This window comes from Pseudoalteromonas piscicida (assembly GCF_000238315.3).
GTDB lineage: Bacteria > Pseudomonadota > Gammaproteobacteria > Enterobacterales > Alteromonadaceae > Pseudoalteromonas > Pseudoalteromonas piscicida.
In genome coordinates this window covers 3,680,001-4,141,373 of sequence record NZ_CP011924.1, presented here as the reverse complement: position 1 = coordinate 4,141,373, position 461,373 = coordinate 3,680,001, and the positions used below count along the sequence as shown (strand labels likewise).

At 43.6% G+C, this 461,373-nt stretch carries 388 protein-coding genes, 9 tRNA genes, 2 rRNA genes, 4 pseudogenes and 1 riboswitch (2 of these 404 running past the window's edge); of the genes and pseudogenes, 115 read left to right on the top strand and 288 right to left on the bottom strand.

The features are described 5' to 3' along the window. The 7 genes from parC to PPIS_RS18770 form a co-directional block, all read right to left on the bottom strand. On the bottom strand, positions 1 to 1,221 hold the 5' portion of the coding sequence (gene parC / locus PPIS_RS18800) for a DNA topoisomerase IV subunit A (protein WP_010379058.1). It extends 1,083 nt beyond the left edge of the window; the window shows 1,221 of its 2,304 coding nt (coding positions 1–1,221); the start codon lies at positions 1,219 to 1,221; its stop codon lies beyond the left edge, outside the window. 8 nt (positions 1,222 to 1,229) lie between these two features. Continuing rightward, positions 1,230 to 2,339, bottom strand: a complete 1,110-nt coding sequence (locus tag PPIS_RS18795; RefSeq protein ID WP_010379057.1) for a PQQ-dependent sugar dehydrogenase — start codon at positions 2,337 to 2,339, stop codon at positions 1,230 to 1,232. A gap of 1 nt (position 2,340) precedes the next feature. After that, positions 2,341 to 4,230: a DNA topoisomerase IV subunit B gene (gene parE / locus PPIS_RS18790; protein ID WP_010379056.1), complete on the bottom strand. Its 1,890-nt coding sequence runs from the start codon at positions 4,228 to 4,230 to the stop codon at positions 2,341 to 2,343. A 65-nt stretch (positions 4,231 to 4,295) separates the two neighbouring features. Then, positions 4,296 to 4,859, bottom strand: a complete 564-nt coding sequence (locus tag PPIS_RS18785) for a YqiA/YcfP family alpha/beta fold hydrolase (RefSeq protein ID WP_010379054.1) — start codon at positions 4,857 to 4,859, stop codon at positions 4,296 to 4,298. Then, positions 4,844 to 5,617 carry a metallophosphoesterase gene (locus tag PPIS_RS18780; protein WP_010379052.1) on the bottom strand — a complete coding sequence of 258 codons (774 nt, stop codon included), beginning with the start codon at positions 5,615 to 5,617 and terminating at the stop codon, positions 4,844 to 4,846. Before PPIS_RS18780 ends, PPIS_RS18785 begins: the two co-directional genes overlap by 16 nt. Further along, positions 5,604 to 6,059 (bottom strand): DUF1249 domain-containing protein, encoded by a 456-nt coding sequence (locus PPIS_RS18775; protein ID WP_010379051.1) that lies wholly within the window; start codon positions 6,057 to 6,059, stop codon positions 5,604 to 5,606. The genes PPIS_RS18780 and PPIS_RS18775 overlap by 14 nt, the downstream gene beginning before the upstream one ends. 22 nt (positions 6,060 to 6,081) lie before the next feature. Then, on the bottom strand, positions 6,082 to 6,684 hold the full coding sequence (locus PPIS_RS18770) for an NUDIX domain-containing protein (protein ID WP_010379050.1): 603 nt from the start codon (positions 6,682 to 6,684) through the stop codon (positions 6,082 to 6,084). 247 nt (positions 6,685 to 6,931) lie between these two features. On the opposite strand from PPIS_RS18770, the gene tolC reads away from it, so the two are divergent. The 5 genes from tolC to PPIS_RS24950 all read left to right on the top strand — a co-directional run bounded on the left by tolC (position 6,932) and on the right by PPIS_RS24950 (position 11,580). Continuing rightward, on the top strand, positions 6,932 to 8,278 hold the full coding sequence (gene tolC, locus PPIS_RS18765) for an outer membrane channel protein TolC (RefSeq protein ID WP_010379049.1): 1,347 nt from the start codon (positions 6,932 to 6,934) through the stop codon (positions 8,276 to 8,278). A gap of 105 nt (positions 8,279 to 8,383) precedes the next feature. Beyond that, a complete protein-coding gene (lpxL, locus tag PPIS_RS18760; RefSeq protein ID WP_010379048.1) occupies positions 8,384 to 9,307 on the top strand; it encodes an LpxL/LpxP family Kdo(2)-lipid IV(A) lauroyl/palmitoleoyl acyltransferase in 924 nt (307 codons plus the stop codon). Positions 9,308 to 9,326: 19 nt separating this feature from the next. Then, positions 9,327 to 9,935 (top strand): TcpQ domain-containing protein, encoded by a 609-nt coding sequence (locus tag PPIS_RS18755; RefSeq protein WP_010379047.1) that lies wholly within the window; start codon positions 9,327 to 9,329, stop codon positions 9,933 to 9,935. A 269-nt stretch (positions 9,936 to 10,204) separates the two neighbouring features. Then, positions 10,205 to 11,050 (top strand): hypothetical protein, encoded by an 846-nt coding sequence (locus tag PPIS_RS18750; RefSeq protein WP_010379046.1) that lies wholly within the window; start codon positions 10,205 to 10,207, stop codon positions 11,048 to 11,050. Positions 11,051 to 11,091: 41 nt separating this feature from the next. After that, complete coding sequence (locus tag PPIS_RS24950) at positions 11,092 to 11,580, top strand: hypothetical protein (protein ID WP_145957339.1); 489 nt, start codon at positions 11,092 to 11,094, stop codon at positions 11,578 to 11,580. A 441-nt stretch (positions 11,581 to 12,021) separates the two neighbouring features. On the opposite strand, the gene glnE is transcribed toward PPIS_RS24950, so the two are convergent. Then, positions 12,022 to 14,820 carry a bifunctional [glutamate--ammonia ligase]-adenylyl-L-tyrosine phosphorylase/[glutamate--ammonia-ligase] adenylyltransferase gene (gene glnE, locus PPIS_RS18745; RefSeq protein WP_010379045.1) on the bottom strand — a complete coding sequence of 933 codons (2,799 nt, stop codon included), beginning with the start codon at positions 14,818 to 14,820 and terminating at the stop codon, positions 12,022 to 12,024. Between the two features lie 79 nt (positions 14,821 to 14,899). Between glnE and PPIS_RS18740 the strand changes: the two genes are divergently transcribed. From PPIS_RS18740 to ruvX, 6 genes are all read left to right on the top strand, one after another. Next, complete coding sequence (locus PPIS_RS18740) at positions 14,900 to 15,793, top strand: DUF350 domain-containing protein (RefSeq protein ID WP_019647608.1); 894 nt, start codon at positions 14,900 to 14,902, stop codon at positions 15,791 to 15,793. A gap of 11 nt (positions 15,794 to 15,804) precedes the next feature. Then, positions 15,805 to 16,302, top strand: a complete 498-nt coding sequence (locus tag PPIS_RS18735; RefSeq protein ID WP_010379041.1) for a hypothetical protein — start codon at positions 15,805 to 15,807, stop codon at positions 16,300 to 16,302. A 62-nt stretch (positions 16,303 to 16,364) separates the two neighbouring features. Beyond that, positions 16,365 to 17,099 (top strand): 16S rRNA (uracil(1498)-N(3))-methyltransferase, encoded by a 735-nt coding sequence (rsmE, locus tag PPIS_RS18730; RefSeq protein ID WP_010379040.1) that lies wholly within the window; start codon positions 16,365 to 16,367, stop codon positions 17,097 to 17,099. Between the two features lie 57 nt (positions 17,100 to 17,156). Further along, positions 17,157 to 18,116, top strand: a complete 960-nt coding sequence (gene gshB / locus PPIS_RS18725; protein WP_010379037.1) for a glutathione synthase — start codon at positions 17,157 to 17,159, stop codon at positions 18,114 to 18,116. A gap of 19 nt (positions 18,117 to 18,135) precedes the next feature. After that, on the top strand, positions 18,136 to 18,693 hold the full coding sequence (locus PPIS_RS18720) for a YqgE/AlgH family protein (protein ID WP_010379034.1): 558 nt from the start codon (positions 18,136 to 18,138) through the stop codon (positions 18,691 to 18,693). 42 nt (positions 18,694 to 18,735) lie between these two features. Then, on the top strand, positions 18,736 to 19,185 hold the full coding sequence (gene ruvX, locus PPIS_RS18715; RefSeq protein ID WP_010379033.1) for a Holliday junction resolvase RuvX: 450 nt from the start codon (positions 18,736 to 18,738) through the stop codon (positions 19,183 to 19,185). A 304-nt stretch (positions 19,186 to 19,489) separates the two neighbouring features. Here ruvX and PPIS_RS18710 read toward each other — a convergent pair whose 3' ends face one another. From PPIS_RS18710 to PPIS_RS18700, 3 genes are read right to left on the bottom strand one after another with little or no spacing between them, the layout of a single operon-like run. Further along, complete coding sequence (locus tag PPIS_RS18710) at positions 19,490 to 20,377, bottom strand: hypothetical protein (protein ID WP_010379030.1); 888 nt, start codon at positions 20,375 to 20,377, stop codon at positions 19,490 to 19,492. Further along, positions 20,355 to 21,476: a PilT/PilU family type 4a pilus ATPase gene (locus tag PPIS_RS18705; RefSeq protein WP_010379027.1), complete on the bottom strand. Its 1,122-nt coding sequence runs from the start codon at positions 21,474 to 21,476 to the stop codon at positions 20,355 to 20,357. The genes PPIS_RS18710 and PPIS_RS18705 overlap by 23 nt, the downstream gene beginning before the upstream one ends. Before the next feature lie 14 nt (positions 21,477 to 21,490). After that, entirely contained in the window at positions 21,491 to 22,537 is a 1,047-nt protein-coding gene (locus PPIS_RS18700) for a type IV pilus twitching motility protein PilT (RefSeq protein ID WP_010379026.1), read from the bottom strand. A gap of 30 nt (positions 22,538 to 22,567) precedes the next feature. Between PPIS_RS18700 and PPIS_RS18695 the strand changes: the two genes are divergently transcribed. From PPIS_RS18695 to PPIS_RS18665, 7 genes are all read left to right on the top strand, one after another. Beyond that, positions 22,568 to 23,251, top strand: a complete 684-nt coding sequence (locus PPIS_RS18695) for a YggS family pyridoxal phosphate-dependent enzyme (RefSeq protein ID WP_010379024.1) — start codon at positions 22,568 to 22,570, stop codon at positions 23,249 to 23,251. 13 nt (positions 23,252 to 23,264) lie between these two features. After that, positions 23,265 to 24,086, top strand: a complete 822-nt coding sequence (gene proC / locus PPIS_RS18690; protein WP_010379022.1) for a pyrroline-5-carboxylate reductase — start codon at positions 23,265 to 23,267, stop codon at positions 24,084 to 24,086. 9 nt (positions 24,087 to 24,095) lie between these two features. Next, positions 24,096 to 24,629 carry a YggT family protein gene (locus tag PPIS_RS18685; protein ID WP_010379021.1) on the top strand — a complete coding sequence of 178 codons (534 nt, stop codon included), beginning with the start codon at positions 24,096 to 24,098 and terminating at the stop codon, positions 24,627 to 24,629. A 10-nt stretch (positions 24,630 to 24,639) separates the two neighbouring features. Further along, positions 24,640 to 25,074, top strand: coding sequence for a DUF4426 domain-containing protein (locus PPIS_RS18680; RefSeq protein ID WP_010379019.1), 435 nt, complete (start codon positions 24,640 to 24,642; stop codon positions 25,072 to 25,074). A 7-nt stretch (positions 25,075 to 25,081) separates the two neighbouring features. Continuing rightward, entirely contained in the window at positions 25,082 to 25,675 is a 594-nt protein-coding gene (locus tag PPIS_RS18675) for an XTP/dITP diphosphatase (RefSeq protein WP_010379017.1), read from the top strand. Then, positions 25,672 to 26,808, top strand: a complete 1,137-nt coding sequence (gene hemW, locus PPIS_RS18670; RefSeq protein ID WP_010379015.1) for a radical SAM family heme chaperone HemW — start codon at positions 25,672 to 25,674, stop codon at positions 26,806 to 26,808. Before PPIS_RS18675 ends, hemW begins: the two co-directional genes overlap by 4 nt. 79 nt (positions 26,809 to 26,887) lie before the next feature. Then, entirely contained in the window at positions 26,888 to 28,720 is a 1,833-nt protein-coding gene (locus PPIS_RS18665; protein ID WP_010379013.1) for a DUF885 domain-containing protein, read from the top strand. A gap of 391 nt (positions 28,721 to 29,111) precedes the next feature. Here PPIS_RS18665 and PPIS_RS18660 read toward each other — a convergent pair whose 3' ends face one another. From PPIS_RS18660 to PPIS_RS18630, 6 genes are all read right to left on the bottom strand, one after another. Then, positions 29,112 to 30,122 (bottom strand): IS110 family RNA-guided transposase, encoded by a 1,011-nt coding sequence (locus tag PPIS_RS18660; protein WP_039956069.1) that lies wholly within the window; start codon positions 30,120 to 30,122, stop codon positions 29,112 to 29,114. Between the two features lie 93 nt (positions 30,123 to 30,215). Beyond that, a complete protein-coding gene (gene gloA2, locus PPIS_RS18655; RefSeq protein WP_017219487.1) occupies positions 30,216 to 30,623 on the bottom strand; it encodes an SMU1112c/YaeR family gloxylase I-like metalloprotein in 408 nt (135 codons plus the stop codon). 100 nt (positions 30,624 to 30,723) lie between these two features. Further along, positions 30,724 to 31,485, bottom strand: coding sequence for an SDR family oxidoreductase (locus tag PPIS_RS18650; protein WP_010378639.1), 762 nt, complete (start codon positions 31,483 to 31,485; stop codon positions 30,724 to 30,726). 337 nt (positions 31,486 to 31,822) lie between these two features. Continuing rightward, on the bottom strand, positions 31,823 to 33,625 hold the full coding sequence (locus PPIS_RS18645) for a sensor histidine kinase (protein ID WP_010377427.1): 1,803 nt from the start codon (positions 33,623 to 33,625) through the stop codon (positions 31,823 to 31,825). A gap of 44 nt (positions 33,626 to 33,669) precedes the next feature. Next, entirely contained in the window at positions 33,670 to 35,061 is a 1,392-nt protein-coding gene (locus PPIS_RS18640) for a diguanylate cyclase domain-containing protein (protein WP_019647236.1), read from the bottom strand. Positions 35,062 to 36,372: 1,311 nt separating this feature from the next. Next, positions 36,373 to 36,457, bottom strand: a tRNA-Leu gene (locus PPIS_RS18630). A 317-nt stretch (positions 36,458 to 36,774) separates the two neighbouring features. Here PPIS_RS18630 and PPIS_RS18625 point away from each other — a divergent pair. Beyond that, the gene (locus tag PPIS_RS18625; protein ID WP_010377422.1) at positions 36,775 to 37,272 is read left to right on the top strand and encodes an RDD family protein; all 498 of its coding nucleotides are present in this window, start codon (positions 36,775 to 36,777) and stop codon (positions 37,270 to 37,272) included. 93 nt (positions 37,273 to 37,365) lie between these two features. On the opposite strand, the gene lptG is transcribed toward PPIS_RS18625, so the two are convergent. Continuing rightward, complete coding sequence (gene lptG, locus PPIS_RS18620; protein ID WP_010377420.1) at positions 37,366 to 38,433, bottom strand: LPS export ABC transporter permease LptG; 1,068 nt, start codon at positions 38,431 to 38,433, stop codon at positions 37,366 to 37,368. Continuing rightward, positions 38,430 to 39,542 (bottom strand): LPS export ABC transporter permease LptF, encoded by a 1,113-nt coding sequence (gene lptF / locus PPIS_RS18615; RefSeq protein ID WP_010377416.1) that lies wholly within the window; start codon positions 39,540 to 39,542, stop codon positions 38,430 to 38,432. The genes lptG and lptF overlap by 4 nt, the downstream gene beginning before the upstream one ends. A gap of 196 nt (positions 39,543 to 39,738) precedes the next feature. Here lptF and pepA point away from each other — a divergent pair, with 196 nt between their 5' ends. From pepA to PPIS_RS18595, 4 genes are all read left to right on the top strand, one after another. Next, the gene (gene pepA, locus PPIS_RS18610; RefSeq protein ID WP_010377415.1) at positions 39,739 to 41,250 is read left to right on the top strand and encodes a leucyl aminopeptidase; all 1,512 of its coding nucleotides are present in this window, start codon (positions 39,739 to 39,741) and stop codon (positions 41,248 to 41,250) included. Positions 41,251 to 42,461: 1,211 nt separating this feature from the next. Continuing rightward, the gene (locus PPIS_RS18605) at positions 42,462 to 42,971 is read left to right on the top strand and encodes a DNA polymerase III subunit chi (protein ID WP_249031229.1); all 510 of its coding nucleotides are present in this window, start codon (positions 42,462 to 42,464) and stop codon (positions 42,969 to 42,971) included. A 274-nt stretch (positions 42,972 to 43,245) separates the two neighbouring features. After that, the gene (locus PPIS_RS18600; protein ID WP_010377414.1) at positions 43,246 to 43,692 is read left to right on the top strand and encodes a DNA polymerase III subunit chi; all 447 of its coding nucleotides are present in this window, start codon (positions 43,246 to 43,248) and stop codon (positions 43,690 to 43,692) included. 20 nt (positions 43,693 to 43,712) lie between these two features. Continuing rightward, a complete protein-coding gene (locus PPIS_RS18595; RefSeq protein WP_010377413.1) occupies positions 43,713 to 46,562 on the top strand; it encodes a valine--tRNA ligase in 2,850 nt (949 codons plus the stop codon). 85 nt (positions 46,563 to 46,647) lie between these two features. Here PPIS_RS18595 and rpoS read toward each other — a convergent pair whose 3' ends face one another. From rpoS to PPIS_RS18545, 10 genes are all read right to left on the bottom strand, one after another. Continuing rightward, positions 46,648 to 47,628: an RNA polymerase sigma factor RpoS gene (rpoS, locus tag PPIS_RS18590; protein ID WP_010377412.1), complete on the bottom strand. Its 981-nt coding sequence runs from the start codon at positions 47,626 to 47,628 to the stop codon at positions 46,648 to 46,650. A 63-nt stretch (positions 47,629 to 47,691) separates the two neighbouring features. Continuing rightward, the gene (locus tag PPIS_RS18585) at positions 47,692 to 48,513 is read right to left on the bottom strand and encodes a peptidoglycan DD-metalloendopeptidase family protein (protein ID WP_010377411.1); all 822 of its coding nucleotides are present in this window, start codon (positions 48,511 to 48,513) and stop codon (positions 47,692 to 47,694) included. Between the two features lie 124 nt (positions 48,514 to 48,637). Next, a complete protein-coding gene (locus PPIS_RS18580) occupies positions 48,638 to 49,276 on the bottom strand; it encodes a protein-L-isoaspartate(D-aspartate) O-methyltransferase (RefSeq protein WP_010377410.1) in 639 nt (212 codons plus the stop codon). Positions 49,277 to 49,285: 9 nt separating this feature from the next. Further along, positions 49,286 to 50,026: a 5'/3'-nucleotidase SurE gene (gene surE, locus PPIS_RS18575; RefSeq protein WP_010377409.1), complete on the bottom strand. Its 741-nt coding sequence runs from the start codon at positions 50,024 to 50,026 to the stop codon at positions 49,286 to 49,288. 35 nt (positions 50,027 to 50,061) lie between these two features. Then, positions 50,062 to 51,099: a tRNA pseudouridine(13) synthase TruD gene (gene truD / locus PPIS_RS18570; RefSeq protein ID WP_010377408.1), complete on the bottom strand. Its 1,038-nt coding sequence runs from the start codon at positions 51,097 to 51,099 to the stop codon at positions 50,062 to 50,064. Further along, positions 51,096 to 51,572, bottom strand: coding sequence for a 2-C-methyl-D-erythritol 2,4-cyclodiphosphate synthase (gene ispF, locus PPIS_RS18565; RefSeq protein ID WP_010377406.1), 477 nt, complete (start codon positions 51,570 to 51,572; stop codon positions 51,096 to 51,098). Before ispF ends, truD begins: the two co-directional genes overlap by 4 nt. After that, positions 51,565 to 52,263 carry a 2-C-methyl-D-erythritol 4-phosphate cytidylyltransferase gene (gene ispD / locus PPIS_RS18560; RefSeq protein WP_010377405.1) on the bottom strand — a complete coding sequence of 233 codons (699 nt, stop codon included), beginning with the start codon at positions 52,261 to 52,263 and terminating at the stop codon, positions 51,565 to 51,567. Before ispD ends, ispF begins: the two co-directional genes overlap by 8 nt. Continuing rightward, entirely contained in the window at positions 52,247 to 52,540 is a 294-nt protein-coding gene (ftsB, locus tag PPIS_RS18555; protein ID WP_010377404.1) for a cell division protein FtsB, read from the bottom strand. The genes ispD and ftsB overlap by 17 nt, the downstream gene beginning before the upstream one ends. A gap of 32 nt (positions 52,541 to 52,572) precedes the next feature. Next, positions 52,573 to 53,217: a hypothetical protein gene (locus PPIS_RS18550; protein ID WP_193522418.1), complete on the bottom strand. Its 645-nt coding sequence runs from the start codon at positions 53,215 to 53,217 to the stop codon at positions 52,573 to 52,575. Between the two features lie 84 nt (positions 53,218 to 53,301). Next, positions 53,302 to 53,772 carry a DUF2947 domain-containing protein gene (locus PPIS_RS18545; protein ID WP_010377402.1) on the bottom strand — a complete coding sequence of 157 codons (471 nt, stop codon included), beginning with the start codon at positions 53,770 to 53,772 and terminating at the stop codon, positions 53,302 to 53,304. Between the two features lie 84 nt (positions 53,773 to 53,856). Between PPIS_RS18545 and PPIS_RS18540 the strand changes: the two genes are divergently transcribed. Genes PPIS_RS18540 through PPIS_RS18530 form a run of 3 tightly spaced genes read left to right on the top strand, consistent with a single transcriptional unit; the run spans position 53,857 to position 56,160 of the window. After that, positions 53,857 to 54,093, top strand: coding sequence for a DUF1653 domain-containing protein (locus PPIS_RS18540; RefSeq protein ID WP_010377401.1), 237 nt, complete (start codon positions 53,857 to 53,859; stop codon positions 54,091 to 54,093). 43 nt (positions 54,094 to 54,136) lie between these two features. After that, positions 54,137 to 54,973: an AAA family ATPase gene (locus PPIS_RS18535; protein WP_026000904.1), complete on the top strand. Its 837-nt coding sequence runs from the start codon at positions 54,137 to 54,139 to the stop codon at positions 54,971 to 54,973. Between the two features lie 2 nt (positions 54,974 to 54,975). After that, the gene (locus PPIS_RS18530) at positions 54,976 to 56,160 is read left to right on the top strand and encodes a vWA domain-containing protein (RefSeq protein ID WP_010377399.1); all 1,185 of its coding nucleotides are present in this window, start codon (positions 54,976 to 54,978) and stop codon (positions 56,158 to 56,160) included. Positions 56,161 to 56,207: 47 nt separating this feature from the next. On the opposite strand, the gene PPIS_RS18525 is transcribed toward PPIS_RS18530, so the two are convergent. Both PPIS_RS18525 and acs read right to left on the bottom strand, forming a co-directional pair. Continuing rightward, entirely contained in the window at positions 56,208 to 56,861 is a 654-nt protein-coding gene (locus PPIS_RS18525) for a response regulator transcription factor (RefSeq protein WP_010377395.1), read from the bottom strand. 86 nt (positions 56,862 to 56,947) lie between these two features. Further along, complete coding sequence (gene acs / locus PPIS_RS18520; RefSeq protein ID WP_010377393.1) at positions 56,948 to 58,888, bottom strand: acetate--CoA ligase; 1,941 nt, start codon at positions 58,886 to 58,888, stop codon at positions 56,948 to 56,950. Positions 58,889 to 59,207: 319 nt separating this feature from the next. Here acs and PPIS_RS18515 point away from each other — a divergent pair, with 319 nt between their 5' ends. After that, positions 59,208 to 60,368, top strand: coding sequence for a DcaP family trimeric outer membrane transporter (locus PPIS_RS18515; RefSeq protein ID WP_010377390.1), 1,161 nt, complete (start codon positions 59,208 to 59,210; stop codon positions 60,366 to 60,368). A gap of 451 nt (positions 60,369 to 60,819) precedes the next feature. On the opposite strand, the gene PPIS_RS25190 is transcribed toward PPIS_RS18515, so the two are convergent. From PPIS_RS25190 to PPIS_RS18470, 11 genes and pseudogenes are all read right to left on the bottom strand, one after another. Continuing rightward, the gene (locus tag PPIS_RS25190) at positions 60,820 to 60,957 is read right to left on the bottom strand and encodes a hypothetical protein (RefSeq protein WP_169922904.1); all 138 of its coding nucleotides are present in this window, start codon (positions 60,955 to 60,957) and stop codon (positions 60,820 to 60,822) included. 62 nt (positions 60,958 to 61,019) lie between these two features. Further along, complete coding sequence (gene hflC / locus PPIS_RS18510) at positions 61,020 to 61,898, bottom strand: protease modulator HflC (protein ID WP_010377388.1); 879 nt, start codon at positions 61,896 to 61,898, stop codon at positions 61,020 to 61,022. A 5-nt stretch (positions 61,899 to 61,903) separates the two neighbouring features. After that, on the bottom strand, positions 61,904 to 63,079 hold the full coding sequence (gene hflK, locus PPIS_RS18505; protein WP_010377385.1) for an FtsH protease activity modulator HflK: 1,176 nt from the start codon (positions 63,077 to 63,079) through the stop codon (positions 61,904 to 61,906). A gap of 92 nt (positions 63,080 to 63,171) precedes the next feature. Next, positions 63,172 to 64,461: pseudogene (gene hflX / locus PPIS_RS18500) on the bottom strand (ribosome rescue GTPase HflX). Positions 64,462 to 64,485: 24 nt separating this feature from the next. Further along, positions 64,486 to 64,749, bottom strand: coding sequence for an RNA chaperone Hfq (gene hfq, locus PPIS_RS18495; RefSeq protein WP_010377383.1), 264 nt, complete (start codon positions 64,747 to 64,749; stop codon positions 64,486 to 64,488). 76 nt (positions 64,750 to 64,825) lie between these two features. Beyond that, positions 64,826 to 65,716 (bottom strand): tRNA (adenosine(37)-N6)-dimethylallyltransferase MiaA, encoded by an 891-nt coding sequence (gene miaA / locus PPIS_RS18490; protein WP_017217035.1) that lies wholly within the window; start codon positions 65,714 to 65,716, stop codon positions 64,826 to 64,828. Positions 65,717 to 65,822: 106 nt separating this feature from the next. Beyond that, positions 65,823 to 66,422, bottom strand: coding sequence for a hypothetical protein (locus tag PPIS_RS25835; RefSeq protein WP_249031228.1), 600 nt, complete (start codon positions 66,420 to 66,422; stop codon positions 65,823 to 65,825). Continuing rightward, complete coding sequence (mutL, locus tag PPIS_RS18485; protein WP_248694111.1) at positions 66,394 to 67,620, bottom strand: DNA mismatch repair endonuclease MutL; 1,227 nt, start codon at positions 67,618 to 67,620, stop codon at positions 66,394 to 66,396. Before mutL ends, PPIS_RS25835 begins: the two co-directional genes overlap by 29 nt. A gap of 3 nt (positions 67,621 to 67,623) precedes the next feature. Further along, positions 67,624 to 68,967, bottom strand: coding sequence for an N-acetylmuramoyl-L-alanine amidase (locus tag PPIS_RS18480; protein ID WP_010377379.1), 1,344 nt, complete (start codon positions 68,965 to 68,967; stop codon positions 67,624 to 67,626). Further along, the gene (tsaE, locus tag PPIS_RS18475; RefSeq protein ID WP_010377377.1) at positions 68,960 to 69,433 is read right to left on the bottom strand and encodes a tRNA (adenosine(37)-N6)-threonylcarbamoyltransferase complex ATPase subunit type 1 TsaE; all 474 of its coding nucleotides are present in this window, start codon (positions 69,431 to 69,433) and stop codon (positions 68,960 to 68,962) included. The genes PPIS_RS18480 and tsaE overlap by 8 nt, the downstream gene beginning before the upstream one ends. Then, positions 69,430 to 70,914, bottom strand: a complete 1,485-nt coding sequence (locus PPIS_RS18470; RefSeq protein WP_010377375.1) for a bifunctional ADP-dependent NAD(P)H-hydrate dehydratase/NAD(P)H-hydrate epimerase — start codon at positions 70,912 to 70,914, stop codon at positions 69,430 to 69,432. The genes tsaE and PPIS_RS18470 overlap by 4 nt, the downstream gene beginning before the upstream one ends. Positions 70,915 to 70,925: 11 nt before the next feature. Here PPIS_RS18470 and queG point away from each other — a divergent pair, with 11 nt between their 5' ends. Continuing rightward, complete coding sequence (gene queG / locus PPIS_RS18465; RefSeq protein WP_010377373.1) at positions 70,926 to 72,059, top strand: tRNA epoxyqueuosine(34) reductase QueG; 1,134 nt, start codon at positions 70,926 to 70,928, stop codon at positions 72,057 to 72,059. 144 nt (positions 72,060 to 72,203) lie between these two features. Here queG and PPIS_RS18460 read toward each other — a convergent pair whose 3' ends face one another. The 3 genes from PPIS_RS18460 to PPIS_RS18450 all read right to left on the bottom strand — a co-directional run bounded on the left by PPIS_RS18460 (position 72,204) and on the right by PPIS_RS18450 (position 76,100). Next, positions 72,204 to 73,337 carry a response regulator gene (locus PPIS_RS18460; RefSeq protein WP_010377372.1) on the bottom strand — a complete coding sequence of 378 codons (1,134 nt, stop codon included), beginning with the start codon at positions 73,335 to 73,337 and terminating at the stop codon, positions 72,204 to 72,206. A 157-nt stretch (positions 73,338 to 73,494) separates the two neighbouring features. Continuing rightward, entirely contained in the window at positions 73,495 to 75,462 is a 1,968-nt protein-coding gene (locus tag PPIS_RS18455) for a sensor histidine kinase (protein ID WP_010377369.1), read from the bottom strand. A 149-nt stretch (positions 75,463 to 75,611) separates the two neighbouring features. Beyond that, positions 75,612 to 76,100 (bottom strand): GNAT family N-acetyltransferase, encoded by a 489-nt coding sequence (locus tag PPIS_RS18450; protein WP_010377366.1) that lies wholly within the window; start codon positions 76,098 to 76,100, stop codon positions 75,612 to 75,614. A 67-nt stretch (positions 76,101 to 76,167) separates the two neighbouring features. On the opposite strand from PPIS_RS18450, the gene PPIS_RS18445 reads away from it, so the two are divergent. The 4 genes and pseudogenes from PPIS_RS18445 (at position 76,168) to PPIS_RS18430 (ending at position 78,112) form a co-directional block, all read left to right on the top strand. Continuing rightward, the gene (locus PPIS_RS18445; protein WP_010377364.1) at positions 76,168 to 76,719 is read left to right on the top strand and encodes a glutathione peroxidase; all 552 of its coding nucleotides are present in this window, start codon (positions 76,168 to 76,170) and stop codon (positions 76,717 to 76,719) included. A gap of 64 nt (positions 76,720 to 76,783) precedes the next feature. Continuing rightward, complete coding sequence (locus PPIS_RS18440) at positions 76,784 to 77,065, top strand: peptidylprolyl isomerase (protein WP_010377362.1); 282 nt, start codon at positions 76,784 to 76,786, stop codon at positions 77,063 to 77,065. Between the two features lie 100 nt (positions 77,066 to 77,165). Next, positions 77,166 to 77,744, top strand: a pseudogene (locus PPIS_RS18435) (glutathione S-transferase family protein). An 11-nt stretch (positions 77,745 to 77,755) separates the two neighbouring features. Continuing rightward, complete coding sequence (locus PPIS_RS18430; RefSeq protein ID WP_010605663.1) at positions 77,756 to 78,112, top strand: DUF2750 domain-containing protein; 357 nt, start codon at positions 77,756 to 77,758, stop codon at positions 78,110 to 78,112. Between the two features lie 43 nt (positions 78,113 to 78,155). On the opposite strand, the gene PPIS_RS18425 is transcribed toward PPIS_RS18430, so the two are convergent. From PPIS_RS18425 to ndk, 10 genes are all read right to left on the bottom strand, one after another. Beyond that, positions 78,156 to 78,542, bottom strand: a complete 387-nt coding sequence (locus PPIS_RS18425) for a VOC family protein (protein ID WP_010377356.1) — start codon at positions 78,540 to 78,542, stop codon at positions 78,156 to 78,158. Between the two features lie 201 nt (positions 78,543 to 78,743). After that, complete coding sequence (gene der / locus PPIS_RS18420) at positions 78,744 to 80,213, bottom strand: ribosome biogenesis GTPase Der (RefSeq protein ID WP_010377355.1); 1,470 nt, start codon at positions 80,211 to 80,213, stop codon at positions 78,744 to 78,746. Positions 80,214 to 80,287: 74 nt separating this feature from the next. Next, positions 80,288 to 81,469 (bottom strand): outer membrane protein assembly factor BamB, encoded by a 1,182-nt coding sequence (gene bamB / locus PPIS_RS18415; RefSeq protein WP_010377353.1) that lies wholly within the window; start codon positions 81,467 to 81,469, stop codon positions 80,288 to 80,290. Positions 81,470 to 81,478: 9 nt separating this feature from the next. Then, positions 81,479 to 82,096, bottom strand: coding sequence for a YfgM family protein (locus tag PPIS_RS18410; protein WP_010377351.1), 618 nt, complete (start codon positions 82,094 to 82,096; stop codon positions 81,479 to 81,481). 9 nt (positions 82,097 to 82,105) lie between these two features. Next, positions 82,106 to 83,383, bottom strand: coding sequence for a histidine--tRNA ligase (hisS, locus tag PPIS_RS18405; protein ID WP_010377348.1), 1,278 nt, complete (start codon positions 83,381 to 83,383; stop codon positions 82,106 to 82,108). Positions 83,384 to 83,561: 178 nt separating this feature from the next. Further along, positions 83,562 to 84,680, bottom strand: coding sequence for a flavodoxin-dependent (E)-4-hydroxy-3-methylbut-2-enyl-diphosphate synthase (gene ispG / locus PPIS_RS18400; protein ID WP_010377346.1), 1,119 nt, complete (start codon positions 84,678 to 84,680; stop codon positions 83,562 to 83,564). Positions 84,681 to 84,685: 5 nt separating this feature from the next. Further along, positions 84,686 to 85,537: a RodZ domain-containing protein gene (locus PPIS_RS18395; RefSeq protein ID WP_010377344.1), complete on the bottom strand. Its 852-nt coding sequence runs from the start codon at positions 85,535 to 85,537 to the stop codon at positions 84,686 to 84,688. A gap of 8 nt (positions 85,538 to 85,545) precedes the next feature. Beyond that, positions 85,546 to 87,039 carry a type IV pilus biogenesis/stability protein PilW gene (pilW, locus tag PPIS_RS18390; protein WP_010377342.1) on the bottom strand — a complete coding sequence of 498 codons (1,494 nt, stop codon included), beginning with the start codon at positions 87,037 to 87,039 and terminating at the stop codon, positions 85,546 to 85,548. 141 nt (positions 87,040 to 87,180) lie between these two features. Beyond that, the gene (gene rlmN / locus PPIS_RS18385) at positions 87,181 to 88,317 is read right to left on the bottom strand and encodes a dual-specificity RNA methyltransferase RlmN (RefSeq protein WP_010377340.1); all 1,137 of its coding nucleotides are present in this window, start codon (positions 88,315 to 88,317) and stop codon (positions 87,181 to 87,183) included. 195 nt (positions 88,318 to 88,512) lie between these two features. Next, on the bottom strand, positions 88,513 to 88,944 hold the full coding sequence (gene ndk / locus PPIS_RS18380) for a nucleoside-diphosphate kinase (protein ID WP_010377338.1): 432 nt from the start codon (positions 88,942 to 88,944) through the stop codon (positions 88,513 to 88,515). Between the two features lie 584 nt (positions 88,945 to 89,528). Between ndk and trhP (PPIS_RS18375) the strand changes: the two are divergent. The 6 genes and pseudogenes from trhP (PPIS_RS18375) to PPIS_RS18350 all read left to right on the top strand — a co-directional run. Then, positions 89,529 to 90,602 (top strand): annotated as a pseudogene (trhP, locus tag PPIS_RS18375) (prephenate-dependent tRNA uridine(34) hydroxylase TrhP); the annotation flags it as partial. Between the two features lie 44 nt (positions 90,603 to 90,646). Beyond that, positions 90,647 to 92,005: a prephenate-dependent tRNA uridine(34) hydroxylase TrhP gene (gene trhP, locus PPIS_RS18370; protein WP_010377336.1), complete on the top strand. Its 1,359-nt coding sequence runs from the start codon at positions 90,647 to 90,649 to the stop codon at positions 92,003 to 92,005. A gap of 2 nt (positions 92,006 to 92,007) precedes the next feature. Beyond that, positions 92,008 to 92,253 (top strand): YfhL family 4Fe-4S dicluster ferredoxin, encoded by a 246-nt coding sequence (locus tag PPIS_RS18365; protein ID WP_010377334.1) that lies wholly within the window; start codon positions 92,008 to 92,010, stop codon positions 92,251 to 92,253. Between the two features lie 232 nt (positions 92,254 to 92,485). Further along, positions 92,486 to 95,173 (top strand): PAS domain-containing sensor histidine kinase, encoded by a 2,688-nt coding sequence (locus PPIS_RS18360; protein ID WP_010377332.1) that lies wholly within the window; start codon positions 92,486 to 92,488, stop codon positions 95,171 to 95,173. Positions 95,174 to 95,175: 2 nt separating this feature from the next. Continuing rightward, positions 95,176 to 95,580 carry a response regulator gene (locus PPIS_RS18355; RefSeq protein WP_010377331.1) on the top strand — a complete coding sequence of 135 codons (405 nt, stop codon included), beginning with the start codon at positions 95,176 to 95,178 and terminating at the stop codon, positions 95,578 to 95,580. Positions 95,581 to 95,582: 2 nt separating this feature from the next. Then, positions 95,583 to 96,515, top strand: coding sequence for a GGDEF domain-containing protein (locus PPIS_RS18350; protein WP_010377329.1), 933 nt, complete (start codon positions 95,583 to 95,585; stop codon positions 96,513 to 96,515). A gap of 16 nt (positions 96,516 to 96,531) precedes the next feature. Here the strand turns inward: PPIS_RS18350 and PPIS_RS25185 are convergent, their stop codons facing one another. After that, entirely contained in the window at positions 96,532 to 96,693 is a 162-nt protein-coding gene (locus PPIS_RS25185) for a hypothetical protein (RefSeq protein WP_019647244.1), read from the bottom strand. A 179-nt stretch (positions 96,694 to 96,872) separates the two neighbouring features. Here PPIS_RS25185 and PPIS_RS18345 point away from each other — a divergent pair, with 179 nt between their 5' ends. Together PPIS_RS18345 and PPIS_RS18340 are read left to right on the top strand one after the other, a co-directional pair. After that, positions 96,873 to 98,033 carry a M23 family metallopeptidase gene (locus PPIS_RS18345; RefSeq protein ID WP_010377327.1) on the top strand — a complete coding sequence of 387 codons (1,161 nt, stop codon included), beginning with the start codon at positions 96,873 to 96,875 and terminating at the stop codon, positions 98,031 to 98,033. A 130-nt stretch (positions 98,034 to 98,163) separates the two neighbouring features. Further along, a complete protein-coding gene (locus PPIS_RS18340) occupies positions 98,164 to 98,877 on the top strand; it encodes a response regulator transcription factor (protein WP_010377325.1) in 714 nt (237 codons plus the stop codon). Positions 98,878 to 98,975: 98 nt separating this feature from the next. On the opposite strand, the gene pyrE is transcribed toward PPIS_RS18340, so the two are convergent. Together pyrE and rph are read right to left on the bottom strand one after the other, a co-directional pair. Next, positions 98,976 to 99,620, bottom strand: a complete 645-nt coding sequence (pyrE, locus tag PPIS_RS18335; protein ID WP_010377323.1) for an orotate phosphoribosyltransferase — start codon at positions 99,618 to 99,620, stop codon at positions 98,976 to 98,978. A gap of 21 nt (positions 99,621 to 99,641) precedes the next feature. Continuing rightward, positions 99,642 to 100,355 (bottom strand): ribonuclease PH, encoded by a 714-nt coding sequence (gene rph / locus PPIS_RS18330; RefSeq protein WP_010377321.1) that lies wholly within the window; start codon positions 100,353 to 100,355, stop codon positions 99,642 to 99,644. 153 nt (positions 100,356 to 100,508) lie between these two features. Here rph and PPIS_RS18325 point away from each other — a divergent pair, with 153 nt between their 5' ends. The 5 genes from PPIS_RS18325 (at position 100,509) to PPIS_RS18305 (ending at position 105,202) form a co-directional block, all read left to right on the top strand. Further along, a complete protein-coding gene (locus PPIS_RS18325; protein WP_010377319.1) occupies positions 100,509 to 101,369 on the top strand; it encodes a YicC/YloC family endoribonuclease in 861 nt (286 codons plus the stop codon). A 171-nt stretch (positions 101,370 to 101,540) separates the two neighbouring features. Further along, complete coding sequence (locus PPIS_RS18320) at positions 101,541 to 102,764, top strand: tyrosine-type recombinase/integrase (RefSeq protein ID WP_010377317.1); 1,224 nt, start codon at positions 101,541 to 101,543, stop codon at positions 102,762 to 102,764. A 533-nt stretch (positions 102,765 to 103,297) separates the two neighbouring features. After that, entirely contained in the window at positions 103,298 to 103,684 is a 387-nt protein-coding gene (locus tag PPIS_RS18315; RefSeq protein ID WP_010377315.1) for a hypothetical protein, read from the top strand. Beyond that, the gene (locus PPIS_RS18310; RefSeq protein WP_010377313.1) at positions 103,677 to 104,840 is read left to right on the top strand and encodes a hypothetical protein; all 1,164 of its coding nucleotides are present in this window, start codon (positions 103,677 to 103,679) and stop codon (positions 104,838 to 104,840) included. Before PPIS_RS18315 ends, PPIS_RS18310 begins: the two co-directional genes overlap by 8 nt. 2 nt (positions 104,841 to 104,842) lie before the next feature. Then, positions 104,843 to 105,202: a hypothetical protein gene (locus PPIS_RS18305; protein ID WP_010377311.1), complete on the top strand. Its 360-nt coding sequence runs from the start codon at positions 104,843 to 104,845 to the stop codon at positions 105,200 to 105,202. A 149-nt stretch (positions 105,203 to 105,351) separates the two neighbouring features. Here PPIS_RS18305 and PPIS_RS18300 read toward each other — a convergent pair whose 3' ends face one another. The 16 genes from PPIS_RS18300 to PPIS_RS18225 form a co-directional block, all read right to left on the bottom strand. Continuing rightward, on the bottom strand, positions 105,352 to 107,370 hold the full coding sequence (locus tag PPIS_RS18300; protein ID WP_036957588.1) for an ATP-binding protein: 2,019 nt from the start codon (positions 107,368 to 107,370) through the stop codon (positions 105,352 to 105,354). Between the two features lie 542 nt (positions 107,371 to 107,912). Then, positions 107,913 to 108,245, bottom strand: a complete 333-nt coding sequence (locus tag PPIS_RS18295) for a hypothetical protein (protein ID WP_010377307.1) — start codon at positions 108,243 to 108,245, stop codon at positions 107,913 to 107,915. Then, entirely contained in the window at positions 108,217 to 109,029 is an 813-nt protein-coding gene (locus PPIS_RS18290; protein ID WP_010377305.1) for a hypothetical protein, read from the bottom strand. Before PPIS_RS18290 ends, PPIS_RS18295 begins: the two co-directional genes overlap by 29 nt. A 257-nt stretch (positions 109,030 to 109,286) precedes the next feature. After that, positions 109,287 to 109,526, bottom strand: a complete 240-nt coding sequence (locus tag PPIS_RS18280) for a hypothetical protein (protein WP_010377302.1) — start codon at positions 109,524 to 109,526, stop codon at positions 109,287 to 109,289. Positions 109,527 to 109,671: 145 nt separating this feature from the next. Further along, positions 109,672 to 110,478, bottom strand: coding sequence for a hypothetical protein (locus PPIS_RS25450; RefSeq protein ID WP_249031227.1), 807 nt, complete (start codon positions 110,476 to 110,478; stop codon positions 109,672 to 109,674). A 63-nt stretch (positions 110,479 to 110,541) separates the two neighbouring features. Then, complete coding sequence (locus PPIS_RS25445) at positions 110,542 to 111,195, bottom strand: hypothetical protein (RefSeq protein WP_249031226.1); 654 nt, start codon at positions 111,193 to 111,195, stop codon at positions 110,542 to 110,544. A 99-nt stretch (positions 111,196 to 111,294) separates the two neighbouring features. Continuing rightward, entirely contained in the window at positions 111,295 to 114,405 is a 3,111-nt protein-coding gene (gene mobF / locus PPIS_RS18270; RefSeq protein ID WP_010377294.1) for a MobF family relaxase, read from the bottom strand. Further along, the gene (locus tag PPIS_RS18265) at positions 114,402 to 116,378 is read right to left on the bottom strand and encodes a type IV secretion system DNA-binding domain-containing protein (protein ID WP_010377292.1); all 1,977 of its coding nucleotides are present in this window, start codon (positions 116,376 to 116,378) and stop codon (positions 114,402 to 114,404) included. Before PPIS_RS18265 ends, mobF begins: the two co-directional genes overlap by 4 nt. Then, on the bottom strand, positions 116,365 to 116,721 hold the full coding sequence (locus PPIS_RS18260) for a hypothetical protein (RefSeq protein ID WP_010377289.1): 357 nt from the start codon (positions 116,719 to 116,721) through the stop codon (positions 116,365 to 116,367). Before PPIS_RS18260 ends, PPIS_RS18265 begins: the two co-directional genes overlap by 14 nt. A gap of 11 nt (positions 116,722 to 116,732) precedes the next feature. Continuing rightward, entirely contained in the window at positions 116,733 to 117,125 is a 393-nt protein-coding gene (locus tag PPIS_RS18255) for a hypothetical protein (RefSeq protein ID WP_010377287.1), read from the bottom strand. After that, positions 117,125 to 117,589 carry a hypothetical protein gene (locus PPIS_RS18250; protein WP_010377282.1) on the bottom strand — a complete coding sequence of 155 codons (465 nt, stop codon included), beginning with the start codon at positions 117,587 to 117,589 and terminating at the stop codon, positions 117,125 to 117,127. The genes PPIS_RS18255 and PPIS_RS18250 overlap by 1 nt, the downstream gene beginning before the upstream one ends. Positions 117,590 to 118,420: 831 nt before the next feature. Beyond that, positions 118,421 to 121,066: a tetratricopeptide repeat protein gene (locus PPIS_RS18245; RefSeq protein ID WP_096040891.1), complete on the bottom strand. Its 2,646-nt coding sequence runs from the start codon at positions 121,064 to 121,066 to the stop codon at positions 118,421 to 118,423. A 345-nt stretch (positions 121,067 to 121,411) separates the two neighbouring features. After that, positions 121,412 to 122,116, bottom strand: a complete 705-nt coding sequence (locus PPIS_RS18240) for a replication protein P (protein WP_248694105.1) — start codon at positions 122,114 to 122,116, stop codon at positions 121,412 to 121,414. Between the two features lie 2 nt (positions 122,117 to 122,118). Next, positions 122,119 to 122,868, bottom strand: coding sequence for a helix-turn-helix domain-containing protein (locus tag PPIS_RS18235; protein WP_010368468.1), 750 nt, complete (start codon positions 122,866 to 122,868; stop codon positions 122,119 to 122,121). Next, positions 122,865 to 123,098, bottom strand: coding sequence for a hypothetical protein (locus PPIS_RS18230; protein WP_010368471.1), 234 nt, complete (start codon positions 123,096 to 123,098; stop codon positions 122,865 to 122,867). Before PPIS_RS18230 ends, PPIS_RS18235 begins: the two co-directional genes overlap by 4 nt. 378 nt (positions 123,099 to 123,476) lie before the next feature. Continuing rightward, complete coding sequence (locus tag PPIS_RS18225; protein ID WP_010368473.1) at positions 123,477 to 124,043, bottom strand: hypothetical protein; 567 nt, start codon at positions 124,041 to 124,043, stop codon at positions 123,477 to 123,479. 344 nt (positions 124,044 to 124,387) lie between these two features. Between PPIS_RS18225 and PPIS_RS18220 the strand changes: the two genes are divergently transcribed. From PPIS_RS18220 to PPIS_RS18210, 3 genes are all read left to right on the top strand, one after another. After that, a complete protein-coding gene (locus PPIS_RS18220) occupies positions 124,388 to 125,014 on the top strand; it encodes a hypothetical protein (protein WP_248694106.1) in 627 nt (208 codons plus the stop codon). Positions 125,015 to 125,075: 61 nt separating this feature from the next. Then, complete coding sequence (locus PPIS_RS18215; RefSeq protein WP_010368477.1) at positions 125,076 to 125,447, top strand: hypothetical protein; 372 nt, start codon at positions 125,076 to 125,078, stop codon at positions 125,445 to 125,447. Further along, the gene (locus PPIS_RS18210) at positions 125,444 to 127,528 is read left to right on the top strand and encodes a hypothetical protein (protein WP_010368478.1); all 2,085 of its coding nucleotides are present in this window, start codon (positions 125,444 to 125,446) and stop codon (positions 127,526 to 127,528) included. Before PPIS_RS18215 ends, PPIS_RS18210 begins: the two co-directional genes overlap by 4 nt. Before the next feature lie 49 nt (positions 127,529 to 127,577). Here the strand turns inward: PPIS_RS18210 and PPIS_RS25180 are convergent, their stop codons facing one another. Then, entirely contained in the window at positions 127,578 to 127,718 is a 141-nt protein-coding gene (locus tag PPIS_RS25180) for a hypothetical protein (RefSeq protein ID WP_019647250.1), read from the bottom strand. Positions 127,719 to 127,997: 279 nt separating this feature from the next. Between PPIS_RS25180 and PPIS_RS18205 the strand changes: the two genes are divergently transcribed. Together PPIS_RS18205 and PPIS_RS18200 are read left to right on the top strand one after the other, a co-directional pair. Beyond that, on the top strand, positions 127,998 to 128,246 hold the full coding sequence (locus PPIS_RS18205; protein ID WP_010368479.1) for a helix-turn-helix transcriptional regulator: 249 nt from the start codon (positions 127,998 to 128,000) through the stop codon (positions 128,244 to 128,246). Further along, entirely contained in the window at positions 128,233 to 128,466 is a 234-nt protein-coding gene (locus tag PPIS_RS18200; protein WP_010368480.1) for a helix-turn-helix transcriptional regulator, read from the top strand. Before PPIS_RS18205 ends, PPIS_RS18200 begins: the two co-directional genes overlap by 14 nt. Before the next feature lie 239 nt (positions 128,467 to 128,705). Here the strand turns inward: PPIS_RS18200 and PPIS_RS18195 are convergent, their stop codons facing one another. The 3 genes from PPIS_RS18195 to PPIS_RS18185 all read right to left on the bottom strand — a co-directional run bounded on the left by PPIS_RS18195 (position 128,706) and on the right by PPIS_RS18185 (position 134,727). Continuing rightward, complete coding sequence (locus PPIS_RS18195) at positions 128,706 to 130,589, bottom strand: hypothetical protein (RefSeq protein WP_010368481.1); 1,884 nt, start codon at positions 130,587 to 130,589, stop codon at positions 128,706 to 128,708. Between the two features lie 137 nt (positions 130,590 to 130,726). Continuing rightward, positions 130,727 to 133,159, bottom strand: a complete 2,433-nt coding sequence (locus tag PPIS_RS18190; protein ID WP_010368482.1) for a YbcC family protein — start codon at positions 133,157 to 133,159, stop codon at positions 130,727 to 130,729. Then, a complete protein-coding gene (locus PPIS_RS18185; RefSeq protein WP_010368483.1) occupies positions 133,159 to 134,727 on the bottom strand; it encodes an NADH-quinone oxidoreductase subunit L in 1,569 nt (522 codons plus the stop codon). The genes PPIS_RS18190 and PPIS_RS18185 overlap by 1 nt, the downstream gene beginning before the upstream one ends. 110 nt (positions 134,728 to 134,837) lie before the next feature. Here PPIS_RS18185 and PPIS_RS18180 point away from each other — a divergent pair, with 110 nt between their 5' ends. Together PPIS_RS18180 and PPIS_RS18175 are read left to right on the top strand one after the other, a co-directional pair. Next, positions 134,838 to 135,731: a LysR family transcriptional regulator gene (locus PPIS_RS18180; RefSeq protein ID WP_010368484.1), complete on the top strand. Its 894-nt coding sequence runs from the start codon at positions 134,838 to 134,840 to the stop codon at positions 135,729 to 135,731. A 164-nt stretch (positions 135,732 to 135,895) separates the two neighbouring features. Next, positions 135,896 to 137,515, top strand: a complete 1,620-nt coding sequence (locus tag PPIS_RS18175; protein WP_010368485.1) for a DUF342 domain-containing protein — start codon at positions 135,896 to 135,898, stop codon at positions 137,513 to 137,515. 12 nt (positions 137,516 to 137,527) lie between these two features. Here PPIS_RS18175 and mutM read toward each other — a convergent pair whose 3' ends face one another. Beyond that, positions 137,528 to 138,337 carry a bifunctional DNA-formamidopyrimidine glycosylase/DNA-(apurinic or apyrimidinic site) lyase gene (gene mutM / locus PPIS_RS18170; protein WP_010368486.1) on the bottom strand — a complete coding sequence of 270 codons (810 nt, stop codon included), beginning with the start codon at positions 138,335 to 138,337 and terminating at the stop codon, positions 137,528 to 137,530. A gap of 31 nt (positions 138,338 to 138,368) precedes the next feature. Then, positions 138,369 to 138,854 carry a hypothetical protein gene (locus PPIS_RS18165; RefSeq protein ID WP_010368488.1) on the bottom strand — a complete coding sequence of 162 codons (486 nt, stop codon included), beginning with the start codon at positions 138,852 to 138,854 and terminating at the stop codon, positions 138,369 to 138,371. 207 nt (positions 138,855 to 139,061) lie between these two features. Here PPIS_RS18165 and PPIS_RS18160 point away from each other — a divergent pair, with 207 nt between their 5' ends. After that, positions 139,062 to 139,985, top strand: coding sequence for a manganese-dependent inorganic pyrophosphatase (locus PPIS_RS18160; RefSeq protein ID WP_010368489.1), 924 nt, complete (start codon positions 139,062 to 139,064; stop codon positions 139,983 to 139,985). A gap of 35 nt (positions 139,986 to 140,020) precedes the next feature. Then, complete coding sequence (locus PPIS_RS18155; protein WP_010368490.1) at positions 140,021 to 140,710, top strand: helix-turn-helix transcriptional regulator; 690 nt, start codon at positions 140,021 to 140,023, stop codon at positions 140,708 to 140,710. Between the two features lie 15 nt (positions 140,711 to 140,725). Here PPIS_RS18155 and PPIS_RS18150 read toward each other — a convergent pair whose 3' ends face one another. Beyond that, the gene (locus tag PPIS_RS18150; RefSeq protein ID WP_010368491.1) at positions 140,726 to 141,124 is read right to left on the bottom strand and encodes a hypothetical protein; all 399 of its coding nucleotides are present in this window, start codon (positions 141,122 to 141,124) and stop codon (positions 140,726 to 140,728) included. Positions 141,125 to 141,362: 238 nt separating this feature from the next. Here PPIS_RS18150 and PPIS_RS18145 point away from each other — a divergent pair, with 238 nt between their 5' ends. Beyond that, a complete protein-coding gene (locus PPIS_RS18145) occupies positions 141,363 to 142,064 on the top strand; it encodes a transglutaminase-like domain-containing protein (RefSeq protein WP_010368492.1) in 702 nt (233 codons plus the stop codon). 57 nt (positions 142,065 to 142,121) lie between these two features. On the opposite strand, the gene PPIS_RS18140 is transcribed toward PPIS_RS18145, so the two are convergent. Both PPIS_RS18140 and panP read right to left on the bottom strand, forming a co-directional pair. Beyond that, positions 142,122 to 143,165, bottom strand: coding sequence for a sensor domain-containing diguanylate cyclase (locus PPIS_RS18140; RefSeq protein WP_010368493.1), 1,044 nt, complete (start codon positions 143,163 to 143,165; stop codon positions 142,122 to 142,124). Between the two features lie 211 nt (positions 143,166 to 143,376). Further along, complete coding sequence (panP, locus tag PPIS_RS18135; protein WP_010368494.1) at positions 143,377 to 145,005, bottom strand: pyridoxal-dependent aspartate 1-decarboxylase PanP; 1,629 nt, start codon at positions 145,003 to 145,005, stop codon at positions 143,377 to 143,379. A 468-nt stretch (positions 145,006 to 145,473) separates the two neighbouring features. Here panP and PPIS_RS18130 point away from each other — a divergent pair, with 468 nt between their 5' ends. Continuing rightward, positions 145,474 to 147,396, top strand: coding sequence for an EAL domain-containing protein (locus PPIS_RS18130; protein ID WP_010368495.1), 1,923 nt, complete (start codon positions 145,474 to 145,476; stop codon positions 147,394 to 147,396). A gap of 43 nt (positions 147,397 to 147,439) precedes the next feature. Here the strand turns inward: PPIS_RS18130 and trmB are convergent, their stop codons facing one another. The 9 genes from trmB to PPIS_RS18085 all read right to left on the bottom strand — a co-directional run bounded on the left by trmB (position 147,440) and on the right by PPIS_RS18085 (position 155,506). After that, positions 147,440 to 148,105 (bottom strand): tRNA (guanine(46)-N(7))-methyltransferase TrmB, encoded by a 666-nt coding sequence (gene trmB, locus PPIS_RS18125; RefSeq protein ID WP_010368497.1) that lies wholly within the window; start codon positions 148,103 to 148,105, stop codon positions 147,440 to 147,442. A 94-nt stretch (positions 148,106 to 148,199) separates the two neighbouring features. Beyond that, the gene (locus tag PPIS_RS18120) at positions 148,200 to 148,967 is read right to left on the bottom strand and encodes an ABC transporter permease (protein WP_010368499.1); all 768 of its coding nucleotides are present in this window, start codon (positions 148,965 to 148,967) and stop codon (positions 148,200 to 148,202) included. 2 nt (positions 148,968 to 148,969) lie between these two features. Next, positions 148,970 to 149,890 (bottom strand): ABC transporter ATP-binding protein, encoded by a 921-nt coding sequence (locus tag PPIS_RS18115; RefSeq protein WP_010368501.1) that lies wholly within the window; start codon positions 149,888 to 149,890, stop codon positions 148,970 to 148,972. 6 nt (positions 149,891 to 149,896) lie between these two features. Further along, positions 149,897 to 150,520, bottom strand: coding sequence for a flavin prenyltransferase UbiX (locus PPIS_RS18110; protein ID WP_010368503.1), 624 nt, complete (start codon positions 150,518 to 150,520; stop codon positions 149,897 to 149,899). A gap of 5 nt (positions 150,521 to 150,525) precedes the next feature. Next, complete coding sequence (gene mpl / locus PPIS_RS18105; protein WP_010368504.1) at positions 150,526 to 151,869, bottom strand: UDP-N-acetylmuramate:L-alanyl-gamma-D-glutamyl-meso-diaminopimelate ligase; 1,344 nt, start codon at positions 151,867 to 151,869, stop codon at positions 150,526 to 150,528. Between the two features lie 382 nt (positions 151,870 to 152,251). Further along, positions 152,252 to 153,025, bottom strand: a complete 774-nt coding sequence (locus PPIS_RS18100; RefSeq protein ID WP_010368506.1) for a CsgG/HfaB family protein — start codon at positions 153,023 to 153,025, stop codon at positions 152,252 to 152,254. Beyond that, positions 153,026 to 153,475, bottom strand: a complete 450-nt coding sequence (locus tag PPIS_RS18095) for a curli assembly protein CsgF (protein ID WP_010368509.1) — start codon at positions 153,473 to 153,475, stop codon at positions 153,026 to 153,028. A 1-nt stretch (position 153,476) separates the two neighbouring features. Next, the gene (locus PPIS_RS18090; protein WP_010368511.1) at positions 153,477 to 153,866 is read right to left on the bottom strand and encodes a CsgE family curli-type amyloid fiber assembly protein; all 390 of its coding nucleotides are present in this window, start codon (positions 153,864 to 153,866) and stop codon (positions 153,477 to 153,479) included. A gap of 116 nt (positions 153,867 to 153,982) precedes the next feature. Continuing rightward, positions 153,983 to 155,506: an autotransporter outer membrane beta-barrel domain-containing protein gene (locus PPIS_RS18085; protein WP_010368513.1), complete on the bottom strand. Its 1,524-nt coding sequence runs from the start codon at positions 155,504 to 155,506 to the stop codon at positions 153,983 to 153,985. Between the two features lie 627 nt (positions 155,507 to 156,133). Here PPIS_RS18085 and PPIS_RS18080 point away from each other — a divergent pair. After that, positions 156,134 to 158,632: a S8 family serine peptidase gene (locus tag PPIS_RS18080; RefSeq protein WP_026345527.1), complete on the top strand. Its 2,499-nt coding sequence runs from the start codon at positions 156,134 to 156,136 to the stop codon at positions 158,630 to 158,632. Positions 158,633 to 159,240: 608 nt separating this feature from the next. After that, positions 159,241 to 160,137, top strand: coding sequence for a UTP--glucose-1-phosphate uridylyltransferase GalU (galU, locus tag PPIS_RS18075; protein ID WP_010368515.1), 897 nt, complete (start codon positions 159,241 to 159,243; stop codon positions 160,135 to 160,137). A gap of 114 nt (positions 160,138 to 160,251) precedes the next feature. Here the strand turns inward: galU and PPIS_RS18070 are convergent, their stop codons facing one another. Further along, a complete protein-coding gene (locus PPIS_RS18070; RefSeq protein WP_010368516.1) occupies positions 160,252 to 160,698 on the bottom strand; it encodes an REP-associated tyrosine transposase in 447 nt (148 codons plus the stop codon). 394 nt (positions 160,699 to 161,092) lie between these two features. After that, positions 161,093 to 161,488, bottom strand: coding sequence for a VOC family protein (locus tag PPIS_RS18065; RefSeq protein ID WP_010368517.1), 396 nt, complete (start codon positions 161,486 to 161,488; stop codon positions 161,093 to 161,095). Positions 161,489 to 161,509: 21 nt separating this feature from the next. Here PPIS_RS18065 and PPIS_RS18060 point away from each other — a divergent pair, with 21 nt between their 5' ends. Continuing rightward, positions 161,510 to 161,800: a ribbon-helix-helix domain-containing protein gene (locus tag PPIS_RS18060; RefSeq protein WP_010368519.1), complete on the top strand. Its 291-nt coding sequence runs from the start codon at positions 161,510 to 161,512 to the stop codon at positions 161,798 to 161,800. A gap of 10 nt (positions 161,801 to 161,810) precedes the next feature. Here the strand turns inward: PPIS_RS18060 and PPIS_RS18055 are convergent, their stop codons facing one another. From PPIS_RS18055 to PPIS_RS17770, 58 genes and pseudogenes are all read right to left on the bottom strand, one after another. Then, positions 161,811 to 162,488: a site-specific integrase gene (locus PPIS_RS18055; RefSeq protein WP_026345528.1), complete on the bottom strand. Its 678-nt coding sequence runs from the start codon at positions 162,486 to 162,488 to the stop codon at positions 161,811 to 161,813. A gap of 903 nt (positions 162,489 to 163,391) precedes the next feature. Then, a complete protein-coding gene (locus PPIS_RS18050; RefSeq protein ID WP_010368522.1) occupies positions 163,392 to 165,008 on the bottom strand; it encodes a hypothetical protein in 1,617 nt (538 codons plus the stop codon). 298 nt (positions 165,009 to 165,306) lie between these two features. Continuing rightward, entirely contained in the window at positions 165,307 to 166,920 is a 1,614-nt protein-coding gene (locus PPIS_RS18045) for a hypothetical protein (RefSeq protein WP_010368523.1), read from the bottom strand. Positions 166,921 to 167,672: 752 nt separating this feature from the next. Beyond that, positions 167,673 to 169,778: a YjbH domain-containing protein gene (locus tag PPIS_RS18040; RefSeq protein WP_010368524.1), complete on the bottom strand. Its 2,106-nt coding sequence runs from the start codon at positions 169,776 to 169,778 to the stop codon at positions 167,673 to 167,675. 59 nt (positions 169,779 to 169,837) lie between these two features. Continuing rightward, positions 169,838 to 170,920, bottom strand: a complete 1,083-nt coding sequence (gene wecA / locus PPIS_RS18035) for a UDP-N-acetylglucosamine--undecaprenyl-phosphate N-acetylglucosaminephosphotransferase (protein WP_010368525.1) — start codon at positions 170,918 to 170,920, stop codon at positions 169,838 to 169,840. 85 nt (positions 170,921 to 171,005) lie between these two features. Then, complete coding sequence (locus PPIS_RS18030; protein WP_010368526.1) at positions 171,006 to 171,983, bottom strand: WaaS/CpsH family glycosyltransferase; 978 nt, start codon at positions 171,981 to 171,983, stop codon at positions 171,006 to 171,008. A 3-nt stretch (positions 171,984 to 171,986) separates the two neighbouring features. After that, entirely contained in the window at positions 171,987 to 172,535 is a 549-nt protein-coding gene (locus tag PPIS_RS18025; RefSeq protein WP_010368528.1) for an acyltransferase, read from the bottom strand. Further along, the gene (gene asnB, locus PPIS_RS18020; protein WP_081629134.1) at positions 172,532 to 174,391 is read right to left on the bottom strand and encodes an asparagine synthase (glutamine-hydrolyzing); all 1,860 of its coding nucleotides are present in this window, start codon (positions 174,389 to 174,391) and stop codon (positions 172,532 to 172,534) included. Before asnB ends, PPIS_RS18025 begins: the two co-directional genes overlap by 4 nt. Before the next feature lie 12 nt (positions 174,392 to 174,403). Further along, the gene (locus PPIS_RS18015) at positions 174,404 to 175,420 is read right to left on the bottom strand and encodes a glycosyltransferase family 2 protein (protein WP_010368533.1); all 1,017 of its coding nucleotides are present in this window, start codon (positions 175,418 to 175,420) and stop codon (positions 174,404 to 174,406) included. Next, on the bottom strand, positions 175,390 to 176,481 hold the full coding sequence (locus PPIS_RS18010; RefSeq protein WP_010368535.1) for a glycosyltransferase: 1,092 nt from the start codon (positions 176,479 to 176,481) through the stop codon (positions 175,390 to 175,392). Before PPIS_RS18010 ends, PPIS_RS18015 begins: the two co-directional genes overlap by 31 nt. Before the next feature lie 11 nt (positions 176,482 to 176,492). Next, positions 176,493 to 177,560 carry an EpsG family protein gene (locus tag PPIS_RS18005; RefSeq protein WP_407873788.1) on the bottom strand — a complete coding sequence of 356 codons (1,068 nt, stop codon included), beginning with the start codon at positions 177,558 to 177,560 and terminating at the stop codon, positions 176,493 to 176,495. An 11-nt stretch (positions 177,561 to 177,571) separates the two neighbouring features. Continuing rightward, positions 177,572 to 178,375, bottom strand: coding sequence for an NAD-dependent epimerase/dehydratase family protein (locus PPIS_RS18000; RefSeq protein ID WP_010368539.1), 804 nt, complete (start codon positions 178,373 to 178,375; stop codon positions 177,572 to 177,574). Positions 178,376 to 178,392: 17 nt separating this feature from the next. Further along, positions 178,393 to 179,460, bottom strand: a complete 1,068-nt coding sequence (locus PPIS_RS17995) for a polysaccharide pyruvyl transferase family protein (protein ID WP_010368542.1) — start codon at positions 179,458 to 179,460, stop codon at positions 178,393 to 178,395. Continuing rightward, positions 179,457 to 180,866, bottom strand: coding sequence for a Coenzyme F420 hydrogenase/dehydrogenase, beta subunit C-terminal domain (locus PPIS_RS17990; protein ID WP_010368543.1), 1,410 nt, complete (start codon positions 180,864 to 180,866; stop codon positions 179,457 to 179,459). The genes PPIS_RS17995 and PPIS_RS17990 overlap by 4 nt, the downstream gene beginning before the upstream one ends. Before the next feature lie 27 nt (positions 180,867 to 180,893). Continuing rightward, positions 180,894 to 182,423: a lipopolysaccharide biosynthesis protein gene (locus PPIS_RS17985; protein ID WP_010368544.1), complete on the bottom strand. Its 1,530-nt coding sequence runs from the start codon at positions 182,421 to 182,423 to the stop codon at positions 180,894 to 180,896. A gap of 55 nt (positions 182,424 to 182,478) precedes the next feature. Next, positions 182,479 to 183,042, bottom strand: coding sequence for a dTDP-4-dehydrorhamnose 3,5-epimerase (gene rfbC / locus PPIS_RS17980; RefSeq protein WP_010368546.1), 564 nt, complete (start codon positions 183,040 to 183,042; stop codon positions 182,479 to 182,481). Then, positions 183,032 to 183,931 (bottom strand): glucose-1-phosphate thymidylyltransferase RfbA, encoded by a 900-nt coding sequence (gene rfbA / locus PPIS_RS17975; protein WP_010368549.1) that lies wholly within the window; start codon positions 183,929 to 183,931, stop codon positions 183,032 to 183,034. The genes rfbC and rfbA (PPIS_RS17975) overlap by 11 nt, the downstream gene beginning before the upstream one ends. Positions 183,932 to 183,953: 22 nt before the next feature. Then, the gene (gene rfbB, locus PPIS_RS17970; RefSeq protein ID WP_010368550.1) at positions 183,954 to 185,006 is read right to left on the bottom strand and encodes a dTDP-glucose 4,6-dehydratase; all 1,053 of its coding nucleotides are present in this window, start codon (positions 185,004 to 185,006) and stop codon (positions 183,954 to 183,956) included. Positions 185,007 to 185,215: 209 nt separating this feature from the next. Next, positions 185,216 to 187,450 (bottom strand): polysaccharide biosynthesis tyrosine autokinase, encoded by a 2,235-nt coding sequence (locus tag PPIS_RS17965; protein WP_010368552.1) that lies wholly within the window; start codon positions 187,448 to 187,450, stop codon positions 185,216 to 185,218. A gap of 14 nt (positions 187,451 to 187,464) precedes the next feature. Continuing rightward, entirely contained in the window at positions 187,465 to 187,899 is a 435-nt protein-coding gene (locus PPIS_RS17960) for a low molecular weight protein-tyrosine-phosphatase (protein ID WP_010368554.1), read from the bottom strand. Positions 187,900 to 187,910: 11 nt separating this feature from the next. Beyond that, positions 187,911 to 189,026 (bottom strand): polysaccharide export protein, encoded by a 1,116-nt coding sequence (locus tag PPIS_RS17955; protein WP_010368555.1) that lies wholly within the window; start codon positions 189,024 to 189,026, stop codon positions 187,911 to 187,913. A 225-nt stretch (positions 189,027 to 189,251) separates the two neighbouring features. Beyond that, complete coding sequence (locus tag PPIS_RS17950) at positions 189,252 to 189,461, bottom strand: hypothetical protein (RefSeq protein WP_249031225.1); 210 nt, start codon at positions 189,459 to 189,461, stop codon at positions 189,252 to 189,254. A 1,385-nt stretch (positions 189,462 to 190,846) separates the two neighbouring features. After that, the gene (locus PPIS_RS17940; RefSeq protein ID WP_145957337.1) at positions 190,847 to 191,092 is read right to left on the bottom strand and encodes a hypothetical protein; all 246 of its coding nucleotides are present in this window, start codon (positions 191,090 to 191,092) and stop codon (positions 190,847 to 190,849) included. A gap of 94 nt (positions 191,093 to 191,186) precedes the next feature. After that, complete coding sequence (locus PPIS_RS17935; RefSeq protein WP_096040888.1) at positions 191,187 to 191,405, bottom strand: hypothetical protein; 219 nt, start codon at positions 191,403 to 191,405, stop codon at positions 191,187 to 191,189. Positions 191,406 to 191,738: 333 nt separating this feature from the next. Then, entirely contained in the window at positions 191,739 to 192,218 is a 480-nt protein-coding gene (rfaH, locus tag PPIS_RS17930; protein ID WP_010368560.1) for a transcription/translation regulatory transformer protein RfaH, read from the bottom strand. A 75-nt stretch (positions 192,219 to 192,293) separates the two neighbouring features. Then, positions 192,294 to 193,460 (bottom strand): nucleotide sugar dehydrogenase, encoded by a 1,167-nt coding sequence (locus PPIS_RS17925; RefSeq protein ID WP_010368562.1) that lies wholly within the window; start codon positions 193,458 to 193,460, stop codon positions 192,294 to 192,296. 9 nt (positions 193,461 to 193,469) lie between these two features. Beyond that, positions 193,470 to 194,588, bottom strand: coding sequence for a non-hydrolyzing UDP-N-acetylglucosamine 2-epimerase (gene wecB, locus PPIS_RS17920; protein ID WP_010368564.1), 1,119 nt, complete (start codon positions 194,586 to 194,588; stop codon positions 193,470 to 193,472). A 14-nt stretch (positions 194,589 to 194,602) separates the two neighbouring features. Next, the gene (wecC, locus tag PPIS_RS17915; RefSeq protein WP_010368566.1) at positions 194,603 to 195,841 is read right to left on the bottom strand and encodes a UDP-N-acetyl-D-mannosamine dehydrogenase; all 1,239 of its coding nucleotides are present in this window, start codon (positions 195,839 to 195,841) and stop codon (positions 194,603 to 194,605) included. A gap of 21 nt (positions 195,842 to 195,862) precedes the next feature. After that, entirely contained in the window at positions 195,863 to 196,585 is a 723-nt protein-coding gene (locus PPIS_RS17910) for a WecB/TagA/CpsF family glycosyltransferase (RefSeq protein ID WP_010368568.1), read from the bottom strand. Then, the gene (locus PPIS_RS17905) at positions 196,582 to 197,541 is read right to left on the bottom strand and encodes a glycosyltransferase family 4 protein (RefSeq protein WP_248694107.1); all 960 of its coding nucleotides are present in this window, start codon (positions 197,539 to 197,541) and stop codon (positions 196,582 to 196,584) included. Before PPIS_RS17905 ends, PPIS_RS17910 begins: the two co-directional genes overlap by 4 nt. A gap of 83 nt (positions 197,542 to 197,624) precedes the next feature. Further along, on the bottom strand, positions 197,625 to 199,133 hold the full coding sequence (locus tag PPIS_RS17900) for a hypothetical protein (RefSeq protein ID WP_010368571.1): 1,509 nt from the start codon (positions 199,131 to 199,133) through the stop codon (positions 197,625 to 197,627). A 4-nt stretch (positions 199,134 to 199,137) separates the two neighbouring features. After that, positions 199,138 to 200,076, bottom strand: coding sequence for a glycosyltransferase family 2 protein (locus PPIS_RS17895; protein WP_010368573.1), 939 nt, complete (start codon positions 200,074 to 200,076; stop codon positions 199,138 to 199,140). A gap of 9 nt (positions 200,077 to 200,085) precedes the next feature. After that, entirely contained in the window at positions 200,086 to 201,363 is a 1,278-nt protein-coding gene (locus tag PPIS_RS17890) for an EpsG family protein (protein WP_010368576.1), read from the bottom strand. Between the two features lie 3 nt (positions 201,364 to 201,366). Further along, positions 201,367 to 202,296 carry a Wzz/FepE/Etk N-terminal domain-containing protein gene (locus PPIS_RS17885; protein WP_010368577.1) on the bottom strand — a complete coding sequence of 310 codons (930 nt, stop codon included), beginning with the start codon at positions 202,294 to 202,296 and terminating at the stop codon, positions 201,367 to 201,369. Next, positions 202,289 to 203,167, bottom strand: coding sequence for a glucose-1-phosphate thymidylyltransferase RfbA (gene rfbA, locus PPIS_RS17880; RefSeq protein ID WP_010368579.1), 879 nt, complete (start codon positions 203,165 to 203,167; stop codon positions 202,289 to 202,291). Before rfbA (PPIS_RS17880) ends, PPIS_RS17885 begins: the two co-directional genes overlap by 8 nt. Further along, entirely contained in the window at positions 203,164 to 204,228 is a 1,065-nt protein-coding gene (gene rfbB, locus PPIS_RS17875; RefSeq protein ID WP_010368582.1) for a dTDP-glucose 4,6-dehydratase, read from the bottom strand. Before rfbB (PPIS_RS17875) ends, rfbA (PPIS_RS17880) begins: the two co-directional genes overlap by 4 nt. Positions 204,229 to 204,272: 44 nt before the next feature. After that, positions 204,273 to 206,045 (bottom strand): asparagine synthase-related protein, encoded by a 1,773-nt coding sequence (locus PPIS_RS17870; RefSeq protein ID WP_010368584.1) that lies wholly within the window; start codon positions 206,043 to 206,045, stop codon positions 204,273 to 204,275. Position 206,046: 1 nt separating this feature from the next. Next, a complete protein-coding gene (locus PPIS_RS17865; protein WP_010368586.1) occupies positions 206,047 to 207,462 on the bottom strand; it encodes an MOP flippase family protein in 1,416 nt (471 codons plus the stop codon). 5 nt (positions 207,463 to 207,467) lie between these two features. Beyond that, on the bottom strand, positions 207,468 to 208,490 hold the full coding sequence (locus PPIS_RS17860) for a TDP-N-acetylfucosamine:lipid II N-acetylfucosaminyltransferase family protein (protein WP_010368588.1): 1,023 nt from the start codon (positions 208,488 to 208,490) through the stop codon (positions 207,468 to 207,470). Then, entirely contained in the window at positions 208,487 to 209,062 is a 576-nt protein-coding gene (locus PPIS_RS17855; RefSeq protein WP_010368590.1) for an acyltransferase, read from the bottom strand. Before PPIS_RS17855 ends, PPIS_RS17860 begins: the two co-directional genes overlap by 4 nt. Then, positions 209,062 to 210,159 carry a DegT/DnrJ/EryC1/StrS family aminotransferase gene (locus tag PPIS_RS17850; RefSeq protein ID WP_010368592.1) on the bottom strand — a complete coding sequence of 366 codons (1,098 nt, stop codon included), beginning with the start codon at positions 210,157 to 210,159 and terminating at the stop codon, positions 209,062 to 209,064. Before PPIS_RS17850 ends, PPIS_RS17855 begins: the two co-directional genes overlap by 1 nt. Before the next feature lie 124 nt (positions 210,160 to 210,283). Then, a complete protein-coding gene (locus PPIS_RS17845) occupies positions 210,284 to 211,600 on the bottom strand; it encodes a hypothetical protein (protein ID WP_010368594.1) in 1,317 nt (438 codons plus the stop codon). A gap of 312 nt (positions 211,601 to 211,912) precedes the next feature. Further along, positions 211,913 to 213,961, bottom strand: coding sequence for a secretin N-terminal domain-containing protein (locus PPIS_RS17840; protein ID WP_010368596.1), 2,049 nt, complete (start codon positions 213,959 to 213,961; stop codon positions 211,913 to 211,915). 8 nt (positions 213,962 to 213,969) lie between these two features. Then, positions 213,970 to 214,482: a hypothetical protein gene (locus PPIS_RS17835; RefSeq protein ID WP_010368598.1), complete on the bottom strand. Its 513-nt coding sequence runs from the start codon at positions 214,480 to 214,482 to the stop codon at positions 213,970 to 213,972. Then, complete coding sequence (locus PPIS_RS17830) at positions 214,479 to 215,039, bottom strand: hypothetical protein (RefSeq protein WP_010368600.1); 561 nt, start codon at positions 215,037 to 215,039, stop codon at positions 214,479 to 214,481. The genes PPIS_RS17835 and PPIS_RS17830 overlap by 4 nt, the downstream gene beginning before the upstream one ends. After that, positions 215,039 to 216,154 carry a hypothetical protein gene (locus PPIS_RS17825; RefSeq protein ID WP_010368602.1) on the bottom strand — a complete coding sequence of 372 codons (1,116 nt, stop codon included), beginning with the start codon at positions 216,152 to 216,154 and terminating at the stop codon, positions 215,039 to 215,041. Before PPIS_RS17825 ends, PPIS_RS17830 begins: the two co-directional genes overlap by 1 nt. 2 nt (positions 216,155 to 216,156) lie before the next feature. Then, the gene (locus tag PPIS_RS17820; RefSeq protein WP_010368603.1) at positions 216,157 to 217,017 is read right to left on the bottom strand and encodes a general secretion pathway protein GspK; all 861 of its coding nucleotides are present in this window, start codon (positions 217,015 to 217,017) and stop codon (positions 216,157 to 216,159) included. After that, positions 217,014 to 217,688, bottom strand: a complete 675-nt coding sequence (locus PPIS_RS17815; protein WP_010368605.1) for a PulJ/GspJ family protein — start codon at positions 217,686 to 217,688, stop codon at positions 217,014 to 217,016. Before PPIS_RS17815 ends, PPIS_RS17820 begins: the two co-directional genes overlap by 4 nt. Continuing rightward, positions 217,675 to 218,109 (bottom strand): PulJ/GspJ family protein, encoded by a 435-nt coding sequence (locus PPIS_RS17810; RefSeq protein ID WP_276327935.1) that lies wholly within the window; start codon positions 218,107 to 218,109, stop codon positions 217,675 to 217,677. Before PPIS_RS17810 ends, PPIS_RS17815 begins: the two co-directional genes overlap by 14 nt. A gap of 1 nt (position 218,110) precedes the next feature. Further along, positions 218,111 to 218,413 (bottom strand): type II secretion system protein, encoded by a 303-nt coding sequence (locus tag PPIS_RS17805; protein ID WP_248694113.1) that lies wholly within the window; start codon positions 218,411 to 218,413, stop codon positions 218,111 to 218,113. Between the two features lie 12 nt (positions 218,414 to 218,425). Next, a pseudogene (locus PPIS_RS25440) lies at positions 218,426 to 218,509 on the bottom strand (prepilin-type N-terminal cleavage/methylation domain-containing protein); the annotation flags it as partial. After that, on the bottom strand, positions 218,510 to 219,712 hold the full coding sequence (locus tag PPIS_RS17800; protein WP_010368611.1) for a type II secretion system F family protein: 1,203 nt from the start codon (positions 219,710 to 219,712) through the stop codon (positions 218,510 to 218,512). Next, entirely contained in the window at positions 219,712 to 221,355 is a 1,644-nt protein-coding gene (locus PPIS_RS17795) for a GspE/PulE family protein (RefSeq protein WP_010368613.1), read from the bottom strand. Before PPIS_RS17795 ends, PPIS_RS17800 begins: the two co-directional genes overlap by 1 nt. Position 221,356: 1 nt before the next feature. After that, positions 221,357 to 221,755 carry a type II secretion system major pseudopilin GspG gene (gspG, locus tag PPIS_RS17790; RefSeq protein ID WP_010368615.1) on the bottom strand — a complete coding sequence of 133 codons (399 nt, stop codon included), beginning with the start codon at positions 221,753 to 221,755 and terminating at the stop codon, positions 221,357 to 221,359. A gap of 12 nt (positions 221,756 to 221,767) precedes the next feature. Further along, positions 221,768 to 222,853: a UDP-N-acetylglucosamine--undecaprenyl-phosphate N-acetylglucosaminephosphotransferase gene (gene wecA / locus PPIS_RS17785; protein ID WP_010368617.1), complete on the bottom strand. Its 1,086-nt coding sequence runs from the start codon at positions 222,851 to 222,853 to the stop codon at positions 221,768 to 221,770. A 19-nt stretch (positions 222,854 to 222,872) separates the two neighbouring features. Then, positions 222,873 to 225,545: an SLBB domain-containing protein gene (locus PPIS_RS17780; protein ID WP_010368620.1), complete on the bottom strand. Its 2,673-nt coding sequence runs from the start codon at positions 225,543 to 225,545 to the stop codon at positions 222,873 to 222,875. A 107-nt stretch (positions 225,546 to 225,652) separates the two neighbouring features. Next, positions 225,653 to 226,444, bottom strand: coding sequence for a DUF481 domain-containing protein (locus PPIS_RS17775; protein ID WP_010368621.1), 792 nt, complete (start codon positions 226,442 to 226,444; stop codon positions 225,653 to 225,655). 14 nt (positions 226,445 to 226,458) lie between these two features. After that, positions 226,459 to 227,277: a mechanosensitive ion channel family protein gene (locus PPIS_RS17770; protein ID WP_010368624.1), complete on the bottom strand. Its 819-nt coding sequence runs from the start codon at positions 227,275 to 227,277 to the stop codon at positions 226,459 to 226,461. Positions 227,278 to 227,479: 202 nt separating this feature from the next. Between PPIS_RS17770 and PPIS_RS17765 the strand changes: the two genes are divergently transcribed. Then, positions 227,480 to 227,555: transfer RNA gene (locus tag PPIS_RS17765), tRNA-His, on the top strand. Positions 227,556 to 228,166: 611 nt separating this feature from the next. Here PPIS_RS17765 and nagP read toward each other — a convergent pair. The 5 genes from nagP to secA form a co-directional block, all read right to left on the bottom strand. Continuing rightward, the gene (gene nagP, locus PPIS_RS17760; protein ID WP_366033263.1) at positions 228,167 to 229,456 is read right to left on the bottom strand and encodes an N-acetylglucosamine MFS transporter NagP; all 1,290 of its coding nucleotides are present in this window, start codon (positions 229,454 to 229,456) and stop codon (positions 228,167 to 228,169) included. 199 nt (positions 229,457 to 229,655) lie between these two features. Next, positions 229,656 to 232,247: a family 20 glycosylhydrolase gene (locus PPIS_RS17750; RefSeq protein ID WP_010368632.1), complete on the bottom strand. Its 2,592-nt coding sequence runs from the start codon at positions 232,245 to 232,247 to the stop codon at positions 229,656 to 229,658. Positions 232,248 to 232,573: 326 nt separating this feature from the next. Next, positions 232,574 to 234,646, bottom strand: a complete 2,073-nt coding sequence (locus PPIS_RS17745) for a M13 family metallopeptidase (protein ID WP_010368634.1) — start codon at positions 234,644 to 234,646, stop codon at positions 232,574 to 232,576. Positions 234,647 to 234,958: 312 nt separating this feature from the next. After that, a complete protein-coding gene (gene mutT, locus PPIS_RS17740; RefSeq protein ID WP_010368636.1) occupies positions 234,959 to 235,357 on the bottom strand; it encodes an 8-oxo-dGTP diphosphatase MutT in 399 nt (132 codons plus the stop codon). 63 nt (positions 235,358 to 235,420) lie between these two features. Next, positions 235,421 to 238,129 (bottom strand): preprotein translocase subunit SecA, encoded by a 2,709-nt coding sequence (gene secA, locus PPIS_RS17735; protein ID WP_010368637.1) that lies wholly within the window; start codon positions 238,127 to 238,129, stop codon positions 235,421 to 235,423. Positions 238,130 to 238,612: 483 nt separating this feature from the next. On the opposite strand from secA, the gene PPIS_RS17730 reads away from it, so the two are divergent. Beyond that, positions 238,613 to 239,098 (top strand): DUF721 domain-containing protein, encoded by a 486-nt coding sequence (locus PPIS_RS17730; RefSeq protein WP_010368638.1) that lies wholly within the window; start codon positions 238,613 to 238,615, stop codon positions 239,096 to 239,098. Positions 239,099 to 239,142: 44 nt separating this feature from the next. Here PPIS_RS17730 and lpxC read toward each other — a convergent pair whose 3' ends face one another. The 16 genes from lpxC to mraZ all read right to left on the bottom strand — a co-directional run bounded on the left by lpxC (position 239,143) and on the right by mraZ (position 256,807). Beyond that, a complete protein-coding gene (gene lpxC, locus PPIS_RS17725; protein WP_010368639.1) occupies positions 239,143 to 240,066 on the bottom strand; it encodes a UDP-3-O-acyl-N-acetylglucosamine deacetylase in 924 nt (307 codons plus the stop codon). 88 nt (positions 240,067 to 240,154) lie between these two features. Next, positions 240,155 to 241,399 carry a cell division protein FtsZ gene (gene ftsZ / locus PPIS_RS17720; protein ID WP_010368640.1) on the bottom strand — a complete coding sequence of 415 codons (1,245 nt, stop codon included), beginning with the start codon at positions 241,397 to 241,399 and terminating at the stop codon, positions 240,155 to 240,157. 21 nt (positions 241,400 to 241,420) lie between these two features. Then, the gene (gene ftsA / locus PPIS_RS17715) at positions 241,421 to 242,653 is read right to left on the bottom strand and encodes a cell division protein FtsA (protein ID WP_010368641.1); all 1,233 of its coding nucleotides are present in this window, start codon (positions 242,651 to 242,653) and stop codon (positions 241,421 to 241,423) included. Then, positions 242,650 to 243,435: a cell division protein FtsQ/DivIB gene (locus PPIS_RS17710; protein WP_010368642.1), complete on the bottom strand. Its 786-nt coding sequence runs from the start codon at positions 243,433 to 243,435 to the stop codon at positions 242,650 to 242,652. The genes ftsA and PPIS_RS17710 overlap by 4 nt, the downstream gene beginning before the upstream one ends. Position 243,436: 1 nt before the next feature. After that, the gene (locus tag PPIS_RS17705) at positions 243,437 to 244,348 is read right to left on the bottom strand and encodes a D-alanine--D-alanine ligase (RefSeq protein ID WP_010368643.1); all 912 of its coding nucleotides are present in this window, start codon (positions 244,346 to 244,348) and stop codon (positions 243,437 to 243,439) included. After that, positions 244,345 to 245,778, bottom strand: a complete 1,434-nt coding sequence (gene murC / locus PPIS_RS17700; RefSeq protein WP_010368644.1) for a UDP-N-acetylmuramate--L-alanine ligase — start codon at positions 245,776 to 245,778, stop codon at positions 244,345 to 244,347. The genes PPIS_RS17705 and murC overlap by 4 nt, the downstream gene beginning before the upstream one ends. Before the next feature lie 8 nt (positions 245,779 to 245,786). Continuing rightward, positions 245,787 to 246,854 (bottom strand): undecaprenyldiphospho-muramoylpentapeptide beta-N-acetylglucosaminyltransferase, encoded by a 1,068-nt coding sequence (gene murG, locus PPIS_RS17695; RefSeq protein WP_010368645.1) that lies wholly within the window; start codon positions 246,852 to 246,854, stop codon positions 245,787 to 245,789. Further along, positions 246,851 to 248,026, bottom strand: a complete 1,176-nt coding sequence (gene ftsW, locus PPIS_RS17690; RefSeq protein WP_010368646.1) for a cell division protein FtsW — start codon at positions 248,024 to 248,026, stop codon at positions 246,851 to 246,853. The genes murG and ftsW overlap by 4 nt, the downstream gene beginning before the upstream one ends. Further along, a complete protein-coding gene (gene murD / locus PPIS_RS17685) occupies positions 248,023 to 249,345 on the bottom strand; it encodes a UDP-N-acetylmuramoyl-L-alanine--D-glutamate ligase (RefSeq protein WP_010368647.1) in 1,323 nt (440 codons plus the stop codon). Before murD ends, ftsW begins: the two co-directional genes overlap by 4 nt. After that, positions 249,345 to 250,427 carry a phospho-N-acetylmuramoyl-pentapeptide-transferase gene (gene mraY, locus PPIS_RS17680; protein ID WP_010368649.1) on the bottom strand — a complete coding sequence of 361 codons (1,083 nt, stop codon included), beginning with the start codon at positions 250,425 to 250,427 and terminating at the stop codon, positions 249,345 to 249,347. The genes murD and mraY overlap by 1 nt, the downstream gene beginning before the upstream one ends. After that, on the bottom strand, positions 250,421 to 251,815 hold the full coding sequence (locus tag PPIS_RS17675; protein ID WP_010368651.1) for a UDP-N-acetylmuramoyl-tripeptide--D-alanyl-D-alanine ligase: 1,395 nt from the start codon (positions 251,813 to 251,815) through the stop codon (positions 250,421 to 250,423). The genes mraY and PPIS_RS17675 overlap by 7 nt, the downstream gene beginning before the upstream one ends. Further along, on the bottom strand, positions 251,812 to 253,275 hold the full coding sequence (murE, locus tag PPIS_RS17670; RefSeq protein WP_010368653.1) for a UDP-N-acetylmuramoyl-L-alanyl-D-glutamate--2,6-diaminopimelate ligase: 1,464 nt from the start codon (positions 253,273 to 253,275) through the stop codon (positions 251,812 to 251,814). Before murE ends, PPIS_RS17675 begins: the two co-directional genes overlap by 4 nt. Next, complete coding sequence (locus PPIS_RS17665) at positions 253,268 to 255,082, bottom strand: peptidoglycan glycosyltransferase FtsI (RefSeq protein ID WP_010368655.1); 1,815 nt, start codon at positions 255,080 to 255,082, stop codon at positions 253,268 to 253,270. Before PPIS_RS17665 ends, murE begins: the two co-directional genes overlap by 8 nt. After that, positions 255,079 to 255,402 (bottom strand): cell division protein FtsL, encoded by a 324-nt coding sequence (ftsL, locus tag PPIS_RS17660; protein ID WP_010368658.1) that lies wholly within the window; start codon positions 255,400 to 255,402, stop codon positions 255,079 to 255,081. Before ftsL ends, PPIS_RS17665 begins: the two co-directional genes overlap by 4 nt. Then, on the bottom strand, positions 255,402 to 256,334 hold the full coding sequence (gene rsmH, locus PPIS_RS17655) for a 16S rRNA (cytosine(1402)-N(4))-methyltransferase RsmH (protein WP_010368659.1): 933 nt from the start codon (positions 256,332 to 256,334) through the stop codon (positions 255,402 to 255,404). Before rsmH ends, ftsL begins: the two co-directional genes overlap by 1 nt. A gap of 14 nt (positions 256,335 to 256,348) precedes the next feature. Next, positions 256,349 to 256,807: a division/cell wall cluster transcriptional repressor MraZ gene (gene mraZ / locus PPIS_RS17650; RefSeq protein ID WP_010368661.1), complete on the bottom strand. Its 459-nt coding sequence runs from the start codon at positions 256,805 to 256,807 to the stop codon at positions 256,349 to 256,351. Positions 256,808 to 257,236: 429 nt separating this feature from the next. Here mraZ and PPIS_RS17645 point away from each other — a divergent pair, with 429 nt between their 5' ends. Next, positions 257,237 to 260,230, top strand: a complete 2,994-nt coding sequence (locus tag PPIS_RS17645) for a bifunctional diguanylate cyclase/phosphodiesterase (RefSeq protein ID WP_010368663.1) — start codon at positions 257,237 to 257,239, stop codon at positions 260,228 to 260,230. Between the two features lie 29 nt (positions 260,231 to 260,259). Here the strand turns inward: PPIS_RS17645 and PPIS_RS17640 are convergent, their stop codons facing one another. Further along, the gene (locus PPIS_RS17640; RefSeq protein WP_010368665.1) at positions 260,260 to 261,924 is read right to left on the bottom strand and encodes an alkaline phosphatase; all 1,665 of its coding nucleotides are present in this window, start codon (positions 261,922 to 261,924) and stop codon (positions 260,260 to 260,262) included. Positions 261,925 to 262,099: 175 nt separating this feature from the next. Beyond that, the gene (locus tag PPIS_RS17635; protein WP_010368666.1) at positions 262,100 to 263,314 is read right to left on the bottom strand and encodes a cation:proton antiporter; all 1,215 of its coding nucleotides are present in this window, start codon (positions 263,312 to 263,314) and stop codon (positions 262,100 to 262,102) included. Positions 263,315 to 263,556: 242 nt separating this feature from the next. On the opposite strand from PPIS_RS17635, the gene PPIS_RS17630 reads away from it, so the two are divergent. The 6 genes from PPIS_RS17630 to PPIS_RS17605 all read left to right on the top strand — a co-directional run bounded on the left by PPIS_RS17630 (position 263,557) and on the right by PPIS_RS17605 (position 271,359). Further along, entirely contained in the window at positions 263,557 to 266,310 is a 2,754-nt protein-coding gene (locus PPIS_RS17630; protein WP_010368668.1) for a TonB-dependent receptor, read from the top strand. Between the two features lie 127 nt (positions 266,311 to 266,437). Next, complete coding sequence (locus tag PPIS_RS17625) at positions 266,438 to 267,784, top strand: DUF5690 family protein (protein WP_248694108.1); 1,347 nt, start codon at positions 266,438 to 266,440, stop codon at positions 267,782 to 267,784. 17 nt (positions 267,785 to 267,801) lie between these two features. Beyond that, the gene (phnX, locus tag PPIS_RS17620; RefSeq protein ID WP_010368672.1) at positions 267,802 to 268,611 is read left to right on the top strand and encodes a phosphonoacetaldehyde hydrolase; all 810 of its coding nucleotides are present in this window, start codon (positions 267,802 to 267,804) and stop codon (positions 268,609 to 268,611) included. After that, positions 268,611 to 270,029, top strand: a complete 1,419-nt coding sequence (locus PPIS_RS17615) for an FAD-dependent oxidoreductase (RefSeq protein ID WP_010368674.1) — start codon at positions 268,611 to 268,613, stop codon at positions 270,027 to 270,029. The genes phnX and PPIS_RS17615 overlap by 1 nt, the downstream gene beginning before the upstream one ends. After that, positions 270,026 to 270,574 carry an HD domain-containing protein gene (locus PPIS_RS17610; protein WP_010368676.1) on the top strand — a complete coding sequence of 183 codons (549 nt, stop codon included), beginning with the start codon at positions 270,026 to 270,028 and terminating at the stop codon, positions 270,572 to 270,574. The genes PPIS_RS17615 and PPIS_RS17610 overlap by 4 nt, the downstream gene beginning before the upstream one ends. 92 nt (positions 270,575 to 270,666) lie before the next feature. Continuing rightward, entirely contained in the window at positions 270,667 to 271,359 is a 693-nt protein-coding gene (locus tag PPIS_RS17605; RefSeq protein ID WP_010368678.1) for a UTRA domain-containing protein, read from the top strand. Positions 271,360 to 271,498: 139 nt separating this feature from the next. On the opposite strand, the gene PPIS_RS17600 is transcribed toward PPIS_RS17605, so the two are convergent. After that, on the bottom strand, positions 271,499 to 271,717 hold the full coding sequence (locus PPIS_RS17600) for a hypothetical protein (RefSeq protein WP_248694109.1): 219 nt from the start codon (positions 271,715 to 271,717) through the stop codon (positions 271,499 to 271,501). An 869-nt stretch (positions 271,718 to 272,586) separates the two neighbouring features. Here PPIS_RS17600 and PPIS_RS17590 point away from each other — a divergent pair. Together PPIS_RS17590 and PPIS_RS17585 are read left to right on the top strand one after the other, a co-directional pair. Beyond that, on the top strand, positions 272,587 to 273,219 hold the full coding sequence (locus tag PPIS_RS17590; protein ID WP_010368683.1) for a hypothetical protein: 633 nt from the start codon (positions 272,587 to 272,589) through the stop codon (positions 273,217 to 273,219). Between the two features lie 22 nt (positions 273,220 to 273,241). Next, positions 273,242 to 273,532, top strand: a complete 291-nt coding sequence (locus PPIS_RS17585; protein WP_010368685.1) for a hypothetical protein — start codon at positions 273,242 to 273,244, stop codon at positions 273,530 to 273,532. A 370-nt stretch (positions 273,533 to 273,902) separates the two neighbouring features. Here the strand turns inward: PPIS_RS17585 and phnW are convergent, their stop codons facing one another. The 3 genes from phnW to PPIS_RS17570 all read right to left on the bottom strand — a co-directional run bounded on the left by phnW (position 273,903) and on the right by PPIS_RS17570 (position 277,180). Beyond that, complete coding sequence (phnW, locus tag PPIS_RS17580) at positions 273,903 to 275,009, bottom strand: 2-aminoethylphosphonate--pyruvate transaminase (RefSeq protein WP_010368687.1); 1,107 nt, start codon at positions 275,007 to 275,009, stop codon at positions 273,903 to 273,905. A gap of 212 nt (positions 275,010 to 275,221) precedes the next feature. Then, on the bottom strand, positions 275,222 to 276,235 hold the full coding sequence (galE, locus tag PPIS_RS17575; RefSeq protein ID WP_010368689.1) for a UDP-glucose 4-epimerase GalE: 1,014 nt from the start codon (positions 276,233 to 276,235) through the stop codon (positions 275,222 to 275,224). A gap of 60 nt (positions 276,236 to 276,295) precedes the next feature. Next, entirely contained in the window at positions 276,296 to 277,180 is an 885-nt protein-coding gene (locus PPIS_RS17570) for a TolB-like translocation protein (protein ID WP_010368690.1), read from the bottom strand. A gap of 135 nt (positions 277,181 to 277,315) precedes the next feature. Between PPIS_RS17570 and PPIS_RS17565 the strand changes: the two genes are divergently transcribed. From PPIS_RS17565 to yjjG, 3 genes are all read left to right on the top strand, one after another. Further along, positions 277,316 to 278,215, top strand: a complete 900-nt coding sequence (locus PPIS_RS17565) for a phosphoribulokinase (RefSeq protein WP_010368692.1) — start codon at positions 277,316 to 277,318, stop codon at positions 278,213 to 278,215. A gap of 97 nt (positions 278,216 to 278,312) precedes the next feature. Next, complete coding sequence (gene yjjX / locus PPIS_RS17560; protein WP_010368694.1) at positions 278,313 to 278,846, top strand: inosine/xanthosine triphosphatase; 534 nt, start codon at positions 278,313 to 278,315, stop codon at positions 278,844 to 278,846. Then, a complete protein-coding gene (gene yjjG / locus PPIS_RS17555) occupies positions 278,846 to 279,523 on the top strand; it encodes a pyrimidine 5'-nucleotidase (RefSeq protein ID WP_010368696.1) in 678 nt (225 codons plus the stop codon). Before yjjX ends, yjjG begins: the two co-directional genes overlap by 1 nt. Positions 279,524 to 279,755: 232 nt before the next feature. Here the strand turns inward: yjjG and rlmB are convergent, their stop codons facing one another. From rlmB to PPIS_RS17530, 5 genes are all read right to left on the bottom strand, one after another. After that, positions 279,756 to 280,496: a 23S rRNA (guanosine(2251)-2'-O)-methyltransferase RlmB gene (rlmB, locus tag PPIS_RS17550; RefSeq protein WP_010368698.1), complete on the bottom strand. Its 741-nt coding sequence runs from the start codon at positions 280,494 to 280,496 to the stop codon at positions 279,756 to 279,758. Positions 280,497 to 280,518: 22 nt separating this feature from the next. Next, positions 280,519 to 283,008, bottom strand: a complete 2,490-nt coding sequence (gene rnr, locus PPIS_RS17545; protein ID WP_010368700.1) for a ribonuclease R — start codon at positions 283,006 to 283,008, stop codon at positions 280,519 to 280,521. Positions 283,009 to 283,087: 79 nt separating this feature from the next. Continuing rightward, positions 283,088 to 285,274, bottom strand: coding sequence for an ATP-binding protein (locus PPIS_RS17540; protein ID WP_010368702.1), 2,187 nt, complete (start codon positions 285,272 to 285,274; stop codon positions 283,088 to 283,090). A 106-nt stretch (positions 285,275 to 285,380) separates the two neighbouring features. Continuing rightward, a complete protein-coding gene (locus tag PPIS_RS17535; protein WP_010368704.1) occupies positions 285,381 to 285,983 on the bottom strand; it encodes a response regulator transcription factor in 603 nt (200 codons plus the stop codon). After that, on the bottom strand, positions 285,980 to 286,960 hold the full coding sequence (locus PPIS_RS17530) for a sensor histidine kinase (RefSeq protein WP_248694110.1): 981 nt from the start codon (positions 286,958 to 286,960) through the stop codon (positions 285,980 to 285,982). The genes PPIS_RS17535 and PPIS_RS17530 overlap by 4 nt, the downstream gene beginning before the upstream one ends. 246 nt (positions 286,961 to 287,206) lie before the next feature. Between PPIS_RS17530 and PPIS_RS17525 the strand changes: the two genes are divergently transcribed. The 3 genes from PPIS_RS17525 to PPIS_RS17515 all read left to right on the top strand — a co-directional run bounded on the left by PPIS_RS17525 (position 287,207) and on the right by PPIS_RS17515 (position 290,097). Further along, entirely contained in the window at positions 287,207 to 288,070 is an 864-nt protein-coding gene (locus PPIS_RS17525) for a DMT family transporter (RefSeq protein ID WP_021032591.1), read from the top strand. Then, on the top strand, positions 288,067 to 288,789 hold the full coding sequence (locus PPIS_RS17520) for a glycerophosphodiester phosphodiesterase (protein WP_010368711.1): 723 nt from the start codon (positions 288,067 to 288,069) through the stop codon (positions 288,787 to 288,789). The genes PPIS_RS17525 and PPIS_RS17520 overlap by 4 nt, the downstream gene beginning before the upstream one ends. A 93-nt stretch (positions 288,790 to 288,882) precedes the next feature. Beyond that, a complete protein-coding gene (locus tag PPIS_RS17515; protein ID WP_019647260.1) occupies positions 288,883 to 290,097 on the top strand; it encodes a methyl-accepting chemotaxis protein in 1,215 nt (404 codons plus the stop codon). Here the strand turns inward: PPIS_RS17515 and epmA are convergent. Together epmA and efp are read right to left on the bottom strand one after the other, a co-directional pair. After that, a complete protein-coding gene (epmA, locus tag PPIS_RS17510; protein ID WP_010368715.1) occupies positions 290,094 to 291,068 on the bottom strand; it encodes an elongation factor P--(R)-beta-lysine ligase in 975 nt (324 codons plus the stop codon). The genes PPIS_RS17515 and epmA overlap by 4 nt on opposite strands. Before the next feature lie 67 nt (positions 291,069 to 291,135). Next, positions 291,136 to 291,702 (bottom strand): elongation factor P, encoded by a 567-nt coding sequence (gene efp, locus PPIS_RS17505; RefSeq protein ID WP_010368717.1) that lies wholly within the window; start codon positions 291,700 to 291,702, stop codon positions 291,136 to 291,138. 42 nt (positions 291,703 to 291,744) lie between these two features. Here efp and epmB point away from each other — a divergent pair, with 42 nt between their 5' ends. Beyond that, a complete protein-coding gene (gene epmB / locus PPIS_RS17500; RefSeq protein ID WP_010368719.1) occupies positions 291,745 to 292,761 on the top strand; it encodes an EF-P beta-lysylation protein EpmB in 1,017 nt (338 codons plus the stop codon). Between the two features lie 93 nt (positions 292,762 to 292,854). Here epmB and PPIS_RS17495 read toward each other — a convergent pair whose 3' ends face one another. The 10 genes from PPIS_RS17495 to PPIS_RS17450 all read right to left on the bottom strand — a co-directional run bounded on the left by PPIS_RS17495 (position 292,855) and on the right by PPIS_RS17450 (position 305,511). Then, entirely contained in the window at positions 292,855 to 293,064 is a 210-nt protein-coding gene (locus PPIS_RS17495) for a hypothetical protein (RefSeq protein ID WP_010368721.1), read from the bottom strand. Positions 293,065 to 293,175: 111 nt separating this feature from the next. Continuing rightward, positions 293,176 to 294,624: an aminotransferase class V-fold PLP-dependent enzyme gene (locus tag PPIS_RS17490; protein ID WP_010368723.1), complete on the bottom strand. Its 1,449-nt coding sequence runs from the start codon at positions 294,622 to 294,624 to the stop codon at positions 293,176 to 293,178. Between the two features lie 66 nt (positions 294,625 to 294,690). Further along, positions 294,691 to 295,878 carry an acyl-CoA dehydrogenase family protein gene (locus tag PPIS_RS17485; protein ID WP_010368725.1) on the bottom strand — a complete coding sequence of 396 codons (1,188 nt, stop codon included), beginning with the start codon at positions 295,876 to 295,878 and terminating at the stop codon, positions 294,691 to 294,693. 12 nt (positions 295,879 to 295,890) lie between these two features. Next, complete coding sequence (locus PPIS_RS17480; RefSeq protein ID WP_010368726.1) at positions 295,891 to 298,095, bottom strand: L-tyrosine/L-tryptophan isonitrile synthase family protein; 2,205 nt, start codon at positions 298,093 to 298,095, stop codon at positions 295,891 to 295,893. A 9-nt stretch (positions 298,096 to 298,104) separates the two neighbouring features. Then, positions 298,105 to 298,752: an HAD family hydrolase gene (locus tag PPIS_RS17475; RefSeq protein ID WP_010368728.1), complete on the bottom strand. Its 648-nt coding sequence runs from the start codon at positions 298,750 to 298,752 to the stop codon at positions 298,105 to 298,107. After that, positions 298,745 to 299,731 (bottom strand): isocyanide synthase family protein, encoded by a 987-nt coding sequence (locus PPIS_RS17470; protein ID WP_010368730.1) that lies wholly within the window; start codon positions 299,729 to 299,731, stop codon positions 298,745 to 298,747. Before PPIS_RS17470 ends, PPIS_RS17475 begins: the two co-directional genes overlap by 8 nt. Positions 299,732 to 299,789: 58 nt before the next feature. After that, positions 299,790 to 300,878, bottom strand: a complete 1,089-nt coding sequence (locus PPIS_RS17465; protein WP_010368732.1) for an oxidoreductase — start codon at positions 300,876 to 300,878, stop codon at positions 299,790 to 299,792. A gap of 247 nt (positions 300,879 to 301,125) precedes the next feature. Further along, entirely contained in the window at positions 301,126 to 302,286 is a 1,161-nt protein-coding gene (locus tag PPIS_RS17460; RefSeq protein ID WP_010368733.1) for a hypothetical protein, read from the bottom strand. Between the two features lie 52 nt (positions 302,287 to 302,338). Beyond that, complete coding sequence (locus PPIS_RS17455; RefSeq protein ID WP_010368735.1) at positions 302,339 to 303,127, bottom strand: outer membrane lipoprotein-sorting protein; 789 nt, start codon at positions 303,125 to 303,127, stop codon at positions 302,339 to 302,341. Positions 303,128 to 303,138: 11 nt separating this feature from the next. Further along, positions 303,139 to 305,511, bottom strand: a complete 2,373-nt coding sequence (locus tag PPIS_RS17450; protein WP_010368738.1) for an efflux RND transporter permease subunit — start codon at positions 305,509 to 305,511, stop codon at positions 303,139 to 303,141. 154 nt (positions 305,512 to 305,665) lie between these two features. Here PPIS_RS17450 and PPIS_RS17445 point away from each other — a divergent pair, with 154 nt between their 5' ends. Both PPIS_RS17445 and PPIS_RS17435 read left to right on the top strand, forming a co-directional pair. Beyond that, positions 305,666 to 306,622 carry a GlxA family transcriptional regulator gene (locus tag PPIS_RS17445; protein WP_010368740.1) on the top strand — a complete coding sequence of 319 codons (957 nt, stop codon included), beginning with the start codon at positions 305,666 to 305,668 and terminating at the stop codon, positions 306,620 to 306,622. A 498-nt stretch (positions 306,623 to 307,120) separates the two neighbouring features. Continuing rightward, on the top strand, positions 307,121 to 307,414 hold the full coding sequence (locus PPIS_RS17435; RefSeq protein WP_019647264.1) for a hypothetical protein: 294 nt from the start codon (positions 307,121 to 307,123) through the stop codon (positions 307,412 to 307,414). Positions 307,415 to 307,483: 69 nt separating this feature from the next. Here PPIS_RS17435 and PPIS_RS17430 read toward each other — a convergent pair whose 3' ends face one another. Then, positions 307,484 to 307,993, bottom strand: coding sequence for a DUF3016 domain-containing protein (locus PPIS_RS17430; RefSeq protein ID WP_010368743.1), 510 nt, complete (start codon positions 307,991 to 307,993; stop codon positions 307,484 to 307,486). Between the two features lie 473 nt (positions 307,994 to 308,466). Here PPIS_RS17430 and PPIS_RS17425 point away from each other — a divergent pair, with 473 nt between their 5' ends. The 3 genes from PPIS_RS17425 to PPIS_RS17415 all read left to right on the top strand — a co-directional run bounded on the left by PPIS_RS17425 (position 308,467) and on the right by PPIS_RS17415 (position 312,515). Beyond that, positions 308,467 to 309,405, top strand: coding sequence for a hypothetical protein (locus tag PPIS_RS17425; RefSeq protein WP_010368745.1), 939 nt, complete (start codon positions 308,467 to 308,469; stop codon positions 309,403 to 309,405). 309 nt (positions 309,406 to 309,714) lie between these two features. Further along, positions 309,715 to 311,250, top strand: a complete 1,536-nt coding sequence (locus PPIS_RS17420; protein WP_010368747.1) for a S41 family peptidase — start codon at positions 309,715 to 309,717, stop codon at positions 311,248 to 311,250. Between the two features lie 758 nt (positions 311,251 to 312,008). Further along, positions 312,009 to 312,515, top strand: coding sequence for a hypothetical protein (locus PPIS_RS17415; protein ID WP_010368749.1), 507 nt, complete (start codon positions 312,009 to 312,011; stop codon positions 312,513 to 312,515). 19 nt (positions 312,516 to 312,534) lie between these two features. On the opposite strand, the gene PPIS_RS17410 is transcribed toward PPIS_RS17415, so the two are convergent. From PPIS_RS17410 to PPIS_RS17395, 4 genes are all read right to left on the bottom strand, one after another. After that, the gene (locus PPIS_RS17410; protein WP_010368750.1) at positions 312,535 to 313,164 is read right to left on the bottom strand and encodes a hypothetical protein; all 630 of its coding nucleotides are present in this window, start codon (positions 313,162 to 313,164) and stop codon (positions 312,535 to 312,537) included. Positions 313,165 to 313,466: 302 nt separating this feature from the next. Next, positions 313,467 to 315,113, bottom strand: a complete 1,647-nt coding sequence (gene groL / locus PPIS_RS17405) for a chaperonin GroEL (protein WP_010368752.1) — start codon at positions 315,111 to 315,113, stop codon at positions 313,467 to 313,469. 50 nt (positions 315,114 to 315,163) lie between these two features. Beyond that, positions 315,164 to 315,451 (bottom strand): co-chaperone GroES, encoded by a 288-nt coding sequence (locus PPIS_RS17400; RefSeq protein ID WP_010368755.1) that lies wholly within the window; start codon positions 315,449 to 315,451, stop codon positions 315,164 to 315,166. A 156-nt stretch (positions 315,452 to 315,607) separates the two neighbouring features. Next, complete coding sequence (locus PPIS_RS17395; RefSeq protein WP_010368758.1) at positions 315,608 to 316,120, bottom strand: FxsA family protein; 513 nt, start codon at positions 316,118 to 316,120, stop codon at positions 315,608 to 315,610. Between the two features lie 129 nt (positions 316,121 to 316,249). On the opposite strand from PPIS_RS17395, the gene cutA reads away from it, so the two are divergent. The 7 genes from cutA (at position 316,250) to PPIS_RS17360 (ending at position 324,160) form a co-directional block, all read left to right on the top strand. Beyond that, positions 316,250 to 316,570, top strand: a complete 321-nt coding sequence (cutA, locus tag PPIS_RS17390; RefSeq protein ID WP_010368760.1) for a divalent-cation tolerance protein CutA — start codon at positions 316,250 to 316,252, stop codon at positions 316,568 to 316,570. Beyond that, positions 316,570 to 318,396, top strand: coding sequence for a protein-disulfide reductase DsbD (locus PPIS_RS17385; RefSeq protein WP_010368762.1), 1,827 nt, complete (start codon positions 316,570 to 316,572; stop codon positions 318,394 to 318,396). The genes cutA and PPIS_RS17385 overlap by 1 nt, the downstream gene beginning before the upstream one ends. A 195-nt stretch (positions 318,397 to 318,591) precedes the next feature. Next, the gene (aroQ, locus tag PPIS_RS17380) at positions 318,592 to 319,053 is read left to right on the top strand and encodes a type II 3-dehydroquinate dehydratase (RefSeq protein ID WP_010368763.1); all 462 of its coding nucleotides are present in this window, start codon (positions 318,592 to 318,594) and stop codon (positions 319,051 to 319,053) included. Between the two features lie 19 nt (positions 319,054 to 319,072). Beyond that, on the top strand, positions 319,073 to 319,534 hold the full coding sequence (gene accB / locus PPIS_RS17375; RefSeq protein WP_010368765.1) for an acetyl-CoA carboxylase biotin carboxyl carrier protein: 462 nt from the start codon (positions 319,073 to 319,075) through the stop codon (positions 319,532 to 319,534). A gap of 20 nt (positions 319,535 to 319,554) precedes the next feature. Next, positions 319,555 to 320,901: an acetyl-CoA carboxylase biotin carboxylase subunit gene (gene accC, locus PPIS_RS17370; RefSeq protein ID WP_010368767.1), complete on the top strand. Its 1,347-nt coding sequence runs from the start codon at positions 319,555 to 319,557 to the stop codon at positions 320,899 to 320,901. 2,027 nt (positions 320,902 to 322,928) lie between these two features. After that, positions 322,929 to 323,005: transfer RNA gene (locus tag PPIS_RS17365), tRNA-Ile, on the top strand. A 408-nt stretch (positions 323,006 to 323,413) separates the two neighbouring features. After that, positions 323,414 to 324,160, top strand: coding sequence for a hypothetical protein (locus PPIS_RS17360; protein ID WP_010368769.1), 747 nt, complete (start codon positions 323,414 to 323,416; stop codon positions 324,158 to 324,160). 43 nt (positions 324,161 to 324,203) lie between these two features. Here PPIS_RS17360 and PPIS_RS17355 read toward each other — a convergent pair whose 3' ends face one another. From PPIS_RS17355 to ggt, 16 genes are all read right to left on the bottom strand, one after another. Further along, a complete protein-coding gene (locus PPIS_RS17355) occupies positions 324,204 to 325,265 on the bottom strand; it encodes a DUF6765 family protein (protein WP_010368772.1) in 1,062 nt (353 codons plus the stop codon). Between the two features lie 69 nt (positions 325,266 to 325,334). Beyond that, entirely contained in the window at positions 325,335 to 326,414 is a 1,080-nt protein-coding gene (locus PPIS_RS17350; protein ID WP_010368774.1) for a prohibitin family protein, read from the bottom strand. Continuing rightward, positions 326,411 to 328,072 (bottom strand): cyclic peptide export ABC transporter, encoded by a 1,662-nt coding sequence (locus PPIS_RS17345; protein WP_010368776.1) that lies wholly within the window; start codon positions 328,070 to 328,072, stop codon positions 326,411 to 326,413. The genes PPIS_RS17350 and PPIS_RS17345 overlap by 4 nt, the downstream gene beginning before the upstream one ends. Before the next feature lie 155 nt (positions 328,073 to 328,227). After that, positions 328,228 to 328,404: a hypothetical protein gene (locus tag PPIS_RS25175; protein WP_017217212.1), complete on the bottom strand. Its 177-nt coding sequence runs from the start codon at positions 328,402 to 328,404 to the stop codon at positions 328,228 to 328,230. An 80-nt stretch (positions 328,405 to 328,484) separates the two neighbouring features. Further along, positions 328,485 to 329,045: a YcjF family protein gene (locus PPIS_RS17340; protein WP_010368778.1), complete on the bottom strand. Its 561-nt coding sequence runs from the start codon at positions 329,043 to 329,045 to the stop codon at positions 328,485 to 328,487. A gap of 266 nt (positions 329,046 to 329,311) precedes the next feature. Continuing rightward, on the bottom strand, positions 329,312 to 330,688 hold the full coding sequence (locus PPIS_RS17335) for a serine hydrolase domain-containing protein (RefSeq protein ID WP_010368780.1): 1,377 nt from the start codon (positions 330,686 to 330,688) through the stop codon (positions 329,312 to 329,314). A gap of 81 nt (positions 330,689 to 330,769) precedes the next feature. After that, entirely contained in the window at positions 330,770 to 331,738 is a 969-nt protein-coding gene (locus tag PPIS_RS17330; RefSeq protein WP_010368781.1) for a TauD/TfdA family dioxygenase, read from the bottom strand. A gap of 32 nt (positions 331,739 to 331,770) precedes the next feature. Beyond that, entirely contained in the window at positions 331,771 to 333,570 is a 1,800-nt protein-coding gene (locus PPIS_RS17325) for an alpha/beta fold hydrolase (RefSeq protein WP_010368783.1), read from the bottom strand. Continuing rightward, positions 333,509 to 337,378: a condensation domain-containing protein gene (locus PPIS_RS17320; RefSeq protein WP_010368784.1), complete on the bottom strand. Its 3,870-nt coding sequence runs from the start codon at positions 337,376 to 337,378 to the stop codon at positions 333,509 to 333,511. Before PPIS_RS17320 ends, PPIS_RS17325 begins: the two co-directional genes overlap by 62 nt. Before the next feature lie 18 nt (positions 337,379 to 337,396). Next, positions 337,397 to 343,828, bottom strand: a complete 6,432-nt coding sequence (locus PPIS_RS17315; protein WP_010368785.1) for a non-ribosomal peptide synthetase — start codon at positions 343,826 to 343,828, stop codon at positions 337,397 to 337,399. Beyond that, complete coding sequence (locus PPIS_RS17310) at positions 343,828 to 347,787, bottom strand: non-ribosomal peptide synthetase (protein WP_010368786.1); 3,960 nt, start codon at positions 347,785 to 347,787, stop codon at positions 343,828 to 343,830. Before PPIS_RS17310 ends, PPIS_RS17315 begins: the two co-directional genes overlap by 1 nt. 3 nt (positions 347,788 to 347,790) lie before the next feature. After that, entirely contained in the window at positions 347,791 to 349,113 is a 1,323-nt protein-coding gene (locus tag PPIS_RS17305) for an AMP-binding protein (protein WP_010368787.1), read from the bottom strand. A gap of 19 nt (positions 349,114 to 349,132) precedes the next feature. After that, complete coding sequence (locus tag PPIS_RS17300; protein ID WP_010368788.1) at positions 349,133 to 353,656, bottom strand: non-ribosomal peptide synthetase; 4,524 nt, start codon at positions 353,654 to 353,656, stop codon at positions 349,133 to 349,135. Further along, positions 353,656 to 363,576: a hybrid non-ribosomal peptide synthetase/type I polyketide synthase gene (locus PPIS_RS17295; protein ID WP_010368789.1), complete on the bottom strand. Its 9,921-nt coding sequence runs from the start codon at positions 363,574 to 363,576 to the stop codon at positions 353,656 to 353,658. Before PPIS_RS17295 ends, PPIS_RS17300 begins: the two co-directional genes overlap by 1 nt. A 722-nt stretch (positions 363,577 to 364,298) precedes the next feature. After that, on the bottom strand, positions 364,299 to 366,314 hold the full coding sequence (locus PPIS_RS17290; protein ID WP_010368791.1) for an amidohydrolase family protein: 2,016 nt from the start codon (positions 366,312 to 366,314) through the stop codon (positions 364,299 to 364,301). A gap of 112 nt (positions 366,315 to 366,426) precedes the next feature. Further along, positions 366,427 to 368,121 (bottom strand): gamma-glutamyltransferase, encoded by a 1,695-nt coding sequence (gene ggt / locus PPIS_RS17285; RefSeq protein WP_010368792.1) that lies wholly within the window; start codon positions 368,119 to 368,121, stop codon positions 366,427 to 366,429. Between the two features lie 260 nt (positions 368,122 to 368,381). Here ggt and PPIS_RS17275 point away from each other — a divergent pair, with 260 nt between their 5' ends. The 4 genes from PPIS_RS17275 (at position 368,382) to PPIS_RS17260 (ending at position 372,411) form a co-directional block, all read left to right on the top strand. Beyond that, a complete protein-coding gene (locus PPIS_RS17275) occupies positions 368,382 to 370,844 on the top strand; it encodes an EAL domain-containing protein (protein ID WP_010368794.1) in 2,463 nt (820 codons plus the stop codon). A 126-nt stretch (positions 370,845 to 370,970) separates the two neighbouring features. Further along, positions 370,971 to 371,405: a zinc uptake transcriptional repressor Zur gene (gene zur, locus PPIS_RS17270; RefSeq protein WP_010368795.1), complete on the top strand. Its 435-nt coding sequence runs from the start codon at positions 370,971 to 370,973 to the stop codon at positions 371,403 to 371,405. An 80-nt stretch (positions 371,406 to 371,485) separates the two neighbouring features. Then, the gene (locus PPIS_RS17265) at positions 371,486 to 371,956 is read left to right on the top strand and encodes a chemotaxis protein CheX (RefSeq protein WP_010368796.1); all 471 of its coding nucleotides are present in this window, start codon (positions 371,486 to 371,488) and stop codon (positions 371,954 to 371,956) included. Positions 371,957 to 371,979: 23 nt separating this feature from the next. Next, the gene (locus PPIS_RS17260) at positions 371,980 to 372,411 is read left to right on the top strand and encodes a secondary thiamine-phosphate synthase enzyme YjbQ (RefSeq protein ID WP_010368797.1); all 432 of its coding nucleotides are present in this window, start codon (positions 371,980 to 371,982) and stop codon (positions 372,409 to 372,411) included. Between the two features lie 4 nt (positions 372,412 to 372,415). Here PPIS_RS17260 and alr read toward each other — a convergent pair whose 3' ends face one another. The 20 genes from alr to orn form a co-directional block, all read right to left on the bottom strand. Then, a complete protein-coding gene (gene alr, locus PPIS_RS17255) occupies positions 372,416 to 373,498 on the bottom strand; it encodes an alanine racemase (protein ID WP_010368798.1) in 1,083 nt (360 codons plus the stop codon). A 19-nt stretch (positions 373,499 to 373,517) separates the two neighbouring features. Next, complete coding sequence (gene dnaB / locus PPIS_RS17250; RefSeq protein ID WP_010368799.1) at positions 373,518 to 374,897, bottom strand: replicative DNA helicase; 1,380 nt, start codon at positions 374,895 to 374,897, stop codon at positions 373,518 to 373,520. Between the two features lie 124 nt (positions 374,898 to 375,021). Next, positions 375,022 to 375,960 carry a DUF4097 family beta strand repeat-containing protein gene (locus PPIS_RS17245; protein WP_010368800.1) on the bottom strand — a complete coding sequence of 313 codons (939 nt, stop codon included), beginning with the start codon at positions 375,958 to 375,960 and terminating at the stop codon, positions 375,022 to 375,024. Positions 375,961 to 375,970: 10 nt separating this feature from the next. Then, positions 375,971 to 376,450: a hypothetical protein gene (locus PPIS_RS17240; RefSeq protein WP_010368801.1), complete on the bottom strand. Its 480-nt coding sequence runs from the start codon at positions 376,448 to 376,450 to the stop codon at positions 375,971 to 375,973. After that, entirely contained in the window at positions 376,443 to 376,994 is a 552-nt protein-coding gene (locus tag PPIS_RS17235; RefSeq protein ID WP_010368802.1) for an RNA polymerase sigma factor, read from the bottom strand. Before PPIS_RS17235 ends, PPIS_RS17240 begins: the two co-directional genes overlap by 8 nt. A 206-nt stretch (positions 376,995 to 377,200) precedes the next feature. Continuing rightward, positions 377,201 to 378,943, bottom strand: coding sequence for a DUF7305 domain-containing protein (locus PPIS_RS17230; RefSeq protein ID WP_010368804.1), 1,743 nt, complete (start codon positions 378,941 to 378,943; stop codon positions 377,201 to 377,203). 4 nt (positions 378,944 to 378,947) lie between these two features. Then, complete coding sequence (locus PPIS_RS25435; protein WP_010368805.1) at positions 378,948 to 379,856, bottom strand: prepilin-type N-terminal cleavage/methylation domain-containing protein; 909 nt, start codon at positions 379,854 to 379,856, stop codon at positions 378,948 to 378,950. Then, positions 379,847 to 380,305: a GspH/FimT family pseudopilin gene (locus PPIS_RS17215; protein WP_010368806.1), complete on the bottom strand. Its 459-nt coding sequence runs from the start codon at positions 380,303 to 380,305 to the stop codon at positions 379,847 to 379,849. Before PPIS_RS17215 ends, PPIS_RS25435 begins: the two co-directional genes overlap by 10 nt. Then, entirely contained in the window at positions 380,289 to 380,702 is a 414-nt protein-coding gene (locus PPIS_RS17210) for a type IV pilin protein (RefSeq protein WP_010368807.1), read from the bottom strand. Before PPIS_RS17210 ends, PPIS_RS17215 begins: the two co-directional genes overlap by 17 nt. A 414-nt stretch (positions 380,703 to 381,116) precedes the next feature. Further along, positions 381,117 to 381,569, bottom strand: coding sequence for a 50S ribosomal protein L9 (rplI, locus tag PPIS_RS17205; protein WP_010368808.1), 453 nt, complete (start codon positions 381,567 to 381,569; stop codon positions 381,117 to 381,119). Positions 381,570 to 381,604: 35 nt separating this feature from the next. Further along, positions 381,605 to 381,832, bottom strand: a complete 228-nt coding sequence (gene rpsR, locus PPIS_RS17200; protein ID WP_002962753.1) for a 30S ribosomal protein S18 — start codon at positions 381,830 to 381,832, stop codon at positions 381,605 to 381,607. A gap of 11 nt (positions 381,833 to 381,843) precedes the next feature. Further along, entirely contained in the window at positions 381,844 to 382,173 is a 330-nt protein-coding gene (gene priB / locus PPIS_RS17195) for a primosomal replication protein N (protein ID WP_010368809.1), read from the bottom strand. A gap of 38 nt (positions 382,174 to 382,211) precedes the next feature. Further along, entirely contained in the window at positions 382,212 to 382,553 is a 342-nt protein-coding gene (gene rpsF / locus PPIS_RS17190) for a 30S ribosomal protein S6 (protein ID WP_010368810.1), read from the bottom strand. A gap of 206 nt (positions 382,554 to 382,759) precedes the next feature. Beyond that, positions 382,760 to 382,835 (bottom strand) — tRNA-Gly (locus PPIS_RS17185). A gap of 195 nt (positions 382,836 to 383,030) precedes the next feature. Continuing rightward, positions 383,031 to 383,106, bottom strand: a tRNA-Gly gene (locus PPIS_RS17180). A gap of 115 nt (positions 383,107 to 383,221) precedes the next feature. Beyond that, positions 383,222 to 383,297 (bottom strand) — tRNA-Gly (locus PPIS_RS17175). A 128-nt stretch (positions 383,298 to 383,425) separates the two neighbouring features. Further along, a tRNA-Gly gene (locus PPIS_RS17170) sits at positions 383,426 to 383,501 on the bottom strand. A 128-nt stretch (positions 383,502 to 383,629) separates the two neighbouring features. After that, positions 383,630 to 383,705 (bottom strand) — tRNA-Gly (locus tag PPIS_RS17165). A gap of 194 nt (positions 383,706 to 383,899) precedes the next feature. Then, positions 383,900 to 383,975 (bottom strand) — tRNA-Gly (locus tag PPIS_RS17160). Positions 383,976 to 384,219: 244 nt separating this feature from the next. Beyond that, a complete protein-coding gene (gene orn / locus PPIS_RS17155) occupies positions 384,220 to 384,765 on the bottom strand; it encodes an oligoribonuclease (protein ID WP_010368811.1) in 546 nt (181 codons plus the stop codon). 161 nt (positions 384,766 to 384,926) lie between these two features. Between orn and rsgA the strand changes: the two genes are divergently transcribed. After that, positions 384,927 to 385,979 (top strand): small ribosomal subunit biogenesis GTPase RsgA, encoded by a 1,053-nt coding sequence (gene rsgA / locus PPIS_RS17150; RefSeq protein ID WP_010368812.1) that lies wholly within the window; start codon positions 384,927 to 384,929, stop codon positions 385,977 to 385,979. Positions 385,980 to 386,077: 98 nt separating this feature from the next. Further along, a complete protein-coding gene (asd, locus tag PPIS_RS17145; RefSeq protein ID WP_019647266.1) occupies positions 386,078 to 386,944 on the top strand; it encodes an archaetidylserine decarboxylase in 867 nt (288 codons plus the stop codon). Between the two features lie 185 nt (positions 386,945 to 387,129). Here the strand turns inward: asd and PPIS_RS17140 are convergent, their stop codons facing one another. From PPIS_RS17140 to PPIS_RS17105, 8 genes are all read right to left on the bottom strand, one after another. Continuing rightward, entirely contained in the window at positions 387,130 to 387,879 is a 750-nt protein-coding gene (locus PPIS_RS17140; RefSeq protein WP_010368817.1) for a HesA/MoeB/ThiF family protein, read from the bottom strand. After that, positions 387,872 to 389,395, bottom strand: a complete 1,524-nt coding sequence (gene thiE / locus PPIS_RS17135; RefSeq protein WP_010368819.1) for a thiamine phosphate synthase — start codon at positions 389,393 to 389,395, stop codon at positions 387,872 to 387,874. The genes PPIS_RS17140 and thiE overlap by 8 nt, the downstream gene beginning before the upstream one ends. A gap of 34 nt (positions 389,396 to 389,429) precedes the next feature. Continuing rightward, positions 389,430 to 390,227, bottom strand: coding sequence for a thiazole synthase (locus tag PPIS_RS17130; protein WP_010368821.1), 798 nt, complete (start codon positions 390,225 to 390,227; stop codon positions 389,430 to 389,432). Between the two features lie 2 nt (positions 390,228 to 390,229). After that, positions 390,230 to 390,427 carry a sulfur carrier protein ThiS gene (gene thiS / locus PPIS_RS17125; RefSeq protein WP_010368823.1) on the bottom strand — a complete coding sequence of 66 codons (198 nt, stop codon included), beginning with the start codon at positions 390,425 to 390,427 and terminating at the stop codon, positions 390,230 to 390,232. Continuing rightward, positions 390,424 to 391,437: an FAD-dependent oxidoreductase gene (locus PPIS_RS17120; protein ID WP_010368825.1), complete on the bottom strand. Its 1,014-nt coding sequence runs from the start codon at positions 391,435 to 391,437 to the stop codon at positions 390,424 to 390,426. The genes thiS and PPIS_RS17120 overlap by 4 nt, the downstream gene beginning before the upstream one ends. A gap of 58 nt (positions 391,438 to 391,495) precedes the next feature. Then, positions 391,496 to 393,448, bottom strand: coding sequence for a phosphomethylpyrimidine synthase ThiC (gene thiC, locus PPIS_RS17115; protein WP_010368827.1), 1,953 nt, complete (start codon positions 393,446 to 393,448; stop codon positions 391,496 to 391,498). A gap of 118 nt (positions 393,449 to 393,566) precedes the next feature. Continuing rightward, a riboswitch (TPP riboswitch) is annotated at positions 393,567 to 393,696 on the bottom strand. Between the two features lie 68 nt (positions 393,697 to 393,764). Next, positions 393,765 to 394,184: an META domain-containing protein gene (locus tag PPIS_RS17110; RefSeq protein ID WP_010368829.1), complete on the bottom strand. Its 420-nt coding sequence runs from the start codon at positions 394,182 to 394,184 to the stop codon at positions 393,765 to 393,767. Between the two features lie 125 nt (positions 394,185 to 394,309). Further along, complete coding sequence (locus tag PPIS_RS17105) at positions 394,310 to 394,699, bottom strand: acyl-CoA thioesterase (RefSeq protein WP_010368831.1); 390 nt, start codon at positions 394,697 to 394,699, stop codon at positions 394,310 to 394,312. A gap of 111 nt (positions 394,700 to 394,810) precedes the next feature. Here PPIS_RS17105 and PPIS_RS17100 point away from each other — a divergent pair, with 111 nt between their 5' ends. Then, a complete protein-coding gene (locus PPIS_RS17100) occupies positions 394,811 to 396,889 on the top strand; it encodes a TonB-dependent receptor (RefSeq protein ID WP_010368833.1) in 2,079 nt (692 codons plus the stop codon). A gap of 125 nt (positions 396,890 to 397,014) precedes the next feature. On the opposite strand, the gene PPIS_RS17095 is transcribed toward PPIS_RS17100, so the two are convergent. After that, positions 397,015 to 397,248: a hypothetical protein gene (locus tag PPIS_RS17095; protein WP_010368835.1), complete on the bottom strand. Its 234-nt coding sequence runs from the start codon at positions 397,246 to 397,248 to the stop codon at positions 397,015 to 397,017. 346 nt (positions 397,249 to 397,594) lie between these two features. Here PPIS_RS17095 and PPIS_RS17090 point away from each other — a divergent pair, with 346 nt between their 5' ends. The 3 genes from PPIS_RS17090 (at position 397,595) to PPIS_RS17080 (ending at position 399,308) form a co-directional block, all read left to right on the top strand. Beyond that, a complete protein-coding gene (locus tag PPIS_RS17090; protein WP_019647268.1) occupies positions 397,595 to 397,945 on the top strand; it encodes a helix-turn-helix domain-containing protein in 351 nt (116 codons plus the stop codon). Between the two features lie 157 nt (positions 397,946 to 398,102). Continuing rightward, positions 398,103 to 398,570: a hypothetical protein gene (locus PPIS_RS17085; protein WP_010368839.1), complete on the top strand. Its 468-nt coding sequence runs from the start codon at positions 398,103 to 398,105 to the stop codon at positions 398,568 to 398,570. An 81-nt stretch (positions 398,571 to 398,651) separates the two neighbouring features. Further along, positions 398,652 to 399,308 carry a hypothetical protein gene (locus PPIS_RS17080; protein ID WP_010368842.1) on the top strand — a complete coding sequence of 219 codons (657 nt, stop codon included), beginning with the start codon at positions 398,652 to 398,654 and terminating at the stop codon, positions 399,306 to 399,308. 68 nt (positions 399,309 to 399,376) lie between these two features. Here the strand turns inward: PPIS_RS17080 and PPIS_RS17075 are convergent, their stop codons facing one another. The 20 genes from PPIS_RS17075 to rpe form a co-directional block, all read right to left on the bottom strand. Further along, the gene (locus PPIS_RS17075; RefSeq protein ID WP_010368845.1) at positions 399,377 to 400,012 is read right to left on the bottom strand and encodes an imm11 family protein; all 636 of its coding nucleotides are present in this window, start codon (positions 400,010 to 400,012) and stop codon (positions 399,377 to 399,379) included. Between the two features lie 40 nt (positions 400,013 to 400,052). Further along, complete coding sequence (locus tag PPIS_RS17070) at positions 400,053 to 400,685, bottom strand: imm11 family protein (protein ID WP_010368848.1); 633 nt, start codon at positions 400,683 to 400,685, stop codon at positions 400,053 to 400,055. A gap of 59 nt (positions 400,686 to 400,744) precedes the next feature. Next, a complete protein-coding gene (locus PPIS_RS17065; protein ID WP_010368848.1) occupies positions 400,745 to 401,377 on the bottom strand; it encodes an imm11 family protein in 633 nt (210 codons plus the stop codon). Between the two features lie 59 nt (positions 401,378 to 401,436). Beyond that, complete coding sequence (locus PPIS_RS17060; RefSeq protein WP_010368849.1) at positions 401,437 to 402,075, bottom strand: hypothetical protein; 639 nt, start codon at positions 402,073 to 402,075, stop codon at positions 401,437 to 401,439. Between the two features lie 40 nt (positions 402,076 to 402,115). Continuing rightward, positions 402,116 to 402,751 carry an imm11 family protein gene (locus PPIS_RS17055; RefSeq protein WP_010368853.1) on the bottom strand — a complete coding sequence of 212 codons (636 nt, stop codon included), beginning with the start codon at positions 402,749 to 402,751 and terminating at the stop codon, positions 402,116 to 402,118. 47 nt (positions 402,752 to 402,798) lie between these two features. Beyond that, positions 402,799 to 403,434, bottom strand: a complete 636-nt coding sequence (locus PPIS_RS17050) for an imm11 family protein (RefSeq protein WP_010368855.1) — start codon at positions 403,432 to 403,434, stop codon at positions 402,799 to 402,801. A 14-nt stretch (positions 403,435 to 403,448) separates the two neighbouring features. Further along, complete coding sequence (locus tag PPIS_RS17045; protein ID WP_010368858.1) at positions 403,449 to 404,063, bottom strand: imm11 family protein; 615 nt, start codon at positions 404,061 to 404,063, stop codon at positions 403,449 to 403,451. Then, positions 404,060 to 404,749 carry an AHH domain-containing protein gene (locus PPIS_RS17040; RefSeq protein ID WP_010368861.1) on the bottom strand — a complete coding sequence of 230 codons (690 nt, stop codon included), beginning with the start codon at positions 404,747 to 404,749 and terminating at the stop codon, positions 404,060 to 404,062. The genes PPIS_RS17045 and PPIS_RS17040 overlap by 4 nt, the downstream gene beginning before the upstream one ends. A gap of 11 nt (positions 404,750 to 404,760) precedes the next feature. After that, the gene (locus tag PPIS_RS17035) at positions 404,761 to 407,121 is read right to left on the bottom strand and encodes a hypothetical protein (protein WP_010368864.1); all 2,361 of its coding nucleotides are present in this window, start codon (positions 407,119 to 407,121) and stop codon (positions 404,761 to 404,763) included. Positions 407,122 to 407,365: 244 nt separating this feature from the next. Then, complete coding sequence (gene speD, locus PPIS_RS17030) at positions 407,366 to 408,175, bottom strand: adenosylmethionine decarboxylase (RefSeq protein ID WP_010368867.1); 810 nt, start codon at positions 408,173 to 408,175, stop codon at positions 407,366 to 407,368. An 85-nt stretch (positions 408,176 to 408,260) separates the two neighbouring features. Then, positions 408,261 to 408,674, bottom strand: coding sequence for an OsmC family protein (locus tag PPIS_RS17025; protein ID WP_010368870.1), 414 nt, complete (start codon positions 408,672 to 408,674; stop codon positions 408,261 to 408,263). A 103-nt stretch (positions 408,675 to 408,777) separates the two neighbouring features. Further along, a complete protein-coding gene (locus tag PPIS_RS17020) occupies positions 408,778 to 409,113 on the bottom strand; it encodes a DUF3802 family protein (protein WP_026000926.1) in 336 nt (111 codons plus the stop codon). Between the two features lie 152 nt (positions 409,114 to 409,265). Next, positions 409,266 to 410,738, bottom strand: a complete 1,473-nt coding sequence (gene astD / locus PPIS_RS17015; protein ID WP_010368876.1) for a succinylglutamate-semialdehyde dehydrogenase — start codon at positions 410,736 to 410,738, stop codon at positions 409,266 to 409,268. 15 nt (positions 410,739 to 410,753) lie between these two features. Next, positions 410,754 to 411,767, bottom strand: coding sequence for an arginine N-succinyltransferase (gene astA / locus PPIS_RS17010; RefSeq protein WP_010368879.1), 1,014 nt, complete (start codon positions 411,765 to 411,767; stop codon positions 410,754 to 410,756). 67 nt (positions 411,768 to 411,834) lie between these two features. Next, positions 411,835 to 413,046: an aspartate aminotransferase family protein gene (locus PPIS_RS17005; RefSeq protein ID WP_010368882.1), complete on the bottom strand. Its 1,212-nt coding sequence runs from the start codon at positions 413,044 to 413,046 to the stop codon at positions 411,835 to 411,837. A 357-nt stretch (positions 413,047 to 413,403) separates the two neighbouring features. Continuing rightward, positions 413,404 to 414,579 (bottom strand): HDOD domain-containing protein, encoded by a 1,176-nt coding sequence (locus PPIS_RS17000; protein ID WP_010368884.1) that lies wholly within the window; start codon positions 414,577 to 414,579, stop codon positions 413,404 to 413,406. A 213-nt stretch (positions 414,580 to 414,792) separates the two neighbouring features. Next, positions 414,793 to 415,374: an anthranilate synthase component II gene (locus PPIS_RS16995; protein WP_010368886.1), complete on the bottom strand. Its 582-nt coding sequence runs from the start codon at positions 415,372 to 415,374 to the stop codon at positions 414,793 to 414,795. Positions 415,375 to 415,559: 185 nt separating this feature from the next. Next, on the bottom strand, positions 415,560 to 416,564 hold the full coding sequence (gene trpS, locus PPIS_RS16990; RefSeq protein WP_010368888.1) for a tryptophan--tRNA ligase: 1,005 nt from the start codon (positions 416,562 to 416,564) through the stop codon (positions 415,560 to 415,562). Between the two features lie 25 nt (positions 416,565 to 416,589). Then, on the bottom strand, positions 416,590 to 417,255 hold the full coding sequence (locus PPIS_RS16985; protein ID WP_010368890.1) for an HAD-IA family hydrolase: 666 nt from the start codon (positions 417,253 to 417,255) through the stop codon (positions 416,590 to 416,592). Beyond that, positions 417,255 to 417,926 (bottom strand): ribulose-phosphate 3-epimerase, encoded by a 672-nt coding sequence (gene rpe / locus PPIS_RS16980; RefSeq protein WP_010368892.1) that lies wholly within the window; start codon positions 417,924 to 417,926, stop codon positions 417,255 to 417,257. The genes PPIS_RS16985 and rpe overlap by 1 nt, the downstream gene beginning before the upstream one ends. 137 nt (positions 417,927 to 418,063) lie before the next feature. On the opposite strand from rpe, the gene PPIS_RS16975 reads away from it, so the two are divergent. Beyond that, positions 418,064 to 418,366, top strand: a complete 303-nt coding sequence (locus PPIS_RS16975) for a hypothetical protein (protein ID WP_010368894.1) — start codon at positions 418,064 to 418,066, stop codon at positions 418,364 to 418,366. 38 nt (positions 418,367 to 418,404) lie between these two features. Next, complete coding sequence (locus PPIS_RS16970) at positions 418,405 to 418,599, top strand: DUF2970 domain-containing protein (protein ID WP_010368896.1); 195 nt, start codon at positions 418,405 to 418,407, stop codon at positions 418,597 to 418,599. Between the two features lie 18 nt (positions 418,600 to 418,617). On the opposite strand, the gene PPIS_RS16965 is transcribed toward PPIS_RS16970, so the two are convergent. The 9 genes from PPIS_RS16965 to PPIS_RS16925 all read right to left on the bottom strand — a co-directional run bounded on the left by PPIS_RS16965 (position 418,618) and on the right by PPIS_RS16925 (position 427,481). Continuing rightward, a complete protein-coding gene (locus PPIS_RS16965; protein ID WP_010368897.1) occupies positions 418,618 to 419,451 on the bottom strand; it encodes a Dam family site-specific DNA-(adenine-N6)-methyltransferase in 834 nt (277 codons plus the stop codon). 47 nt (positions 419,452 to 419,498) lie between these two features. Next, positions 419,499 to 420,860 (bottom strand): AAA family ATPase, encoded by a 1,362-nt coding sequence (locus PPIS_RS16960; protein ID WP_010368899.1) that lies wholly within the window; start codon positions 420,858 to 420,860, stop codon positions 419,499 to 419,501. Next, positions 420,861 to 421,931, bottom strand: a complete 1,071-nt coding sequence (aroB, locus tag PPIS_RS16955; protein WP_010368901.1) for a 3-dehydroquinate synthase — start codon at positions 421,929 to 421,931, stop codon at positions 420,861 to 420,863. A gap of 24 nt (positions 421,932 to 421,955) precedes the next feature. After that, on the bottom strand, positions 421,956 to 422,474 hold the full coding sequence (gene aroK, locus PPIS_RS16950; RefSeq protein WP_010368903.1) for a shikimate kinase AroK: 519 nt from the start codon (positions 422,472 to 422,474) through the stop codon (positions 421,956 to 421,958). Positions 422,475 to 422,624: 150 nt separating this feature from the next. Then, the gene (locus PPIS_RS16945) at positions 422,625 to 424,691 is read right to left on the bottom strand and encodes a type IV pilus secretin PilQ (protein WP_010368905.1); all 2,067 of its coding nucleotides are present in this window, start codon (positions 424,689 to 424,691) and stop codon (positions 422,625 to 422,627) included. Next, on the bottom strand, positions 424,681 to 425,223 hold the full coding sequence (locus tag PPIS_RS16940; RefSeq protein ID WP_010368907.1) for a pilus assembly protein PilP: 543 nt from the start codon (positions 425,221 to 425,223) through the stop codon (positions 424,681 to 424,683). The genes PPIS_RS16945 and PPIS_RS16940 overlap by 11 nt, the downstream gene beginning before the upstream one ends. Next, entirely contained in the window at positions 425,220 to 425,825 is a 606-nt protein-coding gene (locus tag PPIS_RS16935; protein ID WP_010368909.1) for a type IV pilus inner membrane component PilO, read from the bottom strand. Before PPIS_RS16935 ends, PPIS_RS16940 begins: the two co-directional genes overlap by 4 nt. Before the next feature lie 16 nt (positions 425,826 to 425,841). Continuing rightward, a complete protein-coding gene (locus PPIS_RS16930) occupies positions 425,842 to 426,414 on the bottom strand; it encodes a PilN domain-containing protein (protein WP_010368911.1) in 573 nt (190 codons plus the stop codon). Next, on the bottom strand, positions 426,402 to 427,481 hold the full coding sequence (locus PPIS_RS16925) for a pilus assembly protein PilM (RefSeq protein ID WP_010368913.1): 1,080 nt from the start codon (positions 427,479 to 427,481) through the stop codon (positions 426,402 to 426,404). The genes PPIS_RS16930 and PPIS_RS16925 overlap by 13 nt, the downstream gene beginning before the upstream one ends. A 129-nt stretch (positions 427,482 to 427,610) precedes the next feature. Between PPIS_RS16925 and PPIS_RS16920 the strand changes: the two genes are divergently transcribed. Then, positions 427,611 to 430,067: a penicillin-binding protein 1A gene (locus PPIS_RS16920; RefSeq protein ID WP_010368915.1), complete on the top strand. Its 2,457-nt coding sequence runs from the start codon at positions 427,611 to 427,613 to the stop codon at positions 430,065 to 430,067. A 61-nt stretch (positions 430,068 to 430,128) separates the two neighbouring features. On the opposite strand, the gene metL is transcribed toward PPIS_RS16920, so the two are convergent. Both metL and metB read right to left on the bottom strand, forming a co-directional pair. Then, complete coding sequence (metL, locus tag PPIS_RS16915) at positions 430,129 to 432,477, bottom strand: bifunctional aspartate kinase/homoserine dehydrogenase II (protein WP_010368917.1); 2,349 nt, start codon at positions 432,475 to 432,477, stop codon at positions 430,129 to 430,131. A 4-nt stretch (positions 432,478 to 432,481) separates the two neighbouring features. Beyond that, positions 432,482 to 433,702, bottom strand: coding sequence for a cystathionine gamma-synthase (metB, locus tag PPIS_RS16910; RefSeq protein WP_010368919.1), 1,221 nt, complete (start codon positions 433,700 to 433,702; stop codon positions 432,482 to 432,484). Positions 433,703 to 434,046: 344 nt separating this feature from the next. Here metB and metJ point away from each other — a divergent pair, with 344 nt between their 5' ends. Further along, the gene (gene metJ, locus PPIS_RS16905; protein ID WP_010368921.1) at positions 434,047 to 434,367 is read left to right on the top strand and encodes a met regulon transcriptional regulator MetJ; all 321 of its coding nucleotides are present in this window, start codon (positions 434,047 to 434,049) and stop codon (positions 434,365 to 434,367) included. 80 nt (positions 434,368 to 434,447) lie between these two features. Here the strand turns inward: metJ and PPIS_RS16900 are convergent, their stop codons facing one another. Both PPIS_RS16900 and rpmE read right to left on the bottom strand, forming a co-directional pair. Continuing rightward, positions 434,448 to 435,689, bottom strand: coding sequence for a malic enzyme-like NAD(P)-binding protein (locus tag PPIS_RS16900; protein ID WP_010368923.1), 1,242 nt, complete (start codon positions 435,687 to 435,689; stop codon positions 434,448 to 434,450). A 772-nt stretch (positions 435,690 to 436,461) separates the two neighbouring features. Continuing rightward, on the bottom strand, positions 436,462 to 436,677 hold the full coding sequence (gene rpmE / locus PPIS_RS16895) for a 50S ribosomal protein L31 (protein ID WP_010368925.1): 216 nt from the start codon (positions 436,675 to 436,677) through the stop codon (positions 436,462 to 436,464). A gap of 214 nt (positions 436,678 to 436,891) precedes the next feature. Here rpmE and priA point away from each other — a divergent pair, with 214 nt between their 5' ends. From priA to PPIS_RS16870, 5 genes are all read left to right on the top strand, one after another. Next, entirely contained in the window at positions 436,892 to 439,063 is a 2,172-nt protein-coding gene (gene priA, locus PPIS_RS16890) for a primosomal protein N' (protein WP_010368927.1), read from the top strand. Positions 439,064 to 439,076: 13 nt separating this feature from the next. Next, positions 439,077 to 439,607: an SPOR domain-containing protein gene (locus tag PPIS_RS16885; protein ID WP_010368930.1), complete on the top strand. Its 531-nt coding sequence runs from the start codon at positions 439,077 to 439,079 to the stop codon at positions 439,605 to 439,607. A 70-nt stretch (positions 439,608 to 439,677) separates the two neighbouring features. Continuing rightward, positions 439,678 to 440,196, top strand: a complete 519-nt coding sequence (gene hslV / locus PPIS_RS16880; protein ID WP_010368932.1) for an ATP-dependent protease subunit HslV — start codon at positions 439,678 to 439,680, stop codon at positions 440,194 to 440,196. An 11-nt stretch (positions 440,197 to 440,207) separates the two neighbouring features. Further along, complete coding sequence (hslU, locus tag PPIS_RS16875; RefSeq protein WP_010368934.1) at positions 440,208 to 441,536, top strand: HslU--HslV peptidase ATPase subunit; 1,329 nt, start codon at positions 440,208 to 440,210, stop codon at positions 441,534 to 441,536. 49 nt (positions 441,537 to 441,585) lie between these two features. Continuing rightward, positions 441,586 to 441,960 (top strand): gamma-butyrobetaine hydroxylase family protein, encoded by a 375-nt coding sequence (locus PPIS_RS16870; RefSeq protein WP_010368936.1) that lies wholly within the window; start codon positions 441,586 to 441,588, stop codon positions 441,958 to 441,960. A 2-nt stretch (positions 441,961 to 441,962) separates the two neighbouring features. Here the strand turns inward: PPIS_RS16870 and PPIS_RS16865 are convergent, their stop codons facing one another. The 4 genes from PPIS_RS16865 to PPIS_RS16850 all read right to left on the bottom strand — a co-directional run bounded on the left by PPIS_RS16865 (position 441,963) and on the right by PPIS_RS16850 (position 446,362). Further along, positions 441,963 to 442,511, bottom strand: a complete 549-nt coding sequence (locus PPIS_RS16865) for a hypothetical protein (protein ID WP_010368938.1) — start codon at positions 442,509 to 442,511, stop codon at positions 441,963 to 441,965. 291 nt (positions 442,512 to 442,802) lie between these two features. Next, positions 442,803 to 444,683: a methyl-accepting chemotaxis protein gene (locus PPIS_RS16860; RefSeq protein ID WP_010368941.1), complete on the bottom strand. Its 1,881-nt coding sequence runs from the start codon at positions 444,681 to 444,683 to the stop codon at positions 442,803 to 442,805. A 105-nt stretch (positions 444,684 to 444,788) separates the two neighbouring features. After that, on the bottom strand, positions 444,789 to 445,841 hold the full coding sequence (locus tag PPIS_RS16855; protein ID WP_010368943.1) for an MJ1255/VC2487 family glycosyltransferase: 1,053 nt from the start codon (positions 445,839 to 445,841) through the stop codon (positions 444,789 to 444,791). Then, positions 445,838 to 446,362 carry a phosphatase PAP2 family protein gene (locus PPIS_RS16850; RefSeq protein ID WP_010368944.1) on the bottom strand — a complete coding sequence of 175 codons (525 nt, stop codon included), beginning with the start codon at positions 446,360 to 446,362 and terminating at the stop codon, positions 445,838 to 445,840. Before PPIS_RS16850 ends, PPIS_RS16855 begins: the two co-directional genes overlap by 4 nt. Positions 446,363 to 446,520: 158 nt before the next feature. Here PPIS_RS16850 and rraA point away from each other — a divergent pair, with 158 nt between their 5' ends. Both rraA and PPIS_RS16840 read left to right on the top strand, forming a co-directional pair. After that, the gene (gene rraA / locus PPIS_RS16845; RefSeq protein WP_010368946.1) at positions 446,521 to 447,024 is read left to right on the top strand and encodes a ribonuclease E activity regulator RraA; all 504 of its coding nucleotides are present in this window, start codon (positions 446,521 to 446,523) and stop codon (positions 447,022 to 447,024) included. A gap of 18 nt (positions 447,025 to 447,042) precedes the next feature. Then, entirely contained in the window at positions 447,043 to 448,098 is a 1,056-nt protein-coding gene (locus PPIS_RS16840) for a formimidoylglutamase (RefSeq protein WP_010368948.1), read from the top strand. Between the two features lie 44 nt (positions 448,099 to 448,142). Here the strand turns inward: PPIS_RS16840 and PPIS_RS16835 are convergent, their stop codons facing one another. Continuing rightward, positions 448,143 to 449,927: an EAL domain-containing protein gene (locus PPIS_RS16835; protein ID WP_010368950.1), complete on the bottom strand. Its 1,785-nt coding sequence runs from the start codon at positions 449,925 to 449,927 to the stop codon at positions 448,143 to 448,145. A gap of 24 nt (positions 449,928 to 449,951) precedes the next feature. Then, positions 449,952 to 451,175: an imidazolonepropionase gene (hutI, locus tag PPIS_RS16830; protein ID WP_010368953.1), complete on the bottom strand. Its 1,224-nt coding sequence runs from the start codon at positions 451,173 to 451,175 to the stop codon at positions 449,952 to 449,954. 111 nt (positions 451,176 to 451,286) lie between these two features. Here hutI and hutC point away from each other — a divergent pair, with 111 nt between their 5' ends. From hutC to hutH, 3 genes are all read left to right on the top strand, one after another. Then, positions 451,287 to 452,048 carry a histidine utilization repressor gene (gene hutC, locus PPIS_RS16825; RefSeq protein ID WP_010368955.1) on the top strand — a complete coding sequence of 254 codons (762 nt, stop codon included), beginning with the start codon at positions 451,287 to 451,289 and terminating at the stop codon, positions 452,046 to 452,048. A 157-nt stretch (positions 452,049 to 452,205) separates the two neighbouring features. Continuing rightward, a complete protein-coding gene (gene hutU / locus PPIS_RS16820) occupies positions 452,206 to 453,885 on the top strand; it encodes a urocanate hydratase (RefSeq protein ID WP_010368957.1) in 1,680 nt (559 codons plus the stop codon). A 2-nt stretch (positions 453,886 to 453,887) separates the two neighbouring features. Then, the gene (hutH, locus tag PPIS_RS16815) at positions 453,888 to 455,420 is read left to right on the top strand and encodes a histidine ammonia-lyase (protein WP_010368959.1); all 1,533 of its coding nucleotides are present in this window, start codon (positions 453,888 to 453,890) and stop codon (positions 455,418 to 455,420) included. On the opposite strand, the gene PPIS_RS16810 is transcribed toward hutH, so the two are convergent. Beyond that, the gene (locus tag PPIS_RS16810; RefSeq protein WP_010368961.1) at positions 455,412 to 456,209 is read right to left on the bottom strand and encodes a Rossmann-fold NAD(P)-binding domain-containing protein; all 798 of its coding nucleotides are present in this window, start codon (positions 456,207 to 456,209) and stop codon (positions 455,412 to 455,414) included. The genes hutH and PPIS_RS16810 overlap by 9 nt on opposite strands. Before the next feature lie 127 nt (positions 456,210 to 456,336). On the opposite strand from PPIS_RS16810, the gene PPIS_RS16805 reads away from it, so the two are divergent. Together PPIS_RS16805 and hemN are read left to right on the top strand one after the other, a co-directional pair. Next, positions 456,337 to 458,367: a methyl-accepting chemotaxis protein gene (locus PPIS_RS16805; protein ID WP_019647270.1), complete on the top strand. Its 2,031-nt coding sequence runs from the start codon at positions 456,337 to 456,339 to the stop codon at positions 458,365 to 458,367. A 109-nt stretch (positions 458,368 to 458,476) separates the two neighbouring features. Continuing rightward, entirely contained in the window at positions 458,477 to 459,847 is a 1,371-nt protein-coding gene (hemN, locus tag PPIS_RS16800; protein WP_010368965.1) for an oxygen-independent coproporphyrinogen III oxidase, read from the top strand. Between the two features lie 316 nt (positions 459,848 to 460,163). Here hemN and rrf read toward each other — a convergent pair. Beyond that, positions 460,164 to 460,277, bottom strand: a 5S ribosomal RNA gene (rrf, locus tag PPIS_RS16795). 167 nt (positions 460,278 to 460,444) lie between these two features. Further along, positions 460,445 to 461,373 (bottom strand): 23S ribosomal RNA (locus PPIS_RS16790) (it continues 1,955 nt past the right edge of the window).

Below are 461,373 nucleotides of genomic sequence, written 5' to 3'. Positions count from 1 at the left end.
TTTTGGCTTATCTTCGTTGCGAATGATTTCGATGACTTCATCGATATTCAAAAACGCAATCATCAAACCTTCAAGAATATGCAAACGCGCAAGTACTTTGTCTAAACGATACTGCAAACGTCTACGCACCGTTTCACGACGGAATACTAACCACTCAGATAAAATCTGACGCAAGTCTTTAACTTGTGGACGCCCGTCTAAACCAATCATATTGATGTTAACACGGTAGTTCTTTTCAAGATCCGTCGTGGCAAATAGGTGCGCCATTAATGGCTCGACCTTAACTCGATTTGAACGCGGTACAATGACGATACGCGTCGGATTTTCATGGTCCGATTCGTCACGTAAATCCGCCACCATAGGGAGTTTCTTCGCTGTCATTTGTGCTGCTATCTGCTCTAGCACCTTGGCACCCGAGCATTGGTGCGGCAACGCGGTGATCACCACTTCGCCTTGCTCTTCGGTGTACACAGCACGCATCTTGATTGAGCCACGACCTGTGGTGTAAAGCTTTTTGATCTCTTCTTGCGGCGTAATGATTTCCGCATCGGTTGGATAGTCTGGCGCTTTGACCAATTCTAGAATTTCTTCTAGTTCGGTTTTAGGCTTATCCAATAACAAACAACAAGCTTCAGCAACTTCGCGTACGTTATGCGGCGGAATATCGGTTGCCATCCCCACCGCAATACCCGTCACCCCATTCAACAAAATATGTGGTAAACGCGCGGGTAACACTTGTGGCTCATCTAAGGTGCCATCAAAGTTAGCGGTCCAATCGACCGTACCTTGGCCAAGCTCTTTCAGCAGTACTTCTGAGAACTTAGATAAACGCGCCTCGGTATAACGCATCGCAGCAAATGATTTAGGATCATCCGCAGCACCCCAGTTACCTTGGCCATCCACCAGCGGATAGCGATAAGAAAACGGCTGCGCCATGAGTACCATAGCCTCATAACAAGCACTGTCGCCATGAGGGTGATATTTACCCAATACGTCACCGACGGTACGGGCAGATTTTTTGTATTTTGCTTGAGCAGATAAGCCCAGCTCACTCATCGCATATACAATACGACGTTGTACAGGCTTCAGGCCGTCACCAATATGCGGCAACGCCCTATCCATGATCACATACATGGAGTAGTTCAGGTAGGCGTCTTCAGTAAAACGCCCCATAGGAAGTTGTTCAATGCCTTGCAAGGACAAGGCTTGAGGATCTGTCATGTTACACCTTACTTGTTGTTGTAGCTGATGCGATATATCGCATTGGCGTAATCATCGGAAACGAGCAGGCTACCGTCGTCGAGCTCTGCAATTGCGGCTGGTCGACCATAGGTTGTTTCGTTTTCCATAAAGCCGGTAAGGAAAGGCTCATAGCCTCTAATTTGGCCATCTTGCACGTTTGCTCGCATTACTCGATAGCCCACTTTTTTACTGCGGTTCCAAGAACCATGTTCAGCAACAAAAAGCTGATGCTTCATTGCCTTTGGAAATTGCTCGCCACGGTAAAAGTGAATGCCCAGCGGTGCAACGTGCGCTTGAAGTGCAAGTGCTGGCATGGCGTAGTCAGTCACCGATTTACCCTCGCCAAATTCAGGGTCAAGCACACTGCCACCATGAACATACGGGAAGCCAAAATGCTGACCAATTTCGTCAACACGATTGATTTCACATGGTGGAATGTCATCTCCCATCATGTCACGACCGTTATCGCTAAACCATAACTTTCCGGTTACTGGGTGATAATCAAAACCCACTGAATTACGCACGCCTTTAGCAATCGTCGAAAGCTTTTTGGTCTCAAGATTTAGTGAAAATATACGACCAAACTTAGGGTCTTCGGCACAAATATTACAAGGCACGCCAACAGGAATGATCAGTTCGCCTTCAGGCGATACTGTTAGGTACTTCCAGCCGTGGTGGCGTTTGTCAGGCAAATCATCGAACACCACTTCTTTTACCGGTGCCTTGAGGTTTTTTGCGATTTGCTTAAAACGCACAATACGCTCAACTTCAGCAACATATAAGTCACCGTCTTTTAGGGCGATACCGGAGGGCATATTCAGCCCTTCTGCAACCAAGATTTTCTTGTCGGCTACGCCATCACGGTTGTTGTCAATGAGTGCGTGAACTTTACCCGCTTTGCGAGAGCCAACATACACAGTGCCATCTTTGCCCACCGCCATTTGTCTTGCATTTTCAACATCTTTCGCAAAATAGCTCAGCTCATACCCTTTAGGTACTGAAAGGCGCGAAAGCATATCGTTTGCCAGTGCTGGTGAACTTAATAACGCTACTGCCAGCGTCGTCGCTACCGTGGTCAATTTACTATGTATTTTCATGTTAAACCTCTGCCTTATCTCCGTGCTGCTCAAGCCAAATTTTACGGTCGCCAGAGCGCTTCTTAGCTAACAGCATATCCATCATTTCGAGGGTTTGTTCAGGCTCATCTAATGTCAGCTGAACTAAACGTCTAGTATTTGGATCCATGGTGGTTTCACGCAATTGCAACGGGTTCATTTCACCCAACCCTTTAAAGCGTTGTACGTTGACTTTTCCGCGTTTCTTTTCAGCCTCGATACGGTCTAATATGCCCTTTTTCTCATCTTCATCAAGGGCGTAGTAAACTTCTTTACCAACATCAATACGAAATAGCGGCGGCATGGCAACAAAAACATGGCCCTTACGAACAAGCTCAGGGAAGTGCTTCACAAAAAGTGCGCATAACAAAGTTGCAATGTGAAGTCCGTCAGAATCCGCATCCGCGAGGATACATACTTTACCATAGCGCAGGCCTGATAAATCTTCAGAGTCTGGATCAATACCTAAAGCAACTGAAATATCATGTACTTCTTGCGAGGCTAAGATCTGTCCAGATTCCACTTCCCAGGTATTTAGGATTTTACCGCGCAGTGGCATGATTGCTTGAAACTCACGGTCTCGTGCTTGTTTTGCCGAGCCACCTGCTGAGTCCCCTTCCACCAAAAATATTTCTGAGCGTTCGGTTTCACTTCCAGAACAATCGGTTAATTTACCCGGTAAAGCAGGACCAGAAGTGACTTTTTTACGAACCACTTTTTTCGCAGCACGCAAACGTTTTTGCGCATTGCTGATACATAGCTCAGCAAGTAACTCTGCGGTTTCGGTGTGTTCGTTTAACCATAAACTAAAGGCGTCTTTGACAATGCCAGACACAAAGGTAGCGCACGAACGTGATGACAGCTTTTCTTTGGTTTGCCCGGCAAATTGTGGATCTTGCATTTTAACCGACAAGACATAACTACAGCGGTCCCAAACATCATCAGGCGTCAGTTTCACGCCACGCGGGATCAGGTTTCTGAATTCACAAAACTCTCGCATCGCTTCAAGTAAGCCTTGGCGTAACCCATTTACATGAGTCCCACCTTGTGCCGTTGGAATTAGGTTTACATAGCTTTCAGCGATAGATTCGCCGCCCTCTGGCAACCAATGAAGCGCCCAATCGACCCCTTCGGTTGAGCCACTGAAACTGCCTGTAAATGGAGATTTCGGCAGCACTTCATAGCCTTCAGCGCTGTCTTTTAGGTAATCCTCAAGACCTGCCTCGTAGTGCCATTCTTGCGTTTCTTTCGTCTGTTTATTTACAAAACGAATTCTAAGCCCAGGACACAATACAGCCTTGGCTTTGAGCAAGTGGTTTAACTTAGTAATTGAGAAGTTAGCCGAGTCAAAATAACTCGCGTCGGGCCAAAAGTGTACTGAGGTGCCGGTATTACGCTTACCAACGCTGCCTGTCACTCTTAAGTCTTCGACTTTATCGCCGTTTTCAAATGCCATTTCATAGATTTGCGCATCGCGTTTAACGCTAATTTCGACCCGAGTCGACAACGCATTAACAACCGATATACCCACCCCATGAAGACCACCGGAGAACTGGTAGTTTTTATTGGAAAACTTGCCCCCGGCATGAAGCTTGGTCAGGATCAATTCAACCCCAGGCACACCCTCTTCTGGGTGAATATCCACAGGCATTCCTCGACCGTCATCGATAACTTCAAAGGAGTTGTCTTCGTGCAAGATCACGTCAATCTTGGTGGCATGTCCGGCTAAGGCTTCATCGACACTGTTATCGATAACCTCTTGGCCTAAATGATTAGGTCTGGTGGTATCGGTATACATGCCAGGACGGCGCTTAACTGGCTCTAAGCCATTGAGTACCTCAATAGCTTCGGCATTATAGTTTTGCTGACTCATAGGCTAGTTCTAGTTATCTTTTTATCCGCTAGTATATGCACAACGTACTGCTTTGTGTATAGATTCTAATTTTTGATAGTTAAAAATTTGGTGATGGTGTCAAAATAGCGTGGAAATTCAACAAAGCTATGATCCCCACCAAACTCAATAATTTGACGACAATGACTATAATAACGCACCGCCTCTTCAAAAGGCAGCACCTCGTCGCCCGTTTGTTGCAATAATAGCAAGTTTTCTGGATTACTAAGCTGCTCGACATACAAGGATTTTAACGCATCAATATGCGCATGCTGCAGCTCATAATGACAATCCTGATAAGGATTGTATTGTGGTCCAAGGTAGTCATTTAATAATGAAAAAGGCCTCACTGCAGGGTTTATCACCACTGCTTTACAGCCAAGGTGTTGCGAAAAGTAGGTGGCGTAATAGCCACCTAACGAGCTACCTAATAACACAGTATCAGAATCAATGACGCTATCCAACTGTGCCAATGCGACTCTCGGGTCATAATGCAGCCTTGGGACAATGTATGGCGTTTGTTTATCCAACATATATTCACCAAATGCCGTCGCTTTATAGGATAGCTCAGAGCTATTAAAGCCGTGAATATAAACTACTTTCCGAGCCATTTTACCTCTGTTGTTATAGCGCTTTTACTAAATACGATGACACGATAAGCGGGGCCCAAATCAGACTGTTCCCAGTCCTTTGTGTACTTATCAAATTGGATTGATGTTGCAGGCGTAGCGTAGATAGGTAAAGTGCGAAATTGTTGTTGATATTCATTATGCACATGACCATGAAATAGCCCTAAGACTTGCTCTGAGTCTACCAACAGGTTTAAAAGTGCAGGACCATTTTCGAGCATATGTTTATCTAAATAGCCATCAATCGGTCTAGGATGGTGGTGAGCAAAAACAATCGTATTGTTGATCTTATTGTTAAGCTTGTCTTTGAGCGCATCTAAATGTGACTTAGCACACCATCCGGCGGGTGTTTCACTCTTTGAGTTTAACAGTAACACCTGCCCAAACGGGCCTGTGATGCATTTTTGGCGGACGATTTGCCCAGCACTTATTTCTTCGAGTAAAGCTAGCTCGTCGTGGTTACCCGGCACCCAAAGAACCGGGCATTGCAACTCACTCTCTCTCACTATACGGGCAAACTCATGATAAGAAGCTGCACTGTGATCTTGTGTTAAATCACCGCCAAACACCACACAATCAAAATGCTCTTTTGCCATTGCTGCGAGGGTGCGTTCAAGGTTAGCGGCGGTATTTACCGCAAAGTATTCCCCAGAGGGCATGGCAAACAAATGACAATCCGTAAAATGACCAATACGAATTTGCGCTTTATCGAGTTGTAGCTCGAGATCAAACCAAGCCATTGTTTACATCCCAGTTTAAATGCACGCGGCCTTTTTCTAAACACACCATAAGCCAGTCAGCTAAAAACGCATTTATTTGATATTTTTCATCTTTTTGGTGCATATCAGGATTTGGGTAACCATAGGATGGCTTTATTCGACGATGATAATCACGATGAATTACTTCAGCCACTTTAGCATCATGGTAGAGGCGCACAGACAAAGAGAAGTGAGGTAGATGGGCGCTTACTGTCGCCATCTGCTCGATGTGAATGTCCGTTGTGTATTTACTGACTCCAGCAACGCTCAAACTGTATCGCGCAGAGGCTAAGTCAATCACTCGACTCTCACCGACCACTTCTTCAGGTAGCAATTTTAGCGCCCGTAAATAATTACGTTCGCACAGCGTGATGTAACGGGGCAGAGATTGAATATACTGCTTTGAGCTCAGCACTTGTGACAAAAATACGACTCCTAAACTGCTTCTATATCCGCGCTTTATTTAATGCCAACCATTGTAGACTAATAACAGTGGCAGCGTTATCGATTTCCTCATTATCAAGACGTGCAAGAGCTTCATCAAGTGGCATCACATGCACTTTGATATCTTCACCTTCTGCAGCCAATCCATAAACCCCACCCGCTTCAGATAAATCAGCAAGCGCTAAATACAAATATAGTCGCTCTGTTGTACCACCAGGGCTTGATAAATAAGAGCGCATATAAATGAGCTTATCAAGCTCAAGCCCAGCTTCTTCTTTGGCTTCTTTTCTTGCAACAAACTCGTAATCTTCGCTCCCTTCTGCCATTCCTGCAATGCACTCTAAAAGCCAAGGGGAATTTTTTGAAGCCAACGCCCCTATGCGAATTTGCTCAATAAGCAACACGCTGTCTGTAATAGGATCGTACGGTAATATTGCAACCGCATGACCACGCTCTAATATCTCGCGAGTTATTAGCTCTGATACCCCGCCATTAAACAAAGCGTGGGTAAATTGGTACTTGTGAATGGTAAAAAAACCATTGAAGATTGTTTCTATTGAAGAAACATTGACGTCGTCTTTGTTGAACTGACTCAAAGGTTTCATAAAATAATCCTGTATTTTTTGATAGCAACGGTTTAAAAGCTAACCAATCGCCCTTATAGTAGGGTCATATCTGAATAAGTAAACGAAGTCGTTTACCTTTAACTTTTTCCACTTTACAATACCCAAGTGGTATTAATATATTCTGTTACACTTGTTGGCGATGTTTTACGCATTTGGTCTTTAATTGGGCCGCAAAAACAGGGTAACATGCTGACAGTATAAAAATTGTCTAAGGACTGAGCGAAAAATGAAAAAAACTCTACTATCATTAGTTGTTGGGTTGTCGTGCGCACTTTCAAGCAGCCTGTCCCACGCGGAAGATCTACTGCAAGTATACGACATTGCAACGGTTAACGATCCTACCGTATTAAAGGCTAAAGCGCAGGCAGATGCACAAAAATATGCACAAGACCAAGCGTTAGGGGTATTACTACCTCAGCTTGGCTTTCAAATGAGCTATACAGACGTTACATCAGAAGGCGCCCTGAACGAGCAACATGATGGCACCGGCTACACTTTACATGAGTCTGACACTGATACTTTTCAGCGTTCAATCTCTTTGAACCAAACCATCTTTAATATGGCATCTTGGCAAGGACTATCGATTGCCGAAAAGCGTGCAATGCAAGCAGCAACTCAGTATGAACAGCAAAAGCAAACTTTGATTGTCCGAATAGCTGAAGGTTACTTCAACGTGCTAAGCGCATTAGATAGCCTAGAGTTTGTACAAGCAGAGAAACGCGCAATTGAACGTCAGCTCGAGCAGACTAAACAGCGCTACGAAGTTGGTTTGACTGCAATTACAGACGTACATGAGGCAAGAGCGCAGTTTGACCGCGCGGTTGCAGACGAAATTGTTGCAAGTAATGCAGTTGAAACTGCGCGTGAAACGTTACGTACGATTACAGGTAAGTATCACGCTAAACTAGATAAATTAAATACTGAAACCTTCTCAACAGTTAAGCCTACGCAGAATACAAACGATTTTATCGAGATTGCAAAAGCGAAGAACTTAGACCTTCAAGTTGCAAAATCCGCGGTTGATATCGCAAAAGATCAAATCGATTTAGCGAAGGCTGGCCACTATCCAACACTAAAATTAAACGCCACCTATTCTGATTCTCTGGCTGATAGCGCGGGTAGACAGCACGCACCTCGTAGTGACAGAACCTCTGTTGGCTTAACATTAGACGTACCAATTTACACTGGTGGTCAAACAGTTGCTGCGACCGATCAAGCTCGCGCAAACTTCGTTGCTAGCAGCGAGGATATGGAAGCAGCAGTGCGTAACATGACACGCTCGGTGATTACATCTTATAACCAAGTGGTTTCAGATGTTGCAACATACCGTGCACTAGAGCAAGCGGTTGTTTCAGCAGAAAGTGCATTACAAGCAACTGAAGCGGGTTTTGATGTAGGCACTCGTACCATCGTTGACGTACTAGTAAGCACGCAAAACCTTTATAACGCGAAACGCAACTTAGCTGATATTCGTTATCGCTATGTACTATCGTCGCTACGCTTAAAACAAGCCGCAGGTACGCTATCTCGTACCGATCTTGAAGCAATCAACCAAGGTTTGATTGAAGGCTAAGTACTTCGGTCATCACCTCTAAAAAGGCCAGCTATGCTGGCTTTTTGTATTTTTACAGCAATATAGATAAACTAGCCTCTTCAATAAAGTCTCAGGTATATTACTTTGGTTACTCATTCACCTTTCAAATGGTCATTCTTAGCACCTAAATTTTGGCTGACTTGGCTTGGTGTTTTCGCCCTGTATTTAATCTCATGGCTCCCACAAAATATTCAATTTGCACTGGGTAAAGGCCTTGGACGTCTAGTCCATAAATATATGAAACGTCGCCGCCATATTGCTGATGTTAATTTGAAACTTTGCTTTCCACACCTAAGTGAAACAGAACATAAAGCGATGCTACTAAAGAATATGGAAAATACCGGCATAGCAACACTTGAGACAGGAATGGCATGGTGGTGGCCGCAGTGGCGTATTAATAAGGTAGTGGGTTCCATCAAAGGTTTAGAGCATATTGAAGCCGTACAAAAACAAGGTAAAGGCGTGCTTATGCTGGTCCCCCATATGTTGCACCTTGAAATGGCCAGTCGAGTGCTGGGCACTAAAATGCAGGGTGTTGGATTTTATCGCCCGCATAACAATCCGCTAATGGAGTTTTTTATGACCCGTGGGCGACTGCGCTCAAATGAGTACTTAGTGACAAAGCGAGACGTCAAAGGATTATTGAAAACGCTCTCAAGCAAACGCGTTTGTTATTACTTACCGGACCAAGACTATGGTCGTAAACGCTGTGAGTTTGCACCTTTCTTCGCCGTCCCTGATGCTGCAACCACAACTGGTACTTTATTGTTTTCTGCTAGTAAAAAGGCTGAGACTTTAAGCTTACACTGTACGAGAGACGCAAAAGGGATGTATCATTTAGACATACAACCTATTTTAGAATCATTCCCAAGTGGTAATGACCTTGCGGATGTTACTCGCGTCAACGAGAGAATGGAGCAAGCAATCAATTGTGCGCCGGATCAATATATGTGGGTGCATCGTCGCTTTAAAACGCGACCTGATGAAAAGGCACCTTCGTTTTACTAGGGTCTTGGAGTAGTTTGAAATGGCTAAGAAGAAAAAAAATAAATTATCATCAATCTGGTTTTGGGCTAAACATCTGTCACTGGGTGTGTTACTCATTTGGGCTGCCTACTATTTTCTTTTTGGTGCCTCCAAAGACATGAACTTTAGAGAAACCACCAATGTTGCAGCGCAAGGCCTGTCGCAATTTTACGAAAGCTTTAGAAATAGCATGAGCAATCGTGATACTGATCGTGAAAAATACGTTATCACACTCGGAAAGCCCACCTATCCGCTCGATGATGCGCTAGCACAAAGAGCGCTTGCAGTTAAACCATCTAACCCCAAATGGACCGGTGAGAAGCAACCAAGACGCTTCGATACGGGAGACACACTTAAAGATGTGCTTACAAAGCAAGCCAAAGAAGAAGGTGTGGAACTATTTTGGTATCTAGAGCGAGATTACGTGGTGAAATATAACTTCCGTCTCGATACCGACTTTGTTTCTGCACTCTATCAGGTTGGAACGGCGATAAACGACGACTTTGAATTTCAAGTCTACACATTTTTCTGCCCACGAGAGCGCGCTGCGGTTATCACCGAAAACCCACCAATCTATGTACGTGAAAACTGTCGTAAGCTAGCGGGCTAACAAAATACAAGCTTCCTTTAGTCCACTATGCTTAAAGGAAGCAATTACACCAAAGCAACCTCCTCCATAGAATTAAAAAATAAGAATAAAAATCAACTAACTAAATTTAGAAAGTACGATTGTTCTTCATACAAATACCTAATTTCAAGCGCATTCCTAAAAGTTAATTTATATCGTTTAGCTCAACAAAATTACAAATAAAACTTTACAAAAAATAACAAAGGATCAAATATAGAAACAAATAATAAAAATAAAAAACAATGTGCATCATGTTTAACTCCTTGATTTCCTTTTTTACGGGCATTACTTTAGCTTCTGCTTATTTTATCTTCTCCACTAATCAGCCACAGGTTGCAGAGTCAATTAATGACACTCATCTACAAACTATTAATACACTTCAAACAGAGTTAGCGCAGATCGAATCTAAAAACAGTGAATTGCATAAGAGATTAGTTGAAAGCCAAACAAAGAGAGACTCAAACTTTACGAACTTAGATAACACAGACGAGCTTCAATCAACCTTCTCTCAACTGCCAAAACCTGAACTATCAGCGCCTCGCGCTGTTTCACTTGATAACTTGAAGGTTGTCAATGTTATGCCCACGGTCAGTCACTTGTCTGCTGAGATGGAGCTTGATGATGTTGAAAAAGTCGAATTACAAGAAGCCTTAATGGCAAAGGCAAATCAAGACTATGAGATCTGGGAGCATTATCAAGCGACAGCATCATTAGATCCTACGAATGTTCCTCAAATTCGAGCTGATTTCGAGTATAAACTACAAAATAATGCCAAGTCTTTCGCAACAACCGTTAGCAGCTTATTAAGCGCAGATCAAATTAAGCAATATCAAGCCTTTGAATTAAGAGAGCAAAAGCTGTTAGCAAGTCAAAAGTTAGCCATGTTACAAAATGAATTAAATAAAATTGAATTATCAGAGTATCAAAAACAAGAGGTATCTCGATTAAGTCAATCTGTTTTTAGTACGCCAAGTGATATCACGCTAGGTACCGCAGGCAGCCCTTATGCCAAGCAACAAGTTTCCACCGACTTTGAAAAGCTGGCTGAAATAAAGTCACTTTTCAATGAACAGCAGCTCCTACAGTTTACATACTGATTAAAGTTGCATTTAACTATAACTAATAATAAAGGAATAAAATGAAGAACTTTTATCTATCCGTATTAGGAACTACACTACTCGCATGTAGCTCAGTCTCTGAAGCCAGAATCGACTGCCCAGGAGGGCAAGGTTATTGGGATTATCAAACACGACAAGTTCAAGTTTGTGACACTGAAACGAGAACGGTTGAAACGACAAAAAGACATTGTAGCTATGGGGGTGTCACCTGGTTAGGCCATTTATGGCATGAACCAGACTTTCCACTACCAATGACAAGCTATGAAACAGGCTTGAGGATCATTGAACAGTCTAATACTTGCCCTTCTAGCGTTTACACTTCAAGAACTGGAACTTATTGGTACACAGATCCAGAAGGAAGAAGGTGGATTAGCAATTACACTTACAGCGGTAATATAGGGTTAACTAACAACAAGCTAGTAACTACAACATCAACAGAGACAATTAAGACCAACTGCCGCACGGAAACTCAAACAGTGAGAGTGTGGCGCTGTGGTATGATCCCTTAATAGTAAATACTTGAAATAAGGCCAATCACTCGATTTGTATTGGCCTTATATTTAACCTGATCTTCGGATAATTAATGCCTTTCTAGCAGCCAGTTTTAGCGCTAACTGCGTCGAATTCACTTCCAATAGCCAGGCATTGGTGCGTAAGTTCGCCTTGCCTACAGGATGTAGGTACCAGGGCGGTAGCAGGACGCGAGAGCGGAGTTATCCCCAAAACTCTCAGGCTAGATAAGAAGATAGTTTAAGGTGACTAAAAAACAATGAGTTAGCTCATGCCTTATCCAAACCTCAGGTTATTTACCTCGCTACCACAGTACTGTAGTTTGCTTTCTCCCATTGAATAATGGTGAAGCCCAGATAAAAGCTAAAATACTGATTTTTATCCTTCTTTAGGACACTCGACGCTAAAACTAACAACTAAAGAATCTTATACCAGTTTCACTAAATACTTAAAGTTATGTGCCAAATATCGCTTACAGCATTTCTCATGCTTTCGCATTCCGTTAAATCAATACATCGTGCGCCCGCATTTAGGCACTGATAATGATAAGTATCACGGTAGAAACAATAAGCATCCACTAAACTTTTGCACTCATCCTCTGATATAACTGAGACCAGCTTTGCAGCCTCTAAAATACGAATATTATCTGGATAGATACAAAGTTCCGGGTACTGATTCCCATATCGCAAAACGATAAACTGACTGATAAATTCAATGTCAGTCATTCCACCCACTCCTTGCTTTAAGTCAAAGTGAGTGTCGCTATCTTGGTTAAGGTGGGCTCGCATTTTTTCACGCATATTGCGAACATCTTCCGCCAATTTAGGCACGTCTCGCTGCTGCATTAGTATTGCATGGCGTATTTCCTCAAATCGTGCAGCCATTTGCGGCTCACCTAACACCATACGAGCTCTGACCAGCGCCTGATGCTCCCATGTCCAAGCTTGCTCTAACTGGTATTGGTAAAAACTTTCTAGATTGATAGCGAGTAAGCCCGAGTTTCCTTCAGGGCGAAGTCGAGTGTCTAATTCGTAAAGCATGCCAGAGAGCGTTTTGGTATTGAACAAATGCATTAAGCGCTGTGCCAGCTTCATATAAAACTGTCTTGAAGAGATAGGTTTATCACCCTGAGTTTGACTTTCGCCGTCACGATTATGCACAAACACTAAGTCTAGATCTGAGTTGTAACCAAGCTCATAACCCCCCGCCTTGCCATACGCTATTACAGCAAAGCCTTTTTCTTCTATTGTTGCACCTTCAGGCGCACCAAAACGTGCCACCATGTGCCCCCAAGCAATATCGACGGCTTTTGCGATAATCGCCTCAGCAAGCGCAGTTAGATGATCGCTCACCTTCATAATATCCAGCACACCAGTGGCGTCTGCAGCCGCGACTTTTAGCTGATGCGTTTGTTTAAATTGTCGCAGCGCTTCCATCTGTAGCTCAACATCTTGCTCATCTATACGCAAAAATGCTTGCTGGATCTCATTTTTATAGGCCGTTAATGGTAAAGGTTTATAGAGAGTTTGTGGATCGATAAGCTCATCAAGGAGGATCGGATATTTCGCAATATGCTCAGCAATCCACGCGCTATGACAACAAAGTTTGATAAGTTGAGTCAACGCACCGTGATTTTCGTAAAGTAGCTCCAAATATGCAGTACGAGACGCCACTTTATTGATCACACTGAGCACACGAGCGAGCGCTGGCGCCATGTTTTGTTTACTGAGCTCTCGTAACAAAGCTGGCATTAACTTATCGAGAATATCGCGACCACGGGTGCCTGCCTGCTTTTTACTTAGCCCTTGTTTAAACTCCATCAAGTCAGTTTGCCAAGTCTCAAAACACGGCGCAGCTCGGCACTGGCCCAGCTGCGCAATTTCTCCCGTTTGCCATGCATAAACCGCGCTATCGTCTTCATCTAATTCTTCTTCGGGCGATTCACCAATAACTTGGCTAAACTCAGCCCGGATATGCTGCGTCACAACCTTTAGCATTCGCTCGACTTCAGCGTAATCGTTACATTGCAATAAGTGGCTCAGGCGCAGGCAGTCTAAGTTGTTGTCGGGTAAAGTTTGCGTTTGTTTGTCGTCAAATGCTTGTAGATATTGCTCAACTTTACGCAGCACTAAATAGCTCTCATGCAGACGATTTTTGACCTCGATAGGGACAATCTCAAACGCTTCAAGCTCTTCTAACGCCTGTAACAATGACGGTGTTTGTAATGGCGTTTCGCGACCGCCGCGTATCAGTTGCAAAGCCTGCACAATAAACTCTACTTCTCGAATGCCACCAGCGCCTAGCTTAATGTTATTCGTTAAGCCTTTGCGTCTCACCTCTTGGGCAATCATGTTTTTCATCTTTCGCAGTGAATCTATCACAGAAAAGTCGATATAACGGCGATAGACGAACGGCCGGATTAGGTCGTAAAACTCTTGCCAATACGGCGATAACTCACCAATTGGTCGCGCCTTTAACATCGCATAGCGCTCCCATTCTCGACCTTGGTCTTGGTAATAGTCTTCCATCGCGGCATAGCTCATCACCAAAGGACCACTATCCCCAAACGGTCTTAAACGCATATCGACTCTGAATACTTGGCCATCAATGGTAACTTGATTAAGCGCTGAAATAAGTTTTTGTGCCACTCGAGTGTAAAAAACTTGCGCCTCAATGCTACGCCGGCCACCGGATGTGTCGACACTTCTTGGATAGGCAAAGATCAAATCGATATCAGAGGAAAAATTCAGCTCCTTACCGCCAAGCTTTCCCATGCCTAATACCGTCATAGGTATCGAGTTACCAGCCTCATCTTTTGGTGAGCCTGATTGCGCTTCTACGCTTAAGTACGCCCATTGGTAAGCATTTGAAACCAAAGTATCGGACAGCTGGGAAACATAGCGAATACTGTCATCAATCTCATTGCCTGCAACCAAATCCAGCCACATCACTTTAAGCCAATACTTTAATCGATAGTGACGCAGCTTCTGCCAAGCTTGTTTTTCTTCAACCAATGGCGCGGAGAAGTCAAACACATCAGGACAATCGCGCATTTGCATCTGCGTATCATCGAGCAGCCAAGCTCCCCACTCAGGAAATCGTGCAAGTGTACGCTCGGCAAAATCACTCAGCGCCAGTAACCGTGCCAGTTTGGGCTCCATCGGCGCATCACCATAAATCATTTGGTAACGCTCTTGAGCAAGCGTATTCAGCGCTGCTTGAACAAACAATTCCGACATAAAAAACTCCACGGTAGGCTGGCTCTCTTTGTGAGCAGTGTTATAGTAACTCTATCTAAAACACAACCTTACACCGAGTATGAGTTATTTGTCTTTAAACAATATCAACTTTTTAGCGATTTTGATTTGCTTTGTCATTGTCTGCGGTTTGACTATTTTGCTGCGCTTAATGATCCAGCGTAGCGCCAACAATCTCCTGGATGACGAGCTCGCACAACGTGACAACTTTGCACTTGGGATCAGCTATGCCAGTCAAGTGACGATGCTGTGTATTTGTGTTGCATATTTATTCAATGATTTAGGCGTGGTAAGAGCGCAGGCACACCCTCTGCAAGTGGCCTTACATATTGGGTTGATCATTGCCTTTGTATACTTCGGCCAATGGATCCATCGCAAATGGATTTTGTATCAGTTTGACGAAGAAGAAGCGATTTTAAAGCAAAATATCTGCGCCGCGATGGTGGACTCTGGCATGTTACTCGGTAACACCATATTGGTGCTTGGTTTATATCATTGGGTGCACCCGAAAGGCTGGAGCGATCTATTAGTCGTAGCCCTTGGCTTTATGCTATTGCAGCTACTTTATACGCTAGATAGTAAAATCAGAGAAAGTCGTTTTGCCAAGTTTAACCAAGGGGCTTCTTTACAACAAAACTTTAATCTCAGAAACACTTCGATTGGTATTCGTTATGCGGGCAAATCCATCGGCCTCTCTTTAGCCATGTATGCGGGGCTGCACAGCGCTCCCTACCATGGTGCAAAAGTGGTAGAAAACTTGTTTTCGGTTGTCATACATTGCGGTGTAATGTGGCTTTTTCTTTACATTGGTAGCTACGTATTACTGCATTTATCCTTACCTAAGGTCAATATTGGCTTAGAGGTAGACCACCAAGATAACGTTGGTATCGCATGTTTGGAGTTTGCGGTTTTCTGCTCCATAGGCTATTTACTTATTAACTTGTTTTCGGTGTAACGCAATATTGCATGAACGCTTTAAGTGATGGATTTTTATTGGTAGATAGCAATTGGGATTTTAGCCAAGAACTCGTCGAGCATTTGCAAAACGTGCGCTCTAGCCAAGCCAGCAACATTATTATCGCGGGTGACAATACCAAACACATGCTTAAGATGATGTTTAAAGAGCAAATAAAAGACTACTGTTATTGTGACTTTGACAATGAAATCAGCGTCTCTGAACTTGCCAGCTATTTGCATCGTCACCATAACATTCATGCCGTGCTGCTCTATTCTCTGGACTATCATTTAGCCACCGAGGAGCAGCGCTTTATTTTTGATTCTCTTCACCCCCACCGGTTTTTAATCGAACAATCCCCGCAAGGTTTTCAGATCACTAAACTGCACTCACAAGCATTAATCAATCACTTATCTTGTCATCCGGATACCGCTGGCCTCCCCGACCCTGACTTGATGCTTGCCAAGCTCACCGGGTTACTATGCGGTAAAGCTAAAGTGGCAGGATGATATAGACTAACCGTGCGCGAGCGCTTACCATTGCCACAAAACAGCAACTGAATAATCGAATTATGCGTATTCCACATATTTATCAAGACTCGCCCTTGGCCATTGGCGTTCCAGTTACTTTGGATGATGACGCCGCAGGACACATAGGCCGAGTGCTTAGAATGACAACCAAAGATAAAGTCAGCCTGTTCAACGGACAAGGTGGCGAGTACCTATGTCAATTAAGTGAAGTTGGGAAAAAGAAAGTCGTTGCTGTACCAGAGTCATTTGAAGACAAAAATGTAGAATCTCCACTTGCCATACATCTTGGGCAAGGGATTTCTCGCGGTGATAAAATGGACTTCACAATTCAGAAGTCGGTAGAGCTGGGTGTGAGCGAAATTACTCCTTTGTTTACCACACGCTGCGGCGTTAAATTAAGTGGTGAGCGTCTAGCAAAAAAACACCAGCAATGGCAAAAGATAGCAATTGCCGCAGCCGAGCAATCCGGACGTAATACCATCACTGTTATTCACCCGCCGATGGAGTTGTCTGAATGGCTTGCACAGCAAAGCGACGAGTTAAAAATCACACTACATCCTCGGGCCGAACATTCAATAAAAACACTGCCGTATACCCAGTCTGGGATCCGCTTTTTAGTGGGGCCTGAAGGCGGCTTTACCGATGAGGAGCTTGACGCCACCGCTCAACAGCGGTTTGTTGATGTCCGTTTAGGCCCACGTGTACTTCGTACTGAAACCGCGGCTCTAACAGTACTAAGCGCACTACAGCTGCAATTCGGCGATTTAGCACTTTAAATACATAGAGTAACCCCCATATCATGGGTAAACTCAGCAAGCGCAATGGGAGCGTCTATGACGATTAAATTAGGGATCATTTCCGATCCAATCAGTGGCTTTAACATTAAAAAAGACACCGGGTTTGCCATGATGCTGGCGGCACAGCAGCGCGGCTATGAATTGTATTACATGGAAATGAATGACCTTTTCTTGTACCAAGGCGTTGCCAAAGCGACAGCAGCAAAAGCGCAGGTATTTGACGATACTTCCCATTGGTATGAACTAGCTGAGAAACAAGAAATCGATTTAGGCGACCTTGACGTTATTTTAATGCGTAAAGATCCGCCTTTTGACACTGAATATATTTACGCCACTTATATTCTTGAGCGCGCTGAACTTGCAGGTTCGCTTGTGGTAAATAAACCACAAAGCCTGCGCGACGCCAATGAAAAGCTCTTTACTGCGTGGTTTAGCGAACATACTCCAGATACTTTGGTTACGCGTAATCAATCACAAATTCGCGAGTTTTTAGCTAAACATGGCGATATCATTCTCAAGCCTTTGGATGGGATGGGTGGCGCGTCTATTTTTAGAGTGAAACAAGATGACGCAAATATTGGCGTGATCTGCGAAACACTTACCGAGCATGGTTCCCGCTATGCTATGGCGCAGAACTATATACCAGCCATTAAAGACGGTGACAAGCGCGTGTTAGTGGTAGATGGTGAAGTGATGCCGTACTGCTTGGCCCGCATTCCACAAGGCGGTGAAACTCGTGGTAATCTCGCGGCAGGTGGCCGTGGTGAAGCAAGACCGATTAGCGAATCGGACCGGAAAATTGCCGAAGCCATTGCCCCAACGTTAAAGGCAAAGGGCCTGATATTCGTTGGCCTAGATATCATTGGCGATAAGCTTACCGAAATCAATGTGACCGCACCAACTTGCGTGAAAGAAATTGAAGCGGCATATGACATTTCAATTATGGATAAGTTTTATGATGCGATCGAGCGAAAACTCGACCATACTAAAAACTAACCATTAAGGGGGTCTGGTTATGAAATCACTCGCTAATCACTTTTTAGTGGCAATGCCCAGCATGGACGACCCTTTTTTCAATCATACGGTAACCTATCTTTGTGAACACAGCGAAGATGGCGCGATGGGGTTGGTGGTAAACCATCCTATCGATATCACCGTGGGCGAATTGCTTGATCAAATTGATATCGATAACGACAAATCTAGCCAAGCGGCTAAGGTAAATATCTACGCTGGTGGTCCTGTTCACACCGACAGAGGCTTTGTATTACATACGCCAAAGTTTGGTTACGCCTCAAGCCAAGAGCTTAGCTCTGAAATTATGATCACCACATCAAAAGATGTTTTAGCCTCTTTAACGTCATCACACTCTCCCGAAGGATTTATCATCACCTTGGGCTACGCCGGATGGGTAAGTGGTCAACTAGAGAAAGAACTGAAAGAAAACACTTGGTTAGTCGTCGAGGCAGACCCCGAAATCATATTTAATACACCACCTGAAAAGCGCTGGGAAAAAGCAGTGCAAATGCTTGGTATCGACGTTGCACAATTAAGCTCGCAAGCGGGTCATGCGTAACTAGCCTGTCATTTTGAGCTTAGGTTAATAAACGAAGTATTCATGGAAAACAAAAAAGAAAAAGTGCCTAAAGGTAAACGTAGCGTCATCGGGTTTGACTTTGGCACTAAAGGTATCGGCTTGGCTATCGGTCAAGAAATCACTGCAACCGCATCAAGTTTAGGTGCTGTTAAGGCAAACGATGGCATTCCAAATTGGGATGACATCGCCGTATTCATTAACGAGTGGCAGCCTGATTTATTGGTGGTTGGCTTACCACTGAATATGGATGGTACCAATCAAGATTTAACATTCAGAGCAAAGAAGTTTGCCAACCGCCTGCATAACCACTTCCGATTGCCGGTAGAAACACAAGATGAACGCTTGACGACAGCAGACGCCAGAGCACGTTTATTTGAACAAGGTGGCTATAAGAACCTTGCAAAAGGTAAGGTAGATGGCATGTCTGCTTGTATTATTCTCGAAAGCTACTTTGAAGCAATGTGGGAATAGCCTGACTAACTCTTGGGCCTGTTGAGCTTTATTTTCCACCAAGTGAATTGATATTTATACACGGCGTAGTCGGTGTAGCGATAACACACTAAAAATATCAATCTAGCGCCGACCTTTAATATCAAAAATTCAGTACTGATATTAAAGGTACGGCTAACTGTAAAAGTCCATCATATTTAACGGACTCTCAACGCTTTCAATCACCAGCAGTAAGGCAACTCTTATTCCTCTAAACACTATGGTGAAATCGCCGTTTTTGTACAGCTAGCAAAGCAACTCTAGCCGCGAGTAGGCGTATAAATGACTAGCGTAGTTCCCGTGTAGGGTTTACGACTTGGTACTTCTTCAAATCAGGTATTAACCCTGCTTGCTGATACGCGCTAGTGATCCGGCCTTGCTCACGTAGTATTGCTAGGCCTTTTTGTAATGCAGCAAACGCTCGCTCACCTTCTGGGTGAAGCCGAGACACCGCAAAATGTCTGCTGTCGTTTAACAGCACAACTAGATGCTCATTAGCAATGAGCTCAACATCTTCCAAAACAAAACGATTATCTAGCTTAGGCATAAGCGGCATCAACATAAAGTCGACCCAACCTTTGCTCACCATACGCGCTTGTGACATCCAATCGGGTTCAGCATAAAGCTGTTTAAGCGGAAGTGACTCCAAGGTTTGCCAATCGGTCTGCCACTTAGGGTTGGATACCGAAGTTAGCTGGGTGAGCCCTTGCTCCTCTTTTAGCTGCTTTACTTTTTGATTATCTATCCCGTGATAAATACCAGCAAAATACTGACCTTTTTGAATAACAGGCTCACTGATAAAAAGCAGCCGACCTTTATTTTCAAGATCTGCTTTCCAATAACTATCAAAGTGAAGTAGTTGTTCCCCTTTTTCAAGCAAATTGGATTCACGAAAACTGACAAAACCAGGCGTAAAAATAAATGCTTTGTCGAAGCCACCTTTTTGCAAAGCTTGCTGTGCTATCACCATATCGACAACATCACGGCGTAGATATTGGCCACTAAAATCGGTGATTTTTGTGACGTCGCGTTCACCAACAAAACGTTGATAATCAGCGAGGACATCATCTCTAATAAAGACATTAAGTGCTTCACTGGCATTAAGCACACCAGCAAAGCTCAGCACAAAAGCGAAGAATAGATAGCTGCGTTTAGTTCTTCGAATCCAACCCATCTACCGTAACCCCTTGTAGGAAGCCCGCACCTTTTTGTTCGTTATTTTGAAGCTTGATCATGAGGCGCAGATCATTTGGCGAGTCAGCATGATGTAGTGCATCGGCATAATTGATCCGCTGTTGTTTATAGAGCTCAAACAACGCTTGATCAAAGGTTTGCATGCCCATGTCTTTCGATTTTGCCATTGCCTCTTTAATTGAGCCAATATCGCCTTTTTTAATAAGTTCGGCAACGAGTGGGAAGTTCAGTAGTACTTCAATGGCCGCCTCTCGACCTTCACCTTTTGAAGAAGGCACAAGTTGTTGCGCCACAATAGCGCGCAAGTTCAGCGCCAAATCGTACTTCAGTTTATCGTGCTTTTCTTTAGGAACTAAGTGCATGATACGGTCGATGGCCTGATTGGCATTATTGGCATGTAAAGTTGCAACGCATAAATGCCCCGTTTCAGCAAAACTCAATGCATATTCCATGGTTTCTTGCGAGCGAATCTCACCAATTAAAATAACATCTGGCGCTTGGCGTAATGAGCTTTTCAAGGCAGATTCGAAACTGTCAGTATCAATGCCCACTTCACGCTGAGTAATGATGCTTTTTTGGTGTTGATGCACAAACTCAATAGGATCTTCAATGGTCAAAATATGGCCACGTTGATTACGATTACGATACCCGAGTAGTGCCGCAAGCGAGGTTGACTTACCCGTGCCCGTACCACCCACAAATAACACCAAGCCACGTTTGGACATAATCACATCGGTCAGGACCGACGGCAAACCGAGCTCATTGACATCTGGAATAGCAGTAACGATACGGCGGATAACCATGCCCGCACAATCCCGTTGCCAAAATGCTGAAACACGAAAACGCCCAATATCGTTAGCAATCGCAAAGTTACACTCTTTAGTGTTAAAGAATTCTTGCTTTTGCTTGTCGCTCATAATTGAGGTAACAAGGTTCAGTGACTGCTCGGCATCTAAGCTTTCTTCACTTAACGCTCTCAGTTCGCCATCAATTTTGGCGCTCACCGCAAGCCCTGCCGAGACGAATAAGTCGGATGCTTGCTGATTGGCCATTGTTTGCAAAAACGGTTCTATATTCATCGCTACACCACTACTTAATAGCCGCTATTAAACTGATTTTTGTCATGGGCTTTTGCACGCGCATCCTGCTGGGTGATCAAACCACGGTTTAATAGATTTGTAAGGCATTGATCCATGGTCTGCATGCCGTGCATTGCACCGGTTTGAATTGCCGAATACATCTGTGCAATCTTGTCTTCACGAATAAGGTTACGAATAGCCGGGATCCCAAGCATGATTTCATGTGCCGCTATTCGCCCGCCGCCAACTTTTTTCACCAACGTTTGTGAAATCACCGCTTGTAGCGACTCTGACAGCATAGAGCGCACCATGTCTTTTTCTTCACCAGGGAACACGTCCACAATACGGTCGATAGTTTTAGGCGCAGAGGTAGTATGCAAAGTACCAAATACTAGGTGACCTGTTTCCGCGGCAGTTAACGCTAAACGAATGGTCTCAAGATCACGTAATTCACCGACCAAAATAACGTCTGGGTCTTCACGGAGTGCGCTTCTCAGCGCCGCGTTAAAGCTGTGCGTGTCTCTATGTACCTCACGTTGGTTAATAAGGCTTTGCTTGTTGTCATGAACAAATTCAATCGGATCTTCGATGGTTAAAATATGGTGATGTTTGTTGTTATTAATATAATCCACCATCGCAGCCAGCGTGGTTGATTTACCAGAACCTGTCGGGCCGGTTACCAATACTAAGCCACGTGGGTTGTCGGAAATCTTGGTAAAAATGTCTGGTGCCCCCAAATCATCTAAGCTCAGCACTTGATTTGGAATAGTACGGAACACCGCTGCAGGACCACGATTTGAATTAAAAGCGTTAACACGAAAACGCGCCAGATTTGGCACTTCGAACGAGAAATCTACCTCAAGGTTTTGCTCATAGTCACGACGTTGATTATCATTCATAATATCGTAGATGAGGCTGCTGACGTCTTTTGCTTCTAACGGCGGGATATTCACCCGACGTACGTCCCCGTCAACACGGATCATAGGGGAAACACCTGAAGAAAGGTGTAAGTCAGATGCTTTGTGTTGAACACTAAAAGCCAATAATTCTGTAATATCCATTTATAACTCCACAATGAGCACTAGTACTATATGGTTACAATAGCAGAACGCTTAGATAACGCCTACGGCAGGATAGAAAAAGCCAAGCAAAACTGTCAATTCAGCGAAACAGTACAATTACTCGCGGTTTCTAAAACCAAACCTATCGCCGATATTGAGGCTGCGATTGCGGCAGGTCAAACCCGATTCGGTGAATCTTACGTACAAGAAGCCGTTGATAAAGTTGCCTACTTCAAACAAAACAAAGCGATTGAATGGCACTTTATTGGTCCAATCCAGTCCAACAAATCAAGATTAGTCGCCGAAAACTTCCATTGGGTACAAAGCGTGGATCGAGAGAAAATCGCACGCAGGCTAAATGAACAAAGACCAACGAACTTAAAGCCACTCAAGGTGCTCTTGCAGGTCAATATTAGCGGTGATGACAACAAATCAGGTTGTCATCCCAATGAGGTTGATACGCTGGCGCAGTTTATTAATGACTGTCGTCAATTGGAGCTTCGTGGCTTAATGACCATCACTGAGCAAACCGATGATAAACAAAAGCAATTACAATATTTCCAGCAAATGCGCGCTTGCTTTGATAGACTAAAGGACCAATATCAACAGCTAGATACCTTATCGATGGGAATGAGTGGCGATTTAGATACTGCGATTGCAGCAGGTTCCACTATGGTTCGCATTGGTACTGATATTTTTGGCAAACGACAGTGAGGTGAATAACACAATGTCAAACAAGACAATTGCATTTATTGGAACGGGAAATATGAGCTATGCCATTATCGGTGGCATGATCAAAAGTGGCTTTGACGCGCAGTCTATTATTGCCACCAACCGCAATGCAGAGAAACTTGCCAAAGTCGCAGAGCAATTATCGGTAAGAACAACACAAGATAATCTAGAAGCAGTCGCCGCGGCTGACGTCATTGTCTTGTCTGTAAAACCACAGATGATGGCCGAGCTGTGTCAGACCTTCCAAGATGCAGATATTGATATTAGCAATAAACTGTTTATCTCTGTCGCCGCCGGAATTACCGTTGCACGACTGAGAGAAATGCTCGGCCAACCGGTAAAAATGGTGCGCTGTATGCCTAACACGCCATCACTGCTTGGACGCGGTGTGTCTGGCTTGTATGGCGTCGACATCAGCGATGAAGAAAAAGACTATGTTGAGCAAGTATTTTCATCCACGGGGATTGCCCTGTGGCTTGATGAAGAGTCGAAAATCAACGACGTTATTGCGGTAACGGGTTCGTCTCCAGCGTATTTCTTCTTATTTATGGAAGCCATTGAAGAAAAGGCTAAAGCCCTAGGTTTTAGTCCTGAGGAAGCCAGAAAGCTTGTGCAGCAAACTGCGCTAGGTGCGGCTGAAATGGCATTATCGCAACCAGATATTAGCATTGCTCAGCTACGCGCTAACGTCACCTCTAAAGGTGGCACAACCCACGCAGCCGTTGAGCATTTAAAAGCACTGCAATTACCAAAAACCGTAGCGGACGCGATGGATGCATGTATCGCGCGCGCTGAAGCAATGGAAAAAGAAATCTAAAGGTGACCAATGAATGCCATGCAATTTTTAGTCGGGATCGTATTTGATCTATTTTTAATGGTCGTATTACTACGATTCTGGTTGCAGCTTGTCAAAGCGGACTTTTATAACCCGCTAAGCCAAGCGGTTGTTAAAGCAACCTCTTTTGCCGTGAACCCTCTGAGAAAAATCATTCCGGGTGTGGGCGGTTTAGATCTTGCCTCTTTGGTGCTGGCATTCATTATTGGCTTTGCCAAAATGGCGACGCTGATGGCGTTATTCGGTGGTTACTTTGACGCTTTAGGCGCGCTGATTGGCGGCGCTATTACCGTAGTTAAAGAAGCATTTAGTCTGGTGTTCTGGATCCTTATTATTCGCGCCATCTTAAGTTGGGTAGCGCAAGGCTACAATCCAGTTGCCGCAGTGTTCGAGCAATTAACAGAGCCGATGCTAAGACCTATTCGGAAAGTGATACCACCACTAGGTGGACTGGACTTATCTATTTTAGTCTTAATTATCGGCATGCAATTTTTGCAGATCCTAATGATGGATTTACTGAGATAGGAGCATCCCAATGAAACCATTTATTATTGCGTTAATGATGCTGCTTGCACCAATCGCATTCGCTCAAGATGAACAAGGCGGCCAATTTAAAGACTTAGGTCCTTGGGAAGTGCATTACATCGCCTTCCCGTCTACTTTTGTTCAGCCCACAATTGCAAAAGCGTATGGCTTAATTCGTAGTGGTAACAAAGCGATTGTGAATATCTCGGTCTTGGCCGACAAGCCAGGAAAACCAGCGGTTAAGGCACGCGTTGCAGGTAGCGCCAAAAACTTACTTGGTAAAACCGTACAGTTAGAGTTTAAAGAAGTCGTAGAAGGTGAGGCGATATACTACCTTGCCCAATTAGATTACGACGATGAAGATATTTTTCGTTTCGACATTGAGATCAGTGAAGGTAAGCAAAGCCGCAAACTCACGTTCTCACAGAAGTTTTATGTAGAGTAGAGAAAATATGTCAAATAAAGTGGTACTTGCCACGGGCAACCAAGGTAAAGTCAAAGAGCTTAGCGCGATGCTAAATCAGTATGACATTGAGGTATTACCGCAAAGTGATTTCAACGTGCCAGAGGTTGCAGAAACCGGCACGACCTTTGTGGAAAACGCCATTATCAAGGCACGTCATGCAGCTAAGGTTTCTGGCTTGCCTGCCATTGCCGATGACTCAGGCCTTGAGGTAGACGCATTAAACGGCGCACCTGGTGTATATTCAGCGCGTTATGCTGGCGCAAACGCCGACGACCAAAAAAATATTGATCACTTACTCGCATCGCTTGGTGAACAAACTGAGCGCAGCGCCCGTTTTTGGTGTGTTTTAGTTTATATGCGCCACGCTGACGACCCAACGCCGATTATTTGTCAGGCCAGTTGGGAAGGTGAAATCACCACAACACAACAAGGCCGAGAAGGGTTTGGTTACGACCCAATCTTTAAGGTACAAGGTTTAGACTGCACATCAGCAGAGCTAACCAAGGAAGAAAAAAACGCAATCAGCCATAGAGGACAGGCACTTAAACAACTCGTCAGTCACTTTCAAGGCCTCGCGTGAAACTACCTCCATTAAGTCTTTATGTGCACGTACCTTGGTGCGTGCAAAAGTGTCCTTACTGTGATTTCAACAGCCATGGTAAAAAGGGCGATATTCCTGAAACGGAATATATTCAACATTTGCTCCACGATATCAAAGCCGATCTTCACTATGTTCAGGGCCGTAAACTCAGTAGTATCTTTATTGGCGGTGGCACCCCTAGCCTGCTTTCAGGTGAAGCGTACCGCTATTTACTCAGTGAAATTGAGGCGCTAATTGGTTTTGAGGATGACATTGAAGTCACTTTAGAAGCAAATCCAGGCACAGTTGAGACAGATCGTTTTAAACATTATGTTGCGGCTGGCATCAATCGTATTTCGATAGGTGTGCAAAGCTTACAACAGGAAAAGCTTACTCAACTTGGTCGCATTCATGGCGAGCAAGAAGCGCTAAACGCCGCTCAAGAAGCCCACCAAGCTGGGTTAAACAGCTTTAATCTTGATTTGATGCATGGCCTTCCCAATCAATCTGTTAGCGATGCCTTAGGTGATTTAGAAAAAGCCATTGCGATGGCACCGCCACACCTTTCTTGGTATCAATTAACCATTGAGCCAAATACGCAGTTTGCCTCTAAGCCTCCGGTTTTACCTGAGGATGAAACACTGTGGGACACCCAAGAACAAGGTCAAGCACTACTTGCAGAGCACGGCTACCAGCAATATGAGATCTCAGGCTATGCCAAAGCGGGATTTCAATGTCGACATAACTTGAATTATTGGCAATTTGGCGATTATCTCGGGATCGGCTGTGGTGCACATGGCAAAATCACTTTGCCTGAGCAGCAACAGATCTTAAGAACCGTAAAGATAAAACACCCTCGCGGCTATATGGATCTGAGTAAACCCTATTTGTATGAGCAGTGGCATGTTGCAAGCGACGACAGACCATTTGAGTTTTTTATGAATGTGTTCCGTTTAAAAACTGCCGCATCAAAACAACAGTTTATTGACTACACTGGTCTTGAACTTAGCGCTATTGCAACGCAAATTGCTGAGGCCGTAGATAAGGGTTTGATTGAGGAAACCAACGATTCATGGCTAGTTACAAATAAAGGCCACCGATACCTCAACGATCTGCTAGAGTTATTTGTTTAATATAGAAATTATGCGGGTGATATTCACTGCAACCCGCATGAAAACCGCCATTCGGCAACATATAATAAAAGGGTATAAAATGCGTAAATTAACCATTTTAGCAGCAGCGGTAAGCGTCGCGCTTTTTGCTGGCTGTCAACAAACCACACACTCTCCAGCACCTGCACCAAAAGCTGAACAACAAGTCGTAAAAAGTGAAGTAGAAAAGGCAAACGCACTTTTTGAAGCGTCGTTTACCCGTGGCGTAATGCGTAGCCCAGTTTACCAAACTTATATGGGTATCAAACAAGACTACGACAAGTGGGATGACGGCAGCGAAGCGCGCCAACTTGAAGATCTTGAACTGACGAAACAAGACTTAGCTGCACTTAATGCAATTGATCGAAATAAACTAGATGCCAATACGCAAGTGAGCTACGACTTATTCAAGCAAGGTCTTGAAAACACCATTGCAGATTTTAAATGGCGTTATCATTCTTATCCGGTCAATCAGATGTATGGTACACACTCAATGGTGCCTGCATTTTTAATCAACCAGCATCAAATTACCGATGTGAAAGATGCCAAAGCATATATCTCTCGTTTAAACGGTGTACCGGCTGTATTTGATCAGCTCATCGTTGACTTAAAAGCGCGTGTAGATAAAGGTATTATTGCACCAAAATTCGTTTTCCCTCACGTCATTGAATCAAGTGAAAATATTATCAAAGGTGCGCCATTTGTAGCTGGTGACGACTCAACATTATTGGCTGACTTCAAACGCAAAGTAGCAACACTTGAAATCAGTGAAAACGAGAAATCAGCGCTGGTTAAAGAAACAACAGACGCGCTAACAACAGCAGTAAAACCTGCTTATAACAAGTTGATTGGCTACCTACATAAACTTGAGAAAAAAGCAGACAATCGTGATGGTGCATGGAAGTTCCCTAACGGCGAAAAGTTTTATAATAACGCCCTAGCACGTACGACAACCACAGCATTAAGCGCTGAAGAAATTCACGAAATCGGTTTATCTGAAGTGGCGCGTATTCATGACGAAATGCGAGCAATTAAAGAGAAAGTGGGCTTCAAAGGCGATTTAAAAGCCTTTATGGAGTTCATGAAAACCGACAAGCAATTTTACCTTCCAAATACAGAAGCCGGTAAGGCACAATATTTAGCCGAAGCCAAAGCGATGATCGATAATATGAAGTCACGCTTGGATGAGCTGTTTATCGTTAAGCCAAAAGCGGACATGATAGTAAAACGCGTAGAGGCATTCCGCGAAAAATCTGCAGGTAAAGCGTTCTACCAGCAACCCGCGCCTGATGGCTCACGTCCTGGTGTTTACTATGCAAACCTTTACGACATGGAAGCGATGCCTACTTACCAAATGGAAGCCTTGGCTTATCACGAAGGTATTCCGGGTCACCATATGCAGATCGCGATTGCTCAAGAGCTAGAAGATATGCCTAAATTCCGTAAGTTTGGTGGCTACACTGCATACATCGAAGGTTGGGGTTTATATTCTGAGCTTGTACCAAAAGAAATGGGTTTATACGAAGACCCTTATTCAGATTTTGGTCGCTTAGCGATGGAATTATGGCGTGCGTGCCGCTTAGTGGTAGATACGGGGATCCACGCAATGAAGTGGACACGTCAAGAAGGTATTGATTACTACGTAAACAACACACCAAATGCTAAGTCAGACGCTGTGAAGATGGTAGAGCGCCATGTTGTTATGCCTTCACAAGCCACTGCGTACAAAGTGGGGATGTTGAAGATCCTAGAACTTCGTGAAGCCGCTAAGAAAGAACTAGGCGATAAGTTTGATATTCGTGAGTTCCACGACGTCGTACTGAAAAATGGCCCTGTTCCACTAAACGTGCTTGAATCATTTGTTGATGAATGGGTAGCAAGTAAAAAAGGCTAATACCTACTGCCAATGAATCGAATAAAAGCCAGCATGATCATGCATGCTGGCTTTTTACTTTATTTACCTTACATAAGCTGTATTCAGATAAGCAAATCGGTATAAGAAATAACGGCCACTAGAGAGCGAGTTGTTATTCCGCGCTCATATATGGTCTCCTCCCTTATTGCAAGGTTTCTTTAGTAAATAACAGGGACAGGATTGCTGTCATATATACGGTCTGTTAATGAGTTTTATTTGAAACTCTGACCTAGATGTAAATCGCGCATATTGCCCTAATCAGGTTATCGGTATTTAGCTACCCCTGAGCTCGACAGGTTTTCAATATGCCGGTTTGACCTGTTATGTCATCTACTTCAGTCACTTTCGCAATTCGGTGAAAGAAATCTACTTATCTTGCTTGATATGCCTCTTTTGATACTGTAATTGCCCAGGCCACTCTAGCCATTTTATTGGCATAAGCGACACAGGCTTTATTATGCCCTCGCGTTTGTACAAGTCGATTTATCCAAAGACTCAGTTGGTCTGTTTTATACTTTGCTCTCGATACAACCGATTTCGCCCCTTGAATAAGTAAACATCTCAAATATCGATTACCACGCTTACTTATCCCGAGCAAAACTGATTTTCCACCCGTACTACGTTGCTTGGGCACGAGACCTAATGAGGCTGAAACATCTCGCCCTTTTGTATAACCACTACCATTCCCCACTTCGTTAAAGTAACTACTTGCAACTATTGGCCCTATGCCCGGAATACTCTGTAAATTGACGCATATCTCATTGTTTTTAACTTGCTCTTTTATCTGTTGATTGTACGTTTCAATACTTTCATCAAGCACTTGTAGGAGTTTATAGAGTTGGCTAAGCACTTGTTTAAAGCTCGCGGTCAATACTCGCTCCTCACCTAACAAAGCAGCCACTTCTTTGCGAACATTTTCGATACCTTTAGTAATGGCAATGCCGTACTCAAGTAGCAAACCTCGAATTTGATTACTCAGTGCTGTTCGTTGACCAATTGCAAGCTCTCTCACTTTATGGATTGTTTGACTATCTTGCTGCTCTAATGTTTTCACTGGAACTGAGCGAATATGTGCCTGCTGTGATGCAATTAAAATTGCATACGCATCGTTGTAATCATTTTTATTCCCCGTCAAAAATGGCTTCACGTGTTGTGGTGGTATGAGCTCAACTTGAAAACCTAATTGGCTAATTTCACGACCCCAATAATTAGAGGTTCCACACGCTTCCATGACTAATTTACAATTTGGCATTTGTGCCAAATAAGTCAGTAGTTGACGACGTTTAATAGCTTTCTTTACTACAATCTTATTGGATAGGTTACATCCAATAAAATGAAAAATATTTTTTGCGATGTCGATACTGATTGTTGTAATCTGCATTTGGTCTTCTCCCATTTCGATTGTTTGCAATTCAATCATGGCAAACCGATGCCGAGTGTGGGAGGAGACCATTACATCAGGTTAGTTATCATCTTAACATTGCTCATAAAGCTCCAGCGGCAAACCATCAGGATCGCTGAAAAAGGTAAAGCGTTTGCCTGTATATTCATCTATTCGAACAGGCTCTACAGCAACTTGATTCTGCACAAGGTGTGCAATATAAGCATCAATATCTGATACGCTAAATGCTAAATGTCTCAGTCCTTGCGCCTCTGGATGTGATGGTCGTTTTGGAGGATTTGGAAACGAAAACAACTCAATCTGGCTCCCATCAGGCAGCGCAAGATCTAATTTATAGGACGCTCTATCTTTTCGATAGTTCTCACGGAGTACATGCAACCCAAGTACTTCGGTATAGAACACTTTTGATCTTTGGTAGTCAGAACAAATAACAGCGACGTGATGTATCCCAGATAACTTCAAGCACTTCTCCTCAAGCATTTAGTGTCTTTTAAATAAAAAAGCGGCAATTTGCATTGCCGCTTCACACACTCAAGTAGGAACTTGGACTACACGTTGTAAAACCAAGCCTATTTTTTCATTACAAGCGAATGCCGCCGTCAATCTCAACGACACGTCCCGTAAAGAAATCATTTTCAATGATATATTTTGCTGTATGAGCAATTTCTTGCGCTTCACCCAAACGCCCAACCGGCTTCATTTTCACTAGGCGCTCTTTGGCTTCAGGCTTCATTGCATCGGTCATTTTTGTACGGATCACACCTGGTGCAATTGCGCCCACGCGAATACCAAAACGACCTAATTCTTTAGCCCAACTGGTAGTCATCGCAACGACACCAGACTTTGCCGCTGAATAATTGGTTTGTCCCATATTACCAGCGCGCGCAACGCTAGACATATTAATGATCACGCCACCGTTACCCGCTTCTACCATTTTGACGGCGGCTTCACGGCCGCACAGGAAAACACCTGTAAGATTGACATCAATAACGGATTGAAATTGCGAAAGCGACATTTTATCGATGACTTGCCCGTCTTTTGCTTTAAGTAGCAAACCGTCACGCAAAATACCCGCATTATTAATTAATACCGAAATATCGCCGAAGTCATTTACGATGGTATTAAACACATTTTCGACGTCTGATTCTTGACTAACATTAGCGACATACGTGTTAACTTGTGTACCGAATTGAGCAAGTTCGTGCTTCGCTTCTGCTAAAACGTCTTCTTGCATATCTATCAGGGCAAGTTTTGCCCCATGCTTTGCCATTTCAGTCGCCATGGCAAGACCCAAGCCTTGCGCACCACCAGTGATCACAACTGTTTTATTGTTAATATCCATAGTGTCCTATTTCTCTGAATAAAGCTTAAAAATCGCACTAAAGTCTTCACTGCCTTTACCTTGATTTTGTATCAAGTTATACAAATTCTCTTAACCTGAGGTTTGGATAAGGAATGAGCTAACTAATTGCTTTTAAATTCACATTAAATTATTTCCTTATCTAGCCAGAGAGTTTTGGGGATAACCCCGCTCTCGCGTCCTGCTACCGCCCTGGTACCTACATCCTGTAGGCAAGGCGAATTTATTCACCAATAGCTAGCTATTGGAAGTGAATTCAACGCAGTTAGCACAAAAACTGGCTGCTAGAAAGGCGTTAATTATCCAAAGCTCAGGTTACTTACTCTTCTGTAAAATTAAACTCTGTTCCGGTTAAAATAATATGCAAGCAGGCACCGCCATGCGCAGGGCTTTGCATTTTGATTTCGCCCTTCAACTTCTGTGTTACTAAGTTATATACAATACTCAAGCCAAGCCCTGTACCTCCCGAAAAACGCTTCGAAGTAACGAAAGGCTCAAAGATAGCGGGCAATAGCTCTTTATCTATTCCCGCGCCGTCATCTTTAAAATAAAAATGGATATAATCATTAATTAATACGGTAGATACCACAATATTCAGCTTTTGCCCGTCAATCTTGGCGTGCTTGATGCAGTTGTTAATACTGTACCCAACAACTTGGCTAAACACCGACGGGTAGCTGATCAAAGTTAGGTTTTCGGGGATTTCGAGTTCAATGGCATAGTCTTCTTGGTTTAATTCTGATTGGTAGCAATCAAAGACATTTTTAACTAAATGCTTAAGGTTGAACGTGCTCTTTTCTTCAAACTCTCGATTCACTGCCACAAGCTTAAAATCATCTACCAGCGAGGCTGTGCGGTGGAGGTTATTTTCTAATAAATATAGCGCGGCTTCTGCCTCAGTAATTAGTGTCGTCAAGGTTTGCCGCTGTAACTTACCAAGTTCAAGTTGCGATTTTAGTGTCGCGACTTGCTCTTTTAAATGCGATTGGCTGGTAATAGCAACACCAAGCGGCGTATTAAGCTCATGGGCAAAGCCACTCACCATATTTCCTAAACTCGCCATTTTGGCTTCTTCGATTAAGCGTTGCTGCGCTGCGCTTAGGCGCGCAAGCAAGGTTTCAATAAATGCTAATAGGTCATCGAGTTGATGAGCAATTTGTGCAATCTCATCGTTACCGTCAATATTCACCCTTAAACTAAAGTCTTCAAGCTTAGCAACTTTTACGAGTACTTTATTGATAGCCAGTATATGCCGTGTGACTTTGCTATTTTGATAATTCAGTAAGATAAGCACAGCAATATTCATCAGTACAATTAAAATGAGGCCATATAAAATGATACTTTCTTTACGTTCTTGCGTAACGGCTTGGGTACGGATTGATACTAGCTCAAACTGGCTTCGTAATTTTTGCTTCTCGGTGAATAGCTCCGCACGTACGCCTTCACCATCGTGCAAACCTAGCTTTCGCAAAATAGCAACATAGCTTGCAAAACCCGCTTCATAACGTTTAAGCAAATTGCTTATCTCTTCACTGAGCGCATTGTCTTTGATTAGTTGCTCAGCATGCATGACGAGTTGTTCATGCTGCTGCAAATAACTTAAGTCAGCTCTTAACAAAAAGTCTTTTTCTCGACGCCTTAATTCCAATATGGCAATTTCCAACTGAGGCATAGCCTTACCAGAAATTCGATCCTGTAAAGCATGAGCGCTACGTCTGAACTCACCATAAATGCCTGCATTTTCGTCATAGCCGAGCTGCTCATGTAAGCGGATAAGTTCATCTAGTTTACCAAAGTAGGCTTTTGACAGTTCATCGAGTTGTAATAGCAACGGCAGCAAGGCCTCTTCATTGGCCATAGAATTAAGTAAGTTACTAAAGCTATCCTGATAGCTGTACTTTAATTGTGGGATGGCAGAAACATCATCTTTTTGTGCTCGAATAAGAATATGCTCTTCTTGATCCATGGTTCGTTGTAGAGCGGTTTGCAATTGAGTAAGTTGTGCGGTAAGGCGGGCACTACGACTCACTTCGTAATACAAAAACCAGCTGACGAAAATGATCACAATCGCAGAAGTCAACGCGGCAATTTTGAAAAATAGAACTGACTGCTTTAGCTGCACGGCACATTCTCACTTAATTGATACTCTGTAAGCTTAGTATAGTTCTAGTGGGTTTCCTGATTTGTTTCCAAAACCTCACTTTTGTTTTGCTGTCGTTGCGACAGATTTTTATCGTAATACATGTTGTGGTCGGCGCGAGCCATGAGTTCTGAGACACTATCTTGGTTTGCTGTAGGGAAAGCATAGCCAACGCTTACCGTCGTTTGAATAGTGTGCCTATCAACTTGCAGCGGTTGCTTTTCAACCTGCTCCTTAATATTTTTTATAATTGAGTTAACCAAAGCGTCTTCTGACACTCTGTGTAAAATAATAACAAACTCATCCCCACCTAAGCGTGCGATAAAATCGTACACACGCACTGAGTTCATCAAAATTGACGAGACATGAAGCAACAGCTTATCTCCCACTTCATGACCAAACTTATCGTTTACTTGTTTAAAATTATTTAGATCGAGGTTAAGCAGCACAAATGACGGTTGCTCTGAACGACCAAGTAACGTATTGAGTTGCCTAATCGCATAGCGACGGTTAGGCAACTTAGTTAAGTCGTCTTGCAGCGAGGCTGTATGTGCTAAGTGATACGCTCGATAGAGTACTAATAACGAGAGAAATAATATTGAAGCAACAGCAGTAACCAAAATCTGTGCTTGCTGTCTTGCTTTTGCATAAGTGCTCTCGTCTATTTGATAATCAGCCACAAGCTGCCATTCACCAGATGGTAAATTGATTGGGATGACTAGATCTGGTGTTTCAAACAAGGTAGCAGAGCCATAAAAGACATCCCCCTGTTCACCTAATCCATCTCGACCTCGAATAGCTAAAACGGCGCTGTCCAAATCGTTAATGCCACTATATTCAAGCAGCTTTTGATAATCTAAAACTACACTAATTGCGCCCCAGTAGCTTTCATTCCTCGGATAATCTGAAAACACAGGAAACCTCGCAATCAAGGCTTCACCGCCTTGCACTAGCTGTAGTGGACCGGCGATAAACACCTTTTGAGAGGTTCTGGCAATTTCAACGGTGCGAAATTGTTCAGGGTTAGTACGAAAATCGAAACCGATAGCTGCTCGATTCTCTTCAACAGGATAGACATGACTAATGATATTATTCGGAGCAAGACCAACATGACGAATTAGCGTCGACTTTTCAACCGCTTTTGATACGACATGCGACCAATGCTCAATAGCAAAATCAGGATCGATTGTAACAAAAGTAGCCAAGCTCTCAGCCAAATAGGTATCCATAAAGATGGCATTTTCAATTTTTGCGCGAACAAGCGATACGTTAGACCTCACTATCTCGGTCCTTTCACTGATCTCCTGAACTACAATGGAATGAGAAATAAGATTTACCGCGTAGAACGTCAAACTCCAGAACACGATGGTAAATAACGATAACAGCACTATGGTTTGCTTTTCTACAGTTACCTTCATCGCCTCGCTTGCCTAGTAAAATTTAGTTGCTTAAATCTACAATAAACCAATTTAATTACAAAAGCATAGGCAATTTACCGAAAACTGCCAGTTTTGTGAGAAAGTAACTGTCAGTTTAGAATAATGGGTTGAACCGTGGAGGTAGCTTGATTTGTAACGGCAAATAGCACCTGTTATGTGACGCTTAAAGCAATTTGTCGAGATAAACCCAATAAGTCGAGATAAATCTCGACCTACAATTCAGGCATAAAGAACCTTGCTAAAAAGCAAGGGTTATAAAAAGTGGTACCAGTGAGCGGACTCTTAACTTGTATTAGCGCCACCCGCGTGGCGCCCAAGTCCAATACCATAATTTCATAGCATAAATTTGAGGCATAAAAAACCCCTGCTAAAAAGCAAGGGTTATAAAAAGTGGTACCAGTGGGCGGACTCTTAACCTATATTAGCGCCACCCGCGTGGCGCCCAATTCGTCGAGATAAATCTCGACCTACAATTCAGGCATAAAGAACCTTGCTAAAAAGCAAGGGTTATAAAAAGTGGTACCAGTGAGCGGACTCTTAACTTGTATTAGCGCCACCCGCGTGGCGCCCAAGTCCAATACCATAATTTCATAGCATAAATTTGAGGCATAAAAAACCCCAACCAATCGGTTAGGGTTATAAAAAGTGGTACCAGTGGGCGGACTCTTAACCTGTATTAGCGCCACCCGCGTGGCGCCGAAGTCCAATTCCATAATTTCATAGCATAAATTTGAGGCATAAAAAACCCCAACCAATCGGTTAGGGTTATAAAAAGTGGTACCAGTGGGCGGACTCTTAACCTGTATTAGCGCCACCCGCGTGGCGCCGAAGTCCAATTCCATAATTTCATAGCATAAATTTGAGGCATAAAAAACCCCAACCAATCGGTTAGGGTTATAAAAAGTGGTACCAGTGGGCGGACTCTTAACCTGTATTAGCGCCACCCGCGTGGCGCCGAAGTCCAATTCCATAATTTCATAGCATAAATTTGAGGCATAAAAAACCCCAACCAATCGGTTAGGGTTATAAAAAGTGGTACCAGTGGGCGGACTCTTAACCTGTATTAGCGCCACCCGCGTGGCGCCCAAGTCCAATACCATAATTTCAAAGCATAAATTTGAGGCATAAAAAACCCCAACCAATCGGTTAGGGTTATAAAAAGTGGTACCAGTGGGCGGACTCTTAACCTGTATTAGCGCCACCCGCGTGGCGTCCAATTCGTCGAGATAAATCTCGACCTACAATTCAGGCATAAAAAAACCCTTGCTAGAAAGCAAGGGTTATAAAAAGTGGTACCAGTGGGCGGACTTGAACCGCCACGCCCGAAGGCAACGGATTTTGAATCCGTCATGTCTACCAATTCCATCACACTGGCATAATTTTTCTTTCATCTTCTAAAACAAGAGAAAATAAAGAAAAACCACTTTGAGCTCAGGCTTTTTTTATTTGCCTTCGTCTCTATGCTTTGCATTATACAAAGGCGATTAAGAACGGCAAGTAATTTTTTTGCAATAAGGCGTTAACTGCCTGTTATTTGTGCACAAGCAGTTAAATATTACCCTAAAGTCAACTTTATTCCTGCTAAAACGGTAACGACAAGATGTTACTAATCCATTAGTTAACGTAATTCAGTAAACGTTTTATCGGTTTATGTGTAAAATACTCCGCAACCTTGTAATTATGAGAGTTGTTATGTCACATTTTGCTCCAGCGAATTTCAGCCGTCGCTTGGCTTCACTTATATACGACAACTTAGTGGTCGTCGCGTTCGCAATGCTGACTACCGTGTTATTTTTACTAACCATCAATGCCTTAATTTCATTTAACATGCTCGCACTTGGCAATCATGAAGACGTATCGGCGCTGATCCAAGCGGATCCTATCTTATATACACTTAGAGCCACGTTATTGGTGTTGGTTTCGGTGCTGTTTTTTGCCTATTTTTGGACTAAGAGCGGTCAAACTATCGGTATGCGCGCATGGCGCCTAAAAGTGCAAACCCCCGACGGAGCACTGTTAACTTGGCCAAAAGCAATCGCTCGTAGCCTATGCGCGCTACTTGGACTGGGTAATCTGGTAGTGTTGTTAGACTTTAAAAAGAAAAGATCGCTCCAGGATATGCTGTGTGGTACTGAGGTAGTGGTACTGAGCAAAGAGGAAAATAAAAAGGTGTATAACAGCTTAGACTAATCTAAGCTTCAAATAGCAGCCTATTCCATTAGCCATGTCCATAAAAAATATAGGCCTCATAATGAGACCTATATTTTTACTTAATTCAAAACGTTAATTTTGTTTCTTCAGCAGATGGATAGCCAATCCAATAAATAACAAGCTTGGCATTAACGCGCCAACCACCGGTGGAACTTGATATACCATCACGATAGGGCCGAAAATTTCATTACTCAGATGGAAAGCTAAGCCTGTTACCACGCCCATAATAATCCGCGCGCCCATGCTCACCGTTCTCAGTGGCCCGAAGATAAATGACAAAGCCACCAGCAGCATTACCCCAATCGTCAGCGGCTGCATCACCTTACGCCACAGCGCGAGTTCATAGCTACTTGAATCTTGCTCATTTTGCTTTAGATAAGCGAGAAATGACCATAATCCTGTGAAAGACAAAGCATCTGGCTCTATCGATACAACACCTAACCTGTCTTCACTTAATTCAGACTCGTAGAGCATTGATTTTGAATAATGCGTTGTAATTTGTTGTTGATCGATATGTACTTCTTCCACGTCTTGCAATTGCCAGCCGTTAGATATGCTTTGCGCCGACTGAGCGCGTACGATTTTTGCCAGTGTTAGTGAGTCATCGAAATAATAAATTGCGATATCTTTAAGCTTACCGTTTTTTTCAACATTACCTATGTTAATAAAATTGCCGCCGTCTTTCGCCCACACACCACGCTGAGCGCTGTAAACTTCACCGCCATAAATTGCTTCGTTTTTTAACCGTTTTGCGGTTTGCTCCGCTTTTGGTGCCCCCCACTCCCCAAGCGCCATCATCAGTAGCGCAAGCAGCACTGCCGTTTTCATCACCGACATAATAATTTGAAAACGCGACCACCCAGCCGCTTGCATAACAATTAGTTCACTGCTTGAAGCAAGTGCACCAAGCCCAATCAGGCCACCAATCAGCGCAGCCATAGGGAAAAATACGACGATATCGCTTGGCATGCTGTAAATGGTATAGAGCATGGCACCGAGTAAATCATAGCTGCCACGACCAACCGAGCGCAGTTGCTCAATAAACTTTATAAGCGTATTGATCCCCACAAAAACTAATAGCGCGAAACCTGTGGTTTGTAAGATGCTACGCCCTAAATACCAATCAAGCGTCTTCATCATGCCGTCGTCTCCCGTTTCATAAATACCGAGCGAACCCATACACCAAAAGGTCTTCCTTTCGCGATTAAGTAAACGCCAATAAAGAGCACACTTAAGTGGATCCACCAGAGACCGACTGAGGCTGGCACTTTTTCTTCAGCTAACAGAAACTTGCCTGCGTTGAGTAGAATGAAATAACCCAAATATAGCGTAATTGCTGGCACGAGCTTAGCAAACTTGCCTTGTCTTGGGTTAACCACACTTAGTGGCACAGCCAATAGAGTGAGTAACAAAATGGAAATAGGCACCGATAATCGCAACTGAAATTGCGCTTTTGCTTCAGGCGTATCCATTTCAAGTAACTGTAAGCTTGGAATAGCCTCTAATTTACGGCGCTGGTGTTCAATTTCTTGTTCTTTAATTTGCACTTGGTAAGTACCAAATTCAGTACGATTAAGTGCTTGGCTGAAGCCATCAGTCTCGTAACGCTTACCTTCATGAAGGAGTAATTGCTGCTCACCACTATCAAGCTCAATCACTTCTCCTTTTTGCGCATACACTAAACGAGCGGCTTGATTTGAGTCCTTCTCAGGCAATTGCGCGACAAACACTTTGTCTAATTCGCGGCCTTGTTCGCTAATACCGTGAACAAATACCACCGCTTTTTCATTGCCCGTTTGCTGAAATCTACCAGCTCTGAGAGTAGAAAGTCCCGATTCCGCATCGGCTTGCTCTCTTAATTGATACTCTTTTTCACTCGCCCAAGGTGCAATATACATACTCACACAAGCGGCGAGTAATGCAAAAAATACACTAGAGACTAAAGTCACCCTAACGACATACCACTCACTGACCCCGCAAGCGCGCAGTACCGTCATTTCACTGTCGGCGTAAATGCGACTATAGGCTAAAATGATCCCAAGAAAGAGACTAAGCGGTAAAATATAACCGGCTAACTGTGGCAGCTTTAGCGCAAGCATAGCAAGTACTAACTTACCCGGTATACCTCCTTCAGACGCTGAGCTCAGAATGAGTACAAACTTTTGTGACAAAAATATTGTCATTAAGGTGAGAAAAACCGCAACCTGAGATTTTAGCACTTCACCCGTTAAATAGCGGAAAATAAGCAATGTTCGTCCCTATAAAACGTCTTGTTTCACTGGAATAGTGGGAAAAATTGAGTAAACTGATTATTTTAGTCACTTTATTATATGTCAATGCGCCGGAATATCCTACCTAAGGTTAAAGCATATTCATGACTTTAATGTAGGAAAGTGTGTTGGCATAAAAAGTTCAAAATGACATGACAAAGACTCAGGAGTCGCAATGGAATTCAGCGTTAAAAGTGGTAGTCCAGAGAAACAGCGTAGCGCATGTATTGTTGTTGGTGTATACGAGCCACGCCGTCTCTCACCAATTGGTGAACAGCTGGATAAAATAAGCGAAGGCTATATCTCAAATTTACTCAGACGTGGTGATCTTGAAGGCAAACCAGGACAAGTTCTACTTCTTCATCATGTACCAAATGTACTCAGCGAACGCGTTTTGTTAGTGGGTTGTGGTAAGGAAAGAGAGCTCGACGATAAACAATACAAACAAATTATCTCTAAGACCATCAATACGTTAAATGAAACGGGCTCAATGGAAGCGGTATGTTTTCTGACTGAGCAGCATGTTAAAGGTCGTGATACCTACTGGAAAGTTCGCCAAGCGGTCGAAACCACGCAAGATTGCCTGTATACCTTTAATCAACTAAAAAGCAAAAAGAGTGAGGCTAGACGCCCGCTACGTAAAATCGTCTTTAACGTACCAACGCGCCGTGAATTAACAATCGGTGAAAGCGCGATTGAGCACGGTCTTGCTATCGCCGCTGGTAGTAAGTTGTGTAAAGACGTTGCGAATATGCCACCAAATATCTGTAACCCTCGTTATTTGGGCGAGCAAGCACAACAGTTGGCTGAAGACTTTGATAACGTTACCGTTAACCTTGTTGGTGAACAAGAGATGGAAGAGCTGGGTATGCACTCATACCTAGCAGTTGGCCGTGGTAGTCGCAACGAATCAGTGATGTCGGTTATCCACTATAACGGTGGTGACGAAGGCCAAGCACCAATCGTATTCGTGGGTAAAGGATTAACATTTGACTCGGGTGGTATTTCTATCAAGCCTGGCGAAGCGATGGATGAAATGAAATACGACATGGGCGGAGCCGCGGGCGTACTTGGCTTAATGCGAGCCGTTGTGCAAATGCAACTGCCACTTAATGTGATTGGTGTATTAGCTGGCTGCGAAAATATGCCAGGGGGCGATGCTTACCGTCCGGGCGATATTTTAACCACCATGTCCGGTCAAACCGTTGAGGTACTCAATACGGATGCCGAAGGCCGCTTAGTACTGTGCGATGCGCTAACTTACGTTGAAGCATTCGAGCCGGAAACCGTTGTCGATGTTGCGACATTAACAGGGGCATGTATTGTTGCGCTTGGTAGCCATGCGACAGGTCTTTTATCTAACCATAACCCGCTTGCCCATGATTTGCTAAAAGCGTCAGAGCAAAGTGGAGACAGAGCTTGGCAACTGCCGCTTTGGGATGATTATCAAGAACAACTTGAAAGCCCGTTTGCTGACTTTACGAACTTAGGTGGTCGCGCAGCTGGCACGATTACAGCCGCGTGTTTCTTGTCTAAATTTACGAAAAAGTACAACTGGGCGCATTTAGACATCGCAGGTACTGCATGGCGCAGCGGCAAGAACAAAGGCGCTACAGGTCGTCCTGTGCCTATGCTGATGCAATATTTACTTAACCGCGCCAATATCACGGACGCACAGCAAGACTAATAGTCTAGTCGCGACACTTAACAAGCATAAGTCGCGACATAAAGTCGCTGCTACACAAGGTTAATCCAAACCGTAGCAGCAGACTTACCCCGCGACATAAAGTCGCAGCTACACAAGGTTAACCCAAACCGTAGCAGCGGGTTTACCCCGCGACCTAAAGTCGCAGCTGCAAAAGGTTAACCCAAACCGTAGCAGCGGATTTACCCCACGACATAAAGTCGCAGCTACACAAGGTTAACCCAAACCGTAGCAGCAGATTTACTCCACGACATAAAGTCGCAGTTGCACAAGATTAACCCAAACCGTAGCAGCAGATTTACTCCACGACATAAAGTCGCAGTTGCACAAGATTAACCCAAACCGTAGCAGCAGATTTACTCCACGACATAAAGTCGCAGTTGCACAAGATTAACCCAAACCGTAGCAGCAGATTTACTCCACGACATAAAGTCGCAGTTGCACAAGATTAACCCAAACCGTAGCAGCAGATTTACTCCACGACATAAAGTCGCAGTTGCACAAGATTAACCCAAACCGTAGCAGCAGATTTACTCCACGACATAAAGTCGCAGTTGCACAAGATTAACCCAAACCGTAGCAGCAGATTTACTCCACGACATAAAGTCGCAGTTGCACAAGATTAACCCAAACCGTAGCAGCAGATTTACTCCACGACATAAAGTCGCAGTTGCACAAGATTAACCCAAACCGTAGCAGCAGATTTACTCCACGACATAAAGTCGCAGTTGCACAAGATTAACCCAAACCGTAGCAGCAGATTTACTCCACGACATAAAGTCGCAGTTGCACAAGATTAACCCAAACCGTAGCAGCAGATTTACTCCACGACATAAAGTCGCAGTTGCACAAGGTTAAACCAAACCGTAGCAGCGGGAGCCGCGGGTTTACCCGGCGACTATATCCCGTGCCAAATTAAGACTACAGAGCAGTTAAACCACCTCTGCAAGCACTTCCCACCACTTGCCATATTTTATTCTTCTTCTCTTGCTTCTTGATTGATGGTATTGCCTTTATATGGCAGAATACAGGCTTATTTATGTGCATTTAAGTGGCGCTATAATTAGTTTTAAACTAAGCCGCGCATACTGATTTTCTTCGTCTACGCTATCACGGTAAACAAGATTACAGATATTGAGCAGCTGTGGAGCCTGTGGCAAACCTCAGTACTCCTCGCAATTGGTATTATTATCATGACTATCAAAGCGCGCTTTTACGTGTTAAAACAAAACGATGAGCCGGGGATTAGCGTTCCGGCTCATTTTGATCTGGCAGCACAAACTGCGGCGAGCTTGTATCAAGCTGGACACCGTATCTTTGTTAACGTCGATAATACTGACGATGCTCATTTATTCGATGAGCACCTTTGGTGCTTTGACGCAGACAGGTTTGTGCCCCACAACTTACAAGGCGAAGGCCCCAAAGGCGGCGCACCGGTGGAAATTGGCACAATGCCTCCTGCTGCTCGTCGCCCCGTGCTCATTAATCTGGCTCGGGTCGTCCCTGACTTTATTCGTCGCTTTGAACAGGTGATAGATTTTGTGCCTGTTGAAGCCAGCGCTAAGCAAGCCGCACGAGAACGCTTTAAGCAACTTCGTGCACTTGGCGCAACAATTTCCACTGAAGACATTGAGAAAGTTAAACCAAACCGTAGCAGCGGGAGCCGCGGGTTTACCCGGCGACTATATCCCGTGCCAAATTAAGACTACAGAGCAGTTAAACCACCTCTGCAAGCACTTCCCACCACTTGCCATATTTTATTCTTCTTCTCTTGCTTCTTGATTGATGGTATTGCCTTTATATGGCAGAATACAGGCTTATTTATGTGCATTTAAGTGGCGCTATAATTAGTTTTAAACTAAGCCGCGCATACTGATTTTCTTCGTCTACGCTATCACGGTAAACAAGATTACAGATATTGAGCAGCTGTGGAGCCTGTGGCAAACCTCAGTACTCCTCGCAATTGGTATTATTATCATGACTATCAAAGCGCGCTTTTACGTGTTAAAACAAAACGATGAGCCGGGGATTAGCGTTCCGGCTCATTTTGATCTGGCAGCACAAACTGCGGCGAGCTTGTATCAAGCTGGACACCGTATCTTTGTTAACGTCGATAATACTGACGATGCTCATTTATTCGATGAGCACCTTTGGTGCTTTGACGCAGACAGGTTTGTGCCCCACAACTTACAAGGCGAAGGCCCCAAAGGCGGCGCACCGGTGGAAATTGGCACAATGCCTCCTGCTGCTCGTCGCCCCGTGCTCATTAATCTGGCTCGGGTCGTCCCTGACTTTATTCGTCGCTTTGAACAGGTGATAGATTTTGTGCCTGTTGAAGCCAGCGCTAAGCAAGCCGCACGAGAACGCTTTAAGCAACTTCGTGCACTTGGCGCAACAATTTCCACTGAAGACATTGAGAAATAGCATTTTTAGGGTTCTGTGTAATGGATAAAACCTACAATCCACAAGATATTGAACAGTCTTTGTATCAAGACTGGGAGTCAAATGGCTACTTTAAGCCATCAGGCAATGGTGACGCATACTCGATTATGATCCCACCGCCGAATGTCACAGGTAGTCTACACATGGGCCACGCGTTCCAAGACACTATCATGGACACTTTGATCCGCTATCAGCGTATGAAAGGCAAAAACACGCTATGGCAAGTGGGTACTGACCACGCAGGTATCGCCACTCAGATGGTTGTTGAGCGTAAGCTTGCAGCCGAAGAAGGTAAATCACGCCATGATTTAGGCCGTGACGAATTCATCAATAAAATCTGGGAATGGAAAGAGCAATCAGGTGGCACAATCACCAAACAGTTACGCCGTTTAGGTGCATCTGTAGATTGGGATAGAGAACGTTTTACGATGGATGACGGCCTGTCTGAAGCTGTAAAAGAAGTATTCGTTCGCCTATATCAAGATGACTTAATCTACCGTGGTAAGCGTCTAGTTAACTGGGATCCTAAATTACACACTGCAATTTCTGATTTAGAAGTTGAGAATAAAGACAAGCAGGGTCATATGTGGAATTTACGTTATCCACTTGCGGATGGCGTAACCACTAAAGATGGTAAAGACTACATTATCGTAGCAACCACTCGTCCAGAAACCATGCTTGGTGATACAGGTGTTGCAGTAAACCCGGATGATGAACGTTATCAAGACTTAATTGGTAAAGAAATTCTACTTCCTATCGTCAACCGTCGCATTCCTATCGTTGCCGATGAACATGCGGATATGGAAAAAGGCACGGGCTGCGTAAAAATCACGCCAGCACACGACTTTAACGATAATGAAGTTGGTAAGCGCCATGAGCTGCCAATGATCAACGTATTTAACAAAGACGCGGCTGTTCTAAATACGGGTGAGTGCTTTACTTTTGATGGTAAGCCACTTGAAGCGATGGATGCACCAATTCCAGAGCGTTTCCACGGCCTTGACCGTTTCGATGCGCGTAAGCAAATCGTTGACGAATTTGAGCAGCTTGGTCTACTTGAGAAAATCGACGATCACAGTCTAACCGTTCCTTATGGCGACCGCTCTGGCGTAGTTATCGAGCCACTACTTACCGATCAGTGGTATGTTCGCGTTACTCCTCTTGCAGAGCCTGCAGTAAAAGCGGTAGAAGATGGTGATATTCAATTTGTACCTAAGCAATACGAGAACATGTACTTCTCTTGGATGCGTGATGTTCAAGACTGGTGTATATCCCGTCAGCTTTGGTGGGGCCACAGGATCCCAGCATGGTATGACAGCGAAGGTAATGTATATGTTGGTCGTGACGAAGCAGAAGTTCGTCAAAACCATAACCTTGATGCAAATGTGACGCTGACACAAGATGAAGACGTACTAGACACTTGGTTCTCTTCTGCACTGTGGACTTTCTCAACGTTAGGTTGGCCTGAAAACACGGAAGATCTAAAGGTATTCCACCCGTCAGATACATTGGTTACTGGTTTCGACATTATCTTCTTCTGGGTAGCTCGCATGATCATGATGACCATGCATTTCATCAAAGATGAAGATGGTAAACCTCAAGTTCCATTTAAGACCGTTTATGTGACTGGCCTTATTCGCGATGAAAATGGCGATAAGATGTCTAAGTCAAAAGGTAACGTGTTAGATCCACTAGACATGATTGATGGTATCGATCTTGAGAGTCTAGTGACGATACGTACTGGCAATATGATGCAACCACAGCTTGCGGCAAAAATCGAAAAGAATACGCGCAAAACATTTGTCGATGGTATTGAAGCACACGGTACTGACGCATTGCGTTTCACTCTTGCAGCAATGGCGTCAACAGGACGTGATATCAACTGGGATATGAACCGTCTTGAAGGGTACCGTAACTTCTGTAACAAGCTTTGGAATGCTAGCCGTTATGTATTGATGAACACAGAAGAACAAGACTGTGGCTTCAACGATAACGAAAAAGTGTATTCTCTTGCAGATCGTTGGATTTTAGGTCAATTCCAAAATACGGTTAAGGTGTTCTCTGAGCACTTGGATAACTATCGTTTTGACCTTGCGGCAAACACCATTTATGAGTTCACATGGAACCAATTCTGCGATTGGTATCTAGAGCTAACTAAGCCAATTCTATTTAAAGGTAATGAAGCGCAGCAGCGTGGTACACGCCATACGCTTATCACTGTATTGGAAGGCTTACTTCGTTTGATGCACCCACTAATGCCTTATATCACAGAGACAATTTGGCAACGTGTAGCACCAATTGCAGGTGTCGAAGCGAAGACAATTATGCTTGAAGCGTTCCCAGTATTCGACGAAAGCAAAGTTGATGCGCAAGCGATGGCTGATCTTGAGTGGGTGAAGCAGTTTATTATTGCTATCCGTAACATTCGTGGTGAAATGGACATCAGTCCAAGCAAACCGCTAAACGTGTTACTTACCGGAGCAAGCGAAGATGACAAACGTCGTCTAGAAGAAAACCAAGCTTTCTTAAGCGCTCTGGCAAAACTGGAAACGGTAGACTTACTTGCAAGCAAAGACGAAGCACCAGCTTGTGCGACTGCGTTTATCGGTGACCTTGAGATCATGATCCCAATGGCAGGTTTGATTGATGTAGAAGCAGAACTTGCGCGTATTGCTAAGCAGCTTGAAAAAGCAGAAAAAGGTCTTGAGCAAGTTGAAAAGAAACTCGCAAACGAAAAGTTTGTAAGTAACGCACCTGAAGCAGTACTTGCTAAAGAGAAAGCAAAATTAGCTGAGTTTAGCGATGCAAAAACTAAGCTACTTGAACAAAAAGCAAAGATAGAAAGCTTGTAATCGCTTTCTATCTTTGCTGGTTTTATACCATTTCAAGAACTAAAAAAGCCGCATATTGCGGCTTTTTTATTAGCTGATTAAAGTTTTACTGTTGTTCGAACAGGCTATCTGTACTTAACCCTTCGTGTTGTAAAATGTCTTTTAAGCGTCTCAACGCCTCAACTTGAATTTGTCTTACCCGCTCTCTCGTTAGCCCGATTTCGCGGCCAACATCCTCAAGCGTAGAGGGCTCATAATCAAGCAAACCAAAGCGTCTCGCGAGCACTTCTCGCTGTTTTGGATTTAACTCTCCAAGCCAATCAACAATGTGTTTGTTAATATCGTTGCTCTGCACTTCGGTTTCCGGACCACCGCCCTTTTCATCCGCGATAATATCGAGCAGTGCTTTGTCATTTTCACCACCGATAGGCGTATCAACCGAAGTGATCCTTTCGTTTAGACGCAGCATTTTACTGACTTCTTCGACGGGTTTGTCGAGACATTCAGCGATTTCTTCTGCGGTAGGTTCATGATCCAGCTTTTGCGTCAATTCACGTGCTGTACGTAGGTAAACATTGAGCTCTTTGACAACATGAATAGGCAAACGAATGGTACGAGTTTGGTTCATGATCGCACGTTCGATGGTTTGACGGATCCACCAAGTTGCATAAGTAGAAAACCTAAATCCACGTTCCGGATCAAACTTTTCTACCGCTCGGATCAGGCCTAAGTTACCTTCTTCAATGAGGTCAAGTAATGCCAAACCACGGTTGTTATAACGACGAGCGATTTTAACCACTAATCTCAAGTTACTCTCTATCATCCGTTTACGTGAGGCTTCGCACCCCTTTAACGCTTTACGCGCAAAGTAAACTTCTTCTTCTGCACTGAGCAGTGGGGAAAATCCAATTTCACCTAAATAGAGTTGAGTAGCATCTAAGTTTTTAACCACTTCTTCTTTGGCAAAAACTTCTTCGTCGTCTTCGAGGTCTTCAAGTAATTCGTCTTTCGGTTCGTCAATATTATCATCTTCGAACTTGTCTAACTCTGGAGTAGATTTTGTAGGTAATTTTGCAGTGTGAGCCATAAGTATTCTCCCCAAGCGAATAAAAGTAAGGGTACTCGAACCAATCGAAGTACTCGCATTACTTTATGGCAAATATTTTGCCGGGTTTACAGCTTGACCTTTAAAACGGATCTCAAACCTAAGCGCCGTCTTAGAAGCATCTGTACTACCCATTTCGGCAATTTTTTCCCCAACTTTAACTTTTTGCTGTTCTCTGACGAGTAACTTAGCGTTGTGGGCATACGCACTTAGATAATCATCCGTATGTTTCAGAATGATTAAATTACCATACCCACGCAACGCACTCCCTGCATATACAACTACACCGCCAGCAGCAGCCTTAACTGAAGTACCCGGTTTATTAGAGATCTCCAATCCCTTATAACCATTCTCTTTAACAGAGAAGTGACGAGTCACCTTGCCTTCAGCAGGCCATTTCCATAGTACCTTATTATTATACAAAGCCTTGGTACTACTAGATTTTTGTGTGGCTTGTCTTTGAACATACTCTCGTTGATTTGGCTTATCAAGCTCTTTTTTGGGGCTTTTGTTACTTTTTTGTTTTAAAGACTGAGACTTGTGGTTTACTTTCGTGTATTTTGTGTTCTTTTTGTTTTTATTTTTGGGATACTCTAGACGAATGATCTGATTGGGGTAGATCGTGTACGGAGGCTTAATTTTATTGATTTTCGCGAGCGTTCTTACATCTTTGTTCGCGCTAAATGCAATTGCAAATAAAGTATCGCCTTTTTTTACTTTGTAACTGCTTCCGTTAATATTAATTTTATGTGATGAAGTGGTCTTACCAGAGTATAAAGTTGTTACAGGCGCAGGCGTATGATTCGATGAGCAGGCAACAAGCAGGCCGCTTAAATAAATCGATATGATGACCTGAGACTTGTGCATTACTTATATTTTCCAGTGCTACTATCAACGACTATCATATCAATCTAACTTAATTTTGCTTGGTTTTCACATTTAACTGGAAAAAATAGTTATATTTTATGGAGTTGTTTTTTAAGCTACAAAATTAACCGACTTCGCCAGCGACTAAAGGTACAAAGCGTACAGGTGCGAGGGCGTGACGAATAAACTGCTCACCTTCTTTAACAAACAAGGTGAGTGTTTGTGCTTCAACTCCAATGGGAATGACCATAGCACCGCCATCTTCTAGTTGCGCCAACAACTCATCTGGAACAGATTGTGCCGCAGCAGTAACAATGATCCCTGCAAAAGGCGCTTTTGAAGCCCAGCCTTTCCAACCGTCTCCATGTTTCATCGTCACATTATATAAATCCAGCAAATGCAGCCTTCTGCGCGCTTGCCACTGCAGTGACTTGATCCGTTCAATGCTAAAGACCTGTTCAAACACTTGCGCGAGTACGGCGGTCTGATAACCAGAGCCCGTACCCACTTCCAAAATACGCCCTTTAACACCCACTTGTTTTAATACTTCGGTCATTTTTGCAACGATAAAAGGTTGCGATATCGTTTGTCCTTGTCCGATAGGAAGAGCTGTATTTTCATATGACTTATGTTTAAGCACTTCATCGACAAACATATGTCTAGGCGTGTTAGCGATGGCATTGAGTACCACTTCATCCTCTACGCCTTGCTTTCTTAGCAGTTCCACTAGCGCGTTGGCACTGCCCTGATAATTACTCAGCACATACGCCTCTTAAGATAACCAGCTCGCCACAGCATCTAAGCTCTCGTAAGCCGTCATATCCACCTTGAGCGGTGTGATAGCGGCATAACCGTTGTTTACAGCGTGAAAATCCGTGCCCTCACCAGCGTCACTTTCATGACCTAAGGTGCCATACCAGTACACACTTCGGCCCCATGGGTCGATTTGTTCGGTCATGGTATCCGCTTTATGACGTGAGCCTAGTCGAGTGACTTTAATCCCTTTTAAGTCACTTAATGGAATATCAGGGACGTTGATATTAATGATTTGGTCTTTTGGTAGCGGATGGTTTGCAAGCTTTTTAATGATCTCTACCGTGACATGTGCTGCAGTTTCATAATGGGCTTCATTTTTAGAGCAAAGAGAAACGGCAATCGCAGGTAAGCCCACATGTCGACCTTCAGTGGCCGCCGCAACAGTACCTGAGTACAGCGTATCATCGCCAAGGTTAGCGCCATTGTTGATCCCTGCAACGACTAAATCCGGCAATTCATCCATCAGTTTGTTCACTCCAAGGTGAACACAGTCGGTTGGCGTGCCATTCACAGAGATAAAACCATTATCTAGCGTAGTTGCTCTGAGCGGGTTTAATAAGGTTAACGAGTTACTCGCACCGCTACAGTTTCTATCTGGACCAATGACAGTTACATCCGCGATTTGTGATAACGCTTGATACAAGATAGCAATGCCCTTGGCGTGAACACCATCGTCATTACTCAATAGGATCTTCATATTTCACCTCTTTTTCTTGTTAGACAATGAGTATCTCACTGCTGTATCGACTCTTCATGTTTATTAAACTTTTTACTGGCATCTTTATGATTAACAAGCTCTCTGAGCAGCGCCGTGGCAAAAGTTCCTTTCGGTAAACTGAATTCAAGGGTTAGCGTACTGTCGTCAGCCATACTCACCTTAAGCGCTTCGGGTATTAATCTGAGCGCTCTACGCTCATTTTTCATCCCAAATTCTGCCAATCCTTCGTGCCATTTAGCAAAAGGTGCCAACCATTCACGCTCTTGCGGCAATAAGCCCTTTTCACCCTTGCCAACCAATGGCGCCGAAAGCAAAATATCGCCATTCAGTAACCGCTCGATGAGTTCGCAATCAATCTCTGAGTCAAAAAAGGCGTTACTACCGCTCAGTAAAAAGATTTCACGGTGCCAAGTCGTTGCCAAACCATGCTCTGCCACGCGGCGACTAACGACTTCGTTGAACAGATGAGAGCGAGCGGCTGAAAGTACCAACCCTCTGAGTTTTTTATCGCGGATCTTTTCGCCGTCAAATAACCTATCTGCCATGGCTAAGTTGTGGCCATCATGACCAAAACGTTGCTCTCCAAAATAATTAGGAACCCCTTGGCGTACGGCATTAATACGCGACAGAATATCAAGTGGAGCAGTCACGTTTCTGAGGGTAATGGCAAAGCGATTGCCCTTATGACAACCTGTTTTTAGCTTTCGATTGTGCCTTATTTGTTGCACCACAAAAATAGAGTCACTATTTAATGCACTAAAGTCTACCGACTTTTTAATTGGCACCGGCACGCTAAACCACTGCGTACATACGCCGTGTCTGTCTTTAATTCCTGCATAGCTGACATCTCGCGGTGAAATTTGGGCAAACTCTGCAAGCTTTTTAGCGACAAATGCAGTGTTTTCTCCCTTTTTAATGATCTGCAAGCAAACATGCTCACCTTCGCCAGTAAAAGGAATATCTAAAATTTCTTCGACTCTAAAGTCTTCTGGTTGTGACTTATAATCGCCGTCAGATAACGGTTTGCCATAAAGATAGTTGAGTGTCTTCATGCTTTTACCAATAGCACCACAGCATGACTTGAGATCCCTTCTTTACGCCCTTCAAAACCCAGTTTTTCGGTGGTGGTTGCTTTAACATTAACTTCGCCTAGCTGCGCTTCACAGTCGTTTGCGATATTACCGCGCATCGCATCAATATGTGGTCGCATTTTTGGTGCTTGTGCGACAATTGTGACGTCGATATTGCCTATTTGATAGCCAAGCGCTTTCACTTGTTCCATCACGCGGCGTAATAAAATGCGGCTGTCGATATTTTCAAATTCACTCGCAGTATCAGGAAAGTGCTTACCAATATCTCCCAGCGCAAGTGCCCCCAACAAGGCATCACACAATGCATGAATTGCCACATCACCATCGGAGTGAGCAATAAAGCCCTGTTCGTAAGGGATTTTTTCCCCACAAATTGTCAATGGGCCAGCTCCACCAAATTTATGAACATCAAATCCGTGGCCAATTCTAATCATGCTGTTTACCTTGTTGTTGAATTATAAACTCCGCCAGAGGTAAATCCTCCGGCGTCGTGATCTTAATGTTATCCGTACGCGCGGCAATGAGTTGGACTGGCCGATTTTGTAATTCCATCGCAGATGCTTCATCTGTGATATGTGCACCTTGAGAAAGCCCAAGCTCCAATGCCGCCAATAACTCTTCATACCTAAACATTTGAGGCGTAAAAGCCTGCCATAACGACGCTCTAGGTACGGTCTCCTGTACCAACTCCGCACCGCGTTTGATGGTATCTTTAACCTTGGCAGCCAGTATGCCACCTTGCTGTTGATTTATACATTGTGAAATCAGCTGATGAATATCATCCAGCGCTACTAAAGGTCGAGCTGCATCATGAACTAACACCCAGTCAGGGCGACTTGGTGCCAATGCTTTTAGCGCCAATAAAACAGAGTCGGCACGTTCTTGTCCACCTTCGCAGTGGCTAAAACGGCTATCAGGCAGTAACGCCGATGAAAAATATCCATCTTCTTTGGAAACGGCGACCATAAATTGACTGACGCACTCAAGCCCGGCTAGTTTTTCCAGTGTGTGTACTAAAATCGGTTTGCCTAATAGTGGAATATATTGTTTAGGCATCTGCGCCTGTATACGACTGCCAACCCCAGCTGCGGGGATGACGACTGCAAGTTTATCGTTTCTTTTCATGAGGTACTTTCGGTAATACACGGATAAAAGTTTCGCCAGGCTTAATCATGCCGAGCTCATGACGAGCACGCTCCTCAACCCCTTCAAGGCCGAGTTTTAAATCGTCGATATCCGCTTTTAATAATTTATTTCGTTTACTGAGATTGGCATTGGTTTCTTGGTGCGATTTAACCACGGATTTTATCCGAGTGTAGTCCTCCACGCCGTTGTGGCCGAACCAAAGTCTGTACTGAATAAATAGCGCTAAAACCAACAGCGCTAACTGAAAAAATCGCATTGCTTAATCCAAACTTCTGTTTTTTGAGTCGATTAGGATAGTTGACTCGTTTTTGTTTTTTGTACTTGTGGCCAATTAATTGAACTGGCAAGTAACATTTCTCTTAGCGTCAGCCTTCTCGGTACTACCGCTTTGCCAAAATACCAAGTATGGCCACAACAAGCCGCTGTCATTAACACTTTTGTTGGTTTTAGCAATTGTACACGCGCTTCGTCGCTTGCTTGTAAGCTATTGCCATTAACACTAAACCAGCCAAATTGGTTGCAGTGCAATTTGTCAGCCTCATTCACTTGGTCGACACTGTCGAGCCTCACGGTTGTCCCCGTCGAGTCTGCATATAGCACAGGAACCACCAGCCCCACTTTCACCTTAGTGGTAAAAAATGCTGCGTTGGCAGCGTCATCACATTTAGGCTGTGATTTTTGCTTTGCTAACCAACATCCATTGAAACTATCTAGCTCAAGCGGGACGTCACCATGAATAATATGTGTGGCCGCGCGCTCAACATAATACGGTAGGCTGTTTAACAAACGCTGAAGGCGAGTATGATCGGAGAGTTCAGCAAGTTTCGGCAACTCTCTGGCATAAAATACGTTTACAAGCTCGGCAAATACAAGGCGAGATGCTTCGTCATACCAGATTGTATTTTGCTGTTGCTCCAAAACGCCTCCTGTCAATGCAATCTACTTTTGTAGACTGGTGTACATCCTTTATACACTAGCCATGTTTCAAATCAAAGCAAACTGCTCTGTTGTACTTGCTTACGGCTTGGTTCCTAGTTTTGCTTGCCCCTCAGCCATAAATTGTACTACCGAACTGCGTTTTTTTCCTATTAAGAAACTACCGTCAGTCAAAAACATAAAGTTCTGCCAACATCGCTTAAACACGTCAAAGCAGGTCTCGATCACATCATCTCGAGAGAGACAAAAATACACGGTGGTATTGGCTTGCCAATCAAGAAATTGCTCGATCGTTTCAGGAAATGCTTCTCCTGCTTCCCACGGCTGCTCCCAATTGAGGGTTTCTTGCCATGAGTCCGCTTTACCAACCCAATCTGTTTTATCAAAGAAATCAGGGTGATCTTTTTCGTTGCTTACCATAGTGCTCCAAAGCACCGCAGCGCGCGCCGCTGACATTGGTTTTATCAATGCCAGGTCGGATTCTTCGATTGGAAGATCTTTATGTTTGAAAACCCAAGCTTTCTTATAATCGTCCAGCGCAATATAATTCATTTTTAAACACCTTCAGTCTTAATGGCACGGATTATAACATTTCAGTCCGTCACGTACGGCTTTTATTTTTTGGAGCTTGAATTAGTGGATATCACACCTGGAATTTACCGCCACTACAAAGGAAAACTTTATCGTGTGCATGCTTTGGCAACGCACAGTGAAACACAAGAGAAGCAAGTGGTTTATCAAACCCTATATGGAGATATGAGTTTTTGGGTTCGACCACTTGAAATGTTTTTAGAAGACGTTATGGTCGAAGGCGAAGCGGTGCCTCGCTTCACCTTAATCGAAACCGAAGCAGGGTTGGCAGCGAAAAGCTGATTGTGGCAAGATGAGCCTATCTCATCTGACCACAAGAAGTTGAATTATGTTTAAAGGTACTGATCAATATATTGCTACCTCAGCTCTACAACAGGCCGTGAATGCGGCCATCGTTTTAGAAAAACCCCTCCTCATTAAAGGTGAGCCAGGTACAGGCAAGACCTTACTTGCCGAAGAACTGGCAAAAAGTTTAGATACCGAACTAATCCAATGGCATATAAAGTCAACAACCAAAGCCCAGCAAGGCCTGTACGAATACGATGCGGTCTCGCGTTTACGCGATAGTCAACTTGGCGATCCTCGCGTTAATGACGTTGGCAATTACATCATCAAAGGTAAGCTGTGGCAGGCATTTACCGCCACAAAGCGCCCCGTTCTGCTGATTGATGAAATCGACAAAGCCGATATTGAGTTTCCCAATGATCTACTGTTAGAACTCGATAAAATGGAGTTTCATGTCTACGAAACTAACGAGCAAGTAAAGGCAAAGGTGCGCCCCATCGTTATTATCACTTCAAACAATGAAAAAGAGCTACCAGATGCCTTTTTACGCCGCTGCTTTTTCCACTACATCGACTTTCCGAGCAAAGAAGAGATGCAGCAAATTGTAGACGTGCATTTTCCACATATTAAAGCAAATTTAGTACAACGAGCACTCGAAAGCTTTTTCCAATTACGCGACACACCAAACCTAAAGAAAAAGCCAAGTACGAGTGAGCTACTCGACTGGTTAAAACTACTATTAGCTGAAGATATTTCCCCTGACGCGTTGCATGACAAATCTAACCAAGGTGGCCTAATGCCGTTATTTGGTGCGCTACTTAAAAACGAGCAAGATGTTTCTTTGGTTGAGAAGCTCGCCTTTATGAGCCGCCGCTGATCATGCTCATCGATTTTGTACTCACCCTTAGACGTTACGGTATCAAAGCGAGCCTGCGCGAATTACTAGACTGTTTAGAGGCGCTGGATAAAGAAGTTTGCTTTGCCGATCTAGACGGCTTTTACTTTTTGGCAAAAACCATCTTCGTGAAAGATGAGACCTTGTTTGATAAATTCGACCGTGCGTTTGCTGATTACTTTGAGGGAATAGAGTCAATAGACCTCTTCTCACAACTTCAACAGCAGCAATTGCCAGAGGATTGGTTGCGTAAAGAGTTTGAGAAATCACTGTCTGAAGAAGAAAAAGCCAAACTGAACGCCATGGGTGGACTCGATAAGCTCCTTGAAACGTTAAAAGCACGCTTGGCTGAGCAACAAAAACGTCACGCAGGCGGCAATAAATGGGTTGGTACAGGGGGCACCTCCCCCTTTGGCGCTTACGGCTATAATCCTGAAGGGATCCGCATTGGCCAAGATGGAAATCGCCACCGGAAAGCCGTAAAAGTATGGGATAAGCGGCAGTATCGTAATCTCGACAGTAATACCGACATCAGCAGCCGCAATATTAAGCTTGCACTCAAGCAATTGCGTAAATTTGCGCGCAGCGGAGCAAGTGATCAGCTCGACCTTAATGAAACTATTCGCGCAACCGCAAGACAAGGCGGCATGTTGGATGTGAAAATGGCTCCTGAGCGACATAACTCTGTGAAGGTATTGATGCTGTTTGATATTGGTGGCTCTATGGATGACCATATCCAGCTTTGTGAGCAACTATTCAGTGCCGCACACAGTGAATTTAAGCACCTTGAGTTTTTTTACTTTCATAATTGTGTGTACGAACATGTTTGGCACGATAATGACCGTCGTGACAGCGAATTACTTGATACTTATCAGCTAATTAACCGTTACGGCTCAGACTATCGGCTAATATTTGTTGGTGACGCGACAATGGGCCCCTATGAAATCACCTATCCCGGCGGTAGCGTAGAGCATTGGAATCAAGAAGCAGGCGCCACTTGGCTGAATCGTTTAACCAATCACTTCAGTAAGGTGGCTTGGCTTAATCCTCAGCCGCAAAGCTATTGGTCTTATTACCATTCAATAGAGCTAATAAATCAATTGATGCAAAACAGAATGTATCCGCTAACAATAGAGGGTCTAAGTCAGGCGTTTAAAGAATTGAGCTAAAGCAGTGCTGCTTGCAAGGTAAGCACCTTGCAAGCAATGATGCGAAATTAGTCATTCGCTTCGATAGGTTCTAGTTGTAGTTTTGAAGCAATCAATACGGCTTGAGTACGGTTATAGACACCCAACTTTCTGAAGATAGCGGTGATATGTGCTTTCACCGTTGCCTCTGAAATATTTAGCTCATAGGCAATTTGCTTATTCAGCAAGCCTTCGTGTAAATATTGCAGCACTTTATATTGCTGTGGCGTGAGCGAGGCCACTTGTTGGGCAAGCTCTTTGTCTTCCCCTTCGAGTTCAGCCACTTTGTCTTTCATGCCTTCAGGCAACCACGTGTCACCTTCGAGCACTTGCTCTATGGCTTCGGTAATTTGTTCTACTGACGCCGCTTTTGGGATAAAACCCATCGCGCCGTATCCCATCACTTTAGAAATGATAGAGAGGTCTTCGCTTCCCGAAACCACAACAACTGGAAGACTTGGGTGATCCTCACGGATCCGAATTAGTCCATATAAATCACCATTGCCCGGCATATGTAAATCGAGCAGGAGTAGGTCTAGTTCTTCTTGTTGTTGTAAGACCGAGAGCGTAGTGTCAAAGTTTTCAGATTCGAATACCTCTAGTCCTTCAAACTGCGCTTTTAGAGCCCCCTTAAGCGCCTCTCGAAATAGAGGATGATCATCCGCGATTAAAAACTGATACATGCTATGCTCCTAAAAAATCGGCTGTTATCGTAAAGATAACAGCCGTTATAGTATGTTTATATTAGGTCGCAATTCAAGTTATTCAGTTAACGATTCAATCTATTCTCGATTAATTCATCAACCACACTTGGATCGGCAAGTGTAGAAGTATCACCTAACTGTTGATACTCGTTGGCTGCAATCTTACGCAAAATACGGCGCATGATTTTACCAGAGCGGGTTTTAGGTAAACCTGGAGACCATTGGATCATGTCAGGGGTTGCAATTGGGCTTAGCTCTTTACGCACCCAATTTCTCACCTCTTTAGTTAACTCGTCAGATACCGTTACCCCTTCATTTGGCGTGATATAGACATAGATCCCTTGGCCTTTAATGTCGTGTGGATAGCCTACCACAGCCGCTTCAGCAACCGCTTCGTGAGCGACTAGCGCACTTTCAATTTCAGCAGTACCGAGGCGGTGACCTGAAACGTTAAGTACATCATCCACACGACCTGTGATCCAGTAGTAACCGTCTTCATCACGGCGACAACCATCGCCCGTAAAATAAACGCCAGGATAAACGGAGAAGTACGTTTGTTCAAAGCGCTCATGGTCGCCATAAACCGTACGGGCTTGTGAAGGCCAGCTATCCAAAATCACCAAATTACCTTCGGTCGCGCCTGTCAGCGTATTACCTTCCGCGTCAAATAGTGCAGGAGCAATACCAAAGAATGGACGGGTCGCAGAACCCGGCTTAAGTGCAGTAGCGCCAGGTAGTGGCGTGATCATGATGCCGCCCGTTTCGGTTTGCCACCAAGTATCTACGATAGGACAATCACTATTACCAATTTGCTCATAATACCAAGACCAAGCCTCTGGATTAATTGGCTCACCGACCGAACCCAAAATACGTAAACTGTCACGCTTAGAACTTGCTGTCGGCTCATCACCCTTCGCCATCAACGCACGGATCGCGGTAGGTGCAGTATAGAGAATAGTAACACCATGTTTATCAACGATTTCACCCATGCGACCAGACGTTGGATAAGTCGGCACGCCTTCGAATACAACTTGAGTACAACCATTTACTAGTGGACCATAAGCAATATAACTGTGACCCGTGATCCAGCCCACATCCGCGCTACACCAGTAAATATCATCTTCTTGAAGGTCGAATACATACTCATGGGTCATTGATGCATACACTAGGTATCCACCCGTAGTATGCACTACCCCTTTCGGCTGACCGGTAGAGCCCGAGGTATAAAGAATAAAGAGCGGATCTTCCGCATTCATCATTTCAGGTTCACATTCGGCAGGTTTATCAGCAACTAATTCATGCCACCATACATCGTGAGCATTCCATTCAACATCGCCACCTGTTAATTGATGTACAATCACATGCTCGATAGTGGTGACGCCAGCTTGCGCTACCGCTTCATCGACATTTGCCTTAAGCGGCACACAATTACCACCGCGACGACCTTCATCTGAGGTGATGACAACTTTGGCGCCAGAATCTTTGATACGGTCTGCAATCGCTGAAGGTGAAAAGCCCCCAAACACAACGGAATGGATAGCACCAATTCTTGCACAGGCCTGCATGGCATAAATCGCCTGTGGAGTCATCGGCATGTAGATAGCGACGCGGTCACCCTTTGCAACTCCTAGACTCTTAAGGCCATTGGCAAGCTTTGCGACTTCATCGTGTAGTTGTTGGTAGGTAATATTTTCTGTTTGTTCTGGGTTATCGCCTTCCCAAATCAATGCGATTTTATCGGCGCGCTTTTCGAGGTGTCTATCGATACAGTTATAAGAGGCATTTAATACGCCGTCTTCATACCATTTAATATTGATATGGCCTTTGTCGAATGAGGTATTTTTAACTTTACTATAAGGTTTGAACCAATCTAAACGTTGACCGTGCTCTTTCCAAAACTCTGCGGGGTCATCAACCGACTTTTGATATAGTTCTTGATATTGCTCGTCGTTGATTAATGCTGCGTTCTTGATTTTTTCAGGAACTGGATAAATGCTCTGTGACATAGTCATCTCCATTATATTTAGAGGTCTAGGTCTGCTAGACACGCTTTTCCTAAGGATCACCCAGCCTTGGGTGTTTAAGTATTAGACCTTAGTTGTAGAACACCTGCAAACGTAAAAGTTTCATACAACTTACCAATCGTACCTAATTTGATACAAACGTTATGTTCGCCTTATCCTCCACTCATTTACCGTATGCCACCTTAGTCTAATAGACCAATAGGTAATTGAGTAAAAACCAACCTTAAACAACAGTTAGTGATGATTAAAATGAATGTCAGCTGCTGCCAACTGCAAAGCACAGCTATTGAGGAACTGGATTATGACAACGAATAACATTAATAAAAAACTGCTCGCAGTTGCTATCAGTAGTCTCTGCACTCTCCCTGCCACTGCGGCTGAGATTGGCGATACTAAAGTTAACTATGGTGGTTATATCAAGCTTGATGCCATTTGGAGTGATTTTTCTGACGGCGCGCTGGGGGCGCAAAATATCGGCCGAGACTTTTACGTTCCTGGTACGACCCCGGTCGGGGTTAACTCAGATAGCGACGCAGTATTTGATATGCACGCTCGCCAATCTCGCTTTAGCTTCGGGACCGATACTAAGCTCGATGATGGCAGCAGTATCAAAACTAAAATCGAGCTAGACTTTATTTCTACATCTGGAGGAAATGAGCGTGTTAGTAACTCCTACTCACCTCGTATTCGCCAAGCCTTTGTGAGCTACAAGGGCTTCTTGTTCGGTCAAGCTTGGTCAAACTTCCAAAATGTTAGTGCGCTACCAGAGACTTTAGACTTCGTCGGCCCAGCTGAAGGCACCGTTTTCGTACGCCAAGCCATGGCTAAATACACCACGGGAAACTGGTCTTTCTCTATTGAAAACCCAGAAAGCACAGTTACCACTGCAGATAGTGGCCGTGTCGTCACTGATGACGCTAGCATGCCTGATTTCACTGCACGTTACACACACAATGCTGATTGGGGTCATATTGCGGTAGCGGCACTTGCGCGCCAAATTACCTATAAAGTCGGTGGAGCTGATGAGTCTGAAAGCTCATTTGGGATAAGTGCATCTGGTCGTGTTAATTTTGGTGACAATAACTTGAAATTTATGCTGACCCAAGGTCAAGGGCTTGGTCGTTACGTAGGCCTAAACGTTGCTAATGGCGCGGTATACGACGGTAACTCGTTACATGCAATTGACTCGACGTCGGGCTTTATCGCTTATCAACATAGCTGGAATGAACAGTTCCGCTCAACATTCTTATACTCTTTCTTTAATGCTGATAACGAAAGCGATTTGCTGGCGGTGACTGGCGATCCGACAAAATCAAGTATGAGTTACAGCGCAAACCTACTTTATTCTCCTGTGAAAAAACTTACCTTTGGTGCTGAATATAAGATGGGTACTCGGGAAACAGAAAGTGGCTTTGAAGGTGATTTAGACAGACTACAACTTTCAGTGAAGTACGTGTTTTAAGGTTTTGTTATTTTAATAGGCTAGTACCAATTCACTTCCTAACTGCGGCCTATTGGCCGCTTTTTTATTGTTGGTCACGATTTGCTTTTTCGCGACATAAAGTCCGCTGCTACGATGTGTTTCTTGGCGACTTAAAGTCGCTGCTACGGTGTGCTTCTTCGCGACATAAAGTCGCTGCTACGGTGTGCTTTTTCGCGACATAAAGTCCGCTGCTACGATGTGTTTCTTGGCGACTTAAAGTCGCTGCTACGGTGTGCTTTTTCGCGACATAAAGTCGCTGCTACGATGTGTTTCTTGGCGACATAAAGTCGCTGCTACGGTATGTTTTTTCGCGACATAAAGTCCGCTGCTACGATGTGCTTTTTCGCGACTTAAAGTCGCTGCTACGGTGTGCTTCTTCGCGACTTAAAGTCGCTGCTACGGTGTGCTTCTTCGCGACATAAAGTCGCTGCTACGGTGTGCTTTTTCGCGACATAAAGTCGCTGCTACGGTGTGCTTTTTCGCGACATAACGTCGCAGCTATGGTGTGTTTTTCGGCATAAAAGATCGCGGCTACTCGTGGGATTTCATCGTCTAACGTTGTGACCATATCGCGCCAATAAAAAACCCCGCTGGCTGGCGGGGTTTTACAATTATCTCAAAAGCATCATCTTATTGTGCTTTTGCATCCTTCATATAATCAAAGAACTTGCTATCCGGTGATAACACCATAACGTCATTCTTATCTTTAAAGGTATTTTTATATGCTTCAAGCGAACGAACAAACCCGAAAAACTCAGGGTCTTTATTATATGCTTTAGCGTAAATGTTTGCCGCCGTTGCATCACCTTGACCGCGAACCGCGCGAGCATTACGCTCAGCATCTGCAAGCATTACTGTCACTCGACGATCAACATTAGCACGGATGGTCTCCGCCTTCTCTTGACCCTCAGAACGGTGCTCTTTCGCCACAGCTTGACGCTCCGCACGCATACGCTGGTAGATTGAGTTACTTACTTCGTTAGGTAGGTTAATTTGCTTAACACGGACATCAAGTACTTCAATCCCAAGCTCAGTTGCACTTTCAGACGCTTGAACTAACGCTTCTTCCATTAGCTCGCTACGTTCACCAGATACTATTTCTTTAATAGTACGCGAACCGAAGTTTGTTCTTAGACCGTTGTTCACCTTTTGCTTAAGTAGCGTTTCAGCATACTGTTTATCACCACGCGCACGTAGGTAATAAGCACTAAAATCATTCACGCGCCACTTAACGTAAGAATCCACGATCAAGTCTTTCTTCTCGCTCGTTACAAAGCGATCAGGTTGACCATCAAGTGTTTGGATCCGTGCATCTAATTTACGTACTTGGCTAAAGAAAGGCACTTTCAGGTGAAGGCCAGGTTCATACACCAGAGCATCGCCATTCGCGTCTTTTTGTACCTTGCTAAATAGCAGTACAATTGCTCTTTGACCTTCGTTTACTACAAAGATACCAGAGAACGACATGATCACGGCAGTGACTAATAGAAGTAGACTAAAATTCTTCATATTGATTATCTCCCGTTACCAAATCTGTCGCGGTTAAATCTATCACCGCCTGAATTGACAGAACTATTTTGCTGCTGGTTACCTTCAATCCTTTGACGAAGTTGCTCTATTTCACTTTGATTTGGTAAACGAACTGGTGACGAAGCATTGTTATGTGATTGCATAATCTTATCAAGCGGTAGATACAACATGTTATTACCACCTTCAACATCAACCAATACCTTTGAGCTTCGACCTAAAACTTGCTCCATCGCATCAATATATAAGCGTTTACGCGTTACTTCTTTCGCCGCTTGGTATTCTGGCAGTAACTTTTCAAAGCGCTCCACTTCACCTCGAGATTCAAGGATAATACGTTCGCGATAAGCTTCTGCTTCTTGCGTCATACGAGTTACTTGACCACGCGCACGCGGTTCAATTTCTTTCGCATAAGCTTCTGCTTCACGAATGAAACGCTCTTCGTCTTCTTGTGCAGCAATTGCATCATCAAATGCGTCTTTTACTTCTGCAGGCGGACGAGAATCTTTAAAGTTAACGTCAGTAACAATCAATCCAAGGTTATATGGTTCGATAATACTGTTTAGCTCTTCCCAAGTGCGCTGACGAACCACTTCACGACCCGTAGTTAACACTTGATCCATGCGAGAATGACCCACAACGTAACGCAGAGCACTGTCTAGCGCTTGTTGTAAGCTGTGGTCAGCATCGGTCACACTGAAACGATAAAGCGTTGGATCAACAACACGATATTGCACTTCAAACTCAACGCTTACTACGTTTTCGTCTTCCGTAAGCATAAAGCCAGACGCCGACAATGAACGTACCGCTTCAATATCTACAGGAATAACACGTTCGATGAACGTGGCTTTCCAACGCAGACCTGGCTCAGCAATACGGTCAAACTTACCAAATTGCAACACGATACCGCGCTCAGCTTCTTTTACAGTGTAAATACCACTTAGTGCCCATACGATGGCTGCGATAATAAGTATAAAGACGAAACCAGCACCGCCTAATCCGCCATTACCACCTTTCCCCGGCTTACCGCCGAAAATACCGCCGAATTTATTACCAAATTTACGGAATACTTCATCTAGATCAGGTGGGCCTTGATCCCGCCCCCCGCGGTTTTTCCACGGATCGTTATCATTGCCATTATTACCCGGTTCGTTCCAGGCCATAGCTATACTCCATTGTTATTTAAATGAATTAGGTTAAATCTAACAAAATTCGAGCGACTCTCATATAAAAATACGCTCGAAATTGACGATTTTTAACTACCAACGACCAAATCATTGAGATTTCGCCCGAATTCCTTATTGAGCTTTTCCCATTCGATTTTTGGCATTCTTACCGAAACAAGCCAGTTGCCTTGCTCGTCGTAGCCTTTTTCATCCACGGCATTAAGCTCAAATAGCGCACCTCGTAAACGCCCAAGCGCAGGAGGGACAGCAAGCTCAGCTGTGAAAACGGTTTTTGCCAACAACTCTTTAACGGCGTCGAATAACAACGAAATCCCTTCTCCAGAGTGGGCACTTAACCACACTCTGATCGGTTTTCCTTCATCGTCCCTATCTATTCTAGGCGCAACTTCGTCCATTAGATCAATTTTGTTGTAGACTAAAAGTTGAGGAATGTCATTGGCTTCAATTTCCTCTAGAACCAATTGTACCTGTTCTATGTTTTCTTTTCTTCTCGGATCTGCAACATCGATGACATGAAGCTGTAAATCTGCCTCACGAGTCTCTGTTAAAGTCGCCTTAAATGCTGCTACCAAGTCATGAGGTAAATGACGAATAAAACCTACTGTATCTGCTAAGATAACGGGGCCAACATCATCGATTTCTATTTTTCTTAGCGTAGGATCAAGCGTTGCGAACAATTGGTCCGCAGCATATACATCCGCATCCGTAATTTTGTTAAACAGCGTCGATTTACCCGCATTGGTGTAGCCTACCAGAGAAACAGTTGGGATCTCGTTACGACTACGCGCTCGACGCCCTTACTCACGCACAACGGCTACCTTGTCTAATCGTTTACGAATACTCTTAATTCGCTCTCTTAGTAACCGTCTATCGGTTTCTAATTGGGTTTCACCAGGACCACGTAAGCCGATCCCCCCTTTTTGCCTTTCTAAGTGCGTCCATCCTCGAATTAAGCGCGTAGAGATATGCCTTAGCTGAGCAAGCTCAACCTGCAATTTACCTTCGTGGGTACGGGCTCTTTGCGCAAAAATATCTAAGATCAGCGTTGTCCTATCTAACACTCGGCACTTACAAACGCGTTCTAAATTGCGCTCTTGTGAGGGACTGAGTTGGTGGTTAAATATGATGACATCTGCGTTGTGGATGTTGACAATCTCGGCAATTTCTTCAGCTTTACCCGTTCCGACAAACAACTTTGCATGTGGTGCTTGACGGCTGCCTTGCACAACCGCCACACTACTAACACCAGCAGAAGAAACTAGCATTTCCAATTCACGTAGATCTTCGCGATCTCCTTCGTGAGGAAATTCTATATGAACCAAGACTGCCTGTTCGCCGGCTTCATAACGGTCAAACAAGCATTAAGCTCCTACTAATAAGAATTAATAATTACCTTCTTCACCTTGGTCGCCCGCTTCACTTCCGGTTGCATTTTGGAAGTTAACCGCACGAGCTGGAACCACAGTGGAGATGGCGTGTTTGTAAACCATTTGGTTTACTGTGTTTTCAAGCAAAATCACAAATTGGTCAAATGACTGGATCTTGCCCTGTAATTTAATGCCATTCACTAAAAAAATTGAGACAGGAATGCGCTCACGACGCAAGACATTCAAAAATGGGTCTTGTAAAGATTGGCCTTTTGCCATTTTCTTATCCTTCGTTTTAGGTGTTATTATGTCAGGTCGTTGATTTAATCAGAACACGCTGATTTAACAACTACTATTAGCTTAGCGAAGTTAGAACACGTTGCAAGTTTTCTTGACTATCGGTGTCAAGCCAAGTCACATCTTGCCACCCCCTCAGCCAAGTTAATTGCCGCTTCGCCAGTTGTCTGGTCGCTGCGACGCCTTTGAAAACCATTTCGTTATAATCGCACTCGCCAGCTAAATACTCCCACATTTGCCGATATCCGACACAGCGAATAGAAGGCAAATCAGGGTGTAAATCTTTACGTTGATATAAGGCCAAAACTTCATTTTTAAAGCCTTCATCCAACATTATTTTAAATCTTTTCTCTATACGCTCATGTAAGACTTTTCGGTCATTTGGCGCAATCGCAAATTGATGAAACTGATATGGCAATGCATCCTGTTTGCTTTGCTGCAATTGAGTCATCGTTTTACCACTAATGCGATAAACTTCCAAAGCGCGGTTGATGCGTTGCGAATCGTTTTCGCTGATTTTAGCCGCGGCTTCTGAGTCAATCTCTTTTAACTGTTGATGCAGCGCAGGCCAACCCTTTTGTTCGGCTTCGCGCTCCAATACCGCTCTGATTTCAGCATCAGCCTCTGGTAATGGCGACAGGCCTTCAATCAAGCCTTTAAAGTACATCATCGTGCCACCGACTAAAATTGGCACCTTGCCACGCTGATGAAAATCATCAATTAGTTTAATAGCATCAGCACGAAACTCAGCAACCGAATAGCTTTGTGCAGGGTCAATAATATCAATTAGGTGATGCGGTGCCTGTGCTTGCTCTTGTGCGCTCGGCTTTGCCGTACCGATATCCATCCCTTTGTACACTAACGCCGAGTCTACACTGATGATTTCGGTATTTAACGCTTGGCATAACTCTATGGCCAATGCGGTTTTGCCCGCTGCTGTCGGTCCCATTAGGGTAATGACAGGTAACTTGTTCACATCTAACCTACTAATAAACTGCACTAATCTCGTATTATAGCTGATAGTACATGGTAATTAATACCTACTTAGGCACGAATTACTGCGAACTTAAAAAACTGACCAACTTCTGGGCATCAATTGTAACCGCACTTTTATGAATACGAGCCAAACATGAGGCTTTTGAAAGTAATTTTTCTTTAACTAAATCAAAATGCTGGCTATCGAAATAGCTACTGGGTGTTGAGACTTCTAGCCACTGTAACCAATCTTGGAGTTCAGCATCTGAGCTTGGTTCCATCATCTGCTTAGAAATTTCACCAACATCTATGCTATAGAGCGACACTGGCAACTTTTTAACTAAAATATGGCCATCAAAAACTTCAATCGCAAACCCTAAAATTGCCAACCAAGTTTCACGCTGCTGCAATGCTTCCAGCGCCGCTTTATCTAACTTGATGCGCACGGGTAACAACAGCGCTTTGCCTTGCAGTGTGCCATCTTGCTCAATTTGCATTTGCCAATATGGCAACAGCCCCAGCCTACAATCACCAAACAACAACTGATTGTCTTGCTCAAGCATGACTTTGCCTTGCGGCAACAACATCCAGCTAGATTTACTGGCTGATATCGGGACACTACTTGCTTCACTTGACGGTAATGCAGCTTCTTCAATTTGATCGAAGTGTTGCACCGCCATAATTACTTCGACCGCCACCTAAGGCTACTCTTGAAGCCTCAGTGCGTTCGCCGAAGGTACTTGGAGCCGAATAGGCCTGTGGTTGCGTTTCGGGCTGTAAGGTTGAACGGTAACTTTGATGATAGGTTTCATCTACCTGTTCTTGGGGCGTAAATAATGGCGATGCGATATCAGGTGCTTGAGTCTCGGTCTCGCTTGCACAAGGTAAATCAATTTGCTCCGTCGCGACCTGCTTTATTGCTTGTACGATAAAGTCGTGAACCAAGCGCGCTTGATGGAAGCGAACTTCGTGTTTCGCGGGATGGACATTAACGTCAACTTGTCTCGGATCTAACTCAAGATATATGACAAAACCGGGAAGCTCTTCATGCCCGATTGATTCATCAAATGCTTGGCGAATAGCATGCAAGATGAGCTTATCTCGCATCATACGACCATTCACGTAGGTATATTGTGTGCCGTTGTTGACCCCTGCAGGTAACACCCAACCGAATAACCTCAGTCCCTCATGCCCTGAGTCGATAAAGCTTGCTTGCTGTAAGAATGCTTTACCACAAACTTGCGCAACTCGCTCAACCCCTTTTTCAATAGTGCGAGGGCGATATTGGCGAACCACCTTTTGGTTATGAGTGAGCGTGATGGCAACATCAAAACGACTCAATGCAATACGCTTAACCAGCTCATCGATATGGCTAAACTCAGTTTTTTCAGTACGTAGAAATTTCCTGCGCGCAGGCGTGTTGAAAAACAGATCTTTGACTTCAATGGTGGTACCGTCTGGGTGCGCGGTAGGTTGAACCTGCACAGCCATATCTCGCCCTTCGGCGAAAGCCTGCCAAGCAGTTTCTTGCGCTTGAGGTTTAGAGCTCAGAGTCAGTCGCGATACTGAACTGATGGATGCCAGCGCCTCACCTCGAAAGCCAAGCGAAGCAATACACTCCAGATCATCCAAGCTTTTCAGTTTACTTGTCGCGTGGCGAGAAAGCGCCAACATCAGCTCATCTTTAACAATGCCAATACCATTATCACGGATCCGAATAAGCTTGTGTCCTCCACGCTCAATATCTATTTGAATGCGCGTCGCACCAGCATCAATACTGTTTTCCACCAGCTCTTTCACAACGGACGCTGGCCGCTCCACCACCTCACCGGCTGCGATTTGGTTGGCTAACCGAGCTGGAAGTATTTCTATCGTCATCATTTACGCTTTTGGAATAGTTAAGACTTGCCCAATAAACAAGGTATTGTTTTTCAGGTTATTTGCTTTTTTCAATTCACTGACCGTAATGCCATAACGGCTAGCCAGCACACTCAATGACTCGCCACTTTTTACTTTATGCGTTACCGGCTTATTGGATTGCATACGCGCAAATAGCGAGTTATCCGGTGGATTTTTTTCATAATAGCCTTTTATCGAACTAAAAATAGCCCGAGCTAAACGCTCTTGGTAATGCGGAGACATTAATAGTTTTTCTTCTTGAGGGTTTGAAATAAAGCCAGTTTCCACCAGAATAGAAGGTATATCTGGTGATTTTAGTACCCCAAAGTTTGCAGCTTGCGGCCTGCTTTTGTGCATTTTTGCCACTTTTTTCAGCTCTTTGACGACTTCTTCTGCGACCTGAAACCCAGTTTTCATCGAATGTTCCATCGACATATCAAGTAGCGCTTTGGCTAAATATTTTTCGTTGGCCGTATCTTTAATTAAATCGGCAGCCCCACCTAATAACTGTGAGTGTTTTTCTTTGTCTTCTAGCCACTTACCTATTTCAGAATTTGCTCTGCGCAGTGATAACACCCAGACCGACGCACCGCGTGGTTGAGGGCTGGTGAAGGCGTCTGCGTGAATAGACACAAAGAAATCCGCTTTTCTTTCGCGCGCTCTTGCGGTTCTCGTATTCAACTTAAGGTAATAATCGCCAGTACGAATAAGCTTTGCGCTCATCCCCGGCTGGCTATCGACTAAGCGTGCTAAACGCTTCGCAATTTGAATGGTTACGAGCTTTTCATAAGTACCTGAAGGTCCAATGGAACCCGGATCTTCACCGCCATGACCCGCATCGATGGCGATGACAATATCTCTGTCTTGCGCCAGTGTTTTTCGTGGCGTGGCAGTTTTTGTATCGTCATAAGCGCTCATCTGCTTACCATACAAATCAACGACTAGTCGGTTTTTATACGGACCGGTTGGTGCTAACGCAAAGATTTTTGGCGTAGCGCTGCGACTTAGCTCCACAACAATCCGTGCAGAATTGCTATTCTTCGGCTTGCTGTGACGCACTTTCTTTACAACGCGATGTTCGTCAGGAATACTCGGAAAGTCTTTTTGTTGCTTAGTGTTTTCAAGGTCGATCACTAAGCGCAGCGGATTTTTCAGCACAAAATAGCTGTAATCCGGCTTATCGCTCATATCAAAAACAATACGAGTGCTTTCTGGAGAGGGCCAAACACGCACACTTTCGATGGCGTTTTGGGCAATGCTGTGCATGCTCGTTAAGAGCATGCAGATAAAAATGAAAATATAACTGATAGTCGGCTGATTACGCATAATCTTGTAATTGTTTTAATAGTGCCTCGCCGCGGCTAGACTTGGCCTCAAGTGTAATTTGACGGCCATCACCAGCATACTGCATTGTGACGTCTATATCTGGGTTTGGAATAAAGCCTTCACCTTTTTCAGGCCACTCAACAACACAGATAGCATTACTTTCAAAGTAATCCCGGATCCCCATGTATTCGAGCTCTTCAGGCGAACCTAATCGATATAAATCAAAATGATATATTGAGACATCATCCAGTTCATAAGGTTCAACTAAGGTATAAGTTGGACTTTTTACCTTACCTGAATGACCAAGGCTTTGCACAATACCGCGAGTGAGCGTGGTTTTACCTGCGCCTAAATCACCGTGTAAAAAAAGTACCGCACCTTGACGAATAACATTGGCAATTTTATTACCCATGGCAACTGTTGCTGGCTCATCAGCCAAATCGAATTTCATATGACCTGTCGTCACCCTAAAATACCTCGAATATGTTCGAATAAATCCCCGGCCAACATACCTTTTTCGCCATCTTGGGCGGCCTGCTCGACAGCTAAACCATGAATATACACGGCTAGGTTTGTTGCAGCAAATGCTTCCACCCCTTGGGCAATTAAACCGCCTATGATACCAGATAAAACATCGCCCATCCCAGCACTCGCCATTCCAGCACAGCCTGAACGATTAATATTTATCCGCTCACCTTCAGATATCAAACTGCCCGGCCCTTTTAGTACCGTAACGGCGCCATATTCATGGCTAATTTTTTTAGCCACCGCGAAGCGGTCATTTTCATTTAGCGATGCCTCTAAGTGACTTAATAATCGTCTTGCTTCACCAAGGTGAGGCGTTAACACCCAGTTTGATTTTCGTCTCGGAGCATACGCTAAACAATTGAGTCCATCAGCATCTACAACCATCGGCAATTCAGTTACCATCGCACAGTTGAAAAGTGCTTTGGCCCAAGCGTCTTGACCAAGACCGGGACCAAGCACTATCACACTGGCTTTTTTCATCAGTGACGATAACTCATTCGCACTCTCAACACCGTGCACCATTAATTCAAAGCGCCCCTGTAAGACGCTCGCGATATTATCAGGATGAGTCGCTACCGATACAAGGCCTGCCCCTGCTCGCAGAGCGGCTTCTGCTGCCAATCGAATTGCCCCAGCCATACCACGATTACCGCCAATAAGTAACACATGACCATGTGCATTTTTATAGCTATCTAGTGCTCGCAGTGGCCTTGCTGCCATGAACGTTTGATGATTTAAGTAATTAGATGTTGGCGTTACTAGAGTTTTGAATGCTTCACCAACATCCAAGTCGGCTAACAATAACGTTCCTACAAAACGCTTAGCTGAGCCGCTAAGTAAGCCCTGTTTTAATGCGATAAAGGTAATGGTTTCGGTAGCTAAAAATGCACTAGATGCAACTTCTCCTGTTGTGGCATTTATACCGCTCGGTACATCAAGTGCCAACCTAGTAACCGGCAGTTTATTTATTCTGTCAAAACAAAGGCAAACATGCTCAGGCAACTCACCTCTAAAACCGGTGCCGAACACACCATCAACCACAACCGAAAACTGACTTAACTCTGCATCGTTTAAAGAAAAAACCAATGCACCTTGGTATTGAGAAAATGCCTGCTGCGCATCGCCCGTTAAGCTTTCGGGTGCAAATAACGCAAACACGGTGACGGAAAACCCAGCCTGCTGACATAATTGAGCGACGACAAAACCGTCTCCTGCATTATTGCCTTTACCTGTGATAATTAAGACATGGCTGGATTTGGGCTGGCTGTTTTCAATAAAGCGAAATGCAGCGGTCCCAGCTCGTTGCATTAAGGTACTTAGATCAGTGCCTGATAACTTAGCGGCTTTTGCTTCATATTGCTGCACTTGTTGGGCTGAATAAGCAAATTGTGGTAAATTGTCCGTGTATTCATTAGCCATTATTTCTTCCCGTGACGACCGATAATATCAATTATAGTGAACTTGCAGCACAAATTAAGCAATGGGGCCAAGAACTTGGCTTTGCAGAAGTCGGTATAACCGACATTGATTTACGCGAGCATGAAGCGCAACTTCAGCGCTGGTTAGACGCAGGCTATCATGGTGAAATGGCGTATATGGCGGCGCATGGAATGAAGCGTGCCCGCCCCGCTGAGCTGGTTCCTGGCACTCAGCGCATTATTTCGGTGAAAATGAACTACCTGCCACCCGATGCCAGCTTTGCCAGAGCGCTTGGTAACAAAACCACCGCCTACATCTCTCGTTATGCATTAGGTCGAGACTATCATAAAGTAATGCGCAACAAGCTAAAGCAGCTCGGACAAAAGATTGAGCAAGAAGTCGGCACGTTAGGGTTTCGTCCTTTTGTCGATTCAGCCCCTGTACTAGAGCGACAAATTGCAGAAAAAGCAGGACTTGGCTGGCGTGGAAAAAACAGTCTAGTGATTAATAAGCAGGCGGGTTCTTGGTTTTTCTTGGGTGAGCTGTTTGTTGATATTCCTCTTCCCATTGATAAACCAAACCAAGAAGAAGGTTGCGGCCGTTGTACCGCCTGCCTAACTTTATGCCCCACCGGCGCCATCGTAGAACCTTATGTCGTCGATGCGAGACGCTGTATTTCTTATCTCACTATAGAGCTTCAAGGCGCTATCCCAGAGGAATTTAGGGCAAAAATGGGGAATCGGATATACGGTTGTGATGATTGCCAGTTAGTCTGCCCATGGAATCGCTATGGTCAAATAACGGAAGAAGCCGACTTTTTGCCGCGAACTCAACTTAAAGATCAGCAATTATTGAGCTTATTTGCTTGGGATGAAGCAACATTTTTGAAAAATACCGAAGGTAGCCCCATTCGCCGGATTGGACATGAACGTTGGCTGCGAAACTTAGCCGTTGGCCTTGGCAATGCACAATACGATGAAGCTATCGTTATAGCACTGGAAGATAAGCGTCAGAGTGCAACTCCCCTTGTTATCGAGCATATCGACTGGGCGTTGGAGCAACAAAGACAAAAGTCAGACCAACATGAACGCAAGAAAGCAAGGCTGATCCGCATTATTGAAAAGGGCTTGCCACGAGACGCTTAGCGGATTTGTCGCGATAAAGAAGTCGCGCTAAAGCACGACCTACGGTCAAATAAGTTGAGAGAATCACGATAAAAAAGCTGCGCTATAAAAGCTAAAGAAGTCGCGCTAAAGCGCGACCTACGGCGGTATTGGAAAGTAGGGTTGCTATTCTGAGCGTCGCGAGAGTAGTTTTAAGTCTTCTTCAATATCATGGAAAGCAGTTTTCACTTCTCGCACACTTTCTTCCCGTGCGACTGAGCTTTGAATCGCTTTATCGACGTTTTGATAGATAAACATCTCCTGATCTTCGTCTAGACCCATTGTCGGAATGCGCTCTTCAAATAACTCTTGTAATGAACGGAACACTTTTTCGTTTTCTTGACGATTTCTATCAAGCAGCGACACCATGCTATTAAATTTACCTTGCACCATCTTTATCGCTTCTTCCAAATCTTCGTGTTGCTGTACCAGCTTGCGTTTAGTGGAAATAGCAATTAACTGTTGCTCCGTTACACTGGCAATAAAGCAAATATGATCCCGCAATCTACCGTGTTTATCAGGATCGTCTCCCGGCATATTGAGGATTAAAATACTCAAAAATGGATAGTTAACCAATATGCGGTTAGTAAATTCATGTAATCGCCCTTTGGTGTGTAAGATCTCAAATAATTCAATGACGATAGGTGAGCAAATTCCCGTAGTTGCAAAGTGATGCTTTTGTCCCTCAAGCCGAACCTCAACATTACAATTAAGTCCCAGTCCCTTTAGACATTGACATAAAGCTTCCGCCAGTCGTGGGATTGTTTCTATTTCACCGATTTGCTCGATGTAGGTAACGATTTGCCCCATTTCACTGCTATTAGCCATGGCGCTAAATGCTGTGGAGGTTGCATCTTCAATTTGCTGAGCCAGAATATCTTTTTCTAGTAGCATTTGATTCAAGTGCGTGAGCTTGGCTTTTAGTTCACCTTGGCCAAATGGCTTAACAATATAATCTTCAGCTCCCATTGAGTAGCCTTCCATGCGCTCTTCAACAGAGCCCCTTGCCGACACAAACATAACGATAATATGCTGTGTGTTTGGATTGGCTTTAATCGCCTTACATACCTCATAACCGCTCATTTTTGGCATGCTTACATCAAGTAAAATAACTTGAGGGTCAAAGTCTTCGACTACAGCTAGACATTCATGACCGCTTTCAACGGTTTTTAACTCAAAGTCTAAGTCTTCTAGAATCTCTTCAATGATTTCTAGATTAAATGGTTCGTCGTCAACTGCTAAGATTCTACGTAAAGCCATAAATGAATATCCTTCGTCGATTCACAATGGGAAAGGCACTGTGGGGAAAATACGGTAACTTAAGACCAGTGCTTCAACAGCTCCCAATCAGATTGTATTAGTACAAGCTCTATCATTATTTATAGACGCTTACTCAACGCCTTTCCAATTACCACAATTACACCGCGTTACTTTCAAGGTGCTCTGTTAACGGCAGGCTCACATTGATACATGCTCCGCCCTCAGGATTATTCTCGGCGTAAATCTGCCCTTTATGCAGTAAAATAAATTCCTTACAAATAGCAAGACCTAAACCCGTGCCGCCAGCACCACTGTCTGTTTTACTGCTTTGCACAAACTTGGCAAAGATCTGTTCCAATTCGTCATCCGGAATACCAACCCCTTGATCGGCAATCTTGATATGAATATCTTGATCTTTACAGCTTAACAGTACACTCACCTCACTACCCTCCGGGCTAAACTTGAGCGCATTACCCAATAAGTTTCTGATCACTTGATTCATTTGCTCCGGATCGCAAAAGGTCATCACGCCTTGAGCGGGCTTTTCGAAACGGATTTTTATCTTTTTCTCAAGCGCAGTGCCTGATACATCTTCAATACCGCTTTGGATCACATTAACGAGGTTGTGAAAGCTTGGGTTAAATGGAAACCGACCTGCGTCTAACTTTGATAAATCAAGCAGATTGTTAAGCAATACCAATAGACGCTCACCACTGGTTTCGATACGAGATAAATACTTTTTGAGCTTGTCCGCCGGCACTTCAGGAGCCGTTAGCTTATCTAAACCGAAACGTGCAAAACTTAATATAGAGTGCATTGGTGTACGCAACTCATGGGACATATTGGCTAAAAATTCAGATTTCGAGAGGTTGGCCGCTTCCGCTGCCTCTTTGGCTTTTTGTAACTGTGCCGTTCGAGCTTGCACTTCAAACTCTAGCAACTCTTTGGTTTCTTCTAGTACTTCTTGCTGCTCTTTAAGCTTTGAGACATTTTTAAAAATGACCGCAAATGCCATATCACCGTGATGATCGATTTCGTTAAACGTTCCCATCAAAGGAATACTGCGTTCACCCGCTTTTGGCAGACTCAGCTCACAGTTAAAATGCTTTAACATACCAACATGCTTCATCAAATCGCGTAATTGCGACACGGATATTTCATCAAATAGCTCAAAAATAGAGAGTGGCTGTAGCTCTTCTTCCGTCAGCTCAAACAATTCGCAACACGCGTCATTTGCTTCAATAATATGGCCTTGACGGTTGAACAGCATAATAGGATCCGGGGTATGTTTATAAATCACACGCAACAGACTATCGCGTTCAATTAAGGCATCGACCGTATCCTGTAGGCGCTCAACCAACTCTTGGTTATGGCGTCTTAAGAGCTCTGTTTGCCATAATTTATGTAGGCTTTGTAATAAATCGCTCTCATCAAACGGTTTAATCAGAATGTCCTCAACCCCTTGACGCACGGCTTCTAACATATCCACTTGATTAACCCGAGAAGTCATCAATAAGCAGCGGCAATTGTGATGCACTTGACGAACTTTATTAAACACATCTAAGCCTGTGTCTTTTTCTAGATTAAAGTCACAAATAAGGAGATCAACAGGGTGTCGCTCGGCAACTTGCATCGCTTCATCAAGCGTCGTCGCGGTCGTCACCGCAAGCTGTGCTCCGCGTAGACCGTTAGCTAAGGTCTCTAGGCGAGGCGTATGATGGTCAACCAGCAACACTTTGGGCAGCACTAAGGTATTAGTAGAACCAATTTCCAGTAGGCGCTCAAGTAAGCCAGTAATATCTTTATTGGCAAAGAAAGGATAGATCACAATGCCATTTGGCAAGGCCCGGTTGATTTCACTGAAAGATTTTAAGTGCTCGGCATTATCGGGTTTAGGTGCCAGCAACACTAACTTATCATGATTCCTCAGTTGATATAACGCTTGGAGCTTACTGGCGGGCACCCCATGAGCAATAACAACAACATCAAACTTATCAAAATCGAGATTTGCTTCCAGACTCCGGTAATGCACATGCTCTACCTCACCACCGAGTAACTCAAATAATACCTTTACTCGCATCGCTTGCACACTGCTGCTGTCAATAATCAGCACTCGATTCGTCATAACCAGATCCTTTACCGATAATTCTGAGATCCAGTTTAGTAGAAGAATTACAAGACGCTAAAAAATAGCACTATTTTGATATGTTTGACGCCACACCTAAATTCACATAGCGAAAAAATTCAAACCGCAAAGGCTAACGGCGTATAAAGCTATGCGAGAGACTTGCCCAAAATCGTCAAGCTATAGCGATTACCATCCATAACCGCGACATTGGGTAATTCTCCCCACTTTTTATAACCGTGCTTTTCAAACAAGCGGATACTGGGGAGATTATGAGAAAAAATAAAGCCAAGTAACGTTGTAATAAACAGGGTCGGCGCTTGCTGCTCTGCAAAATCCATGAGTTTACTACCTAACCCTTGGCCTTGTGCCGCTTTTGCAAGATAGATACTCACCTCAGCCGTACCATCGTAGGCAGGACGTCCATAAAAGCTGCTAAAGCTTATCCATGCAACTACCTCATCCGCCTGCTCTACCACATAAATTGGGCGATTTTGCGTATGTGCGGCGAACCAGCTTTGCTTTTGTGCTACGCTTACGGGCTCCGTATCCGCTGTGACTTGGCGGCTCGGTATCGTTTCGTTGTAAATGGCAACAATGGCGCAAAGGTCATGCGGTTTAGCGAGTCTAATATTCATGAAAGCTGATCAAGGTAGCGAATATTTTCGTATCATAAGAGATAACATAAATAAAAGGAAAGCACTGATGATAAAAAGTCTTTCGATTCTGAGCTTAGCGCTTGGTTTCCTAATCTCGAGTAACACGTATGCAAAGACATCCAGCTGTGATGATTTTACCAATGTTGAGCTGCGAAAACTGCGTTCTGATGACTCACTTAATCTATGTGAATTTAAAGACAAACCGCTTCTCATCGTAAATACAGCCAGCAACTGTGGATTTACCGGACAGTTTGAAGGGCTTGAGCAACTACATCAAAAATATCAAGATAAAGGTCTTGTTGTTCTTGGTTTTCCCTCTGATGACTTTTTTCAAGAAGAAGACGACGAAAAGGAAACTGCAAAAGTATGCTTTATCAACTACGGTGTAACCTTCAATATGTTTGCGACATCGGAAGTTAGAGGCTCGGATGCCAACCCCATTTTCCAACATTTGAATGAAGTAACAAGTTCTCCAAATTGGAATTTTTACAAATACTTAGTGTCAGCTGATCGGAAGACAATTAAGCGTTTTAACAGTCGCACAAAACCTATGTCTGACGAGCTTACTAGCGAAATTGAAAAACTCTTGCCTAGATAAGCTGATTTTTTAACGTACCTAGATTAGAATAAAGTATGAATAATAAATAATCATCGGAGAAATTATGGCAATCGCTAGTGCAAGACACATCCTAGTAGATAGTGAAGCGCAATGCATGGAGCTCAAAGAACGCATTGCAGCAGGGGAAGATTTCGCAGAAATCGCAAAGCAGTACTCCAATTGCCCGTCGGGCCAAGATGGTGGTGCGCTAGGTGAGTTCGGACCAGGCATGATGGTGCCTGAATTCGATAAAGTGGTTTTTTCAGCCCCAATCAATCAAGTACAAGGGCCAGTGCAAACGCAGTTTGGTTTTCACTTGCTTGAGGTAACCAGTCGTAGCGATTAATTCGCTTGCGAAAAGTTAATCACTTCGCCATCATTCCTTAATACCAACTCGCTACATTTACTAAATGAGCGAAAAGATACTTAGTTGAAGGAATGATGGCATGAAACTTATCGGTTCGAACACCAGTCCATACGCCCGTCGAATTAGAATGTGGGCCGCGGCTAAACAGCTCCCAATGAGCTACCAGCATATAGATATATTTTCCGAAGCAGGCCATGACGAACTTATTCGCCATAATCCTGCCCGTAAGATCCCATTTTTAATTGACGATGCACAACTTATTTGTGATTCCAATCTGATTGTTCGCTATCTCCGTGAAAAACATCAACTTCCATTTCCCAGTTGGGATCAAGAAAATTGGCTGATCCTTATTAATGCCTGTAATGATTCTTTGGTAGAACTGTTACTTAGTAAGCGCTCTGGTTTCGATATTGAACAAGATAAACTATTTTTTAATCTACAGCGGGAACGAATTGGTCATACCCTGCACTATCTCAATGAAGAGTGTGTGACAGAAGAGTTTTTACACTGTGATTATCTCCAAATCAGTTTATACTGCCTTATTGATTAGGTTCTATTTAGAGAGCTCGTCGACCTGAGCGATTACACCAACCTAATGGCATTTCATGGCCGTTGGCAAAGCCAAGCAATCGCCCAGCAAACTGATCCACGAAATTGAGAACACCTATGATGAATGAAGAAGAAATTGGCTCAGAAGTCAGTGAGTTTATTGAGCAAGTAAAAAATACTGAAAGCGTTTGGGCACTTAGCTCTGATGACGGTGGCATGGTTGTGGTTGACTCTAACCAGTTTGACGAGACAGATGTGTTATTGCTGTGGGATAGTGAAGAAAAAGCGCAAGCTCAATGTCGCGACGAGTGGAGTGAGTTTTCACCGATGAGTATTGATGTTGAAAGTTTTCTTGACGAATGGGTACTCGACCTAAAAGAAGATGATGCACTCGTTGGTCTAAACTGGAATGATGACAACGTTTGTGTTGAAATCGAGCCCGTTGGTCTTGCTAGACTACTTGTCGATATCGAATAAAAGCACACCGCATCAAAGTGACACTCACCCCTTGTGAGTGTCGCTATTCACCCGGCTTTGACACCAAAGCAATTAAAGTCCCTTCAATGGCTCTTACATAAGCTTGTGTTACTCTGCCCTTTTGGTTTGGTGAGCTTAATGGCTCTGCCCCAGCGGCTACCGCCTTATCATAGCATTCAGGGACATTTTCACAGCTGATGGTAATTTCAAACCCAAGTGCAGGCTGTTTAGGATGGCAACGAATATAGTCTTGCCTAAACTGTGATTGGGCTAATGGGTGACTGGCAAAGGCGAGTTTCACTTCTCCTGTGTCTAACTCACCATAATCCCCTTCATCGGTCATATCAAAAGTGCTCAAGCCAAATGCTTGATAGTAAAAATCCAGCACTTCCTCAACACTTTCTACATAAATCACCGTTTTAGCAAACACCTAAGCCTCACTATCAATAAAACCTAATGTAACTATCTATAACTTAAGCACAAATGTTGGGCAAGGTAAAACAAAGTAAGAGCGTTCAGGGGTTAAATATAGTCGGTGGTGTAAACAGAAGTTGGTAGGATAGGTGTGGAACTTATGTTTAGCTCGACACACTAACCAAATGGTGTCGAGCTAAAATTCTCGCAAAAAGCCTTACGACTTATTGCGATTTTCTTTTGCGAATGCGCGAAGCTTACGCTTTTGCGATAACGTCATTTTGTTTGAACGACCAGCGTACGGGTTATCCCCTTCGCGGAATTCAATCTTAATCGGCGTACCCATTACATTAAGCGCTTTACGATAGTAGTTCATCAAATAGCGCTTATAGCTATCTGGCAGTTCGTGCACCATATTGCCGTGGATAACAATACGCGGCGGGTTATAACCACCTGCGTGTGCGTACTTAAGCTTCACACGGCGTCCACGAACTAGTGGTGGCTGGTGATCCGCTTGAGCCATATCCATAATACGACGTAACATTGCCGTACTTACTCGCTTAGTCGCGGATTCATAAGCTTCGTCAATCGACTCAAACAAGTGACCAACACCTGTACCATGTAATGCGCTGATAAAGTGCAGACGAGCAAAATCAACAAAGCCCAGTCGTCTGTCTAGCTCAGTTTTGATACGCTCTTTGACATAATCATCAAGACCATCCCATTTGTTTACCGCAATAACCAACGAGCGACCCGCATTTAGCGCAAAACCAAGTAGGCTCAAGTCTTGATCTGAGATCCCCTCGCGCGCGTCTACAACGAGCAATACCACGTTGGCATCTTCAATCGCTTGTAGTGTTTTGATAACCGAGAATTTCTCTACGACATCGCTGACTTTCTTACGCTTACGTACACCGGCGGTGTCGATTAACACGTACTCTTTATCATTGCGCGTCATCGGAATGTAAATTGAGTCACGCGTCGTACCCGGCATATCGTAAACGATAACGCGGTCTTCACCTAAAATACGGTTAGTTAGTGTTGACTTACCTACATTTGGACGACCGATAATCGCGAGTTTAACAGGCTTGTCTTCAAAACCTGTTTTGCCGTCTTCGGCTTCTTCACCTTCAAGGTAAAGCTCAGCGATATCTTCATCGTCATTCTCAAGCTCTTCATCTTGAGCCGTAAGCTCAGCGATAATCGGTTGTAGCGTCAACTCTAATAATTGAGTAACACCACGACCGTGCGCGGCGGCGATCTGTTGAACGTCACCGAGCGCTAGCTGATAAAACTCAGCACAATTGGAGTCAGCATCAATGCCATCCGTTTTATTGGCGACAACAAAGCAATTCTTCTGTTGTTTACGAAGGTGCTGCGCGATAGCTTGATCAGCAACCGTCATACCTGCGCGCGCATCCACCAAAAATAGCACAATATCCGCTTCTTCAATTGCAAGCAGCGACTGCTCGGCCATTTCAGTTTCAATGCCTTCTTCAGAGCCATCGATACCACCCGTGTCTACCACAATAAACTCGTAGCCTTCATAGTTTGCTTGGCCGTATTTACGGTCGCGAGTCAGACCCGGAAAGTCAGCAACTAACGCGTCACGAGTACGTGTTAAACGATTAAACAGTGTGGATTTACCCACATTAGGTCGCCCAACCAGAGCGATCACAGGAAGCATAGACTACCTCTTTTAAAAACAACAAAAGGCTTCGCAAAAGCGAAGCCCCATAAAATATCCAAAAATTCAGAAAGTTACTGCGGAATTTGAACTGCGCTAAGCTCACCATCACGCGTGTAAACAAATACTTTGCCATCAACCACAATCGGTTCGACGAAAAAACCTGAACTATCAAACTCAGTACGCGATACCAACTCACCAGAGCTCTTATCTAGCCAGTGTAAGTTACCTTCCTGATCGCCAACCACTACGTAGTTGCCAGCAACCGTTGGAGCGGTTAAATACCAACCGCGCAGAGCTGGTTGTGTCCAACGTTCAATACCTGAGTTTTTGTCTAGTGCGTACAGTACGCCATCGCTATCAACCAAATAAATTACGTCAAGATCGAGTGTGAGGTCTCGGTAACTACTGTACTCACGATCCCACACCACATTGCCGCTGCGCACATCAATGGCGACTAGTTTACCATTATAGGCGATAGAATACACATATGCGCCGCTTACAACGGGTTTAGTATCAACATCAACTAAACGTTCAAACTCAGAGGCCCCTTTTGCAATTGCAACATCCGAGCTCCATGCGGTAAAACCGTTTTCAGCGATAAGTGCTGTTAACTTACCACTTTCTTCGCCAACTAATACGCCACCATTCGCGCTGGTCGGTGAGCTTAGGCCTCGTAATGTCAGCGCAGGGACTTCTTGCTCATAGTGCCAGCGCTCTTCACCTGTATCAGGGTGTAGCGCAACCAGCTTGCCAGAACCTAAGTTAACGTAAAGAAGACCATCGCCTGCAGCTGGCGCAGAAAGCGCTTCACCCGGTACCGACTTACGCCAAACTATTTCGCCGGTTTCACGGTCAAGCGCAAAAACCTGTCCGTGCTCAGAGCCAACATACAGTTTGCCATAAGCTTGTGTGATCCCACCTGACAGCTTCGCACTGTCATTGTCTTCCCATGGCCAAAAGTTCTTATTCTCACGAACATCAACTCGCCACTTTTCTTTACCTGTTTCAGTATCAAACGCTGTCACTATACCTTCACGGGCAGCGGCAAAAACAGTGTTCTGGTAGCTTACAGGAGATAAGCGCGAAAAGTAGTGCTCAACCCCGTCACCAATCCCTTCTTGCCAAACAACAGTGGCGTCGAATTGATTGTTGATCTCAGGGAGTTTTAACTCTTCTTCATCATCACTAGAAGAACAACCAGCGGTGAGTGCTGCAACACATAAAGCCAATGAGGCCATCGTTAACTTCTTCATGGCAACTCCTTAAACCGTTGTCTTTTGTGCAAGATCATCCAGTTTAATTTGCAGCATAGGGTTGCTATTGCCTTCCGCCGCTTCTAATGCCGATTGATAAGCACTACGTGCTTTATCTTTATCGCCTTGAGCAAGGTAAATATCACCTTGGATCTCAGCAAGCTGTGCCTTAAACGCTTCTGGCATAGGCTTAGCCAGTGTTGCAAGTGCTTGTTCGTATTGAGACTGAGACGCTTGTACACGTGCAAGTCTTAATAAAGCCGTTGCTTTTAGTTCAGCGTTGGCAACATTGTCAGCCGCCCAAGTTAGCTTCTCGGCAGCTAGCTTAAGATCATCTTTGTCAATTGCCTCTTTAGCAGCAACGAAAGCCGCTAACACGGCGTAGTTAGAATCTGCATTTGCAGCAACAAAGGCGTCGCTTTTTGCTAGTATATCGTCACTTTCAACAACCTGAGTGTATGCTTCCGATGCCGCTTCTGCGCTATCGATCTGGCTTTGGTTATACGCTTTCCAGCCATACAGACCACCTAAACCAAGCACGGCACCGACCACAATCGTTGTACCATTTTCACGGAAAAATCGTTTTATTGCTTCTGCTTGTTGTTCTTCTGTTGAATAAATTTCCATTCTAACCTCTTAGCTTACCAGCTCTGCTAACAGCGTTTTTACTTCTGCAAGTGGTAAGGTGATTTGTTCTTTCTCTTCACGCAGATACTTCACTGTCACTTTGCCTTCAGCGAGTTCATCTTCGCCTAGCACTAGCGCAATAACAGCATCGCTTTTATCTGCACGTTTAAATTGTTTCTTGAAGTTGCCACCGCCACAATGAACCATCACGCGAAGGCCAGCAATATCATCTCGTAATTGCTGTGCAACCACAGGGGCTTGAATAGCCGCTTTGTCACCCATCGCAACTACATATACGTCAGCATTGCGACGAATATCACCCACACATTCCAGCGTTTGTAGCATCAACACTAAACGCTCGATACCCATAGCAAAACCAACGGCTGGCGTTGCTTTGCCGCCAAGCTGCTCAACCAAGCCATCGTAGCGACCGCCAGCACATACTGTACCTTGAGAACCTAAGCTTGTTGTCACCCACTCAAATACAGTGCGGTTGTAGTAATCTAGGCCTCGTACCAGTTTTTCATTAACTTGGTATTCGACGCCAGCTGCGTCTAAACGTTCACACAAATTAGCAAAATGTTCGCGTGATTCCTGATCTAAGTGTTCAGAAAGCTTAGGTGCATCAACAAGTACAGCTTGCACCTCTGGGTTTTTGCTATCTAACACGCGCAGTGGGTTGCTATACATACGGCGCAAACTGTCTTCGTCAAGCGCTTCTTTGTGTTGCTCCAGATATGCAATCAGAGCATCGCGATATTCAGCACGCGCTTCATTTGACCCCAAAGAATTGAGCTCAAGCTTTACATGGTCTTGAATACCAAATTGCTGCCATAAGCGCGCCGTCATTAGGATCACTTCAGCATCAATATCTGGTGTTGCCATACCAAAAGTTTCAACACCAAATTGATGGAATTGACGGTAACGGCCTTTTTGCGGTCTTTCGTGGCGGAACATCGGCCCCATGTACCAAAGGCGTTGCTCTTGGTTGTATAACAAACCATTTTGATTTCCCGCTCGTACGCACACAGCAGTACCTTCCGGACGTAGCGTTAAGCTATCGCCATTGCGGTCATCAAAGGTATACATCTCTTTTTCAACGATATCGGTCACTTCACCGATAGAGCGTTTAAACAGATCGGTCGACTCAACGATTGGAAAACGGATCTCTTGGTAGCCAAATGCCGCTACAGTCTCTCTTAATACCGATTCTACTTTCTGCCAGACTTGCGTGTCACCTGGCAGACAATCATTCATTCCACGGATTGCCTGAAGTTGTTTAGTCACTGAAAACCCTAACTTAAATTTGTCACCAATCGATTTAATGCTGCTTGAGTCTTTGACTAAATGCGCTCAAACAGCCTCATCGCATTGGTTTTATTTCTTTAATGCCATTTATCGTCGTGCAGTTTAGCACGCCGTGAGAAAGCGCGAAAATTCGCTTATCTTAACGATTACGCAGGTGTCAGTCGATGATTTTTACATCGATTTTTTCTTCACTTTCTTTTTTCTCTACATATTCTCGGATCTGAGACTCTAATTGAGCGACGATATCATCATTATCAATCCGTGTTTTTTGGCGCTCGCCATTGATATAAAGACCTGAGCGACGATTTGCGCCAGCAAGGCCCAAGTCACTGACAAGTGCTTCACCAGGACCATTTACCACGCAGCCAATCACAGACACCGAAATTGGTGTGACGATATCTTCTAATCGCTCTTCCAGCTGATTCATTGTATTCACTACATCAAACTCTTGGCGTGAACAACTTGGGCAAGCAATAAAATTGATGCCGCGCGAACGAATTCGCAGTGACTTTAGAATATCAAAACCCACTTTGATTTCTTGCACCGGATCGGCCGCAAGTGAAACACGTAATGTATCACCAATCCCTTCAGCAAGTAACATCCCTAGACCAACTGCCGATTTAACCGAACCGGCTCTAAAACCACCCGCCTCGGTGATCCCAAGGTGCAGAGGTTGATCAATTTCTTTTGCCAATAAACGATAAGCGCCAACGGCCAAAAACACGTCGGAAGCTTTTACCGAGACTTTAAACTGATCAAAGTTATGGCGCTGAAGAATTTCGACATGTCGCATCGCAGACTCAAGCAAGGCCTCAGGTGTTGGTTCACCATACTTTTCTTGCAAATCGCGCTCTAGTGAGCCGCCATTCACGCCAATACGAATTGGAATGTTGTGCTCACCCGCCGCGTCAATCACTGCACGAATACGATCTTCACTGCCAATATTCCCAGGGTTTATCCGCAAGCAGTCGGCGCCATACTTAGCCACTTGTAATGCAATACGATAATCGAAGTGAATATCCGTGACGAGTGGAATATCCACTTGCTCTTTAATGCTTTTGAATGCTTCAGCTGCATCCATTGTCGGCACAGAAACACGGACAATATCCGCTCCGGCGTCTTGGATAGCTCTAATTTGTGCCACCGTCGCATCAACATCTAGAGTATTGGTATTCGTCATAGACTGTACAGCTATCGGTGCGCCATCACCAATAGGCACATTACCGACATAGATCCTTGTTGATTTTCTACGCTTTATAGGTGGTTCTGAAAACATGCTGACTACTCTGTTAACGGTAAATTGAATTTAGCTAGACGGTTCTTAGTAAACGCAGGCAATGACACTGGTTTACCGTCAAGCGTGACCTCTACGGCCTGATGCTTGCCGAGTATAACAGAAAAAGGGGCCTTACCTTCAACTGTCATGGTATATCCCGCTTTTTTAACACCAAATGCAACACGTTCTTGTGTTGCATCAAACATTTCAACCCAACTTTCTTCGTTGAAATGCATGACTACCGTGCTCAATGCAGGGTCTCGTTTTGCCGCTTGTGGTTTCGCTTCAACAGGCACTGAAACCTCCGCTTCGCTCGCTTGCGGCTCACTTTGCGGGGCTGCCTCATTATTTTGCTCAGTAGATAATGCTAACTCATCAATCTTTGGTGTTGTGACATTTTCAACTGGCGCCTCAAGCTGAGTGACCGGCGATTCGGGCACCACTTCTTGTTCTGAGCTACTGGTCTGCCAAAACCAAAATGCCGACGACCCCAGCACGATAGCCAGCACAATGTAGCTCACCATCATTAGGCGATTGTCGTGGGCTTCTTTATGAGTGCGGCGAGAAAAGCTTTGCATCCGCTTTTTCTGTGGTGGCAATTCTGGAGATTGATATCTAGCCAGTACTTCCGTCGGATTCAGCCCCAGTAACGCGGCGTAATTTTTAATATAGCCACGCACAAAGGTTTCAGGCCCTAGGTCTTGATAGTCATCCTGCTCGAGCTTGGTAAGTTGGGCATGGGTCATCTTTAAGCGCGATTCAATTTCAGCAAAGCTGATCCCGGCATTTTGTCTTGCCGTTGCTAAAGTTTGCCCGAGTGAAGGCTGCTCTTGTTCAGGTGCTTCCTGCTCTTTCATTGTTTGGTTCATAAAACGTAATTTGTTGGGTCTACAATTAATAATCCGTGGCCTGCTTGCAGTGCCACATCAGGAGTGAGTTTATTCCATCGCATAATTTCATCGATCAACACACCATATCGATCGGCAATACTGAGCAAAGTATCTCCCGCCGCAATTTCATGCACGACATTGGGATTGTTAAGATACACCTTTTGACCTGCGTACAATCTTGCAGATTCCCGCACTTGATTATATTCCATCAATTCAACCATTTTAATGTCGTATTTGACTGAAATACTAAATAGGTTTTCACCTGCAATCACAGTATGAAAAGGTACCTGAGGAGGCGCAACGTCACGATTTAATAACGGTACACTTGAACTGCTTGATGAGGTAGTCGCTAACACTTGAGGCTCACGTGAGCGAGGACTAAATGTAACTTCCGATGGGTCCGGTTGATAAAACTCAACCCGAGCTTCAGAGTCCGAGCTAACGTTTACTAAAGACGTACTTTTTACCACTTCAGGTTTTGCCGAAGGCGCAAAATTATTGGCCTCAACGGGTGAATCAACGGTGAATGATTGCGTTGAATTCGGTTGCGTTTTCTTACGTTTAATTTTAATTTTTGGATTCGCTACAATATGACTAGGCGACGCCTCGGCAAGCTTATTTAACTGCGCTTCTCGGTAGCGATTGCGCAACCGTTCAAATTCACTTGCAGCGATATTATTCGTTAAGATGAGCCCTGCTTGAACAGATTTAGGGTAGCTTTGCACCAAAGTCGTGGCGATGTCTTGCGCCTTCTGTAAGTGCCCCATTTGCATATGTACTAAATGCCCAAGCATTAAGTTTCTTGGTGAAATAAATCCACGCTTGGCAACATTATCAAGTACATTTTCTGCTCTTAAGAAATCACTGCGAGCATAGTATAGGCCCGCGAGCGCAAGTTGCGACGACATCTGCTGAGCGTTATGCTTAATCGCGCTTTGCAGATACTCCTCGGCTAGGGAATACTCATTTTGTTTCAGCGCACACAGCGCCAAGTTTTCATAGCTTGCCGACACCCGCAAATAACTTGGTACCTCTATCGCTTTGAAAAAATATTGGCTCGCTTTGTCATACTGACCAACGCGGCAAAGAAAAGTGCCATAGTTATTTAGCGTGTCGGGGTTATCTGGCTCAATATCCAAAGCCGCCTGATAGGCATTATCAGCACGTTGTTGCTCACCCACCTGCTCGTAATAATACGCCAACGTATAATGGGCTTCGGCCAGTTTTGGCGCTAGTTGTAATGCCCGCTCTAAATTAAATTTGGCTGAGGTAGTGTTACCTGAATTGAGATATTGAAGTGCCAGTGCAATACGAGTTCTTGCGGCATTGGTGTTATTGACTTGTTGTTCGGCCACAGGACGCCCGTCGGAGCGATAACTACTCTCCGTCACACAACCTGACAGAACTAAACTCGCGCCTGCGAGAATGGATGCAGCCAATCCTGTTTTGCGATAATTTCGCGATTGCATCACTCACCTTTGAATGCCACTGGGTTCTATGTGTGCCCTATATTACCCAAAAGGCTAAGAGATTCATCTATTTTTTACCAGATAGTCAGAACTTATCTGTGGTCAAGATGAAATGAGCTGGGTAAACCCAGCTCATGAATATTATTGTGCGCTCACATTGACAGCAATGGCGTTGTCGTCACGCTGCTTTTTCTTAGCTAAACGTTTGGTTCTGTCCACAACATCACCCACTAGCTGTCCACATGCAGCGTCAATGTCATCGCCACGGGTGCGACGAACGATACACGTCAGTCCTGCAGCTTGTAACACCTTAGAAAATCTATCGATGCGGCTGTTGCTAGAGCGGCCATATTCATTACCCGGGAACGGGTTAAATGGGATTAAGTTAATTTTTGACGGCGTGCCTTTGAGTACTTCGACTAATTCATGGGCATGATCTGTACTGTCATTAACGTCTTGTAGCATCACGTACTCAATGGTGACGTCTTTATTTGCTTTAGAACCATCGATATAACGACGACATGCTGCAAGGAACTCTTCAATCGGATACTTTTTGTTGATTGGTACAAGCACATCACGTAGTGGATTGTTTGGCGCATGTAGCGAAATCGCCAGTGCCACATCAATCTTTTCTTTCAAGATATCAAGCGCTGGTACCACTCCCGATGTACTTAGCGTAACGCGGCGCTTGGATAAACCAAACGCCCAATCGTCCATCATCAGCTCCATCGCTGGTACAACGTTATTTAGGTTTAACAGAGGCTCACCCATCCCCATCATAACGATGTTAGTAATTGGACGTTTAGTGCTATCGCCTTTATGCAGACCAATGTCGGTTGCCACGCGCCAAACCTGGCCAATGATCTCAGACACTTTTAAGTTACGATTAAAGCCTTGCTGTGCCGTTGAGCAGAAAGTGCATTCCAAAGCACAACCAACCTGAGAAGATACACACAGTGTTGCTCGGTCTTTTTCTGGGATCCACACAGTTTCAACTTCTTGGCCGCCTTCAAGCAATAGGGCGTACTTAATGGTACCGTCAGAAGCCACCTGCTTTACTGAAATTTCAGGTGCTTTAATCTCACACTCAGCCTGCAACCGCGCACGCAACTTTTTGTTCAAATTGCTCATGTCATCAAAGTTGTCGATACCAAAATGATAAATCCATTTCATCACCTGATCCGCGCGAAACGGCTTTTCGCCATATGATGCAAACAACTCGCGCATCCCCTCGCGATTTAAATCAAGTAAGTTAATTTTTTTCTCAATAGTGGTCATGAACAACCTCGGTTAAAGACGGTAAGAACAGCTAAATTGCCAACAACGCATTGTACAAAAAAGCAGCAAACATCACAAATAATGTAACGTGTTTTGTGAAGTAGTGTGATTACTTTACAAAGCACGCTAATCCCTTTACTTAGCTACGGGACAAAAAAAGGGCTCGAAAGCCCTTCTTTGGCACCAAGTCTCGAATTAACGAGTACGTGGGCAGATTTCTTCTTCAGCGAAGAAGTAAGCGATTTCGCGAGCAGCAGACTCAGGCGCGTCAGAACCGTGTACTGCGTTTTCGTCGATGCTGTCTGCGTAGTCAGCACGTAGTGTACCAGCTAGCGCTTCAGCAGGGTTAGTAGCACCCATGATTTCGCGGTTTTTACGAACTGCGTCTTCACCTTCAAGCACCTGAACCATTACTGGACCAGAAGTCATGAAAGAAACTAGTGCACCAAAGAAAGGACGCTCTTTGTGCTCTGCGTAGAAACCTTCAGCTTTCTCTTGAGAAAGGTGAACCATTTTTGATGCAACGATTTTAAGACCAGCAGACTCAAAACGGTTGTAGATAGCACCGATGTGGTTTTTAGCTACAGCATCAGGCTTGATGATTGAAAAAGTGCGCTCTAAAGCCATCTTTTTTGCTCCAAAATATTATTGTGAATATTAACGGGCGCGAATTATACGTGTTTTGGTAGAAAAAACCTACTATCTCGCGCCGCTTTCTTTGCGAAGAAACGAAAGTTTGGTGAATTATTTGTCGATTAAATACGCAGAATTGCCAGCAGAAGCCTTAACAGCAAGGTCACTTGCCCTTCCTTGCACAATGTCAAAAAACCTGATCTACATCAAAATTACTTACTTAGCTTTCTTCTATACTGCGCCGCTTTTTAGAATCAGCACGCGAAATCACTCAACAGCTGACCCGTAATTAGGGCCTGTTTATCTTTCAAGTTTGTTTTTGCAGCAGTTTGATTGGTATTTATACAAGGCAGAGCCTGCGTAGCATAGTTGTTCTATGTGAGTCAGGCGATAACACAGTAGAAATGCCAATCAAGCGCTGCCCTTTGGGTTCACCTGAGTGCGCTTTGTTCATTGTTGCTCAACTTTTGCCTAGATTACTAGGCGGCAAGTCGAGCGTCGCGACCAAAACACACTCAGGAGAACAAAAATAAAACAGCAAAGGTCAACAGGCCCTAGTTCAATGTATGAGGTAAACCATGTTTGTACCAGAACTTCTCTCTCCTGCCGGCAGTTTAAAGAATATGCGTTACGCTTTTGCGTACGGTGCCGACGCTGTTTACGCCGGACAACCAAGATACAGTCTGCGCGTACGTAATAACGAATTTGACCTAAACAACCTCGAAATCGGTATTAATGAAGCCCACCAGCAAAACAAAAAGCTCTATGTCGTATCAAATATTGCGCCGCACAATGGCAAAGTGAAAACTTACTTACGTGATATTGAACCCGTTATCGCGATGAAGCCAGACGCGCTTATCATGTCCGATCCCGGGCTAATTATGCTGGTGCGCGATAAGTGGCCAGACATGCCAATTCACCTATCCGTACAAGCGAATGCTGTTAACTATGCGGCGGTGCAATTTTGGGCCAAACAAGGGGTTGAGCGCGTTATTCTTTCTCGCGAGTTGTCGCTACAAGAAATAGAAGAAATTCGTACATTGTGCCCAGACACTGAGCTTGAAGTGTTCGTTCATGGCGCCTTATGCATGGCTTATTCTGGTCGCTGTTTATTGTCGGGTTATATCAACAAGCGCGATCCAAACCAAGGCACTTGTACCAATGCCTGCCGCTGGAGCTACGATGTCAAACCTGGTCAAGAAAACGAAACTGGCGATGTTGTCCATAAGGTCGATCCAAAAGCAATTATTCCAACCTTAGGGGAAGGTCAACCCACCGACGAAGTGTTTATGCTCGAAGAGCAAGGTCGCCCAGGTGAATACATGCCAGCATTTGAGGATGAGCATGGTACTTACATCATGAATTCCAAAGATTTACGTGCTGTCCAGTATGTTGATCAACTGACCCGCATGGGCGTGCACAGTCTTAAAATTGAAGGCCGTACCAAGTCATTCTATTATGTTGCCCGCACCGCACAAGTTTACCGTAAAGCCATTGATGATGCCGTTGCGGGTAAACCATTTGACCCAAGCCTAATGAAAACCCTAGAAAACCTAGCCCACCGCGGATATACCGAGGGCTTCTTGAAACGTCATGTACATCAAGACTATCAAAATTACGACTACGGTCATTCGGTGTCTGACCAACAGAAAACAGCAAAGGTCAACAGGCCCTAGTTCAATGTATGAGGTAAACCATGTTTGTACCAGAACTTCTCTCTCCTGCCGGCAGTTTAAAGAATATGCGTTACGCTTTTGCGTACGGTGCCGACGCTGTTTACGCCGGACAACCAAGATACAGTCTGCGCGTACGTAATAACGAATTTGACCTAAACAACCTCGAAATCGGTATTAATGAAGCCCACCAGCAAAACAAAAAGCTCTATGTCGTATCAAATATTGCGCCGCACAATGGCAAAGTGAAAACTTACTTACGTGATATTGAACCCGTTATCGCGATGAAGCCAGACGCGCTTATCATGTCCGATCCCGGGCTAATTATGCTGGTGCGCGATAAGTGGCCAGACATGCCAATTCACCTATCCGTACAAGCGAATGCTGTTAACTATGCGGCGGTGCAATTTTGGGCCAAACAAGGGGTTGAGCGCGTTATTCTTTCTCGCGAGTTGTCGCTACAAGAAATAGAAGAAATTCGTACATTGTGCCCAGACACTGAGCTTGAAGTGTTCGTTCATGGCGCCTTATGCATGGCTTATTCTGGTCGCTGTTTATTGTCGGGTTATATCAACAAGCGCGATCCAAACCAAGGCACTTGTACCAATGCCTGCCGCTGGAGCTACGATGTCAAACCTGGTCAAGAAAACGAAACTGGCGATGTTGTCCATAAGGTCGATCCAAAAGCAATTATTCCAACCTTAGGGGAAGGTCAACCCACCGACGAAGTGTTTATGCTCGAAGAGCAAGGTCGCCCAGGTGAATACATGCCAGCATTTGAGGATGAGCATGGTACTTACATCATGAATTCCAAAGATTTACGTGCTGTCCAGTATGTTGATCAACTGACCCGCATGGGCGTGCACAGTCTTAAAATTGAAGGCCGTACCAAGTCATTCTATTATGTTGCCCGCACCGCACAAGTTTACCGTAAAGCCATTGATGATGCCGTTGCGGGTAAACCATTTGACCCAAGCCTAATGAAAACCCTAGAAAACCTAGCCCACCGCGGATATACCGAGGGCTTCTTGAAACGTCATGTACATCAAGACTATCAAAATTACGACTACGGTCATTCGGTGTCTGACCAACAGCAGTTTGTTGGTGAAGTGCTAGGTCGCACTAATAATGGTCTCGTTGAGATTGAGGTTAAAAACAAGTTCTGTACTGGTCACAGCTTGGAATTAATGACGCCAAAGGGCAATATTCACTTTAATCTTGAACACATGGAAAATAAAAAAGGCGAAGCGATAGATGACGCCAAGGGCTCTGGTCATATCGTCAAAATTCCACTGCCAGAAGACATAGACTTAAGTCACGCCATTTTAATGCGCAATTTGGGCCAAAGTGAGGACACTCGTAATCCTTTTAAAAAGGCATAACGATGGCACTACTTATTAATGATAAATGTATCAACTGTGATATGTGCGACCCTGAGTGTCCTAATCAAGCCATTTACATGGGCGATAAAATTTATCAAATTGACCCTGACAAATGCACTGAATGCGTCGGCCATTACGACACACCAACCTGTGTGAGTGTCTGCCCCATTGATTGCATTAAACCAGATCCAAACCACAAAGAAAGCCTTGACCAGTTAGCCGAAAAGTACCTTCGACTCACTGAATAACAAGGTGAAGCCACGCGCTTCACCTTGTGAATCTCTCAACAAGCCTCTTCCCTACCTCACGATAAAGATTTCTTACGCCTCTTGTCGAAATTTCAAATAGATATACTACAGTTAAAGCAGAGCAATAGGACTTTTAAAGCGTATTTTACTATCGTAGCTTGAGTGTGCGTTTAGCGTCTTAACGGCGGATGTTTTGATATGAATTGGCTACACGTTGAGGTAAGGAAATAACATGGATTTGAACTCATTTGAGTCATTTTTTAATAGCGCGTACATGCCACATGGTCATTGCTATTTGTGGCAACCTCACCTGCTATGGACCAATGTTATCTCCGATATCTTGATAGCCGCAGCCTACTTTTCGATTCCCATGGCGATTATGATTTATGCAAAACAGCGCCCTGATGTTGGCAAAAATTGGGTCTTTGTGTTGTTTTGTAGCTTCATCACTTTATGTGGACTCACGCACTTAATTGGCGTTTATACCGTTTGGCATGGCGCTTATGGTATTCATGGCATTTCAAAAGCAGTCACAGCGTTTATCTCAATGGTAACGGCGGTTTATCTTTTTAGACTGATCCCAAGCGCTGTCGCAATCCCAACCCCCAATCAATTCCATGGCGTAACCGCAAGGCTCAAACGTATTACCGATGAAAAGCAGGCGCTTCATTCGCAACTAGACCAACACAGAGTCACCGAGTTTATGCTCGATGCCTTACCCACCAGTACCTTGCTGCTTGACCAGCTACTCACCGTGAGTAAGTGCAATCCTTATTTTTATCGCGAGCTTAGGTACGACACGCCAGATGCGTTAATTGGACTGAGATTACACGATATCGTCAGTTTGGATGATCCGTTCGACAGCTTAGAGTCCATTAGCCAATCTCTACTCAACCAAAACGATTACAGTAAAGAAGCACTGTGCCATGTGAAAGACAAATTTGGCAATCAAATCCCGATGGAGATGCGCTTAGTACAAGAACCCCATGACGGTGCTAATCTCATTTTAGCGGTGTTTAATAACCTTTCGTCACTTAAACGCACAGAGCAAGCACTCGCGGAGTCCACCGAACAAATGAAGCGTGCAATCGGGGCAACCGAAGATGGCATTTGGGAGTGGAACGTTGTCGACAACAGCGTCAGCTATTCATCTCGTTTAAAAACCATGATAGGTAAACGCGACGACGAAAAAGTCACCTATGACGACTGGTTTGCACATATCCACCCAGACCATCAGGGCAAAGTGCAAGATGCCATAGACCATCACTTTGCCACCAAAGATCAATATTTTGTAGAGTACTTAGGGCGAGACAACAAAGGAGAATACGCGTGGTTTTCCGCCGTAGGCAACAGCCAATTTGACGACCACGGTAAAGCATTGGTGATGTCTGGAGCACTTAGAAATATCCATCAGAAAAAATCCCTTGAGCTGCAAGTGGCGGAAAAAAACAAAATTCTCAATGCCATCTACGAAGGTGCAAGTCAGGCTATTTGGCTATTAAAGGTAGAAGAAAAGCAAACATTTCGAGTGCTCGAGTACAATAAGTTTGCCTGCCAGCGCACTGGCGTCAAACTTGATGAAATATTGGGTAAAACCCTCAGCCAACTAAGAGGGACAGTATTAGAAGCGGAGCTAGTAGATAGAATCGAAAAAAACTACCAACTTTGCGTTGAGGTCGCAAAACCCGTAGATTACACCGAAATGATACCATTCAAAAATAAAGAACATTGGTATCAGACGACTCTTTATCCACTTAAAGACAGTAAGAACCAAGTTGAGCGGATCGTTGGTATCGCCGTCGATATTACTGCGCGAAAATTCGCAGAAAAAGAGCTTGAAGACAACCAGCGCTTTTTACAGCGAATGATAGATTCAGCAGTGTGTGGCCTTTATCTCTTCGACTTAAAACTCCACAAGAACACGCGTATAAACAAGCGTTATACTCAACTCCTTGGTTATACAATTCAAGAGCTAGAAAGCTCAAATTTGGAACTATGTTTTCATGAAAGTGAACGCGCACTCGTTTACGAGCATATTGATGAAGTGAGAGCCAGCCAAGACGGTGAACTTATCCCGATAAAATATCGTTTTAGACACAAAGAAGGCCATTGGGTTTGGTGTTACTCCGTCGATACCGTGATCACTCGAGATCACAATGGCGAACCAGAGTTGATGCTGGGTACTTTTGTCGATATGACCGAGCACACCGAATTGCTATTACAGCTGCAAGAATCCAACGCCCACCTTGAGCACTTTGCCTATATTGCTTCTCATGATTTGCAAGAGCCTCTCAGAAAGATCACCGCTTTTTCGGACAGTTTGGCGCAAAGAATTACGCCAGATTTAAAAGACTACGACGATGCAAAGTTTGAAATAGAGCGCTTAGTCGATGCTAGCCAACGAATGCGGATCATGATCCAAGACCTACTCAAGTTGTCACGCTTGCATTCCCATGAGTTGAAGCTACAAACAACCAATCTAACTTTGTTGTTAGAAGATATTTGTGAAGTGATGAGCTTTAGTATCGAGGAAAACAGCGCTGAAATTAAACTCGAGAATGGTGATTTACCTATCGAACTTGATCCCTCGCTTTTTCTTCAAGTGCTGCAAAACTTAATCAGTAACAGCATTAAATTTAAGTCACCAGAGCTTACGCCCGTGATCCAAATTTACACCAGCCAAACCGGCCATGAAACGGTGATCCATTACAAAGACAATGGGCTTGGGATCCCAAAATCTCGACGTCAGCAAATCTTTGAACCGTTCAGGCGTTTTGGCACCACACAAGAGTATGGCAGTGGTATTGGACTTGCGCTGTGCCGACAAATCGTAAAACTACATGGCGGCACAATAAAATGCCTGCAAAGTGATGATGGCGCTTTGTTTGAAATCATACTGCCAAAAGAAGTTAAGGAGTAATAATGGAACTGTTATTAGTTGAAGATGATCCAGATGATGTCTACTTTTTTAAAAGAGCATACAGCAGTATTGCCAATGCGCCAGAGCTTAAAATTTTTTCTGACGGTCATGAGCTGCTGCATTACCTCGACTCTATCGCAACCTACGACCAAGTTATTTTGCTGGATTTAAACATGCCAAAAATGAGTGGCTTTGAAGTTATGGAAGCTTTAAAAAATGAACAAGTTGCCGATAAATTAATAACGGTATGCTATACCACCTCTACTCACCACAGTGACATTCGTAAAGCATATCAATTGGGTGCTAAGTCATATATTACCAAGCCCGGACGCTTAAGTGATTTAGAGTCGTTGATCAAATTAATCAAGCAGTATTGGTTTGACAATAACTGTGTCGTGCAAGGGTAACTATGAATACATGGCTGATTTATCTTCTTGAAGACAACGATGAAGATGCTTACTTAGTAAAGCGCACACTTGCAAGTACTGATGGTAGACAAAAGTTTAACGTTAAACACTTCAAAAATTTAGAACAACTTGAAACCGCCTTAAACACAGTCAAACCAGAAGCTATCCTTATCGATTTAAATATCGATGAGAGCCAAGGTCTTACCACGCTGATTAAAGTAAAACAGTTGCCAATCAGCGCCCCTATAATCGTGCTAACTGGGGTATCTGAAACACTTTTTGGCGAAAAGGCAATTCAACTTGGTGCGCAAGATTATATCCCAAAACACGAAGTGAGCGGCCCACTACTGGCACGTACAATCACCTTCTCAAAAGAACGCTACGAAATGCAGCGGAATCTAGAGAACCTAGTGGTGATGGATAGACTCACTATGCTACATAACCGCGGCGCATTTGATAACGAATTAGAAAGAGCGATTTCTGAGTCAGAGCGGTATGGTCATGGATTTGGTGTGCTGTTTATTGATCTCGACAACTTTAAACCAGTCAATGATCAACTAGGTCATCAAGCAGGCGATCAATTGCTAAAAATACTGGCAGCAAAACTTAAAATGTATAAACGTGCGTCAGACTTTGTTGCACGCTACGGTGGTGATGAATTCGTGGTTATCGCCCCTCATCTAACCGAAAAAAATCAGTTACGGAAACTTGCTCAGCATAAGTATGACTTGCTCAGTGATAATTACTGTCTCCAAGATGAAAGCGCCAATATCCGCGAAGTAAAACTGGACTTAAGCATTGGCGCAGTGATTTATCCAACTGACGCCACATCAGCAGAAGAGTTAGTTGCTAAAGCAGATAAAGCTATGTATCACGCGAAGACGAATCAATTACCTTACGCGTTTTACTCGGATGCAGGACTCACAGCAAAATAGTAGGGTAAGGAGTGTACTAATCCATTCTATTTTGAAGGTATTGTTTGTCGGCTTTTCTCCTTACGTGGTTGCGCCTTTCGACGAAAGGCAAAACATTGCTTCGTTGTTTTCGGCGCTCTCCCCCCTGCCTTTCCTCTAGCAACTCTTCTAGTTGAGACAGGGTAATTAGCCTTTTCATAGCAACCTCCACATCACACCACTTTCTTTTTTATAGTCGCTTTTACAAAAAAACCCAACCTAGCAGGCAAAAATCTAAGCCTCTCACTCTACAAAACCATATTTTAAACTTTTATTTTACAAAATACTCACATTTAGGTATAACTTGATTGAACAAAAAACAAACAGAAAGGATACAACATGAAACGCCACTATCTATCAGCGTGTTTAGTCGCGCTCCTCTCACATCAGGCAACAGCTGCTGGTCAACATGACTCAGTAGCTATGCCTGAATTTACTGCTGAACACATCAGTGCCTTACCTGTTTCAAGTGTAATGGCAGTAAACCCTGAACTGTTTCTTTTCAGCAATGCTTTACAGCAAGTTGATTGGCAGCAAGTGCTTGATAGCACGGCACCGCATTTAAGTGATAAGCTCGAAGTGATCTTGCACTATGCAGGATATGCCAGTATCAACCCTAAGTTATTGCTGGCACTAATGGAGCTTGAGTCAGGTGTGGTAAGCAATCCTGATAAACACTCTCTCTCAGCACCGTTTGGTAAACTTTCTCATGAACAAGGGTTTGATGCGCAAGTAAAAGATGTAGCGCTTAATCTAAGTGCGAGATACTACGCATTCCAAAAACTTCGTGATGAAGGCAAAGCCAAAAAGTTACCAGCGGTAAACGAAGCAACTGTCGCACTTGCTGATCTGACACACGCATCGGCAGATGCCCTATTCAATACATACGAAGCGTTATTTAACGGCGAGTCGTTGGCATTAAAAGCGGACAACAGCATCGCTTTTAGTGAGCAGGCATCAACACAAGCGGTATCAGCTGCTAGCTTTAGCATGAGCTTCCCATGGCCATCCGGTTACGCTTGGTATAGCGGTGGTGCACACTCAAATACAGGCTCTGGTTACCCTTACTCGTCGCTTGATTTTAATAACGGCTCAGGTGGCTGGGGAAGTAATACACCTTGGGTTCAAGCAGCGCATGGCGGCACAGTGACTCGTTACTCAGCTTGTAATATTCGCGTGACTCACTCAAGCGGTTATTCAACTCAGTATTACCACATGGAAAGTTTGCAATATAACACTGGTGATGTCATTTCTGCAGGTGCTTGGCTTGGCCGTTATGCGGACGATAAAGCAACAGCATTGTGCCAAGGAGGCCAATCAACCGGTCCTCACGTTCACTTTTCGCTGCTGTACAACGGTGGGCATATTTCGCTGCATAACTGGTACATCAGCGGCTATCGTATAGATGTGGGTAACTCCAACTATGACGATAACTGTAATCGCTTCTTCTTTGAGAAGAACGGCTATCGTACTTGTGCATGGCGTGCATTGTACAAGTAAACAACCTTTGCTTACCCAAGCATGGTATTAGGCTCAGCTTTTTAGCTGGAGCCTAATAAATAACTTAAATTTTTTGTAAAACAAATGTATATTAAATTTAATCTGGAATAAAAAAGGATTTAATACTTCTATGTTTGCAAAGGAATATTCCAACAACTCGCTAGCATGGCAAGATCGAGCATTTTTTATTCTGACTCATGCTCGAGCGAATACCAGTTCCACCAATTATACTGTGCTTATCAAAGTGCTAGAGACGCTAGGACATACGGTAAAAGTTGATACTCGACTACCAGAGCCTGCGCTGCGTGAACAAATCGCATTATTTTTGGTAGATACAGAGCACCGAGATTGCAACGAACTCATTAGTGCTGAAGTAAAACTATTGGCGGCTAAATATAAAGTCCTGCTCTTTAATGCCAATGAAGACAGCGTTAATGAAAAAACGGCGCTACTTGGCAATGTAAAAGGCATACTCTATCACAATGCTCCGCCAGAGACGTTATTTCAAGGATTAAGCAGTGTGCTCAAAGGCGAACTTTGGTTTTGTCGCAGCGCCATCTCAGAGGCATTTAGCGAACTGATTGCCGCGATGCCACAAGCATTGCCTAACAGCGACATTATCTTAAGTAATGAAGAGTTAAATATGCTTACCGGCAGAGAAAAGTCTGTGATCAAGCTTATTGCTGCTGGTGCTAAAAACGAAGATATTGCAGATAGACTAAACATCAGTAGTCATACAGTTAAAACGCATATCTACAGCGCATTTAAAAAAACCAATTCACGCAACCGAGTTGAGCTTGCTAATTGGGCGCTACGCCATATACCAATAGTGAGTTTGAATTAAGAGCTGTGTATAGACACACAATAAAACTGAGATGAGAGAGAATAAAATAGATGGCTAGCATGGTACTAGCCATCAGCAGAAAATCGTAGGTCTTACCCTTACGCTACACCGTAGCTATCACGGTATGCTTTAACTGCATCCAAGTGCGCATCCATACCGCCTTGTTGCTCAAGGTATGTGATCAGATCAGCCAATTTCACGATAGACACCACTTGAGTATTAAAGTCGCGCTCAACTTCCTGAATAGCAGAAAGCTCAGCTTTGCCTTTTTCTTGGCGATCTAATGCGATTAATACACCGGCAAGATCAGCACCATTAGCAGCAATAATTTCCATCGACTCACGAATAGCAGTACCCGCGGTGATCACATCATCAACAAGCATAATACGACCTTCAAGCGCCGAACCTACTAAGTTACCGCCTTCACCGTGCTCTTTCTTTTCTTTACGATTAAAGCAATAAGGCACATCTTTGTTGTGATGATCGGCAAGTGCAACGGCAGTCGTTGTCGCAATAGGAATACCTTTGTACGCTGGGCCAAACAACACATCAAACTCAATGCTAGCATCTTCCAATGCCGAAGCATAGAAACGACCTAAACGCGCCAGATCACGACCTGTGTTAAACAAGCCTGCATTGAAAAAATAAGGGCTAGTACGACCAGACTTTAACGTAAACTCACCAAACTTAAGCACCTGCTTTTCTAAGGCAAATTCAATAAACTCTTTTTGATACGGTTTCATGTTTTTCCTACTGAGTGTTGATTACGCTAACGCTTGCTTTTGTAGATCAATGATTTCACGAATTGAGTGTTTCGCAAGACCAAGTAACTCATCTAGCTCGTCGAACGAGAACGGTTCGCCTTCAGCTGTCCCTTGTACTTCAATCAGTTTGCCAGTTTCAGTCATGATCACATTCATGTCTGTCTCAGCTTCTGAATCTTCAAGATACTCAAGATCGGTAATTGGCTGACCTTTATAAACCCCAACCGAGATTGCCGCTATCATAAACTTTAACGGGTTTACATTGATCATGCCTTTGGCACGCATGTGCGTTAGAGCATCTACCAATGCCACACAAGCACCGCTAATTGACGCCGTACGTGTACCACCGTCCGCTTGAATCACATCACAGTCGATAGTAATGGTGTTCTCACCTAACGCTTTTAAATCAACTGCAGCACGGAGTGCGCGTGCGATTAAGCGTTGAATCTCCATGGTGCGGCCACCTTGTTTGCCACGCGCCGCTTCACGGTTGTTGCGCGTATGTGTAGAGCGCGGAAGCATACCGTATTCTGCGGTGATCCAGCCCTTGCCTTGACCTTTCATAAAGCGTGGCACACCCGCTTCTACAGAAGCCGTACATAACACTTTTGTGTTACCAAACTCTACCATTACTGAGCCTTCAGCGTGCATTGTATAGTTACGAGTAAATGTAACCGGCCTGATCTGATTTGCAGTTCTTTCGCTTGGACGCATCCACGTTCCCCCATCATCAAAATTTGCCGTACATTATAAAGGGATCATAGAGACTATGCCACGCGATCCGACTAAAAATAAAATTCACTTTAGGGCTGTGCGGAAATTCGGCTATAATGCTTCGGTTAAACCAAGCTAATTTAGGGACTTTATATGATCCATAGTATGACCGCCTACGCCCGCAAAGAAGTGAAAGGTGACTGGGGCACTGGGGTTTGGGAAATTCGTTCAGTGAATCAACGCTACCTCGAAACCTTTATCCGCGCACCAGAACAATTTAGAGGCTTAGAGCCAGTAATACGTGAACGCCTGCGTAAACACTTACAACGCGGCAAAGTTGAAGTATTCCTAAAGTTCACCGCAAATCCTGCACACGTTGGCCAACTAACCGTCAACGAATCGCTCGCAAAGCAACTTGTTGAAAGCGCAAAGTGGCTACAATCACAAAGCGGCGGTGATATTAACCCTGTAGATATTCTACGCTGGCCAGGCGTAATGGAAGCCGAAGAAGTCGATTTAGACACCGTAAACAGCGAACTGTTAGGTGGCTTTGATGAACTTGTAGAAGACTTTAAAGCTGCACGAGCAAGTGAAGGCGAAAACCTAGAAACCATGCTCACCACTCGTCTTGAAGGTATTCTAGAGCAAGTTGCCATCGTTGAAGGCTACATGCCTGAAGTCACTAAGTGGCAACGTGAAAAACTTTCACAAAAATTAGAAGAACTAAAAACCGACATCGACGAAGGCCGCCTAGAGCAAGAGCTGATTTACCTTGCGCAAAAGCAAGATGTTGCAGAAGAACTCGACCGCCTCAAGTCACACGTCAAAGAAACCCACAAAATCCTCAAAAAAGGAGGCGCTTGTGGCCGTCGTTTAGACTTTATGATGCAAGAATTCAACCGCGAATCTAACACCCTAGCCTCAAAGTCAATCAACAGCGATATCACCAACGCCGCCGTTGAACTTAGAGTGTTAATTGAGCAAATGCGCGAACAGATCCAGAATATTGAATAATTTTCTCTTGTTTTCCAAAGCTTTCCAATGATTACCAAAGCCCTGATTTAGCAGGGCTTTTTATTTTCACTCTGTTCTTTTACGTTTCAATCTGTTTCATCTAAGTGGTGAGTTAACTGGTGAGTAATGCCTCGCTATACTTGCATCAAATGGTGAGTATTAGGAGGCACAATGGCATCAATGACCGCAAAGCAGGTGGCATCACTTGCAAAATCAGGAGAGCCGACAAGGAAATCCGACGGAAAAGGACTCTACTTTGTCGTTCCAGACTCGGGAGCGCCCTATTGGGCCCTTCGATATAGTGGAAATGGCAAACGTAAACAAATGACTCTGGGGCAGTACCCTGGTATGTCGTTGGCCGATGCAAGATCAGAAGCCGAAGTGTTTAAACGTGACTTAAGGCAAGGCGTAGATCCCCTCATTGCAAAACAGCGTCAAAAGTGGACTGGTATCATATCGGTCGATGATTTATTTGAGGATTGGTATAAAAACGATTTAGAGCCAAGGCTAAAGCATCCCAACATTCCAGCGCGAATATATCGGAAGGAGATTAAGCCGGTCATCGGCGAGTTTAAAATCCAGGACGTCACAGCTCTGGATGTTCGAGAGATAATTCAAAGAGTTAGGGATAGTGGCCGTTTGACCATTGCCAATGACACGCTTGGTTACATGAAGCAACTTTTCAAGCACGCATTAAAGCTTGAGCTAACCGCCAATAATCCCGCTGCACCGTTCACAATAAACGATGCTGGAGGGCTCGAAAAAACTCGTAAGCGAGCATTAGAGCTAAATGAAATAGAGAAAATATTTAAAGTATTTCGTAGTCATCTAAACAGTTTTGGTAGAGAGAACTATTTATTGTGCTATCTCTTCTTGGTACTAGGTAATAGGAAGAGTGAACTGTGTGAGGCTCCCTGGTCAGAGTTCGACCTAGAGGAATCTGTCTGGCATATCCCAGAGTGGCGGGTAAAGACAAGCATCGCTATATCTATTCCTCTGCCAAGCCAAGCAATGACATGGCTCAGTGAGCTCAAAGTAAGATCGATGGGTTCTGAATACGTTTTTCCAGCCCGACGCCGAAGCAATCTATTACATATGGGACCTGATACCCTGAATAGCGCAATCTCAAAGTTGTTTGGACGAGAAGCTGGGAGGAAGATTCAGCCACCCAACGTGATGTGTGACATAGAGCATTTTACAGTACATGACTTACGGCGAACATTCAGGAGTCTAGCTGCATCAGTAGGAACACCAAATCACGTCGCTCGGTTGTGCATCAATCACCGGCAGGGAGGAGTTGACGGGATATATGACCGGTATGAGTACTTTGGAGAACGGAAAGCTGCTCACCAGAAGGTAGCCGATCTAGTTACACCTCTCATTCATCTGGAGTAATAAGTTATCCTTCATGGAACAAGCTAAATCTGACACTGCTTGTTCCAGCGGCTTAGTTTAGGCCAGATGTGCAACGTTCCCATATATCTTCTAGTTAACCGTGCAACGGCCCCACATACGCTCCCAGACCAACGAAAAAGTCCGCATACAAGTGATTTGGCCTTCATTTTGTTCAGTAAACGCCCCAAATTGGGCTTTGGTCGGTCCCTATCGTGCAGCCATCCCATAGGTTTAAGGGGTTAATCGTGCAGCAAACCAATATGCCCAAGGTTTAACGTGCAACGTTCCCACATATGTCACTGGCAGTGGTGTTACATGTCACACTTTACATTCGTGACATGTAACGAAACATAAATATCTTTTTAAATTCATTTATATACATTCAACCAGCAACACCAACCCAGGTCAAAATCTGGAAATTTCCTTCTGACTATACCGACAAGACATTTGTCCAAATCGGGCAGTTTGGCGTGCCAAACTCGGTAGTTATCAGCGGGATAATGGCTCCGTCCACTAAGTACGGAGTTATTTTTATGAAGTTAAATGGCATTGAACTGCTCAACCTAGCTGGAGCACATGAGCTAAGAGAAGTTTGGGTCGTCAGGTTAGATCCCCCCGATCAGCCCGGCAATCGGGGGCCAGATGGTGACCTGCTCTGGCCGGAGGTTTTGCTGTGCAAGAGTTCTGACGATGCAACTCATTTGGCTGAGTACCTAAGCAAAGCAGCCTTTGATGATTTTTCTGATTTTATGGCCGCAGAAGAAGACGAGGAAATCCATTCAGAACCTCAGGACGCAGATCAGTACATAGTTGCGCTCTGTAAAAGCGTTCAAAGGTACAGATACGCATGGCTGGTAGAGCCGAGTATCAATAGCATCTCACAAATCACCTTGCTCAAGGAGGCTTTTCAACATGATTAAAAAGTCATTGAGTTTGCTGGCCTTTACACTAATTGCATACTCAAACATTACACTTGCTCAAGAAAGCGCCACTGTTGGCCAAAAATCCTCACAGGAAAAGCGCACCCAAAAAGAAACCACGTTGAACGATGAGACAAGCATGGAGTTACAACGCCAAAAGGGAGAGGAAGCAAGAAAAGGTGAGGAAAAAAGAGACACGACTTCCACGTCAGTTCGAAATGCAAGCGAAGCTTCATCTAGGCAGCAATATCAAAATGCTAACCGTCTTTCAGTGAAAACAGCACCACTTTCTATTCTCTTAGAGCTATTTGCCTATGTCGAAAAAGGCAAATCTGTAAGAGGGAAAACAGCAAACCTCATCAGAAATTGTTCGCTCATTACGAACCCACAAGCGCCACAATTTCCAGAGCTAGAACCCAAACCCCTAGTTACAAGCGTGCAGGCCTGTATGGCCTGGAACAAAGAAAAAACACTGGGACAATGCCAAGTTGAGTTGCAGCAGGCAGCTTTCAACTGGACGACCACTGGCATGCCTTCATCCATAAGAGTTCCTTCTGAGCACCTGAAAAGAGAGGGCGTCTGCTGGGTGACATACGGGCTTGTAGCAGAAGCAACGCTAGATGACATATCAAGCGGGATTTCGGTCAACGGAAGTGACAAGTCCGAGATAAAAATGGCACTTGCCAAGGCGATGAGTAAACAGCTCATACGTAATGACTTGCCAGAAAAGGCCTTGAAGATAATAGATAGACAATTTGGAAGGAACTGCGTAGTGCCATCGACACGAGGGTATAAGTATGAAGGAAAATACGAATGGTCTTGTGGCTCTTTTTCTGCTGTTCCAAAAAATCTGTCAGCATCAATTGGCGAGTTCACTATCTTTGGCCGAGGAAACTCACTCTTTGGAGAGTCATGGGAGCTGGAGACATCATTAAATCACGACACACTTTTTTCATTATCGACTACCAGAACTAACTCAAAAGAAGCATCAACGTCTAATGCTCAGTATGCAAGCACCGACAACCGCTCATCCAAGTCCCGTAATCTTTCAATGAGAACGTCCGAGCGCTTACAAACTGAGGAAGCATTCAATCTCAGCAACTCCACGGAGGCAAGCTTCACAGTGTCTCAGCCAGGCATAAAAGGAGGTAATTAAAAATGAAATCTGTACTGTATGGCATCATCATTGCCTGCCCAATCACAGCCATTGTGATCTACTTTGCCTTAACTGGTAGGCAGGAAGTTCTTATCCAACAAAAAACACATGAAGTTCAACAACAAATCCGCTCGGAAGAGTTTCATCGTGACTTCTCTAAGGCTTGGGCTGAGTTTGATTCACCCAACCAGCATGATAAGGCCCTCCTCTCGTCGGAAAACGCTGAAAGGAACGAGCGAATAAAGCAGCTCAAAAAACTTCGCTCTCAGTTGGAAGCGGATAACGGTGAGTCAATGGATGACCTCAAAGGAGACTTAGCAGAGATGAGAAAAGCATTGAATGAAGCTGAGAAGGAAAAATAGAGGATAAATGGCGTATAGAGAATAATAACACTTTCCTTAAATTGTACTAGCTCAGACTTAATATGACAGTTACCAGATTTTCAGTGTCAAATTAATTCTCAGCTAGTATTGCTAGCACATAGACCCAGATGAATTCTAGCGCTGATAAATTACGATTCCTCAGGAATAGGAACTTGCAGTTCATTCACAAGAGTATTTTTTGACTGATACTCTAATCTACTCCTTTGAATTTTTAACTTACTTAATAAAGCGCTATGAGTAACATCAAAATCATTAAAAATTGTGGACCAACTTTTGACGTAAACTCGTACTCGTTCATCAGCACCAGATACTAAGCCAGCACCACCTTTACCAGCGAGATCTTTCAATCTTCTAAGTATTTGAGTGTCATTCTTAGATATCTTTGTACCTACAAGAACAACATCAAACCGCATTCTTTCATCATTAAATTCTGGGTGTTTAATCAAAACTTCAGCATAGCGCTCAGCCTGTGACAAATGCTTTTTGTTCAGCGCAATACTGGGTCTCTTTATCTCAATAATTGTACATTTTATAAACTCTTCTTGAGTCGAGTGGTCAAGAGTAATCATCTTACGGGCAAGGAATAAATCAACCTGTCCATTTGCACCCTCGATAGTCGCACCTTCAATCAAATCACTCGAATTAATTTTGTCCCCATCTAGTACCTCTATATCTGATTCTCTAAGATTTTTAGCTGTCTTAGAAAAATCATCTTCTTCAGCGCCGATAGTTGTATATTGAGAGCCAAACAACCATGTGTTAGCTTCGATAATACCCTGCAAATCTGGAGTTTCTAGAACCTCTTTAGCATGTTCCTTGAATAGGTACTTCATTTTTTGTATGACTAAATCACGCTTTTGAAGATGTCCAATTGTGCTAATTATGCTGTCGAGTTTGGATTTACTTATTTGAGAAGCAAATTCGCCTAAGCGCTTTTTATCCAAATCTAAAATGCTTTCTAGCACATCGAATAGACTATCATTTTCACTAGACGTGGAGAGCCTATCCAGCAAAGCGATTATAATTTTAGTTTGTTTAGCCTTTAAGCCATTGAAGGTAGATGGATCTGCCATACAGATGCTGGTGACGAGCTTCTTAGTATGCTCTATTCTTACCAGTCTATCTGCATCCTGCTCCCATTGATACACAGGGAAGTACCCTTTTGATTCGAACTCATCTACAAGCTGAGCAGCTCTTTCTCTTAGGAAAGTCTGATAAATTTCATCTGTTTTTTTATGTAGTTCTTTTAGTAGTTTATCTAGAACTTTAGCCCCATCATTTTTTTCGTTATCCATAAAAAGATCGTTGTTTAGGGACGAAGTTGCTTGAAAGTCATTAAACCATTCAGATTGAATATAACCGCTTATGAAAAAATCATTCTTATAGTTAAAACCTGTGAGACTTCTATGTTTCTGTCGATCTTTTAAATCTCTGAAATAGTTATAGGATTTCTCTCCAGATGGCTTATTCAACCGCTGAATAATACTCGATGAGAACTTATTTCCATCGATTTCTATAGTATCTTTAAATAACTTGTGTTGAGGAGAGGTTAAAGGATGACCATTAACTGATATACCGATTTCAGAGCAAACTATAAGCTTCCAACCGAATTCATTTGAAAGTGAATGAATAACATTATCAATTGACGGTATTTTTTGAGATTTATCACTAGTTATACCGGAAAGAAAAACTGATGTTCCGCTACCATCTTTAACACTATTTTTTACTTTATCAGTACCGTCCAAAGGCTCAAATTTGTAAGTTTTTATGCTACTTGAATTAATTTCAATACGTGCATTTTCACCATTATTTCTAGTATACCAAGTTGCTGTAGCTGCATATTTGTGAAATGAATAGCGCCCTCTTCCCTGACTACCTTTCAAAGTCGCATGTTTTTTTGAAGAATCATCCCAATTGTCAAAGTTTCGATCTAAATTATGAAAGTCTATGCCTTCACCATTGTCATGAATCTCAATTGATTCAACACCACCAAGCTCACCAGTGGTATTAATAATTACATCTACGTTAGAAGCGCCAGCATCCAAGCCGTTCCAGATGTATTCGCTCAGCATTTTCCAAGCAGGGATTGCGCCAAATCTTTTTTTTATCGAAGCATCAGTAATACCTGTTGTTCGCTCTTGGGACATATTCACAGACACATCCTTTCATCTTTAATTTTCATGCGGAACATCTTAGCCTAATTTACGAAAACTATTAACCTTAGCAGAGCCTTGGTGATCAATCCATCCCTGGAGCCATTGCTTGATGGCTTGCTCATTCATCCAGAAGGTTAAAGCATCAAGGTTGACCGAGGGGCTGTTGCATTTGTCTAGTTATGAACGCGATTCTTGGCTTTGGACTGTTTGCTTTCAGGGTGGCTGACCTTCATGTGTATGATGATTCACTTGTCAGGTTGGCTTGGCCGACCTGTTCATCGTTTGCACATTAAGTTGCATCAAATTTCTCAATAAGGTCTTTTAGCTGGTCTCTTTGCGACCCAATTGAAGCCTGTTCTAAGATCACTAGCAGGAAAATAGTGAAGGAGCTCTATTTCAGAAATTGACTCTTTAGAGCCAAACTTAAATGCAGATTAAGTATGAGATATTATCCAGTTGATTGATATAGGCAGGAAATCTGCCTATATCTGAGATAGTTATAACTAAACACAAACATACACCAGTTATATTTTTTATTCCTTCAATAGAACATCAGATTGTTTAGCATCAACTTTTACAAATGTGCATTGATCTATTTTACTTCTATACGAAGCTCCCAACTTCCTGCCCACATCTTCCATACTAGCCTCTGAGACTTTGGCCGGGTCATAGACGATATGACAGAGTTTTTCGCCCTTGTAGGGTTCTAAAGTGAACGTTACGCCATCGACTCGATCAGGGTTGGCAGCACACCCAGCCAAAGAGAGCATAGATGCGGTAGTCACTGCTAAGATTGCTTTTTCCATTTCAGTTTCCTCATTTTCTTGAATGTAATTCTCAACGACCAATTGACTTGTTTTTGTCACGGTCGATTCTTTTTTCACTGTGTTGCTGATGCTGGATTGACGATACCGCTTGGCGTTCTTTTTCTCTCGATTGAGCCTGGGATATAGATTTTTGATGTTCTGGGCGAGGCTGATATTGGCTGTACTCTTTCTTGGCAGAGTGAGATAGCTTGTTATAGGTACTAACTATCAGCTTATCAGCCTCCTTCTGTTGGCCGCTTTGCTCCAACCGTTTGGCATTGCTTATCCCGTCTGACATCAGTCCATGCCGCTGTTCTGTTTTGACCTCTAGTTGAAGGCGGGATAACTCAACACCTAGGGCCTTTGTCATTTTCCCAATATCTTTTTTTAGTTCCTGGGCTGCTTGTTGCTGCTTAGCGTTATCTGACTCAAAAAAGATTTTCTGGATAGCCTTTGCAGCCATCCACACCATGGCTCCTGCTGCTTCAGTGAAAATATCGTTCTCCAGATAACCTCTTTGATAGTTAGAAAGCGTTTTAGATAGCCAGTTATCTTGAGTTGGTTTATCGAGCCCCATGCTTTCAACCTGCTTCATTAGCAACTGGACAGAATCAACAATTTTCATCTGCTGCTCAGATAGCTGTCGATACTGCTCATTCATATGAGCAAAATCAAAAACACTGGTTTTAATCTGCTCATCTTTAATGAGATGACTATTCATACCCTGCATCATCGATTTGGCCGCTGATTCAAGCTGTCCAACCAGCTTATTCGGGTCAGAAACATCAGCTTTACTAAGCTCCTGATAGAGTGCGGCAATTTTCGCTTTTTCATTCAGTTCCATTCTAAATACCTCTTAATGACGATGTTTTACGTGTAGATTTCCGTTAACCCACTCTGCGCTAATGAAATTGTTGGGTTCGAGAATGTGTTCAAAATGGCTAGCTGACGCCTCTATGTCTGCATGAAAGCGCTCGATATCAGCCTGATAAGTCCGCATTTCATCCACAAGACTGGACAGTTGAGAGTACAGAACAGGGGTGGGCTCTCTTCTGAAAATCTTTCTGAAAATACTGATAATCATTGAGTCCCCCTTTGATACTAAGAAGCAATAGGTTCGAAGTGATCTCCCCACTCCATGATCTTCAAAAAGTCATCGGTGTTATCGACTCTGGCGAGTCCACAATATGTTTTCGTGTATCGACCATCGAGGCTCTTCAATACCGTGAAATGAAGAGGTTCACCAGATTCTGCTCTTGCAGCGGTTACGCCTCGCCTTTGATGAATGTGAGCATCATTTATTGGAAGTACCAGTCCGTTCAATTGAATCTCTGCCGCCATAGTGTCCTCATTTATCTCTACTCTCTTTGACTAATATTTTCTCAGGTGAGCAAGCTTTAGATGGCACGCCAAACTGCCCAATTTGGACAAAAAGAAAGGGGCCTGAGCCCCTAAAAGAATGAGTGGAGAAGTTGAATTCGATGATCTAGCGTTTGTGTTCACCAGCTTCTATCTTTTCGCGAGAAAAGACTGTGGGACAACGTGACAGATCCGGTTTTCCATAACCATTCACAGCCTCTGATCTGCTGCATATGTAGGCATCAAACCGACCTGCGGTTTGCATCATTTTTTCTTTGGCCTTCATTGACTCGCTTGCCTTTTCTAGGTAATCACAGGCAGGATAAGACCAAGTTGCGAGTCCTGAATGGCCTGCCGCATATGTAGAGCAGGTTTCTCGCTCCGTGACTTTCTCTGTGTAACTTGCAATACCACTTCCTTTTTTCTGGAGTTGAGTCTGAATAGTTGAGTCGTGCTGGTACGGACCGGGATAGCTCCAATAAGGCACCTGATAGTTGTTGAATGCAGGAGAGTACACCGACATAAACCCACGAAGACCCTCGCTTTCGCCAGCAATGTAATCAGCAACACGTTTCCAGTTACCGTCTGTCCATTTCAAACAATGGTAACCTCCATCCGCTTGACGAGGTTTAGCTCCCAGCGCGATAGCGAGCTCATCAATTTCGATGTCACTATCCTGGCTGCTACTACCTGTACCAAACGCTGCACACATACCACCCACGAGCATTACGGAGATAACACTGGAGCGCCCAATTGCGAACGGTCTGATATCAAACGCATCAAAGTATCCAGTTCGTTGATAATTATAGAAGTTGGCAGCAATCATATTCATTGCTCCAGATCTGGATTGCATGTTTAACACATCACGAGCCATTTTAAGCGCACTATCCCAACCAACTCGCGATGCCGCCGCTGCAATAAGACTGCCCATCACGTCATTGTCATGAGCCGAGATGGTGTATTGAACAGATGAAACTGGCGTCCGCACTGCACAGTATTAGTAATATTCATTAAAGGCTAGATCCTTACGCGCTTGAGGAGCGGCTTCATTGTGCTTCACCAAGAATTTATCCAAGTTCAGCTCCCGACCGTTCTCTGTACACTCATTACCTCCGTTGATTAAACAACGCTCATAAAGCTCAACTGTGCTTTTGAAAGAGGCAACGTTGGTAAGCGTATAATGGCTGATGAAATCGTCTACTGATAACATTTGACCAGAATCATTAAAGCAATCATGGAATCCGTACTTCATGGCCTTATCAACTTCGTCGGAATAGCGATCTATTTTTGAAAAATTTATCTTCTTTTCTTTTTGGCGTCGCTCATCGTTGGCTGTGCGGATGCGCTCCAAGGCTTTACTTTGATTATTCGGATCTAGCAGCTCCTCGGTCCAAGAGTTAAAGGTTTGCCACTCGGCACCTAAATTTGCCACCATCTTAGCTGCCGAGTTGAATGCCTCCTCACTGCCGAAGTCTTCCTGTCTGAATCCAACGAGTTTCATGTCGGCTAGTGCCGCTTGTATGTCCGGATCTGTTTTTTCAATTTTCTGGACCGACGTATCTGTCTTAGTCTTTCCGGCGATGTTAGGCATGGTCGCGGAGCAACCTGCCAGTGCAGTCATTACAACTATTGACGTAAAAAGAACTTTCACTTTTAGATCTCCCTTTTGGTTCTGTATCCATTCCATTTTTAAATAAAAGGGCAGTATAGCCCGTACGCCAAACTGCCCTTTTTGGACAATAGACTGCAATTATCTTGTTAGACTGCGTTCACTGTCGCCTCTTGATATACCTTTAGCCTGAGATTTACCAGTTGTCTGCGTTGACGAGCGTCCTGACTCTGGTTGTTGCCATAGCTTATCAATCAAGTGATCCAGCGGTTCCAGAGACTGGTAACGGCTTTCCTTAGCCGTCTGTTTTTGACCTGATCGCTGCTCTACAGCTCGAACTAGCCCTTCTTTTGAATCGGTATAGAGATACACGCGGTCCTTTGCTCTTGATATCTGCACGTAGAACTGTTCCGTGTTCAATAAAGCTTCCCGGTTGGTTTCCGCGTGCACAAACACGTTCTGGGCAGTCTTACCTTGGGCAGTGTGAACAGTCATGGCGTAACCGTGATCCCAATGGGAATTAGCCAGTTTGGACATGTCAAACTCACCAGTTTTACCACTTGAAAGTCTGAAGGTTACGTTCGTACCTTCTATCTTCTCAACCGTGGCCGTGTCATTGTTCAATCGTCCAGTTGGCTTATCATTATCACGCCACACGATCTTCTCACCAACGGCCAAACCACTTTCAGCTAGGTTGAACATCTGGATGTTCTTGGCCGCATAGCGTTCAGGGGAGAAGCGAATCAGCTCAGTCTGCTCATTGGCCCCGAACTTCTTAAGCAAGATATCGTGGTTATCTCGACCAACAACCTGATAATAGAGGCCCTTCTTGATGCCCTCACGCTTGAAGCTACGCGCAAACCGGACGATTTGCCCATTTTGATACGATGTCACCACACGCCGTTCAGCTTCGGTTGCATCGACTGGTGATAGCTGGTTAGTATGCAGCTCTTCGCCCAGAGCACCTTCTTTTTTAAGGGCATCACGAACTAATTCATTCGTGCGACGACGGCCCTCTCGGCTTGGTTCGAGGATAATACTTTTGGCTCGTTCCTGCGGCGCAAGAGCCATGTAGTCCGTCACAAGCTCTTGTCTGCGGGCTTCACCGCTTTTCTCATGGTCAATTTTTCCACTTTTCTTATGCGCGACCAATTCTTTTATCGTGCTGCCACTCTCCTGTAACCGACTTAGAGCATTAGAGGCCCTTTTCATTAGGGAGAGGTATACCGCATCCCTTGTTCCTCGGTTCGTCTGCCGAACGATTTCTTCCAGATGGTAGGTTTCCATCCCGTAATTTTGAAGCTGCCTGAAAGCAGCACCAGCTTCGACTGAGGCTAGCTGACGAACATCACCGGTCAATACGACACGAGCCCCCGATTGCCCCGCACGTTGCAAGAGGTCTCGCATTAGCTTGGTTCCTACCATGCTGGACTCATCCACAATCCAAAGTTGAGGAGTTTTTTCCAACATTTTTCCAAGACCGTCACGTTCTCCCTGTAACTCTGATCTTTCATATTGGAGTTCGTCGAGTCGTTTCTGATAGAGCGGCGAATTCTCGGGAATTCGAACCCCAGTCTTTTCATCAACATATGGATTGGAGAGGGCTTTTTCGATTTGCTCTAACCGTTTATCAATTTTATCGATCTGGGTATGAGTTTTCCGTTCTTGAACCCACTCGTTGCGGTTTTGTGCCAGAAAAGACTGAATTGTTCCAGACTGAATTTCAGCACCATCAATCAAACTCTGACCAGCAGAATTCGTAGGGGTAAGCCCCCGAACCTCATACCCCATATCCCTCGCGGTCTCAGCTACAGTTCGTAGGACGGAGGTAGTTTTAGCCGTACCTGCGAACCCTTGCACTCCAACGATCCGATTTTCTGTGAGCAGAATGCCCTCGGTAGCTCTCCGTTGGTCAGCGCTCCACTCGTACCCCAATTCGTTGGCTTTCTCCTCGGCATTAGAAATGGCCGCAGCCGCCTGTTCCCGGCTGCACAATGCCTGAACTCGGTCGCGGCCAAGGTATTCCTCCTTGATCACCTCATCCTCGATGGCGATGGCCGCTTTCGACGTATATCCCCGAACATCAATCTCTTGCTTGCTGACCTTATCAAAGGTTCTAACCGACTTCTCTATGAGCTGACCACTGCGAATTGCAGCATCAATTGCATTCGTTACATCAGAAAGTAGTACTCGCGATCCGGCATAACGGCTAGCCACTTTGACTAGATCGTGGTGTGCCCAAGACGTATCACGTTCTCCAAGGTGCTCAGTCGCCCACATGACGGCTTCGTTGGCTAATTGAACCCGCGCCAAAATCGCCTCGGATTGCCGCTCCAGGGATGGGGTATTCTCCCGAGACAGAGCTATGACCCCTTCCAATTCTGTCAGCTTCTCTTCACCCAATTCTGCATGCCAGCGATTCAGAAGTTCACCACGCTCAGCAGCGACTTTTCGATCCCGCGTGTCGAGCGTGGCGGTCTCCTTTTCCCCAGCCGTGGCCGTTTCACGAGTCTTTCCCCTAGTCTCCAGCGCATCTCCGATTGCCTCTGATCGTTTCGACAGTTCACGTACAATATCTTTACTTACCCCAGCAATCTCCCAGGTCCCATCTTTACCCTGGTGCTCTAGTCGAAAGCCCAGTGAACCAACCTCTTGAGCGAGAAATTGACGGTAGACCAGACCAAGGTGCTTTTGGTCAATGAAGATTGGTTTATTCTCCGTTGAGCGCCACTGGCCGTCATTTCGCTGTGTTAAGTTCATTACCACGCAGTGTGTGTGAAGCTGAGGATCAAGGGCACGACTGGTTGTGTGTTTGAAAGTGGCTGCGACCAGCGAACCTGTTTTCTCGTATTCAACGGTATCCTTAGTACGGTTGCGATTCCTTGTGACAATATATTCGCTCTCTATATATTGAAGTACCGCTTGGACAGCCCGGTCATGGGCTTCGAGAAGCCGTTTGTCGCCCGCTACCTCTGCCAGAATAGAAACACTCTTAGGTGCTGAAAAAGTGAGGTCGGTCCCTGGTTGATGTTTCCATTCGCCGTCACGGAAAGTGCCAACCTGTTGACCGTCTGGGAGCCGCCCATCCAGAAGTGATTTAAAAGTTTCCCGCTCCACCTCACCAACAAGACTGAGAGCCTCAGCTCCAGAGCCTACCCATGCGGAAGGAGATAGCCCGTCTACATAGTAGTCATCATGCTCAAAGTAATGACCGGCAGCTCCGGCACTTTTAATAGAAGACGCAGACATCATGATTTTTTGCCTCCTTTCCCAAGCAGGCCAAATACCAAATCATCATCCATTCCAACCGTTCCCAATACTGAATTTAGTTCCTGCTCTAAGTCACTTGGGCTTGGTATTGGCCTTTTAAACTCATCAACGTCCCGCTCATCGGAAATCTCTTTCGGAACATAGCCAACATCAGCTTCCATTTTTAAGGCTCGTGCGGCATTGAGCAGGCGCATACCAACCGTCTCATTCTCATCACCTTGAATAAAACCGTCAGCGATCTTCGGAAGCCTCAAGAAAGGAATATCAATACGGGCTTTACTCTCCACACCCCAAATTTTGACAAAACAAGACAAATCAGGCAGATCCATGATTTCACTGGGAAGAACAATTTTTCGGTTTTGACGTTTAGAACTGACCCGAACGCCGTCTCGAATGTCATCGGCGGAGTAGTTTAAGTCTTCATCAACTTCCTCACGCTCAGCTTCACCAAGTACCTTGGAGACCCATTCCGCAGTGTCGGCATTATTCAAACGGAAATGAAGCTGCGTGGAGCATAAGCCAAGTATGGTTTTAGAGGTGTTTTTCCCGAACTCTTCCTCTAGCTGGTTTATTTCCTGAATACCCAAAACAACAGCCGCACCGAAACCCCGCCCTTCGGCCATCAACATTGAAAGAGCAGGAATTTTTTTGAGGCTTGGTAGCTCATCGACAACAATCCAAAGAGTCCGTTCGTTATTAACCCCACGCGCCATCAACCCTTTGGCCGCAGCTTGTATCCAGGTCGAGATGAGAGGTTTCTGTATTTCTATTTCAGATTCTCGTACTGGTAAGAACAACCAACTATCATCGGCATTAGTTTCATCGCCTTCTGCTATCCAATCTCTTATTGAGAAGAATCCTTTTTTATTCTCTTCTTTCAACAGGCGAAGTGGACGAACACCATCTACGATGGTTGAACGGATACTTTCGAGAGTTCGCTCGTTATCTTCATTGAAATATGTCGCTGCTGGAGTGCCTGCAACCAGTTCTTTGAGTAACTCAAGGTCATTCCACGCTGTCGCCCGAAGAAGTGAAAGCAATGACTTCGGTCCATCTAGATATAAATTCTGAAGTGCGGCTGAAACAACGGCTCTGGCAGCGGATGTAAAGAATTTCTCAGAACCGCTATTACTATTAGAACTGGGTAAAAGTGTCTCAGCTATCCAGTCTGCATCGAATGGTGAGGCCATTTCTTCCCATGGAGTCCATTGGTGTGAGCGGCTATCTGCCGGATTGAGTATGTGATCAACTCTATCCCGGTAGAACATCTCTACGAACTCGCCTTTCTTGTCATATACCACGGCTCGGTCTCCACGAGCACGAATAGCTTTAAGCAAATGAGTTAGTGCAGTAGATTTACCGGCCCCGGTGGTGCCACTAATCAAGGTATGCTTTTTTGAAAATCCTGTGGGTAAAGGGAAATCGCCGAGGGTTAAATCAGAAACACCATGCTTTTCTACGATTTCTCCTTTCAATTTTTCGGCTGAAACAAGTTTCGCACCTCGAATATATTTGTCTTCTTTGATTTCCTTACCTCTTTTAACGGCCCTAACAACAAGATAAACACCAATAGGCAAGTACAATACAAAGAGCGAAATGAAAGCCAATCCAAAGGATTTGAGAAGCTTAACAGCAGCTTCCTGGAATAGTGGTTCATTTATCACCACAGAGGATGGCAGAGAGTCGCGTCCATCTAGGGCAACACAGGTTCCTATAGTCACGCTTGAAAATGGTTGTACTAGTCCCTTCAATTGTGCCCAAAGATATGTACTGGCGTTTTGCAAGACACATTCATCGGCGTCTATTCCGATGTATAACAGGCCACCGACAATCGCCAACAAAACACCAGGCAGAAAGATCCAAATTCCGCTGAATAACAACATCTGCTGGCTATGAAGCCATGTATCCGCACCACGAACAAAGTCACCGACTCGACCTTTTCTAATCGTTGCCATTTTCAGCACCTCCAATGAAATACTCTCGCAAAGCATTTGTGCGAGCTGAAATGACCTGTTTAGCCTCAGCCATTTCATCCTCAGAGCAGGTCTTTTTGAGCAGAAAATCGGTGGTTGCTACGTTGATCGACAGCAGGTTAATTAGCTGCTGATAAATCTCCTTCTGATCCACTTGTACATTTCTGATTTCGTGCAGTGTTGAGTCATTATTTAATGCCTGCTCAATCAAAGACACCGCCGTTTTACTAACCGTTTGCCCTGATTCTTTAGCTAGTTCCTTCAACAAAATATGTACTTGTCTAGGTGGATATATTTGTACGCGGTACGCCTTAGAAACTCCCATTGTAGTCCCCCTTATCCCTGATTCTCTTGCGTGTGACTCCTATGCAACTCTGCATGTGCAGCGGCACAGGGAGTCCCCTCAGAAGGCGCTACTGCGCCGGATGAGACAGACCACTCGCGGTGAGTGGGGTGTGGAGAAAAATCCGGGCGAAGCACGGCTTTTTCTTGCTGTGAGATGGGGTCCCCGAGCGCTAAGCTCGGGGTGATTGAAGAAAATAGTTCCGCTAGTTTTCTGGTAGAATATTCGCGTCGCTCTGCTGCCAAAAGTGCCAACTGAGAAGCTATGGTATTGATTGCATCAACGGCGGTACTAGATTCAGCAGCGATCTCTAATATTTTTAGATAGCTGCTACCGCAGCAATGCAGGCAGGTATAAGGGTTGTTAAGACTAAATTGATTACGCATCACTTAGCCTCCTGCCATCGGATATCAATGGAATCACAGTTTGGTAAATTGAGCTCCGCCATTGATTCATAAGACCGACTGATGGCTGCTGGTTCATCTGGCCATAAACCATGTTTACCTTCATTTTTAGTTTTTAATGTTACTGAGCAAACAGGTCTCTTACCTCGATTATCCCATTGAAATTTAACTTCAGGATTAAGATACCGGCCATGAATCACTATGGAGTCACACTGATACTTGTAAATGGTCTCCCGAATCTCACCAAGATCTTTCTTAAATTGATCCGAGTTGCCAGTATCGTGAGACACGTTGCATGACTCATTTCCGTTTTTTTCGTGAATAACGAACAGGTCGCGGGCATTAAGGAAGTAGTGGTCCATCGTGATTGAATCAATGCTTTTGGTTGTACAACCAGCCAGCATACCGACAGCGACGAGCGCAGTAGTTAAAGTGATCAATTTCATTGGTTTATCTCCTGATTGATTAAAATCAGGATTATTTTTACTTAGAGGGGAGTCATTGTTGGCACGCCAAACTGCCCAATTTGGACAAATCAGAAACTGGGTAAAATTAGGCAGATATCACCCAAAAACCACCTGTTGATGGCTTTCTGATGTAGCGCAGCCACAACTTTCCTTGGTCGTCATCGAAAAGCGACCTGTTGGTGGTGTTTTGGTGGTGTTTTGGTGGTATTCAGTAGGTTTTAGACAGTCTCCCCCCCTCAGAGTCATCTAAAAGCCACCTATTGGTGGTGTTTCAGTGACTTTTGAGATAAACAACGAATGCAGGTTTGTTTTTACAATAGACTGGGCTTAAGGAATGCACACAAGCCTCAGGGTAGAGAGATTTAATCTTCAGATCACAGATATCGGGATTCAATGTAAGGCAGTACATCATTCAGTTCGTCACTTTTCCTTTGCAAGTTCATTTGGGAGAAATGATGGTAAACATCTGGTCGAAAACACGCTTTTGCCCCAAAATGAGTCTAGTCGAGTGTCGCAAATGAGCGAATAGAAGATCTCTGGTCTTTATATTGAGAAGCACTGCAATTGAACATTTACTATGATTCCATTGCTCAGCTTTTTGTCGCATTGGCGACGGCAACCAAAGAGGGGCTGCCGCTTACCCTTCTCTGGACTCTCCCAGCGCCCCTAAAATTATGTTTATTTTCAGGCGTGATAAAAGGGTGAAAGGGTGTCGCCTGTTAGGTTTTTTTCAATGCTGCAAGTTGCAAGAGACGACTCCATTTTTCCGATAAGCTGCAAGAGACGACCCCACTTTCACTTTCAGGTAATCTATTCGCCGCTAACTTTAAGCGCTTGCTGATAAAAGACCCACTGCTGTTCAATGATTTCACGGAAGACTTTGTCTTGTTCTATAGGATGGATATCTAAATCCTCAAGCGTTCCTTGGTACAAGGTTTCACCACCATCCACTTCTGCGCGTAAAGCCTTCGCTAACACCTGCTCGGATCCTTCAAGTTGACCTAATAACGCTAAGGCGTATGCCTTGTTGCCAATACAGATACCAGAGGCACGCTCGCGAATCGCCAATTCAAATTTTTCTAAGGCTTGATTGAGGAGTATGTTAGCACCGTCAAACTCACTTTTCTGAATCAGTGGCTTACTCTGGCATAGCAAGGTAAACCCAACTTGATTAAGAGCCATCGCAACCTGCTCTCGCAAAGCCGGCGTTTGGTCGTCACCAACGTAAGCGATTAAGTCATTGTAGGTTTGGATGGCTTGCTCGGACTGATTTAGCTGGCCTTGCGTAACACCTTTGTTGAGCATGGCCATCGCAACCGGCTCTCGCAAAGCCGGCGTTTGGTCGTCACCAACGTAAGCGATTAAGTCATTGTAGGTTTGGATGGCTTGCTCAGGCTGATTTAGCTGGCCTTGCGTAATACCTTTGTTGACCATAGCCTTCACAACCTGCTCTCGCAAAGCCGGCGTTTGGTCGTCACCAACGTAAGCGATTAAGTCATTGTAGGTTTGGATGGCTTGCTCGGACTGATTTAGCTCGCCTTGCGTAACACCTTTGTTGAGCATGGCCATCGCAACCGGCTCTCGCAAAGCCGGCGTTTGGTCGTCACCAACGTAAGCGATTAAGTCATTGTAGGTTTGGATGGCTTGCTCGGACTGATTTAGCTCGCCTTGCGTAACACCTTTGTTGAGCATGGCCATCGCAACCGGCTCTCGCAAAGCCGGCGTTTGGTCGTCACCAACGTAAGCGATTAAGTCATTGTAGGTTTGGATGGCTTGCTCGGACTGATTTAGCTCGCCTTGCGTAACACCTTTGTTGAGCATGGCCATCGCAACCGGCTCTCGCAAAGCCGGCGTTTGGTCGTCACCAACGTAAGCGATTAAGTCATTGTAGGTTTGGATGGCTTGCTCGGACTGATTTAGCTCGCCTTGCGTAACACCTTTGTTGAGCATGGCCATCGCAACCGGCTCTCGCAAAGCCGGCGTTTGGTCGTCACCAACGTAAGCGATTAAGTCATTGTAGGTTTGGATGGCTTGCTCGGACTGATTTAGCTCGCCTTGCGTAACACCTTTGTTGAGCATGGCCATCGCAACCGGCTCTCGCAAAGCCGGCGTTTGGTCGTCACCAACGTAAGCGATTAAGTCATTGTAGGTTTGGATGGCTTGCTCAGGCTGATTTAGCTGGCCTTGCGTAATACCTTTGTTGACCATAGCCTTCACAACCTGCTCTCGCAAAGCCGGCGTTTGGTCGTCACCAACGTAAGCAATTAAGTCATTGTAAGTTTGGATGGCTTGCTCAGACTGATTTAGCTGGCCTTGCCTAACGCCTTTGTTGAGCATGGCCCTCACAACCGACTCTTGCAAAGCCGGCGTTTGGTCGTCACCAACGTAAGCAATTAAGTCATTATAGGTTTGAATTTCTTGTTCGGACTGATTTAGCTGGTCTTGCGTAACACCTTTGTTGACCATAGCCTTCACAACCTGCTCTCGCAAAGCCGGCGTTTGGTCGTCACCAACGTAAGCAATTAAGTCATTATAGGTTTGAATTTCTTGCTCAGACTGATTTAGCTGGCCTTGCGTAACGCCTTTGTTGAGCATGGCCTTCACAACCGACTCTTGCAAAGCCGGCGTTTGGTCGTCACCAACGTAAGCGATTAAGTCATCGTAGGTTTGGATTGCTTGCTCAGACTGATTTTGCTTGCCTTGGGCTAGGCCTTTAGCAAATAACGCTCTGCTGGCGAAATCTTTCAAGCTTGGATCAGTATTAGATCCGATATAACCCACCACCTTTTCAAAAGCTAAAAGTGCAGATCCGTAGTTTTTGTCATTAAAATCTTCTCGTGCTTTATCAAAAATAGTTTGCACATGAATAAGCTTTCCTTGGATTTCTTGTTGCCCGTGGAGCTCGTCGAACTTAGTCGAATACTTTTTTAGCTCGTCTTTGAAATTTTGTTCTTGTGCTTCAAGAAGACACTGACTTTCTGATTTGATGTATTTCTGCGCTTCTTTTTGTGCTTCTGCAACCGCACGTTTTTTAGCCGTAAAGCCTAACAAGATAGCCGCAACTGTAATGATAGCGCCAAAAACAGTCAGAATGAGACCCCACATATTGGTATTCCAACTAACGTCGCCAATCCTACGGTCATAAGATGCCAGTTCTTTAGCTTGGTTTTCAGTCTGTGCGGTTAGCTTTTCTTTCATTTCAACAAGCTGAACTTGCAGCCTATTTAGCTCTGCCTCGACATTTTTTAAATCGCTCCTGCTTACATTCTGTAACTGTAACGTCGCTTCAAGTTTTGCGCTTTTCGCTTGCAGCTCAATAAGCTGACCAATCAGCCAAGTTTGATCTACTACTGCTTGAGATTTTACAGCGGCTTGATTAGCTGCATCAGAAGCAAAACATGTTGAAGGGCTGAGCAATCCGATAGAGAACGTCAAAAATAAAATTAGATAGCGCAAAACGAGCATCCTTGTCCGACTACTGATACATTGGAAAAAGCGTTAAACGCGCAAAATACGCTGCCTCAATATACGGTAGTTAGGTTTATTTAAGTCATTGAATTATATAGTTGGTGTGTTGACTAAAACAAGCAGTTTTTAGTCCCTAAAAAACCAATAGGTAATCATGGGGTCACACATTAACGCGGTAAGTTGGGCTTTCTTATCATCATTGTCGGGAGGCGTGTTTCCGCTACTTACCCGACCAACGTAGTTTAAAAAGTAGCATTAAAGATCTGCTTCTGGCACTGAGCCGTCCTTTCGGCTCAAACTCATTTCTGTCCATTTTCATTTAAGGAAGGCTTACTAGCCGCCCTTCAACATTTTTTTCAACCGCTCGATGTGCTGCTGCGCTACCTTTGGATCGACCGAACGCGGTTCCGGTTTTTGGGGTAGGGCTTTCGGAATTTCTCCGCTGAGGTCCTCCCCCTCCAAGACTCGGCGGACAGTGATAGAGTACGCTCGCTGGAAAAGCGGCCAGCTTTTATCGCGAGGAAGATTGGCAAGCTCGTACTTGCCTGCCTCCCGTGCGGCCACGTAAACAGCTGGATGTGTCCATTTGCAGTCAACCGATGCCGGATGGGAGTTTCTAGACGCTTCTTTGAACGCTACTTCAGGCGTGGGCAAACCGAAATCTTCTGGATCTGGCTGGCACCATTTAACGAATTGCCCAAGCGACGGCCAAAATGGGGATTCTGATCGTCGAGCCTTCCTTAGTCCCCACTGGAGCTGTTGTTCAGAACTGATACCAGCTTCTACCAATCCCCGTGCCCATGATCGTTTCGCGGCGGCAATGTCGTGCTGACCTGGAAAGCTATGCTTCCATGCAGGGAAACAAGCTTGGAGTTCAGCAAAAAGTTTGTTGATGATGCCTGCCGCCTCCTGGAGGCGGTCAGGATGTGGCTGATGTTCTTTGCGAAGGCGTTTAACAATCTCCTCATTTTGCCCAAACCTGACAGTCCGGGCATGACTATCCAAGGAAATGATTTCGGCGATGTTTCGTGTAGCCATTGTCATAACCCCTCGGCCCATGAGGTATCGGTAAGATCATCAACTAGAGAGCGAGAGCGACGGTCAGAAGTAGATGCCTGTTGTTGCTCAGCATATCGTTGTCCTCGCATCATCCATGTACGCCATGCGCCTACCAGTGCCTCCTTGGAATTAAACTGTTGGGACTGACCACTGGGGTAGCCAACAAAAATCTGACTTTCCCATTCAATATTGACGAGCGGTGTCACAGATTCCGCCCAGTTGCGCATTTCATTAGTGATGACCAAATCGCGACGCGTAAATTTTTGCGAGGGAGAGCATTCTCTACTCTCTCTAATCTGTTTTTTTGATTCTGTTTTTTTTATTTCTGTCTTTTTTATATCGCCGTTTTTACCGGCGACGGGTGAACCATTGACGGCTGATCCATCGACGGAAAACCCGTCCATGGTTGCACCATGCCCTGAATTTCCGTTCATGGTTGTTTGAGCCTCCTGGTGCACCTCGGACACCCAGTCCCATGTGCCATCAGATCGCCTCGATTTGATTCGTACTAGATAGCCTGTATTTTCCAGTTCAGCGAGCAGGCGGCGAAGCTTGTCTCGTCCAATCGAGCACTCCTGTTGCAGCTGGTATGGGCGAACCTCCCAATTGGGCGGACGTGAAATCAGTTTCACTAACAGCCCCAAGGCGTCGAGTGAGAGGCGTGTATCGCGGATGGTTCCGTTCGGAAGGACTGTGAATTCCAACCCTTGGGCCCTGCGGATGATACTCATACATTACCTCCAGCGACACGATCTGAACGCACCATCGAGCGACGATTAATCTCCTCTTCAACTAATGAATTGACACATGCTGTAGGTAGTTTTGTTGAACGAGAAAGCGCTAATAACACATAAACAAAATGAGTGCTTGAGCCACTTGCTGCGGCCACATCGATCATTTGTGAAAATGGTTCCGACAATACAATCTTGCGGAAATAAGAAGGGTGAATTTGTACGTTCATAACAAACCTCAACGAATAAAAAGTTGAGGCACTGCGATCGCGGCTGTTGATAGCGCTCCGCCCCATTCGCGCCTGAGTAACGGGGGGTTATGGCGATACGCTTTAACCGGGCAGGCCGGAACCTGCAAGGCCGCTCAGGACTTAGCCCAGAACTCGCATTGGAACTTTCACATGTGAAAGTTTTTGCTTACCAAATCAATTAATCTGCTGTTTGTTTAGGGAGGCCAGCTACCTCACCAGTTTAAAAACTTACTATTAATATGGACGTAAATATCTTGCTGGCGATTCGAATTATGTCCACTCCGAACAAACTTGCGATTACTAAGCCAGCAATTACCATTTCAATTTTTGTAATTTGCGTGTACATAACAAATCTCCTCAAAACAACGGTTGTTGGTCACCAGATTTAGGGCGGGTAACATTATGTCCAAGACGGTGATCTGCTTTTGGATGCTCCCAATTACTCTTTCCACAAGTAGGACAGCATTTACTGACAACTTTATCTCTCAATCCAGGCCCACTAAAAACTTCACTCTGGCAATGTACACATTCAGCAAAAAAAGCTTCTCCGGCACTTATTTCCGTACAGGCTTTATAAAAACCTGAAATATCAAAATCATTTTTACTTTTCAGCCATGAATATGCTTCAAGGACTGATTCTAAATGAGTTAATTTCTCACGCAATTCACAGTAGATTTGTATTGCAGATGAATAATTCACCCAATCCGACTTTGACATAATATCCTGCCCATAATTCGCTCGGCGATGTTCTTTGATGGCTAAATCTTCTCTTATTTTTCTTATTTGCTTATAAGTAAAAGATGTTTCTTCCATAACAATGGAAGTAGAAAACCCTTCTTTTACAAGATAATAGCCAACCGCCCACCGATTGAGATGATGTCGAGTTGGTAAAAATGATAATGGTTTTAAGATGTTGGATTGCATAAAGCCCCCGCTCAAAGTGTTAAACGATGAACAGGTAAAGACCCCATGCCTTCCTGATGTCCTAATCACAAATTGTGAATAGGCTATTTGAATGGGCTGAGTTAAACTCAGCTAAAATAATATGCTGTTTAAAGGCCAGCTACCTATCTAAATAATAGCAAGAAGAAGGGAGTTGTCAACAACTCCAAAACCAAAATTGGTCAATTATTTCATTCAGTTAAGTTTGTTTCGTCAGAACAAATTTCCATTACTGTAATTATCGTAACCCTAATCTTTTTTCCATTTTGTCCCAAAAGGGCAGTTTGGCGTGCCTAAATATCTGCCGCCCACCCGCAAAATTCTCCATGCGAAAACGCATTTTTATTCAAGTGGAGATACAACAAATGCAAGTTTTTAAATACACCGCCCTGTCTGTAGTTATTTCCCTATCGTCCGCCGCTGCTTATGCAGGTACAGGGACGGGAACTTCTCAAATTTCAGCAACCCCGCCAGCTTTATCTGTGGTCGAAGTTCAGCCGTACACGATGACGTTGGAACGCTTGCCGGGAGCCGCCCCAACTGGCGGGTTCTCTTTAAAAAGTTGGGCGACCTATTTGGCGCAAAATCCTGAGGACACAGTACAGCCCGGTTGCTTAAAAGTGACAGGTGATATGGATAAATCGATTGGGATTACCATAACCAACCTATCTAACCCAACAGCGCCGGGTGGAGCAACCTTAAGCTTCTCTGGAACACCAAAAATCAACCTAACTACTTCAACTGTTGACTGCGCAGATGCGATTTCCAAAACAAGTACAGGCGTCGGTATAAACGCGGCACCAGTTGCAGCAACTACTTCTGCGTCAGGTGAACTCTACATCGCGTGGTCATACCGCCAACCAGCAACAGCAAGCAGCGGATACATGCAGCTCAGCACCTGGGAGGAAGGGATCTTTTCCGGAACGGTCGATATCACCGTCGATTACCAATAATTCCAAAGTGTCAGGGCCAGCAAATCGTTGGCCCTGACCATTGCTATTCACTGAGGTCCTCATGAAGCCCTTTACTAATTCAATCATGATGGTGACGCTAGCAGTTCTTCTATCAGCACCCGCGACTGCATTTCAACTTAAAGCCCATGACGTAGAGATCAGTCGTAAGTCAACGACTGAAATCCCAGTATCAAATACCCTAAATTCGCCAATAATAGTGAAAATCACCCCACCAGATGGGGTACAAGTATTTCCCCGACGCTTCCAACTGCTGCCAGGAGAGCGGCAAGTAGTAAAAGCACGAGAGAGAGATGGGAAAGTCTTATCTCAAAATGCAAAGATGGCATTTTCCTATGCCGTACAAAGCGAAGAAAAACAAGGTGTTCACTCAAGAATCACGCTGAGACTCCCGGTTAGGGAGGTGTCCCGATGAAGAAAAAACTTTCACATGTGAAAGTTTTTGTGCCCACGGTCTTGTTGGCCGCAGCTTTCACACTCACAGCTTCACCAACTCGTGCGGATGACTACCTGATGAAGTTTGTCGTGAACGGACAAAACAAGGGGGATTACCTTGTTTCTCGTGAAGTAGATAGCACCACGGCTGAGCCAGGGCTATGGCAAGCTGCTGGTGTAAACACAACAGCATCACTTCCCTTGGAAAGGCTAAACAACATTGGTCATGCCAAAATTGTTTGGTCAGAACAAACCATCTACTTTTACCCACGTAACAACGTAGCCAAAGCCAGAAAGGTCAAACCAGATGCTACAATTGAGCCAAATGCATCTAATCTGGATGTAAAATCCTTTGACTACTTTCTCACCTATCAAAGCAAAGGTGATATTTCGGGGAGCATCACGGGAACAGGCCGCGTCGCAGATCTCGATGTTGATGTTAGAGCAGGGTTAGGAGGGCAAGAATCATATTTCTCCAGCCAGTGGCACGACGAGGAGAACAGCAACGTCACAGACATTGAAGTCGGTCGTGTTCAGCGTTACGGGCTGGATGGTTTCTCACTCACGAATGAAAGTAGCCTTGCCACTGGATTATTTTCTAATGACCAAATTGAGCTTTATTGGCCTGTTGGAACACGGGTAGATGTTTACCGTGACGGAACCTATTTACAATCTCTGGTTCTGGATAGCGAGCCGTTCTCTTACAAAATTGAGCTGAATTACAGTAATAATCAATATAAATTTTATGCAGTTTTACCTGACGGCAGAACAGACACTAAAACAATCGAGAGAGCCATTTCGGGGCGGCTTGCGCCAGTTGGAGGCCTAAACTACCAAGTAGCTGTAGGCAAATCTCCAACCACTGATGAAAGCAAGTTAATTGGACACTTGAGCTACGGGATGACCAATGAATTGTCACTTTTCGCTGGTCAGGATGAGCAGGAAAGACAGTATTTTTCCGCTTTATACTCAAGAGATGACTTTTCATTTGAGCCTGCTTGGTATGGCAGTAGTGGATACGCTCTGAGCGGTTCTTGGCAGGATGACAATCTTGCGATCTTTGGGAAATTAAGTGATTTAGACAACTATCAATTACACTCTGTTAGTGTTTCATCACGTTCTTTGTTCCAACCAACTATTCAGTATTCTTCCCGCACGCACGGCGGCTATGAAACTCAGGAAACGACGCTACGCACGTATCATAGCACGCGCCTTGAGACACTGAATACATCAATTTCTTTATCTCCATACTATTCGAGTCGTTTAGCCAATGGTGTCAGATCCAACATCTTTGGAGGGCGGATGCTTGCTAGCATGAAGGCGGCTTGGCAAGTTTTGGCGTCTTATGAGCACGAAAGTAAAGATACTAATGGTATTAGAGATATAGAACGTTTCAGTGGAGAGATATCAAAACGATTCAGCTTGGGGCGCCTCACCTACCGCTACACGGCGAGCAATTTTGGTCATGGATGGGAAGGCCAGCAACAAAGCTTGCGTGCTGATCTTTGGAACTGGAAATTTGCAACTGTGTCAGCTTCGTTCAATCATTCGTCTGGTGGGGGTAACAACATTACTTTATCAGTCAGTGGTAGCTTTGGCCGCACGGGATTCTCAAGAACTCCTCAGCGAAATCAAGCTCAGTTGGAGTTATCAACCTGTGAAGATTTAAACCTTAACAGCATCTGTGAACCATCTGAGCCAGAAGTTGAAGGCATTAAAGCAACTGTCGCTGGGCGGGAAGTAGTAACACCAGCCATCATTGGTTCACTCACCCCCTATCAAAGTTACACCATTCAGGTAGGTAGCGGCTTCAACTTGTCCCCTCGTTACAAAGCTGTTGAATCAACAAGATTGATTAGAGGCGGAGTAAATAGGTTGCGTTTACCGTTAACTGAAATTAGAGAAGTTGAAGGCCAGCTTGAACGAGATGGAATTAGAGTGGCTCTAATTGACACAGAAACGGAAGATGTTCTGGCGGAACAAACTACTGAATTTGGGGGATGGTATCTGTTTTATGCTCCATCTGGGCGCAAGGTCAAAGTTGTTGAACAACCAGAGTAAAACTAGCCAAGAACTTTCACATGTGAAAGTTTATTTGCCTACTTCATTGTCAGCCGCCAGATTGCTCACCTGCGGCTGACTCTTCAGCTTCCTTATCAATAACTTTTAAAATTTTTTCTTTTTTTTCGTTGGCTTGTAGAACAACTTCCGGTTTTTCTTGCTCGATGATTTCATCTAACGTTCTTGCCATAATGCCCTCCTTCTAACTACAAGCTATTATAAACTATAGATGTTAAATAATGAGAGAGATTATCTATGACGCCGTTGATATGGGGACTATTGGGATTGTTTGCCTTCTTCACAGTAGTCACGATAGGAAGCCTGTACCTTTACAGCAAGCAGGATAAGCATTGAGCTCTATTTAACCGAAATAACGCTCCATGTGTCCGTATTGGGCAGTTTGAGAGCCAATATATCAGAGGAACAAGTGGGAAAATAACAGCAAGTAAAGTAAGCATAAGGAAAGAAAATGACTGACAATCAACTTGCTGAAATGTTTGATAACATTCGCTCATTAAAAGCCATGACAAAAGAAGTCATGACTGTAAACGAGTGCGCCCAATACACCGGGCTTTCCGTATCATATCTCTACAAGCTAACCCATAGAAAACTGATCCCTTTTTTCAAACCAATGGGAAAACGCCTTTACTTCAAGCGCACAGAAATAGACCAATGGTTACTGAGAAACAAGCAAGGAGAGCTCTATGAGGCAAGCTAGCAGATACTCTCCTCCACCTACAGACGAGCGTGGAGCTCTTCTTTATGCTTATCGTGAATCTGAGCGCTTTGTAAAGGAGAACGAGCGAGAGCGCATCACAGCGATCAGCAGAACAACCTGGTGGCGATTGGAGAAAAGCGGACAAGTGCCACAAAGGAAAAGGATTGGCGGTAGTACCGTATGGCTCTTATCAGATCTTCTTGCTTGGATGCAGAAGTAACGGAATAAAGGCAAGTCTTGCTGTATGATTGTGCCTGAATGGTGCTCTAAGCTGGTATTGTTTCGCTTTTGCCAAATGGTGAGTGAACTGGTAAGTGTGAACATTGAATCACGGCAAAAAATCAACCTAAGCAATTGATTTCTAATAGAACATACTTTCTACTCCACGAGCAGATCCAGAATATTGAATAAAGCTCACTAGCTTCAACAAAATTGCCACCCTCGAGTGGCACTTGTCTTTTACTCTTCTTTATTTTCGAGTGCTTCTTCTCGGCGTAGATAAGCACCGGCTTCATCACTACTTGCACGCAGTTGGTGGTTTTGATCCACCGCTCTCGTTTGCTGATTGAGTTGGTACACTTGTGAGGCATTGCCTAAATCACGCTCGCTGGTAATTGCGGCGATGGATTCTCGGTCTTTTAAGAAGCTAATCACATCTTTACGGATGTCGCTTAGCTGTGCATCGTCTTTATGCATTTCTAAAATATGTCTTGGGTGCTCTAGGTTTTTCATGCCCGTGGCAGCGAAGGTCGTTGATACTATTCTCGACACCACTACCCAAGGGGTAATACTGCTGCGTACAAGCGTATTTTCAGAGCGCGTGGAATCGTGAATGCCAGTACCTGTTGATATTTTAGACTCAGTAAATGTCCCTTCACACTTAAAATAAACCAGCAGAGATTCAAACTGCATCTCGGCATAGAATACGTGTGCAGCATTGGTTAGCATTGACGCAAACGATTTAATCAATAAGCCACTTAGCAGTAAATGCACGGCTACCATCACAACAGCGCTGAACGATGCGATGTTTTCTTCGCTGAAGGCACTAGAAAAATTACTGATATTGGCGCTCGTTACATAGTGGTAAATATCTACTACGGCATAAGCAAAAAAGACGCTTAATCCAAGGGTCACCAGCAGCAATAAGTTACCACCAAGTAAAGATAAAAACCTAAAGCGTTCAAATGATTTACCTAAATCTAGGGGTAGAACTTTAGGTTGTACTTCTTGGATCATTTCGCCTTTAAAGCCACCTTTACCATCAACTTGTTCTTGTAAGCTGGGATCTAGCTCACGATAAACCCGGTTTGGTACTTCTTTATAACGGCGATTAGCCATCACCAAGTTGTCGAGGTTAATAAATATCTCGTTTGGATGTACTGATTCTTGCCAGTTTTCTCTTAACTCAGACACTTCAACCACTGGGTTTACTTTGTCTAAACGCGCTTTAAGCATAACAGCAATAATCGCGCTACAGCCAAGTGCAAGCAGGATAACGCCCGTGAGATAAGCCCAAGTATGAAGACTAGGCAAAGGCGCAAAAAAGAGCTCAATATCGGCTTTGCTTAACTTTCCTTCATCCATGATGTAAGACAAAGTTAAACCAATCAGGATTGGTAGCACAAAAGAGAGCGAAATCACTTTAGTGAGGGTCGCACTCCCCAAAGATTCAATGGCATGTTCCGCTTTGCGTGAAATCGGTTTAGCCGCGCTATACCAACATGACAAAATATATATCATCAGTAAGGTGCTATAGATTGGGAAAGTCAGCTCCCCAGCATCACCGGCAAAGCCAGAAAGCGATACAAACGCCACCACACCATAAAGCACAAGTGCGGTTAATGTACTCACCCATGCACCAAATAAGCGTTGGCTCATATTTCTGATAGGGTAAGGGAGAAAGAGTAATTTAGGTGCAATGCTGTGAAGTAAACGCGATAAGAACCCTTTCGGCTCTACAAACGTGCTGTTCTTTCGGCCAATCAACATTTCTTCTAGTGTTTTAGCACGGTAAGCCACATCAGCCTTTTCTTGCTGGGCGGTTGAAGTTTCTGATTTACTGAAGTTATAAGCTAAAGAGGTAGGATGGTTACGACCCACAAAAAAACGCAGCGTTGCATATATTCCTTTTGCAAGAGAGGTGCTCCCAAGACCTAAAATCAACATGCCAAATAGCATGATGATCCAACCCATACCCGCATCGCTCTTAACGGAGCTGGCGGCAATCACCAGTAATGCAATTCCAGCAATAGTTTGTATTGCACCACGAATAGCAGTGATTTTACCTTCCGTTTTAAATGGGTTTTTAAGCCCTAAATCAATAGAGCCATAATCAAAAGCCACTAGCAGCCTCCTTGTATAAACAGTCCAATGTCGGTGGCTAGGAGGTCGTCTAGTTTACGCAGCGTCCAGCCACACCTTTCAATTTCTGCAATACTCTGCACAATAACTTGTTAAGTTGCAACGAGTTTCGTTTGAATTCAAAGAAGTTCCCACTTACTATTATCAAATCGTCTAACTTCGTTACAATTAGGCGAAATAGACAGAAGATAAAGCCACTCGTTTTCTACCAATTGTTTTACAACTGGGTGTGCTGTCATGATTCGCTCTAGTGCTTCGGTTGGTGCTTGTACAATTACGCTCAAATGTTGTGGGGTATGCATCCATTTGTCACCGTTGTGAACGGATTGCATTGGCAGACCAATTCGCAAATCTCCGCCATTGCCTTCAAACACTCCAATTCTGCCCCCCACGACATTATGCAACACCTTGTTACCACTGCCGTATTTGTGGGTATCGGTTACCGAAGCGTTATATTGCATATTGATCCAGTTAGTGACGAGCATAGGGGCGGTTAAAATAGCAGTTAACTGGCTAAAGTCTTGATCTTGCTCGGCGCTGTATTCGTGCAAAAAGACTCGACCTTGCAGGTCAATCCCCTGCGTAACTTGTCTCGGCGCAACCACAAATGCCGCATTGTTGGCAAGGCCCCATTCCGGCCTAACTTGAGACCAATCTTTAGTACGGGCTATAAATCGCTGCTCTAATTGCTGTTCGGATAACGCTTTACCAGTTATCGCAAGCGTATGGGCGCGCTCTACTCGAGCCAGATGCGCTGCTTGCTTTAACCAGCGGGTTATCTCTATATCTACATCACCATAGAGGATTATTGTTTCAGTGGTGGTATTATGTAGCGCTGCAACAAACCGTGTTTGCGATGGAATAGTGGTGCCCTGCGCAATTAATTCTGCGCGTACAGCTTGGTCATTAAGAAGTTGCGCGAGTACTTTAACATTTACTTCCCCCGACTGGCCGCCACATGCACCACATTGCAGCCCGGCTTCATGTAAATTATTGGTGGTATGCGCTCCGTGGCCAACCAATAGGACTGTATCAGCAAATTCAGTCAGTCCCATTCCTTTTAATATGCCAGCTGCGAGTTTAGCTTGCTCCAAAACAGTAACTTCTTGCTCGCCTTGTTTTAACTGCCACTTCCTTGAATCAATATGGCTATCGACGGGGTGCCGAGTTTTTTGCAATGAAAACACTTTGCTAAATAACTGATAAAAGTAACTCATCCCCATCGACTCCACCATCGAAAATGAAGCTGCCGCAGAATGAGACCAACTATGCCAACGGCCTGCTTGCTGGCGTTTTGTGGCAAGGTGCTGGGGTGCGGGCGTTTGTATTACGGTGATTGGTGCTTTTAATAATCCGGGTAACTGTGGCCGACTAAAACGGCAGTTAGTCGCATGATAATCAATCGGTAGGCCAAAAAATCCAGCATAGCCTATGGTTTGAATACCTGCGTTTTGAGTTTCTAACGCACGGCGGATCACCTCTGAGCGCACATCAATACAAAAAGCCGCTTGTAAGGTCGGTGTGGCTTGCTCACGAGCCCCCTCAGATTTTACCTGTTGAGTCTTTAGCTGCCCCACTAAAGTGGCTTGATAACTGAGCTCGAGTGCCCGCTGAAATACCAAGCGCGGCAACAATGCCTTTTTATGTTCAAGCACAATCTCAGCAAGTTGCAACTTTTGCTTGTTCCAATGGTATTGAATACGGGTAAAGGTCGTTGGGTGGCACTCACTCACATAACGCCAAATCACCAGCTCCCACGCCATTCGAATGGCCAATAGCGCACGCATATCGGAATCCGGATGCTGAGCAAGATCCGCTTGCCAGCGTTCATAAGCCGCCCAAGATGCCCAGCCATTAATATCCAACAGTAGCATGTGCGCATAATCACTCAGCTCATTAAAACCAATCCCTAAGGTGTCAACAGCGAGTGCAATTAAAGACTCAGGAGACGTTGGCAAAGCCTTAAAGTAATCCACTAAGCCCGATTCCCCCATGACGATGCTTATCCCCAAATCTCGTGATACGGTTTCATGCCAGTGACGATACAAACAGAGTCTCTCTTCACCTTGGGTTTGTTTGAGAATAGGCTGTACCTGCTGATAATGCGCGGCGCAAAATTGGCTGATTTGGTGACTGATCTCCTCTTGCCAAGGCATCTTATGCTCAGAGCGATAACGGTCAAGCAAGTCCGCTAATGTATGCCAATGTGGCAACTCGCCACAGTGACTTTTTTTGAGCCAATTAAGTAGCGCATTGGTGCTGCGATCCACCCCGTAATGTACCGCAGATTGCTGCAACGCTTGCTCTGAAATCGCCTCTTGCTGCCATTGTTCAAGATAAAATGCCACGGGCATCAGCATTCTAACCTGTGCCAACGCACTCATTTTATTGACCACAGCATCAAAAGGCAGATCGCGCATCCCCCAAAACGGATTCACTGCGATCAATTGATCGAGCGGCCAAGTTGGCGCAATACGTGTTTCAGCATTCAGTAGTTGTTGCTGTTGCGGCTTGGATAGCTGAGTCTGTTTGTTATCTTGTGTGTTTATCATTACTTCTGCTCCTCGTGCCCTGCAGCATAGCGATGAATGGCTAGGTGTTTCTGCTTTTTAATGCTTGGCAAATGGACGGGCCAAAGTAATATGGTTAATCGTGTCATCCACTCGTCTAAATACAGGCCGGCATACAACACCCGAGAGAGTTTTTGCACCGTTACCAAATGTGCGCGGTAATAGAGCAGATAATTTACTACGATGAGTAACACTACTAAGCTGAGCAACCAAATATCAGCACCATCGAGTGCTTGCGCTCTAAGATCATTTGGTAGCGCGACCACCAAGTGCAATAGCCATTTTTGCGCACTATAGGCTGCCAACAACACAACGGCTGCGGTGATGATTCTAAAATAGCTGCTAGGGGCTTGCGCCTCAAAACGCAGCGCTAACCACACCGTTAATGCCCCAACCATTAATCCCCAAATACTGATAGGACCTTGATATTCAATGACGACTGCAGCAGCTGTCGTGAGGCCAGTTGCCACGACAAGTGCAATAAGCCATTGCCACAAGGGCGGTTCAAGCTGGTCGCTCAAGCGACGAGTCAAATCTTCATGGATCCACTGGCTTGAGTTTAAAAATGCGTGGGCCTTGTAGGCTGAATGCGCTAATAAGTGCAGCAGCGCTAATTCATAAAGTCCCAAAGCACACTCCACTAGCATCAGTCCCATTTGTGCACAGGTTGACCAAGCCAAACGCACTTTTAAACTGATCCGCGTTGTCATGATAAGTGCGGCCAATAATGTCGTTATTCCTGCCACGATTAAGATCAGCCATTTCGCAGCTTCTACACGTAAAATCAAAGGGCCAAACATCATCACCAAAAAACCGCCCAAATTAATGATCCCTGCATGCAGCAGCGCACTCACCGGTGTGGGCGATTCAACCACTTGCATCAACCAGCCATGCACTGGCAGTTGCGCGCACTTTATCAGTGCCACAATTGCAAGTAAGCCAGCTGCAGATTGCTCTAGCACAGTCAGTGTCGTTGCGTGAGTTAAGTAATAGTCGGTGATGCCATTAAGCTGGAGCATGCCAGTGCTGAGGTAGATACAAATAAAAGCCCCAAGCAATGCACTTTCTGCCAAGCGCGCCAAAATAAACTTTTTGTGTGCGGCCAATGCCGCTCTCGGGCGGTTAGGATAAAACAGCAGTAGACGATGGAGACTCAAACTAATGCCGACCCAAGCCAACCAAAATAGGATTAGGTGATTACTAAGCACCACAATAGTCACGCTCAGTAATGTGGTAAGTAGATAGCGAAAATAGCGGCCCCGGTGTTTTTCACCATGTAAATAGTGAATGGAGTAACGCAGTAAAATAAAGCTCATAAAGCCAATTAATGACACCACGCTAAGCCGTAAAAAGTTTATTTCAAACAGGCCACTAGCAATATCACCTTGCGTTGCCCAACTCCCCCAGCCAAGAGCGATACAAATTGCCACACCGATGGCAAAACCGTTCGCGATACGAAATAACCCAGCGTTACTACGAGACGCTTTGCTCATGAAAGACGCAGCAATCAAAAAGTGTAATAGCAACAACACCACTAAGATATTAATCATCGCTTTCTATGGTTCTCACCTAAGTCTTGAATTAGGTCATTATTCCAACCTTTTTAATTTAATAAAAATAGATATAATTTAACTATTCGTTCTATTTTACTTATACATAGATGAGCCGACTTAATTATCACCACCTTTACTACTTTTGGCAGGTTGCCAAGCTCGGAAACCTGACTCAAGCCGCTAAAGAATTACATGTTTCGCAATCTGCGCTCTCTGCGCAAATCAAACAGTTGGAACATAATGTCGGAGTATCGCTATTTGAGCGTGTAGGCCGCAGCCTAATGCTTACCGATCAGGGTAAAAAGGTATTAAGCTATGCCGATGATATTTTTACCACAGGGCAAGAGCTCGAAGCCTTGCTAAGCAAAGGCGTACAGTCAACTACCCACGTAACTATTGGGGTGTTGACCACTCTGTCACGTAATTTTGTAGAAGCTTTTATTAGCCCTTTGATGCGACGCAGCGATGTACAATTTAAGTTAAAGTCAGGCAGTATTTCAGAGCTACTCAACGGCTTAACTAATTATGAGCTGGACTTAGTGCTTACCAACCGAACAATAAATCTAGATACGTCAGACCCCTATTGGCAGTGCCAACTAGTAGCCAAGCAACCGCTGGCGATCATTGGTCCGCCTGCGCTCAAGCCAAGCACGCCATTTCCACAAGGCTTTGAAAAAACACGCTGGATCTTGCCACCTGCCAACTCAGATTTACGCACCGCATTTAATGCACTGTGCGCTCAGTATCAGTATTTCCCCAACATTTTGGCAGAGGTCGACGATATGGCGATGATGCGACTACTGGCACGAGACAGTGGCGCGGTGGCTGTTTTACCAGCCGTAGTAGTAAAAGACGAAATAGCCCAAGGGGTGCTACAGCAGTATCAGGAACTGCCTAATATTTATGAGTATTTTTATGCGATTTCAACACAGAAAAAGGTTGTTCCTGAAGCGATTAAAATCCTGCTGCAAGAAGCGCGTGATAAGCCCGCACATTTTTAAGCGCGCTGATTTTTATTCACCTGAAAGTATTAGAAAATCACGATTTATTTCTGTTTTTTAACTTAACCCATATTAACGTAAGAAAATTGGCCTAAGCACTTGACCAATTGATGTTTATTTAGCAAGCTGAAACTATAGGATAAAAATTCGACGAGGCAGTTATCGTGTTCAAGCTTGCGCACAATGGCAATATCTTAATGGATGTGAAGTCTGCTTCACCGCCCAGTGCCGCGTTTGTGATTGAAGCCCTTGAAAAGTCACAATTTGCCGATTGCGAAATCGATCACGACTCGATTAATGCCTTTTTCCAAAGCGACTTCCCCGAGAGCCAAATTGTTGTTGCTAAACAACATGATGCTGAATTTGAAGTCACCTTAAGTGACGATAAAATGCAGGCCTTTGGGCAACTTAAAACGGCTCGTGGTGGTAAAGCGATATCATTAGAAGAAGCGAAAAAAGCCATTGTCAAAGCTGGCGTCAGTCGTGGCTATAAGCAAGCTTACCTAGAAAATATCCTGCGCAAACAATTTGAACTTCCACCAGGTGAAGAGGCATCTGGGCTAATCGCCCAAGGCCGACCCCCACAAGACGGCCAGTCAGCAAAATTACTGCCGCACGTACAAACTTTAAAAGAAAGGCTCAAGCAGCCTAGAATGCGTGAAGATGGCACCGTTGATATGCGTGACTTTGGTAAGCTTGCAAGCGTTGCACCGGGAGATTTACTGGTCACTCAAAAGCCCGCAACGCCAGGTAAAGAAGGCTTTACGGTTAGCGGTGAAAGTATTGAAGCAAAGCCCGGCGAATCGTTCCAGCTTATGGCGGGTGAAGGCACCGAGATCAACCCCAACAACCCACTAGAGCTTATCGCAACTATCGCAGGTTGCCCCTCAGATATCGCCAATGGTATGCGCGTGGATGATGTATTTACGATTGCCGATGTCACAGTAAAAAGTGGTCATGTCGACTTTAATGGCAGCGTCATAGTCACTCATAATATAGAACCTGGTATGCGCGTTACCGCACAAGGTGATATCACAGTGCTCGGCACGGTAGAATCTGGAGAACTTATCGCTGGTGGTCATATTGAAGTGCGAGGTGGCGTGATAGGCCATGTTGACCATCAAAATAATGAGCAAGGCTTAACTTGCAAACTTATCGCCAAAGGCAATGTTGAGATTGCCCATGGGCAATATACTTACCTTGAAGGCGATAACATTATTATCAATAAGCAAAGCAACCACTGCGATATTAAAGCGCAAAAGCTGATACAAGTTGGCGCAGGCGATCATCCAAATGGCAAGCTGATAGGCGGCTCAATTATCGATGCACAAATGGTGGTTGCAGGAGAGATTGGCAGTGAATCTGGCGCTAAGATGATGATTTATCTGGCACGCAAAGGCCTTAAAATCACCCAGGAAACCGACACCCTGTTCAAAGAAGTCGCCGCCACCAATGATGCCCTAGATCAACTACAGCAAGCGATTGAAAAAGCAGAGTTAGTAAAAGACGCAGCTAAAAAGCAGCAACTCAAAACTAAAATTGGCGCAACACAGATGCACTACTGCCAGCAAGCCGAGCACCTTGAGCAAAAGCTCAGCCAGCTTGATCACGACTTACACGAACTACTCGAGAACACAAAACTTGCAGCAAACAAAGCACTTCATTCAGGGGTTGAAATCCATATTTTTGACCGCGTGTATAAAACAACCCGCAGTTATCCCCCTTGCTCAGCAACGCTACAAGAAAACCAAGTTAAAATAGACTTTAAAACCGCAGGCTCCTAGCCTGCACTTTATTTAGCGCTGACATTTAGAGCAATACACTGTGCTGCGTTGCCCTAGGCGTATTTCTTTTAATGGCGTTTCGCAACTTACGCAAGGCTCACCTTTGCGACCATACACCAGTAATTCTTGAGTAAAATAACCCGGTTTACCATCACTTTGAGCAAAGTCTTTGAGTGTCGTTCCCCCTTGTTTGATAGCTGCACTTAAGGTTTCCTTGATGATCGGTGTCAGTAATTGGTAGCGTTTAAGTGAAATTTTACCAGCTTCTTTTTTGGGGTGGATCCCCGCTTTAAATAAAGATTCATTGGCATAAATATTACCCACACCAACCACCACATGATTATCCATAACAAATTGTTTAATCGGCTGCTTTTTGCCTCTGCTTTTTTCAAATAAGTACTCTGCAGTAAAAAGCTCGGTCAACGGCTCAGGACCCAGCTTTTCAAAAACGCTATGATCTTCGCCCGTACCTTGCCATAAAAAAGCGCCAAAGCGACGCGGGTCATTTAATCTGAGCGACTTACCTGAGGCCAGAATGATCTCCACATGATCATGCTTTTTTAGCGGCTCAGTATTATCAACAACACGTAAGTTTCCTGACATCCCCAAATGCAAAATCGCAGTGCCATGCTTGGATTCGATAAGCAAATATTTTGCCCGTCGCTTAACCGCAAGCACCTTCTCACCTTCAAGCAATTGTACTTCTTCTGGTACGGGCCATCTCAGCTTACCATTGTGTACTTTTACGCTTTGGATAATATGTTGCTCTAAATACGGTTGAATGCCTAAACGGCTCACTTCGACTTCTGGTAACTCAGGCATAATTCACTCTATTACTGTGTGGTTTGAGGTATTACAATTCTATCGGTAGAAATAATGCTTTGGCTTGCACGCTATCAAGCTCAAACCAACGCTGTTGTTGTTTATCAAATAATACAAAGCCATTATCGCTTCGATACAGCTGGTAGCTAAGCGGAAGCTCTTGAGTTGCCAGCCAAAACTGCGCAGCGCTCAGCGCTGGCTCCAACTGCTTTGGCGCCTCAACAACCAATAGCTGTAAACTTTGCCACTTGGCAACAAGCGCACGTAAGGCATCTTCATTAAAGCTCTGGTTTGAGCCTTGCGGTAACTCTATACGCCAGCTTGTACCAATGCGTTCAATTTTATAGCCAGGAAATGCCACGGTTAAGACAAAGCTTTGCTCTGGCAGCACAGCTTGTATCTTTGCTTTGTCGTCACTGGGATTCAATTTATAGTGGAGGCCGTTGAGAAAAAAGATCATCAGTAACATGGAAAAGATCACCACGTTATTCCACGCCTTACGGCTCATTTGAATCATACCCATCTCCTAAGCGTTTGAACGGTTAGTGTATAATACTAATTTGTATTTATACATGCTCAATTAGCCCTTGCTCGCCTAGGCTATTTCGCCTAATTCAATAATCTGTCACTAGCGCACGCTATCTACGCCAAATTGCGCATTTACACTATTTAAATGACAAGTTATTTTGCTAGAATGTGGGCAAAATTTTAAGGAGTTCCGTCAATGGCAATGTATGTAGTGGGTCATAAGATCCCTGATTCAGATTCAATCTGCGGTGCAATCGCACTTGCTTATTTAAAAAACCAAATTGGTGAAGAAGCAATCCCAACGCGTTTGGGTGAAGTCTCACCGGAGACTCAGTTTATTCTTGACCGTTTTGGTTTTGAAGCACCAGAGCTTAAGATGAGCTATGCTGGCGAAAATGTGTATATCGTTGACCACACTGAAAAAACGCAAGCACCAGACGACATCGATAAAGCAACTGTAGTTGGCGTAGTTGATCACCACAAACTAGGTGACCTTACAACCTCAACACCACTTGAGTGTTGGATCCGCCCTGTTGGCTGTAGTAACACGATTATTAAAATGATGTACGACTTCTACGATGTAGAAATCCCAGCAAACATTGCTGGCATCATGATGTGTGCAATCTTAAGCGACACAGTCATCTTCAAATCACCAACTTGTATCACTGCGGATATCAAATGTGTTGAAGCACTTGCAAAAATCGCAGGTGTTGATGATGCTAAAGAGCTTGGCATGGAAATGTTCAAGGTGAAATCAGCAGTTGAAGACACACCTATTCGTGACCTGGTCATGCGTGATTTCAAAGACTTTAACATGAATGGCAACCTTGTTGGTATTGGCCAGCTTGAAGTGGTTGATCTTGCCGTATTTGATAAGATCAAAGATGAACTACATGCCGATATCGCGAAATTAAAAGAAGAAGGTAATCGCCACAGTGTGATGCTACTACTTACTGATATCATGAAAGAAGGCTCACAAATGCTGATCGCTTCTGATGATGAAGCGATCATCGCAAAAGCATACAACGTAGAGCCTGAAGCAAGCAAAGTATGGTTAGACGGCGTACTGAGCCGTAAAAAGCAAGTTGTGCCACCATTGCAAGACGCATTCGCTGGTTAATACTGTCCGCCGAGGTGAACGCCTCGGCTGTTTTTATGCTGCACCTCACTCCGGGTATATTCGCTTCCTTTGTCAAAGACTTGAATGCCGCGTGCCATTCACATCACCTTATTCAAATCAACTTGCCCGTGAGCGACTGTATCGCACAAGTCGGTGACAAGACGCTATTTGGCCCGAGCGTAATTGCAGGCGGCGTAGAGCATAGCTTAAAAATGACCTCAGGATGGGTAATATTAGTCGAGCCAAAAAGCTTGTATGGTAAGCAACTACAGGGCAATAACTGCGCAGCAATCAAGATAAATACCGCACCAAATAGCAATGCCAAGCTTGCTGAGTTGATACACATAGTGGGACTTACCAAGCTAACGAAGACGGATTTAGATCCACGAATTGACCATGTATTGGCGCAATTAGATGCGTGCTTTAGCGCACAAACCTGCCTTAAACCCAGTCACTTCAGCGCCAATACGATTGCCGAGTCACTTTATCTCTCGCCAAGTCGCTTTTTACACCTGTTTACCGAGCAAGTGGGGATAGCATGGCGACCTTATGTGCTGTGGCGCAGGCTGATCTGCTCAGTTGTCGCCATACAACACGGCAACAACCTTACACAAGCAGCCATGCTCGCGGGGTTTGCAGATAGCGCTCATTTGAGCCGTACGTTTAAACGGCAGTTTGGCATTACACCGACTGAGACATTAAAAACACAAAACACTTTGGACTAAGTTAATTGGACTAAACTAAGCCGTCTGTTTACTACCTCGTTTATAAGCTTCACCAATCAACTTGACCATAGGTAGCGACGATATGATTAATACGACGAGAAAAATAATCGAATGAACAATCATCTCATCGACCGTATAGCCAATACGAAACTGAATAAATGCTTGGATCTGAATGTAAACATTGGCAGCAATAAATAGTGCTAATGACACGCTCCAAAACCACACATCTGTGATAGGACGCTTGCCATAAGCGACGCAAAAGGCACCAAATACATTTAAGAGATCTGCGACCAATAACACAATCCCAGTAAACATGCTTGATTCTATTGCTAAATGATCCGGCAGCGTAAATGCATCATAGATTGAGGCAATAAACGTCAGTAGTAAGAAATAAAATAAGACTTTCCATTTCATGCGATCGACTCTCCATAACCGTAAGATATGTTATCGCGGTCACTTGGTCGCTGCTTCCATGCTTTCTCAATACATACCTTATCAACAATCTTTGTTGTTTTTCTCATAGGCTCCTTCCCTAAATACAAAATTAAAAAAATCTAATTGTATACCCATTAACTAACTATGAACTTAGCCAGTTTATTCAAGCTTAGTTACCTAAATTGCATCACACAGCTACCAAAATAGGAGTATAACCATGAAGCAATTTTTAGTAACTACCCCTTTAGTTGATTATCAACATTCAGCGATCCAAAGTTTAATAGAAGCAAAAGGTTGGCAGCAACTTGATACCATCACGGCAGCGGAGCAAATCTATAACTTCGTCAAAGACGACATCGAATTTGGTTATAGTGAGACAGATACACTAACTGCAAGCCAAGTACTTAAGCAAGGCTATGGACAATGTAATACCAAAGGAACGTTACTGGTTGCACTGCTACGAGCTTGTGATATTCCCACCCGAGTTCATGGATTTGAGATAGCCAACGATCTTAAGCAAGGGTTAATTCCTACCCTACTGACATGGTTTGCCCCAAAAAGTATTATCCATAGTTGGGTTGAGGTTTATTTAGAGGAGCGCTGGGTAGAGCTTGAAGGTTACATAATAGATGACGGCTACCTTAAACAAGTTCAGCAACAGTTCTCAATGGCAAAAAACTTTACTGGATTTGGTATTTCTACTCCCTGTTTGCAGCAACCCGATAATCGTTTTTCGTTAAATGGTGCATATATTCAAAAGCAAAGTATCACACGCGATTTAGGGCTTTATACAAGTCCAGATGCGCTTTATCTGCAACACAAAAATCTAACTGGCATCAAGCAATGGCTCTATGCACACTGCTTTAGACATTGGATAAACCAAAGGGTAAGGCGCGTCAGAGCCGGACGCTTCAACTAACTTGAGCGTGCAATAGCAACTTGGCTGTGATTGTGGTTGGTGTATTCAACACCACCTTTACTGCGCGGGGATCACGCAGTTGCGGCCTGCAGCTTTGGCTTGATACACCGCGTGATCAACGGCTTTTAGCGAGTGACCAAAAGGCAAATTGGTATTGACTTCGGCAACCCCAAAGCTTGATGTAATGGAGATCTTCCCTGATGGCGTAGAGATAACCGATTGCTCTATTTCTTGTCGCAGGCGCTCGGCGATCACCATCGCTGAATTTACCGGCGTGTTAGGTAACAGCACAATAAACTCTTCACCCCCTAAGCGGCACATACAATCTTCTAACCTCAAGGTATTTACACAGATCTCAGCAAAGCTTTTTAACACTAAGTCACCGGTTTCATGACCATGGTTATCGTTGATTTTTTTAAAGTGATCTATGTCTAGCATCATCATACTAAATGGATGGTCAAAGCGTGCATGACGACTGATCTCACGTTTTGCGTTATCCATTAAAAAACGTCGATTACTCAATCCAGTGAGTGGATCTTTAAACGCCATGTCAGTGAGCTGAAGCTGTAACTGCCATAACTCTTTAACCAGTAATCGGCGACTACAGCAGTCCGCAATCATCTCCGCAAAAGCGATTTCATCTTTGTGCCACGTACGTACACCATTATTCCCCTCACAACACACCACTCCGTGAGGAATACCATTTTTAAAGATCACCGTATCTAACATGGTTACTATGTGGTTTGGGGTTAAATAGCATTCTTTAAATTCGGACGTTCTGGGATCGGCGGCAGCGTCGTTCGCATCTATCGATTGACCACTGTTGATTGCAGAAAAATAAGCGGGAAAGTTTTCATACGTTAAGGCTGGCAATTGCACTGGTAACTCGTCACCCTGCCAATCTGTGTTAGCAACATTGATAAGCTCAGAAGGTTTGTCGAGATCGTCAAACAACCAAACGGAAACCCGAGTGACGTCTAAGGTAAGCTTACCTTCATCTAGTAAATCAATCAGGAAGCTTTGAAATGTTCCCGATACATCAAGCTCCTGCGAACTGAGCCGCCTAAGCCTCTGAGTGACATTGCTAAAGTTCTTCAACATAATACGAAGATTTTATTCTTTTCTGCTAGCATAACGCGCCATAATTTTTAAGCATAGTCTTAAATACTAGAATTAACCTATGTTTAGGAATATTTTCACACGATTATGTAAGAAATAAGAATATAAGTAGAGCAATCCGTAAAGGAGGTAATGCTAAAAGGTAATAAGCCTGAGATTATTAAAGTGGCACGAGGCCACTTTATTCGTTGGATTATTTAATATATTTTGCGAGGTACTTTTTAAATACGGGATCTGACATTGCCAATTGTCGTTGCTCATCCATGATTTCTTTAAGCAAAGACTCCGATGTCAGAGGGTTTGCCAAAACCACTCGGAATACTACCGTAGGTTGGCGGTCATATTGCTCTGGTGTTAAGCGTGTTCGAGAAACAAAAGAGCGGCCCGCTTCACGCTGACGCTTTTGCATGCTTGCAGTAAAACGGTTGAGTGCGGCATAAATCTCTATCTTTTCTTGTTCATCCGCTTGTGCGATTGCCGCTTTTATTTGCTCAGGTACATAGCGATAAGTAAGCAAACATAGCTCAGGTTCAGAGATCAGCTCAAAATCAGGGGTTTGTTTAATTAGTTCAGCAAAATACCGTGCCTTTTCAATCCCTTTATCAATGAGCATCTCATAGCCTTGACGACCAATGACACGCAGACATGCGTGCACTAACATCGCCATACCAGGACGACTCCCCTCTAAAGTATGACTACCCAGATCTTTTGAGCCCTTCCGTAAAATGTATTCGGCATGATGTTCGATTGCATCAGATGCTGCAGGGTCTTTAAATAGCACCATACCCGCCCCCATAGGCACATACATTTGCTTGTGCGCATCTATGGTTATTGAATCTGCTCGCTCCACCCCTTTAAGAAGGTGGCGATTGTTATTCGATAGTAGTGTTGCTCCACCCCAAGCGGCGTCAACATGAAAGTGACAATTGAGCTCTTCGGCTAAATCAGCCATCTCTTCTAACGGGTCAATATTACCCGTTTCGGTCGTCCCAGCAACACCAACTAAAGCCAGTACTTTAATCCCTTGTGCTTCAAGCTCATGAGCTTTAGCTCGCATGACATCAACATCAACCTTATTGTTGCCAGCTGTTTTGATTGATATGAAGTTATCGCGGCCAATACCTAGCACATCTGCGGCCTTACCTAGTGAATAATGGCCTCTTTCAGAAACTAATACCGCTAATCCTCGGTAGCCATAATGAAGCATCGCGGCCACAATACCCGATGCACCAATGCCCTTAAATTCACCATCCGCTTTTAATAAGCGGTTTCTTGCTATCCAAAGCGCGGTTATATTGGCAATTGTGCCACCAGAACAAAAAGCACCAAGTGACGTTTTTGCGCTATGCATCCACTTATCGTAGAAAGCATCATCGCTGCCGTAAACCAAGTGATGCATCATTCCCAACACTTGACGTTCAAGTGGAGTAAAGGCTTTTGACGTTTCAATTTTGACTAGGTTCTGATTGAGTCCCACCATCAACTTCGACAGAGGCAACACAAAATGCGGTAAAGCTGATGTCATATGCCCAATAAAACTTGGGGCTGCGGTATGCACTGAGTGGGCAACTAATTGCTCCATGATATCTTGCGCATAGTCTGAGACAAACATCGGCACTTCGGGGATCACCGCCGACTGAAAGTCTTTTTCAACTTCGTGCAGTGGCTTTTCGATTGCCGCAATATTCTCATTTAAAAAGCCAGCCAAATTGCTCGAGATTTCTTGCTCGATTCTGCTTAAAGTTGAATCAGGCGCCTCAGGCACGGTAAATATACGCATTAAGCTTTCTTCAGACGCAACGGCGCAACGCTTTGGACCCATCAATACTACCTAAACATCAAACGGTGCAGTAGCCTATCTACCCATTGTAGAAATTGAGTAGATACAAATTGCACAAGAGATTGTGATACATGAAATGGCTAACTTTACTGTAAAGAAAGGGAATTGTCTTCTATTGTCTAGTTAAAATTCATGAAACATTGACAATTTTATGAAAACCCAACGAAAGTTCAGTGAAAAATCCCTCAGTATTCTGGCGTTTCTATTTTACATTCTCGTCAAAAATAAGGTATAAAATGGGGACATAAACCCAGCAAAACGGTATATTGCCGACTTGCCCGCAACAATGCATTTTATTGATCATTGGAGAAAAAGTTTTTTGCTTTATTTCTTCTCAAGACGTCAATTTATGTTGTATTGTTTATATTATGTAACAAAGCAGCCACCACGCTTACGCCAGTTAGGCATTTTATCGTTGTTAGATAACGATATTGTGGATAAAGGATTATCATGAATACTCGGAGTATCGCTCAACCACTCAAAGCTAAATCTAGGCAGCCTACAGCAAAAGCAACTCAGCTTTTAGGGCTCACAGGTTACACTTCACGACTCCCAGTTGCTTGGCTCGTTTTAGCCTCTTTTATCTTTTTAGCTGCCCTATCGATTTATGTTATCGCCAACTATTACGATACGCGCCGCGATATCATGGCGAGGATCGACGCCCAGTTAATCAATGCAGCCACCAGCGCCAACGTCATTGTAGGTAAAAAATATCACGAGTCACCAGAACACATAACCCCTGCCGAATTTAAGCAAAAAAGTCATGCCCTCACAGAGCTTGCCCGTGCTCTAAATGTTGAATACGTCTATACCATGGTGCTTAAGCCACCTTATGTGCACTTTACCGCGTCCAGTTACACCCGAGAAGATCTTAAACTCAACAGACTTACACGTTATCAAGATGTTTATTCCGAGGCTTCGATTACCCTAAAAAGCGCCTTTCACTCTACCGAACCTGTGTTTGAAATCGCCAAAGACAAATGGGGTCACTTTAAAAGTGTATTTATTCCTTTTGTACTACCCGATGGCACTACTTATATAGCAGGTGCTGACTTAACCATTCACGATTTAGAAAGTCGGTTACAAGAAAGTGTAATGGATGCCGCCATTGACGCTAGCTTCTTCTTTGTGATGTTTTTGGTTGTCGTGAGCTTGTACTTTATGTACTACAAGAAGACCTTAACAACAGATAGTCGCACCGGATTTGGCAACCGAATCGCCCTTGAGCAAGCACTTAAATATTCTAAATCGCAACACCTATGCTTAAGCGTGGTGTGGGTTAAAGAGCTTGAGGATATCATTAGCTTCTATGGCACGGAAGTCGGCGATAACGTGATGGCAAAAGTCATGAGTTACTTTAGCGAATTTACCCATCCGTTTGAGGTTTATCGCCTTACTACCTCTAAAATTGCACTAGTTACCAGTATCGAAAACGGTGAGCATTATTTGGCGAACTTAACCGAGTCATTCCCTTGTGCAAAACCCATATACGACGCGCCGCATTTATACGTTAATTTGTGTGCGGGTGTTGCTAAAGGCAATTGCTCGCTGTTACTTGAAAATGCCTTTCTCGCGCTACGTCAGGCTCAACAGCAAAATACCCAAGTGTGTTATTTTGATTCTCAGCTACAAATAAATCCTCAGCAACAATCAAAAAATCTCCATCTCACCCGGTTACTGCAAAGCGCGTGTGAATCAGACCGCATCATTCCTTTCTTTACGCCGCGTAAAGCTTGTCATGATCATGCTGACATTCAGTACCATTGCACGGCACGCGTCCTTAACGAGCGTGGCGCTATCATCGACGCCGAACATTTTTACCCAGTGATGAAGCAACCAAAACTCCGCGCCCAAATTAGCATGAAGCTACTTGAGTTATGCGTCACCCGTTTTCGTAAATCAAACCATGCTTGGAGCATGCAATTAAGCCACAGTGAAATCTCGGATGCGGAATATTTTGAATATATCAGCCAGATCCTACGCCGTTACCCGCAGCCGCAGCTCATCACATTTGAGTTTAATGAAACAGATGTGCTCAAAAACTTTAGCGATATGAGCTTAATGATGCAGTCGTTAAAAGCAAAAGGTGCAAATGTTGCGGTAACGGGTGTGAATAGCGGTTTTCTTACCATCAACCGGATCTTAAAACTCCCACTAGATGCCATTTGTTTAGAAGCCAGTATTTGTGAAAACTTGGATGAAGATGAGATGCTGCTGAGCTCTATTGAATATCTTGCAAGTCATTGTAATGCCAAGCGGATCGACTTGATTGTACCCTGTGTTGCCACCAGCAAACAGGCAAAACAATTGGAAGCAGCAGGCGTTGCAAGATTAGAAGGTAGCTGGATAGGAAAAGCAAGCGGCCATCTTTAAGCCGCTTTTATCAATTTGAAGTGCAAGTCTACAATGGGTTAAATTAAAGCGTTACGACTAACCGGGTACTTGATTGACCACTTGCCCAATACTTACGCTCAAAGGGTGTAATAGCCTCATTACTTTCGTAGGCTTCCACTTCAGCATCAACGCCGCTAAGCGCCAAAGCTCTGGCAAATTCTTGTACATAAATATCCCAATTACTGCGCAGCTCCAACTTACCACCTAACTTGACGATAAAGGGGAACACCGCGCTACCATGCCAGCGTCTTTGAATATGTTTAGCTTTCGGCCACGGATTAGGATACAGCAAATAATGGTGAGTTGGCTGCCAATCGGCTTCCAACGCTAATCGCCAAAAGTCATTGAGATCGGCTTGCACCAAAATATATTGGCCTTGTTCCGTTTGTTTATATTCAACATCGTGTTTATCTAGTCGATGCGCAGACTTGTCGATGCCAATTACCAAGGCATCAGGATGTCGCTTCGCCAAATTTGCAGTACTTTCACCAACACCACAACATGAGTCCAAAATAATCGGTCCATTAAAGGCCTGCACTCGTGCGTTAACCTCATCGAAAGCACTTTGTGTATGTGCCGCAATGGGTTTTTTAAACTCAGCGGTTAGATGCTTAGTAACGATTTCATCGAGCTTTTCGTGTAGCCCTTGTTGATTAGTGGTGATACTACGAGAGTTTGCTTCTGTCATAACCAGTCATTATTAAGGGGGAATGGTAAGGATTTTACCTGAAATAACGCAAGAACGCTGCAATTGATGGCAGCGCTCATTCTTTATTCTGCGGTTAGTGTCTTAGTCCAACACCGCGTTTAATTAAGTGCAGTGACAACCAAAATAAACCACATATAAATATACCTAATACCGTAAAGGCGACGCCAATATCAACGTCCGAAACACCTAAAAAGCCAAAACGGAAGGCATTTACCATATAAATGATTGGATTTACCTGCGACACACCTTGCCAAAACTCCGGCAGTAATGTGATTGAGTAAAATACACCACCAAGGTAAGTCAGAGGTGTCAGCACAAAAGTCGGAATAATACTAATATCGTCAAAACTGTTGGCAAACACCGCATTGATCAAACCGCCTAATGCAAATACGGCTGACGTTAAAATAACCGTGATGACGATAACCGCTAGGTTGTGAATTTGAATATCCACAAAAAACAGACTGACGATAGTAACAATAAGCCCGACCAGCATGCCTCGCGCCATACCACCGCCCATATAGCCAAGTACAATAATATAGTTAGGCACAGGTGCAACGAGTAGTTCTTCAATGCTCTTTTGAAACTTGGTGGAATAAAAACTCGAGGCAACATTAGAATAGGAGTTGGTGATCACCGACATCATGATTAAGCCAGGTACAATAAACTCCATGTAGCTAAAGCCCCCCATCTCACCAATGCGCGAGCCGATTAAACTGCCAAATATCACAAAATAAAGTGTCATGGTGATCGCTGGCGGTACTAAGGTTTGCACCCAAATACGTAAAAACCGAATACACTCTTTTATCCAAATACTTTTTAACGCGACGCCATATTTCAACACGATTATGCCCCTCTCCCCTGCTCCAATAAGCCAACAAACAACTCTTCTAAACGGTTAGCTTTGTTACGCATACTTAATACTTGATTACCTTGCTCTGTGAGCTGTGTGAACACCCCATTGAGCCCTTGCGACTTAGCTACTTCTACCTCAATAGTATGGTCATCAACGGTGGTAAATTGGTAACCATCGAGTGCCACAGGCTGCATGGGCGGCTTAAGATCAAGTACAAACGTTTCTTTGTCTAACTTTGCGAGTAATGCCTTGATGGTCGTGTGCTCAACAATCGTGCCTTTATCGATAATCGCAATATTACGGCACAACAGCTCTGCCTCTTCTAAGTAATGTGTTGTGAGTATGATCGTTACGCCTTGCTTATTAATTTCACGTAAAAAGTCCCACATAGAACGGCGTAGTTCAATGTCCACACCAGCGGTAGGTTCATCCAAAATAAGAAGCTTAGGCTCATGCATCAATGCTCTTGCAATCATCAAGCGACGCTTCATACCGCCGGATAACGTGCGAGCTTGCTTATCTTTTTTCTCAAATAATCCCAGCTGCTTGAGATACTTCTCGGCTCGCTGGTGCGCTACGTCTCTTGGCACACCATAATAGCCCGCCTGAGTCACTAGAATTTGGTTTAGCGTCTCGAATTGGCTAAAGTTGAACTCCTGTGGTACTAAACCTAAGTTCGACTTAGCGTCTTCCAAATGAGTATCAATACTATGACCAAAAACCTCGACGCTGCCTTGGGTCTTATTCACCAAAGAGGCAATAACCCCTATCGTGGTAGATTTACCCGCCCCATTTGGACCAAGCAATGCGAAGAAGTCCCCTTCTTGAACTTCGAGATCAATACCTTTAACGGCTTCGACGCCGTTACTATAAACTTTTTTTAACCCTTTGATGTTCAGTGCTATTGTCATACTTTATTATTCTCCATAACCCCAGCGCTTAGCTAAGGTATGCTCGATGTGTAGATGATCTAAAATACGGGCCACCATAAAGTCGACCAAATCGTCGATACTTTGTGGCTGATGATAAAAACCAGGCGCTGCAGGCATGATAGTCACCCCCAAGCGGCTAAGCTTGAGCATGTTTTCAAGATGAATTGGACTAAAGGGAGTCTCGCGCGGCACTAATATTAATTGGCCACGTTCTTTGATCACCACATCTGCTGCACGCTCAAGCAAATTATCAGATGCCCCAAGTGCAATGGCTGACACACTTCCCGCGCTACACGGACACACCACCATCTGCTTGGGTGCCGCCGAGCCAGATGCCACAGGGCTAAACCAGTTATCTTTACCAAATACCTGAATTTGCTTTTCTTTAGCACAGAAAAGCGCCTGTAGTTGCTCCGTTGCTTTTTGTTCGTTACCAGAGAGTTTTAGATTGGACTCAGTATCCAGCACCACTCTGGCTGCGCTCGAGATTAGCACGTAAACTTGATAGTTTAACGACACCAATACCTCGAGTAATCTCAGTCCGTAAGGGGCGCCCGACGCACCACTAAAGGCCAGCGTAATTGGCCCATTAAATGTTTGTTCTGACATAGTGATTACTTTTTCAATGCAGTTAAAAGTTTGTCGTGGATGCCACCAAAACCACCATTACTCATGATTAGCACATGTTGGTTTGGTGCTTGATTTGTCACAACCTGTGCGACAATCTCATCTACGCTTGCAAAACACTGACGACCCGCGGCTTCGGCTTGTGCTTTAAGAGACCAAGATAAGCCATCTGGTTCGAATAGATACACTTCATCTGCAACATCAAGTGATTGCAATAAGGTTTCTTGATGAATGCCCAGCTTCATCGTATTTGAGCGCGGCTCTAAAATAGCAATGATAGGTGCATCTCCAACTTTGGCTCTAAGCCCTGCTAGGGTCGTTGCTATTGCCGTGGGGTGATGCGCAAAGTCATCATAGACAGTAACGCCATTGACCTCCCCTTTGACTTCCATCCGGCGTTTGGGAGAAATAAATTGCCCTAGCGCTTCGATACTCACCTCGATTGGAATGCCCACATGTCTTGCCGCCGCAATCGCCATCATGGCATTTTTGACATTATGCACACCAATCGCTTGCCAATTTACTTCGCCTTTTTCTTCGCCTTCAAATAACACTGTAAAGCGAGAGCCATCAGCCTTGAGCAAGTTATACGACCATTCTTTACCAAGCGATTCCTGCTCGCTCCAAAAGCCGCGTTCAATAACGTTTTGTAGCGCAGTATCATTCGCTGGATATACGGCTTTACCTTGGCTGGGTAGCGTGCGAATTAAATGATGAAACTGGGTTTGAATGGCATTTAAATCTGGAAAAATATCAGCATGATCATATTCAAGATTATTAAGTATTAACGTGCGAGGTAAGTAATGGACAAACTTGCTGCGCTTATCGAAAAACGCCGTATCGTATTCGTCGGCTTCGATAACAAAGAATGGCGTATCTGAGGTGCGCGCCGACACACCAAAGTTTTGCACTATGCCACCAATCAAAAAGCCCGGACGCAATCCTGCGTATTCGAGTAACCACGCTAACATGCTTGCAGTGGTTGTTTTGCCATGCGTACCGGCCACAGCCAACACCCATGACTGGCGTAAAACATGGTCTTTTAACCATTCAGGGCCTGAGGTATAACGCATACCTTTTTCTAAAACATATTCAACGCACGGATTACCACGGCTCATGGCATTGCCGATGATCACCACATCAGGCTCAACATCGATGAGCTGCTTAGGGTCGTACCCTTGAGTTAGTTCAATACCGAGTGATTCAAGTTGTGTACTCATCGGCGGGTAAACATTGAGATCTGAACCAGTGACTTTGTGCCCCAATGATTGAGCGATGGCTGCGATCCCGCCCATAAAGGTACCGCAAATCCCTAAAATATGTACGTGCATGATGTTAGCGTTCTTTATTATTTCATTGCTGTTTAGATTAACATACTCAGCTTATTGGTGGCTGACTTTATTGTTGAATCTCATGCACCAGTATTATTCTTTATTTTAAAGTGGGTGGTGTGAGCACGTGCTCAAGGGTTTGTCATGCTTAAAGATGTGTCGCGCTAAAGCGCGACCTACGGCTGGTATGTGCGTGCCATGTAAAATGGAGCGTTGTGGTAAAGGTTTGTCGCGCTAAAGCGCGACCTACGGTTGGTGTGCGTGCCGTGTAAAATCGAGCGTTGTGGTAAAGGTTTGTCGCGCTAAAGCGCGACCTACGGTTGGTGTACGTGCCGTGTAAAATCGAGCGTTGTGGTAAAGGTTTGTCGCGCTAAAGCACGACCTACGATGCGGTAGCGGCCGACCACACACCTTTTTCAATGCCTTGTTGTACCATCAAAGTCAGCGCTTTTTCTATCGCTTGGGTTACACAAATGTGCATTGGTTCATTATCGCTAAAACCCGCTTCGGCTTCAGCCAAACGCTTATAACTTACATAGCGGAAAAACCCTGCCCGAACCTCCATGGATAGCACCTTTTTGCTACTCGCGACAGAAAGCAGCACTTGCCCGGTACGAACATCAACTGCGCGCATATAAATAGAGATAACATCCTCACGATAAAGCTCAGATGCACCTATGCCGAAATACTCCATACCTAAACCGCCTGTGCGGATATTAGAGTCATAGCTGATGATCCCGCCTTCTAAAATGATCTTTGCAGTCATTAAAGGTGGCAAAGCATTTGTGTCATTATCATCACTTGCTGCACGAATAATTTTGCGCTCAGTCAGCAGGTTTTGCAGTCCTTCACGTTCTACCGGAATAAACCAATCGGTTTCGTGTAGTGCCTGCATTAAAATAGAGTTAGCACCTTGAGTCACCGCTGTTGAAAATGAACTTACATTATCTTGTGGTTTGTATTGCCCAGTTTGGTCGCGAAACGAATAAACAGAAACGGGAATTCGCCCTTTCGGTGTAGGTAAGTTTTTTAGTTCTGCAAAGGTTTCGGTGTCAGTCAGCTCAATTGCTACACTTTGCGAAGGTGGCAATACGCGAGACATGCTAGAACAACCGCCAAGCAGTAATAAAAATACCAATAAAATTACGCGGAGCATTTAATATCCTCCACCAGCCGATGAGGCAAATCTGGGTACCTCTAGAATGGTTTCTTCACCCGATGCTGTGTTTGTTATTCTAACCGTAATGGTGTCGGGTGTACTGGTGATCACTTGAATTTGATAATCACCACTCATAAAGGTCGCGTCTTGGTTAAAGATACTGTCTTGAATATCTTCACCAAACGCCACATCCGTGATTTCTCTTACCAAACGGTTGAGATACGTACGCTCAAGTGATTCTTGAAACTTTTCGTCATAGGTTTTTTCTATGATAGGTGCTCTATGTTTATTTTGAGATTGTGCTTTACTAAGTAACATATTGGCATTTAACGGATTACCACCAAATGCAGGGTTAATTGGTTTATATACAAGCTCAGTCGCTGTCACATGAGCACTACCAAGTAGTATTAAACCAGCGAACATGATTGTTGTTTTTATTGTTGTCATTTTACCACCCGCTCGCTGCTAGATCTTCAGAGCCATTCTGTTGATATTGTTCTCTCGCCATCGCGTCCATAATGGTGAAAATAGCAGTCTCGACTCGTTCATCAACGGAGCCGCCCCTTCTTCCCATAGCTGTTGCGTACACTGCGCGACTGTTCATTAATACCTCTAACCGAGTGCCAGCTCTTGGCAAAACCGTTTCTTTAACCGTGATATTAATTCCCGAGGTGTTAGGAACATCTCTCCACAGCTGTGAAAATTGAAAGTAAAACTGGTGACCAAATCGGCTAATACTCTGATCCATCACTAAACCATCAATTTCTACATCTTCTTGTGCACTCAGTGAAAACGTAGAAACGAGCATAGCGCTCAAGAGTGTTATTATTCTTATCATTATTTGTTTACTCACGGCGTAGAATGTCTTTGCTGACGAGATTCACATTGATGTTTTGGTTAGCTGAATAGTACAAAATATGGGGGCTGGTTTTGCCCCCTATCTAAATTACTTAGTTATTGCTGAGTGATAGTCGCAACGTTGTTGTCACCAACCTGAGTTACGGTAATGTTTTGACCACTACCTGTAATTCCACCTTGGACTAAGTTGCCATCACCAATTTGGCTTACTGTAAACGCATTATCATCGCCATTGATAATGAATGCTTCTGAGCCCATACCCATCACAAAGTTGTTGCTACCATTTTGTGTGATGTCTAGCATATTGCGGCTGCCTTCAAGCATCAGATCAATCGCGTTGAACTCGCCAGACTGCGCAATATCTACTTGGTTTGAGCTACTATCAAATACGCTGCTCATTGTCACAACAACACCATTGCCTGTGCCACTTTGAGAAATATCAACTGCGTTATCATTACTTGCCAAGCTAACATCAGGATAAGATGACTGCACCACAGCCTCGTTTTCATCACCCGTTTGGGTAACATCAACATCATTATCACTACCGTTGAAGTTCGCAATGTGTGCGATGTTCGCATCACCTACTTGAGTTGCTGAAAATTCATTGTTCTCGCCAGCAACCCCAAGATACATCTCGTTACCATTACCGATTTGCATCGCAGTAAATTCGTTATTATCACCGATCACGTCTGCTTGGGCTTTGTTCTCGTCGCCACGTTGTTCAGTCATCACTTCGTTGTCGTTACCAACTAATAAATCTGACGCGAAGGTGTTAGTTGAGCCTTCCTGATCGATACTAAGCTCGTTATTGTCTCCAGTAATTTCAAATACGTTAACCGTATTGCTATCACCTTCCGATTGCTCGATCTCAACTTGGTTGTCATCACCAATCACAGTCTCTACAGAGATAACATTGAAGTTGCCGCTTTGGCTCGATTCAATTTCGTTTTCATTACCTTGTAGACTAACTACTTTGTATTGGTTGTATACACCATCTTGATCTAAGGTGATTTGGTTCATGTCACCTTGTACCGACTCAAGTGTCGCTTCGTTCCACGTACCTGTTTGTGTCGCTGTTACTTCGTTTTGGCTACCTTGCATATTTAGGTTGTAGAACCATTGGCCGCCAGAACCTTGAGATACTGTAATAGTATTTTGATCGCCATTAATCACATTGATGGCTTCGTTGTTAATCCCAAGGATCCCGCTACCTGATTGCTGAATGTCAATCGCGTTATCATCACCAGTAACCTCAGTTAATGCGCCGTTAGATTCACCATCTTGGCTATATACTTGGTTATTGTTATTTCCGGTGGTCGTAATAATAGCGACGTTACCAGTACCATTCTGATCGGCCTCAGTAATATTGTTGTCGCCAATCGTAGTCACATCTGTCAGGTTAGAAGTACCCAGTTGCACCGAAGCTAACTCGTTACCACCTTGGCTACCTGACGTTTGTGAAAGTTTGAGTTCGTTACTTGTTCCACTTGCACGCTCCACTTGTGAAAGTGCAGAAGTTGAAAGTGGTTTATTATCTGATTTTGCCTCAGCATGTGCTGTAACTGAATGTGTTAGTGCAAGCGCGATAGCGCAACTTACGATTGATTTTGAAAACTTCACACTGTTCTCCTTAGAGATTTATTATATTATTTTTCAATTAAGTGAGCGGTGCAGGCATTGAGTTGTTGCCGAACTCAGCCAACTGCAACTTTCCACTTAACTAACGTCCTGTTATGACTCATTACTCCTGAGTCGCTCCCACCTGTGCCAGTTACCAGAGTGTTACATTTTTAGTGAAAAACATAATCTATATCAAAGTCAGCAAATTCATATGTTGAAATAATATATTTTATTACGTCTTGTCACCTTTAACTCTAAGATGGGAACAACTGAAGATAAATAAGAAGATTTTATGAAAAAAATACTCCATTGTTTTCAATAAGGTATAGGGGTAAACTCACACAAAATTACGAATAAAATATGGAGGTACAAAAAAAGTATGACTAAAGTTCAATCGTACCCATATCCACTCACCCCATAAAAAAGAACCAAATAATCTATTCCAAAAATTAAAAATCAGTAAAAAAAACTGATTTTATTAATTAACTCTTTTTTTACATTGCACTGCTCAATATCTGGGTCTAGGTTTTAAGACGTTGCCAAAAAGACCACAGCCACTACCAGAAAAACTACCAACCCAAAAATTGTGTATTGATGGATACGCTTGAAATTAAAAAGGTTATTAATATGAGATCTAAACTTTCTGCATTGTCTTTGGCTTTGCTTCCTGTACTTGCTTTCACTTCTCAAGCAGCTGTTCAAATCGAAACTACAACAGCAACCGCAGATGACAGCATCTTAGTTGTGTTTAAAGAAAACACTTCTGCTGCACTTCGTGCCAATGCAAGAAACCTTGTAAAAGCCAAGATGGCGGATTTGAACGCTGATGGCGTAGACGACAAATATCGCAATGTTTTAAAAGGTCGCCTAGCAAACTTTAAACTAGATAGCATCACAGCAAAGCAAGCAATTGAAAAACTAGCTAACCACCCGGCCATTGAATATGTCGAACCTGACTATCAAGTAAAAGCACTTGGAATCCCAGATGATAGTCGTTTTGATGAGCTTTGGGGCATGCATAACACAGGTCAAACAGGTGGTACGGCTAATGCCGATATTGACGCTCCTGAAGCGTGGGATATTACGGTTGGCTCACGTGATGTTATCGTCGGTGTGATCGATACGGGTATTGATTATACCCACCCAGATCTCGCGGCAAACGCATGGCGCAACCCAGGAGAGATCGCTGGAGATGGCATTGATAATGATGGTAACGGCTATATTGATGACGTTCACGGTATTAACGCAATCACAGGCAGTGGCGACCCGATGGACGACCAAGGTCACGGTACACACGTTTCAGGTACTATCGGTGCCTCAGGCAACGACGCTACAGGCGTTGCTGGTGTGAACCATGAAGTCTCAATCGTCGGCTGTAAATTCCTAGATGCATCAGGCTCAGGCTCAACTTCAGATGCGATTGAGTGTATTGACTATATCGTAGCGCTTAAAAATGCCGGTCACAACGTTCGCGTTACTAATAACAGTTGGGGTGGCGGCGGTTTTAGCCAAGCACTCTCTGATGCGATCACTGCAAGTGAAAATGCGGACATCTTATTTGTGGCAGCGGCCGGTAACAGTGCGGTAGATAACGATGTAAACCCTCATTATCCTTCAAGCTACGAGCACGACAGCGTATTCTCTATCGCAAGTACAACCCATACTGACGCGATGTCTTCATTTTCACAATGGGGTCTAACGTCTGTAGATATGGGTGCACCAGGTAGCGCAATTTTATCTACCCTTCCGGGTGGTGGTTACTCAAGCTACTCAGGTACTTCGATGGCGACGCCTCATGTTGCTGGTGCAGCGGCTCTGGTACTTTCTATCAACCCGACACTCACTGCTGTTGAGCTTAAAAACCTACTAATGCAAAGTGGTGATGTTAATGCAGATCTTACAGATAAAACTGTGTCTGGTAAGCGCTTAAATGTGAATCAAGCAGTAATTGATGCAGATCCAGAGCCAGGCTTTAGAGTATCAGCTCGTCCTGCTAATCAAGAAATCACAGCGGGCGATACTGCAACATACGAATTTACTTTTGCTTCAGTCGCTGACTGGCAGGGCACTATTGATTTGTCCGTTACTTCACCAATTGCAGGTGCAACGCTGTCTGCAACTACCGCAATGCCAGGCGATACAGTAACACTGTCTGTACCAACTACAGCTTCAACTCAGTGGGGCGAGTATAGTTTCACGCTTAATGCAACATCTGGCGAGCTTGCGGATCATGAGCAAGTAGGACTGTATGTATTACCTCAAGGATTAAGCGATTTCAGCTATGAGAATACTACCGCGGTAGACATTCCAGATAACGATGCTTCAGGTATTACTTCCGTGATCACTGTAGCTGACACTGTTACTGTATTTGATAGCAATACTATAGTGGATATTACACACACCTACATCGGCGACTTAATTGTTACGCTTACCTCTCCTGCGGGTACAGTGGCAACACTGCACAACCGTCAGGGTGGCGGTGCTGATGACATTAACCAAACCTTTAACTCTGCGGCATTTAATGGTGAGGTTGCAACGGGTGATTGGACATTGTCTGTCTCAGATAATGCAGGTATCGATACAGGTACATTAAACATCTGGACACTAAACTTAACAGGCCTAGGCGAGGCATCACCTCAACCTCCTGTTGCGGGCTTTAGCTTTGCAGCTTCAGGCCTTACCGTGACATTCACTGATGAAAGCCGTGATCCGAATGATGATATCGTTAGCTGGGCATGGGACTTTGGTGATGGCAGCATCAGTACTGACGCAAGCCCAATTCATGAATTTGCAGCATCTGGTGAGTACAGCGTTGCTCTAACGGTGACTGATAGTGAAGGCAACAGCCACACAACCACTCAGTCTGTTGCGGTTAGCACTGATGAGGTTGAGCTATCGCTGGTTCGCGCTAATAAGTCTCGCTTAGGCTTTATCCGCGTAGAGCTTTCATGGCAAGGCAGCAGTGCTGATGAAGTAACGATTTACCGTGATGGTCAAGCACTTGAAACGGTTGCAAACACAGGTAAGTTCAGAGACTTCTCACGTGATTTAGAAGCCACCAGTTACACATATAAAGTATGTCAATCTGGTGAAATCTGCTCAAACGAAATCACAGTTAACTTTTAATTATTCCATATCTAAAGGTTAATTTAAGCCCCGAAAGGGGCTTTTTTATTCCTACTATCCAATTTAAATTTAACGTACGGCCTAAAAATAACCGAATAAAATAGATATGATATATAACCCTATAAGTTACAGATCGCGATAAAAGCAGTTGTAATGCAAGCTAACATCGCTTTGTGAGATAACTACGATACGCCTTCACATTGAACCCATATTCCTGCCGTAAATTCGACTTAATAAAAAATTAAGCCGAATTTTGTGTTTCACTAGATAGAGCCACTAATGTGCAAGATAAAATCAGTTTGGCTTCTTATGTACAGTAACTCTCAATTGAAATATGGAAAAGCGTAGAAAGATCAAAGCTGTAATCTCTAAAATCAGTGCTCATTCAGCTCTCGTCGTTCATGATGTTTTCATTCGCCTAATAGCTTGAACAAAGAGCTCCAAAATAGCGAAAAAGCGAAAAAGCGAAGCAACGGCATAAAATGAAGTATTAGAGTATACTCCTAAATACTATTGAAGAAATTGCAACTTAATCTGGTTTGCAACTTTTGTATGAAGCGCTACAATGCAGGGTGAAAATTGGAAACCAGTCAAAATATGGACTTTTTATGAAAGCAGTTATTCCTGTCGCGGGCCTTGGTACTCGCATGCTCCCAATGACCAAAGCCATTCCTAAAGAAATGTTGCCTTTGGTAGATAAGCCACTCATTCAATATATTGTCAAAGAATGTGTTGCTGCGGGTATTAAAGAAATTGTATTAGTGACTCATTCATCAAAAAATGCAATTGAAAACCATTTTGATACCAGCTTTGAATTGGAAGCAACGCTCGAAAAACGTGTTAAGCGTAAACTTTTAGATGAAGTGCGCTCGATTTGCCCTGAAGACGTTACGATTATGCATGTTCGTCAGGGTGAAGCCAAAGGTCTTGGCCATGCTGTTTTGTGTGCGCAACCTATTGTTGGGGATAATGATTTTGTTGTTGTACTGCCTGATGTCATTTTGGATGAATACACGGCCGATCAGGGAAATGAAAATTTAGCCGCAATGCTATCTCGTTTCAATCAAACGAAAGCTAGCCAAATTATGTTAGAGCCTGTACCACAGCAGGATGTCTGCAAGTATGGTATTGCTGATATCAACGGTCTGTCGCTACGTCCAGGTGAAAGTAGTGCAATAAAGCATATGGTAGAAAAGCCAGCCATAGAAGAAGCTCCTTCTAATCTAGCAGTTGTTGGTCGTTATGTGCTTTCTAAAAATATTTGGCCACTACTAAGAAAAACGCCTGTCGGTGCTGGTGGAGAAATTCAGTTAACCGACGCTATTGATATGTTGATGGAACAGGAAACCGTTGAGGCTTTTCATATGAGCGGTCGTTCGCATGATTGTGGCGACAAGCTTGGTTACCTTAAAGCCATCGTTGAATATGCTATTCGTGATGAGCAATTAGGTGAAGAGTTTTCGCAATTTTTGAAACGCTTTCATCAATTAAGCCTAGCTTCTTAATTTGTCGCGGGGTAAACCCGCTACTACAGGTTTATCCACATTCGTAGCAGCGACTTTAGATCGCGACCTTTTTACTATACGTCGTGATTGTTTAACTGCAATCACCTTAATAAATCACACCCAAATACAAAACCAATATGGATATTCACCTACCCGCGTAACAAGCTTAGCCCTAATTGGATTCTGAATTATATACCTTGCTTGTTCTTTTAAGTCGTCTTCACTTCGAATTAAATGTTCATAATAACCTTTTTGCCATAAGCCAAATACTCCGAAAGAACGTAAACTGGTTGCTACGCGACCTTTTATCGCTCGAATAGAATCTGGTAACTTTAAAGAACCATTTAATTGAATGATTAAGTGAAGATGATCCGGCATTAATACGAAAGCAATGACTTTAAAAAGCTGCCCCTGCTCACAAGCCATGATCGTCTTAGCGGCCTCGGCACAAATCGAAAAGGAGTTAAAGTACGATTTTCTATCTTTGCACGTTAAGGTAATTGCATAGAAATGATTTACGAGTGAGACCCGCTTATTCCTCAAGTTTCGACTTTTGTACATGTTATATCCTTATAACCCTGCATACTTAAAGAATAGAGCTGATTTGAAAGAGAGCAAACTTCAAAAGTATATTGGAATCAACTTTGGCCGCGGGATCCCCCCAGATGCAGGGTTGCGTACATTCGTAGCAGCGACTTTAGGTCGCGATTGCTTTTACGCCTTGTTGACGTCGTGACACTTTTAACAATTTTATGTCGCAATAACCAACCTTGGTCGCGGGATAAACCCGCTGCTACAGGTTTATCCACATTCGTAGCAGCGACTTTACGTCGCGATTGTTTTCATGCCTTTACATCGCGGGATAAACCCGCTGCTACAGGTTTGTGTACATTCGTAGCAGCGACTTTACATCGCGATTGTTTTCACGCCTTCACGTCACGAGATAAACCCTAAGCTACCGATACACATCGCTTTTTTCAATTACTTCAATATCATAACCATCAGGATCTTTAATAAAAAAGAATCTTGCTATTAATACATTTTGATTATAAAAATCTTTGATTTCTTTAGGGCAATAACTATTCTCTTGAGCCTTGCTGTAGATAGCCTGCAAGCTATCCGTGGCGAAAGCCAAATGCCCATAGCCATTACCGATTGTATAATCTACAGTGGTGTCATGATTCCAAGTTAGCTCCAATTCAAACGAAGTTTCATCGTTGCCAAGATAGATAAGAGAAAAATCATTAAAGTCGATACGTCGTTTCACTACTAACGCAAATACATCATGATAAAATTTAATTGAGCGATCAGCGTCTTTTACTCTGATCATTGAGTGGATCATTTTTGCCATTACTTTACCTACGGAATTTATATGTGTGAACTCTACGCATCAACTGAGCCTCATCGTTACGAAGTAGCCAAACGTTCTATTCGTATTCAAGGAGCTGTTACTAGCCTCGCGTTAGAAAATGAAATATGGCAAGTATTAGAAACCATAGCTCAACGGGAAGATCTGGGCCTTGCCGAGTTTATTTCTTTACTTTACCAAGAAGTGATTGAACGTCATGGTGAGATTAAAAACCTGGCGTCTATGCTGCGTGTTACTTGCTTAAATTATCTTGCAAATAATAATACGCCTGACGTAAGAAGTGGTAGTAACTGAGTACTACGTTTTAATGCCGCTCCACAAAGCGTTGCCATGTGATATAGGGATTAATAACCCGGATCGGAGAAATAACCTGCTTGAGCAAATGAAAAGGTGGGCGCGTAACTTCATGTCCATCTTGCTTTAAACCCAATAAATATTGAAAGCTGTCTTTAGTGCCGAGCTGAATAGCTGATATTCTGATTTGTTGCTCGAAGTTTAGTCGTAAACTGCTGATCGCCGTTTTCATTCCTTGCTGATCAACATTGGGTAAACCACATTTTTGTAGATATCCCTGTCTTTCCCCCTCTCCAGAAAACCATATTCTAACTTTTTCGCTATAACGACCAGTTTTTGCGGGTAAATCAAACATAAGACGTCGATGTCCTTGCTGTTTTACCAATGTTAGATATTGCTCCAATCCTGCTTGCCATAATGCAGGATGAATTGGCACCACTCGCGGTTGAATTTTACCATGGGTGTTAAAGTGAAATACATGAACGTGATCTTTGTAGTAAACATCATCAAATGTGAGTGAGCCAATTTCATCACTATACGCACCGGTGTAATAACTCAGTAAAGGTAGCCAAAAATGCCAATGTTTAGGCTGTTCACGCTTTAGCTTTTCATCTGAGTAGATATAACCGTTAAACAAGATATGAAGCTCCATAGTGGAAAATGCTCTGCGGCCTAAATGAGATTTCATACTGTAGTCAACGTATTGAGTATACTAAAGATCTTAAGTTTAACGGTTTTTAGTCTTTTTCGGAAGTTTGATAGTCACCTTCCCGCCTAGACCCAAGCTTGTCCGTCGGCAGGAACGTCATGGCGTCATCTTCGCATAAAATTATAGAAAGAATCGCGACCTAAAGGCAGGAAAGCAGTCGCGACCTAAAGTCGCTGCTACGCCTAATTCGTAGCAGCGGGTTTATCCCGCGATAGAAACCAATAATGGCGACAGGATCTTCACAATAAAAAAGGACCGTGACATAAGCCTATAGAAAGAATCCTGACATAAAAGCATGAAAAGAGTCGCGACATAAAGTCGCTGCTACGCCAAATTCGTAGCAGCGGGTTTACCCCGCGATAAAAAACCAATAACAACAGGATCTTCTCAATAAAAAAGACCGTGACATAAACTCATAGAAAGAATCTCGGCATAAAGTCATAAAAAGAGTCGCAACCTAAAGTCGTTGCTACGCCAAACTCGTAGCAGCGGGTTTATCCCGCGAGAGAAAACCAATAACGGCCACAGGTTCTTCTCAATAAAACAGACCGTGACATAAGCCTACAGAAAGAACCTCGGCATAAAGTCATGAAAACAGTCGCGACATAAAGTCGCTGCTACGCCAAATTCGTAGCAGCTGGTTTATCCCGCGATAGAAAACCAATAACGGTGACAGGATCTGCACAATAAAAAAGACCGTGACATAAGCCTACAGAAAGAATCTCGGCATGAAGTCATGAAAAGAGTCGCAACATAAAGTCGCGGCGACGAAAGAAAAAGTTAATTCTGGGAGTATGATTTTATGAATAAAAATATTTAAGATTTAGGCAAGAAAAAAGCCGCGTCTCCGCGGCTTAACTGATTGGACTAATCATTCTTTACTTAGCTACCCGTTACAGTGTCACAAGCCACTGAAACATCGATAGTTTCATCCGTTCCATCAGGCGTAATAGACGTTGTAAATGGGGCTGAAATTCGAGGATCTACACTAACAGCATATGACGCGACATCACCGTTAAGTGCTGACAATGCAAAAGTACCGTCACCATTGTTCGCTGCTGTGCGGAATGGCTTAGTCGTACTTGATCTATATTTAACAATCGCACCTGGGATAACTTCTGTTACCGTTGTATCGTTAGAACACACAGCTCTAACAGTTACATTTTCGTTAACAGTGGTTTGAATTGGATTTGCTAGCGTGATCGAAACTGGGCCATTACATACCTGAACTTCAGCATTTGTTGATGAAGCATTCCCCCACACGTTACCTGCTGCGTCACGGATAACTACACGTGCTGTTGCTGATGAGCTAATACCATAACGCGCTGAAGTGCTAGCTGAAACAACTGTTTTTGACGTAGTACCGCCGCGTAAATAACTTGATACACTTGCATCAGCAGAGGTCATACTCACATATAGGCCTGAACTCGGCACTGTATCGCCAGTTACATTAACAGTAATACCTTGCGTACAAATTGGAACTGAACGAGACAGTGTAAAAAACGTAAGGTGATCGGTTTTAAAAGATGCTTTGTAAGCCGTGCCTTCAGCATTCAACGCACCAACAGTTGCTTTATTCGTTTCTGACTGCCATTTACCAGTATCTTCGTTATTTGAAGAAACATCAAACTGGTCTCCCGTTTGAATTGTTCTATCACCAGATGGTGCTAAGGTTGCGACAGGAAGTGAAACAGAAACATCGATCTCTTGGCTAAATTGTTTGATCTTAGTTCCATTGTTATCTTGCATAACGATGTTACTTACACCAACTGGCTTTTTAATACTGGTTGTACTACCAGCACTCAGCCCAGCTGGCAAAACAGCTGAAATCTTGCTAGACGTAGGATCCGCGGAGCCAACAGTTAATGATACAGAAGTACCTGTAACGGCATTACCACTTGCATCTCTTAGTTGCACGCCTGCAGGAACCGTTACATCAGAACCTGCTTTACCTTTTGCAGCCGCAGCTGTAACAGGAGAAGCTGTTGTTGCGTTAGTCACACTTTCAGAAACGCTTGCTTCAACAACTTCGTCACCGCCTTTTGACACAAGTGCCAATTCTGCTTCTAGCGTTGCTTCAGAATCTTCGTTACTTAAGTCGATGTCAAAGCTTTTTGAAAAATAGCCATCAGCAGCGACCACAGCAGTCACAATCCCGACATTCGCACCTTCTTTTACAGTAAAGGTGAAGCTACCATCTTCTGTTGTGATCTGAGTTATTGCGTCGCCATTGACGTTAACCAAATTTGAGGTTGGTTCACCATCTTCAAAAAAGGTAATTGTCGCCGGAGCAACGATATCAACAGTATCAATATCAACTACGTTACCACTTACAGCAAATGCTAAAGCTGCAGGTGTTTCTGGTGCAACAACCACCGGATCTGTTGGCTCAGGTGGCGGAGTGATTACCACATTGTTATCATCATCGCTAAAACAGCCCGAAAGTGCTAAAGCTGAAGCTACAGATAAAGCGAGTAAAGATTTTTTGTTCGAAATCATGATTGGTCCTTGTTCCCTTTTTTGAAAGTGCCAAGCGGCACTAACGCGCGTTTTATTACATCGAAACTTAAATATAGAGAAAGTTCAAAGATTGTCCAGCTAGTAATTAAAATATTTTTTGGTGATTTTTTGGTAAATTACTTTATCTGTTAACGCTCTTTGCAACAAAAAATCACGACATAAAGTTGCAGCTACAGGATCTCGTCCCCACAAAACAAATAATGGCAGATAAACGGTAGGTATAAAAAAGCCGCATCAAAGTGCGGCTTTTAAGCAAATTAAGTCTTGCTAGAGGCTATTATGCACCAGTTACAGTTTCACAAACCATTTGTAACTGCTGATCTGCTGCATCAGTACCCGCTTCAAATGTAAATGAAGTTGCTTGTCCCGATGCTACTTCAAGTGTTAGCGTATCGATGTTAACAGTGTATGTTTCACCAACAACTAAGTTGTTTAGTGTGTATGTACCTGTAGCATTTGCAGCTTGGTAAGTTGCCTTACCAGCACGACGGTAGGTTACTACCGAGTTTTCTACAGGAACAGCTGTGTCAGCTTCGTTCGAACACACACCAGTCAGTGCAAATGACGTAGTTGTGTATTCAACTTCAGGAGCCACAAGAGTTGCATTTACTGGCTCACCACATACCGCTACTTCGTCTACCGAGTCGAACCAAACGGTACCTTCAGCGTCACGTAAAACGATGCGTGCAGTTGCATCAGCACTTACGTTGTTTTTACCCGCATTTGCAGCTGTGTAAATCACTTTAGAAGTTGAACCTGCAGCGATAGAACGTGTTGCGTTGATGTCTGAAGATTGAACATCTACGAATAGGCCACCAGCTGGTACGTCACCATTAATGTTAACTGATACATCCGCATTACATACTGCAACTTCATCAGTTGCGGTGAAGAATGTAAGGTGATCAGTCATGAAAGAAGCTTTATAAGCAGTGCCAGCTTCGTTTAGTGCGCCAACCGTTACTTGATTGTCTACTTCTTTTGTCCATACGCCAGTGTCTTCGTTATGAGAAGACAGACCTAGTACGTCACCAGTTTGAACAGCACGGCCTTCAGATGCTAGTACTGTTTCTTTTGGAATTGAGATAGAGATAGAGATTGGGTTGCTGAACTGTTTGATCTTAACGCCATTCTCGTCAGTCATTGTTACGTTAGCAACACCTACAGGAGCCGCTAAAGTTGCAGCGCTATCAGCGTTTAGACCTTCAGGAAGTACAGCACCTGCATCTGATGAAGTTGGATCTGCAGAACCAACATTTAGAGAAATATCAGTACCAGTGATAGCCGCACCACTTGCATCGCGTAATACAACACCTGCAGGGATTGTTACATCAGCACCAGCTTTGCCTTTTGCAGCTTCAGCTGTGATTGCTTCTGCTACTGCACCGCCTTCAACTGCCACTTCAACAACTTCTTCAACAACTGTATCTAGATCTTTAGAAACAAGGGCCAACTGAACTGCAAGCTCAGCGGTATCTGCTTCTGTTGTTAGGTCAATATTAAAGCTCTTTGAGAAGTAACCGTCAGCTGTTACAACAGCTGTAATTTGAGAAAGCTCTGCGCCTTCTTTTACAGAAAATACAAAGTTACCTGCTTCACCAGTTTCTACTGTTGCGATTGCTTCGCCTTTAGTGTTTACGATGTTTGCAGACGCTTCACCGTTTTCAAGGAAAGCGATTGTCGCAGGAACAACGTTAGTTGATTTTTTATCAACCACACTACCATTTACAACTAGAGAAAGTGCATCTGGTGCATCCGGAGCAACGACTACTGGATCAGTAGGCTCTGGTGGAGGCGTGATAGTTACGTTGTTATCGTCATCGCTAAAACAGCCAGAAAGCGTTAGCGCAGACGCTACAGAGAGCGCAAGAAGAGATTTTTTATTTGCAATCATGATTAGTCCTTGTTTTCCTTCTGTTAACTTACGTCGATTTGACGCGTTAACTCATAAAAAAAGCCATATTGCGAACAATATAAGCTTAAGTTTTAAATCATTTAATAAGACAGACAGGGACTAAGTCGCTCCCTGACTAAAGCCAACTCAGTTATTCTACCAATCTAGCGGAAAAACAACCATATAGTCGGAGTTAGCTGCCTTAATTTATCACAGAAAAGCGGTAGTTCCAACCGCCTGTAATAAGTTGAAAGTAGGATACCTTTAGAACACTAAATAGACAATGAATGAAGTCAAATTTATAGCAAAAAGTTGCAATATAGTGCTTATTTATTAACAAGGTATATAAATTTAAGAGTGTGAATGAGATGCTTGTATGATTCCCGCAGGTTTTAGTAGCTGCGGGTTTATCCCGCGACGAGAGCATCGCAACAAGAGAATCGCGACATAAAGTCGCTGCTACGAATACATTACCTTGCGACAAAAACATCGAAACACCGCTCCCGTAGCAGCGGGTTTATCCCACGACAAGCACATCGCGACGTAAAATCGCTGCTACAAATACATAACCCCGCGACAAAAGCATCGAAACACCGCTCCCGTAGCAGCGGGTTTATCCCGCGACGAGAGCTTCGCAACGTAAAGTCGCTGCTACAAATCCATATCCCCCGACAAAAACATCGAAACACAGCTCTCGTAGCAGCGGGTTTATCCCGCGACAGGAGCATCGCGACACAAAGCCGCTGATACTGTTATCTGTAAGTTAGGTACGCTTCTCGTAATCTTGCCAAATTGCTGTAAATATAACTACTCGACAAACGTCCTTGATTAAGGAATGTCTTATCCAAATTCACAGATGTCTTAACTGAATGTCCACGGCCAATAACCAATTGATTGTGTGACTCACCAATACGCGTACTCACCTCATGACGCCATGCTTCATTCCCTTTTATCTGGCCATAACGGATTGGTGCCATATCTTTACGTGGAGTAAGCGGGATACTAAATGCAATACCTGCGACCTGTACATCTGTATCTTGGGCAAAGATTGAAATATAGCTATCGCCAAACCAGAAGCGAGTTTCTAGTTTTACACCGCTATCTTCATAAAAGAATCGACCTGCTGTTGCGTGAAAACTCACATCCTGCTCAACCCAGTTATATCGATAAGACAAAGTTTGATAGTCTCTGTCCAAGTCATAGTCATCATATTCTAAATAACCAATTTCAGCATTAAGCTGGTGGCGACCATTTTCACTAAGCCAAGTCGTTTCGTTTTTAATACCGGTATAGTCATTAAACTCTTTAAAGAAACCAATATGGGTTTGGTTATAAATTCCATACGGTAAATCTAACGTTTGATAGATTGTCGCTTGCGTAACACCACTGTCTTTTGCAAAGCGGCCAAATGCTTTGCCTGTTTCGTAGTCATCTGTTTTGGCAACTTCAGTTTCAGCACTAACGCTTATACCACCGCCATACCACATCGGCACATCCACATCGGCTTTAATTGCGAGTGAAAAGTCATAAACACCTATCTCAGTCGCAAAATGTGAATCTAGTGAAGGCCCTATAGTTACACGAGGCTTAAAGTAAGGACTGTTAGCTTTAGGCATTCCCACCCAAGACACACTGCCAATCGGATCCATTTCACCGCGACGAATATCCATATCTGGCGTACTGCTGGTATTAATAAACTCACGGTAATTATCAATATCACCACGCACAGAAAGCATTGGAATACCACGGTTTAATAACTGAATCGTATATTTAGCCTCAGGCTCATCTATATGTTCAGCAATACGGCCTAGCACAAGACCAATAGCGTCTATATCATTACGATTAAATACATAGTTCTCAAAGCTTACAACAATATGCGGGTCTCGATTAAAGCCCACACTAATCGCCTCTAAGCCATCGTCGATTAATGCATTTTTAAGTTCCCGAGTTTGCAGTGTTAGTGACTTTCTGTATTCATCACGCTCAGTTACTTCTTGCTTAGCTTCTTCTAGCGGCTTTTGAGCCAATTCTCGTTGCTGTTGATAGTGCGCTTCAAATGCAGCCTCACGCTTTTTATGATTATCTAAAATCGGCGCTGGTGCAGCTTCCGTAGGGTCGTTTAGCTTTGCCTGCTCAAAAAGCGGCATAGAAAAGTTTATTCCCCAAAAGGTATCCTTTTCTGCATGATCAGTATTACTGTAAAACTTGCTGGTTAACGTTAATGTACCAACATCGTAAATCCACTCCTTAGGTACAGTTAAGCGTAAGCCCGCATTTACTGCATCCGCATCATGCTCAACCTGCAATGCAAACCAATCTAACGGCTGCCATTCAATACCCGCAAACCCACCATCCATTTGCCCGGTTGCGCGATCACTTACCGCGAAACCAGCAGAAAACCTAAAGTCATTCCATTCGCGTGAACCAGCTAAATAGTAGGTTTCATAGTTATTTGCCGCTCCACCTAAATCTTTACCGCCGATAGCTAGATCGAACCACTCTTTAGGAATATAGGGGATTTGATATTTTAAGTTAAACGATAGATCTCGAAGCTGGCCTCTACCCTCTGCAAACATATTGTCATGCATAGTGTTTGTAGCAATAACCCCACTTACTTCAAGACCATCAAACACACCTGCAGAGAAGATATAGTTATGACCATCGACATATTTAAGCCCACTCTGATCTAATTGGTTATTGTAACCAATATCAATCACGCCTTTTTTTAGCACTTCGGCGTTAGGAGTATTGAAAAGACCAGTATAGCCTGCATAGGACATATAACTTGGTTGCTCAGTTGCTGAACAAACAGCAGACATGGCCAATATAGGCAAAGAGTAATAAGTTTTATTGCGCATTTTATCTACTTAAAATTGTTATAAATGTTAGACTTTGGCTTTACAGTATCAGCATTTCTTTACGCTTTCACATTTTCCACATTAAGTTGAGTGCCAAAAGTATTATTGATGAACAAACTCACGGCAGAAATCTTACTCAGCACTAGGTGATATCCAATAAAGAGCAGAACAAAAGCATAAAACATTACATACTCGGGTATATTGAGTAGCTCGCCACCTATACCTATTAGCGCCAATATAGCTGATATGGTCACTATAACAGCTAGCGTTTGGATAGATGTAAAACCTAGCTTCTGAAATATATGATGAAGGTGCTCCCTATCAGGCTTAAAGGGAGAGTCTCCACGCCTGATTCTACGAATCATAATCGCTGTCATGTCCATTAGGGGGATAGCAATTAACCATATAGCTGTTACTGGACGAACTGACTCTGAAGCGGGTCCAGCCGTTTGACTAACAGATAGCAATAACCAAACCACGGCAAAACCAATCATCATACTACCGGCATCGCCCATAAATACTTTTCGCTCTCTTCCTAGCAAGCCCAAGTTCATAAGCACATAAGGTATTATTGCAAAGACAAAAATAAGAGAAATAGCAGTGGTAAGACTATCGCCGTAAACAACGCCTAATAAAGCAAGACTAGCGAAAGTAACAATTGAAAGTCCACCTAGTAAGCCGTCTATACCATCGACCATATTAAATGCATTTATCGCTGCGATTACAGCGACTATAGTCATAATTGTGCCGATTGCTCCTAATTCAATTTCTCCAAAACCAAATAGGTTACCCAGCGAAAAAATTTGATATTGAGTAAAATATATCATCGCTGCTGCAATACATGCTTGGAAAGCAATTCTCACTTTTACACTGAGATCGTATTTATCATCTAACGCACCGAGAGTCGTTAGCAGGATCAGGCTAACTGACAAAACGGTAAGGTTTGGAAAACTATCCGCTCGGCTCAATAGAAAGTAAGAAACTGAAACACAGACAGAGATGCCGCCAGCTAAAGGTATAGAACCTTGATGAACTTTTCTTTCACAAGGTACATCCACTAGACCAATTCGTTTAGCTACTTTTCTCATCAAAAAAAGCGTAGTAAACGAAAAAAAAGTTACGAAACAGAGCTCTAGAAACATATTTACATCCTTGATGAATACTTAGTTAGTAAAGTCATTGCATACAGTATAGATAAAAAATTCACGTTTAAAAAATATAAAGAAACTAACCATCTAAAAGGCTTCCAATCCACTTATCAATATGTTGAGAATGCATATCAAGCTTTTTGTCAGGCTTTGATTTGACGAACTTTTCCAACTCTTCAGGAGTTAATTGATCAAGATTGCTTCTATCAAAACACTTCACGTATGTTTCATCATAAAAGTGTTCTTCTTTGATATTTAAATTTGTAGTTAACATTTTCTTACCATTACCCAATGTCTCTATCGTTCTCATAGTTAAGCCGCTTTGATTCGGGCTATGTACATCCAAAATTGCAAAACTGGATGCAAGAACAGAATTAACCTCTGCTGGTTTCAATGGTTCAAAATCAACATCCGAAAATCTCACACTCCACCACTTTCTTGATATATATTTATGGAATAAAAACATTAACTTACTTGGGCAATAAAAGAACTTATAGGTTTTCAAGCCATACAAATTTTCCAAAACTTTATTAACAACAAGATAACGATCTCCATGAAGAGTACCAATAAACGACAAATCATATTGATGCTTTTGTGATGTAATAAAATTTTCAGAATAGAACAACGGTTTATAATGATAGCCATAACTTTCACAGTCTTTAGGATCAAAACTCCACACTTTATCAGCGTGGCGAGCTAATTTCTTACTTCCTGGCTTATTGACGATTGAATCCCAAAGATAAATTGTTAATTTAATTTTTTTTTGGCTCACCATTTTCAAGAACCACTCAGGTGTTGCCTCTGGATTAATTATAAGAACTTGATCTATCTCATGCTTATCAAGAAATCTCGCAATTTTCTGGAAATAAAAATAGGTTAAGACAAATGTCAACGGCCTAAAATTAAGCCTAATGCCAGCCTTTATCAAAAAACTATTACCCGGTCTTTCATTGAAAAAAAGACTAAAGCTGCAATGCTTGGCTAGAGCGTCCTTCAACTTTTCATCATATCCAAATACCTGAGGAGCCAACATTAATATACTTTTCTTATTGCCCATAACTTACTTACTCTGCTGTACTCTCGTTTTAATTACTCTACCTGGAGAGCCTACTATCACAGACCCCGCTGCATATACCCCTTTAATTGTGGAGTTTGCTCCAACCACGCAATTATCGCCAAGTGTAGTACCAGCTTGGACCACAACACCATAACCGATAAAACAATTTCGCCCTATAAAAGTAGGAACAGATGTATTAGGCTGAGCATGAACAGGAAGAGAAAGATCATCAAAAATATGATTTGTATCTGTTATAAAAACGTTCGCCGATATAAGAGCGCCCTCGGATATTGTAACTTTATCAGAACAAATTGCGTGAAATGATTGACCAATAGAAACATTGTTACCTACAGATAGAGTTCCTGCGTTATAAACCTCAATTCTACTATTGGGAAAAATTCTGACTCTATTTCCTAAAAAAATTCTGTTTATACCGAAAAGAAATATTGGCTTGCCAATATAGCTATATAACCCCAAGCTACCGAAAAATGGCTTTAACAATAACGCCCTTAAAACCCATACAGCCTTATAAAAAAAATCAAACCTTATCATAACACTATATTATTTTCATTCGACCAAATTAGAAATAAGATAATAGCAAACAATCTATCAGTGTGCTCTTCACCTTTAAGGTGACGATCAAAAAGTTCCTTTGCGTAATTAGTATTTATGAAGGTTGAATTAGAGCTTATCATATCACCAAACATTGATTTCCAATCTCCTTTCCGAATCATTGAACCTAGAGGAAGATTGAAGCCTAACTTACGATTAAAGTCAAAAGATGGTGGCAATAAGTCTTTCGCTATACCCTTTAGCAGAAATTTTTTAATACCTTTATTTATTTTATACTCATTAGGTACTTCGTTAAAAGCAAAATCAATTATTCTATAGTCAAGAATAGGAGCCCTGCTTTCTATAGAATTGAGCATCGAACATCTATCACTTTTTACCAAAATGCTATCTCTCAAATAATGATGAAAATCAGCCACAGAAAGTAACTCTAGAATTGATGCTCCGCTCTTAAAACCTAGCTTACCCCAATCGTCGTTAGTGTAGTCATTGGAACCAATTGCAGGCAAAAGCTTTGATAAAGTAAACTCATCATAAAAAGCTCTAATGTTTGGCACCTTAGCTCCATTAGCATACTCCTCTAAGGCCTTTAACCAATTACGAGACTTATACTGAAGTGGCATTTTCTGCCTAAGTAAACTAGTTGGCATGTGTTTTAAAATCGGCTTAAGTTTGGCTAATGTTGGCTCTAGCATTTGAAATCTTTCGTAATGTTTATAGCCCCCGAAAAGCTCATCTCCTCCATCCCCACTAAGTGCAACTTTACAATGCTTTGCTACCGCTTGATTCACTAAGTAAGTAGGAAGTAAAGAGGAATCATTTATAGGAACATCTATTCTTTTTCCAATCGACAGCAGTAGTTCTGGAGATATATCAACTCCCTCTATTTCATGATGTTCAGTACTAAAGTGACGAGCTATAAGGCGGGCACTCTCCGACTCATCGAATGCCGAAAAACCAGGAAATTTGACTGTAAAAGTCTTAACTTGACTCACATGTTGACTAGCGATAGCAGTTAACAAACTTGAATCAACTCCGCCACTCAATAAAACAGAAGCTGGAACATCACATCTTAATTGAAGTTTAACTGAATCATTGAGCAAATATGATAATCTGTCTCTCAAATACTCATAGTCATGGCTTACTTTTTCTGACCGTGAAACACTCCAATAACTGTGAAAAACTCTGGATAAATCATCAATCTTAACCGTTAAATAGGTACCTGGCTCTAAAGAGCTAACACCCTCAACCCAGCCTCCTCTGCTGGTAGAATAACCATGATAAAAGTAATCAAACAAAGCCTTTTTAGTAATTTTTCTTGGAGCTTTCGAAATTTCCAAAAGCGCCTTCAAATCAGAAGAAAAAAAGAATGAGCCATCATAGTCAATATAATAAAGTGGTTTTTCTCCAGCTCTATCACGACAAATGACCACTTCATTAGTATCGCCATTGTAAATGGAAAAGGCGTAAGCTCCATTGAGTTTTTTAAAAAACTCATTTCCAAAAATAGAGTAACCTTGCAATATCACTTCAGTGTCTGTCGAGCTGCTAAACTCAACACCTAAAGAGATTAGTTCATTTCTTAATTCGACATAATTGTATATTTCACCATTAAAACTGATTACATTATTACCTACCAACATAGGTTGGTTGCCAAGCTCAGACAAGTCGACGATAGCAAGTCTAGCGTGACCAAACTTAACTTTTCCACACAATGACGCCCACATTCCCCTTGAGTCAGGTCCCCGATATTCTATAAAGTCAATTGAATTAATAACCCTTTCATTATCTACAGATCGGTTTCTATCTATAGATAAAGCTCCCACGATACCGCACATATTATAACCTTTTTAATATGGTTGAAAACCCAACTTTTTTATAAACTGACATAAAAACCTAAATAGCATTGGAAATTTTGACACCTTGCTTAAAAGCCTAAATTTCAGATTAAGACTATCATTTATTTCATGATAAAAATCATTACTCATTTCCGAATTTAGGAGTTCTGCATTTTTAAAAAAGTCAGTTCCACGATGAATCCTGAACGCGCTTAATATAAATATATACAATAAGTGACGAAACATTGCAGATTTTAAATGAAGAAAATTAGACTGTGAAACATTATTCTCAAAGAAGTCTTTATGCTTCTGAACAAGATCAATTGCCGAATGAACATTTTTCTCTGTAAAGCTACGAGAATAACTAGAGTACCTGAATCGTGAAAAAATTAAAACATCTGGTAGTATTAAGGCATTTTTTGCATAATAACTACATATTCTACTGAACAGTATATCTCTACCATGCTTCCTATCTGGCGTAAACTCAATACCGTTACTAACCAGCAATTCCCTCTTTATACACTTATTCCAGCAAACACCACTAATCCCTCCTTGCAGAAGTGAAGAAGTTAGAGCCTGTTCTCCCATCAGTTCGTGAACACTATAGTTAGAACGAGAATAAACTTTTCCGCTACAAAAGTCTTTAAATTCATAACCAAAGTTTATTATATCAAAACTCTTTCTATTCAACTCTTTATTAACTTTAGAAAATGCATTTTTATGATATATATCATCAGAATCTAAAAATAACAAATAATCACCTTTGGCGTGACTTATAGCGTAATTTCGAGCTACATTTGGGCCTGCATTTTTTTGTGATAACAACTTAAATCTGGGGTCATTACCAATCTGTTCATTTATAATATCAACAGAACCATCACTTGAACCATCATCAACCATTATAACTTCAAAATACTCATAATCCTGCATCTTAATACTACGAATAGTTTCTGCAATAAATTCAACCGAATTATAAACAGGAACAACAACCGTAAATTTTACTTTGTTAGATTTATCAGTGCCAGCCACTTATCTATCACCTTATCTTCATTAAAACGGAATGCAGACCTCAGCGAAGCATCTTTTAACCTTTTAAGATCAGCACTTCTATAAACACCCTCTATTAAGTCACTAAACTCACTAACATCATTATCCTTACACAAAAAGCCATTTAAACCGTTTATAATCACCTCAGAAGGTCCCACTAGACTACCATTACTAATAACAGGAACGGAGTAAGACAACGCTTCTGTCATCGTCATAGAAAAAGACTCAGTTTTAGACGTTATAAGATAAAGCGCTGCTTTTTTATAATAAAGAAATACATCATTCGTAGCCGGATAAAAAGTTACCATATCAGATACTCCCAACTTAGCAGATAGATGCTGTAATGATTCCTTTTCACTTCCATCCCCAACAATTGCAAAAGTTATTGGTAGACCGCGACTTTTAATTTCTTTAGCAATATAAAGTATAATATGTAGTTGTTTTACAGACTCAACTCTGGCTACAGATAAACATAAAAAGTTTTCATTAGTATTATACTTCCACTGATCTGAATCTGAAAAATTTACAGTTGAATTATATATTGTTGTTGATTCTAACCCTATACTCTTAAAACTTTCGTAGCCACTTTTAGTTTGAGTAACTATCGCATTTACAGACTTATAAGCTCTCTTTCTTAGAAAGCAAACCAGCTTCCCGTGGCTTTCATAACTACTGTGCTCACTAGCAATCAAATTACTCATTTTAAAGCCAAGGAAATTCAAAAGAATAGTTGTAATTGGATGTGTGGAAATAATTTTACAATTTTCATTGAATAAGAAGCTCATTCTTCGCAAAAGAAGGCAAGCATATAGAGTCGTTATTTTGTAAAAATTATTATAAAACTTAAACTTAGAGATGTAAAATATTTCAACACTGCTATTTATAGGATAAAGAGGCTTATCATTTGTTTTATGTAGTGAATATACTCTCACATGCATTCCTTTCTTTACTAAAGAATTAGCTAGATTAGCACAAAACCTCTCAATACCACCTTTTAGCGTCACATCCAAAACAAAGATATTTACTGACTTAACCGACTTCATATAAAATCACTTTAAAAAATAGAAAAAACAACATAATTATAATCTGGGTTATTAGCATAAGAAAACAACTTATACAGCAAAACAAAAAGAACAACCAATATAAAAATAAGGCGGTTACTGACGTGTTGTATTTTTGAAAACATATAAACCACCAATACAGATTCAAAAATAAGAAAATAGCTTGAAAGCCTTACCGTTACATCCTGCAAAACAGGATAGTTTAATAGATAAAAAAGAAAGCCGAAAGAGTAAACACTAAACAACTTCTTAAGAAACAAGTCAGTTAGGTTAAACCTAAAAATAAGAAAAACAAAAAACAACGGATATACTCTTCTTATCAAACCATTTAAATATGCCTCCATTGAGAACTGATTATAAGACTCAGACAAGTACATTTCAGCCCCCTTAAAGTTAACGACACGTTCCAAAATAGATACAACTTCACCTGAAAGAGAAAACCACCCCACACCTAAAAAGATAAGAATAGAAAAAGAAAAAAAGTTTAAATACCTTGAGAAATCAAAATTCATAAGTGGCCAATATAGAAAAGCGACCAAAGCTGTTTTATGGAATAAAGTCGCGAGCAGGACCAAAAAAGCAAAAGCTAAAAATTTCTGATGTAACGCATAGTACCCAGCAAGCATAACCACAGAAAGAGCAAGACCTTGACGTAAACCACTTAAATTGAAGTACATATATGTATCACTATAAATAATCAAAAAAGCAGCTAAGACGAGACCAACACCTAAAAACTTGTACAATGAGTAAAAATAAAAAAATAGGCTTATAATGGAGACTATAATTAAGAAAGCTTCAAAATCAAACCCAAAAAAATAAGTTAGTTTATTTAGATAGTAGAAACAAGGTTCCAAAATAACTTCATAGACATTAATGGCTTTGAATATATTCAAATAGCTTGACGTATCAGTACCGACATCTCCTCTAAGCCCCGTAAAAGCAACCATAAATAAAAAGGCGACAACTAAAGGTAGTCTACCATTTAGAAGCAGTCGATATCTTTCAAAAAATGATAGAAAAATAAGACCGAAAAAAGCCATGAAATAAGGCGCCAATATCACTCTCCTAAGTATTATAATAATGAAGCTCGATAGCTTTCAATCATTAATTCCATATCTTTCAAAACTGAGCGAGGGTTATAGTCAAGCAATCCATTAATCTTTTCTACATCAATTTCTGAGAATTCATCAAAATCTTCTTCAACATGCCAGTTGATTTTAGTATTGGTTTTCTCTTCCAAAATATCAGCAATGCTACCAGCACAAACATTTTTCCCGGATGCAACATTAACAATCCCTTTAACATTGTTTTCGATGAGCTTTATAATGGAGTCTGCGACATCGCCAACATATACGTAATCTTTACTGTAGCTTTTTGTAACATACATATTCACTACTTTTTTTACTAATGCATCTTTAATTATTGAAGGCAAGAATAAATCGCTTTCTAAAGCCGTACCGTAAACATTACTAGGTCTAACAATCAAGCTATCGCTTTTAAGACATAATTCTTCAGCTGCAAGCTTGCTCAGGTTAAACAAACGCCTTTGATCCAAGCCTTGAATCACCAAGTTTGAGTCTTCTCTGGTTTCACTCTGACCAAGGTATAACCTAGTTGAAGATATATATGTTATACCACTATAATCGGCTCTATTTAAAACGTTGTTTAGCAATGAGAGGTTTGCTTCAATTACATTGAATGGTGATTTCTGACAATTCCCATAACCTGCAGAATAAATAATGTGACCTAAATCTCTTTCAAACACACTTAAATCATTTCTTTTAGGGACAAATACGTTAGCGCCCTTCTTTTCTAAGCGCGAAACAACTTCTCTTCCGATGAAACCACTGCCACCAAATACTGTGTAATTTTCCATTAATTAAATCTCATTTTTTAATTTAAATTTTTAACTAGAAAATCTATCGAGTTCAACCTCAACAAACTTAACACCTTGTTAACACCATGCCAATCTATCTCATGATCTACAAAATGCTCATCCAAAATTCTACTTTCTAAATTGACTAATTTAAGTAATGAAAGGAAACGATCAGCTCCTCTTTTATTATTTATTATACAACTAAAAGGTTTATTAAAAATAATAGAAAAAACGACTCCATGAAATGAATCAGTAACAATATAGTCTGAGCTATAAATATAATTCAACCACTCTTCAATATTAACTTTTTCTTTTGAGTCGTTACCATCATTTACTTCTTTTAATTCCAACCCTTTCTCACTTGCCACTTTTTCAATAAACGTATAGTCTTTATTTTCCTTATCCAAGATATAGGAAAACAACTTCCCTTCATTTCTTTCACAAGTGTATTTTTCAATAATATCTATATAATAACTCTTATCTATTATAATTGTTGGGTCTAAAACATGTTCTGCCTGAACATCAAATGTTCTTTCACATACTTCTACCCCGCTTTCTTCTCTTACTGATATAGCTTTAAATTTCTTAAGGCTTTTGGAATGATAATTAACTTTATTAGCGCTACCTTGAAACTCACCTCCCCCGAAAGATGCCGCGTAAGCAATCTTAGTAACCTTGTCATTAACAAACCCCAAAGAGTAAATATCTTCAAACCTAGGATAGCCTAATTTAGCAAATACTTGATCACTACCAACAATACAACAACTATACTCATTTCTATCTAGAAGTTTCTTAAGTTGATTAAAGTTATAAATAGCTTCCGTTTTTGGGCTTATTTCTTCCTTTATGAAACTTTTTATCTTTGGATCAGCTATATTTAGAGAGCTGCCTTTATGCTTACTTGAAAAAGGCAAGAAACATCTCTTTATTACGTATTTAGTTACTGCTAGAATATCTGACTCAGGTCTTAAATTAGCTAATACCGGCTCAAAACCGAGCTCAGTTAACACCTTCATTAATGCATAAGCCTGTATAATCCCACCATAGTTATTAATCAATGGAAATGTTAAAACCAAAACTTTCAACTTTTACTCCTAGTTAACCTACACTTAAAATACTTTAACGTACCTATCAAACCTTTATTTTGAATACCCATAAGTAGGTAAACAAAATTATATATTAGTTCATAGAACCTCATTTTCCTTTCAAAATAACCTACATCCCCTTTTTCAACGGCTACTTTATAGTACAAATGAGATTTCTCTGATATAATAATTCTAATACGCTGAACAAGCTTACGTGTTATGGGTAATGAATTACTAGGTTCGACTCTTAACTTTGGATACCACCTATTTCCATTTTTTTTATTATATATACGATAAGGAAGCTCTTCTTTTGTATGCCTATAATGGGCAGCTTGAGATTGAAATATTTTTTCAGAATTTACTTTATCTAGTTTCAACACTCCCGATTCGATTGACTTTTCAATAAGTGAGTTTAATAATTGGTTACGAACAATCAAAATATTATTTCCAAGACTATCACCTGTGTATTCAGGTAGCCATGCGTCGCCGACAACTATGTCAGCTGTTTCGTTGAAAACATCATCGGTATAATCTGAAGCTAGTGGCTTGAAATAACCTAGCCCCCAATTTTGTCCACCGAGTTCATCTTTTAACTTGATTATTGTTTTTTCTTCGCCATTGATTAGGCCTTCCATTTTTATTGCATACTTATCAGCCCGCAGCCCATCAATCTTATACCTAAAATCTATATGCTTAAGATTCCCAGGTTTAATACCGACTTGCCAAGCCATATATTCAGCGAACTTTGAACTTTTTTGATGTCCACATATTAAACCAATTGTATATGCAATCTTATCAGAAAAGATAGGCTCCTCCTTAGCAAGCAAGCGGATAGCCATAATAAAGCTTGGAATTCCTACTATTGCAAACTTTCCTTTTTCGTTCTTTACTGTTTTTAGAATTTCTGATAATTCTACAGGATAATACTTTGTTTTAGCTCCTTCTTTCACTTCTTTTAAATTGCGTGATATTTGATAACTAAAAAGTATAGGTGAGGATTTATCTTCATTTTCCTTGACATGAATTACTCCATCCACAAGCTTTTGTGCTAGTAACTCTTTTAAAATCCATGTTCCAACTCCACCTGAACTTGCATTTTTACGATAGTCACCTTCAAATACATGTCCAACATACAAACCACAAAAGTAACCTAATCTATTGTCGTACTGAACTTCTTCGTTATTTGAAAATAACTCTTCAGAAATATCACCTTCATTCAAAGAGCTATTCAAATATGGTGTAACATTTATGCATTTGGGATCCAATTCTTCGTAATCTGCAGAATCAATACTCTCCTCATATAAACCATACTTATTTAATCTAAGACTGATCCTCGAATCTATAAGAGATATGATTCCACTTGCTTCACTGAACTTCTTTTTATCGTTAAACTCGTTAATATTCATAAAAAATATCTACTTATCACTTAAAGGTTACTCTCTATTTTGTAATTTCGATGGATTAAAAATAGTAATTATTTTATGTATCAATTCTTTTTCATATTTATTCATAGAAAAAAAGTAAAAACATAAGCAGCAGATAACTATGAATAAGAAACCATAAACTAACAGCTCTCCCCAATTCATCAAAGGTGAAGCAATACCTGTTGAATATATTGAAATAAAGATAATAAACATTGGAGTTATCACCTTAATCAGATCCCACCAAAATTTAATAACATCAACCCCCAAATATCTATAATAGAAATTCATAATTACACCATTCAAAATAAATAACGTAGTTCCTATAGATATAGAAACCCCCCAATATCCGTAATCTTCAGCTAACGCGACAGAGGAAACCGCGGTAATTATCGACATGTAAAAAGCAGTCAATGCTCTAAATTTAAATCTTTGCTTTGCTTGTAGTATTGTAAGGCCTAAATTCTGCAAAAGAGGTATTGAAAGGGGTATCATTATTATTAGAGTAAGGTAATATGCATCTTTATACACTGCACCAGCCCACAAGCTAATGAATGCCTTTCCGAACAGAATAAACCCAAAAATTACAGGCAATATGATAAAAGCCTGCAACCTCCCTATTTTAATCATTTCCAAAGTCAGGATTTTATAACATGCTCCATTAGATATCATTTTTGTTATTTTTGGTAAAAGTACACCACTTATTGCAGTAGACAGCATTACAAATGCAGAGTTAAACATTATGGCTATTGAATAAACAGCTATACTATCTACGCCTGAGTATGCCCCTAAAATAAATTGACCAAAATTCCAGTTTATTTGATCGACAATTATTGCCAGCAAAATGAAAGATGAATAATTAAAAACAGACTTCATCACTCGCATATCGAAAAAACGTATGGAAAAATTAACGCTTACTTTTTTATTGAAGAAAAAATAATGTGAAATTAGATAAGCAAGGTTTATTAGTGAAATTATAGAAATCAAAATTACAACATCGGAACCTAATATCAATGCAATAAATATGGTTAAAGGTACGAGAATAGCTCTAACTATACTTGCCAACTTTATAAAAACAAACTCTTCATAAGCGGTTAGGATAGACTTGTATATGTTAAGAGGTATAGAAAAAGCTATATTTAGTGACAATATTAATATCAAATTTTTTAGCGTTGAAACTTCTTCATAGTTCATACTTCCCAAAAATATTACACTAGCTTTATTATAGAAAATCAACATTAGAAATATAGATATAATACTAACACCAAGATAAGCAGTTAGAATAGTACCATATAATGTAATTTGTTTCTTATAGTCTTTCTTTTCTATATACTTTGATCCAAAAACAACTATCGCATTACCAAAACCAAAATCCAACACAGCTAAATATGTGAGAATTGATAGTGATAAAGAGTATAAGCCAAACTCTGACTGTCCCAAATTTGTTAATATAAAAGGGGTAAAACCTAACATTATAAATACATTAAAAAATATATTCACATATGTCAGTACAGCTCCAAGCTTACGTTGACCAAGACTCATTACTTAATTAGCTCGCTATTAATTTTCTATTTTCACTCAAGTGAAAAGTAATTCTCTATTTTATATGGCTATCTAAAAGCTTGGCTGTAACAATCTCTTTAAAACTTGGCTGCGCTTTATCTTTTTTGGAAAGAATCGGGTTAGTGATCGGCCAATCAATATTTATTTCCTCGTCATTCCAATAAATACCACATTCGTCATCAGGATAATAATAATCAGTGCACTTGTATTGAAATTCAGCCACATCACTAAGTACTAAAAAACCATGGGCAAAGCCTGGGGGGACATAAAATTGTAACTTATTATCACTTGATAAGATCACAGACTCATATTGGCCATAAGTCTTAGAGTTTGGCCTAATATCAACAGCAACATCTAACACACTGCCAGATGTTACGTAAACCAATTTACCTTGTGGGTTATTTCGTTGAAAGTGAAGGCCTCTAAGGACACCTTTTGTCGACTTAGAACAATTATCTTGAACAAATCTTTCTTTTATACCCAGCATTTCTTGATACCTTTTCTCATTGAAGCTTTCAAAAAAGTACCCTCGACTATCATTAAATAGCTTTGGCTTTATAATTAAGCAACCATCTAGTTTTGTTTTCTCAACTATCATCATTATTAACCTGTTCATCAGCGCTAATGAGCATTTCTAAATATTTTCCGTAATCATTTTTTTTCATTTTTTCACTAAGTTTCAAGAGCTGCTCATCGTCAAGCCAGCCATTTTTCCAAGCTATTTCTTCAAGACAAGCGACTTTCATGCCTTGAATATGCTCAATAGTTTGAACAAAAGATGATGCTTCATGTAAGCTTTCATGTGTTCCGGTATCGAGCCAAGCAAAGCCCCGACCTAATAATGCAACATTTAGAGTACCGTCATCTAGATACATTTCATTAATACTAGTGATTTCTAGCTCCCCACGGTCTGAAGGCTTTACAGCTTTCGCCATTTCCACGACGCGATTATCATAGAAGTACAGTCCAGTGACGGCATAGCTCGACTTTGGTTTGATTGGTTTCTCCTCAATAGATATAGCTTTCATATCAGAATCAAATTCCACTACACCAAATCGTTCTGGATCTTTTACCTTATAGCCAAAAACAGCCGCTTCACCCTTTTCTGCTAACTTCTTAGCGCTTTGGAGCTGATTCGAGAAAGATTGCCCATAAAAAATATTATCTCCTAGCACTAGACAAACTGCGGAATCACCTATGAAGCTTTCGCCTATAATAAAAGCTTGGGCAAGACCATCTGGTGATAACTGCACAGCGTACTCTATGTCAATACCAAAATCACTTCCGTCTCCCAACAAACGCTTAAATGCAGCCGAATCCTCAGGTGTTGTTATAATCAATATATCCCTAATGCCTGCCAGCATTAAAGTAGAGAGCGGGTAATAAACCATTGGTTTATCATAAATAGGAAGCAGTTGTTTTGATGTTCCTCTAGTTAAAGGATACAGACGAGTTCCCGAACCTCCAGCTAATACTATCCCTTTCATCATTATCCTCTAATTTAAATACCTAAATGTTACACTGATAGTTTCCATTACGTGCGCGCATCCACCAGTCCTTATTTTCTATATACCATTTTGCGGTCTTATAAAGACCTGAATCGAATGTTTCCGTGGGCGTCCATCCAAGTTCACGCTCTATCTTTGTAGCGTCGATAGCATATCTGACATCATGACCAGGCCTATCTGTTACATACTCTATGAGATCCTCATACTTTTGAACATTACTTGGCTTATTAGGAGCTAACTCTTCAAGTAATTTACAAATCTTTTTCACAACCTCAATATTGGCTTTCTCATTATGACCTCCGATATTGTAAGTTTCACCCACTTCACCTTCCGTAATCACTTTGTACAGTGCACGGGCGTGATCCTCAACAAATAGCCAGTCGCGAATTTGCATGCCATCACCATAAACTGGCAGCGCTTTACCTTCTAACGCATTGAGAATCATCAGAGGAATGAGTTTTTCGGGGAAATGGTAAGGTCCGTAATTGTTCGAGCAGTTGGTGACTATGGTTGGAAAACCGTAAGTACGCAGCCACGCACGGACCAAGTGATCACTCGATGCTTTGGAGGCAGAATAAGGGCTACTCGGTGCGTAGGAGGTAGTTTCGGTAAATAGGTCTTCTGTGCCTTCTAAATCATCATAAACTTCATCGGTGGAGATATGGTGGAAGCGAAACGCTGCTTTGCGCTCACCATCCAAGGTATTCCAATAACTACGTGCTGCTTCTAATAAAGTGTATGTACCAACAATATTGGTTTCAATAAAAACAGCAGGCCCATCGATAGAGCGGTCTACATGAGATTCAGCGGCCAAATGCATCACTGCATCAGGTTTATGCTCGATGAATACGCGTTCAACCTCTGCGCGATCAGAAATATCAACTTGCTCGATAATATATCGCTCACTCCCTGCAACGCTAACCAGTGATTCTAAGTTACCTGCATAAGTTAGCTTGTCGAGGTTTACAACACTATCTTTAGTATTATTGATGATATGGCGAACCACCGCTGATCCGATAAAGCCGGCACCACCGGTAATTAGAATTTTTCTCATCAGGAGAAAGCTCCTCGTTATAATTAAAAGCTAGTGATAGGCTAACTTCTTAGTTCTTAAAATAAGAAATGACTTTCTTGTTTATAATTCACAGAAAACAAGTTTTACTTAGTTAAAAAGCTCGCTCTCACTAAACCATTAATAAATTAGTTGTAAATAATAGAACTAATTAGTGTGATATATAAAATCTGGCATTTAGGATTCTGATGTTATGACTTGTCTGATTTATATTCGTAATTGTAGTAGCCATAGTAACCATAGGCATTGCTTGATTTACGAACTACGCCATTAAATACCACACCCTTTACATCGATGCCATTTTGCTCAAAACGGTTACGTGTAATTTCTAGTTCTTTTGCATGATTTTGACCAAATCGGGTAACAAGTAGTGTTGTGCCTGCATGCGCACTCACAATAGCAGGGTCTGTTACCGCTAAGATTGGCGGTGTATCGATAATCACCAAATCGTATATTTTACTGACCTCATCAACTAATTTGGTGAAGTTTTGATGCATTAATAACTCCGAAGGGTTTGGAGGTATTTGGCCACGAGTCATTACATCTAACCCTTCTACTTGCGTATTTTTTATCGTTTGAGTTAGGTCTAAGCGACCTGATAAATAATCGCTCAAGCCATCATCCCATTTCATGCCAAACTGAGTTTGTAAGTAGCCTTTACGCATATCTCCGTCGATGACAAGCACCTTTTTACCGCTTTGGGCAAGGACTGTCGCTAAGTTGACTGTGATAAATGATTTACCTACACCAGGGCTCGGACCTGAGATAGCAATAACGTTGTTTTTAGCTTCTAACATAGCAAAGTGTAAACTTGTTCTTAAGCTACGTAGCGCTTCTACAGAGAGATCTGCTGGGTTATCAATAGCTAAAATCGATTTTGCCTTTGCGGTTTTACCTTTTCGCGCTCTGGCAAAACCAGTCAATTTCACTTGATATTCAGAAAATGGAACGCTTGCATAAACAGGTAACCCTAATGCTTCAATCTCACCTGGATCCTCAATCCCCTTATGCAGTGCTTTTTGAATAAGTACAATAGCAATGGCTAACATACCACCAAGCATAGTTGCCACCACAACGATTAGTGCTTTTTTAGGTTTCACTGGTTGGGTTGTATTTACCTCAGCGTAATCTACTATTCGCACATTACCAACGGTGCCTGCGCGCACAATGTCTAACTCCTGTGTTTTACCTAGCAGCAGCGTATAAATCTCGTTATTTACCTCTACATCACGCTTTAAACGTAATAGCTCACGCTGGGTTTCTGGCAAGCCTTGAACTTCGCCTGCTAACTCATTACGTTGGCGTTTTACGGTATCTATTTGCTCTACCACACCACGGTAAGAAGGATGCTCACGTTTAAACTTACGGCCAAGTTCTAAGCGCTTTAATTCTAGTTCTTGCAGTTTTGTTTCTAATATCACAATTTGCTCGAGTACCGCCTGCGTTTCTAAGCTGATATCGATAGATTCTTGTCGAATTTGATATTCATTAAAGGCTTTTTCAGCACGCTCTAAGTTGCGCTTAACATCTGGTAGCTGAACTTCCAAGAACTCCAAAGATTGCTGTGCCTCAGCGCTGTTACGCTCGACATTGCGGCGAACATAAATACTAGCTACTTTATCGAGTACTCTTTCTGCGTAGGCTGGGGTTTTATCTTGCAGCGCAAGATTGATAATACCCGAGTCTTTACCTTTCTCAGATGCTGAAATTGCGCCTTGTAAGTCTAATATAGTTTGAAGTCTATTACGTTTTACTATTGAGAATTCAGTACCTGGACGTGCAATAAGTGTTTTGATGGTTAATTCAAACTGGCCTGCTTTTACATCTTGCCCAACTTTACCAGAAAGTACTTCTTCATTATCTTCATTTAATAAAACAAAACTATCATCCGCTTGTGCTAATAATATGAACTCTGCTCCCTCTGCGCTATTAGGCACTTTAAAGCGGTGGATCTCTACCTTTTCACCGCCCCATGCATAAGAGGTTGCGCCAAAGCTTTCTTCCGCAACTTCACCTTCAGTTTGTGGTACGAACTTACGAAAGCTTCGCCCCCCAAATAAAGGGAACAATTTTGGTTCTACTACTATATCTAGGTTAAGTGTATCTACCGCTTCACCTATAATACTTCTTGATTTAAGTAGCTCGATTTCTGTTACCGCGGCAGAGGTGCTTTCAAACATACCAGACATATCATCAAAGCCAGGTACTGAACCGCCTTTTTCTTCTACCTGTACCATTGCGGTTGCCTGATAAATTGGCGTGCTAAATATGGCGTAAGCCACGCCTAACAACATAAACAGCGATGTAATACCGGCAATAAACCATTTAGCGTCTAATAAGGCACCAAAGAGTGCCATTAAGTCGATCTCTTGCGTATCTTCTCGTTTAGATTTTTGCGGAGAAATTAGATTTGGCTGAGCATTCATATACTCGCAATTCCTTATAAATACTGTTGCCAAGCGCCACAGGCGCTATCGATAAGCTCATATACGTGTTCAAACGCTTCTTTAGACTGGCGGTATGGATCGGGGATTTCTTTATCGCCAATCCATTTACCAAGTAAAAAGGTTTTACCACGAGCTTGAGGGTAACGGCTGCATAAGTCATCAAGGTGCCTATGTTCCATTACTAAAATGAGACTGTTTTGCGCAACAAGCGCACCACTGAGCTGACGCCCTTGATGCTCACTCATGTCGATACCTTGCGCCTTAGTAAGCTCTTGTGCCATTGCATCGGCAGACTTACCCTCTAACGCGGTTAAGCCCGCCGACGACACTTGAATATTCTTACCTGCCAATTTGCTTTTTAATACATATTCTGCGGTTGGGCTGCGGCAAATATTGCCAGCGCAAACCATTAATACACTATCAAACATGAGCAATCACACTATTGATTTTCAATATCTTGAATTGCATCCACAGTTGATAGCGAAGGCAATAGTAAGCTGATAACTTTGTTCCAGCGAGCAAGTGGCGCGCTAGTAACGTACACAATATCTTGAGGTTGCAGTTCAAATTGCTCTGCAAGTACCAATGAGGCAACATTTTTTGCGTGTAGTTGATATACATCTGCAAGCACACCGTCTTTTTGTAGGTCGCGTTTACGCAGTACAAAAACACCATTAGCATCAGCTGTGCGTTCATTAAAGCCACCAACATCAGTAAGTGCTTCAGCTAGACTTAAACCATAGCGGTTTACGTCTACTTTGCCCGCTTTAATCACATCACCTAAAACATAAACATTACGCTTGTCATTACGGCTGATATGAATAATATCACCATGTTGCAACAAACGGTTTTGTGAAATATCACCCTCAGCATAGAAATCATCGAGTTGAATAACCTCTGTTTTCTCTCCGCGAGTAAATGTTACGGTTTCCCAATCAGCGCTTTCAGTCAGGCCACCGGCTTGGTTTATTGCATCGATTAGCGTAACTGGCGTTTCTGTGATTGGGTATACACCTGGTTTTGTTACTTCACCGGTTACGTATGTTTTTTGGCTTCTAAAACCAACCACTTTGACATCGATTTGGGGCTCTTCGATAACACGACTTAAGCGTTTAGTAAGATCTTCACGTAACTCATTTACTGTTCTACCTGCTGCCGGAACTTTTGGGGCGTAGGCAAAATTAATAGTGCCGTCGGCTTGAACACGGAAACCATCAAACTCGGCTGTTCTTTGTACCGCAGCCGGGATTGTAAGTTCAGGGTGATCCCAAACGCCAATTGTAATGACATCCCCAACGCCTAAACGATATTCATAGTTTGAGACATCGATACCAGCAAGTGACGAACGGTCAATTTTTTTGGCTTGTTTGATTTTGTGCTCTTGAACTAACTGAGAGTCGATGATGTGAATATTTACTTTTTCTAAGTCGCGTTCTAGATTTGCGGTTTGTTCACCAGAGCCGATTCCTTCAAAATGGCCACCAGGAACAAGTGTACAGCCGCTCATTGTCATCAGAACGGCTGAAGCAATGATAGTTTTACAGCGTAGCGCCATTGTTTCTTCCCAAAAGTGTTGTAATCTTTTCTTTTAATTACTTTTATTGCCCTTTATTAAATAGTAGAGGTGCAATAAAAATTTCGTGGGCTAATTAAAGCATGCACGATTGTTAATCGCAAGTGAGTACTAGGTTTTGCGCAAGATCTCACTCTATATTCTATGTTTTTACCTAGAGATGTGGTTAAAAGCCTATATCAAGTTTGAGTTCATTTTTTTAGATTGTTATTTTTGTTGTTTCTTAATTTGCAATTTAATCTTTGGTCCTTGGTGGTGGCATAAAGCTGCTATGTCTGAGTTTGAACCATTTTGTCGCGACATAAAGTCGCTGCTACGGCTGAGTTTGAACCTTTTGTCGCGGCGTAAAGTCGCTGCTACGGCTAAGTCTGAACCATTCAGTCGCGACATAAAGTCGCTGCTACGGCATTTAGGCACGCTTCCGCCCTTAGGTTGTAGCTCCTAAATGCTGGTTTCGGTTTAAGTAAAAGATCGCGAGGTGAACTCGCTCCTACCATATTGGCCTAAGGTGTTTATGTCTTTGCGGGGTAAAACCGCTGCTGAACCATTCTGTCGCGACATAAAGTCGCTGCTACGGCATTCAGGCACGCTTCCGCCCTTAGGTTGCAGCTCCTAAATGCTGGGTTTCGGTTTAAGTAGAAGATCGCGAGGTGAACTCGCTCCTACCACGTTGACCAAAGATGTTTATGTCTTCGCGGCGTAAAGTCGCTGCTACGGCATTCAGGCACACCTCCGCCCTTAGGTTGTAGCTCCTAAATGCTGGTTTTAGTTTTAGTAAAAGATCGCGAGGTGAACTCGCTCCTACCATATTGAGCCAGATGTTTATGTCTTCGCGGCGTAAAGTCGCTGCTACGGCATTCAGGCACACCTCCGCCCTTAGGTTGTAGCTCCTAAATGCTGGTTTTAGTTTTAGTAAAAGATCGCGAGGTGAACTCGCTCCTACCATATTGAGCCAGATGTTTATGTCTTCGCGGCGTAAAGCCGCGACTGAACCATTTTGTCGCGACATAAAGTCGCTGCTACGGCATTCAGGCACGCTTCCGCCCTTAGGTTGTAGCTCCTAAATGTTGGTTTCGGTTTAGGTAAAAAATAGCGAGGTAAACTCGCTCCTACCACATTAACCCAAGGTGATTATGTCTTCGCGGCGTAAAGCCCGTCTGAACTATTCTGTCGCGACATAAAGTCGCTGCTACGGCACTCAGGCACGCTTCCGCCCTTAGGTTGTAGCTCCTAAATGCTGGTTTTAGTTTTAGTAAAAGATCGCGAGGTGAACTCGCTCCTACCATATTGAGCCCGATGCTTATGTCTTCGCGACGTAAAGCCATTCTGTCGCGACATAAAGTCGCTGCTACGGTATTTAAGCACCCTTCCGCCCTTAGGTTGTAGCTGCTAAATGCTGGTTTTAGTTTTAGTGAAAGATCGCGAGGTGAATTCGCTCCTGCCACATTGACCTAAGGTGTTTATGTCTTCGCGGCGTAAAGCCGCACTAGAACCATTTTGTCGCGACATAAAGTCGCTGCTACGGCACTCAGGCACGCTTCCGCCCTTAGGTTGCAGCTCCTAAATGCTGGTTTTAGTTTTAGTGAAAGATCGCGAGGTGAACTCGCTCCTACCACGTTGACCCAAGGTGTTTATGTCTTCGCGGCGTAAAGCCGCGACTGAGCCATTCTGTCGCGACATAAAGTCGCTGCTACGGTATTCAGGCACGCTTCCGCCCTTAGGTTGCAGCTCCTAAATGCTGGTTTTAGTTTTAGTGAAAGATCGGCGAGGTGAACTCGCTCCTACCATATTGAGCCAGATGTTTATGTCTTCGCGGCGTAAAGCCGCGACTGAACCATTTTGTCGCGACATAAAGTCGCTGCTACGGTATTTAAGCACCCTTCCGCCCTTAGGTTGTAGCTGCTAAATGCTGGTTTTAGTTTTAGTGAAAGATCGCGAGGTGAGCTCGCTCCTACCACATCGACCCAGATGTTTATGTCTTTGCGGCGTAAAGCCGCGCCTGAACCATTTTGTCGCGACATAAAGTCGCTGCTACGGTATTTAAGCACCCTTCCGCCCTTAGGTTGTAGCTGCTAAATGCTGGTTTTAGTTTTAGTGAAAGATCGCGAGGTGAGCTCGCTCCTACCACATCGACCCAGATGTTTATGTCTTTGCGGCGTAAAGCCGCGCCTGAACCATTTTGTCGCGACATAAAGTCGCTGCTACGGTATTTAAGCACCCTTCCGCCCTTAGGTTGTAGCTGCTAAATGCTGGTTTTAGTTTTAGTGAAAGATCGCGAGGTGAGCTCGCTCCTACCACATCGACCCAGATGTTTATGTCTTTGCGGCGTAAAGCCGCGCCTGAACCATTTTGTCGCGACATAAAGTCGCTGCTACGGCATTTAAGCACGCTTCCGCCCTTAGGTTGCAGCTCCTAAATGCTGGTTTAATTTAAATATAAAGATCGCGAGGTGAACTCGCTCCTACCACATTGACCCAGGGTGTTTATGTCTTCGCGGCGTAAAGCCGCGCTAGAATCATTCTGTCGCGACATAAAGTCGCTGCTACGAAATGGTTTGAGCTTTTAAGTTACAGCTACAAAATTGCAAACGTTCCACTATGCGAATGTAATCTTTCTAACAACGTGAAGAAGTTTACAGCCAAACCAGATTACACCCTTTTTATAACAATTAAATAAGAACAAAGGATGAAGTTTTTATTGTACCTTTTTTATTGTACAGTTATCAACAACGATTTGTGCATAATGGTTAAGCAGTTTAATTAATAAAATGCTACGAAGTTCTCCATCAGGTTGTTGATATATGGCGTGAATGTCTTTGTAACAGCCGTCTGTTAACTGAACCAAGTCGCCTTCTTGAAGGTCGAGCTCGTCCGCTATTTCATTTTTATTCATTAGTTGAGCAACGAGTTCATCTGGCACCATTTGCAGATCGGTACCATAACGAATAAAGTCAGAAACACCGCGAGTGTTTTTTACCGCAGAAAAGTGTGAAGAATGTGGATCTAGCTTAACAAATAAATATCGAGGAAACAGCGGTTGCTCCACCGCCTTTGAGCTAGAGGTTTTTCTTTTTACGAAAGTAGGAAAGCAAGACTCTATGCCTTGATTTTGAAGATTTGACTGTGCTCTGTGTTCTTGCTTTGGTTTACAGTAGAGCAAATACCAGCATTCCATGCGTTGCGTTCCCTAAAAAAATAAGCCTAACGAATTAGGCCTACTATTATACGTATATTCTCAATTAGGTCTAGCCTAGTCACTGCCAAAAAGGTCTCTTGTGTAGACTTTTTCGGTAACGTCTTGTAACTCCTCAACCATACGATTAGAGATGATTACATCGCAGCTACATTTGAATACATCTAGGTTGTTTTCTACTCTAGAATTAAAGAAAGTTGCCTCTTTCAGTACAGGCTCATAAACCACTACCTCGACTCCCTTCGCTTTTATTCTTTTCATCACACCTTGAATAGCAGAAGCTCTAAAGTTGTCCGATCCCGCTTTCATTATTAATCGGTAGATCCCCACCACCTTAGGTTCTTTTTGCAAAATTGACTCGGCAATAAAGTCCTTTCTTGTTGTGTTTGCATCAACAATTGCTTGGATTATATTATTAGGTACGTCTTTATAGTTGGCTAAAAGCTGCTTCGTGTCTTTTGGTAAACAATAGCCACCATAGCCAAATGAGGGGTTATTGTAATGACTGCCAATTCGAGGGTCTAAACACACCCCCTCAATTATCTGCTTAGCGTTTAAACCATGAGATTCAGCATAGCTGTCTAACTCATTAAAGTAGGCTACGCGCATCGCCAAATAAGTATTCGAGAATAATTTGATCGCTTCGGCTTCTGTAGAATCAGTGAATAACGTGTCAATATTCTCTTTAATCGCACCTTGCGCTAGCAGATCAGCAAACACTTTTGCACGCTCAGAGCGTTCACCAACAATAATACGAGACGGGTACAAATTATCGTAAAGGGCTTTTCCTTCTCTTAAGAACTCTGGTGAGAATATGATATTTTCAACGCCTAGGGAGGATTTAATTTTTTCGGTAAAGCCTACAGGTACAGTGGACTTTACGACTATAACGGCATTGCGATTATACTTTTGAACGTCCGCAATAACCGACTCTACAGAATTAGTATTAAAATAGTTTGTCTCAGGGTCATAGTCTGTTGACGTAGCGATGACTACATATTCAGCGCCTGTATAAGCAGATTCTTTATCTGTAGTTGCAGTTAAATCGAGCTTTTTTGTGGTCAAAAACGCTGAGATTTCCTTATCAACTATGGGTGACTGCTTATCATTGATCATATTCACTTTATTTTGATCAATATCTAAAGCCATAACTTCGTTATGCTGAGCTAATAATACTGAGTTAGAAAGCCCTACATACCCTGTTCCAACAACTACAATTTTCATCGTTACTTCCTAATTATAACTAAGAATAGCGTTAACTATTCGTTGGCACGCTTTGCCATCGCCATATGGATTATGGGCGTAGCTCATTTGATTATATAACTCAATGTCTTCAATTAATTGAGACACCATATCAACAATCTTATCTTTATTAGTGCCCACAAGCCTCACCGTACCTGCTGAAACCGCTTCAGGCCTCTCGGTAGTATCTCTCATTACTAATACGGGTTTCCCTAATGACGGCGCTTCCTCTTGAATACCGCCAGAGTCTGTGAGTATGAGATACGATTTGTCCATTAGATATACAAATGGCAGGTAGTCTTGTGGCTCTATTAATTTAATATTCGCAACCCCTGCTAGCACGCGATTTACAGGTTCTTGTACATTTGGATTCAAATGAACTGGGTAGACAAAGTTAAAATGAGGATAACGCTTTGCGAGCTGCGCAATAGCCTCACAAATTCTTTCGAACCCTCCACCAAAACTCTCTCTTCGATGTCCTGTAATAAGCACATATGGCCTATTCGTAACATCTGCAAATTGCTGTTCCAGTGAAACTGTCAAAGCCCTTTCTGTTAAGACATTTTCTTTAACTGACAATAAAGCATCTACAACTGTGTTTCCCGTCACAACAATCTTTCGCTCACTGACTTGTTCTTTCTGCAAATTGCTGGCTGCGGCTTGAGTTGGAGCAAAGTGTAACTCAGCAAGCTTTCCTGTTAGCGTGCGATTAGCCTCTTCAGGCCATGGGCTTAGAATATTTCCAGTCCTTAGTCCAGCTTCAACATGACCAACCTTAATTTGCTTGTAAAAAGCAGCAAGTGAAGCTGATAAAGTCGTCGTTGTATCGCCGTGCACAAGCACCCAATCAGGTTTGAAGTCCTCTAAGACCTCGCGCAAGCCGAGTAATATTTTACTTGTAACATCATACAGATCTTGCCCAGCACGCATTACGTTTAGATCATAATCAGGTTGGATTGCAAACAGATGAAGCACTTGATCAAGCATTTCTCGATGCTGTGCGGTCACACATACTTTAGACTGGATCTGTTCGCACTCATCCAGCGCTTTTACAAGTGGTGCCATTTTAATGGCTTCAGGACGCGTACCAAATACTGTTAACACTTTCATTTTGTTGTCTTATTTTAGAAAATACCGCGACTGTCTATAAGCACTTTTTTAGCAACTTGCTCAGGGTCAATCTGTTTAAACTCTTTATGATCAACGAGCACTGCGACTGTGTTTGCTACAGCTAATGCTTCATCTATAGAAACTAGACGCACCTTCAAGCTTTGTAAGTGTTGAGGCAAGCTGTCAATATTAGGCTCTACGACCACAATTTCATAGTCGTGTTTTTTAGCCAGCATTTCTACAATGCCGAGTGCAGGGCTTTCTCTTAGATCGTCAATATCTGCTTTGAACGCAATCCCCAGACACGCAATTACTGGCTTTTTAAACTGATCAGCAGCTTCCTCAATTTGATTTAAAACAAATTGTGGTTTAGCGTCATTTACTTCTCTTGCTTGTCTAATTAACTTTGCACGTTCAGGCGCGCTACTCACGATAAACCAAGGATCAACGGCAATACAATGACCTCCAACACCTAGGCCTGGGTTTAGAATATTCACACGAGGATGGCGGTTTGCTAGCTTAATTAACTCCCAAACATCTATATCAAGGTCATCACAAATCATCGAAAGCTCATTTGCAAACGCAATGTTAACATCTCTAAATGAATTTTCAGTTAACTTTGCCATTTCTGCTGTTCGTGCATTAGTTATCAGACACTCCCCTTTCACAAAAATCTGATAAAGCTCAATGGCACTTCGGGTACAAGCATCTGACATACCACCGATAACGCGATCATTCTCAACAAGCTCTTTCAATACATAACCTGGTAGAACACGTTCGGGGCAATGCGCTATTTTGATATCAGCATCATCGCCAGCAGTCTGCGGGAATGTTAGATCCGGCCTTAGCTCACTTAACCACTCTGCCATTTGCTCAGTCGCACCGACCGGTGACGTGCTTTCAAGTACCACTAAATTACCTTTTTGCAATACTGGAGCTATCGATTCAGAAGCTGAGCGAATGTAACTGAGATCGGCTTCATAATTCGCTTTAAAGGGGGTAGGCACTGCGACTAAAAATGCATCAGCAGCTTGAGTACGGGTAGTCGCTTGTAGCTTTTTAGCTTGGACTGTACTTCTTACAACAATATCTAAATCAGGTTCAACGATGTGAACATCGCCATTGTTAATAGTATCAACCGTCTCTTGGTTAACATCAACTCCGATTACACTAATACCTCTAGAGGCAATTACGGCAGCGGTTGGCAGACCTATATAGCCTAACCCAACGACGGAAACGGTTTCTATTGACATATAATACTCATTAATTCGGTGTTAAATTTTACCAACAAGGTAGTAGTAAACAAACTTTAGCAACTTACCTTGTCGGAAAAGTCTTGAAGGTTGGGAAAGCAGTCGATAAAGCCACTCTAAATGTAGCTTTATCCAAAGTTTAGGCGCTCTTTTTACGTTACCAGTATACACATCATATGTACCGCCGACGCCCATATAAAAAGCATTAGGGACTTGCTTTCTGCATTCAAATATAAACTTTTCTTGTTTTGGTGACCCAAGAGCAACAGTAATAATTTGTGCTCCTGAATCTTTAATCTCAGCAATTACCTCTTCTCGGTCTTCAAAGTAGCCATCACGTGCACCTACAACATTAACTCCGAGACCTTGGAGTTTTGTTTTTGTTAATTCTATTACCGTTGCAGATGCGCCAAGCAAGTATACTGGTGTATTTAATGAAGCTGCGCTTATCATCAACTGCGTCCACAACTCACACCCGGGGATACGAGCCACTTTTGCATTTGATTTTTTGCTCATAACGTAACTAACACCAATCCCGTCAGCGTAACGCAAAGTAGCATCTAACAGTACTTGTCTTGTTTCTTGGTCGCGTTCCGCAACCATCACTTTCTCAGGATTGATTGCAACAGCAACACCAGGTACTACATTAGACTCACGTAATATAGCACTCTCAATTAAATCTTGGATCGAGCCAAATGCTGTAACGGGTATTCCACGTATTGTGATTTCGTTAGCGCTGTTCAATGATGCCTCGTAAGTATCAGTTTTTGGTATATGGTAAGCAAATTATTTACAATATAGGTTAAGCTATGCTGACTTACCGAATTTAATGCCTCTTTTTGCATCAATTGATAGTCGTTCATGCTCATTTTTAGCGCCTGATAAAGTGATTCATAACCTTTACTATCAAGCCACTCATCATCGTTTTGTAATAGCAAGCCATTTTGGCCGTCTATCACTTGCGCCCGAGAGCCATCAGTTTCTGTTGCAATAACGGGTGTACCTGAAGCCATAGCTTCAGTCATCACCAAGCCAAAAGATTCATTGCGTGAAAGGCTAAGTAAAAAACGCGAGCTGCAATAAAGCTTAACTAATTGCTCAGGTGCTAACACCCCATAAAAATCGACCCGTATATTACCATTTTGTGATGCCCACTGTGAAGTGGCCCCCTCACCGACCACCGCTATTTTAGCCCCTTTTTTTGCTATTTTTTGTAAACGGTCAATACCTTTGTTGTAATTTTGATGTCCTACAAATATGAAGTCATACTCATAAGTCTGATTTGTTGGTGGTTGATAAACATCTAAAATACCAGCACTCAAGAGTGAAGTTGATGCTTCTGACACATCAACGTAGCTCTTAAAACGCTCAAATAAGTTTTTACTAACGAATATTGCATGATCTAGCTTGGTAAATGCCCATTTGTACAGTGCACTGGGAGGCTGATAAGCATAAACATCGCTACCGTGGAATGTAGCAATAAGTTTAACTTTTCTATTAATCAAAGCCTTATAAGTAATAGCGAGTAGTATATTTGGGAAAAAGAAATGTACGTGGATAATATCTACTTTCTTTGCAAACAAAAACTTCGCCAAGAAATGAATATAGAAGAGTGGATATCTCAGTAAACGCTTTATTCTTCCAACCTCATCTTGTGTCAGGTAAAAATACTCAACTTCTAAATTTTTTTCCTTTTGCAATGCTTTGAACTGGTTATATACAAAGCGACCTGAATTAGGCTTCTTTGCACTTGGACCCATGTTTGAAAGTAGTAACAAGCGTATCATTTCTTCTTCTGCTCCTTGCTATTTTCTCTTTGCATCTGAATACCATAATTCGCTCGAGATGGGATTAAATGAAATAAAACCCGATACAATAACTGGACAGGAGGGATGAATATATGATGCGTCATCGGCGTATAGCCAGACTCAACTTTCACCTTTTTAAAACGATCTTCAGTGCATGCCCAAACATTTTTCAATAGTTTATAGCGAAAAGCATCGGAGAAGTTCTGATTGATGTAAGCAGAAAAGATACCCACAGAGGCAAACGGAGGTATAACACTAAAGCACTGGGCCGCCATCACGTTGCTTCCAAAAATGACGTACCTCCCTCCTCTACCATATAAAAACTCATAGTAAGTGACTTTTTGATAATCAGTCAGATTAAGATGCTTGGTTTTTTCGTCGAAGTCAGCCAGTAACTTACTCAACGAACGCGCATTACAGCCAGAATAACGTGCTTTTAATATTGTTTCTGCAGAAAAGCTGAACAACGAGTAAATAAAGGGAAATAATTTATATAGCTCACCTTTCCAACCTTTTGGTGTAATATATGTCGCCCGTTGAAGCACATCGCCAAGGTAGCCTTCGAAAAAAGCGGAAGCTTTACAAAATTTCTGGCTAATATAATCATAATTACTCAAGAGCCCACCGATAGGGTTGAGTAAACCATGTGACATTTCCGCAATTATCTCTGCTTTATTTTCAAGCCCTGCACCTAGCTTGTATTCATACCCATAATATTCATCAAACAAAGGGGCATATTGCTGCGCAATCTCTCTTTCAGGACTCCCCTCTGGACCATAAGTGAACCCATACGAAAATTCTGATGAAGCTAAGATGAGCCTAGAATCCATACCACTGCTAATTGGAAGGACACGCTCAGTTTTAGGCCATAAATCAACCAATCGTTCAATTTCACCAGAAACAGCTTCCAATGTAACTGTACTAGGCTTCGTGATATCTATATATTTCTCGGTACAGCCCACCTCTGTAACAGATCCTGGCTCAAGTCGTTCAATACCATCATACAACGTAAAGTTCCCAAACATATGCTGCTTAGCAGCAAGTACGTCTTGCATTTCAGCATTTATTTTATGTTCAGATAACAATGGGCGCACCGCCGGCGCAACTTTTAAATTAGCTGATAACTTATCGATATAATGACTAGAAAGCCCAAAGGGATCATTGATGACCTGCAGTTTTCCATTCGATACCCAAAGTCCGACAAAAGAGCCTGCCTCAAGAGCCTTCAGCACTTCAATACCATTTGTAATAAGATCATGTAATAACTCAGACAAGGCATTGCGCTTTGATTTATACACAAACCAACCAGCAACATATAACTCATGCCCATCAACTTGTATTACCGGTGGCGCTTGCCATTCTCTTTCACTGTATATTAGGCAGCCGTTAAACCTTGGTAAAAGCAATACTCGGCTATGCTTTTCGGTAAAACTTTTAACATGTGGTAATGAATCCAAATTTGCATTTACATACAGCCCTCTCATGATATCAATTCCCTGACTGTAATGTTGAAGTGCGTTTTTGACGGCGAGCTAAATACCACTCCAGAGGCGCTTTACCAAAAATACTTCCAAAAACGAGTTTTACGTAAACTCTAGAGTTAAGCTTAGAATAGCTAAGTGAAGCTAGGTAGTGCTTAATACCACTCAGGCGTGCTTCGCTCCGTAATTCAAAGTCGCCTAAGCTTTCGTATTGCCTTGCAAGCCCCTTGCGCAAGCCCAAAGCTAAAAACTCAGCCTTATACTTATCAATTATCGCTTTATGCCCATTAACTTTAGTTTTTGGGTTGCAAGAAATACCATCTTCAGCTAATTGGTAGGTTAGCATTGGCGCTTTGATATGCACACCTGCAGAAACTTTAGCCAAGCGAAGCAACAAATCATAATCTTGCATACTCGGTAAACTGTTATCAAACCCCCCAATATCCTCTAACGCTCTTCGCTTGATTAATAAAGCGGATGTGCAAACGCCATAACCTTGCTCCAATAGCGTCACATACATATTTGTCGCAGAGAGACACTTAAACTCTTTTTTGAGCCCTTGGTATGTCAGATACATATCGCAATAACAAAAAGTGGCATCGGTGTGTTCATTTAGTGCAGCCAATTGCTTTTTTAGTTTATTTGCATCCCACAAATCATCATCATCTAGAAAAGCGATATATTCTCCCTTGGCACTTTGCCACCCTGTATTACGGGCAGCGCATGCACCCTTATTTGATTCATGCTGAATATAAGCCACTCTAGGATCTTGCTGGTATCTAGCCATTACTGCTTCAGTTTCTACTCGGTATTGATCTGGATGGTTGTCATCTACGACGATCACTTTCCAATCTTGAAAAGACTGTAACTTAACGCTAGCAATTGCGCTATCTAACATATCTGCACGACGATACGTGGGGATAATAATACTTACTGTTTCTTGCATTGCTTTGCTCTATTTAATTCTGTAGCCATCGTAATATTGCAGGTCTTCCTCAACATAGTGATTCAACTGCTTCAAATAAGTGTAGCCATTTAGTGACAGCGGATGAAACCGCTCGACTTTATAAAAAAAGTCACTTTCATTTAGATAAACCACATAGCTAAAGGCTAAAATTACGAATGACTTAATTGCGATTGTAAAGATAGAGGTTAGAGAAGAGGGAGAGTAAACCCCTAATGAGTGTATCAATAATGGGGCATACAAGAGGTGTAGCGGCAGTATGATACGATGTAACTCTTCACCTATAAAAAATAGTGCGACGACACCTATTGCACAAAAGTAGATGGAAATATTGAATAAAGTGATTTGATCTTTGCTTTTACTTCTATAGTAAGCTGGGCTACACAATAGGGTAAATACAACAAACAATAATAAAGATGGTAACTTCGAAAAGTTTGGTTCTATTACCAATCTTGTCAATACCTTGTTTATCATGTAGTGATTTACAACACTACCAACCACTTTAATACTAACTATAAATAAAGCGACTCCTGTTAGGAAAACTAAAAATAACCCAAGGAGTTGTGAGATCGTATACTTCTTACTTAATCTCTTATTCAATAGGAAAAGAGGTAATAATAACACCATAGTAGAAAAGTGGAAAAGACCCCCAATAATAAATATTAATAGCCCTTTTCTAAATTGCTCTTTAGAGATCCAAATTCCAATTAATATTATAGGAATAGCCATACATGCACGGATCAAATGCCATTGCGCTTGAAAAAATTTATAAAATAGTACAATAAGTAAAAAACACAGCAATGGATAAGCAACATTAACTATTTTGCAAAATCGCCAAATTAAAGCATAGGTAAAAAGTAATGTTACCAGATAATACACAAAGAGGTGGTTGTTAGTTATTTTTGCAGTTGACCAGCTGAATAACGCAAAAAGAAAATCCGCATGCTGTCCATACAATAATGACGTAGTCATCATTGAACTAAACTCTTCATAGCGTTCATATGCCATCAAATATGTTGGCATATCATCTGATCCCCCCCACAAAAATCCGATCATCCTGCTTGAGATCAATAAAGCTAATGAAAAGCTAACTAAAAAAGGTAAAATATTTTTTGGCTTTTTTCCAATTTCAGAAGTGGAATAAATCAACACTAGAGCAAGCCAAAGCACTACCGGTAAAAAAAGCCAACTTAAAGATAAAAATAGTAGACTCGCATGCCTACTATTTATAGCTAACTCAATGATGCGCTGTTCGCTTTTAGCCCGCATTGACTAATACCCAGAGCCTTTTAATTCTTTCATAAAATGACGAACTAAGACTAAACCAGATGCAAAGAAAACACTAAATATCGCGGCTAAGATACAAATAACAGCTCTGCTTGGACTCTCTTTTCGTTCAGCAACAATCGGGCTTTCAATAATCCTAAAAGCAAAATCTTCCCGTACTTCTGCTAATAGCATTTGTTTAGTCTGCTCTTCAATAATGGTGTAAAACACATTTTTCATCTGCGCAACTTCTGTTTTATCCAACTGCTGTTGTATATAAGCGATACTGCGTGATTTTTCATCTAACTCACGTTGTCTTAATTGTTCATTAAGCTCAGAGATAAGGTTGCTAACCCATTGTTTAGCAATATGCGGATCGATACTTCGAATGCTAACAGTAACAAGATTTGTTACTTTGTTATGCTTAACGTCAAAAAGCTTATTAAAACTTTCATAGGTTTCAAAAAGTGTTGGCTCAAAGCTTTCACCTGTTTCTGGATTTACTTTCCACTTTCCAGAACTGAGTTCAAGCTTCTCCTCATCAAATAATAACTTTTCGCTATTTTTATCGTACTCTTTCGCTCCAAATAAAACTTTACTTACTTCATACTTGGAAAAAAATTCAAATAGAAAGTCTTTAGATTTTAATACCTCAAGATGCAGTAAAGTATCATTACTCCCACTGTCTAAATTCACTCCCGCTAAACTTGCAAAGCCACCAATCTGACTTCCTAGCGCCCCTAATGCAGAGCTTTCTTTGCTATCATGTGGAGCAAGTAAAACAGCAGACTTATAAATATTAGGCATAGTGAGTGAATACACCACGGCGAGAACACACGAAATAGCTACAAAAATAAATATAAATAACTTTTGTTTCCAAAGAATCAGCCACATATTCACTAGATTCACCGAGGTGTCTTGCTGGCTATTATCCATGTATATGCTCCTGTGCAACTTTCGCAAGATACTGCCCATACTCGGTTTTACTCAGTCGTTTTGCTTCTTCCATCAGCTGTGATTTACTGATCCAGCCTTTTGCAAACGCAATTTCTTGTAAACAAGCAATTTTGAAACCTTGCCTTTTTTCAACAGTATGTACAAACTGTGATGCCTCCATCAAACTGTCATGCGTGCCATTATCAAGCCACGCAAAACCTCGCCCAAGTACCTCAACTCGCAGTTTATTCTCGGTTAGGTAAGCTTCATTTATGCATGTTATTTCAAGCTCTCCTCGCTCTGATGGTGAGATCAATTTAGCCTTTTTAACAACTGAATTGTCGTAAAAATACAATCCCGTTACAGCATAGTGAGACTTTGGCTCAGTCGGCTTTTCCTCAATCGATAGTGCATTGAAGTCTTCATCAACTTCAACTACGCCGAATCGTTCGGGATCATTAACTTGATATGCGAATACGACAGCACCGTCTTGAACTTCTGCGGCTTTAAGTAACTTAGGCGAAAAGCTAGCGCCATAAAAAACATTGTCACCTAAAATCAAACACACACTATCTTCGCCTATAAATTCTTCGCCTATAATAAAAGCTTGAGCTAGTCCTTCGGGTTTCGGCTGTATCGCAAAAGTTAGCTTAACTCCAAATCGGCTGCCATCACCCAAAAGTTTTATAAACTGGTTTTGATCTTCAGGCGTAGTAATAATCAGTATGTCTCTGATACCAGCTAGCATTAGTACCGAAAGGGGATAATAGATCATAGGTTTGTCATACACGGGCAATAACTGCTTGCTGACTCCCTCAGTTATTGGATGCAGTCGAGTTCCACTGCCTCCTGCTAAAATAATTCCTTTCATGATTTTACTCCTAACCTTTCTCTGAGGTAGTTCCCTGACTGCACTCGTTCACACCATGCTAAATTATTTAAATACCAAGACACTGTTTTTTCTATCCCTGATTCGAACGTTTCTGCAGGAACCCAGCCTATATCACGTCTTATTTTACCTGCGTCTATCGCATAACGGACATCATGCCCTGGTCTATCAGGAACAAAGGTGATCAACTCGCTAAACTTACTAATTCCGTTGGGCTTTTTCGCTACTTTTTGATCTAAGATAGAGCAAATAGTCTGAACAACTTCCAAATTCGTTTTTTCGTTGTGACCACCAATATTATAGGTTTCTCCAACTTTGCCAGAGAGTGCAACCTTTACGAGTGCTTTGGCATGATCCTCTACGAAAAGCCAGTCTCGAATTTGACTACCGTTGCCATAAATTGGTAAAGGTTTACCTTCTAGCGCATTTAGAATAACTAACGGAATAAGTTTTTCAGGGAAATGGAAAGGCCCGTAGTTGTTTGAGCAATTTGTGATTACCGTTGGTAGCCCATATGTTCTCCCCCAAGCTCTTACCAAGTGATCAGAACTCGCTTTACTGGCTGAGTAAGGTGAGCTTGGATCATAACTAGTCTGTTCGGTAAATAACTTGTCTGTATGCCCAAGATCTCCGTAGACTTCGTCAGTGGAGATATGATGGAACTTAAAGCTATCAGCTACCTTTTGATTTTTATTCAGGTATGCACGTGCGCACTGTAACAGTACGTAAGTTCCTATAATATTTGTTGTTATGAATTCGCCGGGTCCATCGATTGAACGGTCAACATGTGATTCAGCAGCCAAATGCATAATGAGATCTGGCTGATATTTGTTAAACACTTCAGATACCTTACTTTCATCGCAAATATCGCCGTGTTCAAAAAAGTAATTTGTATGCTGTGCAACGGATTCAAGAGAATCTAAATTTCCTGCGTAGGTTAACTTATCAAAGTTTACAACCCTAAAGTCTCCAAGCCCAATTAAATGGCGAACGACGGCACTTCCAATAAAGCCCGCACCGCCAGTTACTATCACTGTTTTCATTAAATGTTTTCCGTTGTCACTGCTCAACAAGACTCTGTATTATCTCAAAGATCGTACGAGCTTCCAAGTTTAAAACCTTTGTCATTTAACTGCCGCAAAAACAACTCCACGGTTATCAAGCTCCCAATAATTTCTGGCTTAATCGGCTTTTTACTTCTATAGAAAGCATCAATGTAATGTTTTATTTCTGAGCAGCTTAAAATTTTAGAAAGGTGACTATCTGTAAGTAATAAATCGTATACATAGGACTCAAATTTAGGTTCTCTCAACCATAGATCATATGCAACATAATGGTGTTTGGCGAATACACGGCGATATAAGCTTCTAGCCCATCGTTCAACAGGCGTTCCAATGATAAAAGCTTTTAAAGTGGATTTCATCCCGCTAGAGCTATTCTTAGCCGATTGGCTTTTTGATATAGGCTTGCCTGTCTGCTGCCATGGAATATCAGAAAAATACTCAGGATAAGTGTCGAGCAACATATGGTGATATAATTTCCCATCCTTTCGAAACGCACTGGGTAGACCATATAAAAAGTCAACAAAATCGTTATCCATAAAAGGCTTAAGTTGATGTAGCTCGTGACTAAGTAGGTCACTTCCCGCTGCGATAAATCGCATCCCACGGTTGTAAATGAAGATACTTTCTTCGCAATCAAAGTCAAAGTAACCTTCATCTGCCAGCGCTATACTAAAGTGCTTACCGTACTTTTGCTTAACAATAGAAAAAACATTTTCTTTGTCCGTTTCAGATGGAATATAACTGCCTCCAGCTGTCACATCACCTAAAAAGCCATTTAATAAATAGTTCGAGTGTTTTGCAATTTCAGCTACAGATGTCAGTGCATGCATATGCAGTACATTTTTCAGCCCATCAGTTAACCACACGCCTCTTTCTCGCCCGCAAAACCACTTTTCTCCATCTATACCAATAAAATGATGAGTAGCAGATGCCAAATCTGACACATGTTTTGCGATCACATGGTCTGCACAACCAGCTTCACCAAAAGTAAAAGTGTGAATATCTCCCTTAAAGTACTTAGCCGCACCAGCTAGCAAGGCTCTTGAATCAAGTCCACCACTTAACGTTATCGCTAATTTATCCTGAGTGATAGTCGATATTGCTCGCCTCATAGCTTGATCAAATAACAAACCTAATTTAGAAACTGCATCATCAAAGCTTATTCCTTCAAGCGGTTGTATGTCGTTCCAGCTCCAGTAGCGCACTAATTCCGTAGTTCGACTTTTTAAAGAAACACGCAAAATCGCTGCAGGTTCTAGACGTTTAATTTGCTTGAAAAGCGTAGTGTTACCGAGACAATGACCAATATCGATAAATGTATTCAAAGATGCTAAATCAATACTTACCTCACTTGTTTGCAAATTGAGTAATTCTTTAATTTCACTCGCATAACCAAGCAAGGTGTCCTCTTGCATCCATAAATATAACGGCTTCATGCCATATCTATCTGAGATCAACGTAACTTGTTCTGTGTTGAAATCAATAATAGAGATAATAAAATATCCATTTACATTGGCTAAGAACGCTTTTAGTGTGTTGTCGTTATAATGTAAATGGATCTCATTCAATGCGTCTGCAGCTTTACAGTCTATACCTGCTATCGAAAAGATATCCCCCCAGAGTGTAATCACTATTCCATCGCGCTCTAGTCGCTCAATAGCGATATTTTTCCTCTGTGCTTTAAGGTTTTGCTCGAAACTAAATCCAACGTCATTAGAGAAGCAAACATCACCCGCAGTAAAGTCACCTAAATTCTCGTTCGATTTACTGAGTAGAGAAGCGGAAAACCCCGGCATATTAGCTCCTTAAATTCTTTAATTGGGATATGAGTTGAGGAAGTATGAACATCATATATAAAGCACAACTAATAATTGCCTGCAATAACTGGTATTGAGATGCAATATATAATCTTGCTATAACGATAAAAGCACAGATGCAAACGGCGATTAAGAGTGGTAATTTAATCGCATCAAGAAGCTCTGAAAAACCAACTTGGGCTGCAGGCTGCAACAGCACCTTCCAATGCGCTAAAAACAGAAATACCTGAAGTACAAATAACCCGAAAGTTAAACTAATTAGCCCGCTTGAAATCACGAGTAAAATAACTATAGGCCTTACAAGCGATACTCCAATATTCCATGAAAAGGCACGCTTAACTTCACCTGATGCTCTCATTAACACACCAACAGGATTCATAACAGAGATAAGTAACATATATAAAGATAGCCATTGAAGTACTGAGGCATGTTCCACCCAATCAGCACCAAAGAAAGCGTTTAAAACGAGTTCAGGAAAAAGTGCGATAAAGCTATACAGTGGAATATTGATGTAGCTGAGAAGCCCAAGCATGCTTAAATACATCTTTTTAATTGAGTGCGATTCCTTAAACTTTACCATCAATGGAAAGGCCACTTTGTTTACAATTGGATTGATTAGCTGTAACGCTGGTTTAAATACCAAATCTTTGATGTAGGCATAAATACCAAGCTTCTCAGGCCCTAAAAACTTGCCCACTATGAGCTGGTCGAACTGGGCACTGCCATAATTAATCAAACTTTCACCGCTTTGATATAATCCATATTTTATAGGTTCAGATACCTCAGCCCAGTGCACTCTTCTTGGCGCTAATAAATGCTCATTTGAAAAGAGTAAGTAGCAGATACTGAGAACTGACGCGAGTGTAAGCTGCCCATATACCACAGCCCAAATAGTGTGTTCATATAATAACGCACCAATGACTACACTAAAGGCTAGTACTTGGCTAAGTACTTCAATTTTTGCGATCAGATTAAAGCGCATTTCTTGTTGGAGCTTTGCAAGTATTTGCTGGGAAAGGCTTCGAATGAAAAAAACAGGTGCGAGGACAACTAACAACGAAGCTAATTCAGTAACAGAAAAAAAGCTCGCAATCACAGGAGCTAACACAATGACTATGGTGCTTATCAGCGCGCCAAAAATGAGGTTAACACTGTAAAGCTGAGCTAATTGGCTTTTATTTAACGACTTATGATAAATTACTGCGTTAGAGAGCCCTGCATCACCAAATACCTGAGAAAACCCAATTACCAGATTTATAGCAGCAGTGATCCCAAGCTCTATAGGCGTTAAAAACCTAGCAAGAATAATAAGCTGAAGTAATTGCAACCCACCTTTTATCAGAGTTGATGAAGCCACCCAAGACACGCCGGAAAGTGCTGACTTTATGATTGTCATTGCTGTTATTCACTCAACTGCTTTTGCCATCGAGGCAGTAGCGCTTCCTCGGTAAAGTGTTCATTCATTAACTGTTGATTTTTAGCACTCTTACTTTTTATTGAAATGTCGAACTGTTCTTCACTCATGTTACAGAGTTGATTGGTAGATTGAAGTTCAAAGCCCAAGGCAGATAAATCTTTATAGCTACTTGTGGATTCCAATAAAAACATTGGTTTTGCCATTAAAAACATCGCATACGCAACATATAAACCTTGCTGTCGCTCTTGTGCGAATATTGTAGCGTCAACCGTATTCAATAATTGATCATATTCCGACTTCGCAAGCATTTTGGTTATCGGCTTAAACCGACTACCAAAAGTATTATGACCATGCCGAACTACATCATCGATATACGATTGCTCTCCTCCATAGTTCAAACAGGCAATAACCTCAAAGTCCACAGCCTTAAATTTACTCAACATATCAATAATAAAATTATGTCGATTACTTGCGGCAGCTGAGTTACCTATCAAGATCTGTATGACGGGATTAACTTTCGTTTCTTGTACTTTCATACCTATCAATGGATAAGGTAGCACCTCTACATTTCTACGAAACAATAGCTTAGATGTTAACTCAGCATCACCTTGGTTTAACGCAAAAACTCTGTTAAACCGAAACAATAATGCAGAATGTATCACCCTCGCTAAACGTTCCTTAATATTCCGTCCTGGCTTCTGATGGCGATAGATCTCAGCTCCCCAAAGCACACAATTGCTCTTAGCCGTGATCGGATGCAACAACAGTCTTTTCCAAGTATGGATATCAAACACCCCATGAAACGTAACCCTTGCGTTGTCAGGCAATGCATTCAACAAATGGAATAGTTCGTCGTTATTGCTATAACACTTAAAGCCTTGTTGAAGTAATGTTTCATCGTTTTCACTTTTGACCCAAAACTCTTGATCAATAAAAGGCAACTTGCTGAAGAAGGCTTGCATCGGCCTAAAATGATGTGGTGTATCAGCGAAAATATGAATAATCATGAGGGTAAACTTAATTTGTGCTCAAAATCTAACTGCCACTTGAGTAAGTCACGTTTTCTTGGCTTTATGAATCTTACAGGTTGACCTGCATATATCGTAAACGGCTCTAAATCTTTATTAACTAAGCTAAGTGCGCCGACAGCAACCCCCTCATACAATGTCACATTGGGTAGAATCACACTACCACTACCAATGATCACATGAGGTTGCAGCGTCACCGTGCCGTGCTCTACGTTCGTAAAAGCGTTATCTACCATAGGGTTTGTCATCCATTCCCCACTATAGTCATCACTGCTCGAGTAAATTGCAACTCGAGAAGAAATATTGCAATAATTTGCAACCTCTATTGCTCCTGCACCAATCAAACAAGTGTATACCGCTATATGAATATAACAGCCAAGTTTGATGCCTCCCTCACCTGCCGATAGAACACAAAAGTCATCAATTCTGACACTATCACCCAGCTCTATATTCTTGGTACCGTAAAACGAGGCTTTTTTAGATACTAAACAGTTTTGTCCAACTTTTGCAAAACCCAGTGTAAGCAGCTCTTCCCTTGTATAATGTGACATTACTTGGCCTTTCGAAATTCTTTAAGGTGCTCAATAACCACAGAAGCAATTTCGTCAACACCTTGCTTGGTAAGCTCTGTGTACATTGGTAAACACAATGCTCTACGTGAAATATCATTGGCAATTGGCGTATTGCCTTTCATACCGTAAGCTGGTACTTCATTTAAACTTGGATAAAAGTAGCGTCTAGACTGAATTCCACTTTGTGTTAACACATCCACCAAACTAAGTAACTCTGCTTCATTTTGCAAAAAGATAGGAAAGTAGGAGCCATTAGGTAAACTGCTGGGCATCCATTCTATTGTATCAACCATATCACCAAGTGCAGCTTCGTAATGTTGGTAGAGTGATTGGCGATGTACTTTTATTTCTTCAAACTGAGGAAGTAGACTTAATCCCATGGCCGCATGCATTTCACTCATTTTTGCATTGGTGCCCACACAATCAGGAAACTGCTGTTTATTAAAACCAAAGTTAATAATTTCTTTTGCTTTTAAGTAATCTTTTTTGTGTTTAAAAATAACAGCACCACCCTCGATCGTATGAAAAATCTTTGTAGCATGGAAGCTAACCGTCGCAGCATCTCCGTAAGCGAGTAAAGATTTATCTTGGTAATTTACTCCAAAGGTGTGGGCAGCATCATAAACAACTTTGAGATTATATTTCTCAGCTATTCGTTGTAACTGAGCGTCATCACAAGGGTTACCATAGACATGCACAGCAACAACAGCACTCGCTGATTGCAGTTGGCTTTCTGTCGCTGTCGTAATATCAATATTTAAGGTTTTACCATCGATATCGATAAACTCAGGTGATGCCCCATGTGTGATGAGGGAGCTGGCAGTTGCAGCAAACGAATATGGCGTTGTTAATACTGTGCCTGAGATGCCAAGAGCCTGATATGCGATATTTAGTGCGAGCGTGCCATTCGCGACCAGTAATACGTGCTCAACGTCAAGGTAATCTGCTAGCGCTTGCTCTAACTCTTGAACACAAGGTCCATTGTTAGTTACCCAACCACTATCATAAATATCAGCAATTCTCTTTTGATATGTTTCAAGCTTAGGGAGGTAAGGTTTAACAATAGGATATTTCACAAACAACTCTGCAACGAAAATTTTCGAGATAATAGCAAAGTCAGCAAAAAGGGTCTACATAGGGTAACTTTTGAATACAAAAAACCCAGCCGAAGCTGGGTTTTTTTAAGCTTAAAACTCGTTATTAGTGAGTTTTAACGCGGTCAGCGTCAGCTTTGTGGTAGTAGATAGCATCAACAGAGATGTTAGCTGAAGGAGCATTAACAACTACGTTGATGTGAGCGTTACCAGTGATACCACTTTCAGCAGCAAAAGCTTTAACAGCTTGGCTGATGTTAGTTACTGACTTAGCAGCAGCAGTTTGGTCTAAAGTCTTAGAGTAAGACATGCCGCCAGCAGTAAGTGTAACATTGATAGCGCCAACTACTGAACCAGTGTTAGTTACGTTGATAGACTGAGCGTACTGAGCGTCAAACGGCATGAACGTGATGTTGTCGTTTGAACCGTCTAGAGTCCATTTACCAGCATCTTTAGCAGCGATTGCTACAGAAGCAGTGCTACCAGCATTTGTTGCTGTAGATGCAAGAGTGAATGACTGAGGAGCTGTAATTACAGAACCTTTAGCAGTTTCACCTTTAACGTTAGTATCTACTGTGATGTCATCTAGAGTACCTACAGCAGTTTGCGTAACTGTTAGCTCAGTGTGTGCATCATTGATAGATAATACGTAAGTATCATCAGTACCAGCTACAGTGAACGCGCTAGCAAGTTCAGTTGCAGATAGTTTACCATCTTTGTCTGCATCATAGTCGATTGCGTAAGAGAAATCACCTTTCAGTACGTGAGTTACTTTAGAGAAAGTGATTGCATCAACGTCAGCTGAGTTATCAGTGAAATCAACAGTTAGTACGTCTTTAAGAGTTGAACCTGAGTTAGTGAACTCTTTACGACCTTTAGAAGTTGATACTTCACCATCAAGCTTAGTTAGAGCAGATGTAAGCTGTGAACGGAAGGTAGCAACAGTTGTAGCTTTAGAAACGTCGTAATCACCGATTGAAGCGTTTACAGAGATAGCTTTTGCACCAAACTTAATTGTACCTTTATCAGCTGCAGAACCAGTCTTAAGGCTGAAACCACCGAAAGTGATTACACCGCCAGCAGCGTCTGGGTTGTTAGCTGTACTTACACGGAAACGTGCAGTAGTTGCGTTAGGGAAATCAACAAATGCAAAAGTAGCAGCACCAGTAGTAGTAGCTGTTGGATTTACAGTTGTGTCAAACTCAGCACCTTCAAGGCTGATCTGGAATACGTCGTTTACGATGTACTCAGCGCCGTTGTCGATAGTGATAGTACCAAGATCAGCTGCAGCAATAACTGAAGAACCAGCTTGCTTGTTACCTTCAAGTGAAATGTTTACAGCGCCAGTAGTAGCTACAGTACCTGCGTTAGCAGCAACTGAAACACCTGCTAAAGCAAGCGCTAGTAGAGATTTTTTGAACATTATCCATTCTCCAAAGTTTCATGAAACAGGAACAGTTTTTTTATTAGTTCCAATTTTTAGTTTTTTGACTTTCAATTAGGCCGTCACCTAAGTGACTTACAGTCAAACAAGGTCTCAGTCTAAACAAAGTCATTCTATTGTCAAGCAGTTAACACTGCTAAAAAGTCTTTTCCACGAAAAAATTCCGTAAAAAAAAGTAAATAGGTGCAAAAAACCAACAAAAAGAGCAAAAAGCAACCACCCACAAGCAGTTAGCGCCTATTTTCTGTGCTCAATTCTACTTATTGTATAGCTAATATATTACAAGTTTAATTAATTTGTCACTTCCAATCGCATTAACGTTTGTTTAAATTCGTTCAATATTGAGTCCCAGTTATCTGTGGTTTGTACAATTCTTGGTGTTACAAATACAACAAGCTCTGTTTTAACTACATTATTGTCAGTGCCGTCAAACACCTTGCCAAGCAAAGGGATATCAGAGAAAAAAGGCACTCGTCTATCATTATATGTTGATTTTTCATCAATTAAACCACCGAGCATAACTGTTTGGCCATCTCCCGCAATTACTTCTGTTTTTAGTGCTCTATCAAGAATAATAGGGTTACCGCCAGCACCTGAACCGCTTGTTGATTGTGAGCTAATTTTTTGTTCTATCTCCATAAGCACCACCCCCTGAGCATTTACCGTTGGTGTTACTGTAAGCTCAATACCGGTATCAAGATAATTAACAGAGGTTTGGCTACCAACATCCGGCGAAGTAATAATTTCACCTACTACAGGAATTTTATCACCTACATTGATATTAGCTGCTACACCATCCCTCACAGCTAATGTTGGCCGTGATAAAACATTCACATTACTATTCGTTTCTAGTAAATTTAACGCAATATTACCTGATGCACCTTTCAGTGAGTACGTTAACCCAGTATCTGATTTTGACTCTAAACTAAAGCCTCCAGTGATGTCTGCACCAAGGTTACTTAGTGCGAATGTAACGCCTTGCTTAAAAATATCTGTCAGTTTTACTTCTGCAATTAATACTTCCAATACTACTTGTTTAGGTAAAACATCCAAGCGTTTTATCAAAGGCAGTAGCGATCGATACTTTTCTCCAGTAGTTTCAAATATTAACGAGTTTGAACGCTCATCAACAACCATATTTAAATCGTCACTTTTTACAGCGACATTACTAGGCTGGGCACTAGTATCTTGTTGATTGGACTCATTTTGGCCTCGAGCCGAAGTTGAAGCCGTTAACCGGGCACTTCCTTGACCAAACAGGCGCTGCAAACTTTGCCCAAGATCTACTGCTCGTGCAAACTCAGGTTCAAAAATAAAAAACTGCTTTTCGTTACCATCTGCCGGTTTGTCTAGTTGCTCAGACCAAAATGCGACTCGACTCAAATATCGTTTATCATTTGAAAAGAAAATTAGCGTGTTAGTTCTTTGGATTGGCACAACTGACACAGCCTGTTCATCAGAGCTTTCCAAGCTAGCACTAATACCATCTTGTTTAAGTAGATTTAATAGGTCTTTACTTAGCTCTTCAGATGACACAAACTCGGCTTTATACATTGCTACTTGTCTATTTCTAAAAGCGGGCTGGTCCATTAAGTGCATGAACTCTAGCGCTTTTATAACATCTCTGCGCTTACCTTTGATAAGCAATGCTTTTTGTTCAAATAGTTGTCTAACGTCTATACGAGTTAACTGCTTAATAGTACCAGCCAAAGAAGCTTGAACACCGGCTTGATAAGGAGCAATTTGAATGATTTCGTTACTGGTGTTTGGTACATCTTCTATCAAATTACCATATCCATAGACGAAATTATTCGCAGTCCCCTCTGAGTCTTTGTGAATGTATAACACTCCATCATTCGTCCTCAACGTGACACCACGTTCTTCTAATATGTCACGGCTAATTTCAAACAGCTCTCTCTTGCTAAGCTCTTTTTGGAAGTTAAGTGTTATTTTATCTTTGCTCTCGCTCAGTTCCTGCCCAAGTATATAATTTATTCCAAGTGTTTCACCGTAAACATAGTGAAGAAAGTCACGAATTAATAAAGTATCAATGCTGAGCTTTACCATATGTGACTCATCGAATTGCAGCTCTAATTCGCTTGCTTCACTCGACTCAACACGCTGGCTGTCTGCAGCTGAAAGATAGGTAAAGCCTGAAAAGTCCACCTTCTTTTGACTACTTTTGTTCTTCTCAAGCAGAACAGTGGAACGATTTGTATTTTTATCAGCATTGGTTAAATAGGAATCTTTAACTTGCACGCCTCTGGGTGTACTTCCGCACGCGCTAAGAATACAAAGGACAACACTACTTAATACTAATTTTTGAGAAAACTTTTTCATAAATTCATTTAACCGTTTGCAAGGCTTTCATTACTGTAAATTACCAGAGTTACTTTCTGTTCTTGCCGTGAAAAGGTAACTTGTTTTGCATCCACAATAGAGACGTTATAGCCTTGATATTGCTGGCCATCAGTTAATCTAATTAACGAGGGCTGTTGAGAGGCTACATCAATAGCTTCAATAATCGCAAAACGTCTACTCCCTTCACCAATCACTCCCTTGAGTCTTAATTGCTTATCTTCCAAATAAAAATCAAACAGTTTACCAGTTTGGGCACGTTTAGCATCGTTTGACATCGAATCAGACGACGAGTTCGTGTTGCTAGAATCTTTATATTTTTCTATTACATTACTTACTGCCGCTAACGACGGCTGATTTAATTTAGGTAGAGCACTACCTGCCAGATTAAGGTTGATGTCATAAACCTTTGTCTGTTCGCCAACAAGTGAAAATGACTGAACTCCATGAAGCATAAGCCCCAAGGCAATAATCACACCGAAAAGCAACTTATTTCTCGTCATTTTTCGTCCTCTTGCTGTGCATACATCGCTAGTACCAATGTTGCCTCAGATAATCCAAGAGAATCACTAGTAAGATACTTGAAGGTAGACTTAAACTCACTAACAAAGACTTTATTCAACTTTGAATCAATTTCCATTAGCAACGCTTGTAAGTTCACTGTTTTTCCAGATACCGAAATCCTGACTTGGTGGCGTGTTAGTGCCGCGGACTCTATTTCTAAGCGAGTAAGCCAACCAATATTTTTAACCTCTAACTGATGCCTGTTAATTACTTCATTTAACTCCTTTTGCACTTGGAATCGAAAATCGGCCTCGTTAGCTGCTGGATATATAAACAACTTTAAAGTATCGCTTCGCTTACCTAGCTCCTCTTTGGCAGTATCTAGTGATTGCTGATTTTTGACTATCAAACTAGACTTTTCCAGTCTGGCTTCAATTTGCTTAATTTCTGCGGTTCTTTGCTCCTGCCAATCAAAAACAGGCACTATAATAAAACGTAAAATTAGTAAAATAGCTAGGATCGAGAGCAGACCCCTTTTGTTTTTTATTTCATCCACTACCACTGCTCTCCTAGCTTGACTTTTGCGCTTGAAGTATCAAGAATAAAGCTTGCTACAAACTGCTCTTGGCTACCAGAATTTCTGATAGGAAAATCAAATCGAGCATCAGATACATTATCTAACTGTTGTAAACTTTCTAAAACGGCTAATGCACTTGGTGCTACACCACGAATGATGATACGTGAGTCGCTTTTTTCCATACTCTGAACTTCTGAAACCTGAGATAGCGCATCTATCACTTTGACTGTGGGGCTGAGAATATCGAAATCTGCAAATAGTGCCACTCTCTCTTCTAACTGAAGCTTACCCCGTTCAAAACGGTTTATCGCGTTCAAAGCAGTATCCACGGATTCTTTTTGCCCTTCTAGCCTTCCCTCAAGATGTACCCCGTAAAACGCTAGAAATGCGCTTGAAACAAACAGGTAAATGGCAAAAAGGGCCCCAAAAATCATCCCATAACTTTGCAAATCCTTAGTTAAACTAACACCATGGCCTTTATTTATGAACAGCGGCAAGTTAGTAATTTCTGACTTTAGCCCTTTAAGTAACAAGGTATTTCTGGTCGACTCAAGCTCAATAGTATTGGTTTGCTCAAAAGAGACACCGACTGAATGAGCAAAGCGATCATGACTAGAAATTAAAGAAGTTTTAAATCCTGAGAGGCAAAGCCCTGAAAATAATGCACAGTAAAACGCTTTCCCAACACTGTAGTCACAAACCTCATAGAAACTTTGCGACTTAGCCAATAGCAGTGTCTCTGGAAGCATTATCCAAGACGACGGTAACGTAGTTGCATATATCCAACTATTTATACTGGCTTGATTACCACTTACAACGATATCACCGGCAAGCATGATAGAGTCACGAGCTACTGCCTCTCTCTTAGCCACCAGTATCTTCTTTATTTGTTTCTTATCTGTTGTAGGTAGCTTCACCACCGCTTCTTGATAATGCGGTCTTGCATATATCGTAATCAGTGCTTTTGACTTTTTTACCGGCTCCAACTGCAATTTGCCATCTGCAAATTTAAAATCGTAGAAACCATTATCATAATAATTAACGAAACGACAAAAGAACCACTGCTGTAACTTGTTGACTAATGTATTCTTCATAATTATTTGATTTTTACAGACACCAATTCAACTGGATTAGTTTTTGCTGGTTTTAGTAAGTAATAATATGTCTTCACCACTTTAGTGCCATTTATATCCACACTGATGGATATCCTATAGTTATTTGACGGATAGAGAATGATTCCACTATTTTCCTGTATCATTGTTATATCGGAAAATGCTTTGCTACTTAGCTGCTTTGCATCTCTTAGTAGCTTAATACCGCGAAACTCTTGACTCGGTAAAAGCAACATTAATAGTGCATCCGGTGCCGTCATCGGGTTAAAACTACTTGACTTAAAAACTGTTGAGTTTTCTTCAAAAAATTGAATAAGCTTCAAGTCATCAGTAACGTTAGCCAGTTCAAAAGCGCTATTCAACGCCCCATGTTTGTATTGCGCTCCACCATTGCGACGCTGTAAACCTTCTTCGACCGACTGATAGTCAACTAGTGTGTCATAAAATAGCTTTGCATCATAATGAGAAAGACCATAACTGGTCAATATCTGAAGCACTCTTTGTTGATTGGGGTAGTTGAGGTTAAGCAATCCGCGCATATCTTGTAACGAAACCGTCGCATACTCAGAAGCTTGGAATGGTGCCCCATGATAGTTCCAAGTCTCTTGATACCCTAATAGGTTAGCTGGATATGTATCATTTGGTTTTTTTTCAAATGTGAGTAAGTTAAATAGCGTGAGGTTTGCTACCGAGTGTAGTTCTACAGAAGCTTTGGCTAGTGATTGAAACTGAGAAGAAAAATTAACTTGCTCTTTTGCTGTTTTCGAGAAGAAAACAGCCACAATCATCAATATAGCTGTTAGTACTAGCACCTGAATTAGGGCAATGCCATTATTCTTTATCATGTGTTACTCGAATCAAAATAATGTCTGAGCCAGCGGTTAGGGTTTGGATCTAAGTTAGTTACAACAGCAAGCTGTTGCTGTCCTAATTGCAGAGTCAATGAAATCTCTGATGGTACAAGCTCTTGCTCTATACCTGAATATTTTGGTTGCCATACTGGATGCCCAACTCTAGCCGCTTTATCGCTAAGGTTTCGCCATCCAAAGTAACTTAACTCTAGCGTATCAACACTTTCAAGTAGGACAACAGATTGTGTAAAGTTTAACTGTTGTTGAGCAGAGCTAACAACTTGTTCCGCTAACTTTAACGATTGATATATCAGCTTGTTGCCTGATTTATCTTTAATCAAAGACAATCGGAAAACCACAGGTTGTTGATCGTAAATGAGCCCACTCGAAGCAACAGCTAGTATGCTGCTTCTACCACCTTCGAACAAAAATACAGGGATTCCTTGTTCATTTCTTATTACATAAGGCTGAATTGCAGATAGCAATCTATCTAACTGATAAACTAACTTGGTTGATTTAGCTGTCTGTTGAAAATTTCCTAATTGTGAATCCCAACGACTGACTAATTGAAAATAGACATAATTACCAGTAACCAACACCATGGATAGAATCGTAATGGCGATCAGCATTTCAACAAGGGTGAAGCCGCGGTTATCGTGAGGCATATTTCCAACTCACTTCATAAAACTCAAACTGCTCTTGGGCCCCCTTAAACTTGACAGTCAAGTTAACACGCCACAATTTATATTCATTGTAATCGAGATTTTGTTCAATCATAGACTCGTTTTTTGCTCTGTTATTACCTCTAATCTCTTTTTTCGAAATTGTGTTGGCTTGCCACTCATAGCTAACCTGCCCAAGCGTAGTCTGATCGGATAGCTGTGTGCTATTAAATTCAGCAGCCCTTATCTGTTTTTGGGCTTGATGTAAAATCGCTGGTATTTTAGCAGCCATAGCAACATGGGACTGTGCTTTTTCACTACTCACTAACGCCCCACGATAAATCATAGAAACACCAGTGATTGTGGTTACTAAAATGACTACAGAAACTAAAATTTCTACCAAGGTAAACCCACCTGACCGCATACTAGTCATTAAATTGAAAGTGGCTTTCATTTCCCAAGTACCTAAAGCTAATAGAATTTGGAGATGCAAATCCTTGTGAATTAACCCTTACCAAAGTAGGCTCAAATTCGAGTTTTTTGAAGGCTTTCGAATCTAACATTGATGTTTTGGATACATCGTTATATATCGAAATTTTATCCCTTTCTACTTCAACCAATATCTCTGTACCCAATAAAAAGGCTCGATTACCGAGGTTTTTGAGCCACATCTTTGTTTCTTGTAGTTCAGACTTCTCTGTTGCTCTATCTATTGCAGATACCGTCATCGGGCCCACTATAGATAAGACTAGAGAAATAACGCTCATAACGATTAGCAGCTCAATTAAAGTATAGCCAGAAACAACTCTCCCTCTACTTATCACTTAAAAGCTTACCTCATTTAGAGAGACCATACTCATCAACATGATCACAACCACTCCCCCCACAAAAACCCCCATGAATAGAATCATTAGCGGCTCTAATATCGCGGTCAAGCGTTCGGTCCAATATTCAAAATCTTCTCTTGACCGCGAGGATATTTCATCAAATACAGGACCCAAAGAACCAGTTTCTTCACCGACTTCTAGTAGGGAAATATAAAAAGGAGGATAGATTGATGTTTGACTTAAGGTTTTCGATAAACTTTCACCCTCTTTAACTTTTTTTTGGGCAATATTCACTTCACTAGTCAAAATCGTATTTTTAATATTATTGCTCGCAAGCTCTAGCGCTTTATCAATAGCCAAGCCTGAGTTAACCATCAGTGCTAGCCCACTGTTAAAACGTATTCGTTCCAACGTCAAGGTTGCATTACACAAAATAGGCAGCCTGAGCATAAGTCGATCTATAAGACCTTGATACTTTTTAGAGTTAAATAATGAAACAAGCCCAGCTACAGAAAATACACTTGCAGCAATGATTGGGATCTGAAACCTAGTAACAAACTCACTTAGGTTTAGCATTAACTCAGTATACCAAGGTAAGTTCTCAGCTTGTGAAAACATGTCTGCCATTTTAGGAATGATTACATTGAAAATGAAAAAAATACTCAGAATGCAAACAAAAAAGATAACCGCTGGATAAGTTAAAGAGCTGACTATTTTCCCTTGGAGCGTTCTTCTAAACTTAAGATCTCTCGCAAGTCCTTTAAATACAGTATTCAACTCCCCAGTAGACTCTCCCAACTCAACTAGATTGCAGTATAAGCTATCGAAGACCTTATCGTGTTTGCGTAAGGCTTGAGATAATGAGTTGCCTGACTTTATTTCTGAGCTTAGACTATTTATTACGCCCGCTAACGCAGGTTTAGCTTTCGTTCTAGCTATGATGTTTAAGCCTTTATCAATACGAATTCCCGTTGCTAGTAATAAACTGAGTTCAGACGTAAAAAATTCAATATCTTTTAATGACACTTTAGACTCACCAAAAAACGATCTTTTCTTCTGGCTGTCATTAACTTTTATTTCATAGGGAACTAGACCATCTTTAGCCAATGCTTCATAGGCTGACTTTTTGTCTAATGCCGATATTTTCCCTTCAAACTTTGCACCAGACTGGTCATAAGCTCTATAATCAAAGGATTTCACTAACCTGCGACCCTCACAACCTCATCAATTGTAGTCAAACCTTGAAGCGCTTTATATAGGCCATCTTCCATCAAGGTGCGGCGCTCATTTTTAGCATTATGTGCTTTTGCGCTTGTAATGAACTGGCTATCCTTTGGTAAAGCTCTAATTGTTTCATCGCAAGCCAAGTACTCTGTTACCGCTAACCGTCCTTTATACCCCGTATGATTACAAAGTTCGCAACCCTTACCTTTTCTTAGATTCATTGTCTTTATATGAAACTTATCAGCCAAGCTTTGCAAGCCATACTGCTCAACTAACATGTCGATATTTTCTACAGGCTCACTACAGTTACTACAAACTTTTCTCACTAATCGCTGGGCAACGACAGAGATAAGCGCAGCATTTAATAAAAACTCCTCAACACCAAGGTCAAGTAGACGAGTATATGCGCTTGCTGCGTCGTTGGTGTGCACGGTAGAAAATACTAAATGGCCAGTTAATGCCGATTGCAGCGCTATCTGTGCGGTTTCTTGATCTCGTATTTCACCAAGCATAATGATGTCCGGATCTTGACGAACAATTGAGCGTAAACCAGCCGAGAAATCAAAACCTATATTTTTATTGACTTGAACTTGGTTAACCCCATCAAGTTGATATTCGACAGGATCTTCCAATGTTATGATTTTCACATCATCATTATTCAATGTATTCAAAAATGTATAAAGTGTAGTAGTTTTTCCTGATCCCGTTGGGCCGGTTAATAAAACTACTCCCGCCGTCTTCTTGATATCCCCAAGTAAACTTGACTTTATATCATCAGATAAACCTAGTACTTCTATATCATAGTTAATACTTTCTTTTCTCAAAAAGCGTAGAACCATAGATTCACCATCGTTGAGTGGTAGTGAGGAAACTCGAATATCTAGCTCTTCATTAGCTATTTTCATTTCGATCTTTCCGTCTTGTGGTCGACGCTTTTCAGCTATATCCATCCCTGATAGTATTTTCAATCTAGTAACGATAGGAAGTTCCATATGCTGTGGTATTTGCTCAGCTTCGTGCAATACACCATCAACTCGGAATCTAACTCGATACTTACTCTGAAAAGGTTCTAGATGCATATCTGAAGCACCTTGTCTAAGGCCTCGACTAATAAGTGAGTTTAGTAGATTAACAACAGGAGCCTCAGAAGCCAGCGCTCGGAGCTTTTCTTCTTCTTCAGTTAACTCAATTTCAAATTCAGTATTTTTTGACGTAAAAAGTTTTCTTGAAATTGCTTCTATATCTTCTTTTGCCGCTACAAAGAATTTTAGCTCACAACTTTGTCTCGCAGCCCAATCATGTAGTTTAACATCTAAAGGGTCTGTAGAAGCGATTGAAATACAGTGCTCAGTTACTCGAAAAGGCAAATGCCCAAGTTCAATTAGCTCAGCAATCTCCTTACTCGAGCCTTCAAAAGAGCTCAAAGTATCTAAAAAAGATATATCAAACAGTGGTAAATCTAGTGACAGGCTTATAATATGCGGCAACTGATCTTCTGACAAGCTCCCCATATTCACTAGAATATTCTCGATTCTACCGCCAAACTTTTTCTGATATTGTTTTGCATTAGCCAAATCTGTTGGACTAACATCATATTGGTTAACTAAGATAGATTCCATATTACATATGCACTATATCTTCGTTCTTACCTTCACCACCCTCTTGGCCATCAGCACCAAGTGACTTGAGTAAGTAAGGAGTTTCACCTTCACCGGATAGCTTGTAGACATACGCATTGCCCCAAGGGTCGTTTGGTATCGCTTTCGGAAGATAAGGGCCGTTCCAGCGTTTATTCGAACTACTCCGTAACTCTTCCAATTTTGAAGGATAACTTCCAACGTCTAACCTGTATGTATCTAATGCAGTTTCAAAAGCGGACATTTGAGCGGCAGCGATTTTCCGCTCAGACGAACTCAACTGGGCAAAAAACTTTGGTGCAACAAGTGACATTAAAAGACCTAAAATGACGATAACTATCAGTAGTTCCATCATAGTAAAACCATCTTGTTTATTTTTCATAATTCACACTACCTAAAATTTATTTCGTTTATTGCGTAAATAGCCAACTCTTAGCTTTCTTACTGTTCTCGCAATGCGCCAACAATGCTGAAGGCACCAAGTATACCCCAAGAAAATACCAAAGAAACCCGCAAGCATCAGACTTTCAGGTACAGCAAAAGTTTCCCCAATAATACCTAAAGTGCTCATAACTACAGAAAAAGTGACTATAACGTATAAAGATTGTCTTGCGTTAAGACCAAATCGCAAAAAGATATGATGTAAATGGTCTCTATCAGCGGTGAGAGGTGATTGCCCTTTTCTGAGCCTGCGATAAATAATGGCGACCATGTCCATCAAAGGAACAGCTATGATCCACAATGCAGTAACAGGTCTAAAGTCTTGCTCTGTTTTTTGGCTTCCCATCATTAAAAACCAGATCACTGAGAGGCCAATAAACATTGAACCGGCATCTCCCATAAAGATCTTCCTACGATTATGGCCAATAACACCAACATTAAATGCAAGATAAGGAACTAAGCTTGAGACCAAGATAAGAGGAACATACTGTAAATCTTGATTCCCGTTCAACCACATCAATATAAATATCGAGCTGAAAGTAACAATACTTAAAGAGCCAGCTAACCCATCAATACCATCTATCATATTGAATGCATTGATACATGCGATAACAGCTACAACTGTAAAGGCAATTCCACCCCAGCCTAGATTCAGCTCACCTACAGTGAATAAGTTACCCAAATTCTCTATATATACACCAGAGCCATACATCATTGTGAGCGCAACAACTGTCTGGATCAATAATCTAAATTTAGCATCAAGATCTTTATAGTCATCCACGACACCCAAAACCACAATAACTAAAGCACTTATCAAATAAGCAGTTATTGATGATGAAATCGGTAAAAACAATAATATGCAAGCCGCAGAAGCAAACGATATAGCGATACCTCCAATCAACGGTATCGCTCCTTGGTGCTTCTTTCGCTTAGTTGGTAAATCCACTAAACCGAATTTTAATGCTATGGGTGTTGTTGCAAATATACTTAAATAAGACAATGCAACAGCACAAACAATAACGAGGTACTCTAATCCCATCACGTTGCTCTCCAATACTCTACAACGAGCCTATCGCAGCGGCAGCGACACCTATTTGATATACGATTTGAGTTGCAGTACTCCATAACGTCAGTTGATCCATATACTCCGAGTCTAGTGGTACGACAATGGTATCACCTGCTTCTATTTCAGTACTATTACTCACAGCAAACCAAGACCCTCTATTTGGTACTTCTACAGACCCATTTGCTTTTATAATGTATATACGTTCAGAATCTGCTCTTTGTTTTAACCCTCCGCTAATACGCAGATAGTCATCAAGTGTCAAATTTGCATTAAATAAGTGTGCTGTGGCGACATTAACTTCACCAATAACACTGACAGTGTGTTGTTGTGTCGGAACATATAAAGTGTCGTTGTTACGGAGCTCAATTTGTTGCTTTTTAGCAAGTACTTTTTCTAGGTCAATAACCAGTCGACCTAAAGCATCAATATCAGCGAGGTCATTTAGCAATTTATCCATATCAGCATAGCTTAACTTTGAACTCGTGATTGAGCTTTGGAAGCTACTCGAAGCGATATCCCTTCTTAAGCGTTCTGACAAGTCCTTTATCTGCTTCTGTTCATTTTCGCGAATAGATTCCCTAGTGAAAATTGCTCCTTCTGTAAAAGCAAAATTAGTTACGCCACCGGCTCTTTCAATCACTTCAGCAAGCGTCTCACCGCGTTTTATTGTGTAAACGCCAGGAAATTTCACTTCCCCAATAAGATTAACCTTGATGTTTTGGTGCCAATTAGGCTTGGGCATTATATTGATAGAGTCTTTGCTTTTTACCGCAGTCGAGTTTATACCTTTACTTAATTCGGCCTCTAAGTTTAGTTGTATATGTGAAACTTCTGCATCTACATCTGATGTTAAGCGAGTTATTTCTGCTTTTTTCAAGAAAGCTGATTCTTTTAAGCCTCCGGCTGCAGCCACCGCATTTCCTATACTTGCATTAACGGGTAAAGGGTAGATACCTGGGTGCTTTACTTCGCCGTTAATATCAAATATTTTCAGCTCATTATAAATGCTAGCTTGTTGTTCTAATCTTAAAATCAAAGGCTCTAACAATCGCTTGCGACTGAACACACTATAGTCTTCATCCTCTAGCTCTTTTTTCTGGCCTTTAAGAATTGCTTCTACACTGCCGAGTACAACTTCCTTCTCATTTGCTTTTTCTAATTCCTTTTCTAACATTGAATCTAAGTTTATAAATTCATAGAATTTACTTCTCTCATACTCTTTCCAAAGCTCTATTTTTTCATTTAGCTGAAGCTCTTCTTTAGTTAGCGCGAGTTTTGACAGTTGCTTTTCCTCAAGCGCTTTCTCTTCAAAGCGACTGAAGACAATTATGGTATCCCTTGGCTCTAGCTTTAGGTCATGTAAGGGATTTTTTTCAACCGCTTCTGTCGGCGAAAACTGATAAATTTCAATTTCCCCAGCTTGGCTTTTTTCTCTCAAAACGAGTGCGTAAAAGTAATCAGCAATCGGTAATAGATCAGCTCGAAGTGAAGAAATGACATTTGAGATTGTTTTTTCTGGAGACCAAGCGTAGTGACCAGGGTGAGTTACAGCACCGAGTAACGTTATCGCGTTATCAAACTCACTAGATGAATTGGGGATAAAAACTTCATCTCCTGCTTTCAATTCAACCTGTTGGTTTTTTAAGTCTGCTTTAATTACTGTTTTAAAGCTTTTTCCTGTGAAACGCTCAATAACTCCTTTCGATAATAACGCACCTGGTTTCAATCCGCCTGACATTACCAACAGATCATCTAAGTTATCATTATCTCTCAATTCATAAATGGCAGGTCTACGAACAGCACCTGAAACGCTGACTTGCTTTCCAACAGGAGGTATAAAAACAACATCACCATTTTGCAATGCGATATCACTAGTACTATCGCCAGCAAGCAATAGCTTATACAAGTCAAGATTTGATACAACTTTTGAACCGCGCTTTAATTGGATATCACGCAATGAGCCTATCTGAGAAATTCCACCACTACTAAAAATTGCATGTGTTATAGAAGAAAGGGCTGGCAAACTGTAAGAACCAGGATATTTTACTTCTCCAACAACAACTCTTACTGTTTTTAGCTCAGAGATTGAAACATGAGCGTCAACACCAATAAACTTCTGCGCAACCTTTTTCCTAATCACATCTTTCATTTCAGAGAACGTCATTCCAATCACACTGATTGGTGTTAAATTAGGTAGCGGTAACTTTCCTTCAGAATCAATTTCAATTTCTCTATCAAGGTTTTCTTTTCCAAAGTAGGAAATGTTGAACTTATCCCCCACACCAACCTTGTAATTACTCGGAACAATAGGAGTTTCAGATGGCTGAAAATCATTTACCACCTCGGAGAATAAGTCGTAACCAAAAGGCTTTAGTTCTTCTTGCTCAGGTTTGAATTTCTCTTCATCTGTCTTTTCTTCGGTTTCAGAAACTCTCCGAGAGTTATTCCTCTCATTTTTTTTTGATTTGTCGGCATCTTTGTCTGAGTCATCTTCCTCAAGCAATGAAAGGTCAATACCGTACTTTTCAGCCAGCATAACCTGCTGGTTTTTAGGAAGCTTTTTAAATTGCTCAATCTGCTGTTTTGTAGGCTCTAAGGCTAAAGTTGGAGCTGAGAACACAAAAACTGCGATCAATAAAAGTAATACATGGCGAGATAGAGACACAAACAAACCCTTTCAAATACTATCCAGTTATAACCGATGAATAATACAGCATTTAAAAGCTAAAAAAAATGGGGTTTGACACCCCATTTTTGTATTACTTTGTAAATTTAGAAACTGTAAACCAAAGTAAGTGAGGTTTCTGTATCAGTATTTTCTTTATCGTCAGCTACGTCTGAGTTGTGGATGATGTTATATGCCACTTTCATCTGTAGAGAGCCGTTGATTTTAGTCAACAATGCTGTTTCAGACGTTGTCTTGGTGTTGGTATCACCATATTCAATCGCGATAAGCTGTGTAAAACGTGCGTTTTCTGAGATCTGCCATTGGTAATCTAGCTTACCAACACCAATGAACTCGCTTTCAGAAGTACCAGCAAGTAATTCACCGTCATCGTCAAGTTCAGTGCTATCGTCTTGGTGCTCAAAGCGCTTTACACCGGGACCGATTTCAGCGTTAAGATACATGTCGTCGTTTTCGAATAAACGTTGACCGTAACCCACTGAAATAACCGCTTCACTGCGGTAAGCACCAAAGTAGTCTGAAACATAAGAGCCAAACACGAATAAATGGCTGTTATCTTCATTTAACTTGTAGTTACCTTGAACTGATGCTGAGTATTTTTCGTTAGTACGAGATGTAACATCTACACCCGCATCGTTTTCACGCGTGTCTTCTTTGTAGAAGCCGTCTAACTTGTACTCGTTATTCCAGTTAGTTAGATTGTGCTTAGCTTTGATCCCACCTTTTAGGGTTGTTGTTTCTGTGTTACCACTAGTGATAATCGCACCCACTTCACTGGTTACATCCCAAACTTTCTTTGGCTTCTTAGCTTTGCTTTCTGCCGCTGCATTAGCGCTTGCAGCAACAAGAATACAACAGGTTAAAACCTTTAATTTCATTTCTAACTAACCTTTTACTGATCTTTGTGTAGGTGAACATCCATTTGCGGGAATGGAATGGTGATATCGGCTTCGTCTAGCGCAATTTTAATATTTTCCACAAGTGTGAAATACGTTGGCCAGTACTCTTCTGTTTTAACCCAAGGGCGAACGACAAAGTTAACACTTGAATCAGCAAGCTCTAGTACCGCAACATTGTACGCAGGTTCTTTAAGAATTCTTGGTTCATTGTCTAGTACAGACTTTAATACTGCTTTTGCTTCTCTTAGATCTGCGTCATAGCCAACACCAATAACAAGATCAATACGGCGTGTTTTTTCACGCGAGTAGTTAACGATTGCACCAGACATAATCGAAGAGTTTGGCATTACAATCACTTTGTTATCAGGAGTACGTAGCTCAGTAGAGAAGATTTCTATCTTTTGTACGCTACCTGCTCTACCGCCAGCTTCAATATAGTCACCTGACTTGAACGGACGTAGCATAATAATAAGTACGCCAGATGCAAAATTAGAAAGTGAACCTTGCAGCGCGAGACCAACAGCCAAACCGGCTGCACCTAGAATAGCAATGAATGAGGTGGTTTCGATACCAACCTGAGATAATGCCATAAGCAGTGTCGCGGCAAACACAATCGCATAAGCAATGTTGGCAACGAATGAGCCTACCGCTTTATCTACTTTGCGTTTACCAAATGCTTTTTCGGTGAGATCAGCACTGAGCTTAGCTAGTTTTAAGCCAACGAAGAAAATTATTAGTGCTATAACGCCTTGAAGCACATAGTGTAAGATTAAATCTGAGTTCTCATTAACCCATTTCCAAACAGCTTCCATACTCATCCCCCTTTTTTATATTAAGCAGTTATTTATCATTAGATCGGCTGGATCATACATAGGATATATGAATATTTGCTGTATGCGGAAATAATCTCCGAAAAAAAACTTTTATTAAGTTTTTTCGATATTTCCCTTTGCATTTGCAAAAAACTTATGTATTATGCGCGCCACACCAGACAAGGTGTTCAAGTCTTTTGTGGCGGCTGTAGCTCAGTTGGTAGAGCCCTGGATTGTGATTCCGGTTGTCGTGGGTTCAAGTCCCATCAGTCGCCCCACTCTTTATATAAATGTATTCCACATTTTTTATTCTTACACACATCGCCCCCTACACACTAAATAGCAAGCATCAGACATCTGCGTAGCAGCGATTTTATATCGCGACTAAGAATGAAAACCTCGCTACATAAAGTAACTCCTACACGACGAACACCAAGCAACAAGTACCAGATATCAACGTAACAGCGATTTTATATCGCGACTTAAGAGTGAAACCCTCGCTGCATAAAGTAGCTCCCACACAATAAACACCAAACAACAGGCACCAAATATCTGCGTAGCAGCGATTTTATATCGCGACTTAAGAATGAAAACATCGCTACATAAAGTAGCTCCTACACGACAAACACCAGATATCAGAGTAGCAGCGATTTTATATCGCGACTAAGAATGAAACCCTCGCTACATAAAGTAACTCCTACACGACAAACACCAAACAATAAGCACTAGGCATCTGCGTAGCAGCGATTTTATATCGCGGAAAAGATCTTGGCATTGAGGCGGTTTTGCAGGTAGGGAGTGATTTAGACATAAAAAAATGCCACCTTATTCAGGTGGCATCACACACGGGATTATTTCTACATACATAGAAATGCTTTACATTTTCTTGCTACGCTTTCTTTTTGATCTTATGACCTTTCACAGCGTAGAAGATTATAAATAGATAGCAAGGTAACATTACAAGGTGTGCAATTTGCTGTGATTCCACCGTACCTGAGGTGCCCTTTGCTAAACCTAAGAACACGGGACCGAATGCACCACCGGCAATACCCATAACCAATAGACCAGAGCCTACACTGGTTAGCTTGCCAAGTCCAGATAATGCGAGCGGCCAAATAGCTGGCCACATAATGGCATTTGCTAAACCTAAAATAGCGACCATCAATAGAATATCAGGCAACGCTGATAATCCAAATAGATTTGAAATGACAAATGAGTCTGGGCTACCAAATGAAATTGCGAGCGTGAGAAGCACACCAAGCACCGCAGATGCTGTTAACGCCTTCTCCTGAGATATTACTCTCGGGATCAATATAATGCCCAGAATATAGCCCGTAACCATACAAGCCATAGTATAAGAGGTCATCACACTATATTTTTCGACACCCAGTGCTAATGCAAATGAACCAATCGTATCACCAGCAATCACTTCAACCGCAACATACAAAAACAGCGCGATCACACCAAGCTTTAGATTAGGATGAGATAGCGCTTCTCTCACCGAGCCATGCTCTTCTTCGTCATCTTTTTCTATTTCAGGTAGTGGTGCAAACTTAATACCCAAGGCAAAAATACCAATAAATGCAGCCAAGCCTAGATATGGCCCGATAAGACCATTGGCCATTGCATCAATATCAGCTTGAGTCAGCTCTTTACCAGCCATATCAGTAAAGTTACTCAGCACCAACGCGGTAAATACAAGCGGCGCAACAATACCAGCACCTTTATTCAGTATACCCATAATACTTACGCGTACAGCTGCTGACTCTTCAGGCCCAATACGTACCACATAAGGGTTTACAGCAGTTTGTAATAATGTTTGCCCAATACCCATAGTAAATTGAGCAAACAAAAACAATGCAAACATTTGTGTTTTAGCCGCTGGAATATATAGCAACGCCGCACACATCATCATCGCAATTGCGATGGCCATACCATTTTTATAACCTACCTTGCGGATAACTAGAGCAGAAGGAACCGCGGTAAATGTCACCGCAATATAAAAAGAGAAAAGAATAAATGAAGATTGGAGAGGAGTTAGTTTTAATACTTGCTCCAAATATGGCATTAGCGACCCATTAAGCCAAGTCACAAAGCCAAGAATAAAAAACATGGCGGCGACAATTGCCATAGGGATCGCGTTACTTCGTTTTGTTGTATTCGACACGGTAGCTTCCATAAACATTACTCATCGTTTATTGTTTGTATGGCTTTTTGCCTTGTTATTTTTTGCTTTGCTCACTGCTTTCTTTACAAAAATGACAGCGCTGACATTTAACTTTACGTTAAAATCTATTTCATTACCAGTTAGAATTTGAGCAAAATTATCACCAAAAAAGGGCCATTGCCCTTTTTTGCGATAAACTGAATACGAGGGTTTATTTCAACCCTGTGACACGGCTCGTATTTTTTTCTCCGGCTCGCGTTCTCAACAATACCTTACTTTCATCAGAGATACTCATCTGATCAGTATAAGGCTGCCAAGATTCGCCATTGTCTAAGCTCACTTCAATTGCAAGATAAGGGAAAGCACTATTCGCTTCAAGTTTACCCAACACCACTTTGGCACCCGGAACCGGAAGGTTTGGCTTAATGCCATCGTTTTGTAACTTTGCAATTTCTTTTAAAGACAAGGCTGCGGCAAAGGTTGAGAAGTCCTTATTTAACTCTTTTTGGTTAATACGACGCCCTTCCCAATCCGCTTTATGCCAAGCGCGCTCCGCAAGCGAAAGCAAACGAGGGAAAATCAATCGTAACACTTGGTCTTCCGAGCGAATGGTCTCACTCCATATTTGCCCTTGCATACCAAGGATATTTTGCGGTCTTTTAAGCGCGGGCAACTCTCGACCAACTAAGGCTTCTAGGTTCACGATAGGCTCACGGTTTCGCGTGAAGTCCGCATTTGCATAAATATTATCTGGCATATACGAAAATGCTTTTTTCGTATCTGTGTAACGAGTTGCCCAATAATAGCCGCGCTCTTCAGGGTGCGCTTCGTAAGGGTGATCAAAGTACAAATGAGTACCGTGAGACAAAATAACCTGGTAATTGTTGTTAGCAAAACGGTGGGCTCTGTCTGCAACGCCCCACTCCCAAATATTATCCCAAGTATTTACCAAAAACTGTGGATTTGGAAATTCATCACGTTTAAAGGTCGTCGTGGTGCTATACATTAAACCATCTTCCCAAGCGGCTGGGGTGATCCCACGCTTAGCAAGCAATTTTGCTACTTTTTGAGTAAAGTATGGTTTTAAATCATTGGGTCCAGCCACTCCGTTGTCGGCGACCGCAAATAGCTCATTACATGCTGGTGATTCAGTCCATGATCCCTTTCCAACCTCATCGCCACCAAAATGGACTGTCGTTAGCATAGTGCCAGCATCGCGATACATTTCCTGCAGCTCATATACCACTTTCTCCATAAAGGCATAGCTTGAGTCCAAGCAAACATTAATAGAGTTATCTGTGTATAGCTGCACGGTTAGATACTTTGAAGTGTCATCAACATCGTTCAGAAGATAGGCTTTGGCCTCTTGCGCTTTACCTGCTTCCATCAATTTGTGATAACGCGCTTCCATCGACTTAATCGCAGCACGAGCATGCCCTGGGCTTTCGATTTCTGGAATGATCTCGATATGACGCGCAGTGGCAAATTTAAGTAATTCGACAAAGTCCTCGCGAGAGAGGTAACCATTTCCACTTCCCGTTTTGAAAGGACCTGTGCCCAACTGAGTCAGTAAGCACTCACGCTCTTGTAAATCAAAACAGCGAAATGCGCCGACTTCTGTTAACTCAGGGAGCCCGGGGATCTCCAAGCGCCAACCTTCATCATCAGAAAAGTGCCAATGGAACTTATTTAACTTATAACGCGCCATCTGTTCAATTAATTTAAATAACGCATCTTTACCATGATAGTTACGGGCATTGTCGTAATGCATGCCACGCCAGCTAAAGCGCGGAGAGTCTTTGATCTCTACGTGAGACAAGGTAATTTCATTTTTACTATCGGCAGGAAATAGCGCTAGCAAACTTTGAATACCGTAAAACACACCGGCGTTATCAATACCCGTGATTTCAATCACGTCATCATCAATATCTAATGTATACGACCCAGCTTGGTTGTAGTCATAATCGCGCCCTAGACTTTTCGCAACTTTAAGGCGGATCGTCGGGATATTTCCTTCTGGCACGTGATTAGCTTCAGCTTTTAAATCCAGTCCATACTCTGATAAGTCTTCTTGAAACACGGCGACTTCTGACTTCAAACGTCCGGCAAAGCGGATCTGCCAGTTTTTGTTAAGAGTGATTTCGCCACGACTAAAGTCGATGTGCTCAGGCTTTGGAATGATACGTCTTAGCGCATCTTCTTTTGAGACGGAAATATTGCTTTGATTACGTTCAAAACGCAGCGCTGCGTTCGCTATCTGCGTGTAATCGGTAGGTGTATTGTATCTTTTCAGCTGGTTCTCACGCTCAAATGGCGCAACGAATTGCGTCATATCTTCTGTATCAGTATTTGTAAAAATGACCGGTTTATTTTTACCTGACACAATAAAGGCACGCGGCATAAAATCGCTGTATGCAGCAACCCAAGCCGAACCATCAAAAGCTAACTTGAGCTTTTCACCCGCTTTTAAACCAGCAAACGAATCGGTAGGGGTGATACGATGAAGGTCGCCATTAATATGCTCAAAGCGCAGACCTTCAGCTGTTTCCGTTGAGATATGACGAACTGAGTGCAAATAGATTTGCCAATCGCTTTGTCCTTTTGGTAGATCAACTTTTGAATTGTTAGTCAGTGTAATAGCACCGCTAAAGCCCCCTGCACCATTACTGAAGTTATTTTCTACCGCAAATTCAAAATGCGTGTCACTTGCAAACTGCGCTAACTGCTGCTGCGTGAATGATGCTTGTGTATAGAACGAGCACCCAGCAATTATCGCCCCAAGCAAAGTCGTTTTTATTCTCATCTTTTGCTCCCAGTCTTCATGTCCAATTCAAAATGAACATCATTTAATCACTTATTGTTCCTAAACATCATATAAAAGTTAAAATGACAGCGCTATCATTATTTTTTCATATCCTTGTGTTAGACAAAATGAAGCTACTCTGATTTGGCTGTAAATACCATCAAATAGCGATGAACTTGACCTTGGAAATAGCGAGTTTTTGCAGAAAGTGCAGAATTGAGTGTGATATTTTGTAGGAAGTTCAGAGAGTTGTAATTGGATGTCGTAAAAAGCGGCGGATTTACTGCTGGAACGCAATAAAACCGCCACGAATTCAAAATGTGAAATTACCAGATTTTCACTCTGTCTTCTAGTTTAAGATACATCTTATCGCCTTCTTTCACATCAAATGCCTTATAGAACTCTGGCATATTCGGCAGCACACCAATCACTCGATAATGACTTGGTGAATGCGGATCTGTCATTAGGCGATTACGCAGCTCTTCATCGCGGTATTTGCGACGCCAAATTTGTGACCAGCCCATAAAGAAGCGCTGCTCTCCAGTGTAACCGTCAATAACCGGCGCTTTTTGATCGCCTAGTGAAATTTGGTACGCTTTATAAGCGACAGTTAATCCGCCTAAATCACCAATATTTTCACCCAGTGTCAGCTGACCATTAACACCAGCGTCTTCAAATGGTTTAAAACCATTAAACTGCTCAACCAGCTTTTGGCTACGCGCTTCGAATTGTGAAAGGTCAGACTCACTCCACCAATTACGTAGGTTACCATCACCATCGTACTTAGCACCTTGGTCGTCAAAGCCGTGACCTAACTCGTGACCGATAACCGCGCCGATTGCGCCGTAGTTTACTGCATCATCCGCTTCTAAGTTAAAGAATGGTGGCTGTAAAATCGCAGCAGGGAATACAATCTCGTTATTCACTGGGTTATAGTACGCGTTCACCGTTTGTGGTGTCATCAACCACTCGCTACGGTCCACAGGCTTACCTAATTTATCGATCATTTCCTGATTAGCAAATTGGCTATAGCGTACATAGTTACCAACAAGATCGTCAGGGCTTATCTCAAGTGCTGAGTAATCTTTCCATTTGTCAGGATAACCAATCTTCGGCGTAAACTTATTGAGCTTGTCTTTTGCTGCTACTTTTGTTTCAGCACTCATCCACTCTAGACCATCAATTGCCTGATCAAACCCTTTAATAAGGTTAGCAACCAACTCTTCCATACGCGCTTTCGCTTCTGGTGGGAAATAAGACTTTACGTAAATCTTGCCTAACATTTCACCCAGTACAGAATTACTTGCATCCACCGCTTTTTTCCACGTTGGCGCTTGTTCTTCTACACCCGTCAATGTTTTACCAAAGAAACCAAATTTAAGATCAACTACATCTTTACTCAGTAACTCAGCGTAGTCATTAGTAAAGTGGAACGTTAAATAGTCTTGCCAAGCTTCTAGCTTTGAATCAGCAATGATTTTTGATAGCCCTTCAAAGAAACTAGGTTGGCTTACAATCAGTGAGTCTGCTTTGATACCGAGCGCAGTTAGAAATGCTGACGTATCAAAGTCTGGCATTAATTGATTAAACGCATCATTGCTTAGCTTGTTATAGGTTTTAGTCGCGTCGCGGCTTTCAACACGTGTCCATTGCGCCTCGGCAATTTGCTTCTCTAACGCTACAATATTCAGTGCAGCTTGGCCTGGATTTTTATGACCAGCCTTTGCCAACAACTGTTCAATGTAAAGCTGATACTGCTCACGGATCTTACTGAATTTTTCGTCATCTTTCAGATAGTAATCGCGATCTGGTAAACCAAGCCCTGACTGGAACATATAAAGTGCATTTTCGCTTGAATTTTTGGCATCATTATTAACGTACCAACCAAACGGTGTACTTGCGCCCGTTAAACGCATTTTAGCAAAGATAGCTGGTAGCTCCGACTTACTCTTCAAGTCTTGAATTTCTTTCAGATAAGGCTTAACTGGGTTTAAGCCCAGCTCGTTTCTCGCCCCCTCATCCATATAGCTTTGATAAAACGCCCCCAGCTTCTGCTCATCGCTACCCGCTTTTGCAGATGCATTATTTGCAGCATCTTCCAGTACTTTACGCAGTGCTTTTTGCGACTCATCATAGAGCTGCGAGAAAGAGCCATAATTTGACTTATCTGCAGGGATTTTAGTTTTTTCTAACCAGTGACCATTCACATGAAAATAGAAGTCATCTTGTGGGCGCACTGATTTATCAATATTTTCTAATTCGATACCAGAATTCAAAACTGCCTTTTGTGCTTCGGCTTGTTCCGCTGGTTTTTGTTGTTGTGTTTGCGGTTGTTCACTACAACCAATCAATCCCAATGCAAGTGCAACACTTGCAGCGGTCAGTGATAATTTCTTCATTTTATTCCCCTGATAGAGTTTCGCTTGTAAACGCCGAATTCCATTCATCTAGATAAAATAATGCTTAAATTATTTATCCAAACCTCAGGTTAAATAATCAAGCAAGTCAATTGCATATAGGTGAATGTAATATAGACATAACCTTTATGGCTTGAAAAGAATTCCTTCTAACTGTGTTTCCTATCAAACCTCAGAGTAACGAGAATCGTTGGCTGATGTTTATTTACACGTAAGCGGTCATTCACTAGTCTACCTATGCACATAGTGAATGACTATGACTCTGAGTGCTGAATTTAGTAACAAAGTTTGTCACTAACTTTGGCGCGCTTGCAATAATTCCACAATTGCTTTGTTGGCCTCAGGAAACGCGAGTTCATGCAACTGCTCAACTGAAACCCATTTAGAAGGCTGCCCTTCTGCACCATGAGCTTCACCGGAAAAATCCTCAACATGATGAATGTATAAGCATACGGCTTTATCAGCATAGTCATGCTCAATACGCATTAGCTCAGATGAGTTATAGATCTCAATGCCAACCTCTTCTTGCAGCTCACGTTTCAATGCCGAAAAGACATCTTCACCCGCTTCCATTTTCCCGCCTGGAAACTCCCAAAGCCCACCTTGGTGCTGATCTTCACCTCTTAAACATACAAAGATTTGCTGCGCCTTTTCAATAACACCAACAGCGACTTCAACACGTTTTTTTTGCATCATTTACTCCATAAAAAAAGCGACTTAGCGTCGCTTTTTATACCAATTTAGATTTAGGGCCTGTTATTTTAGTTTGCCACAACACTGCTTAAACTTCTTACCTGATTGGCAAGGGCATGGCTCATTGCGACCAACTTTAGGCTCTGTGCGCTCAGCAACAACCGCACCCTCAGGCGTTTCGCCGCCCACGCGCTCAACTTCTTCGTGTTGATATTCACGCGGTGCTTGCTCACTCTTACGATGTTGTTCTTCAACCTTCTCAACATCTTCCTCAGCACGAACCTGCACTTTACTTAGTACGCCAACAACGTCAATCTTCAAGTTTTCAAGCATTTGTGAGAATAACTCAAACGACTCACGCTTATATTCTTGCTTCGGATTCTTCTGCGCATAACCACGTAGATGAATACCTTGGCGAAGATGATCCATTGCCGCTAAGTGATCTTTCCAATGCTGATCTAGGCTTTGTAACATAACCGCTTTTTCGAAGTGACGTAGCACATCAGGGCCTACCATCTCTTCTTTTTGCTTGTACGCTTTATCCACGTCCTCTACGATACGATCGCGTAGCATTTCTTCATATAGCTTGCTGTCTTCTTCAAGCCATTTAGCGATCGGAAGCTCAACATGGAAGTCATTTTTCAAGCGTTCTTCAAGTGCTGGGATGTCCCACATTTCCGCCAGACTTTGCGGTGGAATATACTGATCAATAGTCGCATTCAATACATCTTCACGAATAGCCGTGATCGTCTCTGAGATGTCGCCTTCTTCAAGTAGTTCGTTACGCTGTTCGTAAACCACTTTACGTTGATCGTTCGCAACGTCATCGTATTCAAGTAATTGTTTACGAATATCAAAGTTACGCGCTTCTACTTTACGCTGTGCGTTTTCAATGGCACGGTTAACCCATGGGTGCTCAATGGCTTCACCACGTTGCATACCTAGCTTACGCATCATGTTAGTCATACGCTCACCAGCAAAGATACGCATCAATGCGTCATCCATCGATAGGTAGAAGCGGCTTGAACCTGCTTCACCTTGGCGACCTGCACGTCCACGCAACTGGTTATCGATACGACGCGATTCGTGACGCTCTGTACCAATAATGTGTAAACCACCAGAAGCCAGTACTGCATCATGACGCGCTTTCCAAGCGGCTTTAATTTCTGCTACTTGCTCTTCTGACGGGTTTTCTAATTTTTCAACATCCGACTGCCAGCTGCCACCCAGTACGATATCCGTACCACGACCAGCCATATTCGTCGCAATCGTCACTTTGCCCGGTAGGCCCGCGTCCGCGATAATATCTGCTTCTTGCGCGTGGAATTTAGCATTCAGTACGTTATGGTCAATTTTTTCTTTGCGAAGGAAGTGAGAAAGATACTCAGAACTTTCGATAGATACCGTACCCACCAACACAGGCTGACCACGTTCTTGGCAAGAGCGAATGTCTTCAAGAATGGCTTCAAATTTCTCTTCTTGCGTCAAATATACAAGATCTGCACGGTCATCACGAACCATAGGTTTATTAGTTGGGATGACTACGGTATCTAGGCCATAGATTGACTGGAACTCGAACGCTTCAGTGTCTGCAGTACCTGTCATACCTGCAAGCTTGTTATACAAACGGAAGTAATTCTGGAATGTGATTGAAGCCAAGGTTTGGTTTTCGTTCTGAATACGAACCCCTTCTTTCGCTTCAACGGCTTGGTGAAGACCCTCAGACCAACGGCGTCCTTCCATCGTACGGCCAGTGTGCTCGTCAACAATGATAACTTCATTATCTTTTACAACGTAATCAACGTCTTTTTGATAGAGCTTGTGAGCACGAAGTGCTGCATAAACATGGCTAAGTAGTGAAATATTACCTGCCGAGTAAAGCGAGTCACCCTCTTCAATCAAACCACGTTCAGTTAGTAATTCCTCAACTTTGATTTGACCACGCTCGGTAAGGTGAACTTGTTTACCTTTTTCATCAATGGTGAAATCGCCATCGCCTTCCACGCCTTCTTCATCTTCTTTTTCTTGTTGCACAAGATCAGGAACAATTTTATTGATTTCGGCATAAAGCTCAGAGCTATCTTCAGCAGGCCCAGAAATGATCAGTGGTGTACGCGCTTCATCGATTAGGATTGAATCCACTTCATCCACAACCGCATAGTTAAGTGGACGTTGTACACGTTCATCGACACTAAACGCCATGTTATCGCGCAAATAGTCGAAGCCGAACTCGTTATTGGTGCCGTAAGTGATATCCGCAGCATAGGCTTGCTTTTTCTGCTGTGGCATCATGCCTGGTACGTTACAACCTACAGTAAGACCTAGGAATTCAAAGAGTGGACGGTTGGTCTCAGCATCACGCTTAGCTAAGTAGTCGTTGACGGTAATAACGTGAACGCCCTTGCCCGAAACCGCATTTAAATACGCAGGCAATGTTGCTGTTAGTGTTTTACCTTCACCCGTTCTCATTTCTGAAATACGACCTTGGTGAAGCACCATACCACCAATCATTTGCACATCGAAATGACGCATTCCAAATACGCGCTTAGATGCTTCACGCACCGTAGCGAACGCCTCTGGTAATAAGTCATCTAGCGTTGAACCTTGCTCAATACGCTGTTTAAATTCAGCCGTTTTTGCTTTTAGTTCATCATCGCTTAATTTGCCGTATTGTTCTTCTAACGCATTGATTAAAGCGACTGTTTTTCTTAGGTTTTTGATGGTGCGATCATTACGACTACCAAAAATTTTGGTAAAAATATTTGCTAACATGTTTAAACCGTTTCACTCTGTGTATTGGCTGACCCATCTCTCTAAGCCAATGTTGTTAAGGTTGGGTCGCGCTTGTCCTGTTGGCGACAAAAGCCTTCCTAAATTACGGTTTTCATTTTGCCAATTTAGGAGTGAGCATTTTGTATCTTGCCGAGTTAAAATTATGCCCTATCATACCAGACTCTTTGTTTCTGCAAACCTTATTGGGTAAATAATACCAAGTTCAATTGCAAGAAATCTTTACTGTTGGGCGTAAGCGTACCGTTGCAAGTGATAAAGTTTAGTTAGCATCTAACTCGACTCATTTATTCGAGTACAGAGCTAAGCGCTTTCGACAACAAATGTTGGTACTTTTGGATTTCTCAAAAATTTGTCTCTGATATACTTAGAAGACTGAGAAACCACCAGTACGGAGTAATTTGACTCCGTATTATCCCGATATGGCGGTTATTTTTTATTTTTCAACCTATGGGAAGTAAGTCATTGGCTAAAAATCGCTACAATCCAAAACCCCTCGATGAAGTGATGGGTGGGTGGTCAGATAAGCTCAATCAATATGGCCAAAAAAGTGCCCAAGCGGCACAGTTACAGAGCTGTTTGGAAGACACTCTAGGCCCTATCCTGAGTAAGAAATGCCGTGTCGCTCACTACAAAGAGGGAACACTGACGATAGAAGCGGCTTCAGCAACGCTTGCTACTCGGTTAAACTTTTTGAAAATGGATATTCTCAGTGCATTTAGAAAAGTTGGGTTACATGACTGTGCATTGGTTAAAATTACCACCAATCCAGAAGCCCAACAGCGTCTTACCAACAAGGTGGAGTCCCAATCTTCGACCTATCAAGCCAATCGAAGTATGAGCCAAGCCACTGGCGAGCATTTGCTAGCGCTAGCGCAATCCGCTCCACCGTCGCTTAAGGCGAAACTAGAAAGACTCGCTAAACACGCAAACACTACGCAAAAAAAATGACGCCTTAGCGTCATTTTTTCTCAAACTGTATTAGCCTAAGAGGCTTATGCCGTTGCGGTATTGATACCCGCTTCCATTCCTGGCGCTGGCATACTGACTGGCTCTTCGAATGTTGCCCACTCCCATGCTGACTCAGTTGCCATGATTTCACGAAGCAACATATTGTTTAGGCCGTGGCCTGATTTATAGCATGAGATCTTACCTAAAATGTTGTGACCTGCCATAAACATATCACCCACACAGTCTAAGATCTTGTGTTTAACAAACTCATCTGCATAGCGCAGGCCATCTGGATTTAATACTTTAAACTGGTCTAAAACAACCGCATTATCCATGCTGCCACCTAAGGCTAGGTTGTTTGCATGCATGTATTCGATATCACGCATAAAACCAAAAGTACGAGCACGACTGATCTCTTCAGTAAAGCTTTGAGCGGTAATGTCTAATCCAATACGTTGGCGGCTAGCATTGATCGCGGGGTGATTGAAGTCGATTTCAAAGTCGATGTGGAAACCATCGTAAGGCTCAATTTCAGCCCACTTGTCGCCATCTTCAACACGCACTTTTTCTTTGATGCGAATAAAGCGCTTGGCAGCGTTTTGCTCTTCAATACCGCCTTTTTGAATTAAGTAGATGAATGGCAATGCACTGCCATCCATAATAGGCACTTCGGCGCTGTCTAGCTCTACGATGAGGTTATCAATCCCAAGCGCAGCTACCGCGGCAATCAAATGCTCGGTAGTAGACAAGCGAACGCCGTCTTTATTTGTTAAACACGTACACAGTTGCGTGTCGCCCACAGCTTCCGGTGTTGTTTCAAAATCAACAACAGGGTCTAGATCAACGCGGCGAAATACAACACCTGTATTCACACCAGCTGGTCGGAGAGTGATCGTGACCTTTTCACCTTTGTGTAAACCTACACCTGTGGCTTTAACGACTTGTGCAATCGTACGTTGTTTAATCATATATTCGCCCACTTAAATTCTAGATAGGCGGCGGAGTATAACATAGTTCCACCAAACTGCCAATCTCTGTTTATTTTTTATACCAACTTTAGTCTGACTGCTTACGTAAAAAAGCCGGAATATCGAAGTAGTCACCTTTTTCTTTACTGTCGTTGCCTTTTGCGCTTGCTGAGCTAGAAGCTTGTTGTGGCTTCTGTTCTTGCACTTGTGGGGCAGGCGCTTCAGCTGGCTGCTCAGGTTCTGCCGCTGATGTTTGTGGTTGCGTAAAGCTTGGCACATACATGCTCGTTTGTGAGCTAGTTTGTGTTCCACCTACCGCATCTGAGCCTGAGGCTTGTCTAAAGCCATTGCCTACAATACCAAATTGCGGACGACGGTCACCACCTAAGCCGGTGGCAACCACGGTCACTCTTAGCTCTTCGCTCATTTCAGGATCAATAACAGCACCCACTACCACAGTCGCATTCTCTGACGCTAACGCTTTAACATGGTTACCAACGACCTCAAACTCTTCGATAGTAATGTCCATGCCCGCGGTGATATTAACCAAAATACCTTTCGCGCCAGTTAGGTCAACATCTTCTAAAAGCGGGCTAGAAATCGCGGCTTCCGCAGCTTCTTGTGCACGATCAGGACCTGTTGCCGAAGCAGTCCCCATCATTGCAGTACCCATTGCTGACATCACGGTTCTAACATCCGCAAAGTCAACGTTGATTAGACCTGAACGTGTGATCAATTCTGCAATACCTTGTACCGCACCATAAAGTACGTCATTTGCTTTTGCGAAGGCATCTAGCAGTGTAGTCCCTTTACCAAGAACTTTAAGCAATTTGTTGTTTGGAATTGTAATAAGTGAATCTACAATTTCTGACAACTCAGCAATGCCTTGCTCAGCCGCAGCCATGCGCTTTTTACCTTCAAGATCGAAAGGACGCGTTACTACAGCCACAGTCAAAATACCTAGTTCTTTTGCTGCGCGTGCAACAACAGGTGCGGCACCGGTACCTGTACCGCCGCCCATACCGGCTGCGATAAATACCATGTCTGCGCCTTCAAGGCTGCTCTTGATGGTTTCTAGATCTTCTTCTGCTGCGCTGCGGCCCACTTCTGGATTTGCGCCAGCTCCAAGACCAGAGGTAATCTGAGTACCTAGCTGTACGGTAATATCCGCAGACGAACGACGTAACGCTTGTGCGTCAGTATTCGCTACGATAAAACGTACGCCTTCAATTTCTTGGTTTACCATGTGTTCTACGGCGTTACCGCCGCCGCCACCGACACCGATGACTTTAATGACAGCTTCTTCGCTGTGCTGTTCCATAATATCAAACATCTTCACTCTCCGACTTGAGTATTAAAACTCGCCTTGGAACCATTTTGTAACACGGTTCCACCAACTCCCCTCTGCATCTACTTTCGACTTCTGTGCATTCATCGATTGTAGTGAACGGCCGTATTGTAACAAACCTACCGCCGTTGCATATGCAGGGTCATCCACATAATCTGTTAACCCCTTAATGCCAATTGGTTTCCCTATTCTTACTGGCATTTGGAATATATCTTCTGCGACTTCTTGTGCACCTTGCATCTTGGCACTGCCGCCCGTGATAACAAGACCTGCCGCAATTTGATCTTCAAAACCTGAGCGACGCAATTCTTCTTGCGCAAGCTCAAACAGTTCTCTAAATCTTGGTTCTACCACTTCAGACAAAGTATGACGAGACATTACCCGAGCAGGACGTCCACCAACACTTGGTACTTCGATGGTTTCTTCGCTTGATGCCATTTGGCTCGACGCGAAGGCATATTGTACTTTCAGAGACTCGGCATGCGAAATAGGTGTTCTAAATATTTTTGCTATATCGCCAGTGACCTGATTACCCGCAACCGGGATCACGGCAGTATGACGCAGCGCCCCATTCACATAAATCGCAATATCCATGGTGCCACCACCGATATCTAATACCGCAACACCAAGCTCTTTTTCGTCTTCAGTCAACACCGAGTAACATGACGCCAAGGCGTTAAACGTTAATTGGTCTACCTGTAAACCACAGCGTTCAACACACTTTTCAATATTCTTTGCCATGTCATTCGAACACGTAATGATATGTGCTTTCGCTTCCATCCTTACGCCACTCATACCCAGAGGGTTTTTGATCCCCTCTTGCATGTCGATGCTATATTCTTGCGGCAATGAGTGCAGCATTTTGCGTTCGGCAGACATAGGCACAGAGCGTGCAATGTGAATAACATTGACAATATCATCGTCTGTGACTTCCGCATTGTTTATTGCCACCACGCCACTTTCGTTTTGACACTGAATATGTTTGCCTGAGATCCCCAAATAAACCGAGCTTATTCTGCAATCAGCCATTAGCTCTGCTTCATCTACAGCGCGTTTAATAGACTCAGAAACGAGGTCTAAATCGTTTACCCCGCCTTTATCCATGCCGTGAGACTCTTGGCGTCCGACACCGACAATACTAAGTTGATTGTCCACAGTGATCTCCCCAACTGTGGCGACGACCTTTGATGTGCCAACATCTAATCCAATCACTAAGTTTCTTTCTGCCGACTTTGTCATGCTTCACTCTTGTTATTTTGTTGTTCTTGCTGCTCAGTAGGTTCTTTCCAACTCACTGCCAGTCCCGTGTCGTAGCGTAAATCAATGACATCGATTACTTTTCCTTCAGGGCGTTCCATACGTGGATACACGTCGATAAAACGTTGTACTCGTTTGGCTTTGTCTTCACGCCCTAAATTTAAGCGGATCCCATTGTCCAGCCATAGCTGCCAAGCAAATCGTTCCGAAAGCGCTAAACTTTCCAACGTAAACTGATTTACCGCCAACAAGGCTTTAAACTGCTTAAATGTTTGCCATGCTTCTTCAGCACTCCCTTCAGGGCCGTATAATTCAGGCAGCCCTTGCGGCAATTTGTTACTACTCGCTTGGAATACTTCGCCATCATCATTGAGTAATGAATCGCTATTCCAATGCGCAACCGGCTGATGTTCCACTACATAGACTTGCAGCGTATCCGGCCATTGTTTTCTGACTGACACTGTCGCAATCCAAGGCAAAGACTTTACCGCCTTGTGGACTGCTTTTACATCAAGCTCAAAAAAACTATTTAAATCTGCGGTTTTAATTGCCGCCACAATGTCATCTTCATTGGTATAATGCGGTTTACCGAGCACTTTGAGTGTTTTTATTTGCGCATCATGATGTGCAACTAACCAATCACTTACCCAGTATGTTCCTCTTACCAATGTAAAAATCACCACAAAGAAGAAGCTAAGTCCCCAAAAAAGGGGCCAGTTCACTCTTGAACCGATCAGCTTCAACCCTGCCAAAAATGCTCGCATATTAAAGCGTTTGCTCCAAAATGCGAACAACTGATTGTTCAAAACTTACACCCGTTGCTTTTGCTGCCATCGGCACCAACGACTTTTCAGTCATACCAGGTACAGTATTTACCTCGAGTAGATAGAAATGACCTTGCTCATCTTGCATGGCGTCAACACGTCCCCAACCAGTGGCACCAACCAATTCAAAAGCGTGCTTTGCCATCACTTGTAATTGCTCAGTGTGTGCAGCGCTAATATCCGCCGGACAATAATACTCTGTACTATTAACTTGGTATTTCGCTTCATAATCGTAAAAACCACGAGGCGTACGCATTTCAATAACAGGCAATGCCTCTTTACCAAGCATAGACACGGTAAACTCACGTCCAGTGATCCATTGTTCAACAAGCACTTGATCGTCAAACTTAAAGGCATTATTTAATGCTGCAGTCAGGGTTTCTTCGCTGTCTGCCTGAGCCATACCTATGCTTGAGCCTTCGTGACTTGGCTTTACCATGACTTTGCCAAACTCAGCTATCAGCGCCTTAGCATCAAAACCCGTCTCTTTGCTTACGACAGCATAAGGTGCCGTACTTAATTTGGCAGACTGAAACAGATGCTTACAGCGGACTTTATCCATTGCAAGCGCACTACCAAGTACACCGCTTCCTGTATATGGTATCCCCATAAACTCAAGCGCACCTTGAATAGTACCATCTTCACCGCCACGGCCATGCAGTGCAATAAATACGCGATCCACACCTAGGTCTTTAAGTTGCCATAAGTTACGTTCTGCTGGATCAAAAGCAATCGCATCAACACCTTGATTGACGAAGGCATTTAACACTGCATTACCAGACTTTAGTGACACCTCTCGCTCTGCTGAACTACCGCCAAGTAATACGGCTACTTTTCCAAACTGACTACTCATAATTCACTCTGTTTTAACTGCGCTATCGATAGCCCGGTAGCGGCTAACTGCTTCACGATCTGACCTATATTGCCGGCCCCTTGCGTCAACACTAAATCACCATCTGCCATGGTGCTTGCCAACACTTTCGCCAATTCACCATGGTCACTGATATGGATCGGCTCAACGCCACGTTGACGGAGACTACGGCACAAACTTTTACTATCCGCACCAACGATGGGCGCTTCACCGGCACTATATACATCTAACAGCAGTAGTTTATCAACATCGCAAAGCACTTTTACGAAATCTTCATATAAATCGCGTGTTCGACTATAGCGATGTGGCTGATAAATCATAACCAAACGCTTATCAGGCCAACCAGACTTAGCTGCTTTTATCGTCATCGCAACCTCAGATGGGTGGTGACCATAATCATCAACCAACATCACCTCACCCACTTCATTATTGAATGAGCCGTAATGCTGGAAGCGACGTCCTACGCCTTCAAAATTGGCTAATGCCTGATAAATCGCTTCGTTTTCAATATTGTGATCTTTTGCAACCGCAATAGATGCCAAGGCGTTCAATGCATTGTACTTACCTGGCATATTTAGCCTCACTTCAAGTAGCTCACCGTCTTTGGTTCTGACTTTAAAGTGTGATTCACTTTGTGTTTGCTTGAAGTCCAGTAACTGATAATCCGCGTCGTTAGCCTCACCATACGTGATTGTTGGCCTTGCAAAGCGTGGTAATAATTCTCTCACGACTGGCGAATCGATACACACCACCGCCAGACCATAAAATGGTAAGTTATGGATAAACTCGATGTAGGTGTCTTTCATTTTTTCGAAGTCACCATCGTAAGTATCCATGTGGTCTTCTTCGATATTTGTTACCACCGACACCATCGGCTGCAAATGCAAAAACGATGCATCACTCTCGTCCGCTTCTGCGATAAGGTATTCACTGCTGCCGACTTTGGCATTACTGCCAGCACTATTGAGCAAACCACCAATAATAAAGGTTGGATCCAGCTCAGCCCGCGCAAAAATACTCGCAATCAGGCTCGTCGTTGTGGTCTTACCATGTGTTCCTGCCACCGCAATCCCGTGACGAAAGCGCATCAACTCGGCGAGCATTTCGGCGCGACGAACGATTGGCGTGCGGTTTGCCTTCGCCGCTTGGATCTCTGGGTTTTGGTCGTTGATTGCACTCGATACCACAACCACATCGGCCATTTTTACATTTTCAGCTTGGTGGCCGATAAAGATCTCGGCGCCCATATTTGTTAATCGCTCTGTCATCGTACTTTTGGCGATATCTGAGCCTGTAATTCGGTAACCTTCAAAGGCCAGCACTTCTGCAATCCCACCCATACCAGCACCACCAATTCCGATAAAGTGGATGGTGTTGATACGTCGCATTGCTCTTCTGCTTGAAGCTTCCATTTAATATCCTAGTTCGATAATTCTGTACAAATTTGGGCAACTTTCGCTGTTGCCTCCGACTTGCCGCATTGTCTCGCTTTTGCTGCCATCGTCGCAATTTTTTGCGGCTCAATAACAAGTGGCTGCAGTGTAGTTGCTAGCGTTTCTGGCGTCAGTGCTGTTTGCTGCAATATAAAAGCAGCCCCAGCAGACACTAAAAATTGCGCGTTAGCCGTCTGGTGATCGTCAACTGCATGTGGGAAAGGCACAAAAATCGCCGTTTTCCCAGCTGCGGCTATCTCACTTACGGTCAACGCACCTGCGCGGCAAATAACCAGATCAGCCCAAGCGTATGCGGCGTCCATATCATGAATGAACTCGCTGACCTCAGCATTAATGCCCGCACTTTCATATCGTTGTTGTGTATCGTCTTGGTTATGTTTACCGCTTTGATGACGAATATTTAATGCGATACTGGCCACCTGTTGCTTTAGTAACTTGAGTCCTTCTGGCACTGTTTCATTCAGTGCCTTTGCTCCCAATGAACCACCGACAATTAATAGATTTAACGGCACTGAAACGGGTTTATCGCTAATCTCGGCAACGCTTGCACGTACCGGATTCCCCACAACCTGAGCGAGCTTTTCACTGAATGCGCCGGGAAAACCCGCCAATACGCGACTTGCAATTTTCGCCAGCAACTTATTGCTCATACCCGCAACCGCATTTTGCTCATGGATCACCAAAGGGATCCCAAGCAGTTTCGCAGCAACACCTACAGGGCCAGTTACATAACCGCCCATGGCTAACACCACATCAGGTTTACGCTGTTGTAAAATACGCTTTGCTGCAAGTACCGCTTTTAAAACCATAAATGGTGCGGTTAGTAATCGTTTGACCCCGTTACCTCGGACGCCTTTCATGGCAATAAAATCAATTTCAAAACCGTAACGCGGCACCACATCGGCTTCCATTCTGTCCGCAGTGCCAACCCAGCTCACTTGCCAAGCCTGCGCTTGTAAAAATTGTGCCACTGCAATACCTGGAAAAATATGTCCACCTGTACCGCCCGCGACCACTAGAAGACGTTTAGTCATCGTCTACCTCCACGGGATGTTGCCTGTCTTGTCGACATTTTTGTCTCAAAGTCTATGCGCTGTAAAATACCTGCCGCAATTGTCATCACCCAAAGACTCGACCCACCGTAAGAAACAAATGGCAGTGTTAAGCCTTTAGTAGGTAAAATGCCGGCGCTCGCACCAATATTAACGACTGCCTGAAAGGCAAACCAAATACCAATGCCCAAGGCAAAATACCCTTCGTATTCTTTGCCTGCTTTAAGGGCTTTTTGCCCGATAAAAAGCGCTCGAGTAACCAATACACCGAGTACAATAATAATGCTAAATACGCCAATAAAGCCTAGCTCTTCCGCTATTACAGCAAAAATAAAGTCATTATGTGCTTCCGGCAAATACTGTAGCTTTTGTATGCTATTACCCAGGCCTTGGCCAAACCAGCCACCTTGGCCGTATGCCATTAGGGATTGTACCAATTGATAACCGGCACCAAATGGATCTTCCCAAGGGTTTAAAAAGCCCACGACACGCTTCATACGATATGGCTCAATGATGATAAGCAGTACCACCAAAGAGACACCGGTAAGCATTAAAGTAAAAAACTGCCAAAGCCTTGCACCGGCTAAAAACAACAGGCCAACGGTCGTCACAAACATAACCACCACAGTGCCTAAATCCGGCTGCATCAAAATTAAGAACGCATACACCGCAAACACAATCATTGGCTTGGCAAAGCCTTTGATGTTTTCTTGTACTTCATCGCGTTTACGTACCAAGTAGCCGGCAATATAGCTGAAGAAAAATAGCTTAGATGCCTCCGCTACTTGCAATCCAAAAGGACCAAGCGGGATCCAGCGCCTTGCACCATTTACTTCGCGACCAATAATGAGTACCGCCACTAACAGTACCAAACCAAAAAGCAGCAAATATGGATTACTGCGTTTCCACCAAGTCATTGGCACACTCGTCGCAAACCAAAAGAGAATAAACGAGCCCACTAAAAAGATGACGTGGCGAATAGTAAAGTGAAAAGGATTATCAAATAGTCGCTCGGCAACTGGCATAGAAGCGCTTGTCACCATCACAAATCCCACTCCAATAAGCATGAGCATGCAGTACATCAAAGGTACGTCAAATAAGCTCTCGGACTGGCGAGGCGTTAGCGCCTCTTTGATATCAGCGACATTAATCAAGCATGTTCCCCCACTAAACGGACGAACTCATCCCCTCGCGCCATATAGTTTGGATACATATCTATGCTGGCACAGGCTGGTGCTAATAGCACAATATCGCCATTAGTCGCTATCGTTTTTGCCGCCAACACTGCTTCTTCCAGATTGTTGACCTGATGGCTATTGCGCAGCAGTGGCATAAACTGTGCACCGTCTTGCCCGAAACAAAATAGCGCTTTGCAATGCGTAGTGAGTGGCGTCTTGAGTGGTGAAAGGTCTGCCCCTTTCGCATCACCACCCACGATCAAAATAATATTTTTGCGACCTGAAGCTAAAGAATCAATAGCGGCAACCGTCGAACCAACATTCGTTGCCTTTGAATCGTTGAAGTAACGAACCCCTGCAACATCGGCAACTAACTGACAACGATGAGGTAACCCCGTGAAACTCGCAAACGCGCTGGCAAATGCCTGCTTAGGCAATTGCATCGGCGCTAATAACGCCAATACCGCCAAGGCGTTAAATTGATTATGTCGCCCTACCATTGCCAACGTTTTAACTGGTAACAGTGGTGTTTGTTTGTGTGCGAAATGCGGCTCACCGTCAATGGTCATTAAGTGAAAATCCCCCTCAGTGAGGGATACACTGCTGCCTTGCCCATGCTGCGCAAAGGTATAATGATCTTCAGCATTAAAGACAATATGCTCAACATGCTGGTAAATACGCTGCTTCGCTTCAATATAAGCTTGAAAATCAGGATAGCGATCCATGTGATCTTCAGTAATATTGAGGATCATTGCCGACAAACACGCCAAGCTATGAGTGGTTTCAAGCTGAAAACTAGACAGCTCTAGCACATAAACATCATGCGGCTGCTCTAACAACGACAGCACAGAGGTGCCAATATTGCCGCCAAGCCCAACTTTTAAGCCAGCGGCTTTCAATACTTCTGTCGCGAGCGTAACAACGGTGGACTTACCGTTAGAGCCTGTAACGGCAATCACTGGACGGGTATTGAGGCGTGCAAATAGCTCGATATCGCCGATGACTTCAACGCCTTCAGCAATGGCTGCGGCAACGCTCTGTTCAAATAACGGGATCCCTGGGCTAATGATAATCAGATCCGTTTGCGCCAAAGCGGCATCAGCAAGATTGCCAAATACCGCTTCACATTCAGGTGCGTTGTGACTTAGCCAGTCCGAGCCCGGAGGCACAGGACGACTATCAACCACTTTTGGATTAATACCGTGCGACAGCAGAAAACGCACAATCCCCTGTCCTGTGACTCCAAGTCCCAGTACCGTGACATGCTTTTTCTGTAATTGCTCAATATACGTCATTATCTAATCTTCAACGTCGCAAGGCCGGCCAAAACCAAGATAATCGAGATAATCCAAAAACGGACTATCACGCGCGGCTCTGGCCATCCTTTTAATTCGTAATGATGGTGAATAGGGGCCATTCTAAAGATCCGCTGACCTCTGAGTTTGTAAGACCCTACCTGTAAAATGACGGATAATGCCTCCATCACAAATACACCACCCATAATGATCAGCACTAACTCTTGGCGTACTAAAATAGCGATGATCCCGAGTGCACCACCCAGCGCCAATGAACCCACATCGCCCATAAAAACTTGTGCCGGATAAGTGTTAAACCATAAGAAACCAAGACCTGCGCCAACAATCGCCGTACATACCACAACCAATTCACTTGTGAGTGGTAAATGAGGAATATGAAGGTAGCTTGAGAAATTCGCATTACCGGTAACGTAAGCAATAATAGCGAGTGCTGAGGCAACCAAAATGGTCGGAACAATGGCAAGACCATCCAAGCCATCAGTTAGATTAACTGCGTTTGACGTACCCACAATCACAAAGTAGCTCATGACCAAATAGAACAAACCAAGTTGTGGTAACACATCTTTCAAAAATGGCACGACTAGCGTGGTTTCCGCAGCGCTGGTGGACGTAAAGTACAAAAATGCCGCCGTAGATATCGCAATAACCGACTGCCAGAAGTACTTCCAACGTGCAATTAGGCCTTTACTGTCTTTTCTGATCACTTTACGGTAATCGTCCACGAACCCAACAATACCTAAGCTGCCAATGACAAATAACGTCACCCATACATATTTGTTGCTAAGGTCGCCCCACAGTAGCGTACTGGTAAAGATCGCAGCCAGAATTAACAGCCCACCCATGGTTGGCGTACCCGACTTGGATAAATGCGACTCCGGGCCATCATCACGTACGGTCTGACCAATCTGCATACGCTGTAATGCAGCGATGAGTTTAGGGCCAAAATACAACGAAATCATTAAGGCCGTTAAAATGCCTAAAATCGCCCTCAGGGTAAGGTAAGAAAATACGTTAAACCCAGAATAATATTGGGTAAGATACTCGGCTAGCCAAACTAACATGATACTTCTCCTGTCTCGCTATCCGACTGGCCAGCGTTTACTAATTCTTCAACGAGCAGTTCCATCCGCGCACTACGTGATCCTTTAACAATAACGGTGCATTGCCCTGATTGCTCGGCCAATACAACCCGTAACGCCTTCATTAAATTCTCGCGAGTCGAGAAATGACGATTTGGCTTTTCAAATACATTGCTAGCGCTACTACTCAGCACCCCCAATGAAAACAATTCATCAATGCCTTGCTGCTTAGCATACTCGCCGACTTCACGGTGATATTCGCGGGCATCTTCACCCAGCTCTGCCATATCACCCAACGCCAATACTTTATAGCCAGACATAGACGCCAATAAATCAATCGCCGCGTTGACAGACTTCACGTTTGCATTGTAGGTGTCATCGACGACACGCAGCGTATCCGAGACTTGGATCATGTTGACACGGCCCTTTACTTCAGCCATTTGTTCAAGACCCGTTGCCACCTCACTTAAGCTTGCGCCCAGTTCAGTTGTCAATGCTGCCGCAATCAGCGCATTGCCAACGTTGTGCTGGCCACTAAGCGGTAAACTAATGGTGGTACGCTCTTCACCCTGGCATAGCGTGAAGGTAGGGCGAGCTAGCTCATCCAACTCAATTGCTTCCACCCATATATCAAGCTGAGCATTTAAGCTATAACGTTTCACTTTAGAAACAGCTAAGCTTTCCTGCCACATCTGAGCATAATCACTATCCGCATTGATGACTGCGACACCGTCAGCTTTTAGGCCCGAGAAAATCTCACCTTTCGCTTTTCCTACGCCATCAATTGAACCAAACCCTTCGATGTGGGCTGGTGCGACATTACACACTGTCGCCACGTCTGGGCTCACTAATTCTGTGGTATAAGCAATTTCACCCAAGTGGTTAGCGCCGAGCTCTATCACCGCGTATTCATCATCTTCACTTAAGCGCAATAGCGTCAACGGTACCCCGATGTCGTTATTAAAATTACCTTTAGTAACAAGGACTTTGCCTTTTTGCGCCAAAATCGCTGCACACATTTCTTTCACTGTGGTTTTACCGACACTGCCAGTAATTGCAATGGTTTTAGGGGCAACGGTTTCAATTACTGCTCGACCAATTTGGCCTAAAGCAATGCGCGTATCTGCAACAACAAACTGTGGTAAATCGATATCTTCATCGTGCTCAGAAACAATAGCTGCAATAGCACCTTGCGCTTTGGCCACATCCAAAAAGCGGTGGCCGTCAAAGTTAGGCCCTTTAAGTGCTAAGAACACCTCACCAGACTGTATTGTTCTGGTATCAGTATTAATATTGGCGACTGCCAAATTCTCCCCGTCGTAAGGGGTTTTTAAGACTGCTGCAAGCCAAGAAAAATCCATCTTGATCATGCCTTTTCCCCTCGTAAAATCGCTGCAACGCATTGCCTATCACAAAAATCAATGCGCTCAGTACCTATAATTTGATAATCCTCGTGCCCTTTCCCCGCTATTAGCACCACACTGTTTTCATCAGCTAGGTCTATCGCGTGTTGAATGGCTAGCCCTCTATCAGGCTGGCAGACAGCATACTCAGGGTGGATGAGTCCTGCCTTAACGTCATCAATGATTAAATTAGGATCTTCACTTCGTGGATTATCGCTGGTGATCACCAGTTTATCTGCATATTTCTCCGCAGCTCGCGCCATTTCAGGACGCTTACCTTTATCTCTATCACCACCGCAACCAAACACACAGATAAGATTACCCGGTACATGTGCTCGCAAGGCTTGTAGTGCAAGTGCCAAAGCGTCTGGGGTATGGGCATAATCAACAATACAGGTAGGCTTTTCAGGGGCACTAAATGGCTGCATGCGGCCTGCAACTGGCGCGAGCTGGCTGCAAGCTTCGCTTAATGCATCAAGACTTGCACCTTGCAATAGTAAAGTCGCAATCGCAGCAGCTAAATTATAAAGATTAAACTCACCATACAGTGGCACATTGACTTCACATTCACCCCAGCTGGTTTTTAATGTCGCTGTTAAACCGTTTGGGTGTGCCGACACGGCATCAAAGAATACGTATTGTTGGTAGCTATGCGCTTCACTCCAGCGACCGTAAACAACCACGGTGTCGTCATTGAATTCAGCAGCCCAACTAGCCCCCACTTCATCGTCAATATTGATGACTTTGTGAGTTGGCGCACAGCGAGTAAATAGTAGTTTCTTGGCTTCTGCATAGCTTTGCATATCACCGTGATAATCTAAGTGATCGCGCGTCAAATTGGTGAAAACAGCCACATCAAAGTCGCACTCATCAACTCGACCTTGCACCAAACCATGGGAAGAGACTTCCATCGCGACTTGATCATATTGTTGCTGTAAAAACGCCAAAATACGTTGTAAATCTACGTTTGACGGCGTGGTGTTTGCCAGCGGAATAAGGCTGTCTGGTTGACCATAACCAAGCGTACCTATCACAGCACCAGCACTACCGGTTAGGCTAGCTAAATTGGCAATCATCGCTGTCGTGGTAGATTTACCGTTGGTGCCAGTAACGCCTGTGAGTTTGAGCTTTTTACTCGGGTATGCATAAAACTGCGCTGCAATTGCCGCCAACTTATCGGCAAGATTATCGATAAAAATCGCTTGCTCTGAGGCAATATTAAGCTCGCTTCCCGTTTCTGCAAGCACACATTTAGCGCCTTGCGCAACGGCACTAGCGGCATATTTAGCACCATCTTGGGCATGACCTTGCAGTGCAACAAAACAATCACCCGGCTCAATCGCTCGACTGTCTATGCGTAGATGCTCAACCTCAACAGCGGCAATATTGACACCATAATCACTGAGTACCAGAGCCAGATCACGCATCGTTATCTGCTCCCGAAATATAAGCTACGCGCTCTTTATCAGGCGCTACATTTAAAATTCTCAGTGCATTAGACATGATTTCAGCAAAAGCAGGCCCTGCGGTTTGACCGCCATAGTAAACATCTCCCGCCGGTTCATTAACCATCACCACAACCGCAAGCCTTGGGTCACTTACCGGTGCAACGCCCGCAAAGTAACCAACGTACTCATCACCATAACCACCCGCCACGGCTTTTTCTGAAGTACCTGTTTTACCAGCGGCACGGTATCCATCAACTTTTACGTTGTGGGCTGTACCACCACGTTCAAATACTGACTCCATCATCTCTACCACGGCATGTGTATCTTGCTCGCTAAAAATACGCTTACCTTCAGGAATTTCATCTTGCTTCACAATTGTGAGTGGTCGCAAGATACCACCGGCTCCAAACATGGCGTAAAGTCTCGCCATTTGTGCGGTACTTACTGATACCGCATAACCATAAGAGAGTGTTGCGATTTCAAAGTTAGACCAACGGCGGTTTGGATAAAATAAACCTGCGCTTTCACCAATCATGTTTGAGCCCGTTGGCTCACCAAAGCCCACTTCTTGGTATAAATTGATAAAGTATTCCTTTGGTAACATTTGCGAGATCTTCGCAACCCCCATGTTACTGGAGATTTTAAGGATCTCTCTTAAGCTCAGCTCACCATTGTTGCGAGTGTCTTTCACCAAGCCACCGCTTAAGTTCATCCAGCCCGGATAAGTATCTATCGTGTCTGTTGCCTTAACTGCACCATAATTTAAACCAGCCAATACCGCTAAAGGCTTTAAGGTTGAACCGGGTTCAAATAGGTCAGTCATAGCACGATTACGACGTTTATAAGGTGCAGCAGTACTTAGGTCGTTAGGATTAAAGCTTGGGCTATTCACCAAAGCTAAAATCTCGCCAGTGTGTACATCAACAACTATCGCCGAACCAGAGGTAGCTTTATAGCTCAGTACCGCCGACTTTAACGCGCGGTAGGCAATGGCTTGGATCCGTAAATCAATACTCAGGTAAACATCTTCTGGCTCGACACGCTGTTCTTCTGAAAGTACTTGTACTTCACGACCTTGCGCATCTTTTCGAATGGTGCGTTTACCAGCCGTACCGGTTAATGCAGAGTCGAACATACGCTCGACGCCTTCAATACCTTTGCCATCAATATCGGTAACACCAATCATGTGCGCGGTTACTTCGCCGCTTGGGTAAAAACGTTTGGACTCGTCAAGCAAGTGCACGCCCGGCAGGCGCATTTGACGAATATAGTTGGCAACAACCGCCGTCACTTGGCGCTTCAAATAGACAAAACGACGGCTTGGGTCTCCCCTAAGCCGTTCATCGACATTTTCTGGTTTAAGTCTGAGCACATCTGCAAGTTCTTTCCACCTGAGCTCATCATCGTACCAAGCTTGTTTCCGTATTTTCAGTTCAGCATCGTTTTGCTCTAACGCTTTATAATCTTCACCTTCTTTACGGGCTTTGCGTAACACTTTTTTGGCAAGTGCCTTATCAATGGCAAGGGGATCTGCATAAACGCTCACAACCGGCACACTCACTGCCAGCTCTTTGCCATTACGGTCGAAGATCATGCCTCGTTGGACATTGAGTTTCTCAACCCGTACGGTGCGCTTATCATTTTCTTCAATGGCCTTATCAGGCTCAATTACTTGCAAAAATGCAGCGCGTGCAACCAGCGTCATAAAAACGGTGAGCATCACGCCGCAAACTAGAGCAAAGCGCCAGGTGATAATAGAATGAGTTTTTTGCTTTTGTTTATTCATGGCAGCACAATCACCTGTTCATCTTTACTGGTTGGGCGTTTCATCTCTAACTGCATCTTGGCTATCTCTTCAATCCTTGCATGCTGGGAGTAAAACTCTTCTTCCACAACGAGATATCGCCATTGTAGGTCTAGCTCATCGCGCTGTTGCAATAACTCATCCTGCTGTATCAATTGCTGGCGAGTTAAATGGGTAATTTGCACTACGGCGAGTGCAGAAATCAAAATCGTAAGTAGCAAGAATGCAGTCAACTTATTCGCAATGATGTAATAGCCTATTTCTACAAATAGATTCGGTTGACGTTGCTTACTTGCATTCATTAGAGCTTCTCCGCCACTCTTAATACTGAGCTTCGCGAGCGTGGATTTTGTGCAATCTCTGCATCGCTAGGCTTAATGGCTTTACCCACTGCCTTTAAGGTGAGATTTTGTTTAAGTTGTTCATCCGTTAAAGGCAGACCTCTGGGTATCGCCTCTCCCTTACTCTGCTTCTTGATAAACTGCTTTACAATGCGATCTTCTAGAGAATGAAACGAGATCACCACTAACCGACCACCAGGTTTTAACACCTCAAGTGACGCTTGCAATGCAGTCTGAATTTCTTCTAACTCACTGTTAATATAAATACGAATAGCTTGGAAAGTACGTGTTGCAGGATGCTTGTGTTTATCTTTGACAGGCACAGCTTCATCAATCAGTTGTGCTAATTGCGCTGTCGTAGTAATCGCGGTGTGCTCGCGCACTTCAATGACTTTACGAGCAATACGAGTAGCAAACTTTTCTTCGCCATACTTTTTGATCACGAATACCATTTCTTCAAGCTCTGCTTCAGCTAGCCACTGTGCAGCGCTGCGACCTGAATCAGGATCCATACGCATATCTAGTGGCCCATCTTTCATAAAGCTAAAGCCACGGTCTGCATCATCAAGCTGAGGGGAAGACACACCAATGTCCAACAAGATGCCATCAACCTGTCCTAAGATACCGGCTTGTTCCGCGACAGATTTAATTTGCGAGAAGCGGCTTCGCGCTATAGAGAAACGCGCATCATCGGCAAACTTTTCAGCCGCCTTAATTGCTTGAGGATCTTGATCTATGGCTTGTAAACGCCCAGTCGACAATCTTTTGAGGATTTCACCTGAGTGCCCACCACGACCAAATGTCCCGTCGATATATATACCTTCAGGGTTAATTGCTAGGGCATCTAGGGTTTCGGTCATTAATACCGAAATATGCTTAAACTCTTCGCTCATTAATTTGTTTACCCCTACAAGGAAAAGTTTTCCAGTTCAGGGCTTTCCTCAAAGTTTCCTGAGTGTTCAATTTCGGTATCTGCCTGCATTTGCTGATACCAGCGTTCTTCGTCCCAAATTTCAAATTTATTGAGTAACCCAACTAGCATGATCTTTTTGCCTAATTGCGCATGGGATCGCAATGAAGGCGCCAGTAAAATTCGGCCATTTTTGTCTAGTTGGTATTCTGTAGCATGACCTAGCAACATCCGCTGCCAACGTCTCACTCTGGGATTGGTATTAGAGATGCGACTTAGTTTGGTCTCAATTTCTAGCCATTCGGAGAGTGGGTAGAGCCACAAGCACGGTTCGTTGATCGCAATAGTACAAATAACAGTTCCCTGATCTTCGGACAGCAGCGGTTGACGGTACTTAGTCGGTACCGCAAAACGCCCTTTGTCATCCAAAGCTAGCGAACTTGCACCTCGAAACATGCGTGATCCTATTTCTAAGTTGGTTGATCCAGTTTGATCCACTAAAACCCACTTTTTACCACAGAAGAACAGTCTAGGGCTTGACAAGCACTTTTGTCAAGCTCAGTCGGTACCTTTAACGCCTTTGAAAGCCAGAAAAATCGCGGGATTTGTGGAAGATCATGAATTTTGTGGAAAAAAGTGGAGAGATGAAAAAATGCCATTTTTTTTGGCCAGATAATCACGTCATACTTTCAAATTAGAAATTAAAAATTCCATTTGTTAACCCTTGCTTAAGGATGCTTTTGCAGCTGAATTATTTATGCAAATTTGCTTGATTGTCCCTACTCGATTCGGTATCATTCGCGCTCTCTGATCAGCTCCATAGGTGGGATTATTCTGAAATCTTCAATACAGTTTCGATTTTATCGCTTACTCGTTCTACTGTGCTTGCCATGTCTGATCATTATTTTATTTCTATTATGTGAGCAACGTCAGCAGGCATTAACACAACAGTCACAACAGGCGCTGCATTACGCCAAACAAGTTGCGGCGATCCAGCAGGTAGAACTCGCAGATACAGAACAAGTGTTACAGCAACTGTCGACCCGTATTGATCATCTTACGGTAGAGCACGGTAAGTGCCCGCCGCTGCTTTATCACGCGATGCTGCTCAGCCCCAACCTAGCTAACCTTGGCATAGTTGACGCACAAGGGAACGTACTTTGTACGACGCATCAAGCAGATCAACGCGAGATCAATATCGCCGATCGTGGTTACTTTAAAACCGCAATGCGCACTGCCCAGTTTAGTATTGGTGAGTATCAAATTGACCGCAGCATGCAACGTGCAACAGTCAACTTCGCGCTACCAATTTACGATGATCAGCAACAATTTTTATTTATGCTTGTTGCGGTGAAAGGCTTAACGCATTGGAGCCAGACCCTTGCAAAACTGCCTCTTCCTGTTGGTACTCGGGTAATGATTGCCGATGCTAAAGCGCAAATCATTGCGCAATATCCAGCAGCAAATACAGAGCTTGGCCGTGCTGTTAGCAGTTCTTGGCCAAGCAATTTAAGCACGCAGGCGACGCTACTAAACACCCCAGAAGGCAATCGCTTGGTGTATGTAAAGCAATCACTCAATAACAGCAACCGAGCGTTACAAATCTACTTTAGTTTCGATTTTGAGTCCCAGTTGAGTAGCATAGACAAGCGTTTTGCGCTCTTTTTAGGGATCTTCTTTGTGCTTGTATGCATTTTGTTTTGGCAAACCCATTGGCAATTAAAACAACAGCTTTTAAAACCGCTTAGTGCACTCAAGCATGCTATTGCAAAGCTTGAATCGGGCAAGCAAGATCCCCGTTTTGATGCAACCAAAGTACCCAGTGAATTTGAGCATATCGCCGAACGCTTCGCTCATATGGCGCAAACACGCCTAGCCGCTGAAGACAATGCAAATCATAGACTTGCCGTTGTAAAAGCCTTGATTAATGCACTCCCCGATAGCTATGTGCGCTTAGATCAGCAGGCTCAGATCTTATCTCGCTATGGTGATTATACCGATAAGGCACAAACGCTGAGAGAGTTACTCCCAGAACATATCTATAAGCGGATCCGAGCAGAACTTGCTCTGCTAAACGATAAAACCTATGTGCAACTCGAGTTTTCTCCAACCAGCAATCAAGTGGTTGAATGTCGCCTGTGCGCCATTGAATCCCATCCTCAGGCGTTGTTGATTTTCCGCGATATTAGCCAACGTAAGCATCAAGAAGAGGCATTAAACCTTGCAGCATTGGTGTACAACAATAGTAGTGAGTGCATGATCATCACGGATGCCAATGGCTTTATCTTGGACGTCAACCTCGCCTTTACGCGTGTAACTGGTTACTCACGCTCAGAGGTGCTAGGTAAGTCCACTGCCATGTTGGGGTCGGGTCAACACGACCGTAGCTTTTACGAGTTAATGTGGCAGCAGCTTAACGAACACGGCCGTTGGCAAGGTGAGATTGTCAACCGTAAGAAAAATGGCGAGCTCTACACTGAATGGCTAACTATTGATAGCGTTTATGATAGCAACCGTGAGATCTATCGCCGCGTCGCGATCTTCACCGATATTACCGAAGTTAAGCGTAAAGATGCGCTGATCTGGAAACAAGCACATTTTGATGAATTAACCGATCTTCACAACCGTGTAGGACTTAAAAAGCACTTAAAAAAGCAGGTTGCCAGCGGACAACAACAAACCGCCGTGCTGTTACTCGATCTCGACAATTTCAAAGATATTAACGACACTTTAGGCCATTATTACGGCGACTTACTATTAAAGTTAGTCGCACAACGTTTAAAGAGTATAGCTCCGCATGCGTTTTTATCCCGCATTGGAGGTGATGAGTTTGTCTTTGTGTTGGAAGATGATGAACACAAAACAACATGCAAAGCATTGGCCTCCCAGATCCAATCTGCACTCAAACAACCTTTTGAGATCAAAGATGAGCAGTGCCATATCACGGCAAGTATGGGGATTGCCACCGCACCAACAGATGGTAATGGTGCAGAAGCCCTATTAAAGGCCGCCGATCAAGCAATGTATCGAGCAAAGCAACAAGGTCGCAATGGCTATGTGATTTTTGACGATACCTTACGCAAAGTCGCGGAATCTAGAATGCAAATGCTCAAAGGTATTCGCACTGCACTGCATAACAATCAATTTGAAATGCACTACCAGCCAATCGTGTCACTTGACGACAATCGCGTCGCCAAAGCCGAGGCCTTGATCCGCTGGCGACACCCAGAGCAAGGCATGGTGAGTCCCGCTGAGTTTATTCCGTTAGCCGAAGAAACCCAGCTCATTCATCATATTGGAGATTTAGCCTTTGCGCAGTCTGTTGACACGTTGACGCAACTACAGCACTTAGGCTACACAACACAAATTAGCATCAATGTGTCACCGGTCCAATTTGCCGCTAAAAATTGCACCTTAGCAAGCTGGAGTGACAAACTCACGACGCTTGCGATCCCCCCTGAACACGTGGTTTTAGAAGTTACGGAGGGAATGATGATGCACAATGATAGCCGCACTAAACAACGAGTTGAACGGTTAAAGCAGCAAGGTTTTCAATTTGCGTTAGATGACTTTGGCACGGGTTACTCGTCACTTGCGTATCTAAAACAATTAGATTGTCACTTTGTGAAAATTGATAAGCGCTTCGTCGATGGCATCGCAACCAATGCAGACGATTTAACCCTGTGTGAAACCATTATTTTGATGGCCCACCGCCTTGGCTTAAAAGTCATCGCTGAAGGCGTTGAGACCGCGACCCAGCATCAGCTATTAAAACAGGCTGGATGTGATTTTGGTCAGGGTTATTACTATTCAAAACCGCTACCACAACGCGAGTTTCTGACCTTAATGACGGAAAAAAGCCACATTGCTGTGGCTTAACTGAAGTTACTTAAATCTAGGTGCTTGGTTTATTCAGTTAAACCAAGTGCAGTCATCATTTTGTTTGCAACATCCACATGGTGCTGCATGGTTGAGAACTGCTTAGTTACGCCTGCAGGACCGAAAGTATAAACCGGTACTGGCGCAGCCGTATGCGTACCAGTACCCCACACTACGCTTTGCTCTGAGGCAATCGCGCGAGCGATTTTTCCAGTGTAGTCTTCTTTGGCGTATACGTAGAAGTCACCGAAGTCCTCAAACGCAGGGATCATCGTTGCATCTTTATCGTCATAGACACTTTGACCAACCTTCTCTGCATTATCTAGCGTCACCGTGTAAGCCGTCATATCTTCAATGGTCGCTTTCCAAGTTGGACCCGATACATTCTCATAGGCTTCATCAGGCGCAGCTTCAGCAAGAATATCGAAGAAGGTGCCTGTCTGCGCGTAGAGCTTGTCTAGTTGCGCAAGCGGGCCAAAGTTAAACTTAGGATGATATTCTTTAGCAACACCATTTACGTACATACCATCGCCCGACAGTGTTTGTGCTTCAGGACGCTCATGCTTTGAATAACTAAAGCCAAAACTACCCGTTTCATGGTCTGCGGTCACAACAACTAGTGTATCGTTGCGATCTTTTACCCATTCATGAACAGCTTCAACGGCTTCATCAAATTTAAGCAGCTCGTTTAACATCCAACCTGCATCGTTTGCGTGACCCGCCCAGTCAATTTGACCGCCTTCAATCATCAAGAAAAAGCCATCTTCATCTTTAGACAAGATATCAAGCGCTTTCACCGTCATTTCTTTTAATGAAGGCTGAGTACAGCTGTTGCTTTGTTGACAAGCTTTGTAAGCAATAGCGTCACTCATACCAGAGTTTGCGAATAGGCCTAGTACTTTTTCGCCTTCAAAACTGCTTAATTGTGCTTTATCAAAAGCAAGGCCATAACCATGTTGCTCTTTTGCTTCAACAACTAGGTTAGTTTCATCGCCACGTTTTGATTTTTTGTATACGCTGCTAGGCATGCCAAGCGCGTCAAGTTGTGCTTTTACTTCAGCGTTATCAGGCGTGCTCTTTGGTACAAATACGCGAGCGCCACCAGATAACATCACGTCAACACTGCCAGAGCGAACTAATTGCTCAGCGATTTCAGCTTCGTATGAACGATGCGGCATATGGGCAGCAAATGCAGCAGGCGTCGCGTGCGTAATACGCGTATCTGAAACAAGACCCGTCGCTTTACCTGCGGCTTTGGCTTTTTCTAAGATAGTCGCTACTTTATTACCATCGGCATCAAGGCCTATCATTTCAGAGCCTGCAGCAAGGCCGGTTGCTAATTGTGTTGCCGAACAAGCAGAGTCAGTCACTAGACTGCCAGTCGCGCCATGTGGTGCGTTCATGGAAAGGCCTAAATGACCACCCGCAGCAAGTTTAGACAGCGCAGTTTGATTGCCTTTGTTTTTATAAGTTGAGTTTGGCGCGCGCTGAGCATACTCTTCAAGTAAGCCAACTTGCTGTGGTCCCATACCGTCACCGATCATAAGGATCACATTTTTTACTTGTGTCACTTCTTGCACTGGTACTTCTTTGATGACTTCAACTTCTTTGATCACCTCAACGGTTTTTGTATCGTCATCACACGCGGTAAGTAGAATTGCAGAGATAGCAACTGTAAGTAACTTTTTATTCATTGTACTGTTCCTGAAACGTAATATTTGTCTGTAAGGCGGGCACAGTCTAGGCGCGTTACATGACTTTTTTATTTCAACAAAGTGACAAAAAATATTTTATTTCACAATAAGTTACAATATAACAGTACAATTCAGATACGAAATCATACGCTATACCAATTGTTATTTAGAGTAATCACTCTCGACCAGAAGCACTGGTAAATAATTTAGAAATGGGTCGACTGGATAATCCAAATACAAAAATGCTCAACAGCACCGTTGCCATTGCCACTTGAGTAATTTGCAAACCATTTGGCAACTCTTCGCTGAGTAGCATTAAGGTTAGCACCACCGAAGCCAATCCCTTGGGTCCAAACCAAGCTAACGTAAAGCGCTCTTTGGTTGTCAGTTCGCCACCTAACAAGCAGAGGAATACCGGGATCAATCTAAACATGGCGGTTGCTAACACTGCGTACACCCAAACCTGCCATTGGGTAACATTTAACAGCACTACACTTGCCGACAAGCCAAATACTATCCAGATCATAAAAGCCGCAAATTCGGCGAGATGCTCCCCTTCTTCGATAAGCTGATCTTTAAACTCATCACGATAATATTTATCAAACAGCAAACCGCTGACAAATGCAGCAATAAAGCCACTGCCATGCAAAGCTTGAGTTACCGAGAAAACTAAAAAAGCGATGCCAACAAAGAGAAAAGGGCTGGTTTTAGACGCAAAGTAATGATGTTGATAGGCGCGTTTAAGTAACCAAATTATCACCCCAGTCAGTAACCCCGCGACAACGAGTGCAATCCCCACTTCACGTATAAAAATCCAAGCAAATGATTCAGTCGTCGCTTGCATTCGCTCAGCTAATACGCCCAGTAAAAACAGAAATACCGGAATACACAGGCCATCATTCAAGCCACTTTCCACATTAATTGCCTCACGTAATCTGGTGGGCACAGACTTATCCTGAATGAAGGTTTTGCATAAAGTAGCATCAGTTGGGGTGATGATCACCGCAATTAAAAAGCAAGCCAACCAAGATAACTGAAATAGCTCATGGGCCACCCAAGCGCCAAATATCATGGTTAATGGCAGCCCGAGTAATAATTTAACCGGTAACTGAAAGCTGTGAGATAACACCCGTAATCGCGTTTTTGCAGCATCGGAAAATAAATAAATCGCAAGCGTCAGCTCAATAATCGGCAACCAAGTCTGTAAGCCATTAATATCTACCGCTAAAGCTTGTTGCCCCCCTTCAATATTACCAAGCACAAAGCCTATCGCCCCGCCCGTTAGCACAAACCACATAGGTGCAGTGAGCTCCGCCCTATCTAGTTGTCGAGCTGTGATGCTATAGATAAAAAGAGAAAGTCCAATCGCCGCAATCGAAGCATAAATCACGTTGCCATTCCTTTACTGAAAACCTGCCGCTGATAACCCGAGTATGACAAATCTTATTCAGTTAAGCCAAACATCTAACAACATCCTCCTATCTCCTATAAAGCGAATTAAACAACAAAGAGCAGTAGGCGCTAGTTAATTTTTCACCTTTGTGTCATCGGAATGTAAAAAACCGTCATTACTCTATCTGCAACAAACTGGACTAGACCAGAAAATTAACCCAAACTTTTGAGAAAAGAGCAATGAAAAAACTAACCCAAATCGCTGCTGCCGTGTTACTCGCCACCAGTCCCAGCTTATATGCTGCGACAGGTAAACTCGTTGGTGTTGTAAAAGACCCACAAAGTAATCTGTCTGGCGCCGTTATCTCGGTAAAAGGCCAAGATGTATCCACTGTGTCTGATTATCGTGGTCGCTTTGAACTGCCAAAACTAGATGCCGGTCGCTACACCCTAGTCGTGAAATATATGGGTTATCAGGAAACTGAACTTCAGGTGGAAGTAACTGATAGCAAAGTCACTACCTTGTCTCCAATCTTATTAAACCACCAACAAGCGATGGAAGAAGTAGTCACGGTTGGGCAAATCTTCCGTGGCGAAATGGCCGCTGCAAATAACCAAAAAAATGCCAGTAATATCAAAAGTATCATTTCTGCTGATGGGATTGGTAAGTTACCAGATAGAAATGCCGCTGAAGCTGTGCAACGTATTCCAGGTGTGTCGATAGAGCGTGACCAAGGTGAAGGGCGCTTTGTTGCAGTGCGTGGTTTACCGTCACAATGGAGTTCGGCCAGCATCAACGGTAACCGCCTTCCAACCGCAGAAGAGGAAACCACCAGCCGCGCCACTGCATTCGACTTTTTTCCAAGCGAATTGATTGAATTTGTGGAAGTGTCTAAGGCTATCACCCCTGACATGGAAGGCGATGCGATTGGCGGTAATGTTAATTTCGTGACCAAAAAAGGCGCTGATGATTTTATCCTCAAAACCAACTTCGCTGTGGGCCAAAATGAGCTGGCCGATGGCACAAACTATTCTGCCAATGTAGTGTACGGCGACCGTCTACTCGACGACAAGCTAGGTTTTATCATTAATGCCACAGCTTGGCAGCGAGATTGGGCAACCGATAACTATGAGCCACGTCGTGGTAACGATGGCTTAGGTATTTATCGCTTAGAGCTGCGTGATTATACCGGAACCCGTGAAACTTATGGCTTAAATGGCTCACTGGAATATCAACTTGAAAACGGCACGCTCAGCGCCAGCGCGCTGTATGGCACACTGATTGACGATGAAACCCACTATAAGCACAGGCTACGTTTTGATAAAGACCGTGCTGAGCTGCAGCATATTCGCAACGAACTCATCACCGAAATGCAAGGCTTTGAAATGGCAGGTGAACATGACTTTGGCTTTGATAAGACGCTCTCTTGGCAACTAGCCACGTACGAAAATGAGTTTCGCTATGGCGACAAACCCAACAGTGAAGACAATAGCTATTTTGTCGCCCGTTTTGATCAAAAAGAGGTTGGATATGTTGGACTTGAAGACCGCGATACCGGTAAAAATTATGCCTACAACCAAGTAGACGGCGGCAGTGACCCTTGGAACGCCATTAGCAATCACTTCCCCTCGGGCTTTACACTCGATCCAAGCAAAATGGGTTTGTCTTGGGTTGAGCTATACAAAGTCTACGTCAACGAAAAAGACAGATTGGTGGCCAATGCCGACTTTGACTGGCAATACAATAACCAGCTAGCCGTTAAGTTTGGGGCAAAATACCGCGATAAAGTCCGTAAAGCTGACTTTGCCGATGAGTTTTACGCTTGGGACAGCGAACAATATGGCGCAGCGCCAACGCTTGCAGACTTTGCCTTAAGCGATCAACCCGGTCGCAGCGATTACTTAAGCGAAGCCAAGTTTGATTATCGCACACAGTTGTCGCAGGTGGCTTCCACCGATGCTCTTGCTCAGTTTTGGACGCAAAATCGCAATAAGTTCAAGCTAGATGCGGGTGAATCAGCACTCATCAGCAATGGTGGAGCGCTGGGCAGAAACTTTGATGTTGAAGAAACCCACACCTCGCTCTACGGTATGGCAACTTACCAAGCCAGTGACAACTGGGAAGTATTAGGTGGCTTACGCGTTACCCGCACCGATACCAAAGTGTCTGGTTACACTTATTTAGCCGACGAAGATAAAGTTGTTGATACCACCAACAGCAATGATTATTGGTCAATATTACCCGCACTACATGTTACTTATCGTGCCAATGACGATACCAATTATCGCCTCGCACTAACTCGCACCTTTGCCCGTCCTGACTTTGGCTCATTAACACCAGGCGCAACTTACCTTGAGCAGGACAACCAGCTTAACTCAGGAAACCCAGCGCTCGACCCTACGTACTCAAATAATCTCGACTTGATGGTGGAACATTATTTTGACCGCGTTGGCTTGGTCTCTGCGGGGGTATTCTACAAAGATATCCAAGACCCAATCTTCCAAGCCACCAGCGTTGGCAATTACAACGACAAGCAAGGCGTGACCATCATCCGTCCTGAAAACGGCGATAGCGCTTGGCTTGCGGGCATTGAACTGGCGTTTAACCGCGACCTTGGTTTTATTTCTGACAGTTTGAGCAACTTTGGGGTAATGACCAATGCGACCTTTATGGATTCTGAAATGCAGATCCCAGAGCGCACAGAAAAAGTAGCCATTCCACGTCAGGCCAATGAGCTTTACAACTTTACGCTGTATTACGACGACACTCGTTTTGCCGCTCGAATAGCGCTTAATCATAAAGGTGCTTATATCGAAGAGCACGGTGGTGATAGCCAATCGGATAGCTACTATGGCGCCAATACCAGCGTCGACTTTACAACGTCATACCAACTTAACGAACAAACGTTAGTTTACCTAGAGCTAAGTAACCTCACCAATGAAGCATTGCAGTACTACCAAGGTGAGCAAGGTCGTCCATTACAGGTGGAATAGTATGGTATCCGCGGCATGGTCGGCATTAACTACCAATTTTAGTACCAATTTAATTGATTAAGCCGATTGGTATACACCGGTTGACGGGCAATCCACAAAGGATTGCCCTCGAATTACCGAGGATCCTATGATGTTGCAGATCACCCTATTTAACGCCCGCCCGCGCTGGTTAAAGGACGCCCAAGGTATCGGCTTTGTACTATTCGCCGCGACCAGTGCGTTTATGACTTACTTTTGTATGTACGCCTTTCGTAAGCCATTTTCGGTCAATACCTATGAAGCCTTTGATGACCCGAGCTGGGTTGTTAGCTTTAAAATTGCTCTGATCCTTTCGCAAGTGTTTGGCTATCTATGCGCGAAATTTATCGGCGTTAAAGTGATTGCTGAAATGCAGCATCATTATCGCGGCCGAGCGATTCTGGCCATGATTTTAGCCGCCGAGCTCGCACTGGTGCTATTTGCCATCACTCCTACGGGCTGGAATCTGGTTTGGCTGTTTGCCAATGGCCTCTCCCTTGGCATGATCTGGGGTTTGGTTTTTAGCTTTTTAGAAGGTCGTAAAACCACCGAAATCTTAGGTGCGGTACTCAGCGTGACTTTTATTCTTGCCTCTGGATTGGTCAGAACCGTGGGCAAATGGCTGGTGAGTGAACTCAATGTGCCTGAACTGTGGATGCCAGCGGCAACCGGAGCGATTTTTCTACCACTCCTTGTACTTAGCGTTGCTTGTCTCAATAGCATTCCTGAACCTACACAAGAAGATGAACAATTACGACAAAAGCGCGCGCCAATGGATGGCAAAGCACGGCTGGCGTTTTTTAAACAGTATTGGTTTGGAATAACCGTACTGGTGCTTAGCTTTTTACTCTTTACTGGCTTTCGTGACTTTAGAGATAACTTCTCAGCCGAGATCTGGCAGGCCTTAGGTTATGGGCAAGAACCCGCGATTTTTGCTTATGCCGGGATCCGCATCGCCTTTATCGTGCTCATTGCGCTTGCCGCATTGGTGTTAATTAAAAATAACCGCATCGCATTTTTCGCCAACCATGGCTTTATCTTACTTGGGGCTTTACTACTGGCTGGCAGCACCTATTTATACCAAACCCAAAGTCTCGATCCTAAAACGTGGATGGTGCTGCTGGGGGCTGGTCTTTATATCAGTTATATCCCCTATAACTGCTTTTTGTTTGACCGCATGATCTCAGCGGTTGGATCGACTGCGAACGCCGGTTTTTTGATTTATCTGGCGGATTCGGCGGGCTACATCGGCTCAGTGGGCATTTTGCTCTATAAAACTTTTGCCACACCTGAGCTCAGCTGGCTGCACTTTTTTACCATGGCCTGCTACTGGGTAGCGTTTATCGCAAGCGCACTCGTAGTGAGTTCAATTATTTATTTTGCCGTGAAATTAAAGCGACCACGTAAGGCGTCAACGCAAGTACGCGCCACGGCACTTTCATCACATATTTCCTAGCTAGGAGTCATAACAACATGAAACACATTGAAGCGTTAATTTTGGATTGGGCAGGTACTGTGGTCGACTATGGTTCGATTGCCCCCACCAGTATTTTTGTTGAAGCATTTAAGCAAGCGTATCAATTTGATATTTCCTTGGCTGAAGCGCGCGGTCCGATGGGAATGGGTAAATGGGATCACATTAATACCTTGCTACAAATGGAGAGCGTCCGCACCCGCTGGATAACGCAATTTGGTCAGGCACCGAGTACGGCAGATGTTGACCATATTTATCAAACCTTTATGCCGCTCCAACAAGCAAAAGTCGCCGACCGAGCTGCCCCCATTCCGGGCGTGCTTGCGGTGATCAAACGCTTGCAACAACAAGGCGTTAAGATTGGTAGTTGCTCTGGGTATCCCAAGCCTGTGATGGACGTATTAGTGCCTGCCGCTGCCGATTATGGTTATCAGCCAGATTGTGTGGTTGCCAGTGATGAATGTGCGGCAGGCTCTCGCCCAGGCCCTTGGATGGCGTTAGAAAACGTGCAAAGACTTGGGATTAATCGCGTGTCTGGGTGCGTAAAAGTCGATGACTCCGCGCCGGGAATAAGCGAGGGATTAAATGCCGGCATGTGGACAGTTGGACTTGCTTTAACGGGTAATGCGGTGGGGCTTAGCGAAGAAGAATGGACGGCACTCGGTCACGAAGAGCAAAGTGCACACTCACTGAGTGCTTATCAGCAGCTTGGCGAAGCCGGTGCGCACTATGTGATTGATTCACTAGCGGACATCGAAATGGTCTTGGTGGATATTTCTGCTCGTATCGCCCGTGGAGAGCGCCCGTAATGCGTTTTCAGCCTTTTTGGTTTGATGAAGCAATCGCTCAAGCCGATATTGAAGCCGCAGCAAGCGCGCCGTCTCATGGCGCGTTAGATACCCAAGTTTGTATCATAGGTGGCGGCTTTACTGGCCTTTGGACAGCCATAACGCTGAAAAAGCAAAAACCTGAGCTAAATATCGCCATCATTGAAAAGGACCTCTGTGGACAAGGTGCTTCGGGTCGTAATGGCGGAGCTATGCTGACATGGTCGACTAAGTTTGCCAGCTTAATTAAAGAGTTTGGCTTAGAACAAGCCTGCTTTTTAGTGCGCCAGTCGGAGCAGGCCGTTCATGATATTAAAGCCTTTACCAGTAAACACGGGATTGAATGTGATTGCCGCATTGATGGTACTTACTATACGGCTTCAAATCACAGCCAGCGCAATGCCTTTGGTCCCATTACCACCCTACTCGAGCAACACCAGCTTAATGCGTGGCAAACACTGGATAAAGCGCAGTTGCAAGCCACTGGCTCTAATGCCAACCTTGCTGGAATTTACTCCCCCCACGGGGGTAGCGTTCAACCCGCCAAGCTTGTGCGTGGACTGATGAAGGTGGCAAAAAAACTTGGGGTCAAGGTATTTGAACACACCCGCTACTTAAAGCACCAAGGCCAAGACACGCTAACCATTACCACAGACAAAGGCGAGATCAGAGCCAATCAGCTGGTATTTGCCGTTAACGCTTGGCTGCCAAGCTTATTGCCGCAGTTTTCTCGCAGCGTAGTGTTGGTTTCGAGCGATATGGCGATCACCCCCCCTGCGTCTGAAAAGCTTGCAGCAATGAGGCTGAACCACGGCGCTCCGGTGATTGATGCACGCATTTTTGTGAATTACTACCGCACCACCTCAAGCGGTCGATTAATGCTTGGCAAAGGCGGAAATTATTTTAGTTTCAATAACCAAGTGAGAGACACCTTTCACCGTGCTAGCCGTTATCAAGCCATTCTTGAACGCTCATTTAGCCATTTCTTTGCACATCATCAGCTCGAGATTGAAAGAACCTGGACCGGACCTTCAGACCGAAGTGTCTCTGGCATGCCTTTCTTTGGTCATTTAAATGGTCAAGCTAATGTGTTTTATGGCAGTGGTTACTCGGGCAACGGCGTGGTGCAATCCTATTTAGGTGGACAAATTTTAGCGAGTCTACTGCTTAGTCAACATAACGACTGGCGTCATTGCGCCTTGGTCAACCAAACGCTTAAACAGTTTCCCGTCGAGCCATTTCGCACCGCGGGGGCCTTCATGGTGAGAAATGCCATTCGCCGTAAAGAAAGCGCTGAGGATAACAACACGCCACCGCATAAACTCGATGTTTGGCTAAGCAAGCTTAGTGGCAGCGCAGCAAAATTAGACTCGAACGTAAAGCAGGAATATATAAAGTGAATGCCATTACACAAATAAAACAGCTATTCGAGCAATATGGTCACGCGACCTATGACGAGGCATGCAGCCAAATTTACCATGCCGAGCAATGCGCCACCCTCGCGAAAGAAAATGGTTATGATCAAGCGACCCAAATCGCCGCATTTTTACATGATATTGGCCATTTTGTTGCTCAGTCTCAGCATAACCCCGACTTTACCCCGCAAGGATATAGCAATCATGGCGATTTAGGGGCAGATCATTTAACTCAACTTGGTTTTGACCGCGCGGTGACAATACTGGTGCGCAAACACGTGGATGCGAAACGCTATCTGGTCAGTATGGATAAGGAGTATTACCAAACGCTCTCTCCTGCCAGCCAACTGACTCTAGCAAGACAAGGCGGAAAGATGAGCAGCGAAGAACTTGCGGCATTCTCCAAGCTGCCAGAATTGGACGCCATTATCGCGCTGCGTCGTTTTGATGATTTAGGGAAAGATCCGAGTTTAAGCGTCTTGCCTAGTCGTTATTGGTTTAGCCAAATAGAAGCCTATTTGGCGAGATAGGCCAATCTGAGTTTACAAGCCCAGAATTATAAAGGTTTATCCTGTCATAAAACGATAGTAAGCTTGTCACAAAAGGTTTTATCGACTCAATTATGCTGCTTTATCAACGTATTCGAAACCATATCCAAGCGCTGCTAGCCGCTGGCAGCATGACGCCCGGTGCCAAGTTGCCTTCAGAACGTGCGCTGCAAGAAACATTTAGCTCAACACGGATCACCGTCCGTGAAGCCCTTGCACGACTAGAAGCCGAAGGACTTATCTTTAGCCAAAAGCGTCGCGGCTGGTTTGTCACGCCAGAAAAGCTCAAATGGCATCCAGCTAAAAAAGTGAACTTTAACCACCTTGCCATTGAACAAGGCTTTACACCAACAACTCAAGTAGTCGCAATTAATGCCCCTTCCACAGAGCCTGAGTTTAGCCACTCTCATTTTAACGGCCAACCGGTGTATGAATTAACTCGAGTACGCGCGTTAGATGGTCGCGCAATAATGATGGAACAGATCTATTGTGCGGCCGAGCGCTTTGCCGACTTACACAACCAACCACTGAATGGTTCTATCACAGAAGTAATGTCGACTCACTACCAAGTTGACGTCAGCTTTGAACAGTGCGTGATAAGCGTCACCGTACTACCCGATGACGTTGCCGACAAATTGGAAAAGAACAGCGGCGCACCTTGCTTAAAAGTACTGCGCGCCCGCTATGATGCCGAGCAAGCATTGGTGGATTACAATATTGAATATTGGCTCCATGACGCCATAGAGATGATTGTTGAAGGCGTGTAACTCCCGTACCCGTAGGTCGTGCTTTAGCACGACAACCTTTCCAGAGCTACTGCCACGTCAAAAACACCTTCATTAATTCTATCTTCTACGTCTACATACGAGTTAGTGGTGGAATACTCGGGCTTGCGAAGAAAGAGAGTTAGCTCTCTTCTTCAAAACAAGCCACTTCCTCACCATATTGCTCGTCAACTCCGATAAATTTAGCTTTAAGCAGCTTTGCCGAATAATTAATGATGTCATCATCCAAACCGCTTTTTGTAGAGCTAGATACAGTACTAACGTTCCCTTCTAAGTCTCTAACTGGTCTCAAGAATACTCTGCCATCAAAGTTTTTACGTGCATGGTAATGTGTAGCCATATGCTTATCCTCTGTGTGATTTTTAAGCATTATATCATCTTTAAATGATAAAAACTGGCGAGTGCTTTTACGTTAAAAGCCTGCCCAGACATTTCCAATATCATCCTTGATTTATTACCTTAACTGCATTGTTATTACGCAATGGCGGTCTAATCTATATTGCATTAAAGAATATTTAGGTTATGCAATTAAATGTTAAGGCAGATATTCGTAGATAGCGACATAGGTTCACTTCTTAACACAGTTTGTACGGGTAAATATGCGATTAAGGATAAGTATCTAATTAGCCAGCTCGCTTACACTCCCTTGTCGCTTAAAGAGCATAATTTGCTAAGACTTCACCAGCTAATAGATGATAAAGGCGAAGTGTATCGCAAGTGGGTTTTACCAGCGGCCTATAGTCCAACAAGAAAGATCGCATTATCGAAGTGCCAGAAGTGTTTTGCCAAGCACTGGAGCAATACCTTGATTGGTACAAACATCAAGAATTACCAGCGAAATACAGGCACAATTTAGGTACTTAGAGAGGTTTTAGTAAGTACGCCCCTGCTTTGCTTAATGATCGACTTAACGAGTTTGCAATGAGCTAACGAACTGTTAAAAAAGGCATTAATAAGCAGCCTACTAACTTACGAACCAAAGTTAATACGCAACTTAAAAAGGCTGGCTTTGATTGGGCTACAGCAAAGACTTTTGAAGGCTCTCTTATCATTCATTTAGCAAAAGATGTAGATCATGGCGTGGTGGCTGATTTGTTTGGTTTCAGTTCGCGGTAGGTGATAGCCGATAAATACAATGGTAATTTATTGCAGCTATCAGACGCTATCAATAGCGTATACTCAAGAATTAAAATAACAGGATATTGATAAATGTTTCTCTTGAAAAATACACAAATTTTTATTGTATGTATTAGTTTGATTATTATAGGAGCAATTTTTGAACCGTTGATAAGTCAGCCCATTTTTAGCCTAATAAGTTTACTTTCTGGTATTGGAGGAATAGTAGGAGGTGTATGTGCCGTGTTTGCATTTTTTCAATGGAGGGAGCAAGTTCACCACGGGAAAAAACTTGATGTTTTAGAGGCGCTGGAAAAAGTTCATTTAACTGGCTCAAGCCTTGATATGGCCGTAGGTTCAATGTATTTGGATATGATGAACTTCGCGGAAAATGAGGGTGAGGATGTTAAAAACCAATATAAAGAAAGATATAAATTGTCGCATAGAAGATATCTAAAGGGTGTTGATAAAATCAACTTACTACATGCAGAACTCTTAGTTAAATCAAGGTTGCTTGAAGTAATTAATCAGGACCATAAGGTACATATTTTAATGACAAACGTAATATCAGTAGGCAAAGAAATAACTCTTGCGAAGATTCCAGAATCTCTCCAGACAGGTGATGAGGCAAGAAGAATCGTTGGTTTCATATTTCATCACTTTGGAAATAATAATAATAAAGTATGTTCTGAATACAGGAATTACCTGCATAATTCATTGAAATAAACGTTTACTGTAAGGATTAACGATGTACAAGTTTTATAATGTTGAAATAGGTTTAAGCGGAACTGGGTATACAACGACATCATTTAAACAAGAGTTGTTTTTTGGGCATGAGGCCACAGCACTTGTAAGAAAGCTCTGGCTAGGCATTCAGGCTGATGGCGACCAAAAAAGCTACATCAAAGTTATCGGGCAAGACGGGTATGTTGAATGGTCTTGCACATCGATAAACAACCAAGATATAGATGATATTAAATTGCCAACACCATTTGATCCTGATAACACAATGAGCAAGAAAAAGCACAAGAGGCTTTAACCGAAGAGGCAGCTGTTCAATGATGAGGAAGAGCGCGAGGCGCTATAGAACAAGCTACGATAGCTAATTAGCAACTAGATTGGAAATCATACCATTACTTACGTCGTATTTACTTCGTACACCGGAAACTTTCCGGCTTTTGTAAGCAACTCGATGATCTATGATTTGGTAAAACGTGATTTTTCTTAGTTAGCTTCCTGCTTTAATGAGTGCAGAAGGCTCCAATTATACATGTCTCATTTTATGGGAAGGTGACAGCCCAGATTAGGCCATCGTTAACACAATTGAAGATTCGCTATTCATTTATTTAGCTAAAGGGGTGTAACCCCCTTAACCCATCGCCGCGTAAAGCGGCTCCTACTCTGACGGTTTACCAATACTTTGCTTCAGAAATAGCTTTAAGTAGTCCGCTAATATCTGCGGCATACACTTCGCCAATATTACCGATCCTAAAGCAATCTGCATTTGATACTTTACCGGGGTAAATCACATATCCTTTTTGCTTCAATACTTCATAAAAGCGCTTAAACTCATAGCTTTCGTCACTTGGTGAATAAAAAGAAGTGATAATAGGTGAGTGCATGGCTTCTGGTAACAAGGCTTCAAAACCAAGAGCTTTCATGCCGCTAACGAGTTGTTTTTGATTTTCACTGTAACGCTTAAATCGTGCAGAAGCGCCTCCCTCTTGCGCCAATTCTTCTAGTGCCTTGGCAAATGCTCTGACAACATGCGTTGGCGAAGTAAAACGCCATTTACCATGGTGATTTTCCATGGTTTTCCACTGGGCGTGAAGATCCAGCGAGAGTGAACGTGCTTGTCCTTCAGAGGCAACCAGCAGCGCCGTTTTTGCGATCACAAAGCCAAAACCTGGAACACCTTGAATACACTTATTTGCTGAGCTGATGAGGATATCAATTTGCCACTCGTGCATATCCATCTCAATGCCGCCAAAACTGCTCATGGCATCAAGGATCATGACTTTGTTATGATGTTTCGCAAGCTCCGCTACGCGCTTAGCCGGGTTCAGCATCCCCGTTGTGGTTTCGCAGTGTACCATTGCTACGTGGGTGATCTCAGGGTGTTGCTCAAGCGCTTGTGAGATCTGCTCTAGTTGCGGCAATTCGGTTTCAACAAAGTTGAGCGCTATCACATTAATATTTAGATAATTGGCTATCTCAATAATACGCGCACCATAGGCACCATTATTGATAACCAGTAAAGTGCCAGACTGAGGAATAAAAGTTCCAATAGCCGCCTCTACACTTGCTGTACCACTGCCCTGCATTAAGGTTGCACTGTAGTCGCTGCGATACTGTGGATCTGCAACCGCAATTTCACAAAGCTGCTTGCGAATAACTTGCACCACGCCTTGGTTATATTCATCATCCCAGGTGCACCAGTCTTTCAACATGGCTTCTTTCACGGTGTGGGAGGTACTGAGTGGGCCTGGCGTCAGGAGTAAATAATCGTTGTTCATAACTTGCCTCTAAACTGGTCTATACCAGATTATTTAACCGAGTTTAGGTGACAACGGCATGACAGTTTTATGAAACTAAGATTGATGTAGTAATGATGCTCAATGAAACCTCGCCTTTACCCTAAATGGCAAAGGCGAAGAGAGCCAACAGAGGCTCTGGTTGTTCTCCCGAGTTTAGGTTATTTAACCTGAACTCAGGATAAGAATTTAGGTTATTTATAACCGTTTGGATTATTGCTTTGCCAGCGCCATGTATCTTGCATCATGGCATCCAATCCACGCTCTGCATGCCAGCCTAATTCAGATTTGGCTTTTTCAGGCGCAGCATAACAGGCGGCAATGTCGCCATCGCGACGCGGTTTAATGTCATACGGTATAGCTTTGCCCGCTGCCTTTTCAAACGCGGTAACCATCTCTAGTACCGAGTAGCCATTGCCGGTACCTAAGTTATAGATATGCGTGCCTGCCGCTACTGCGATTTTCTCAAGTGCTTTTAAATGGCCAATAGCAAGGTCAACCACATGAATGTAATCTCTCACGCCCGTACCATCTTTGGTGTCATAGTCGTTACCAAAGACGCCCAAACTCGCCAGTTTACCAACAGCAACCTGTGAGATGTAGGGCAGTAAGTTATTGGGAATACCATTTGGATCTTCACCAATTAGTCCCGACTCGTGTGCGCCAACCGGATTAAAGTAACGCAAAATAGCAAAGGCCCAACGTGGGTCTGATTTAGCAACATCCTGAAGTACCATTTCAACCATCAGTTTTGACGTACCATAAGGATTAGTTGTGCCACCTACAGGGAAATCTTCACGAATAGGAAGGCTGGCAGGATCTCCATATACCGTCGCTGATGAGCTAAAAACTAGCTTAAATACACTGGCGTCACGCATCGCATCAAGGAGCGTTAACGTACCTTGGACGTTGTTTTGATAATACTCGATTGGCTTTTTAACCGACTCTCCAACGGCTTTTAAACCGGCAAAGTGGATGACTTCTTCAATATCATATTGCGCGAATACACTATCAAGAAATGCCTTATCAAGAATATCACCTTGATGGAATGCGGCTTCCTTTCCTACTATCTCAGCGACTCTATGTAATGAAGTCTGCTGAGAATTGCTTAGATTATCTACGACCACTACCTTTTTGCCTTGCTGTAGCAGCTCTAATACAGTGTGAGAGCCAATATAGCCTGCGCCACCTGTTACGAGAATCGTCATATCTATTCCTATGGTTGTTGTCTGTGCATTGCGTTTAACATGCAATTTAATGTATCGCTATCAGTCTTCACTGTGGCATACAAATGCCAGCTTGTTATCAAAAAAGCTCAAGCGAGAAATTGAAGTCTGACAGTAACTTCTTAAGTTTCTTAATAAGTGGACTTTTTTAGGCGCGTTTAAATCTCGGTAATAAATCTTGTTATCCAATGAGTACGCCACTTTGTTATCATCCAACCAGGTATAATCTTGCACCTGACTGGGAAGAGCAAAAAATCGCTGAATATGATCGCTCTCTCTGTGGTAGGTTGCGAACCACATCAAGCCATTGACTTGATAAGTAAAAGCAAATACGTCACGCGCACGGTTGTAAGACAAAGTTCGACCAATATCTTCGGCAAGAATTTGTGGTAAATGACCGTTAATATCTGTGTACTGTAAGGTATGCGGAGCACTTTCAGTCGCACCTAAAATAAACATAATCAGACCTTGGTTGCTCCCCCAAGCATGATATCCAACAGGTTCAATATGCTCAAAAACACGACTTGGTTTTGTCGCCTGATCAAACGGATAAAACCACAATTTTTGCTTACCGGATCCCTCAACCACAATCGTCGTTAACCCTTCCCCATTAGGATGTAGTGTGGGTGAATACTCGGAGACAGGGGATTGCGTGAGGTTGGTTGTGTTTTGGCTTTGCAAGTCGTAAAAAAACAGGTCCGTTTGGCTATTGCCATCAGCGCTTACTTCCGCGGTATAGTAAACCCCAGAATCAGTCACTAGCGGCTGATTAAAATATGCGGTGTTTTCAGTAATTGGTTTAGCACTGAAATGTTCACCTAATTCAGCTAGCCAAATTTGGCTTTTGGGCATGGCTGAATACGCAGGTAAACAGGACGCGAAAGCGAATAGACAAACTGCGAGCTTCACACGCATTGAAATGGGCATGGACGTTCCTTTGATTTTTCATTGTAGTTATATCACCCCGCTATGATACCCAACACTCGCCCTCAAGCAAAGCTTGCCAAAAACTTTGCTTCGCGTAACATCGAATTAACGGATGATGAAAGCTAAGGCAGATTTATGTCAGACAAACACCCTATTATCGCCATTACTGGTAGTTCAGGCGCAGGCACTACAACAACGACAAGCGCGATAAAACACATATTCCGCAGTCTTAATACCAAAGCCGCCTATGTCGAAGGCGATAGCTTTCATCGCTACACTCGCCCAGAAATGGATAAGCTGCGTCGCGAAGCGCTGCAAGAAGGTAAGCACATTAGCTACTTTGGTGAAGAAGCCAATGACTTCGGCGCATTAGAAAGCCTGTTCAAAAGCTATGGCGAAACCGGCAATGGCAAAGTCCGTCGCTACCTTCATACGTTTGACGATGCCGTGCCATTCAATCAGCTACCGGGCACTTTTACTCCTTATCAAGAACTAGAACAAAACACCGATATGCTGTTTTATGAGGGACTGCACGGCGGTGTCGTGACCCCAGAATATGATGTGGCCAGCAACGTTGATTTATTGATTGGCATGGTGCCTATCATCAACCTTGAATGGATCCAAAAGCTCATTCGCGATACCAATGAGCGCGGCCACTCCAAAGAAGCGGTCATGACATCGATTGTACGCTCAATGGATGACTACATTAATCACATCACTCCCCAGTTTTCTCGCACGCATATTAACTTTCAACGCGTGCCCACCGTGGATACTTCTAACCCATTCAGTGCTAAAGACATACCATCATTAGACGAAAGCTTTGTGGTTATTCGCTTTCGTGGCATCGAAGATGTTAACTTTCCTTACTATTTACAAATGATCGAAGGCAGCTTTATGTCTCGCGTAAACACGTTAGTTGTGCCGGGTGGAAAAATGGGATTGGCAATGGAGTTAGTACTGACTCCACTTATCAAAGAATTATTAGTAAAGAAACGTGCCCTTGAGAATATGGCACCAGTCGATTTACCGATTTAACCCAGCTGATGTTTTGATTAGGAATAATAGCTTCCTTGCATCGCTCCATATCACACTTTACACTGACGCCTTTTAGGGCATCACGAGTAGTTGTTATATGGACGTGCTTACCATTTTAGTGGGGTCTAAAAACCCAGTAAAAATCAATGCTGCAAAAACCATCTTTGCGCAGTACTTTCCCAATGCAAAAATTGACTGTCAGGGTATCTCAGCGCCGAGTCTCGTTGCGGATCAGCCTTTAGGTGAACAAGCCACCCGCGAAGGCGCAGAGAATCGTGTTACTTACTTACAGCAACATCATCAAGCCGATTTTTATTGTGCCATGGAAGGAGGTGCTGCCAAATTTGAATACGGTGCAGCTACTTTTGCTTATGTCGTCATTGCGGATAACCGTCGTACAAGTGTCGGCCGTAGTTGTAATTTGCCTCTACCGGCATCGGTCTATACACGCCTTGAACAAGGTGAAGAGCTAGGGCATGTAATGGATGACCTGTTCAACACCACTAATATCAAGCAACAAGGCGGTGCTATAGGTTTACTAACCAACCATCTTGCCACCAGAGAAAGTAGCTACACGCAAGCCTTATTGCTCGCGATGGCGCCCTTTAATCACCCTGAGATGTATTTATAATGCCGAACTACACACATATTTTATTTGATGCTGACGAAACCTTATTTAGCTTTAATGCCAAACTTGGATTGCAAACGCTGTTTACTCAATATGACGTTGTGTTCACTGACGAGGACTACGAAGAATACAACAGCTTAAATGCGCCACTTTGGGTGCAGTATCAAAATGGTGAGATTGACGCAAAAACACTTCAGGTAACGCGCTTTAGCCGCTGGGCTGAAAAACTCGATATCGCGCCTGAAATACTCAATGCGGGATTCTTGGCAGCGATGGCTGAAATTTGCCAACCGTTACCAGGGGCTAAAGCCTTGCTCGACAGCCTGAAAGGCCAATGTACTTTGGCTATTATTACCAATGGATTTGCCGCGCTTCAGCAAAAAAGATTGGAACATACTGGCCTTGTGGATCGTTTTTCTGAAGTGGTGATCTCTGAGTTGGTGGGTAAAGCCAAACCAGATCCGAGTATTTTTGCGCATACGTTAGCGCTGTTGGGGAACCCTGATAAATCCAAAGTATTAATGGTTGGCGACACACCAGCGAGTGACATTTTAGGCGCAAATCGCTTTGGGATTGATAGCTGTTGGTTAAAGCATGATGGCAAAGTCTGCCCCGACCATATCAAGCCAACCTATACCGTAGAGTCTCTGAGAGAGTTGCAAGGGATTTTAATGGGGTAATACCCTGTACAATTGTGTGGGAGTAAGCTGACTTTGCGGGTTTTAAAAGCTCGCCGAGTAAATCGGCTCCTACCAAAGGTAGCGCTGTGTGGGGCATGCTGACTTTGCGGGTTTTAAAAGCTCGCCGAATAAATCGGCTCCTACCAAAGGTAGACCTGAGCAGGAGCAAGTTTACCTTGCGAGCTCTTAAAACTTTTGAAGATGCGCCGCAAAGCCGGCACTTATCAAGTGATTAAAGTGCTGAGCGCTGCCTTAACACTTCAAATAAACACACACCGGTCGCAACCGATACATTTAAACTAGACACGCTACCTACCATCGGGATCTTAACCAGTTCATCGCAATGCTCTCGAGTTAAGCGGCGCATGCCATCACCTTCAGCGCCCATTACAATGGCCATAGGCCCAGTCAGGTTTGCATCAAAAACAGCTGTATCGGTTTCACCTGCAGTACCCACAACCCACACACCGGCTTCTTTAATATCACGCAATGTGCGAGCAAGATTGGTTACTTGGATAAGCGGAACCGTTTCTGCAGCGCCACACGCTACTTTTCTTGCAGTGCCGTTTAGCTTTGCAGACTTATCCTTTGGTACGATAACACCATGTACACCTGCTGCATCCGCACTACGCAGACATGCACCTAAGTTATGAGGATCCGTTACCCCATCAAGTACCAAGAAAAATGGTGTGGTTTCTCTTTGAATGATCTCATCAAGATCTTTTTCATTGTATGCGCGCGCCGCTTTAACATTGGCAATAATGCCCTGATGTTGCTCACCATTCGCTTTGTTATCAAGCGCTTTTCGCTGCATAAACTGCACTGAAATACCAAACTTACGGGCATCGTTTACGACTTGATTTAAACGCTGATCTTCACGTCCCTTTAGTGCATAAATTTCTAAAAAGCGCTCCGGCGCGTTATTCAAAATGGCTTCGATTGAATGAAAGCCAAAAATTAATTCGTTACTCACGTTAAAGCTCCCGCTTTATAATCTATTGCGCTTTTTTGCTACGATTTCTTTCGTTTTTACCTGGGCGTTTTGCTTTACCCTTTGCCGCTTTGGCTTTTTTACTCGTCGATTTTTTCTTCGACTTCAGCGTGCCTGCCTTTTTCGCCTGTTTGAGCTCACCCTTAGGGGTCGTTCTTTTGCGCTTTTTGGCTTTGTCATCGCCTTTATTATCTTTATCGCGACCAGACGTTTCACCGTCACGGCGCTTAGCTCCCGGGATTTTACCCGTTTTTAGCTGCTCACGAACACTACTTGCTGTGCTTTTTGGCGATTTTCGACGCCTTGCATACCTGTCTTGCTGACCTTCTTCAGCTAAAGCTAAGTTGATGCGACGATCGTCCAAGCTAACTGAAGCAACCACAACAGTAAGTTTATCGCCGAGTCTAAACACCGTACGACTATGCTCGCCAATCAAACATTGCTTTGCACCATCAAAGTGGAAGTACTCATGCCCTAAATTGCTAACATGGATCATCCCGTCAATCTGCAGGTCGTCCAACCTCACAAATAATCCAAAGTTGGTGACCGATGAGATCACACCGGTAAATTCATCGCCAACGTGATCTTGCATAAATTCACATTTTAGCCAATCAGCGACTTCACGAGTGGCGTCATCAGCGCGGCGCTCTGTCATCGAGCACTGCTCGCCCAGTTGTTTCACTTCATCTTCATTGTAGATGTAAGCGCCACTTACTGGCTGTTGTTGCTGCTGTAAAATGCCTTTGATTGCGCGGTGTACCACCAGATCCGGATAACGGCGAATAGGTGAGGTAAAGTGTGCATAGGCTTTTAATGCCAAACCAAAGTGGCCAATATTTTCTGGCTGATATACCGCTTGCTTCATTGAGCGCAGTAACATAGTTTGGATCAATTCTTTTTCAGGGCGATCTCCCAATGACTCAAGCGCTTGGGTCAATTCCTCTGGCGACGGATCGTTAGGTAATTGGCTTTCAATACCCAAGTCTTGCAAGAATTGCCTAAATTGGCTCAATCTTTCAGGATCTGGCTCATCATGAACACGGTACAAGCTATGGGCTTCGTGTTTTTCCAACAGCTTTGCTGCTGACACGTTCGCCAAGATCATGCACTCTTCAATCAGCTTGTGGGCGTCGTTACGAACCACAGGCACGATAGAATCAATCTTTCGATGAGCATTAAATACAAAGCGCGTTTCTAGGGTTTCAAATTCAATCGCGCCACGCTCCTGCCTTGCAGCCTTCAGCGCCATATACATGTTATGGAGCTCAGTTAGATGAGGCACAAGAGGCTGATAATCGGCTCTGAGCTTTTCGTCACCTTGTAAGATCGCATGGACTTTGGTGTAAGTAAGACGAGCGTGAGAGTTCATCACGGCTTCGTAAAAACGGTAGCCAGACAAACGACCCGCTTCGGACACGGTCATTTCCGCAACCATACATAAACGGTCTACCTTCGGATTCAATGAACATAAACCGTTCGATAGCACCTTAGGTAGCATTGGCACAACTTGCTCAGGAAAATACACTGAGTTACCACGCTCAATCGCTTCTTTGTCAAGCGCAGTGCCTTTGCCGACATAATGAGACACATCCGCAATAGCAACCCATAAACGCCAACCTCCTGACTTTTTACGCTCGCAATATACGGCATCATCAAAGTCACGTGCGTCTTCACCGTCAATGGTCACTAACGGTAAATCGCGCAGGTCAACTCGGCCTTGTTTGGCTGACTCTTCAACAAACTCACCAAGATTTGCAACTTGTGCTTCTACTTCACTTGGCCACTCATGAGGAATGTCATGATTGCGAAGTGCCACCTCAATTTCCATACCCGGTGCCATATGATCGCCGAGCACCTCAAGTACTTTACCCATTGCATTCATTTGTTTGCTAGGGCTTTGAGTGATCTCTACCTGCACCATTTGATTATGGCGAGCACCATTTTCTTGGCCAGGTACGATGATGATATCTTGAGTAATGCGAGGATCTTCTGGCACCACAACTGCCATGCCAAACTCAACAAAATAACGACCGACGACTGGCGCACGCTCCTTTTCAAGTACCCGCACAATGCGCGCTTCCACCTTACCACCTGAGCCTCGGCTGCCAGCCTTCGCTAACACCCAATCGCCATGCAGCACGCGCTCCATTTGATACTTAGTGATAAACCAATCTTTGGGTTCGCCTTCCACTTCTAAAAAGCCAAAGCCGTCACGGTGTCCAACAACGCGGCCTTTAACTAGACCATCATCACTTGGAATGGTGTAACACTTAAATTTATTAAAGTGCAGTTGACCGTCTCGCTCCATTGCGCGCAAGCGGCGTTTAAGCGCAATTTGACGTTCTTCGTCTTGCACTTTTAAATCGTTACACAATTGAGAGAAAGAAGGTGGTTTGGCCGCGCTTTTAATGTGTTCTAAGATAAATTCGCGACTAGGTACTGGATTGTCGTATTTTTGCTGTTCTCTATCGAGATAGGGATCCTGTTTTGGCATTACTGTCTTGTTAAATAAGCTATGCTGTTATTTTAACTCAAAATAGCCTAATGACCTAGGCCAAGATCGATGAATCTTTTTATGCAGATAGATTAACCACTGAATTTGATACCGACTCCAGTGTTGCAATTTGGGCATGAAGTTCTAATAAACGCTCAACTGAGCGTCTAGCAACCATAGCAAGACCGTCCCAATCAACTTGCTCTTCCGAGTAACTTAGCTGCGCAGTTGCTGCTTGAACAAGCTCGGCAAAATTCACCATGCCAAGCTCCAGTGCTTCGTTTTCAATGTAGGCAAGTTTATCAACGGCTAAGTCAGTTACATTCAACTCTGTGAGCCCTTTAATTTGCGCAATTTCGTACTCAAATCGATCTGCTAAATACATCAATTTCGTCGCCAGCACGCCTGAACTTTCACGGTTTGCGAGATCCATAAATCTTGATTGATCAATCAGAGTCTTACATTCCAAGCGAGACGTTGTTTTTACAGTCGCACATTCCAGTGCCGCATATAAACGGCTTGGCATGATAGGCTTAGTTAAACAGTCCTGCATGCCAGCTCGGAGGCATCGCCTTTTCAACTCAGGATCGCCATCACCCGTTAACGCGATAACCTTAACACTGGAGGTAAAGCCAATTTCGTTGAAGCCCTCTTTAAACCACTCAAGACCATTTCCATCTGGCAGTCGCATGTCCAACAAAATAATATCGAAATTGTGTTCTAATAGCGCGACCTCAGCTTCTGCGAGGCACTTAGCAATAGAAAACTCACTCACCATATCGTTTAAATAGGTGCTGATCACATCAATATTCATGGCGTTATCTTCAACAACAAGCACATTGAGTGCTAGCTTCTCTGTATTAAACTCTGCGCTCTGTAACGGTGAATCACTACACTGGCAATCTAACTCAAAGCTAAACACGGTGCCATTGCCAAGCTTGCTGTCGACGTTAAGCTCAGAGTCTAACCCTTGCAGCAGTTGCTTGCATAACGCCAACCCAAATCCTGCACTTTGCGAGATGGATTGTTCGGTATTTAATGTGACAAAGGGTTCGAAGATCTTTTCCATTTGTACTTCAGTCAGTCCTTTGCCTGTATCCTTAATTGCAAAGCGGATAGTTTGCTTATCCTCAGCGCGACTTGTACCTTCAAGGATCAGCGTAATAATGCCTTTATCTGTGTACTTAATCGCGTTCGAGAGCAGATTTCTAAGTACCAAAGACAATGTATCTTGCTCGACGACATGAACGTCCTGTGGATACAGGCCTTTAACCTCGACCCTCAAACTCAACCCTTTAGCCAATGCCAGCGGCTGTAAGAGGCGAACTAACTCTTGCGAAAGACTATAAAACGAGACAGGCACGCGATTTTGCGCCGCATATTCCCCTTTCGCTTGCAATAATACTTGATTGGCTAAGTCTGACATCGACATCGCGGCGTGGACGATAACATCGCATAATTGAGCATGGCGATTGGGCTCACGCGGCACTTTTTTAAGTGATTCTGCGTGACCCACAATGGCGTTTAGTGGTGTTCTCAGTTCATGACTTAATAACGTTAAAAACTGTCCTTTTACTTGCGCTGACTGCTCAGCAGCAGTTTTTAACAGGCATAGTTCTTTTTCACGACGGCTGCTACATAACAGACATAAAGAAAAACACAACAGCAGCGGCATCGTGCTCACAGAGACAGCAAAAAACTGATTAACCCAATTTGCCGAAACAAGGCTGTCTGTCACTGAGTAGCCGCCAAACATGACTACTCTAAAAGTAAACACGGCCAATAAGCTCAAGCACGATAGGCCAAACGCCCAATGTGCCGCACTAAACTGTTGTGATAATAATTTATGGCCTTTATTTAACGCTCGCAGGCAGTAAATCATCGCCATCGCCCAGACTAAGTAGTTGATCCCGACGCGAGCGATAAAATTAAAATCCACGTACAAAAAGTAAGTAAAACTGGGAATACCCAATGCGGCTAATACATACCAAGGCATGTAATTGCTTTTCACACTAAAAAACGCATCAACACCACGAGCCAGATAAAAAAGCCCAAATGCGATAGTGAGATTGGGGATAAAAATTGAGAACGTAATGGGAAGTGTATAGGCGGCCAACAGGCCACATCCAATTGCAGTGAGCGCAATGAAAATAAGCCAATCTCGAGTGCCTGGTAGGCCTTTATTAATAAACCAGTTTACGGCCATAAAAACTGTACAGATCACAGTCGTTATTGCGGTAACTTGAATAAGTAATTTAGGATCCATTATTGCACTCAAAATTAATACATTATTATTACTTGGCGAATGGTGCAGTATATTACCGCACAGCATTATTTTGAAGTATTAACTGGATATATGCTATTACACCTAGTTACAGCCATCCTTTTTGCTTAGCAATTCTTGCTGCATCTACCCGGTTTGTCGCATGTAATTTTGCGATAGCATCTGATAAATAATTCCTTACCGTTCCCTCACTCAAAAATAGCTGTCCTGCGATTTCAGCAGTTTTTAGTCCTTCACTGGCTAAGCGCAGCGCTTTGCGTTCCTTGTCGGTTAGTGGATCAGCATCTTCCAAAGCGTACAACGCAAGCTCTGGGTCAATAACCTTATATCCATTCATGACCTTTTTCAGCGTTGATAGCAAGTACTCACTTGGGGCTTCTTTTAATACAAATCCATTTACCCCTAAAGTGATCGCGCGACGAATATAACCCGCTTTAGAAAAGGTCGTCATGATAACCACTTTTGTGTCTGGCATTTTTTGTTGTAAGTGCTGAGTAAGCTCAAGCCCTGTGACTTGTGGCATCTCAATATCGGTTAGCACGATATCAGGCGTTAACTTTGCTAACTTTTCCTTTGCAACTTGACCATTTTCAGCCTCGCCAACCACTTCTATCTCTCTATCTAAGCTCAATAATGCCGCGATAGCTCCTCTTACTAATGCTTGATCTTCAACAATAAAAACTTTGATCATCCTACTTCCCCTAATACCGCCTTAAAGTATCCGCCCTGTTCGGTGTGATAAAATAATTGGCCACCACATTCTTTCAATCGGGTACGGATCCCCATTAAACCATTTCCTTCTTTTATGGACTTTATAGAACCATTATCTTTAATTTCTACAAAGACATTATTGTCAGTTTGTCGTAGTTTGAAGCAAACCTTATCCGCGTCGCTGTGACGAATAATGTTGGTGCATATTTCTTTAGCAAAAAAGCACAAACAGGCTTCGCTTACTTTATCTAAAGTGACCGCCTGCAATTCTAGCGTTACGGCAATGCCCTTATCTTTTAGCCTCGATGCCAAAATGTGCAGCTGAGCATCAAGCGCTAGCTGATGGTAGCCGGTGACGGCTTGGCGCACTTCGCTTAGTGCTTCTCTCGCTAAGTCTGCAACCTGCTGCGCTTCTGATTGCGCTTGTTCTAATGCATTTGCAGCAGCAAATTTACTCGCCAGCTCTGCTTTTAATGCTATCGAGCTGAGTGAATGACCAAGTAAATCATGTAGGTCGCGCGCTATACGCTCCCGCTCAGCCACTGCGCCTAATCGCTTAATTTCCTCTTCACTTTGCCTCTGCAACTCCTGATGTACTCGCTCTCGGTGTGACATCCAACCAAAAATAAAGAGTCCACATGCCACACACAGAGCTGGCATCAAGAAATAAACCGTTTGCTGGGTGGCGATAAATTTAGCCGTTAGCAATACCAACGCTATGATGACCAGCATCGCAATGATTTTATAGCGAGGCAGAAAATTAAAACCGCAGAAAAAAGCAATAAAGCCAAATAACGAACTCGTCCCGGTCGTCACCCAACTACCTGCGACACAAAGCCCTGCCATCAGCACTAAATTCATCACCAACGCATTGCCCGTTTTTGTAATACTCTGCCAATAGAGCACGACAAAGCTAAGGTAAACAACAACTTGCAACGCAATATTAGCTACACTCAATTGCGCCCAGTTAAATATCAATGGGAAAAAATAAAAGGTTGAAAATATAAGGGGTCCGGCATTCCAAAATGAGCGCCGTTTCTCAACTAGGGTAAATTCTGTGGTAATGGACACAAGCTTCTCTGATTCACTCTTTTTATTATTATTTACGTTTAAACGCAGAATGTTGAGTGACAAGTGTCAACAATCTTGTCATCTCAAAGCGATTAAATGATAGACTGCCAAAAAACAGTTCTAATATTCAATATGCGCCCACAACAATCCGCTTTACTCTCGCTTCATAGTGCCGTTTTATTATTTGGTGGAACAGCATTATTTTCAAAATTAATTTCACTCTCAGCACTGGATATCACCGTTTACCGTACCGCCGTTGCTTTCGTTGTGCTACTCCTCTTACTCAAAATACAACGGCAGCCGATAAAATTAATACACACAAAAGATTACCTAACTGCTTTAGTTCTTGGTGTCATCGTGGGACTCCATTGGGTGACTTACTTTGCAGGCATGCAAATGGCGGGAATTGCAGTTGGGATCATTGCCTTTTTCACCTACCCCGTGATCACCGTTTTTTTAGAGCCACTTTTCACTCGCAGCCGTGTACAACTAAAAGATTTTATCAGTGCGAGCGCGGTGTTATTTGGTATCTATCTGTTAGTGCCAGAAGCGAACCTTGGCAACCAAGTTACCTTGGGGATTATTACCGGCGTATTCTCGGGCGCACTCTTTGCGCTGCGCAACTTGCTCCAAAAGCGCTTCTTTTCTCACTATAGCGGCCCACACACAATGCTTTATCAAACGCTTGTTGCATGCCTCATGCTGTTAGCATTTGTGGAAGTGCCAATTCAGCAAGTATCCACAGAAAACATCTGGTTAATCTTGCTTGCAGGAGCAATATTTACGGCAATTCCACACGCCTTGTTTGCCTCTAGCCTACGTTATTTATCTGCCACCACTGCAGGGTTAATTTCTTGTTTACAGCCATTGTATGGAACGCTATTAGCTTATATTCTGTTACACGAGACGTTGACACTTACAACATTACTTGGCGGGTTGTTGGTAGTTAGTGCAGCCTGTTTTGAAACTTGGTCTATTACAAGGAAAAAAGCATGATTCAAGTCTTAGCGCACCGTGGAGCCAGTGGCATCTATCCAGAAAATACACTTGCTGCAATAGAAGCGGCTCTCCATATTGGCGTTGATGGTATTGAGTTGGATGTGCAAAGTTGCGCGGATGATTACGCCATTATCCACGACACTTGGCTAGACAGAACCACCAACGGCGTGGGTAGAGTTAATGAACAAACTCAAGCCTACCTTGCTACGCTTGATGCCGGTAAAGGGCAATCAATTCCCACCTTGCAGCAAGTGTTCGCCACGATAGGCAAACAGACAGATATCAATTTAGAACTAAAGCATACCTTTGGCCTAGATAAATTCGTTACCTATATTGAAGAACATATCCAGCAAGGCGTGATCACCAGAGAGCAGCTACTCATCTCCTCTTTTGACCATCATCAACTATTGTGGCTAAAGCAAAAATTACCTTGGGTAAGAATTGGCGCGTTAACCGCTTCTATTCCAATTCATTATGCGCAATTTGCCGAATCGCTCCATGCCTACAGCATTCATATGGACAAAAACTTTATTAATCATGAATATGTGTTGGACGCAAAATCTCGCGGATTAAAGGTATTTGCTTATACGGTCGATAAACAGCAAGACATAGATATGATGCTAGATTTCGGGGTGGATGGTATTTTCACCAACTTTCCATGCCAAACCAAAATGTATTTACAGGGCATTGGCGCCTACGCCACCCCAATTGAGTAACTGCTTGATCGCTTTAGCATTGTTATTCCATTTAGCTCATCTATACTGAGACAAATAAAGTGGCACAATGATGAGCCCAATATGAGTTTATATATGCGCATTTATAATTTTGTAGAACAGACGTTTTTCTATACCCTTTCTCGTAAAATTGTTGGCAATTTAGGCTTTTTACTCCTATTTCAGGTTATTAGCTTAGTTTGGCTATATTCTGAACTTGCTCACTCCGGTGCGAGTATGGGACTGTTTTGGCTTATCACTATTGTGATCCTTGCCGCGTTTGTGTTTACCGTCTTCTATATGCGCTTTTTAATCGTACGACCTGTACAAGCGATGAAAGAGTCATTGGAGCGTGTTAATCGCCAAAACGGTAACTTAGATGCGAAACTGCCACAATTCACTTATGACGAATTTAGAGATTTAAGCGAGCAGTACAACACCTTTACTACCCACCTTAGTGTCCTTTTGGAAAAAACATACGAAAGTGCCGCTGCGGCGACACAAAGCAACCGCGATATCACCAGCTCCATGCAAAGTACCGCAAAGTATGGACAGCAGCAGCTGAGCCAAGGTGACACGATTATTGCCGCTTCCGATCAGGTCAGCCACAGTTTACAAAGTATTGTGCACAATACCGATCAGGTTTATCAGGCCAATACCGAAAGCTTGCACTTTGTTCGCGGTTCATCACAGTCGCTAACTAAGCTTGTCGCTGAAGTAAAACAAATCACCACGCTACTAGGTAACTTTTCATCGACGGTTTCAGGCCTGAAAGAAAATAGTGAGAATATTCGCAACATTCTAAAAATGGTTGAAGAGTTTTCCGACCAAACCAACTTGCTTGCGCTCAATGCGGCAATTGAAGCAGCTCGAGCAGGTGAAGCCGGACGTGGCTTTGCAGTGGTTGCCGATGAAGTTCGTGCGCTGTCGGTCAAGGTCAATGCGGCCACCCGCCAGATCAGCGATTTTATCAATCAAATGAACGTGCTAGTCGGTGAAACCAATCAAGAATCAGAACAACTGATTTCTCATTCAAGCTCAGCAGAGAAAGCCATCAGTGATACCTCCCAAGGCTTTATTTCGATGAGTGATGACTTTGAACGCAATCAAGCGCAATTAGAAGAAATTGTTAGTGCGGTGCACCAACTTGAAGAAACACAAAAACATACCCATCAAGCAGTGCAACAAATTGTCGAACTGGGTCAGCAATCTAAATCACAAATTGATGGCGCGTTAGCTGAATGCCAAAGTGCCCAAAAGCTCACAGAAACCACTCAAAAAGAACTTACTCGTTTTGTTTCGCGGCGCTAAGCCCGCGAAACATCAAATGTGAGCACTTCGCTGATGCTAGCTTTGTTTAGCGCCAGCATGACTAGCCTATCTATTCCCAGTGCAACGCCAGCACAATCGGGGAGGCCTGCGTCAAGTGCAGCCAATAACCGCTCATCGGCCGGCACTGGGTGTAATCCCATCTCAGCTCTGAGCTGGTTATCTTGCTCAAAACGCGCTCTTTGCTCTACCGCATCCGTCAATTCGTTAAATCCGTTGGCCAGTTCCATGTTGCGATAATAGAGCTCAAAACGCCCTGCAACGCGATTGTCTTTCGGGTTAAGTTTTGCCAGTGCCGCTTGGGATGCCGGAAAGTGATAAACAAAACAAGGTTGCTGCTGACCGATTTTAGGCTCAATTTCCATGCAAAATAGCAATTGCAGTAAAGTATCTGGATTATTCTCGATAGCTGCAATATCACCATAACCGTATTTATTGGCGTGCGCTTTCAATTCCGTCAGCGACACACTTAAGGGATCAAACCCAAGATGTGTCTCAAAGGCTTGTTGGTAGGTCATTGAGTCACTAGCAGGACAGTCCAATAACATCTGCATCAACTCATCAATTTCCGCCATTAAGTCAAATTCGTCAAAGCCCGGACGATACCACTCTAACATCGTAAATTCTGGATTGTGATGACGCCCAGACTCTTCATTACGAAAAGCCTTACACAATTGAAAAATCGCACCACTGCCTGCGGCAAGTAGTCTTTTCATCGCATACTCGGGTGACGTTTGTAAAAATAAAGGCAAACCTTGGCTGTGATTTGGGCCAACAAATCGAGTATGGAAAGTATCTAAGTGAGGGTCGGTCACTGAGGCTTGAGAAAGGCTCGGCGTGTCGACTTCCATCACATCACGAACAGCAAAAAAGTGCCGTATCTTCGCTAAAATTGCAGCCCTTTGCCTAAGCGTCTCTATCGTTGCACTAGGTTGCCAATTGTTCACCGTCATTGTTTACTCCAAAAAAATCCCAGCAACATGCTGGGATTTATAAAACATCGTAAATTGCTTTACGCTATTATTTTACGCGGCTTACGTATTCGCCACTACGCGTATCAACTTTGATCACTTCACCAATTTGAACGAACAAAGGAACACGAACAACAGCACCTGTGCTTAGGGTTGCAGGCTTACCACCAGTACCCGCAGTGTCGCCTTTCAGGCCTGGATCTGTTTCTGTGATCTCAAGCTCAACAAAGTTAGGTGGTGTTACTGCGATTGGGTTACCATTCCACAGTGTGATAGTACATACGTCATTTTCAACCAACCATTTTACGCTATCGCCAAGTGCTTTTTCATCAGCTGCGATCTGCTCAAATGTTTCGTTGTTCATGAAATGCCAGAACTCACCATCAGTGTATAAATACACTAGATCAGTATCCATTACGTCTGCGCCTTCCACTGAGTCGCCAGACTTAAATGTTTTCTCTAGTACTTTACCTGAGATAAGCTTACGGATTTTAACGCGGTTAAACGCTTGTCCTTTACCAGGCTTGACCATTTCATTTTCTAAGATAGAACAAGGCTCGCCGTCCATCATAATTTTTAGGCCGCCCTTGAACTCGTTGGTGCTATAATTCGCCATCGTATCCTCTAATCTACGTATATTCGAGTAATTAACCTGCTAATGATACAAATAAATGAAGTAAATTTGCAGACTAACTGGCAAAAAGAATTAGCAAATGTTGTCACTGACCCACAAGAGCTACTCAACATCTTGGGGTTGCATGACCAATTTGATGCACGAGACTTTGCAGCTAAGCGATTGTTTCCTATGCGAGTACCTCGCCCATTTATCGCTAAAATGCGCCACGGAGATCGTCATGATCCCTTGCTATTACAAGTGTTACCTGTACATCAGGAATATTTAACTGAAGCGGGATTTAGTAAAGATCCACTCGAAGAACAAGACGCGCCTGTACCTGGTTTGTTACATAAGTACCGCTCTAGGGTATTGCTCATGCTCAAAACCGGTTGTGCGGTCAACTGCCGCTACTGTTTTCGACGCCACTTCCCCTATCAGGATAATCAGGTCAACAAACGCACCTTAGAGCCTGTATTTGATTATTTGCGCGCCCATCATGAAATCAATGAGGTGATCTTAAGTGGCGGTGATCCACTGATGGCCAAAGATGACATGATAGCTTGGGTGCTAGAACAGTTAGAGGCGATACCACAAATCAAACGTTTGCGTATTCACAGTCGCTTACCGGTAGTGATCCCAGCGAGAATAACCGAGGAGTTGTGCCTACGTTTAGCAAAGAGTCATTTAAAGGTGATTTTGGTAAATCACATTAATCATGCAAATGAAATCGATGATACTTTTAAAGCGGCAATGCAAAAGCTTAAACAAGCCAATGTGACCTTGCTAAACCAAGCTGTGCTACTTAAAGGAATTAATAACGATGTTGCGGCCCAAGCTCAACTGAGTGAAGCCCTGTTCGATGCAGATATACTGCCTTATTATTTACATTTACTCGATAAGGTAGAAGGCGCTAGTCATTTTGATGTAGCAGAGCGTGAAGCCAAGGCGATAATGGCTGAGCTTTTGGAGGTGCTGCCGGGATTCTTGGTGCCTAAGTTAGTGCGAGAAATTGGTGGTCAGCCAAGTAAAACACCGATTGACTTAAATTTACTAGACTAAAATAGCAAAAAATCGGTGCTAATGACCCTAGCACCGATTGCTTTGCACATATCTATCGGACATGCCGAAGACAACGTGCCATCAGACATAAGCTTACGCATATGTATTGATGTTGTTGCCTAGCGTTGCTGTCACTGATTTAGCTGGCGTTTGTGCTGCTGCACTGCTGCCCGCAGATTCAATTAAAGCAAGCGCGGCTTGTCCATCTGCTTTCTGTTGCTTTTTTGCCAAAACGGCGCTGTATACTTCACCGCTTTGACCAGCTCCAGACATAGCAGGTAGGTTACTTCCGGAAATATTCATAAGTGATTACCTGACTTTTTGATGGATCAGGTTAGTTATCGACGTAAAAAACTAAACCTTTAGGATAAATTTTAACTTATTTCATCATCCATAATAACGAAAAAATAAAGGTTACACACCAACTGCTACTCCTTCATTCTGTTTATTCCAGCTTATTGTAGGCGAAAATAATTCCACCTCACGAAGAGCCATCAGCTTATCGGTGCTCAATTTGCTACTAGCTTTTTTATTCGACTTTAGCTGCTCTACAACAGCCTTAACGGCAGTGCCGATGTCATTGATTTCTGCTGTCGTCATTGTTGGGTGTAACGAAATTCTTACCCAGCCTGCTGGCGTCGCACTTTTTACACCACATCCAAGCTTTTCAAATTCCTTCTTAAAAATATGATGTGCATAATAACCTACACAAGAGATCCCACCTCGAACTTGGATAGCAAATTGGTTATCTAACTCCTCAGCAATGTCATTGTGGTCAAGGTTATTAACAAAGAAGGAAATAATACCCAATTTTTCAACTGGTTGATCTTCGACAATATGAAGGCCTGAAATTTCTCGTAACTGCTGTGCAAGTAAAAACCTGAGCTCTTTTTCTCTTGCAAGAATATTTTTCACTCCCATTTTTTCCTTTAGTACCACGGCCAAAGCAGCACGAACAGCTTGCAATGTACCAGGCGTTCCACCATCTTCTCTTTGTGTAATGTCTGCGATGTAAGTAGGATTCCCCTGTTTATCTACAGACTCCACTGTACCACCACCGGGTTGATCTGGCGTATTTAGCTGATATAGATTTTTATTAAATATCAACACACCTGAAGCACCGGGACCGCCTAAGAACTTATGTGGGGAGAAAAAAACCGCGTCTAAACGACACTCGTCCCGCTCTGGATGCATGTTGATTTCAAGGTACGGGGCTGCGGCGGCGAAATCGGCAATACAAACACCACCATATTGGTGTACTAAAGCCGCTAAGCTACTGAGTTGTGTACATACACCCGATGCATTAGAGGCCGCACTAAATGCACCAATGATCTTACGCCCCTCGTATGCAGATAATAAACGTTTAAAGGCAGCTAAGTCTGATGCTGGCTTACCTTTAGCTGCAGGAATAACAACCACTTCGACCTCACATGCCAGCCATGAAGCGTGATTTGAGTAATGCTCCATATGTGTAACAAAAACCACAGGAAGGGGCTCGGCACCAACACGGGGTCCTTTCAATGCCATTAAACGCTGCAACTTATTTACAGCCGCTGTTGACCCATTTCCAGCAAACAATAAGATGTCATTATCATCCGCATTAACATGCGCTTTGATAATATCTTGCGCCTCATGGTATGCCTTAGTCATCACCCGAGAAGTCTCATTGGATTCAGTGTGGGTGTTGGCAATATAAGGCCCTAACTCTTGACTTATATAGCGTTCAATTGGCTCATATAATCGCCCACTAGCCGTCCAATCAGCATAAATTAAAGACTTGCTCTGATTATTTCTAGAAACCTTGTGCTCTGTACCTATAATTCCCTCGCGGTAAGGAAAAAAGTAGTTTTCTAACGAATTCATTTCGTGGCTCCTTGCTCTTTAACAAGTGTAGGAGATGACCCGTATCAAGGATACGGGTTGCACCTTTTAAAGTAAGATTTGCTCTGGAGGAACACCAAGTAAGGCTCTCCCCAATTGATGTTGATTACGCGGCGATGTCATGGCGTGTTGATTCATAGTGACGATGTCTCGAAGCGCTTGCTCTAATGGGTTTCCCTGATAAACCGCCGAACCACCACGACACTTAACTAACGTTTCTACAATCTCTTGGCAGCCACTAAATACTTCAGTGGTAGCAGCTAAAAAGGCCACCTGTTGCACAGGTGAAGGCATCTCACCTTGCTTCAATAAAGACCAGATTTGCTCAACTTCATGATACAAAAATGCTCTTAACACTCTAAGTTTAGTTGCCGCTTCGCCAACTGCACCTTGTACAAAAGATTCATCTTTTAATGCCCGGCCTTTTAAAAATTGCCCTGCCTGATGCACTTGCCTGGTTGGCTTATTTGCTTCCGAAAGGAAAAAGTCTAATGCAGATTGTGCCACCCCAAGCGGTACAGCAGAGAAATTAAACATAAAGGCCATGGGGAATTGATAAAGCGCCCCATCCTGAAAACTTCTTGGTTGCTGGAAGCTAAACGTCATTTCTTCTGCCACAAATATCTCTTGCTGTAATGCGACATCATTACTACCAGTGCCCCGTAGCCCCATCACATGCCAAGTATCAAGGATTTCGAGATCTGACATATTTAAAAAACATTGCAGTGTTTGCGGAATATCTCCCTCTAGTAACACCATGTCTTCACCGTCATACACCTTACAACCCGCAATCAACCACTCAGCATTATTACAACCACTGACAAAGGGCCAGCGACCACTTACCATATAACCGCCCGCAACTTTACGCGCTTTACCCGTTTGTGATAGAGCTGCACCACTGATGACATGAGGGTTTGGATAGGTTTTTGTTGCCAGCTCTTGAGGTAACATTGCTGCAAAGTAACCACTGTCTGAACCGATCATAGTGCACCACCCTGCCGCACTATTGGCTCGAGATATTTTCTCAATCAATTTAATTTGATTGATTGGATCTAGCTCAGCGCCCCCCATTGATTTTGGCATCGCCATACTGAATACACCGGTCTCTTTGAGCAGAGTAACCGTGCTTTCTGGTAATCTTCTCAGTGCTTCAATATCTGCACTCGCCGCAGCTATTTGATTAATAATTCCATCAATATTGTTATCTATTTGTTCAAATGTCATTTTGTTATTCATTTTATATATTCCTTAAATTACCTGCACTCGCCACACTTCACGGTTCATCGAAAGCTCCGTCATGGGCAACCTTCCGTGTAGGGTGTAATGATTGTCTACTATGATTAAGTCACCATCCTGCCAATCATGGGCAATCATGCAGCGCTCGTCATAACACAATGCGTTGACTTCAGAGATCAGCGCATTAAATGCATTGCTTTCCAGTTGCTCTGAACTCAGTTCAAAAGTTTGCAACTGAGAGTCGCTACCCTCTTGATAACGCAGTAATAACTCACCATTTTTTGGGTGTTCAAACACTAAAGGGTACACGCGCGGCACACCGCCAAAATAAGTCATCTTTGTGGAATAGATAACTTCTGTTTCTTGCCACTCTCTCACCTTTTTTCGACCTGCAAGCTTCAACACATTACGGCTGTCAACAATCGTTGTTTGCCCTTCGCCGGGCTGCGCAGCTGTTTTACAGTAAAGTAAAAAGGTTGATGCGTAGAAACGCTCATTATCAATAACACGCTCATGATCGAGCGGTAACATACTCAAATCCCAATGTAATGGTGTTTTTTCAATGGAGTGAACAAATCCATGAGGTTTCTCTTCAGGCTTCACCACGTGAACAGGTCCAAACTGCCATTGATAAATCTCACCAAAAGGCGCAGTTAACTCGACTAATTCCTGCTCTTCTTCAAGGCCTGCATTTGGTAGTAAAACAAAACCAAATTCTTGACTTAACATCGTGAGGAATTGAGGAGACAACTCTTGATAGGTGATATCTGAAGGTAGGTTTATTCTCAGTCCGAAACGTGGTGACTTCAGCACTTCAAACTGCATTGCTGTAAAGCGCGCTTCTGAAACTTCTATATACATCCAGTTGCTATTTTCGAAAGTCACATTAGCAACATTGAGCTCCTTAGCCGTTGCATGCGGCATCAACTCGACATTGCCATTCAAACGCATCACAGGAACAGCATGCCAAGGTGCTAGCACTTGTTGATTGTTCGCCGACAAAGCGATAGTAAACTTTGGCCCTGTATTGTCGTATCGGTGCGTTGATAAACGGATATGGTTTGAGAATCGTTCATTGATGCTATGCGTCAGCGCCTTTCCTCGAAACATCATCTCGTAGGCTTTATCGCATATGCTTGCTAAGTAATCGTCTCTATCATTTTGTGAGAGATGTACAAGACAAACATCGTTATATAGGTAGCTACATAAATCATCATGTTCGATGCGAAGCTGCGCATCTTTTTTAACCTTATCAGTATAATTTTGTAGTGCTCTGGGATTCGTCGTTAAATTCTTAAGTAGCTGCTTTCTTAGATAAGCAGAGTCATACTCTGAGTTTGCTTTTTCTAATTGACATAAATCGGTTAAATCTGCCCATTGTATGTCATGAGTTATGGTTAACGTTCTTAATGCCGCATTGTATTCCTGCATAATAGCGTCATCGACACCAACAAGATCTGAGAAAGTTGCGCCATCACTAATAATGGTTAATTTCGCGCCAACTGGATAAATATCTTGGATATCATCACACAAAGACTGCATTCGCTCTAAGGCCAATACCTCACCATAATCTGGTAAGTTAGAAAATGATTTCGCATCTATATTTGGTGATTTGCAAGGAAACCCAGGTAGCACAAGCTGCACTGCTTGGTCTTGGCTCGTAAATGCCGCAATAGCTTTTGCGAGCTCAGCTCGACCCTGCTTTGCAAAACCGTCACCAGTTTGTACTAAGTACTTTTCGATAACATCAGCTACCCGCGTATTAATATCATCGTTTAATCCAGCCTCTAACTTTTCATCTAAAACCTTCCAAGCAGGGAAATCATCCAATGACCAAATCTGATTGATTAAGGCATTTTTTTCTGCTCGGCTCCAGCCTAAGTGGCGGATCGCAAAATGCCCAAATAACAGCGAAGCTCGGTAGTTGGCAGCGCAATGTAATAGCACATTGTTATCTTGGTTATCCAAAAGCAATGCTTCTACTTTTGCAAAGTCGGCAAGAGTTGGGTTCGCAAAATCAATTGGGTAATAAATATATGTCGCAGCGAGCTTTTCAACTAGTTCAGCTTCATTCTCGATAGAATAACGCTCGTCATATGGTGCAATGTTGATAACGCAATTCACACCATTTGCTATCAACACTTCAAACTCATGTGCTGATGGCTGACCTGCTAATGCAACCTTATCGTTTATTTTTATATAATTATAAATTTCCATGATGTTCTCTTAAACACTTCTTAAAATTGATTTTTGTAATTCTGTAGCCGAACTCACAATTTCATCGGCTTTAAGCTTAAGCTGCTCTGCCACACCGTATCCCCAAGTAACAAACCTGAAATCAATATTCGAGGCCTGTGCTGTGCATTGATCGATTTCAGAGTCACCAATAAACACCACCTCATTGGGTTGAACGCTAAGCTTTTCAATAAGCCTTAAAGTCTGAGTAGGATTCGGTTTTTTGAGCGTTTCATCGGTGACACCTTGAATTGCATCGAATGCGAAATACTTAAAGCAGTACTCCAATACATCTAGCGCCTGACGGTGATATTTATTGGTTACAACTGCGGTTTTCACTCCCTGTGCATGCAAGCTTTCAAGTAACTGCACTATGCCGGGATAAACAGTGAGCTGAGTGAATAGGTTGTCGTCATATACTTTGTTGTATGCAGCTACAGTTTCATGTAACGATCCAGTAGAAGTTCCACAGAGTGCTTGCAGCATGTTTGCACTTCCCTTACCAATAAATGGTAAAACAACGTCTTGATCCACAGCGTCAAGCCCACCTTTTCCGCGCAAAATATTGACGCTAGTGGTGATGCTGCTGAGCGTGTCAATCAAGGTGCCATCCAGATCGAAAATTGCGAGCTTATACATGCGCTGCTGCTCCATTTTCCCAAGACATAACATAATGACTTGGCGCTCCTTGACTAAACATCAATCGGTGACTGCTTTCGCTCACCATATTTCTGTGAGCAAGGTGAATTTGATCCTTTTTCAGTACTGCGACTGAGTGCCATGGTGTGCGCCAGCAATCTGCTGAATTAGCGAGTTTGATACCGATTTTTTGCGAAATTCTAAATTGTGGATGAATGGATAATCTCAAGGCTTCTGGGTATCTCACTTCTAGCAACTTACTCCAAGCATTACTTCGAAGTATTACCCTTAAGGCCGTAGACTTAGCTGCTTTTTGTACCTGAGTTTTACTCACCCCAGCAAACTCAACTAAACCAAGAAAATCCTCAAATAAGAACTTAGTTATTCCTTGATACATGGAGCGAGTTTCTTTTTCGCTTTGCGAGCGATTTGTTAAACTAACCAATGACTCACCATAGCGGATCATTAACTCTTCTCGCATCGCGTCTAAACATTTTATTTCGGGGAAGGCATCTTTAATGTCGTAAAAATCAAATTGGGTAGGATAATTGCTGCTGTAATATTCTTTGATAGCCTCGGTATAGCTATGTACGTCTGTATCGGGGATCCGTACAAGATCAGAGAACACATACCCATCGGAACAAATTAATACCTTTACACCCGGCGAATAGATTTTTTCAATTCTGTCGCAAAGTACATGAAGCATATCGATAGAATGCTTCTCGGCTAAATCAGGGTATTTACTCAATGTTTTATTGCGATTTGGTGATTTTCCCGGATAGGCCGGTAATACCATTGTTATCGGCTCACCCTTCGCGACCATCCGCTCTATTTTATCTAAGTGAGGATACAGTTCATCTTCACTTAAATACTCACGGTTCTCGTCCGCTTGCGAAACTTCGGACTCTACCAACTTTCGCTCACGAAATACGAGTTGCAGTATCTGACGGGATAACTCCGCTACATTCTGGTTTGACATAAATCTCAGTCCTTATAAACTTATTCATCCAATGCTTGGCGCTTTAGCGAAAATATCGCTAAGCCAAAACATGGTTATTATTTTGCGTACTTCTTTGATTTAATTTTGAAAACCACGCAGGGTCTGCGAGTAGCGCTCGACCTACTGCAATCAAGTCGAACTCATTTTCTTCTAGTCCCCGGATCAAGCTTTCATAAACATGTTGACTGGCGCTTGACGGCCCACCGAGCAAGAAGTCATTACCAAGTCCGACTCCCCCAACGGCTATACAAGGTTTTTGTGTAATCGCTTTTGTCCAGCCTGCCAGTGTCCTTTCACTGCCTTCAAATCCAGGCTCCCAAAACCTTCTTGTGCTCGTATGAAAAACATCCACACCGGCCTCGGAAACTGTTTGCAAGAAAGGAGCTAATTCTTCTGGTGATTGGAAAACACGCGCTGAAAAATTCTGAATCTTCCATTGAGACCAACGGAAACCGATAGTGAAATCGGGACCAACCGCATCACGGATAGCAGTCACGACCTCTGCAGCAAAGCGATAACGGTTTTTTGCCCCACCACCGTATTGGTCGCTTCGTAAGTTAGTCGCTTGCCATAAGAATTGATCGATCAAGTATCCATGGGCAGCATGTATTTCAATACCATCAAACCCGCAAAGCTGTGCATTCTTAGCAGCATTTGCATACGCAGCAATGACCTCGTCAATTTCCTTGATGGTTAGCTTTTTGCCATTTGGTATATTTGGCGCTGACAGTCCGCTGGGGGTAACTGCAGGTACACCAACTTCAGGTGGCATTGCAGCTTCTCTTACACCACCGACATGCCAAAGCTGCGCAAAGATCTTACTGTCAAAGCGGTGCACTTCATTAACCACTTTGCGCCAACCCGACAGTGCGGATTCCGAATACATAAGCGGGACGTTGAAATGTCCATTAGCAGATGCATGCGGAATAACGGTTCCTTCTGTAATGATGAGACCAACGCCATGCTTTGCTCTTTGTCCGTAGTGTTCGACTTGCACCTTACCAGGAATATGCTTTACAGAGCTTTCCTGAGTCATAGGTGCCATTACAACGCGATTGTTGAGCTGTAGATTCGATATTGAGACTGGCGCATTTATTGAACTAACCAGTTTATTTAAATACTCCATTTTGGTTCCATCATTAAATAAATAATAGAATTATTGTATGTTTTCGTAGAACCTTTTTTATGGCAATTACCGACCAAAACCAGCCAATTATTGACACAAGATATAAACACAATAAACAACTTTGTTACAAAATATTTATTATGTTAATCACAAACAAAAAAGCCCCTAAAAAGGGGCAAAATCAAAAGGGAAATTTTAAAATTGAAAATAACTAATATTGCAGGATGTTCATTTAAATAATTAACATTTAAAAATAATACTCAATACTTAACTGAATAAAGTCATCTTTTTTCGTGCTAAAAAACGGATCGTTTTCTCTGGTTTCATCCCCGACCCATATCTCAGTTCTTAATCTCAAAGCGGGAGTTATTCGTGTACTACCTTCTACTCTAAACATCGACCAGTGATGCGCGTCAATATCATGAATGGCACCGATCAATAACTCAGACCCAGAAACGTCATTTATTGCAACTCGAACCCCAAAAAAGACGTCATTCTGGAAACTGGAAGTGCTGTTTTCATCTAATTCATCAAAGCTATATTCAACCAAATAACCTAAATCTGCTTGACCTAAAGCACCTGCGTGTGTGTACTCAAAACCGCTAGTATGCGCGATAGCCCAATCATGTAGGCCTTTTCGATAAATGGTTTCATTCTTAATCAGCCATCCGCCGAAAACCCCCTGAACTTCCAATCCATACTGGGTAAGTTGGCTGTAATAAGGTGTATAGTGGCCATTTTCCAGTAGCATGCTCGGTGTACGGTTTGTACCAATAAAATATGAAGCGGCAAGCTCCCAACTATCAAAAGAATTTGTCGCTCTCAATGCGAAATCTGTATGGCTATTTTCTTGGTTATCTTCATATTTAGACTGTGAACTAATGACAACATCAGGATGTAAACGCTGTACTTTGCTAGCAAAATTTCGCTCTCTGAAGTATGGCATTACAAACATTTGCAGCGAACCGCTGCCATGAAGCCAATTAAGTTGTAGCATAGGCTGACCGAGCTTATCTTCGCCATCAATACTACTTAAAACATCTGTCTGGTTAACAATATCAACTAAATGCTGGGACTCTGTAACGCCCCAAAATACCTCACTCACTCCTATCTTTGCATCAAAGTTACCATTAATGTAACTCAGATTAAGCTCTCTAAAATCTAACTGATGTCTTGCAGCTCCGAGGCTGTCGTACCTTGCATAAGGTTTGGCAAGTGCACTCCAATTTGTATTGATTGGCAGGTATATTTCAGGCTCAATAAAAATCAAAGATTGACTCTCATGGTGCTCTGGTTGCGCATCCGTATATTGTCGCTGGCTGAAGTTCGCAGTACCTCTAATGTCCACATCCGCAATACAAGCAAAGGTGGTTAACACACCGACTAACAGCATCATTATTAACTTCATCTCTAATCCTTTGCTGCTTGGCTGAGTGAACGCTCACTCATCCAATTGTTTTTTACCTAATACGTGACAAGTTTGCTTGTGCAAAATTCGTCAATCGTACTCCTTGGCTAATGTTATAATTACCAAAAGAAATCGTAGTTTGCGTGCCCTTTTGATGGTTCACCATCAGCAAATCGTCAACGCACCAAAATCTCTCGTTGTAAAGCTGATAGCCTTTAAAATGCTGGGTTTTTAAAGCACTCCCTTTACGATCAAAATATTCTATTTGAAGCGGAATCGTGCGCTTTTTATCCAACCAAACAAGCTGTTTTGAATACCCTGAGTTTTCATATACCGGAGTACGCTCAACAACATTGACCGCTTGGCCTTCAAATTCATCCTCTCGGATAAACTTGTAGGTATACTTTTCAACTTCTTGTGAACTCATATCTTCGTATGCAAAATCACTTCCCATAAAAGGGCCTGACTTGTTACTAGACGAAATACGCTTTACTCGCTTAAGCGCTGGTAGGTAAAGCCACTGATCATCATCTCCAACCTTATGGCTAAACGACAGCATCACTGTGCCTTTCACATCATATGGGGTATCAAATACCACCAAACTTTTATCTCCATCATCCTCAACTTCAAGCATCTCATTTCTAACCTTACGGATATTTTGATTACCCGCTCTGTCTTGCAGCGTCATGGTGATATCAACGGTTTGATCTACCCAACCAGAATCCACTTGATCTGCCAGCTGGGCAAGTTGTAGTCCTTTATCTTCATCGCTCGCTGCAAATGTGAGTGTCGAGCTAGCTAGCAAGCTAGTTGCCACAAAAACCTTTTTTAAATTCAGCATATTATTTCTCCTTATGATGCTAGTTGCGCGTTGATCAATCTTTCATCAGCAGCTCGTTGCTCGGCACGGTCAACAAACAAAATGATCGCTGGAAGTAAAATGTTGATGACTAATAGAGCTGCTACCACAGTTAACGCAGACATCAAACCTAAAGAACTATTCAACGAGAAAGAAGACATAGTTAGGACGGTATAACCTGCAATTAACGTAACTGACGTAAATAGCAATGCATTTCCCACATTTTGATACGCGTATTTAATAGCATCGGCAGGGGCAAGGTTAAATTGCTCTTTACCACGCAAGTATTTGATCATGAAGTGAACACAGTTATCGACTATGACACCTAGTGTTGCAGACACCACAATAGAAACTTCCATTCCGGCCTGCCCTCTTAACAGCGTCCAAGCACCAAACGCGAAGATCGCTGGTAATACATTAGGTAATACACTAATAAGGCCATATTTGATGTTACGCATTGCAATAAATACGACAATACAAATCATAATGAGAGATAATAATGTGCCTGTGACCATTCCTTGAATATTCACATCTGACTGGTGAGCAAAGATCACCGTAGCGCCTGAACCAATCGCATGCATATAAGCTGGCGCATTATTTTTTAACCATGCTTCGCCTTTAGCTGCCGCCTCTCTTAGCTCATTAGTTGAAACATCTTTCATCGTAATGACTACCTTCGAGCTAGATTTATCCATATTGATCTGATTGGTTAGATCTAGACCGTATGGTAGTGACATTTCGTATAGCAATAAGTATTGCGCAGCGAGCTCTTTATTTTCAGGTATACGATAAAAGCTTGGATCATCACCATGAAGGTTTTTATTCAATCGCTTCATGGTATCGGTCAAGACACTCACATTATAAACGTTATCAAAGCTACGATAGTATTTCGCAAAATCATCTAGCGTATTTAAATATTCAGCATCACTAATTCCCTGAGAGCCTAAAGACTGAATGTTAAACTCAATACTGTATAATCCTGTTACATTTTTTTGAACAAAGTCTGCATCATTTCTAAACTGTGTTTTGTCAGAGAAATACTCAACCCACCTATCATCTAATTTAAGATTTGGAATAGGGATCATAAAAGCAATAGTTAATGCAGAGAAAATAATAATGACGGTCTTATATTTACTTTCAATAAAGTGAGAGAGTTTTGCCCAAATTTTATCTGAAAACTTTGTGTCTTGCTCTTTTTGCTTAATCCAATTTGGTAAAATATACAGTAAGCAAGGCAATAATGTGATCGATAAAACAAACGCAATAAATACACCAATCGCCGTAATATTGCCTAAGTCATGGTAAGGAGGTGCATCAGCAAAGTTCAAGGCAACAAAACCAATAATTGTTGTTAAACTAGTCAGTAAAATTGGCAAGAAGTTAACCGACATTGACTCTTTAATTACTTCGGCATCGCTCACACCACGGCGTTTGGCAATAACAAAACTCATTATGATATGAACAGAATCAGCAACTGCTAATGTCAGAATAATAGTCGGAGCGATTGAAGATGGAGCCGTAAGCGGGATACCAAGCCAGCCAACAATTCCCATCGTTGTAATAGTCGATAAGTGCACTATTGCAACTGTCATTAATACCTGCAATACAGAGCGGAATAACACCAGCAATATCGCCAACATCACCATATACATAACAGGCATGATGTTCACGATATCTTGCATACCTATCTCAGCAAAAGCGTGGTTTAGCATATGTACGCCAGATAATCGAACTTCTACCGGGTACTGAGCTTCAAGCTCTTGAGCCAATTCTCTCACTGCAGATACGGCCTCAGAAGTCTCCATCGGCGACTTACCTGGAAGCGTTAGCACCACATTGACACCTGTGTGTTCCCCATTTTGAGAAACAATACGGTTTTCCAACATAGGTTCAGCAAGCGCAACCTGACGGATATAATCAATATTAGAGCCGATTAATTCACTTTCAGATTTAAATAAGTGCGCGACAGTAAGATCATCATCATTTGCTACTGTATTTTGATAATTGCTCAATGAGTCAACTCTCGTCGCATAAGGAACTTTCCAAGCTTCTTCCGTTGCATGTAACACAGCAGATAGCACAGCTTTGTCGAATACAGTTCCCCCAGACTTAGGGCTAATAGAAATATAGATGCTATCGGAAAGTGCATAATCACTTTCTAATTCATCCATCGCAGCAATCACAGGTGATGGCGAACCAAAGTAGTACCTGTAGTCACTACTAAAGCCAACCCTGCTTTGTCCAAGACTTGTGGCTATACAAATGGCGACGACTATCAGCGTAACCACATATCGAAAACGTATCAGCAGCTCAGTAAAGCGTTTCATTTTGCTTGGCTGAGATGCAATTTGAGTTTCAATGCTCAAAATAGAACTCCCCTGTCGGATTAAAATCACACTAAATTAACATTACACCCCAAATTGTATGCAAAACGTAAACGTGGTATCATTGCATAATTGGACCAAATACGGACAGTTTCTGACAATGATAAGGATTGGGCTTTTTTTATACCCACATTGCATGCCTGCAGGATTATTTTACTTTTTAGACTTATTAGAGACCGTTAATAATCGGCTATCTCAACCCGCATTTGAGGTATCTTGGGTAGGCTTAGAGAAAACTGAAGTCACATGCGCACACAACATCAAGCTCAACGTCGATAACGTTATCAATGACTATCAATACGACGCGATATTATTACCTGGCTTTTGGGGAAGTACAGATCTCCATTGCTTGCCTATTACCTATGGGCGATTAATTAACGAGCTAAAAAAGTTACCCAGCGAAACGCAAGTTTGGTCATATTGCACCGGCGTCGCATTACACGCGGAGTCTGGGCGCTTAAATCAAACGAAAGCCACGATTACATGGTGGTTAACGGATCAAGCGGCTTCACGCTTTTCTAAAGTAAAATGGAATAATCATTTAGCGTGTATTTATCACCCTGATGGTGACGCTACAACTTCTGGCGCCAATGGCTATTTACAAATATTCCATAATCTTATGCGACATAAATTCGAAGAAAGTGTTGCGCGAGATGTATTCAAATTTTTAGTACTACCTCGACCACATTTAGACTATTTGCCCTTTAGGCACTTGGATCTGGTTTATCTTGACGATCCGTTATTGAAAAAAGTATTTCATTGGGTTGATAAGACACTCGCATGCGACCTATCGGTATCAAACCTTGCAGACCATTTGAACTTAACTGAGCGAACACTAGCAAGAAGGGTCAAGACGCTGCTCAACATGACCGTTCTGAAGCTAATAGAGCAAATCAAGATTAACCGTGCCTGCGAGCTCTTGGTTTTGACATCACAAACAATCAACGTCGTGAGCGATAACTTAGGTTATAACGATGACAGCCAATTTAGGCGGACATTTAAGCGCATAACAGGGCTTACTCCAAAAGAATATAGAAGCCAATTCAAAGATCACGATGAGTTGTCTGAGAAACAACGAGATATGCTTTATTAAGTGTGGTATGCAGCCTAACCTCTAGATTAATACCAATTAGTCTTACTAGTTGCTCAATTTGAAGGAGTAAATCTGACACTAACTGCGTTAAAAATTTCTCATTTAGAGCAACTAAATAACCTGAACTAGGGATAACAACTTGTTCTCTAGCAGTCATCCCTTACTACTGCGTTAAATTTGCTTGCAATAGGCCAGCTATTGACGCACAAATTTGCCTTGTATTTAGAAATAACTTCAGGCTAAAGTGATACTGCAACCTTTAAACTATTGAATTAACTTACTTCTTATCCCGAGTTCAGTTTAAATACCAAAATTTTCGTCTGGTTATCGGCTAGATTTTCTCGCTTCAAAATAGATCTCTTAAGTAAGCGAATTGGTATAAGACGCGACACAATTGAAGCCATGTGTGGTTTAAGGAAATTATTGCCAACTTACTACCTGACATTTAATCCCTAAACCCTTAAAATATGGAGCTTTGAAAATCTGTTTGGAATGACCATGCAAGCCGTTATCGAACAACTTAATGAAAATCTCAAGATCATATACCGCCAAGCGCTGGATGCTGATAAAAAACTCGATGAATTGCAGCAGCAAGGTCATGGTAAGTTTAAAGCGTTATTTAAAGAAGAAGCGGGGTTTACGTTTGAAGCAAAGCGCTTTAAACCTTATGTTTTGGATGTTGCAGCCGACGTTGAAGGCCTATCGACAACTGAAAAAATTGACGAGCAAAAACTCGCACTGGTTGTTAAAAAGTTACAATCCTTACTACAGCTACTGGCTACATTTAAATAGCCAACTAGTTAACCAAACACGCAGCTTGGCCGCTGCGTGTAAGCTTATCTCAAGGCTAATGCCTGTTAATTAACTAACCTTTTTAATCAGGTCATTTTCAAACCAATCAGTTAAGAGACGCTTTTCATAATAAAAGGATTCGTCCATGCCTCTTTTTATTCTATCCATGAACGACATATCTTTTAACGTCACGCCATTTTCCTCTGCGATGGTTTTACCAGACTTATCTGTTAACTTATAGCTAATTTCAAAACGAGGGAAATGGATTGGTTTAATCACCCGAATATCAGTGGTACCGTAATGAACATCACCAGCAAGGTCTATCTCATCAAAGGTAATTGCGAGCTTGTAGCCCTCGGGTAATTTCGTCGCTAATTCTTCTAGATGCTTCTGTAGTTGCTTTTCAACCCGTTTATGAAACGAACCTCGCGTTTCATTACCAGGTCTAACATCGCGATACTCTTTAAAGTCCTTCCAAGTCACAGCGACCTCACCTGCATTGACAAACAAGGGAGTCATAAATAAAGCAAGTATTGCAATTTGTGTTTTCATCTTTGGATCTCCTTCAAACTCTACCATCACCTTACTCCTTCATTGTGCGAAGTAAAGCAAGATCACACCCTTTTACGCAGTGTGACATTTGACTACATTTACATAACCAACCTAAAGCTGTACACAAAAGTTAGCTAGCTGAATGAAAAACTAAGTTCACTAATACTATTCCACCCTAGATAAGTGCTTGCTCAAAAGCAATGTAGGATTTCTGGGAGTTATTAAAAACCAAAGTTAAAGCATTCTAAGGAATCACAATTGCTAGCGTTCAAGTTAGCTTATAGTTAGTAAGACCTAAATTAGGGTAAATCGTTCTCAAACGGATGTAATCAAAGCGGTGTCTTTACGACTACAAGCAATCGTGTAGCTTCATCCTTATGCTCTTTTATCCCCATCAAACCACTGCTATTTATTTTGCATGATAAATCCGCCCACTATTGACATTCACAAAAAACCAACCAAAATACACTTTTTAGAAACACAAAAGGACATTGTTTCAAATGAAGTATTTCTTATATCTCAGTGTGTTAATCATGAGTCTGTGCAGCACTTATGTACATGCTGAAAGAACAGTACTATGTAATGCTTGTAGTCCAGAGCACTCGCAAAAACTAGTAGAAGAAGTCACTCGCTATGAAGGCGAGCGGATATATGTTGTAGATCTCGTTCACTCATCACCTAAAATAACACTTTATAAATCTGTTTTAGACCTAAGTACTGATGAAGTAACTGCACCTAATAAATACCACGCATTTAGTATTGAATATCACGGGCCAGACTCGGTTATGTCACAGCAACTCAAAGAAAAACTAATCGAAGTTCAAAAGACTGTAGAGGTGCTCCGTAAACGGACAGCTGAGATCACGTTACTCGTCAACGAGGAATTTGAAAGTGCATTTCAAATTGCCTTACCCGAGCACAACTTCATAAGTAAAATTGCCACTCGGATTAAAACAGACAAAAAGGTTAAAAATCAATTCACTCTCATTCATACACAACTAAAACAGCTAAAAGCTGATCTGGGTCTAGATATTGGGTTATCATCACTAGGCTTAAACCTGAAACCTGTGTTGGTAATAAATTTTAAAGATGGCACCAATGCTTGGGTGAAGTTGGATTTGCTCACAACTAATGGAACAAGTGTAGCCGTAGAGGGAAGTCTCATAAAAGCACTCGATAAACAAGGCCAGATTATTCCTATTGGTGGTGGCGTCTTAGGGGTTAGGCTTTGGGCCAAAGACAGAGCATTAAATGAGGAAACCGCTGGTAGCATGAAGTGGCTCACCGAATGGCTAAGTAGGGTGGAAGATCGGGGCGTGCCCATATATAACTCAGATAATAGTGGTCAAGGTAATGCTAGCACATCAATTAAAGACTGCCATGTTGTCATAACAAGAAATAAAAAAGGCCAAGAGCAGGTATCGCTAGTTTGTAGCTAACTTGAGATTGGATTAAGAATAAGATAACTAATCCTTTAAGTTCACTTTCAATTATCCAAGTGGTAACTAGGTAAATTAGTGCATCAATAGCTCACTATTGGTCATGGGTTTAGCGCAATTCGCACCAAAAGTGATTTGTTTGCAATAGTAAGTGAGTTGGTAAGCTGAGCAATCAGCCTTCTATTTTGATGATTTTTTAGGTCGAGATTTATCCTGTCATATTGCGCTTGTCATTGTGAAAGAGCTCACTATCTCTCGATTTTTTGTGCTGTGTTAAATAGTCAAATTATAATAATTAAAAGCACCTATATGAAAAAAACAATTAACACCTACCTTGGAACGTTAGCGAGCTGCCTTTGTGTGCTTGCAACGAATTCTCATGCGCTTGGAAATGACAACGATTCAATCGACAACCTGCCTAGCACAGCTCTGCAGTGGCAAGCTGTTGCAAAACAAGATATCCATTACGCCTATCAGCAATCAGCTACTAACCACCCCGGTATGTTGGATAGCCACAATCCTGGCTTTGCACAGTTACTTGAAAACGCAAAGCAACAAGCCTTAGTGCTTGCTGAAAAGATCAAAAATACCTCAGGCTATGAGGCCACAATTGCCCGTTTTAATACGGTTTTACAGGATGGTCATGCTGGCGCTGTGGCGGTTTTACCAAAATCGGTGAGGCAACCTAGACGTTGGCCGGGGTTCTCGGTAGTCTGGCGTGGTGATGGTTTAAAAGTGTATTACAGCGAGCATGATAAAGTGACTAAGGGCGACAAGATCATAAGCTGTAATGATACACCTATTAAGCCGTTAATGCGTAACACGTTGTTTAAGTTTCATGGTCAAGTTGAGCAGCCAGGTCATTGGTGGAATCAAGGGTGGCGATTATTAATCGACGACGGTAATCCATTTTTACCACCATTAAAAACATGCGACTTTGTGCAATCGAGTGGCGTGGCCTACAGTCTACAATTACAGTGGGTAGAACGACCAGATAGTGTTAGTCAACATCTAGTAAATGCTTACAATGGCGATAAGTTGGAGGTCGGTTTACATTGGCCTGTCGAAGATATAGCCTGGATAGCAATGCCCACCTTTGCACCTAACGAAACAGAAAAATCAAATTACCAGCAACTATTTGCTGACTTAGCTAGGCAACGCGAACAACTTCTCACAGCTACAGCTGTGGTATTAGACCTTCGTCATAATCAAGGTGGTTCAACGTATTGGAGTTTGAAAATCGCCGAGCAATTATGGGGGCAGCAAATCGTTAATTATCGAAAAGATAAACATGACGAAAAATCACAGGTGTGGTGGCGAGCATCAAAAGATAATACTCAGTATGTAGAGTCGTTAATAACTGTATTACGCGACCAGCCTGAGATGCATGAAATGGTGAAAGCAGTGTCTGTAGGTATGCGTGCATCCTTAGAGGCTGGAAAGCCATTTTATGTAGAGCATAAGCCACAAGCAAACAATGCTTCAAAGCAGCTAGCTGAAAGTGACTTTAAAAATAAAGCGATAGTGATCGTGCCGGGGCAATGTGGCAGCGCCTGTCTGGATGCTGTCGATACTTTTAAGTTGTTTTCAAATACAGTGTTATTTGGCGCCCCAAGTAGCTCAGATTCAACCTATATGGATGTAAGGTTGGTTGATACCCCATCAGGCTTGAGCAAGGTCATTATTCCTAATAAAGTCTATGTAAATAGAGCTCGTGGCAATGGTGATTTTTATCAACCTGACATCCCATTTAATGAGGTCGAGTGGACAACAGACGCCTTATTAGAGGGAATCAAAAAGTGGCCGGTAGTGAGGGAGTTGGTGAATAAAGATATAAAGCACTAAAAACTTTGATGCTCTGCTATGAAATTGAAAAATTAAATCACGAAAAATAACACAAGAGAATAAAGACCTTATCTATCATTACACATCTGCTGAAGAGCGAGTGGGTATTCTTACGAATAAGCAGTTATGGGCTACACATCCACGGTGTTTGGATGATATAGGGGCGTTTATTTATATTCTTGGGGGATAAATAAAAGCAGCAAGGTGCTATAGAGAAAAAGTTTGGGAATTATTACTCATGGAGTCGAGTACCTCAAAGAAATAGAAGTTCATTTGCCTGAGCGTGTAGAACCTAGTATCAAATATAAAAAGCACAAACCCAGCCGAAGCTGGGTTTTTAAAGCGTGTAGTGCTTAGGAGATGATGTTTACATCATGCCGCCCATACAGAGCTTAAGCTTTTGTTTCTATTTAACTATTAACATGGGAAAAAGTGGCGATACCCCACTTAATACCCCTCGGATGAAATAAAGGATAAATTTATTTATTTTTCACCCAGTTACCTATATCAATAGCGCGCTAACAACAACTCTAAGGCTCTGAAGCAATTCAATATAAATTATTTAATAACAAATTGTTATGATACTGGCAATCATATAATTAGAAGTAAATTTCGAACTACCTTGTATTGTAATAGGAACATAGATAAATTAAAATTTTCTCCGAGTTTGATTCTGAGAAAAGGCTTTCAAGAGTCAAGTTACAAAATCACTCTCTTTTTCTCATCATACAAAATAACTTCAAGGACAAAGGAATATTATGAAAGTTACCGGTTTATTAAAATCGCTTATGTTAGCGACATTGGTTAGCACTTCTGCTATATCTTATGCTCAAGCCGAAGGAGGATTAGTTCAAAGAGCTGAAGCGGTCGCTAAAGCTGAAGGTATTACTATGGCTGAGCTGCTAGACCGTTCTGAAAGTGGCGAGCTAGACGTAAATCAAAGAGCAGCTGAATTAAATGCTGAATGGGGACGCTGCGAGACCTATAAATATACAAAGTATGCAAGTGCTAAAGTAGATCAAGAAATTACTCTTACCAATTTTTCAAGCTTTGGCGGTACTTGTAATTCTTACTTTTTCACAATAGAAAGAAACTATGATGGCCATGATATGGAATTAATTTTATACCGTGATGATAGAGAAATTGATCGAGGTACTCATATCGGAAGATACCTTCCTCGTGGCAGCTATAGATTAACTCTGAAAAACAACGGTGGCGGTACAAGTATACGTGGCGGTGTACGTTACGAATACCGCGAGAATTAATTTATATTACGCAGGCTAATTAAGCCTGCGTATCAACAAGTTTAGTTTCTTGGCTTTTTAGGAAATTGATCACCTTCTCTTGATACTCTTGGAGAAAAGATTCTGAAGTGATTTTAGCAACTGTTTGCTGTTTCTTTTGAACATTACCCAACACACCATGAAATGAGCGGTAGTTCTCTTTTTCCATTTGCGCCGCGCCTTCTACATGATCTACAAAGAAGTCGATAATATTTATTTTTTCGTCAGGCTTGAAACCTTTTTCCTCAAAATTGACACCATCTAAAGAACCTTTCACCCCCATTACATCATCCCAAAATGTGTCACGTAAGCTCCCTGTATACCCACTCGAGCGTGCCATATCAGACTCCAACGTTCGAATTGCGTCAACAATACCTTTAAATTCATTGATAGACATATTCTCAAAATCAAAGCCCTCAGGATTAAGTAGAGCGCTGTATGGTGAACTGCTCGGTGCATCACCTGTAAATGCAGCAATAGACACAGACTCGTCAGATACTTGTTTCTCTTTGGTATCTTTAATCTGATTTGGTTCTGGTTCCTTTTTTACGGGCGCAGCAAACGGTTGTGTAGGTGTTGATGTTGGCGCATTCGTTGTTGACGCCGAATGGATATTAAAATGAATAGTCATAAAAGCTCCTTTTCGTATTGCCTTAGTATCGGCAGTATTCCTATTTTACTTTAGCATATTGTGTTGGATTTTATGGTTGTTATACATCGGTTTATTAGCCCACCTAAGCATGTTCCTGCTACTAGTCCATTTGTGTGAAACAGCACAAAGCACATTTTTTTACAACACATGGGACTTAAATCGATACCCCACTTTATATCCCTAAAATAATGACGCTTGAGCAAATTTCAGGCATAAAAAAACCCTAACATCAAACTGTTAGGGTTTTTCTAAAGCGTGTAGTGCTTAGGAGATGATGTTTATTACATCATGCCGCCCATGCCACCCATTCCGCCCATGCCGCCCATATCTGGACCAGCAGTTTCTTCTTTCGGAATTTCAGCAACCATCGCTTCAGTGGTGATCATTAGACCAGCAACTGATGCTGCGAACTGAAGTGCAGAACGCGTTACTTTAGTTGGGTCTAGGATACCCATTTCGATCATGTCGCTGTATTCGCCAGTTGCAGCGTTGTAACCGTAGTTACCTTCGCCAGCTTTAACTGCGTTAACCACAACTGATGCTTCGTCACCTGCGTTTGAAACGATTTGACGAAGTGGTGCTTCCATCGCACGAAGTGCCACTTTAATACCGTGGTTTTGGTCTTCGTTATCACCCGTTAGCGATTCAAGCTTGCTCGCAACGCGAACTAGCGCAACACCACCACCAGGTACTACACCTTCTTCAACCGCTGCGCGAGTTGCGTGTAGCGCATCTTCTACGCGGTCTTTTTTCTCTTTCATTTCAACTTCAGTTGCTGCGCCAACTTTGATTACTGCAACACCGCCTGCAAGTTTTGCCATGCGCTCTTGTAGTTTCTCTTTGTCGTAGTCAGAAGTTGCTTCTTCGATTTGTGCTTTGATCTGAGATACGCGACCATCGATTGCTTCTTGCTCGCCAGCACCGTCGATGATAGTTGTATCATCTTTAGTGATAACCACGCGCTTAGCTGTACCTAGGTCTTCAACCGTAGCTTTCTCAAGCTCAAGGCCAATTTCTTCAGAGATAACTGTACCACCAGTTAGTGTCGCGATATCTTGAAGCATCGCTTTACGACGATCACCAAAGCCAGGCGCTTTAACCGCTGCAACTTTCACGATGCCACGCATGTTGTTTACAACCAGAGTTGCCAGCGCTTCACCTTCAAGGTCTTCAGCAATGATTAGTAGCGGCTTGCTTGTTTTCGCAACAGCTTCAAGTGTAGGTAGAAGCTCACGAATGTTTGAGATCTTCTTGTCTACTAGAAGAATATGTGGGTTATCTAGCTCAACTTGGCCTTTTTCAGCGTTGTTGATGAAGTACGGAGAAAGGTAACCACGGTCAAACTGCATACCTTCAACTACATCTAGTTCGTTCTGTAGTGATTGGCCTTCTTCTACAGTGATAACACCAGACTCGCGACCTACTTTTTCCATTGCTTCTGCAATGATGTCACCAATCTCTTTGTCAGAGTTAGCTGAAATTGTACCAACTTGTGCAATCGCTTTTGCGTCTGAACAAGGTACTGAAAGTGTTTTTAACTCTTCAACTGCAGCGATAACTGCTTTGTCGATACCACGCTTAAGGTCCATTGGGTTCATACCCGCAGCAACTGACTTAAGACCTTCGTTCACGATAGCTTGCGCAAGAACCGTTGCAGTTGTAGTACCGTCACCCGCTGCGTCATTTGCTTTAGACGCAACTTCTTTAACCATTTGTGCGCCCATGTTCTCGAACTTATCTTCAAGCTCGATCTCTTTCGCAACAGATACACCGTCTTTTGTGATAGTTGGTGCACCGAATGACTTTTCTAAAACAACGTTACGGCCTTTAGGACCTAGTGTTACTTTTACTGCGTCTGCTAGTACGTTTACGCCTTTTAGCATTTTTGTACGAGCGTCACCTGCAAAACGAACTTCTTTAGCTGCCATGTTATAAATTCCTCTTAAATTCTGTTGTCGATTAAACTAAAAAGTATTAATTATTCTACGATGCCTAAGATGTTATCTTCGCGCATGATCAGGTACTCTTGACCTTCGATCTTTTCAGTTTTTTCGATGTAAGAGCCGAACAACACTGTGTCGCCAGCTTTTACTTGTAGTGCTTTAGTTTCACCATTGTCCAACACGCGGCCGTTGCCTACTGCAACTACTTCACCACGTGAAGACTTTTCAGCTGCAGAACCAGTTAACACAATGCCGCCAGCTGACTTTGTTTCTTCTTCAAGACGCTTAACAATGACGCGATCATGTAAAGGACGAATGTTCATTTATATAGTTCTCCTAACAGTTTCTGAACAATGACAGAAATAATGCTTTTTTAAGGCGGTGTTACATCCACAGGTTGTGGTTAACACACGCAATTTTAATTGCTTTCATTTATGGGGATGGGCAAATTAAAACCCAAGAGAAAAAACCAAAAAAATTTAGTCTTTTCTTTCGTATTCACCTTCAATCGTTGTTGAAGAATTTCTACCCGATTGATTTTTATATGGATCTCTAATTTCTTCTTGCTGCTCCGGACGCTCATCGCGTGATTGACTAGCAAACGGTGACTGGCCTGAATGCATGCCTGTTTGCACTCTTACGGTGGCATGAGCTAAAAGCGACTGCGCCAGCTTTTTTCTAACGGCTGGAGTTAACAGTAAAAAACCTAATACATCGGTCATGATCCCAGGCGTCATCAATAGCACGCCGGCAATAATCACACACAAACCGGTAAATAAATCTTGTGCAGGCAATTGCCCACGAGACATCTGTTGCTGTACGTTGACATAAGCGCCAAAACCCTGCTGTTTCACTAGTCTTGCCCCTAAAATAGCGGTACCAATTACAAGCGCAATGGTAGCAAAACCGCCTATCACCTCGCTGACTTGGATCAGCAAAGCAATTTCAATAATCGGAATAGCGATAAATAAAATAAATAAGAATCTAAACATACTTTCTCCAAATCTACGAAAGATAAATATGGGTGCTAAGGTCTTAATTCAAGCGATATAAGTAAGACGCTTTAGAAAAGAGGCGCTATCCGCTAAGATGCCATTACTAACCCTAAAATGGAAATGGCAATGGGCGTAAGATATAAACTCGTCTTATCTACATGCGATTCAGTTACTGAAGCGCGTAAGATTGCAACGCAACTTGTAGAGCAAAAACTTGCAGCTTGTGTGAACCTAATCCCAGCAGTGGAATCTATTTATGTTTGGGAAGGTCAGGTTGAACATGCACAAGAAACCAAGCTGTTAATCAAGACAAAATCCGAAAAACTAGAGCAAGTGATGGCCGCGATTCGTGAACTACACAGTTATGATGTTCCAGAAATTCAAGTCGTGGACGTAACCAGCGGCAACTTAGCTTATTTCAAATGGATGGACGAGGTATTATTGTAATGCGACTCTTAGTAGTTCTTTTCTCATTGCTGATGTGGTTTCCCGCGCAAGCAAACAATGCAGTGCTAGACAGCTTACTGGCTCCTAAACAACAGACTTTTTTACCAGTAAAAGAAGCATTCAAGTTCGATTTTGACCAACAAGGCAACACCTTGTTTGTAGGTTGGGACATCGCCGACGGCTATTACTTATATAAGAAGAATCTTCAAATTATCGCCAAACAAGCCGACATCCAAGTGCCGGAGCTTGAGCAAGGAAAGATGATTGAAGATGAGTTTTTTGGTCGCACTGAAGTCTACTTTAATAACTTATCCGTTATCTCTAAGCTCAGTAATATCGAGCAAGGTGCAATCGTAAAAATACGCTATCAAGGCTGCGCCGAAGCGGGGCTTTGCTATCCGCCAGAAATTGTTGAAGTGCCGCTAAGCACGATTGCCGGAGAAAAGCCAAAGACCACCTCAACCAAAGCTCCTGAAACGAAAGCACCTGAGAAAAAAGCAGAAGTTCAAAGCGAAAGCGCGCCTGTGGATAACGATAATTTATCTTTCACTGAGCAGTTAATGCAGCGCAGCTTACTTGCGAATATTTTGACGTTCTTTGGCCTTGGTATTGGCCTTGCGTTTACCCCTTGTGTATTCCCGATGTTCCCTATTTTGTCGAGCCTCATCGCCGGTCAACAAGGTCTTTCGACTAAAAAAGCCTTCAGTTTGTCTTTTATTTATGTGCAAGGTATGGCGGTCACTTACGCTGCGCTTGGGTTAGTCGTTGCGTATTTCGGTGGCCAAATTCAAGGCTACTTGCAGCATCCAGCGGTACTTATCAGCTTTAGTATATTGTTCGTCGCACTTGCGCTATCTATGTTTGGGGTTTACGAAATTCGTTTGCCTAGCGGCATGATGGATAAACTCACTCAGCTCAGTAACAAGCAAAAAGGCGGCAATTACTGGGGCGTATTCATTATGGGTGTGCTTTCTGGACTTATTGCATCGCCTTGCACCACGGCTCCACTTTCTGGCGCGCTATTATTTGTCGCGCAAAGTGGTGATTATGTGGTGGGCGCGGTAACGCTATATGCCCTTAGCTTGGGCATGGGCCTACCGCTATTACTGCTAGGTACCTCAGGTGGAAAATTACTACCAAAAGCAGGTGGCTGGATGGATCAGGTCAAAACGCTATTTGGTTTTGTGATGCTCTTCGTACCGCTTATCCTTTTAGAGCGCATACTCGATGCGACAGTGATTATCTCACTTGCCGGTGGCCTCGCCGTAGCGACAGCACTCTACTTGCATTATTGGCAAAGCCAATTACAGGCAGGCAAAGGTAAAACCACATTATGGGGCTTCGCGATCACCCTGTTTATTGTTGGTTTATATGCATTAAAAACAAGCCTGTTTCCAGCACCTGCAGCTGTTGTAAGTACTGCATCGACTCAAACCGAGACCGTTACCGGAGAGCAGAAGTTTAAGCTACTACCTGACTTAGCCGCGCTTAAAGTCGCCGTTGCTGAGGCCAATGCTAAAGGCAAAGTGCCTATCGTTGATTTATACGCAGAGTGGTGTGTTGCGTGTAAAGAGTTTGAAAAATACACTTTCCCGAAACCTGAAGTACAAGCACAGTTCAAAGATTATGAGCTATTAAAGCTCGATTTGACCAAGGCCAATGACAACACCCAAGAGATCATGGAAGCATTTACGGTGTTTGGTTTACCGACTATTTTAATCTTTGATAGCCAAGGTAATGAGATGCCAGCACACCGCATCACAGGCTTTTTAGACGCAAAAGACTTTGCTGCCCACCTAGAAAAGGCCAAGCAGGACGCAAAGTAACCATTTTAGGGGCAAGCTTGTTTGCCCCTCTACCCTTCTGATTAGACCAGTATTTTGCTGCTATTTACCTCGAACTCTCTATAATACTCCACGAAATGGAGAAATATTTGCTATTTGCTGGAATTCGGCTTAAGTTAACAAGCCATACAGTCTAAATTTTTGGCTAATGCTTTAGTTAAAGGAAGTTCGCGTAATATGTCTGCAAAATTAAAGATTTTATTAGTAAACGGCCCTAATTTAAATATGCTAGGTCGCCGTGAGCCGCACAAGTACGGCACGCAGACTCTCAACGAAATTGTTGACGCATTAACTGAATATGCAGAAGCACAGCAAGTCAGCTTGTCACACATTCAAAGTAATAGTGAAGCGCAGCTAATCGAGGCTATTCACGCTCAATATGAACAATGCGATGCGATTATCATTAATCCCGCCGCATTTACCCATACGAGCATTGCCCTTCGAGACGCTTTACTCAGTGTGGACATCCCTTTTTATGAAGTACACATCACCAATGTGTACGCCAGAGAGCCATTTCGCCACAAGTCTTATTTTTCTGATGTGGCGGAAGGCGTGATATGTGGATTAGGCGCGTTGGGCTATCGTGCTGCATTTGATGCAGCGTTAGCGCAATTGCGAAAACAAAATAACTCAAATTAACTAACAGGCGGGTCATTGTATGGATATTCGCAAGATCAAAAAACTTATCGAGCTAGTAGAAGAATCAGGTATTGCAGAGCTAGAAATCACTGAAGGTGAAGAGTCAGTACGTATCAATCGCCACAGCAGTGCACCAGTTTATGCGCAACCTCAACAATACATGGCAGCTCCAGCGGCACCTGCACCAGCAGCACCAGCGGCGGCTCCTGCAGTAGAAGCAGCACCAGCAGAAAGCAGCGCACCTGCAGGTCACCAAGTTAAGTCTCCTATGGTTGGTACTTTCTACACAGCTTCTTCTCCAACAGCAGCGGCATACGTTGAAGTAGGTTCAAAAGTAAATGTTGGCGACACACTTTGTATCGTTGAAGCCATGAAGATGATGAACCAGATCGAATCAGACAAAGCTGGTGTAGTGAAAGCAATCCTAGTTGAAAACGGTGAGCCAGTAGAATTCGACCAACCGCTATTCATCATCGAATAATTACGCAGAAGGTCAACGTTATGTTAGATAAAGTAGTCATTGCAAACCGAGGTGAAATTGCACTTCGCGTATTGCGTGCCTGCAAGGAGCTAGGTATTAAGACGGTTGCTGTGCACTCAACAGCTGACCGCGACCTAAAACACGTTCTTCTTGCGGATGAAACCATTTGTATCGGTAAACCTGCGGCAAGCGAAAGCTACCTTGATATTCCTCGTATTATCGCGGCAGCCGAAGTCACAGACGCGGTTGCTATTCACCCAGGTTACGGTTTCCTTTCTGAAAATGCCGACTTTGCAGACCAAGTTGAGCAAAGTGGCTTTATCTTTATCGGTCCAAAGGGCGACACTATTCGTCTAATGGGTGATAAAGTATCAGCAATTGAAGCGATGAGAAAAGCAGGCGTACCTTGCGTGCCAGGTTCTGATGGTCCATTGACCGATGACAACGACCGCAATACGCAGATCGCTAAGCGTATCGGCTACCCAGTTATCATCAAAGCGGCTGGCGGCGGCGGTGGTCGTGGTATGCGTGTCGTTCGCAACGAGAAAGAACTCGCAAACTCTATCGCCTTAACACAACAAGAAGCGAAGCAGTTCTTCGGTAACGGCATGGTTTACATGGAAAAATTTCTAGAAAACCCACGCCATATCGAAGTACAAGTACTCGCTGACGGTCAAGGCAATGCAATCCACCTAGGTGAGCGCGACTGTTCAATGCAGCGTCGTCACCAAAAAGTAGTGGAAGAAGCACCTGCACCAGGGATCACAGCTGAAATGCGTAAGTACATTGGTGATCGCTGTACTCGTGCGTGTATCGAGATTGGTTATCGCGGTGCAGGTACGTTTGAATTCTTATACGAAAACGGCGAGTTCTACTTCATTGAAATGAACACCCGTATTCAGGTTGAGCACCCAGTAACTGAAATGGTCACTGGCGTAGACTTAATCAAAGAGCAACTTAAGATTGCTGCTGGTCAACCGCTTTCTATCACACAAGAAGACGTGGTGATCCGTGGTCACGCAATCGAGTGCCGTATTAACGCAGAAGATCCAGAAAACTTTATCCCTTCACCGGGTAAAATTACACGCTTCCACCCAGCAGGTGGCCTTGGGATCCGTTGGGACAGCCATATTTACGCTGATTACACAGTACCGCCACATTACGACTCAATGATCGGTAAGTTAATCACTTATGGTGAGAACCGTGATGTTGCGATCGCTCGTGCTAAAAACGCACTGAATGAGCTAGTGATTGACGGGATTAAAACCAATACCCCGCTTCACAAGAAGATCTTGTCTGACGAGAACTTCCAAAACGGTGGTACGAATATCCACTACCTAGAGAAAAAACTAGGCATGCACCAATAACCTAATTCGTTCTCCTAAAAGAGGCCGGCCAATTGCCGGCTTCTTTTATCTCTGCCCTACTTCCAACGAACGTTACTGCTTGCTCATCTTGTGTTTACAGCAAAAATCCAACCCGAATTCTAAGAGACTCTATTTTTTCACTGCAAAACCAGACTAGTACTTACCTCGCCATTTTAATGATCCGCACAGCTCAACACCCGAACCACTACAACATTGGCTTAATATTGAGCGATCAATCCATTCGCCCCGACTTTTTCACGTTTTAATAGTGACAAGCCTGTTAAAAATTTTTATACTGCCTGCGCTTTCAGTGATTTACCTTTAAATCACTACAGCAAATAGCCCTATAGCTCAGTTGGGTAAACTTTCAAAGAAAGTTTACGTCGAGGAAGCGAAGGGATATTAGCGCAGCGACCCTGAGTGTTGAATCCGAGACCGGAACCAAGCTTCATGCATGAATATAACGCGCAAAAATACAAAATGGCCCTATAGCTCAGCTGGGTAAACTTTCAAAGAAAGTTTACGTCGAGGAAGCGAAGGGATATTAGCGCAGCGACTCTGAGTGTTGAATCCGAGACCGGAACCAAGCTTCATGCATGAATATAACGCGCAAAAATACAAAATGGCCCTATAGCTCAGCTGGGTAAACTTTCAAAGAAAGTTTACGTCGAGGAAGCGAAGGGATATTAGCGCAGCGACTCTGAGTGTTGAATCCGAGACCGGAACCAAGCTTCATGCATGAATATAACGCGCAAAAATACAAAATGGCCCTATAGCTCAGCTGGGTAAACTTTCAAAGAAAGTTTACGTCGAGGAAGCGAAGGGATATTAGCGCAGCGACTCTGAGTGTTGAATCCGAGACCGGAACCAAGCTTCATGCATGAATATAACGCGCAAAAATACAAAATGGCCCTATAGCTCAGCTGGGTAAACTTTCAAAGAAAGTTTACGTCGAGGAAGCGAAGGGATATTAGCGCAGCGACTCTGAGTGTTGAATCCGAGACCGGAACCAAGCTTCATGCATGAATATAACGCGCAAAAATACAAAATGGCCCTATAGCTCAGCTGGGTAAACTTTCAAAGAAAGTTTACGTCGAGGAAGCGAAGGGATATTAGCGCAGCGACTCTGAGTGTTGAATCCGAGACCGGAACCAAGCTTCATGCATGAATATAACGCGCAAAAATACAAAATGGCCCTATAGCTCAGCTGGGTAAACTTTCAAAGAAAGTTTACGTCGAGGAAGCGAAGGGATATTAGCGCAGCGACTCTGAGTGTTGAATCCGAGACCGGAACCAAGCTTCATGCATGAATATAACGCGCAAAAATACAAAATGGCCCTATAGCTCAGCTGGGTAAACTTTCAAAGAAAGTTTACGTCGAGGAAGCGAAGGGATATTAGCGCAGCGACCCTGAGTGTTGAATCCGAGACCGGAACCAAGCTTCATGGACGAATATAACGCGCAAAAATACAAAATGGCCCTATAGCTCAGCTGGGTAAACTTTCAAAGAAAGTTTACGTCGAGGAAGCGAAGGGATATTAGCGCAGCGACCCTGAGTGTTGAATCCGAGACCGGAACCAAGCTTCATGGACGAATATAACGCGCAAAAATACAAAATGGCCCTATAGCTCAGCTGGGTAAACTTTCAAAGAAAGTTTACGTCGAGGAAGCGAAGGGATATTAGCGCAGCGACCCTGAGTGTTGAATCCGAGACCGGAACCAAGCTTCATGGACGAATATAACGCGCAAAAATACAAAATGGCCCTATAGCTCAGCTGGGTAAACTTTCAAAGAAAGTTTACGTCGAGGAAGCGAAGGGATATTAGCGCAGCGACCCTGAGTGTTGAATCCGAGACCGGAACCAAGCTTCATGGATGAATATAACGCGCAAAAATACAAAATGGCCCTATAGCTCAGTTGGGCAAATCAAGACCGAAGCAGCGCTTCGCAGCTTGATGAGGTGGAGGCAGGACGCCGACAGGATATTGCTTCATGGATGAATTTAATGAGCACTTACAATACAAAATGGCCCTATAGCTCAGTTGGTTAGAGCGCACGACTCATAATCGTTAGGTCCCTGGTTCGAGTCCAGGTGGGGCCACCATTTTCTTACCTTACGTCTTTTGCACTCTTTTTTAACGTACTGCTTAAATCAATATTCAAAAGCTTATTTGATTGCAAACTATAAAGATATTGGCTCCTTAGCCCTAAACTTTAAAGTTGCACAGCTTTAATCCAAAGCAGGTACAAACACAACTTTCAATCCACATCATAAAATACTGAAACCTAGTAACTAGAGCGTCAGATGACTCGACCCCCTACCCACTTGAACTCCATTCATCTAACGCTGGCTAAACTCTAAGTATTTATATCCACATCACGTACCAATACACATAGCGGTTGCAGTAATTAGATAGTTGCCAGAACCAGAAAAATCAAAAAGTTGCATGAAGTTACAGTTACCTTATATTGAAACTGAATAAAAAACAAACACAACTGTAAAGGAAAGACTATGGTTACATTCAACACTCGACTGCTTGCTATGGCATTGGCTTGTAGTTCCACTTCGGTTTTGGCTACACAGGTATTTTATGATCAGGATGGTGCGGGAGATCATTCGCAGTATCAGGGCGCACCTGTCGATTTTATCTCAGCTCGTGCAGGCACAACTGAGTACTTTAATGCGCTCACGGGCGGCTTAGCGGTGGATGAATGCCATCAATTTGAAGTGGTTAATACACAAACCGGCGATTTGATTGCTCCTCTCACATTCAACGCGCCCTTTATTTCTGGCCCACTACCTGCGGAGCATAAGCTGACAGAAAAGTCGGTTAAACTCAGCTGCACCTTGCCCTCAGGTGAAGAGGCGATTGTATATCACAAGATACCCAAGGCTCCCGCCATTGTATGGCACAGTGAAATCACAGTGGCTGATTGGCAAACGCCGAGCAATGGCCCAGGGTATTTTGCAGATGTTCAATATACAGGCTTGATTAATATTAATAACAACTCACATCAAGGCCAGTGCCGTAAAACCAACTACGTCAGTGGTAACCCAGAATTTTTCAATGAAAGACATCAAGGTGGATTTTATAGTGATGTCTTGAATGTTGTGGGTGAGGCTAAATACAGTGGTTTTTATAAAGTGCTGGTGACAGAATTAATTTGTAAAAACTCGGGTGGTACGACTCGCCTTGTCGAAACTTGGCATATTAACCAAAATTCACAATCCCGCGAGCTTTCTTCCGAGCTATTTTAAACACAAAAATAGTGCAGCCTTGCTGCACTTACTTTACTGAAGCTTAGCTCACACAAATTCCGTATTTGGGTAAAATATCATCAATGACACAGAGGCGATGCTTTTTGGCTGCATCGTGAAAATACTTCCAGTTAGAAGTTAAGAATTCACTGCGAAATGAATAGCTATCGTCGTCACCTTTAGCACGGGTTGTACCTAGCGCTTGGTGTTTCCACGACCCTTCACCTTTTGCAATGTAAGTTAGGGTATAACTTCCAAGCCCAAATCGGTTAGCTTCAATGGCATCAAGCCACAGTTGATGACGTTCTTCACCATCATCCATATCAAATTCAGCAAAGCACTGCGCTATTTTTTGCTTTAATGACTCACTCAAACCCCTTGTAGCCTCGCCTAGATAGTCTTGATAGACTTTACAGAGCTCATCGGCTGCGACCAGAAAATCGCTTGGATTATCTCGCACCACTTTCTCGCCCAATCCGTTGATGTAACTCCACTGCTGATGAGGCTGATCAGGGTGGGAAAGCGCCTGCCCATGTCCTAAACTTGGAATATCATCTTGAAAAACATCAGAAAAGTATTCGCTTATTCGCTCGCGCCAAGTCTCTTCTGCTTCACCATTCAAGTCCATTATTTCAGTCACTTCATTGACTTCATGCTGTATGCCAGCAAATCCCTGATGCCCCCAAGTATCAATAAAGACATGAGAGGTAATACCAAGACGGTGCAATCCATAAGGCCTATGCTTATCTGCAATACACTCAGCGACCATATCTTTTGCTACATGGGAATGTGGCTTACACACTAGCTTTTGAATAAAGGTGCCCGACGGATTTTGCCCAGCAGGTAACCCCCCATTACCCGGTAGGAAATGAAAAGGTACCCACACTTTCATGTTCTTTAAGCTGTCTAGGTTTTTATAATCGAGCATCTTATGGGCGGTTGCGATGCGCTCGTAAGCAGCACCGTTATCAAACTTGATGTGACCATAGTTTGTTGCATCATCTACGTATTGTGCCGCGTGAGCAATAATTTCAGCCTCTTGGTCAGTGAATCCCGCCGCGCGTGCGACCACCCATGTCATGCCATGATGTAAATCAATTTGCATTTTTCGTTGTCCTTCTCTTTTCCTTTATCGCCACAGTGTAGTCCGTGACACTGAAAATGTAACTATTCCTTACTTTGATTTAGCTGCATTAGGTGTTTGTGGCTCTTGGCTTTGTGGATCCGTAGCATTTGGGTTAACCGAAGCAGGCAAAGCAGATGTGCTGCCCTCCGTATTTAAAATCAATGGTAGACCATCTTTACCACTGCCTATTACCACCACTTTTGCGTTATTAGATTTCGCCAATTCTATGGTTGCTTCTATGCCACGCCATCTTAGATAAGTTTCAGAGATCCCACCACTCACCGTTTCTTGAAAGTCGGCTATCCCCTGAGCCTCCACTTTCTTTCGCTCAGCCTCTTTTTCAGCAACATCTAAACGCATTTTATATTCTTGATATAGGTGCATTTGATTCACCTTCGCAACAATCGCACTATGCACGCCTTCAGGAATATCAACCTGGCGAATAAGCATATCGTCTAAATTCACCAAATTGTGCCCTTGCATTTCGCTTTTTTCTTGTTTGAGTATCGACTTCTCTTGTAGCTGAACTTCTCTCAACACAGTGCTTAACAGTTGATCTTGGATCTTTAATCGCTGATTAGCATAGACCTCTTCAGCGGTATAATCAGAAACAATCATACGAACCGCTGATGCAACTTCAGGGATCACAATTTCATCAAGATAGTCTGTCCCGACTAACTTGTGTAGGTAAGGAATATGTTCCACAACAGGACGGTATCGCACTGTTATTTCCATTTTGATCCTGAGCCCCTCGGAGGTAATGGCGTGGATCTCTGTGGTCGCAGTTTGAAATCGACTCGAATAAATCGTCAACGTATCCCAGGGATAAACCAGCACCGTACCCTCATAAAATGGATGTTCTACAAACGTACCACCGCCAAGGCGCTTCCACAGCACCCCAACTTGACCTGAGTCGACTTTAATAAAAATAACTTTGACCAATGCAACGGCAATAAACAGTAGAATAAGTAACGTCACACCTGCGCGAAAACGCCAAGACAAAATACGCTTATGCCACTTGGGCTTGTAACGCTTTAACACCCGCATGAGCAAATTAGATAGGATCAGCGCCAGTATTAAGCCGCCGACGACGAGTAAGGCAAAATCCCCTGAAATATTAATGTTCATGATGGTACTCCATTACTTTCACTGTCGTGGTGTGCTAACAACTGACCTTCCTCCATTTTTAAGTGTACATCGGCCAAATGGAAGTAGGCATCGTCATGGGTGATGGCGATAATGGTGTTACCACGCGCTTTTAAACGAGGTAACACTTGTTCGTAGAATTTTCGTCTAAAGATAGGATCTTGATCTGCCGCCCACTCATCAAAGATGTAAATGGGACGATTTTCTAAAATGGTACTCAAAAGCGCTAAACGCTTGCGCTGGCCTGATGATAAATCTATGGTGCTAAACGCCCCATTTTGAATACCCACTTTGGCACGCATCTCTAAAAAGTCCAACCATTCGTCGATTTCTTCAGTACTCAAATCACGAATACCATAGAGCTGCTGGAACAAATGAAAATCCGCAAAAACGGCTGTGAATAGGCTTCGATAAGCAAGGCGATTATCTTCCGTAACCGCTTTGCCATTCAAAAGGATTTGTCCGCTCTGTAATTCATAAAGGCCAGTCAACATCCGTATAAACGTTGTTTTACCGCTACCATTACCACCGGTAATAAAAGTGGTTTTCCCTTGTTCAAAGGTGATATCCACCGGCCCCACAGCAAACGGACGATCGCTCGATTTTTTCTGATGTTGATAAAACGCCCCCGCTAAGGTAATGGCATTAAATGAGGTTAGGCTTTCACCAGGTTCAGGTCGTTTAGTCTCTTGCTCATCTTGGACATTTTTTAAATCGCGTTCCAATGCTAAGACGTTTTGCGCCGCCTCTGTTGCGGTGGTGAAAACGGGGATCCCACCAGCAATACTGGTAATAGGGCCGATTAAAAATAGCGATGCGGTGGTGACTTTAATGACCACATCGGTATATACATCCGAAAGCATAGGGACGATAAACACCATCGCGCCCGTCGCTGCGAAAAAGGTGATTTGCGACAGAATAAAGTCGGTCGCAAACAAGGTTTGGGTTTTGGTTTTTGCACGCCTTGCACGATTCGAATCACGGCGGTATTCATGTTCTAAATCTTCAGCTCTTGGCTCACTGAGCTTTACTTCTTTAAAGCCATCGAGCAAGTCAGATAAGCGTTGAATAAGCTGATTTTCGCTTTCAAAAGAAATGCGCATGTTGCGCTGGATTTCATTGGCGCGTAAACGGTGAATACTGGCTCCGACCAAAATCAGTGTCGAGATAACCATAAACGCCACAAAAGAGTGCCAAGCAATATAGAGCGATGTGAAAAACACCAAACTAATGGATTGACCAATGATCACAAACAGCTGTGCCGACTGAGATATAGTCTGTAACTCTTTGCTAATGGTATTAAAGATCCGCTCTTTGCCAATTTTCTCTAGTGTTGACAACTCGGTATGACGAATGCTTTCAAACAGATCGACTCTCAATTTGTCTATGGCACGCTCCACCATTTGCGCGGCTTTAGTCATCAATCTTTGCTGAGTGAACCCATATATTGCAATCGTCAGTGTAAATAGCACTAAGTAGTAAAGAATATGATTTTCTTTATTAATATCAGAGATATTGGCAGCTACGTTGTTGATAAGCGCAAGCACCAACGCATTGGCCAAACCAGAAATGCACCCCAGTGCAATAAAGGTCCTTTTCTTTATCTGAATATGTCGGCGAATTAATTCGTACAATACCATTGTTATTATCTTTTATTGTTATTGGGCTACCGCCCGCGCATGCTACTTAGCATAGTCCCTAAAAATCAAAACTGCCTGTTGGATTTAAATAAATATTGCATTAAAACATTAAGTTATATTTATAAATCGCCCAGTTTTACCGGCAATGTAAAATCTCATTCCTCGTCATTCACCTCTGTGGGCTTGCGCTTTTGCCCAACTAGTAAAATGATCAAGCCAACAATAGGCGTAAACATCAGCGAAATTAAAAAGAAGCCCACGGGCCCCGCAAAGGTGTTTCGTCCCCAATAACCAGTTAAAATGCATAACACTAAATATAAAGCGATAAGCATAATTTTCTCCAAGTTGTTGATAAATTCGGTGCGGAGAATAAACCAGCAGTTGCCTGCCGGTTTATGTCAGCCAGTATCGGTTATACTGTGGCTTTATCCGCTGTAGCTGTTGCGTCCGCATTCCCTTTATTTGCACGATACTTAGCTGCGATGTCTGCGATATCCCCTTTCATACTTGCTAGATTCAGGTCTATCAGCGTGCCGCCATTTTCAAAGTGTCGAACAAAAGTTGCGCCTACTGCGTGTGTTGATGCCGCAGACACAACTGGCATAAATGCGATTGCGCTTAACGTGCCAAGGACAGGAACCGCCTTCAAAAAGCTGCTTAGTCCCGCGCCCCCTAAGGTTTGTGGAAAAGAGCCGCCAATCAATGCGCTTACTGTGCCACGCAGCTTGTTGTCACCATATGATTGACCATAGACTTTTGCTACTTCGCCTATCATCTTCATTTGGATCCCTGTCAACGCCACTAAATCAACCGCAGGAACGGGAATAAACCCAGAGCCAAACGACCATTTTGTGTATTTGTCGACAATCAGCTGAGCAACGGCTGCTCTGTCTTCATCAGCAACAAGTTGTGATTCCTGTTGTTCTGGAGCGTCGCTCGCCTTGTCATCCTTCGCTGTTTTTGTCACTGCCATAATTCATCCTCTATGATTTATTTAAACAGTTGTCGAACTCATCAAGCACCATATTGGCACTTGCCCTAGTACCCAAAATCAAACAAGCTGCACTTATTCAACTCTGAGCTTTACCGCCTTCATCCATGATGAAGAAGTAAACCTAAGAACAACCAAGGACTTGCACAGTGTCACAAATACAACTGAGCGAAACGTTGCCACCTACTGCAGGCGTTCTATTAATTTGTTTAACCGAGCACGAAAGCTCGGTATTTTTCCCTACCGCGTTATGCCTGATTCAAATCTTGCTGGCATTGCTCGGTACGGTGTTTATCACTATAGAAGATAATGTTGCGGATCTCCTTGGCGATACAATCTGACTCAATCCCCTCTTTCACATAGTTGCTAAACACCATGATGCTTTGATCTCGTTCCAGTAAACGAGTAAAACTGGTCACCCATGAATAGGGGTAACTACCAGAGTACTGTAAGAATTTTTCATACATTCTGAGATTTGCATCGGCTGGGTTTTCGGGGCAATTTGCCACTTTGCCGTACTGGTTTGGGTCGACATAAGTGACAAACCAGCCATAGCCATAGTATTCACACTCGTCGCTGCTACCAGTGTTAGAGTAGGGAGCAAAGGCCGCTAGTTTCTGGGTATCATTTAAGATTTGAGTGCCATACAAACCTTGATCCCATTTATGCATGTCTTCCACTGTGGAATACAAATCTCCAGCTGAATACAGCACTAATGGGTTGCTATATGGATTCACTAAAATATCTTCGTAAGGTGCGGGGCCTCCAGTGGCTGGTGGACGGCCATTAGCAAGCGATAAGTATTGGTTTTGATTATAGATATAACCTGTGGTCATATTTGCATAGACACCAATCGCACTGTAAGAGCCGCTGTCCGTCATGCTAAGCGGGTTTAAAATTTGCTCTTGAACGATATTGGCAAACCAATACTCACGACCAATATTGCCTTGTTTGCCAGCCGCTAACTGCTCGATGATATTACCGATAAGATAGTAGTTACAGTTGCTGTATTCATACTTACTGCCGGGCGTAAATGACGGTGTACCACTTTGCCCCGCTTCGGCACCACAGGTGCAAAAGCGGTTACTAAAATCTTCCGGTCCGTTAAGATCTAGACTCGCGTTATATAAATAAGGCCGCCAACCGTAGTTATCGTATACGGCTTCGTTATCGCTGTAGTTATTGATCCCAGACGACATAGTAAGCAAATGATGTAGCGAAACATCGGCACATTGATTATCTGGGTACCAAGGCAAATGATCGCCAATGGTTTCCTGCCGTAAGTCCTTACCATCTAACATCTTCATTAAAATAGCGGCCGAAAACGCTTTGGTATTGGAGCCAATGCGATACTTAGACTTAACGCTGTTATCAACATCATATTGCATATTCTGTGGTCCGCAGTTGGACTGGTACACCACCTTATCAGCCGAGGTGATATAAACCGTGCCAAAGAATAGGTTGGCATCGCAATATTCCTTCACCACCGCCTCTATCATTTCTAATTGATTAGGCATAATGGTGTGATTATCTGCGACACTCTTTTTCTGCAAACAAGATGCCAGTGCTAAGGTGATGCAAAATAGCATCATCATTCTTAGCCGCAGTTGTATTAGCCATTTCATTTTTTCATTCCTTACATTGCCAACCACGTAACCACTAACAAATGTTGTTGCCCGACTTTCATCGGAATGAGTACCAACTAGTTATGCTGACGCGATATTTGCCATGCCAACTAGTACTTTATGAGTGCCTGTGTAGGCCTCTCTACCATGAGTAAACAGCATATTATCCAGCAGCAAAATATCGTTTCTTTGCCATGGGTAAGCAAAACTGAGGTCTTGATAAACCTGATTGATGAGCTTGATGTCTTGGTCACATATTTCGCTACCATCACCAAAAAAGGCGTTACGAGGTAAAAATTCACTGCCGATACTGTCACGCATTTGCGCACTCAACTGATTGTCTAGGCTCGAGCAGTGAAACAGATGAGCTTGATTAAACCATACCTTTTCACCACTTTGTGGATGGCGCATCACCGCCGGACGCCATTGCTTGGTTTGCAGTCTTTTATCATCAAGCCAAGTAAATTCGATTTCATTTTGTCGGCAATATTGCTCAACTTCTGTCTTACTCTCAGTTTGAAAAACCTCTTGCCATGGTAGGTCGATATCACCGTAGTTACGCACGTACTGCACACCTAAACGCTCAAACTTGTCTCTTAATTCATTAGGAATACGGCGATACACTTCACGGCTGTCGGCAAGTGGAGTGCACCCACCCGTGGTTGCTGGGATCACACAAAAAAAGCCCATTCGCATCGGCCAAACATTGGAGTAAGCATTTTCGTTATGCTGCAGGATCACTTGATCGGCATGATATTCCGTGGTGGTGTAAATATTGTTGTTCAGTGCCGTACGTGGTGAGGAGCGATAAACATACTGGCTTAAACGCTCACCAAACAAGGTCTCAAGTATGGCGCTAAACTGATTCGTGCTCACAATATTTAAGCCACGAAGCAATGCAAAACCATCTCGCTCAACCCAGTTATTCACCTCTTGAACGTGGTTTTTCACCCATGCCATGCCGCTTTGTTTAACCTCAGATAAGTCATGTATCCGAGAGTCTGCTGCAATTGTTGTCGGATCCAATTCCAAAGAAAGTGCGTGATCCATTGTTTTCCCATCCTTAAAAGTAAGTACTTTTGCTAGTGCAACACATAGTTGCGCTCAATTATGTTAACCAACTGCCCCACTTGCTCGGCTTGTAGGCAGGACAAATGATCTCCTTTGACTTCATAACAAGAGAGAGAGTGACTAAATGGTTTCCACCCCATGTCTTTATTCACAGGACGGCCTTCAAATTCTTGCGTTTGCTGCGTTTTTACAACGCAGATTGGGGTGTCGCTAAGCATAGACTGCATCTCAATATTTGCTCGCAGTTGGGCACTAAAAACTTGTTGAAAGTGACGTAGATGCGCATCGCTAAAATTAAATCCAGCTTGGTGTATCCAACGATTGAGATAGGCAATGCGTGCTGAAGCATCACCTTGCTTATAGGCACTGATTTCAGTATCAGAGACACTAAGGCGGAAAAACGCCATCAGATTATCCAGCATCATTTGTGCAATTTGTGCTTCATCCAAATTAAGCTCAGGGCTGCTCGGTACAGGCGTATCAATCACAGTTACCGAGCAGCCAATTCGACCTTGTTGCTCAAGTAAAGTGGCAAGTTGATAGGCAATAAAGCTACCAAAAGAATGTCCGACCAAATGCACTTGTTCACCAAGTTCACCGTCTGCTAATACACTCAAGTAATACTCTGCGGTGCGCCTAATCGAGGTTAGTGTCTCGGGTTCCTCGGCTAGCGCCTCTGGCTGCAAGCCATAAACGGGTATACGGCTATCAAGCCCATTCACTAACGCATGAAATGCCATTAGCCAACCTCCCGCTCCCGCAATCAACACCACAGGTGTAAAACCAAGCTCGCCCTCTTGCAAACACACTAAGGTTTCAAGCGATTGAGGTTCGCCATCGCATTCGCCAAGACCATCTCTCAATGCTTGAATATACTGACTGAGCCCACGCACAGTCGGATACTCAAAAAGTGCCGGCAGTGGCAAATTGAGTTGTAGGTGCTGATTAATATCACCCACAAGACGCATCGCTAATAGCGAATGACCACCTAGATTAAAGAAGTTATCGTCAAGGCACACTCCATCCACCAGCAAACGACAGGCAAACTGCTGCGCTAATTGAGTTTGTAGTGGTGTGAGCCTTTCCAGCTTATCCTCTTGCCGCAAGGATTGAGGCGGAGTGTATGAACCGGCCGGTGCAATGAGCTGCTTGCGATCTATCTTGCCGTTCGTTGTAAGCGGAAGTTGGCTAACTGATTGGAACAACTCAGGGACCATGTAAGCGGGTAGTACTGCGAGTAACTGCGCTCGCACAGCAGCATCATTCACTTCCGTATGCTGCGTTGGCTGTACAAATGCCACCAATTGCGCGTTGTTGCTGCTATCTTCGCGCACCACCACAGCACAAGCAGCAACTTCGTCTATGAGCTGAAGTTGTCGTTCAATCTCACCCAATTCGATGCGGTAACCGCGCACTTTAACTTGGTCATCACCACGGCCTAGATACAGCAATTCATTTGAAGCTAAGCAGCAAGCGCGATCGCCAGTTTTATAAAGTCGCTGGCCGCTGTTAGGCTCAATAATAAAGGTCTGCTGCGTCTTTTCTTTGTCATTGAGATAGCCTCTGGCAAGGCCAATACCCGCAATGTATAAATCGCCTTCCACACCAGTGGCTACCGCTCGGAGCTGCTCATCAAGTAAATATAAAGACAAACCCGCGACGGGCTGACCGATCGGCACACGCGCACCGCTGAAGTGTGTGACATCATTAAGGGTTGCAGAAATGGTTGCTTCGGTCGGGCCATAGGCATTAATAATTCGAATACGGTCGCCATAGCGCTGCTGCCAATCGGTGAGCGCGGCTATCTGCATTTGCTCGCCACCTATGGTGATGATCCGTAACGAGGTTTGGCAAGGTGACTGAAGTCGCAGCAAGTTGATGCCAATACGCCGTTGGTAAACTCATCAGTGTCAGCTCGGCACCTTGGCTTAATTGCGCCAGCTTGTTGGGGTCCAACATGTCGTCTGTCGGTGCCATCACCAGCGTTGCGCCATGAAGTAAAGTACAAAAAACTTCTTCGGCAAACACATCAAAGCTCATGCTAGCAAATTGCAGGTAATTGTCGCTTGGCGTAATCGCATATTGCGCGGCTAATGCCTGCACATAATTAACGACACTGGCATGCTCCACCATCACCCCTTTTGGCATGCCTGTGGTGCCCGAGGTATAAATTACATAACATAGGTCGTCAATCTGGCATGGCGCAGTAAAGCAACGACTAGGCTGCTCGCCCAAAGTGCCCTGAATATTATCTAAATCGACTTGAGGCACCACTTGCTCCGAGCTACCCTGCCAATATTCTGTTTTAGTAACCAGCATGGCTGCATTGGCATTTTGCAGCAGCAAACGACGTCGAGGCTCGGGTAGTGATGGTGCAATTGGTAGATAAGCCGCGCCCAATTTGAGCACCGCAAGCATAGCCACAATAAGCTGATAATTCGCCTCTAAACACAGGCCAATAATAACGGGGGCTGTACTCGGCTCTAGTCGTGAAGCAAGGTAATGGGCGAGCTGATTGGCGTCTTTATCCAGTTGTGAATAGCGATAACAGCGTGCCTCCCCAGAGGCGGCACCATATTCACGAATAGCAATATGCTCAGGAAACTCAGCAGCAACTTGAGCAAATAATTGCTGAATAGGTAAATTTGGCGTTTGATATTTCGCCGCTTGCGTCAGTGCAAAAGTAGGCAGAGGCAATGCCTTGCTGTACGGCGCGCGTTGAGCCTGCCAAGACAATTTCCCAAGCGTTTGTTCAGGCTGTTGTGTCGCAGCTAAAATCAGCTGCTGCATCGCCGCAAGACTTTGCTCTATAAACACTTCATCAAAGCATTGCTGCTGATAGCTCAGCGTGAGCGATAAACCCGCCCCTATGCCTACCACAAAGGTCAATGGATAGTGCGTTTCGTCAACTTCACTTAAGGTTGTTGCGATAAATGGCAACGCAGCGCTATTTTGTAACGGATCTTGCGGATAATTTTCAAAAACATACAAGCAATCAAACAGTGGCCTTTCATTCTCAATACCCGACCACTGATGAACTTGTGTCAGTGGTGTATGCGGGTGCTGCGCCAATGCCGTAAGCTGCGACTTCACCGCTTGCAGGTAATCTTTCACACGCGCATTTTGATCTATCGTGACATGGACCGCTTGCGTATTAATATACAAGCCAACGCGCTGCGCCATTCTACTAAGCGCTGTAGGTCTACCCGCAATGGTTTGACCAAATAAGGCATACGGTTCGTTGCAGCAACTTGCCACCCAATACGCCCATAGCCCTTGGATAAACTGATTGACGGTAAGTCCTTGCTCGCCTGTAAAGCGAGTCACTGCATCTTGCAGTGATTGCGGTAACGTCACACTAAGTTCTTTAACACCAGTCACTTTATTTTCAGTATGTAGTACCTTTTCGCTAAGCAATGTGGGCGCGGTGACTCCACCCAAATACTCCCGCCAAAACGCTTCGTCGCGGTCGACATGCGTATGCAAATATTCGATATGATCGCGGAAATTATCTACCACAACGGGCCGTAATTCACCTCGGCAACGGGCTTGATAAAATGCCAATAATTCAGCAAATAACACCGGCAGCGACCAGCCATCCATAATAAGATGATGATAGGTCCACACCACCCCAACATTGCCATCATCAAAAGCGATTAAGCTTAACCGCATACAAGGCGCTTGCGAGAGCTTAAGCGGCTCGGCAAGCTCCACCGCGGCCTGTGATTCCACTATTTGCGATTGTTCTTCTGCAATGACGCTGCTGTGCAGCAGTTTGAGTGGCACATCGGCATGTTTACAGACCACTTGTAGCGGCTCGCCAGCAACATCTATAAAGGCCGAGCGTAATATGCTGTGCTGTTTAATTAATTGCTGCCAAGCGTAACTCAGCGCCTCTATATCCACACAACCTTGTAGCAATAAGCTGGTTTGCTCTACGTAAGGTAGCGTGCTTTTAGTGTCCGCCTCACGTGCCGTTTGACTGTGGAACCACATGCCTTGCTGCAAACCAGTTAGAGGGTAAATATCCTCAACGTCTCCTTTAACCTGCCCAAGTATGCGCTGTAACTGCCTTTCAGAAATGCCGCTGAGAAGTGCAAAGTCACTGACTGTGTAATGACGTTGAGGCTGGGATTGGCAATGCTCGATGACCTGAATTAGACTTTCGAGTATCTCTTTACTTAATCGCTCTGCTTCTTCAGATGCTAAGCGCTGGCTGTCAAATTCCAGCGTTAACGCCAGTTTACCATCCACGACCGCCGCCGTTAGTTGTGCTCCAAAGTAACTGAGGTTTGACTCTGCAACCAAAGTGCCAGTCGACTCACGAGCATCTCCCAGCAAACCTTGTTGCTCAATGACTGTATCTAGCTGGCCTAAATAGTTGAAAAACAGTAAGCCTCGGGTATCAATCTCAAGCGATGAGCGAACGTTTGGCTCTGGGTGTAAATACCGTGCAGCACCATAACTACTGGCAACTTTAGCGCTCCTTTCAAGCTCTGCCTTGATACTACAAATCACATCATGCAAGCGGCTGCCATTACTAAATAACTGCATTGGATAAAGCGCCGTTAACCAGCCGATAGTTCGGCTGCTATCCAGTGCCTCGGTTAGTAACTCGCGGCCATGTCCTTCTAGCATGATCACTTCACTGCCTGCACCACGCTTTTGCGCACACCAAGCAAGTGTACTGAGCAGCAATGCTTGCGCCGTCGTACCATAACTGGTGTTGGCGGCTCCCAGTAGCGCACGGGTGTGCATTGCTGACAATGTGTGGCGAACTTTGGCTATGGTTGGGGTCGCGCTTGTATCTTTAAGACTCAATAAGTGCGAAGTTTCAGCCAGTGCAGCTACCTTCTGCCATTTGCGCAAATCACGCTCATTGGTCGCAAGTTCACGATAAAAATCGGCAAGTTCAGCCAAATTCGCGCTTGCGGCAGGAAGCTCCAACGGCACATTGTTTATTTGCTGCTGTAGTAGCTGGCTCACATCTTCAAGTAACACACGCCAAGAGACGCCATCCACTAGCAAGTGATGTGCGCTGAACAACAAGCGATTATTGGCCTCACTGTCAGGCGTAACATATAACACCGCTTTAAACAGTGGCGTGCCAGTAAACGCAAAGCCTTGCTGCACTTGCTCACTGAACTCGCTCAGCTCAGCTTGCCATGCGTCACGCTCAAGCGTATGCGCCGTAAATACCTTTTGAATATCAATGCCATCACGTATAAATAGGGTATTTTCATCCGCAACCACCAAACGTAGCGCATCGTGCTGGGCTATCAAGTACCCTATCACTTGCATGAGCTGCGCTGGTGTAACGGATTTATCTACACTCACCAGCACGCTCTGATCCCAATGACTGGGGTTGGCAAATTGTTGGGCAAAAAACCAATGCTGAATTGGTAATTTATCGAGTTGACCTACCAATGGCTGCCTTTCTTTACCCATCGACAGGTGAATATCTTGCTGGGCAAGTCTTGCTGCAAGTGCCGAAACACAGGGGTAGGTAAACACGTCGGTAGCGCTAACAGGTAACTTGAGTGCTTTGGCTTTACTGGCGATTTGAATACTCAAAATAGAGTCGCCGCCTAAAGCAAAATAGTCGTCTTTAGCGGTCATGGATGGCGTATTTAATACCTACCGATAAATCGCCAGTAACTGGGCTACGATGCTGTTAGCCTGTGATGTGACCGCGCTCTGCTCGGTTACTGTGGTAGTCTGTTGAGTTTTACTAAGCGTTGCCAAGGCACGATGGTCAACTTTGCCATGCGGTGTCAAAGGCAGTCTTGCGAGCATAACAAAATGCTCTGGTACCATATAACTTGGCAGTCTCTCCTTTAGCTGGGCTTGAAGCACTTGAGGCTCAGTGTTTGCCACCACAAATGCCTGTAACTGTGGCTGCCTTGACGCGCTTGTGGTTATCTGAACTGCACATTCTTGTACGCTTGATAGTAGCCCAATTTGCTGTTCAATTTCGGCCAGCTCAATACGATAACCTCGCAGCTTTACTTGTCCATCGTTACGACCCATATAGGCGATACGGCCGTTGCTCAGCAGGCGAACCAAATCTCCGGTTTTATAGGCACGCACCGCTTGCGATGGAGAGACTTGTAGCTCAATAAAACGCTCAGCGCTAAGCTGTGGTTGATGCAAATATCCTCTGGCAAGTCCTGCCCCTGTTACGTATAACTCACCGATCATCCCCGGTGGCACAGCCCGCAGTTGTGGATCTAAGATAAATAGCTGACTATTGTCGACGGGCAAGCCGATATCTGGCACCTGTTTGTCAAACTCAACCACACCAGAAGTCGCGACCACCGAAGCTTCGGTAGGTCCATAGTTATTGACTAGGGTAAATCCGTACTCTTTTGCTTGCAGCGCACCGAGTTTATCGCCGCCAACCAGCAAATAGCGCAAGCTTTGTGGATTAAACAAAGGCTCAGTGAGCAGCGCTTGAGCGATTGGCGTTGCAATAAAACTATGCGTGACTTGGTGCGTATTGAAGCAGGCAGTTAATTCGGCCGGTGACTGCAGCACGGTTTTTGGCACACACACTAAGCTCGCGCCAGCACATAGATAAGGCCAAATCTCCCAGGTTGCCGCGTCAAAGGCGGGGTTGGCGGTTTGACTCGCTACGCTATGATTATCCACCGCAAAGGCGCGTCGGTGCCAACCACATAAATTCGCCAGCCCTTGGTGGGCTATCATCACGCCTTTGGGGTTACCTGTTGTGCCTGAGGTATAAATCACATAGGCCAGCTGCTCAGCCTTAATTTTTGGAAACTGCTGAGGTAATGGTATTGCCGCAAGGCGCGTTTGCACGTTAGCGTCATCAACACACATAACATGTGGCGAGCGATATTCAGCCTCAAGGTGATTATCATCTAACTCAGCTATCTCAAAGCGAGCGGCAAACTCACACTTTGTTAAAACCAGCGCTGCGCCGCTGTCTTTAGCGATGTAATTGACTCGCGCTTGAGGGTAATGAGGGTCCACAGGTACATAACATCCACCCGCTTTTAACACAGCCAACATCGCCACAATGAGCTCTGCGCTACCCGTCATCGCAACAAGCACAGGCTGCTCGGGTTGCAGCCCTTCACTTAATAACAGCGCCGCCAATGCCTTCGCTCTTTCAGTAAGCTCACCATAACTCAAGGTTTGATTTGAGTTTGTGTCAATTACCGCTATCTGTTTGGCCTGCGTGGGCACAGCCAAATTTCGCTCAATTTGCTCAAGCACTGACAGATCCAAGTGTTCCGGTGCTGATTTACCTGAAATTGCATGATTCTCTAGCAGCTGATCCTTACAAAGTTTTATATCCGCAAGCGGGCACTCAGGCTGCGTGAGTAACTGCGCGATCACAACATTAAAACACTCTGCAATGCTAGCCACAGTTTCTTTTTCAAATAATCCACTGTTGTATAGCCAGTGCAACCTTAACTCTTGCCCATTTATTGTTGCGCTGAGCTCTAGGTCAAACTTGGCACGCGCGTTTTCCGACGCTAAAACTTCCGTGCTAAGGCCTACAAACTCCGGTGTGTGCTGTGGCTCCGGATTAAACGCAAAACTCAACTGGAAAACACTTTGGTGACTCAGCTCACGGCTAACACCAAGATGGTCAATGAGCTGCTCAAAGGGAAGTGATTGATGTTGATGTACTTGCTCAATCTGCTCTCTTTGTATATCGAGTAGCTGACTGAAACTCTGCTGCCAATCGAGCTTCACGCGAATAGGCAAGGCATTGACGAAAAAGCCAATCAACTGCTCCACTTGCGGGTGATGCCGCCCTGAAAATGGCGCACCAACCACAATATCATCCACTTGGCTAAACTTAGCGAGCACCACCGCATACGCGCTATGCAACCAAATAAACGGGGTTATTGCCAAGCGCTGACAATGCTGTTGTAGCCGTTGCCAAGTCTCTGCGCTTAGCTGCTCATTAAATGCTTGCGCGCTATTATTCACCGCTTGCCCACGCGGCGTATCGAGCGGTAATTGGTGCAGTGGCGGCGCATCGTCAAGGTGCGCTGACCAAAATGCCATATCTGCACTTTGCTGCGCGCCTTGGCACAGTGATCGATGCCAATGGGCATAATCCGCGTATTGCACCTCAGGTGGCGCAATTAAGTCATGGGCAAGTTCACAGCCTTGGGTGTAATGGGCATAAAACTGCGTAAGCTCTCGCATTAATACTTCAATAGAGCGAGCATCACTAGCAATATGGTGCATATTGACGATAAGGCGATGATAACCTGATGAAAATCGAACTAGAGTTGCGCGGATCATTAGATCTTTACTAAGATCAAAACCCTGTGCTTGGTCGTCCCGTACCGCGCGCTGCCAAACCAAGTTTTGCCAAAGCGGCGATTGTGTGGAGACATCAATGATCGTAACAAAATGCTCAGACAAAGCCACAAGGTACTGTTTAGGCCCATCATTCGTGTTGGTGATAGCCGAGTGCAACACCTGATGCCGTGACAGCACCTTTTGCCAACTTTGCTCGAATGCGCTCAGATCAAACTCCCCTGAAAACGCCAATAACGCTTGAATTTGATATTGCTGGCTGCCCTGCTGCATTTGATCTAGTGTCCATAAACGCTGCTGAGCAAAAGACAACACTACGCCATTGGTTTTATCCACCACAGCAATAGCACTTAGCTGCGCGTCTTGCTTTTCAAGTGCAGCCGCTAAACCTTGTACTGTAGGGTGCGTAAAAATCGCTTGCAGCGGTAACTCAATGTGCAGCGTCTTGCGAATATGGTTTGCCAGTTTTACAGCAAGTAGCGAGTGTCCGCCGAGTCTAAAAAAGTCGTCATAGCGACCAACCAACTCGCGCTGCAGTATCTCGGCAAAATAGCTTGCAAGTTGGGTTTCAAGCTCGCCAATCGGTGCTTCATAAGTGTTTTCGTTAAGGCTTGTATCAAGTTGCTGCAGTAGTGCTTTTTTATCTACTTTACCATTGCTGGTCAGTGGCATGGCTGAAACCGCTTGCACTTTGGCAGGCAACATATGGTCGGGTAAATTTTGTTTTAAAAACTGCTGCATGACCAACGTGATGTCGTCGAACTCGACTTGTTTGTGTAACACCACAAAGGCGCAGATCCAGACATTTTCTGGGTCTTGCCGATTTAACAGCACAGTGACCTCAGCCACTTCGGGATGCTGGCGCAACTGGTTTTCAATTTCGCCTAATTCAATGCGATAACCTCGAACCTTTACTTGGTCGTCAATTCGACCAACATAGCTCAGCTCACCGCTGGCCATTAGCCGCACGAGATCCCCCGAGCGATATAGCCGCTGCTCAGACCCTTCATTAAAGGGGTTTTGAATAAAGCGGGTTGCGTTTAATTCATCACGTTGCCAATATCCCCGACAAACCCCCTCGCCCCCTACGTACAACTCGCCCACGGCACCTTGTGGCAAGAGCCTTTGCTTGTCATCAAGTACATAGCAGCTGGTGGTCGGAATCGCACGACCTATATTACTGGTGCCAAGCGTCAGATCCGCAGGCTCCAGCGCTTTAAAGGTAACATGTACCGTGGTTTCGGTAATGCCATACATATTGATTAACTGACAATTTGGTAAGTGCTGTGCCCAAGGCTGTAGCTTACTTGGCTGCAACGCTTCACCACCAAAAATCACGTACCGCACTGCACATTGGCTCGCCAACTGACTGTCATTGAGTAGCGTGGCTTGTAGCGCGTAAAACGCACTTGGTGTTTGATTTAAGACCGTAACCTGAGCATCAACCAACAACTGAGCAAAAGCTTGGGTGTCTTGCGTAGTCGCTTTATCCACAACCACAAGACGACCACCAAAGAGCAACGCGCTATACATTTCCCACACAGAGAAATCAAAGCAGAAGGAATGAAATAAAGTCCAAACATCTTGCTCATTAAAATCGAACAAGTTGGGCTCAACATGAAGTAACCGCACCACATGACGATGCTCAATTTGTACGCCTTTTGGTCGCCCTGTGGTGCCCGAGGTATAGATCATATACGCCAAGTCTTGCGGCTCAACCTGAATAGCATCAAGCTGCTTGAGGGCTTCGCGGCTGGCCTGAGGCTCTGCCTGTGACACATTAATTAGCTGATATGAAAGCTGACTAAACTGTGCCTGGGTAGCGTTATCACAAAGTAGCCATGGGCTTTGCACGTCTCCCAAAATATACTCAATGCGTTCTTGCGGATAGTTGGGATCTACTGGCACGTAGGCAGCACCGACTCTAAGCACTGCCAGCAAGGTCACTATCATCTCAACGCTGCGTGATACACTCACCACCAACATGGTTCTTGGCGTGACCCCTTTCTGTAACAGCATTATCGCCAGCGCATCGACTCGCTCGTTAAGGTCACGATAACTCAGCACAGTCGTGCTATCTTGCACGGCAGTGCGTGTGGCAAAGCGCTCGGCGTAGCGCGTGAATAAACTGGTGATGGTGTCTTGCTTAGGCCAAGTTGCCGCTTGGCATTGAGCGTCCATTATTAAAGCTTGCTGCTGTTTTTGGTTCAGTAACGCAAGTTCACCAACGGCGGTATGAGGGGCTGTAACACAAGCTTGAAGCAGCGTGTGAAAGCAATCCGCCCAATGTTTGATGGTCTCTGCTGTGTAGAGGTTGCTATCAAACTTCCAATGTAAATAAAGTGCCTGCTCATCAACTACGGCATTAAGTTCTAAGTCGCATTTTACCGCTATGCTATCCGCCTGTTGTTTTTGCACTTCTTGAACCGATAATCCCGGAAGCGTAAAAGCACGCTCATCACGGGTTTCCAGTGTAAATAATATTTGCACTAGCGGATGGTGACTTAAATCTCTTGGAGCGCCAACCGCTTCAACCACTTTATCAAAAGGAATATCGCGGTATTCAAACGCCGCTAGGTTGAGGTCTTTTTGTTGCTGCAACCATTGGCTAAATGGCATATCACTTTTAAGCTTTGCATGCATCACGAGGGTATTAACAAACAAGCCGATTAACGGCGTTAATTCAGGATGATGGCGGCCAAGCTCTGGCGTGCCTACAATCACCTGCTGCGATTGCGTAAGCCTTGCGATAAACAACATAAAGGTATTGAGTAGCCACATAAAGGGTGTCAACTGGAGCGACTTCGCCTGAGTCGAGATCGCCGCAAATAACGATGTATCAAGCGCTTGGCGATATACTTTCCCCGTTAACGATTGCACCGCTGGACGGACAAAATCACAAGGCAATGACTGCAACGGCGCTAATTCGCTAAATTGCTGTTTTAATTGCGCCAGTGGTGCCTCGATGCGATCTGGCGTTAACTGTGTTCGCTGCCACAGGCTAAAATCACTATATTGTACCTGCATCGTTGCAAGTGCTGTATAAGGTGCACCTATGTGTTTGCAATAGCCAGCCTCTATCTCTTGTGCGAGTAGCGCCATTGACGCCCCGTCAGAGACAATATGGTGCATATTAAAAGCAAGGTGATGCTCATCGTCATCACTCACCACCAGCACGCGAAGTAAACAATCATGAGCCAAGTCAAAAGGCTTGTTTTGATGTGCTGCGATGCGCGAAGCAATGTAGGCTTGCCTTGTTTCCTCAGGTACTACACTGGCATCAAGCCACTCAAACGGCGCACTCACGTCATCCGTTATTTGCAGCCGGGGTTGGCCATCTTGTTCATTTTTTACAAACCTAGCGCGCAGTATTTCGTGGCGCTGCACCACATTTTGTACGGCGCTGTGCATTGCTTGAATATTAAGCTTGCCGCGTAACAAAAACTCGGCGGGCATATAATACTGCTTGCTACCTTGCAGTTGCTCAATAAACCACAGTCCTTCCTGCGCAAAGCTCAGCGGTAAGACTTTCCCCGCGCTTGGCTGCGCGACTATTTTCGGCGATGAGTTCGCCACATCACGGCTTTGCTGTTGGAAATAGGCAATGATCTCTGATTTATATTCAACCACTTGCTGTTTTAGCTGTGGAGGAAATCCAGCGGTTTGCTTAAATGCCAGGCCACCGTTTTTTTCATACAAGGTCACGCCAGCTGCCAATGCTTCTGCAATCAACGCCTCTATCTGTCTTTGCTGTTCATTCATCACAAAAACATCTCCTCAGACTGGCCGCTTTCGTCTGCCGCTTTGGCTGCACGGTGGATCTCACACCAAGTTGCAAGTGTGCTTACACTTGGCCGCTCGAACAATACTTTTAAGGTGATAGGCACCTCAAGCGCCTGTTCAATTAAGGCAACCGCTTGGCTTGCTGATAAAGAGTGCCCCCCTAACTCAAAGAAGTTACTGTTAATATCTCTAACTTGAGTGTTGAGCACTTGAGAAAAAATTTCTGCCAGCAGCATTTGTAGTTCAGTCATAGGAGCTAAAGGTGCCGTAAGCGCTTGCGCCTGTTGCGATTGCACCAGTTGTGCAAGCGCGCCCGAGTCTACTTTGCCATTATTAGTGAGCGGCATAGCAGCCAGTGCATACAGCTTATAAGGCAACATATAACTTGGTAGGACCTCTGCTAACGAGGTTAAAATCTGAGTGTGTAGCGCCTGTTCAAGCTCACAGATGGTATCTCTTTGGGATGGCGTAGTTAGCACCACACAGGCCTGTAAGTTATCTTTACTTTCGTTAAGTAACACATGTGCTTGTTGCACTGCATCTAGTTGCTCAAGTTGCGCCGCGATCTCTTCAAGCTCGATGCGATAACCACGCAGCTTAACTTGGTTGTCTCGACGACCAATAAATTGCAGCACGCAAGGGCAGCCCTCTTCATCTAGCAGCCAACGCACTTGGTCGCCCGTCTGATAATAACGCTGCAAGTTATTGCTCAAAGACAATGACACAAATCTACTGGCGCTGAGCTCTGGCAACCCAAAATACGCCTGAGCCACATTATCGCCTGCGATGTATAGCTCACCGGGCATGCCCATAGGCACAGGCTGTTGATGCTGATCCAGCACCACCAAATGAGTGCCTTGAATGGCGCTACCGATTGGCACAAAGCGCTGCGATTGTTGTGCAAGCGACACTGCATCTTGGCCGTTACAGCGATACACACAACAACCGACTGTTGCTTCTGTTGGGCCATATTCGTTATAAAAATGAGCCTGTGGCATCAGTGCCCCGACTTGAGCAACCACGCTGCTAGATAAAGCTTCTCCCCCCACCACAATGTGGTGCGCAGCATTGCTCGGTTGTAATCGTGCCAGCACGCCTTGCAAGTGGGCTGGAGTCAGCTTAAACAGCAATGACTCTTCGCGCGCTAAACACGCACTAAGCTCTGTGATTAACTGCTCACCATCGCTTAGCAGTACTACACCAAGACCATTAACCAGCGCGCCCCATAAGCTCGTTACAGTCGCATCAAACGCTAAAGGCGTGCTGACAACACTCTCTTGTATATCGCCTTGGAGATAACTGTGGCTAACGTGCTCAAGATAAAGGTGCAAATTACGATGGCTGACCACCACGCCTTTGGGTTGCCCTGTGGTGCCTGAGGTATAAATTATATAAGCCGGCGCATCAATATCACTTAACGGCGCAAGCGCTTCTACAGGCATGTTCAGCCAACCCTGCTCTGTGTCTATTAGCATCACACGGCAGCTGAGATCTGCGCTGTTTGGAAGTAGTGCTGAGGTGGTGATAAGGCAAGCCGCTTTACTGTCACGCACTATATATTGCTGACGCTGACTCGGTGCATTGGGGTCAAGCGGCACATACACGGCCCCGACCTTTAAGACTGCCAACAGTGCCACAACTTGCTCACAGCTTGGCGCTAAGCTTATTGCGACCTGCGACCTTGCTGTAACGCCTTGCTCAATCAAGTAACGCGCTAGTTGATTACTTTGGGACTCCAACTCGCCAAAACTTAACCGTTTTCCAGCCATATCTCGCACTGCATTATGGTTCGCGTGGTGCTGAGCAAAATGTTGTATTTTATCGCTGATAAACCAAGGAGATTGAGGCTGTGCTTGCGTGGCGAGCCCTAGCTCGCTGAGTGCTTTACTCTCAACTAATGGTAAGGTATTCACGCTTTGCTCAGGGCTTATGAGCGCAGCATCAATTAAGGTCACAAAAGCGTCGACCATCGCCTGTACGCTAGTGTGTTTAAACAAGGCTTTGGCATAATTCCACTGCACTGCTATCTCACTGCCCGATTCTTGTGCATTCACTTCTAAGTCGAACTTCATTGCAGGCTTTAGATCAAGCTGTTGCTCAATTTTAAGGTGAGGTAGCTTGAAGTCACTTTGTTCGTTATTTTGTAATGCAAAGAGTATTTGTAACACGGGCGAATGCGCTAGGCTACGCGGAGGATTAATGGCATCAACAAGTTGCTCAAAGGGTAAGCTCTGATGGGCAAACGCCGCCAAGATCACCTGCTTTTGCTCACTTAGCCAGTCGTTAAATGACGGCGCCCCCACTTTGTGAGCGCGAATAGCCAAGGTATTCACAAAGCAGCCCAGTAACCCCTCTAACTCTTTCACCTCACGTCCGGCAATGGGCGAGCCAATAACAATATCCTGCGTTTGACTAAGACGAAGCATCAACAGCGAAAAAGCACTTTGCAGCCACATATACAAGGTCACCCCTTGTGCTTGGCACTGCGCTTTTATCGCCTCAACTTGCGATGTCGTAAGGGTATGACGAATACACTCACCATCCAGGGACTGAACTTGTGGTCGCTCAAAGTCCAGCGGTAATTCATGAACAACAGGACACTGCTGCAACTGAGTTTGCCAATAGGCAAGATCCGCCTGATATCTATCTTGCTGTTGCTGCTGCCAGTAGGCAAAATCTGCATACTGCACCGCTAGCGGTTTAGCGTATTGCTCTGGCAAGGGATACGCTGGCGCTTCGCTAAAGTGCCGATAAAACGCCACGAACTCTTTGGCCAGCAGCGCCATCGACCAACCATCGCTGGCAATGTGGTGCATGTTAAACAAGAGTCCAAATTGGTTGTGACTAAACTGTACACAGATAACGCGCAGCATAGTGTCTTGGCATAAATCAAAAGGTTTGCTGAGTGATTGTTGCTGCAATGTTTGCCAACGCAGCTGTTGCTCTGCGTTATTCAGCCCAGACAAATCTACTAATTCCACAGGACAGGCTACTTGATCACGAACCTGTTGCACTGCACCGTGCTCACCATTTGCAGGAACGATGACCGTACGGAGTACTTCATGACGTGCAACAATCGCGCTTAACGCTTGTGTTAAAGCATCAATATCTAAGGCTCCCTCACACCAATAGCTCGCTGGCATATGGTATTGCAGACTCTGCTCATGTAACTGGTCAATTAACCACAAACGCTGCTGAGCAAAAGACAGAGGTAACGCTTGGGCTCTTGATACTGGCTCAATGGTATGGCTGTGCGCAATCATCGAACTTGCGGTTATTACTTCAGCAAACGCTGCAATACTTGGCGCATCAAAGAGTTGTGGCAAAGTGATATCTCGCCGTTGCTCACCGCGCACTCGGCTGATCACTTTTATGGCAAGCAGTGAATGCCCGCCTAGGTCAAAGAAACTATCGTTAATACTCTGTACTTGGCTCGGTAGTAGCTCACGATATAACTCAAGTAAATAGCGCTGTATATCTGTGAGCTTAGATCCATCAACTACCTCGGCGACCTCATGGCTTTTCGCCTGTGCCTGATAGGCAAACTGTAGTGCTTGCTTGTCTACTTTTCCGTTTGCAGTCAGTGGAAGATCAGCAACGATATCCAGCGCGGCAGGTAACATATAACTGGGCAACGACTGCGATAAAGCTTGGCGCAACTGCACGAGTGTGAGCTTAGCCTCACCATTTAAAACCACATGAGCCACTAGGCTTTCTTGTGCTTCATCAACACTCACAGCGCAGCTTTTTACTTGCGCCAACGCGTCGATTTGATGGGCGATTGCCACAAGAGAAATACGGTAGCCTCGCAGTTTTACTTGCTCGTCTAACCGCCCTAAATAACAAAGGTAGTCAGCCTCACCGCGCGCATTCGCCTGCCACTTTGCCTTGTCGCCACTGCGATACCAACGCAAGCTTGAAGTACCAGACGCAGGCACTGCTTACTCAACAAAGCGTGTTTGCGTCACACTCGCGAGATTAATATAGCCTTCACACACCCCATCTCCCGCCAACCAAAGCTCTCCGGGCATGTTAGGTAAAGCCAGTTCACCAAATTCGTCGACTACCGCAAGGGTCATATTATCGATAGTATGACCGATAGGCACTTCTTCGTGGCCCGCTAACAGGTGGCGTGACTCACGGCTTACAGCATAGATACTACAGCCGACTGTTGCCTCTGTTGGGCCATATTCGTTTATCCACTGGGCGTTAGGGAGCTTATCCATCAGCTTATCAACCAAGGCTGCGCTTAGCCCTTCACCGCCAACCACAAATCGGTGGGCGATATTGTTATGAGTTTGTGCGTCACTTAATGCAAATACCGCGCGTAAGTGAGCCGGTGTTAACTTGAATAACTTGGCTTCCGTAGCGGCAAAAATCTGTTCATGTAACGCAGGCAACAATTCGGCGTCCGTAGGGAGCAGCTCAAGCTCACCGCCTCGCATTAAAATAGGCACCAAGGCGGTCACCGTCGCATCAAACGCCAGCGGTGTACTGAGTACGGCCTTGGTTATGCCACCCGATTGTGGCAAGTAGCGCTGAGACGCAAAACGCAGATAATTATTGAGGTTGCCATGACTAATGGGCACCCCTTTTGGCTGCCCGGTTGAACCTGAGGTATAAATAACATAGGCAAGCTCGGCTTGGTTAAATGCAGATGCATCTTCATCTACCAACAAACTGGTATCGTAAAACGCAAAGTTCCCTTCGGCTTCGAACAAATCATCAAGCAACAAAAAGTCACTACCGGCTTCAATCAAGCGCTCGGCATCTTCACTTAGCGCCAGCGTCAATACGATGTCTGCATCATCCATGATATAGGCTAAGGTATCGGTTGGCGTGTCATGATGAATGGGCACATAGGTATGGCGCGCTTTTAATATTGCCAGCACCGCGGCCACCATGTAACTCGAAGACGACAGTAAAATAGCAATGCGACTTTGCTCAGCAAATGCCATTTCTAATAAGCTATTAGCAAGTTGGTTCGCGCATTTTTCTAAGGTGAGATAACTACAAGTAAACTCTCCCATGCGCACCGCAGTCTGTAGTGGGGTCTGAAGAGCCACCTGACTAAACTGAGTTACCCATGGCTGTTGCTCTGTCACTTCTACCGCAACACTTTGCTGCTGTTTTAATAGAGCTAACTGCTGCTCAGCTGGCCACAATGACAATGCTGACAACGGGGTATTTGGCTCTGCAAGACATTGCGATAACACATAACAAAACTGCTGATGAAAACTAACTACACTCGCTTCTTGCCACAAATTGCTGTCATAAAGCCATTCAACGGTGAGTACATCCCCCCCCGTCTATCACTGCGACTTCTAAATCTAATTTGGCACCGCGTACTTTACTTTGGCAGGGCGTCACTTCCAGTTGCGCTAGCCTAAGGTTTTCATTTACCTGATTATTTACCCGAAACACGATTTGATGCAGCGGATGCTGGGCGCTTGAGCGTTCAATGTCTAGCTCATCCACTAACACATCGAAGGGAATATGTTGATATTGCAACGCGTCATTGAGTAAGCCTTGGGTTTGCTGTAGCGCTTGGGTAAAACTGGTGTCTTCACTCCATTCGCTTCTAAGCACTAAGGTATTGATAAAATTACCAATCATACTTTCAAATGCTTTGAGGTGACGTCCTGATACCGGCGTACCAACAACCACATCGCGCTGTTGAGAAAAGCGGCTTAACCACAATGAAAATAGCGTTTGCAGTAACACAAATAAGGTTTGTCCTGAGCGAGTTTGATACGCTCGAAGCGCACTAACCAGCGCTGCAGGTATGGGCTCAATCACTAAGGCACCACGCAAAGAGGTTTTTGCTTCTCTGCTACAATCTAGCGGTAATTCATGAACCTTGGGCAGACCTTGTAATTGCATACGCCAATAGTCGAGCTCCTGTTGCCATAACTCCCCCTGTTCCAGCTGCTGTTGCCACATTACATAATCAACGTAATGCACCTCTTGTAGCGATAAGGTTTCGCCGCTGAGAGCAGCTTTGTATGCCTGTCTTAAAGCGTCACTCAAACACGCAATAGACCAACCATCGGCAGCGATATGATGTAAGGTGATCACAAGGGTAGCCTGCATCGCCTCTTGTTGATAAAGACTGGCGCGCAGCATTAAATCACGGCTTAAATCGAAGCTGGTTGCGTAATCTTCTGCGATAGCTTGCTCTAACGCATGTGCTTGTTGCTCAGCAGATTTATCTGTCCAGTCGTGCTTAACCAGGGTAAATCGAGCATCAAGGTTAATGCTTTGCTGCGGTTCTCCTTGCTCATTTTGATGATAATTAAACGCCAAGACTGGATGTTGCTTAATCACAGCAATAAAGGCGTGCTCTAAGGCCTTGGTATTCAGCTTGCCTTGCAATTGGAATATACCCTGTAGGTTATACTGGTTGCTGTGCCCTTGCAGTTGATCAACAAACCACAAGCGCCGCTGTGCAAATGACAAAGGATAACTAGGCTGTGATGGCGCAGGTTGTAGACTTGGTAATGAAGATTGAGACTGAGCGTTAGCCAACATCTCGCTTAGTTCAAATACGCTAGGATTGGCAAACAGTTGCTTTAAGCTCACCTCCACCGAGAGCTGGGCTCTTAGTTCATTGAGTAATTGCATTGCCAATAAAGAGTGACCACCGATGCTGAAAAAGCTATCGTGCAGCCCCACTTCTGGTGCGCCCGTTAAGGTTTGATAGAGTGTGATTAACTGTCGCTGCAACGCACTTGTCGCCTCACTACTTTGGCTTTGAGAAGTTAATGCCAAAGACTGTAATTGTTGGCGGTCTATCTTGCCATTACTCAAGGTGGGTAAGTGCTGGCAAAGCTCCATCCAGCTTGGGATCATCGGCTCAGGCAAGCGACGCTTCAAGCCTTGGCGGATCACCTCGCGCAGATTGGTTGCGGCGCACTGGCTGCCATCAACACTTACCACAAAAGCAACCAAAGCATCTTGTTTGCCGAGCTTACGCACGACGACTGCTGCCTGCGATACCTCATCAAGCGCTAACAGTGCAACTTCTATTTCATTAAGGTCAACGCGGTAACCGCGAATTTTCGCTTGTTTGTCAATTCGACCGAGAAATTCAAGCTCGCCGCTCGCATTCAGTCTAACGCTATCACCACTGCGGTAAAAACGGGCGCATTGGGCACTATGTTGCAAGCTACTTGTAAACTGAGCTGCGGTCTCTGCAGGCGCATTTATATACCCTTTGGCGAGGCTCGGCCCGCCAATATAGAGCTCACCGGGCATGCCAGCGGGTGTTAGCTTCCCCTGTTTGTTGAGTACGCAGGTAGTAACATGTGCCAACGGCGTACCGATTGGGTAACTGTGGCCGGTTAGTCTGCTGTCAGTGACTTCATGACAAACCACTCCAACACAAGCCTCCGTCGGACCATAATGGTTGAAAATACGCGCCCTTGGTGTCAGCGCACGAATGCTATCAACAAGCTGCTCACCTAATGCTTCTCCACCTAACACCCACTGCGAAATAGCGGGCTTTTGCTCAGCAAACTGAGGCAAAAGCACCGCGGCAAAAGAAGGGGTTAATTTAATCAAATTAACTTGCTCAGCTACTAACTTGGCTGCGATTTCAGCAGGTTCTGGCGCTTGGTTTGCAAGAGTGAGTACCACAGTGCCGCCATGAGTAAGCACCGGGTAGACAGCCGTTAAGCATAAATCCGTGGCAAGTCCTGTAACCACGCCCGCTCGCGTATCTTGGTTGTAACTCAATCTCGCCGCGATGCTGCTACAATAGTGACTCAGCGCGCCATGGCTGATCTCAACCCCTTTGGGCACACCAGTAGAACCAGAAGTAAACAACACATACGCGCTATCATCAAAACTTGGTGAATAAGTTTGCTGCGGCGCTCCCTTGTTTTGGCTCAGCTCACTATAGTCAAGCACCTGAATGCCCGCATCTCGTAGCGCTTGGCAAAGTGGCGTTTCGACACTTACCACCACCGTATTACAATTAGCTTGCGCTAGCATTTGTAGCGCTCTGGCAGTGGGCATATTGCCATCAATAGGTAGATACGCGCGGCCACTTTGCATTACGCCAAGCATAGTGACAATGTCACTCATATCACCCGTTGTTATCAGCGCAATGATTGACGCTGAAACATCTAAGTTGTTGGCAATTTGTAGGCTTTGAGATTGTAGCTGCTGATACGTCAGGGTCCGCGATGCTTCGCCATTGCTGCTTGGCACAACCACTGCAATCGCCTCGCCTTGGGTTTGCGCTATATCTCTGATTGCTTGCGGCACAAGCATCGGCTGGTTGATGTTGTGATTGATACCCGCCGCCGTTGTCAGTACGCTCGTTGATTTGAGCACCAAGTAGTCAATTGGCAGCGCCTCTTTAGCACAATAGCACTGGATGAGTGCCAAATAATCATCGGCAAATTGCTGAATAAGCGCACGATCATAAAGCCCTGTTGCGTAAACAAAGTCACACACAAGGCCATCATCTGTATCATCAACAGATAGGGTTAAGTCAAATTTCGCAGTGCCATTATCTAGGGCAATTAACTCGGCTTCTAATTGGTTATTTACCGACACCTTACTACTTGCTACACCATTGTAGTTAAATAACACTTGAAACAAGGCGGAATGCGCGGCGGATTTGGGTAGCTCTAGCGCTTCAATGATGTCTTCCACCGCAGCGTTTTGATTACTAAGCCCTTGCAATACTTGACCTTGTAGTGCCTTAATCGCCTCACTCATGGAGTGATGGCCGTTTATCTGCATACGCAGTGGCAAGGTATTAATAAAGCAGCCAAGCATAGCTTCAAACTCGCTTTGCTGACGATTTGCAACCGGCACCCCTAAGGTAATATCGGCTTGTTCACTGTAGCGGTAAAGCAAGATGTAAAACACGCCCAGCAAGGCGGTAAAGTGTGTTACGCCATCGCGGTGACAGGCTTCATCTAATTGTTGTATTTGCTCCGTATTAAACGCACAACGAACCGTGCCACCTTGGTACTGCTTTTCTTTTTTTCTTGGATAGCTGGTGGGCAATTCAAACGGTGTAAATGCCTCTAACTGCTCAGTCCAATAAGCCAATTGTTGTTGATAGTCTGGGGATTGCCTTAATTGTTGCTCCCAGTGCACATAGTCAACATACTGTAAATCGGGAAGCTCAACACACGCCTCCGATAGCTCATACAGCAGTGCGTTGATAAACACAGTGACGCTCCAGCCGTCACTAATAATATGATGCATGTTAACGAGTAACCAGCGGCAAGCGGTGTAAGAGTTACTCACTAAAGCCGTAACTTGCAGCAGCGACTCGTTGGCAAGATCAAACTGATACCGCACAGCCTGTTTAATCGACTCTGGTAGCTGATTGGGTAGCACTTCTTCATCCACGGTCATCACAGCAATTTTCATCGCCTCAGCAGGTTCAATTTGCTGCACGACCTTCCCTTCAACCGTGATAAATCGTGCTCTCAAAATATCGTACTTAGCTATCAAGCGGCTCAACGCTTGTTCAATGTCCGTGACTGAAAATGGCTGCGATAACTTAACTAGCCCAGCCATGTTGTACGCCGCAGTGCCCCCTTCATATTTATCAATAAACCACATTCTTTGCTGTGCTGCCGAGAGCGCAGCAGATTGCTTTTGCTGTCCTTGAAGGTAGGTGATAAGCGCAGCTTTGTGCGCCTTTACCTTATCCAGAATACCCTCAGGCACCTGCCCAAGCGGTGTTCTAAGTTTTAATTTATCCTGCTGTAAATAAACATAAATCTGTTGACGGTCAAGCTCATCTAACCATTGTTTTATTGCAAAGTTTTCCATCATTACAAGTCCATCTCCGTCATAGATTTATCACTTAGCGCAGCACTCAAATCGCGATCGCTTACAATATCACTGACTTTCTCTACGTTTGGAGTTTGCGTCTCAACCGAAATAGCATCATGAGCTTGTTTTAGCGCTTCTATACACTCAGCAAGCTCTGCAATACAGGCGTGCTCAAAAATGTCGCCAATGGTCAATTTAATATTGAAAGCTCGGTTGAGTCTCGATACCAACTGCATACCAATCACCGAATTGCCGCCGCTATCCACAAAACGTGCTGTGACGCCCAGCTGCTCAACAGGGAGAAGCGCTATATAATGTTGATGTAGCTGTTTTTCTGTTTCAGTGCGAGGAGCCAACGTGCATATTTCTGATACTTGCTCAGCAGCAGGCATTGGTAGTGCTTTTCGGTCGCGCTTACCATTTGGTGTCATCGGCCATTGACTTAACCAAACAAAATGCTCAGGCACCATGTAACTTGGTAACCATTCACCGAGCGCTTGGCGCAGCCGAGGCGAAGACCACTCGGTTGATAGCTCACCATCATCAATCATATAACCACACAGACATGGGCCAGTTTCTAACGTTTGTACGCAAACATCGACTTCACTAGTATTGAGTATCCGCCCCAAGTGATGGCTAATGTCGCCAAGCTCTATACGATGACCATGGAGTTTAATTTGATTATCTAAGCGTCCTTTTACTTCAAAACGGCCATCAGCTAAACGCCTCGCTTTATCTCCCGTCTTGTATAAACGGCGGCTAATGGAAGCGGTAAATTGATGATTGATAAAGCGCTGCTTGGTCAGCTCCGCTTGATGTAAATAACCCATAGCAACACCACTACCACCAATGTATAACTCGCCCCATACGCCATCGGGTAAAGGCAACCCTTCACCATGACACTCGGTTGGGAGCACAAATAAGCTGGTATTTTGTATCGCTTTACCAATGGTTATCTCTGCGGCATTGTCGATATGTGCCACCGCCGACCAAATCGTGGTTTCGGTTGGCCCGTATAAGTTATAAACCGCTTTGCTGTGACTAAATAACTGCGCGGCCAGTGCCTGAGGTAAAGGCTCACCGCCACTCCATACTTTTATGCCAGAAGTGCATGCTGGCGCCGCATTTAACACTAATTGCCATAGCGTTGGCGTTGCCTGCATCACCGTGATCTGCTGCTGTTCAATAAGCGCGCCGAGCACAGCAGGATCGCTAATACTTTCATCACTTGCCAGCACCACCGACGCACCAACGAGTAATGGCCCAAACAACTCAAGCAAGGCAATATCAAACGCCACTGTGGTGATGGCCAATAAGCGGTCATCTGCCACCAACCCCGGCTCACGACTCATAGATGCAAGCAGATTAACAAATGCCCCGTGATTAACTTCAACGCCCTTGGGTAACCCCGTGGAACCAGAGGTATAAATCACGTAAGCACGCTGCTGAGCTTGAATTAGCAAGCTTGGGCTGCGAACTGCACTGTTAGCAATGTCTTCAGCATCGCTATCCATACAGACTCGTTTGAAACGACCATGATTGAATAACGCAGACTCTGCACTGCTGGCATCACACAGCACAACACTCACTTTGGCATCATGCAAAATATGCGCGATGCGCTCGTCAGGAAAGGTGAGATCGAGTGGTAAAAATGCCGCTCCAGCTTTCATCACCGCCATCAGTGCTATCAACAGCTCCGCCCTGCGTGGTAATGCCACCGCCACGATACTATTGGGCGTTACCTGCTGCTTCATCAAGTAGTGAGCCAGCTGGTTAACACGCGCATCAAGCGCTTCATAACTGAGACTCACATCATCCGTTACCAGTGCCGTACGCTTGCTGCGGCACGATACATTGTGCTGCCAAGTTTCAATGAAACTCGTCGCGACCTTAACCGACTTCTCTTGCTCTAGTGGTAACTCAACTAACCTGTGGATATCATCACTACTTTGTATCAACTCATTTTGAGCCCCCATAGGTGTGTTGCCTTGAACCTGCGACAGCAAATGGACGAACTTAGCCACGTACTGGGTCATTAACTCAGTATCAAATTGCGCTGTGTGATATTCCACTAACAGTGACCACTGTCCTGCAACACAGGTCATATTTGTCGTCAGTTCAAATTGGCCAAATTTAGCTACACTTGGCTGTACCTCAACTTCTAGCCCATTAAAACTCGGCAAAGTGGTGACTTTATCTAGATTAAACATAGTGCTAGGTAGAATTAGCTGATCATCGGCAAGGCTTGCATACGGATGAGTTTGGTGATCAAAGGCATCAAGTAAAGTATTTTGCACCCGCTGTACCAGCTCACCGATAGCGCTAAGGCCAGCTATATCAACCACAATGGGCAAGATATTGGTGCAATAGCCCAGTAACGCTTGGTCGAGTAACTCAGGCTCAAACTGCGATGCCAGTCGTTGCCTATCCGATACCGGCACTCCTACACTTATCACAGTCTGGCCGCTTAACTTGTGTAGCCACAAGCAATAAAGTGCAAGCATTGTCGCAAATTGCCCACAGCGTAAAGACTGAGCAAGGCTCTCAGTGTTTCGGATTGCACTCGAAGAAATGGGTAATGTGAGCTGATTAACTTGGTATGAAGCCACGCTCACCGTCGTTGATTTTGGCAGCTCAAGTGGTGTTGAACTCGCTAAGCACCGGTGCCAAAAAGCTTGGTTTTTTGCGGCTTCCGGTGAATGCGAATATGCCTGCAAGCTATCAACGTAGTGACTAAAGGAGACAGCTCGGCTTGCCACCTCATTTTGTTTTGCATCCTGATTGTAGCGCTCAGCGATTGCTGCCAGCACCATCTGTAGTGAAAGCCCATCGCAGATCACATGATGGGCCACAACACTTAGATAGTGCTGTGCTTTGCCATCACTCAACAGCGTCACTCTACAAAGTGCGTCTTTGACAAAGTCAAACGGTTGATAACGCAGCGCGGATAACCGCCTTTGCAATGTTACTTGGTCTTCTTCGTTCCATGGCTCAACATGCAACTCGGCTTTTTCCACTCGGCAATATTGCATTAAGCGATCACTATCGACACTAAAACGCAAGATTGGGAAGTCGCGGCAGACCGCAGTAATAGCTTGTTGCAGCCGCGCTAAATCGAGCTTACCGGAGAGCTTTAATATCGCTTGTAATTGATATGCGCTCGCTCCATCGCTTGAGGTCAGCGCCATCGCTAATAGCTGTTGCTGGCTATGGCTAAGTGGAAATGCAGCATCATCACTTTGGCTCGCTTCACCAAAATAACCCGCACGTTTTAAGCTAAGTACACTGGCTTCAACTGCGTTTATCACCGCTGCAATGTCTTCATCTGTATGGGCGGCGCTGAAAAAGCAGTTACGTCCTTCCCAGATAAACACACCGCGCTCTAGCATTTCATAAAAGAACACATCAAGATTTTGCGAAAAGCGAAAACGGAATAATGAGGCAAACGCTTCTATTCGAATGGGTACGTCATGGGTTTCAAAAAACGCATTGAGATGTGCTTTAAATGCCGCGGTTTTGTCGTTGATCCCTTGTTGTAACGCTGGACCTTGCGACTGAATAGCTTGCAACACTGCTTTGGCACTTGCCATGGTCATTGGATGTTTGCAGAAAGTCCCAGCAAAGAAGGTGGTATCGGTCAAGGGGTAGGAATCATCTCCGTATTGCCAATTGCCGCCGTCAATGGCATCGAGGTAGGTAGCGGCCCCCGCGACCACACCGATAGGCATACCACCACCGACGATTTTGCCATAGGTTGCCATATCGGCCTTAACCCCTATCAAACCTTGAACACCACCGGGATGTGCTCTAAAGCCGGTGATCATTTCGTCAAAAATAAGGGCAATACCATGTGCTTCAGTGAGCATACGTAGTTTACGTAAAAACGCCCAAGGTTGATTTTCAGGGTGACGGCTTTGTACCGGCTCAACAATCACCGCAGCAATATGTTGCGCCTCTCGGGTAATAACCTCTAGCGACTCATCATCACCATAAGGTAAAACGAGATTATCGGCGATTGCGCCATAACGCACTCCAGCGCACATTGCCTCTACGCCTTGCTCTGGCGACTCAGTAGCTAAAGTACCATCATAGTGACCATGGTACGCGCCTGAGAACTGAACAATTTTATCGCGCTTAGTCACTGTTCTTGCCAAACGTAGCGCCGTCATGACCGCCTCTGTACCAGAGTTACAAAACGATGCACGCTCAAGCCCAGTCAGTTCACAGATAAGTGCAGCAACCTCAGGCGCATCAGGACTTGCAAGCCCCAGTTGCATCCCGGCTTCAAGCTGTTGCGCCAGTGCTTTTTTGATAAAGTCAGGGTTATGACCAAATAAGTTAGTACCAAAGTCCATGGTGATATCAATATAGCGATTATCATCGATATCCCAGATATATGCGCCTTCACAGCGCTTAGAAAACACCGGATAAAGTAGCTCTTTGCTCGACAGTCTGAAACCCGCCGAAGCACGGCAATCCGCAAGGCGTGCGCGATATTCGCTCACTAGCGCTTTTGAACTGTGCGTTTTCGCAATGTAAGCATCACTCAATGCAGCAAGATGTTGGCGTATGGCCGGGCTACTATTGGCACGCTGCACTTGTTTTTGTTGTGCCCCAGGTAATACGGATTGGGCTCTGCTTGGATGGGGTTTTGATACCAAGGTTGCTGTTGAGGTAACTGCACTGTTTTCAACTTTCACGCCCTGTATATGGCGTAACTGCTGCCCTACTACAGCTTCTAACGCGGCTCTTGCTTCAGCGTTGGTCACAGTGCTTGCCGCCTGCAATTGCGCCTGATAGATAGCGACAAGCGTCTGATTGTCAGCCCCTACTACACTACCTTTTGGCGTATCAGTCGTGCCCGATACAGGTGATGGCAAACTGCCCGCTTGTTGAGGACCTTGCGGTGCTTTGAGATAGTTACTATGGCGTTGAATATAGGCTACTAACTTATCGACATCGCTGAGCTCTTGATAAAATTGACGAACACTAAACTCTAAACCGAATTCCCGTTCGTATACTCTAACGGCCTGCATGATCATCAACGAATCAACCCCCATTTCTAACAACGGAAGGTTGGTTTGGATAGCATCAGCGGGCATCGACAAGAGTCCCGCTAGGGTATTGATCACAAAGCTGCGGATCTGAGCATCACGGTCACTCGCTTCTGCCACTGTTTGTGCTTCGAGCTGTGATTGTTCAGTACCAAAAATCCAGTATGAACTGCAATCAAATGGATATTGCGGCAAACTCACTCTAGCGCTCGGGCGATTGCCATACACCTGTTGCCATTCGAGCGCCCCGCCTAAATCGAGGTATGTGCCTAAACACTCGGCGAACTTCATGCTGTCATCGCCTTTGGGGTGCAATACATGGGCATAATTGAGCGCTTTGTTATTACTGTTTTCTTGCAGTAAGCCACTCAAAATAGGTTTGGGACCAAGCTCAATCGCGAAGCCATGCTCTAGTGACTCCAGAGCAGTTACACAGTCAACAAAGCGAACCGGTGCCATAATTTGCTCAACCCAATATTCAGCTTTTGCGATACGTGCGCTCTCTACATGTCCTGTCATGGATGAAACAAAAGGCAGCCGAGGCTGTTGAAATCTCACCTGCTCAGCGACTTCCCTAAAGGCGTCTAACATGGGAGTCATCAATGGAGAGTGGAAAGCGTTTGCCGTATGCAGCGCTTTTACTTTAATTTGCTGTACTGCAAGTACGTCACTGAGGGCTGTGATTGCTTCATCAGCACCGGAGAATACTACCCCAGCCTCACCATGGAAGGCTGAGATCACCACTTGCCCTTGATACTCACTCAAGCAATTGCGTGCGGTTATTTCATCACATCTTGCGGCGATCATGCTGCCTTTTATCGGTAATGCATGCATTAGTTGACCACGCGCCGCTATCAACTCAACGCCATCACGAAGCGAAAACACGCCAGCAATACAAGCAGCCGCATATTCACCAACGCTATGACTGAGCAGCTGGGATGGCTTCACCCCATAATGCATCAATAATTTTGCCACACTGTACTCAACGGCAAACAAGCTCACTTGCGTCCAACGCGTTTGCGCCAGTAGTTCACTATACTTTTCATCGAATAACACATCCAACAGGCGTGCACCAAAGCGCTCGCCAACCAAACTGTCAATGTCATCTAACTGGCTACGAAACACTTCATGGTGTTGATATAAAGAGTGAGCCATCAAGGGGTATTGCGAACCTTGTCCGGTGAACAAAAACACAACTTCTGGCGCAGCATTTACCGAGGACGGTTCGGCAATAATAGAAGTATTCAGTTGCGAAATAAGTGTTTCTCTACTCACACCACTAAACGTTTTATGCACCCCCTTAAGCGGCACTTGCTCGGCATTTTGTGCACAAAAGTCATCAAACGCTTGAGGAGTCAGACTCGACAATCGTTCACTATAGTGACCAGCAAGATGCTGCAATGCAGCTTTCGATTTAGCAGCGAGAGGCAATAGATAAAACGAAGGCGGTGTTACTTCAGCTTGTGTGTCGGGTTTAGGCGCTGGAGCCTGTGCGCAGATCACATGTGCATTAGTACCACCAAAACCAAAAGAGCTTAATCCAGCGGCTCTTATTCCCCCCTGTTGTACAGGCCATGTCTGCATGCTTTGCGGCACCATAAACGGAAGTTTTTGCCATGGAATATGCGGATTTAACACCTCACTATAACGCTGCGCAGGAATTTGCCCATGCTGTAAACACAGTAGCGTTTTGATAAGTCCAGCAATACCCGCGCCGGACTCAAGGTGGCCAATATTCGCTTTTACCGCACCGAGAATAACCGGATTATGACGACTATGGTGTTCTCCATACGTGCGGTTTAACCCAGTGATCTCGATAGGATCGCCAAGCTCCGTACCCGTGCCATAGGTTTCCACATAGTGGATATCTCCCGCCTGCATCTTGGCATTACCAAGGGCTGCATTGATCACTGCCTGTTGCGCGGCACTATTTGGCGCAGTAATACCATTGCTGCGGCCGTCTTGATTAATTGCGCTGCCTTTGAGTACACCAACAATCGGGTCGTTGTCTGCCATGGCTTGTTGTAGCGGCTTTAGCATCACCACCCCAACGCCTTCACTTCGCACATAGCCATCCGCTGCCTGTGAAAAAGTTTTGCAATGGCCGTCTGCTGCCAACATTTGTGCGTTTTCACAGGCCTTAGTCACATCATCGCTCAGAATAAGATTAACGCCCGCCACCAATGCCGCGTTCGTTTCCCCATTTCTTAGTGCTTGAATTGCATGATGAAGTGCCACCAGCGATGACGAGCACGCCGTATCAATTGCCACACTTGGGCCGGTAAAATTAAAGCTATAAGAAATGCGGTTTGCAGCAATGCTCAGCGCTGTACCCGTGCCTAAATACGCGGTACTTTTTTGCTGTTGTTGCGACAATAAAAAGTAGTCATTTTGCGATATACCAACATACACGCCAATATCGCTACCTGCGAGCGTGGCGGGTTGGTAACCAGCATGCTGTATGGCGTGATAAGTCGTTTGGAGCAATAACCTATGCTGTGGGTCGATATGCTTAGCTTCGAGTGGCGAGATGCCGAATAATGCAGCGTCAAACTCATCGACATTCTCTAGATAACCACCGAGACGGTCGGCTTCAAGGTTAGGGCAAAGCTGCTGGCGCTTAGGATCTGGCGTGGTGATGCCATCGCCCTGCTGGCTTAACAACTGCCAAAATGCCTCAAGCCCATTTGCTGAAGGATAACGACAGGCCATGCCAATCACGGCAATATCTGTATCCGCAATATGTGCAGTTCGGCGAGAGGCTTGCGTCTTATTCGCTTGCTCAGTACCTTTCGACTCGTTAAGCTCTGTCTGTCCTAGAGCTTGAGTAAGCGTACTAAACTGACTTAAGTACTGGGCTAGTTCGCGAATTGAGGGATATTCGTAAAGTACCGTAGGCTCAAGATCTAGCTCGTGTACTTCCATTAACTCCCCTGAGATCCGCACCGCTTTCATCGAATCCACACCTAATGCCAAGAATGGCGCGTCGATATCCAAACTACGCGCGGGCTTATCTATTTCTTGTGCGACTAACTCTTGTAATAACCGCTGAATTTGCTGTAGTGACGATGAGGATGATGACACCTCAGCTTGTTGTGGCGTAGCTTCTTCACGGGCACGCGCAATTACTTCAAAATTATCGGTTAAATAACTGCGTTTATTCTCCTGGCGCTGAATTTTACCGCTCGATGTTTTATGAATGCGACCAGGCTTTATCAATACGATGTCATAAGGCGTAATGCCGTGGTGCTCAACGATCGCAGCGGTGATCTGCTGCAATACCTTCTCAGTATCTAACTTTCTAAGCGCGGTACGCTTAACTTGCTGCACAATCACCAAACGTTCTTCATCGCCATTGGAAGCTACCGAAAACGCCGCACCGCCATTTTGCTCTAAGCTATCGCTTGCTTCTGTAATCGTAAGTTCTATATCTTGCGGGTAGTAGTTTTTACCGCGGAAGATAAGCACGTCTTTGGCGCGTCCTGTAACGAATAATTCCCCACGCAGGATAAAGCCTAAATCACCAGTACGCAGATAAGCCCGCTCGTCAGCACCTTTAATTCTGGCATGAAACGTAGCCTTAGTTGCTTCTGGGTTATTCCAATATCCCTTTGCTACACTTGGTCCAGTTACCCAAATTTCTCCGGTTTCACCATTATTGCAGGCTTCAAAAGACTCTGGGTTAACAATCGCAATACTATGCTCGCCCCAACTCACGCCAGAAGATACTGCGTAATAAGGCTGCTGTTCATCAGCCACATCTAACGCATAAAACGCATCTACTGTATCTTCATCTGCGACTTGTTCGGCTTTACCCTGCTGTAACTTGGTCGCATCAATACGTAATATCCTTGGCTTTTCTAGAAGACGTCCACCTGTTGCAAATAAGGTGGTTTCTGCCATGCCGTAACAAGGTGCGATACTTTCTCTTTGTAAGCCACACACTTTAAACTTTTGATAAAAGCGCTCTAACGTGCTGGCACGCACTGGTTCTGCGCCATTTAATGCTGAGCGCCAATGGGACAAATCTAAGTCTTTAAGATCTTCATCTTTGACGGTGTCCACACACAGGTCATAGGCAAAGTTTGGCGCGCTTGACGTCAATGCTTTGGTTTGTGAAAGCAGTTTTAGCCAACGTAGCGGTTTTTGCAGGAAATAAGCCGGATTCATCAGCGCCGCTGTCGCACCAATGTAGATTGGGTGCATAATGCCAAAAATCAGTCCCATATCATGGAAATGAGGCAACCAACTTACAATCGAAGAGTTGCTATCGTGACCAAACGCTTCTTTCATTAGCGCCTGATTATCAAGAATATTGTCGTGGGTTACCATTACGCCTTTAGGTGTGCCCGTCGAGCCTGAGGTATATTGCAAAAATGCCAATTGCTCACCACGGATCTGTGCACGAGGCCACTGTTGAGTCGTCGATTTAAGTGCAATGTTATCGGTAGTAAATAGTGCTAACTGCGCTAGACTTGGCTCAGAATCAAGCAATGGCTTGGCGATTTCATTGATCTTTTCACTGGTAAGCGCACCTTTGGCACCTGCGTCTTCGATGATGGCGCGCAGACGATCAACATTTTGATTCTTTTTAGGTGGATAGACCGGTACTGCAATAATCTCTGCGTATAAACAAGCAAAAAAGGCTTCAATAAATTCAAATCCAGAGTTGTACAGTAATAATGCTCTGTCACCCGGTTCAAAATATTCACTCAATGTCTCAGCAATAGAGGCTGCACGCTCATGCAGCTCTTGGTAGGAAATGGTTTTACTTGGTAATGCCTCATCGTAAAAATACTGATAGGCAATATCTTGAGATCGAGTACGCGCTAAACCCGCGAGTATAGTAACAATATTTGTATTCATGCCATCCCCATAACTTGGTTGGGATTCCTTTGGCAACAGCGCGAGCAGTATCAATTTGGCTTGCGACAGTTAACCATCAGTAACGTTGTAAAAAACCAATCAATTACTTAACCGCAACAAACACAGTACCCACTTAAGTAGGAGAACGTTTGTAGGGTATATCTATAAAGGTTAACTAACCGCTAAAACCGCGAGCCAAGTTAATCAACAGCACCTTTTGCTATTTGCTTGCAGCATGCATACAACATTGCTGTAATCACTCACTGTCACTTTAACGCTTGAATATGGCAACTTTTTTACCATCCTTGTAGCGAGGGTGACGACATCAAAGTCTCAAATAGAGTTATAAAAAAGACCATACTTAAGCTGGTAAAACACACACAATTTGTGTGGCTTCACATCAACGAGTCGTGATCTGTACTGAAAAAGGCTAGCACAAGAAACTGATAAATAAACCGCTTTATTAACAAAAAAGTAAATTTATCCATTACACAAGATTACACCGAACCGCTTTTAGGAACTTTTTATTAGGTAGTAACAGGAAAGTCAGAACGATTTGTTCACTTACTGAACAAGCCTCTGTTTTAGAAACATTTTTGATAAAACTCAGAAATACAATTTAGCCTGATATCGAGGTAACGAAAGCAAGACCTGTGCAAGTTTTATATTTATTTGCACTGGTCTTACAGCATCAAACTATTACTTTTGTAATGTGCTTAATATTACTTTAGCGAAGGTGAGGTAGTAAACGGCTTCACTCCAATCGCTTGGTAAATTTCAGCAGGCTTAAACGCTTGCTCACCTTTGATCACCAATGTCGCTTTTTGCAGTGCTGTAATGTCCTTAAGAGGATCGCCGTCGATCAACACTAAATCTGCTACTTTACCCTTGGCAATTGAACCGGTTTGATGTGCGACGCCCATCAATTTGGCGCTTTCTAGCGTTGCCATATTCAGCACGTCAGCCGCAGGAATACCCGCATCAACGTAAAGCGCAAGCTCACGGATCAAGGTAAAGCCTGCAATGTTATCCGTTCCAGGTACCATTGGAACACCAGCATCATAAAGCTTTTTCAGCATTTGTTGCATCGCTTCACCCGACTCTTGGTAGCTCAGCTTAAACTGTTCATCAACATGCATCTCAGCTCCTTTTAAACCACGAGCGAATGCAATTGGCATGTGCTCTGAAATAGCAGCATATTCTGGATTGATCTTTTGATCTTCTGCCATCAATAAACTTCTGAATGTAGATACAGTTGGATCCACAACGATGCGCTTATCGCTTAGTAGCTTAATGAACGCATTCATCTGTGGACTATCGAGTGATAAACCTGACGCTTGCTCTCCCATCAGTGAAAACCGTTTTTGTGTTCTGGTATCCACTTCTTCACCCGCAAGGAAATTCAGGAACAGCATATTAATGTGCTGAATCTCATCATAGCCATTTGCAATGGCTTGCTCTGCCGTCATAAACGCGGGCACGTGACCGCTAAGTCTCAATCCACGACTATGCGCACGCTCAGAAATAGGCTTTACCCAGTTCGGATCGATAGAAGAATAGAGCTTCACTTGAACATAACCATTATCGGCAAAGAAGTCGACCGTCTCAAGCGCTTCTTCCAGTGACTTTACACTTAAGCCAGCTGAGTTTTCGCTGTATTTATCCATAAAGCCAGCACGGTACACGCGAGAACCCAGCACCTGGTTAGTATTAAAGAGCGCTTCAATTTCCATAATATTGTCATGATCGTTCCCCATATCTCTAACGCTGGTAACACCGTTCGCAATATTAAGAATACCGTTATCTTTTGATAAATGACCGTGCATATCCCAAAGCCCTGGGATCAAGGTTTTCCCTTTTCCATCAAGGCTAGCTACGCCATTTTGTTTTTTAATATGTTTAGTTATTTCTACAATCTTGCCATTTTTAATTAACACATCATGGTTTTTCAGCAGTTTTTTCTGCTCACCATCAAAGACGGCAACATTTTCAATCAGTAATGCAGGGACATCATGTGTCAGCTTGCTAGCGAGGTTTTCTAAATACTGCTGTTCGGCTTGTTTTTGGATAGCCTCAAGCTCTTCGAACTGTGATTTGGTATAGCCGTCACGCAAGACATACATTGATCCCCAACTTTGTGCGAAGTAGTTACCATCGTCGTCATACCATGCAAAATTAGGAGTAAGACTAAGACCACTCGTTACTAATAGATGAACGGTTTGCTCCCCCAACTTCATCGTCTTCATTTTTTCGATAAGCATTTTACCTTGAGGGTAAACATCTAATTCGTATTTATTATTTTTTAGAACATAACGCATCGTCGCGTTATCTAGTGCAAGGCGATTATTAGACGGTACGTAGAAATCGAGTGTCGCGTCAGCCTTAATGCCTGATTCATTGACACTTTTCCACTGCGCAATGCCTCTGTTATAGCTAAACGTTTCATCAATTGCGGAGCCAAAAGCAGAACGCCCTTTAAGACTAAAATTGATGGGTAGTCCTTTTTCATTCAACTTTAAGGTTTCATCAATTAAGATCCGACGGTTGTTCCAGCCGAACTCAATTTTAGCTTTATAGTTTTGCTCGTCGATTTTTTCTTGGGTTAGCGTGCCCGCTAAGCCTTTTTCTGAGTAAACATTATTGGTAATGGTGTCAGCAAATACCGCCCAACTTTGAGTAGTTAAAAGCGCCGCAACGAGTGTCGACAAGGCACTTCGCTTTGTTATTATTTTTGTCATGTTCTTGTTCCTTACATTTCCGTTTAACAACAATGATATTACATCAAGATAACAAAAAGCGAAGTGCTTTAACTGTTACAATTCGTGTTGATTTCACCACTCAATCAGACTTTTAGTAACCTGCTGCTTGACCATCTTTCCTTGTTTCGGATGCACCGTAGTACACTCCAGTTTTACCATCTCGCATAATCGCTTGATAACCGCCATAGGGACCAACTGCTTCTTGTAATTTGTGACCCTTTTTTATCAGCTCTCTACGGGTTTCCATGGAAAAACCAGACTCGAGACTGACATACCCTCCATCAGTCATGATTTCACCGGTAGGTTGCGATGAACCACTATGCAAAATTCTTGGCGCATCGCCCGCTTCTTGTAGATTCATACCAAAATCAATCATGTTAATGAGGATCTGCGCATGCATTTGCGGTTGAGTCGCACCTCCCATCACGCCATAACTCATCCATGGTTTACCATCTTTTGTGACAAAGGCAGGAATAATGGTGTGAAATGGTCTTTTTCCCGGCGCATAACTGTTGTAGTGGTTTTTATCTAACGCAAATAGCTCGCCTCTATTTTGCAAGACAAAGCCAAGCTTAGCTGGAGTCATACCCGAGCCCATACCACGGAAATTACTTTGGATCAGCGACACCATATTCCCTTCCTTATCTGCAGTCGTAAGGTAAATGGTGTCCCCTTCTACAGGCCCTGCATGATCGCGTTTTGCTGCTTTATTTGGATCAATCAATGCGCGTCTTTTATCTGCATATACTTGCGAAATAAGTGTCGCGACTGGTATCTCATTAAAGTCTGGATCGGCGTAGTATTTTGCTCTATCCGCAAAGGCTAGTTTTTTTGCTTCAACAAAGGTGTGAATATACTCTGGGCTGTCGAATCCCATTGCCTTGATATCATAGCCTTCTAAAATATTGAGAATTTGCTGGGCGGCAATGCCCTGACCATTGGGAGGTAGTTCCCATAACGTGTAGCCGCGATAATCAGCACTTACGGGGTCAACCCACTCACTGTGGTGCTCAGCCAAGTCTTGGTAACTTAAGTATCCACCATTTGCCTTCATGTAACGGTCAATTTCTTTAGCAATTTCGCCTTTATAAAAAGCATCGCGGCCTTTATCTGCAAGTAACTCATAGGTATTAGCGAGTGCCGGATTCTTAAATATCTCCCCCTTTTTAGGCATTTCCCCATCAGGCATAAATACTTCTTTAAATCCGGCATATTGCTCACGAGCCGACACCGAGCGCTGCATATAATAAGCAATCAACTCAGAAACTGGAAAGCCGCTTCTAGCGTAGTCGATACTGGGTTGAAGTAACTGTTTCATTGGCAGTTTGCCAAATTTGTTGTGTAGTTCAAACCAACCATCGACCGCACCGGGGACAGAAACAGGAAGCGGCCCATAGCTTGGAATTGTATCGCCTTGCTGCTGTAATTTTGCTAGCGAAAGGCTTTTTGGTGAGCGCCCCGAAGCATTGAGACCAAATAACTTTTGTTGCTTCTCGTCCCACACAATCGCAAATAAGTCGCCACCAATACCGCAACCTGTAGGCTCCACTAAGCCAAGCATGGCATTGGCTGCAATTGCAGCATCTATGGCGCTTCCGCCTTGCTTCAATACCTCTATTGCAACTTGTGTTGCCAGTGGTTGAGAAGTTGCCGCCATGCCCTGGGTGGCAATAACCTCAGAACGACTAGCGAAAGCTTTTCCCGTGATCCTGTCATAAGCGAGAGCCGCTGAGCTTACTGATGCACAAAGCATAGTAACCAGCGTGCATTTAACTACCTTATTCATTATTTTCTCTTTTGTTGTTTTCTTTTTAACCAATATAAAAAGCCAAATTGCTTACAGCAATTCATTTGCGGTCAAAGCGAAAGAAAACGAGATTGGACCTAATGCGAAAACTCAACAATCCATTGTCATAGTACTCACTCTACCACGAGAATATTCGCCCAAATTTGATACAGGTTTTTGCAGCTGGACTACACTAATGTTGGAGTGTTCTGCAGGAAAAAATAAACGCAACGGGATCGGGGTAATTGAATTGGTTATTTATGAGTAATCAGGTTATTTCTATAAATTTAAAACAAACGCTGACTTGGGGCACGGTACTCTGTGGCTTGGTGATCTCGTCTCTTATTATCTCCATTTCATATGTTAGCCAACGAGACATGCTGCTCGAAAGCTATGAGACAAAACTAAGACAAAATTTAACTCATTTAGGTAAACATCTTTTTACTGAGTTTGTGGAGGGCAACAATAATCAAGTTAGCCTGACTCTCGAGGATTATTATTCTGACAGTAAATATAAAGCACTCTTCCTTATTCAAGGAGAAACGCTCATCAACGAGACCCAACACTCAGCGATTGGACTACAAGTATTTAATCAAGTTATCAGTCAGGCGCAAGCGACAGCAACATTACGCACACTTGATCTCACTGTAACATTTGACCCTAATCAGCAGCACTTTCTCGCAGCCATTCCCATTTCACCTAAAGTGCCCGTCGCTGAGTCCGCTGATGTAGTTAGGCTGATTGCTATTTATGACGTAAGCACCGTTTTTCTTTCGTTAAAGCAACAATTGATAACGAAGGCGAGTATTTTAGCGGTGTTTTTGATACTCATCATTATCGCGCTACTAAGCTTTACTCATTACTTCATTCATAAGCCAATCAAAAGACTGATCCAAGTAGGCGATGCATTATCCACAAAGTCTTTGAGCAGTAGAGCCGACATCGTGGGACATGGCGAGCTTGGAGTCCTTGCTAAGCAATTCAATGTCATGGCACAAACGTTAGAGAAAAACTGGCAACAACAATTACAAAGCACCCAAGAATTACAGCGTCGGCACGCTCTTATTAATAGTGTTTTTGAGGCTTTACCGGATATATTCTTTATAATCAATACGGACGGTACCATCTTAGAATGCCATACCGGAAAATCAGACGACTTGTATATGTCGCCTGAGCAGTTTATCAACAAGAAAATGGCGGAGGTACTGCCCTCCCATGCAGCAAAACAATTTAGCCAAGCCATCAAGTCTGCCAATCAGCGCCACCAATTAACCCAAATAGAATATCCACTGACAATTGCTGATCAAGCGAAGCTATTCGAAGCTCGGTTATCTCCTATTCCAGGAACAGATCAACTGGTTATCGCAGTGCGAGATATCACCGAGAAAAAGCGTCAAGAAGAAGTCATTTTACATCACGCTTTTTATGATTCATTGACCGATTTACCAAATCGCTTTTTAGCGATGGAGCGGCTAGCACAGCAACTGTTTGATGCGGAACGCAACGATGAGCTTGCGGTAGTGTTTTTTATTGATTTAGATGATTTTAAAAGGATCAATGATTCACTCGGACACGAAACGGGGGATCAAATTCTCATCGCTTCGGGGGAAAGGCTCAAGCAATCTCTACGTGAGCAAGATACCGTGTCACGCCTCAGTGGTGATGAGTTTATTGTGTTGATGGGAGGGTTTAAGCACACTGCAGACATTACCTCTGTTGCCGATATGCTCATCAAACTTTTTCACCATCCCATTATTGTCGACGATAAAGATTTTAATATTTCAGTCAGTATAGGTGTTGCTATCTATCCTTTAGACGCGAACTCCCCCCAAGAGTTACTTAGCTGCGCTGATACCGCAATGTACAATGCCAAAAGTAATGGTCGCAACAACTACTGTCTATTTAATCAGAAGATGAGTCAACAGTTATCTCGGCGCATTGAAATTGAGGAAGCATTGCGCGTAGCACTGAATGAAAACGAGTTAGAAGTGTTTTACCAACCGCAATTTTATATTGAAGACAGTGATGTATTTGGCGCGGAAGCTTTACTCCGCTGGCACAGTAAAACACTGGGTAATGTCTCTCCTGCGGAGTTTATTCCCGTCGCAGAACAAAGCGGTTTGATCATCGACATCGGATTGTTTGTGCTCTCAACTGCTATTAACCAAGCACACCAATGGCAGCAACACTTAGACTCCGACATCCGTATCGCAATCAATTTATCACCTAGGCAGTTTAAAGATCCTAACCTATTGAAACAGATAGAGCTATTAGTAAAAGACATCCCGATTGCCAATCGTTCTATCGAACTGGAGATCACAGAAGGCGTACTGATATCAGGACAGGCACAGGTAAAACAGACCCTAACCCAATTACATCAGTTAGGGTTTAAATTATCTTTGGATGATTTTGGTACGGGCTATTCGTCACTGAATTACCTCCGTCATTACCCCTTCGATTTACTCAAAATAGACCGCAGTTTTATCAGCGATATGCTCGCTACTCACGAATCTAAAGCGTTAGTTAAAACGATTATTGCCATGGCGCATAATTTATCGATGAAGGTAGTCGCCGAAGGCGTGGAGACGCTTGAGCAATTGCGTTTATTGCAGCAGCTGGAGTGTGATTTTGGTCAAGGATATTTGATCAGCAAGCCGCTTTCTGCAGCACAATTTGAAACCTTTTACCATACTAAGATCGAACCAGTTAAGCGCTCATCTTAGCAAGAAAAACAAACTTTAAAAGTAACATCGCGCCCGAATATCCACTTGAGATAATAAATCAGGGTAAACACAAGACTAATAAAAATAATATGTTAGTATTGCAAGGCAGTGTAAGGATTTTGAATCATGAATATAGAGTTACTAGTTAGCAAAGCCAAGCAAGTATGTGACAACCGTGGTGCACGATTTACTCCTATTAGAGAAAAAGTATTTAGACTACTCGCCTCTAAACAAGGTGGCGTTGGCGCATACGACTTACTTGAAGAGCTCAAGTTGACGGAAGCGGCTGCAAAACCCGCTACCGTATATCGTGCCTTAGACTTTCTTTCTGAGTTGGGTTTTATCCATAAAATTGAAAGTACTAATGCGTTTATGCTTTGCCATCACTTCGACCACACACATCCAGTGCAGTTACTGATCTGTGATAGTTGCGGTAACGTTCAAGAGTTACACTCAAACACGATCTCGCATGAACTGAACAGCCTAGCTGCAGAAACCGGATTTGTGGTTACAGAGCAAACCATTGAGGCTCATGGCCGTTGCGAAAAATGTAAAGATTAAGTGCAGTGAGCAAAAAAGCCCACTACACTTATCACTAAGAGCGACACTAATTTATTAAAAATGCGTAAGGGAAAGTCCATATGAATGTAGAGTTCATCAACCCCTTTTTATCATCTCTAATCAATGTATTGGCTACAATGGCGCAAACAGAATTGACGCCGGGTAAGCCAAAAGTGAAGAAAGACGAAGTCGCACAAGGTGATGTATCGGGTCTGATTGGCATGGTTGGTCCACAGACAAAAGGGTCATTTTCGATCACCTTTGAGGAGAGCCTAGCGCTAACCATTATGGAGCGTATGCTTGGTGAGCGCCCTGATTCCATTAATGAAGACGTCACTGATATGGTTGGTGAAATCACCAACATGGTCACTGGCGGTGCTAAAAACCTGCTCGGCGAAAAAGGCTACGAGTTTGATATGGCAACACCGGTTGTCGTTTCAGGCCCAGGCCATACCATCACCCATAAATGTGATGGCCCTAAACTTATTATGCCATTCACCTCTCCTGACGGTAATGCCAATATCGAAGTCAGCTTCGACAAACTCGCCTAATAGTTAAAAGCACACGTTACTTTATGAGTTGGACTCAAAAACAAATTACCTTGAAGCCTCGAAAACGAGGCTTTCACTTGATAGACGACGAGATTATCTCTCAGCTTCCTGAACTACATGACTATCGTATAGGGCTGCTGCACCTGTTTATACAACACACCTCCGCCAGCCTAACAATTAACGAAAATGCCGACCCAACGGTACGTATGGATATGGAAAGCCACTTTAATCATTTTGTACCACAGAGGCAAAGCTACTACCGCCATGACTATGAGGGCGATGACGATATGCCAGCACATATCAAATCCAGCACTTTAGGATGTGAAGTAACGATCCCCATTTCTGAGGGCCGTCTGCGTTTAGGTACTTGGCAAGGTATTTATCTCGGTGAGCATCGTGACCATGGTAGTGCAAGACGCATTATCGCAACGCTTCAAGGTGACAGAAAAGGCTAAGCGCTTAGCCTTCGATGTATTCGTAGCTAACTCTTGGGGTGACGTTACACAGCAGCTCATATGGAATCGTATCTGCACATTGCGCTATCTCTTCTACGGGCAGGTTTGGTCCCCACATTTCTACTTCTTCACCAACTTGAATGCCATTAGAATTATCACCAATATTCACACTGATCATATCCATAGACACGGTGCCGACTATACCGTAACGCTGGTTACCAATAACCACCGGAGTGCCAATTTTAGCGTGTCTGGGATAACCGTCTCCATAGCCAACACCAATAACGGCAAGATAGGTGTCCTGTTCACATTGCCAACGTCCGCCATAACCTACCGCCTGATGTGCTCTCACCCGCTTGATGGCAATAACTTTAGTAGTCAAGCGCATGACGGGCTTTAATCCATGTTGCTGGCCAACACGCGCAAGCATAGGTGAAACGCCATAAAGCATTAGGCCCGGACGGATCCAGTCGCCATGAGATTCAGGCCAACCTATGATCCCCGCGGAGTTTGCCAAACACAATGGTGCGTGACTTTGACCAACCAAAGACTTAAATAACACTTGTTGTACTTCGGTTTTATTGTCTTTGATATCATCGGCACAAGCAAAGTGTGTCATTAAGTGGATTTTATCAGCAACATTTTTTGAGCGCTTAAGGCGAGCATAAAACGCTTCAAACTCTTCAGGCTCAACGCCGAGACGATGCATACCGGTATCTACTTTTAGCCACACTGTGAGCGGCGCATCTAAATTAGCACGCTCAATGGCTTCAAGCTGAGAAATATCATGCACTATGGTTTGCAAATTATTGGCAAGTAAAATAGGTAAATCAGAAGGATGAAAAAAACCTTCTAACAAGACAATTGGTTTAGTGATGCCACCTGTTCTAAGCGCGAGCGCTTCATCAACTCTCGCCACAGCGAATGCATCCGCATCTTGCAAATGCTGAGCTATTTTAACCAAACCATGACCATAAGCGTTGGCCTTAAGTACCGCCATAATCTTACTTTTTGGCGCCAGTTTTTGTGTTAGCTGTAGGTTTTCTCTCAGCGCGGTTAAATCGATTTCAGCACTTGCTAGTCGCATTTCACTACTCAATTGACAGTTAATATTCGTCGTCCATTGCTGGACCCGCATAGTTATCGAATCGAGAGTATTGACCTTGGAAGGTTAACCTAACCTTACCGATCGGACCGTTACGTTGCTTACCTATGATGATTTCGGCCGTGCCTTTGTCTAGGCTATCGTCGTTGTAAACTTCATCACGATAAATAAACATGATTAAGTCGGCATCCTGCTCGATAGAGCCTGATTCACGTAAGTCGGAGTTTACTGGGCGTTTATCTGCACGTTGTTCTAGCGTACGGTTAAGCTGAGAAAGCGCGATAACTGGACACTGCAGCTCTTTGGCTAGTGCCTTTAATGAACGAGAAATTTCAGCAATCTCAAGCGTACGGTTGTCCGAAAGGCTCGGTACGCGCATGAGCTGCAAGTAGTCCACCATGATCATGCTGATCCCACCGTGATCGCGCGCAATTCGTCTCGCGCGTGAACGCACATCTGTTGGCGTAAGACCGGATGCATCATCTATGTACATCTTGCCCTTTTCCATCAGTAAGCCCATGGTGGATGACAAACGTGCCCAATCGTCATCATCTAATTGACCGGTACGTACCTTGGTTTGGTTGATACGGCCGAGTGAAGCGAGCATCCTCATCATGATCTGTTCTGAAGGCATCTCTAGCGAGTAGATCAGTACTGGCTTATCTTGCGTCATCGCGGCATGCTCAGCCAAGTTCATCGCAAATGTGGTTTTACCCATCGACGGACGCGCTGCAACAATGATCAAATCAGAAGGCTGTAGTCCTGCTGTCATCTTGTCTAAGTCGCCGTAGCCTGTACTTACCCCGGTAACACCATCTTGTGGAGATTGGTAAAGTTCTTCAATTTTATCAACGGTTTTCTCTAGGATGCTGTGAATACTCTGCGGACCTTCAGTGCTTTTAGTGCGCTGCTCAGCAATCTTAAATACCTTGCTCTCAGCTAAATCTAACAGCTCATGGCTATCTCGTCCCTCAGGATTAAAGCCAGCCTCTGCTATTTCATTCGCCACACCAATCATTTCGCGAACAACCGCACGCTCACGGACGATACTCGCGTATGCATCAATGTTTGCAGCACTTGGCGTGTTTTTAGCAATCTCAGCAAGATAGGAGAAACCACCTATGGTTTCTAACTGATTGTTCTTTTCTAGATTCTCAGAAATCGTGATTAAGTCGATAGGTTGACTAAGCTCTACCAGCTTTTCCATTGCTTCAAAAATCAGCTTATGGGTTCTGGTATAAAAGTCATGAGACACCACCAATTCCGCAACACGGTCAAAGGCTTCATTATCTAGCATCAAGCCACCGAGCACAGATTGCTCAGCTTCAATTGAGTGCGGTGGAACTTTTAAGGTATCGACTTGTATATCTGGTTTAGCCATATCACAACATTGAGAAATTGAAGGCCCTCTATTGTATCTGGTCTACCCATAAGTGCAAATAACAAAAGGCCAGAGTTTGGGGGAAACTCTGGCCTTTTGTTGTTCTTACTGCTCTATTGCTTCACTAGTTACGCTTTAGCTCAATATTGCCGCTAACGGTATCAATTTCTACATCTGCATTACCACCGTTAAGCACAAACTCAAGTGAACGAGCTGGGCCATATTTGGCTTTTTTAACTTGCTCTGAACTTAGCTCATTGGTGATATGACCACCAGAATGCGCGTTGATTTCAAACCTTGCCGATACATCTGCAGGGAAATAAAGCTCAATATCGCCACTAACGCTGTCCATATTTATATTGGCGTTATCCAGTAACTTTGCCGCATATACTGCAATTTCGCCGTTAACGGTAGATAAGCGCAAGTCTTTTAACTCTGCCATCTTTAACTCGACTTCGCCGTTGACGTTTTCCAAGCGCAGCTCGGTTGCAGTGGTTTGCGTTTTAATTTCGCCATTAACGGCGTTAAACCTTAGTTTACCGCTCGAAGCGATATCTTCAATGTCCCCATTGACGGTTTCAAACTGAATATTGCCATCTAAGTCACGACTATCGATATCACCATTTACCGTTTCTAATGCAATTTTGCCGCTGATTTTACTCGCTTTAATATTACCGTTGACTGTTTTGATACGGGCGCCCGCCGTTAAATCAGCAGCCTCAACGTCAACCACCACCCCTTCAAAATTCAATTCACTGCTACGAGGCATGTAAATGGTGAGTTTAGAGCCATCACCCCCGCCCCAACTTTTATAGCGTCTTGGCATCTTCACGATAAACTCGGTTACCTCACCAGAGGTTTCAAGTTTATAACCCTCAGCTTTATCGTCTAACTCGCCTGTCACTTTAAAAACGTTTTTATCCCATGTTTTTATCGTTACGTCACCGCGCTGATTCTCGATGACAACTTTACCATTTGCAGGAACCGACAGTTCTTTATCGATAGATTCTCCGGCGAACACTATCGCAGGTAGCGCCGCTAGGCTAATAATTAATGCTTTCATCCTAATTCTCCTAAATTTGTTGCCAACGAGGTTGGTGAACCTTATTGATTAAGTCGAGTTGCTGCTGATAAACCTGAGCTAACATTTTTAACAGCGCAGCGTTCTCAGGATCTTGCTTTAAAGACAGCTTAATCGCTTGTTCCGCCTGCTCGAGCTCTTGCAATTGTGTCTGCCAATCAGAAGTCAGCGCTGGCTGCGTTTCATATTGAACCAGTAAAGACTGCTTTTGCCGCTCAAAAAAAGCGCTAATATTAGCCAGTGAGTCTTGCTTGGGCTGATTCATAATGACTTGCCAAGCGAGTAAGCCCGCAATAGTACACGCAGCAATACCAGATAACTTTTGCCAATTATTTTGCTTTGGCGACTGCATCGGTTGTGCTTGATTGATTGCACGCTCAACGCCTTGCCATAAGTCACGTTGTGGCTTTGGCTGCGACTGTTCGTCATTCAGTGCGGTATGCATAAATTCATCAAAAGATGGTTTAGTCATTGTTGTACCACTCCTGTAATAAGTTACGTGCTCGGTGATATTGCGATTTACTCGACCCTACGGCCATGTTTAACATATTGGCAATTTCCTCGTGGCGATACCCTTCGACAGCATGTAATACGAAGACCAACCTGGCACGTTCCGGCAATCTGACAATGAGTTTATCTAGGCCATTTAGCTCTCCTAGCTGCTCAGCTCCTTGCTCATCCAGTCCGGATTGTTCAAAGCTTACGACCTTTTGTAACCAGTTTTTTTGCTTTCTAAGGTAGCTGATAGCAATATTACTGGTCACACTATGTAGCCAAGTCGTAAATTGTGATTGCCCTTTAAATTGGTCTATCTTTTGCCACAATTGCACAAAAACTTCCTGACATGCATCTTCTGCATGAGCGGGCTCAGCGAGCAATCTAAGACATAATGCATATACGCGACGGTGATGTTGCTCAAATAGTTCGCGAAATGCACCTTGATCCCCTTGCTGGCACCTAGCCACTAGCGCATCGGTTTGTTCTTGTGTAAATGCCTCTTTGGCATTAATTATCATGCGTCTGTTCCTTTGGGTTGATTCCTTCATCTTCGCATATCGAATGGAACAAACAAAGTCACCAACGCTCAATTGCCAATTTCTACTTTTTTATAAAGTACTTATTTAGACGCAGATAAAATCAGAAATGGTTTAAAAGGGTTGGAAAAAATTTTACTTTTTTATTTAGCAGCAAAAAGTGGAACCTGACGCTCCACTCAGGAAAGTTACTCAGCGCTGTTAGCCTCGCTCTCGTCGGCAACTTGGTAAGGTTTATAGTGCCAGCCCTTAAAGACTAATTTCGGCTTTTGTCCCGGCAGCTGTACGCCAATGCCTGCATTTTTTAATGCTTGATCAAAGTGGATCCCTGTACCACCGGTACCAGTAATCGATGCCCCTCGAACTGTACCGTACAATTGCCCACTGCCGTTCAACAGAATAGAAGTTAACGGTGAATAAATAGCAGCATATAGTGACGATGCGCCGCTAAATACAAAACCCTCGGGACCATCAAATGAAGAGTACACGCTAAACACGGGCAGTTTGCTGTTCTTGGTTAAGCCTTCTTGCTCAGCAATAACCTTAGCACTTGCACCAATAGAAACTTTGCCAGTAGTGAACACGGTCAGAGAACTTTCTTTTTCTATCCAGATATGGGTGTCACCAGTTAATGTGAGGTCACCATCAATCAACCAAATCACATCGCCACCTGAGATCTTGATTTTGCCATCAGATCCTAACTTCAACCCTTTAAATGGAAACGCGAGCTGAGTTTTTTCTGTCGCTGTGCCGAGGTTTTGATCCACTCCTTGGAATAAATAAATGGTGTGCTCTTTGGCAACATACACGCTCGATCCATTACGCTCATACACTGCCTGTTTTGGTTTAAAATGTAAGATTTGTTGCGCGCCTACATTGAGAGGAGTAAATCGATTACGAGGATCGATAATGCTATCCATATTAAAGGGTAACGCCAAAGGATCACACTCTTTATTAGGCTTTACAGGGTCGTAGTCGGGAGAATCAGGATCGTACACCTTTACCGGCTCAACCACTAAATCAGCGACTCTAAATTTAGCATCGGAGTAATGCACACCATCTTGAACTTGCAAGCCAGTATCTTTAAATTGACCACTGCCAGTATATTGAATATCGAACGCATCGCCATTTTGGTTGATGATCTCAGCGCCCCACTCCATTTTCGCGTCACCCATGGCGCGCACATAACCTTGGATCTTACCGCCTCTATGGGTAAAAAAGCCGCGGCTGTAGACATTACCTTCTACTCGAATACCACTTGATGACGGCGAAATATCTACCCCAGTATTTGATCTAACGTCACCCAAAATCGGTGAAGAACCTTTTAAATAAATCACACCAGATGCTTCAACATCGCCTTTAATCGGAGAGTGACCTGATAGCACCACATCTGCATCGCCCACCACAGTGTGTACATCACCATCATGGCTTTTTGTTTCTTCGTAAGTGCCTTTCGATGAGTCATAGCTGTCAACAGAGCCACTACCAGATAGGTTCACACCTTTACAACCAGTAACCGCATTTTGGAATATGGACTCTTTCGCTGCTGGCTGTAACTCGAAGCGCGCAACTAGCCGATGGTTCGCGTGCTCACCATGACGCTGACCTAAGCTTTCAATTTCAAACTCATTGCCATTGGCATTAACCGAGATCTGATATTGCGAATCAGAGATCGTTCCACTACCGGTTTTACTAATACCATTTATCAGCGCATTGACATCTTGTGGATTACCACTTAACGCCGCATCCAGCTTTTGACGATATTCTCTGATCCCTTGTTCAGCCACTAATCTTGCATTAATGTCTTTTTGGAAGTTACCACTTAATCTTTCTTGTACAACACCTTCCTTGAGGGAAGCGAATACCACAACGCTAGCCATGCCGCCAAGCAGCATCACTTTAACCAGTGTAAAACCTTGTTGTTGTTTCATTGTATTAGCTACCTAATCCAGCGTAAAAATTCATCTGTATGCCTGTACCGTATTGTGTCGGAAAACTACTACCTTGTATTGTGACTGTAATTAACTGACCACTGGCATCGATTGCAAACGCGAGTCCAGTTACCCCTTTCAAAAGATTGATATCGCCAGTGCCGCGATCGCACACTAAATACCCATCTTGTAAAAAATAGCGCTCAGTGTAGTCAACCGTGGGGACACTGCCATCACAAGCGGGCACCCCAGCCAATTGCCGGACCGTAATATCGGTCGCCGTCACAGTAGGGATTTCCTGAGTTTGCTTGATGCTGCGCATCATCACTCGATTGGTATAGCGAACAATCTCTTGCGATGTTGCCAGCTGTTGGCTTGTCGTCACCGTTTCTTTTATCGATGTGTATGACGTTGCAATCCCCATAACCAATACCAACCCAACAACCATAGCAACCATAAGTTCCAGTAAGGTATACCCATTTATCTGTTTCATGAGCCCCCCCCCAGGTGGTGGAGAGCAAGTATCCTCAACATTTGGGTAACTGGTAGTCAAAGAGATTTGGTTTTCAGCGAGCTTTTTTACCCGCTTATCTTCCCAACTCACCGTAAGCTGCATGTTATTGCTATAGGTCGCAGGCAGCGCTAACGTAAAGCGACTATCCGCAGGATGCAGCTGTTGAATAAGTGGATTAGCGAGTGTCATATCATTGTTGTTATGTTGTAATTCACATAACAAGGGCCATATCCTCTCAATTGCATTTTGACCATGAATTAACGCCATCGTGTATTGAAAGCTATTGGAGGCAAACTGTAATGACTTAAGCTGCGTAGCAGCAAGACCAAGCAACATTAGCCCAGCCACCAACATCGACACCACGACCTCAATGAGAGAAAACCCCTTACTTAACTGCAATTTTGTTCCGCCTCAGCTAACCAACTTTGACCACTGACCAGCACACATAAACGATAATCCTGGGTATCGGTAATGTTGTCGGTGATCAATATATTGTTTGTTGCCAGCACTTCGCCACTTTCACGCACAACTTGGTCAGCAAGTGCCACTTCTATCGAGCTATGCTTAATAGAAAACCGCCCCACTTCGGTCAATTGACCATTCTCATTGGTTTTCACAACCCAGTCACTGTCCTCAACGACCAGTGATACCTGTTGCTCACGTCGAACCGCTTCACTGCGGGCCAAGCGATATACCGCCTGCAGTTGATTAGCATGTGTCGTAAGTCTGTCTTGCTGAATTTGCTTTATAAAACTTGGCGCAGCTATCGAAGCTAAAATTGCAAGTATTGCCATGGCAATAAGCAGCTCAAGCAAGGTAAACCCTAAATGTCTATTGCCAGCAATCATTGTTCTTCGGTCCTTGTTCACCAAGATGGTTGATACTTAGCACACCACATTTATCAGTCGCTTGTGCTTTTCCCACTATTGGCGTGGCTGTAAATTGATATCCCAAATTACGGTACTGCCCAACTGCGCCATTTGGTTTATCAGTGGGAATATATTTAAACGTGTAGAATTTAGATTCAGGCAGATCTGTAAGTAAACTCGCATCAGGGTAGCCACTATTACGGCTGTATATGCGTTCAATCACCCCCGCCATTTCCAACATTTGCTGCTGTGCTTGCGAACGACGTCCATCCAGAACGTATTCCACATATGACGGATATGCCACGCTGGCTGTGATCGCCACTATTGCAACGGCAATTAATAGCTCCGTAAGCGTAAAACCTTTATTTACAGACATTTAATTATTCCACCACTAAATTGATAGCGCTGTCATTTTATTCCACTGTATGACAGACAAAAGACAAAGAAAAGGACTAACCTATAATATGTAAACATAACATGGAGCGAAAGTTTCTAAAAAGGAAACTTATTACACCACATTACAGCAGTATTGCCTTTTGATATAAGGCAAACTTTGAGCGAGAGGATCATCCATGTCACACCTTAAATTGGTATGAATAAGATTATTATTATGATTTTCTTCGAGGGGTTACTTAATTCAACCTAAAAGTTGGATACCAACAAAACCAATAGTATTAAGAATATCTGTTAACTAGGTTTTTACTATCCGAAACTCGGGATCATTTAGGTAAATTAAGTGAATAAAAAGCCGTGTATAAAAATACACGGCTTTTTTAAGCTCAATTAAAAATTAAGCTTCAGCAATTACGATTACTTTGATCGTAGCTGTAACGTCAGAGTGTACTTGGATAGCTACGTCGAACTCGCCAGTCTCACGGATAGTACCTAGAGGTAGACGAACTTCTGACTTAGAAACCTCAACACCTACTGCAGAGATAGCATCAGCAATATCGCGAGTACCGATAGAACCGAATAGCTTACCTTCGTCACCCGCTTTAGAAACTAGAGTTACTTCAGCTAGTGCTTCTAGTTTTTCAGCGCGTGCCTGTGCAGCAACTAGCTCTTCAGCGATTTTCGCTTCAAGCTCAGCGCGACGTGCTTCGAAAGTTTCAATGTTAGATTTAGTTGCAGGAACTGCTTTACCCTTAGGGAATAAGAAGTTACGTGCGAAGCCAGATTTAACATTAACCTGATCACCTAGGCTACCTAGGTTTGCAATTTTGTCTAGTAGAATAACTTGCATGTCTCTACACCTTTTAAAAACTAGTAATCAGCTGCTTACTTGTGTAAGTCAGTGTATGGAAGAAGGGCTAGGTAGCGAGCACGCTTGATAGCAGTTGCTAGCTGACGCTGGTATTTAGCGCTAGTACCTGTGATACGGCTAGGTACGATTTTGCCACTTTCTGTTACGTAGTTTCTAAGAGTAGCCAGATCTTTGTAATCAATTTGTTGTACGCCTTCCGCTTTAAAACGGCAGAACTTACGACGTCTGAAATAACGTGCCATGAGTAATTTCCTCAATTAATTCTTTCAATATGTTGTGCGTGCAATACCAGCTGACTCAAGCCATTTCGGCTCTCGTGGCGATTTATAAAACCGCGAACTTGTAATGCTTGCCCAACGTATAAATGCTCAGTTTGGTTTCGGAACTGTTCTCCACTGGCAACCACTTGAATACGCACGTAGGCATTTCGAGTAAGGTCAGCCTCTAATTGCATTGATTTGTGCTCAAGTACAAATATGCAATGTGGGATCCCAGCTGGGCTTTGACTAAATTTAGGTGTTTTACAAATCACGCCCGAAAGCAGATATTGATTGGTATACAGGTCAACCTGATTACTCACCATTACCTCGAAAGGTTAGTCAAATCCGAAATCAACAACGATTAAGCAGAAGCTGCTTCTTTTTTCTCTTCTTTTGCAAGAGGAGACGCTTCAGTTACCGCGTTTTTAGTACGCATAACTAGGTTACGAAGCACTGCATCGTTGTAGCGGAAAGAAGTTTCAAGCTCGTTGATTACTTCAGTTGGTGCTTCAACGTTCAAAAGAACATAGTGTGCTTTGTGAAGCTTTTCGATTGGGTAAGCCAGTTGACGACGACCCCAGTCTTCTAGACGGTGAATAGTACCGCCAGCTTCAGTGATAGCACCAGTATAACGCTCGATCATACCAGGTACTTGCTCACTTTGGTCTGGGTGAACCATGAATACGATTTCGTAATGACGCATGGATATTCCTTACGGTTAGTATAGCCTTGTCCCGTTTCGGCCAGTCGGGGTAAGGCAAGGAACGATAATAGTAAGGCCGAAAGAGCGCGTATTTTACGCGTAGCATTAAAATTAAGCAATCAGTTTGTTATGAAAAATTGGTGGAATAAAGCTATATCTGCAAGGGGTTTTTAGAATGATTGAAAAATAAGAATATTTAGGAGAGTTGGAGCGGCACACGAGGTTCGAACTCGTGACCTCGACCTTGGCAAGGTCGCGCTCTACCAGCTGAGCTAGTGCCGCATTCCATAGTTAGCTCGTTATGTTGTCGGTAATAAAGGCAAGGTCGCGTTGATTACCTACTGCAGCTGAGCTAGTGCCGCATCACAATCTTTAGCTCTGAATTTGTCGGTAACTACGCTAGGTCGCGTCCTTACCTGTAGCAGCGGAGCTAGTGCCGCATCACATTTTTTAGTTTATACACCTAAAGTAAGTGTTTGGAGCGGCACACGAGGTTCGAACTCGTGACCTCGACCTTGGCAAGGTCGCGCTCTACCAGCTGAGCTAGTGCCGCATTCCATAGTTAGCTCGTTATGTTGTCGGTAATTACGCAAGGTCGCGTCCTTACCTGAAGCAGCTGAGCTAGTGCTGCATCACATTTTTTAGTTTATTCACCTAAAACAAGTGTTTGGAGCGGCACACGAGGTTCGAACTCGTGACCTCGACCTTGGCAAGGTCGCGCTCTACCAGCTGAGCTAGTGCCGCATTCCGATGTAGCCCTTAATTTTCCGCTGGGCGCAACCTAAAGGTCGCGTCTAACGTTTTAGCAGCTGAGCTAGTGCCGCATCACATCATATTCTTTATTTTTCCAGTCGAATACAAACTGAGAAGCTTGGAGCGGCACACGAGGTTCGAACTCGTGACCTCGACCTTGGCAAGGTCGCGCTCTACCAGCTGAGCTAGTGCCGCATTCCGATGTAGCTCTTAATTTTCCGCTGGGCGCAACCTAAAGGTCGCGTCTAACGTTTTAGCAGCTGAGCTAGTGCCGCATCACATCATATTCTTTATTTTTCCAGTCGAATACAAACTGAGAAGTTTGGAGCGGCACACGAGGTTCGAACTCGTGACCTCGACCTTGGCAAGGTCGCGCTCTACCAGCTGAGCTAGTGCCGCATTCCATAGTTAGCTCATTGTGTTGTCGATAATTACGCAAGGTCGCGTTGATTACCTATAGCAGCTGAGCTAGTGCTGCATCACAATATTTAGCTCTGAATTTGTCGGTAACTACGCTAGGTCGCGTCCTTACCTGTAGCAGCTGAGCTAGTGCTGCATCACATTTTTTAGTTTATACACCTAAAGCAAGTGTTTGGAGCGGCACACGAGGTTCGAACTCGTGACCTCGACCTTGGCAAGGTCGCGCTCTACCAGCTGAGCTAGTGCCGCATTCCGATATAGCTCTTAATTTTCCGCTGGGCGCAACCTAAAGGTCGCGTCTAACGTTTTAGCAGCTGAGCTAGTGCTGCATCACAATATTTAGCTCTGGATTTGTCGGTAACTACACTAAGTCGCGTTCTTACCTGTAGCCCTGAGCTTGTACTGCTTTATTTATGCTCAAGAAACCCCGCAAGGCTTGTCATCTCAAGCGGGGCAGGATTCTACAAGATAAAATTTGCTTTGCAAGTGTTTTTTAAACTTTGAAGAATTTTTCTTGATAAACTTTCAGCTCCATGATGGAGTCTTTGATATCATCCAGTGCTAAATGAGAGCTTTTTTTCTTTATTTCACCCAATAGCTCTGGCTTCCAGCGTCTCGCAAGTTCTTTTATCGTACTGACATCCAAATTACGATAGTGGAAATAAGCTTCTAGCTCTGGCATGTATTTGTTGAGGAATCTACGGTCTTGACCAATAGAGTTACCACACATTGGAGAAGCACCTGGCGGCACCCACTCTTTAAGGAAATCTAGTGTTTGCTTAACTGCATCTGCTTCCGTGAACTGACTCGCTTTACAGCGAGCAGTTAGACCTGAGCGACCATGTTGATTGGTGCACCACTCATCCATATTGTCCAACAGCTCATCACTTTGATGAATTGCCACTACTGGACCTTCAGCTAAAACATTGAGATCACCGTCTGTGATCACCGTCGCGATTTCTAAGATTTTATCTGTTTTCGGTTCTAGCCCCGTCATCTCTAGATCGAGCCAGATCAAGTTTGATTCATGAAAAGTCATACTTTACCTTAGCGGTACTTTCCTTTAGATCCAATGCAATTAGATATATCATATTAGTTTAAACACTCGACCTAAAGCTTTTTTTACCATGCGCGGCGTTTTATTGATTTATAGCCTAAATTTGAACGCTCTGCACGCCTAAGCTTAAACAGATTATAAACATGGCAAAGAAAAAGAAACTCAGTAAGGGCCAATCCCGTCGGATTAAAGCCAATCATCAGAAGCGAATCGATAAAGCGAAAGAGACAGAAGTATCTGATGTTTCATGGCAAAACGACAACTTAGGGCCAACAGAAGCTGCAGTGGTGATCAGCCGCTTCGGCCAACATGCGGATATAGAAACCACAGACCAAGAGGTTTTGCGTTGCAATATCCGTCGTACCGTAACAAGCTTAGTTTGCGGTGATGAAGTCATTTTTCGTCGTGCCAAGGTCAGTGATGGTGACTTAGCCGGCGTAATTGAGGCTGTACATGAAAGGCGCACACAACTCACTCGTCCAGATTTTTATGACGGTGTGAAAGTTGTTGCTGCAAATATTGACCAAATATTGATGGTGTCGGCCGTTGTGCCTGAATTTACCCCTCAAATCATCGATCGCTATTTAGTCGCTTGTGAGGATATGGGGATAGAGCCGATTTTATTACTAAATAAAATTGATTTGCTTGACCAAGAAAGCCTCGAATATATTGATGAAGTCTTAGATATATATCGTGAGCTTGGCTATCGCGTACTGTTAGTCAGTACAAAATCAGGCGAAGGCATTGACGAGTTAAAACACATGCTTGAGGACAAAAATAACATTTTTGTTGGACAATCAGGGGTTGGCAAATCAACGTTGGTCAATACGGTACTACCCAATGCAGATATTCTCACCAAAGAAGTCTCCGAAAATAGCGGCTTAGGGCAACATACAACCACAGTATCGCGCTTACACCACTTGCCGTCCGGTGGAAACCTGATCGACAGCCCAGGGATCCGTGAGTTCGGCCTATGGCACTTAGACGTGGAACGCGTCACTTGGTGCTTTAAAGAATTTAGGGAGTTTATTGGCGGTTGCCGCTTTAGAGACTGTAAACACCTGAACGATCCGGGATGTTTACTTCGTGAAGCCGTAGATGAAGGTAAAATCAGCGAATTACGTTTTGAAAGTTACCATCGTATTTTAGAGTCTATGGCTGATGGCCGCGCAGGTGCGCGCGCGCCGAGAGTCTGATAATATTTGCTAAATTGGCTCAATGACTTGAGCCCGATAGCCACTTCGCAATACAAAAAAGCGAAAGTGACAAGACTAATAATTAGGAACTGTTAAAAGTGAATTTGGATAAACTAAAAATTGCCATGCAATATGCATTACCTAAACATGCGGTTTCTCGTTTGGTTGGTAAGCTTGCCGCAGCAGAAGCTGGCGCCTTAACCACAAAGCTAATTAAGCTGTTTATCAAACAATATAAAATCGACATGAGCGAGGCATTGCACGAAGATCCAGCTCACTATAAAACCTTTAACGAGTTTTTTACCCGTCCGCTGAAGCCGGGGATCCGTCCTTTGGCAGAAGATAGCGATATCCTTGCCCACCCAGTTGATGGTGCAATCAGCCAACTTGGTGATGTCGTCGATGGTCAAATTATCCAAGCTAAGGGCCATAACTACAGCTTACAGACGCTGCTAGGTGGTAAAGAAGAAGACGTTGCGCCTTATGTTGGTGGTAAGTTTGCAACGATTTATCTAGCGCCGAAGGATTATCACCGTATCCACATGCCGGTTGATGGCACACTTCGTAAAATGATTTATGTACCAGGCGACTTATTCTCAGTAAATCCACTTACTGCGCAAAATGTGCCTAATTTATTTGCTCGTAACGAGCGAGTTGTTGCTATTTTTGACACTGAGATTGGTCCGCTTTCTATGGTATTGGTTGGTGCAACTATCGTCGCTAGCATTGAGACGATTTGGGCCGGTACAGTGACACCACCAGCCGGAAGAGATGTCTTTACTTGGACATATCCAGCAGAAGGTGACAACGCGATAATGCTGAAAAAAGGCGAAGAGATGGGTCGCTTTAAGCTTGGTTCTACCGTGATCTTAGCGTGGGGGGCAAATAAGGCTGAGTTCTTAGATGGCCAAAACCCAGAGACTGTCACACGCATGGGTACATCTTTCGCAAAAATAGCAGAGTAAATTACTTTTATACCAATTTACTTAATTAAGTGACCTATTTTGAGGCAAGAAAATCTTGTCGATAACAAGGCAAAAATTTTGCTATTTAGTTTGTTCTAAATAAGAAATTTTCAACGCCGTTAGCGTCAGATTTACTCCTTCAAATTGAGCAAGTATTAAGACTAATTGGTATTAGTGGCTTGAAACTACTTCAAGCCACAACATTCACATTCGGGGTTTTTACTGAGCCTATACTGCTTTTGCTGCAAGCTCATACCATCTAGCGTACAAAATACACTTCTTTGATGATGTCCAAGTAGTACATTTATCGTCAATAAAGCTTGCTGCGCGCCGATCACCCCCAGTAATGGGCTAATGACGCCAAAGTTGTCACAATTCTCCACTGATGTTTGCGAACCCTCAGGGAAAACGCAAGCATAACAAGGTGACTCAGCCCTAAAATCAAAACACATGAGTTGGCCTTGCGTGGCAATCGCGGCTCCTGCTATCAACACCTTGCTCGCTTGATAACAATACCGATTGAGCAAATAACGGGTAGTAAAGTTATCGCTACAATCCAGGACAACATCTGCATCACGGAGCAACTCGGCGACGTTCTTATCAGTCAATCTCGCATTCATTGGTACTAATGTGATCTCGTTATTGAGACTTGCCAGCACCTTTGCTGCTGCTTTGGATTTTTGCTGACCAAGGTGGTTCACCTTATACAGAATTTGCCTTTGTAAGTTAGACAATTCCACGTCGTCGTCATCAACAAAAGTAAGCTTACCAATGCCACTCGCCGCTAAGTAAAACAACGCTGGGCTTCCCAGCCCACCGCAGCCAACCACAGCCACATGCGCCTGCTTCAATGCGAGTTGGCCTTGCTCCCCGACCTCTTTTAACAGCAAATGGCGACTATACCTTAGCCGCTCTTTGTCATTGAGTTCAGTCATGCCGCGCCATAGCTTGCTTTAATTCAAGTACAGCTTGCTGTGGGTCTTGGGCTTCAGTGATGGCTCTTACAACCGCAATACTAGATACGCCAGTTGCAGCCACTTCCTGTGCTCGGCTAAGATCAATGCCACCAATAGCGACTGTTGGATAGCTACTCTGCATCAAAGGTACAAAGTGCATCAGCTTTTCCAACCCCTGGATTTGGCCGGTCATGTCTTTGGTCGTGGTTGGGTAGATAGCACCAAAAGCCAAATAACTTGGGCGATAGTTATGTGCCCGGAGCATTTCATAAAAACCATGGGTCGAAATACCTAAGCGCAGCCCTGCCTCTTGGATGGCAACAAGATTAGCTTTATCGATATCCTCTTGGCCCAAATGAATTCCATAAGCGCCGTGTTTAATCGCTAACTGCCAGTAGTCGTTAATAAACACCTTCGCATCGTATTTTTGTCCAAGTGCAATGGCGGTTTGTATTTCAGCTTCAAGGTTAGCTTGCTCTGGATCTTTAATTCTCAGCTGCACCGTATCAACACCTAAAGCAAGACATTTTTCCACCCAATCAGTGCTGTCCACCACGGCATAAAGCCCAATAGGGTCGTCAATGTTGGCAAAGCCTGCAGCAAAATTAAATTCCTCAGGTAATGCAAACTCTAGTTCATCAGCAAGCCAAGAGCCCGCTTCTATCACTTGCGGGTAATCATTGAGATCAACTGGAAAACTCGTATGCGCAACAGGGCCCACACCTTCACCATAACGTATCGCCGCTTTTAGTCCTGCATTGATGTATGCTTTAGCGAGAATAAAAGCATCTTTAAATGGGTACTCCTTGGCCATACATGCCGCGATCACTGACGATAAACTACACCCAGTACCATGGCTATGCGGTGTTTGAATTTTCTCATTGCCAAGCCAATACTCGGTATCACCCGCCAAGCCATAATCAATGCAGTAGCCTTTTGGGTAATCCCAATGACCGCCTTTAATGATCACCGACTTTGCACCGAATTCACGCAATTTGGCAGCAGCCTCTTTTACCGCTTCAGGACCTATCAAATACACGCCTGTCAGCAGCTGAGTTTCGTGTGTATTGGGTGTAATGATATCCACCAGCGGTAATAAATGGGTTTTTAACGCATCCACCGTGTCTTCTTCGGTTAATGAATCCCCGCTCGTCGCGATGGCTACTGGGTCATAAACCACAAGCGGCGGCTTTTCCCATGTTGCTTTATAATGCTCGAGGTGTTCAGCGATCAGTTGGATCTGCTGAACATTGGCGAGCATGCCAATCTTTATCACCGTTGCAGGCATATCTTGCGAAAGCGCCGTCAGCTGAGATTCGATAACCGTGGTCGAAACCGGGTTTAACGCTTCCACCCCTAAACTATTTTGCGCCGTCAACGCAGTTACTACGGTACAACAATGAACATTAAAGCTCTGCGTTGCTTTGATATCCGCTTGAATACCAGCGCCACCGCCAGAATCAGAACCCGCAATACTCCAAACGATATGTGACAAAGAGAACTCCTTATATAGTTATCCGCAATTCAAGTTAGTTTGCGTGCCAAAAAGGCATGCCTAAGGTTGGCGTAGAAGGTGATGCCACCTCTTTTTGTGGCATTGCTTTTGCCAAATAAGACAGACGCCCTGCAACCGTGCTGGCTTCAAACGCTTTTGCCATGGTGATGGGACAACCCGCCCCTGCCACTGCCGAATTCAATAGTACGGCATCATAACCCAGCTCTAGAGCTTGGCAAGCATGAGACGGCAAGCCGAGTCCCGCGTCCACAATCAAGGTTTGATGAGGTAAACGCGTGCGGATGGTTTGCAGGTTATATGGATTTAACAGCCCTTTTCCCGTACCAATTGGCGCGCCCCATGGCATTAAAACCTCACATCCTAGCGCATCTAAACGCTGACATAGCACCAAATCATCGGTGCAATAGGGCAATACTTTAAAACCGTCTTTTAGCAAAATTTCGGTGGCTTCGAGCAGTGCGATTGGATCTGGCTGTAAGTTATATTCATCGCCAATAAGTTCAAGTTTAATCCAATCCGTGGCAAACACTTCCCGGCACATTTGCGCCAGTGTCACGGCTTCTTTTACGCTATGACAGCCAGCTGTGTTTGGTAAGACTCGCAGTCCCATCTCTTTGATAAGCGACCAAAAGTCATCACCCGCCTGCTGAGTTTGCTGGCGTCTCAGCGACACAGTAACAATCTCAGCTCCCGAGGTGGCGATAGCCCCCTGCATTACCTCTGGAGAGGGATAAAGTGCTGAACCAATTAACATGCGGCTAGTAAATTGTTCACCATAAATGGTGAGCTTAGTATCAGTCAAAGACTGCATGTTTATCCCCCTTGAATTGGCGATAAAAGCTCAATCTTATCACCATCGCTTAGTGTCACGCTTGGCAGCTCCGTACGAGAAACAAAAGTACCATTAAGCGCGACGGCAAAAGGCGGTTTGGCACCTCTGGCTTCAATAAATTCCTGAATATTTTGCTCGCGGTTGATATTAATCGTTTCGCCATTAAATTCGACTTTCATAATAACTCCTTAGATAGTGCTTGTTTCACGATAAGCGGTGCCAGCAGATAACCGTGTCTATATAGGCCATTAATACTGATCACATTACCTTGTTGTTCAATTTTGGGGTGATTATCTTTAAACGCAGGTCTAAGCCCTGCTAATAAAGACAATACTCGCGCTTCGGCAAACCCACGATGAACTGAATAAGCAGCAGAGAGTAATTCGAGTGTAGAACGTACCGTTATCTCACCATTATCTTGCGATTCAATTTCCGTCGCACCAATAACAAATTGATGGTCTGGTTTTGGCGCAATGTAAATGGGATATCTGGGGTGCATCAAGCGCACAGGTCGAGTTAAGGTCACTTCTGGGGCATAAATTCTCGCTACTTCGCCACGCACACCACGAAGCCCATTACACGTAGCTTTCGCACCAAGACCGCGACAATCAATCACCCAGTCATACGCTTGACTAAGCTGCGCCTTTTGCGCTTCATCACAATGGACACCGTAGTTAATCTCTACACCTTGCTTCGTCAATGTTGCCACACTACTTTGATAAAACGCCTGATTATCAAGCTGGCCTTCGCAAGGTAAATACAAGCCTTGATGGAACACACCGCCAAGCTCTGGTTCCAATTGCGCGATCCGAGCACCGTTCACCACTTCCGCACTATGATCTTTTAACGGTTTTAAGCGCCGCTGAAAACTCACTAAATCACCACGGTCTTGGCCATGTGCCACAATAAGAGAGCCTTGCTGCTGGAAAAATACCGGGCTTTCCAGTTTCGCCAGTAATTGTGGCCAGAGTTTCATGGACTCCAGCCCCTGCAGCGCCAATGCTTCATCGCATATCACAGATTCAGCCAACGGCGCTAACATGGCCGCCGCGACACTACCTGCTGAGCTCTCCGTACCTTGCTTTGCTTGTTCAAACACGCTGATTTGATAACGCTCAGCGAGCATCAATGCGGCGATGCGCCCAGTTAAGCCAAAACCCAAGATAGCAACACGTGCTTGAGTAGACATAGCTACACTCCTAAAATTAGCCACCCGACGGGCATCAAGGTGGCTATGATGGGATAGATCATATCGCTTTGTGGTAAAGCTCAGAGCCCGATTGCTTAAACTCTTCTGATTTTGCTTTCATCTCGGCTTCAACATCCACCATTTTAATGCTGATCTCTTCGCCTACATTATTAGGATCAATGCCTCGCGCTTCTAACTCTTTTGCATAGTCACGCACATCCTGAGTGATCTTCATCGAGCAGAATTTAGGACCACACATAGAGCAGAAATGAGCGACTTTGCCCGACTCTTGTGGCAAGGTCTCATCGTGATATTCACGAGCACGCTCTGGATCTAGACCGAGATTAAACTGATCGTGCCAGCGGAACTCAAAACGCGCTTTAGATAGCGCATTGTCACGAACTTGAGCACCCGGATGGCCTTTCGCCAGATCCGCTGCATGCGCCGCGATCTTGTAGGTGATCAAGCCTTCTTTTACATCTTCTTTATTCGGTAAGCCTAAATGTTCTTTTGGTGTCACATAGCACAGCATCGCACAGCCATACCACGCAATTTGCGCCGCACCGATCCCTGAAGTGAAGTGATCATAACCCGGAGCGATATCGGTTGTGAGTGGGCCAAGCGTGTAAAACGGTGCTTCATCACAGTGCTTTAGCTGCTCTTCCATATTCTCTTTGATCATATGCATCGGCACGTGTCCAGGGCCTTCAATAAAGACCTGAACATCGTGTTTCCACGCAAGCTTAGTTAACTCACCAAGGGTACGCAGTTCACTAAATTGCGCTTCGTCATTGGCATCGGCAATAGAACCCGGACGTAAGCCATCGCCCAATGAGAAACAAACATCATACTGTTTTAAGATTTCACAGATGTCTTCAAAGTGCGTGTAGAGGAAGTTTTCTTTGTGATGCGCTAAACACCACTTCGCCATAATTGAACCACCGCGAGACACAATACCTGTCACGCGTTTTGCCGTCATCGGCACGTAACGCAGTAGTACTCCCGCGTGGATAGTAAAGTAATCCACGCCTTGCTCAGCTTGCTCAATCAAGGTATCGCGGAAGATCTCCCACGTTAGATCTTCGGCAACGCCATTCACTTTTTCTAGTGCCTGATAGATTGGTACAGTACCGATTGGCACAGGAGAGTTACGTACCACCCACTCGCGGGTTTCATGAATGTAACGCCCTGTAGACAGATCCATTACGGTATCTGCACCCCAACGGGTCGACCATACCATCTTTTCTACTTCTTCTTCGATAGAAGAGGTCACAGATGAGTTACCGATATTGGCATTAACTTTGACTAAGAAGTTACGTCCGATGATCATCGGCTCAGTCTCAGGGTGATTGATATTGTTTGGCAGTACAGCACGACCACGGGCGATTTCATCACGCACAAATTCAGGCGTAATAAACTCAGGAATACTGGCGCCAAACGATTGGCCTTTGTGTTGCTGCGCGAGCAATTCTTCACGCAACTTAGCGCGTCCCATATTCTCACGGATCGCCACATATTCCATTTCAGGCGTCACTATCCCTTGGCGGGCGTAGTGCATTTGCGTGACATTTTTACCCGCCTTAGCACGACGGATTTTAGGTAGGTGTTCAAAGCGAATATGATCAAGCCCTTCATCCGCCATACGCTGCTGAGAAAACTGTGACGTCACCGACTCTAGCATTTCGGTATCATCGCGCTCAACTATCCACTGCTCTCTAAATTTAGGAAGACCAGCACGAACGTCAACCGGTACTTCAGGATCTGTGTATGGACCTGAAGTATCATAAACACGAATGGGATCGTTTGATTCAAATACCGGATTTTCTTCGGTGCCACCTACAAACGAATCACTTAGCGTGATTTCACGCATACCAACGCGTACGCCTGCTTGCTCGCCCTTCACATAAACTTTATGTGAGTTTGGAAAAGGTTGGCCTTTAAGGTTATGGATAAATTCTGCCGCGGCTGCTCGCGCTTCACGACGACTTAGCTTGCTACTATTGTTTGACATGACGTCCCTCTTATTTTCATACAAAGGTGTCTTGTCAGATCTCCAACAGGAGAGAGACGAGGATAGTCCTCGGGTAAGGTGGATAGCAATAAACCACTATTGCTACAGACAAACGCAGCGCGTTTGCTGTCTTGTTCCCTACGCAGGCATTAACCTGATCAGGTCCACGGATCCCGCAAAATGCGATCTCAGCCCGACTATCTGCAACAAATTTGCTGCAAAAATTCAAGGCACTCCGACAAGTAACGAATTAGCGCCAGTCTACTTGCTAACACGAAAGCTCGCAAGCACTGACTCTGGAATTCTTATTTTCAGCTTATTGTTTAATAAAACTAAACTGAGGTTTTCCTTTTAAGGTCAACTTATTAGCATTTACTTCAAGCAAGACACCAATTTGTAATTGGTTAATAAGCTGCGATTCAACCTGAGCGATTTCTTCACCACAGTACTTACGCGTCATGCCTAAGTTTTTAACTTTTAACTGCCCTTCGACAATTTCGCCTTCGCCAAAAAAGCGATTACAACCCGCAAAACCATTGACTTGCAGTGCATCGATAAAACGAATATCAATAGGCTTTTCACCAAGTCCAGCGTCTGATTGTAATTGCGTAATATTTTGGCCATTAATACTCTGTAACTGCCAAGCGGAATACTTAAGCGCTTCCGTGTCTACCTTCCCTGTCGATATACATCCACTAAGCGCCATTATTGCGCCGATTATGCTGATGAATTTCATGGTAAACCATCTATTTTATGCCCTGAGTTTATTATAACGTTTCAAGATACAAAAATAGCAGTAAAATTCTGTAAAAATCACTCAATTGAGTATTTTACCGTCGCCATGTTTACATATCGTAGTATTTAATTAAATAAGTGTGTAATAGCGACAGGTAAAAACGGTCTACCGCGCTCATTCACCGAAGTTCCAGTGACCACAGCATCAAGCATGAGTTTATTGTCATGCGCTCTTATCACTTTTTGCTTAAATGCAAACTTTACTCTGCTTTCACGCTCAAGTGCGACTTCAACATAAAACTCATCGCCTGGACGTAACGAGTCTTTGTAATTCATTTCGCTACGAATAACGACTAAGTTCACTTTTTGCTCTGCAAGCGCTGCAAAATCAACGTTATTCGCCAATAAAAACTCATGCCTTGCATGCTCTAAATAATTAAAATACACACTGTTATTAACTATTCCCTGTAAGTCACACTCATAGTCTCGGACTTTAAAATCAACTTTAAAACTCATATCTGGCCTATTTGTTTAACATTTGCGGGCTAACATATAACACAATTTCACTGTCAACTGGTCTGGCTTTTGTTAAACTGTGCCCAATTAAAAATGGGACAAAGATTAAGCATGAAGTTAAAACTCTCTACGATCACCCTGGCACTGCTGCCATTTTTCTCTCATCAGGTACTTGCCGACGATAACCTAGAAACCATTGTCGTCACCGGCGATTTTCAGAATGAAACTATCCAGACATTAAGTGCAAGCGCTTCGGTGGTGGATGAACTCACTATCGCTAAACGTGGTGCGCAATATTTAGATGAGATACTGGGTGCCACCGCTAACGTTAACTTTACGGCAGGTGCATCTCGTGGTCGCTTTATGCAAATCCGAGGGATCGGCTTACGTTCACAGTTTGTTGATCCTATTTATCCCAGCGTTGGCTTATTAATTGACGGTATTAATTACTCAGGATTAGGCGCAAGTGCGCTGCTTTTTGATACTGAGTCAGTGGTGGTGTATCGCGGCCCTCAAGGCACTAAATTCGGTTCAGATGCTTTAGCAGGAATCGTTGAAGTAAATACCCAAGCCGCTACCACAGCGCCCTCATTAAAAGTGAAGTTAGGCGCAGGTAATTATGGTAGCTACGAAGCAGGCCTTGCGGCGGGCACAGGGTTAAGCGACGACACCGCTGTGCGCGTCAGCCTTTATCAACGAGAGTCTGACGGCTACGTAGATAACCTCTACCTAAACAAACCTACTCAGCAACAAGACGAGCAAGTAGCAAGAGTGAAGCTTAACTCTCAAGTGAGCGATAATTTCGCACTAGAGTTTGCTTATCACCATATTGATACTGAAAACGGGTACGACGGTTTCACCCTAGATAATTCACGTAACAGTGTTGCTGATGACCCGGGCCAAGACAACCTCAGCTCCGATGCGTTTTCACTACGCGGAATTTATACTCGCTCAGACTTATTCAATGTCGAATTTAAAGTATCTGGGCTAGATGCTGATACTTTATATAGCTACGACGAAGATTGGGTATGTAATGACGCAGCTCAGCCAGCGCTATGCGCAGCAGGATTACACCCAGAAGGATACAGCTCAACCGATGCCTACGAGCGTAACCATGAAAATGGCAACATAGAGTTTTTAATCAAAGATAAACAAAATGACTGGGTGGTAGGTGTTTTCGCAAAGCGTAACGATGTTGATTTGACCCGTCATTACACTTGGCTTGAGAACCCATTTACGTCAGCATACACCGTAGAAAGTAAGGCGATTTTTGGTCAATACGTGCATCACCTTTCAGACAAAACTCGCCTAATCGGTGGTCTTCGCGCAGAGCAATATGACGCTGACTATTTAGATAGTAACGGCTTTAGTATCGAAACCGATGATGTAATGTGGGGCGGAAAAGTCGCACTTGAATATCAAGTTGTACCGCGCACTATGATCTACACCAGCCTTACTCGCGGTTACAAAGTCGGCGGTGTAAACGGCGAAGCACTGGCAAAAGCCAAAGATGAAGGTTTAAATATTCCGGCTGAACACCATTACTTTGACCCTGAGTATGTTTGGAACGCTGAGTTTGGTGTAAAAGGTGAGTCTGAAGACAAGCGTCACCTTGTGCGTGTTACCGCGTTTTATATGCAACGCGATGATATCCAGCTAAAACAATGGCAAGTTTCTAACCAGCAATTTGCAGGCTACATCGACAACGCCAGTAAAGGCAGTAACTACGGCCTAGAAGTTGAAGGCAACCTACAATACACGGACCGCCTTGGTTTTAGCTATAGCGCAGGCTATTTAGAGACCGAAATTGAAGACTTTGTGGCTGCCAGTGGCCTAAACCTTGATGGTCGCGACCAAGCACAAGCGCCAAATTATCAATACTCGTTTGCCGTCAATTACGAGTTAATGGATAACCTAGTGGTTGAATTGGGTGTAGAAGGCAAAGACAACTATTACCTCTCGGACAGTCACAACGAGCAAGCGCGCAATCATAACCTGATCAACGCAAGCCTTAGTTACTATGGTGACAACTGGTCATTAACGGCTTGGGGTAGAAACCTAGCAGACGAAGACATTGTAGTACGTGGCTTTAGGTTTGGTAATAATCCATTAGACGGCTGGCAAGACAATACCTATGTACAATACGGCGAGCCGCGCGTTTATGGCCTAAGTTTTACTTACGAACTATAGTACGACCCGTTTATCGCCTACACATAAGGCGATAAACACGTACAAAAAGAAAAAAGGGGGAACGTAAAATTAGAGTAAAACGCTCCCCCTCACCGCAAAAACTCAAAAAGCAATTACCCTTTTAGTTATTCCATGCTTGGGGCACTGGAATACACCAACTCAACCAGATTATTCATCGTTTTTGACTTCTGCATGTAAGCCTTTTCCATATGGGCAAGCTCTTGCAGTTCAAACAAGGTTGTTTCCACCAGTGCTAACCATTTGGTTGTAGTGTCTGGCACCTCGTTACCCTGCCTTGCCGCCTTCTTGAGGGCATCGTAATAAATCGTTAAGTCATGATATTGGCGTAGATAATCCATATTGCTCTCCAACATGTCACTTTATTTCACACTAAAGTAACAAAAGCTTCGAGCAAAAATCTGCGCGAAGAAAATTTTTTTGAATTTATTTGTAAATTAATTAAAAACGCCAAAATCATCATCGCAACACCTCAGTTAAATAATGAGTTACTCATCTCAGGCTTCGCCTAAAAAATCGAGCGAAGATTAATTAAATGCAACAAAATGTTCATTTTTAGACGGACTACTCTTGAAAAAGAAATTTTCTACGATAGACTCGCGTTTACGGTTTAGATACAAAAATGCAACTTGGTTAAGCGAACAATAGAGACAAACAAATAGCATACATCCGGCTACATAGGGACTGATGCTGTTTGTGACGCGAGTGCGACAGGCAAAAAGGATTGAGTTGGTGGGGAAATTTGATAAGCGCTTTACAGGAGACGACCTGCGCCGCATGCGCAAAGTCGCCGGCAAAACCACGCAAGAAATGGCTAACTTGGTCGGCGTGGAGCGTGGCACTTATGAAAACTACGAAAAAGGCGTAAGCAAATTTCCCTACGAATATTTTGAAGTATGGTGCGACGCCTGCGGTATCAACCTTAATCCACTTAGAGAACAAATCCTTGCCTTAAGAGACAAAATTGACGACGCCAAATTGTGGCGCAAGTCGCCAACTCCGCGAAATAACAAACCAAGCAATGAGGATAACGGCTAATGAAAGACGCGCACTTTCATTGCCCCTCATTAAAGTGGCAAATAATAAAGTTACGAATAAGGTCTATTTGCAACACGATGTTTTCAACTTTATTGTTAAGGAGTAAAGTGGAGTGGAAACTAAACACCGCAAAACTTAACTTAGAAAGGACGTCATTATGCGCTTTTTTATAAAAAATATAGCTAACCGGCTCGTAACTTTAACAGCACTTACCCAAAAACAAGCTAACAGGGTATCCTGTGGATCGCTTGGGCCAAAAGTAAAAGACCCAAAAGTCGAAAGTGACTCAGTAGCGCCAAGTAAAAAATCATCACTTAGTGCTGACTCAGTTAATCAGGTGATTGGTGGCACTACAGGAGGACAAGCTGATGACCCTAAAGTTAAAAAATCACATAATAAATTTACAGCTTCCGACCGAGTTTATTTAACTGACGGTAATATTAAGCAAGTTTTTGGCGGAGCTGGGGGAGCTAAAGGTGATGCTCCTAGGGTGCTATTCGCAGATGCAAAAGCTAGTACCTTCAACTTTACAGTCTTAGGTATTGATGAAATTAGAAAAACCATCGGCGGAACCGGTGGCGCAAAAATAGATGAGCCGAAGTTGGAACCATCCGAAAAACCATAGGCCAAAATTACAATCACTATTAGCATCTAAAACTAAGCCACCGAAAGCTGAAAGTTATAGGGCTTACTGTAAGGAAATAAAATGCGAACATCTTGGATCTTTTTACTTATCTGTGCAGCAATTGCAGCTTCACTTTCAGTAATTTATATCCATTTCAATCATTATGCAGATACTGTAATGCTTGCCTGCATTATTATATTTTGCTTTATGGCTAAAAACCATGAAAATATAAAGCACATTGTGGCACTACTGTTAATAATGACAGCTATAGAATATGGTTTAGTGAGTTACGTTGTTTCGTTAAATAGTATGGGACTACCACCTTTTCAAGGCAACCTTTTGATGTTTGGATCCCATTTCCTTGTTGATCTAACAATCCTAATGATAATGAAATATCGCGTTCGATTATCTCTTCGTTATGTTAGACGCACAGCACCTGATAATTGGCGTTCCATATATATGACTCATGCAGACCCTATCCTATATGGCATTTACTTTGCGTTTATTCTAGTTGACCTCGCGGCCTTCGGTGAAAATATTATTCGTAATTTAGAACATTTCGGCGTAGATGAAAGCTTTGCCAAACAATTCTGGAGCTGGGGCTTAATATACTATAACTACGAAATCCTAAAGTCGATTTTACTTTCCTGCGTAGTCACCACCATATTAGCTACCATTTTTGTCGAACGACAGCGCCCTGATACGCCAGATGAGGAATTAGAAAGCGAACCCAAATAGGGCAATAGCTTGTAAAAAATAAAGCCCGCTCCCGCGGGTTTTATTTTTTATTCTACTCAGATATAAAACTAAAACTGCATCCCTTCTTCAAAATCGGACACTTTGACTAAGTTAACGCCCGTCGCCTTCTCCTCAAAAAAGATATCTGCAATTTTTTGATGGACAAAGACATACTTCAGACCACCTGCTTGTTTAAATATCAAGCGCTCTTCTTCTGGGATTTTATCCAAGACTTCACTATCTAAGTGGTATTTATAAACGTCGATTCTCGACATAAAGTATGGATCTGCCAATTCTTCTTTCGTCGCTTTCTCTGTTTTAGACTTTTCTCTATCCCAACAATCCAGCTCTTGCCAAAAGTTCATGCACCAATAGTCTTCGTGATAGTTACCACCATCGTCAATGTACACAGCTGGATATAGCTGCATCCCGACAAAATTAAAAAATTTTAGCCGCTCTCTAATTTGGCTACTAATTATAGGAGTCACCATGTTTAGCATAACGGTTGGGATAGGCCTTTTGATATTTCTTTTGATATCTTCTTGTTTGTAGCTATTTTCAAAGAAAAGAGGCTCTTCTCCCCAAATTAACCGCTCAAATTCAAAGTCTCTATCCGCCGACTTTTGCAAAGCTGTAAGGTGCAATGTTACTTCGCTATACTTTTTTAAAATGATGTAATATTGGTCGTTAAAATCTCTTGCCATTGCACTGCCAGCTATTTATTTAACGTAGTCTAATGACTAACTAAAACTGCATCCCTTCTTCAAAGTCGGATACTTTGACTAAGTTAACGCCTGTCGCCTTCTCTTCAAAAAAGATATCTGCAATTTTTTGATGGACAAAGACATAACCCATATCATCGGGCTCCATTTTAAAAATCAGCCGCTCTTCTTCTGGAATTTTATCTAATACATCACTATCAAGGCTGTACTTGTAGGTCGTTAAGTCATCTGCGTCCGGGTTCACTTTGAGCTTCTTTAATGTTGTCTTTGAAAATTTTGATCTCTTCCTATCTAGGCAATCCAACCTTTCCCAGAAGTTCATGCACCAATATTGCTCGTGATAGTGACCATCATCATCGATATAAACAGCGGGATAAAATTGCATTCCTTTAAAATCAAAAAACTTAAGCTTCTCCCATATATTTCTACTTATGATTGGGATCGTCGTATCGAGCATAACGCTAGATATTGCTCTTTTGACACCTGATTTTAAGTCTTCGTCCTTGTATCCATTTTCGAAAAATAGAGGCTCTTGACCCCAAACTAAACGTTCAAACTCAAAATTTCTATCCGCTGACTTTTGCAATGGCGTTAAGTACAGTGTGCTTTCAGTAATTTGGGGGAGAAAAATAAAATATATTTCATTATAGTTCACTAAAGTTCCTTGTAATATATAGTGCAAACATTACGTCGTGAGTATTTAATTATAGAGCTTTAAAACTGCATCCCCTCTTCAAAGTCAGATACTTTGACTAAGTTAACGCCAGTCGCCTTCTCCTCAAAAAAGATATCTGCAATTTTTTGATGGACAAAGACATAACCCATATCATCGGGCTCCATTTTAAAAATCAGCCGCTCTTCTTCTGGAATTTTATCTAATACATCACTATCAAGGCTGTACTTGTAGGTCGTTAAGTCATCTGCGTCCGGGTTCACTTTGAGCTTCTTTAATGTTGTCTTTGAAAATTTTGATCTCTTCCTATCTAGGCAATCCAACCTTTCCCAGAAGTTCATGCACCAATATTGCTCGTGATAGTGACCATCATCATCGATATAAACAGCGGGATAAAATTGCATTCCTTTAAAATCAAAAAACTTAAGCTTCTCCCATATATTTCTACTTATGATTGGGATCGTCGTATCGAGCATAACGCTAGATATTGCTCTTTTGACACCTGATTTTAAGTCTTCGTCCTTGTATCCATTTTCGAAAAATAGAGGCTCTTGACCCCAAACTAAACGTTCAAACTCAAAATTTCTATCCGCTGACTTTTGCAATGGCGTTAAGTACAGTGTGCTTTCAGTAATTTGGGGGAGAAAAATAAAATATATTTCATTATAGTTCACTAAAGTTCCTTGTAATATATAGTGCAAACATTACGTCGTGAGTATTTAATTATAGAGCTTTAAAACTGCATCCCCTCTTCAAAGTCAGATACTTTGACTAAGTTAACGCCAGTCGCCTTCTCCTCAAAAAAGATATCTGCAATTTTTTGATGGACAAAGACATAACCCATATCATCGGGCTCCATTTTAAAAATCAGCCGCTCTTCTTCTGGAATTTTATCCAATACATCACTATCAAGGCTGTATTTATAAGTCGTTAAGTCATCTGCGTCTGGGTCTAATTTCAGCTTTTCAAGTGTCAATTTAGAAAACTTCGAGCGATTTCTGTCTAGACAATCCTGCTCTTCCCAAAAATTCATACACCAAAAGTTTTCATGGTAATTTCCTTCATCATCTATATAAACCGCCGGATATAACTGCATTCCCTCAAACGCAAAAAACTTCAACTTTTCTCTTATCTTTGAGTTAACTACTGGAATAGTAGCGCTGAGAAAGACATCAGGAACTAGACGACTCCTATTTGCCTTGAGATCTTTATCTCTATGTGCATTTTCAAAAAATAAAGGCTCTTGTCCCCAAGTAAGCTTTTCAAACCGAAAGCGACGTTTTGCAGTTTTCTTCATAGGCTTAGGATACAAAGTATCGCCATCAAACTTTTTTAAAATGATGTAATATTGATCGTTAAAATCTCTTGCCATTGCACTGCCAATTATTTATTTAAAGTAGTCTAATGACTAACTAAAACTGCATCCCTTCTTCAAAGTCGGATACTTTGACTAAATTAACGCCTGTCGCCTTCTCCTCAAAAAAGATATCCGCAATTTTTTGATGGACAAAGACATACTTCAGACCACCAGCTTGTTTAAATATTAAACGTTCTTCTTCTGGAATTTTATCCAAGACTTCACTATCTAGATGGTATTTATATATATCGCAACCTTTTAAATAGTCAGGCTCTAACATCTCCTCTGCAGTGAATTTTTCTATTTTTGACTTTGCTCGATCCCAGCAGTCAAGTTCTTGCCAAAAATTCATGCACCAAAAGTCTTCGTGATAGTTATCTCCATCGTCAATGTACACAGCAGGATATAGCTGCATCCCAACAAAATTAAAGAGCTTTAAACGCTCTCTAATTTTTGAGCTAACGATAGGGATCGTAGCGTCTAGTAAAACACTGGGGATAGGACGTATAACTCCATTCGCATTATCTTTATCTCTATACGCATTTTCGAAAAATAGCGGTTCTTTCCCCCAAACTAACTGTTCAAACTCATAATCTCTATCCGCCGACTTTTGCAAAGCAGTAAGGTGCAATGTTACTTCGCTATACTTTTTTAAAATGATGTAATATTGATCGTTAAAATCTCTTGCCATTGCACTTCCAACCTTTATGTAAAGTAGTCTCCTAACTAGTTGGCAAACTAAAACTGCATCCCTTCTTCAAAGTCGGATACTTTGACTAAGTTAACGCCTGTCGCCTTCTCCTCAAAAAAGATATCTGCAACCGTTTGATGAACAAAAATATACTTTACACCACCAGCTTGTTTAAAGATCAAACGTTCTTCTTCTGGGATGTTGTCTAACACTTCACTGTCTAAATGATATTTATATATCTCACAGTCCTCTAAATAATCTGGATCTACCATTTCTTCTGCTGTGAATGTTTCTATCTTTGACTTTTCCCGATCCCAACAGTCAAGTTCTTGCCAAAAGTTCATATACCAATAGTCTTCTATATAAGCTCCTTCATCATTAATAAAAACAGCAGGATAAAGTTGCATATCTTTTAGATATAAAAACTTTAACTTATCTCTTATTCTTGAGTTTATAATAGGTACTGTCGCATCAAAAAACACGTCCGTAATTGGACGTGTAAAATTATTTAAAGCATCCCTTTCCTTGTAACAGTTCTCAAAAAAAATAGGCTCATCTCCCCAGTTAAGCTTTTTAATACCAAAGTGACGAGTCGCACTTCGCTCTAGCGGTATTGTATACAATGTATTTTCATTGTAATCCGTGAGAAGTATATAGTATTCTTCATTGTAATTTTTTGACATTTAATTTTATAGTTCTAGATTTGCATCCCTTCTTCAAAGTCAGATACTTTAAAAAAGCGTATTCCTGTAATATTATTTTTCAAGAAGTAGGTGACAAGTTTTTCATGTATAAATATATGGCTATGAAAATCCCCACCCATCTTAAATATCATACGATTATTTTCTGGAATTTTATTTAGTACACTTTTATCAAGGTGATATTTTAGCACTTTCGTATCTTCAATATCTCTTCCAGCTTTTAGAGGTCGAGTGATCGATTTATCTTTATCCCAACAATCAAGATACTGATAAATATTTAAATACCAGTATCCTTCATCCCACCCTGTTGATTCAATAACTATAGCAGGACATAGCTGAATACCGTGCAAATCATATTTATCCAACTCTTTTTTTATATTGCTGTTAACAACAAAGCTCGGCCCGTCGAACATTACGTCTGTTTTTACTGAAGCAATACCCAGCTTTTTATTTCGCTCTTGAAAGCTAGGCTCAAAGAATATAGGCTCTCCTTCTTTGGCTATTTCACCATAAAAAAAATAGCCATCAGACTTTTTATTAATCGATAACCTCATTTGCTCTTCATAGCTATTACCACAAGCAACGTAGTAAACTTCATTTAGCCTACTCATTTTCCTATCCTTAAGTTATATTTTACCTTCGCTATATCAATAGTTTTTAAAAATTTTCCACTTTTAAACTTTGGATGTGTTTCACCGCTATGATCTCTATCACTTACGTCACAATTCGATGAGTCCTCCTGATGCTCTTTTACATTTATACAGTTACCGCACCCAACCTTTGATAATGGATGAAATGCTTTCATGATTGGCGATAAAGGAAGTGTAAAATATTCTATTTCTTCAAGTATATCTTCACTTAATTGAGCCATGCACTTACGTAATTTTTTTTCCACCTTTTCAGGCTCCCCTCCACAATCATTTAATTTCTTGATTTTTAATTCTATCAACATTTTTCTAACAACATCATGATAATAAACAGGGTGAACAGCATCATCATCATTATCCTGCTCACTTAACGTACCGAAATGATTCCCTCTATGAACTTGAACATTAAGATGGCAAGCTCCCGGTAAAGTCGCGGGTAGAAAAGCTAAATTAGATAAGTGATTTATGTCGTAACCAGCATCCACCAAAAAGCTTTGCATTTTGGCTTGCTTAATTGATTCATTAGAAATTAAATGGTGAGCTTCCATATGAATACCATTATTAATTGGGTGTTCAAGATCATTCTCTACTACTTTTAATAATGCACCTCTATAATCACTATTAGATTTGTTTACATTCCCTTTAGGCATAAATAACTCCTTTAAATATAATCTATATTTCCTTTTTTCTTGGATACGCGGGGAGTGGTATGCTTTTCACTATTACACCTCCGGCATCGTGTCTGTCGTTTTGTTGTTTGCTTTTTCGCAGTTAGCGTCGAGTTGGTTTTGCCTTTAAGTAGCAACCCACTTGAACGCGCGGTTGTAAGCTTTTTCCCGAGCTTTTTTAAGGTTGTAGTGCTGTCGTTAAAGTCTTCAAACGTACGGATAAAAGCGCTGATTGCCGCTTGTGCTTTTTTAACTTTTACTGATGTACTTGCGGCTCTGGCACCGTTGGCTGATAACTTGGCAGCAAGTGCTGTTACTCTTGCGGCTGTACCCGCTCCTAATGTAAGTAATGACGTTGCTAGTAACAAACAAACCTCTATCGCGACATAAGCGCCGCCTTTTCCGCCAATGTATGCATAAAAATTAGGAGGCACAGCTTCCATAAAGAGTGAAGCGTAAGCAACATAAGTTAGTGCACTATCATGATCGTCTATGAGCGCCAACACTAAATAGAAGTCAGGAGTGTTTTTTATGCTAGCGGCTAATTCAGGGTCAATATCAACTAAAGTGGTATCAACAAATTGTTGTACTTTAGCGACCTCTCCTTTCGCGATATCATCAAGTAAGTTGGTAATTGCATGACGATGCGTGTATAACGCACTTGCATAATGGCTTGTATTTTTAATTGCGTCTGCAGCGTCGTTAAGGTACTGAGTAGTATCATGATGTACATCGCGATAAGCCTGTTCGGCTGCATCTAATGCTCGCTGTGTATTGGCTTGATACCAGTTCCAACTGAGCAAGTCTTCACTGGCATCCTCTTCAATCCAATTAGACATTTCATTGGCACTTTGTCGCAATTGCTCAAAGCGCTCGCTAGCATAATCTGCGGTGGTATCATATGCGCTACCTGCGACGGACTTAATGGTTTTTCCTAAGTCAATCCATGTTTGTGCTTCGAACAAGTCTGCTTGGTCTTCAAGCCACTTACTTCCACCTTGATACGCACCTTGCGCGCCATTAATTGCAATTGCAGCAAAACCATATTCGTCCCAATCAAATTGAAACCCACTCATATTCGATACGGTATCTCGATATGCACCATCAAGCTGCATTTGTAATGATGATTTGAGGTTATTGATTTCCGCTTCTAGCGCTTCGTTACGAGCAACTTCTACAGTGACTTGCCCCTCTTGTGGTAAGTCGCTTTTTACCACAACTCCAGCCTCATTCGCCGTTGACTCTGCTCGTTCAAGTGCATTTGCATCTGTGCTTTTATCACCACTTGAATTGAGTTTAAGTTTTCCGTGGATAAGTGTATTACCTAAATGAATATTGACTTGTTCAAGGGGAAGCGCGGTCTGCCATTCATCATCGTAATACGCCCTCACTTTTATCCATGCGGCACTTGACTTAACACCGAGTACTTCAACGTCAATACTATGGTTGGCTGAACCTGCGCTCGCGGTAAGAACATAAACGCCGGGATCGAGTTTAAGTCGAGTGTCCCAAAAGTGTAATTGATCTGGTGGTAGTTTTGGTACATCAAGCACTGCGCTTCCCTTGCTTGGACCTTGCCACTGCAACCTTACCGCGCGGGCATTACTTACCGAGCCACCCACTTTAGTATCCCAACCACTCGGTACCCGTAAACGGTCACCAGCCTTTGGGGGATTGTTGCGATTGACATGGTCGTTGTAACCATAAATCAGCTTAGGATCGGGCCTACCCGCATATTGGTTAGCGACGGACTCTACGGTATCTCCAGCACGAAACATGTGATCGCTAAAACGCATATAAACTTGTTGAGAGCGTTTTAGTTCCACTTTGGAATTGTTATTTGGATGAGAAATAAAAACTGTTGGCTCGAGTACCACTTCAGATTTTATTGCTTTGCTGCCACCAAGTAGGGCGCGATTAATTTCAGCTTGGCTAAGTCCTCGAGGCATATCTGCTTGCACCAAGCTATTAAAATCTTGCGCACTGCGATTTCCTCCCCCATAGCTTGTCGGTTTATCTTTTACATCAAGTGATTGATATGGCACAAAGGCATATCTCTCACCACTGTGGTGACTAAAGCTAGAATAATTTACTCGCTGCCAGCACTTGCTTGCAAGTATCCAAAATTGAGCCTGAGAGTGATATCTAAAAAGCGGGGCTTGTCTAAACGGAATGATGCTCCAAATACGACCATGAAGCACATGCATGATTTCAATAGGAAGCTTTCGTCTTTGAATGGAGGACATCGCTGTTGCAGCAAGAAGTTGTACTTCACTTGGCGCGTCATGCTCAGTGCTATTACTGGTGCTTTCCTGATTATCACCTAAGCGCGAGATGAGATCATCAAATGCCATTTTTAGTCCTTTAATAGCGTTATGAAATGAGAGGTTAGTATTTAATCTGAGCCTCGGATAATTAGTGTCTTCTTCCAGCTGGTTTCAGCCTGCACTATTGCCTACCGAATAAGCACTTAAGCCGCGATTTATTGCGAGCAAATATTGTCCACATTTAATTTAAATGTAGGCTGAATATCTTACAAATTTCAGACATTAAAAAAGGCGCTTGCGCGCCTTTTTTAATTCCTCAATTTACCGCTGATTATTCAGTTTCTGGTAAATTGCGACCGTAGAACACTTCCTGAATTTCACGATTCAGCTTAAGACGAATTTCTTCCTCTTCGTCTGCGTCTAAATCATCAGTACTAATTCCAAATAGATATGCATTTAGGTCTGTTTCCTTAAGCATCATCTTCGTATGGAATAGGTTCTCTTGATACACGTTTACGTCTACCATGTGGTATGCGTCTTTAGTATCTTCCGTTATGTAATTCTGGATCGAGTGAATTGCGTGGTCGATATAGTGTTTAACACCATTAACGTCACGAGTAAATCCACGAACACGATAGTCGATCGTTACCACATCTGACTCTAAAGAGTGAATTAAGAAGTTAAGCGCTTTAAGTGGCGAAATAATGCCACACGTTGAAACTTCGATATCCGCTCTAAAAGTACAAATGCCATCATCAGGGTGTGCTTCAGGATAAGTATGAACACAGATGTGACTCTTATCTAAGTGTGCTACCACTGACTCAGGAAGTGGACCTGGTGCTTCATTACTATCAAAAGTCTGTTGATCAACAGGCTCTTCTGATACTAATATCGTCACACTCGCCCCTTGTGGTTCATAATCTTGACGTGCGATATTCAGTACGTTTGCACCGATGATATCCGTTACGTCTTTTAGAATATCCGTCAAACGATCAGCACTGTACTGCTCATCGATATATTCTAGATATTCTTTACGTTGCTGCTCGGTCTTGGCGTAGCAAATATCGTAAATGCTAAAGCTTAAACTCTTAGTTAAGTTGTTAAAGCCATGGAGTTTAATTTTATCAAAGGGCTTGTTCACGATAGACCCACCTTAATACAAAAAATCTGCGCTGCAGAAACAAAAGTTCGCGGATTTTATACGAAAATAGCGCTATGAAAAAGCGTTATTTTTCGTCAATTTCAACCACTTCATGGCTATGCGTAATTTCTACTGCTTTTTCAAGCATTAATGCCACTGAACAATACTTTTCAGCGGATAAACTTACAGCTCTTTCTAGGTGTTTTTCAGAGACATTACACCCTTTCACCACGAAGTGTAAATTGATCTTGGTAAAAACCCTAGGTGCGCTTTCTGCGCGCTCTGCGGTTAATTTTACTTCCACGTCGGTAACATCCTGACGCGCCTTTTGTAGAATGCTGACTACATCGACTGACGAACAACATCCCGCTGACATTAATACCATCTCCATTGGACTTGGCGCTGCACTGTCAGAACCGGCATCAAATACCACATTATGTCCCGACGCAGAGCGACCGATAAAGGTATCTCCTTCAACCCATTTTACGCTAGCTAACATAGTTATCCTCTATAAAGCATAACACCGCCAAATGGCGGTGTATCTTAAACCTAGAATTGCCTCTAAGTGTGTTTTCTACACTGTCGATAGTGATTGTGCCAAGCTATACAGCAGAATCAAACAGGTTTTTGACCAAACCTGCGAATTCTTCGATAAATTCTTTTTGTTCTACGGTGACACGTCTATCAACAACACTTGATAGCACTTCTTGTAAGTCGTACACAATGCCATCTACCTCACGCACAATCATGCTGCGCTGCTCTGTAGATAACTCTTTGTGCTGCTCGCATATACGGATAACGTTTTCAGCGATCACATCTTCGATTAATTCCATGACTGTTGGAGCCCCTGGTTCAACCGTCCCAGACTTCTCAAACAAGGCTAAGTTTTGCGTCAAATACATGACTAAATCATCGTACCCTTGTTTATCTAAAACCATACTTTGCTCACCCGAACCTATCAAAGACATCTCCTATTGATTTAAGCAGAAAGTTTTTTCGATTGCTACTTTTGTAGTCAACTAGACACAAAAAAGCAGCCGAAGCTGCTTTTCTTATCAATTTTTATTGAGTAAACCTCAATATTGGCATTTTAATCCAAAGATAAACCTGGGCTCAAGCTAGAAGGTAAAGTTACCTTTTCTAGTTCCACAGAAGCCACTGGGTATGCACAGTAATCTGCCGCGTAGTATGCACTTGCACGATGGTTACCTGATGCACCGATACCACCAAACGGAGCTGCACTTGAAGCGCCAGTGATTGGGCGGTTCCAGTTTACGATACCTGCGCGAATACGACGTAAGAAACGATCGTAGTCAGCTTCGTTGTCGCCAAGCAGACCTGCTGATAAGCCAAAGCTTGTCTCGTTCGCTTTTTCGATAGCCGCGTCAAAGTCTGTGTAGCGGAATATTTTTAACAGCGGACCGAAGTGCTCTTCATCAGGGAAGTCTGCAATGTTAGTACATTCGATGATCCCAGGCGTCACAAAGCCAGTGCCTTCTGTGTGTGTCAGCTCGATAAGCGACTCACCACCAAGCTCAACAAGCTGTTGCTGTGCTTTTACCATGCCAGCGGCAGCTGCATTTGAGATCATTGAACCCATGAACGGTTGATCTGCATCGTCAAAGTTACCCACTTTAATCGCTTTAGTTGCTTTGATCAGTTGCTCAAGGATTGTGTCACCTTGTTCACCTGCAGGAAGGAATAGTTTACGAGCACAAGTACAACGTTGACCACTTGAGATAAACGCAGATTGAATAATGTCATGTACTGCCGCTTTGGTATCCGCTACGTCTTTTACGATGAGTGGGTTATTACCACCCATTTCAAGCGCTAGGATCTTACCCGGTTGACCTGCATATTGCTCATGTAGCAAGTGACCCGTACGAGAAGAGCCTGTAAAGAATAAGCCGTCAATACCAGCGTGTGACGCAAGTGCTTTACCTGTTTCAACTTCACCCTGAACTAGGTTAATCACGCCAGCAGGAAGACCCGCTTGTTGCCAGTATTTAAGCGTTAGCTCAGCAACATATGGTGTTAGTTCAGATGGCTTAAAGATAACCGTGTTACCAGCAAGTAGCGCAGGTACGATGTGGCCATTAGGTAAGTGACCTGGGAAGTTATATGGGCCAAATACAGCAACTACACCATGTGCCTTGTGACGGATCACGGCACGGCCAACTGGCATTGGATTTTCAACAACGCCTGTACGCTCTTGATAGGCTTTCTCAGAAATCGCGATTTTACCTACCATAGCACCCGCTTCTGTACGAGTTTCCCAAAGTGGCTTACCCGTTTCTTTAGCAATTGCGATAGCCAGCTCTTCGCTATTTTCTTTTAGTACTTCAGCGAAACGCTTAACAATTTCTAGACGCGCTTCAAAGCTCATGTCGCTCCATGAATAAAAAGCTTCACGAGCCGCTTTTACTGCGCCATCAACTTGCTCAGCAGTAGCTGCGTTTGCGCTCCAAATAACGTCGTTGTTTGCTGGGTTTACAGAGCTAAAGCTTGCGCCTTGTCCTGCAATCCACTCACCATTTATTAGTTGTGCTGCATGTGTTGTCATAATCTGTTCCCAATCTTAAATCTTTACTAGGCTTACTTGGTCGCCTTCTTCAACTTTTAGCGCCGCGGCAACATGTGGAGCAAGCGTTACTTCATTGCTATCAGTCAGGGCTAACTCGATTACCGCCGCGCGATAATCAACAAGTTTACCATTTGCGACCATAACAGGGAATCCACCGTTGCTTTCGCCTATTTTCACAGTACGAGTTTCACTATTGCGAACCGTGCGGATATTCCCCACTTTTGCTTCTACCGTTGGACCTGCGTCGAAGATATCAACATAACCATTAAATGTGAAACCTTCGCTTTTTAGTAGCTCAATTGCAGGACGCGTATTGTCGTGAACTTCACCAATCACCGCTTGTGCTTCTTTACTAAGCAGGTTTACGTAGATTGGGTACTTAGGCATTAATTCAGCAATAAAGACCTTTTGGCCAATCCCCGTTAGATAATCCGCAGTCGGGAAATCCATCGAGAAGAAGTGCTCTTCAAGCCATTGCCAGAATGGACTTTCGCCTTGCTCGTTAGAAACACCGCGCATTTCCGCGATAACGGTTTCAGCAAAACGATCACGATGTTGATTGATAAACATAAAGCGAGAGCGAGACAGCAGTTTGCCGTTTGCGCCTTTGCGATAGCCATCTTTCAAAAACAGGGTGCATAATTCCGTCGCGCCAGTGTAGTCATTACATAGCGTTAAAATATCCACTGCTTTATAAACATCGAGTGTGCGTGAAGAGTGGATCACTTTGCTTAGGTGATAATGATAAAACGCATCATCTAAACCAACCGCAGCTTCGATACCGCTGGTACCAACCACCTCGCCTGTTTCAGTATCTTCTAATACAAATAAATAGCCTTCATCAAAAGGCTTGTCTGCTTGCTTGCCAAAGGAAGCAACAGAGCGTGCAATCTTCTTCTGTAATAGCTCTTCGTTTACAGGCAAAGAGGTAAAACCGTGACCTGATTCGTGAGCAATGTTTAAAAGCGCTGGATAATCGCTTTCTTGGATTGGGCGAAGGATCATCATGAGCCCGCTTACTCCTCAAAAATGTGGATAACAACAAGGCCACCAAAAGGTGACCTTGCAACCAGTATTAAGCGTTGTTAGCAACTACCGCAGCAACGGCTTTTTCAAAACGTGCCATCCCTTCGCGGATGTCACCTTCTGGAATAACAAGAGATGGAGTGAAACGTACTACGTTTGCACCTGCAACAAGTGACATCACGCCTTGCTTGATACCTTCAACCAAGAATTCTTTTGCTTTGCCTTCGTACTTTTCAGTGACTACACCACCAAGCAATAGACCTTTACCACGTACTTCGGTGAATACGTTGTACTTTTCGTTGATGTCGTTTAATAGTTCACGGAACAGCTGCTCTTTTGCTTTTACGCCATCAAGTACTGCTGTTGTGTTTACTGTGTCGAATGCCGCTTCTGCAACCGCACACGCCAGCGGGTTACCGCCGTAGGTAGAACCGTGAGTACCTACTTTTAGGTGTGCAGCAATCTCAGTTGTTGTGATCATCGCGCCGATAGGGAAGCCACCGCCAAGCGCTTTAGCTGTTGTTAAAATATCAGGGGTTACGTTTAAACCTTGGTATGCATACAGATCACCTGTACGGCCAACACCAGTTTGCACTTCATCAAAAATAAGTAGCGCGTTGTGCTTGTCACACAGCTCGCGAACACCTTTTACAAACTCAGCAGTTGGTGAAATGATGCCACCTTCACCTTGTAGCGGCTCCATCATCACGGCACAAGTGCTGTCTGAGATAAGCGCTTCAAATGCCGCTAAATCGTTATAGTCTGTGTGAACAATGCCGCCCGGCTTTGGACCAAAGCCATCAGAGTATGCAGCTTGACCACCTACGGTCACAGTGAAGAAAGTACGGCCGTGGAAACCTTTGTTGAAAGAGATGATTTGCGACTTTTCAGCACCAAACTTATCAAGAGCCCAACGACGTGCTAGTTTAAGCGCCGCTTCGTTCGCTTCTGCACCTGAGTTTGCAAAGTAGACTTTCTCTGCGAACGTTGCATCAGTTAGCTTTTTCGCTAAACGTAGTGCAGGCTCATTGGTCATCACGTTAGACAGATGCCAAATTTTCTCGCCTTGCTCTTTAAGCGCGCCCACCAAAGCTGGGTGACAATGACCTAGACAGTTAACTGCGATACCACCAGCAAAGTCGATGTACTCACGACCTTCCTGATCCCATACTCGAGAACCTTCACCTTTCACTGGAATTACCGCTGAAGGTGCGTAGTTAGGTACCATTACGTCGTCAAACAATTCACGATTGATAGTCATTTTATTTCCTCATATTTGGTGAGTGAAAGTGCAAACAAGGAGTCATTTCCTTTTGGAGGTCGGCGCGTTGCCGCCACTTGATAGGATATTTATTCACACCAATTCGGTGCTATGTATTTTGACCCGCCCCTTGATGGCACAAAATTCATACGCTCATTATTCCAGAAAAAGCGCCATTTGTCTCACTTATACCACGTTCTCAGCCCTTAGTATTCAAGGGTTTAACATATATTCTCAACTCAAGTGAATAACTATCTAGGGCAGATATTTAGGGCAAAGCAAGCGCCGTGCAGCCTTGCACAGATCATTTAAGATTAGGTTTTGAATGAATAGTCGCAAAAAAAATTTCAATTTTTTTTACAAAATCGTCAACTGCAGGTTATGGAACGCACATTTTGCCAATTGCTGACGCATTTCCTCGGTAAGTTCTAAATGATTGAGCAAAATCTCAGCTTCATCGTCTTCAATCAACTGACTATCTTTTAAAACAAGCAGTTGTGCGTAGCCATAGGCTTTTTGCATCACTTGCGTCAGTGGTAATGGGTCGGCAATGTTTTTATGCGAGTTTGGTAGATAAGTTTGCGCATACTCTTCCATGACAGCATTAAAGGGTAAATAACGTAACTCCATTTTTTCAATTAACTTACGTGAAATCTCTGCCGAATGTTCAATCAACAAATTACGTAAAAATAACGGATCAGGAGACAACTCCATTAATGCGGTGTGTAGATCTTTTTGCTTTTTGTCTCGTGCTATTTGCACCTTGGCTTGCCACACCTTTTCGAAGGTGCGTAAATAAAGACGGATCAAGGCCACTTTTCCAAGCTCTAACAACATGCCTAAAGTAAACGCATGCTGTTCTTTTACCCCAAAAAATGGTGCCAGCTCTTTTGCCGCAATGGCCGTACTCATACTCAATTCGCGTAATTTACGTTTCATCAGAGTAAACGGCTCTGTTGCATGCGGCATCCAATGTCTCACCGCCATTGTCGGGATCACCATTTGCAAGTTCTCAAGGCCTAAATACCTTAATGCTAATGCTGGCGTGTCGACCTTAATGGACGTGCCTTTACTGTTTTTTTTGCGATACTGTGGCAAGTTGACAAGCGAAACCAGCTCGCGACCCAGCCAACTTAAGTCATTGACCAAAGGCTCTAAACGTCCAACTGAAGCTGAGCGCACAGCAAGAATATCTAAAATCGCAGGAACGGAGTCTTGAATGCCAATGACTTCATGATAGATATTATCAAGGTCATGCAGTTGCTTTGTGATAGCTTCTTCGATAACGGAATGTAGATGCTTACTCGCTTTGGCAATGTATTTGTGATGACTTGTGCTGCTTTCTTGGCGTTTTGCAGCCGCAGCAATTTCCACCTCTAGCATAGTGCGCTGTGCGATATTCTCACCGTAGCTAATATCAAATGTATGGATATAGCCTATTTGCTTCTGCGCAAAGTTGAGGCTGATAAGGAGGTCATGGGCACGCTCGGATAGCGCTTGTGCCATTCTAATTTGCTTATTTTCTTGCGTCATGCATGCTACTTATCTAAAAGAAAAACACTGAGTTAAGCACTCAACAGAATCGTCTTACTGATTAGTATTATACCAGTGAAAGCAATATTATGATTTGATATTGCGCACAATAGAATCAAAAAGTTATATATCAAAAGCCAGTCTAACCAACAAAAGCGCAGCGAATATGGATATATAACACCTAGGCGAAACTCTGTTGGTTTTGTTTAAACTTTAGAAGCGTTTTATAAAGTTATCAAGTAATGCTAAGCCGTGTTCCGTGAGGATAGCTTCTGGGTGAAATTGCACACCTTCTAGCGCTCTATCGGATGCTAAGAGTCCCATAATTTCATCACGTTCACCCTCTTGTGTCTGTGTCCAAGCCGTTACGGCTAGAGCATTTGGTAAGCTACTTTGCTCAACAACCAAAGAGTGGTAGCGGCATACTTCGTACGGTGATGGCAGGCCTTGAAATACACCCATATTGTTATGGTGGACTTGAGACGTTTTACCATGCATCACTTGTTTTGCGCGAATGACTTTGCCACCTAAAGCTTGTGCAATAGTTTGATGACCAAGGCAAATGCCGAGAATAGGGATTTGTCCCTGTAGACGTTTTACGACTTCAAGCGAGATCCCCGCTTCATCAGGACTGCAAGGACCAGGAGATAGCACAACATATTTGGGATTAAGCTGCTTGATTTGCGAGGCGCTGATTTCATCATTTCGCTTTACCAGCACATCCACATCTAAGCGCTGAAAATACTGCACTAGGTTGTAGGTAAAGGAATCATAGTTATCAATCATCAACAGCATGTAGGTACCACTAAAAGAACCAAGCGGCCTATTCGCCACTAGGGTAAAGATCTTCGTTATAAGTCTATTTTATCACGAACTCAACAGGAGGGTTTTCTTATATCTCGTATCTGCTTTAAGCCAAGGGGCGATAGACCCTTGTAAAACAAAAAGACACCATAAATGGTGTCTTTCTTTGTGTTTTACTAACCGCGAGGAATAAAACCGACGGCGTCATACACAGCTTTCAGTGTTTTTTCGGCACGAATACTTGCTTTTTCCGCACCTTTTTTCATGATCTCGTCCAGCAGAGTTTGATCTTCACGGATTTCTTTAAAGCGCGCTTGAATAGGCTCAAGCATATTCACTACCGCATCGGCAGTGTCTTTCTTCAAATGACCGTACATTTTGTCTTCGTACTCTGGCACTAACTCTTCAATTGAGCGTTTAGTTGCAACACTAAGTAGAGTCAGTAAGTTGGATACACCAGGTTTTTCAACACGATCAAAGTAAATGCGTGCTTGCTCATCTGAATCCGTTACCGCTTTTTTCAGCTTTTTCTCTATCTTCTTAGGCTCATCCAACAACATCACAAAACCATTTGGGTTTTCGTCTGATTTTGACATCTTCTTGCTCGGATCTTGCAAGCTCATAACACGAGCGCCAAACTCTGGAATATAAGGTTCTGGGATCTTAAAGACATCACCATACAAGTTGTTAAAGCGCGTTGCGATATCGCGGGTCAACTCAAGGTGCTGCTTTTGGTCTTCACCAACCGGTACCTGATCCGCTTGATACAGTAAAATATCAGCAGCTTGCAATACTGGATAGGCGAATAAGCCAACGTTTACGTTATTGGCGTGCTTTGCTGACTTATCTTTAAACTGCGTCATGCGGTTTAGTTCACCCATTTGTGCATAACAGTTCAGCACCCAACCTAGCTGTGCATGTTCAGGAACCTGTGATTGAACAAATAGTGACGATTTATCTGGGTCGATGCCGCAAGCGGTATATAGTGCTACACCATCTAATACGCGATCGCGTAGTTGCTGTGGCTCTTGGCGAACCGTAATGGCATGCAAGTCAACCAACATAAAGTAACAATCATGATCGTTTTGTAGTTTAAGCCACTGGTTAATGGCACCTACGTAATTGCCTATTGTCATACCACCGGTTGGCTGAATACCACTTAATACTACAGGTTTACTCATGTCGTTCCTTTATTTCTTCATTGAATTAACGTTGATTGATAATGGGAATAATATCTAAGAATCCATCACAAAGGTACTGTGGATTGAACTCTTTCAAATCGAATCCCTGATTATACCCATAATTTAGCGCAATCACAGGTATCTTAGCGCCCTGAGCGGCCAAAATATCGCTTTTAGAATCCCCAACCATGATTAACTTATCCGCTGGTATTCCAAGACGCTCGGCAGCCAGCAATAGCGGAGCTGGTGATGGCTTTTTGTCAGTGTCATCACCACAGACGATACAATCAAAATGCGATGTGAGATTTAATTTATCTAGCAACTTTAGCGTAAATGTACGATTTTTATTGGTCACGATGGCTTTTGGCACTGTGGCAAATGCAGATAGCCCCGTCTCAACATGCGGATATAAACCAGCATACTGACCAACTAATTCATCATAATGCACTTTAAAACGCTCAATGGCGGTGTGCGCTAAACTTTCGGATAAGTCTTCGCTAACTTCATGGCTACCGCTTAGACCTCTTTTTACTAACACATCGATGCCGTTACCTACCCATTCACGCACCAGAGCATGACTAACAATCGGGTGAGCAAGCTCAGACAGCGTTAAATTGAGCGCCATATACATATCCTCGACGCTATCAACTAACGTGCCATCGAGGTCAAATAAAATACCCTCAAAACGCATTATTTTACCTTTGCTAATTCTTGACGCATGGCGTCTATTACCGCTTTGTAATCGGGTTGATTAAAGATAGCGGAACCCGCAACAAACATGTCTGCACCGGCAGCTGCGACTTCAGCAATGTTGTCTACTTTAATCCCCCCATCCACTTCAAGACGAATATCGCGACCGGAAGCATCAATGCGTGCTCTCGCTTCTTTTAATTTCTCAAGTGTATGTGGGATAAAACTTTGGCCACCAAAGCCCGGATTTACTGACATCAAGAGGATTTGATCAATTTTATCCATCACATGATCGAGATAATGCAGCGGCGTGCCCGGATTAAATACCAAGCCAGCTTTACAACCTGACTCTTTAATCAGCGCAAGACTTCTGTCTATATGCTCACTGGCCTCTGGGTGAAATGTAATAATGCTCGCCCCGGCTTTAGCAAACTCGGGAATTAGACTATCTACAGGCTTTATCATCAAGTGTACGTCGATAGGAGCGGTAATTCCGTAATTTCTTAATGCGTCACAAATCATTGGACCAAAAGTTAAATTTGGCACATAGTGATTATCCATTACATCGAAATGAACCACGTCGGCACCTGCTGTCAGTACCTTTTCAACATCTTCGCCTAACCTCGCAAAATCTGCGGATAGAATGGATGGTGCAATTAAAAAATCAGACATACTTTTCCCCTAAATGTAAGACCGCGATACTGTACCGTAAATTGCCCAAAATGTCTGCGATTTAAGGCGCTTTATGATTGTGCAATAAACGAACATTGTGTATCATTATGTGATATCTAACTTCTGGGGATAGGGTTATGGTTTCTAGATATAAAGCACGGATTGCTCTGCTTGGGACGGTATTAGCCGTGTCGGCAGGGGTATTTTCTTTCGACAATGATGAAAGTCTTGCCGCAAATTACTCCGCATGTACTTGTAGCACTGGCAATTTGAGCAGTCGAATAAATGCAGTGGAATGTCAGCAAGAAGCGCACACCAGTTGGGCTGCGTGGTTGACTGGCGGTAGTTCGAGTGGCCAATTCCATTATTTGGATTTGCTTGAGCTATTACTTGGCTCTAAAGACAATCAAAGCAGTAGTAAAGTTTCATCTCCTTACTAATACCAGTTGAGCCAATCAACTGGTAAGAGGTAAACACTATGGCTTCTTCCAATAGTAAATTCGCGTTAGTTCAAAGTGTCTGTGCAGCAATGTTTGGTGTGCAGAGTGGTCAAAAACAAGCATATGACTTTAACAAAAAGCATTTTTGGCCGTTTGCTTTTGCGGGCATCGTTTTTGTCGCCGCCTTTGTCATTGGCTTAATTTGGTTTGTAAATGGTGTGGTTTTGGCTTAGTCCTTTATGCCGCGCAAATTACGGACGGTGATATAACGCCATTAGTTCGTCAACTTTATTCCGCCCATTACCTTTAGGGCTAATTGTACGTTTCACCTTGATCACATCTAGCTTCGCTTGATTATAAATCTTTCGAGTCCACACTGTATCGTGATTGGAGATTAACACTGGCGTTTGCTTTTCAAAAGCCGCGGTTTCCGCAAGATTCGCCAGCTGTGCTTGATCGTCTAAGTTAAACCCACCTTTTGCATAGCTAGTAAATGACGCAGTTTTGCTCAAAGGTACATACGGAGGATCGCAATACACCACCGCATTCTTTGGCATGGTTTCAAATACTTGGCTGTAACTTTGACAGGTAAAAGTAGCCTGTTGAGCCTTTTCAGCAAACACATATAACTCGCGCTCTGGAAAGTAAGGCTTTTTGTATTTACCAAAAGGGACGTTAAAGATCCCTTTGAGGTTATAACGACATAAACCATTGTAGCCATGGCGATTCATATATAGAAATAGAATCGCACGCTCATACACATCAATGCTTTCGTTAAACTGTTGTCGATACGCGTAATAAGCATCTGGGTGGTTATTTAACTCGACGAATAGCCTTTTAGCATCACTGATAAATTCATCAGGAATACGCTTCAACTCTTTATACAGGTTGATAAGATCAGCGTTAATGTCATTTAAGACATAATGCTTAAACTGAGTGTTAAGGAACACAGATCCCGCTCCAACAAAAGGTTCTACTAGCGTGTCGGCTTCATTACTTGCTGCTTGTAGGCGCTTAGAAATATCTTCTACTAAGCTGTATTTTCCGCCTGCCCATTTTAAGAAGGCTCTAGTCTTTTGTTGCATGCTCGTTCTATGTCGTGAGTGGTTGCGCGATTTTACACTAAATGTGGCTAATTACCGAGAGACTGAGTAATTTCTTGTTTAATTTTACTCATTCTCTTAAAAAATGGCTGACCTTTTCGTAGCGCCTCAGGCAATACCGCCTTTGCTTGCTTCGCTGAGGCCAAACTCTCATAAGCATCAGTAGTAACTACAAACCAAGTTCGGCCGTTTCTTAAGACAGTAAACTGCTGTGTCACTACCTCGTTATGCTCCGCCATAAACCCAGCCGCAATCTCACTTTCTGTCACCGCAAGTAACTGGATAACCCATTCATCATCTGAACGACTGAGATACCAAGGGTTTCCCGTCAATGGTTCAGGCTCTGCGTACTGAGGCTCTTTTACTGGCGATAAAGTGGCCGGAGTACTACCAACATTGGCTTCTTCAGCTTCAGTCGCTTGCTCTGACAGTGCGTTATTGTTGTTTGTAGTAGTTTTTTTTGCTTCAGTTAATGCAGATAAAATACTACCAACAGGCGCTGTTTCAATTTGCGTTGGCGCTTCGGCTGGCAACTCTGGTTGTACGTTGTTTTCAACTTCAACTTTTTCAACTGTAGTAATTGGCGCTTCAAACACAGCTTGCGCATCAATAGCAGTAGCGACGGCTTCTTCATTATCTTGAGTTGGCGTCCAGTATCGTTTTAATTCTTGTTTATACACTAAAGCAACCATTAACGCGGTCAGTATCAAACAAAGCGCAATGACATACCATTGCCATTGTGATTTGCTACTCACTTTTGAACTTTGTTCACGTAAATTCAGACTCTGTTGCTGCGGCTGCCAAGAAAGTAAAACACTTGGATTACCTCTAGCTTCAGCAACAAACGTATTAAAAATAGGATCTTCATCAGGCGGTAAGTCTTTGTAAAACATGCTCATCAAACGCTTGCTTTCAAGCATGGATAAAGGCTCGATATGAATATCCAAACTTTCAGGGATCAACTGAGGCTGCTGCGCCGTAGCGAGTATGTAAATTGTTTCGCGAGAAGATTTTGCGAGCTTTTGTAGTTGTTCCGCAAGCTCTTGGGTTAAATGCCTAACGTTGTCTAACACCCATAAGCATGGTCCACAAGCTTGTTCATCGTGGAGCAACATGAAGTTTTCACTTAGAGATAACTTCTGATCAATGAGAGGACTGCGAAAGCTATGCTCAAGCAGTTGCCGCACTACATCAAACTCTTGAGTATTTGCAGTTAGCTTTACAAACGCTTTGTTAAAGTCTGGATACTTATCGGTAAGAAACGATTCTGCAAGGTAGCTTTTACCAAGACCCGAAGAGCCGACTAAGGTTATCAGGTTTTGGCCATAGTCGAATTGCATAGCAATTCTATCTACCAATGCAGCTCTGCTTGGTAAAATTTGCGACTGCATTTAACGACCTATTAGAGTTACCACGGTTTCATCGCTAACATCATCCACTAGCGCACATTGACCTAGTTGCGTTGGCAGAATAAAGCGAATTTTGCCTTGTTTGTTCTTTTTGTCTTTGCGCATATGTTGTAAAAACTGCGCTGCGGTCATCTCGCTTGGCGCTTCTGTCGGTAATTGATAAAGCGCAATAACGCGACGGATCTTTTCAACATCAGCAGTACTAAGCGCGCCACGCTGGCAAGCCAAGTTTGCAGCTATCATCATTCCAGCAGCAACAGCCTCACCGTGCAACCAATTACCATAGCCCATTTGCGCTTCAATCGCATGGCCAAAGGTGTGACCCAAATTAAGTAATGCACGCAATCCAGCTTCAGTTTCGTCTTTGGCGACGATCTCAGCTTTTATTGCACAACACTTATAAATAACTTGTTGAAGGCTTTCAGCATCTAGTGCGCTGAGCTGAGGGTGCTGATCCGTTAATGTATCAAGAAAAGATGCATCATAGATCAACGCATATTTAATGACTTCAGCCATACCCGCAGCAAACTCTCTTGCAGGTAATGTACTTAAGGTCTTGGTGTCGATAAAAACCGCTTTTGGCTGATAGAAAGCACCAATCATGTTTTTACCCAACGGATGATTTACCGCAGTTTTACCACCAACTGACGAATCGACTTGTGACAACAAAGTCGTAGGGATCTGAATAAACGGAACACCACGCTGGTAGCATGCCGCAACAAAACCAGTCAAATCACCAACCACACCGCCACCGAGGGCAATCAAACACGTATCTCGACCACAATTATGCTCGAGCAAAAAGGCAGAGATCTTTTCAAACCACTCTAGTGATTTGTATTGTTCACCATCAGGGATAACAAAATGTAGCGGTTTTTGAGCGTCAAATATCGCTAACAGACTGTCTAAATATAAAGGTGCGATGGTGGTGTTGGTGATGATAACAGGACGACTTTGCCCAACATACTGTTTAAGTCGTCCTTCATCTGATAAGAGATGTTCACCGATGAAGATGGGATAGCTTCGCTCGTTTAAATCAACCTTTAATTCAAGCATGGCTTCCCTCCTACGGTGTTGTTATTAGAAATCTAATTTTTCAATAATTTGGTTTGCAACTACTTTAGCGCTTTGCTCATCCGTACGAACAACGTGATCTGCCACTTCTCTATATAGTGGTTCACGCTCATCGGCTAAGCGCTCTAGTACGTCACGTGAGTCTTCACTTGTTTGTAGTAATGGACGACGCTTACCACGCTGAGTACGAGCTACCTGTTTTTCGATCGGCGTTTCTAGGTAAACAACAATACCGCGCGCAGACAACTTGTTGCGCACTTCTTTGCTGATCACAGAGCCACCACCTGTCGCTAACACAATGCCTTGCATTTCTGTTAGGTCAGAGATGACGCTTTCTTCACGCTTGCGGAACCCCTCTTCACCTTCAATATCGAACACCCAAGAAATATCGGCACCTGTGCGGCGCTCAATTTCCTGATCCGAATCGAAAAATTCAAGGTGTAATTGATCTGCAATGTGACGACCAATCGTGCTTTTACCAGCCCCCATCGGGCCTACTAGAAATATATTACGTTTCTCAGCCATATCTTTTTAGTACAAACGAACTCTAAAATTTGAAATAAAACCCCGCCTAACGACCTGGCCCCAAAATTAAGGAGGGGATTATCTCAGTAATCCGTGAACAATTTCAAGTCAAACCACGCAAAAAGCGTAATACTTTTACTGTCAACGGGCCTATAAACTGTCTTGAATGATCTTAGGCGTCACAAATATCAGCAATTCTCGCTTTTCGTTAATATCACGAGAGTTCTTAAACAATAGACCTAAATATGGGATGTCGCCCAAAATTGGGATCTTACTTACTGCTGTTTTCACTTCTTGCTGATAAATACCACCCAGTACGATAGTTTGACCATTTTCGACCAGTACTTGTGTTTGGATCTGTTGGGTATTGATTGCCGTCGCCGGGCCATTTGGCGTTTGCACGGTATCACCTTTAGTGTCTTGTGTAATCACTAAGTCGAGAATTATTTTATTATCAGGTGTAATTTGCGGTGTCACCTCCAAGCTTAAAACCGCTTTTTTGAAACTCACCGTCGTTGCACCACTTGACGATGCCTCTACGTAAGGAATTTCTGTACCTTGCTCGATACGCGCCTTTTTCTGATTCGCTGTGGTGATACTTGGCGTCGCAATTATCTCGCCTTTGCTCTCTTGTTCCAAAGCTGACAACTCGAGATCAATCAGTGTGCCATCCGCCAATTTAGCAATGTGCATACCAATACTACCAGCAGGAACCCCTTTCACGCCTAAATTAACGTTCAAGCGATTTTCCAAAGACGGGATGTTACCATTGGACAAAGCATCAGCGCCTTCCAGCGTACCAGATATGGCATCGCTACCTTGCTGGTCGCTAAAGCCCCAGCGGACACCTAAGTCTTCTTGTACGGTATCATCCACAGTAACCATGCGCGACTCAATACGCACCTGTTTTACTGGCACATCTAAGGTTTCCACCATCCGGCGCACACTTTCAATACTGCGCGAGGTATCTTTAATTAATAAAGTATTGGTACGTTTGTCAACGGACACACTACCACGATGGCTAATAATAGAGTTGATATCTGTTTTAAGTAAGTCTGCAAACTCTTCCGCTTTCGCGTAATTAAGTTGAATATACTCGCTATATAATGGCTCTAGCTCTTCCACTTGCTGACGCGCTTGTAATTCTTTGGCTTCTCTCGCTGCGAGCTCTTCTGATGGTGCAACCATCAAAATAGAACCATCCATACGTTTATCTAGCCCTTTCACACGTAACACAACATCAAGCGCCTGATCCCAAGGTACACCGTCTAAACGTAGGGTTATATTGCCAGATACAGTGTCACTCGTTACTAGATTAAAGTTGTTTGTATCTGCGATGATCTGTAGTACGGAGCGAATTGGAATATCCTGAAAATTCAGCGTGATTGGCTGACCTTTATACTCCTTTTTATCGCCAAAGGTTTTATTACCTTCGTCTTTTTCAACTGATAACGTAAAGATGTTATCAAGCTGCTGATAGGTAAACTTGAATGCCGCATTTGGCTCAATCACAATGCGGCTTTTATTGTCTTCTTTAAAGGTCTCTATACGAGATACCACAGTGCCAAAATCTAACACATCAAGTTCATATAACAGGTCTTCCGCAATATCAATATGGTGGAAGTCCGCAATGATTTTGCCACCGCGCTCTTGTACATCAATAGCAGCTTGATTGTGCTCTAAAAACGCTAATACCTTCGCCTCACCTTTCTCACCGCGACGAAAATCGATAGCTTGAATTTGGTTAATAAATGCGGTGACTTTTTGGCTTTGATCTTGTTCGGAGACAATCGGTTTGTTAGATACTTCCACTATCACAAGATTATTCTTAACCTCGGTTTTATATAGCTTCAGCTCATCCATGTTGATGGAAACGGCAAAACCGCCATCTCTGAGTTCACTGGTAATGCCTTGAATGCCAGCCTTGTTAATGCTCAATGCTTTTAAGCTTTCTTCAAACTCAGCCTGCTGGAAAAATAATTCGATACTAGCACTTTCACCAACAACTCGAACTTTTGGCTCTGTATTGAGTTTTTCGTCAAACACCAGTTGTAGCTGGGTTTCCCCTGTTGGCACAGGGTTATAGCGAATGTCATACAACATAGGAATGGCATGCGCTATTGACGAAAGGCCAACTAAGGCAACACCGAGCACGGAACGCCATAGTGTTCGAGTGCTTTTAATAGTTGATTTTATAACGTTATTGTTAGTATTCACTCGCGCCACCTTGTTCCGCTTCTAACATTTCCACTTTTGTTAGCCTTTCTTTCCAACATCCCGTTCCATCTGGGATCAATTCTAATAATTCTAAATGATCGGCATGCACACTTAGCACTTTGCCATGATATAAACCCATATATTCGCCACGTTTAACACGATATAACCCCTGCGTTGCCGCTTCGATTAGCGCCCAACGACCATCAGATTTGGCGATAATGCCTTTCATACGCAGATTATCCAATGGAAACTTCTCTAACGGATAGCGATCTCTATCTGGATCTGGGTGTAAGCAGTTTTTAATTTGAACGAGTTTATTTTCAATCACTTCGGGCTGTGGCGCAACAAAAGGGCTACGTAACTCTGAAGCGCTATACTTAAACGGTTCATAATTTTGCATTTCAGGTATAGGCTCGATTTTTGGCGTTGAGCTTGCCTTTACCTGATCAATAAATTCTTTTTGTTCTGCCGTACTATCATTACAACCTGAGATGAACATCAATGTGGTCACGCAGAGCATCAGTCGGATCATTTCTGACCTCCTTGCTCATAGCGATAAGTTTTTGCCACGACACTAAATACCAGCTCGCCATTTCCTGCATTTTCGATTCTAAAATCGTGTAGGCTGACTATTCGAGGTAACTCAGATACTTTACTCACAAACTGACCAAATTCATGATACTTACCAATCACCTCTAACTTAATCGGTAATTCGGTATAAAACTCTTTACGTACCTCTGGCATCCAGCCAATTTTTAGGAAGGTTAATCCACTTGAAGTACCAACGTAAGTCAGATCATCAAGTAACCCAGGCGTTTCGTTGGAACTTGGCAGTCGTCTCAACAGCTCTGTAAATTGCGCTTCCATATCGATCATTTGCTGTTTATAAAGCTCTAAATTGTTTGCTCTGGCGTATTTTATTCGGTAGCTCGTTCTCAGCTCTTGCTCCTTTTTAACCGCTTGGTCGTAGCGGTCAATTGAGCTTGAGACCATCAGGTTATAACCCAATACCATCATTAATAAAACCACGAGAATGGAACATAAAACTTTAACAGGAAAAGGCCAATGACCTATGTTGTCTAGCTCCAGCTCATTCCAATCGATTTCTTTTAAACTGTTTAAGTCAAAATTCATGCACTGTGCCTCCGCCCTATTTCGCTTTATCGGCTAAGTGGATGTCTTCATGAGACTTAACATAAAAATGCATGGTAAAATCACTCAGTAATTTTGAACTTTGCTCACCGGCTACTATACCTTGGATCACAGGTCGCTCTAATAAATAAGACGATTCAACTTGTCGTAGCATTTGTGATAAACGGTTGTTCGATTCACTTCGACCAATGACTTTGATCATATTGTCTTGCCGTTCAAGACTGGTGAGATAAACCCCAGCCGGAACCACTCGTGCTATTTCATCGATAATTTGCGTGCCGAGACTACGGTTGAGCTGTAACTCTTCAATAAGCCGAATGCGGCGCTGTAAGTTTTCTTTTTGCTTATTCAAGTCGTTAATAGCAACTATCCGGGAATCAAGTTGAGAGATCTCACTTTCGAGATAGCGGTTCTTAATTTCTTGCCCGGTTTTCAAGCCGTCATAGAAGCTGCCAAGCAAGTACATTAACAACAGACAAGCCGCGATGATCACCGCAATGATAGTCAAAAAGATTTGTTGCGACGCTTGCCTTTGCTGCTCGCGCCAAGGTAGCAAATTTATATGTGGCATGATGAGAAGCTCCTTAGTGCTAAGCCTGTCGCTAAGGCGAACTGCGCTTTATGCTTTTGCAGCACATGCCTATCTACTTTTGGTGCAATCTCCATGTCTGTAAACGGGTCTGCCACTATTGTGTGGATCCCAAGCTCATCAATAAGCAGTTTATCTAAGCCATCTACCAAAGCTGTTCCACCCGTCAACACGATGTAGTCAATATGATCTTTACCACTAGTCGTCATAAACATTTGCACTGCTCGACGAATTTGCTGCAGCATAGAAGTTTGAAAAGGAGCCAATACTTCAAAGGTATAGTTTGGCGGTAAATCCCCCGTCGTTTTTGCCAGTTCTGCCTCATCGTAGGTTTTGTTGTAATAAGCAACAATACTGTTGGTATATTGCTCACCACCAAACACTTGGTCACGGGTATAAATCGTTTTCCCAGATTGAATAACGCTTATCAACGTAAGCACAGCGCCAATATCTATCATTGCTACGATTTTATCAAAGGCATCATTTGGCAGTTCAGGATAAATGACATCCATGGCTCTACTTAGTGCGTAGTTTTCTACATCAACAACTTTCGCTTTGAAACCCGCTTCTTCCAATGCGCCTACCCGTGCTTGCACGCTTTCAGTACGCGCAGCAGAAAGCAGCACATTCATTTTTGACGGATCGGCTTCGTTTACTCCAATTTTTTCAAAATCTAGACTAACTTCATCTAATGGGTATGGGATCAGGCTATCTGCTTCAATCGCTATCTGGGACTCGAGTTCAGCATCAGTTAATGACACATCCATAAAGATCACTTTTGTAATCACGGTCTGACCGGATACGGCAACTGCTGCATATTGCGTGAGCTTTGGAATGCGCCGCTTCATTTTAGTTATCGCGTTGCCGATCGCTTCAATGTCTTGGATGGCCCTTTCATTTACTGCTCCTTTCGGAATAGGTTCAATCGCAACGGCTTCTACTCGGTAGCTGGAACTTGTCTTCGACAGCAACACCGCTTTGACACAATGGGAACCGATATCGATCCCTATCATCAGAGGTGCTTGTTTTTTTAGTAGTTGGCTCAGCATGTGAAGCGCCTGTTTCCTTTTAAGACTGTGTACCATAAAAATTTAGCACACAAAAATATTAATCGTTTTTTAATCAAGATATACTAGCAGTGTCTACCTGTAATTGGGAGTCTAACTAGGGATAATTCCGTGAAATTATTGAAAAGATTTTTACAATTCGTTTTTGTTTGTACCCTTTTAGGCGTGTTGACACTTATCAGTCTTTATTATTATGTCAAATCTGACATACCAAGTGTAGAGGTTTTGAAAGATGTTCAACTACAAACACCCATGCAAGTCTTTACACGAGACGGAAAACTCATCAATCAGTTTGGTGAAAAGCGCAGGATCCCTGTACGTTTGCAGGATGTTCCACTCCCCATGCGCAAAGCATTCTTAGCGACAGAAGATAACCGTTTTTACGATCATTTCGGCATTGACCCGATAGGTATCGTCCGCTCCGCTTTAGTGCTTATCACCACAGGGCAAAAAAAGCAGGGAGCCAGTACGCTCACCATGCAACTTGCCAGAAACTTTTTCTTAACAAGAGAGAAAGCCTATATTCGTAAAGTGAAAGAAATCTTTATTGCGTTGCATATTGAGCAGCTATTAACGAAAGACGAAATTTTTGAGCTTTACTTAAACAAAATTGAACTGGGTAATCGCGCCTTTGGTATCGGTGCAGCAGCACAAGTCTACTACGGTCGCTCACTATCAGAATTAACTTTAGCAGAAATGGCAATGATTGCAGGCCTGCCAAAAGCGCCTTCTGCGTTAAATCCAATTCGTAACCCAGAGCGCGCGCAATTGCGCCGGAATGTTGTGCTCGGACGAATGCTTGCTGAAAAGTATATTACCCGCGCAGAATATGATGAGGCGACACAAGCTCCCATCACAGCTAAATTCCATGGTGCCGAAATTGAGCTGTATGCACCTTACATTTCTGAAATGGTTCGCGCCTATATGGTCGAACGCTACGGTACTGATAAAGCCTATAACTCTGGCATGAAAGTTTACACCAGTGTGGAATCTGACATGCAACAGGCTGCTCAGCATGCATTAGTTGATAATTTACATGCCTACGATATGCGTCACGGCTTTAGAGGCGCAGAAGAAACCTATTGGCATGCTGAGACGGAATCGCCGCTCAGCCATGAAGACATTATTACTCGCCTTAAAAAGGTCAATGAAATTGGACCTTTAAAAGCCGCTGTGGTGCTAAACATTGCAGAAAAAGCGGCCGACCTGCTCTTAAAAACCGGTGAGCAAATTACATTGGAATGGTCAGGCTTAAGTTGGGCTAGACAATACATCAGTGAAACGCGTCAGAGCTTACCACCAAAAACAACCGCAGATATCCTCGCGCCGGGCATGCAAGTGTTTGTCCGCAAACAAGACGACGGCTGGATGTTAAGTCAGTTACCGCAGGCATCCAGTGCTCTTGTCTCACTCGACCCGCAGGATGGGCGTGTAAAGGCGATTGTGGGTGGCTATAGCTTTGAGCTTAGCCAATACAATCGTGCTACCCAAGCTAAGCGTCAAGTGGGTTCAAACATCAAACCCTTTATTTATTCATCCGCATTAGAAAATGGCTATACCCTAGCCACCATCCTTAATGATGCCCCGATTAATCATTGGGACAGAAACGTTGGCGTGGCTTGGCGTCCGAAAAACAGCCCTGAAGTGTATAACGGCCCAATCCGTATTCGCCGAGCGCTTGCACAATCGAAAAACGTGGTATCTGTTCGTTTGATCAAAGGCGTTGGCATAAATAAGGCTGCTGATCACTTGCTTAAATTTGGTTTTCAAGACGCAGATATTAATCGCAGTGAGTCATTGGCGCTTGGTAGTGCTGCACTGACTCCTATTGAAATGGCGCGCGGCATGGCCACTTTTGCCAACGGCGGTCACCTGATTGAGCCGTACTTTATCGATAAAATTACCGACTCATTCGGCACTGAGCTGGGTTCGGCAGAGCCATTATTGGTCTGCGACGAACAGCAGCTGGAAGAACAACCTGAGCGCTGTGCACCGCAAGTGATTTCGGAGCAAAACGCATTTCTGATTGCTGATGCACTTCATAGTGCAATCTGGGGTGGCGGTAGCTGGAAACATGACACGGGCTGGAGCGGCACAGGCTGGCGTGGTCAATGGTTAAAACGTCGTGATCTTGCTGGAAAAACGGGTACCACCAATGACTCGGTAGATACTTGGTTTACGGGCTTTAACCGTAATGTCCTCACCACAGTTTGGGTTGGCTTTGACGATGCGAGTAAATCCTTGGGTCGTGCGGCCTACAACGCTAACCTTGGTGATAACCAACTTGTTGGCGCAGAAGCAGGTGCGATTTCAGCACAACCTGCTTGGATAGACTTTATGCGTGAGGCACTTAAAGATGAGCCTTTGGCCCCGATAGAGCCACCTCCAGGGCTTATTTCAACTCGGATTGATTTAAAGACAGGGCTGTTGTCCCGTAAGAACGATTACACATCTCGGTTTGAATATTTCGAGCAAGGTACAGCCCCAACCAAATACGTATTAGATACGGATAGCAGCACACCGTTTGACGATACCGCCCCGCTACCCACTCACGAAGAGTTATTCTAAAATAGAAATGCCGATACAGATGTATCGGCATTTTTGTATTATATCTATTTTCTTAATAGCGTTATTTTAGATTTTGCGTCAACCAGAATAAATCGGAATGTATTCCCGCGGCTGTCACTTCTTTGCCTGCCCCTGGGCCTTGGATCACCAGTGGGTTTTGTTCATACCATTTAGTGTGGATCACAAAAATATTATCACCCGGTGTTAAATTCGCGATTGCCGAGCCGTTTGGTACCTGTGCAATGCCTACTTTTGCAGACACTTTGCCATTGCTTGCAATTTCAAGCGCACCAGTATAGCGAAGCGCAGCGTCATTCGCTGTGGCCTTTGCATAGTGTGTCGCATAAAAGTCATCGAGTTGCTGGCGATTTTCTAAAAACGTTTGCCATGAACCCACACTCAAGGACTCAGGCATTAACGCCTCTAATTCAATATCGTCAAGCTCAAGTTCAATGCCTAACTCTCGTGCTAAGATCAAAAGCTTACGCTGCATATCTCGGCCAGATAGGTCTTCGCGTGGATCAGGCTCGGTAAAACCAAGCTCTTGCGCTCCAAGCACTAACTCAGAAAATGCTTCAGAGCCATCATAGCGACTACAAAGCCAAGATAAAGTGCCAGAAAAGACGCCTTCAATTCTCACCACTTCATCACCACTATTTTGCAGATCCGCCAACGCAAAGTTAATGGGAAGACCTGCGCCAACACTGGTGTTGTAACGCCATAACAGGTTACGCTCTTGCAACTGCTGACGCAGCTTTGAGTACCAACCTTGTTGTGCCGTGCCGGCATATTTATTAGCGCTGATCAAATGGCAGTCATGTTCAACAAACTGTGGATACAACTCACTGAAACGCTCGCTCGCAGTAATATCGACCACCACTTTATGCTCGTAATCTAGCTCTTTAATACGAGTGAATAGCTCGGCTTCATTGTATTCGATGGCCTCATTTTGCCATTGCTGTTGCCACGATGCTAAGTTCAACCCGCTTGGACAGAACAACATTTGCTTAGAACGCAGTAAGCCAACCAACTTAAGATCAAAGTGCTCACTCAGCTTAGCGACTTGGTTTTTGCATTGTTCGATAAACACTTCACCCACATTGCCAACACCAGCCACAATCACTGCAAGCTCTCTGCCTTTATTCACCAAACGTTCGTGCAATATGGCAAGTAGATCGCTATCAATTGCTTGATCGGTTAACACTAAGCTGTAATGACGCTCTTGCAGCACAAAACGGGTGACAATCGCATGTTCATCCAATAGTTCCAGCGCCTGCTGATGTAACCCAGCAACATCCTGACTTGGGGCAACAATAGCAAAGCCTTGTACTTGCGACTCAATAATATTGGCACGTGAATCAAGCGCTTTGATCACAACATGGCTAAATTCAGATGGCACCAGTAAGTGTGCCTCTCCACCTTTAACAAAATGATGAATGCTATGCTGGATAAGCTGGCTTAGCTGCTTCACTTCGCCACTTTTTAGCTGCTCAACGCGTAACAGGTCAAGTTGTCCAAAAGTGGTAATAAAGCGCTTCTCTTTGCTATAGCCTGCCTTTACTATCTCAGTGCCAAGCGCATCGGCATCAAAGCTGCTGCGAACTTGTAGTTTTATATCGGTATCTTTAAGTGGAGACAGCGTTTTTGCATGCAGTACCGGATTACCTAATCGTGCGAGTAATTCAGCTTGACCACGACATACCTTAGTGTATTTTATGGCATTAGCGACTTTACGTGGATCCGTACTGAATACGCCAGTTGTATCCGTCCAAATTGATACTTGAGCGGCATCAAGATAACTTGCCAACAAAGTCGCGCTATAGTCACTGCCATTTCGACCTAAAGTCACCGTTTCACCTTGTGCATTTGCGGCAATAAAACCGGTAACGATATAGATAGCGTGTTCATCAATTGTGCGATAACACGCTTCTTTGTTATGGGCATGTAGTAACACTCCATCTTGTTGTACAAATAACGTACGAGTGTCGATAGCTTTGGCTTCAATGCCTTGAGAACTTAGGTAGTTTGCTAATATACGAGCCGACCATAGCTCTCCATGTGCAAGTAAACTCGCGTAGTGAAGATGTTGTTCTTCTCTTCCCAAAGCGATTGCTTGCAGCTCATTGACAAGCTGTTTGAGTAACACACTGTGTTGTTCACCTACAAACAGGGCATCAATTAATTCTCGTTGATGATTTTCAACTTGTAATAAAACATCGTTGAATGCACGAACATCTTGCTGCTCAAAGCTTTGCCATAACTTCACTAGGGTATTCGTTGTTTTTCCTGCAGCAGAAACCACAACACTGTCACCTAGTTGACATTGCTCTAACACTATCTTGGCAACCGCCTGATAACGCTCTGGCGAGCTTAAACTCGAACCACCAAACTTATGTACTACTTTTGCCATTTACTCACCACAACGCTACTGTATGTGCAGGCGTTAACTTGAATGACTTAGCATCATCACTCGCCTGACTTTCATCAATACATGCAAATCCCGATTCCAGATCTGCAATGAGATCCTGTGCATCTTCAATGCCCACAGAAATACGAATTAACGTGTCGCCCACTCCCGCTTCTAAACGTGCTTGCGGATCCATACCTGCGTGTGTCATCGTCGCTGGATGGCAAATAAGACTCTCAACCCCACCTAGAGATTCTGCCAATGAGAAGTGCGTTAGAGACGTTAAAAACTTCGCTGAAGTTTGCAGATCGCCTTTGATATCAAAGCTCACCATACCACCAAAACCGAGCTGTTGTTTTTTCGCAAGTTCGTGTTGAGGATGCGACTCAAGGCCTGGGTAATAAACTTGGCTAACATACGGCGACTTTTCTAAATACTCCGCAATCAGCTGAGCATTTTCTTGATGCTGGCGTAAACGCACGTTTAAGGTGCGCAGTCCACGTAAAGTAAGATAACTATCAAAAGGTGCGCCGGTAATACCGATATTATTCGCCCACCAAGCTAACTCATCACCCAACTCCTGTGTACGCGCGATCACCGCGCCCCCCACGACATCAGAATGACCATTGATATATTTAGTAGTTGAATGCACGACTACATCCACGCCAAAGGTAATGGGGTTTTGTAGTGCAGGAGACAAGAAGGTGTTGTCGGCGGCGACCAAAGCCCCCACAGCATGTGCTGCATTTACGACAGTTTCTATATCCGTGAGCCTTAATATTGGGTTACTTGGTGTTTCAATCCAAACTAATTTAGGTTTGATCTGCTGCAGCTGTGCAAGACTTTCAGGTTGCGTGAGATCCAACACGGCTAATTTGAGCAGTCCACGCTTAGCAAGCGATGTAAACAAGCGATAGCTACCACCGTAACAGTCATGTGGAATAACCAGCGTATCGTCATGGTTAAGTAGCTGAGTTACTAGGTGAACAGCAGCCATGCCAGTGGCGGTAATAATGCCACGAGCACCACCTTCAAGTTCAGTCAGTGCCTGTGCAAGCACATCACGATTAAAGTTACCACTGCGGCCATAATCGTAGTCGCGTTTGGTATCAAAATCGGCAAAAGAATAGGTGGTAGAAAGGTAAAGCGGTGGCACTACTGCCCCATGTGCTTTATCAGCTTCTATACCGTGACGCACTGCAACCGTCGATTTATTAACTTGACTCATAAGGTCACCTAGATAGTTGGATGTTTAGACGTCTAAAAGGTTAGAGCAACAGAAACTAGAAGTCAAAACATTTATACTGCTAAATGGCTAAATAACTAGTATTTGACTATCTTTTTTAAACCGATAAAATTTCGCCACTCTAGGCGTTGCTAATACGACTGAGTTATTGAAAACTATGGCAGAGATTCTTCTATCTCGCTATGGCGGATTAGTTTATTCATCTATTTGAGTTTGGGATTTATCTTTAATTCGTAAGGTTATCCCTATATTCATGCGGTTGGTGAATAATGTAGACCAGAACCCAGTCATATTGGCATTGATGTAACTGAGGCAAGTACACAATTATGGCAAAATGGAACGGTGAGTATATTCACCCATATGCAGAACACGGTAAGAAAGCAGAGCAAGTAAAAAAGATCACGGTGAGCATACCTCTGAATGTACTCAAAGTGCTAACTGATGAGCGTACACGTCGCCAAGTGAATAATTTACGTCATGCCACGAACAGTGAGCTTTTATGTGAGGCGTTTCTACATGCCTTCACAGGTCAGCCACTGCCGAGCGATGAAGACTTGAGAAAAGATAATCCAGAGCGTATTCCATTAGAAGTAAGACAAATAATGGAAGAGCGCGGTTTGGAGATCCCAGAAATAAACGAAGAGTGATAACTACTCTTTCTCTGTGGACATACAGACACAAAAAAAGCCTCAATCGAGGCTTTTTTATTTGGATAATACCAATAGTATTATTCCATATATCCAGCTGGCATATCGATTTGTGCCACGCCTGATTCAATTGCAGCTACCGCTACTGCTTTTGCGATACGAGGTAACAAACGCGGATCCATTGGTTTTGGAATAATGTACTCAGGACCAAACTCAAGACTATCCACATCAGCCGCTTTTAACACTTCAGCTGGCACAGGTTCTTTCGCAATCGTTCTAATTGCTTCAACTGCTGCAATCTTCATCTCGTCATTGATAGCAGTTGCACGTACATCAAGCGCACCACGGAAGATAAACGGGAAACACAGCACGTTATTTACTTGGTTTGGATAATCTGAGCGACCTGTCGCCATGATCAAATCATTACGTGCACCGTGTGCAACTTCAGGGCTGATCTCAGGATCTGGATTAGAGCAAGCGAATACCACTGGCTTGTTAGCCATTAACTTTAGATCTTCAGCAGAAAGTAAGTCTGGGCCAGAAACACCAACAAATACGTCCGCATCCGCAATCACGTCTTGTAACGTACGCTTATCCGTGTTGTTTGCAAACAGCTCTTTGTATTCATTTAGGTCATCACGGCGAGTATGGATCACGCCTTTTCTGTCCAGCATATAGATGTGCTCACGTTGAGCACCACACTTAATCAACAATTCCATACAAGCAATAGCAGCTGCACCCGCACCAAGACACACAATAATCGCATCATGAATATCTTTACCTTGGATTTCCAACGCATTCAGCATACCCGCAGCGGTTACAATTGCGGTGCCGTGCTGATCATCATGGAATACAGGAACGTCACAACGTTCGATTAGCGCGCGCTCAATTTCAAAGCACTCTGGCGCTTTAATATCTTCAAGGTTAATACCGCCAAATGTGTCTGCGATATTTGCCACCGTATTGATGAAGTCTTCGGTGGTGTTGTGCTTAACTTCGATATCGATTGAATCAAGACCCGCAAAACGCTTAAATAATAGCGCCTTACCTTCCATAACAGGCTTTGACGCCAAAGGACCTAAATTACCCAAGCCAAGAATTGCCGTACCATTACTGATCACCGCAACCATATTTCCTTTACCCGTATAACGGTATGCATTCGCCGGATCAGCCGCGATTTCACGTACTGGCTCTGCAACACCTGGGCTATATGCAAGTGCTAAGTCTTTTACGGTCTCGGCAGGTTTAGTGAGTTCAACACTGATTTTACCTGGAACGGGCTTCTCGTGATAATCTAGAGCTTGTTGACGAAAATCTGTCATGACGCGATATTTTCCTACGAAGTTAATGTGAGAGTGTGGTAAACGTTCGCATTCTGAATGTTGGCAACCTATCATGCTGGTTACAGCAACACACAGTGCGATTAACTATATGAGCGACGACATTCAACCACTCAACAAGCGTTTGTGCTTTGCTGTCGCGGTATGTCAATAGGACATATAGTTAATCGACCGTATTCACACAATACCGAGTTTTGCTCATTATTCAAGTAAAATCAGGTCTATCCACTAGCACGGTATTTTCTATACTTTTCCGAGAAGATAAGCTCAATTTTAAGAAATATTTCACAAATAATGTGACTAAAACTTAAAAAACAAGACGCAAAAACCAGCACAAAATGCAGAAAATTAGCACAGATGCACACTAATTATAAAAACAATAAGAAATTTGCAACTTAACTAATTTTAACGTCAAGATACCCGCATTTAATCGCAATATACTGATTTTAGTTTATATAAAGTGCTCATAACTGATACTATTTACTATATGAGCTTTGATTATTTTCACAACTTAAGCTCGTAAATGTTCAGTATTTATCTACTAAATAGAGTTTTTACTCTACCCAAGAGATCAGTAAAGTTTTGCTGCCAAACTGGCAAGTTTTCTATTTTAGAAGAATAAAAGACACAATGAAGGCGTGATGACTGACGGTTTGTCTGTTGATGCAGAATAGGATGTATCAATCGGGAAGGTATTTTCAAACCGGCACAAAAAAAGCACCCTAAGGTGCTTTTTTCGACTAGACCAACAAGATTACTTCTTGCTGCTAAGTGCACCGAAACGCTTGTTAAAGCGATCTACACGGCCACCTGTGTCAAGGATCTTCTGCTTACCAGTGTAGAACGGGTGACACGCAGAACATACGTCTAGGTGAACATCTTTACATAGCGTTGAACGAGTTTCGAACTTGTTACCGCAAGAGCACGATGCAGTGATCGTCTCGTAATTAGGGTGAATACCTTCTTTCATAGCAACCTCTAGTTAAGGCCGTATCGCTCTCCAAACCCGAAGTCTGGCACCATACGTAGTTATACAAAAATATGGACGCGTATTTTAGTGCCTAACTGAACAATCTACAAGCAATATTTCAGAGTTTTTTATCACCGTCGTAGAGTACGTTTTCAATTCGTACCACCTTAGGTATATACTTCGTCACTGCGCTCACTTTATGGAATTGTAATACATGCTCATTCTTGAAGTAGCTTTAAAGCTGCCACTGCACCGAACATTCGACTATTTGCTAGCACCAACCATGCAAGTTGAAGCAGGAATGAGAGTCATCGTCAATTTTGCCAACCGTCGCTGCACTGCGATAGCGCTTGCTAAAAAAGACGACACCGATGTACCAAAAGATAAGCTCAAGCAAATTATTGAGGTGTTGGACGAGCACCCAGTCTTTAATCAAGCACAACTTAGCTTCTTACACTTTGTCTCTCAGTATTACTGTCATCCAATTGGCGATACCTTATTCACAGCACTACCGGCGGTACTTAGAGATGGTGGAAGCCCAGACAAAACTCAGATCCCTATCGTCAGATTAACGGAAAAAGGGCAAAAGCTACCAACACTGCGAGCCAAAAAGCAACAAGCACTGCTTTCTCAATTGTACAAAGGTGGTGCAATAAAATTAAGCGAACTCAAAGCACTCGGATTTGCTAGCCAAACAATTAAAGCATTGGAAGAAAAAGCGCTTATCTCACAATCTATTGAGCATGATAGTGATTGGTCGCAAAACGAATTACAGCTAGGCGAAAAGCCGCGCCTAAACGACCAACAAGCGACTATTTGCAGCGCCGTCAATGCTCAAGTCGGTTACCGTACCTTTTTAATCGAAGGTGTAACGGGAAGTGGTAAAACCGAAGTCTACTTACAGAGCCTTGAAAACATAATAAAAGCGGGTAAGCAAGCACTGATCTTGGTGCCTGAAATTGGACTCACACCACAAACGATCAACCGCTTCAAAAAGCGCTTTAATAACCTGCCCATTGATTTATGGCACTCAAATCTAACCGATAATGAGCGCCTACATACTTGGCGTCGCGCCGAAAAGGGTCTGAGTGCTTTGGTTATCGGTACGCGCTCGGCCATTTTTTTGCCCTTTCAAAATCTCGGCATGATCATCGTTGACGAAGAGCACGACAACTCGTTTAAACAACAAGAAGGTCTGCGCTATCACGCCAGAGATCTCGCTGCATTTCGAGCGCATCAGGCACACTGCCCTTTACTTTTGGGAACAGCAACACCGGCATTAGAAACATTACACAAAGCCATAACCAACAAATATCAACTCGTCACACTGAGTAAACGAGCGCAGACCCAGCACGACAACCAATTTCATCTTGTCGACATGAAAGGTCAGCCAGAACAAGGCGGGTTTTCACCAATGAGTTTACATTGGATGGAAAAAACACTAGCTCGCGGTAAGCAGGTTATGGTGTTTCTAAATCGTCGGGGTTTTGCACCAACATTGATGTGTCACGAATGCGGATGGCTTAATACCTGTAAACATTGCTCTACCAGCGCCACGTACCATAAAAATATGAACCGCTTGGTATGCCATCATTGCGGTGAACAGGACTTTGTACCGAGACAGTGTCCTGATTGCGGCAGCACCCAAATCATGCCTACAGGACTTGGTACAGAACAACTCGAAGGGTTTTTAAGTGAGCGCTTCGCTGATATTCCCGTCACTCGTATTGACCGAGATTCTACACGCCGTAAGGGCAGCCTTGAGAGCGCACTTGACGAAATTAATCAAGGTGGTGCGCGAATTTTGGTCGGCACTCAAATGCTTGCCAAGGGCCACCATTTTGCTGATGTCAGTCTTGTGATTATCTTGGATGTGGACTCAGGACTTTACTCTTGCGACTTTAGAGCAACCGAGCAAATGGCGCAGCTTATTACGCAAGTTGCTGGACGAGCCGGACGCGCCGGTGAAGCGGGAACCGTGTTATTGCAAACGCATTTTCCAGAACATCCATTATTGCAAGATTTAATCAATAACGGCTACGGTGACTTTGCACGATATGCCTTACAAGAACGTGAAGAAGCAATGCTTCCCCCCTTCGCACACTTAGCTATCATCCGCGCCGAGGCAACAAATATAAATACAGTATTGCGCTTTTTGTCGGATTTGGTTCCAGCTACCCCCTATCCTGGTATACAATTGCTGGGTCCAATTCCAGCACCACTTGAACGAATAGCTGGAAAGTTCAGATATCAATTACATATACACGCACAACAACGCACTGTGCTGCGGGACTACCTTTCGCAACTTGCGCGCTATATTGCTACGCATGAGTCTGCCAATCGAGTACGCTGGAGCATAGATGTTGATCCAATGGATAGCTATTAAAATCAAATAACCTATGGCACAGCACGATTACATCAATAAGAAACCTAAAGGCAAGGGGAAAGACAAGCCTGAAAAATCGGCGAAATTTCCTGTTATTGCTGCTATTTTTGCATTTCTACTAATCGGAGGGTTTGCCTACGGTCTTTGGTTTATAAAAACCAATGCCGATCCTAAAGAAGTAGAACAAGCCAAAAACCCGCATCCAGTTGCCGAGCAAAAGGTTAGTAAACCCAAGCCTCGCCCACCTGAGTTCATTGAAGAAATTAAAAATCATGAAATCAAGGTCGAAGTTAAAGAGATCGAGAGCAAAGGTCCTTATCAAATGCAGTGTGGTTCATTTAGAACCCATAGCCAAGCCGAAGCCATGAAAGCCAAAGTTGCGTTTGCAGGGTTAATCGCGGAGATCCGTCGTACCGAAGGGAGTAACGGTGTCTGGTATCGTGTCCGTCTAGGCCCCTACGATACCAAGCGTTTAGCAGAAAGCGATAAAAACAAATTACAACGCGTTGGGATATTTGGCTGCGGGATTTGGGGCTGGACTTGATTTTTATAAGTCCACCCATATTTCCTACTAATCTAGAGTTACACGGGCACAGGCCCAGATAAGGATTACTATGACTACCATCGTTAGTGTTCGTCGCGATGACAAAGTGGTTATCGGCGGTGATGGCCAAGTTTCGCTTGGTAACACAGTTATGAAAGGCAACGCACGTAAAGTACGTCGTCTATACAATGGTAAAGTACTGGCAGGTTTCGCTGGCGGTACAGCTGATGCATTTACATTATTTGAACGCTTTGAAGCAAAGCTTGAGATGCACCAAGGCCATCTCACTAAAGCAGCCGTAGAAATGGCAAAAGACTGGCGTACCGACAGAGCATTAAGAAGGCTTGAAGCCCTACTTGCGGTAGCCGATGAAACCGCCTCGCTTATCATCACAGGTAACGGCGACGTGGTGCAGCCAGAGCATGATCTTATTGCTATCGGCAGTGGTGGTAATTTCGCACAGGCAGCTGCAACCGCACTACTTGAAAATACCGACTTAAGTGCGAAAGAAATCGTGGAAAAGAGCCTAAAGATCGCCGGCGATATCTGCGTATTTACCAATAATTTCCAAACTATCGAAGAATTGTAATAGGACTCGTCATGACAGCTATGACTCCAAGAGAGATTGTGCACGAGCTTGATCAACACATTATCGGTCAGGACAAAGCCAAAAAAGCCGTCGCGATTGCACTGCGCAACCGTTGGCGTCGTATGCAGCTTGATGAAGAGCTGCGTGCAGAAGTTACACCAAAGAATATTTTGATGATCGGCCCAACGGGTGTGGGTAAAACTGAGATTGCCCGCCGTCTAGCAAAGCTTGCTAACGCACCATTTATCAAAGTAGAAGCGACTAAGTTCACCGAAGTGGGTTATGTTGGTAAAGAAGTTGAGACCATCATCCGCGATCTAGTCGAGGTTTCTTTTAAGCTAACACGTGAACAACAAACCAAGAAATTCAAATTCCGCGCTGAAGAAGCCGCCGAAGAGCGTATTTTAGATGCACTTTTGCCACCAGCAAAAGACGCTTATGGTGAGTCTCAGCCAAATGAAAACTCGTCAACACGCCAAGTATTTCGTAAGAAACTACGTGAAGGTCAGTTAGACGACAAAGAAATTGAGATCGACATCGCAGAAACGGCGCCTCATGTTGAGATCATGTCTCCTCCTGGTATGGAAGAAATGACCAGCCAGCTACAGAGCATGTTCCAAAACATGTCGGGTGACAAGAAAAAGAACCGTAAGCTGAAAATTAAAGAAGCACTTAAGCTATTGATTGAAGAAGAAGCTGCAAAGCTTGTTAATCCAGAAGAGCTTAAAGAGCAAGCTATTGAGTCAGTTGAACAAAACGGTATCGTGTTTATTGATGAAATCGATAAAATTTGTAAGCGTGGTGAATCTTCTGGCCCAGATGTTAGCCGTGAAGGTGTACAACGCGACTTACTACCACTTATCGAAGGTTCAACCGTTAATACTAAACACGGTATGGTAAAAACCGACCACATTTTATTTATCGCGTCAGGTGCGTTCCAAATGGCCAAGCCGTCGGATTTAATCCCTGAACTACAAGGTCGTTTACCTATTCGCGTTGAACTAGAAGCACTAACTGCGGGTGATTTCAAACGTATTCTAACTGAGCCAAATGCATCTCTTACAGAGCAGCAACAGGCGCTACTGAAAACAGAAGACGTCACTATCGACTTTACCGATGACGCTATCACCAAACTGGCTGAAGCTGCATATCAGGTCAACGAGAAAACTGAAAACATCGGTGCGCGTCGCCTTCACACTGTGATGGAAAAACTGATGGAAGAGATTTCATTCGATGCCAGTGAAAAGGCCGGTGATACCTTGACGATTGATGCCGCCTACGTTGAACAGCATTTAGACATGCTTGTTCAGGATGAAGATTTAAGCCGCTTCATTCTGTAAATGAAAATCAAAAGCGGAGCAAGGCTCCGCTTTTTGAGTTATACCAATTATGTATCAAGTCACCAAACTTCATTATCATACGCTCAGTAAAGTGCTCGATGTTTATTTTGAGGATGGCCGCTGTTTTACGCTAAGTGCCGAATTCTTGCGAACACACTCACCATCAGCCGAAGTCCAAGGACATAGTCCAGCGCAAAAGCAACTCGTGCTAAACAAACAGAATGTCGCCATAAAGAGAATTGAACCTGTTGGTCACTATGCGGCACGCTTTGTTTTTGATGATGGTCACGACTCAGGGCTCTACAGCTGGCAATACTTATATACCATAGCTACACAACACGATGCGCTATGGCAGGAATATGTAAACGCGGTAGAAGAGTATAAAACCCAAAAGGACAGCGTACCTATCAAGTTTGTGCCTTAAATTTACTGTTGATAAGCAGCCTGATACGAAGATTTGACATTATCGACCAAGCTATCTAAAACCTTTAAATTCACCTTATTGGGGAAGAAATCAGCTTGTGCCGCTAGCTTGTTACGCATCTTCATTAGTGTCACTCGATCTTCTTTTAAAAACGCAACACTCGCGGCTATATACTCTACCCAAAGGAACTCGGCAGGATTATTCTTCGCAGAGAGCAGAAGTGCCTCTCCAACCTCTATCGCCTGTTCTCGCTTTCCCGCCATAGCGTAATTCTGAAATAAATGCCATTGCAAACTTGCTTGCTGCTCTCCAGTCATGGTTTTATATTGCTCAATGAGCATTGCAGCTTCTAAATAACAACCCTGATTATACAGTACTCGCCACCCAGAGTTAGGTGTTTGATCAAAGCTTTTATAATTCATATTAGTCATGTTATTGCGTACAGTATCGAAGCTATCTCGACATAACATCGAAGCTTGAACAGAAAAGTTTCCCATAGCCAAAAGTAAAAATAGCCCCCGGATACAAGAATGACGTGTGGAGAGTTTCATTTAAATATTCCTTTTCAACATGTGATTTTCTCTTTATAAAACATACCTTTTAAAGATGCAAACCCCTACCTAAGACGATCCGGAAAATTTCTACAACAGTACATATTACTCACGATGTTGAATAGAGTCACCTTAAATGCAATACGCTTCTCAATATTCAAAATGACAATCAACCTGAACCTTAAAAATAATAAGCAAGCTCATTTCTTATCAGAGCCTCAGGTTTAATAAAAAACCCCACTATAAATTAAGTGGGGCTTTGACATTAAGAACCTCAGGTTGAATTGGTGTTTATACCTGATACTTAGCCACGGCTTCGTGTAATACGCGCGCTTGCTCTGCGACTTCTTCACTACTTTGCGCATTAGAGCGAGCATGCTCTGAGGCACCTTGCGCAATGTCTCTGATCTTAACCACGTTTTTATTCACTTCTGAAGCAACTTGGTTTTGTTCATCAATTGCCGTCGCGATATGTGTGCTCATTTCCATAATCGTTTGCACATCTTGGGTGATCATGCTGAGCAACTCCCCTGCTTTTTCGGCTTGCGACACACTTTCATTGCCTTGCTCACGACATTGTTCCATGATGTTCACCACTTCTCGTGTACGCTGTTGCAATGTAGAAATGATGCTTTCGATTTCTTGCGTGGAGTCTTGAGTACGCTGCGCAAGTGACCTAACTTCATCCGCCACAACAGCAAAACCTCGACCTTGCTCACCTGCGCGCGCAGCTTCAATAGCAGCGTTTAGCGCAAGTAAGTTTGTTTGTTCTGCAATACCACGGATCACATCTAATACCGAGCCAATGGTTTCACCATCACGCTCTAACTGAGCAACAACGCTTGAAGCACCACCTAACGATTCCGATAACTGCATGATGTGCTCAATTGTTGCTGTAACTTCGCGGCGACCTTGTTGCGCATTTTCATTCGTTGTCTCGGCTTTATGCGCCGCTTCACCCGTATTATGAGAAATGTCTTGGATCGTCGCTTGCATCTCGGTTGCAGCGGTTGCGACCATATCCGCTTCGTGCAACTGCTCAGCCATACCAGTACTCGTTTGGGCTGTTGTCTCCGTTAAATGATCCGTAGCTTCATTAATCGTTGCCAACGCTCCATTCACATCAGCAATGAGATCTCTAAAGTCAGAAATTAAGCTATTAAAATCACGGGTCATAATCGTGATTTCGTCATTACCGCTTTGTTCAATTTGTAGACTTAAATTATTTTCACGACGAATGCGCTCAATGGTTTGATAAACGCGCTCTACAGGTTGAATAATTGAGCGACTAGTCGATAACACCAAAGTCATCACGATAATGCCAGCTACAACAAACACACCAATGGCGAGCATCTGAGTTTTATCAACGTTTTCTTTGATCTCTGCCTTTGCCTGCTCAACAACCTCAGAGACTACAGCATCACTTTTCTCAACACTAACTTTCATTTTGCCTAGCGCACCGCTCGTCAAATCTAAGCCAAGTGCTTCTTGTGCCCGGACTAAACTCGCAAATTTGGATTGATAGGTGTTCAATAAGCTGAGCAACTTAGATTGATATTGAGCGTTAAACCCAGCACTACGAATTTCCTGTGAAAACTGTGCAACAAGCTCGTCAAAACGCTTAAGATATTTGGTATCAAAACGTAACATAAAGTCTTTTTCGGCTCGGCGAAGCTGCAGCATGGTTGAAAGGAGTTGATAATTCTGCTGCTCTTTTAGTAGTGTTTCTACCTCGTGTACCGCACCACGAAGCTCACCGTAAAGAGCATCCTTTGGATGCAAACCAATTGTTTTTTGTAATTGCACCACTTTTTGAAAGTCATCGTAATAACTTTTTGCTAAGCGTTCAAATTCGTTGATCCGACCTAAATCGATATCAAAATCAGAAAAAGTACCTTGTAACAAAGCAAGCTTAGTTTGCAGCTCACGATACTCGTTTTCAAACTCATCGAGTGAATCTACCTGCTTGTAAAAAAGGAAATTTTTCTCGTGTTTGCGCATTGCTAATTCATGAATGTCGAGCTCTTCTGCATATTGAATGGTTTCATTCAATTTCAGCATAGTACGAGCTTCGTACATGATCATAATTAACATAACAACCAAGGCAATCCCTACCACTAATGCATTCACTTGCAAACGACGTCTGATAGTCAGATTTTCTAATACCGCCATCGGCTTACCTACAATGTTAATAGACTGGCTAAAGTATAGCTGAAGCCTTCCGCCCTTGCCTCATAATAGGTAATTATTCTGGGTTCATATTACAAATTAATATATTTACGCCGCTTTTACATACAAATTATTAACACCGTTCCAGAGTTGATTGTGTAATAAATCAATATTATGCCATTGACCTCCCATCAACCACTCCACTAGCAAGCTAGGATCAGATGGAAAATAAAACGATGCCTTCGCGTCTGTTTGCAGCCACTCTTCCAGCGCGCCAGCATTGAGATAATTCATCACTTGGGCATGACCGAGCTCCGCTAGCGTCTGCGCATTATTCTGCTGTTCAAATTGACCATCTAATGGTTTAAGTAGCAGTTTCTTACCGAGTTTTAATGCTTCACTAGAAAGCTCAAACCCAGCATTTGCAATCACGCCACTGGTATTTCTTAAGTCTTGAATAAACCCAGAACGACTCGGTTTTCTCAGGTGAATATGTTGCAACGAAGCATTGTCGGCATCCGGGTGATAGCAGTAAAATTCCTTATCGGGGAAGTCTTTTAACAACTCAATAATGCTATCCAATGCTTCAAACGGCAGATAAACCAAAACTTTGTTAATTATCGATGCACATTGCTCCTGCTCAGCCTCATAAGGAATAAAAGGCGGAATAATATGCTTATCAAACGGTTGCCAGTGCACCCCAAGATGAATATCAGCTGGTGCAAAATACCGGATCAGGGCTTTGTGCCAAGGCTGTACGGCAAATTGTGGAACAGCATCATATAAATATGACGCTTGATGACTCATTGCTATCACTGGAACCTTTGCCAGCTTTCCTGCCCACGCACTGACAGGCTCAAAGTCGTTAAAGATCAAATCATAACCTGATACATCTAATTTTCTAACGTCGCGAATAAACTCACCAAACTTGAGCGACTGAAAAGTTTTTAAACGATTTAACTGGCCACGCTCGGTAACGAATGACAACCCTCGGCAACTGCGATAATCACCAAAGTCATGCATATCGAAATAGTTTTCCGAAGGACGTCCAGAAAAAAAGTAGTCAACAGAAATTCCCATGTTGCGAAAGCAATTTGCCATTACCCGAGCCCGAGTAGTATGGCCATTTCCCGTTCCTTGAACACCATATAGTATTTTCATACGCTTCCTAATATCACTATCGCTAAACTTGCACAGGCGACACCCATTGCCGCACCAAGCACCACATCAAGTGGATAATGTACCCCTACAATTACGCGTGACAATGACACTCCTGAAGCCCAAATCATCAACGGAAACGCAGCCAGAGGAATTTGCTCCATCAAGCAAGTCGCATATAGCCAAGCGCCAGCACTATGCCCCGAGGGCAGACTAAATTTGTCGCTCGGCGTCAACAAGGCCTTCACTGCGTAGCAGTCACATGGTCGTAATCGTGCAAAACGATTTTTTAGATAGAAGTAAAGCGGCCTTTCAATTGCAAAAGCCAAAATCACGGTGAGTGCAAATTGCTGACCTAACTGCTCCAAAAACAGAGCACACGCAATTGCGACCAACACATAGAGTCCACCGTTGCCACTTTTGGATAGACCTAATGCTATCAATCTAAACCAGTTTCTTGGTTTAGGGCAAAACACCACAAAGTATAATGCAGCGTCCAGCTCGGCTAGTTTTGCTTTCATCATTCGAGTCACGCCTAATTGCTCACAATATCAGCATAGAAGAGCAAAATAACAAATGGGTGACACTTTTAAGACACAAATATGTAAGTTGAATCAAAGCATTGCTAAGCACAAGTATGAGAGTATACTGGTTATCGACAATCAATATTCGAGGATTCAATATGGAATACAGCACTTCTGATCTTTGCGACCACTTTGCTGATGTGGTTGATGTGCTAGAGCCTATGTTCATCAATTTTGGCGGCCAGACGTCATTTAGTGGTCGTATCACTACCGTCAAATGTTTTGAAAACAATGAGCAAATCCAAGATGTACTACAACAAGACGGTACTGGTCGTGTGCTGCTTGTTGATGGTGGAGGTTCAACTCGTCGTGCACTAGTTGATATTGATTTAGCTGAGCTAGCGGTCGAGAACAACTGGCAAGGCATCATCGTTTACGGTGCGGTGCGCCATGTTGATGAGCTAGAAGAAAGCGATATTGGCATTCAAGCGATCGCTTCTATCCCAGTGGCAGCAGATAGCAGTGGCAGCGGTGAAGTTGGCATTCCCGTTAATTTCGCAGGTGTCTCCTTTTACGAAGATGATTTTGTTTACGCCGATTCCACCGGCATTATCATCTCTGCAGAAGAGTTAGTTTTAGAAGATGATAACGAAGACAATTAAGCGCTAGAAGTAACAGTCATGAGTACAGCAGTCCGTATATATGATGAAAGTGATATTGCCACTTTTGTCAGTGCAAGAGCCGGTGAAACCAGAATTTGGCAAAGCATAAGCTTTTTACAATGTGATCATGACTACGCGGCTTCGCTTAGAGACGCGGCCCAATTTGGGATCCGTTATGTGTTGTTGGGGATCCCTGAAGATATAGGTCCGCGCGCCAATTGCGGGCAAGGCGGCGCCGAGCTCGGTTGGCGAGCCTTCTTAAAACGCTTTTTAAATCAGCCCGATAACCAGTTTTTGTCGGGCGATAAGATTTTGTTGCTAGGCGAGGTGGATACCCACGCTATTCAAACACGTGCACTATCGCTCGATAATACTAATAGCGAACAGCTAGCACAGTTACGCACTCTCTGTGCTGACCTCGACAACCAAGTTATTGCAACCCTAGCACCTATCTTTGCAGCAGGCTTAGAGCCGATCATCATCGGTGGTGGCCACAATAATGCTTTTGGTATTTTGCAGGCACATTTTGAAGCCAGCAAGCGTGCTGCAGGTGCTATCAACTTTGACCCTCACGCTGACTTTAGAGCTTGTGAAGGTAGACATAGCGGTAATGGCTTCAGTTACGCGCATCAAGCTGGTAGCTTGTCACATTATCATGTCATTGGCTTGCACGAGCACAAAAACAACCAAACAATCCTTACTCAATTGCAAAACGCTGGATTCGGATTTTCAAGTTATCAAGCAATAAAAACCAGACAAACTCAGAGCTTATCCGCATCACTCGATAAAGCGTTGGCGACGATGCCAAGTGACATTCCATTAGGCGTAGAGTTAGACGTTGATGCCATCGTCGGTATGCCTGCAAGTGCCCTGACCTATCAAGGCTTCACAACTAGCGATGCCGAATATTTTGTTTACCGTATGGCTCAGACTCGAAATGCTAAATATTTGCACTTATGTGAAGCAGCCCCAGCTAGACACCCACTTGGTGAGCAGGCAGGTATCGAACATTGTGGCCAAATACTAACAAACCTTACAAACGCTTATTTAAGTACCCGTCAACAGAAACGCTAAACACTGTCACAGCCAAAACCAATGTAAAGGTAAGCCGCTCCTAATTATTGAGGCAGCCTTTGTTTGAGCCAACTGATCAAAATATTGCTGTTCTGTGGTCGAGAAAAGTAAAACCCTTGCGCTGCCACCGTGCCAATGCTTTTTACAAACTCGAGTTGCCCGAGAGATTCAATACCCTCGCCAATCACGCGACAGTGCTTTTCTTGATGCATCTCTACAATGCCTTTTACCAAGGATTTGGTATGCCCCATATGCTCAGGTTCTTGCGTCATATTGCGCGACAGTTTCACGTACTCAAAACGCAGTGCCGGTAATTTAGCAAGCACCAGCGGTGCATCACCAAAGCTATCGACACACATTTTTACACCCAAGTTCTTCAAACGACTGATCATCGCAATTTCTTGCTCATCTAGTTCGGCAAGCATACTAGCTGGACACTCGATAATGATAGCACCGGGGCTTAACTGATGGTTGAGCATGGTGTAATCAATAAACTCGATAAAGCTTTCGCTCAACAGCTCAGCACCAAAGACATTTATACTGATGGGAACGCTGATCCCTTCCATTTTCAGTGCCAATGCGATTTCGCAAGCGCGCTCTAGTACATATTCAGCAACGGGAATAGCAAGTCCAACTAAACGAATATCATCAATGAACTCATTGGCACTTAAAATCCCTTGCTTTGGATGCTGCCAGCGCAACAGTAATTCCACAAACTCAATACTGTTATCTTCATGACGAACGACTGGATGAAAATAGAGCTCAAATTCAGATCGAAAGTTGATTTTAGCTAACTCCGACAACCTAACCTGTTGCTCCAGTCGATGAATTTGCATACGTTGTTGATACGGTACGACTTGTTGATGGCTATGCTGATGCGCTTCTGATTGTGTATCTAGCGCTAAAAACACGCAAGAAATCAGGTTCTCAAGTTGCCCCATTTCTTCATCGCAATTTACGTAACTCGCACGCATCATGATCTCTAACGTACAGCTACCAACATTGAATGGCTTTAAAGTGCTGTTTGATATTTCCTCTATCAGCTGCTCATGAAAGTGCTTACCATGCTTTAACGAACATATAAACGCAAAGTTAAGACCACCTAGATGCGCCATTTTCGCAGTTTCATTGCCATGAGTGATGGCCATAACATCACCGGATTGCAAACATTGCGCAATACGATTAGCCGATTGAGCTAACAGCAAGTCACCAAACTCACGCCCCAAATGAAAATTTACCTGCTCGAAACCCATGAGACGGACTAGCACGAGCATACAAGGGCTCCCTTCCGTTTGGCGATATTCATTAAAAGCACGTTTAAAACTTTGCCGACCAGGTAACCCCAAACTTTCATGCTCGGTGTGGTCATCATTGTGTTCTTTCAATTCAAATTCATTTGCGCTGCTATACGCTTGATAGGCAAGGAAAAGAATATACATAAACACAATGACAATTGCGCCATGCTGGGCAGGAAATGTCCATAGATATTCAGACACAGTCCACATTACCAAAGTGACTATCGCCGCAGCACTTATCAACAATAAGCCACTTTTGTGCTCCTGTAAGCCATGGAATAAATATAAGAGTATCGTCAGAGTAAGTAAATGTAATGTAGTGATATTGCCCGTAAAGGCGAGCAGTATTGCAAGTGTTGCACTGCTAAGGTGAGCCAGCTTGAGCATACCTGAGGGGCACTGCAGCATTAATGCTAACGCCCCCATTACAATGGCTCCAGCCATGCCAGCCATCATTGGCGTAATTAGTATCGCTATTCCTTCAGACAGCAATAATTCCGAGGCTCCGCCACTAGCTGTTGAAATTGAAAGCATAATTTGTTGCTTATAAAAGGATCATTACTGATTAAGTTTACCTAAGATCCACAAATTTGACAGGTCCGCTACACCAAATTGATAACTTAACTGTGCAGGATGGGTAATGCCCCATAACGCTAAGTCCGCCCGCGTTCCAACTTTCAATACTCCACGATCGCTCAACCCCAAGGCTTTCGCAGCATTAACCGTAACACCGCAAAGCGCTTCTTCCGGTGTCATTCTAAATAATGTGCATGCCATATTTAGCATTAATCGCAGTGAGCACAAAGGCGCAGTACCCGGATTGAAGTCGCTAGCGAGTGCCATTGCTACTTTGTGCTTTCTGAGCAAGTCAATTGGTGGTAATTGCGTTTCTCGTAAGAAATAAAAAGCACCAGGTAAAAGCACCGCAGTAACGTCCCCTTTCGCCATTACTTCCACACCTGCTTCATCAAGATATTCAATATGATCCGCTGAAAGCCCTTTAAACTTTGCCACCAGCTCGCTGCCATGCTGATTAGATAGCTGCTCAGCATGACATTTAACCTGTAATCCCAACTGTTGTGCTCGAGTAAATACTTGCTCAGTTTGCTGATAGGTAAATCCCACGTTCTCACAAAATACATCAACAGCCGTTGCTAATTGGCGCGAAGCAACTTGTGGCAGCATCTCATCACAGACTAAATCAATGTAGGCTTGGCTATTATCTTTGTATTCTGGGGGTAATGCATGTGCGCCCAAGAACGTGCTATGCACATCAATCGGGTGATGCTCATTAAGTAGTTGATTAATTTCTAGCAGTTTTAGCTCATTTTCAACGTCGAGGCCGTAACCCGATTTACTTTCAACCGTTGTAACCCCTTCTTTGAGTAGACTATTCAAGCGGTTCTTACCGTTAACATACAGCGTTTCTCTGTCTGCCAATCGTGTCGCCTTAACAGTACTTGCGATACCACCACCTTGCGCGGCAATCTCTTGATATGACGCCCCCAGTAATCGTTGCTCAAATTCGTTGGCCCGAGAGCCTGCAAATAAAATATGCGTGTGGCAGTCGATTAACCCTGGGGTCAACCATTGGCCATTGGCTTTATGAATAGGTGTTGCAATGGCGTCAACCTCAGGTAATTCACTACGAGGGCCTAACCAATTAATTTTGCCATCTTTAATGGCGATCGCTGCGTTTTCTATCGCACCATAAGGGGTATCCAAATTGGGATCCATAGTTGCAATATTAACATCGATAATAAGCAAATCGGCTTCTAACATCATACTTGTCCTAATCTAAATCAAATCCATATGCCAACACATTGAAAGAAACTCGCTCACTGCGAGATTTATTCATTGAGTCTATCAGGGATACTTGTATATACAAGAGAAGTGTGCCATCTTTATTTACATAAATATGAACTCGAGACAACAATTGTGCCTGAGCTTCCTAAATTTGCGCTGATAAAACAATATATTATCGATAATATTCGCGCCGCGCGCTGGCTCGAAAACGAGCGCGTACCGTCGGAAAATGAGTTAGCTGACCAATTTAATGTTAGCCGAATGACCGCAAGACGAGCACTAAGCGAGCTAACTGAAGCCGGAATTTTAACTCGTAGCCAAGGCCTAGGTACTTTTGTTGCCAGTTTTAAATCTCAGTCTTCGTTACTTGAGATCCGCAATATTGCCGACGAGGTCAACGCACGCAATGGCAAATACTCATGTACCGTACTAACGCTTGAACTTATTGCAGCAGTAGCGCCTATCGCCATTGCACTCGGTGTAGAAGCGGACGCGCCAGTCTACAGAAGCGTGATTGTACATAATGAAAATGAACAACCACTGCAAGTCGAAGAGCGCTTTGTCAATCCACAGTTGGCACCGGAGTATTTAGACCAAAACTTTGAACTGACTACCCCTCATGAATATTTATCTCAAGTCGCGCCGCTCACAGAGGCTAGACACACCGTTGAAGCTGTTATGCCATCACGAGAGGTTTGCCAGTGGCTTGGGCTTTATAATGAAGAACCATGCTTACAAATGATCCGCCGAACTTGGTCTGCAAAAGGCATTGTTAGCTTCGCGAGGTTAATTTCGCCAGGCAGTAAATATCGCTTAGGTGGTCATCTCACCTTTAAGCAAAGGTCATAACACATAAAGTGTCGCCAAACATCGCGGCAGGTAAATCAAAACGACCTGGCGGCCTAGGCTGCCATGCAATACAAATAAACTAACAACCTAGCGAAACTAAGCAATAGCTGCAACTAGACGTTTCACTTAGGTTGTATATACAACAGGAGAGAGCAGAATGAGTGACAACCCAAGATTAGACCCTAGCCGCGAGATCCGCGCGCCACGAGGTACAGACATTACCGCAAAGAACTGGCTTACTGAAGCCGCAAAGCGCATGTTGATGAATAACCTTGACCCTGAAGTTGCTGAGCACCCAAATGCACTAGTAGTTTATGGCGGTATTGGCCGTGCCGCTCGCGACTGGGCATGCTTCGATAAAATTGTCGAAACGTTAGACCGCTTAGAAGAAGATGAAACCTTACTGGTGCAATCAGGTAAACCTGTTGGCGTATTCAAAACTCATAGCAACGCTCCTCGCGTATTAATTGCTAACTCAAATTTAGTACCACATTGGGCTAACTGGGATCACTTCAACGAACTCGATAAAAAAGGCCTGATGATGTACGGCCAGATGACCGCTGGCTCTTGGATCTATATTGGCTCACAAGGCATAGTACAAGGCACATACGAGACCTTTGTAGCAATGGCAAAGCAACACTTTAATGGTGAGGCAAAAGGCAAGTGGATCTTAACGGGTGGCCTTGGCGGGATGGGCGGCGCACAACCACTCGCAGCAACTATGGCAGGCTTTAGCGCCCTCGTTGTTGAGTGTGATGAGTCACGAATCGATTTTCGTCTTAACACACGCTATGTTGACCGAAAGGCAACCACACTTGATGATGCGTTAGCTATCATTGATGAAGCGAATGCTGCTGGGCAACCGGTATCAGTTGGCCTGTTGGGCAATGCTGCGGATGTGTATGCTGAATTGGTTGAGCGCAATATCACGCCTGACGTAGTGACAGATCAAACTTCTGCGCACGATCCATTAAACGGCTACTTGCCGCAAACATGGACAATGGCTCAGGCAGCCGCGCTTCGCGAAAGTGATCCACAAGCCGTTGTAAAAGCCGCAAAACAATCTATGGCGGTGCAAGTACAAGCCATGCTAACGCTGCAATCGCGCGGGGCCGCAACAACTGACTACGGGAATAACATTCGCCAAATGGCCTTAGAAGAAGGGGTTGATAACGCCTTTGATTTCCCAGGCTTTGTTCCAGCCTATATTCGTCCACTGTTTTGCCAAGGTATAGGTCCATTCCGTTGGGTTGCGCTGTCTGGCGATCCTGAAGATATTTATAAAACAGACGCGAAAGTTAAAGAGCTTATCCCAGACGACCCACACCTTCACAATTGGTTAGACATGGCGCGTGAGCGCATTCAATTCCAAGGCCTGCCTGCTCGTATTTGCTGGGTTGGACTGAAGGACAGAGCGCGTTTAGCACGAGCATTCAACGAAATGGTCAAAAATGGAGAACTCAAAGCGCCGATTGTGATTGGTCGTGATCACTTAGATTCCGGCTCTGTAGCCAGTCCAAACCGTGAAACGGAATCGATGATGGATGGTTCAGATGCAGTATCAGACTGGCCGTTACTCAATGCCTTGTTAAACACGGCTGGCGGTGCAACTTGGGTCTCGCTGCATCACGGCGGTGGCGTTGGTATGGGCTTCAGCCAACATTCGGGAGTCGTTATTGTGGCAGATGGCACAGACGAAGCTGATGCTCGCTTATCTCGCGTATTATGGAATGACCCAGGTACCGGTGTAATGCGTCATGCCGATGCCGGCTATGACATAGCCAAAGACTGTGCAAAAGAACAAAAACTAGATTTACCTATGCTGGAAGGAAAGTAAGTATGTACTCACTAAATTTAATCCCAGGCCAATTGACTTTAAACACGTTACGAAAAATCAATCAACAGCCTGTTCATCTCAGCTTAGACGAATCAGCGAAAGCCGCTATTGCTAACAGTGCAGACACAGTTCAGCAAGTGATCAAAGAAGGGCGCACCGTTTACGGCATTAACACGGGTTTTGGCTTGCTGGCCAACACCAAAATTGCAAAAGACGAATTAGAGTTGCTACAACGCTCTATTGTACTGTCGCACGCAGCCGGTATTGGCGAGTTAATGGACGATAGTACCGTTCGACTCATGATGGTGCTAAAAATCAATTCACTCTCTCGTGGCTTCTCTGGGATCCGCTTGGATGTAATTGAATTCTTAGCAGCCTTGGTTAATGCCGAAGTCTATCCTTGCGTGCCCAAAAAGGGCTCAGTTGGGGCATCAGGCGATCTCGCCCCACTATCGCATATGTGTTTACCAATCCTTGGCGAAGGCCAGGTTCGCTATCGTGGTGAGCTTATCGATGCCATCGATGGGTTAAAAATAGCAGGACTTGAACCACTTACTTTAGCTGCAAAAGAAGGCCTCGCACTACTTAACGGTACACAAGCATCTACAGCCTTTGCGCTGCAGGGCCTATTCAGAGCTGAAGATCTTTATGCGCAAAGCTGTGTCGTTGGTTCAATGAGCATTGAAGCGGCTATGGGCAGTCGCTCACCATTTGATGCGCGTATTCACGAAGTCCGTGGTCAGCAAGGCCAAATTGACACCGCAATGGCGTTTAGAGATATCTTACAAACTCGCTCAGAAATAAGTGATGCGCATGTTGATTGTGAAAAGGTACAAGATCCTTATTGCTTGCGTTGTCAACCACAGGTGCTTGGAGCCTGTTTAACTCAGATCCGTCAAGCCGCTGAGGTGATCCTCGTAGAATCCAACGGGGTAACAGATAACCCGCTGGTATTTGCTGATGCTGGGGATATTATTTCTGGCGGCAACTTCCACGCTGAGCCTATCGCGATGGCGGCTGATAACCTAGCGCTAGCCATTGCTGAAATTGGTGCATTGGCTGAGCGTCGTATCGCGCTGCTTATTGATTCGAGCTTATCAAAACTGCCTCCCTTCTTAGTTAACAATGGCGGTGTAAACTCGGGCTTTATGATTGCGCAAGTCACCGCTGCGGCACTGGCCTCTGAAAACAAAACTCTCGCACATCCTGGCAGTGTTGATAGTCTCCCAACCTCAGCAAACCAAGAAGACCATGTTTCCATGGCAACCTTTGCGGCAAGACGCTTACAGGAAATGGCTGACAACACCCAAGGTGTACTCGCAGTTGAATATCTTGCTGCAGCGCAGGGGTTAGACTTTAGAGCGCCACTAAAGCCATCTGACAAAGTGGCTGCAGCTCAGCAAATATTACGAGCAGTCGTGAGCTTTTATGACAAAGATAGGTATTTTGCACCTGATATTGAAAGTGCTAATGCGTTATTGGGTCAAGCTGCACTGGCGCACTTGCTACCAGCACAATTCTTACCTTCAGCCTAACTCAGATTCATTAACAATCGGATGATGATAGGCAAAGCCGAGTTCGTTAATACGCTCGGCTTTGATAATACGCGCTTCTTCTTTTGACGAAGCGAAACTTGGCATCTCACTCCCTAACTTTTCACAGTGATATTGATAAAACGCCTGTCTCGTGGGGTGCGCTGGATAGCAAACATTATAAATGTCTGCAGCATCCTGCCACTGCGCGATCACGGTATTGATTGCAGTAACAACATCACCGCGATGAACCATATTCACTCTACCATTCGCTGAGCTAGACAAGGCCTTTCCTGCTACAAATCGCCCGGGTTCCCTACCGGGACCTTGAAGACCTGCTAAGCGCACAACTTTACCGCCTGCGTTAAGCACCATCTCTTCAGCAGTTCTTAATATATCAACACGTCGGTTGGCTTTATCCGCTAACTTACCTTGTTCATCATATTCACCATTTTCGGTGCTATAAACGCCAGTGGTCGAACACAATAAGAAGCCTGCTGCTGACATCTTCTTTGCAAGTAACAATGCCTGTTCTAACGTTTCTAAATAGTTACTATCGACATGCCTCGCTCTTGGTGGGATCGCACACACCCAATACGCGTTGTGTAAAGAAACTGAGTGCGCTAAGGTGCCATTTTCAGTCAAGACCAGCTGCCTTGACCAGCTATGCATCTCGCTAGCTTGGGTTCTGGTGCCTTCTATTTGCCACCCTTGCAACTCAGCTTCGCGACACAACGCTTCACCGAGCCAACCCGCGCCCAGTACCACCAGACTGCGATTTAATACTTTCATATGAATATTACCTTAACCAGGAAGTTACCTTGTATTATCTATGTAAAAGAAGTTAACGCAAACGGTGGCGTTCTCCTGTTATCTATGGTTTGATTACCGTTTGCATAAGCTAAAAATAAGAAGTGTCATGCTTGAGAATTTATCCCTTAGAAAGAAAATATTGCTGCTAATTGGCGGCACCATTTCCGTATTATTAATTATTGCATCAAGCTTTTTCGTCAGCCATATTGCAACGCTCTCTCGAGATGGAATTGAACGAGAAACGCAAAGCTATATTCAAGCTGAAAAATTGGCGATGGAAGCATTCTTTGGCCAGTACGGCAAAGTAGTTGAAACCTTTGTTTCTACGCCTCACAACATTCATTGGTTTGAAAATTATAATACCCGTGGCGCCGATCTGACTAAAGATAAAGACTATCAAGAGGTCAATGAAGACTTAGTTATAATCGCCAAAGGTGATGAAAATATTCTCTCAGCCTTTATTGCCTCAGCAAACACCGGTGAATATTTTAAAGAAAATGATCGTACATCTGCATATTCAGATGGTCGACCTTACTATGCTTATAAACGCCCATGGTGGCAGGATACGCTTGATGTAGGTAAATTGTATGTTGGTCCAATTGCAACCGATATCAATACCGGTGCGGTGTCTGCTGTGATCCGTCAACCTATCTACAATAACGGCGGCAAACTCGTCGCCATGGGTGGCGTCGACTTACAGATCAATAAATTAAACGATATGGTTGAACGTATCAAGTTTCAAGATAAAGGTTTTGGCTTTTTGCTTGATGGTGATTTAAATGTTGTGCATTTATCCAAGCGTACTGGTCATTCACTCTCTACCACAGATGAAGGCGAGAAAGGCAAAGAAGGTCTAGATGGCCTTGAATCCCAGTTTGCCAATACATCAGGCTTTGACGATCTAAACGCCACTATCAAGCGTAACCCCGTTGGCAATAGTACGGTCACGTTCAAAGGGGAAGCGTATTATGTTGTTTATGACAATGTGAAATTAGACAACCCCCTATTGGATTGGCACGTTGGCCTACTCATTCCGGTGTCGCTGATCGAAGCGCCAGTAAATGACGCCGTCATGAGCACAATCACAGTCTTGATTATTATCTTAGCCATTATCGTGGCAATGATCTTGCTCGCCACGCAAATGATCACCAAACCAATTGTAGCGCTTACCGAAACCATGCGAGACATCGCATCGGGTGAAGGCGACCTGACTAGACGTATCGATATCACCAGTAAAGATGAAGTTGGTCAACTCGCGCTGCATATGAATACCTTCATCGATAAACTTAGAGCAATGATGCTCGATACCGCAGCACAAGCTGAGCAATTAAGTAATGCTTCCGCCCAATTGCGTGAAGTTTCAAACAATACTAACAGTGAGATTCAGCGCGAAAAAGAACAGGTGGATAGCGTAAGCGCGGCAGTGACCGAGATGGCCGCCACTGTGACTGAAATCTCACGTAATGCACAAGAGACCAACCAAGCCGCTGATGTCGTGCAACGTATTACCAATGAAGGTGCAGGACGTTCCTCACAAGCCCAAGAAGTCATGACTGAACTTGCACTTCATATTGGTGAGGCCGCAAAAGTGGTTGCCGGGCTTGAACAAGAAACCAGCAACATAGGTGCTGTTATCGATGTGATTAACGGTATTGCTGAACAGACGAACTTACTGGCACTCAATGCCGCCATAGAAGCCGCCAGAGCGGGCGAGCAAGGTCGAGGCTTTGCGGTGGTTGCTGATGAAGTAAGATCGCTTGCAAGCCGCACGCAAGAGTCTACCGATGACATCCGCAATATGATCTCTCGTTTACAGCAAATTGCACAACAAGCTTCAGTGATGATGCAACAAGGTCAAGACCGCGCAGAGGGAACCGTAGAGGAAACTCAGGCCGTGCTTGATGCCTTGAAAGAAATCACGGAATCGGTCACGACAGTACAAGACCAGAGTCATCAAATTGCCACATCAACAGAGCAGCAAACCGTTGTTGCAGAAGATATTAACAATAGCCTTAACCAAATTAATGAGCTCGTTAATAGCACTGCCAACCATGCCAATGTACTGGCAGATGAAGCCCGCGACTTGAACGACTTAGCCAAGGCGCTTAACTCAACGGTCAACCAATTTAAGCTTTAATCAAACACTAAAACACGTCGCAATCGCGGCGTGTTTTGATCTGAGGCAAACCTAACCCAAGCGGTAAAAAGTACACTGACACTCTTAATAAAACTCGAGAGTGCGTATCGTGATTAATTTAACTATTTGGAATGATTCCCTTATCAACAAGTACAATATATCTGGTCCTAGATATACCTCATATCCAACGGCCTTGTCGCTTGAATCTGGCTACAGCCAAAAAGAGTTACAAGCGGCGATTACGGGCTCTAAATCTCGCTCACTCTCACTGTATATTCATATCCCTTTCTGTCATCAACTATGCTACTACTGTGGCTGTAATAAAATCATTACTCGTCATCAATCCAAAGCTGACGTTTACCTAGACTACTTAGAACAAGAAATCGCAGCAAAAGCGCCGCTATTTTCTGAGTATCGTGTAGAACAACTTCATTTAGGCGGTGGGACACCAACTTTCTTAACTAACGAGCAAATGACACGTCTAATCGAAATGCTGAATAGTGCATTTAATTTCTCTCAAAGTGCACAGCGTGGTATTGAAATAGATCCAAGATCACTTGCACCAAATATGATGCGACATCTACACGATCTCGGATTTAATCGTGTATCTTTTGGCGTACAAGATTTTAATGATGAAGTACAAGCTGCGGTAAATCGCCCACAGCATCTAGATGAAGTTCTAGCTATCTTAACGGAAGCGAGAACGCTCGGTTTTAAATCTATCAATATGGATATGATCTATGGGCTACCATTTCAAACAGTAGAGAGCTACAAGCAAACGGTTGAGCAACTTATCGCGCTTTCTCCTGATAGAGTCTCTGTATTTAACTATGCCCATCTTCCGGATAGATTTGCAGCACAGCGTAAACTAAAAGAATCCGACATGCCGAGTGCGGGAGAAAAACTTGAAATCTTTAAGCAAACACTGGAACAGATGACCTCTGCTGGGTATCAATTCATCGGTATGGATCACTTCGCCAAAAAAGACGATGAACTGGCTATGGCGCAAAATGAAGGGCATCTACATCGTAATTTTCAAGGCTACACCACTCATGGCGAGTGTGACCTGTTAGGTCTTGGTGTGTCATCCATTTCTCAAATTGGTCACATGATTTTGCAAAATGAAAAAGAGTTAAAACCTTATTATCAGGCTTTAAGTGATAAAAGGTGTGCGATCACTAAAGGGATAACTTTAAGTGGTGATGATGAAATACGCGCGGCTGTGATCAAACAGCTTATTTGTCATTTTGAGTTAGATAAAAAGGTGTTCGAGCAACGTTATGATATAAATTTTGACGAATATTTCGTTCAAGCTCTTAACGCTCTCGAGCCGCTAGCAGCAGATGGACTGGTAGAGCTGAATGAACACACCATAAAAGTTACCAGTAGCGGTAATTTATTTATTCGTATCATTTGCATGTGCTTTGATGCCTACTTACAAAACCAAATCAAAAACACCCGCTTCTCTCGCGTTATTTAACCACCTTACTCTCTCTAAGTTACCACGATCTCCCACGTTACTGTGTTTATGGTGGGAGTGAAGTGCGTCTCGCGAGATTTTATGTTTCTCAAATAGCAAAAAACCATCACATTGCTGAAACTGGCTTTGAAATACATGGTTTTTTACCGAAATTTTCATTGCAACCCATCGGCGGGTGAACCACCTCCTACGATACATGTTTATACAGTGGTAGGAGCGAGTTTACCTCGCGAGGTTTTAATTGGCTTGCGAGGTTTTCTATACCCCAAACAGCAAAAAACCCGTCGCATTACTGCAACGGGTTTCTCTTATTTGGCCCTGGCGATGTTCTACTTTCACATGGGTAATCCACACTATCATCGACGCTGTTTTGTTTCACTTCTGAGTTCGGCATGGGGTCAGGTGGGTCCAAAACGCTATAGTCACCAGGAAATTCTGTTCATCAATGAAGTCTCCCTCATCAATGTAAATCCGGAAAAAGCTATTAAATTCTTTTGTCTACTTTAGTCTATTAACTTCTGTTAGCTAAGGCCTCCATGGATGGAGGTCATGCTAGGAATTGTCTGGAACAATTCTAGTAAACCACTTTGGCGTTGTATGGTTAAGCCTCACGGGTAATTAGTACGAGTTAGCTTAATGCCTCACAGCACTTCCACATCTCGCCTATCAACGTTGTAGTCTTCAACGGCCCTTCAGTTGACTCTAAGTCAAAGTGAGAACTCATCTCGAGGCCTGCTTCCCGCTTAGATGCTTTCAGCGGTTATCAGTTCCGAACGTAGCTACCGGGCAATGCAATTGGCATCACAACCCGAACACCAGCGGTTCGTCCACTCCGGTCCTCTCGTACTAGGAGCAGCCCCTCTCAATTCTCAAACGCCCACGGCAGATAGGGACCGAACTGTCTCACGACGTTCTAAACCCAGCTCGCGTACCACTTTAAATGGCGAACAGCCATACCCTTGGGACCGACTTCAGCCCCAGGATGTGATGAGCCGACATCGAGGTGCCAAACACCGCCGTCGATATGAACTCTTGGGCGGTATCAGCCTGTTATCCCCGGAGTACCTTTTATCCGTTGAGCGATGGCCCTTCCATTCAGAACCACCGGATCACTATGACCTACTTTCGTACCTGCTCGACGTGTCTGTCTCGCAGTTAAGCTTGCTTCTACCATTACACTAACCGTACGATGTCCGACCGTACTTAGCAAACCTTCGTGCTCCTCCGTTACTCTTTGGGAGGAGACCGCCCCAGTCAAACTACCCACCAGGCACTGTCCTCAACCCCGATTCAGGGGCCTAAGTTAGAACATCAACACTACAAGGGTGGTATTTCAAGGTCGGCTCCACAGAAACTAGCGTCTCTGCTTCAAAGCCTCCCACCTATCCTACACATGTAGGGTCAATGTTCAGTGCCAAGCTGTAGTAAAGGTTCACGGGGTCTTTCCGTCTAGCCGCGGGTACACAGCATCTTCACTGCGATTTCAATTTCACTGAGTCTCGGGTGGAGACAGCGTGGCCATGGTT

Bases quoted from the DNA above. Each gene is read 5' to 3' on its own strand.
- PPIS_RS18795 (WP_010379057.1), bottom strand. From the start codon at position 2,339: ATGAAAATACATAGTAAATTGACCACGGTAGCGACGACGCTGGCAGTA.
- parE (WP_010379056.1), bottom strand. From the start codon at position 4,230: ATGAGTCAGCAAAACTATAATGCCGAAGCTATTGAGGTACTCAATGGC.
- PPIS_RS18785 (WP_010379054.1), bottom strand. From the start codon at position 4,859: ATGGCTCGGAAAGTAGTTTATATTCACGGCTTTAATAGCTCTGAGCTA.
- PPIS_RS18780 (WP_010379052.1), bottom strand. From the start codon at position 5,617: ATGGCTTGGTTTGATCTCGAGCTACAACTCGATAAAGCGCAAATTCGT.
- PPIS_RS18770 (WP_010379050.1), bottom strand. From the start codon at position 6,684: ATGAAACCTTTGAGTCAGTTCAACAAAGACGACGTCAATGTTTCTTCA.
- tolC (WP_010379049.1), top strand. From the start codon at position 6,932: ATGAAAAAAACTCTACTATCATTAGTTGTTGGGTTGTCGTGCGCACTT.
- PPIS_RS18755 (WP_010379047.1), top strand. From the start codon at position 9,327: ATGGCTAAGAAGAAAAAAAATAAATTATCATCAATCTGGTTTTGGGCT.
- PPIS_RS18750 (WP_010379046.1), top strand. From the start codon at position 10,205: ATGTTTAACTCCTTGATTTCCTTTTTTACGGGCATTACTTTAGCTTCT.
- PPIS_RS24950 (WP_145957339.1), top strand. From the start codon at position 11,092: ATGAAGAACTTTTATCTATCCGTATTAGGAACTACACTACTCGCATGT.
- glnE (WP_010379045.1), bottom strand. From the start codon at position 14,820: ATGTCGGAATTGTTTGTTCAAGCAGCGCTGAATACGCTTGCTCAAGAG.
- PPIS_RS18740 (WP_019647608.1), top strand. From the start codon at position 14,900: ATGAGTTATTTGTCTTTAAACAATATCAACTTTTTAGCGATTTTGATT.
- PPIS_RS18735 (WP_010379041.1), top strand. From the start codon at position 15,805: ATGAACGCTTTAAGTGATGGATTTTTATTGGTAGATAGCAATTGGGAT.
- rsmE (WP_010379040.1), top strand. From the start codon at position 16,365: ATGCGTATTCCACATATTTATCAAGACTCGCCCTTGGCCATTGGCGTT.
- gshB (WP_010379037.1), top strand. From the start codon at position 17,157: ATGACGATTAAATTAGGGATCATTTCCGATCCAATCAGTGGCTTTAAC.
- PPIS_RS18720 (WP_010379034.1), top strand. From the start codon at position 18,136: ATGAAATCACTCGCTAATCACTTTTTAGTGGCAATGCCCAGCATGGAC.
- ruvX (WP_010379033.1), top strand. From the start codon at position 18,736: ATGGAAAACAAAAAAGAAAAAGTGCCTAAAGGTAAACGTAGCGTCATC.
- PPIS_RS18710 (WP_010379030.1), bottom strand. From the start codon at position 20,377: ATGGGTTGGATTCGAAGAACTAAACGCAGCTATCTATTCTTCGCTTTT.
- PPIS_RS18705 (WP_010379027.1), bottom strand. From the start codon at position 21,476: ATGAATATAGAACCGTTTTTGCAAACAATGGCCAATCAGCAAGCATCC.
- PPIS_RS18700 (WP_010379026.1), bottom strand. From the start codon at position 22,537: ATGGATATTACAGAATTATTGGCTTTTAGTGTTCAACACAAAGCATCT.
- PPIS_RS18695 (WP_010379024.1), top strand. From the start codon at position 22,568: ATGGTTACAATAGCAGAACGCTTAGATAACGCCTACGGCAGGATAGAA.
- proC (WP_010379022.1), top strand. From the start codon at position 23,265: ATGTCAAACAAGACAATTGCATTTATTGGAACGGGAAATATGAGCTAT.
- PPIS_RS18685 (WP_010379021.1), top strand. From the start codon at position 24,096: ATGAATGCCATGCAATTTTTAGTCGGGATCGTATTTGATCTATTTTTA.
- PPIS_RS18680 (WP_010379019.1), top strand. From the start codon at position 24,640: ATGAAACCATTTATTATTGCGTTAATGATGCTGCTTGCACCAATCGCA.
- PPIS_RS18675 (WP_010379017.1), top strand. From the start codon at position 25,082: ATGTCAAATAAAGTGGTACTTGCCACGGGCAACCAAGGTAAAGTCAAA.
- PPIS_RS18665 (WP_010379013.1), top strand. From the start codon at position 26,888: ATGCGTAAATTAACCATTTTAGCAGCAGCGGTAAGCGTCGCGCTTTTT.
- PPIS_RS18660 (WP_039956069.1), bottom strand. From the start codon at position 30,122: ATGCAGATTACAACAATCAGTATCGACATCGCAAAAAATATTTTTCAT.
- gloA2 (WP_017219487.1), bottom strand. From the start codon at position 30,623: ATGCTTGAGGAGAAGTGCTTGAAGTTATCTGGGATACATCACGTCGCT.
- PPIS_RS18650 (WP_010378639.1), bottom strand. From the start codon at position 31,485: ATGGATATTAACAATAAAACAGTTGTGATCACTGGTGGTGCGCAAGGC.
- PPIS_RS18640 (WP_019647236.1), bottom strand. From the start codon at position 35,061: ATGAAGGTAACTGTAGAAAAGCAAACCATAGTGCTGTTATCGTTATTT.
- PPIS_RS18625 (WP_010377422.1), top strand. From the start codon at position 36,775: ATGTCACATTTTGCTCCAGCGAATTTCAGCCGTCGCTTGGCTTCACTT.
- lptG (WP_010377420.1), bottom strand. From the start codon at position 38,433: ATGATGAAGACGCTTGATTGGTATTTAGGGCGTAGCATCTTACAAACC.
- pepA (WP_010377415.1), top strand. From the start codon at position 39,739: ATGGAATTCAGCGTTAAAAGTGGTAGTCCAGAGAAACAGCGTAGCGCA.
- PPIS_RS18605 (WP_249031229.1), top strand. From the start codon at position 42,462: ATGACTATCAAAGCGCGCTTTTACGTGTTAAAACAAAACGATGAGCCG.
- PPIS_RS18600 (WP_010377414.1), top strand. From the start codon at position 43,246: ATGACTATCAAAGCGCGCTTTTACGTGTTAAAACAAAACGATGAGCCG.
- PPIS_RS18595 (WP_010377413.1), top strand. From the start codon at position 43,713: ATGGATAAAACCTACAATCCACAAGATATTGAACAGTCTTTGTATCAA.
- rpoS (WP_010377412.1), bottom strand. From the start codon at position 47,628: ATGGCTCACACTGCAAAATTACCTACAAAATCTACTCCAGAGTTAGAC.
- PPIS_RS18585 (WP_010377411.1), bottom strand. From the start codon at position 48,513: ATGCACAAGTCTCAGGTCATCATATCGATTTATTTAAGCGGCCTGCTT.
- surE (WP_010377409.1), bottom strand. From the start codon at position 50,026: ATGAAGATCCTATTGAGTAATGACGATGGTGTTCACGCCAAGGGCATT.
- truD (WP_010377408.1), bottom strand. From the start codon at position 51,099: ATGAAGACACTCAACTATCTTTATGGCAAACCGTTATCTGACGGCGAT.
- ispF (WP_010377406.1), bottom strand. From the start codon at position 51,572: ATGATTAGAATTGGCCACGGATTTGATGTTCATAAATTTGGTGGAGCT.
- ispD (WP_010377405.1), bottom strand. From the start codon at position 52,263: ATGAAAAGAAACGATAAACTTGCAGTCGTCATCCCCGCAGCTGGGGTT.
- ftsB (WP_010377404.1), bottom strand. From the start codon at position 52,540: ATGCGATTTTTTCAGTTAGCGCTGTTGGTTTTAGCGCTATTTATTCAG.
- PPIS_RS18545 (WP_010377402.1), bottom strand. From the start codon at position 53,772: ATGAATTATATTGCGCTGGACGATTATAAGAAAGCTTGGGTTTTCAAA.
- PPIS_RS18530 (WP_010377399.1), top strand. From the start codon at position 54,976: ATGCTCATCGATTTTGTACTCACCCTTAGACGTTACGGTATCAAAGCG.
- PPIS_RS18525 (WP_010377395.1), bottom strand. From the start codon at position 56,861: ATGTATCAGTTTTTAATCGCGGATGATCATCCTCTATTTCGAGAGGCG.
- acs (WP_010377393.1), bottom strand. From the start codon at position 58,888: ATGTCACAGAGCATTTATCCAGTTCCTGAAAAAATCAAGAACGCAGCA.
- PPIS_RS18515 (WP_010377390.1), top strand. From the start codon at position 59,208: ATGACAACGAATAACATTAATAAAAAACTGCTCGCAGTTGCTATCAGT.
- PPIS_RS25190 (WP_169922904.1), bottom strand. From the start codon at position 60,957: ATGGTCACAACGTTAGACGATGAAATCCCACGAGTAGCCGCGATCTTT.
- hflC (WP_010377388.1), bottom strand. From the start codon at position 61,898: ATGAAGAATTTTAGTCTACTTCTATTAGTCACTGCCGTGATCATGTCG.
- hflK (WP_010377385.1), bottom strand. From the start codon at position 63,079: ATGGCCTGGAACGAACCGGGTAATAATGGCAATGATAACGATCCGTGG.
- hfq (WP_010377383.1), bottom strand. From the start codon at position 64,749: ATGGCAAAAGGCCAATCTTTACAAGACCCATTTTTGAATGTCTTGCGT.
- miaA (WP_017217035.1), bottom strand. From the start codon at position 65,716: ATGGGACCGACAGCAGCGGGCAAAACCGCATTGGCCATAGAGTTATGC.
- PPIS_RS25835 (WP_249031228.1), bottom strand. From the start codon at position 66,422: ATGGCGGTGCAACACTTCGATCAAATTGAAGAAGCTGCATTACCGTCA.
- mutL (WP_248694111.1), bottom strand. From the start codon at position 67,620: ATGACGATAGAAATACTTCCAGCTCGGTTAGCCAACCAAATCGCAGCC.
- PPIS_RS18480 (WP_010377379.1), bottom strand. From the start codon at position 68,967: ATGCGTAATCAGCCGACTATCAGTTATATTTTCATTTTTATCTGCATG.
- PPIS_RS18470 (WP_010377375.1), bottom strand. From the start codon at position 70,914: ATGGCTAATGAATACACGGACAATTTACCACAATTTGCTTATTCAGCC.
- PPIS_RS18460 (WP_010377372.1), bottom strand. From the start codon at position 73,337: ATGGCTTTACGTAGAATCTTAGCAGTTGACGACGAACCATTTAATCTA.
- PPIS_RS18455 (WP_010377369.1), bottom strand. From the start codon at position 75,462: ATGACGAATCGAGTGCTGATTATTGACAGCAGCAGTGTGCAAGCGATG.
- PPIS_RS18450 (WP_010377366.1), bottom strand. From the start codon at position 76,100: ATGAATATTAGACTCGCTAAACCGCATGACCTTTGCGCCATTGTTGCC.
- PPIS_RS18445 (WP_010377364.1), top strand. From the start codon at position 76,168: ATGATAAAAAGTCTTTCGATTCTGAGCTTAGCGCTTGGTTTCCTAATC.
- PPIS_RS18440 (WP_010377362.1), top strand. From the start codon at position 76,784: ATGGCAATCGCTAGTGCAAGACACATCCTAGTAGATAGTGAAGCGCAA.
- PPIS_RS18430 (WP_010605663.1), top strand. From the start codon at position 77,756: ATGAATGAAGAAGAAATTGGCTCAGAAGTCAGTGAGTTTATTGAGCAA.
- der (WP_010377355.1), bottom strand. From the start codon at position 80,213: ATGCTTCCTGTGATCGCTCTGGTTGGGCGACCTAATGTGGGTAAATCC.
- bamB (WP_010377353.1), bottom strand. From the start codon at position 81,469: ATGAAGAAGTTAACGATGGCCTCATTGGCTTTATGTGTTGCAGCACTC.
- PPIS_RS18410 (WP_010377351.1), bottom strand. From the start codon at position 82,096: ATGGAAATTTATTCAACAGAAGAACAACAAGCAGAAGCAATAAAACGA.
- ispG (WP_010377346.1), bottom strand. From the start codon at position 84,680: ATGTTTTCAGAACCACCTATAAAGCGTAGAAAATCAACAAGGATCTAT.
- PPIS_RS18395 (WP_010377344.1), bottom strand. From the start codon at position 85,537: ATGAAAGAGCAGGAAGCACCTGAACAAGAGCAGCCTTCACTCGGGCAA.
- pilW (WP_010377342.1), bottom strand. From the start codon at position 87,039: ATGCAATCGCGAAATTATCGCAAAACAGGATTGGCTGCATCCATTCTC.
- rlmN (WP_010377340.1), bottom strand. From the start codon at position 88,317: ATGACCACTATTGAGAAAAAAATTAACTTACTTGATTTAAATCGCGAG.
- ndk (WP_010377338.1), bottom strand. From the start codon at position 88,944: ATGGCTTTAGAGCGCACTTTTTCAATCATCAAGCCTGATGCTGTAGCT.
- trhP (WP_010377336.1), top strand. From the start codon at position 90,647: ATGTTTGTACCAGAACTTCTCTCTCCTGCCGGCAGTTTAAAGAATATG.
- PPIS_RS18365 (WP_010377334.1), top strand. From the start codon at position 92,008: ATGGCACTACTTATTAATGATAAATGTATCAACTGTGATATGTGCGAC.
- PPIS_RS18360 (WP_010377332.1), top strand. From the start codon at position 92,486: ATGGATTTGAACTCATTTGAGTCATTTTTTAATAGCGCGTACATGCCA.
- PPIS_RS18355 (WP_010377331.1), top strand. From the start codon at position 95,176: ATGGAACTGTTATTAGTTGAAGATGATCCAGATGATGTCTACTTTTTT.
- PPIS_RS18350 (WP_010377329.1), top strand. From the start codon at position 95,583: ATGAATACATGGCTGATTTATCTTCTTGAAGACAACGATGAAGATGCT.
- PPIS_RS25185 (WP_019647244.1), bottom strand. From the start codon at position 96,693: ATGAAAAGGCTAATTACCCTGTCTCAACTAGAAGAGTTGCTAGAGGAA.
- PPIS_RS18345 (WP_010377327.1), top strand. From the start codon at position 96,873: ATGAAACGCCACTATCTATCAGCGTGTTTAGTCGCGCTCCTCTCACAT.
- PPIS_RS18340 (WP_010377325.1), top strand. From the start codon at position 98,164: ATGTTTGCAAAGGAATATTCCAACAACTCGCTAGCATGGCAAGATCGA.
- pyrE (WP_010377323.1), bottom strand. From the start codon at position 99,620: ATGAAACCGTATCAAAAAGAGTTTATTGAATTTGCCTTAGAAAAGCAG.
- rph (WP_010377321.1), bottom strand. From the start codon at position 100,355: ATGCGTCCAAGCGAAAGAACTGCAAATCAGATCAGGCCGGTTACATTT.
- PPIS_RS18325 (WP_010377319.1), top strand. From the start codon at position 100,509: ATGATCCATAGTATGACCGCCTACGCCCGCAAAGAAGTGAAAGGTGAC.
- PPIS_RS18320 (WP_010377317.1), top strand. From the start codon at position 101,541: ATGGCATCAATGACCGCAAAGCAGGTGGCATCACTTGCAAAATCAGGA.
- PPIS_RS18315 (WP_010377315.1), top strand. From the start codon at position 103,298: ATGAAGTTAAATGGCATTGAACTGCTCAACCTAGCTGGAGCACATGAG.
- PPIS_RS18310 (WP_010377313.1), top strand. From the start codon at position 103,677: ATGATTAAAAAGTCATTGAGTTTGCTGGCCTTTACACTAATTGCATAC.
- PPIS_RS18305 (WP_010377311.1), top strand. From the start codon at position 104,843: ATGAAATCTGTACTGTATGGCATCATCATTGCCTGCCCAATCACAGCC.
- PPIS_RS18300 (WP_036957588.1), bottom strand. From the start codon at position 107,370: ATGTCCCAAGAGCGAACAACAGGTATTACTGATGCTTCGATAAAAAAA.
- PPIS_RS18290 (WP_010377305.1), bottom strand. From the start codon at position 109,029: ATGGAACTGAATGAAAAAGCGAAAATTGCCGCACTCTATCAGGAGCTT.
- PPIS_RS18280 (WP_010377302.1), bottom strand. From the start codon at position 109,526: ATGGCGGCAGAGATTCAATTGAACGGACTGGTACTTCCAATAAATGAT.
- mobF (WP_010377294.1), bottom strand. From the start codon at position 114,405: ATGATGTCTGCGTCTTCTATTAAAAGTGCCGGAGCTGCCGGTCATTAC.
- PPIS_RS18265 (WP_010377292.1), bottom strand. From the start codon at position 116,378: ATGGCAACGATTAGAAAAGGTCGAGTCGGTGACTTTGTTCGTGGTGCG.
- PPIS_RS18260 (WP_010377289.1), bottom strand. From the start codon at position 116,721: ATGGGAGTTTCTAAGGCGTACCGCGTACAAATATATCCACCTAGACAA.
- PPIS_RS18255 (WP_010377287.1), bottom strand. From the start codon at position 117,125: ATGCGTAATCAATTTAGTCTTAACAACCCTTATACCTGCCTGCATTGC.
- PPIS_RS18250 (WP_010377282.1), bottom strand. From the start codon at position 117,589: ATGAAATTGATCACTTTAACTACTGCGCTCGTCGCTGTCGGTATGCTG.
- PPIS_RS18240 (WP_248694105.1), bottom strand. From the start codon at position 122,116: ATGGCTACACGAAACATCGCCGAAATCATTTCCTTGGATAGTCATGCC.
- PPIS_RS18235 (WP_010368468.1), bottom strand. From the start codon at position 122,868: ATGAGTATCATCCGCAGGGCCCAAGGGTTGGAATTCACAGTCCTTCCG.
- PPIS_RS18230 (WP_010368471.1), bottom strand. From the start codon at position 123,098: ATGAACGTACAAATTCACCCTTCTTATTTCCGCAAGATTGTATTGTCG.
- PPIS_RS18225 (WP_010368473.1), bottom strand. From the start codon at position 124,043: ATGCAATCCAACATCTTAAAACCATTATCATTTTTACCAACTCGACAT.
- PPIS_RS18220 (WP_248694106.1), top strand. From the start codon at position 124,388: ATGCGAAAACGCATTTTTATTCAAGTGGAGATACAACAAATGCAAGTT.
- PPIS_RS18215 (WP_010368477.1), top strand. From the start codon at position 125,076: ATGAAGCCCTTTACTAATTCAATCATGATGGTGACGCTAGCAGTTCTT.
- PPIS_RS18210 (WP_010368478.1), top strand. From the start codon at position 125,444: ATGAAGAAAAAACTTTCACATGTGAAAGTTTTTGTGCCCACGGTCTTG.
- PPIS_RS25180 (WP_019647250.1), bottom strand. From the start codon at position 127,718: ATGGCAAGAACGTTAGATGAAATCATCGAGCAAGAAAAACCGGAAGTT.
- PPIS_RS18205 (WP_010368479.1), top strand. From the start codon at position 127,998: ATGACTGACAATCAACTTGCTGAAATGTTTGATAACATTCGCTCATTA.
- PPIS_RS18200 (WP_010368480.1), top strand. From the start codon at position 128,233: ATGAGGCAAGCTAGCAGATACTCTCCTCCACCTACAGACGAGCGTGGA.
- PPIS_RS18190 (WP_010368482.1), bottom strand. From the start codon at position 133,159: ATGATAAACACACAAGATAACAAACAGACTCAGCTATCCAAGCCGCAA.
- PPIS_RS18185 (WP_010368483.1), bottom strand. From the start codon at position 134,727: ATGATTAATATCTTAGTGGTGTTGTTGCTATTACACTTTTTGATTGCT.
- PPIS_RS18180 (WP_010368484.1), top strand. From the start codon at position 134,838: ATGAGCCGACTTAATTATCACCACCTTTACTACTTTTGGCAGGTTGCC.
- mutM (WP_010368486.1), bottom strand. From the start codon at position 138,337: ATGCCTGAGTTACCAGAAGTCGAAGTGAGCCGTTTAGGCATTCAACCG.
- PPIS_RS18165 (WP_010368488.1), bottom strand. From the start codon at position 138,854: ATGATTCAAATGAGCCGTAAGGCGTGGAATAACGTGGTGATCTTTTCC.
- PPIS_RS18160 (WP_010368489.1), top strand. From the start codon at position 139,062: ATGGCAATGTATGTAGTGGGTCATAAGATCCCTGATTCAGATTCAATC.
- PPIS_RS18155 (WP_010368490.1), top strand. From the start codon at position 140,021: ATGCTGCACCTCACTCCGGGTATATTCGCTTCCTTTGTCAAAGACTTG.
- PPIS_RS18150 (WP_010368491.1), bottom strand. From the start codon at position 141,124: ATGAAATGGAAAGTCTTATTTTATTTCTTACTACTGACGTTTATTGCC.
- PPIS_RS18145 (WP_010368492.1), top strand. From the start codon at position 141,363: ATGAAGCAATTTTTAGTAACTACCCCTTTAGTTGATTATCAACATTCA.
- PPIS_RS18140 (WP_010368493.1), bottom strand. From the start codon at position 143,165: ATGTTGAAGAACTTTAGCAATGTCACTCAGAGGCTTAGGCGGCTCAGT.
- panP (WP_010368494.1), bottom strand. From the start codon at position 145,005: ATGGGTCCAAAGCGTTGCGCCGTTGCGTCTGAAGAAAGCTTAATGCGT.
- PPIS_RS18130 (WP_010368495.1), top strand. From the start codon at position 145,474: ATGAATACTCGGAGTATCGCTCAACCACTCAAAGCTAAATCTAGGCAG.
- trmB (WP_010368497.1), bottom strand. From the start codon at position 148,105: ATGACAGAAGCAAACTCTCGTAGTATCACCACTAATCAACAAGGGCTA.
- PPIS_RS18115 (WP_010368501.1), bottom strand. From the start codon at position 149,890: ATGACAATAGCACTGAACATCAAAGGGTTAAAAAAAGTTTATAGTAAC.
- PPIS_RS18110 (WP_010368503.1), bottom strand. From the start codon at position 150,520: ATGTCAGAACAAACATTTAATGGGCCAATTACGCTGGCCTTTAGTGGT.
- mpl (WP_010368504.1), bottom strand. From the start codon at position 151,869: ATGCACGTACATATTTTAGGGATTTGCGGTACCTTTATGGGCGGGATC.
- PPIS_RS18100 (WP_010368506.1), bottom strand. From the start codon at position 153,025: ATGCTCCGCGTAATTTTATTGGTATTTTTATTACTGCTTGGCGGTTGT.
- PPIS_RS18095 (WP_010368509.1), bottom strand. From the start codon at position 153,475: ATGACAACAATAAAAACAACAATCATGTTCGCTGGTTTAATACTACTT.
- PPIS_RS18090 (WP_010368511.1), bottom strand. From the start codon at position 153,866: ATGATAAGAATAATAACACTCTTGAGCGCTATGCTCGTTTCTACGTTT.
- PPIS_RS18080 (WP_026345527.1), top strand. From the start codon at position 156,134: ATGAGATCTAAACTTTCTGCATTGTCTTTGGCTTTGCTTCCTGTACTT.
- galU (WP_010368515.1), top strand. From the start codon at position 159,241: ATGAAAGCAGTTATTCCTGTCGCGGGCCTTGGTACTCGCATGCTCCCA.
- PPIS_RS18070 (WP_010368516.1), bottom strand. From the start codon at position 160,698: ATGTACAAAAGTCGAAACTTGAGGAATAAGCGGGTCTCACTCGTAAAT.
- PPIS_RS18065 (WP_010368517.1), bottom strand. From the start codon at position 161,488: ATGGCAAAAATGATCCACTCAATGATCAGAGTAAAAGACGCTGATCGC.
- PPIS_RS18060 (WP_010368519.1), top strand. From the start codon at position 161,510: ATGTGTGAACTCTACGCATCAACTGAGCCTCATCGTTACGAAGTAGCC.
- PPIS_RS18055 (WP_026345528.1), bottom strand. From the start codon at position 162,488: ATGAAATCTCATTTAGGCCGCAGAGCATTTTCCACTATGGAGCTTCAT.
- PPIS_RS18050 (WP_010368522.1), bottom strand. From the start codon at position 165,008: ATGATTTCGAACAAAAAATCTTTACTCGCTTTATCTGTAGCTTCAGCT.
- PPIS_RS18045 (WP_010368523.1), bottom strand. From the start codon at position 166,920: ATGATTGCAAATAAAAAATCTCTTCTTGCGCTCTCTGTAGCGTCTGCG.
- PPIS_RS18040 (WP_010368524.1), bottom strand. From the start codon at position 169,778: ATGCGCAATAAAACTTATTACTCTTTGCCTATATTGGCCATGTCTGCT.
- wecA (WP_010368525.1), bottom strand. From the start codon at position 170,920: ATGTTTCTAGAGCTCTGTTTCGTAACTTTTTTTTCGTTTACTACGCTT.
- PPIS_RS18030 (WP_010368526.1), bottom strand. From the start codon at position 171,983: ATGGGCAATAAGAAAAGTATATTAATGTTGGCTCCTCAGGTATTTGGA.
- PPIS_RS18025 (WP_010368528.1), bottom strand. From the start codon at position 172,535: ATGATAAGGTTTGATTTTTTTTATAAGGCTGTATGGGTTTTAAGGGCG.
- asnB (WP_081629134.1), bottom strand. From the start codon at position 174,391: ATGTGCGGTATCGTGGGAGCTTTATCTATAGATAGAAACCGATCTGTA.
- PPIS_RS18010 (WP_010368535.1), bottom strand. From the start codon at position 176,481: ATGAAGTCGGTTAAGTCAGTAAATATCTTTGTTTTGGATGTGACGCTA.
- PPIS_RS18000 (WP_010368539.1), bottom strand. From the start codon at position 178,375: ATGGAAAATTACACAGTATTTGGTGGCAGTGGTTTCATCGGAAGAGAA.
- PPIS_RS17990 (WP_010368543.1), bottom strand. From the start codon at position 180,866: ATGAATATTAACGAGTTTAACGATAAAAAGAAGTTCAGTGAAGCAAGT.
- PPIS_RS17985 (WP_010368544.1), bottom strand. From the start codon at position 182,423: ATGAGTCTTGGTCAACGTAAGCTTGGAGCTGTACTGACATATGTGAAT.
- rfbC (WP_010368546.1), bottom strand. From the start codon at position 183,042: ATGATAGTTGAGAAAACAAAACTAGATGGTTGCTTAATTATAAAGCCA.
- rfbA (WP_010368549.1), bottom strand. From the start codon at position 183,931: ATGAAAGGGATAGTATTAGCTGGAGGTTCGGGAACTCGTCTGTATCCT.
- rfbB (WP_010368550.1), bottom strand. From the start codon at position 185,006: ATGAGAAAAATTCTAATTACCGGTGGTGCCGGCTTTATCGGATCAGCG.
- PPIS_RS17965 (WP_010368552.1), bottom strand. From the start codon at position 187,450: ATGAATGCTCAGCCAAATCTAATTTCTCCGCAAAAATCTAAACGAGAA.
- PPIS_RS17960 (WP_010368554.1), bottom strand. From the start codon at position 187,899: ATGTTTGATAGTGTATTAATGGTTTGCGCTGGCAATATTTGCCGCAGC.
- PPIS_RS17955 (WP_010368555.1), bottom strand. From the start codon at position 189,026: ATGGCGCTACGCTGTAAAACTATCATTGCTTCAGCCGTTCTGATGACA.
- PPIS_RS17935 (WP_096040888.1), bottom strand. From the start codon at position 191,405: ATGTCGCGACAAAATGGTTCAGGCGCGGCTTTACGCCGCAAAGACATA.
- rfaH (WP_010368560.1), bottom strand. From the start codon at position 192,218: ATGGAATGCTGGTATTTGCTCTACTGTAAACCAAAGCAAGAACACAGA.
- PPIS_RS17925 (WP_010368562.1), bottom strand. From the start codon at position 193,460: ATGAAAATTGTAGTTGTTGGAACAGGGTATGTAGGGCTTTCTAACTCA.
- wecB (WP_010368564.1), bottom strand. From the start codon at position 194,588: ATGAAAGTGTTAACAGTATTTGGTACGCGTCCTGAAGCCATTAAAATG.
- wecC (WP_010368566.1), bottom strand. From the start codon at position 195,841: ATGTCAATAGAAACCGTTTCCGTCGTTGGGTTAGGCTATATAGGTCTG.
- PPIS_RS17900 (WP_010368571.1), bottom strand. From the start codon at position 199,133: ATGAGAGGGCTGTATGTAAATGCAAATTTGGATTCATTACCACATGTT.
- PPIS_RS17895 (WP_010368573.1), bottom strand. From the start codon at position 200,076: ATGCAAGAAACAGTAAGTATTATTATCCCCACGTATCGTCGTGCAGAT.
- PPIS_RS17890 (WP_010368576.1), bottom strand. From the start codon at position 201,363: ATGCGGGCTAAAAGCGAACAGCGCATCATTGAGTTAGCTATAAATAGT.
- PPIS_RS17885 (WP_010368577.1), bottom strand. From the start codon at position 202,296: ATGGATAATAGCCAGCAAGACACCTCGGTGAATCTAGTGAATATGTGG.
- rfbA (WP_010368579.1), bottom strand. From the start codon at position 203,167: ATGAAAGGAATTATTTTAGCAGGAGGCAGTGGAACTCGACTGCATCCA.
- rfbB (WP_010368582.1), bottom strand. From the start codon at position 204,228: ATGAAAACAGTGATAGTAACTGGCGGTGCGGGCTTTATTGGAAGTGCC.
- PPIS_RS17870 (WP_010368584.1), bottom strand. From the start codon at position 206,045: ATGCCGGGGTTTTCCGCTTCTCTACTCAGTAAATCGAACGAGAATTTA.
- PPIS_RS17865 (WP_010368586.1), bottom strand. From the start codon at position 207,462: ATGACAATCATAAAGTCAGCACTTTCCGGCGTGTCTTGGGTGGCTTCA.
- PPIS_RS17860 (WP_010368588.1), bottom strand. From the start codon at position 208,490: ATGATTATTCATATTTTCGCTGATACACCACATCATTTTAGGCCGATG.
- PPIS_RS17855 (WP_010368590.1), bottom strand. From the start codon at position 209,062: ATGTCACATTATACAAGGGAAGAGCTGCTTACACTGGGTTTTGCAAAA.
- PPIS_RS17845 (WP_010368594.1), bottom strand. From the start codon at position 211,600: ATGTTCAAAAAATCTCTACTAGCGCTTGCTTTAGCAGGTGTTTCAGTT.
- PPIS_RS17840 (WP_010368596.1), bottom strand. From the start codon at position 213,961: ATGAAAAAGTTTTCTCAAAAATTAGTATTAAGTAGTGTTGTCCTTTGT.
- PPIS_RS17835 (WP_010368598.1), bottom strand. From the start codon at position 214,482: ATGACGAGAAATAAGTTGCTTTTCGGTGTGATTATTGCCTTGGGGCTT.
- PPIS_RS17825 (WP_010368602.1), bottom strand. From the start codon at position 216,154: ATGAAGAATACATTAGTCAACAAGTTACAGCAGTGGTTCTTTTGTCGT.
- PPIS_RS17820 (WP_010368603.1), bottom strand. From the start codon at position 217,017: ATGATAAAGAATAATGGCATTGCCCTAATTCAGGTGCTAGTACTAACA.
- PPIS_RS17815 (WP_010368605.1), bottom strand. From the start codon at position 217,688: ATGCCTCACGATAACCGCGGCTTCACCCTTGTTGAAATGCTGATCGCC.
- PPIS_RS17810 (WP_276327935.1), bottom strand. From the start codon at position 218,109: ATGCGGTCAGGTGGGTTTACCTTGGTAGAAATTTTAGTTTCTGTAGTC.
- PPIS_RS17805 (WP_248694113.1), bottom strand. From the start codon at position 218,413: ATGACGGTATCTGCAATAGATAGAGCAACAGAGAAGTCTGAACTACAA.
- PPIS_RS17795 (WP_010368613.1), bottom strand. From the start codon at position 221,355: ATGGAATCTATCTTAGTTAACCAATATGATGTTAGTCCAACAGATTTG.
- gspG (WP_010368615.1), bottom strand. From the start codon at position 221,755: ATGAAAAATAAACAAGATGGTTTTACTATGATGGAACTACTGATAGTT.
- wecA (WP_010368617.1), bottom strand. From the start codon at position 222,853: ATGGGATTAGAGTACCTCGTTATTGTTTGTGCTGTTGCATTGTCTTAT.
- PPIS_RS17775 (WP_010368621.1), bottom strand. From the start codon at position 226,444: ATGAAATTAAAGGTTTTAACCTGTTGTATTCTTGTTGCTGCAAGCGCT.
- PPIS_RS17770 (WP_010368624.1), bottom strand. From the start codon at position 227,277: ATGGAAGCTGTTTGGAAATGGGTTAATGAGAACTCAGATTTAATCTTA.
- nagP (WP_366033263.1), bottom strand. From the start codon at position 229,456: ATGGAAGCTACCGTGTCGAATACAACAAAACGAAGTAACGCGATCCCT.
- PPIS_RS17750 (WP_010368632.1), bottom strand. From the start codon at position 232,247: ATGAGAATAAAAACGACTTTGCTTGGGGCGATAATTGCTGGGTGCTCG.
- PPIS_RS17745 (WP_010368634.1), bottom strand. From the start codon at position 234,646: ATGAAGAAATTATCACTGACCGCTGCAAGTGTTGCACTTGCATTGGGA.
- mutT (WP_010368636.1), bottom strand. From the start codon at position 235,357: ATGCAAAAAAAACGTGTTGAAGTCGCTGTTGGTGTTATTGAAAAGGCG.
- secA (WP_010368637.1), bottom strand. From the start codon at position 238,129: ATGTTAGCAAATATTTTTACCAAAATTTTTGGTAGTCGTAATGATCGC.
- lpxC (WP_010368639.1), bottom strand. From the start codon at position 240,066: ATGATTAAACAACGTACGATTGCACAAGTCGTTAAAGCCACAGGTGTA.
- ftsZ (WP_010368640.1), bottom strand. From the start codon at position 241,399: ATGTTTGATATTATGGAACAGCACAGCGAAGAAGCTGTCATTAAAGTC.
- ftsA (WP_010368641.1), bottom strand. From the start codon at position 242,653: ATGACAAAGTCGGCAGAAAGAAACTTAGTGATTGGATTAGATGTTGGC.
- PPIS_RS17710 (WP_010368642.1), bottom strand. From the start codon at position 243,435: ATGCGAGCATTTTTGGCAGGGTTGAAGCTGATCGGTTCAAGAGTGAAC.
- PPIS_RS17705 (WP_010368643.1), bottom strand. From the start codon at position 244,348: ATGAGTAGTCAGTTTGGAAAAGTAGCCGTATTACTTGGCGGTAGTTCA.
- murC (WP_010368644.1), bottom strand. From the start codon at position 245,778: ATGGAAGCTTCAAGCAGAAGAGCAATGCGACGTATCAACACCATCCAC.
- murG (WP_010368645.1), bottom strand. From the start codon at position 246,854: ATGACTAAACGTCTTCTAGTGGTCGCGGGCGGTACAGGTGGACATATT.
- murD (WP_010368647.1), bottom strand. From the start codon at position 249,345: ATGACGTATATTGAGCAATTACAGAAAAAGCATGTCACGGTACTGGGA.
- mraY (WP_010368649.1), bottom strand. From the start codon at position 250,427: ATGTTAGTTTGGCTAGCCGAGTATCTTACCCAATATTATTCTGGGTTT.
- PPIS_RS17675 (WP_010368651.1), bottom strand. From the start codon at position 251,815: ATGATCAAGATGGATTTTTCTTGGCTTGCAGCAGTCTTAAAAACCCCT.
- murE (WP_010368653.1), bottom strand. From the start codon at position 253,275: ATGCGTGATCTGGCTCTGGTACTCAGTGATTATGGTGTCAATATTGCC.
- PPIS_RS17665 (WP_010368655.1), bottom strand. From the start codon at position 255,082: ATGAATAAACAAAAGCAAAAAACTCATTCTATTATCACCTGGCGCTTT.
- ftsL (WP_010368658.1), bottom strand. From the start codon at position 255,402: ATGAATGCAAGTAAGCAACGTCAACCGAATCTATTTGTAGAAATAGGC.
- rsmH (WP_010368659.1), bottom strand. From the start codon at position 256,334: ATGAGCGAAGAGTTTAAGCATATTTCGGTATTAATGACCGAAACCCTA.
- mraZ (WP_010368661.1), bottom strand. From the start codon at position 256,807: ATGTTTCGAGGTGCAAGTTCGCTAGCTTTGGATGACAAAGGGCGTTTT.
- PPIS_RS17640 (WP_010368665.1), bottom strand. From the start codon at position 261,924: ATGAATAAAAAGTTACTTACAGTTGCTATCTCTGCAATTCTACTTACC.
- PPIS_RS17630 (WP_010368668.1), top strand. From the start codon at position 263,557: ATGAAAAAACTAACCCAAATCGCTGCTGCCGTGTTACTCGCCACCAGT.
- PPIS_RS17625 (WP_248694108.1), top strand. From the start codon at position 266,438: ATGATGTTGCAGATCACCCTATTTAACGCCCGCCCGCGCTGGTTAAAG.
- phnX (WP_010368672.1), top strand. From the start codon at position 267,802: ATGAAACACATTGAAGCGTTAATTTTGGATTGGGCAGGTACTGTGGTC.
- PPIS_RS17615 (WP_010368674.1), top strand. From the start codon at position 268,611: ATGCGTTTTCAGCCTTTTTGGTTTGATGAAGCAATCGCTCAAGCCGAT.
- PPIS_RS17605 (WP_010368678.1), top strand. From the start codon at position 270,667: ATGCTGCTTTATCAACGTATTCGAAACCATATCCAAGCGCTGCTAGCC.
- PPIS_RS17600 (WP_248694109.1), bottom strand. From the start codon at position 271,717: ATGGCTACACATTACCATGCACGTAAAAACTTTGATGGCAGAGTATTC.
- PPIS_RS17590 (WP_010368683.1), top strand. From the start codon at position 272,587: ATGTTTCTCTTGAAAAATACACAAATTTTTATTGTATGTATTAGTTTG.
- PPIS_RS17585 (WP_010368685.1), top strand. From the start codon at position 273,242: ATGTACAAGTTTTATAATGTTGAAATAGGTTTAAGCGGAACTGGGTAT.
- phnW (WP_010368687.1), bottom strand. From the start codon at position 275,009: ATGAACAACGATTATTTACTCCTGACGCCAGGCCCACTCAGTACCTCC.
- galE (WP_010368689.1), bottom strand. From the start codon at position 276,235: ATGACGATTCTCGTAACAGGTGGCGCAGGCTATATTGGCTCTCACACT.
- PPIS_RS17570 (WP_010368690.1), bottom strand. From the start codon at position 277,180: ATGCCCATTTCAATGCGTGTGAAGCTCGCAGTTTGTCTATTCGCTTTC.
- PPIS_RS17565 (WP_010368692.1), top strand. From the start codon at position 277,316: ATGTCAGACAAACACCCTATTATCGCCATTACTGGTAGTTCAGGCGCA.
- yjjX (WP_010368694.1), top strand. From the start codon at position 278,313: ATGGACGTGCTTACCATTTTAGTGGGGTCTAAAAACCCAGTAAAAATC.
- yjjG (WP_010368696.1), top strand. From the start codon at position 278,846: ATGCCGAACTACACACATATTTTATTTGATGCTGACGAAACCTTATTT.
- rnr (WP_010368700.1), bottom strand. From the start codon at position 283,008: ATGCCAAAACAGGATCCCTATCTCGATAGAGAACAGCAAAAATACGAC.
- PPIS_RS17540 (WP_010368702.1), bottom strand. From the start codon at position 285,274: ATGGATCCTAAATTACTTATTCAAGTTACCGCAATAACGACTGTGATC.
- PPIS_RS17535 (WP_010368704.1), bottom strand. From the start codon at position 285,983: ATGATCAAAGTTTTTATTGTTGAAGATCAAGCATTAGTAAGAGGAGCT.
- PPIS_RS17525 (WP_021032591.1), top strand. From the start codon at position 287,207: ATGCGCCCACAACAATCCGCTTTACTCTCGCTTCATAGTGCCGTTTTA.
- PPIS_RS17520 (WP_010368711.1), top strand. From the start codon at position 288,067: ATGATTCAAGTCTTAGCGCACCGTGGAGCCAGTGGCATCTATCCAGAA.
- PPIS_RS17515 (WP_019647260.1), top strand. From the start codon at position 288,883: ATGCGCATTTATAATTTTGTAGAACAGACGTTTTTCTATACCCTTTCT.
- epmA (WP_010368715.1), bottom strand. From the start codon at position 291,068: ATGACGGTGAACAATTGGCAACCTAGTGCAACGATAGAGACGCTTAGG.
- efp (WP_010368717.1), bottom strand. From the start codon at position 291,702: ATGGCGAATTATAGCACCAACGAGTTCAAGGGCGGCCTAAAAATTATG.
- epmB (WP_010368719.1), top strand. From the start codon at position 291,745: ATGATACAAATAAATGAAGTAAATTTGCAGACTAACTGGCAAAAAGAA.
- PPIS_RS17495 (WP_010368721.1), bottom strand. From the start codon at position 293,064: ATGAATATTTCCGGAAGTAACCTACCTGCTATGTCTGGAGCTGGTCAA.
- PPIS_RS17490 (WP_010368723.1), bottom strand. From the start codon at position 294,624: ATGAATTCGTTAGAAAACTACTTTTTTCCTTACCGCGAGGGAATTATA.
- PPIS_RS17485 (WP_010368725.1), bottom strand. From the start codon at position 295,878: ATGAATAACAAAATGACATTTGAACAAATAGATAACAATATTGATGGA.
- PPIS_RS17480 (WP_010368726.1), bottom strand. From the start codon at position 298,095: ATGGAAATTTATAATTATATAAAAATAAACGATAAGGTTGCATTAGCA.
- PPIS_RS17475 (WP_010368728.1), bottom strand. From the start codon at position 298,752: ATGTATAAGCTCGCAATTTTCGATCTGGATGGCACCTTGATTGACACG.
- PPIS_RS17470 (WP_010368730.1), bottom strand. From the start codon at position 299,731: ATGTCAAACCAGAATGTAGCGGAGTTATCCCGTCAGATACTGCAACTC.
- PPIS_RS17465 (WP_010368732.1), bottom strand. From the start codon at position 300,878: ATGGAGTATTTAAATAAACTGGTTAGTTCAATAAATGCGCCAGTCTCA.
- PPIS_RS17460 (WP_010368733.1), bottom strand. From the start codon at position 302,286: ATGAAGTTAATAATGATGCTGTTAGTCGGTGTGTTAACCACCTTTGCT.
- PPIS_RS17455 (WP_010368735.1), bottom strand. From the start codon at position 303,127: ATGCTGAATTTAAAAAAGGTTTTTGTGGCAACTAGCTTGCTAGCTAGC.
- PPIS_RS17445 (WP_010368740.1), top strand. From the start codon at position 305,666: ATGCCTGCAGGATTATTTTACTTTTTAGACTTATTAGAGACCGTTAAT.
- PPIS_RS17435 (WP_019647264.1), top strand. From the start codon at position 307,121: ATGCAAGCCGTTATCGAACAACTTAATGAAAATCTCAAGATCATATAC.
- PPIS_RS17430 (WP_010368743.1), bottom strand. From the start codon at position 307,993: ATGGTAGAGTTTGAAGGAGATCCAAAGATGAAAACACAAATTGCAATA.
- PPIS_RS17425 (WP_010368745.1), top strand. From the start codon at position 308,467: ATGAAGTATTTCTTATATCTCAGTGTGTTAATCATGAGTCTGTGCAGC.
- PPIS_RS17420 (WP_010368747.1), top strand. From the start codon at position 309,715: ATGAAAAAAACAATTAACACCTACCTTGGAACGTTAGCGAGCTGCCTT.
- PPIS_RS17415 (WP_010368749.1), top strand. From the start codon at position 312,009: ATGAAAGTTACCGGTTTATTAAAATCGCTTATGTTAGCGACATTGGTT.
- PPIS_RS17410 (WP_010368750.1), bottom strand. From the start codon at position 313,164: ATGACTATTCATTTTAATATCCATTCGGCGTCAACAACGAATGCGCCA.
- groL (WP_010368752.1), bottom strand. From the start codon at position 315,113: ATGGCAGCTAAAGAAGTTCGTTTTGCAGGTGACGCTCGTACAAAAATG.
- PPIS_RS17400 (WP_010368755.1), bottom strand. From the start codon at position 315,451: ATGAACATTCGTCCTTTACATGATCGCGTCATTGTTAAGCGTCTTGAA.
- PPIS_RS17395 (WP_010368758.1), bottom strand. From the start codon at position 316,120: ATGTTTAGATTCTTATTTATTTTATTTATCGCTATTCCGATTATTGAA.
- cutA (WP_010368760.1), top strand. From the start codon at position 316,250: ATGGGCGTAAGATATAAACTCGTCTTATCTACATGCGATTCAGTTACT.
- PPIS_RS17385 (WP_010368762.1), top strand. From the start codon at position 316,570: ATGCGACTCTTAGTAGTTCTTTTCTCATTGCTGATGTGGTTTCCCGCG.
- aroQ (WP_010368763.1), top strand. From the start codon at position 318,592: ATGTCTGCAAAATTAAAGATTTTATTAGTAAACGGCCCTAATTTAAAT.
- accB (WP_010368765.1), top strand. From the start codon at position 319,073: ATGGATATTCGCAAGATCAAAAAACTTATCGAGCTAGTAGAAGAATCA.
- accC (WP_010368767.1), top strand. From the start codon at position 319,555: ATGTTAGATAAAGTAGTCATTGCAAACCGAGGTGAAATTGCACTTCGC.
- PPIS_RS17360 (WP_010368769.1), top strand. From the start codon at position 323,414: ATGGTTACATTCAACACTCGACTGCTTGCTATGGCATTGGCTTGTAGT.
- PPIS_RS17355 (WP_010368772.1), bottom strand. From the start codon at position 325,265: ATGCAAATTGATTTACATCATGGCATGACATGGGTGGTCGCACGCGCG.
- PPIS_RS17350 (WP_010368774.1), bottom strand. From the start codon at position 326,414: ATGAACATTAATATTTCAGGGGATTTTGCCTTACTCGTCGTCGGCGGC.
- PPIS_RS17345 (WP_010368776.1), bottom strand. From the start codon at position 328,072: ATGGTATTGTACGAATTAATTCGCCGACATATTCAGATAAAGAAAAGG.
- PPIS_RS25175 (WP_017217212.1), bottom strand. From the start codon at position 328,404: ATGCTTATCGCTTTATATTTAGTGTTATGCATTTTAACTGGTTATTGG.
- PPIS_RS17340 (WP_010368778.1), bottom strand. From the start codon at position 329,045: ATGGCAGTGACAAAAACAGCGAAGGATGACAAGGCGAGCGACGCTCCA.
- PPIS_RS17335 (WP_010368780.1), bottom strand. From the start codon at position 330,688: ATGAAATGGCTAATACAACTGCGGCTAAGAATGATGATGCTATTTTGC.
- PPIS_RS17330 (WP_010368781.1), bottom strand. From the start codon at position 331,738: ATGGATCACGCACTTTCTTTGGAATTGGATCCGACAACAATTGCAGCA.
- PPIS_RS17325 (WP_010368783.1), bottom strand. From the start codon at position 333,570: ATGCAGATAGCCGCGCTCACCGATTGGCAGCAGCGCTATGGCGACCGT.
- PPIS_RS17320 (WP_010368784.1), bottom strand. From the start codon at position 337,378: ATGACCGCTAAAGACGACTATTTTGCTTTAGGCGGCGACTCTATTTTG.
- PPIS_RS17315 (WP_010368785.1), bottom strand. From the start codon at position 343,828: ATGAATGAACAGCAAAGACAGATAGAGGCGTTGATTGCAGAAGCATTG.
- PPIS_RS17300 (WP_010368788.1), bottom strand. From the start codon at position 353,656: ATGATGGAAAACTTTGCAATAAAACAATGGTTAGATGAGCTTGACCGT.
- PPIS_RS17295 (WP_010368789.1), bottom strand. From the start codon at position 363,576: ATGAATACAAATATTGTTACTATACTCGCGGGTTTAGCGCGTACTCGA.
- PPIS_RS17290 (WP_010368791.1), bottom strand. From the start codon at position 366,314: ATGACAAAAATAATAACAAAGCGAAGTGCCTTGTCGACACTCGTTGCG.
- ggt (WP_010368792.1), bottom strand. From the start codon at position 368,121: ATGAATAAGGTAGTTAAATGCACGCTGGTTACTATGCTTTGTGCATCA.
- PPIS_RS17275 (WP_010368794.1), top strand. From the start codon at position 368,382: ATGAGTAATCAGGTTATTTCTATAAATTTAAAACAAACGCTGACTTGG.
- zur (WP_010368795.1), top strand. From the start codon at position 370,971: ATGAATATAGAGTTACTAGTTAGCAAAGCCAAGCAAGTATGTGACAAC.
- PPIS_RS17265 (WP_010368796.1), top strand. From the start codon at position 371,486: ATGAATGTAGAGTTCATCAACCCCTTTTTATCATCTCTAATCAATGTA.
- PPIS_RS17260 (WP_010368797.1), top strand. From the start codon at position 371,980: ATGAGTTGGACTCAAAAACAAATTACCTTGAAGCCTCGAAAACGAGGC.
- alr (WP_010368798.1), bottom strand. From the start codon at position 373,498: ATGCGACTAGCAAGTGCTGAAATCGATTTAACCGCGCTGAGAGAAAAC.
- dnaB (WP_010368799.1), bottom strand. From the start codon at position 374,897: ATGGCTAAACCAGATATACAAGTCGATACCTTAAAAGTTCCACCGCAC.
- PPIS_RS17245 (WP_010368800.1), bottom strand. From the start codon at position 375,960: ATGAAAGCATTAATTATTAGCCTAGCGGCGCTACCTGCGATAGTGTTC.
- PPIS_RS17240 (WP_010368801.1), bottom strand. From the start codon at position 376,450: ATGACTAAACCATCTTTTGATGAATTTATGCATACCGCACTGAATGAC.
- PPIS_RS17235 (WP_010368802.1), bottom strand. From the start codon at position 376,994: ATGATAATTAATGCCAAAGAGGCATTTACACAAGAACAAACCGATGCG.
- PPIS_RS17230 (WP_010368804.1), bottom strand. From the start codon at position 378,943: ATGAAACAACAACAAGGTTTTACACTGGTTAAAGTGATGCTGCTTGGC.
- PPIS_RS17215 (WP_010368806.1), bottom strand. From the start codon at position 380,305: ATGATTGCTGGCAATAGACATTTAGGGTTTACCTTGCTTGAGCTGCTT.
- PPIS_RS17210 (WP_010368807.1), bottom strand. From the start codon at position 380,702: ATGTCTGTAAATAAAGGTTTTACGCTTACGGAGCTATTAATTGCCGTT.
- rplI (WP_010368808.1), bottom strand. From the start codon at position 381,569: ATGCAAGTTATTCTACTAGACAAAATTGCAAACCTAGGTAGCCTAGGT.
- rpsR (WP_002962753.1), bottom strand. From the start codon at position 381,832: ATGGCACGTTATTTCAGACGTCGTAAGTTCTGCCGTTTTAAAGCGGAA.
- priB (WP_010368809.1), bottom strand. From the start codon at position 382,173: ATGGTGAGTAATCAGGTTGACCTGTATACCAATCAATATCTGCTTTCG.
- rpsF (WP_010368810.1), bottom strand. From the start codon at position 382,553: ATGCGTCATTACGAAATCGTATTCATGGTTCACCCAGACCAAAGTGAG.
- orn (WP_010368811.1), bottom strand. From the start codon at position 384,765: ATGACTTTTCATGAATCAAACTTGATCTGGCTCGATCTAGAGATGACG.
- rsgA (WP_010368812.1), top strand. From the start codon at position 384,927: ATGGCAAAGAAAAAGAAACTCAGTAAGGGCCAATCCCGTCGGATTAAA.
- PPIS_RS17140 (WP_010368817.1), bottom strand. From the start codon at position 387,879: ATGACTGAACTCAATGACAAAGAGCGGCTAAGGTATAGTCGCCATTTG.
- PPIS_RS17130 (WP_010368821.1), bottom strand. From the start codon at position 390,227: ATGCAGTCTTTGACTGATACTAAGCTCACCATTTATGGTGAACAATTT.
- thiS (WP_010368823.1), bottom strand. From the start codon at position 390,427: ATGAAAGTCGAATTTAATGGCGAAACGATTAATATCAACCGCGAGCAA.
- PPIS_RS17120 (WP_010368825.1), bottom strand. From the start codon at position 391,437: ATGTCTACTCAAGCACGTGTTGCTATCTTGGGTTTTGGCTTAACTGGG.
- thiC (WP_010368827.1), bottom strand. From the start codon at position 393,448: ATGTCAAACAATAGTAGCAAGCTAAGTCGTCGTGAAGCGCGAGCAGCC.
- PPIS_RS17110 (WP_010368829.1), bottom strand. From the start codon at position 394,184: ATGAAATTCATCAGCATAATCGGCGCAATAATGGCGCTTAGTGGATGT.
- PPIS_RS17105 (WP_010368831.1), bottom strand. From the start codon at position 394,699: ATGAGTTTTAAAGTTGATTTTAAAGTCCGAGACTATGAGTGTGACTTA.
- PPIS_RS17100 (WP_010368833.1), top strand. From the start codon at position 394,811: ATGAAGTTAAAACTCTCTACGATCACCCTGGCACTGCTGCCATTTTTC.
- PPIS_RS17095 (WP_010368835.1), bottom strand. From the start codon at position 397,248: ATGGATTATCTACGCCAATATCATGACTTAACGATTTATTACGATGCC.
- PPIS_RS17090 (WP_019647268.1), top strand. From the start codon at position 397,595: ATGCTGTTTGTGACGCGAGTGCGACAGGCAAAAAGGATTGAGTTGGTG.
- PPIS_RS17085 (WP_010368839.1), top strand. From the start codon at position 398,103: ATGCGCTTTTTTATAAAAAATATAGCTAACCGGCTCGTAACTTTAACA.
- PPIS_RS17080 (WP_010368842.1), top strand. From the start codon at position 398,652: ATGCGAACATCTTGGATCTTTTTACTTATCTGTGCAGCAATTGCAGCT.
- PPIS_RS17075 (WP_010368845.1), bottom strand. From the start codon at position 400,012: ATGGCAAGAGATTTTAACGACCAATATTACATCATTTTAAAAAAGTAT.
- PPIS_RS17060 (WP_010368849.1), bottom strand. From the start codon at position 402,075: ATGGCAAGAGATTTTAACGATCAATATTACATCATTTTAAAAAAGTTT.
- PPIS_RS17055 (WP_010368853.1), bottom strand. From the start codon at position 402,751: ATGGCAAGAGATTTTAACGATCAATATTACATCATTTTAAAAAAGTAT.
- PPIS_RS17050 (WP_010368855.1), bottom strand. From the start codon at position 403,434: ATGTCAAAAAATTACAATGAAGAATACTATATACTTCTCACGGATTAC.
- PPIS_RS17045 (WP_010368858.1), bottom strand. From the start codon at position 404,063: ATGAGTAGGCTAAATGAAGTTTACTACGTTGCTTGTGGTAATAGCTAT.
- PPIS_RS17040 (WP_010368861.1), bottom strand. From the start codon at position 404,749: ATGCCTAAAGGGAATGTAAACAAATCTAATAGTGATTATAGAGGTGCA.
- PPIS_RS17035 (WP_010368864.1), bottom strand. From the start codon at position 407,121: ATGGCATTTGATGATCTCATCTCGCGCTTAGGTGATAATCAGGAAAGC.
- PPIS_RS17025 (WP_010368870.1), bottom strand. From the start codon at position 408,674: ATGTTAGCTAGCGTAAAATGGGTTGAAGGAGATACCTTTATCGGTCGC.
- PPIS_RS17020 (WP_026000926.1), bottom strand. From the start codon at position 409,113: ATGGTTTTAGATAAACAAGGGTACGATGATTTAGTCATGTATTTGACG.
- astD (WP_010368876.1), bottom strand. From the start codon at position 410,738: ATGACAACACATGCAGCACAACTAATAAATGGTGAGTGGATTGCAGGA.
- astA (WP_010368879.1), bottom strand. From the start codon at position 411,767: ATGATGATCCTTCGCCCAATCCAAGAAAGCGATTATCCAGCGCTTTTA.
- PPIS_RS17005 (WP_010368882.1), bottom strand. From the start codon at position 413,046: ATGACTATCAATCGTGAATTGTTTGACGACGTAATGGTACCTAACTAC.
- PPIS_RS17000 (WP_010368884.1), bottom strand. From the start codon at position 414,579: ATGACGCAAGAAAATAAGCAAATTAGAATGGCACAAGCGCTATCCGAG.
- PPIS_RS16995 (WP_010368886.1), bottom strand. From the start codon at position 415,374: ATGCTGTTGATGATTGATAACTATGATTCCTTTACCTACAACCTAGTG.
- trpS (WP_010368888.1), bottom strand. From the start codon at position 416,564: ATGAGTAAACCTGTAGTATTAAGTGGTATTCAGCCAACCGGTGGTATG.
- PPIS_RS16985 (WP_010368890.1), bottom strand. From the start codon at position 417,255: ATGCGTTTTGAGGGTATTTTATTTGACCTCGATGGCACGTTAGTTGAT.
- rpe (WP_010368892.1), bottom strand. From the start codon at position 417,926: ATGTCTGATTTTTTAATTGCACCATCCATTCTATCCGCAGATTTTGCG.
- PPIS_RS16975 (WP_010368894.1), top strand. From the start codon at position 418,064: ATGGTTTCTAGATATAAAGCACGGATTGCTCTGCTTGGGACGGTATTA.
- PPIS_RS16970 (WP_010368896.1), top strand. From the start codon at position 418,405: ATGGCTTCTTCCAATAGTAAATTCGCGTTAGTTCAAAGTGTCTGTGCA.
- PPIS_RS16965 (WP_010368897.1), bottom strand. From the start codon at position 419,451: ATGCAACAAAAGACTAGAGCCTTCTTAAAATGGGCAGGCGGAAAATAC.
- PPIS_RS16960 (WP_010368899.1), bottom strand. From the start codon at position 420,860: ATGCAGTCGCAAATTTTACCAAGCAGAGCTGCATTGGTAGATAGAATT.
- aroB (WP_010368901.1), bottom strand. From the start codon at position 421,931: ATGCTTGAATTAAAGGTTGATTTAAACGAGCGAAGCTATCCCATCTTC.
- aroK (WP_010368903.1), bottom strand. From the start codon at position 422,474: ATGGCTGAGAAACGTAATATATTTCTAGTAGGCCCGATGGGGGCTGGT.
- PPIS_RS16940 (WP_010368907.1), bottom strand. From the start codon at position 425,223: ATGATCCGACTGATGCTCTGCGTGACCACATTGATGTTCATCTCAGGT.
- PPIS_RS16935 (WP_010368909.1), bottom strand. From the start codon at position 425,825: ATGAATTTTGACTTAAACAGTTTAAAAGAAATCGATTGGAATGAGCTG.
- PPIS_RS16930 (WP_010368911.1), bottom strand. From the start codon at position 426,414: ATGCCACATATAAATTTGCTACCTTGGCGCGAGCAGCAAAGGCAAGCG.
- PPIS_RS16925 (WP_010368913.1), bottom strand. From the start codon at position 427,481: ATGCTGAGCCAACTACTAAAAAAACAAGCACCTCTGATGATAGGGATC.
- metL (WP_010368917.1), bottom strand. From the start codon at position 432,477: ATGGCAAAAGTAGTACATAAGTTTGGTGGTTCGAGTTTAAGCTCGCCA.
- metB (WP_010368919.1), bottom strand. From the start codon at position 433,702: ATGAGTCAAGTTAATAAATCGACGGTTGCAGTGCGTCACGGTATAGAA.
- metJ (WP_010368921.1), top strand. From the start codon at position 434,047: ATGGCAAAATGGAACGGTGAGTATATTCACCCATATGCAGAACACGGT.
- PPIS_RS16900 (WP_010368923.1), bottom strand. From the start codon at position 435,689: ATGACAGATTTTCGTCAACAAGCTCTAGATTATCACGAGAAGCCCGTT.
- rpmE (WP_010368925.1), bottom strand. From the start codon at position 436,677: ATGAAAGAAGGTATTCACCCTAATTACGAGACGATCACTGCATCGTGC.
- priA (WP_010368927.1), top strand. From the start codon at position 436,892: ATGCTCATTCTTGAAGTAGCTTTAAAGCTGCCACTGCACCGAACATTC.
- PPIS_RS16885 (WP_010368930.1), top strand. From the start codon at position 439,077: ATGGCACAGCACGATTACATCAATAAGAAACCTAAAGGCAAGGGGAAA.
- hslV (WP_010368932.1), top strand. From the start codon at position 439,678: ATGACTACCATCGTTAGTGTTCGTCGCGATGACAAAGTGGTTATCGGC.
- hslU (WP_010368934.1), top strand. From the start codon at position 440,208: ATGACAGCTATGACTCCAAGAGAGATTGTGCACGAGCTTGATCAACAC.
- PPIS_RS16870 (WP_010368936.1), top strand. From the start codon at position 441,586: ATGTATCAAGTCACCAAACTTCATTATCATACGCTCAGTAAAGTGCTC.
- PPIS_RS16865 (WP_010368938.1), bottom strand. From the start codon at position 442,511: ATGAAACTCTCCACACGTCATTCTTGTATCCGGGGGCTATTTTTACTT.
- PPIS_RS16860 (WP_010368941.1), bottom strand. From the start codon at position 444,683: ATGGCGGTATTAGAAAATCTGACTATCAGACGTCGTTTGCAAGTGAAT.
- PPIS_RS16855 (WP_010368943.1), bottom strand. From the start codon at position 445,841: ATGAAAATACTATATGGTGTTCAAGGAACGGGAAATGGCCATACTACT.
- PPIS_RS16850 (WP_010368944.1), bottom strand. From the start codon at position 446,362: ATGATGAAAGCAAAACTAGCCGAGCTGGACGCTGCATTATACTTTGTG.
- rraA (WP_010368946.1), top strand. From the start codon at position 446,521: ATGGAATACAGCACTTCTGATCTTTGCGACCACTTTGCTGATGTGGTT.
- PPIS_RS16840 (WP_010368948.1), top strand. From the start codon at position 447,043: ATGAGTACAGCAGTCCGTATATATGATGAAAGTGATATTGCCACTTTT.
- PPIS_RS16835 (WP_010368950.1), bottom strand. From the start codon at position 449,927: ATGCTTTCAATTTCAACAGCTAGTGGCGGAGCCTCGGAATTATTGCTG.
- hutI (WP_010368953.1), bottom strand. From the start codon at position 451,175: ATGTTAGAAGCCGATTTGCTTATTATCGATGTTAATATTGCAACTATG.
- hutU (WP_010368957.1), top strand. From the start codon at position 452,206: ATGAGTGACAACCCAAGATTAGACCCTAGCCGCGAGATCCGCGCGCCA.
- hutH (WP_010368959.1), top strand. From the start codon at position 453,888: ATGTACTCACTAAATTTAATCCCAGGCCAATTGACTTTAAACACGTTA.
- PPIS_RS16810 (WP_010368961.1), bottom strand. From the start codon at position 456,209: ATGAAAGTATTAAATCGCAGTCTGGTGGTACTGGGCGCGGGTTGGCTC.
- PPIS_RS16805 (WP_019647270.1), top strand. From the start codon at position 456,337: ATGCTTGAGAATTTATCCCTTAGAAAGAAAATATTGCTGCTAATTGGC.